The sequence below is a fragment of the Cobetia sp. 1CM21F genome (assembly GCF_023161745.1).
Lineage (GTDB): Bacteria > Pseudomonadota > Gammaproteobacteria > Pseudomonadales > Halomonadaceae > Cobetia > Cobetia amphilecti.
Genome location: NZ_JALNTQ010000002.1, coordinates 687,883 through 1,145,252, shown reverse-complemented (window position 1 = coordinate 1,145,252; position 457,370 = coordinate 687,883). Strand labels below are relative to the sequence as shown.

400 protein-coding genes, 2 tRNA genes, 1 pseudogene and 1 riboswitch (2 of these 404 only partly in view) are annotated in these 457,370 nt (G+C 63.6%); of the genes and pseudogenes, 276 read left to right on the top strand and 127 right to left on the bottom strand.

What is annotated here, in order from left to right:
- The 3 genes from secA to MSG32_RS10560 form a co-directional block, all read left to right on the top strand.
- Positions 1–270: the 3' portion of a preprotein translocase subunit SecA gene (secA, locus tag MSG32_RS10570; protein ID WP_248379484.1), read on the top strand. The gene continues 2,493 nt to the left of window position 1, outside the view; 270 of the gene's 2,763 nt are visible here — the last part of the coding sequence; its start codon lies off the left edge, out of view; it ends in the stop codon at positions 268–270.
- A gap of 89 nt (positions 271–359) precedes the next feature.
- Positions 360–1,583, top strand: a complete 1,224-nt coding sequence (gene argJ / locus MSG32_RS10565; RefSeq protein ID WP_248379474.1) for a bifunctional glutamate N-acetyltransferase/amino-acid acetyltransferase ArgJ — start codon at positions 360–362, stop codon at positions 1,581–1,583.
- A gap of 107 nt (positions 1,584–1,690) precedes the next feature.
- Positions 1,691–2,644 (top strand): Nudix family hydrolase, encoded by a 954-nt coding sequence (locus tag MSG32_RS10560; RefSeq protein WP_043332483.1) that lies wholly within the window; start codon positions 1,691–1,693, stop codon positions 2,642–2,644.
- 131 nt (positions 2,645–2,775) lie between these two features.
- On the opposite strand, the gene yacG is transcribed toward MSG32_RS10560, so the two are convergent.
- From yacG to pilB, 5 genes are all read right to left on the bottom strand, one after another.
- Positions 2,776–3,021: a DNA gyrase inhibitor YacG gene (gene yacG, locus MSG32_RS10555; protein WP_153635187.1), complete on the bottom strand. Its 246-nt coding sequence runs from the start codon at positions 3,019–3,021 to the stop codon at positions 2,776–2,778.
- A complete protein-coding gene (gene coaE, locus MSG32_RS10550) occupies positions 3,014–3,664 on the bottom strand; it encodes a dephospho-CoA kinase (protein ID WP_248379472.1) in 651 nt (216 codons plus the stop codon). Before coaE ends, yacG begins: the two co-directional genes overlap by 8 nt.
- Positions 3,661–4,521 (bottom strand): A24 family peptidase, encoded by an 861-nt coding sequence (locus MSG32_RS10545; RefSeq protein ID WP_248379470.1) that lies wholly within the window; start codon positions 4,519–4,521, stop codon positions 3,661–3,663. Before MSG32_RS10545 ends, coaE begins: the two co-directional genes overlap by 4 nt.
- Positions 4,522–4,603: 82 nt before the next feature.
- Positions 4,604–5,842 (bottom strand): type II secretion system F family protein, encoded by a 1,239-nt coding sequence (locus MSG32_RS10540; protein ID WP_248379469.1) that lies wholly within the window; start codon positions 5,840–5,842, stop codon positions 4,604–4,606.
- A 175-nt stretch (positions 5,843–6,017) separates the two neighbouring features.
- On the bottom strand, positions 6,018–7,754 hold the full coding sequence (pilB, locus tag MSG32_RS10535) for a type IV-A pilus assembly ATPase PilB (RefSeq protein ID WP_248379468.1): 1,737 nt from the start codon (positions 7,752–7,754) through the stop codon (positions 6,018–6,020).
- Positions 7,755–8,326: 572 nt separating this feature from the next.
- Here pilB and MSG32_RS10530 point away from each other — a divergent pair.
- Positions 8,327–8,788 (top strand): pilin, encoded by a 462-nt coding sequence (locus MSG32_RS10530; protein WP_248379467.1) that lies wholly within the window; start codon positions 8,327–8,329, stop codon positions 8,786–8,788.
- A gap of 45 nt (positions 8,789–8,833) precedes the next feature.
- Here the strand turns inward: MSG32_RS10530 and MSG32_RS10525 are convergent, their stop codons facing one another.
- The 6 genes from MSG32_RS10525 to MSG32_RS10500 form a co-directional block, all read right to left on the bottom strand.
- The gene (locus MSG32_RS10525) at positions 8,834–9,136 is read right to left on the bottom strand and encodes a hypothetical protein (RefSeq protein WP_043332474.1); all 303 of its coding nucleotides are present in this window, start codon (positions 9,134–9,136) and stop codon (positions 8,834–8,836) included.
- A 170-nt stretch (positions 9,137–9,306) separates the two neighbouring features.
- Positions 9,307–10,593: a cation diffusion facilitator family transporter gene (locus MSG32_RS10520; protein WP_248379466.1), complete on the bottom strand. Its 1,287-nt coding sequence runs from the start codon at positions 10,591–10,593 to the stop codon at positions 9,307–9,309.
- Between the two features lie 73 nt (positions 10,594–10,666).
- Entirely contained in the window at positions 10,667–12,226 is a 1,560-nt protein-coding gene (locus tag MSG32_RS10515) for an ABC transporter permease (protein ID WP_248379465.1), read from the bottom strand.
- A complete protein-coding gene (locus tag MSG32_RS10510) occupies positions 12,216–12,944 on the bottom strand; it encodes an ATP-binding cassette domain-containing protein (protein WP_248379464.1) in 729 nt (242 codons plus the stop codon). Before MSG32_RS10510 ends, MSG32_RS10515 begins: the two co-directional genes overlap by 11 nt.
- Before the next feature lie 4 nt (positions 12,945–12,948).
- The gene (locus MSG32_RS10505; RefSeq protein ID WP_248379463.1) at positions 12,949–13,830 is read right to left on the bottom strand and encodes a putative selenate ABC transporter substrate-binding protein; all 882 of its coding nucleotides are present in this window, start codon (positions 13,828–13,830) and stop codon (positions 12,949–12,951) included.
- A gap of 220 nt (positions 13,831–14,050) precedes the next feature.
- On the bottom strand, positions 14,051–14,908 hold the full coding sequence (locus MSG32_RS10500) for a MurR/RpiR family transcriptional regulator (RefSeq protein WP_043332471.1): 858 nt from the start codon (positions 14,906–14,908) through the stop codon (positions 14,051–14,053).
- Between the two features lie 390 nt (positions 14,909–15,298).
- Between MSG32_RS10500 and zwf the strand changes: the two genes are divergently transcribed.
- From zwf to MSG32_RS10485, 3 genes are read left to right on the top strand one after another with little or no spacing between them, the layout of a single operon-like run.
- Positions 15,299–16,789, top strand: a complete 1,491-nt coding sequence (gene zwf / locus MSG32_RS10495; RefSeq protein ID WP_043332469.1) for a glucose-6-phosphate dehydrogenase — start codon at positions 15,299–15,301, stop codon at positions 16,787–16,789.
- Position 16,790: 1 nt separating this feature from the next.
- Positions 16,791–17,483, top strand: coding sequence for a 6-phosphogluconolactonase (gene pgl / locus MSG32_RS10490; RefSeq protein WP_248379462.1), 693 nt, complete (start codon positions 16,791–16,793; stop codon positions 17,481–17,483).
- A 56-nt stretch (positions 17,484–17,539) separates the two neighbouring features.
- Positions 17,540–18,202, top strand: coding sequence for a bifunctional 4-hydroxy-2-oxoglutarate aldolase/2-dehydro-3-deoxy-phosphogluconate aldolase (locus tag MSG32_RS10485; RefSeq protein WP_043332465.1), 663 nt, complete (start codon positions 17,540–17,542; stop codon positions 18,200–18,202).
- Between the two features lie 231 nt (positions 18,203–18,433).
- Here the strand turns inward: MSG32_RS10485 and MSG32_RS10480 are convergent, their stop codons facing one another.
- From MSG32_RS10480 to MSG32_RS10470, 3 genes are all read right to left on the bottom strand, one after another.
- Positions 18,434–19,480 (bottom strand): 2-dehydropantoate 2-reductase, encoded by a 1,047-nt coding sequence (locus MSG32_RS10480; protein ID WP_248379460.1) that lies wholly within the window; start codon positions 19,478–19,480, stop codon positions 18,434–18,436.
- A 92-nt stretch (positions 19,481–19,572) separates the two neighbouring features.
- On the bottom strand, positions 19,573–21,720 hold the full coding sequence (locus tag MSG32_RS10475) for a DNA topoisomerase III (RefSeq protein WP_248379454.1): 2,148 nt from the start codon (positions 21,718–21,720) through the stop codon (positions 19,573–19,575).
- Positions 21,721–21,789: 69 nt separating this feature from the next.
- Positions 21,790–23,697 carry a hypothetical protein gene (locus tag MSG32_RS10470; RefSeq protein WP_043332458.1) on the bottom strand — a complete coding sequence of 636 codons (1,908 nt, stop codon included), beginning with the start codon at positions 23,695–23,697 and terminating at the stop codon, positions 21,790–21,792.
- Positions 23,698–23,964: 267 nt separating this feature from the next.
- On the opposite strand from MSG32_RS10470, the gene MSG32_RS10465 reads away from it, so the two are divergent.
- Positions 23,965–24,903, top strand: coding sequence for a homocysteine S-methyltransferase family protein (locus MSG32_RS10465; protein WP_248379451.1), 939 nt, complete (start codon positions 23,965–23,967; stop codon positions 24,901–24,903).
- 143 nt (positions 24,904–25,046) lie between these two features.
- Positions 25,047–26,873, top strand: coding sequence for an SEC-C domain-containing protein (locus tag MSG32_RS10460; RefSeq protein ID WP_153635197.1), 1,827 nt, complete (start codon positions 25,047–25,049; stop codon positions 26,871–26,873).
- A gap of 176 nt (positions 26,874–27,049) precedes the next feature.
- Here MSG32_RS10460 and MSG32_RS10455 read toward each other — a convergent pair whose 3' ends face one another.
- The 9 genes from MSG32_RS10455 to MSG32_RS10415 all read right to left on the bottom strand — a co-directional run bounded on the left by MSG32_RS10455 (position 27,050) and on the right by MSG32_RS10415 (position 38,286).
- Positions 27,050–28,294 (bottom strand): hypothetical protein, encoded by a 1,245-nt coding sequence (locus MSG32_RS10455; protein ID WP_248379448.1) that lies wholly within the window; start codon positions 28,292–28,294, stop codon positions 27,050–27,052.
- A gap of 70 nt (positions 28,295–28,364) precedes the next feature.
- Complete coding sequence (locus tag MSG32_RS10450; RefSeq protein ID WP_248379445.1) at positions 28,365–29,819, bottom strand: WecB/TagA/CpsF family glycosyltransferase; 1,455 nt, start codon at positions 29,817–29,819, stop codon at positions 28,365–28,367.
- Positions 29,819–30,901, bottom strand: coding sequence for a glycosyltransferase family 2 protein (locus tag MSG32_RS10445; RefSeq protein WP_248379443.1), 1,083 nt, complete (start codon positions 30,899–30,901; stop codon positions 29,819–29,821). Before MSG32_RS10445 ends, MSG32_RS10450 begins: the two co-directional genes overlap by 1 nt.
- On the bottom strand, positions 30,898–32,283 hold the full coding sequence (locus MSG32_RS10440; protein WP_248379440.1) for an oligosaccharide flippase family protein: 1,386 nt from the start codon (positions 32,281–32,283) through the stop codon (positions 30,898–30,900). Before MSG32_RS10440 ends, MSG32_RS10445 begins: the two co-directional genes overlap by 4 nt.
- A gap of 146 nt (positions 32,284–32,429) precedes the next feature.
- Positions 32,430–33,803 (bottom strand): O-antigen ligase family protein, encoded by a 1,374-nt coding sequence (locus tag MSG32_RS10435; RefSeq protein WP_248379435.1) that lies wholly within the window; start codon positions 33,801–33,803, stop codon positions 32,430–32,432.
- Positions 33,804–33,810: 7 nt separating this feature from the next.
- On the bottom strand, positions 33,811–35,265 hold the full coding sequence (locus MSG32_RS10430; protein ID WP_248379425.1) for a hypothetical protein: 1,455 nt from the start codon (positions 35,263–35,265) through the stop codon (positions 33,811–33,813).
- Between the two features lie 58 nt (positions 35,266–35,323).
- Complete coding sequence (locus MSG32_RS10425; protein WP_248379422.1) at positions 35,324–36,496, bottom strand: polysaccharide biosynthesis/export family protein; 1,173 nt, start codon at positions 36,494–36,496, stop codon at positions 35,324–35,326.
- Positions 36,496–36,855 (bottom strand): STAS domain-containing protein, encoded by a 360-nt coding sequence (locus tag MSG32_RS10420; protein WP_248379420.1) that lies wholly within the window; start codon positions 36,853–36,855, stop codon positions 36,496–36,498. Before MSG32_RS10420 ends, MSG32_RS10425 begins: the two co-directional genes overlap by 1 nt.
- 225 nt (positions 36,856–37,080) lie before the next feature.
- On the bottom strand, positions 37,081–38,286 hold the full coding sequence (locus MSG32_RS10415; RefSeq protein WP_082388128.1) for an AmpG family muropeptide MFS transporter: 1,206 nt from the start codon (positions 38,284–38,286) through the stop codon (positions 37,081–37,083).
- A gap of 253 nt (positions 38,287–38,539) precedes the next feature.
- On the opposite strand from MSG32_RS10415, the gene rfaH reads away from it, so the two are divergent.
- On the top strand, positions 38,540–39,067 hold the full coding sequence (gene rfaH / locus MSG32_RS10410; RefSeq protein WP_176676340.1) for a transcription/translation regulatory transformer protein RfaH: 528 nt from the start codon (positions 38,540–38,542) through the stop codon (positions 39,065–39,067).
- Positions 39,068–39,135: 68 nt separating this feature from the next.
- Positions 39,136–39,642 (top strand): peptidylprolyl isomerase, encoded by a 507-nt coding sequence (locus MSG32_RS10405; protein ID WP_043332448.1) that lies wholly within the window; start codon positions 39,136–39,138, stop codon positions 39,640–39,642.
- A 631-nt stretch (positions 39,643–40,273) separates the two neighbouring features.
- On the opposite strand, the gene MSG32_RS18010 is transcribed toward MSG32_RS10405, so the two are convergent.
- Positions 40,274–40,729: a helix-hairpin-helix domain-containing protein gene (locus MSG32_RS18010; RefSeq protein ID WP_084589297.1), complete on the bottom strand. Its 456-nt coding sequence runs from the start codon at positions 40,727–40,729 to the stop codon at positions 40,274–40,276.
- A 294-nt stretch (positions 40,730–41,023) separates the two neighbouring features.
- On the opposite strand from MSG32_RS18010, the gene pyrF reads away from it, so the two are divergent.
- On the top strand, positions 41,024–41,725 hold the full coding sequence (gene pyrF / locus MSG32_RS10395; RefSeq protein WP_153635206.1) for an orotidine-5'-phosphate decarboxylase: 702 nt from the start codon (positions 41,024–41,026) through the stop codon (positions 41,723–41,725).
- Positions 41,726–41,858: 133 nt separating this feature from the next.
- On the opposite strand, the gene MSG32_RS10390 is transcribed toward pyrF, so the two are convergent.
- The gene (locus MSG32_RS10390; RefSeq protein ID WP_192838373.1) at positions 41,859–42,683 is read right to left on the bottom strand and encodes an SIMPL domain-containing protein; all 825 of its coding nucleotides are present in this window, start codon (positions 42,681–42,683) and stop codon (positions 41,859–41,861) included.
- Positions 42,684–42,861: 178 nt separating this feature from the next.
- On the opposite strand from MSG32_RS10390, the gene MSG32_RS10385 reads away from it, so the two are divergent.
- Entirely contained in the window at positions 42,862–43,698 is an 837-nt protein-coding gene (locus tag MSG32_RS10385; protein ID WP_248379418.1) for a helical backbone metal receptor, read from the top strand.
- 34 nt (positions 43,699–43,732) lie between these two features.
- On the opposite strand, the gene cobO is transcribed toward MSG32_RS10385, so the two are convergent.
- The 5 genes from cobO to MSG32_RS10360 all read right to left on the bottom strand — a co-directional run bounded on the left by cobO (position 43,733) and on the right by MSG32_RS10360 (position 53,958).
- Entirely contained in the window at positions 43,733–44,332 is a 600-nt protein-coding gene (gene cobO, locus MSG32_RS10380) for a cob(I)yrinic acid a,c-diamide adenosyltransferase (RefSeq protein ID WP_043332442.1), read from the bottom strand.
- A 111-nt stretch (positions 44,333–44,443) separates the two neighbouring features.
- Positions 44,444–46,330: a TonB-dependent receptor gene (locus MSG32_RS10375; RefSeq protein WP_248379416.1), complete on the bottom strand. Its 1,887-nt coding sequence runs from the start codon at positions 46,328–46,330 to the stop codon at positions 44,444–44,446.
- A gap of 131 nt (positions 46,331–46,461) precedes the next feature.
- Positions 46,462–46,733, bottom strand: a riboswitch (cobalamin riboswitch).
- 256 nt (positions 46,734–46,989) lie between these two features.
- Entirely contained in the window at positions 46,990–48,231 is a 1,242-nt protein-coding gene (locus MSG32_RS10370) for a NupC/NupG family nucleoside CNT transporter (RefSeq protein WP_043332439.1), read from the bottom strand.
- Between the two features lie 262 nt (positions 48,232–48,493).
- A complete protein-coding gene (locus MSG32_RS10365; protein WP_248379414.1) occupies positions 48,494–50,431 on the bottom strand; it encodes a sodium:proton antiporter in 1,938 nt (645 codons plus the stop codon).
- A 281-nt stretch (positions 50,432–50,712) separates the two neighbouring features.
- Complete coding sequence (locus MSG32_RS10360) at positions 50,713–53,958, bottom strand: FAD-binding and (Fe-S)-binding domain-containing protein (RefSeq protein ID WP_248379413.1); 3,246 nt, start codon at positions 53,956–53,958, stop codon at positions 50,713–50,715.
- Positions 53,959–54,316: 358 nt separating this feature from the next.
- On the opposite strand from MSG32_RS10360, the gene MSG32_RS10355 reads away from it, so the two are divergent.
- From MSG32_RS10355 to MSG32_RS10335, 5 genes are all read left to right on the top strand, one after another.
- On the top strand, positions 54,317–55,201 hold the full coding sequence (locus MSG32_RS10355) for a hypothetical protein (protein WP_248379411.1): 885 nt from the start codon (positions 54,317–54,319) through the stop codon (positions 55,199–55,201).
- A 253-nt stretch (positions 55,202–55,454) separates the two neighbouring features.
- Positions 55,455–55,832, top strand: a complete 378-nt coding sequence (crcB, locus tag MSG32_RS10350) for a fluoride efflux transporter CrcB (protein WP_248379409.1) — start codon at positions 55,455–55,457, stop codon at positions 55,830–55,832.
- A 131-nt stretch (positions 55,833–55,963) separates the two neighbouring features.
- Positions 55,964–57,241 (top strand): serine--tRNA ligase, encoded by a 1,278-nt coding sequence (serS, locus tag MSG32_RS10345; RefSeq protein WP_043332430.1) that lies wholly within the window; start codon positions 55,964–55,966, stop codon positions 57,239–57,241.
- A 263-nt stretch (positions 57,242–57,504) separates the two neighbouring features.
- The gene (gene cobA, locus MSG32_RS10340; RefSeq protein ID WP_348983972.1) at positions 57,505–58,710 is read left to right on the top strand and encodes a uroporphyrinogen-III C-methyltransferase; all 1,206 of its coding nucleotides are present in this window, start codon (positions 57,505–57,507) and stop codon (positions 58,708–58,710) included.
- Between the two features lie 322 nt (positions 58,711–59,032).
- Positions 59,033–60,862, top strand: a complete 1,830-nt coding sequence (locus MSG32_RS10335) for an acyl-CoA dehydrogenase C-terminal domain-containing protein (RefSeq protein ID WP_248379396.1) — start codon at positions 59,033–59,035, stop codon at positions 60,860–60,862.
- 141 nt (positions 60,863–61,003) lie between these two features.
- Here the strand turns inward: MSG32_RS10335 and MSG32_RS10330 are convergent, their stop codons facing one another.
- A complete protein-coding gene (locus MSG32_RS10330; protein WP_248379393.1) occupies positions 61,004–61,549 on the bottom strand; it encodes an Mpo1-like protein in 546 nt (181 codons plus the stop codon).
- Positions 61,550–61,770: 221 nt separating this feature from the next.
- Positions 61,771–62,223: a hypothetical protein gene (locus MSG32_RS10325; RefSeq protein ID WP_248379391.1), complete on the bottom strand. Its 453-nt coding sequence runs from the start codon at positions 62,221–62,223 to the stop codon at positions 61,771–61,773.
- A gap of 171 nt (positions 62,224–62,394) precedes the next feature.
- Between MSG32_RS10325 and MSG32_RS10320 the strand changes: the two genes are divergently transcribed.
- Both MSG32_RS10320 and MSG32_RS10315 read left to right on the top strand, forming a co-directional pair.
- The gene (locus MSG32_RS10320) at positions 62,395–62,781 is read left to right on the top strand and encodes a YnfA family protein (protein WP_248379388.1); all 387 of its coding nucleotides are present in this window, start codon (positions 62,395–62,397) and stop codon (positions 62,779–62,781) included.
- A gap of 134 nt (positions 62,782–62,915) precedes the next feature.
- A complete protein-coding gene (locus MSG32_RS10315; protein WP_248379386.1) occupies positions 62,916–63,287 on the top strand; it encodes a hypothetical protein in 372 nt (123 codons plus the stop codon).
- A 256-nt stretch (positions 63,288–63,543) separates the two neighbouring features.
- Here the strand turns inward: MSG32_RS10315 and MSG32_RS10310 are convergent.
- The 6 genes from MSG32_RS10310 to bioB form a co-directional block, all read right to left on the bottom strand.
- A tRNA-Leu gene (locus tag MSG32_RS10310) sits at positions 63,544–63,628 on the bottom strand.
- A 99-nt stretch (positions 63,629–63,727) separates the two neighbouring features.
- Positions 63,728–64,516, bottom strand: coding sequence for a dethiobiotin synthase (bioD, locus tag MSG32_RS10305; protein WP_248379378.1), 789 nt, complete (start codon positions 64,514–64,516; stop codon positions 63,728–63,730).
- A 58-nt stretch (positions 64,517–64,574) separates the two neighbouring features.
- Positions 64,575–65,411 (bottom strand): methyltransferase domain-containing protein, encoded by an 837-nt coding sequence (locus MSG32_RS10300; protein WP_348983979.1) that lies wholly within the window; start codon positions 65,409–65,411, stop codon positions 64,575–64,577.
- Positions 65,412–65,430: 19 nt separating this feature from the next.
- Positions 65,431–66,261, bottom strand: a complete 831-nt coding sequence (locus MSG32_RS10295; RefSeq protein ID WP_248379374.1) for a hypothetical protein — start codon at positions 66,259–66,261, stop codon at positions 65,431–65,433.
- Positions 66,258–67,442: an 8-amino-7-oxononanoate synthase gene (locus MSG32_RS10290; protein WP_248379700.1), complete on the bottom strand. Its 1,185-nt coding sequence runs from the start codon at positions 67,440–67,442 to the stop codon at positions 66,258–66,260. The genes MSG32_RS10295 and MSG32_RS10290 overlap by 4 nt, the downstream gene beginning before the upstream one ends.
- A 183-nt stretch (positions 67,443–67,625) precedes the next feature.
- Positions 67,626–68,804 (bottom strand): biotin synthase BioB, encoded by a 1,179-nt coding sequence (bioB, locus tag MSG32_RS10285; protein ID WP_248379372.1) that lies wholly within the window; start codon positions 68,802–68,804, stop codon positions 67,626–67,628.
- Positions 68,805–69,224: 420 nt separating this feature from the next.
- Between bioB and MSG32_RS10280 the strand changes: the two genes are divergently transcribed.
- The 6 genes from MSG32_RS10280 (at position 69,225) to MSG32_RS10255 (ending at position 74,476) form a co-directional block, all read left to right on the top strand.
- Entirely contained in the window at positions 69,225–69,836 is a 612-nt protein-coding gene (locus tag MSG32_RS10280; protein ID WP_248379370.1) for a ComF family protein, read from the top strand.
- 182 nt (positions 69,837–70,018) lie between these two features.
- The gene (locus MSG32_RS10275; RefSeq protein ID WP_248379368.1) at positions 70,019–71,116 is read left to right on the top strand and encodes a serine/threonine protein kinase; all 1,098 of its coding nucleotides are present in this window, start codon (positions 70,019–70,021) and stop codon (positions 71,114–71,116) included.
- A gap of 315 nt (positions 71,117–71,431) precedes the next feature.
- A complete protein-coding gene (gene folE / locus MSG32_RS10270) occupies positions 71,432–71,983 on the top strand; it encodes a GTP cyclohydrolase I FolE (protein ID WP_043332418.1) in 552 nt (183 codons plus the stop codon).
- Positions 71,984–72,069: 86 nt separating this feature from the next.
- Positions 72,070–72,474, top strand: a complete 405-nt coding sequence (gene folX / locus MSG32_RS10265) for a dihydroneopterin triphosphate 2'-epimerase (protein ID WP_043332416.1) — start codon at positions 72,070–72,072, stop codon at positions 72,472–72,474.
- A gap of 125 nt (positions 72,475–72,599) precedes the next feature.
- Positions 72,600–72,920, top strand: coding sequence for a hypothetical protein (locus MSG32_RS10260; protein WP_248379359.1), 321 nt, complete (start codon positions 72,600–72,602; stop codon positions 72,918–72,920).
- Positions 72,921–73,018: 98 nt separating this feature from the next.
- Positions 73,019–74,476: an NAD-dependent succinate-semialdehyde dehydrogenase gene (locus MSG32_RS10255; protein ID WP_043332412.1), complete on the top strand. Its 1,458-nt coding sequence runs from the start codon at positions 73,019–73,021 to the stop codon at positions 74,474–74,476.
- A 624-nt stretch (positions 74,477–75,100) separates the two neighbouring features.
- Here the strand turns inward: MSG32_RS10255 and glsB are convergent.
- Entirely contained in the window at positions 75,101–76,042 is a 942-nt protein-coding gene (gene glsB, locus MSG32_RS10250) for a glutaminase B (protein WP_054555045.1), read from the bottom strand.
- A gap of 350 nt (positions 76,043–76,392) precedes the next feature.
- Between glsB and MSG32_RS10245 the strand changes: the two genes are divergently transcribed.
- Positions 76,393–76,632, top strand: coding sequence for a DUF2061 domain-containing protein (locus MSG32_RS10245; protein WP_043331997.1), 240 nt, complete (start codon positions 76,393–76,395; stop codon positions 76,630–76,632).
- 61 nt (positions 76,633–76,693) lie between these two features.
- Positions 76,694–77,821 (top strand): amidohydrolase family protein, encoded by a 1,128-nt coding sequence (locus tag MSG32_RS10240; RefSeq protein WP_248379357.1) that lies wholly within the window; start codon positions 76,694–76,696, stop codon positions 77,819–77,821.
- Between the two features lie 120 nt (positions 77,822–77,941).
- Here MSG32_RS10240 and purH read toward each other — a convergent pair whose 3' ends face one another.
- The 8 genes from purH to dsbD all read right to left on the bottom strand — a co-directional run bounded on the left by purH (position 77,942) and on the right by dsbD (position 86,861).
- On the bottom strand, positions 77,942–79,519 hold the full coding sequence (gene purH, locus MSG32_RS10235; protein ID WP_107335370.1) for a bifunctional phosphoribosylaminoimidazolecarboxamide formyltransferase/IMP cyclohydrolase: 1,578 nt from the start codon (positions 79,517–79,519) through the stop codon (positions 77,942–77,944).
- Positions 79,520–79,581: 62 nt separating this feature from the next.
- Complete coding sequence (gene fis / locus MSG32_RS10230) at positions 79,582–79,827, bottom strand: DNA-binding transcriptional regulator Fis (RefSeq protein WP_225348107.1); 246 nt, start codon at positions 79,825–79,827, stop codon at positions 79,582–79,584.
- Between the two features lie 47 nt (positions 79,828–79,874).
- The gene (dusB, locus tag MSG32_RS10225) at positions 79,875–80,909 is read right to left on the bottom strand and encodes a tRNA dihydrouridine synthase DusB (RefSeq protein WP_215823965.1); all 1,035 of its coding nucleotides are present in this window, start codon (positions 80,907–80,909) and stop codon (positions 79,875–79,877) included.
- A 178-nt stretch (positions 80,910–81,087) separates the two neighbouring features.
- Positions 81,088–82,002 (bottom strand): 50S ribosomal protein L11 methyltransferase, encoded by a 915-nt coding sequence (gene prmA / locus MSG32_RS10220; protein WP_043331989.1) that lies wholly within the window; start codon positions 82,000–82,002, stop codon positions 81,088–81,090.
- 124 nt (positions 82,003–82,126) lie between these two features.
- Positions 82,127–83,467 (bottom strand): acetyl-CoA carboxylase biotin carboxylase subunit, encoded by a 1,341-nt coding sequence (gene accC / locus MSG32_RS10215; RefSeq protein WP_043331987.1) that lies wholly within the window; start codon positions 83,465–83,467, stop codon positions 82,127–82,129.
- Positions 83,468–83,486: 19 nt separating this feature from the next.
- Entirely contained in the window at positions 83,487–83,957 is a 471-nt protein-coding gene (gene accB / locus MSG32_RS10210) for an acetyl-CoA carboxylase biotin carboxyl carrier protein (RefSeq protein WP_248379355.1), read from the bottom strand.
- Between the two features lie 173 nt (positions 83,958–84,130).
- The gene (gene aroQ / locus MSG32_RS10205; protein ID WP_043331983.1) at positions 84,131–84,571 is read right to left on the bottom strand and encodes a type II 3-dehydroquinate dehydratase; all 441 of its coding nucleotides are present in this window, start codon (positions 84,569–84,571) and stop codon (positions 84,131–84,133) included.
- Between the two features lie 256 nt (positions 84,572–84,827).
- Positions 84,828–86,861: a protein-disulfide reductase DsbD gene (gene dsbD / locus MSG32_RS10200; RefSeq protein ID WP_248379353.1), complete on the bottom strand. Its 2,034-nt coding sequence runs from the start codon at positions 86,859–86,861 to the stop codon at positions 84,828–84,830.
- 528 nt (positions 86,862–87,389) lie between these two features.
- Between dsbD and MSG32_RS10195 the strand changes: the two genes are divergently transcribed.
- Entirely contained in the window at positions 87,390–88,493 is a 1,104-nt protein-coding gene (locus MSG32_RS10195; RefSeq protein ID WP_043331981.1) for a DUF2333 family protein, read from the top strand.
- 134 nt (positions 88,494–88,627) lie between these two features.
- Here MSG32_RS10195 and ppa read toward each other — a convergent pair whose 3' ends face one another.
- Entirely contained in the window at positions 88,628–89,158 is a 531-nt protein-coding gene (ppa, locus tag MSG32_RS10190; protein ID WP_043331979.1) for an inorganic diphosphatase, read from the bottom strand.
- A 266-nt stretch (positions 89,159–89,424) separates the two neighbouring features.
- Here ppa and MSG32_RS10185 point away from each other — a divergent pair, with 266 nt between their 5' ends.
- Together MSG32_RS10185 and MSG32_RS10180 are read left to right on the top strand one after the other, a co-directional pair.
- Complete coding sequence (locus MSG32_RS10185) at positions 89,425–91,152, top strand: bifunctional protein-serine/threonine kinase/phosphatase (RefSeq protein ID WP_043331977.1); 1,728 nt, start codon at positions 89,425–89,427, stop codon at positions 91,150–91,152.
- Positions 91,153–91,199: 47 nt separating this feature from the next.
- Positions 91,200–91,850, top strand: a complete 651-nt coding sequence (locus tag MSG32_RS10180; RefSeq protein WP_248379351.1) for an NAD-dependent epimerase/dehydratase family protein — start codon at positions 91,200–91,202, stop codon at positions 91,848–91,850.
- A gap of 185 nt (positions 91,851–92,035) precedes the next feature.
- Here MSG32_RS10180 and MSG32_RS10175 read toward each other — a convergent pair whose 3' ends face one another.
- Positions 92,036–93,298 carry a 6-phosphofructokinase gene (locus tag MSG32_RS10175; RefSeq protein ID WP_043331973.1) on the bottom strand — a complete coding sequence of 421 codons (1,263 nt, stop codon included), beginning with the start codon at positions 93,296–93,298 and terminating at the stop codon, positions 92,036–92,038.
- A gap of 194 nt (positions 93,299–93,492) precedes the next feature.
- Between MSG32_RS10175 and mpl the strand changes: the two genes are divergently transcribed.
- From mpl to MSG32_RS10160, 3 genes are all read left to right on the top strand, one after another.
- Complete coding sequence (mpl, locus tag MSG32_RS10170) at positions 93,493–94,935, top strand: UDP-N-acetylmuramate:L-alanyl-gamma-D-glutamyl-meso-diaminopimelate ligase (RefSeq protein ID WP_248379349.1); 1,443 nt, start codon at positions 93,493–93,495, stop codon at positions 94,933–94,935.
- Positions 94,932–95,585 (top strand): flavin prenyltransferase UbiX, encoded by a 654-nt coding sequence (locus tag MSG32_RS10165; protein WP_043331969.1) that lies wholly within the window; start codon positions 94,932–94,934, stop codon positions 95,583–95,585. Before mpl ends, MSG32_RS10165 begins: the two co-directional genes overlap by 4 nt.
- Positions 95,586–95,670: 85 nt before the next feature.
- Entirely contained in the window at positions 95,671–96,300 is a 630-nt protein-coding gene (locus MSG32_RS10160; protein ID WP_248379346.1) for a LysE family translocator, read from the top strand.
- Positions 96,301–96,392: 92 nt separating this feature from the next.
- Here MSG32_RS10160 and MSG32_RS10155 read toward each other — a convergent pair whose 3' ends face one another.
- The 4 genes from MSG32_RS10155 to MSG32_RS10140 form a co-directional block, all read right to left on the bottom strand.
- On the bottom strand, positions 96,393–97,271 hold the full coding sequence (locus tag MSG32_RS10155) for a DMT family transporter (RefSeq protein WP_248379344.1): 879 nt from the start codon (positions 97,269–97,271) through the stop codon (positions 96,393–96,395).
- A gap of 122 nt (positions 97,272–97,393) precedes the next feature.
- Positions 97,394–98,866 (bottom strand): bifunctional DedA family/phosphatase PAP2 family protein, encoded by a 1,473-nt coding sequence (locus tag MSG32_RS10150; protein WP_248379342.1) that lies wholly within the window; start codon positions 98,864–98,866, stop codon positions 97,394–97,396.
- A complete protein-coding gene (locus tag MSG32_RS10145; RefSeq protein WP_248379340.1) occupies positions 98,863–99,822 on the bottom strand; it encodes a diguanylate cyclase in 960 nt (319 codons plus the stop codon). Before MSG32_RS10145 ends, MSG32_RS10150 begins: the two co-directional genes overlap by 4 nt.
- Positions 99,822–100,877, bottom strand: coding sequence for a hypothetical protein (locus MSG32_RS10140; RefSeq protein WP_248379336.1), 1,056 nt, complete (start codon positions 100,875–100,877; stop codon positions 99,822–99,824). Before MSG32_RS10140 ends, MSG32_RS10145 begins: the two co-directional genes overlap by 1 nt.
- Before the next feature lie 336 nt (positions 100,878–101,213).
- Between MSG32_RS10140 and MSG32_RS10135 the strand changes: the two genes are divergently transcribed.
- From MSG32_RS10135 to lipA, 12 genes are all read left to right on the top strand, one after another.
- Positions 101,214–102,497 carry a glutamate-5-semialdehyde dehydrogenase gene (locus MSG32_RS10135; protein WP_215823972.1) on the top strand — a complete coding sequence of 428 codons (1,284 nt, stop codon included), beginning with the start codon at positions 101,214–101,216 and terminating at the stop codon, positions 102,495–102,497.
- Between the two features lie 275 nt (positions 102,498–102,772).
- Positions 102,773–103,408, top strand: a complete 636-nt coding sequence (nadD, locus tag MSG32_RS10130; RefSeq protein WP_107336631.1) for a nicotinate-nucleotide adenylyltransferase — start codon at positions 102,773–102,775, stop codon at positions 103,406–103,408.
- 196 nt (positions 103,409–103,604) lie between these two features.
- Positions 103,605–103,964, top strand: coding sequence for a ribosome silencing factor (gene rsfS / locus MSG32_RS10125; protein WP_043331961.1), 360 nt, complete (start codon positions 103,605–103,607; stop codon positions 103,962–103,964).
- Positions 103,965–104,109: 145 nt separating this feature from the next.
- Positions 104,110–104,577: a 23S rRNA (pseudouridine(1915)-N(3))-methyltransferase RlmH gene (gene rlmH / locus MSG32_RS10120; RefSeq protein ID WP_043331959.1), complete on the top strand. Its 468-nt coding sequence runs from the start codon at positions 104,110–104,112 to the stop codon at positions 104,575–104,577.
- Between the two features lie 42 nt (positions 104,578–104,619).
- A complete protein-coding gene (mrdA, locus tag MSG32_RS10115) occupies positions 104,620–106,566 on the top strand; it encodes a penicillin-binding protein 2 (protein WP_248379334.1) in 1,947 nt (648 codons plus the stop codon).
- Positions 106,556–107,704 carry a rod shape-determining protein RodA gene (gene rodA, locus MSG32_RS10110; RefSeq protein WP_043331958.1) on the top strand — a complete coding sequence of 383 codons (1,149 nt, stop codon included), beginning with the start codon at positions 106,556–106,558 and terminating at the stop codon, positions 107,702–107,704. Before mrdA ends, rodA begins: the two co-directional genes overlap by 11 nt.
- Before the next feature lie 71 nt (positions 107,705–107,775).
- Positions 107,776–108,819 (top strand): lytic murein transglycosylase B, encoded by a 1,044-nt coding sequence (gene mltB / locus MSG32_RS10105; protein ID WP_043331956.1) that lies wholly within the window; start codon positions 107,776–107,778, stop codon positions 108,817–108,819.
- Positions 108,816–109,847, top strand: coding sequence for a septal ring lytic transglycosylase RlpA family protein (locus MSG32_RS10100; RefSeq protein ID WP_192838405.1), 1,032 nt, complete (start codon positions 108,816–108,818; stop codon positions 109,845–109,847). The genes mltB and MSG32_RS10100 overlap by 4 nt, the downstream gene beginning before the upstream one ends.
- 102 nt (positions 109,848–109,949) lie before the next feature.
- Entirely contained in the window at positions 109,950–111,152 is a 1,203-nt protein-coding gene (locus MSG32_RS10095) for a D-alanyl-D-alanine carboxypeptidase family protein (protein ID WP_054555032.1), read from the top strand.
- A 196-nt stretch (positions 111,153–111,348) separates the two neighbouring features.
- Positions 111,349–111,636 (top strand): DUF493 domain-containing protein, encoded by a 288-nt coding sequence (locus MSG32_RS10090; RefSeq protein ID WP_043331948.1) that lies wholly within the window; start codon positions 111,349–111,351, stop codon positions 111,634–111,636.
- Positions 111,637–111,693: 57 nt separating this feature from the next.
- Positions 111,694–112,419 carry a lipoyl(octanoyl) transferase LipB gene (gene lipB / locus MSG32_RS10085; protein ID WP_082388119.1) on the top strand — a complete coding sequence of 242 codons (726 nt, stop codon included), beginning with the start codon at positions 111,694–111,696 and terminating at the stop codon, positions 112,417–112,419.
- Complete coding sequence (lipA, locus tag MSG32_RS10080) at positions 112,419–113,411, top strand: lipoyl synthase (protein WP_052384342.1); 993 nt, start codon at positions 112,419–112,421, stop codon at positions 113,409–113,411. The genes lipB and lipA overlap by 1 nt, the downstream gene beginning before the upstream one ends.
- Before the next feature lie 105 nt (positions 113,412–113,516).
- Here lipA and MSG32_RS10075 read toward each other — a convergent pair whose 3' ends face one another.
- Entirely contained in the window at positions 113,517–114,506 is a 990-nt protein-coding gene (locus MSG32_RS10075; protein WP_043331946.1) for a LysR family transcriptional regulator, read from the bottom strand.
- Positions 114,507–114,699: 193 nt separating this feature from the next.
- On the opposite strand from MSG32_RS10075, the gene MSG32_RS10070 reads away from it, so the two are divergent.
- The 6 genes from MSG32_RS10070 to MSG32_RS10045 all read left to right on the top strand — a co-directional run bounded on the left by MSG32_RS10070 (position 114,700) and on the right by MSG32_RS10045 (position 121,370).
- Positions 114,700–116,115, top strand: a complete 1,416-nt coding sequence (locus MSG32_RS10070) for an acetyl-CoA carboxylase biotin carboxylase subunit (RefSeq protein ID WP_043331944.1) — start codon at positions 114,700–114,702, stop codon at positions 116,113–116,115.
- Positions 116,116–116,198: 83 nt separating this feature from the next.
- The gene (gene oadA / locus MSG32_RS10065; RefSeq protein ID WP_248379332.1) at positions 116,199–118,031 is read left to right on the top strand and encodes a sodium-extruding oxaloacetate decarboxylase subunit alpha; all 1,833 of its coding nucleotides are present in this window, start codon (positions 116,199–116,201) and stop codon (positions 118,029–118,031) included.
- 118 nt (positions 118,032–118,149) lie between these two features.
- Positions 118,150–118,701, top strand: coding sequence for a lactoylglutathione lyase (gene gloA, locus MSG32_RS10060; protein WP_131431433.1), 552 nt, complete (start codon positions 118,150–118,152; stop codon positions 118,699–118,701).
- A gap of 195 nt (positions 118,702–118,896) precedes the next feature.
- Positions 118,897–119,649: an SDR family oxidoreductase gene (locus MSG32_RS10055; protein WP_225347670.1), complete on the top strand. Its 753-nt coding sequence runs from the start codon at positions 118,897–118,899 to the stop codon at positions 119,647–119,649.
- A 95-nt stretch (positions 119,650–119,744) separates the two neighbouring features.
- Positions 119,745–120,452: a prephenate dehydratase domain-containing protein gene (locus MSG32_RS10050; protein WP_153635240.1), complete on the top strand. Its 708-nt coding sequence runs from the start codon at positions 119,745–119,747 to the stop codon at positions 120,450–120,452.
- A 63-nt stretch (positions 120,453–120,515) separates the two neighbouring features.
- The gene (locus tag MSG32_RS10045) at positions 120,516–121,370 is read left to right on the top strand and encodes an isochorismatase family protein (protein WP_248379330.1); all 855 of its coding nucleotides are present in this window, start codon (positions 120,516–120,518) and stop codon (positions 121,368–121,370) included.
- A gap of 262 nt (positions 121,371–121,632) precedes the next feature.
- Here the strand turns inward: MSG32_RS10045 and MSG32_RS10040 are convergent, their stop codons facing one another.
- The gene (locus MSG32_RS10040; RefSeq protein ID WP_248379328.1) at positions 121,633–122,106 is read right to left on the bottom strand and encodes a methylglyoxal synthase; all 474 of its coding nucleotides are present in this window, start codon (positions 122,104–122,106) and stop codon (positions 121,633–121,635) included.
- A 79-nt stretch (positions 122,107–122,185) separates the two neighbouring features.
- Positions 122,186–123,655, bottom strand: a complete 1,470-nt coding sequence (gene pyk, locus MSG32_RS10035; RefSeq protein ID WP_043331933.1) for a pyruvate kinase — start codon at positions 123,653–123,655, stop codon at positions 122,186–122,188.
- Between the two features lie 773 nt (positions 123,656–124,428).
- Between pyk and topA the strand changes: the two genes are divergently transcribed.
- The 3 genes from topA (at position 124,429) to MSG32_RS10020 (ending at position 128,042) form a co-directional block, all read left to right on the top strand.
- On the top strand, positions 124,429–127,071 hold the full coding sequence (gene topA, locus MSG32_RS10030) for a type I DNA topoisomerase (RefSeq protein ID WP_107335351.1): 2,643 nt from the start codon (positions 124,429–124,431) through the stop codon (positions 127,069–127,071).
- A complete protein-coding gene (locus MSG32_RS10025; RefSeq protein ID WP_213113358.1) occupies positions 127,071–127,550 on the top strand; it encodes a DUF6586 family protein in 480 nt (159 codons plus the stop codon). Before topA ends, MSG32_RS10025 begins: the two co-directional genes overlap by 1 nt.
- A gap of 252 nt (positions 127,551–127,802) precedes the next feature.
- Positions 127,803–128,042, top strand: coding sequence for a hypothetical protein (locus MSG32_RS10020; protein ID WP_052384340.1), 240 nt, complete (start codon positions 127,803–127,805; stop codon positions 128,040–128,042).
- Positions 128,043–128,159: 117 nt separating this feature from the next.
- Here MSG32_RS10020 and lexA read toward each other — a convergent pair whose 3' ends face one another.
- On the bottom strand, positions 128,160–128,789 hold the full coding sequence (lexA, locus tag MSG32_RS10015; RefSeq protein ID WP_043332079.1) for a transcriptional repressor LexA: 630 nt from the start codon (positions 128,787–128,789) through the stop codon (positions 128,160–128,162).
- A gap of 566 nt (positions 128,790–129,355) precedes the next feature.
- On the opposite strand from lexA, the gene MSG32_RS10010 reads away from it, so the two are divergent.
- The 6 genes from MSG32_RS10010 (at position 129,356) to MSG32_RS09985 (ending at position 134,942) form a co-directional block, all read left to right on the top strand.
- Positions 129,356–130,033: a TetR/AcrR family transcriptional regulator gene (locus MSG32_RS10010; protein WP_248379326.1), complete on the top strand. Its 678-nt coding sequence runs from the start codon at positions 129,356–129,358 to the stop codon at positions 130,031–130,033.
- Positions 130,033–130,575 carry a L,D-transpeptidase gene (locus MSG32_RS10005; RefSeq protein ID WP_213113356.1) on the top strand — a complete coding sequence of 181 codons (543 nt, stop codon included), beginning with the start codon at positions 130,033–130,035 and terminating at the stop codon, positions 130,573–130,575. Before MSG32_RS10010 ends, MSG32_RS10005 begins: the two co-directional genes overlap by 1 nt.
- Before the next feature lie 259 nt (positions 130,576–130,834).
- Complete coding sequence (nagZ, locus tag MSG32_RS10000) at positions 130,835–131,980, top strand: beta-N-acetylhexosaminidase (RefSeq protein WP_248379324.1); 1,146 nt, start codon at positions 130,835–130,837, stop codon at positions 131,978–131,980.
- 48 nt (positions 131,981–132,028) lie between these two features.
- The gene (locus tag MSG32_RS09995; protein WP_248379322.1) at positions 132,029–133,375 is read left to right on the top strand and encodes a mechanosensitive ion channel family protein; all 1,347 of its coding nucleotides are present in this window, start codon (positions 132,029–132,031) and stop codon (positions 133,373–133,375) included.
- Positions 133,356–133,937, top strand: a complete 582-nt coding sequence (locus MSG32_RS09990) for a hypoxanthine-guanine phosphoribosyltransferase (RefSeq protein ID WP_043331927.1) — start codon at positions 133,356–133,358, stop codon at positions 133,935–133,937. The genes MSG32_RS09995 and MSG32_RS09990 overlap by 20 nt, the downstream gene beginning before the upstream one ends.
- A 267-nt stretch (positions 133,938–134,204) precedes the next feature.
- Positions 134,205–134,942, top strand: a complete 738-nt coding sequence (locus MSG32_RS09985; protein WP_192838413.1) for an S-methyl-5'-thioinosine phosphorylase — start codon at positions 134,205–134,207, stop codon at positions 134,940–134,942.
- 218 nt (positions 134,943–135,160) lie between these two features.
- Here the strand turns inward: MSG32_RS09985 and mfd are convergent, their stop codons facing one another.
- Complete coding sequence (mfd, locus tag MSG32_RS09980) at positions 135,161–138,688, bottom strand: transcription-repair coupling factor (protein ID WP_213113353.1); 3,528 nt, start codon at positions 138,686–138,688, stop codon at positions 135,161–135,163.
- Positions 138,689–139,243: 555 nt separating this feature from the next.
- On the opposite strand from mfd, the gene MSG32_RS09975 reads away from it, so the two are divergent.
- From MSG32_RS09975 to MSG32_RS09925, 11 genes are all read left to right on the top strand, one after another.
- Entirely contained in the window at positions 139,244–140,692 is a 1,449-nt protein-coding gene (locus MSG32_RS09975) for a glyceraldehyde-3-phosphate dehydrogenase (protein WP_248379320.1), read from the top strand.
- A 341-nt stretch (positions 140,693–141,033) separates the two neighbouring features.
- Positions 141,034–142,383: a Na(+)-translocating NADH-quinone reductase subunit A gene (locus MSG32_RS09970; RefSeq protein ID WP_054555019.1), complete on the top strand. Its 1,350-nt coding sequence runs from the start codon at positions 141,034–141,036 to the stop codon at positions 142,381–142,383.
- The gene (locus MSG32_RS09965) at positions 142,383–143,615 is read left to right on the top strand and encodes an NADH:ubiquinone reductase (Na(+)-transporting) subunit B (protein ID WP_043331920.1); all 1,233 of its coding nucleotides are present in this window, start codon (positions 142,383–142,385) and stop codon (positions 143,613–143,615) included. The genes MSG32_RS09970 and MSG32_RS09965 overlap by 1 nt, the downstream gene beginning before the upstream one ends.
- 1 nt (position 143,616) lies before the next feature.
- Positions 143,617–144,399, top strand: a complete 783-nt coding sequence (locus MSG32_RS09960; protein WP_043331918.1) for a Na(+)-translocating NADH-quinone reductase subunit C — start codon at positions 143,617–143,619, stop codon at positions 144,397–144,399.
- A gap of 2 nt (positions 144,400–144,401) precedes the next feature.
- Complete coding sequence (locus MSG32_RS09955) at positions 144,402–145,070, top strand: NADH:ubiquinone reductase (Na(+)-transporting) subunit D (protein ID WP_043331917.1); 669 nt, start codon at positions 144,402–144,404, stop codon at positions 145,068–145,070.
- 1 nt (position 145,071) lies between these two features.
- Entirely contained in the window at positions 145,072–145,692 is a 621-nt protein-coding gene (nqrE, locus tag MSG32_RS09950; RefSeq protein ID WP_043331916.1) for an NADH:ubiquinone reductase (Na(+)-transporting) subunit E, read from the top strand.
- Positions 145,693–145,717: 25 nt separating this feature from the next.
- On the top strand, positions 145,718–146,950 hold the full coding sequence (gene nqrF, locus MSG32_RS09945) for an NADH:ubiquinone reductase (Na(+)-transporting) subunit F (protein WP_043331915.1): 1,233 nt from the start codon (positions 145,718–145,720) through the stop codon (positions 146,948–146,950).
- A gap of 3 nt (positions 146,951–146,953) precedes the next feature.
- Positions 146,954–148,027, top strand: coding sequence for an FAD:protein FMN transferase (locus MSG32_RS09940; protein ID WP_248379312.1), 1,074 nt, complete (start codon positions 146,954–146,956; stop codon positions 148,025–148,027).
- A gap of 248 nt (positions 148,028–148,275) precedes the next feature.
- Complete coding sequence (gene nqrM, locus MSG32_RS09935) at positions 148,276–148,527, top strand: (Na+)-NQR maturation NqrM (RefSeq protein WP_043331913.1); 252 nt, start codon at positions 148,276–148,278, stop codon at positions 148,525–148,527.
- Between the two features lie 132 nt (positions 148,528–148,659).
- Entirely contained in the window at positions 148,660–150,051 is a 1,392-nt protein-coding gene (sthA, locus tag MSG32_RS09930; RefSeq protein WP_043331912.1) for a Si-specific NAD(P)(+) transhydrogenase, read from the top strand.
- A gap of 129 nt (positions 150,052–150,180) precedes the next feature.
- Positions 150,181–150,513, top strand: a complete 333-nt coding sequence (locus MSG32_RS09925; RefSeq protein ID WP_248379310.1) for a YrhK family protein — start codon at positions 150,181–150,183, stop codon at positions 150,511–150,513.
- Between the two features lie 65 nt (positions 150,514–150,578).
- Here MSG32_RS09925 and MSG32_RS09920 read toward each other — a convergent pair whose 3' ends face one another.
- From MSG32_RS09920 to MSG32_RS09910, 3 genes are all read right to left on the bottom strand, one after another.
- Positions 150,579–151,448 (bottom strand): DNA replication terminus site-binding protein, encoded by an 870-nt coding sequence (locus tag MSG32_RS09920; RefSeq protein WP_248379308.1) that lies wholly within the window; start codon positions 151,446–151,448, stop codon positions 150,579–150,581.
- Between the two features lie 291 nt (positions 151,449–151,739).
- The gene (locus MSG32_RS09915) at positions 151,740–152,660 is read right to left on the bottom strand and encodes a carbon-nitrogen hydrolase (protein ID WP_248379306.1); all 921 of its coding nucleotides are present in this window, start codon (positions 152,658–152,660) and stop codon (positions 151,740–151,742) included.
- Positions 152,660–153,721, bottom strand: coding sequence for an agmatine deiminase family protein (locus tag MSG32_RS09910; RefSeq protein ID WP_248379304.1), 1,062 nt, complete (start codon positions 153,719–153,721; stop codon positions 152,660–152,662). Before MSG32_RS09910 ends, MSG32_RS09915 begins: the two co-directional genes overlap by 1 nt.
- Before the next feature lie 253 nt (positions 153,722–153,974).
- On the opposite strand from MSG32_RS09910, the gene MSG32_RS09905 reads away from it, so the two are divergent.
- Both MSG32_RS09905 and MSG32_RS09900 read left to right on the top strand, forming a co-directional pair.
- The gene (locus MSG32_RS09905; RefSeq protein WP_043332064.1) at positions 153,975–155,219 is read left to right on the top strand and encodes a lipoprotein-releasing ABC transporter permease subunit; all 1,245 of its coding nucleotides are present in this window, start codon (positions 153,975–153,977) and stop codon (positions 155,217–155,219) included.
- Positions 155,220–155,271: 52 nt separating this feature from the next.
- Positions 155,272–155,994, top strand: a complete 723-nt coding sequence (locus tag MSG32_RS09900) for an ATP-binding cassette domain-containing protein (RefSeq protein ID WP_248379302.1) — start codon at positions 155,272–155,274, stop codon at positions 155,992–155,994.
- Between the two features lie 95 nt (positions 155,995–156,089).
- Here the strand turns inward: MSG32_RS09900 and MSG32_RS09895 are convergent, their stop codons facing one another.
- A complete protein-coding gene (locus MSG32_RS09895; RefSeq protein WP_248379301.1) occupies positions 156,090–156,671 on the bottom strand; it encodes a DUF2062 domain-containing protein in 582 nt (193 codons plus the stop codon).
- 201 nt (positions 156,672–156,872) lie between these two features.
- Between MSG32_RS09895 and MSG32_RS09890 the strand changes: the two genes are divergently transcribed.
- The 9 genes from MSG32_RS09890 (at position 156,873) to murB (ending at position 166,566) form a co-directional block, all read left to right on the top strand.
- On the top strand, positions 156,873–159,773 hold the full coding sequence (locus MSG32_RS09890; RefSeq protein ID WP_248379300.1) for a ComEC/Rec2 family competence protein: 2,901 nt from the start codon (positions 156,873–156,875) through the stop codon (positions 159,771–159,773).
- Between the two features lie 107 nt (positions 159,774–159,880).
- Positions 159,881–160,660 carry a MotA/TolQ/ExbB proton channel family protein gene (locus tag MSG32_RS09885; RefSeq protein ID WP_082388116.1) on the top strand — a complete coding sequence of 260 codons (780 nt, stop codon included), beginning with the start codon at positions 159,881–159,883 and terminating at the stop codon, positions 160,658–160,660.
- The gene (locus MSG32_RS09880; protein WP_153635253.1) at positions 160,657–161,082 is read left to right on the top strand and encodes a biopolymer transporter ExbD; all 426 of its coding nucleotides are present in this window, start codon (positions 160,657–160,659) and stop codon (positions 161,080–161,082) included. Before MSG32_RS09885 ends, MSG32_RS09880 begins: the two co-directional genes overlap by 4 nt.
- A 28-nt stretch (positions 161,083–161,110) precedes the next feature.
- Positions 161,111–162,859, top strand: a complete 1,749-nt coding sequence (msbA, locus tag MSG32_RS09875) for a lipid A export permease/ATP-binding protein MsbA (protein WP_225347686.1) — start codon at positions 161,111–161,113, stop codon at positions 162,857–162,859.
- Positions 162,856–163,845 (top strand): tetraacyldisaccharide 4'-kinase, encoded by a 990-nt coding sequence (lpxK, locus tag MSG32_RS09870; RefSeq protein WP_054555010.1) that lies wholly within the window; start codon positions 162,856–162,858, stop codon positions 163,843–163,845. The genes msbA and lpxK overlap by 4 nt, the downstream gene beginning before the upstream one ends.
- A 54-nt stretch (positions 163,846–163,899) precedes the next feature.
- Positions 163,900–164,094 carry a Trm112 family protein gene (locus MSG32_RS09865; RefSeq protein ID WP_043331901.1) on the top strand — a complete coding sequence of 65 codons (195 nt, stop codon included), beginning with the start codon at positions 163,900–163,902 and terminating at the stop codon, positions 164,092–164,094.
- On the top strand, positions 164,094–164,933 hold the full coding sequence (gene kdsB, locus MSG32_RS09860) for a 3-deoxy-manno-octulosonate cytidylyltransferase (protein WP_216059770.1): 840 nt from the start codon (positions 164,094–164,096) through the stop codon (positions 164,931–164,933). Before MSG32_RS09865 ends, kdsB begins: the two co-directional genes overlap by 1 nt.
- Positions 164,933–165,490 carry a low molecular weight protein-tyrosine-phosphatase gene (locus MSG32_RS09855; RefSeq protein WP_248379299.1) on the top strand — a complete coding sequence of 186 codons (558 nt, stop codon included), beginning with the start codon at positions 164,933–164,935 and terminating at the stop codon, positions 165,488–165,490. The genes kdsB and MSG32_RS09855 overlap by 1 nt, the downstream gene beginning before the upstream one ends.
- Positions 165,487–166,566, top strand: coding sequence for a UDP-N-acetylmuramate dehydrogenase (gene murB, locus MSG32_RS09850; protein ID WP_248379298.1), 1,080 nt, complete (start codon positions 165,487–165,489; stop codon positions 166,564–166,566). The genes MSG32_RS09855 and murB overlap by 4 nt, the downstream gene beginning before the upstream one ends.
- 250 nt (positions 166,567–166,816) lie before the next feature.
- Here murB and rne read toward each other — a convergent pair whose 3' ends face one another.
- Positions 166,817–171,112 carry a ribonuclease E gene (gene rne / locus MSG32_RS09845; RefSeq protein ID WP_248379297.1) on the bottom strand — a complete coding sequence of 1,432 codons (4,296 nt, stop codon included), beginning with the start codon at positions 171,110–171,112 and terminating at the stop codon, positions 166,817–166,819.
- A 1,036-nt stretch (positions 171,113–172,148) separates the two neighbouring features.
- On the opposite strand from rne, the gene MSG32_RS09840 reads away from it, so the two are divergent.
- Genes MSG32_RS09840 through MSG32_RS09830 form a run of 3 tightly spaced genes read left to right on the top strand, consistent with a single transcriptional unit; the run spans position 172,149 to position 174,910 of the window.
- Positions 172,149–173,108, top strand: coding sequence for an RluA family pseudouridine synthase (locus MSG32_RS09840; RefSeq protein WP_054555007.1), 960 nt, complete (start codon positions 172,149–172,151; stop codon positions 173,106–173,108).
- Positions 173,101–173,787, top strand: a complete 687-nt coding sequence (locus MSG32_RS09835; protein WP_054555006.1) for an HAD-IA family hydrolase — start codon at positions 173,101–173,103, stop codon at positions 173,785–173,787. Before MSG32_RS09840 ends, MSG32_RS09835 begins: the two co-directional genes overlap by 8 nt.
- 34 nt (positions 173,788–173,821) lie before the next feature.
- Positions 173,822–174,910, top strand: a complete 1,089-nt coding sequence (locus MSG32_RS09830) for a S49 family peptidase (protein WP_248379296.1) — start codon at positions 173,822–173,824, stop codon at positions 174,908–174,910.
- Positions 174,911–174,991: 81 nt separating this feature from the next.
- Here MSG32_RS09830 and MSG32_RS09825 read toward each other — a convergent pair whose 3' ends face one another.
- On the bottom strand, positions 174,992–175,588 hold the full coding sequence (locus tag MSG32_RS09825) for a nucleoside triphosphate pyrophosphatase (RefSeq protein WP_248379295.1): 597 nt from the start codon (positions 175,586–175,588) through the stop codon (positions 174,992–174,994).
- Between the two features lie 258 nt (positions 175,589–175,846).
- On the opposite strand from MSG32_RS09825, the gene MSG32_RS09820 reads away from it, so the two are divergent.
- The 16 genes from MSG32_RS09820 to MSG32_RS09745 all read left to right on the top strand — a co-directional run bounded on the left by MSG32_RS09820 (position 175,847) and on the right by MSG32_RS09745 (position 191,514).
- Positions 175,847–176,377 carry a YceD family protein gene (locus MSG32_RS09820; RefSeq protein ID WP_107335333.1) on the top strand — a complete coding sequence of 177 codons (531 nt, stop codon included), beginning with the start codon at positions 175,847–175,849 and terminating at the stop codon, positions 176,375–176,377.
- 33 nt (positions 176,378–176,410) lie between these two features.
- Positions 176,411–176,581, top strand: a complete 171-nt coding sequence (gene rpmF / locus MSG32_RS09815; protein ID WP_065392644.1) for a 50S ribosomal protein L32 — start codon at positions 176,411–176,413, stop codon at positions 176,579–176,581.
- Between the two features lie 29 nt (positions 176,582–176,610).
- Positions 176,611–177,633 (top strand): phosphate acyltransferase PlsX, encoded by a 1,023-nt coding sequence (plsX, locus tag MSG32_RS09810; protein WP_348983971.1) that lies wholly within the window; start codon positions 176,611–176,613, stop codon positions 177,631–177,633.
- 287 nt (positions 177,634–177,920) lie between these two features.
- A complete protein-coding gene (gene fabD / locus MSG32_RS09805; protein WP_043331894.1) occupies positions 177,921–178,883 on the top strand; it encodes an ACP S-malonyltransferase in 963 nt (320 codons plus the stop codon).
- Between the two features lie 60 nt (positions 178,884–178,943).
- Positions 178,944–179,687, top strand: coding sequence for a 3-oxoacyl-ACP reductase FabG (fabG, locus tag MSG32_RS09800; RefSeq protein ID WP_043331893.1), 744 nt, complete (start codon positions 178,944–178,946; stop codon positions 179,685–179,687).
- Positions 179,688–179,787: 100 nt separating this feature from the next.
- Positions 179,788–180,021 carry an acyl carrier protein gene (gene acpP / locus MSG32_RS09795; RefSeq protein WP_024950601.1) on the top strand — a complete coding sequence of 78 codons (234 nt, stop codon included), beginning with the start codon at positions 179,788–179,790 and terminating at the stop codon, positions 180,019–180,021.
- Positions 180,022–180,360: 339 nt separating this feature from the next.
- Positions 180,361–181,605, top strand: coding sequence for a beta-ketoacyl-ACP synthase II (gene fabF / locus MSG32_RS09790; RefSeq protein ID WP_043331892.1), 1,245 nt, complete (start codon positions 180,361–180,363; stop codon positions 181,603–181,605).
- 118 nt (positions 181,606–181,723) lie between these two features.
- Positions 181,724–182,614, top strand: a complete 891-nt coding sequence (gene pabC, locus MSG32_RS09785) for an aminodeoxychorismate lyase (RefSeq protein ID WP_248379294.1) — start codon at positions 181,724–181,726, stop codon at positions 182,612–182,614.
- 72 nt (positions 182,615–182,686) lie between these two features.
- Positions 182,687–183,688, top strand: a complete 1,002-nt coding sequence (mltG, locus tag MSG32_RS09780; RefSeq protein WP_199852376.1) for an endolytic transglycosylase MltG — start codon at positions 182,687–182,689, stop codon at positions 183,686–183,688.
- A gap of 99 nt (positions 183,689–183,787) precedes the next feature.
- Positions 183,788–184,537, top strand: a complete 750-nt coding sequence (gene tmk / locus MSG32_RS09775; RefSeq protein ID WP_248379293.1) for a dTMP kinase — start codon at positions 183,788–183,790, stop codon at positions 184,535–184,537.
- Entirely contained in the window at positions 184,534–185,559 is a 1,026-nt protein-coding gene (locus MSG32_RS09770; RefSeq protein ID WP_054555003.1) for a DNA polymerase III subunit delta', read from the top strand. The genes tmk and MSG32_RS09770 overlap by 4 nt, the downstream gene beginning before the upstream one ends.
- A gap of 229 nt (positions 185,560–185,788) precedes the next feature.
- Complete coding sequence (locus MSG32_RS09765; protein ID WP_043331891.1) at positions 185,789–186,139, top strand: PilZ domain-containing protein; 351 nt, start codon at positions 185,789–185,791, stop codon at positions 186,137–186,139.
- Between the two features lie 110 nt (positions 186,140–186,249).
- Positions 186,250–187,083, top strand: coding sequence for a TatD family hydrolase (locus MSG32_RS09760; RefSeq protein ID WP_225347696.1), 834 nt, complete (start codon positions 186,250–186,252; stop codon positions 187,081–187,083).
- A 42-nt stretch (positions 187,084–187,125) separates the two neighbouring features.
- Positions 187,126–187,785: a DUF1285 domain-containing protein gene (locus MSG32_RS09755; protein WP_248379292.1), complete on the top strand. Its 660-nt coding sequence runs from the start codon at positions 187,126–187,128 to the stop codon at positions 187,783–187,785.
- Between the two features lie 106 nt (positions 187,786–187,891).
- Positions 187,892–190,441 carry an ATP-dependent helicase gene (locus MSG32_RS09750; protein WP_248379291.1) on the top strand — a complete coding sequence of 850 codons (2,550 nt, stop codon included), beginning with the start codon at positions 187,892–187,894 and terminating at the stop codon, positions 190,439–190,441.
- 131 nt (positions 190,442–190,572) lie between these two features.
- Positions 190,573–191,514: a sulfurtransferase gene (locus tag MSG32_RS09745; RefSeq protein ID WP_248379290.1), complete on the top strand. Its 942-nt coding sequence runs from the start codon at positions 190,573–190,575 to the stop codon at positions 191,512–191,514.
- A gap of 110 nt (positions 191,515–191,624) precedes the next feature.
- On the opposite strand, the gene MSG32_RS09740 is transcribed toward MSG32_RS09745, so the two are convergent.
- Positions 191,625–192,860: a dicarboxylate/amino acid:cation symporter gene (locus tag MSG32_RS09740; RefSeq protein ID WP_248379289.1), complete on the bottom strand. Its 1,236-nt coding sequence runs from the start codon at positions 192,858–192,860 to the stop codon at positions 191,625–191,627.
- Between the two features lie 227 nt (positions 192,861–193,087).
- On the bottom strand, positions 193,088–194,731 hold the full coding sequence (locus MSG32_RS09735; protein ID WP_153635265.1) for an electron transfer flavoprotein-ubiquinone oxidoreductase: 1,644 nt from the start codon (positions 194,729–194,731) through the stop codon (positions 193,088–193,090).
- A gap of 593 nt (positions 194,732–195,324) precedes the next feature.
- Between MSG32_RS09735 and MSG32_RS09730 the strand changes: the two genes are divergently transcribed.
- From MSG32_RS09730 to MSG32_RS09695, 8 genes are all read left to right on the top strand, one after another.
- A complete protein-coding gene (locus tag MSG32_RS09730) occupies positions 195,325–196,077 on the top strand; it encodes an electron transfer flavoprotein subunit beta/FixA family protein (RefSeq protein WP_248379288.1) in 753 nt (250 codons plus the stop codon).
- Positions 196,074–197,000 carry an FAD-binding protein gene (locus tag MSG32_RS09725; RefSeq protein ID WP_248379287.1) on the top strand — a complete coding sequence of 309 codons (927 nt, stop codon included), beginning with the start codon at positions 196,074–196,076 and terminating at the stop codon, positions 196,998–197,000. The genes MSG32_RS09730 and MSG32_RS09725 overlap by 4 nt, the downstream gene beginning before the upstream one ends.
- Positions 197,001–197,321: 321 nt before the next feature.
- Positions 197,322–198,233 (top strand): DUF3450 domain-containing protein, encoded by a 912-nt coding sequence (locus MSG32_RS09720; protein ID WP_248379286.1) that lies wholly within the window; start codon positions 197,322–197,324, stop codon positions 198,231–198,233.
- Complete coding sequence (locus MSG32_RS09715; protein ID WP_248379285.1) at positions 198,233–199,684, top strand: MotA/TolQ/ExbB proton channel family protein; 1,452 nt, start codon at positions 198,233–198,235, stop codon at positions 199,682–199,684. The genes MSG32_RS09720 and MSG32_RS09715 overlap by 1 nt, the downstream gene beginning before the upstream one ends.
- A complete protein-coding gene (locus MSG32_RS09710) occupies positions 199,677–200,300 on the top strand; it encodes a MotA/TolQ/ExbB proton channel family protein (RefSeq protein WP_084589252.1) in 624 nt (207 codons plus the stop codon). The genes MSG32_RS09715 and MSG32_RS09710 overlap by 8 nt, the downstream gene beginning before the upstream one ends.
- Positions 200,293–200,691 (top strand): biopolymer transporter ExbD, encoded by a 399-nt coding sequence (locus MSG32_RS09705; RefSeq protein WP_043331884.1) that lies wholly within the window; start codon positions 200,293–200,295, stop codon positions 200,689–200,691. The genes MSG32_RS09710 and MSG32_RS09705 overlap by 8 nt, the downstream gene beginning before the upstream one ends.
- Position 200,692: 1 nt before the next feature.
- Positions 200,693–201,487, top strand: coding sequence for an energy transducer TonB (locus MSG32_RS09700; protein ID WP_248379284.1), 795 nt, complete (start codon positions 200,693–200,695; stop codon positions 201,485–201,487).
- A 133-nt stretch (positions 201,488–201,620) separates the two neighbouring features.
- On the top strand, positions 201,621–202,916 hold the full coding sequence (locus MSG32_RS09695; RefSeq protein ID WP_248379283.1) for a hypothetical protein: 1,296 nt from the start codon (positions 201,621–201,623) through the stop codon (positions 202,914–202,916).
- 128 nt (positions 202,917–203,044) lie between these two features.
- Here the strand turns inward: MSG32_RS09695 and xthA are convergent, their stop codons facing one another.
- Together xthA and MSG32_RS09685 are read right to left on the bottom strand one after the other, a co-directional pair.
- Positions 203,045–203,857: an exodeoxyribonuclease III gene (gene xthA, locus MSG32_RS09690; protein WP_248379282.1), complete on the bottom strand. Its 813-nt coding sequence runs from the start codon at positions 203,855–203,857 to the stop codon at positions 203,045–203,047.
- The gene (locus tag MSG32_RS09685; protein WP_043331879.1) at positions 203,857–204,123 is read right to left on the bottom strand and encodes a hypothetical protein; all 267 of its coding nucleotides are present in this window, start codon (positions 204,121–204,123) and stop codon (positions 203,857–203,859) included. The genes xthA and MSG32_RS09685 overlap by 1 nt, the downstream gene beginning before the upstream one ends.
- A gap of 1,018 nt (positions 204,124–205,141) precedes the next feature.
- Between MSG32_RS09685 and MSG32_RS09680 the strand changes: the two genes are divergently transcribed.
- A complete protein-coding gene (locus tag MSG32_RS09680; RefSeq protein ID WP_248379281.1) occupies positions 205,142–206,446 on the top strand; it encodes a DEAD/DEAH box helicase in 1,305 nt (434 codons plus the stop codon).
- A 217-nt stretch (positions 206,447–206,663) separates the two neighbouring features.
- On the top strand, positions 206,664–208,802 hold the full coding sequence (gene dinG / locus MSG32_RS09675; protein ID WP_248379280.1) for an ATP-dependent DNA helicase DinG: 2,139 nt from the start codon (positions 206,664–206,666) through the stop codon (positions 208,800–208,802).
- A gap of 159 nt (positions 208,803–208,961) precedes the next feature.
- Here dinG and MSG32_RS09670 read toward each other — a convergent pair whose 3' ends face one another.
- Positions 208,962–210,050 (bottom strand): 3-deoxy-7-phosphoheptulonate synthase, encoded by a 1,089-nt coding sequence (locus tag MSG32_RS09670; protein ID WP_043331875.1) that lies wholly within the window; start codon positions 210,048–210,050, stop codon positions 208,962–208,964.
- A gap of 533 nt (positions 210,051–210,583) precedes the next feature.
- Here MSG32_RS09670 and rpoE point away from each other — a divergent pair.
- Together rpoE and MSG32_RS09660 are read left to right on the top strand one after the other, a co-directional pair.
- Entirely contained in the window at positions 210,584–211,186 is a 603-nt protein-coding gene (gene rpoE / locus MSG32_RS09665) for an RNA polymerase sigma factor RpoE (RefSeq protein WP_248379279.1), read from the top strand.
- Positions 211,187–211,553: 367 nt separating this feature from the next.
- A complete protein-coding gene (locus MSG32_RS09660) occupies positions 211,554–212,291 on the top strand; it encodes a sigma-E factor negative regulatory protein (RefSeq protein ID WP_248379278.1) in 738 nt (245 codons plus the stop codon).
- Between the two features lie 184 nt (positions 212,292–212,475).
- Here MSG32_RS09660 and MSG32_RS09655 read toward each other — a convergent pair whose 3' ends face one another.
- Positions 212,476–212,721: a VF530 family protein gene (locus MSG32_RS09655; protein WP_043331871.1), complete on the bottom strand. Its 246-nt coding sequence runs from the start codon at positions 212,719–212,721 to the stop codon at positions 212,476–212,478.
- 127 nt (positions 212,722–212,848) lie between these two features.
- Between MSG32_RS09655 and MSG32_RS09650 the strand changes: the two genes are divergently transcribed.
- The 9 genes from MSG32_RS09650 to acpS all read left to right on the top strand — a co-directional run bounded on the left by MSG32_RS09650 (position 212,849) and on the right by acpS (position 222,369).
- Positions 212,849–213,319, top strand: a complete 471-nt coding sequence (locus MSG32_RS09650; protein WP_052384327.1) for a SoxR reducing system RseC family protein — start codon at positions 212,849–212,851, stop codon at positions 213,317–213,319.
- 317 nt (positions 213,320–213,636) lie between these two features.
- Positions 213,637–215,052 (top strand): DegQ family serine endoprotease, encoded by a 1,416-nt coding sequence (locus MSG32_RS09645; RefSeq protein WP_248379277.1) that lies wholly within the window; start codon positions 213,637–213,639, stop codon positions 215,050–215,052.
- A 322-nt stretch (positions 215,053–215,374) separates the two neighbouring features.
- Positions 215,375–217,195, top strand: coding sequence for a translation elongation factor 4 (gene lepA / locus MSG32_RS09640; protein ID WP_248379276.1), 1,821 nt, complete (start codon positions 215,375–215,377; stop codon positions 217,193–217,195).
- A gap of 55 nt (positions 217,196–217,250) precedes the next feature.
- Complete coding sequence (gene lepB, locus MSG32_RS09635; RefSeq protein WP_054554987.1) at positions 217,251–218,054, top strand: signal peptidase I; 804 nt, start codon at positions 217,251–217,253, stop codon at positions 218,052–218,054.
- Positions 218,055–218,393: 339 nt separating this feature from the next.
- Entirely contained in the window at positions 218,394–219,086 is a 693-nt protein-coding gene (rnc, locus tag MSG32_RS09630) for a ribonuclease III (RefSeq protein WP_043331866.1), read from the top strand.
- Positions 219,087–219,178: 92 nt separating this feature from the next.
- The gene (gene era / locus MSG32_RS09625) at positions 219,179–220,123 is read left to right on the top strand and encodes a GTPase Era (RefSeq protein ID WP_052384345.1); all 945 of its coding nucleotides are present in this window, start codon (positions 219,179–219,181) and stop codon (positions 220,121–220,123) included.
- Positions 220,124–220,326: 203 nt separating this feature from the next.
- Positions 220,327–221,043, top strand: a complete 717-nt coding sequence (gene recO / locus MSG32_RS09620; protein ID WP_248379275.1) for a DNA repair protein RecO — start codon at positions 220,327–220,329, stop codon at positions 221,041–221,043.
- A gap of 121 nt (positions 221,044–221,164) precedes the next feature.
- On the top strand, positions 221,165–221,995 hold the full coding sequence (gene pdxJ, locus MSG32_RS09615; RefSeq protein WP_054554985.1) for a pyridoxine 5'-phosphate synthase: 831 nt from the start codon (positions 221,165–221,167) through the stop codon (positions 221,993–221,995).
- Positions 221,992–222,369 carry a holo-ACP synthase gene (gene acpS / locus MSG32_RS09610; RefSeq protein WP_216059790.1) on the top strand — a complete coding sequence of 126 codons (378 nt, stop codon included), beginning with the start codon at positions 221,992–221,994 and terminating at the stop codon, positions 222,367–222,369. The genes pdxJ and acpS overlap by 4 nt, the downstream gene beginning before the upstream one ends.
- A gap of 125 nt (positions 222,370–222,494) precedes the next feature.
- Here the strand turns inward: acpS and MSG32_RS09605 are convergent, their stop codons facing one another.
- Positions 222,495–225,719 carry a hybrid sensor histidine kinase/response regulator gene (locus tag MSG32_RS09605; RefSeq protein ID WP_248379274.1) on the bottom strand — a complete coding sequence of 1,075 codons (3,225 nt, stop codon included), beginning with the start codon at positions 225,717–225,719 and terminating at the stop codon, positions 222,495–222,497.
- A 221-nt stretch (positions 225,720–225,940) separates the two neighbouring features.
- Here MSG32_RS09605 and cysM point away from each other — a divergent pair, with 221 nt between their 5' ends.
- From cysM to ppc, 5 genes are all read left to right on the top strand, one after another.
- On the top strand, positions 225,941–226,927 hold the full coding sequence (gene cysM, locus MSG32_RS09600; RefSeq protein ID WP_107335311.1) for a cysteine synthase CysM: 987 nt from the start codon (positions 225,941–225,943) through the stop codon (positions 226,925–226,927).
- The gene (locus tag MSG32_RS09595; RefSeq protein ID WP_248379273.1) at positions 226,927–228,330 is read left to right on the top strand and encodes an RsmD family RNA methyltransferase; all 1,404 of its coding nucleotides are present in this window, start codon (positions 226,927–226,929) and stop codon (positions 228,328–228,330) included. Before cysM ends, MSG32_RS09595 begins: the two co-directional genes overlap by 1 nt.
- A 56-nt stretch (positions 228,331–228,386) precedes the next feature.
- Positions 228,387–230,651 carry a GTP diphosphokinase gene (relA, locus tag MSG32_RS09590; RefSeq protein WP_043331860.1) on the top strand — a complete coding sequence of 755 codons (2,265 nt, stop codon included), beginning with the start codon at positions 228,387–228,389 and terminating at the stop codon, positions 230,649–230,651.
- Positions 230,648–231,622 (top strand): nucleoside triphosphate pyrophosphohydrolase, encoded by a 975-nt coding sequence (gene mazG, locus MSG32_RS09585; RefSeq protein ID WP_282460324.1) that lies wholly within the window; start codon positions 230,648–230,650, stop codon positions 231,620–231,622. Before relA ends, mazG begins: the two co-directional genes overlap by 4 nt.
- A gap of 332 nt (positions 231,623–231,954) precedes the next feature.
- The gene (gene ppc, locus MSG32_RS09580) at positions 231,955–234,603 is read left to right on the top strand and encodes a phosphoenolpyruvate carboxylase (protein WP_043331859.1); all 2,649 of its coding nucleotides are present in this window, start codon (positions 231,955–231,957) and stop codon (positions 234,601–234,603) included.
- 202 nt (positions 234,604–234,805) lie between these two features.
- Here ppc and MSG32_RS09575 read toward each other — a convergent pair whose 3' ends face one another.
- From MSG32_RS09575 to MSG32_RS09540, 8 genes are all read right to left on the bottom strand, one after another.
- On the bottom strand, positions 234,806–235,852 hold the full coding sequence (locus MSG32_RS09575; protein WP_213115076.1) for an asparaginase: 1,047 nt from the start codon (positions 235,850–235,852) through the stop codon (positions 234,806–234,808).
- Positions 235,853–235,954: 102 nt separating this feature from the next.
- Positions 235,955–236,614 (bottom strand): pyroglutamyl-peptidase I, encoded by a 660-nt coding sequence (gene pcp, locus MSG32_RS09570; protein ID WP_248379272.1) that lies wholly within the window; start codon positions 236,612–236,614, stop codon positions 235,955–235,957.
- Between the two features lie 76 nt (positions 236,615–236,690).
- Complete coding sequence (locus MSG32_RS09565; protein WP_043331855.1) at positions 236,691–237,602, bottom strand: DUF979 domain-containing protein; 912 nt, start codon at positions 237,600–237,602, stop codon at positions 236,691–236,693.
- Positions 237,599–238,372 carry a DUF969 domain-containing protein gene (locus MSG32_RS09560; RefSeq protein ID WP_248379271.1) on the bottom strand — a complete coding sequence of 258 codons (774 nt, stop codon included), beginning with the start codon at positions 238,370–238,372 and terminating at the stop codon, positions 237,599–237,601. Before MSG32_RS09560 ends, MSG32_RS09565 begins: the two co-directional genes overlap by 4 nt.
- 368 nt (positions 238,373–238,740) lie before the next feature.
- Positions 238,741–239,931 carry an MFS transporter gene (locus MSG32_RS09555; RefSeq protein WP_248379270.1) on the bottom strand — a complete coding sequence of 397 codons (1,191 nt, stop codon included), beginning with the start codon at positions 239,929–239,931 and terminating at the stop codon, positions 238,741–238,743.
- 221 nt (positions 239,932–240,152) lie between these two features.
- The gene (locus MSG32_RS09550; protein WP_248379269.1) at positions 240,153–240,767 is read right to left on the bottom strand and encodes a hypothetical protein; all 615 of its coding nucleotides are present in this window, start codon (positions 240,765–240,767) and stop codon (positions 240,153–240,155) included.
- Positions 240,768–241,017: 250 nt separating this feature from the next.
- The gene (locus tag MSG32_RS09545) at positions 241,018–241,632 is read right to left on the bottom strand and encodes a CBS domain-containing protein (RefSeq protein ID WP_153635291.1); all 615 of its coding nucleotides are present in this window, start codon (positions 241,630–241,632) and stop codon (positions 241,018–241,020) included.
- Positions 241,633–241,971: 339 nt separating this feature from the next.
- The gene (locus MSG32_RS09540) at positions 241,972–242,472 is read right to left on the bottom strand and encodes a hypothetical protein (RefSeq protein ID WP_153635292.1); all 501 of its coding nucleotides are present in this window, start codon (positions 242,470–242,472) and stop codon (positions 241,972–241,974) included.
- 708 nt (positions 242,473–243,180) lie between these two features.
- Here MSG32_RS09540 and MSG32_RS09535 point away from each other — a divergent pair.
- The 3 genes from MSG32_RS09535 (at position 243,181) to MSG32_RS09525 (ending at position 246,009) form a co-directional block, all read left to right on the top strand.
- Complete coding sequence (locus MSG32_RS09535; protein ID WP_248379268.1) at positions 243,181–244,383, top strand: GGDEF domain-containing protein; 1,203 nt, start codon at positions 243,181–243,183, stop codon at positions 244,381–244,383.
- A gap of 87 nt (positions 244,384–244,470) precedes the next feature.
- On the top strand, positions 244,471–245,106 hold the full coding sequence (locus tag MSG32_RS09530; RefSeq protein WP_248379267.1) for a hypothetical protein: 636 nt from the start codon (positions 244,471–244,473) through the stop codon (positions 245,104–245,106).
- Between the two features lie 363 nt (positions 245,107–245,469).
- Entirely contained in the window at positions 245,470–246,009 is a 540-nt protein-coding gene (locus tag MSG32_RS09525) for a glycine zipper 2TM domain-containing protein (RefSeq protein ID WP_043331847.1), read from the top strand.
- A 135-nt stretch (positions 246,010–246,144) separates the two neighbouring features.
- Here the strand turns inward: MSG32_RS09525 and MSG32_RS09520 are convergent, their stop codons facing one another.
- The 8 genes from MSG32_RS09520 to MSG32_RS09485 form a co-directional block, all read right to left on the bottom strand.
- The gene (locus MSG32_RS09520; RefSeq protein WP_248379266.1) at positions 246,145–246,843 is read right to left on the bottom strand and encodes an ABC-type transport auxiliary lipoprotein family protein; all 699 of its coding nucleotides are present in this window, start codon (positions 246,841–246,843) and stop codon (positions 246,145–246,147) included.
- 11 nt (positions 246,844–246,854) lie between these two features.
- A complete protein-coding gene (gene pqiB / locus MSG32_RS09515) occupies positions 246,855–248,489 on the bottom strand; it encodes an intermembrane transport protein PqiB (RefSeq protein ID WP_054554969.1) in 1,635 nt (544 codons plus the stop codon).
- Positions 248,486–249,988 carry a paraquat-inducible protein A gene (locus MSG32_RS09510; RefSeq protein ID WP_082388102.1) on the bottom strand — a complete coding sequence of 501 codons (1,503 nt, stop codon included), beginning with the start codon at positions 249,986–249,988 and terminating at the stop codon, positions 248,486–248,488. The genes pqiB and MSG32_RS09510 overlap by 4 nt, the downstream gene beginning before the upstream one ends.
- A 376-nt stretch (positions 249,989–250,364) precedes the next feature.
- Complete coding sequence (locus tag MSG32_RS09505; RefSeq protein WP_248379265.1) at positions 250,365–253,496, bottom strand: efflux RND transporter permease subunit; 3,132 nt, start codon at positions 253,494–253,496, stop codon at positions 250,365–250,367.
- Between the two features lie 101 nt (positions 253,497–253,597).
- Positions 253,598–254,896 (bottom strand): efflux RND transporter periplasmic adaptor subunit, encoded by a 1,299-nt coding sequence (locus MSG32_RS09500; RefSeq protein ID WP_248379264.1) that lies wholly within the window; start codon positions 254,894–254,896, stop codon positions 253,598–253,600.
- A 550-nt stretch (positions 254,897–255,446) separates the two neighbouring features.
- Entirely contained in the window at positions 255,447–256,742 is a 1,296-nt protein-coding gene (locus MSG32_RS09495; RefSeq protein ID WP_248379263.1) for an ArsA family ATPase, read from the bottom strand.
- Positions 256,733–257,053 (bottom strand): cory-CC-star protein, encoded by a 321-nt coding sequence (locus MSG32_RS09490; RefSeq protein WP_199852375.1) that lies wholly within the window; start codon positions 257,051–257,053, stop codon positions 256,733–256,735. Before MSG32_RS09490 ends, MSG32_RS09495 begins: the two co-directional genes overlap by 10 nt.
- Positions 257,043–258,791: a carbon starvation protein A gene (locus MSG32_RS09485; RefSeq protein WP_248379262.1), complete on the bottom strand. Its 1,749-nt coding sequence runs from the start codon at positions 258,789–258,791 to the stop codon at positions 257,043–257,045. Before MSG32_RS09485 ends, MSG32_RS09490 begins: the two co-directional genes overlap by 11 nt.
- A gap of 490 nt (positions 258,792–259,281) precedes the next feature.
- Here MSG32_RS09485 and coxB point away from each other — a divergent pair, with 490 nt between their 5' ends.
- Genes coxB through MSG32_RS09465 form a run of 4 tightly spaced genes read left to right on the top strand, consistent with a single transcriptional unit; the run spans position 259,282 to position 263,618 of the window.
- A complete protein-coding gene (coxB, locus tag MSG32_RS09480) occupies positions 259,282–260,457 on the top strand; it encodes a cytochrome c oxidase subunit II (RefSeq protein ID WP_248379261.1) in 1,176 nt (391 codons plus the stop codon).
- A gap of 30 nt (positions 260,458–260,487) precedes the next feature.
- The gene (gene ctaD / locus MSG32_RS09475) at positions 260,488–262,140 is read left to right on the top strand and encodes a cytochrome c oxidase subunit I (protein ID WP_248379260.1); all 1,653 of its coding nucleotides are present in this window, start codon (positions 260,488–260,490) and stop codon (positions 262,138–262,140) included.
- A gap of 27 nt (positions 262,141–262,167) precedes the next feature.
- Positions 262,168–262,761, top strand: a complete 594-nt coding sequence (locus MSG32_RS09470) for a cytochrome c oxidase assembly protein (protein ID WP_248379259.1) — start codon at positions 262,168–262,170, stop codon at positions 262,759–262,761.
- Entirely contained in the window at positions 262,758–263,618 is an 861-nt protein-coding gene (locus MSG32_RS09465) for a cytochrome c oxidase subunit 3 (protein ID WP_131431479.1), read from the top strand. Before MSG32_RS09470 ends, MSG32_RS09465 begins: the two co-directional genes overlap by 4 nt.
- A 17-nt stretch (positions 263,619–263,635) precedes the next feature.
- Here the strand turns inward: MSG32_RS09465 and MSG32_RS09460 are convergent, their stop codons facing one another.
- The gene (locus MSG32_RS09460; RefSeq protein ID WP_043337068.1) at positions 263,636–263,827 is read right to left on the bottom strand and encodes a DUF2909 domain-containing protein; all 192 of its coding nucleotides are present in this window, start codon (positions 263,825–263,827) and stop codon (positions 263,636–263,638) included.
- Between MSG32_RS09460 and MSG32_RS09455 the strand changes: the two genes are divergently transcribed.
- The 3 genes from MSG32_RS09455 (at position 263,826) to MSG32_RS09445 (ending at position 266,836) form a co-directional block, all read left to right on the top strand.
- Positions 263,826–264,650 (top strand): SURF1 family protein, encoded by an 825-nt coding sequence (locus MSG32_RS09455; RefSeq protein WP_248379258.1) that lies wholly within the window; start codon positions 263,826–263,828, stop codon positions 264,648–264,650. The two genes, MSG32_RS09460 and MSG32_RS09455, sit on opposite strands and share 2 nt — an antisense overlap.
- A 75-nt stretch (positions 264,651–264,725) precedes the next feature.
- Positions 264,726–265,367 (top strand): hypothetical protein, encoded by a 642-nt coding sequence (locus tag MSG32_RS09450; RefSeq protein ID WP_248379257.1) that lies wholly within the window; start codon positions 264,726–264,728, stop codon positions 265,365–265,367.
- Between the two features lie 101 nt (positions 265,368–265,468).
- Complete coding sequence (locus tag MSG32_RS09445) at positions 265,469–266,836, top strand: COX15/CtaA family protein (RefSeq protein ID WP_282460323.1); 1,368 nt, start codon at positions 265,469–265,471, stop codon at positions 266,834–266,836.
- A gap of 134 nt (positions 266,837–266,970) precedes the next feature.
- Here MSG32_RS09445 and MSG32_RS09440 read toward each other — a convergent pair whose 3' ends face one another.
- Complete coding sequence (locus MSG32_RS09440; protein WP_043337063.1) at positions 266,971–267,366, bottom strand: glutathione S-transferase N-terminal domain-containing protein; 396 nt, start codon at positions 267,364–267,366, stop codon at positions 266,971–266,973.
- 75 nt (positions 267,367–267,441) lie between these two features.
- Complete coding sequence (locus MSG32_RS09435) at positions 267,442–268,509, bottom strand: LysR family transcriptional regulator (protein ID WP_248379256.1); 1,068 nt, start codon at positions 268,507–268,509, stop codon at positions 267,442–267,444.
- Positions 268,510–268,639: 130 nt separating this feature from the next.
- Here MSG32_RS09435 and MSG32_RS09430 point away from each other — a divergent pair, with 130 nt between their 5' ends.
- From MSG32_RS09430 to MSG32_RS09405, 6 genes are all read left to right on the top strand, one after another.
- Positions 268,640–269,845: a multidrug effflux MFS transporter gene (locus tag MSG32_RS09430; protein WP_225347735.1), complete on the top strand. Its 1,206-nt coding sequence runs from the start codon at positions 268,640–268,642 to the stop codon at positions 269,843–269,845.
- Positions 269,846–270,017: 172 nt separating this feature from the next.
- A complete protein-coding gene (gene yegS, locus MSG32_RS09425) occupies positions 270,018–270,926 on the top strand; it encodes a lipid kinase YegS (protein WP_248379255.1) in 909 nt (302 codons plus the stop codon).
- 163 nt (positions 270,927–271,089) lie between these two features.
- Entirely contained in the window at positions 271,090–271,551 is a 462-nt protein-coding gene (locus tag MSG32_RS09420) for an NfeD family protein (protein ID WP_248379254.1), read from the top strand.
- A 102-nt stretch (positions 271,552–271,653) separates the two neighbouring features.
- Complete coding sequence (locus MSG32_RS09415; RefSeq protein ID WP_043337056.1) at positions 271,654–272,679, top strand: SPFH domain-containing protein; 1,026 nt, start codon at positions 271,654–271,656, stop codon at positions 272,677–272,679.
- Positions 272,680–272,761: 82 nt separating this feature from the next.
- Positions 272,762–273,211, top strand: a complete 450-nt coding sequence (locus tag MSG32_RS09410; RefSeq protein ID WP_107336621.1) for a nucleoside deaminase — start codon at positions 272,762–272,764, stop codon at positions 273,209–273,211.
- Between the two features lie 219 nt (positions 273,212–273,430).
- Complete coding sequence (locus tag MSG32_RS09405; protein WP_248379253.1) at positions 273,431–273,967, top strand: hypothetical protein; 537 nt, start codon at positions 273,431–273,433, stop codon at positions 273,965–273,967.
- Positions 273,968–274,226: 259 nt separating this feature from the next.
- Here the strand turns inward: MSG32_RS09405 and MSG32_RS09400 are convergent, their stop codons facing one another.
- On the bottom strand, positions 274,227–274,430 hold the full coding sequence (locus MSG32_RS09400; RefSeq protein ID WP_043335501.1) for a cold-shock protein: 204 nt from the start codon (positions 274,428–274,430) through the stop codon (positions 274,227–274,229).
- 247 nt (positions 274,431–274,677) lie between these two features.
- On the opposite strand from MSG32_RS09400, the gene MSG32_RS09395 reads away from it, so the two are divergent.
- From MSG32_RS09395 to MSG32_RS09360, 8 genes are all read left to right on the top strand, one after another.
- Entirely contained in the window at positions 274,678–275,517 is an 840-nt protein-coding gene (locus MSG32_RS09395) for a 2OG-Fe(II) oxygenase family protein (protein WP_248379252.1), read from the top strand.
- Between the two features lie 218 nt (positions 275,518–275,735).
- Positions 275,736–276,161: a TM2 domain-containing protein gene (locus tag MSG32_RS09390; RefSeq protein WP_192838469.1), complete on the top strand. Its 426-nt coding sequence runs from the start codon at positions 275,736–275,738 to the stop codon at positions 276,159–276,161.
- Positions 276,162–276,288: 127 nt separating this feature from the next.
- A complete protein-coding gene (locus MSG32_RS09385) occupies positions 276,289–276,714 on the top strand; it encodes a hypothetical protein (RefSeq protein ID WP_054554953.1) in 426 nt (141 codons plus the stop codon).
- Entirely contained in the window at positions 276,711–277,427 is a 717-nt protein-coding gene (locus tag MSG32_RS09380; RefSeq protein WP_248379251.1) for a divalent cation transporter, read from the top strand. The genes MSG32_RS09385 and MSG32_RS09380 overlap by 4 nt, the downstream gene beginning before the upstream one ends.
- A gap of 98 nt (positions 277,428–277,525) precedes the next feature.
- A complete protein-coding gene (locus MSG32_RS09375) occupies positions 277,526–278,110 on the top strand; it encodes an exopolysaccharide biosynthesis protein (protein ID WP_043335511.1) in 585 nt (194 codons plus the stop codon).
- A gap of 300 nt (positions 278,111–278,410) precedes the next feature.
- Complete coding sequence (locus tag MSG32_RS09370) at positions 278,411–279,055, top strand: LysE family translocator (RefSeq protein ID WP_043335514.1); 645 nt, start codon at positions 278,411–278,413, stop codon at positions 279,053–279,055.
- Positions 279,056–279,122: 67 nt separating this feature from the next.
- Positions 279,123–279,659: a hypothetical protein gene (locus MSG32_RS09365; protein WP_043335517.1), complete on the top strand. Its 537-nt coding sequence runs from the start codon at positions 279,123–279,125 to the stop codon at positions 279,657–279,659.
- A 113-nt stretch (positions 279,660–279,772) separates the two neighbouring features.
- The gene (locus MSG32_RS09360; RefSeq protein ID WP_248379250.1) at positions 279,773–280,855 is read left to right on the top strand and encodes a hypothetical protein; all 1,083 of its coding nucleotides are present in this window, start codon (positions 279,773–279,775) and stop codon (positions 280,853–280,855) included.
- Between the two features lie 158 nt (positions 280,856–281,013).
- Here the strand turns inward: MSG32_RS09360 and MSG32_RS09355 are convergent, their stop codons facing one another.
- A complete protein-coding gene (locus tag MSG32_RS09355; RefSeq protein WP_248379249.1) occupies positions 281,014–282,996 on the bottom strand; it encodes a transglycosylase SLT domain-containing protein in 1,983 nt (660 codons plus the stop codon).
- 274 nt (positions 282,997–283,270) lie between these two features.
- Between MSG32_RS09355 and MSG32_RS09350 the strand changes: the two genes are divergently transcribed.
- From MSG32_RS09350 to sixA, 12 genes are all read left to right on the top strand, one after another.
- Entirely contained in the window at positions 283,271–283,609 is a 339-nt protein-coding gene (locus tag MSG32_RS09350) for a YkvA family protein (protein ID WP_107335278.1), read from the top strand.
- A gap of 240 nt (positions 283,610–283,849) precedes the next feature.
- Entirely contained in the window at positions 283,850–284,236 is a 387-nt protein-coding gene (locus MSG32_RS09345) for an MAPEG family protein (protein WP_248379248.1), read from the top strand.
- Positions 284,236–285,411: a PaaI family thioesterase gene (locus MSG32_RS09340; protein WP_248379247.1), complete on the top strand. Its 1,176-nt coding sequence runs from the start codon at positions 284,236–284,238 to the stop codon at positions 285,409–285,411. The genes MSG32_RS09345 and MSG32_RS09340 overlap by 1 nt, the downstream gene beginning before the upstream one ends.
- A gap of 330 nt (positions 285,412–285,741) precedes the next feature.
- A complete protein-coding gene (gene htpG / locus MSG32_RS09335; protein ID WP_248379246.1) occupies positions 285,742–287,625 on the top strand; it encodes a molecular chaperone HtpG in 1,884 nt (627 codons plus the stop codon).
- Positions 287,626–288,041: 416 nt separating this feature from the next.
- On the top strand, positions 288,042–289,025 hold the full coding sequence (locus MSG32_RS09330) for a glucosaminidase domain-containing protein (RefSeq protein ID WP_248379245.1): 984 nt from the start codon (positions 288,042–288,044) through the stop codon (positions 289,023–289,025).
- Between the two features lie 57 nt (positions 289,026–289,082).
- Positions 289,083–291,167 carry an AAA family ATPase gene (locus MSG32_RS09325; RefSeq protein WP_248379244.1) on the top strand — a complete coding sequence of 695 codons (2,085 nt, stop codon included), beginning with the start codon at positions 289,083–289,085 and terminating at the stop codon, positions 291,165–291,167.
- Positions 291,160–292,899, top strand: coding sequence for a protein adenylyltransferase SelO (locus MSG32_RS09320; protein WP_248379243.1), 1,740 nt, complete (start codon positions 291,160–291,162; stop codon positions 292,897–292,899). The genes MSG32_RS09325 and MSG32_RS09320 overlap by 8 nt, the downstream gene beginning before the upstream one ends.
- A gap of 608 nt (positions 292,900–293,507) precedes the next feature.
- A complete protein-coding gene (locus MSG32_RS09315; RefSeq protein ID WP_200906709.1) occupies positions 293,508–294,725 on the top strand; it encodes an NAD(P) transhydrogenase subunit alpha in 1,218 nt (405 codons plus the stop codon).
- A complete protein-coding gene (locus tag MSG32_RS09310) occupies positions 294,722–295,054 on the top strand; it encodes an NAD(P) transhydrogenase subunit alpha (protein ID WP_043335532.1) in 333 nt (110 codons plus the stop codon). Before MSG32_RS09315 ends, MSG32_RS09310 begins: the two co-directional genes overlap by 4 nt.
- Positions 295,054–296,442: an NAD(P)(+) transhydrogenase (Re/Si-specific) subunit beta gene (locus MSG32_RS09305; RefSeq protein ID WP_043335534.1), complete on the top strand. Its 1,389-nt coding sequence runs from the start codon at positions 295,054–295,056 to the stop codon at positions 296,440–296,442. The genes MSG32_RS09310 and MSG32_RS09305 overlap by 1 nt, the downstream gene beginning before the upstream one ends.
- A gap of 350 nt (positions 296,443–296,792) precedes the next feature.
- Positions 296,793–297,920: an NAD(P)H-dependent glycerol-3-phosphate dehydrogenase gene (locus MSG32_RS09300; protein WP_084589572.1), complete on the top strand. Its 1,128-nt coding sequence runs from the start codon at positions 296,793–296,795 to the stop codon at positions 297,918–297,920.
- Between the two features lie 157 nt (positions 297,921–298,077).
- Entirely contained in the window at positions 298,078–298,587 is a 510-nt protein-coding gene (sixA, locus tag MSG32_RS09295) for a phosphohistidine phosphatase SixA (protein ID WP_054554945.1), read from the top strand.
- Positions 298,588–298,747: 160 nt separating this feature from the next.
- Here sixA and MSG32_RS09290 read toward each other — a convergent pair whose 3' ends face one another.
- Positions 298,748–299,698 carry an AEC family transporter gene (locus MSG32_RS09290; protein WP_043335541.1) on the bottom strand — a complete coding sequence of 317 codons (951 nt, stop codon included), beginning with the start codon at positions 299,696–299,698 and terminating at the stop codon, positions 298,748–298,750.
- 140 nt (positions 299,699–299,838) lie between these two features.
- Positions 299,839–299,970 carry a hypothetical protein gene (locus MSG32_RS18005; RefSeq protein WP_263643036.1) on the bottom strand — a complete coding sequence of 44 codons (132 nt, stop codon included), beginning with the start codon at positions 299,968–299,970 and terminating at the stop codon, positions 299,839–299,841.
- Positions 299,971–300,504: 534 nt separating this feature from the next.
- Between MSG32_RS18005 and MSG32_RS09285 the strand changes: the two genes are divergently transcribed.
- From MSG32_RS09285 to MSG32_RS09260, 6 genes are all read left to right on the top strand, one after another.
- Positions 300,505–301,761, top strand: coding sequence for an ABC transporter ATP-binding protein (locus tag MSG32_RS09285; RefSeq protein ID WP_248379242.1), 1,257 nt, complete (start codon positions 300,505–300,507; stop codon positions 301,759–301,761).
- Positions 301,758–304,511, top strand: coding sequence for a GldG family protein (locus MSG32_RS09280; protein ID WP_248379241.1), 2,754 nt, complete (start codon positions 301,758–301,760; stop codon positions 304,509–304,511). Before MSG32_RS09285 ends, MSG32_RS09280 begins: the two co-directional genes overlap by 4 nt.
- Positions 304,511–305,875 (top strand): DUF4340 domain-containing protein, encoded by a 1,365-nt coding sequence (locus tag MSG32_RS09275; protein ID WP_248379240.1) that lies wholly within the window; start codon positions 304,511–304,513, stop codon positions 305,873–305,875. The genes MSG32_RS09280 and MSG32_RS09275 overlap by 1 nt, the downstream gene beginning before the upstream one ends.
- Positions 305,876–306,001: 126 nt before the next feature.
- A complete protein-coding gene (locus MSG32_RS09270) occupies positions 306,002–306,946 on the top strand; it encodes an alpha/beta hydrolase (RefSeq protein ID WP_248379239.1) in 945 nt (314 codons plus the stop codon).
- Positions 306,943–307,911, top strand: coding sequence for an alpha/beta fold hydrolase (locus MSG32_RS09265; RefSeq protein ID WP_248379238.1), 969 nt, complete (start codon positions 306,943–306,945; stop codon positions 307,909–307,911). The genes MSG32_RS09270 and MSG32_RS09265 overlap by 4 nt, the downstream gene beginning before the upstream one ends.
- Before the next feature lie 58 nt (positions 307,912–307,969).
- Positions 307,970–309,136, top strand: coding sequence for a patatin-like phospholipase family protein (locus MSG32_RS09260; protein ID WP_248379237.1), 1,167 nt, complete (start codon positions 307,970–307,972; stop codon positions 309,134–309,136).
- Positions 309,137–309,292: 156 nt separating this feature from the next.
- On the opposite strand, the gene MSG32_RS09255 is transcribed toward MSG32_RS09260, so the two are convergent.
- Both MSG32_RS09255 and MSG32_RS09250 read right to left on the bottom strand, forming a co-directional pair.
- Positions 309,293–310,135, bottom strand: coding sequence for a transporter substrate-binding domain-containing protein (locus MSG32_RS09255; RefSeq protein WP_248379236.1), 843 nt, complete (start codon positions 310,133–310,135; stop codon positions 309,293–309,295).
- 157 nt (positions 310,136–310,292) lie between these two features.
- Entirely contained in the window at positions 310,293–310,898 is a 606-nt protein-coding gene (locus MSG32_RS09250) for a Smr/MutS family protein (RefSeq protein ID WP_248379235.1), read from the bottom strand.
- A 277-nt stretch (positions 310,899–311,175) separates the two neighbouring features.
- On the opposite strand from MSG32_RS09250, the gene prmB reads away from it, so the two are divergent.
- From prmB to phaC, 5 genes and pseudogenes are all read left to right on the top strand, one after another.
- Complete coding sequence (gene prmB / locus MSG32_RS09245) at positions 311,176–312,138, top strand: 50S ribosomal protein L3 N(5)-glutamine methyltransferase (RefSeq protein ID WP_248379234.1); 963 nt, start codon at positions 311,176–311,178, stop codon at positions 312,136–312,138.
- A gap of 132 nt (positions 312,139–312,270) precedes the next feature.
- On the top strand, positions 312,271–313,362 hold the full coding sequence (gene aroC / locus MSG32_RS09240; RefSeq protein ID WP_043335551.1) for a chorismate synthase: 1,092 nt from the start codon (positions 312,271–312,273) through the stop codon (positions 313,360–313,362).
- 236 nt (positions 313,363–313,598) lie between these two features.
- Positions 313,599–314,141: a DUF6489 family protein gene (locus MSG32_RS09235; RefSeq protein WP_248379233.1), complete on the top strand. Its 543-nt coding sequence runs from the start codon at positions 313,599–313,601 to the stop codon at positions 314,139–314,141.
- Between the two features lie 220 nt (positions 314,142–314,361).
- Positions 314,362–314,814: a phasin family protein gene (locus MSG32_RS09230; protein ID WP_043335557.1), complete on the top strand. Its 453-nt coding sequence runs from the start codon at positions 314,362–314,364 to the stop codon at positions 314,812–314,814.
- A gap of 543 nt (positions 314,815–315,357) precedes the next feature.
- Positions 315,358–317,121 (top strand): annotated as a pseudogene (gene phaC / locus MSG32_RS09225) (class I poly(R)-hydroxyalkanoic acid synthase); the annotation flags it as partial.
- Between the two features lie 1,100 nt (positions 317,122–318,221).
- Here phaC and MSG32_RS09220 read toward each other — a convergent pair.
- A complete protein-coding gene (locus MSG32_RS09220) occupies positions 318,222–319,112 on the bottom strand; it encodes a LysR family transcriptional regulator (protein ID WP_054554935.1) in 891 nt (296 codons plus the stop codon).
- On the opposite strand from MSG32_RS09220, the gene MSG32_RS09215 reads away from it, so the two are divergent.
- From MSG32_RS09215 to MSG32_RS09140, 16 genes are all read left to right on the top strand, one after another.
- A complete protein-coding gene (locus MSG32_RS09215) occupies positions 319,111–319,299 on the top strand; it encodes a hypothetical protein (RefSeq protein WP_248379232.1) in 189 nt (62 codons plus the stop codon). The genes MSG32_RS09220 and MSG32_RS09215 overlap by 2 nt on opposite strands.
- 172 nt (positions 319,300–319,471) lie before the next feature.
- On the top strand, positions 319,472–320,923 hold the full coding sequence (gene leuC / locus MSG32_RS09210; RefSeq protein WP_043335560.1) for a 3-isopropylmalate dehydratase large subunit: 1,452 nt from the start codon (positions 319,472–319,474) through the stop codon (positions 320,921–320,923).
- Between the two features lie 11 nt (positions 320,924–320,934).
- On the top strand, positions 320,935–321,588 hold the full coding sequence (gene leuD / locus MSG32_RS09205; RefSeq protein WP_248379231.1) for a 3-isopropylmalate dehydratase small subunit: 654 nt from the start codon (positions 320,935–320,937) through the stop codon (positions 321,586–321,588).
- Positions 321,589–321,733: 145 nt separating this feature from the next.
- Entirely contained in the window at positions 321,734–322,816 is a 1,083-nt protein-coding gene (leuB, locus tag MSG32_RS09200) for a 3-isopropylmalate dehydrogenase (protein WP_043335563.1), read from the top strand.
- A gap of 218 nt (positions 322,817–323,034) precedes the next feature.
- Positions 323,035–324,156, top strand: coding sequence for an aspartate-semialdehyde dehydrogenase (gene asd, locus MSG32_RS09195; RefSeq protein ID WP_248379230.1), 1,122 nt, complete (start codon positions 323,035–323,037; stop codon positions 324,154–324,156).
- 456 nt (positions 324,157–324,612) lie between these two features.
- Positions 324,613–327,486: a FimV/HubP family polar landmark protein gene (locus tag MSG32_RS09190; RefSeq protein WP_248379229.1), complete on the top strand. Its 2,874-nt coding sequence runs from the start codon at positions 324,613–324,615 to the stop codon at positions 327,484–327,486.
- Positions 327,486–328,607: a tRNA pseudouridine(38-40) synthase TruA gene (gene truA, locus MSG32_RS09185; RefSeq protein WP_348983970.1), complete on the top strand. Its 1,122-nt coding sequence runs from the start codon at positions 327,486–327,488 to the stop codon at positions 328,605–328,607. Before MSG32_RS09190 ends, truA begins: the two co-directional genes overlap by 1 nt.
- Positions 328,608–328,629: 22 nt before the next feature.
- Positions 328,630–329,262 carry a phosphoribosylanthranilate isomerase gene (locus tag MSG32_RS09180; protein WP_248379692.1) on the top strand — a complete coding sequence of 211 codons (633 nt, stop codon included), beginning with the start codon at positions 328,630–328,632 and terminating at the stop codon, positions 329,260–329,262.
- Between the two features lie 304 nt (positions 329,263–329,566).
- The gene (gene accD / locus MSG32_RS09175) at positions 329,567–330,586 is read left to right on the top strand and encodes an acetyl-CoA carboxylase, carboxyltransferase subunit beta (RefSeq protein ID WP_213113867.1); all 1,020 of its coding nucleotides are present in this window, start codon (positions 329,567–329,569) and stop codon (positions 330,584–330,586) included.
- Complete coding sequence (locus MSG32_RS09170; protein WP_248379228.1) at positions 330,579–332,093, top strand: folylpolyglutamate synthase/dihydrofolate synthase family protein; 1,515 nt, start codon at positions 330,579–330,581, stop codon at positions 332,091–332,093. The genes accD and MSG32_RS09170 overlap by 8 nt, the downstream gene beginning before the upstream one ends.
- A 49-nt stretch (positions 332,094–332,142) precedes the next feature.
- Complete coding sequence (locus MSG32_RS09165) at positions 332,143–332,859, top strand: SPOR domain-containing protein (RefSeq protein WP_248379227.1); 717 nt, start codon at positions 332,143–332,145, stop codon at positions 332,857–332,859.
- Positions 332,856–333,584, top strand: coding sequence for a CvpA family protein (locus MSG32_RS09160; protein ID WP_248379226.1), 729 nt, complete (start codon positions 332,856–332,858; stop codon positions 333,582–333,584). Before MSG32_RS09165 ends, MSG32_RS09160 begins: the two co-directional genes overlap by 4 nt.
- Before the next feature lie 242 nt (positions 333,585–333,826).
- Positions 333,827–335,341 carry an amidophosphoribosyltransferase gene (gene purF / locus MSG32_RS09155; protein ID WP_043336916.1) on the top strand — a complete coding sequence of 505 codons (1,515 nt, stop codon included), beginning with the start codon at positions 333,827–333,829 and terminating at the stop codon, positions 335,339–335,341.
- Positions 335,342–335,576: 235 nt separating this feature from the next.
- The gene (locus MSG32_RS09150; protein ID WP_043336917.1) at positions 335,577–336,791 is read left to right on the top strand and encodes an O-succinylhomoserine sulfhydrylase; all 1,215 of its coding nucleotides are present in this window, start codon (positions 335,577–335,579) and stop codon (positions 336,789–336,791) included.
- Positions 336,792–336,968: 177 nt separating this feature from the next.
- On the top strand, positions 336,969–337,511 hold the full coding sequence (locus MSG32_RS09145) for a cytochrome b (protein WP_248379225.1): 543 nt from the start codon (positions 336,969–336,971) through the stop codon (positions 337,509–337,511).
- Between the two features lie 65 nt (positions 337,512–337,576).
- Positions 337,577–338,176: a YceI family protein gene (locus tag MSG32_RS09140; RefSeq protein ID WP_043336921.1), complete on the top strand. Its 600-nt coding sequence runs from the start codon at positions 337,577–337,579 to the stop codon at positions 338,174–338,176.
- Between the two features lie 182 nt (positions 338,177–338,358).
- Here the strand turns inward: MSG32_RS09140 and MSG32_RS09135 are convergent, their stop codons facing one another.
- Positions 338,359–338,976 carry a LysE family translocator gene (locus tag MSG32_RS09135; RefSeq protein ID WP_248379224.1) on the bottom strand — a complete coding sequence of 206 codons (618 nt, stop codon included), beginning with the start codon at positions 338,974–338,976 and terminating at the stop codon, positions 338,359–338,361.
- A gap of 195 nt (positions 338,977–339,171) precedes the next feature.
- Between MSG32_RS09135 and MSG32_RS18000 the strand changes: the two genes are divergently transcribed.
- Positions 339,172–339,297, top strand: coding sequence for a hypothetical protein (locus MSG32_RS18000; RefSeq protein WP_282460322.1), 126 nt, complete (start codon positions 339,172–339,174; stop codon positions 339,295–339,297).
- Positions 339,298–339,683: 386 nt separating this feature from the next.
- Here MSG32_RS18000 and MSG32_RS09130 read toward each other — a convergent pair whose 3' ends face one another.
- The gene (locus MSG32_RS09130; RefSeq protein WP_084589647.1) at positions 339,684–340,550 is read right to left on the bottom strand and encodes a 2OG-Fe dioxygenase family protein; all 867 of its coding nucleotides are present in this window, start codon (positions 340,548–340,550) and stop codon (positions 339,684–339,686) included.
- Between the two features lie 695 nt (positions 340,551–341,245).
- Here MSG32_RS09130 and MSG32_RS09125 point away from each other — a divergent pair.
- The gene (locus MSG32_RS09125) at positions 341,246–343,036 is read left to right on the top strand and encodes an EAL domain-containing protein (RefSeq protein ID WP_225347763.1); all 1,791 of its coding nucleotides are present in this window, start codon (positions 341,246–341,248) and stop codon (positions 343,034–343,036) included.
- 401 nt (positions 343,037–343,437) lie between these two features.
- Here the strand turns inward: MSG32_RS09125 and MSG32_RS09120 are convergent, their stop codons facing one another.
- Positions 343,438–344,361: a LysR family transcriptional regulator gene (locus MSG32_RS09120; protein WP_054554924.1), complete on the bottom strand. Its 924-nt coding sequence runs from the start codon at positions 344,359–344,361 to the stop codon at positions 343,438–343,440.
- Between the two features lie 234 nt (positions 344,362–344,595).
- Between MSG32_RS09120 and trpB the strand changes: the two genes are divergently transcribed.
- Together trpB and trpA are read left to right on the top strand one after the other, a co-directional pair.
- Complete coding sequence (gene trpB, locus MSG32_RS09115; protein WP_248379223.1) at positions 344,596–345,837, top strand: tryptophan synthase subunit beta; 1,242 nt, start codon at positions 344,596–344,598, stop codon at positions 345,835–345,837.
- A 126-nt stretch (positions 345,838–345,963) separates the two neighbouring features.
- On the top strand, positions 345,964–346,803 hold the full coding sequence (trpA, locus tag MSG32_RS09110) for a tryptophan synthase subunit alpha (protein ID WP_248379222.1): 840 nt from the start codon (positions 345,964–345,966) through the stop codon (positions 346,801–346,803).
- A gap of 173 nt (positions 346,804–346,976) precedes the next feature.
- Here trpA and MSG32_RS09105 read toward each other — a convergent pair whose 3' ends face one another.
- Positions 346,977–347,930, bottom strand: a complete 954-nt coding sequence (locus MSG32_RS09105; RefSeq protein ID WP_248379221.1) for an alpha/beta fold hydrolase — start codon at positions 347,928–347,930, stop codon at positions 346,977–346,979.
- 392 nt (positions 347,931–348,322) lie between these two features.
- Here MSG32_RS09105 and MSG32_RS09100 point away from each other — a divergent pair, with 392 nt between their 5' ends.
- The 3 genes from MSG32_RS09100 to MSG32_RS09090 all read left to right on the top strand — a co-directional run bounded on the left by MSG32_RS09100 (position 348,323) and on the right by MSG32_RS09090 (position 352,346).
- Positions 348,323–350,674, top strand: coding sequence for an EAL domain-containing protein (locus MSG32_RS09100; protein ID WP_248379220.1), 2,352 nt, complete (start codon positions 348,323–348,325; stop codon positions 350,672–350,674).
- Between the two features lie 189 nt (positions 350,675–350,863).
- Positions 350,864–350,940: transfer RNA gene (locus tag MSG32_RS09095), tRNA-Arg, on the top strand.
- 161 nt (positions 350,941–351,101) lie between these two features.
- Positions 351,102–352,346, top strand: a complete 1,245-nt coding sequence (locus MSG32_RS09090) for a tyrosine-type recombinase/integrase (protein WP_248379219.1) — start codon at positions 351,102–351,104, stop codon at positions 352,344–352,346.
- Here the strand turns inward: MSG32_RS09090 and MSG32_RS09085 are convergent.
- The 3 genes from MSG32_RS09085 to MSG32_RS09075 all read right to left on the bottom strand — a co-directional run bounded on the left by MSG32_RS09085 (position 352,315) and on the right by MSG32_RS09075 (position 353,120).
- Positions 352,315–352,548, bottom strand: a complete 234-nt coding sequence (locus MSG32_RS09085; protein WP_248379218.1) for an AlpA family phage regulatory protein — start codon at positions 352,546–352,548, stop codon at positions 352,315–352,317. The genes MSG32_RS09090 and MSG32_RS09085 overlap by 32 nt on opposite strands.
- 13 nt (positions 352,549–352,561) lie before the next feature.
- Positions 352,562–352,711 (bottom strand): hypothetical protein, encoded by a 150-nt coding sequence (locus MSG32_RS09080; protein WP_248379217.1) that lies wholly within the window; start codon positions 352,709–352,711, stop codon positions 352,562–352,564.
- A gap of 184 nt (positions 352,712–352,895) precedes the next feature.
- Complete coding sequence (locus tag MSG32_RS09075) at positions 352,896–353,120, bottom strand: hypothetical protein (protein WP_248379216.1); 225 nt, start codon at positions 353,118–353,120, stop codon at positions 352,896–352,898.
- 269 nt (positions 353,121–353,389) lie between these two features.
- Here MSG32_RS09075 and MSG32_RS09070 point away from each other — a divergent pair, with 269 nt between their 5' ends.
- On the top strand, positions 353,390–354,304 hold the full coding sequence (locus MSG32_RS09070) for a DUF4238 domain-containing protein (RefSeq protein WP_248379215.1): 915 nt from the start codon (positions 353,390–353,392) through the stop codon (positions 354,302–354,304).
- A 70-nt stretch (positions 354,305–354,374) separates the two neighbouring features.
- On the opposite strand, the gene MSG32_RS09065 is transcribed toward MSG32_RS09070, so the two are convergent.
- The 4 genes from MSG32_RS09065 to MSG32_RS09050 all read right to left on the bottom strand — a co-directional run bounded on the left by MSG32_RS09065 (position 354,375) and on the right by MSG32_RS09050 (position 357,019).
- A complete protein-coding gene (locus MSG32_RS09065; protein WP_248379214.1) occupies positions 354,375–354,662 on the bottom strand; it encodes a hypothetical protein in 288 nt (95 codons plus the stop codon).
- A gap of 565 nt (positions 354,663–355,227) precedes the next feature.
- Entirely contained in the window at positions 355,228–355,503 is a 276-nt protein-coding gene (locus MSG32_RS09060; RefSeq protein ID WP_248379213.1) for a hypothetical protein, read from the bottom strand.
- 179 nt (positions 355,504–355,682) lie between these two features.
- The gene (locus MSG32_RS09055; protein WP_248379212.1) at positions 355,683–356,153 is read right to left on the bottom strand and encodes a hypothetical protein; all 471 of its coding nucleotides are present in this window, start codon (positions 356,151–356,153) and stop codon (positions 355,683–355,685) included.
- Positions 356,154–356,323: 170 nt separating this feature from the next.
- Positions 356,324–357,019 carry a helix-turn-helix transcriptional regulator gene (locus MSG32_RS09050; RefSeq protein ID WP_084208165.1) on the bottom strand — a complete coding sequence of 232 codons (696 nt, stop codon included), beginning with the start codon at positions 357,017–357,019 and terminating at the stop codon, positions 356,324–356,326.
- A gap of 460 nt (positions 357,020–357,479) precedes the next feature.
- On the opposite strand from MSG32_RS09050, the gene MSG32_RS09045 reads away from it, so the two are divergent.
- From MSG32_RS09045 to MSG32_RS08975, 15 genes are all read left to right on the top strand, one after another.
- Entirely contained in the window at positions 357,480–357,944 is a 465-nt protein-coding gene (locus MSG32_RS09045) for a phage regulatory CII family protein (protein ID WP_248379211.1), read from the top strand.
- Positions 357,945–358,021: 77 nt separating this feature from the next.
- Positions 358,022–358,342: a hypothetical protein gene (locus tag MSG32_RS09040; protein ID WP_248379210.1), complete on the top strand. Its 321-nt coding sequence runs from the start codon at positions 358,022–358,024 to the stop codon at positions 358,340–358,342.
- Positions 358,339–358,599 (top strand): hypothetical protein, encoded by a 261-nt coding sequence (locus MSG32_RS09035; RefSeq protein ID WP_248379209.1) that lies wholly within the window; start codon positions 358,339–358,341, stop codon positions 358,597–358,599. Before MSG32_RS09040 ends, MSG32_RS09035 begins: the two co-directional genes overlap by 4 nt.
- On the top strand, positions 358,596–359,489 hold the full coding sequence (locus MSG32_RS09030) for a DnaT-like ssDNA-binding domain-containing protein (protein WP_248379208.1): 894 nt from the start codon (positions 358,596–358,598) through the stop codon (positions 359,487–359,489). The genes MSG32_RS09035 and MSG32_RS09030 overlap by 4 nt, the downstream gene beginning before the upstream one ends.
- A complete protein-coding gene (locus MSG32_RS09025) occupies positions 359,473–360,174 on the top strand; it encodes a replication protein P (protein WP_248379207.1) in 702 nt (233 codons plus the stop codon). Before MSG32_RS09030 ends, MSG32_RS09025 begins: the two co-directional genes overlap by 17 nt.
- Positions 360,167–360,529, top strand: a complete 363-nt coding sequence (locus tag MSG32_RS09020) for a hypothetical protein (protein ID WP_248379206.1) — start codon at positions 360,167–360,169, stop codon at positions 360,527–360,529. The genes MSG32_RS09025 and MSG32_RS09020 overlap by 8 nt, the downstream gene beginning before the upstream one ends.
- Positions 360,530–360,710: 181 nt before the next feature.
- Positions 360,711–360,995, top strand: a complete 285-nt coding sequence (locus MSG32_RS09015) for a hypothetical protein (protein ID WP_248379205.1) — start codon at positions 360,711–360,713, stop codon at positions 360,993–360,995.
- Positions 360,992–361,528: a VRR-NUC domain-containing protein gene (locus tag MSG32_RS09010; RefSeq protein WP_248379204.1), complete on the top strand. Its 537-nt coding sequence runs from the start codon at positions 360,992–360,994 to the stop codon at positions 361,526–361,528. Before MSG32_RS09015 ends, MSG32_RS09010 begins: the two co-directional genes overlap by 4 nt.
- Before the next feature lie 25 nt (positions 361,529–361,553).
- Positions 361,554–362,111, top strand: a complete 558-nt coding sequence (locus tag MSG32_RS09005) for a hypothetical protein (protein WP_248379203.1) — start codon at positions 361,554–361,556, stop codon at positions 362,109–362,111.
- Between the two features lie 243 nt (positions 362,112–362,354).
- Entirely contained in the window at positions 362,355–362,612 is a 258-nt protein-coding gene (locus tag MSG32_RS09000) for a hypothetical protein (RefSeq protein WP_248379202.1), read from the top strand.
- A 525-nt stretch (positions 362,613–363,137) separates the two neighbouring features.
- Entirely contained in the window at positions 363,138–363,341 is a 204-nt protein-coding gene (locus tag MSG32_RS08995) for a hypothetical protein (protein ID WP_248379201.1), read from the top strand.
- Positions 363,319–363,951 carry a glycoside hydrolase family 104 protein gene (locus MSG32_RS08990; protein WP_248379200.1) on the top strand — a complete coding sequence of 211 codons (633 nt, stop codon included), beginning with the start codon at positions 363,319–363,321 and terminating at the stop codon, positions 363,949–363,951. Before MSG32_RS08995 ends, MSG32_RS08990 begins: the two co-directional genes overlap by 23 nt.
- Before the next feature lie 44 nt (positions 363,952–363,995).
- Positions 363,996–364,349 carry a phage holin, lambda family gene (locus tag MSG32_RS08985; protein WP_248379199.1) on the top strand — a complete coding sequence of 118 codons (354 nt, stop codon included), beginning with the start codon at positions 363,996–363,998 and terminating at the stop codon, positions 364,347–364,349.
- Positions 364,337–364,762: a hypothetical protein gene (locus MSG32_RS08980; RefSeq protein ID WP_248379198.1), complete on the top strand. Its 426-nt coding sequence runs from the start codon at positions 364,337–364,339 to the stop codon at positions 364,760–364,762. The genes MSG32_RS08985 and MSG32_RS08980 overlap by 13 nt, the downstream gene beginning before the upstream one ends.
- A gap of 440 nt (positions 364,763–365,202) precedes the next feature.
- The gene (locus tag MSG32_RS08975; RefSeq protein ID WP_248379197.1) at positions 365,203–365,502 is read left to right on the top strand and encodes a hypothetical protein; all 300 of its coding nucleotides are present in this window, start codon (positions 365,203–365,205) and stop codon (positions 365,500–365,502) included.
- 5 nt (positions 365,503–365,507) lie between these two features.
- Here the strand turns inward: MSG32_RS08975 and MSG32_RS08970 are convergent, their stop codons facing one another.
- Positions 365,508–365,699, bottom strand: a complete 192-nt coding sequence (locus MSG32_RS08970; RefSeq protein WP_248379196.1) for a DUF2188 domain-containing protein — start codon at positions 365,697–365,699, stop codon at positions 365,508–365,510.
- A 108-nt stretch (positions 365,700–365,807) separates the two neighbouring features.
- On the opposite strand from MSG32_RS08970, the gene MSG32_RS17995 reads away from it, so the two are divergent.
- The 15 genes from MSG32_RS17995 (at position 365,808) to MSG32_RS08895 (ending at position 378,953) form a co-directional block, all read left to right on the top strand.
- On the top strand, positions 365,808–366,146 hold the full coding sequence (locus tag MSG32_RS17995) for an HNH endonuclease (protein WP_282460320.1): 339 nt from the start codon (positions 365,808–365,810) through the stop codon (positions 366,144–366,146).
- 112 nt (positions 366,147–366,258) lie between these two features.
- Positions 366,259–366,738, top strand: a complete 480-nt coding sequence (locus MSG32_RS08960; RefSeq protein WP_248379194.1) for a phage terminase small subunit P27 family — start codon at positions 366,259–366,261, stop codon at positions 366,736–366,738.
- A gap of 6 nt (positions 366,739–366,744) precedes the next feature.
- Complete coding sequence (locus tag MSG32_RS08955) at positions 366,745–368,454, top strand: terminase TerL endonuclease subunit (RefSeq protein ID WP_248379193.1); 1,710 nt, start codon at positions 366,745–366,747, stop codon at positions 368,452–368,454.
- 1 nt (position 368,455) lies between these two features.
- On the top strand, positions 368,456–368,620 hold the full coding sequence (locus MSG32_RS08950; RefSeq protein WP_165873905.1) for a hypothetical protein: 165 nt from the start codon (positions 368,456–368,458) through the stop codon (positions 368,618–368,620).
- Positions 368,617–369,837, top strand: a complete 1,221-nt coding sequence (locus MSG32_RS08945) for a phage portal protein (RefSeq protein ID WP_248379192.1) — start codon at positions 368,617–368,619, stop codon at positions 369,835–369,837. The genes MSG32_RS08950 and MSG32_RS08945 overlap by 4 nt, the downstream gene beginning before the upstream one ends.
- Positions 369,834–370,436 (top strand): HK97 family phage prohead protease, encoded by a 603-nt coding sequence (locus tag MSG32_RS08940; protein ID WP_084208182.1) that lies wholly within the window; start codon positions 369,834–369,836, stop codon positions 370,434–370,436. The genes MSG32_RS08945 and MSG32_RS08940 overlap by 4 nt, the downstream gene beginning before the upstream one ends.
- 15 nt (positions 370,437–370,451) lie before the next feature.
- On the top strand, positions 370,452–371,687 hold the full coding sequence (locus MSG32_RS08935; RefSeq protein ID WP_248379191.1) for a phage major capsid protein: 1,236 nt from the start codon (positions 370,452–370,454) through the stop codon (positions 371,685–371,687).
- Between the two features lie 77 nt (positions 371,688–371,764).
- The gene (locus MSG32_RS08930; protein ID WP_054557054.1) at positions 371,765–372,094 is read left to right on the top strand and encodes a head-tail connector protein; all 330 of its coding nucleotides are present in this window, start codon (positions 371,765–371,767) and stop codon (positions 372,092–372,094) included.
- Between the two features lie 7 nt (positions 372,095–372,101).
- Complete coding sequence (locus MSG32_RS08925; protein WP_248379190.1) at positions 372,102–372,647, top strand: head-tail adaptor protein; 546 nt, start codon at positions 372,102–372,104, stop codon at positions 372,645–372,647.
- A gap of 11 nt (positions 372,648–372,658) precedes the next feature.
- The gene (locus MSG32_RS08920) at positions 372,659–373,237 is read left to right on the top strand and encodes a phage tail protein (protein ID WP_248379189.1); all 579 of its coding nucleotides are present in this window, start codon (positions 372,659–372,661) and stop codon (positions 373,235–373,237) included.
- Positions 373,234–373,674 (top strand): hypothetical protein, encoded by a 441-nt coding sequence (locus tag MSG32_RS08915; RefSeq protein WP_131431545.1) that lies wholly within the window; start codon positions 373,234–373,236, stop codon positions 373,672–373,674. Before MSG32_RS08920 ends, MSG32_RS08915 begins: the two co-directional genes overlap by 4 nt.
- 3 nt (positions 373,675–373,677) lie before the next feature.
- Positions 373,678–374,424: a hypothetical protein gene (locus MSG32_RS08910; protein ID WP_248379188.1), complete on the top strand. Its 747-nt coding sequence runs from the start codon at positions 373,678–373,680 to the stop codon at positions 374,422–374,424.
- 12 nt (positions 374,425–374,436) lie between these two features.
- Positions 374,437–374,610, top strand: coding sequence for a hypothetical protein (locus MSG32_RS08905; RefSeq protein ID WP_248379187.1), 174 nt, complete (start codon positions 374,437–374,439; stop codon positions 374,608–374,610).
- A 76-nt stretch (positions 374,611–374,686) separates the two neighbouring features.
- Positions 374,687–378,490, top strand: a complete 3,804-nt coding sequence (locus MSG32_RS08900) for a hypothetical protein (protein WP_248379186.1) — start codon at positions 374,687–374,689, stop codon at positions 378,488–378,490.
- 46 nt (positions 378,491–378,536) lie between these two features.
- The gene (locus MSG32_RS08895) at positions 378,537–378,953 is read left to right on the top strand and encodes a hypothetical protein (protein WP_084208188.1); all 417 of its coding nucleotides are present in this window, start codon (positions 378,537–378,539) and stop codon (positions 378,951–378,953) included.
- Here the strand turns inward: MSG32_RS08895 and MSG32_RS08890 are convergent.
- A complete protein-coding gene (locus tag MSG32_RS08890) occupies positions 378,950–379,243 on the bottom strand; it encodes a hypothetical protein (RefSeq protein ID WP_084208189.1) in 294 nt (97 codons plus the stop codon). The two genes, MSG32_RS08895 and MSG32_RS08890, sit on opposite strands and share 4 nt — an antisense overlap.
- A gap of 220 nt (positions 379,244–379,463) precedes the next feature.
- Between MSG32_RS08890 and MSG32_RS08885 the strand changes: the two genes are divergently transcribed.
- The 6 genes from MSG32_RS08885 (at position 379,464) to MSG32_RS08860 (ending at position 387,408) form a co-directional block, all read left to right on the top strand.
- Positions 379,464–382,841 (top strand): hypothetical protein, encoded by a 3,378-nt coding sequence (locus tag MSG32_RS08885; RefSeq protein ID WP_248379185.1) that lies wholly within the window; start codon positions 379,464–379,466, stop codon positions 382,839–382,841.
- Positions 382,842–382,927: 86 nt separating this feature from the next.
- Positions 382,928–384,172 carry a hypothetical protein gene (locus tag MSG32_RS08880; RefSeq protein ID WP_248379184.1) on the top strand — a complete coding sequence of 415 codons (1,245 nt, stop codon included), beginning with the start codon at positions 382,928–382,930 and terminating at the stop codon, positions 384,170–384,172.
- Positions 384,169–384,651, top strand: a complete 483-nt coding sequence (locus tag MSG32_RS08875) for a carboxypeptidase-like regulatory domain-containing protein (RefSeq protein WP_248379183.1) — start codon at positions 384,169–384,171, stop codon at positions 384,649–384,651. Before MSG32_RS08880 ends, MSG32_RS08875 begins: the two co-directional genes overlap by 4 nt.
- Positions 384,648–385,049, top strand: coding sequence for a hypothetical protein (locus MSG32_RS08870; protein ID WP_248379182.1), 402 nt, complete (start codon positions 384,648–384,650; stop codon positions 385,047–385,049). The genes MSG32_RS08875 and MSG32_RS08870 overlap by 4 nt, the downstream gene beginning before the upstream one ends.
- Positions 385,050–385,059: 10 nt before the next feature.
- Positions 385,060–387,144 (top strand): hypothetical protein, encoded by a 2,085-nt coding sequence (locus tag MSG32_RS08865; protein ID WP_248379181.1) that lies wholly within the window; start codon positions 385,060–385,062, stop codon positions 387,142–387,144.
- Positions 387,145–387,186: 42 nt separating this feature from the next.
- Positions 387,187–387,408 carry a hypothetical protein gene (locus MSG32_RS08860; protein WP_248379180.1) on the top strand — a complete coding sequence of 74 codons (222 nt, stop codon included), beginning with the start codon at positions 387,187–387,189 and terminating at the stop codon, positions 387,406–387,408.
- Positions 387,409–387,436: 28 nt separating this feature from the next.
- On the opposite strand, the gene MSG32_RS08855 is transcribed toward MSG32_RS08860, so the two are convergent.
- The 3 genes from MSG32_RS08855 to MSG32_RS08845 form a co-directional block, all read right to left on the bottom strand.
- The gene (locus MSG32_RS08855; protein WP_248379179.1) at positions 387,437–388,657 is read right to left on the bottom strand and encodes a hypothetical protein; all 1,221 of its coding nucleotides are present in this window, start codon (positions 388,655–388,657) and stop codon (positions 387,437–387,439) included.
- A 17-nt stretch (positions 388,658–388,674) separates the two neighbouring features.
- Entirely contained in the window at positions 388,675–389,811 is a 1,137-nt protein-coding gene (locus tag MSG32_RS08850) for a nucleoid-associated protein (protein ID WP_248379178.1), read from the bottom strand.
- 712 nt (positions 389,812–390,523) lie between these two features.
- Complete coding sequence (locus tag MSG32_RS08845; RefSeq protein ID WP_248379177.1) at positions 390,524–391,693, bottom strand: glycosyltransferase; 1,170 nt, start codon at positions 391,691–391,693, stop codon at positions 390,524–390,526.
- 312 nt (positions 391,694–392,005) lie between these two features.
- Between MSG32_RS08845 and MSG32_RS08840 the strand changes: the two genes are divergently transcribed.
- Both MSG32_RS08840 and MSG32_RS08835 read left to right on the top strand, forming a co-directional pair.
- Complete coding sequence (locus tag MSG32_RS08840) at positions 392,006–392,947, top strand: methyltransferase domain-containing protein (protein ID WP_248379176.1); 942 nt, start codon at positions 392,006–392,008, stop codon at positions 392,945–392,947.
- An 81-nt stretch (positions 392,948–393,028) separates the two neighbouring features.
- On the top strand, positions 393,029–394,084 hold the full coding sequence (locus MSG32_RS08835) for a methyltransferase (RefSeq protein WP_248379175.1): 1,056 nt from the start codon (positions 393,029–393,031) through the stop codon (positions 394,082–394,084).
- A 60-nt stretch (positions 394,085–394,144) separates the two neighbouring features.
- Here the strand turns inward: MSG32_RS08835 and MSG32_RS08830 are convergent, their stop codons facing one another.
- Positions 394,145–394,684 (bottom strand): GreA/GreB family elongation factor, encoded by a 540-nt coding sequence (locus MSG32_RS08830; protein WP_084589654.1) that lies wholly within the window; start codon positions 394,682–394,684, stop codon positions 394,145–394,147.
- A gap of 196 nt (positions 394,685–394,880) precedes the next feature.
- On the opposite strand from MSG32_RS08830, the gene MSG32_RS08825 reads away from it, so the two are divergent.
- From MSG32_RS08825 to cysN, 6 genes are all read left to right on the top strand, one after another.
- Positions 394,881–395,564, top strand: coding sequence for a hypothetical protein (locus MSG32_RS08825; RefSeq protein ID WP_248379174.1), 684 nt, complete (start codon positions 394,881–394,883; stop codon positions 395,562–395,564).
- A 332-nt stretch (positions 395,565–395,896) separates the two neighbouring features.
- Positions 395,897–396,535, top strand: coding sequence for an NUDIX domain-containing protein (locus tag MSG32_RS08820; protein ID WP_107335242.1), 639 nt, complete (start codon positions 395,897–395,899; stop codon positions 396,533–396,535).
- Positions 396,536–396,866: 331 nt separating this feature from the next.
- Entirely contained in the window at positions 396,867–397,313 is a 447-nt protein-coding gene (locus MSG32_RS08815) for a DUF1249 domain-containing protein (protein WP_043337025.1), read from the top strand.
- A gap of 120 nt (positions 397,314–397,433) precedes the next feature.
- Positions 397,434–398,180 (top strand): metallophosphoesterase, encoded by a 747-nt coding sequence (locus MSG32_RS08810; protein WP_192838500.1) that lies wholly within the window; start codon positions 397,434–397,436, stop codon positions 398,178–398,180.
- Between the two features lie 376 nt (positions 398,181–398,556).
- Positions 398,557–399,468: a sulfate adenylyltransferase subunit CysD gene (gene cysD / locus MSG32_RS08805; RefSeq protein ID WP_248379173.1), complete on the top strand. Its 912-nt coding sequence runs from the start codon at positions 398,557–398,559 to the stop codon at positions 399,466–399,468.
- A gap of 158 nt (positions 399,469–399,626) precedes the next feature.
- The gene (gene cysN / locus MSG32_RS08800) at positions 399,627–401,078 is read left to right on the top strand and encodes a sulfate adenylyltransferase subunit CysN (RefSeq protein WP_213113883.1); all 1,452 of its coding nucleotides are present in this window, start codon (positions 399,627–399,629) and stop codon (positions 401,076–401,078) included.
- 165 nt (positions 401,079–401,243) lie between these two features.
- Here the strand turns inward: cysN and MSG32_RS08795 are convergent, their stop codons facing one another.
- On the bottom strand, positions 401,244–402,461 hold the full coding sequence (locus tag MSG32_RS08795; protein WP_248379172.1) for a globin domain-containing protein: 1,218 nt from the start codon (positions 402,459–402,461) through the stop codon (positions 401,244–401,246).
- Between the two features lie 193 nt (positions 402,462–402,654).
- On the opposite strand from MSG32_RS08795, the gene norR reads away from it, so the two are divergent.
- Positions 402,655–404,427 carry a nitric oxide reductase transcriptional regulator NorR gene (norR, locus tag MSG32_RS08790; protein ID WP_248379171.1) on the top strand — a complete coding sequence of 591 codons (1,773 nt, stop codon included), beginning with the start codon at positions 402,655–402,657 and terminating at the stop codon, positions 404,425–404,427.
- Between the two features lie 164 nt (positions 404,428–404,591).
- On the opposite strand, the gene cmoB is transcribed toward norR, so the two are convergent.
- Positions 404,592–405,620 (bottom strand): tRNA 5-methoxyuridine(34)/uridine 5-oxyacetic acid(34) synthase CmoB, encoded by a 1,029-nt coding sequence (gene cmoB, locus MSG32_RS08785; protein ID WP_248379170.1) that lies wholly within the window; start codon positions 405,618–405,620, stop codon positions 404,592–404,594.
- 31 nt (positions 405,621–405,651) lie between these two features.
- Positions 405,652–406,398 (bottom strand): carboxy-S-adenosyl-L-methionine synthase CmoA, encoded by a 747-nt coding sequence (gene cmoA / locus MSG32_RS08780; protein WP_043335167.1) that lies wholly within the window; start codon positions 406,396–406,398, stop codon positions 405,652–405,654.
- 204 nt (positions 406,399–406,602) lie between these two features.
- On the opposite strand from cmoA, the gene pgi reads away from it, so the two are divergent.
- The 6 genes from pgi to MSG32_RS08750 all read left to right on the top strand — a co-directional run bounded on the left by pgi (position 406,603) and on the right by MSG32_RS08750 (position 415,635).
- Complete coding sequence (gene pgi, locus MSG32_RS08775) at positions 406,603–408,306, top strand: glucose-6-phosphate isomerase (RefSeq protein WP_248379169.1); 1,704 nt, start codon at positions 406,603–406,605, stop codon at positions 408,304–408,306.
- Positions 408,307–408,581: 275 nt separating this feature from the next.
- On the top strand, positions 408,582–409,334 hold the full coding sequence (locus MSG32_RS08770) for a YqiA/YcfP family alpha/beta fold hydrolase (RefSeq protein WP_233593451.1): 753 nt from the start codon (positions 408,582–408,584) through the stop codon (positions 409,332–409,334).
- 214 nt (positions 409,335–409,548) lie between these two features.
- Positions 409,549–411,429, top strand: coding sequence for a DNA topoisomerase IV subunit B (parE, locus tag MSG32_RS08765; RefSeq protein ID WP_043335172.1), 1,881 nt, complete (start codon positions 409,549–409,551; stop codon positions 411,427–411,429).
- A gap of 123 nt (positions 411,430–411,552) precedes the next feature.
- Entirely contained in the window at positions 411,553–413,829 is a 2,277-nt protein-coding gene (gene parC / locus MSG32_RS08760) for a DNA topoisomerase IV subunit A (RefSeq protein ID WP_131431579.1), read from the top strand.
- A gap of 106 nt (positions 413,830–413,935) precedes the next feature.
- Complete coding sequence (gene serB / locus MSG32_RS08755) at positions 413,936–415,147, top strand: phosphoserine phosphatase SerB (RefSeq protein ID WP_248379168.1); 1,212 nt, start codon at positions 413,936–413,938, stop codon at positions 415,145–415,147.
- A 239-nt stretch (positions 415,148–415,386) separates the two neighbouring features.
- Complete coding sequence (locus tag MSG32_RS08750) at positions 415,387–415,635, top strand: TIGR02647 family protein (protein WP_043335179.1); 249 nt, start codon at positions 415,387–415,389, stop codon at positions 415,633–415,635.
- Between the two features lie 110 nt (positions 415,636–415,745).
- Here MSG32_RS08750 and MSG32_RS08745 read toward each other — a convergent pair whose 3' ends face one another.
- Positions 415,746–416,105: a 5-carboxymethyl-2-hydroxymuconate Delta-isomerase gene (locus MSG32_RS08745; protein ID WP_043335180.1), complete on the bottom strand. Its 360-nt coding sequence runs from the start codon at positions 416,103–416,105 to the stop codon at positions 415,746–415,748.
- 125 nt (positions 416,106–416,230) lie between these two features.
- Complete coding sequence (gene epmB / locus MSG32_RS08740) at positions 416,231–417,463, bottom strand: EF-P beta-lysylation protein EpmB (protein WP_248379167.1); 1,233 nt, start codon at positions 417,461–417,463, stop codon at positions 416,231–416,233.
- A 91-nt stretch (positions 417,464–417,554) separates the two neighbouring features.
- On the opposite strand from epmB, the gene efp reads away from it, so the two are divergent.
- Positions 417,555–418,121, top strand: coding sequence for an elongation factor P (gene efp / locus MSG32_RS08735; protein WP_043335182.1), 567 nt, complete (start codon positions 417,555–417,557; stop codon positions 418,119–418,121).
- 239 nt (positions 418,122–418,360) lie between these two features.
- Positions 418,361–419,461, top strand: coding sequence for an EF-P lysine aminoacylase GenX (locus MSG32_RS08730; protein WP_248379690.1), 1,101 nt, complete (start codon positions 418,361–418,363; stop codon positions 419,459–419,461).
- Positions 419,462–419,948: 487 nt separating this feature from the next.
- Here MSG32_RS08730 and asd (MSG32_RS08725) read toward each other — a convergent pair whose 3' ends face one another.
- On the bottom strand, positions 419,949–420,866 hold the full coding sequence (asd, locus tag MSG32_RS08725; protein ID WP_248379166.1) for an archaetidylserine decarboxylase: 918 nt from the start codon (positions 420,864–420,866) through the stop codon (positions 419,949–419,951).
- Positions 420,867–421,136: 270 nt separating this feature from the next.
- Positions 421,137–422,000, bottom strand: a complete 864-nt coding sequence (locus tag MSG32_RS08720; RefSeq protein ID WP_043335184.1) for a rhodanese-like domain-containing protein — start codon at positions 421,998–422,000, stop codon at positions 421,137–421,139.
- 604 nt (positions 422,001–422,604) lie between these two features.
- Between MSG32_RS08720 and MSG32_RS08715 the strand changes: the two genes are divergently transcribed.
- On the top strand, positions 422,605–423,939 hold the full coding sequence (locus MSG32_RS08715; protein ID WP_248379165.1) for an NCS2 family permease: 1,335 nt from the start codon (positions 422,605–422,607) through the stop codon (positions 423,937–423,939).
- Between the two features lie 147 nt (positions 423,940–424,086).
- Here MSG32_RS08715 and rsgA read toward each other — a convergent pair whose 3' ends face one another.
- The gene (gene rsgA, locus MSG32_RS08710; RefSeq protein WP_043335189.1) at positions 424,087–425,097 is read right to left on the bottom strand and encodes a small ribosomal subunit biogenesis GTPase RsgA; all 1,011 of its coding nucleotides are present in this window, start codon (positions 425,095–425,097) and stop codon (positions 424,087–424,089) included.
- A 183-nt stretch (positions 425,098–425,280) separates the two neighbouring features.
- Between rsgA and orn the strand changes: the two genes are divergently transcribed.
- On the top strand, positions 425,281–425,853 hold the full coding sequence (gene orn, locus MSG32_RS08705; protein ID WP_107335235.1) for an oligoribonuclease: 573 nt from the start codon (positions 425,281–425,283) through the stop codon (positions 425,851–425,853).
- A gap of 45 nt (positions 425,854–425,898) precedes the next feature.
- On the opposite strand, the gene queG is transcribed toward orn, so the two are convergent.
- On the bottom strand, positions 425,899–426,969 hold the full coding sequence (gene queG / locus MSG32_RS08700) for a tRNA epoxyqueuosine(34) reductase QueG (RefSeq protein WP_248379688.1): 1,071 nt from the start codon (positions 426,967–426,969) through the stop codon (positions 425,899–425,901).
- Between the two features lie 307 nt (positions 426,970–427,276).
- On the opposite strand from queG, the gene MSG32_RS08695 reads away from it, so the two are divergent.
- The 19 genes from MSG32_RS08695 (at position 427,277) to MSG32_RS08605 (ending at position 450,552) form a co-directional block, all read left to right on the top strand.
- Entirely contained in the window at positions 427,277–429,082 is a 1,806-nt protein-coding gene (locus MSG32_RS08695; protein WP_248379164.1) for an NAD(P)H-hydrate dehydratase, read from the top strand.
- Positions 429,063–429,548, top strand: a complete 486-nt coding sequence (gene tsaE, locus MSG32_RS08690) for a tRNA (adenosine(37)-N6)-threonylcarbamoyltransferase complex ATPase subunit type 1 TsaE (protein WP_248379163.1) — start codon at positions 429,063–429,065, stop codon at positions 429,546–429,548. The genes MSG32_RS08695 and tsaE overlap by 20 nt, the downstream gene beginning before the upstream one ends.
- Positions 429,549–429,669: 121 nt before the next feature.
- The gene (locus tag MSG32_RS08685) at positions 429,670–431,124 is read left to right on the top strand and encodes an N-acetylmuramoyl-L-alanine amidase (RefSeq protein WP_043335201.1); all 1,455 of its coding nucleotides are present in this window, start codon (positions 429,670–429,672) and stop codon (positions 431,122–431,124) included.
- Positions 431,125–431,287: 163 nt separating this feature from the next.
- Positions 431,288–433,612 (top strand): DNA mismatch repair endonuclease MutL, encoded by a 2,325-nt coding sequence (gene mutL / locus MSG32_RS08680; RefSeq protein ID WP_248379162.1) that lies wholly within the window; start codon positions 431,288–431,290, stop codon positions 433,610–433,612.
- 60 nt (positions 433,613–433,672) lie between these two features.
- Positions 433,673–434,656, top strand: coding sequence for a tRNA (adenosine(37)-N6)-dimethylallyltransferase MiaA (miaA, locus tag MSG32_RS08675; protein WP_248379161.1), 984 nt, complete (start codon positions 433,673–433,675; stop codon positions 434,654–434,656).
- 114 nt (positions 434,657–434,770) lie between these two features.
- Positions 434,771–435,019, top strand: coding sequence for an RNA chaperone Hfq (gene hfq / locus MSG32_RS08670; protein WP_043335203.1), 249 nt, complete (start codon positions 434,771–434,773; stop codon positions 435,017–435,019).
- 15 nt (positions 435,020–435,034) lie between these two features.
- Positions 435,035–436,405 (top strand): ribosome rescue GTPase HflX, encoded by a 1,371-nt coding sequence (gene hflX, locus MSG32_RS08665; protein WP_052384759.1) that lies wholly within the window; start codon positions 435,035–435,037, stop codon positions 436,403–436,405.
- 388 nt (positions 436,406–436,793) lie between these two features.
- Positions 436,794–438,014: an FtsH protease activity modulator HflK gene (gene hflK, locus MSG32_RS08660; protein WP_043335204.1), complete on the top strand. Its 1,221-nt coding sequence runs from the start codon at positions 436,794–436,796 to the stop codon at positions 438,012–438,014.
- Positions 438,014–438,895, top strand: coding sequence for a protease modulator HflC (hflC, locus tag MSG32_RS08655; RefSeq protein WP_043335206.1), 882 nt, complete (start codon positions 438,014–438,016; stop codon positions 438,893–438,895). The genes hflK and hflC overlap by 1 nt, the downstream gene beginning before the upstream one ends.
- A gap of 348 nt (positions 438,896–439,243) precedes the next feature.
- On the top strand, positions 439,244–440,428 hold the full coding sequence (locus tag MSG32_RS08650; RefSeq protein ID WP_131431591.1) for an ATP phosphoribosyltransferase regulatory subunit: 1,185 nt from the start codon (positions 439,244–439,246) through the stop codon (positions 440,426–440,428).
- Between the two features lie 188 nt (positions 440,429–440,616).
- Entirely contained in the window at positions 440,617–441,912 is a 1,296-nt protein-coding gene (locus MSG32_RS08645; protein ID WP_043335209.1) for an adenylosuccinate synthase, read from the top strand.
- Between the two features lie 420 nt (positions 441,913–442,332).
- Positions 442,333–442,839 (top strand): SUF system Fe-S cluster assembly regulator, encoded by a 507-nt coding sequence (locus tag MSG32_RS08640; protein WP_248379160.1) that lies wholly within the window; start codon positions 442,333–442,335, stop codon positions 442,837–442,839.
- A 135-nt stretch (positions 442,840–442,974) separates the two neighbouring features.
- On the top strand, positions 442,975–444,417 hold the full coding sequence (gene sufB / locus MSG32_RS08635; protein ID WP_176676623.1) for a Fe-S cluster assembly protein SufB: 1,443 nt from the start codon (positions 442,975–442,977) through the stop codon (positions 444,415–444,417).
- Positions 444,418–444,491: 74 nt separating this feature from the next.
- Positions 444,492–445,241, top strand: a complete 750-nt coding sequence (gene sufC, locus MSG32_RS08630) for a Fe-S cluster assembly ATPase SufC (RefSeq protein WP_248379159.1) — start codon at positions 444,492–444,494, stop codon at positions 445,239–445,241.
- The gene (gene sufD, locus MSG32_RS08625) at positions 445,241–446,653 is read left to right on the top strand and encodes a Fe-S cluster assembly protein SufD (RefSeq protein ID WP_248379158.1); all 1,413 of its coding nucleotides are present in this window, start codon (positions 445,241–445,243) and stop codon (positions 446,651–446,653) included. Before sufC ends, sufD begins: the two co-directional genes overlap by 1 nt.
- Positions 446,650–447,894, top strand: a complete 1,245-nt coding sequence (locus tag MSG32_RS08620) for a cysteine desulfurase (RefSeq protein WP_043335215.1) — start codon at positions 446,650–446,652, stop codon at positions 447,892–447,894. Before sufD ends, MSG32_RS08620 begins: the two co-directional genes overlap by 4 nt.
- A 165-nt stretch (positions 447,895–448,059) precedes the next feature.
- Positions 448,060–448,635 (top strand): putative Fe-S cluster assembly protein SufT, encoded by a 576-nt coding sequence (sufT, locus tag MSG32_RS08615; protein ID WP_043335218.1) that lies wholly within the window; start codon positions 448,060–448,062, stop codon positions 448,633–448,635.
- A gap of 255 nt (positions 448,636–448,890) precedes the next feature.
- A complete protein-coding gene (locus tag MSG32_RS08610; RefSeq protein WP_213113898.1) occupies positions 448,891–449,496 on the top strand; it encodes a YceI family protein in 606 nt (201 codons plus the stop codon).
- A 138-nt stretch (positions 449,497–449,634) separates the two neighbouring features.
- Entirely contained in the window at positions 449,635–450,552 is a 918-nt protein-coding gene (locus MSG32_RS08605; RefSeq protein WP_248379157.1) for an ElyC/SanA/YdcF family protein, read from the top strand.
- A gap of 159 nt (positions 450,553–450,711) precedes the next feature.
- On the opposite strand, the gene MSG32_RS08600 is transcribed toward MSG32_RS08605, so the two are convergent.
- The 4 genes from MSG32_RS08600 to MSG32_RS08585 form a co-directional block, all read right to left on the bottom strand.
- Positions 450,712–451,170 (bottom strand): hypothetical protein, encoded by a 459-nt coding sequence (locus MSG32_RS08600; RefSeq protein WP_043335223.1) that lies wholly within the window; start codon positions 451,168–451,170, stop codon positions 450,712–450,714.
- A 335-nt stretch (positions 451,171–451,505) separates the two neighbouring features.
- Positions 451,506–452,414, bottom strand: a complete 909-nt coding sequence (rimK, locus tag MSG32_RS08595; RefSeq protein WP_043335225.1) for a 30S ribosomal protein S6--L-glutamate ligase — start codon at positions 452,412–452,414, stop codon at positions 451,506–451,508.
- 197 nt (positions 452,415–452,611) lie between these two features.
- Positions 452,612–453,121, bottom strand: coding sequence for a RimK/LysX family protein (locus tag MSG32_RS08590; protein WP_248379156.1), 510 nt, complete (start codon positions 453,119–453,121; stop codon positions 452,612–452,614).
- Between the two features lie 464 nt (positions 453,122–453,585).
- Positions 453,586–454,710: a DUF3549 family protein gene (locus MSG32_RS08585; RefSeq protein ID WP_248379155.1), complete on the bottom strand. Its 1,125-nt coding sequence runs from the start codon at positions 454,708–454,710 to the stop codon at positions 453,586–453,588.
- 780 nt (positions 454,711–455,490) lie between these two features.
- Here MSG32_RS08585 and MSG32_RS08580 point away from each other — a divergent pair.
- From MSG32_RS08580 to MSG32_RS08570, 3 genes are all read left to right on the top strand, one after another.
- Complete coding sequence (locus MSG32_RS08580; RefSeq protein WP_043335456.1) at positions 455,491–456,225, top strand: amino acid ABC transporter substrate-binding protein; 735 nt, start codon at positions 455,491–455,493, stop codon at positions 456,223–456,225.
- Between the two features lie 147 nt (positions 456,226–456,372).
- Positions 456,373–457,047, top strand: coding sequence for an amino acid ABC transporter permease (locus MSG32_RS08575; RefSeq protein ID WP_043335389.1), 675 nt, complete (start codon positions 456,373–456,375; stop codon positions 457,045–457,047).
- Positions 457,044–457,370, top strand: partial view of an amino acid ABC transporter ATP-binding protein gene (locus tag MSG32_RS08570; RefSeq protein ID WP_131431600.1) — the 5' portion only. 438 nt of this gene lie beyond the right edge of the window; only the first 327 of its 765 coding nucleotides appear in the window; its start codon is at positions 457,044–457,046; its stop codon lies beyond the right edge, outside the window. Before MSG32_RS08575 ends, MSG32_RS08570 begins: the two co-directional genes overlap by 4 nt.

Sequence of the window (457,370 nt, the reverse complement as noted above, 5' to 3'; positions counted from 1 at the left end):
GAAGAGGTCGACACGCTGGAAGAAGAGCGTCGTGCCAACCTCGAGCGTGAGCAGGCCAGCGCCGAAACGCGCCGTGTCGATGACGATGCGGTCAGTGAAGACGGTGTCCAGGCGGCCGAAGAGGTCGTTGAGGCACAGTACGGCGCGCAGCCTCAGGCCCAGGGCGATGGCGAGCCGATCCGCCGCGATGTGCCCAAGGTCGGTCGCAACGACCCGTGCCCGTGCGGTTCCGGCAAGAAATACAAGCAGTGCCACGGCAAGCTGAGCTGACACTGCGCCAAACAGCCTCCCTGCGCGTCACGTCGATTCGGCTCGCAGGGGGCAGTTGTCACAGAACACCATGATTGGAGACGTGAACGATGGCGGTAGGGCCTTCCACTTTTCCCGCTGACATGCCGGCGATTGCCGGCTTTCAGATCGGGGTTGCTGAAGCCGGTATCAAGAAGCCGGGTCGTCGTGATCTGGTGATCATGGCCCTCGAGGCAGGGTCGCGTCTTGCAGGCACTTTTACCCGCAACGCCTTCTGTGCGGCACCGGTCCATGTCGCACGTGAGCACCTCACGGCGGGCGTCGACGGGCCGCGTTATCTGGTGATCAACACCGGCAATGCCAATGCGGGAACCGGCGAGCAGGGCATGACCGATGCTCGCGCGACCTGCCAGGCCTTGGCGGAGATCGCCGGCTGCGATGCCCGGGCAGTGCTGCCGTTCTCGACCGGCGTGATCGGTGAACCGCTGCCGATGGATCGCCTGACGGCGGCACTGCCGACAGCCTTTGCCAACCTGGGCGAGGGCGACTGGTCTGCCGCGGCGCATGGCATCATGACCACCGATACGCGCCCCAAGGGCAGCTGGCGGACGCTTGCGCTGAGCAATGGCGAGAGCGTGACGCTGGCGGGTGTCTCCAAGGGCTCCGGCATGATCTGCCCGAACATGGCGACCATGCTGGGCTTCGTGGCCACCGATGCTGATCTCGCCATCGATCAGGCGGCTCTCGATGCCATGCTGCGCCGGGTGGTGGTCAAGAGCTTCAACAGCATCACCGTCGATTCCGATACCTCCACCAATGACGCCTGCATGCTGGCTGTCACGGGGCAGGCCGGGCGTGTCGAGGGTGAAGACCTGATCGCGTTCGAGGCCGCCCTGGCGGAGGTCATGCTCGAGCTGGCTCAAGCCATCATTCGTGATGGTGAAGGGGCGACCAAGTTCGTCACCATCGAGGTCAGCGAGGCGCGTTCACAGGAAGAGGCGCGTGCCGTCGGCTTTACCGTCGCGCACTCGCCGCTGGTCAAGACAGCCCTCTATGCCAGCGACGCCAACTGGGGTCGCATTCTGGCGGCCGTTGGACGTGCGCCGCTGGAAGAGCTGGACGTCACGGGTGTCGCGATCACGCTCAATGGCGTCACCATCGTCGAACAGGGCGGCCGTGCCGACAGCTACACCGAAGCCGCCGGCAGTGCCGCCATGGCCGAGGAAGAGCTGGTGATCGGCATCCGCCTGGGACGTGGACAGCAGGAAGCTCGCATCTGGACATCGGATCTGTCCCACGATTACGTCTCGATCAACGCTGATTATCGTAGCTGACGCCCCAGGGCGGAGGCTCACGCTGAAACGGTAATGCAATATCTCCCGCAGGCTTCGCCTCTCGAGGCGGAGTCGGATGTACAACGCGAGTCAAAGGTACAGGCATCATGCCGAAGCGAAGGGTTCACGTGGCGGCTGCCGCCATCTTAAACGAACAGGGCCAGGTCCTGATTGCACGTCGTCCCTCGACGGTGGATCAGGGCGGCTTGTGGGAGTTTCCGGGTGGCAAGCTGGCGCCTTACGAAACCGGTCTGGAAGCGCTCAAGCGTGAGCTGTGCGAAGAGCTGGGCATCGAGATCATTCGTGCTCAGCCGCTGATCCGTATTCATCACGAATACCCGGACAAGCACATCCTGCTGGATGTGTGGGAAACGCGTCAGTTCACTGGCGAACCCTTTGGTCGTGAAGGGCAGGCAGTGCGCTGGGTCGAGATCGAGGACCTCTACAAATACGCCTTCCCGGCGGCGAATCTGCCGATTCTGCGGGCGGTCTCGCTGCCGCGCGAGTATCTGATCACGCCGGAAGAGGCCGATGAGGACGTCTTCGAGACGCGTCTGACGCGTGCGCTGGATGAGGACGGCGTGCGTCTGGTCCAGCTGCGCGCCAAGGAGCTGGATGAGGCGGCCTATATCGCGCGTGCCGAGAAGGCGCTGGCGATCTGTCATGCGCGTGGTGCTCGTCTGCTGCTCAACGCTGAACCGTCCATGCTCGGCAAGGTCGATGCGGATGGTATCCACCTGACCAGCGTGCGTCTGGCGGAGCTGGCGGAAAAGGGCGAGCGTCCGATTGCCGCCAACAAGTGGCTGTCTGCCTCCACCCATGATCAGCAGCAGCTGGACCAGGCCGGCCGTGTGGCGTGTGACTTCGTGTCACTGTCGCCGCTGCGTGTGACGCCGTCGCATCCGGAGCGTCCGCCGCTTGGCTGGCATGACTTCCAGGGGCTGGTCGAGCAGGCATGCATGCCGGTCTATGCGCTGGGCGGCATGTCCCGCTATGACAGCGATCATGCACGCGCCGTCGGTGCCCAGGGTATCGCATCGATTCGTGATTTCTGGAAGTGATGATCGCGCGTTGATGGCAGTTGCCTGAACGACAAAAGACCCTCGAGGCTAGCCTCGAGGGTCTTTTTTATGCCCAGCGTCTTGAGTGTCTAGCTCTGCATCAGTCTGAACCAGCAGGGCTCTCTCGAGCGCTACTGCTGATGCATGTCGCGCTCCATGCGCGCCACCATCTCGTCGATGCTGGTCTCATCCATGGCGGGCTCACCGGCGATGCTGTGGGATTCGTCAGCCCAGGCGCCAAGATCGAGCAGTTGGCAGCGCTTGCTGCAGAAGGGGCGAAACTCGCTGGCGGCACTCCATACCACGTCGGTACGGCATTGCGGGCAAGCGACGGTCAATGGTGTCTTGCCATTGTGGGGAGCGGTGGCATCAGACATGAGGGGTGTCCTGAAACGGTGTGTGGGGGGCGCTCAGTGATCGATAGTAGGCATCCATGGCCACTACCTGTTCACGAAGATGCGCCTGGCTTCCGTCATTGTCGATGACATCGTCGGCCTTGGCCAGTCGTGTCTCGCGTGGCAGCTGAGCCGCGAGGATGGCGCGTACCTGCGCTTCGCTGACACCATCGCGACTCAGCGTGCGCGCCAGCTGGATATCCTGGCTGACATCCACCACCAGGGTGCGTGAGACGAGGCTGTCCTGGCCGGACTCGAACAACAGCGGAGAGACCAGCAGGCGATAGGGGCTGGTCATGGCCGCCAGATGCTGCACGATCCGCTCCCGGATACGCGGATGGGTGCAGCGCTCCAGCCATTGGCGCTCCTCGGGGGCAGCAAAGATCCGCTCGCGCAGCGCGGCGCGATCAAGCTCGCCCTGCGCCGTGACGATCGACTCTCCGAAGTGGGCGATGATCTCGGCCAGTGCGGTCTCGCCGGGGCGCACGATTTCGCGCGAGACATCATCGGCATCCACCCATTGGATGCCAAGCTCGCCGAATAGCCGCGCGACGCTCGATTTACCGCTGCCGATGCCGCCGGTGACACCGATGATGGGGCCTTGGGTTGGAGAGGACGTCGTCATGCGCCGATCACGCTCAGGTAGAGGCTCATCAAGGGCGTGCCAAACAGCAGGGCGATCCAGCCGGCAACCGCCAGGTAAGGGCCGAAGGGCATCGGGGCGCCGCGCAGACGCGGTACCAGCAGTTGCAGCAGGATGCCCAGAACGGCCCCGAGACCAGCGGACAGAATCAGCAGCAGCGGCAACCACTGCCAGCCGAGCCAGGCACCCAGCGCGGCGAGCAGCTTGAAGTCACCGTAGCCCATGCCTTCCTTGCCGGTGATCAGCTTGAATAGCCAGTAGAAGCTCCACAGCACCAGATAACCCGCCATCGCGCCGATGACAGCACTGGGCAGCATCAGAGGCTGGAACAGCAGCTGATAGGCGAGGCCTGCCCACAGCAGTGGCAGGGTGATGGCATCTGGCAGCAGCTGGGTGCGGAAGTCGATGACTGACAGCACCAGCAGAGTCAGGCAGGCACCGAAGATCCACAGGCTCTGTGCCTCCAGGCCATAGATCAACGCGATGGAAGCGCCGAGCGCGCCACCGGCAAGTTCCACCAGCGGGTACTGCGCGCTGATGCGCGTATTGCAGCTGGCGCAGCGACCACGCCGTTTCAGCCAGCCGAGGATGGGGAGGTTGTCGTGCCACTTGATCGGTGTGTCACAGCCCGGGCAGCGTGATGCGGGTACCAGCAGATTGAAGCGCGGTGTGTCTTCGGCTTCCAGCTCCAATGCCTCGCGGGCCTCGGCGCGCCATTGGCGCATCATCATCACGGGCAGGCGAGTGATGACGACATTCAGAAAGCTACCGACCAGCAAACCGAATATACCGGCCAGGCAGGCCTGCAGTGTGGGGGAGAGTTGGGCGAATGAGTCCACGAGTCTTCCTTGTCAGTAAATGAAATGGCCGCGCCCCAAAAGTAGCGCGGCCATGTCTCCAAAAATTAACGTCGTTTAATGGTTATATAACATTACCCATTTCAAAGATGGGTAGATACATAGAGACGACCAAGCCGCCGACAAGAGTACCCAATACCACGATGATAAAGGGTTCCAGCAATGAGGTCAGGGCATCTACCTTGTTGTCGACGTCTTCTTCGTAGAAATCCGCCACCTTGTTGAGCATGGCATCCAGTGAACCGGATTCCTCGCCAATCGCCACCATCTGTACCGCCAGTGTCGGGAACAATTGCGTATTGCGCATAGCAAAGTTCAGCTGCTGTCCGGTAGAAACATCTTCCTTGATCTGGGCGATAGCGCGCTCATAGACCTTGCTTCCAGTGGCACCCGCTGCTGTATCAAGTGATTCAATCAGCGGCACACCGGCCTGAAACGTGGTTGCCAATGTGCGCGAATAGCGAGCAACGGACGATTTATCCAGGATGTCACCGAGCACGGGCACCTTGAGCATGAAGCGATGCATGGCATACGCAAATTTATCTGAGCGCTTCATTGCTTGTGCAATCAATATACCAGTTAAGATCACTGCCCCTAAAGCTACATACCAGTAACTTTGAGCATATTCAGACATGGTAATAGTCAATTGAGTAAAGGCAGGTAACTCGGCTCCGAAGCCATTGAAAAGAGTCTCAAACTGCGGGACTACTTTTATCAATAGTATGGCTGTAACGCCAAAACCAACACATATTACTGCAGCTGGATAATAAAGTGCTTTTTTTACTCGGGCCTTGAGAGAGTCAATCTTTTCTTTATAGGTGGCAACACGGTCAAGCATCTTGTCCAATGCACCCGCTTGTTCACCCGCTGCTACCAAGTTTGTGAATAGACTATCAAAATGCTGTGGGTGCTTGCGCAAGGCTTCAGAAAAACTTGCCCCTGCACCGACTTCGCTCATCATGTCTTCGACAAGATGGCGCATACCCGGGCTTTTCATGCTTTCGGCAACGATGCCGAATGCCTGGAGTACCGGTACGCCGGCGCGAATCATGGTTGCCATCTGGCGGGCGAACATGGTGACATCCTTGCTGCCAACTCTTTTACTACCACCAAACAGTGTTGATTTCTTGCGCAAGCGCTTGACCACTATCCCCTGGCTGGTCAGCGTGTTCTTGACCTGATCGACGTTGGCCGACATCAACTCGCCCTTGACGTTTTCGCCACGCGAGTTCTTGCCCGACCATTGCCAAGTCTCAATGCCCGGCTTTTTCTTGTCTTGCTTGGCAGTTCTGGGAGTTGCCATGTCAGTTATCGTTCCCTGATAAATGGGGAGCAGGCATTGTAGGTCGAGCCATGATCAATACCTGGGTCATCTTGTCTTCAATGTGCCTGATGACTGAGCAAAAGTCAGCTATCTGGCGTATTGATCACTGTCGCCAGCATGTACAACCATTACATGCTCCGCCTGCAACAGTGACTCAGTCCTTGGTGATGCGATTGACTTCTTCCAGCGAGGTCATGCCCGACATCACCTTGCGCAAGCCGCTACGCCTCAGGTCTGAAAGCCCTTCCTTGCGTGCCTGGTCTGCCAGCTCGATGGCGGTGCCCTCACGCATGATCAAGCGGCTCATCTCATCCGAGATCGGCATGACTTCATAGATGCCGACTCGCCCCTTGTAACCTAGCGTGCACTGGCTGCAACCGACGGGGCGGAATATGGTTGCGGCCTCGAGTTCTGCTGCGCTGAAGCCATTGTCTTCACTGAAGCCCATCGAGGCCATCGCTTCGGGCGGAATTTCCGCGGGCTGACGGCAGTGGGTGCACAGGCGGCGAGCAAGGCGCTGAGCGATGATCAACGAGACGGAGCTCGCGATGTTGAAGGGAGCGATACCCATGTTACTCAGGCGTGTCAGTGTCTCGGGGGCAGAATTGGTGTGCAAGGTAGAAAGCACCAGGTGACCGGTCTGTGCTGCCTTGACGGCGATCTCGGCGGTTTCCTTGTCACGAATCTCCCCGACCATCACCACATCGGGATCCTGGCGCAGGAAGGCGCGCAAGGCCGAAGCGAAGTCCAGGCCGATCTTGGGCAGCACGTTGACCTGGTTGACGCCTTCCACCTTGAGCTCGACCGGGTCCTCTGCCGTCGAGATATTGCGCTCCGGTGTATTGAGGATATTCAAGCCGGTGTAGAGCGTTACCGTCTTGCCGCTACCGGTCGGGCCAGTGACCAGAATCATGCCCTGTGGCTGATCCAGCGTCTTCTCGAACATGGCGCGCTGTTCAGGTTCGAAGCCCAGCGCCTCGATGCCCATCTTGGCCGAACTGGGGTCGAGGATACGCAGCACCAGCTTCTCGCCATACACGGTGGGCAGTGTATTGACGCGGAAGTCGATGGAGCGGGACTTGGAAAGGCGCAGCTTGATCGCGCCATCCTGCGGCAAGCGACGCTCGGAAATATCCATGCGCGACATGACTTTCAGGCGCGCCGAGATCCGGTTGCGCATATTGAAAGGCGGCCGGGTGTTTTCGATCAACATGCCATCGATACGAAAACGAATGCGATAGGTGGATTCGTAGGGCTCGAAGTGGATATCCGAGGCGCCACGCTTGATGGCATCCATCAGTACCTTGTGAACGAAGCGCACCACTGGCGCATCGTCACTGCTGGCCGTAATGGCCAGATCGTTATTGTTATCCTCCTCACCCTCGAACTCCAAGCCATCGAGGGCTTCACCTTCGCCGCCAAGCATATCCATGGCGCTTTCTTCGCCGGCTTCAAGGTACTGCTCCAGTGCCGGCGTCAGCTGGTCGGCGGCGACCAGGACACTTTCTATCGACAAGCCAGTGGCAAATTGTAGTTCATCAAGGTGCGTGAGCGTCGATGGGGAGGGTACGCCGACGGTCAGGCGATGCTCACGGCGATAGAGTGGCAATACCCCTAGCTTGCGCAGGACCTTCTCGGGTAGTTCATCAATGGCGGGCAGTGAGTCGATACGAAGGGCATCGAGATCCACATACGGCAGGCCATATTCCCAGGCGGCCGCCAATGTCGCGTCACGTGCCGTCACCAGGCCATGCGCGATAACATGCAGCAACAGGCTTTCCCCTGCTTCATTGGCTTCCTGTTCAGCCAGCTGTGCTGCCTGTGGTTCGAGCAGGCCAGAGTCGACCAGTCGTGCAGCAAATCCTTTTAGCGTGTGTTCTGACTGGGGCATGACACTCTTCCTGTTGCAGTTGCCAATGGGCCTACTCTGACTGCTTCAAACGTGAAGCAAGCACTGATGCGCTGCGCGCGAGCTCTGGTGCGGCAAGTCATCGTATTACAAACATCGTCTTGCAGAAGAGTGTAGCTGGATTGCCCAGCGCTAGGAATGGCGCATTCGTGACATGAGAAGGGGATAGAGTTAGTGGAAGGAGCTGGCCAAACACTGTTGGGTCGGGAGTAACGTTGAATAGTGCCTGAATCTCGGTCACAAAGTTTTTGTGTTCGTTGCTTGCAATGTCACTGAGTGTAATCTATTGTAACAGTCAAGCAGCCGTCAGCGCCGCCAAGCAAGCGTCTTGCGACATGGCAATGGCACCTGAACTGTGGCTGTGGTATCACTCGTCCCGTCCGGTCGACACCCCGTGATATCAAGATGTTATGCTGATGAAAATGTTGTTGGGATTATTAGAATCTAACGCCCATACTGACATTCTTCTGTAACATCCTGCTAGTCAGGGAACGTAACCGGGGTTTCAGGACGTACGACCTGATCTCACTACGCAAATGCAAGGGAGTCACACCATGACACGCAAGCAAGCTGGTTTTACATTGATCGAACTGATGATTGTTGTGGCGATCATCGGTATCTTGGCAGCCATTGCCATTCCTCAGTACCAGAACTACGTTGCCCGTTCAGAGGCTGCTTCTGCTCTGGCGACAATTCGAAGCGTGCAGACTGATGCCGAAGATATTATGGTAAGAGGTTTGGAGCCAATCGTTGGAGATGTGGCTGCCGATGCAGCAAATGGTGATAATCAGCGCTCACTTGGTATTGCTGCAGACGCTAGCGGTGCAGGAACCATCTCCGTCGATAGCTATGATGTTGGTGGCGTGATTGAGATTATTTTCACTTTTGACGATGGTGGTGTTAGCCCGCAGGTGCAAGGTGAGAATGTTACACTTGCCCGTACCGAAGAGGGTGTATGGAGCTGCACAACATCTATCGATACTAATTTTGCACCTGGTGACTGTGCTCAAGAGTGATATAAAATGTTAAAAACCGCCCTTTGGGGCGGTTTTTTATTGAGTTCAATAAAGTGCTTCTTCTTCCTCTACCACGTCCTTCAGCAGCTCCAAAAACAGCTTGTCCGCATCGGAGTGCTCCGCCGGGTCTTCCGGGATATGGATGCTGGTAGTGTCAGAAATCTCGTTGGCGATGATAGCCAGCACCGCTTGCTCATTCTTTCCTTGTTCTGCCCCTTCCTTGAGGCGCGCTCGCGCCACGACCAGTGACTGCTCGAGAATCTTTGGGTCTTGCAACAGCTTGCGGATGAAACCTTTCAGCTCACTGATGATGCGTGTCTTGTGCATTTCGCCGGATGCGTTGCTCATGGCGTGCTCCTTGTCTGGTGGATGTCTGTCTTTGAGTTCAGCGTGAATTCTGGTCTAGATGACGATGCCTGGAACTCTCTTGAGCGCTTTTGAACGGTGGAGGCCAGCCCAAGCCTGTCTCTGAAGTTCATGAAACCATGTCTGCCTTTACCTGCAGTGTAACCCACACGTCAGCGCTGGTGGATATGTGACATCACACCGATCTCCAGCTTGCCAAACCACTCAAGACCCGCTGCGAGGAGTTCCATCTCGGCGATTGATGCGTTGCGTGAATCAGCGTCGTGGTTACATTGCTGAGCTGTTTCTGAGGCGGCTTCCATAGCACAACCCGGCAACTCCAGCAGGATATCCACATGCGGGGCCGACGAGTCGGTGTCAGCAGATGTGGTGGCATGATTGACGTAATGCAGTGTAAGGCCACTGCGCGCCTGCCAGAGGGGTGACTGCTGCCAGCATTCTTCGAGTGCGGCGATGATGTCGCTGCGCAGGGGGAGGGGCTGCTGCCGCGTGGGCTGCGCCAGGCTAGCCTGGCCGAGATGCGAGTCGTCTTCAGGGTCGATGTGATAGAGCACATCACTGAGCTGGGGGAATTCGGCCTTGAGGCGAGCCACGGCGTGATGACCGATGGCATGGCCTTCCGAGACGCTGATGCGTGGCGCGACCAGCAGGTGGACTTCCAGCACGATACGGCCGGCCAGCGTGCGGCTGCGCAAGTCATGCGCACCACGCACCTCCGGCAGTGACAGCAAGCACTCACGCATGGCGTGTTGCTGCTCGCGTGGCAGGGCGGTGTCGATCAGTTCGCGTGAGGCCTCCCAGGCCAATGAGGCGCCGATCTTGCCCACCATGACGCCAACGATGACCGCCGCGATGCCATCCAGCCAGCTGGCCCCCAGCTGGGTACCGATCAGGCCTATCAGCACCGCCACGGTGGAGAGCGCATCACTGCGCGAGTGCCAGGCATTGGCCTCCAGTAGCTTGGATTTCTGCTTGCGCGCGACCTTCAGCGTGGCGCGAAAGATACCTTCCTTGCCGAGCAGCGAGATGATCGCGATGCCGATGCCCAGCGCGCCGGGCAGCGGAATGGTCAATGAGCCGAACATCAGCTCCCAGCTGCGCAGGATGCCTTCCCAGCCAATGGCGCCCGCCACGGCCAGCAGCAGGCTGCCGAGCACCAGGGTGCCGAGCGTCTCGATGCGCTCATGCCCCCACGGATGTGAGCGATCCGGTGCCTGGCGGCCGTAGTGAGTCGCCACCAACACGAAGGCATCCGTCACCAGGTCTGACAGGGAATGGATGCCATCGGCGATCAGTGCCTGTGATCCGACCAGTTTGCCGATGACAAGCTTCGCGACACCCAGCACGCCATCCAGCGCCGCGCCGATCAAGGTGATGCGCTGTGCTTCACGCTTGGCGCTTGCCGTGCTGGCAGCATCTGCGGGTGACGATTGAGGCATGGGAAGGCTCGCTCAAAGGGGAGTCGGGTGCGTCATGAAGTCAGCGCCTACTCCTGCGCAGGCCGGGCAGAAGTCAGCGCACGCAGCTGTCTTCAGAGATCTCGCCGCTGGGGCGCAGGCGCCGCGCGAGGCTGTCAACGCCGATATTGAGTATGGCGGTGAGCACCAGCAAGGCAAATGCCTGATCAAACATCAGGTATTCGAAGCTCGAGTCGATATGGAAGCCCAGCGTTACCACCCCCAGCATGCCGAGAATGGCCGTCTCGCGAATGATGGTCTCGGCGCGGTAGAGCAGCAATGCGAACATGCCGGGAGCGACACGCGGGTTGAGCTCATAGAGCCAGCATTCGAACTTGCCCTGCGGGCGGCTGGGAGGCGGCTGAATCTGGTTGGCATGGCGAGCACACAGGAAGGCGATGATCGCTCCGTTGTGCAGCGCCAGCGCCAGCCAGGCGGGCAGCAGCGAGGGCCCCAACAGCAACAGCAGGATGAAGGCCAGTATCAACTCCGGCGTGGTGCGCAGGAAGATCAGCAGGCCGTTGGTCGAGTGTTGCGAGAGACGATTGCCCACATGGCGGCTGGCCAGCGGCCACAGCAGCATGGCGATCAGCAGACTGCCGGCGGTGCCCAGCAGGCCGAGCAGCAAGGTATTGCCGATGGCGGGCAGCAGATCGGGCAGGTGGCTGGCCCACTGCAGCAGGCCAGTCGCGAGCTTACCCGAGACCAGCGACTCGAATGATGCATTGACCAGCGGCGCCGGCCAGATGTCATGGCTGATGAAGCGCCACAGCAGGGTCGGGCTGACATCGGGCCATGGCCCCAGCCACCAGAGACTGGCGATGGCCAGTACCGGCAATACCCGACGGTGCCCCCACCATGGGAGCGTGGCGATCAGCAGATAGAAGATCCATAGCAGAGCGCCCGCCTCGGCGTAACGGCCCTCGCGAAAGGCGCTTTCCAGATAGAAGCCCAGCGTGGGCAAGCCGACGAAACCGAGCAGGACGCTGGCGCGCAGTCCGCATTCGAAGCGATAGCGGGTGTAGCTGGCCATGCGCCGCCACGCCATCGGCAGTTCAGCATACACAAAGCGCATCGCGCGCGAGCTGGCATAGGGCAATGCCTTGAGCGGCGCCTGCGGCAGTTGTTCGAGAATCTCGGCATAGACCTTGGCGAAGGTCGCCGCATAGGGAATCGTGATCGCGGCCAGCGCCGTGGCGGCCGATAGCCCGAACACCTGCAGCAACAGCAGCGCCCAGAACAGCTCATGCACCGCACGCAGCCCGGCACAGATGCCCCGCAGCAAGCGTGAGCGAGAGTAGACCAATGCCAATGGCAGCCCGATCAACGCGCCCAGCAGGGTGCCCCACAGTGCGAAGGCGATGGTCAGGATCAGAGCGTGCAGCGGGGATTCCAGCGCGCCGGGAGCCGGCGACGCCAGGCCCGCCAGCATACGACCCAATTCCTGCCAGGGATCGCGCGAGGTAACGGAGAGATCGGCGAAGGGAGCCAGTACCAGCATGGCGATGACCAGACCACCACCGAGGCGCAACAGGCGCGCACCGTCACTACGTGCCTGCCACCAGCGAGGGGGATGGCGCAGCTCTGCCGTCATGGTGGAGGGGTCAGCTGACATCGGATGACTCGCGGGTCGCCGCAGCGGGGTACAGGAAGTCCAGGTCGCCGGGCGCCAGCCCGTCGGTCGCGACATCCAGCAGCACGCGCCCCTGGCCGTCAGCCTGCTTGCCAAGCCCGATCACGCGCGTGAAGTGAGTGAGTGCCAACTCACGCTGATGAAGCGCTACCACGCTGGTGGCGTGGCGGGCGTGAATCAGCTGGATCAACTGGCTGGCTTGATGTGGGTCCACACTTGCGACGGGCTCGTCACCGAGGAACAGATCATGGCCTTGATAGAGCGCGCGTGCGATGGCGACACGCTGGCGCTGACCGCCGGAAAGCGCCTCGACGGAGCGCTCCATCAGGCCGGCGATCCCCAGTGGTTCGCACAATGTGGCGACCGCCTGCCAGTGGGCCGGTTTCGGGCGCAGCAGATTGAACAGGTTGGTCAGCCGTGAGTGCTGGTCCAACCGGCCCATGAAGATGTTGTGGTAGACCGACAATTGCGGCACCAGCCCCTGGCGTTGAGGGCACCAGGCGGCCGCTACGTCGCGCTGTTGCAGCGCGGCGCGCAGGGCTTCCAGCAGCGTGGACTTGCCTGCGCCACTGGCACCGAGCAGGGCGATGCGCTCACCCGGCAGGAGGCGAATATCCAGATCACGCAAGACCACCTCGGCGCCATGGCCGAGGTGGTCCTGTGAAAGGTGCAGCAGTGGAGAGGGTGTTTCCTGGGTCATGAGCTCAGCGCAGCAGACCGAGCTGTTCACCGACGGTCTTGATTGGCGCGTAGTCATCGTTGCTGGCCGGAATGAAGCCGGAGCGCGGGAAGCTCTCGAGCAGGTCCGGGTCCTTCATGTCCAGCAGGGCCGTGGTGACGTGGGCGGTGAAGTCCGCGCCGAAGTGGCTGTCGGCATCGCCACGAATGGTCCACTGATAATCCGGGTAGGCCGGCGTCTGCCACAGCACCTGCACCTTGCTCGGGTCGACCTTGCCGTCCTTGACGGCCGCTTCCCACACCGCGAAGTTGACCGCGCCCACGTCGTAGGTGCCGGCCGCGACCAGTGCGATGGTGCGTGAGTGGTCGCCGGAGAAACCGACGCGGCTGAACAGGGCGTCCGGTGCCTGCTTGAACTGCTCGCGCAGATAGTATTCCGGCATCAGGCGGCCTGAAGTGGAGGTCTTGGCGCCGAAGGTGAAGGAGTGGCCTTCGAGGGAGTCGGGCAGGGCGTCCAGCGGCTCGGCGGCATCGCCGGCCAGCTTGAGGTCGCGACGCGCGATGAAGTAGCTGCGGAAGGCAGCGTCTTCCACGCCCTGGGCGATGGCGACGGAGCCCGGCACCATCTGACGCGCCTGAACACCAGTCAGGCCGCCGAACCAGGCCATCTGGATCTGATCATTGCGGAAGGCGCTGACGGCGGCGCTGTAGGATTTGACCGGCACATACTCGACATCGACGCCCAGCTTCTCTTCCAGATAGTCGGCGACCTTGTCGAAACGCTCGACCAGGCGTGACTCGTCTTCATCCGGAATCGCCGTGAACTTGAAGGTGTCGGCCTGAGCCAGACTCATGGTCACGGGAAGGGCGGAAATCAGGGTCAGAGCAGCAGTGGCCAGCCAGCGCATGGGAAGCATCCTCAGCATTCACGACATGAGACATCATGCGGCGAACACCGCATGTCAGGGGGTATGGCGCGTATTGTTGTGTCTTGATCACGCAGGTGCAAGCCCCGCGCCATGCCTGAAGGATCGCTCAAGTGACGCTGAAGAGTCAGTAGCGCGTTGAATGGCTGCGCAGGAAGAGCTCATTTGCCGCGGCTGGGGCTGATGACTTGCTGGCGAGTGCTCAAGACTCCGGTGGGAAACGGGTGTCCTTCAAGCTGTCCTTGATCTTCTTGAGATGCTGCTGGAAGTCTTCTCCGCGGCGCAGCGTCACGCCGGTGGCCAGCACGTCGATCAGGGCCAGGTGGATCATGCGTGAGGTCATCGGCATATAGATATCGGTGTCTTCCGGCGCCATGACTTCCAGCACTTCGGTGCACTCGCGCGCCAGCGGAGAGTCCGGTGCGGTGATGCCCAGTACCGCGGCGCCATTGCTGCGTGCGAGCTTGGCGATATCGACCAGCTCGCGGGTGCGCCCGGTGTAGGAGATGATGACGATCACGTCGCCGGTATGGCAGGCGGCGGCCACCATGCGCTGCATGAGCACATCTTCATAGGCCATGACCGGCAGGTTGAAGCGGAAGAACTTGTGCTGGGCATCCGCCGCGACCGGACCTGAGGCGCCAAGGCCAAAGAAGCAGATCTGCTTGGCCTGGCTCAGGTAGTCGACGGCGCGCTCGATGCGTCTGGGGTCCAGTGCGCGACGGGCATCGTCGAGCGCGGCCACGGTGGCGCCGAGAATCTTGTCGCCATAGGCGGCGGCATCATCGTTCTGATCGACACTGCGTGACACATAGGGCGTGCCGCCGGCCAGACTCTGGGCCAGCTTGATCTTGAAGTCGGGGAAGCCCTTGGCATCGAAGTTGCGACAGAAGCGGTTGACGGTCGGCTCACTGACCAGTGAGGCCTGAGCGAGCGCCGCGATGCTCATGCCGGTGGCCGCAGCCGGGTCCGCCAGAATGACGTCGGCGACCTTGCGCTCGGAGCGATTGAGCTCGTCGAGACGTTCACGGATGCGATTGATGAGGTCGTGTACTGCCATTCGCCTGTTACCCTGCCATTGTGTAGTGAAATAACTACGTAATCTGGGCATCCTAGCCTCACTCGTCTGGTAGGCCAAGCATCTCTTTGGGTCACTTGATGATCCAGGGGCGCGAAGGACGAGGTGAAAGCGAAAGCGCCGCTGACTACCACTTTTAGGTAAGTTTACCTATTTGTGGGGCGAATTGTCTTGAGTGACAGCGGCGTTATCGCTACATTTGTTGTTAATATAACCAGCCATGTATCGCCAACGCCTTCCCGGTGCCGTGTGTCATTCGAGCCTCTCCTCGCCGCGCCAGCCTGCGCAGCCTTCCAGGAAGCGGGTTCGAAGTCGCCCACCTTGTCGGTCATTTCGGCATACAGGGCAGTTTCGACGGGAGAAATCGGCGGCATGAGTTCCGACATCATTCCGGGCGTGGATATTGCCCTGTTCGGCGCCTTGGGCGACCTCGCCAAGCGCAAGCTATATCCAGCCCTCTATCACCTCGACCGTGACGGTCTGCTCGAGAAGGCAACCCGCCTGATCGGTCTGGCGCGTCAGGATGTCAGCCTCGAATCCTTCAAGGACACCGTGCAGGCGGCGCTCAAGGAGCGCGTCAAGCCGGAACACCTCGAGAAGGAATGCATCGAGCGCTTCCTCTCTCGCATCAGCTATGCGGCGCTGGATTTCAGCACCGTGGAAGGCTATTCCGCGATCGCCGATTGGCGTGTGGATGCCAAGGGCAAGCCGTCGCCGCGCCCGCTGATGATCTATCTGTCCGTACCGTCGCGTATCTACGGCGACATCAGCAGCAATCTGCAGGCGGCTGGCTGCCTCGACGAGCACTCGCGTGTCGTGGTCGAGAAGCCGATCGGCTCTGATCTGGAGAGCTCGCGCGTCGTCAATGACGCGATCGGCGCCGTCTTCCACGAATCCCAGATCTATCGTATCGATCACTATCTGGGCAAGGAAACCGTCCAGAACCTGATCGCGCTGCGCTTCGCCAACCCGATGTTCGGCAACCAGTGGAATCAGAACCAGATTTCCCACGTCGAGATCACCGTGGCGGAGAAGGTCGGCATCGAAGGGCGCTGGGGCTACTTCGATCAGGCCGGTCAGCTGCGTGACATGGTGCAGAACCACCTGCTGCAGCTGCTGTGTCTGATCGCGATGGACCCGCCGTCCAACCTGGATGCGGACGCCATTCGTGACGAAAAGGTCAAGGTGCTCAAGGCGTTGCGCCCGATCACAGGCGAGCGTCTCAACACGGATCTGGTGCGTGGTCAGTACATCGCGGGCGCCGTCGACGGCCAACACGTGCCGGGCTACCTCGAGGAAGAGGGTGCCAACACCGAATCCCAGACCGAGACCTTCGTGGCCTTCAAGACCGAAGTCTCCAACTGGCGCTGGGCCGGTGTGCCGTTCTACCTGCGGACCGGCAAGCGCATGCCGGAGAAGCTGTCACAGATCGTGATCCACTTCCGTCAGCAGCCGCACTACATCTTCGATCCGGACCAGCGCTCGCTGGCGGCCAACAAGCTGATCATTCGTCTTCAGCCGTCCGAAGGCATCTCCCTGCAGGTGCTGACCAAGGACTCCGGTCTCGACAAGGGCATGCGTCTGCGCCCGGGCCCGTTGGATCTCGACTTCAATAGCGCCTTCCCCAAGCGCCGTATTCCGGAAGCTTACGAACGTCTGCTGCTGGAGGTCATCAAGGGCCAGCAGTATCTGTTCGTGCGTCGTGACGAGATCGAACACGCCTGGCGCTGGGTCGATACCCTCATCGATGGCTGGGAATCCCGCGCCGCCACACCGCGCCGTTATCCGGCCGGCTCCTGGGGCCCCGTCTCCTCGATCGCGATGATCACGCGCGACGGTCGCAGCTGGTATGAGGAGTATTGAGATGAACGCCACCGTGACTGAGCAGGACCCGCGCGTACAGACCGCACACTCTCTCGCCGAGTATCTGGCCGCCGCCTTGCGTGCTGATCTCGACGTTGATCCGTCAGCGCGTGCGCTGCTGGTGGTTTCCGGCGGCTCCACGCCCAAGCCGCTGTTTGCCGCGCTGCGCGACAAGCCGCTGGATTGGTCGCGGGTCGATATCACCCTCGCCGATGAGCGTTGGGTGAGCGAAGACGCCGATGACAGCAATGCACGCTTCGTGCGTGAGCACCTGCTGAGCGGTGCGGCCAGTGCCGCCACCTTCCATCCGCTGACCAACGCCGAGGCAGAGCCGGAAGACGGTTGCGCAGAAGTGAGTGCTCGCATCGCGGCGCTCCCCTGGCCGGCTTCCGCGCTGATTCTCGGCATGGGTGGCGATGGCCACACGGCCTCGCTGTTCCCGGATGGTGACCGTCTGCAGGAGGCGCTCACCAGTGCGGATTGCTGTGTGCCGATGCGTGCACCCAGCGTGCCGCAGGCGCGTATCACGCTGTCTCTCGAGCGTCTGCGCCAGACGCGTCGTACCGTGCTTCATCTCACGGGGATCGACAAGCAGGCCGTGCTGTCGCGCGCGCTGAGCGACGTCGAGGCGGTCAGTGAACTGCCGATTCGTGCCTTCCTGTCCGCGCCGCTGGCGCTTTACTGGGCCCCCTGATCACATCGGCCGCGGCCAGCCACAAGGGAGGCTGGCCGCGGCACAAGGAGAACGCCATGAGCTTTGAAAAACAGCTTCCGTCGACTCGTACCACCGAGATCGACAGCATCTGCCAGAAAGCCTCCGTGCTGCCGGTGATCGCCGTCGAGCGCATCGAGGACGCCGTACCGCTGGGCAAGGCCCTCTACGAAGGTGGCCTGACCGTACTGGAAGTCACGCTGCGTACCGACTGCGCGCTGGAAGCCATCCGCCTGATGCGTGAAGCGCTGCCCAACGCCAGCATCGGTGCCGGCACCGTGCTGACGCCGGAACAGTATCGCCAGGTGGAAGAGCTGGGTGTCGACTTCATCGTCACGCCGGGCACCACCGAAGCGCTGTACCAATACGGCGTGACCAGCAGCGTACCGATGCTGCCGGGTGTCGCGACCGTCTCGGAGCTGATGACGGGCTGGCAGTACGGTTACCGTCGCTTCAAGTTCTTCCCGGCGGAAGCCGCGGGCGGCGTCAATGCGATCAAGTCCTTCGGTGGCCCGATCAGCGAAGCTCGCTTCTGCCCGACTGGCGGCATTTCCCTGAGCAACGCCGCTGACTACCTCGCGCTCAAGAACGTGATGTGTGTCGGTGGTAGCTGGGTCGCGCCGCAGAAACTGATCGATGCGGGTGACTGGGATGGTATCCGCGAGCTGGCGCGTGAAGCCTCAGAGCGTTTCCACCGCTGAAGCCTGATATCTGGATGAGTGCTGGCCACTGATCCAGCGGTTGCCTGCCAACGTCATGCACGCCCTCGTGCTTGAGGCTGACAGGCTGCCAGTACTGCTCTCTCTCGACAGCTTGGCTGTTGCTTGTGACCCGTCTCTCGCGAGGCGGGTCTTTTTTATGCGCGTCATCTTGGGAGAGAGGCGAGGCTAACTTGTCTGGCTGGAGTCGCTGGGCTGGTTGTGATGCCGGTCTCAGCGCTGCGGCGTGCTCAGCTGACAGTAGAGATCATCCAGCAAGGACAGGGCCAGCCCATGTCGGGCGGCGGCAAGGCGCAACGGGCCAAGGATCGCCTCGACCTCGGTAGGGCGACCGGCGAGCACATCCTGCAGCATCGAGGCGCGATTGTTGGCGGTCGCGCGGATGACCTGTTCGACCAGCGCCTGCCAGCCTTCCCTCGGGGCAGAGATGCCTTTGCTATCCAGTACCGCGCTGATCTCCTCGACCGCCTGGCGCACCATCGGGGCAAATGGCCGGTCGCGCAGCTGGCCATTGCGAATGCGATAGCGTGCCACCAGGGGATTGATCGCCGCATTGATCGCCAGCTTGTGCCACAGGCGAGTCTGGATGTCCGGTGTCTGTTCGCACGCAAACCCTGCAGCCTTGAGCCAGTCACATTGCATGAGAGCGGCCTGGTGGGACTGGCTGTCGGGATCGCCGTCGCCGTCACTTTGCCATGCGCCCAGCCAGGTGTGGCCGCGCCCGGCGTGTTGCACGCCAAGGTGCTGGAGGTCATCCGCGGTTGAGTCAGCGTCAGGCGTCGGGCTTGCACCAGGCTCGGCTGGCAGCCAGGCGCCTTCGGTGGTGCTGGCGCATAGCAGGTTGGCGTGGCGTTCGGCCAGCCACGGCTGAGCACTCAGGCCATTCTGCCAGCAGATCACGGGAGTCTCGGGCGTGATATGTGGTGCCAGTTGCTGCCAGACGGCGGGTACGCCGTGGGCCTTGGTCGTCAGCCAGATGGCAGAAGGCTTTCTAGATGACGAGCCTTGCAGCGTGTCAATTGTTGAATAATTTATCCTTGCGCTAACAATGAGCGATTCCGGCGTGGTCATGTCGAGCACGACTGCTTGCCCCGCCATTGCCTGACGCCCCAGCAGCAAGACACGTGGTAGCGCGGATACTCCCTGCGCACGAAGCTCTCGCTGGCGTGCCGCCATCAGCGAAGCCGCCAGCAGGCGCCCGATGGCCCCCGGGCCGATGATCCACAGCCAGTTATCTTCCGGATCAGTCATTGTGTGCATATTCGTCATCTTGTCATGGAGAGCAGGGCAGAGCAGAGCAGAGCAGTGCGTGAGCGCAAGAGGAGGCCGGTTGTACTTCACCTGACCCGCTGTCAGCTATCGGTCTTGCGCCGTGACCCAGTCGCTCGCTTGCGGGGGCTCCTGGATGAGGCACTTTTACGAGAAGCGCCGTCAGTAGTGCTGCCAGAAGCTGCCTTGCCAGAAGAGCTGCCAGAGGCGCGCTTCTTGTAGGACGTGGCCTTGCGACGCGAGCCGCCCTTGCCGCCGCCCTTGCGCGGCGCGGGTGTCGCACCGCCGACGCTGGCCAGTGCCGTGCTCAAGCGGCTGGCGGAGCTATCGGCGAGCAGCGCACGCAGGTCCACGATCAGCTCGCTCAGGAAGGGTGCCGCCGGGTCGCCTTGCTCGTGGATCATGCTCAGGCGTTGCTCCCACTGCGCGGTGCGCTCCGGACGCGATACGGCAGGCGGCAGCGCATGAATCAGCGCGCGACCGATACGCGTCGAGCGCATCGCCTGGCCGTCGCGCACCAGATAGCCGCGATTGATCAGGGTCTCGAGCATGCCGGCGCGTGTCGCCTCGGTGCCCAGGCCATCCACATCGCGCAGCGTGCGCCGCACTGCTTCATCCTCGACGTAACGTGCGATGTTCATCATCGCCTGGATCAGGCTGGCGTCATTGAAGGGTTCCGGCGGGCGGGTCTCTTTCTCCTCGATACCGCAGTCGAGCACGCAGGCCGGTTCGCCTTCCGTCAGGGCGGGCAGTGGCGGCGGGGTCTTGTCATCGGCGGCTGCGTTCTTGTCTGAGGCCTTCTTGTCAGAGTCTTGCTTATCAGCTGTCTCCCCGGCCCCCGCAGCGCGCTGGAACAGCACCTTCCAGCCCTCGTCGATCACGCTGCGGCCACTGGCGCGGAAGGGCTCCTTGGCGAAGCGCAGCTCGACCTTGACCTCGCGATAGCGATAGGCCGGATAGAACTGGGCCAGCACGTTGCGCGTGATCATGCGGTAGAGGTTGGCTTCATCGCGCGAGAGGCGCGCATAGTCCGGCTCGCGCCCGGTCGGCGCCAAGGCGTGGTGCGCGCTGACCTTGCTGTCATTGAAGGCGCGCGAGCGCAGGCTGAAATCGGCGCCGCCACTGAAGCGTTCAAGCTCACGGTCACCCACGCAGGCACTGATCATCAGATTGGCCATGCCGGCGTGATGTTCGCGCGGCAGGTAGCGACAGTCGGAGCGCGGATAGGTGATCAGCTGATGACGCTCGTAAAGCGCCTGACAGGTGTCGAGGACCTTCTGGGCGGGCAGGCGAAAACGGCGCGCAGCATCGACCTGCAGCGCCGAGAGCGAATAGGGCAGCGGCGCGGGCTGTGACTTGTCGCTGGCCTCGACACTTTCGACATGGCCATCGCCGAGGGTGGTCAAGGTCGCGAGATGGCGGGCGAGGCGCTCGGCGGGACGGCTATCCAGCAGGCGCCCCTTGTCATCGAGTGGCAGCGGGGTGCCCTTGTCCGCCAGACGTTGCAGCCAGGGTGAGCTGGGCGCATGCCACCAGGCCTTGAAGCTGCCCGCCGCCACGCCAGCCTCTATCCACAGCGGGAAGAAGGCGCGAGGCTCGAAGGCCTCGATTTCCTCGTCACGGCGCACGACCAGCCCCAGCAGCGGCGTCTGCACACGGCCTACTGACAATACGCCGTCGTGGCCGGCCTGGCGCCCGGTCAATGTCCAGGCGCGGGTCAGATTCATGCCGTACAGCCAGTCGGCGCGCTGGCGCGCCAACGCGGCTTCATAGAGCGGCTGCCAGCGCTGATTGTCGTCCAGCTTGTTGAGGGCACGGCTGACGGCGGGGCGGTTCATGTCGCTGATCAGCAGGCGTTTGACCGGCCCGCGCCAGCGCATGTGCTCCAGCACTTCCTGTACCAGCAGCTGGCCTTCACGGTCGGGGTCGCCGGCATGCACGACCTCATCGGCCAGCTTGAGCTGCTCGCGGATGGTCTTGAGCTGACCGCGCGCCTGGCTACGTGGCTTGAGCTTCCATTGCTCGGGGATGATCGGCAGGTGGTCCAGCGACCAGCGCTTGAAGCGCTCGTCGTAGTCATCCGGCGGGGCCTGCTCCAGCAGGTGGCCGATGCACCAGGTGACACGGGTGTCACCGGCATCGATATAGCCGTCGCGCTTGCTTGAGCGTCCGGGCAGCGCCTCGGCAATGGCGCGGGCGAGGCTGGGCTTTTCGGCGATGATCAGGCGCATCGGGCATCCTGCGGTCAAAGGCTGTCGATATGATGATCCATACAGTATGCCGTTGGCCCGAGGCGGGGATCAATCGTCGTCGAGCGCGCGACGCGCCTGGACGAGGGCGCGATACCAGTCGCGGTTGGCGGTCTGGATCAGCGGGGGGCGATTGGAGAGATAGCTGACCGGGTGGTGGTCGGCGGGCTGATAGTTGCTGAGCATGTTGAGCGTCGCTTCACGGGCGCCGAAGGTATCGCGCAGGAACTCGATGGCCAGCGGCTCCAGCTCGACGCGGTAGTGGCGCACCAGCGCGATGGCCAGTGATTCGGCGGTGCGTGACAGGTCATCGTCGATCTCGCGCACCATGGCGCTGCCCAGGGCCGCCTTGGCCGCCGCGGACTGATTGGGCTCCAGCTGGCCGAAATAGGCGGCGTTGGAGCCATTGATGGCGCGCTGCACGGCCGGGCGTGACAGGTGTATGTGGGGCTCCAGCGCGAGGGCGATCTCGACCGCCATCGCCTTGGCCTTGTCGACACCGACGCGCAGCACCGTCTCGCGCGCCTGATAGGCGATCTCGCTGTCGACGCGCTTGATGCGGCTCTCGTTCAAGTGATCGGCCAGATGCTTGCAGACCTCCGCCTTGGCTTCATCGTCCAGCGCGATGGTCTTTTCCTGGATGCGCAGACCACGACGGCCCGGACCGACCCGCAGGCGGGTGGCGTCATCGGACATCTGCGAGGCGATGTTTTCCCAGCGCTTGGACATCTTGAGGAAGACGGCGTGGCTGCGCCCGACCTGCTCGTAGGCATTGGTCACCGTCTTGTAGAGGCGGATGGCGTTGGTGAGGATGTCGGCGCGCGAGCGCAGCGCGGCGCGATGTTCACGATCGCCTTCATTGACCGCGATCGCCAGATGCGTCACCTGCTCGGCAAGGGCGTCCATCGCCTGGGTTGAGCGCTCCAGCAGTACCTCGGCGCGCAGGCCGGAGGCGGCATCCTCCACCAGGGTGCCGGACTGCTCGGCCAGATAGACCGTCAGCGCCTTGAGGCGTGACAGGCCGGTGGCCTGACGAATGCGATAACGCGAGCGGGCATGCTCGAGGTTGTCCAGCGCGCGCGCCAGCTTCCAGCGGCCTCGGTATTCGAAGGTCAGCAGCGGAATCTTGCGCCCGCTGATCAGTTCGAAGGCCAGAATCAGCATCTCCTCCACGTCCTGCAGGGTCATCAGCAGGTCGTTGTCCTGCTCGATGGCCGCCAGCACACGCTCGATGAAGTTCTCGTCACGCGGCACACCGCTGTGCAGGTCGGGCGCGCGGCCTTCGAAGCGCTCACGCAGCAGGCCGATGGCCTCGGGGGCCAGCTCGGCCAGCTCATTGAACTGGGGCTCGAGCCATTCGCGGTTGAGGCTGTTCATGTCGCGGATACGCGCATGCAGGCCCACGCGACGGTAGACGTCGATCTGGCTGATGATGCGCGCGGCATCACGGTCATCGAGCAGCTCCAGCGCCGCCAGCTCGACCCCCTCCGGCGCCAGGTCCTGCTTGCGCAGCAGCATGGCCGCCGCTTCACGCCGGCGGGCATCGCCTTCCAGGCTCTCGACGATCAGATTGCGCGTGGCGAGGATCAGCTCCGGCACGGTGTCGATGACCCGCTCGATCTTGGCTTCGGTACGGTCATAGCGCCGTGAGCTGGTCAGGTTGTGGGCGATGTTGGCCACGATACCCGCGACACCGGTGATGACGGTGTAGGAGATGAAGAAGATGTAGTTCTCGAAGGTCGGTTCCTTGCCGTAACCGAGCAGATAGCCACCCCAGGCGCCGATCAGCGTCACCGGGCCTGCGGTCCACAGGATCTGCATCAGGCTCACCGACCAGGGCACACGCTCCACGGCCTGGGTAATGCGGCGAATCTCGTCGCGGCCCTCACGCTCCAGACGCACCTGGGGCGCGTCGTTGGCAGTGTTGGCTCGGGGACGAAAGGGGCTCGGCAACAGCAAGGCAGGCTTCCTTGATTGAACGGGGTGGGGCTTCTGGCACGACAGGGGCTGCCGAGAGGTTCGTGAGCACGAGCCTCGAGCGCAGCGCGGGGCAAAGGGTGTCGTCAACAGTAGCATTGGGCAGCCTTTTGGCTCCAGTGAGCAAGGGCCGCAAGCGGGTCGAGCGTGGTAGAATTTCGCCCGCCACTGACTGGCCAGCGGGTCTCGCCAGGTCGTCAGGCTCACGCTAGGACATCAAAAAGCTCTGGAGGTTGTGTGGAACGAGACTTGGAAGCAGGAAAGGGTGCAGGTGACGGGGCTGAAGTCGTGCTGCTGGACGGCGGCATGGGCCAGGAACTGGTGCGTCGTAGCGGTCGTGAGCCGACGCCGCTGTGGTCGTCTCAGGTGATGCTGGATCAGCCTGAGCTGGTGCGTGATCTGCACCTCGATTTCATTCGTGCCGGCGCGCGCGTCATCACGCTCAATACCTACACGGCCACGCCGCAGCGTCTGGGTCTGGCGGGTGTCGGCGAGTCGATCGCGGCCATTCATGCCGCCGCTGGCAAGGCCGCGCGGGATGCCATCGCCCTGAGTGGTGAGGCGGACGTGCGCGTGGCGGGCTGCCTGCCGCCGCTGGTCGCCACCTATCGCCCCGATGTCGCGCCGAGTGCTGACGAATCCTTGGCCAGCTATCGCCGGCTGGTGGAATTGCAGGCGCCGCTGGCCGATATCCTGCTGTGTGAGGCGCTGTCTTCCTGCGTCGAGGCTCGCGCCGCCGCCACCGCCGCACTCGAGAGCGGCTTGCCGGTGTGGGTCTCGCTGACGGTGAAGGATGACCTGACCGCGACCCTGCGCAGCGGTGAGCCGCTGGCAGACGCGATCAGCATGCTGCAAGCGATGGGCGTGGACGCGATCCTGATCAATTGCAGCGCGCCGGAAGCAATTCAGGGTAGTCTGGAAAATCTGCTGGCCAGCCCGCTGCCGACCGGTGCCTATGCCAATGGCTTCACCTCCATCGCGGAACTCAACCCCGGTGGCACCGTCAAGGACCTCAAGGCACGCGAAGACCTGGGGCCGGAGCAGTACGCGGCGCATGCGCTGGGGTGGGTCAATGCCGGCATTCGTATCGTCGGTGGTTGCTGCGAAGTGGGCCCGGCGCATATCGCCTGCCTGGCCGAACAGCTCAGGTCAGCAGGTTATCGCTGCGTCAGCCGCTTGAGTGAGTGAACGATGAGGGGCGAGGCTTCCTCGTGATAGACTTCGCCCCTTGATTCGCAGGTTCTGACGGGCATCGCGCCTGAGGAAACGCCGAGGCGACGACCGGGATGCGGTGCCTGCAGAGCTGTGAAACGCTTTTTTAGGGAGATGCCATGCTTGCCGAGTGGGTCGAACGGCTCTTGAGTTACGCCAGTGGGGCACTTGATGCCATCCGCGCCGATGAATCCTTTCCTGCCTTCATGCAGTGGGCGCATTCGGAGGGCGTGAACTACAGCGGTGGCGACGAAGCGCTGGCGGTAGCGCTGGCGCCGGTGCTGTGGAGCCAGACTCCGCTGGTGCGACTCGATTTCGCGCGCGAGTCGTTGGCACCGCCCGGACGCAACGAGCCTTGCTGGTGTGACTCGGGTCGCAAGTACAAGCAGTGCTGCGACAAGGTGCAGCTGCCGGCGATTCCGGACCACCTGATGTGGATGCTGTCGCTGCGCGAGTTCAAGGGTGAACAGCTCAAGGCGGCGCTGGCCTCTGGTCTCGCGCCGGCGCAGGCGCTGCTCGAGGCGGGGCTGATCAGCGCCGAGAGCGGCAATCGCGGTCGGGCTCAGCAGATCATGGAGGCGCTGTTCGATACCAGCGACTGGTCGCGTCTGCCCGAGCAGGCCGAGCCTGGCTTCGAGCTGCTGCTGGATCTCTATCAGGAGCGCGGCTTCACCCGCAAGAAGGCGCTGCTGCTCGATGAGGTGCTGGAGCGCGGCCCTGCCTTCCTGCGCGGCGTCGCCCTGGAGCATCAATGTCTGCTGCATCTGGACAGCGATGACCTGGGCTCGGCGCGCGCCGCCTTCATTCGTGCCCAGCAGACGCTGCCCGATTCGCCGACGCTGGCGTATATCGAAGCCATGCTGCTGCTGCACGAGGGCCAGCCGGAAGAGGCGCAGGATCGTGCGCGCTTCTGGTGGCGTCGTCTGTCCAAGCAGAAGGACATCGAGCCCGGTCAGCTGGAATTCCTGGCGGATCTGGCCGAAAACCCGCGTGCCACGCTCGCCGAGCAGATGGTCAATTCCGATGAGTCGCTGTCGGATTCACTGGCCGCCCTGCAGGCGCTGTTCGAGGTGATCGAGCATCCGCCGCGTCTGGCGCTGGAAACGCAGGAAGATGGCAGTCTGCTGTTCCGTCAGAATGCGGAGCAGGCCGTGACACTCGGGCTCTGGGAGGCGGTCTTCCCGGCGCGTATCGAGGAAGAGGCGGCACTGGCGCTGGATATCGATCCCTGGGATGTCCAGGACCCCAACGAGTGGCTGCAGCAGCTGTGCGCCAGCCCCGAATGGCTGGACGTTCCGGCGGTGTGCCAGGGGCTGATCCTGGCGCTGGCCAGTCGCTTCGGTAGCCTGCCGTGGATGTCGGATACCTTCTTCGTGCCGCTGGCACAGCGCTTCGATCGTTGGCTCGATCAGATCGAACAGGCCGGCGGCCTGTTGCGCTGGGAAGATGGCGACAACGCCCAGTTGCTGCGCTGTGGGCTGGGGCTGGTGATCGGCATGGAACGCGGTGAGCGCGAGCGTTCGCGCCAGCTGGCGGAGCGCCTGCTCAAGCTCGACGAGGAAGACAGCCTCGGCCTGCGTGAGCTGGTGCTGGATCAGCTGCTGCGCGAAGGCCGCAACGACGAGGCCGTGACCCTCGCCGAACATGATATCGAGCGACGTGCCGTCGATGAGGAAATGCCGCTGTTGGGCATCCTGATGGGCCAGGTGCTGGCGCTCTATCGACTGGGTCGCGACAAGGACGCCGAGCAGGCACTCGAGATCGTGCGGGAAGCCAATTCGCATCTGATAAGCCTGCTGTTGGCGGAGCATCCGCGGCCGGTGAGTCTGGCGGTGGAAGCGCCGGAACCCGGCACGCGTGGTGAGGCCTGGCAGTACCGCACCCTGATGCGCGACCAGTGGAAGCGCAGCGAAGGCGCGCTTGCCTGGCTGGCCAAGCATCGCTGAGCCGGTGTCAAAGGCCGCTCATGCTGCCTGACGAGTGATCGCAAGCGCTCGCATGACAAGACCTCGTGTGACAAGGCCCGTATGAAAAACCCCGCAGTGCCACGGCACTGCGGGGTTTTTTCGTGTCTTGCCTTGCATCGCGAGGCGGACTCAGGGGGAAGCGCGAACAGGTGCGATCACTGCTGCTTGCCTTGCTGACGCAGTCGCCAGGCTTCTCGAATGGCACCGCGTAGCCCCGGCGTCTGGCCGACCTGGATGGCCTCCAGCGTCGCGGCGAAGGCATCCGGTGTGGCGCGCCAATCCGGGGGCTGGATGGCGCCTGCACTGCTGATGCCGACCCTGTCCAGTGGCGGTGGCGAGCGCTCGGGCAGTGCCCCGAAAAGCCGCATGCGGCTGTCCTGCACCTGGCGCAGACGATGGCGAAGATCCTTGTAGCGTGAGCCGAAGGGGCGTGTGGCCAGAGTGATCAGGGCCGCCAGAATCCGTTCTTGCCACTCGGGGCGTGCCGGGTTGCGGTAGGCGACGCCGCGTTGCGAGGCTGCGCCTGCCTGACGGCGGTCCTTGAGCCAGTGCGGGGCCGTCCTGTCGAGCGCCTCGCCTTCGAACAGGATGCCGGCGTTGACCTGCTGGCCACCGTGCACGCGGGTGAAGGGCAGGATGACGCAGTCCTCGAGCATGGCGCCTTCTTCCACGTAGCTGCCCTGTTCCAGGCAGCAGTGTCCCTTGAGCAGCACGCCGGGCTCCACATGGGTGGTGATGCCGGCGAAGCCGCCAGTGAGGCGCGATTCCTCCAGGCGTGTCGCGCCGGCGGCGTAGTAGACGTGGTGCAGGTCCTGCTCGCCGGGCAATACTCCGCGTTCGCCATGCGGTGTCAGGCCTGAGTCATCGGCATCGAGTGCCTGCATCACCAGGGCGTGATAGTGCGACAGCGAGGCCAGCAGGGCCGGCCCCAGCCCAGGATTGTCGCGCAGCTCCGGCCAGTGCAGGCGAGCGAGCGACGGGTCTGCCACGCTGGCCGGATGGCAGACCGGCGCGCCCGACGCCATGGCCTGCTCGCTGATCGCGAGGCTGTCATCCTTGAACCACTCCGGCATCAGCAGCACATCGGCACGCAGTACCGGGGCGGGCAGGGCAGCCATGGCGCCGAGTCGCTTGATCTGCTCGCGCGGATCTCGCTCGCCGGGCATCGGCAGAATGTCGAGATCGATGCCCCAGCGTGAGCCATCGGCGATACGCGCCCGGAACCACTCGGGGTCACGGGCGATGATCAGGCTGATATGCGTCACGCCTCGCCCGACCAGCAGGTCGAGGTTGCGCTCCAGTACGCTGCGGCCAGCAATCGGCAGCAGCGCCGGTGAGTAACGGCGGTCAATCGGCGCGACTTCCTGGCCGAGGCGGTCCGCCAACAGGATCACATGCATTGCACACCTCCTTGGCATGAGTCGTGATATTGGCGCAGCGCTGCACGAATGAGAGAGGGAGTCTCACGCATCAGTAGGCTCCACGGCTGGTCAGAACGGCAGGAATCGTGCGCAACAGCAGCTTGATGTCTTCCTTGATGCCCTGACGATGCAGGTAGAAGAGATCCAGATGGATCTGTTGCTCGAAGGACAGGTCCGAGCGGCCCGACACCTGCCACAGTCCGGTCAACCCCGGGGTGGCATCCAGACGCATGCGCGCACGCGCTTCGTAGAGCGCCACCTCGCGGGCGAGGGCGGGGCGTGGCCCGACCAGCGCCATCTCGCCGCGCAGCACGTTCCACAGCTGCGGCAATTCATCGATGGACAGCTTGCGGATGATACGGCCCACCCGCGTGATACGCGGGTCCTGCTTCATCTTGAACAGCACGCCACCCTCGCTCTCGTTGGCGGCCTGCAGTTCGCGCAGACGCTCTTCGGCGTCGATGTACATCGAGCGGAACTTCCACAGCTTGAACGGCTTGCCGTAACGCCCGATACGCTCCTGGCCGAACAGCACCGGGCCTGGCGATTCCAGGCGGATGGCCAGCACGGTGCCCAGCAGCAGCGGTGACAGCACCAGCAGCACGCCGCTGGCACCGACGATATCCATGGCGCGGCGCGCGCGTGGGGTCAGCCAGTTGCTCACTCGCCATCGAAAGTGGCGCCAGTTGGAGCGTGACTTCATCCACAGGCCGCGGCCGGGAATCGCCTCTTCCCCATACTTGCGCACGCTCATCAGAAAGCTCGGGTTGCCAAGCACGTAGCGCTTGAACATGCGGCGTGGCTCCATCAGCAGCCGCCAGGCCCATTCCATGCCCAATCTGCGCACGATGCCCGGCGCACGCGGGATGCGCTGGGAATAGAAGTCGAACAGACCGCCGACGCCCATGACCACCGGCACCTCGAGTCGCTCACGGTAGGTCGAGATCCACTTCTCCTGGGCCGGCACGCCCATCGCCACCAGCAACAGGTCAGTGCCCTGATTGATCTGCGCCAGCACGTCGTCGATGATTTCCGGGCCGATGAAGCCATGATGTACACCACTGATCTCGAGCGTCGGCCATTGTTCGCGGAGCTTGGCGGCCATCCTGTCGGCCACGCCCGGCGCGGCGCCGAGCAGGAACAGGCGCTTGTTCTCCGCCACCAGCATGTCGCACAGGTGGGGCAGCAGATCGGTGCCATTGAGGTTGGCCTCAAGCTCCTGGCCGAGCATGCGGCAGGCCATCTTGACGCCGCTGCCATCAGGCAGCAGCAGGTCGCTGTCATGCAGTACCTGCATGTAATAGCGATCGACCTGGGCCACGTTCAGGCAGTGTGCATTGACGAAATTGACGGTGCGCGGCTGCGGGTCCCTGATCCAGCTCTTGAGCAGGCTCAGGCAGGTGTCAAGACTGGTGTTGACGAAGGGCACCCCCAGCACCTTGACATGAGGCAACGTCTTGACGCGCTCAGTGGTGAAGAGGGCTTGATCCAATGGCTGGCTCATCATGGCGACTCCACTTCATGAGCGTCCTGCTGTTGATTCGGTCTGGCCGGCTGCGGGCGCGGCGCATTGTCGATCTTCTTCTTCTGCGCCTTGCCGATGACCCCCTGGGCGAGCCCTTCACAGCGCAGATAGAGACTCTTGGGCATCACGCGCAACATCAGGGCGGCCCCTGCCGTGGCAGCGGTGCGCCCGAATTCCGCCTTCCAGATGCCCGGCCATGCCTTGACGGCGCGGCGGCAATACGCCCAGGCAGCATCCCCGTCACGCAGGCGAATCGCCTGACGCGACAGATAGCGCAGTTGGTAGGCCTGGGCGCGGGGATACCATTGTTCGATGAAGTCAGGCGCGTAGGCGCGCGTCAGCTCGACGATCGCAAGCCAGCTCTGGTACTGGCGCTCCAGTTGTGCCGAAAGCCCGCCTTCATTGAGCCGGTAGCGGGTCAGCGGCTCGGGAATGCCTTCCACCGTGGTGCCGGTCTTGAGGGCGATGCGTGTCCAGCATTCGATATCTTCGCTCTGGCGCAGGCTCTCATCGAAGTAACAGGGCAGCACGCCGCCCCCCTTGACCTCACAGTCGAAGGCGATGGCCTCGAGAATCTCGCGGCGGATGACCGGCGCCGAGCCATTGCCCACCGGGTTGCGACAGAACAGCAGCCCCGGCGTGATGTCGGTCAGGCTCGGCATCTGGTAGTAGTCCAGCGGTTCGCCGTCGGCATCGATGAAGGCCGAGCGCGAGAAGGACAGACCTACCTCGGGGCGTGCCTCGAGGTGTTCGCGGTGGCGGGCCAGCTTAGCGGGCTCCCAGATGTCATCGGAGTCCAGGAAGGCCAGATAGCGGCCCTGAGCGGCACGCACGCCTGTGTTGCGAGCCCCGGCCAGGCCGCGATTGACCGGATGCGTGATCAGCGTGAGACGCGGGTCGTCGTAGGCCTCGCAGATCGCCCGGCTGCCATCGGGGGAGCAGTCATCGATGATGAGCAGTTCGAAGTCGCCATCCTCCTGCGCCAGCACGCTGTCGATGGCGGCCGCGACGAATCGTTCGACGTTGTAGATCGGCATGATGACCGAAAAGGTCGGGGTCATGGTCTGGCCTCCTGGACGTCCCTGTCTGGGGAAAGCGATGCGGTGGATGCTGCGTGAGGTGTGTCTGGTGTGTCTGGCGAGTCTGGTGGCGGCGCATCTGTCACCCGGCCGTCCTGAGCGAGGATCAGCCGGCGTGTCCACAGGTAGCCGGGTAGCGCGGCCAGGCTGATGCCGACCAGAATGCCGGCCGCGACGCCATTGATGCCGAAGGGCACGCCGGCGAACATGCCGGCGCCGAGCATCAGCGTCATGAAGATCTGCAGCTTGAGGTCTGCCCCGGGCATGCCCTGGGCGCGCAGCAACTGGCCGCAACTGTCGAGCAGGATGCGCGGCAGGGCAGAGAGGCAGATCAGGATCAGGATCGGCAGGGCGCCACGCTCGACCCAGGCCTCCCCGAACAGGATCGGCACATACCAGGGTGCCAGCAGGCTCTGGGCGATGATGGCGGGCACGGCGACCAGCGCGAACAGGCGCATGCCGTGGTGCATGCGTGCCAGTCGTTCGTGAGACGTCATGTCGCCGCACAGCTGCGGGAAGATGGCGGTGGAGTAGGCGCGCAAGAGGCCGAGGCTGATGCCGAGTCCGGCATTGAAGGCAAAGAAGTAGACGCCGAGCACGTCCATGGCGAACAGGGCGCCGACCAGCAGGTAATCCATCTGCTGACGCAGCACCGAGACCACCTCGACGCCCATCATCGGGCGCGCGAAGCTCATCAGCGGCCGCGACCACAGCGTGGAGGGGCGCTCATCGATGCGCCATGATTCGCACCAGCGATAGGTCAGGGTCCAGATGGGCGTCACGATCAGCTTGGGCAGGATCAAGGCCCAGAACCCGGCACCCATGGCGGCCAGCAGCATCACGCCGACGGCCTCGCCGATGCTCTGGCCCATCTCGATGCGCGCCGTGATGTGCAGGCGGTTGCTGCGCAGAATTCGCGCCGCGTTGATGGCGGCGGGGGGCAACATCGGGAAGATCAGCGCCAGCGCCATCAGCGGCAGGGTCAGATCGGGAGCGTCATAGAGGTAGGCCAGCAGCGGGGCCAGTGCCATCTGCAGCACCATCAGGCCAAGACACACCACCCAATTGAACCAGTAGGCATCGCGACACAGGCGTTCATATCCCTCGCGCCCGGCCTGCACCAAGGCGGGTACCACGGCGGCATTGGAGATGGCGTGCATGATCTCGTGCGCGGTAAGCACGATGGCGGCGATACCGAAGGACTCCGGCGCGATCATGCGCGCCGCCACCAGGGTCGCGCCCAATCGCGCGATGCGGTGCACCCCTTGCGACATGCCCATCCAGGCCAGATTGCGGATCAGGCGGCCATTGCCACCGTCTCCGCCACCTGTCAGACGTGTCTTGAGTCGCGTGATCACACCCATCGCCTGGCTCCCTGGCTTGTCGTGCCTTTCCAGGCATCTGGTCTTGTCAGTCATGCTTTTGAACGGCTGGTGTAGCCACTCTAGCGCAATGTACTGATGAATTGGCGTGATCTGGCGCAGCCTTGTTCCACTATCCCGTGATCGGGCTAGGTTGCCGTGTCGCTGCTGCCGGTATCGGCGGAGGCGGGCGCTGCCCTTGAAAGCGGCTTCTCCACATCCACCGGTCCCATGTTGTGGATATGCCCTTCGCTGGCGGGCAGGCCCGCCAGCTGGTGCGCCTTGCCGATCAGGATCAGTCCCGGCCAGATCAAATAGGCAAGGATTTCCAGGTTCTCGCCGAAGGAGTAGACGAACAGCAGGCCGACCATGATCAAGCCCAGCTGCACGACAGGGCGGCCGACCACGAAGCGCAGCAGATGCAGCAGGCTGACCAGCATCGGCACCAACAGCGCGAACAGGCCGAAGATGCCCTTGACGAACAGCAGCCCATACCAGCTGTGATGCGAGCCGATCGGCATGTACTCCACCAGGTGCGGGCCGCGTTCGACGATGCCGTGGCCGAACCACGGCGCCTCGTTGCGCCAGCGGTCCACCGCGATGCGCCCCAGCGCGGCCCGCACGCGGGTCGAGTCCGCCCGCGAGCCCTTGAAGGCGGCGATGAAGTTGTCGATGGCCTCCAGGATCGGCGCGCCGAGAAAGCCACCGATCAGGCTGACGCCGGAAAAGCTGAACCACAGCCACGGCTTGTGCAGACGCTTGAGCAGGAACATCCCGGCGCTGATCAACACCAGCGACACCAGCGCCATGCGCGAGCCGGACATCAGGATCATCAACACGCTGCCGCCGATGCCGATCGCCTTCCACAAGGGGTGTTTCTCGAGCAGGGCGCAGGCGAAATAGATGCTGGCGACAAAGCCCACCGCCGGCGCCCAGGGCGTGAACAGGCGCCAGCGCGGCATGCCGCTGCCGGGGTCGATCTCATAGAGCGAGACGGCGAAGAATTCCGGCCCCGGCCCGCCGATGGCCTGCAGCGGCGAGACGAAGGGCACCTGGGGCAGCCCCGCCAGCCAGGCGCCGACGAATACCGGCAGCAACAGCATGGTGTGCAGGCAGACATGCATGGCCGCGCGGATGATCACCGCCGGACGGATCGCCAGGCAGCCGATGATCGGGAAGACCGCCAGCAGCGCCCAGCCCTTGGCCCAGCCGATGGAGGACTTGATCAGTTTGCCGGTGCCGAGGTTCTCGATCAGGTGGCCGGCCAGCAGCGAGAACTCCATCACGATCATGCCGATGATCCACACCCACAGTGGCCAGGGCAGACGCGGAAAACGCTGGCGGCCCTTGAGGTGCAGCCAGGCGGCACGCATCACCAATGACCATGCCAGTACCGGTGCCAGCACATAGAGGCCGCCGACCAGATAGAACAGATAGGTCGCGGTGATCGAGAACCAGATGATGCGTTCTTCCGGGGTCTCGGGGAGGACATCCGCCTCTGGCCCCGCCTTCAGGGAAAACATCGGCGGCTCACACGCTTTGCTGCAGACGCAGCAGGTAGGGTTTTCTGATCCACAGAAGAATCAGGCCGATGATGCTGAAGACGCTCGCGGCGAGCGCGCCGACGATGGCCAGCTTGATGCCCAGCGAATCCGCCTTCTCGGGCAGTGGCGGCGGATCGAGAATCTGCAGCATCGGGTAGCTGGCGAAGGGGTCGATCTGACCGATATCAATCTTGGCCAGCGCCGTGGTGTAGACCGCCGTGGCGACCTGTTGCTCGCGCAGCAGGTCCTGCAGCTGGGCAGCCTTGGCGACGCTGTTGTCCAGCCGCTGCTTGCGGGCCGCCAGATTGGCCCGCCCGGTGGCAAGCTCGCTGATCACGCCGCGCCGCTGGGTATCCAGGGTGATCAGTTCGCCGACCAGGGTGTCCTGATTGGCATGGCCGGACGCGGCACGCAGGGCATTCTGATTGCGCGAGGACTGGCGGGGCAGCAACTGGCGCATGCGTGAGGCCAGCGAGCGCTCGAGGGAATCAAGCCCCGCGGCCAGATTGATGACCTCCGGATTGCGCTCGCCCCATTTGCCGCGTGCTTCATCGAGGCTGGCTGCCTGCTCCGCCGCCTGCGTCAGCAGCGCCTGATAGCGGGCGTCGCGCTGCAGGGCGATCACGCCACCGGCCTGGCCGGCATCCAGTCCCAGGCGACTGGACAGGGTGGCGAGACGGGCGTTGAGGGCCGACAGCTCGCCATCCCGCGTCTCGAGTGTGTCCTTGAGCGCCTCGACACTCAGCGTCAGTTCCTTGAACTGCTCCATGGAAACCAGCCCTGAGGTGGACTGGAACTCGAGCAGCTTGCGCTGGGTTTCCTTGAGCGTGCGGTCGTAGGTCTCGAGCGAGCGGCGGATGACGGCTTCGCGGCGCGCCTGCTCATCATTGCGCAGCTGTTCGATCACCTCATTGAAGGCATCGATGTGCGCATTGGCGCGTGCAAGCGCGGCCTTGGCGCTCGGCGCGCTGGTCTGGAAGGCGATCAGCGCGGTCTGGTCGGTCAGCTTGATCTTGGGCTTGCCGTAATCGTCGGGATGCATGTCGACCGTGCTGGCGGCACGCTCGAGCACGGCAGGGCTCTCGGCGATGGCGCGATAGTTGACCTTGGGGTCCAGCGAGGAGCTGGAGTAGGAAGAGTTGGCGCTGGTGCTGGCCTGGCCGATGCTCTCGAAGTTCACCGACAGACCGGAGCCGGTGCCCGGCAGGATCATCGTCCAGCTGGTGGTGTAGGTGACAGGTGCCACGGCGATGAAGGCGATGGTCAACCCCCAGATGACACTCAGGATGGCGGTCGCCAGCAACAGGTAGGCCGCGCGGCGGGTGCGCGGGCGCATGCTGGAGCCACGCGCCGCCCAGCCCAGCAGGACGCCCAGGAGTCGGCGCCCCAGTGAGGGCTTGGCTGCGTCTTGTGGTGTGTCGGGTGAGCGGGACTCTGTCATGCACATCCTTGTCGCGTGGTAGTGATCAGTCGCATTCCATCAACGGACAGGCGATGGGTTACAGCAGAGTGGCCGGCGTCAGCAGGTCAGTCAGCGTGCGGGCGATATCACGGATGTTGGTGACACCGGAGTCATAGCAGCCGACCACATCTTCGGGCATCAGATAGGGATTGACGCCCACATCCGCCGGATTGGCCAGCAGGGCATCGATACCGCGATCGACCACGACCGGCTGATGCGTCATCGGGTTGGTACTGATCAGCACCGCGCGGCGCGAGCCGGAGGTCGCCTGGATGCCGCCGACGCAGTTGGCATTGATCACGCCCTGCAGCATGCGCACGCCGTAAGGCACCTGCGAGCGCAACACCGTGTAATTGCTGACGTTGTTGTTGTTGGCAGGGGTGGTCAGGTTGGAGGCATAGATGACGATGCCCGGCGCGGTGAGAGGTGAGGGGCGCATCAGAGCGGCCTGGAAGGCGCCGCTGGAGGGCACGTGGATCCGGTCACCCACACGCAGCCAGGGATTGGCGGCATATTCGCCGTCGATCAGGCCGCGCATGTCGAGAATCTGTGTCTGGCCGTCGCGAATCAGCTCGATATGGCTCAGGTCCGCGTCGGGACGGATGCCGCCGGCCGTGGTCAAGGCCGCCGACAGACGACGCTGTTGACTGGCATCGCCGCCGGCGAAATCGCGGCGCACCATGCGCTCTTCCGGCAGGCGGGTATTGATGACCGCCTCGCCCGGGAAGAACACCGCGCCGGACACCGCAACGGCCAACGGCGCCCATTCCTCGAGCCGGATGCTGACATGCGCCAGACCCGGGCGAATCAGCTCTTCCTGCACCAGACGCTGGGTGATCTCATCCGCCAGGGCGTCGATGGTCTTGTTGGAAGCCTCGACCGGCGAGAGCCACGGCAGGCGCAGGCGTCCGTCATGATCCACCTCGTAGCTGCCATCGAAGAGTTCGCTGCCGGCGACCCTGACGCTCAGACGATCGCCCGCCGCCAGCCGCTGGTCATCCCCCGCGGGCAGTTGCATGAAGCGATCATCGGCATGAGGGGCAGGCAGCTCCAGCGGCCAGTGGGTCGCCTGTTGCCAGTGATCTTCGGCGGGAGTGTCGTCCAGCATGATCGGCGTACAGCCGCCTATCAGGCCGGCCGTGATCGCGACGCCCAGCAGGCGTCGAAGAGAGCGGGAAAGGGAGCTGGGCCGAGTCAGGTCGCGTTTCATCAGGCTACCTCACGAGAAGGCCCTGTCCGCGTGTCACCGCTCGACTCCAGCAGCGGGTCGCGCTGATAGTAGATATCGAAGAGCTCGAACAGGCGCACGCGCTCCAGCTCTGTCTGCATGTCCGGCGAGGGTTCGACCACCACCAGCGCCGCCGGGGACAGCGCATCATGCAGACTGACCAGCACCGAGAGCCCATCGGCATCGATGGCCTCGACATGGCTGAGGTCCACCGCCAGCGTGCCGGTGTGCTCAGGAATCATCGCCAGCACCTCCTGGCGGAAATAGCGCGCGAGCTCGCCTGTCAGCTGGGCAGGCGGCGTGATCATGATACCTTCGTGAATCCGGGTGGTGATGGGCATGACGGGCTCCCTGTGCTTGATGTCACCGCCTGGCGCCAGCTGGGCCTACGGTGCAGCTTGTTATCTTTATGCACTATGCCGCGTAAGCATCGTTTACCTGCTGTTACAGTGTCAACGACGCCGACTGACTTGCCTCATTCTTTCTTGCTGGGTTTCGTGGTGCTACCTGCTGTTTTCGGGCTCTCCTGCTGTTTTCGGACTGTCCAGGTTGGCTGCGCGGCGTTGTCACTCGCCCGACATGGCGGGTGACTTGTGTGGCGTGGCCAGCATCGCGCCCCAGTGGCGGAAGCGCAGCAACAGCAACAGGCCCGGTATGGCGGCCAGCGTGCAGATCCAGAAGAAGCTGTCCCAGCCGGCCGCATCGGCCAGATAGCCGGAGGGCGCGGCAATCACCACGCGTGGCAGGCCCATGATCGATGAGAGCATCGCGTACTGGCCGGCGGTGAAGCGCTTGTCGGTCAGCGCGCCCATGAAGGCGATGAAGGCGGCGCTGCCCATGCCGGCCGCCAGGTTCTCGAAGGCGACCACCGCCGCGAGCCACGCCAGCGAATCACCGACGTGATGCAGCCAGACGAAGCCGGCAGTCGACACCATCTGCAGGATGCCGAACCACCAGAGCGCCCGATAGATGCCGATGCGCATGATCATCAGGCCGCCGAAGAAGGTGCCGGCCAGCAAGGGCCACAGGCCGAACAGCTTCACGGTCGCGCCGATCTGCGAATTGCTGAAGCCGATGTCCTTGTAGAAGGGCGTGGTCAGATTGCCCGCCACGGAATCGCCCAGCTTGTAGAGCAGGATGAACAGCAGCAGCCAGATGGCACCATCGCGCTTCATGAAGTGGCGGATGGGGTCCCACAGGATCTCATGCAGATGATGGGCGCGCGGCGCGGCCTGAGCCTCGGGCTCCGGTGCCAGCAGGGTCACCAGCATGCAGGCGCCCAGGGTCGCGGCCATGATCAGGTAGGTCACGCGGAAGCCGATCATGTCGGCCAGCACCAGGCCACCGGCCGAGGCCATCAGCATGCCGATGCGGTAGCCATAGACATAGAAGCTGGAGCCCAGCCCCAGCTCGTTGTCCGGCAGATGCTCGCGCCGATAGGCGTCGATCACGATGTCCTGGGTGGCGCTGAAGAAGCTGACCGCCAGCGCGATGGCGCCCATGGTCAGCGGCGACATGTGCGGGTCCTGCAAGGCAAGCAGCGCGATCAGTGCGGTCAGGGCCAGCTGGGCGATCATCAGCCAGCCACGGCGCCGGCCGAGCACCGGCGGCATGATGCGGTCCAGCAATGGCGCCCACAGAAACTTGAGGGTGTAGGGCAGGCCGACGAGCGCGAGCAGGCCCACGGCGTCCAGTGAGACACCGGCATCCGTCATCCAGGCCTGCAGCACGCTACCGGTCAGCAGCAGTGGCAGCCCGGAGGCGAAGCCCATCAGGAACGTGATACCATGACGGCCAACGAGTAAGCGTAAATCCTTTGAAGTCAAAGCCTTGCCTGTCCATGCAGAGGGTGTGGCCGCGCGTGTCACACGCACGGTGAGCGGCTATCTGCCGCTTGCGTCATTCATGGCCGGATTGTCGCACTGCCTGAGGGCAAGAGCCATGCATTGTCCTGCCGGTCAGCCGACAGGCATGATGCAGGTCGAGACACGCATGAGTGGGGCAGGCAGGCAATGAGAGGTCATCATGAGTGAAGCCCGAGAAGCTGCCAAGGCGCATTGGTATCTGATCCAGTGCAAGGGCGGGGAATCCTTCCGTGCGGCGGAGAACCTCACCAATCAGGGATTTCACGTCTTCCACCCCCTGTTGGAGGTGGAAAAGAAGCGCGGCGGCAAGCTGCGTTGGGTCGAAGAGCCGCTATTCCCCTATTACCTGTTCATACGCCTTGATCAGATGGATGACAACTGGCGTCCGATTCGCTCGACCCGTGGCGTGCTCAAGCTGGTCAGCTTCGGCAACACACCGACGGCGGTGCCGACGCCCCTGGTGGAAGCCCTGATCGCCAGCGGCGAGCAACGCCAGGAGCAACCGCCGGAGAATGTCTATTTCCGGGCCGGCGAGCAGGTCGAGATCATCGATGGTCCCTTGAGTTCGCTCAGTGGCGTCTTCGAGAGCGCGAAGGGCGATGAGCGCGTCATCGTGCTGCTCAATCTGATCAATCAGCAACAGCGTGTCGAGCTGTCCAGTCGTCAGCTGCGGCGCAGCGAAAGCTGAGCTGCCGACCTGTCTCATCCGACTTGATCCGCGAGACCGCATTGCACCTTTCTTCTGGAGTGGTTCCCATGGCGATTACTTCCCAGCAGGTCGTCAGCCTGCATTACACCCTGCGCACCGCTGATGGCACTGTGCTGGATAGCTCCCTTGAGCGTGAGCCGATGGATTACCTGCATGGCCACGACAATATTCTGGCAGCGCTCGAGAGCGCGCTTGAGGGTTGCGATGTCGGCGACCGCAAGGTCGTCAATCTGACGCCAGCCGAAGGCTTCGGTGAGCGGGATGAAGGCCTGGTGCAGTACTTCGGGCGTGATGCCTTCGGCCCGGGCGAGATCAACGCCGGCATGCGCTTTCAGGCCCGCACCCCGGAAGGCCAGCGGTCGGTCACGGTGCTGGAAGTCGGTGAGCAGCAGGTCAAGGTCGACGCCAATCATCCGCTGGCGGGTCAGGCGCTGAGCTGGGAAGTCGAGGTGCTGGAAGTGCGCGATGCCACGCGTGCCGAACTTTCGGCCGGTCATCCGCTCGGTCTCGATGTCAGCCATACCGAGATCGAAGACAAGAAGGTGCGTCGCTGAAGTAGGCATTGCGGGTGGGTGTGACGCTCAAGCTCATCGTTGCAGCCCCTCTACAACAACAGACAGCCCCGCTGCCGGAATCCTCGGCAGCGGGGCTGTCTGTTGTTGCGGTCTGTAGCGATGGAGAAAATTGATATGGATCAGTCGTCTGCGCGCCAGCCGTAAGGATCGAGCCGTGAAGCCTTCAGGACTTGATGCAGATCAGATTCGCGCGGGGCATGGCGGGGTAGAGTGTCTCTGTCGAGGCCGCAGCAGGCCGACACAGGCGGAAGAGTTATTGATATCAGAGCTATTGATATCAGAAGCAGAGGTGTCAGCTGCCGACAGAGGCTGGCATTCAGGGAGCCCCTTGGGGAAGGGGCAGGCCAGGATGGCCGCTGTCAGAATCGGGCTTTTTTGCAGGTGCCGATTCGCCGTCAGGGGAGGGGGAAACCCCGCTAGCCGACCTTCGGGTCGGCTTTTTTGGTTGTTGGGGCCAGAGAGAATGGCTAGCACCGCGTTTGCATGGCGATGGCTTGCCTGCGGGGTGCTTGAAAGCTTTTGCCAGTTCTTGCCAGTTCTCTGAGGGGAAGAGAGTCGCTGGACAGGCAACCCCGCAACTGACACGAGGTTGCCTGCCCGGCGAGACGGCTCAACTATTGTTGCTGGCAGTCTTGAGGCTCTCGACTTCCTTGTGGGAGTCGACGGCCTTCCCGGTGGTGGTCTTGTCGATGCTCTGGCTTTTCTTGACAGCCTGACTTTTCTTGACAGTCTGGCTCTTCTGGATAGCCCCGTCTTGCTTGACCGAAGGGCTCTTCGTGTTGATGGCCGAGGTCGTCTTGCCCGGCTCGCCCAGCGTCAATGTCGTGTTCATGCGCTTGAGCGTATTGGGGCCGATTCCCTTGATTTCGGTCAACTGTGCCACGTCGGTGAAGGGGCCGTTCGCCTTGCGCCATTCGATGATGGCCTGGGCCTTCTTGCCACCGATGCCCTTGAGCTCGGTCAGTTGTGCGGCAGTGGCGGTGTTGATGTTCATGTCTGCGGCCTGGCTGGTCGGTGACAGTACCAGCAGGCTGGTCACGAGAAGTGTTCCTAGCAGGGTTTTCATGGTCGCTTCCTATGCTCACATCAGGGCGGTCGATGGGGAGTGCGCGGGGCGACCACCCGATGCCCTGCGCGAGAAATACTCTGGCTCAGGTATTAGATTTGTAGTCATTTAGATTTAAACGATTCCTCATCCTTGCGCGGCTTTCTGCGCTCAACGCAAGAAAGCACTACGAGCGTTAGCCTGCTGATTCGATTCGTCTTTCCCTGGGCATACAACGACAGAGCCGAGCGCTATAATGTTGCCCCGAGCCCATGACCTCCTGTCATTGCGCCTGCCACATCGCCTGGAGCCCGGATGCCTGCCACGACTTCCCCCCTGATCATCGCCCTCGACTACCCGGACATGAGTGCTGCGCTTGCCATGGCAGACCAGCTGGATCCTGCGCGCTGTCGCGTCAAGGTGGGCAAGGAGCTGTTCACGCGTGTGGGTCCCGAGATTCTCAAGGCATTGCATCAACGCGGCTTCGAGGTCTTTCTCGATCTCAAATTCCACGACATTCCCAACACCACCGCCCAGGCCGTGCTGGCGGCAGCGGAGCACGGCGTGTGGATGACCAATGTCCACGCCTCGGGTGGGGCGCGCATGATGCAGGCCGCCGCAGAAGCCCTTTCGACTCGCGGCCTCGATACCCAGCTGATCGCCGTGACGGTGCTGACCAGCATGGAACAGGCCGATCTGGCCGGTATCGGGCTGGATGTCACGCCGCTTGCGCAGGTCGAGCGGCTGGCGGCCCTCGCCCAGCAGAGCGGCATGCACGGTGTGGTGTGCTCCGCACGTGAGACCCCGAGCCTCAAGGCACTGTGTGGCCCTGAGTTCCTGAAGGTGACGCCGGGTATTCGCCCGAGCTTCGCGCAGGCCGGTGATCAGCGGCGCACCATGACGCCCGGTGAAGCCATGGCGGCCGGTAGCACCCATCTGGTGATCGGGCGTCCTGTCACCCAGGCGGAGGATCCGCTGGCGGCGCTGGCGCTGATCGAGCAGGAGCTGGGCGCCTGATCGGCTGATTGTCTGCCTCATGGGCAAAAAAATACGCCAGTCGCAGACTCTGCGGCTGGCGTCTTTTTCATGGCAGTGATCAGCAGCAGTGATCACTGCTGCTGATCACTCGTTCACGCTTTGCGCGACTGCCTCAATCGGCAGACTTGATATGCCAGCTGACCTGAACGCTGCTCTCGAGGCTCAGCTCGCCGGGGCGGTATTCGCTGCCGCTGCTCTTGGCCTCTGCCATGTCGGCACGCATTGCCATCATCTGCGGGCGCGGGCTGTGTGAGGACTCATTGATCGACTGCACGCTGCCCAGGGTCGCGCCGAGGGTCTCGGCCATCAGTTGTGCCTTGTGGCGTGCCTTGGTCAAGGCTTCCTTCAATACCTTGTCTTCCAGGGCATCCCGTTCACTGATCTGATACTGCACACCGGCCAGTTGATTGACGCCAGCGCCCAGCAGCAGGTCGATGACTTCCGGTACCTTGTCCAGGTCATCGAGAGCGAGGCTGATCGGGCGTTCGAGGTGTGTACGGCGCCATTGCTGGGGCTGCTGCTGACCATTGTTGCGCTCGTAGTACTGTTCAGGGCGCAGGTTGAGGCTGCCGGCGCTGATCTGACGGCTGTCGATGCCCGCTTTCTCCAGTGCCTGAATCAGTGTCGTCATGCGTGATTCCAGTGACTCGCGTGCCTTGCGGGCTGCCTGACCCTCGGCCTTGCTGTCGGGAGCCTTGTCATCCACCTTGCGCGCGGGCGTCTTCTCCCACAGGCGTGCCTGGATGGTTGCCTTGTCGGGCGCCGCCTCCAGGCTGGCACTGGCGCTGACATGCACCAGTGCCGGTGCGGGCGTCTGGTCGGCGCGGGCCAGGTGTGTGGCGCTGGCGGTGCAGAGCGCCAGGCCGCACAGCATGGCGGTACGACGCAGGCGCTGGGCGAGGGGGGCGGGGCCTCTGGTGGCGTGGTTCATCAGCATGGGAAATCCCTTGTGTAAAGTGGCAACATTGTTGCCTGGCGCTTGGTGAGGGGCATGAATGCGGGCGCGATAGGCTTGAAAGTATCAGCAATGGGGGCGATGCGTGAAGGTACACGAGAGACTGCGCTGGATACGTGGCGCTGCACAGGCAGTGTCGGTGCTCGTCATGACATTGCTGATGGCGTCGCCTGCCCTGGCCGCCGGGCGTGAGGTGATCGACGATGCAGGCGATGTCGTGACGCTGTCACAGCCAGCGCAGCGGGTGGTCACGCTGGCCCCACACGCGGCGGAGCTGGTGGCGGCGGCGGGAGGCTTGCCGGCCTTGATCGGCGTGAGTCAGGGCAGTGATTTCCCCCCTGCGGTCAGCGAGCTGCCGCGCCTGGCCAGCTATCACGGGCCCAACCTGGAGGCACTACTCAGTGCGCGGCCTGACCTGATCGTGGCATGGGGCAGTGGGCTTTCCGATGAGATGCATGAGCGTCTGACAACGTTGGGGATGCCCGTCTTCGTCAGCGAGCCCGCGACACTCGACGACGTGCTGTCCAATATCGCTCGGCTTGGCGCCTTGCTGGGCACCCGCGATATCGCGGATACGCGTGTGGCGGCGCTCGCAGCGCGAATCGAGCAGTTGGAGCGCTCCCGCGACAGCGCCCCCTTGCCGGTCTTCTTCCAGCTGGGGGAGAGCCCGATGACGACATTGGGTGGCAATCACCTGGTCAATGAGCTGATTCGGCGCTGCGGCGGTGAGCCGCTGCTGACGGACTCGCCCGCCGTGGTGCCGCAGATCAACCGGGAAGCCTTGTGGCTGGCCAGACCGCACCTGATTCTGCATCCGGTCGCGAAGGGGCCGGCGCGCGAGGAGTGGATTGCCGCCTGGCGCGCGGATGAAGGGCCACTTTCCGAGGTGGCACTGGCGGGTCTGACTCCTGACCTGATCGGTCGTCCCGGCCCGCGCAGTGTCGAGGCGATGGCAGAGGTCTGCGCTGCCATCGCGACGGTGCAGGCGTCGGACTGAGGGCGGCGGAGTCAGGGCGCTTCGTGCAGCACGCTCAGAAATCGATGCCGCGCCGCGCCTTGAGGCCATGATTGAAGCCGTGGCGAATCTCGGTCATCTCGGTGACGGTATCGGCACAGGCGACGATTTCACGATTGGCATTGCGCCCGGTGATGATGACGGTCTGCTCCGCAGGGCGATTCTCGAGTGCCGTCATCACTTCCTCCAGCGGCAGATAGCCGAACTTGACCATGTAGGTCAGCTCGTCGAGCACTACCAGGTAGACGCTGTCATCGCGCATCAGGCGCTGCGCTTGCTGCCACACGGCCTGGCAGGCGGCGGTATCGGCCTCACGATTCTGGGTGTCCCAGGTGAAGCCGGTGGTCATGGCATGCACTTCGAGATTGGCATCCTCGGCGAGCCGTTCGCGCTCGCCGCATTCCCACAGCCCCTTGATGAACTGGATGACACCGACCTTGTAGCCATAGCCCAGCGCGCGGGTGATGGTGCCCCAGGCAGCGGTCGTCTTGCCCTTGCCATTGCCGGTGAACACCAGCAGCTGGCCGCGCTCCTCAGTGGCCTGTGCCACCTTGTCATCGACATGCGACTTGAGCTTTTCCATCGCGGCCTTGTGTCGGGTATTGCGGTCCGTCATGCGTATGCTCCGTGAGTCAAAGGCACAGCACCGTCCCGGGGGACGGTGCTGTGGTATGTGTGGCTGGTTGTCGCCCGAGGCTCTTCAAAAGAGGCACCCCGGGAAAGCCGATCAGAAGAAGAAGGTGACGCCGCCTTCCACATAACGGCCCTGGGTGTTGTAGCCATTGACCAGCTGATATTCGCGATCGAAGACGTTATCCAGCTTGGCGCTCAGCTTGACGTTCGGCATCACCTGCCAGCTGGTGCGCAGATCGACCACGCCATAGCCAGCGGTGCGCGTGTCGGTGTAGGTGTCTGCGTCAGTATCGCTGCGGCTGGCGCTGCCACGCAGCGTGGCACCGAAGCTCCAGTCGTCGAGTGCGTAATCGGCGTCCAGGCGCGCAAAGCGCTGGGCGCGGCGCTTCAATTGCTCACCGGTATCGCGGTCCTCCGGGTCCTGCCAGGTCATGGCAAGGTTCACGCTCAGGGCCTCGCCTTGCCAGCCACTGCTCAGCTCGACGCCACGGATGCGTGAGCGATCGATATTGATCGGTGAGAAGTCGACTCCCTCGTAGCTGATCAGATTGTCGATATCGGTCTGGAAGGCATTCAGGCCCAGATGCCAGTGATGTTGCTGCAGGCGCCAGAACAGCTCGGCCGTGGTGGAGGTCTCGGCATCGAGGTCCGGATTGCCGGAGCCGTAGGGGCTGTAGAGGTCGATCAGATTCGGTGCCTTGAACGCGCTGGAATAGCTGGCCCCGAGCTGTTGCGCGGCCGTCAGATCATAGGCGTAGCTGGAGCCGCCCGTCATCTGGTGGCCATAACGATTGTCGTCGTCATAACGCAGGCTGGTCGTGACGTGGTGACGCTGTTGCTGAAGGTGCCAGCTGCCGTAGACGCCGGTGGCATAGCGGCTATCGACGCTGTAGCCCTCGGCGGTGAAGTAGGGGCCATCGGCATCCAGGCTTTCCTCGCGATGGTCCACCCCCAGGCTGAGCGTGCCGAGGTCGGTGTAGAAGTCGTGGCGCAGGCCGACCTCGTTGCGAGTACTGGCGACACGCCCGGCATCGCTGCCGGCTTCGGTGTTCTCGTACTCATCCCGCGTGCGCGCCACGCTGACCGTCATGTCCCAGTTCGGGTTCAGGTGCGTCAGCAGGCTGGCATCCAATACCATCTGGCTGCCTTCGCCGTGGCAGTCTTCCGAGGCACTGAAGCTGCTGTCGTAGCAGTCGTCATAGTCGTAATCGGTCTCGGTGTTGGCGACGCCGAGGCTGAGCGTGGCCTGCTGACCGAAGTCGTGGCCAAGGCGCAGTTCGGCGCCCGTGGCCTCGTAGCCATCATCTTCACTGCCGGTATCGCGGGCCGAGAAGCCATCGCTCTCATCATGATGGAGATTGGCCGAGAGGCGTGTGTCGTCTTCCACCGAGCTGAACTGGGCGTTCTGGCGGAAGGTGCCGTCGCTGCCGGCGCGCAGGGTGACTTCTGCATGCTGACCGACTTCGTTGCCGCCACGCGTGATCAGGTTGATCACACCGCCGATGGCATCGGCGCCGTAGACGCTGGCGCGCGGGCCACGCACGATCTCGACACGCTCGACGGCGGCGAGTGGCAGGAATTCGAAATGCGCCAGGCCATCGGCACTGTTGGCGACACGCTGGCCATTGACCAGAATCAAGGTGTGGTCGGACTCGGTACCGCGCATGAAGAGGCTGGTCTGGCTGCCCATCGGGCCGCTGCGGGCGACCTCGATACCATTGCGTGATTGCAGCAGATCGACCAGCGAATTGGCCTGCAGGCGATCGATCTCGTCACGCGTGATGACGTCGGTGCTGGCCAGCACATCATTCTGCAGCTGCGGAATGCGATTGGCGGTGACCTGGACGGTGTCCAGGTCCTCGGATGAATCGGTGGTCAGCGCATCAGCAGCGACGGCGGGCGGGGTCAGCAGCAGCAGGCTACCGACGAGGGTGAAGCTGGCCTGCGCGGATGCGCGACCACGAGTGTTGTTGTGTTTCATGAATGATCCTCAAGCGTCAGACGCAATGAGGAGGACAGCGTGACAGGGTGCGCGAGCACACGTCCCCCGCACGCGCCCTTATCAAGCAGGCCCGTCGCGGGAGATTTGCCACTGGTGAGGCCCTCCGCATCAACCAGTGTGGAAGCGAGGGCCGGTCTCCGGACTGACGCCTGGTGGACTCCAATGGCAGGAGCCTCACCCCCTCATGCGCCTTCCCACCTCCTTCCCTTGGGGGAGGCCTGAATGACAGGTCCTCCCGGAGGCAGTGGCTGGCCGTGTCGATCTTGTCGATCGTGGTCGACCTGCATGAGCGTTGCGATCACCGTTGCGGGGGCAGTACGGGGTTTTCACCCGTTTCCCGAACACCCTGGCTTCAACGTGAACCATTGTCTGGGGCGGGGGGGAGGGAGTCAATCGGCAAACCGGCGTTGCGCAGGCTGCCACCCAGGGCCGCTCAGACGCGGTCATTCAGGGGGAGAAGTCAGAGGGCGAGCAGAGGGTAAGTCAGAGGCTACGTCTCAGGTTGTGCCAGATACGACAACGCCCGCACGGGGCGGGCGTTGTCGAGATGACGGTCTGGCCAGTTGGCGGTGTCTGCTCCATGGAAGCTCATGCTACAGAAGCCAGTTCTCTGGAGACTGGCTCACAAGCGAGTGTCTCTAGAGAGACAGGAACAGACCGGCGAGACTCGCTGACATCAGGTTGGAGAGCGTGCCGGCGAGAATCGCCTTCATGCCCATCTGCGCGATATCACCGCGACGGTTCGGTGCCATCAGCCCCAGGCCGCCCATCAGGATGGCGACGGAGGACAGGTTGGCGAAGCCGCACAGTGCGAAGATGATAATGGCTTCAGAGTGCTCGGACAGCTTGATCTGGTGGCTGGCGAGATCGGCGAAGGCGACGAACTCGTTGAGCACCAGCTTCTGACCGATGAAGCTACCCGCCTGGATGGCTTCGTGCCACGGCACGCCGATGACCCAGGCCACCGGGGCGAAGGCATAGCCCAGCAGCAGCTGCAGCGTGATGTCTTCATAGCCGAACAGGCCGCTGACCCAGCCGACGATGATGTTGCCCAGCGCGATCAACGCGATGAAGGCCAGCAGCATGCCGCCGACATTGATCGCCAGCTGCACGCCAGAGGCCGCGCCGGAGGCGGCGGCGTCGATGACGTTGGTCGGACGATCGATGTCCTTGCCCAGCGCTTCTTCGACGCTCTGGGTCTTGGTCTCGGTCTCCGGGATCAGCATCTTGGCCATCAGCAGGCCACCCGGCGCCGCCATGAAGGAGGCTGCCAGCAGGTACTTGAGGTCGATGCCCAGCGAGGCGTAGCCCACCAGTACGGAACCGGCCACCGAGGCCAGGCCGCCGGTCATCACGGCGAACAGCTCCGAGCGGGTCATGCCGGCGATGAACGGGCGCACGACCAGCGGGGCTTCGGTCTGGCCGACGAAGATGTTGGCGGCCGCGGACAGGGACTCCGGACGGCTGGTGCCGAGCACCTTCGACAGGCCGCCACCGAGCACGCTGATCACGACGTTCATCACGCGCAGGTGATAGAGCACCGCGATCAGTGAGGAGAAGAACACGATGATCGGCAGTACGCGCAGCGCGAACACGAAGCCGCCGCCGCCGAAGACTTCGAACATCTTGTCGCTGACCAGGCCGCCGAACAGGAAGTCCATGCCGACGTTGGCACTGGACATTACGGCCTGTACACCTTCGCTGAGCCCAAGCAGCATGCTCTTGCCGGCAGGCACGTAGAGCACGAAGATCCCCAGCATCGCCTGGATGGCAAAGGCACCCAGTACGGTGCGCAGGCTGATGGCGCGTCGGTTTTCAGAGAGAAGGAAGGCAATCCCCAGCAGGGCGAAGACGCCCACCAGGCCCATGACGATCTGCATCAAGCAGCTCCTGAATGCGTAGGTGTTACGTTGAGGACAAGGCAATAGCGCTGGCCACAGGACGTATGGCCAAAACTGGCGCGTACTCTACCAGTATTTTTGCCCTCTGTCGGAGTCTGCCACTAACGTTTGACGCATTTTTTGTGAATCGCGCGAGGCGTGCCTGCGTCAACACGCACGAGGCCCGCCATGAGCGAGCCTCGTGCCTTCCGTCGTGATGGTGCGTCGTGATATTCCGATGAGATGCTGAGTCTGCCCGCTGTCAGGTGCCAGCGCCCGGCAGGCGACTGGCCGGCAGGGGGCCTGACCCCGAGCCCGGCGGCGTCTGTGAGGACTTGCCGCCCGTGCCCTTGTCGGCCTGGGGAGCTTCGACCTTGTCGGTCCTGGGCTGGGTGGTCTTGTTCAGCTCTGGCGAGTCGGCATGGATCAGGCTGATCAGCGTCTCGCCGGCCTTGGGCTCCAGCGCCACGGCCGTGTTGGCGATCCGGATGTGACCCTGACTGCTGATGCAGAACAGCGGCAGCAGACGCTCTTCATGAATCCTGCGGTAATCCTCGAGACTGAAGCTCTCGGTGATGCGCGCACGTCGGAACTGCGCGCCCTGAGAGAGCAGGCTCGCCAGCTTGGCATAGGTGATCTTGCCATCGAACAGCAGCGGCAGATGCCCCAGCGCCTGGTCCTGCTGACGCTTGGCGTTCTTGCCGTTGTCCTCGGCGAGCCGGAAAACACGCCCATGACCCAGGATGTGCTCGAAGTGCAGCGCGGCCAGGCTATTGAGTTCGCGATAGGGCGACAGCGGCATCAGGTGGCCGATGCCGGTCAGCTCGAGATGCTGGGCGGCATGTTCGGAGAGCGGATTGCCGTAGTAGACCGGCAGGCCCGCCATGCGCGCTTCCTGCACGGCGTCCCAGTTGGTGTCGGTCAGGCGTACCGAGAAACCGGCATCGACCAGTTCACGGGCGACCTGGCGCGACACCGAGTTGGCGCCCAGGATCAGGAACCCCGAGGGCGGCGGCTCGCCGACGCCCAGTACCTTGACGATGGGACGCGACAGCAGACTCTGGACCACCACGGTGCCGATGATGACCAGGAAGGTCATCGGCACCAGCATCTCGGCGCCCTCGATGCCCTGGGACTCGAGCTTGAGGGCGAACAGCGAGGCGACCGCTGCCGCGACGATGCCGCGCGGTGAAAGCCAGGCCAGCAGGGCTTTCTCGCGCAGCGTCAGCCCGCTGCCCAGGGTACACAGCCAGACCGTCAGGGGGCGTGCGACCCACATCAACACCGCCAGGAAGATCCACGCCGGCCACGACAGCAGGGACAGCTGCTCGACGGTCAGGCGCCCCGCCAGCAGCAGGAACAGCCCCGAGATCAGCAGAACCGTCAGGGTCTCCTTGAACTCGATGATCTGCTGGGTCGGCACGCCGCGCATGTTGGCCAGCCACACGCCCATCACGGTGACGGTCAGCAGGCCGGATTCATGGAACAGGGTGTTGGAGATGGCGAACAGCCCCAGCATCACCATCAGGGTGCCGAAGTTGTGCAGCTTCTGCGGCAGCCAGAAATGACGCAGCACCAGCCCCCAGCACCAGCCACCCAGCGCGCCCATGCCGAGCCCGAGGCCCACCGTCTGGGCGAACAGCAACAGGGTGTGCGAGGCCGCATTGCCGGTCATGCCGAGCGCGACGTACTCATAGACCAGTACCGCCAGCAGCGCGCCGACCGGGTCGATCATGATGCCTTCCCAGCGCAGGATCTGGGTCAGGTTGCCGCGCGCGCGCAGCGTCTGCAGCAATGGCATCACCACCGTCGGACCTGTCACCACCAGCAGGGCACCGAGCACGGCGGCCATCTCCCAGCGCATGTCGAGCAGATAGTGGGCGGCCACGGTGCCGATCACGCCGGTGATCACCACCCCGGTGGTGACCAGTCGCCTGACGATATGGCCATGACCGCGCAGGTCCTTGAAGTCCAGCGTCAGGCTGCCCTCGAACAGGATGACCGCCACCGCCAGCGACACCAGCGGGAACAAGAGATCGCCGAGCAGCTCATCCGGCTTCAGCCAGCCCGTGACGGGGCCGGCGAGGATGCCGACGATCAACAGCGGCAGGATGGCGGGCAGGCGCATGCGCCAGGCCAGCCACTGGCAGCCGAGGGCCATCAGACCGATCAGGGTCAGGGCCAGAGCAGGTTCGGTCATCGGATGTCTTCCTTGGAGTCAGCGAAAATGAGCGGTGCCACTGTTGCGGTCACCGCTCATCGTTTCGTTGTGTCTCAGCCGTCTGTCAGTGGCCCTTGCCCCTGCTGGTCTGCAAAGGCTTGAAGCAGGGGGCAGGCGCCACTCAGCTGCCGCGCGGCAGGCCGAAAGGGCGCAGCCTAGCGATTGATTCCGTGATATGCAACGTCGCGTTGCCTTATCGCGCTCTCCTCATTTCCTTTCTCTGTCGTGCCCACGTGATGGCGTCGGGCAGACGCGATCACTCATTGGGCGCGACGCAGCAGCGGCAGCAATGCCTGCAGCGGATGCGGCAACTGGCTGCCGGAGAAACGCTTGCTCTGACTGCGGCACGAGTAGCCACTGGCGACCAGCTTGCCCTGATTGGCGTCGTCTTCGACCACGGCCTTCCACGACAGGTCATAGATGGCACGCGAGGTCTCGAGATTGCGCGCTTCGTGGCCGTAGGTACCGGACATGCCGCAGCAGCCGGTGGCGATGGTCTCGAGCTTGAGGCCGAAGGCGGAGTAGACCTGCTGCCAGGCCTTGGCCGAGCCCGGGGCATTGGTGCTCTCGGTGCAGTGGCTCAGAAGCTTCATGCCCGGGTCCATCTTGCCCAGCACCGTCTTGGTGACGCCGACCGGCAGCAGCTTGCGCAGGCTGATCAGCCATTCCTGCAGCAGCAGGACGTCGGGGACCGCGTCCGGGCCGAGGGTCTTCACGTACTCCTGACGATAGGTCAGGGTCATCGCCGGGTCGATGCCGACCAGCGGCACGCCGAAATCGGCGATCGCCTTGAGACGCTCGGCCTGGGCACGCGCGGTACGCTGGAAGGCGCCGGTGAAGCCCTGCACCTGCAGCGGCTTGCCATTGGGGGCAAAGGGCGCGACGAAGACATGGATGTCGAGTCGCGACAGCAGCTCGATGATGTCGATCACCAGCTGGGCCTCGAAGTGACTGGTGAAGGCGTCCTGCACCAGGATCACGCTTCTGGCCTTCTGGGATTCGGTCAGACGGCCCAGCTGGGTCGGCGTCGCCTCGGACACGCCCCAGCTCTTGAGCTGTCTGCGCAGGCTGGCGCGTGACAGGCGCGGCGCATCGACCATGCCGATAGGGCCTTCCAGCAAGCGACTGACCAGCTTGTTGGTCAATAGGCCGTTATAGAGCGGCGTGACGCGCTCGGCCCACGGCAGCACGAATTCGAGGCTGCCGATCAGGTAATCGCGCAGCGGACGCTGATAACGATGGTGATAGATCTCAAGGAAGCGGCTGCGGAAATCGGGCACGTTGACCTTGATCGGGCACTGGCCCGCGCAGGACTTGCACGCCAGGCAGCCAGACATGGCGTCGTAGACCTGCTGGTCGAAGTTGGCGTCAGACTGACCCTCAGCCTGTGCGGTGCCGGCACGGCGTGCCTTGAGCGAGGCGCTGAGGCGCGCCGGCAGACGCGCCAGCCACATGCCGGTGCCCTTGAGGCCCGGGGTACGAGCGGCCTGGGCCTCGGCGATCACGTCGCGTCCGGCGTTGCCTTCCAGGCGCAGCCACTCACGCATCAGGCTGGCACGCCCCTTGGGCGAGTGGATGCGCTGGCGAGTCGCCTTCCACGACGGGCACATGGCGTCGTTGGGGTCGTAGTTGTAGCAGGCGCCATTGCCGTTGCAGTAGACGGCGCTGGCATATTCCTGCCACACGCGCTCATCGATCTGACGGTCGAGATCACCGCGCATGGTCACGTCATCGATGCGCATCAAGCGGGGGTCGAAGGCCTCGACGGCGCTGTCAGCGTGATCACGCTTGTTGCTTTCGCTGCCCTCTTCGCTGCCCCCTTCGCTGGCGCCAGCATCACTCGTGCCTGCGTCGTCGACCAGCGCCACTGACAGGCGCGGGGAGGCGATCTTGCCCGGATTGAGCTGGTTGTGCGGGTCAAAGGCTGCCTTCACATCCTGCAGCGCGCCGTAGAGGCTGCCGAAGAAGCGTGGCGAGTACTCGGAGCGCACGCCCTTGCCGTGCTCGCCCCACAGCAGACCACCGTACTTGTGGGTGAGGGCGGCGACCTCATCGGAGATCTCGCGAATCATCGCCTGCTGGGCGGGGTCCTTCATGTCCAGCGCCGGGCGCACGTGCAGCACGCCGGCATCGACATGGCCGAACATGCCATAGCGCAGGCCACGGGCATCCAGCGCGGCGCGGAATTCGGCGATGTAATCGGCCAGATGTTCCGGCGGAACGGCGGTGTCCTCGACGAAGGGCAGCGGGCGGGCTTCGCCGTCGACATTGCCCAGCAGGCCCACCGAGCGCTTGCGCATGCCATAGACACGACCGATCTGCGCGCGACCGCGGGCTTCGGTGAAGCCGAGACGCTCGACGCTGGTATCGCTGGCCAGGTGCTCGCTGAAGGCGCGGACCTTGGCATCCAGCACCTCTTCGCTGTCGGCATTGAATTCGATCAGGTTGATGCCGCCGATGGCCGGGGTGCCTTCGGCGCTGGCCGGGAAGAATTCCTCGACGCTATCCCACACGAAGTCCTGCATGGCGAGGTTGAGCACGGTGTCATCCACCGTCTCGATGGAGGTCGGGCGATTGCCCTCGACCGCCATCAGCGCCTTGGCGTCGCGCAGTGCGTCCATGAAGCTTGCGTAGCGCAGGTTGATCAGCGTCGAGCAGGGCGCGATGGGCAAGGCATTCAGCTCGGCCTCGACCACGAAGCCCAGCGTGCCCTCGGCGCCGCACAGCAGGCTGTTGAGGTTGAAGCGCCCATCGGCCTCGCGCAGGTGGGCGAGGTCGTAGCCGGTCAGGCAGCGGTTGAGCGGCGGGAAGATATCGGCGATTTCCTCGGCGCGCTCATCGGCGATGGCACGTGCGGTGCGGTAGACCTCACCGACGCGGTCATCACGTGCACACAGTGTCTCGAGCTCGGTGTCGTCGATGGCATGGCTCGACAGTCGTGTCCCGTCGAGCAGGACGCTGTCGAGCGCCAGCACGTGGTCACGTGTCTTGCCGTATTCGCAGCTGCCCTGGCCGGAGGCATCGGTATTGATCATGCCGCCAATGGTGGCGCGGTTGGAGGTCGAGAGCTCCGGGGCGAAGAACAGGCCATGCGGCTTGAGCGCGGCATTCAGCTGGTCCTTCACCACGCCGGCCTCGACGCGCACTCGGCGGTTCTCGACATCGATCTCGAGAATGCGGTTCATGTGCCGCGAGACATCCACCAGCACGCCGTCATTGAGCGACTGGCCATTGGTGCCGGTACCGCCGCCGCGTGGCGCCAGGGTGACGCCCGAAAAGCGTGGCTCGTGGGAGAGGCGCGCGATGCGCTGGACATCCTCGGCATGGCGCGGGTAGACCACGGCCTGAGGCAGCACCTGATAGAGCGAGTTGTCGGTCGACAACACGGTGCGGTTGGCGTAGTCCGGACTGATGTCACCGGCAAAGCCTGCATCTCGCAGGGCGGCCAGGAAGTCCAGATAGAGGGAATCGACGGGGGCGGGCATATCCAGCAGGCGTTCGGTCATGATCTCGCTCGGGCAGTGAGTCGCGTCAGGCAGGCATCCAGGGCCAATGGGCCTAAGCTTACCTGAGCTGGGCGTGTGGCCCCAGCCCAGCGCGGCATTGCGTCACTCGCGAGACGGGAATTCAGGTGAAAGGAGTGAGGAATGACTACGCTGTGAGGAGTCATCAAACCAAGGCGTGTGCGCCTGAATGCAAGCAGCAAGGGGGATGAAGTGCACATGCTGCGGGCGATTGTCAGGCGTCAGTCGCCGCTTCAGTGGTACCGTCAGCCATCGCAAGGCATGCCGTCATGGCGTGACCCCTCCGTTTCTTCCCTTGAAGCTGTCTTCCCTCTTCCGCTGAGTCATCAGGAGTTAGCTCATGGCATCGTCCACCTATTCCTCGACCTCCACCTGTCATCGCGAGTCTCGCCAGCCGCCCACGCGATTGGGAGTGCTGGGGGTGGGGGAGTTGGCGGAGTCATTGCTGGTCGCGTTGGCGCGCGGTTGTCAGCGCGAAGGCCGCTCGCGGCATGATCTGGAATTCCACCTCTCGCCGCGCAACGACGTGCGCAGCCACCGTCTGGGCTGGCGTTTCGGTGCCATCCGCCACGCAAGCAACGTCGCGGTATGTGAATCGAGCCTGTGCATGCTGGTCGGGGTGCGGCCAGATCAGCTCGAGGCGCTGGCAAGTGAGCTGCGTGAAAGTCACGCACTGAGCAAGGATCATCACCTGATGGTGCTGGCGGCCGGTGTGCCACTGCAGCAGCTGCAGCGCTGGTTCGCGCCGGCGCGAGTGGTGCGGGTGATGACGGGGCTGGCAGTCTGTGAAGGGCAGAGCGCCCTCACGCTCTATCCGGAAGACCCGCTGACGCGCGACCTGCTCGGGCCGGCGGTCCGGCAGATCATCGCCTTCGATGATGAAGCGGCCTTCGAGGCCAGCATGCTGGCGGTCTGCGTGAATGCCTGGCAAATGGCGCAGCAGCAGGCGTTGCTCGACTGGTTCCAGACGGTGCCCGGCATGAGCGGCCCCCAGGCGCGCCTGTTGCTGATGGCGCAGTTGCGTGATGCGCTGGCCTTGATGGAAGCCCACCCTGATACCCCGCCCGGCGAGCTTGCCTCGCGTATCGGCACCCCCGGCACCTGGACGGCACGCGGTCTTGAGCAGCTCGGGGGCAAGGAAGGCGCACACCGCCAATGGCAGCATGTGCTGGAGCAACTGCGCGCGGAGATCGAGCAGGGCAGTGTGTCACCCGGCAGTGAATGAGACGCTCTGCCGCCTGATGCCTTCCGCTCTCAGCCACCCTCAGACACCCGCGATGCCATTGGTCATGAGGCGCATCGCGGGTGTCGTGCTTTGTTCAACCTGCCTTTCGTGAGTCGTGGATTCCCCGTGGCTGGCGATTTTCCTACAATGGAGCGCTAGGCGGCACCCTCGGGTGCCAGAGTGGCTGGCGGCCGATCCATGGCGTTGCCCAGCGTTCACTCGCAATGAATCGAGCACGGGGCATACAAGGCACATGGGAACCTGGTTGGCAGTAGCAGCGGGCGGCGCCATCGGGGCGCTGGGACGGTATCTTGTCAGTGGCTGGATCGTCGGCGCCGCCGGGCGTGGTTTCCCGTGGGGGACCCTCGGCGTCAATCTTATCGGCAGCTGCCTGATGGGGTTCCTGTTCATCTGGGTGACCCAGGAGCTCAAGCTGGCTCCCGTCTGCCAGGCGATCATGGTGGCCGGCTTCACCGGCGCCTTCACCACCTTCTCCACCTTTGCCCTCGAGGCGCTCAATCTGATGATGAGCGGACGCATGCTGGCGGGGCTGGTCTATGTCGCCGTCAGTGTGGTGGCGTGTCTGGGCATGGTCGCGCTGGGCATGAAGATCGCACGCGTCCTGCTGTGATTCCCGTGCCCGGGCGCGTCCTCCTGTCGCCTGGGCGGCTGCGAAGCAGGGCATGGCTGAGGTAGACTAGTGCGCATAACCTTTCCGCGCCGCGATGCGGCCTGAGTGATCCGACGAGAGAGCCTTCCCACATGCTGGACCCGAAACTTCTGCGCGCTGATCTTGAAGCGACTGCCGAGCGCCTCGCACGTCGTGGCTATCAGCTGGATACCGAAGCCTTTGCCGCGCTGGAAGCGCGCCGCCGTGACCTGCAGGTCGAGACGGAATCCCTGCAGAACGAGCGCAACACCCGCTCCAAGTCCATCGGTAATGCCAAGGCACGCGGCGAAGACATCGCGCCGCTGCTGGCAGAAGTCAGTGATCTGGGCGAGCGTCTCGACGCCGCCAAGTCCGAGCTCAATGAGCTGCAGGCCAAGGCCGACGCCATGGCGGCCAGCCTGCCGAACCTGCCGGACGCCGAAGTGCCGGAAGGCGCTGACGAAAGCGACAACGTCGAGCTGCACCGCTGGGGCACGCCGCGTGAATTCGATTTCGACGTGCGTGACCACGTGGATCTCGGTGAGCTCAAGGGCCAGCTGGACTTCGAGCTGGCGGTCAAGATCACCGGTTCACGCTTCGCCGTGATGCATGGCTCCATCGCGCGTCTGCACCGTGCGCTGGTGCAGTTCATGCTCGACAAGCAGACGCTTGAGCATGGCTACGAAGAATATTACGTACCCTATATCGTCAACCGCGACTCCCTGATGGGCACCAGCCAGCTGCCCAAGTTCGAGGAAGACCTGTTCAAGCTCAACGATGATCGTGATTTCTTCCTGATCCCGACCGCCGAAGTGCCGCTGACCAACATGGTGCGTGACGAGATCATCGACGCCGGCAGTCTGCCGCTCAAGTTCACCGCCCATACCCCGTGTTTCCGCAGTGAAGCCGGTGCCTATGGCCGTGATACCCGCGGCATGATTCGCCAGCACCAGTTCGACAAGGTCGAGATGGTGCAGGTCGTCGCGGCGGAGAAGAGCGACGAAGCCCTCGAAGAGATGCGCGGCCACGCCGAAGCCATCCTGCAGGCGCTGGAACTGCCGTACCGTGCCGTGACCCTGTGCACCGGCGACATGGGCTTTGCCGCCGCCAAGACCTATGACCTGGAAGTCTGGCTGCCGAGCCAGGCGACCTACCGCGAGATTTCCTCCATCTCCAACTGCCGTGACTTCCAGGCGCGCCGCATGCAGGCACGTGTGCGTGTTGAAGGTCAGAAGAAGCCGCAGCTGGTGCATACCCTGAATGGGTCCGGTCTGGCCGTGGGCCGCTGCCTGGTCGCCGTGCTGGAAAACCATCAGAACGCCGATGGCTCCATCACTGTGCCGCAGGCGCTGCGTGGCTACATGGGCGGAGTGGAAACCATCAATGTCTGAGGTGCGTGAATCGCCGTAGTGGATTCGCGTAGTCAAGGCCCCCGCTTTCCCATGGAAGCGGGGGCCTTCGTTTATCACGGAGACAGAGGCCTTGCCCGATCGCACCACTCGTTATTCCCTCACTCGTTATTTCCGCTGCGTGACTACAACGTAGCATCAGGGTTGTTATTCTTATTGGTTATTTTAGAGAGTGGTTCTTATGCTCTAAAATGCGACCCATCGAAGGCTGCTCCCCAGCCTCGCCGCGTTTGTGGATGTGCCCCATGGAATTTCTCAATCTCTCCTGTGACCCCTCACGACTCCAGCTGTGCCTGATCGGTGGCGGCCAGGAGGCTGTCGCGCTGGCCGAGCGTTTTGCCGGCCTCGGTGCAGACCTGTGTGTCTACGGCGATGCCCGCATGCCGATGCTGGAGACCCTGTGTGGTCGTGAAGGTTGGGAGGTTGCCGATACCCTGTTGCCCGTGCCGGCCCCCGGCCAGCTATGGCTGGTCGCCACCGGCAGCGAAGGGCGCGATCGCGGCATCCTGCGTCATGCGCGCGAGCAGCACGTGATGGTGTTCGCGCCGAGCCACCCCCGGGACTCCAGCGTGCGCCTGCCGCCGCGCCTGGTGGCAGGCGAGTTGGTATTGCCCGTGAAGGAGGAGGACCGCTTCACGGGCACGCATGGCCAGGTGGCGTTGGTCAGCGCGGGGCCGGGCGATCCGGAGCTGCTGACGCTCAAGGCGCTGCGCCATCTGCAGCAGGCCGATGTCATCATTCATGATCGCCTGGTCAGTCACGAGATTCTGGCGCTGGCCAATCCGGAGGCGCGTCGCCTGTATGTCGGCAAGGCGCGCAGCGATCACAGCGTGCCGCAGGAAGGCATCAATCAGGCGCTGGTGGATTACGCCCGCGCCGGGCATCGCGTGGTGCGCTTGAAGGGCGGTGACGCCTTCATCTTCGGACGCGGCGGGGAAGAGCTCGAGACCCTGGCTGGCGCCGGCATCAGCTTCGAGGTGGTGCCGGGCATCACGGCGGCTTCCGGTTGCGCGGCTTACGCGGGTATTCCGCTGACTCATCGCGACCACGCCCAGTCGGTGCGCTTCGTCACCGGCCACTTGAAGGATGGCAGCTGTGACCTGGATTGGGAGGCGCTGGCGCGTCCGGCCCAGACGCTGGTCTTCTATATGGGGCTCGGCAGCCTGGGGCTGATCTGCGAGCAGTTGATCGCCAATGGACTGGCGGCGACCACGCCGATCGCGCTGGTCGAGCAGGGCACTACCGCGCGTCAGCGTGTGCATGTGGCAACGCTGGCGGACATGCCGGCGCAGATCGCCGGTCAGGGCCTCAAGCCGCCGACGCTGATCATCGTCGGGGATGTGGTCAAGCTGCACGATTCGCTCAAGTGGTTCTCGCCGAATGCCAACAGCAGCCTGGGATGGGAAGATGGCAAGCATCCGACGCCGCTGGCCAATGTGGTATCGGTCTAGAGCGACCGTAGCGAAAGCGCTAAAAGCAGCGACATGAGCAGTGACAAGACGCCGCCTCGGTAACCCCGGGGCGGCGTCTTGCGTTGTTGGACTGGTGATCGCGGGACTGGTCATTGCAGGCTTGGCATTGCGGGCCTGATCACCGTGCTGGCGCATGGCTGGGTGGCTCTTGGGCCAAGGTCGAGATGACGTGGCATCTGATTGCGCCTATTGTTTCAAGCAATCGTTTGAATTCTGCTGAGCGAAGCCCGTCGTTCATCACGGGGTGAGAGGCAAGTCTTTCGCGAAAGCCCTAAGCACATGAGTCAGTGAGGACAGTGATATGGCCAAGTATCAGGCGCCACTCAAGGATGCACGCTTCATTCTCGATGAGGTGTTCGCCGCCGAGCAGGAATGGGCGGGCATGGCAGCCACCGAAGAGGTGAATGTCGAGCTGGCCGAGGCGATTCTCGAGGAAGGTGCGCGCGTGACCCAGGCCGAGCTGCTGCCGCTCAACCTGAGTGGTGACGCCGAGGGCGCGCGTTTCGAGAATGGCCACGTCACGACACCCAAGGGCTTCAAGGAGGCCTATCGGGTGCTCGCCGAAGGCGGCTGGATGGGGCTGGGCGGCAATCCTGAATACGGTGGCCAGGGCATGCCCAAGATGCTCACCGTGGCGTTTGAAGAGATGCTCTACGCCACCAATACCAGTTTCGCGCTCTATCCGGCACTGAATGCCGGCGCCTGTCTGGCGGTGGATAGCCATGCGCCGGAGTCCGTCAAGCAGGTGTTTCTGCCGCGCATGTATGCCGGCGACTGGCTGGGCACCATGTGTCTGACCGAGCCGCATTGCGGCACGGATCTCGGCCTGATCCGCACCCGTGCCGAACCCCTCGAGGGCGATGACCCGCTGCTGGGACTGCCGCGCTATCGTCTCACCGGCACCAAGATCTGGATCACCGGCGGCGAGCACGACATGGTCGACAACATCGTGCATCTGGTACTCGCCAAGCTGCCGGATGCGCCGCCGGGCACGCGTGGCATCTCGCTGTTTCTGGTCTCCAGGCATTTGCTCGATGCCGACGGCCAGCCGACGACGCCGAATGCGGTCAGCTGTGGCTCCATCGAGCACAAGATGGGCATCAAGGGCAGCGCGACCTGCGTGATGAACTTCGACGGTGCCGAAGGCGTGCTGATCGGCGAGCCGCATCAGGGGCTGGCGGCGATGTTCACCATGATGAACTACGAGCGTCTCTCCATCGGCCTGCAGGGGCTGGGGCTGGGCGAGGTGGCCTATCAGAGCGCGATGGACTTCGCCGCCGAGCGTCTGCAGAGCCGGGCACCGACTGGGGCCAAGGCGCCTGACAAGCCGGCCGACCCGATTCTGGTGCATCCTGACGTGCGCCGCATGGCGCTTGAGGTGCGCGTCTGGAACGAGACCGGGCGGGCCTTTGCCGTCTTCGTGGGCCAGCAGCTGGACCGCGTCAAATATCACGCCGATGACGCGGTGAAGGCCGACGCGGATGCGCTGGTGCAATTCATGACGCCGATCGCCAAGGCGCTGCTGACCGACCGTGGCTTCGATGCCACCGTCATGGCGCAGCAGCTCTATGGTGGCAATGGCTACTGCGTGGAGTGGGGCGCCGAGCAGTACGTGCGCGATGCACGCATCGCGATGATCTACGAAGGCACCAACGGCATTCAGGCGATGGATCTGGTCGGGCGCAAGCTCTACCGCAACCGTGGTGCCCATGTGGCGAGCTTTGCCGCCCTGGTGCGAGCCGAGCTTGAGCGTCAGGCCGACGACGCCCAGACCCGCCCGTTCGCCGAGGCCTGCAAGACGGAGCTTGAGCGCCTGGAGCGAGTGTCGGAGCAGTTGCTGGCCCGCGCCGATGACAACCCGGAAGAGCTGGGCGCGGCGGCCTGTGACTACCTCAATCTGGCAGGGCTGTGTGTCTACAGCTATCTGTGGCTGCGCATGGCGCGTGCTGCGGCGCATGGACTGGCGCAAGCAGGTGCCAGCGGTGAGGCCTTCTATCGCCGCAAGCTGGCGCTCGGGGAGTACTTCATGGCACGCGTGCTGCCGCGCGCCGTCGCTCTGGAAGCCCAGATCAGTGCTGGCGCAGCGCCATTGATGGCCTTCAGTCTCGAGGATTTCGCGCCGGAGCAATGACGCAAGCCACAAGACACCGTGACCGCAGTAGCGCCATATGAAAAGCCCAGCGACCGTGTCAGGTCACTGGGCTTTTTTGTGTGTTGTCTGAGTTCCTGTCCATCGGGCCGTGTCGGCAAGCTTGCATGCTTACAGGCCCGCTCATGACCGCTCGGTCGGCTCATCCTGCTTCAGCAGCCAGTCACGCATGGCGGGGAACAGCTCGACCAGCACGAACAGCGGGCCGATCAGCAGCTGACGCAGGTCATCGAGGAAGGCCGGTTTGCAGCCCTCGATCCGATGGCCGACGACCTGACCGATCCAGGCGACCACGAAGGCTGCCAGCATCATCGGTGTCACCGGCCAGTTGAGCCCGAGCATCACGAACATCAGCGCCAGGCTTGCCAGGGCCCAGACGGCCATCACGCCAAGTACCCTGAGGGAGAAGCGCGCATAGACGGCCAGGACCGCCAGGGTGACCACGCCACCGGGCAGCATCCACACACCCAGCCCCGGTTCACTCGATAGCCCCTGCCCCCCGAGCAGTCTCCACAGCAGGATCAAGCTGGCAGTGAAGATGACCGGCACGCAGACAAGATGCATGCGGATGTTTTCACGATGCTGATGACTGGCCGCGTAGTGCTCGAGAGCTTCATGCAGGCGCCGGTGAGCGGCTGTCTTGACATGAGGGTGCGATAATATACCCATGAGGCATTCTCCAGACAGACATTGAAAATGCCCGCATGCGCAGGTGCGCAGCGGGATCGATGGCGTGTTATGTCAAGGAGCAATGGCGTGAGCCAGCAGGGTCCGGCAACCCTGCTGGCTCCTGTCAGCGTAGCGTATTGCCGCGCGGACAGCCTATGTCAGCACAGGGCTGACTGACGAACCCGGCACTTTTCAGGCGTGAATCAAGTGGCCCTGGCCCTTCAGAGGTGAAACTGACCGCAGGCTTCCGGCTGATGCAGGATGGCTTCCAGACGGATGACGTCACTCTGGCCATCTTCCCGGGGCAGCGTGATCTGCTCGCCGACCGCCATTCCCAGCAGCGCGATGCCCAGTGGCGACATGATGCACAGCGCCAGTGAGGTCTCTTGCTCTTCGGGTTGCGGCAGGTGGCTGCGCAGCGACATGCACTCACCATCCTCCGGGGTAGGGTAGTGCAGTGTCAGCTCGCTATCGCCGGAGCGCGACCCCTTGAGGAGCAGGCGACTTCGCATGCTGACGCGGTCTTCGGGGAAGTCATCGGGGGGCACGATCTCTGCCTGGATCAGGCGGCTTTCGAGGCGAAGCGACAGCTCATCATCGTGTTGCTGAGCGTCGATCAGGCGCTGGAGGCGGTCAGCGTCCAGGCGGTTGATGATCAGTCGTTGCCGAGTCATCGTGGGGTTCCTTGTTATCGAGTCACTGCGCGATATCATGCGCAGCAAGACGGCGCCAATCCTGGCTTGGTCAATACGGAGAGACGGACAGGGAATCCATCGGCCGTGATTGTCCATGGATTGTCCGCTAATTAATCCTAGCGGCTTTTGACGGGGTGCGGGAGTCGTCTGATGCCGACAACTTTCATGGCGCTGTCACCCAGGGCTGCCAATCTCACGCGAGACTCATCGATGTCGTTTCTCTGGATATATCCGCTGGCGGCGCTCGCCGAGATCGCCGGCTGCTTCAGTTTCTGGGCCTGGTGGAAACTGGAGCGCAGCCCCGGCTGGCTGATTCCCGGCATGCTCAGTCTGGCGCTGTTCGCCTGGCTGCTTTCACTGGTCGACGTCAGTCACGCCGGGCGCGCCTTTGCCGTCTATGGCGGTGTCTATATCGCCGCGTCAGTGGCCTGGCTGTGGCTGGTCGAGCAGCAGTTGCCCAGTCGCTGGGACCTGCTGGGGACACTGGTCTGCCTGGCGGGCAGCGCCATCATCGTGCTGGGCGCCCGTTCGCAATGAGCGCAAATGTCTTGTTTATTAGTATTTTATTAAATATGTCGGGCGTTGAGCATGAGGGCGCTCATTGTTGGGTATACTGCGCCAGGATGAGGCAATGACCCTCGGGATTCGATCTGACGCAATGAGGCACCAGCATGCAGTGGGAATGGTTATGGGGGCTGGGCGGCCTTGGCATCGGCGGTTTCATCGGCTTCTGGCTCGGTCGCTGGCGGCCGCGCAAAGAGGAATGGAATCAGGCCGTGCATCCACTGCTATCGGCATTGGTGGAGGCGGAGCCAGGCGTTGCGCGTGGTGAGCGGCTGGCACTTGATCCCTCGCTGCTCGACGCCTTTCGCCAGGTGGCCTCGCGTCGCGAGTTCTATCGCTTCACCAGCGGAATCGAATACGTGAACCTGCAGCTCGCCGCGGCGCATGCCGCGCATCATGACCGTGAAGAGCGCCAGCTGTTGCTGGATCAGGCGCGTGTCAGCCTGGCCAATCTGCAGGACAGCCTAAGACGACGCTGAGGTTCGTCCAGACGCGCGAATGCCGCACCGCAGATCGACCGGGAGCGCAAAGCAAGGGATCGCAAAGCAGGTTGTTTGCAAAGCAGAGTAACGCAGAGAGCGGGCGTGAAACGGGTATAGCAACCGACGGGTAGGCACTGATAATGATGATGGGTGCAGAAGGCATCAGATGACACGACGCATGCACGACAGACAAAAGCGGGAGGACTTGCTGACTGCGCGAGGCAGCTGAGGAGCATCAGCAAAGGCTTGCTGATGGTGCGGAAGGGGGGACTCGAACCCCCACACCTTGCGGCACCAGAACCTAAATCTGGCGTGTCTACCAATTCCACCACTTCCGCGAGAAGCAGGGCTGCATTTTACCTGTGATGCCTTTCAAGTCAATCGCTTGTGTCGATTATCCCCTGAAATTCCCCGCCTTGCGCTGTGCCTTCAGCGCCTCACTCCTGTACGACATGCACGCTACGTGATTCCAGCCCGCAGGGCAGTTGCAGATAGCTGGCGGCGCGCTCGGCGGCGTGGCGTGTATTGGAGAGATCTTCATCGCACATCCACGGCACGACCCCCAGGCAGGGGGCTCGCAGCGTGCGTGACAAGGTTGCCATGTTGTCTTCGCTCACCTCGATATCCGCTTCCAGATGGTTGATGACGTAGCCGGCGATCTCCAGCCCATCGCGTTCGATGGCCTCAAGCGTCAAGCGCGCATGATTGATGCAGCCCAGGCGCAGCCCGACGACCAGAATCACCGGCAAGCCCAGCTCGATGGCCAGGTCCGAGAAATCCTCATCGTCATTCAGCGGTACCCGCCAGCCGCCAGCGCCTTCCACCAGCAGCAGGTCGCGCGGTGCACTCGTCTGCTGGCCCCGCACATGCGCCGCGATCTTCGCCACCTCGAGACTGACACCCACCTGACGCGCGGCAATGTGCGGCGCGATGGCCGGCGCGAAGCGCCAGGGATTGATGCTTTCATACTCCGCTTCCGGTTCGCACTGCGCCTGCAATGACAGGGCGTCGGCGTTGACCAGACCATCGTGATTCTCGAAGCAGTCAGAGGCCACGGGCTTGAGGCCCAGCGTGGTCAGGCCGCGCAGGCGAGCACGCGCCAGCAGGGCACTGGCGATGAAGGTCTTGCCGATTTCGGTATCGGTACCGGTCACGAAGGCGGCGATGCCATGTTCGGCTCGCGCAGGTGTAGCAGTGTCCCGTGACGAGCTGTCCGCGGTTTTCATATCAGTTTTCATTGTATCCGAGCGAGGCAGGTAATTGCCTTCAAGCAAAGTATCAGTGTTATCCGTACGCAATTCTGAACGGTTTTTCGAGCACAAGTTCAATGACTTGATAGCTTACAGGCAATCCCTTCGCGGTACGCAACGTTTCATGTCGCGCCTTGGCCTGCTGCACCTCGGCACGTGTCAGACGCCGGCCAGTGGCGGTCTGTGCCCCGATGCCCTTGATCGAGGCCATGACCGCGGCGATATCGGGATAGTGAAATATCCGCGGGCGTAACTGCCAGTGGCAGCGCAATCCGGCGGCTTCTGCATGGCGTGCAAGATGGGCGGCGCTGGGGAAGTGACGCACGGAATCATCCGCGCGCTGCCAGGCATGGCGTACTTCCTTGAGGGTGCCGGGCCCCAGGGTGTTGATGTGCGCTCGAGCGCCGGGTTTCAAGGTGCGTGACAGTTCGGCGAGCCATTGCCGAGGGCTAACGCACCATTGCACGGCCAGGCTCGAGAACACCAGGTCCAGACTCGCATCGGCCAGTGGCAGGCGCTCGGCATCGGCGCGCAGCCAGTTCAGGCGCTCAGGGCTGCCACTCGCAAGCTCGCTCGTCTGGCGTGCGGCTTCACGCAGCATCTCAAGTGAGAGATCCAGCCCCATGCAGCAAGCCCCAGAGTAGCGCTGCGCCAGTTCGAGGGTCCAATGTCCGGGCCCACAACCGAGATCGAGCACACGGGCATCGGCCGGCAGCCGCTCAGGGAGCGAGGCGAACAGGGTGGCCGCCATGGCGTGCTGCGCCTGCGCCAGCATGAGGTAGTCGGCAGCGCCGCGATCAAAGGCGCGGGCAACTTGCTGACGGCTCGTGGCAGGCGTGAGCGGGGGTGTTGCAAGCTCTGCAGGCGGCACGCTGACGGCTATCGACATCTCAGGCCTCCTCGCTGATGTGCGTGACGTGGGTGGCGAGGCCCATGCGCGCGAGCAGGGCATCGGCAAGCGCCTCGGTCGCGCTCAATGGCAGGCAGTGGCCACCCTCGAATTCGGCAACCACCTGGCCCTGCGCGCGCAGCGCCGCACTCAGGCCCGGCGCCAGTAGCGGGTCCAGCTTGCCGAGCCAGAACTCGAGCGGTAACTCTGATTGAGGCGCCAGTGACATCTGGCGGCTGGCCAGTTCCGCCAGTCCTGTCGCCAGCACCGCTTCGCGACTGACGGGGTGACGACCGATCAGTTCGCGCAGCTGCCTGAGGCAGTCACGCGCAGAGGCCTCACCGCTGGCCTGCCAGCGCAGAAAGTGTTGCCAGCTGGCGGCAGGGTTGCGCGCGAAGGCTGCGCGGAAGTCCTCCAGCACCTCAGGTGCCAGAGCGGGAATCATCTGCTCAGCTGCGGCCTGGTCGATGAAGCTTGGCCCCATGGCCAGCGAGACAAGGGCGGCCGGCGCCTGCTCCTTCGCCAGCGCCTCGGCCCGCAGGGCACCCAGCGACCAGCCCAGCCACAGGGTATCGGCGCCGCCCAGTGAAGAAGCTTGCGAGACAGTCGGTTCTGAGCCTGTCCGTAAATCGGCTTGCGGGCCTTCTTCTGGCCAGTCAGGTGCGATGATCTCCAGCGGGCGACTCCTTGCCTCGTCAGCTGCCTGCTTATCTGCCTGCTCATCCGTCTCAGTGACGTGAACGAGGCGTGCATGCAGGCTGGTGATCAAGGGCTGCCAGATGCGCGCATCGATACCCCAGCCGCTGAACAGCACCAAACGAGTCAGCGTCATGGCGTGACTCCTTCTGGGCTGATGGTTGGGGAAGCCGAGCGGGGCTGGGCCTTTTCCGCTGCCAGTACCGCTTCGAGAGCGTCGAGCAGTGCCGCGATATCCTCGGCAGTGTGCTCGGCGGAGAAGGTGAAGCGCAGGCGCGAGCTGCCGGCGGGCACAGTGGGCGGGCGGATGGCCGAGACCAGTACGCCACGCTCGCGCAGTGCCGTGCTCCAGGCCAAGGCCCGCGCCTCGTTGCCCAGAATCAGCGGCTGAATCGGGGTCAGCGGGGCGGAGGGTGAAATGTTCGTGTCGGCTGGCGTCAGCCCAAGCGCGAGCCCACTGCCCGCCAGCAGATGCGTACAACCCTCACGGAACTGCTGCACGCGGGCCTGTAACTGCTCACGGCGCTGCGGCTCGCGTGCGACGATTTCCAGCGCTGCCAGGGTAGCGGCGGCGACATGCGGCGGTTGCGCGGTGGTGTAGATGTAGGGGCGCGCCAGCTGGATCAGGCTCTCGATCAGCGCATCGCTGCCGGCGACGAAGGCGCCGCTGCTGCCGAGCGCCTTGCCCAGGGTGCCGACCAATACCGGCACGTCAGCCAGCGGGGTATCGCGCCCGACCAGTCCTTCGCCATGCTCGCCCAGCACGCCCAGTCCGTGGGCATCGTCGATCATCAGCCAGGCGCCGTGCCGGGCGCAGGCCTGGCTCAGGCCCGCGATATCGGCGCAGTCGCCATCCATGCTGAACACGCCATCGCTGATCACCAGCGTGTCGTCGGCCCGGGAGCGCGCCAGCTGGCGCTCGAGGTCTTCAAGATCGCGATGGTGGAAGCGACGCGAGCGTACGGCAGTGGTGCCGGAGGATGCCAGGCGCGCGCCATCGAGGAGGCTGGCGTGATTGAGGCGATCATGGAAGATCTCGAGGCTGCGACCGGCCTCGCGCGAGGCGCTCGCCAGCGCATCGATCACGCCCAGATTGGCCATGAAGCCGGTGGAGAACAGCAACGCGCGTGGCCGCCCGGTCAGCTCGGCCAGGCGAGCCTCCAGCTGGTGGTGAGCGCGCTGGTGGCCATTGACCAGGTGAGCGCTGCCGCTGCCGACACCGAATTCACGCGCCGCGCGACAGCCAGCTTCGACCAGTGCCGGGTGGTTGGCCAGCCCCAGATAGTCGTTGGCGGTGAAGTTGAGCAGCGGGCGCATTCCTGCACCGGCTGCCTGCCCGGCGAGGTTGACGTGGGGGCCCTGTGGCGAATCCAGCGTCAGGCGCCGGCGATAACGGCCGGCCTGCTCACGCTGAGTGAGCAGGTCCTCCAGATGCGTGAAGCTGGCGCTGGACTGAGGGCTGAAGCGCGCGCTGGCGGGCGTGTCGGTGGCCACGAGCGATCACACCACCAGGCCGCAGGGCTTGCGTTCGCGCACCTGACCTTCGCTGCTGGCGGGCGTGGCCTCGCGCGTCGCGTCATAGAACAGGCTGCCCTCGACATTGGCGCGTGCCTGTTCTTCCATGGCGGCCTTCAGGGCGGCTTCGCGCACTTCGTCGCTGGCGACTTCCTGGCGGGTCTCCGGGTGCAGGCCGAGACGCTCGAACAGCTCGCGGTCACGGTTGGCCTGCGGGTTGCCGGTGGTCAGCAGACGCTCGCCATAGAAGATGGAGTTGGCGCCGGCGAGGAAGGCCAGTGCCTGGGTGGAGTCGTCCATCTGCTCGCGGCCGGCGGACAGGCGCACGTGACTCTTTGGCATCATGATGCGCGCCACGGCGATGGCGCGGATGAACTCGATGGGATCGAGGTCATCGACATTCTCCAGCGGCGTGCCCGCCACCTTGACCAGCATGTTGATCGGCACCGATTCCGGCTGCGGCTCCAGATTGGCCAGCTGACGCAGCAGACCGGCACGGTCGGTGGTGGTCTCGCCCATGCCGAGGATGCCGCCGGAGCACACCTTCATGCCGGCTTCGCGCACGCTGGCCAGGGTGTCCAGGCGCTCGCTGTAGCTGCGCGTGGTGATGATCTCGCCGTAGTACTCCGGTGAGGTGTCCAGATTGTGGTTGTAGTAGTCGAGGCCGGCATCCGCGAGCTTCCTGGCCTGGTCGGTATCGACCATGCCCAGCGTCATGCAGGTCTCGAGTCCCAGCGACTTCACCTGACGCACCATCTCGGTGACCACTTCGAGGTCGCGCTCACGCGGGCTCTTCCAGGCCGCGCCCATGCAGAAGCGGCTGGCGCCGGCGTCCTTGGCGGCACGTGCCTGCTCGACCACCTTCTCGATCTCCATCAGCTTTTCCTTGCCAAGGCCGGTGTTGTAGTGGCCGGACTGCGGGCAGTACTTGCAGTCTTCCGGGCAGGCGCCGGTCTTGATTGACAGCAGGGTGGAGACCTGTACCGCATTCGGGTCGAAGTGCTGGCGGTGCACCTGCTGGGCACGGAACAGCAGGTCATTGAAGGGCAGGGCGAACAGCGCCTCGATTTCCGCGACGCTCCAGTCATGGCGTACCACGCAGTCATCGGCAGGCGCAGGGATATTCGTGGCTTGTGTGGTCACGCGGGAGGCTTCTACGGTCATGAGCTTGAGGTCCTTCATCAGGCGGGCAGAGCGAGAGCGCGCTGAGCCGTTCATCCGTGAGTGAGTCCGGGAGTCGGCAGCCGAGCTGGCAAGTGGCCAGTCAACGCATTGAGTAAGGTCAGGTTAACTGAGATGATAGAGTTTCCGCGGGCGCTGTCAACGATGAGAACTCTGCTGGTTGACCACTGGCAGCTGTCGCGACCCTGCGCCTTCTGTCAGCGTCAGCTGACGACAGCCATGCCCGGCGCGACCGAACGGCAGAGCGCTTCAGTTTCACCTCCCCATTCATTTTCCTCTCTAGCGACTCGCTCGCGTCATGAGCGAGAGCTGTCATCGCGCCGCGAGTGGTGCGACGCCTGCGAGGCGAGAATCGCGCGCAATCAGCATGCCTGTCCGCGTTGTGCTGAGCCTGTCGCCTCATTGGCATTGAGTCGGCAGGCCTGTGCGCGGTGCCTGTCGTCACCGCCCGCCTTTGCACGCTGCTTTGCGCCGCTGCGTTATGAAGGGTTGCTGGCGGGGCTGTTCCAGCGCTACAAGGACCAGCATCAGCGCCGCGCCGGGCGACTGTTGCGTCAACTCATGCAGCGGGAGCTGGCGCACTTCTGCCGCGAGTGGCGCCAGGCGCATCCTCACGGCGCAGTATTGCTGGTACCGGCAGATGCCTATCGTCGTCGCCAGCGCGGCCATGATGCGCTGGCGGAACTGTGTCGCGGGCTGAGCCCCGCCATTGCTGGCCATCAGCGGGATATGGCGCGGGTGCGCGGCAGGCGCATGCCGCACGAGGCGTCAGTCGCGGTAGTCAGGGCAGCGCCGGATCAGCGCCTGCGGGATAGGCGCGGGCGTCTGAAGGCCCAGCGTGGGCGTTATGACATTGACGGCCTCTTGCCCGAGCACGTGCTGCTGATCGATGACGTCATGACCAGCGGTGCGACGCTCGACAGTCTTGCTCAGGCCTGCCTGCGAGCCGGTGCCCGTGAGGTCGATGCCTGCGTGCTGGCGCGGACTCCCCTGGCCTTGCGCGGGGCGCTGTGACCCGCAAACGCGACACGAAGTAGAGCTGCCCGACACATGCCGCCGGGGCTGGGCCTCGAAACGGGCGTTGAACTCAGCGGGCAGGCGGGGTCAATCAGGGAGAAGACTGGCGTGCAGAGGGTCTAATCTCATAGCATGCAAGGTCCGGCAGCCGTTTGCTGGTCCATGCCCGAGGAATTGCCATGCCTATTGATCCTGTTTCCCCCGATGACTCGCAATCTTCCGGCACCTCGCGCGAGTTGGATGCGCGCTCCAATGGCAACACCTGGTCGACGACATCCGCGCCAGAGGGCCAGGGAGACACGCGTTTTCATCCCTTCGATGCTCTCGCGCCGGACCGTGTCGTGGCCGCTGTCGAATCGCTGGGCTTCTGGTTGCCCGGCGAGCCGTTCGCGCTGAACAGTTACGAGAATCGTGTCTACCACCTCGCCGATGATGACCGACGCCGCTGGGTGGCCAAGTTCTATCGCCCCGAGCGCTGGAGTCGTGCCCAGATTCTCGAGGAGCACGCCTTCCTGGCCGAGCTGGATGAGGCCGGTGTCCCCGGCGCCCCCGCGTGGGCGAACGAGGCCGGCGAGACGCTGCATCGATTCGAAGGCTTCGACTTCGCTCTCTTCCCGCATGTGGTGGGGCGCGCGCCGGAGCTTGAATCTGCCGAGCACCTCTATCAGCTGGGTGAGCTGATCGGTCGCGTGCACGCGGTGGGGCGCAAGAGCGCGTTTCGCGAGCGGGAGACGCTCTCGCCGCTGCGGATTCTGGAAGAGAGCTGCGCCAGCGTGCTGGCCTCCGACTGGCTGAGTGAGCGCCAGCGCGACAGCTACCAGCGTGTCATTGAGGCGCTGCGCCCGTTGGTCGCGGAGCAGAGCTGGCCGGAAAGCGCCTTGATCCGTACCCACGGCGACTGCCACATCGGCAACATGCTGGGGCGCGATGACAGCTTCGCGCTGGTCGACTTCGATGACTGCCTGAGCGCCCCGGCGGTGCAGGACCTGTGGATGCTGTTGACCGGTCAGAGCGACCCGGAGCTGCACATGCAGCTGTCCGAGGTGCTGGAGGGCTACGAGCAGCATTGTGAGTTCAATCGCAGCGAGCTCAAGTGGATCGAGACCCTGCGCACACTGCGCATGGTGCGCCACAGCGCCTGGGTGGTGCGGCGCTGGTCGGACCCCGCCTTCCCGCAGGCCTTCTCGCACGTGGCGAGCCTGGGCTACTGGGACGACCACATTCGCAGCCTGGAACAGCAGCGCGTCGCGCTGTCTGCGCCGCGTTGGCTGGCCTAGCGATCGCGACATGGCCTGGCAGTCGTGAAATGACCTGAAGGTCGTCGCGAGGCCTGAGCCCCTTTGGCGAAGTGTGTGACATTGCCCCTTCATGCGCCCCCATCGGTTACCGATGGGGGCGCATGTGTTGCATGGATACGACAATCGCGTGAACAGACCTGCGTTGACGGCATGCCTGAGGTAGAATCTGGCCCTGACATTGAACACGAAGTTATACGATTTCTTGCCATCTGATCGCTTGTGTATGACTTTTGTGCTTTACCCCTGCTATGCGTGCGCTAGTGCGCGCCCCTGACCGATACCATAGGCAGACGGATGACCGAAGAGATTGCCAACCACTACCGCCAGATCATCACCGCGTTGGGTGAGGATCCAGAGCGTGAGGGCCTGCTGGATACGCCCAAGCGCGCGGCCAAGGCCATGCAGTACCTGACTCATGGCTATCAACAGTCGTTGGAGGAGATCGTCAACGGCGCTGTCTTCACCTCCGATACGGACGAGATGGTACTGGTCAAGGACATCGAGCTTTACTCGATGTGCGAGCATCACCTGCTGCCGTTCATCGGCAAGTGCCACATCGCCTATCTGCCGTCTGGCAAGGTGCTCGGTCTGTCCAAGTTCGCGCGTATCGTCGACATGTATTCGCGGCGCATGCAGATCCAGGAAAACCTCACCAAGCAGATCGCCGAGGCCGTTCAGCAGGTCACCGGTGCACGTGGTGTGGCCGTCGTGGTCGAAGCGCGTCACATGTGCATGATGATGCGTGGGGTGGAAAAGCAGAATTCCAGCATGAAGACGTCCGTGATGCTGGGCGCCTTCCGCGACAATCAGCCGACCCGTCAGGAATTCCTGACGTTGATCAGCTGACAGCAGAGTGAAGACGCCGCCTTTCGAGGCGGCGTTCTTGTCTGGGAGTCATCTCGCGCGTTTCCCTTGATCAGGAGTCCCTGCCGATGCCGATGCATGCCTTGCACGATGAACATCTCGATCACGATCTCGCCACCATTCGCATCAAGAATCTGCGCCTGAGAACCTATATCGGGATCAATGAAGACGAGATTCAGAACCGCCAGGATGTCGTGATCAACGTGGTGATCCGCTATCGCGCGGCACGCGCCGTGCAGTTCAATCACATCAGTGAAGCGCTCAATTACCGCACCATCACCAAGCAGTTGATCCGTCATGTCGAGGAAGGGCGCTTCGCGCTGCTCGAGCGCATGACCCGTGAGGTGCTGGATATCGTGATGGCGCACGAACAGGTGCTGACGGCGCAGGTCGAGATCGACAAGCCGCATGCCTTGCGCTTCTCGGACTCGGTGTCCATCACCCTGTCGGACAGTCGCGAAGCACATGACTAGTCAGCCGGAGTAGGCGTTGAGAAGCTCAGGTGTCGAGAAGCTAAGATGTCGAGAAGCTCAGATGTGGAGAAGATCAGATATCGAGAAAGTCAGGCACAGAAGTCTGAAGAGTCGGGAGACATGATGTGATCGGGGAAATCATCCATTTCGATGATGCAGAACAGCAAGGCACCATTCGGGACGAGAAGGGCGGTGAGCACGTCTTCGATCTGGTCGGCTGGCGCGGGCGTGGCTTGCCGGGGCCGGGACTGGCGGTGGACTTCGAACTTCGCGACGGGCGTGCAGTGCAGGTCTTCAATGCGCGGATCAAGCAGCAGAAGGCGCGGCGAGTCGTCTCGATGCCGCCCGAGAGCGAGGCCGACGCCGCCAGGCCAGTAACGCGCAAGCGCTGGTGGCTCGCCGGGCTGGCCATCGTGGTACTAGTACTGGCAGGGTTGTGGATCTAGCGCCACGCCCGCATCTAGGCTATATCAGGTTAGTCTTGAGTAGTCTCGGGTAGCCGGGAATCACTGCCTTGACCCACAAGCACGCCTCGGGAGTCTTCATGGAACATCTCAACGATACCAGTCTGTTTCGTCCATTTGCCTATATCGACGGTGGCTGGGTAGCCGCGGATTCCGGCGAGCAGATCGAGGTCGACAATCCTGCCACCGGCGAGATCATCGGCCGCGTGCCTCGGCTGGGTTACGCCGAGACCGAACGCGCCATCGAGGCGGCGCAGCACTCCTTCGCGGACTGGAAGGAGACGCCGGCGCTGGAGCGCGCTGACATCCTGATGAAGTGGTACGCCTTGATGCTGGAGCACAAGGATGATCTGGCGCAGATCATGACGCTGGAGCAGGGCAAGCCCCTCGCCGAGGCCGCCGGTGAAATCCAGTACGCGGCCAGCTTCCTGCGCTGGTTCGCCGAAGAAGGTCAGCGCGTGTATGGCGATACCATTCCGGCCGCCAAGCGTGACCAGCGCATCCTGGTGCTCAAGCAGCCGGTCGGAGTCGTGGGGGCGATCACGCCGTGGAACTTCCCGGCCTCGATGATCACCCGCAAGGCGGGCGCCGCGCTGGCCGCAGGCTGTCCGATCGTGGTCAAGCCGGCCAGCCAGACGCCGTTCTCGGCGCTGGCGCTGGCGGTGCTGGCGGAACGTGCTGGCGTGCCGCGCGGTGTCTTCAACGTCGTGCCGGGCTCGGCCAAGGACATCGCCAAGGCGATGACCGATTCCAGCATCGTGCGCAAGGTGACCTTCACCGGCTCCACGGAAGTCGGGCGTGGCCTGATGGCAAATGCCGCGCAGCATATCCAGAAGATCTCGCTGGAGCTTGGCGGCAATGCGCCCTTCCTGGTGTTCGAAGACGCCGATCTCGATGCGGCGGTGGAAGGCGCGATGGCGGCCAAGTTCCGCAATGCCGGCCAGACCTGCGTCTGCACCAATCGCTTCCTGGTGCAGTCCAGCGTGGTCAATGCCTTCAGCGAGAAACTGGCTGCCGCCATGAACGCCGAGCTGACCGTGGGCAATGGCCTGGAAGAGGGCGTCAAGGTTGGCCCGTTGATCGATGGCGACGCCGTCGAGAAGGTCACCGAGCACGTGCAGGATGCCCTCGACAAGGGTGCCGAACTGCTGTTGGGCGGCCATCCGCATCCGCTGGGGGGCAGCTTCTTCACGCCGACCCTGATCTCGCAGGTGACGCCGGAGATGAAGGTCGCCCGTGAGGAAACCTTCGGTCCGCTGGCGGCGATCTTCCCCTTCGAGAGCGAGGAAGAGGCGATCGAGATGGCCAACGACACCGAATTCGGCCTGGCCAGTTACTTCTACAGCAGCGACCTCAAGCGTGTCTGGCGCGTCTCGGAAGGTCTGGACTACGGCATGGTCGGTATCAATACCGGGCTGATCTCCAACGCCGCGGCGCCCTTCGGCGGCACCAAGGCATCGGGGCTGGGCCGTGAAGGCTCCAAGTATGGCCTCGAGGAATACATGGAAACCAAGTATCTGTGCCTTTCACTTGGCTGATCCATCGTCATCGGGTCTGCGCTGTCGATCTTTGCTTGATCCTTGCATCCTTGAGCTTTGCCTCCTGGAACTTTGCCTCTTGGAACGTTGCATCGCTGATTGATGGCCAACGCTCAAGGCAATGATCGGACACGCCATCAGCTGGCAAAAAGCCCGCCCGGGAAACCGAGCGGGCTTTTTCATGCCATGCATTTATCCCACCTGTCTGCGCCGAGTGTGCCTGCAATTTGTCTATGGAATTTTCGCTGCTGATGAGAGCGATCTTTTTGCTTCTGATGAGAGAACGGCATGCGCGTCGCGACAAGAGGCGCATGAGTCATTGGTCGTAGAGATGGAGCGTCTCTCGCAGCACGTGTCAGACCAAAGCGGTATATCGTGGTCTTTTGGCGCAGATCAGGGCCAAAGACAGCTGTGCTTTGTCGGCATTCTCTTACTTGTGCATATGCTTATTTACGCTACAGTCAAAGAGCGGGACCTGTGGTGATAGTCTTCAAGGATTGAAGACAGGGCGAGTGGCGTGGCGGACGCGACTCGCCCTTTTTTATTGCCGGAACTCGGCTCTCATGCCGCAACGCCCACTTCTCAACCCTCCCATTTCAGTCCTCACTTCTCGACTCGCATGTCTCACCCCAGTGGCGAAAGCCCCATGCCCGCCACCAGGCCTTCCAGTGCATGCCGCCCGGCAATCGAGTTGCCGTAGCCGTCCAGGCGTGGTGACCAGACGCAGATGCTCATCTGTCCCGGCAGGATGGCGATGATGCCACCGCCGACACCACTCTTGCCCGGCAGCCCCACTCGCCAGGCGAAGTCGCCTGCCGCATCGTAAAGTCCGCAGGTCAGCAACAACGCATTGAGCTGGCGTGTCTCCAGCGGCGAGACCACTTCCTTGCCATCCAGCGGATTGACGCCGCGATTGGCCAGGAAGGCGAAGCTGCGTGCCAGTTCCACGCAGTTCATCGACACCGAGCAGCTGTGGAAGTAGGTATCCAGCAGGTCATCCACATCGGAATGCACATTGCCGTAGGCCTGCATCAGGTAGGCGAGCGAGGCATTGCGTGCCTTGTGGTCCATTTCCGAGCGCGCGACCTTTTCATCGAAGCCGATATCGTCGCTGCCGGACAGACGCCTGAGCTGCTCACGCAGGGTGTTCTGGATCGAGACGATGCGCGACACCAGCAGGTCGGTGATCAGCAGGGCTCCGGCATTGATGAAGGGATTGCGCGGGATGCCGTTCTCGACCTCCAGCTGCATGATCGAGTTGAAGGCCTGGCCGGAAGGCTCACGGCCGACGCGCGACCAGATCTCGTCGCTCTCCAGGCGCTGCATCGCCAGTACCAGCGCATGCACCTTGGAGATCGACTGGATCGAGAAGCGGGTATGCGCGCTGCCGGCGTACTGGACACGGCCATCCACATGGCAGACGGCGATGCCGAACTGGTCAGGGTCGACCTGCGCCAGGGCCGGGATATAGTCCGCGACCTTGCCCTCGTTGAAGCAGCGGCTGGCATCATCGGACAGGCGTTCGAGCAGTGTCTGGAGAGCATCGGGGTCGAGTGGCGGCGTCATGGCAACCTTGAAGCAGCGGTAGAGGGAAAAGGGCGCGAAGCTGGCCGAGCCATCGTGACAACGGCGCCACCGGGCATCAGACCGAGAGTGGCGCGAGGGGCCGGCAGGGCATTCTAGCGGATATGACCGCAGCTGGCGCGCTCGATGCCGCTGGCAGGGCGTGCCACCAGGTCGGCTCAATCGCGTGATAGTTGACGCTTATCAGCCAGGTAGTGCAAAGTGATTTCTACATGCAGTTGAGAATCGTTATTATTGGTTCATCAAGGCAGCACGCAGTTGCCTGACCCCATGACATGCGACGCGCTGAGGCTCAGCGTCTCGCTGAGTAGACCGCCCGGAGGGCAGCCAACATGATCAAGACATTGACCTTTGCCAGCATGCACTTCTCCATCGCCTTCGGTGTCACCTACCTGCTGACCGGCGATATCGTGGTCGGCGGCCTGGTCGCCATCGTCGAGCCGGCGGTCAACACCGTCGCCTTCTTCTTCCACGAGAAGGTCTGGAACCGTGTCACCGCGCGCCGCCAGCAGGCTGCTGAGAGCGAGGCGAACTCGCGAAACGCCATGAGCGGGGCGGCGCTGGCGGGCTGAGGCTGCTTGCGCGTGGCAGGGATGCGCCGCAGAATCGAGCGACCTTTTCCCGGAGCTCCCCATGCTGAAGCTTGCCCCTCGCATCGTCCGTGCCTCTCTTCCTGTCAGGGCCTCTTGTCCTGCCCAGCTCTCTCATCCTGCCCGCGCCCGCCAACGTCCTCTCGTCCAGGGGGCGTTGGCATTGCTGCTGGGGCTTGCCGGCAGTCTGGGTGGCCTCGAATCCGTGTCAGCCGACGAAACGCGTGATTATCACTACAGCGACGCCCATCTGCACTTCGTGGACTTCTTCCAGCAGGGTGATGGTCTGGGGGCCTTGCTGGATGCCATGGACGAGGCACAGGTCGATCACGCCCTGGTCACGGGCATTGGCGTCGCCAAGAAATGGCAGCAGGACGCACCCAAGAAGCCACGGTACTACATGGGCGATGATGCGCCGGTCTACTGGTATTCCGGTACCGATTACATCCTGGCCGAGGCGCTGACTCGCGCGCCCGAGCCGGTACAGGCGCGTTTCTCGCCGTTCATCACCGGCTTCAACCCCACCGATCTGAACGCTGCTGACGAGATTCGTCAGCTGATGGCGATCTATCCCGGCTTCTGGAAGGGCATCGGGGAGGTCTTCACGCGCCATGATGACCTGACGCGCCTGACCGAAGGCGAGACGCCGCGCGCCAATCATCCGGCCTTGATGAAGGTCTATGCGCTGGCGGCGGAGAAGGGGCTGCCGGTGATGGTGCATTCCAACATCACCAGCAAGCGGGAAGGGCATGAAGGCCTGTATCTCGAGGAATTCGAGAGTGCGGTACGCGACAATCCGGACACGACCTTCATCTGGGCACACGCCGGGACCAGTGCCGAGCTCAATCGCCGTCTGGGGCGCATGACCTGGCTGCACGGCGAGATCGAGCGCATGCTGGAAACCTACCCCAACCTGAATATCGACCTGTCCTGGTCGGTGCTGGAACCCTACCTGCTGGATGATGAAGGGCAGCCGCGCTCGCGTTGGGTGGCGCTGGTCGAGCGCTTCCCGCAGCGCTTCGTGCTCGGCAGTGATGTGGTCGGGCGCTTCGGCTCGGTGGGCGATATCCTCGCCAGCTATACGCCCTTCCTCGATGCGCTGTCGCCACAGGCGGCGCGCAATGTCGCGCGCGACAACTTCCTGCGCTGGGTCGACCTGCCGGTCAAATGACCGCGTTTCTTGTCAGATGCGCATGAAAAAGCCCCCGCCAGCATGTCGCTGGCGGGGGCTTTTGCGTGGGCGCTAGCTTAGGTAGCAGTACAGGTACCCGTGCAGACTAGCGATGTCTGATCAGTGACGGAAGTGACGCATGCCGGTGAAGACCATGGCGATGCCGGCTTCGTTGGCCGCATCGATGACTTCCTGATCGCGCATGGAGCCACCCGGCTGGATGACGGCAGTGATGCCGGCCGCCGCAGCGGCGTCGATGCCGTCGCGGAACGGGAAGAAGGCATCGGAGGCCATCACGGAACCCGGCACTTCCAGACCTTCATCGGCGGCCTTGATGCCGGCGATCTTGGCGGAATAGACGCGGCTCATCTGGCCGGCGCCCACACCGATGGTCTGGCCATCCTTGATGTAGACGATGGCGTTGGACTTGACGAACTTGGCCACTTTCCAGGCGAAGGTCAGGTCGTTGAGTTCCTGCTCGCTCGGTGCACGCTCGGTGACGACCTTGAGCTCGTCACGGCCGACCATGCCCTGGTCGCGGTCCTGGACCAGCAGACCGCCGGTGACACGCTTGAAGTCGTGACCGCCGGTACGTTCGGCCGCCCAGGCATCCGCGACGTCGAGCAGGCGCACATTGGCCTTGGTGGCGACGATGGCCGCCGCCTCTTCACTGATGCCCGGGGCGATGATCACCTCGACGAACTGACGCGAGACGATCGCCTGCGCGGTCTCGGCGTCCAGCGGCACGTTGAAGGCGATGATGCCGCCGAAGGCGCTGGTCGGGTCGGTCTGGAAGGCACGCTCGTAGGCGGCCAGGGCAGACTCGCCGATGGCGACGCCACACGGGTTGGCGTGCTTGACGATGACACAGGCGGTCTCGTCGAAGGCCTTGACGCACTCGAAGGCGGCATCGGTGTCGGCGACGTTGTTGTAGGACAACGCCTTGCCCTGCACCTGCACGGCCGTGGCGACGCTGGCCTCGGTGGCACCGTCCTCGACGTAGAAGGCCGCCTTCTGGTGCGGGTTCTCGCCGTAACGCATGTCCTGCTTCTTGCTCAGGCTGACGTTGTACTGACGCGGCAGGCCTTCGCTGCCGCCTTCGACACGCTGGCCCAGCCAGTTGGCGATGGCGCCATCGTAGGCGGCGGTGTGCTCGAAGGCGGCCACGGCCAGATCGAAGCGCGCGCCATCGCTGACGGCGTTGTCGTTGGCATCCATCTCGGCGATCACGCGATCATAATCCGAGGCGTTGACGACGATGGTGGTGTGGGCGTGGTTCTTGGCGCAGGAACGCACCATGGTCGGGCCGCCGATATCGATGTTCTCGATGGCGTCTTCCAGCGAGCAATCCGGGTTGGCCACGGTAGCGGCGAACGGGTACAGATTGACGATGACCATGTCGATGGGGTCGATGCCGTGCTCGGCCATCACCGCATCATCCTGGCCGCGACGGCCGAGAATGCCACCGTGGATCTTCGGGTGCAGGGTCTTGACCCGGCCATCCATCATTTCCGGGAAACCGGTGTGCTCGGACACTTCCGTCACGGCAAGGCCGTTGTCCTTGAGCAGGCGGAAGGTACCGCCAGTGGACAGCAGGGCGACGCCGCGGGCGTCCAGGGCACGAGCGAATTCGACGATTCCAGTCTTGTCGGAAACACTCAGGAGGGCGCGACGGATGGCTTGGGGCTTGGCTTGCATGATGCTCCACTCGTGGATCAACAAAAAGACGCCGGGGCACCTGTAAAGGTGCCCCGGCGGGGTCAGATCAGATCAAACTGCTTGAGCTTCTTGCGCAGTGTGCCTCGGTTGAGGCCCAGCATGTCGGCGGCGCGGGTCTGGTTGCCCTGCGCGTGGGCCATCACCGCCTCCAGCAGCGGCGCCTCGACCTCGGCCATCACCATGGCATGCAGGTCGGTGACCTGCTCGCCATCCAGGTGGGCGAAGTAGCGCGCCATGGAGTGCTCGACCGCCTCGCGCAGGGTCTGATGGTGCCGCACGGGCGTCATCAGGGTGGCCTGGCTTGCGTCGTCGGGTGAAAGAGGGTGCCTGCTGGTCATGCTGCGTGACTTCCTTGCGTCTCGGTGCGGGCGATGCCTTCCGGCTCGCCGAACAGGCGGGTCAGGAACTGGCGCTGTTGTTCCGGCTCCTCGAGGGGATTGAAGTGGCGCTTGAGCTCACTGCCATCCTCCCGCGTCGCCAGATACCAGCCCACATGCTTGCGCGCGATGCGCGTTCCCATGTAGTCACCGTAGAATTCGTACAGGGCCTCGAGGTGGGTGCGCATCACGAGGGCGCGCTCCGCATCGCTCGGGCCACAGGCTACCTGGCCGGTGGCCAGGTAGTGATTGATCTCGCGGAAGATCCAGGGATTGCCCTGGGCCGCACGGCCGATCATCACGGCGTCGGCGCCCGTATAGTCAAGCACATGTCGCGCCTTCTCGCCGCTGTCGATATCGCCATTGGCGAAGACCGGAATCGACACCGCGGCCTTCACGGCGGCGATGGTGTCGTATTCGGCCTCACCGGTATATTTCTGCTGACGAGTACGACCATGCACGGACAGCGCCTGGATGCCGGCGTTTTCGGCCATGCGCGCGATGGCGATGGCGTTGCGCGTCTCTTCGCACCAGCCGGTGCGCATCTTGAGCGTTACCGGCACGTCCACGGCGCGTACCACGGCATCGAGAATCTCGCCGACGAGCTTCTCGTCGCGCATCAGGGCAGAACCGGCGGCCTTGTTGCAGACCTTCTTGGCCGGGCAGCCCATGTTGATGTCGATGATCTCGGCGCCCATCTCGGCGTTGAGCGCCGCGGCCTCGGCCAGCATGGCGGCATCACCGCCGGCGATCTGCACGGCACGCGGGCCGGGTTCGCCGGCATGGTTCATGCGCGTGCGGGACTTGACGGTATTCCACAGCCGCTTGTCACTGGTCACCATCTCCGATACCACCAGCCCGGCGCCCAGCTCACGACATTGCTGTCGGAACGGACGATCGGTGACACCGGCCATCGGGGCCAGAATCACGCGATTGGGAAGCTGATGTACGCCGATGCGGGGCAGGTCGGCGGGAAGCGGGGTATCGGTCATGGGTCTCGTGTCATGCGAGTGGTGTCAGGCGCGCGAGCCGCTGTCGTGTCAGGGATTCGCGGGGGCGTCATGATACCTAGAGCGCCGCAGGGTTTGAAGGGCTATTTCATCCACAATGCATCGCGGATGCGTTCTCCCTGCGCGGCTGCGGCGCTCATGGCATGGCTCATGGCGTGGCTCAGCCCATCAGTGGACGCTGACCATTGAGGCGTACCCAGCCATCGCGCTCGGTGGGTTCTTCCATGATCAGTCCGGCCTCACGATAGGCGTCGAGCACCTCTCCCGCCTGGGGCGCGAGAATGCCGGAGAGCGCCAACAGGCCACCCGGGGCGACGCTGCCCGCGATCTGCGGAGCCAGTTCGACCAGCGGGCCGGCCAGGATGTTGGCGACCACGATCTGATAGCCCGCGTCCGGCAGGCGGTCCGGGTAGCACAGGGTCAGCTGGTCGCTGACGTCATTGCGCTGGGCGTTCTCACGCGAGGCCTGCAGCGCCTGCGGGTCGATATCGGTGCCCAGCGCATCCACCGCGCCGAGCTTGAGCGCGGCGATGGCGAGAATGCCGGAGCCGCAACCGAAGTCGAGCACGCTGTGCTGGGCGAGCTTGCCATCGACGGCCAGCCCATCGAGCCATTCCAGGCACAGGGCGGTGGTCGGGTGGGTGCCGGTGCCGAAGGCCAGGCCCGGGTCGAGCATCAGGTTGACGGCGTCCTGCTCCGGCGCATCGTGCCAGCTGGGCACGATCCACAGGCGCTGGCCCATCTTGAGCGGCTCGAAGCCGTCCATCCATTCCCGGGCCCAGTCACGGTCCTCGAGGATCTCGACCTCGATCTCCGGGCAGGGCTCATCGGGAATCAGCGCCGCCCAGCCGGCCTTGACTCGCTCGCGCATGGCCTCGATGCCTTCGGTGCCATCCCACAGGCCAGTGAGGACAGTCTCGCTCCACAGCGGCGTGCTGCCGAGGTCAGGTTCGAACAGCGGTTGGTCTTCAGCATCCTGCAGCGTGATGGCGCAGGCGCCTTCTTCCATCAGCAGATGCTCGAGAATCTCGGCGTGGTCGGGGGCGATACGCGCCTTGAGTTGCAGCCAGGACATGGTGACTCCTGTCGATGGGCGATAAGAAAGGGGAGGATGGCACAGACGACAGAAGGGCAGCCGAGGCCACCCTTCTGTCGTGCGTCTATCGGCAACACGCGTCACCGATCTCAAGCGGGGCGTCTTACAGGCCCAGCTTCTTCTCCAGATAATGGATGTTGACGCCACCTTCCTGGAAGCCGGCATCACGTACCAGATCCTTCTGCAGGTCAGTGTTGGTCTTGATACCTTCCACCAGCAGCTCGTCGAGGGCATTGCGCATGCGCGTCAGTGCGATCTCGCGGCTCTCGCCCCAGGTGATCAGCTTGCCGATCAGGGAGTCGTAGTGCGGCGGAACGGTGTAGCCGGAGTACAGGTGCGAGTCCATGCGCACGCCCAGACCGCCCGGCGCGTGATAGAGCTCGACCTTGCCCGGAGACGGCATGAAGGTGCGCGAATCCTCGGCATTGATACGGCACTCGAAGGCGTGACCGCGCAGCTCGATATCTTCCTGCTTCACGGACAGCGGCAGGCCGGAGGCGATGCGCAGCTGTTCCTTGACGATATCGATGCCAGTGACCATTTCGGTCACCGGGTGCTCGACCTGAACACGAGTGTTCATCTCGATGAAGTAGAAGCCGCCGTTCTCGTACAGGAACTCGAAGGTGCCGGCGCCACGGTAGCCGATCTCGATGCAGGCATCGGTGCACGACTTGAGTACCTTGGCACGCGCTTCTTCGTCCAGCTGCGGCGCCGGTGCTTCTTCCAGCACCTTCTGGTGACGACGCTGCAGGGAGCAGTCGCGGTCATACAGATGGATGGCGTTGCCCTGGCCATCGGCCAGTACCTGGACTTCGACGTGACGCGGGTTCTGGAGGAATTTCTCCATGTACACCGTGCCGTCGCCGAAGGCCGCGGCCGCTTCACCCTGGGTGATGCTCACCGAGGACAGCAGGCTGGCCTTGGAGTGCACCACGCGCATGCCGCGACCACCACCGCCAGCGGCGGCCTTGATGATCACCGGATAGCCGATGCGCTCGGCGATGGCGTACATCTCGTCTTCGTCTTCCGGCACCGGGCCGTCGGAACCCGGCACGGTCGGAACGCCGGCCAGCTTCATCGCCTCGATGGCCGCGACCTTGTCACCCATCATGCGGATGGTGTCAGCGCGCGGGCCGATGAAGGCGAAGCCGGAACGTTCGACCTGTTCGGCGAAGTTGGCATTTTCCGACAGGAAGCCGTAGCCCGGGTGGATGGCGTCGGCGTCCGTCACCTCGGCGGCTGCGATCAGCGCCGGGATGTGGAGATAGGATTTGGCAGAGGAGGCCGGGCCGATGCACACAGCTTCATCCGCCAGGCGGACGTGCATCAGGTCGCGGTCGGCCTTGGAGTGCACCGCTACCGTCTTGATGCCCAGTTCCTTGCAGGCGCGAAGGATGCGAAGGGCGATCTCGCCGCGGTTGGCAATCAGTACCTTGTCGAGCATGGTGACGTGTCCGTTGGGATCAGGAAATGACGATCATGGGCTGGTCGAATTCAACCGGCTCGCCGTCTTCGATCAGAATGGCTTCGACGACGCCATCCTTGTCGGCTTCGATCTGGTTCATCATCTTCATGGCTTCGACGATGCAGACGGTATCACCTTTCTTGACGCTCTGGCCGACTTCGATGAAGGCCTTGGAGCCCGGCGCCGGAGAACGGTAGAAGGAGCCGACCATCGGAGAGTTGATGGTGTGACCCTGCGGCGCAGCCGGTGCTGCCGGAGCGGCCGGTGCTTCAGCGGCGCCAGCGGCTGCCGGAGCGGCCTGCTGCATCGGCTGCTGCTGCATCATCGGGGCCTGCATCATCGGCTGCTGGGCGAAGCCCTGCGGATGGCGGCTGATGCGAACGGACTCTTCGCCTTCCTGGATCTCGATTTCGCTGATGTTGGACTCTTCGAGCAGCTCGATCAGCTTCTTGACCTTGCGGATATCCATGAAATTAATCCCGATGTAAATGTGGCTGGAAATGGGGGTGTGCAGCCGTGATAGCGGCGGCTGCGGGCGACAGCCCCGACGGCTGTCCCGACCATGGCGATGGCCGGTGAATCCTGGTATCAGGCAGTGATGAGGCCTGATGGCGGTGCGTGAACACCGCTCTGGACGTGCCCTTACTGCGCGAGATCGTCCAGGGCGGCGTCAAGCGCCATGTCATAGCTTCGAGCGCCAAAGCCCATGATCACGCCGCGTGCCACATCGGAAAGATACGAATGGTGGCGGAACGGCTCGCGGGCATGGGTGTTGGACAGGTGCAGCTCGATGAACGGGAGTGCGACGCCGAGTAGCGCATCGCGCAGCGCAACGCTGGTATGGGTAAAGGCCGCCGGATTGATCAGGATGATGGCGGTGCCATCTTCACGGGCAAGGTGGATACGCTCGATCAGCACATGCTCGGCATTGGACTGCAGCCAGTCCAGCTGATGGCCGGCCGCGCTGGCGCGCTGGACCAGACGCTGGTGGATATCCTCCAGCGTGGTGGTGCCATACACCTCGGGTTCACGGGTCCCCAGAAGATTGAGATTGGGGCCGTTGAGTACCAGGATGCGCGCCATGAAAGTCCCTTGTGTCAGCCGTGCTCGAGCACCAGGCTCATTGAGCTGTTAACCCATGAAGAAAATGCAAAGATACCGTCACTATCCACGACGTTTACCTATTGAGCGTAGGCTGTTGCCGTAGTGACGCGGATTCTGCCGAAATTCTCGAACGCTGTCCAGTTTGGCACTGAACCGAAGATTTTGCCGCATTCTTCGTCCTCACGTGCGTCTCGACAGCAACTGCCCCGCGCCGGGCCTGTGGTAGACACGCCGCTCAGTTCGCGCGCTGTGACGTGGCGCGCAGCTGGTCCAGCACCGCTGTCAGGTGCTGGCCGAGCTGGCTGGCGTTGACCTCCCCCTGGATGCGCGCCGCTGTGAGCTCGCGTTCATCGGCGAAGAACAGCAGGCTGGGGGGGCCGAACAGGCCGAATTGCTTGAGCAGTGCCTGGGTCGCGGCCCCGGTACTGGTGACGTCGGCGCGAATCAGGTGGAACTGGCGCAACTGGCTGGCGACCTTGGGGAAGACCTCGCGCTCCATCACCTTGCAGGAGATGCACCAGTCGGCGTAGTAGTCGACGAACACCGGCTGGCCGCGGCTGGCGGCCAGTGCCAGCTCATGTTCGAGCTCTCTCATGTCGCTGACGGTGGTGAAGTCCAGTGAGGTCTCGGTGGCCTGCCCGGATGATGAGCCGCCAGTGAAGGGGGCCAGCGGGCGCAGCGGGTCGCTTGCGCCGCCTGCCACGCCCAGCAGGCTGATCATGCCCCAGCCCAGCGCGACCAGTCCCAGTGCCTGACGGGCACGCGCCCAGCCTCGGGTCTGTGTGCTGAGCGCCCCCAGCGCCACGCCGGTGCCGATGGCCAGAATGGCCCAGCCCAGCACTGCCAGCGAGGCCGGCAGCAAGCGCTCCACCAGCCACAGCGCCACCCCCAGCAGCAGGATACCGAAGGCCTGCTTGATGCCCTCCATCCAGCCGCCGGCCCTGGGCAGCAGGCTGGCGCCGAAGGTGCCGACCAGAATCAACGGCACGCCCATGCCCAGCCCCAGCGCGAAGAGTGCGAGCCCGCCGGTCATGGCATCGCCACTGGCGGAAAGATAGACCAGCGCACCGGCCAGAGGTGCCGAGACGCAGGGCGATACCACGAGTACCGATAACGCGCCTGCCAGCGCCAGTCCGCCGGGGCCGGCGTTCATCAGGTGCCCTTGCAACGCGTCGAGCCGTGAGTGCATGCCGCTGGGCAGTCGCATATTGAAGGCACCGAACATGGCCAGCGCGAACAGCACGAACAAGGCAGCGAAGGGAATCAGTACGGCCGGCGCCTGCAGATGCGCCTGCAGGTTGAGCCCCGCGCCGAACAGTCCCATCAAGGTGCCGGCCGCGGCGTAGGTCAGGGCCATGCCCAGGGCGTAGCTCGTGGACAGCAGCATGGCGCGCGGGCGGCTGGGGCGCTGGCCGACGATGATCGAACTCAGTATCGGAATCATCGGCAGCACGCAGGGCGTGAAGGTCAGGCCGAGTCCGGCGAGGAAGAACAGCCCCAGAGCCGTCAGCAGGCTGGCATCCGCGAACAGTGCGCTGAAGCCGGCATCGGTGCCGCTGATCGGGGCTGTTGTGGTGCGGGGGGCCACTGGCGCCGTCGTATCGCTCGACTGGCTGGCGGTCGGCATCAGCTGCGCGAAGGGGGCAGGGGCACTCTGCTCACCGGCCTGCAGCGTGACGGTCTCCGGCGGATAGCAGAGCCCGGCATCCGCACAGCCCTGGAAGGTGATGGAGAGCGGGATCGGGCCGCTGGCCGGTGTGCCGTCACGCACTGCCTTGCCAGAGGATGCGCTGGTCAGCGGGATGCGAATGACCAGCGCATCGTGGAAGACATGTACCTCGCCCATGTAGGGGTCGTTCTTCAGCTCTCCCGGCGGCAGGTCGGCGTCGCCCAGCACGACCTGGTCGCTGGTGGTCGCGAAGCTGAACTGATGCCGATAGAGGTAATAGCCTTCGGCGCTGGTGAAGCCGACATACAGGGTGTCGCCCTCGCGCCAGCTGCGCGGCTTGAAGGCTTCACTGACCGGCAGGAAATCGCCCTGATTGCCGCCGCCGAACAGGCTGGACGCCGCACTGCTGGAGCCGCTGCCGGCGTTTGAACTTGAGCCTGAGTCTGAGCCTGAGTCTGAGCTGAACAGGCCGGCATGGGCGGGCAGCGCCGTCATTGCCTGCGCGACCACCAGCGCGATCGCCAGCAGGGTTGCCAGCAATGCAGGGCCCAGCAGGCGTGAGAACGCGGAGGGGCGTGCGCGGCCCGTTGGCAGCGCCATGCTGACTTTCAAGAACGAACGAAGCACGAAAGCATCCTTATACAGTGCCGAAAGAACATCCTGCAGGCCTCAAGGCACCGCAGTGTCGCGCCGCCATCATCCTGCTCGGGGGCGAGCGCAGGATCGTGAGCCAGCCCATCATCGCCGCGCACGACTTGCACGCGGATGAATGTGCCACCATGTAGCAGACATCCCGCTCGTGTGAGGGCGTGTGAGGACGTATCGGGCTCGAGTGGTGAAGCCGCCTGCGCGGGTGGCAGTCTGGCCCTCGGCTCGCCTGCGACTCAGCCCGCGGCTCGGTCCTCGGCTCGGTCCACGACCAGGCCCGCAATCCGGAGCGCATCGCACCTTGTCACAGAACCGGCACTTCACCGAGTGCGACTGGCACGTGCAGGGGCGCATGATAGGATAGGACGTACGTCATGAGTACCGGCGCTGGATGCATCGGCGCGGCTCACATCCGTTCAGGCAGGTCTGACTCGTCTCTCACACGGCTTTTTCTACAAGGCTTCATACAAGGAAGAACGCATGGCCCTATTCGGTAAAGGCAGCAAGCGCGGCGCCAATCGCGATGTGCTGGAAACGCCTCAGTATGGCTGGATCTGGAAACCACTGATCGGGCTGTTCGTCATTTACCTGCTGGTCTGCGTTGGCCTTGGTATCTACTGGAGCAGTGAACCGGACGAGTTCAACATCGATCAGGCCACGCGCACCGAACTGGCTCGCGTGCACGGTCTGGCCGCGCCGGTGGCCAAGGTCGAGGGCGAAGAGCCGGCACCGGCTTTCGAGACCCTGCCGACAGGCACCGCGACCGTCGCCACCCTGATGAAACTCAATGACACCCTGCTGCACAAGCCGGGTGGTTATCTCAAGAATGATGTGGCGCCGCCGGGGCTGATGCTCGACAACATGCCCAACTGGGAATATGGCGTGCTGGTGCAGGTGCGTGACATGACGCGTGAGCTGCGCAAGGAATTCAGCCGTTCGCAGTCCCAGTCCAGCGATGACAAGGCACTGGGCAAGGCCGAATCCCTGCTGTTCATCGATGCCAATGCCTGGATGCTGCCGGAAGCCGAGCACGAATATGCCGACGCCAACCGTGAGCTGGGCGACTACCTCAAGCGTCTGAGCGATGACACCCAGAACAACGGCCAGTTCTACGCGCGTGCCGACAACCTGGTGGCCTGGCTGTCGGATGTCGAGAATCGCCTCGGTTCCCTGTCCCAGCGCCTGTCGGCCAGTGTCGGCAAGTCGCAGCTCAACCTGAGCCTGGCCGGCGACAAGAGCGCCACCTCGGCCAAGAGCACCCAGACGGAAGAAGAGATCAAGACGCCGTGGCTCGAGATCGACGATGTCTTCTATCAGGCACGCGGCACCTCCTGGGCGCTGATCCATCTGCTCAAGGCAGTGCGTCATGACTTCCAGGGCGTGCTGGAAGACAAGAACGCGCTGACCTCCATCGACCAGATCATCCGTGAGCTGGAAGCGACCCAGACCGATATCGGCAGCCCGATCATCCTCAATGGCTCCGGCTTCGGCTTCTTCGCCAACCATTCGCTGGTGATGGCCAACTACGTCGCGCGAGCCAACTCCGCGATCAGTGACCTGCGCAGCCTGCTCGAGAAGGGCTGATCCCGTGACGCCCGATGCCGCCTGAGGGTTCTCCTCACCGGTGTCGGGCGTGAGCCGGAAACGAAAAAGCCCCCGTCAATGACGGGGGCTTTTTTGCATCGTGATGCCTGAATCGCGCATCACTTCAGAAGGACTCAGTCCTTCTGGTAGGCAGCGGCTGCCTTCTCGATCGCGGCACGGGCGGCATCAGCACCGTCCCAGGAATCGATCTTGACCCACTTGCCTTTCTCGAGATCCTTGTAGTTCTCGAAGAAGTGCGCGATCTGCTGACGCAGCAGTTCCGGCAGATCAGTGACTTCCTGGACGTCGTCGTACAGGGAGGTCAGCTTCTGGTGCGGGACGCAGACCAGCTTGGCGTCTTCACCGGCTTCGTCGCTCATGTTGAGCACGCCGACCGGACGCGCACGGATGACGCTGCCCGGTGCGACCGGATACGGGGTCACGACCAGCGCGTCGAGGGCATCGCCATCGTCGGCCAGGGTGTTCGGGATGTAGCCGTAGTTGGCCGGGTAGAACATCGGGGTGGCCATGAAACGATCCACCATGAGCGCATCGATGTCCTTGTCGATCTCGTACTTGATCGGCGCGTGATTGGCCGGAATCTCGATCGCTACGTAGACGTCGTTCGGCAATTCCTTGCCAGCGGGGATCTTGTCGAAACTCATTGTCGAGTCCTTGGGTTTGCGGGTTGAAGGCCTGCGGGTCAAAATTCCGCTGAATTATACGAACTGGCAGACCGTTTTGCCATTATGCCACGCTCGATCGCCTTGCGTTGCACCAACGAGTGGTGGCACTGCAGGCTGACTCGGGTAACACTTGGGGCCGTCCAGCGCGGCGCAACGGCGATTGCGTGTCTCAGCGTCGGGCTGGCGCTGCGTCACCACCGCATGCATGAAACGTAACGGCAGGATCGAGACGCAAGGAGACCGCCTTGGCGGATGCAGAGCTTTCACTCAGTTACGGTCAGGCCTTCGTGGCTCCCGACCGCAAGCGTCATCGCAGCTCGATGTCGCTGGAGATACCGCTGGAGCGCGGCCCGCTGGCGGCCAAGGGCGGCTGTGCGCTGATCGCCGACACCACCAGCAAGAACGCGATTGCCAAGCAGGCCGGCGACCTTGCCGTGCGTGGCTTTCTGGCCGATTACTTCGCCACGCCCGACAACTGGAGCGTCAAGTATTCCGCGACCCGCGTGCTGCGGGCGCTGAACAGCTGGTGTTACAGCCAGAGCCGCTTCGTGCGGGGCGGCAGTTACGTGACCTCGATTTCCGCCGTCGTCTTCCGGGGCCAGTCGGCGCATCTGTTCCATGCTGGCGACACGGTGGTCTTCCGGCTGCGTGGTGGCGAGTTCGAGCAGATCTCGCGTGACCATGTCACCGATCTCGGCGGCTATCGTTATCCGTCGCGGGCGCTGGGCATGGATGTCAGCCTCGACATCGACTACATCGAGCTGCCGCTCAAGCAGGGCGATATCTTCCTGTTCACCACCCAGGCGGTGCGCGGCACCCTGCTGCCTTCCGATTTCGTGTCACTGATTCGCGATGACGTCTCGGATCTCGATGCCGCCAGTGAGCGCCTGGCGCATGCCGCGGCGGACCGCGCCGATGAGCGCGGCTACACGGCCGACCAGTTCTGCTTCCAGCTGGTGCGCATCGATCGCCTGGCGACTGCCTCTGACGATACGCCGGGGCGCGTCTATGGCGACCTGCCGGTGCCGCGTGAGCTGGAGCCGGGCGACCGCATCGATGGCCTGGAAGTGATGGAGGTCATGTCGCGCAGCGCGCGGGTACGCGTCTACAAGGTGCGTGACCTCAAGAGCCGGCGCGTGATGGTGATGAAGGCGCCCAGCCCGGAGCTGTCGCTCAAGAATGCCTATCTCGAGCACTTCCTGCTCCAGCAGTGGGTGGTGGACCGCGTCAGCTCGCCCTTCGTGGTCAAGGTGGTGGAGCCGTCACGCCCGCGTGATCACCTCTACTACCTGCTCGAACATCTGGAGGCGCAGACACTGACCGAATGGGCGCGCATGCACCCGCAGGCCAATCTCGAGCAGCGTCTCGACATCGCGCGTCAGCTTGGCAAGGCCGTGCATGCCCTCAATCGTCGTGAGGTGCTGCACCAGCTGATTCACCCCGACAACGTGATGATCGACCGTCATGGCAAGGTGGTGCTGGTCGATTTCGGCGCCTGCCATCTGCGTGAAGGGGATGGCCATGAGAGCGCCGGTCCGCTGGCGCGTCAGGTCGGCCTCACCGAACACAGCGCGCCGGAATATGCCCTTGGCGCCGATGTCAGTCGACGCAGCGATCAGTACGGCCTGGCCTCGGTGATCTACTGGCTGCTGACCGGCATGCAGCCCTACGCCCAGTCGATGGAGCAGCTGCGCACCCATACCGACCTTGAGCTGCTGGAGTATCAGCCAGCCCGCATGCGCAATCCCCAGGTGCCACAGATCCTGGACGATGCCCTCAGGCGCGCCCTGGACCCGCAACGCACCCTGCGCTATCGCCGCCTGTCTGAGCTGCTTTACGCGCTGCGCCTGCCGCAGCAGGACCCCGGCAAGGCGCTGACGCCCTCGGAGGCGATACGTGAACCGGCCAATTTCTGGCAGGGCGTCGCCGGCATTTTGCTGTTGCTGCTGGTGCTGTCCTGGCTGCTCAAGTGAGCGCAGAGCCTGATGGGGCTCAAGGCCATGGTGGGAGGAAGAGCTGTATGGGACAGACCGCGATCGTGATCGGGGCGACCGGCGTGGTCGGGCGCGAGGTGGTGGCTGAGCTCATCACCTGCGAGGCCATCGCCCGAGTCATCACGCTGACTCGCCGGCCGGTGCCTGGCGACTCTGGCAAGGTCGAGAACCATGTGGTCGACTTCGCGCGCCTGGAAGACTGGGCCGATTGTTTCCAGGCGGACCTGCTGTTCTCGTGCCTGGGCACCACGCTCAAGCAGGCGGGGTCGCTCGAGGCGCAGCGGCGTGTTGATATCGATCATCAACTGAGTGCCGCCCGGCTGGCGGCCGCCCAGGGAGTGACGCACTACCTGCTGGTTTCCTCCAGCGGCGCCAATCACGCGAGTCGCAATGGCTATCTCAGGATGAAGGGCGAGCTGGAAGTGGCCATCAAGGCGCTGCCTTTTGCGCGTATCAGTGTCTTCCAGCCGTCATTGCTGGTGGGGGAGCGCAGCGAGTTCCGCCTGGGCGAGTCGCTGGCGCGCTATCTGTTGCCAGCGCTCACCCGCCTGCCGGGCCTGCAGCGCTATCGACCGATCCGTGGCGCTCAGGTGGCGGCGCGTATGGTCGAGGTCAGCCAGCGTCAGCAGCAGGCGCATGCGGTATACCGGCTGGAGGAAGTGTTTCCCCCTGCATGACAACTGACAGCCATCAAAAAGCCCCGCACAGTTGCCTGTGCGGGGCTTTTTTACACTCGCTTCACTGTCTACTACCGGCTCTGTCAACGACCGGGACAGTCAGCTATCGGTACTGTCAGTTACCGGAACTGTCAGCAACTGGCCGTGTCAGCGACGGATCGCTCAGGCGCATCAACGCCAGGCGATCAGATCGTGAACGGTGTCAGCTTCTTCTCGACCTTGGCCAGCGTGAGCCTGGCGACCGCCGGCAGACCATTGACGAACGGCGGGAAGTCCTCACCCTGGATCAGCGGCGACAGATATTCGCGGCAGGCGTCGGTGATGTAGAAGCCATCTTCGGTGATGAACTCCAGCGGCATGAACTTCTCGTGGTTGGCGATCTGCTCCAGCGGCGCCTCGATGATGTCCCAGGCGTAGTCAGCGCCATCGCCGAGGCGACGGATCGCCGGCATCACGGCATTCTTGCCGGCCAGCGCCATCTCGACGGCGGCACGGCCAGTGGCGTAGGCCTGCTCGACGTCGGTCCTGGAGGCGATGTGACGCGCTGCGCGCTGCAGGTAGTCGGCCACCGCCCAGTGGTACTTGTAGCCCAAGTCCTGCTTGACCATGCCGGCCAGTGTCGGCGCGACGCCGCCCAGCTGACGATGGCCAAAGGCATCGGTGTTGCCGGCATCGGCCAGGAAGGTGCCATCTTCGTAACGCGCACCTTCGGAGACCACCACCACGCAGTAGCCGTGTTCCTTGACGCAGGCATCGACGCGCGCCATGAATTCCTTGCGATGGAAGGCGACTTCCGGGAAGACGACGATATGCGGCGGCTGGGTGGCATCTTCACCGGCCAGAGCGCCGGCAGCGGCGATCCAGCCCGCGTGACGGCCCATGACTTCCAGGATGAACACCTTGGTGGAGGTGGCGCACATGGAGGCGATGTCGAGACCGGCTTCACGGGTGGAGGTGGCGATGTACTTGGCCACGCTGCCGAAGCCCGGCGAGTTGTCGGTGATCGGCAGGTCGTTGTCCACGGTCTTCGGCACGTGGATGGCCTGGATCGGGTAGCCCATGGTCTCGGCCAGTTGGGAGACCTTTAGGCAGGTATCGGCGCTGTCGCCGCCACCGTTGTAGAAGAAGTAACGGATGTCGTGGGCCTTGAACACCTCGATCAGACGCTCGTACTGGGTACGGTGGTCCTCGATGCTCTTGAGCTTGTAGCGGCAGGAGCCGAAGGCACCGCCCGGCGTGTGGCGCAGCGCGGCGATGTTCTCGTCGCTTTCCTGGCTGACGTCGATCAGGTCTTCGGTCAGGGCACCGATGATGCCGTTGTGACCGGCATACAGCTTGCCGATCTGGTCACCGTTTTCACGAGCGGCTTCGATGACGCCACAGGCACTGGCGTTGATGACGGCGGTAACGCCACCGGACTGGGCGTAGAAGGCATTGTGCTGGGGCATGGGCTTCTCGTCTCTGCTTCCTTGTCATGGTCTTGAACGGGCTGGCGCTTACCCGCCGCATCATATCCGAAAGACATGACCCCTGCACGACGCCCGAATGCCACTGGGGGTGTCGTCCATCCCTGACAGGTCGCGCGCTACTCGCCGCCTGGCGGGCATGCTAGGCTGCTCGGGCTTCCGGATTGGAGAAACAGATGCACCTTCACGTCATCGGTATTTGCGGTACCTTCATGGGCTCTCTGGCGCTTCTGGCGCGCGCACGCGGTCATCGCGTCACGGGGAGCGATGCCAACGTCTATCCGCCCATGAGCACACAGCTGGCCGAGGCCGGTATCACCCTGATGGAAGGCTATGCGGCCGACAATCTCGTCCCCGCGCCTGATCTTACGGTGGTCGGCAATGCCGTCTCGCGCGGCAACCCCGAAGTCGAGGCGCTGCTCGAGCGTGGGCTGGCCTATACCTCCGGCCCGCAATGGCTGTGTGACGAGGTGCTGACCGGCCGTCCGGTGATCGCCATCGCCGGCACCCACGGCAAGACCACCACCGCGACCATGACTGCCTGGATTCTCGAATGCGCGGGCCTCGCGCCGGGCTATCTGATCGGTGGCGTGCCGCCGCAGCTGGGTGATTCCGCGCGTATCGGCGACCCCCGGGCGCCCTTCGTGGTCGAGGCCGATGAATACGACACGGCCTTCTTCGACAAGCGCTCCAAGTTCGTGCATTACCGTCCGCGCATCGCCGTGCTCAACAATCTTGAGTTCGATCACGCCGACATCTTCCCGGATCTCGCCGCCATCGAGCGTCAGTTCCACCACCTGGTACGTACCGTGCCGGCTGGCGGCAAGCTGGTGGTCGCGGCGGACGCCGTCGCCGGTGCCGAGGCGCTGGAGCGCGTGCTGGATCAAGGCTGCTGGACGCCGGTGACGCGCTTCGGCGATGAGAGCGGCATCGAGAATGCCGGTGGCGACTGGCGCTATCGCCTGATCAGTGCCGACGGCAGCCACTTCGCGCTGGCACCGCCGTTTGATGACCCAGGCGAGGCGGATCGCTTCGTCGAGTGCCAGTGGGCGATGCGCGGGCGCCACAACGTGGCCAATGCCTGCGCCGCCGTGGCCGCGGCCGTCGAATGCGGCGTGAGTCTCGAGGTGGCACTGGAGGCGCTCGCGCGTTTCGCGCCGCCCAGACGTCGCCAGGAGCTGCGCGGTGAGGTGGCAGGCGTCAAGGTCATCGATGACTTCGCGCACCACCCGACCGCCATCGCCACCACGCTTGAAGGCTTGGCGCCGGGCGTGGCGGCCGAAGGGCAGGGCGGTCGCCTGTGGGCGGTGATCGAACCGCGCTCCAATACCATGAAGCTCGGTACCATGAAGGCGCGTCTGCCGGCTTCAGTGACCGCGGCCGACCGCGTCAGCTGGTTCGCGGGCCCCAGCCTCGGCTGGTCATTGGAGGAGACGGTCAGCGAGTGCCGCGCGCTCGGCGTGGAGGCGGAGGTCGAGCAGGACCTCTATGCCCTGATCGCGAAGATCGCCAATCAATCCCGCGCCGGCGACTGGGTGGTGGTGATGTCCAATGGCGGCTTCGGCGGTATCCACGAGCGCCTTCTGGCGGCGCTGGCAGCACGTGAAGGTGAAGCATGAAGACGCAAGCGACAGCCCCAGAGGGCGAGTTCAAGTCGGCGGTCACCGTCGCGCTGACCGGGGCTTCCGGTGCCCAGTACGGCCTGCGCCTGATCGAGTGTCTGGTCGCGGCCGGTCATGAAGTGATGGTGATGGTCTCCAAGGCGGCGCACATGGTGATCGCCACCGAGACCGACGAGGAGCTGCCGGCGCGCCCGGCGCGTCTCACCGAGGTGCTCACGCAGCGCTACGCCGCCAGACCCGGCCAGATTCGCTGCTTCGGACGCGAGGACTGGATGGCCCCGGTGGCCTCCGGCTCCGGCGCGCCGAGCGCCATGGTGGTGTGTCCGTGTTCCACCGGCTCGCTGTCCGCGATCGCGACAGGGGCCAGCAACAACCTGATCGAACGCGCCGCCGATGTGGCACTCAAGGAGCGCCGCACGCTGATTCTGGTGCCGCGCGAGACGCCGTTCTCGGCCATCCATCTCGAACACATGCTGAGTCTGACGCGCATGGGTGCCGTCATCCTGCCCGCCGCGCCCGGCTTCTATCATCGCCCGCAGACCCTCGATGACATGATCGATTTCATCGTCGCGCGCATTCTCAACCAGCTGGGAATCTCGCATGCGCTGATGCCGCGCTGGGGCGAGGGGCATGTCAGCGGCGATTGAAGGGCGGTCAGTCGATCCGTTCGGATGAGAGCTTGTCAGAGGCATCCCTCTGGCGCTGCATCAGACTGTGCAAGGAGAGCAGGGAATGCTGAATTGGTCATTGTTGTCGGTGTTCGTGCCGACGTTCTTTCTGGTCTCGCTGACGCCGGGCATGTGCATGACGCTGGCGATGACCCTGGGCATGACCCAGGGCGTCAAACGCACCCTGTGGATGATGGTGGGCGAACTGCTGGGCGTCGGGCTGGTGGCGGTGTCGGCGGTGATCGGCGTCGCGACCATCATGCTGCGCTATCCGATGGTGTTCTCGGCCTTCAAGCTGGCGGGTGGCGCCTATCTGGCCTGGCTGGGGATCCAGATGTGGCGCTCACGTGGCCGCCTGGCCCTGGGGGTGGCAGGGGAGGATGCGGCGGCACCGCGCGCCTCGCGGCGTGCTCTGGCGGCACAGGGCTTCGTCACCGCAATCGCCAATCCCAAGGGCTGGGCGTTCTTCATCGCGCTGTTGCCGCCATTTCTGGATGCCAGCCTGCCGCTGGCGCCGCAGCTGATCGCGCTGGTCGGCATCATCCTGACGCTGGAATTCACCTGCCTGCTGCTCTACGCCGGCGGTGGTAGCAGCCTGGCGCGCTGGCTGGGGCGTGGCTCGCGTGTGCGCCTGATGAACCGCGTGGCCGGCACGCTGATGATCTGCGTGGGAATCTGGCTCGCGACCGGTTGATCTCGGCATGACTGAGCCAGGCATTGCAGCTTGTGAACACATCAAGGCCCGCCATTGGCGGGCCTTGATGTGTTCAGGGGCGCGGCTTTGGTTCAGCTGCGGCGCAGGGTCTCAAGTGCTGCCGCCGCCACGATGAAGCTGCCGCCGACCAGCGTCAGCCAGGTGGGCACCTCGCCGAGAATCAACCACGCCAGCAGCACGCCGTAGACGGGTTGCAGGCAGCCGATCATGCCGACGGTCTTGGCCTTGAGGCCGCCGAGGGCGAAGGTCATCAGTGCATGCGGCGCTGCCGTGAAGACGATGGCGAGCACCAGCATGGCGATCCCCGTCGAGGGGCTGGCATCCATGATCTCGCCGGAGACGAATGGCAGCGTCAGCACCACGACGCCCAGCGCCTGCAGGCTCATCGACAGCACCGGATTGAGGTGGCTGAGACGGTAGCGCACCAGCAGATTGCGCGCCGCGAACAACAGGCCCGAGAACACGCCCCATAACACTCCCGCCAGGCTGTCGCCCTGCGCACTGCTGTCGCCGCCGGGGACGAGCAGCCAGACGCCGATGCAGACCAGCCCCGCTGCCGCCAGGTCCTTCGCTTTCAGGCGCGTGCCTTCCACCCAGGGCTCCAGCAGCACGATGAAGATGGGATAGGTGAACAGCGCCAGCATGCCGGTGGCCACGGAAGACACCTGCATCGAGTGAAAGTAGCTCACCCAGTGCGCGGCCATCAGCGCGGCGGCGATGCCCAGCAAGGCCCAGTCGCGCCCGCTCAGACGCAGCGAGACATGCCATTTCAGGCGCGCCAGCCACAGCAGGAACAGCCCCGCCAGCAGGCTGCGCCAGGTGGTGATATCGAGCGCCGAGAGAGGCACGCCTTTCGAGAACAGCGCCGTACCGCCGAGCAGCGCGATGCCGAGATGAATCGACATCAGCGCCTGGGGCTGGTTGGCGGGAGGGGCAGCAGGGCCGGACATGAGGTTCCTCGTCATCAGGGGGTAGTGATGAAACCACCATCTCAGGCGGCTCATCGGTTTACAGCGCTATCACGGCAACGTTATCGCGACGGCCTGAGCGGCAGCAGTCTGATCGCGACAGCCTAGAGCGGCAGCCAGGCGAAGCGTGCCGCCACCAGCAGCAGGCTCGCCATGCTCAACCACAGCAGCGGGGCTGGCGATTCCAGGGGGGCAGAGGGCTGGCGCACGAAGGCGGGATAGCTGATGCGCACCAGCGCACAGACCAGCAGACCCACGCAGGCACCGCCCAGCACATCACTGAGGTAATGGACCCCAAGCGTGATGCGTGACAGGCCGACGAGCGTACAGGCGGCGATGGCTGCCCAGTAGATCCAGCGGCGTCGCGAGGAGGGCTGGCGCTCGGCGATGAAGGCGGCGGCCAGCCCGAACACCGCCACGCTGCCGGCGGCATGGGCGCTGGGAAACGACATCGATCCTTCTAGGAAGGCGGGGGTATCCGGACGCGGGCGCTGGATCAGGTGCTTGAGCACGGTATTGGCGCTGGCGATGCCCAGCCAGGCGGCCGTCAGATGCAACCACACCGCGTGGCGACCCTTGAGCAGCAGCCATACCAGCCATGGAGCCACGAGCGCCGCCAGGCCGGTGCCATCGGCGAGGCGAGACAGCACGAGGCTTGCCTCGCGCAGCCAGTCCTCGGGCATCAGTGAGGTGAGGCTTGCGGCCAGCGAGGCGGCCACGCGGTCGATCCACCACGGCTCGGGATGGGCCAGCACCGCCAGGCTCATGGCGGGCACGCTGATCACCGCGAAGATCAGCAGCGCCATCGAGGCGAGCGGGAATTCGCCCTCGGGGTCGGGATGACGCAGCTGCCACCACAGACGCCGCCCGGAAGGGCTGCGACGCATGCGACGAGCCAGCCAATGATAGAGTCGGCCCTCGCGGCCCAGCTGGCGACGCAGGAAGGAGAAGGCGAAGGCACAGGCGATCAGGCCGCTGGCCAGGCCGACCAGCAGGCCATCGGCCCCTTCCGGCAGGGTGAACAGTGACTGCCAGGTCTGGCCCAGCAGATAGCCCGGCAGCAGGTAGGCCGGTGCCCAGGCCAGTGCCGAGAGGCCATTGACCAGGAAGAAGCGCGCCGGCGGCATGTCGAGCATGCCGGCGACCAGCGGGATGATCGGGCGCACCGGGCCGACGAAGCGCCCGAAGGCGATCGACCAGCTGCCGTGGCGATGAAAGAACTGCTGACCGTGCTCGATCCACTCGGGATGGCGCGAGAAGGGCCAGCGGCCGGGCAGTTGATCGCGATAGCGGATGCCCAGCCAGAAGCTCACGCCATCGCCGATGATGGCGCCCAGCGCACCGGCGGCCAGCAATATCGGCAGCGAGAGTTCGAGGTGGCCGGCCAGGGAGGCGCCGGCGGTGAGAATGACCACGCCCGGCACCAGCAGGCCGATGATGGCGAGAGATTCAAGCAGTGAGACCAGGCCGATGACGGCGACAAGGGCTGCCGGGTGATCGCTCAGCGTGGTCATCAGGGTGTCGATCATCACACTGGGGTTCAGCCAATGCAGCAGTGACGCAAGGGTGTCGCTCATTCATTGAGATCCATCAGGGCAAGCTGGCTGGCCAGCAGGCGTTGCTCGAGTTTCTGGGTGGTGTCATCGGCCTTGTACGTCACCAGGCGCGCACGGGCAATGATGGAGCCGGTTTCCGGCTGTGTGGCCGCTGCCAGCGCCGCGGTCAGGCGCTCGCGCATGATCAGCGCTCCCGCCTCGCCGGTATTGGGCAGCATCAGCCAGAAGGACGACTTGTCGCTGCGACACAGGAGGTCGCCCTGGCGCGAGACCTCCTGCATCACGTCGCAGGCCATCGCCAGGCATTCGATGCGCCTGTCCTCGCCGAACTGCTCGCCGAGCATGTCCAGTTGCGGCAGATAGACGACCAGAATGCTGAACGGTTGGTCCAGCGCCCGCGCACGCGCCGCCTCACTGATCAGTCGTTGCTGACCGGTGCGGGCGTTGAAGGCGTTGCACTCGGTTTCTTCGCTGGCGGTCAGGCTCATGACACCTGCCTGCAGGCTGTTGATGACGAACGGCTGGCTGGCCACCAGCAGCAGACACAGGTAGCGCAGTATCTCGCCGAAGTTGTCTTCCTGCTGGCCCAATAGCCATAGCCACAGCGGTGCCAGCACCAGATTGAGCAGCATTGCCGGTGCCAGGGGCAATAGCAGCAATGTCAGCACGCTGGGCAGCCCCAGCCACAGCGACATGCCCGGATAGGTGCCCGGTGCCTCGAGTGCCAGCATCAGATAGCTGGCGATCAGCGTCAGGTAGGAAGGCAGCGGCTGCTCATCATCGAGGTGATTGAGGCCGGCGGCAATCGCCATCAGCAAGGTGGCCAGCACCGGCGTCAGGATATGCTCGAAATCGCCCACCAGGTAGCGCCACAGGGCATAGGTGGCGATCACTGCGGCGGCCAGCAGCATGATCAGAGTCTTGCGATTGGCGAGTTCACGACGCTCGCGATGGGCCAGGCTGTGCAGAGGAGACATCAGTGATCATTCCCCCGCGACGGTGCCACGGCGACCTTGTCTGCCGCGCTGGCCGGTTTGAGAGTGTCTCGCCCATGGTCTGACGGGGCATCGTCTGTCGAGGCGTAGTCTGACGGGGCGTTGTCTGTCGAGGTTTCGTCTGACGAGGCATCGGCAGACTTGCGAGGCAGTGGCGGCAGCAGGGTGATCGGCTGCGGTTCATCGCTCAGGTGGGCGCTGAGGCGCTTGAGGTCCAGCGCGCTGGGGTCACTGTCGTTGAGAGGCTGCACGCGGGCGCGGATCGGCATCGCGAGATGCTCGATCAACTGGCGACGGCGCAGACTGGCCATGCGCTCGCCGCGGGTGACCAGCAGGACGGCCAGTGCTCCGTCATCGAGCTGGTAGCGGGTCTCATGCGGCAGCGCGGCACTGTCGAGGGTGTTCATCAGGCGACGATTGGCCAGACGACCGGTATTGACCGGTGCGAGCAGGATCAATTCGATATGGATGTCCTCGCGATCGGCACGGGCAATTTCCCGCGGCAGGTCGCGCATCAGCTGGTATTGTGACCAGATCGCGCGGCTGGAATCACGCCGACCACGCCGTTCCAGCTGCATCCAGACCTGCTGCTGGCGTCGCCCACCGATGGCCCCGAGCGCCATCAGGGTCGCGGTGATGCCGATGCCCAGACTCAGCCAGTCGCTGCCCAGCTGAGCGAGCGCAAGCCAGGTGGTGACCAGCCCGATCAGTGCGCAGGCCGGTGCCAGCCAGCGCGGGCGCGGATAGAGCAGCAGGACGGCAAAGCCCCACAGCCACATCAGGTGTTGCTGCGGGGCCAGCAGTACCAGCGCACTCATGATCAGCGCGACGCTGAGCATCACCAGCGTGCGGAACCAGCGCAGGGTGAACAGCTCGTGGGCGAGAGAGACCACCAGCAACATCGTGCCACCCACCGCCAGCAACAGGGCAGTGAGCGTCAGGCCGATACTGATCTGTCGTGCCGCTTCCAGCAGCAGCAATACAGAGCCGAGCAGACAGACGAACTGACTGAGACGGACTTTGAACTTGATCTCCATGGTGACTTATATTGGCACCTTTGCCGTGGATGGCGCGAAATCGGCCGAATTCCCTGGCCGAACGGTCTGTGACGTGGGCATTGCCTGCACGTTTGCAAGATGCGACGGTGCTCCGATCATGCAACGTCGTCTGCAATAATGGCAGCATACCCCAAACGGCGAGTGACAAAAGTGTCTACGCCTCTGAGGCCTTCACATCAGACCACCACGTCTGGCCTTCACATCAGGGCTGCACGTCAGGGCTTCATGTCGAGGCTTCTCTGGGGAATGCCCTCGCGGGGCCCGGCCGATGATGAAATGAGCACGTGGACACTGACAACCAGCGAGATTAGGCACATGAGTGAGCAGGGCAAGCACGACACCACGGACGTCGTGGCGTACATGAATCGTCTGGGGCACGCAGCGCGCGCGGCAAGCGTCGTGATGCGTCGCGTCGACAGCGGCATCAAGAATCGTGCTCTGCAGACCATGGCGCGTCTGATCGATGAGCGTCGCGAGACACTGGCAGAGGCCAATGCCGAGGACCTGACGCGCGCACGCGCCAATGGGCTTTCGGAGGCGATGGTCGATCGTCTCGCGCTGACGCCGGCGCGTATCGACGGCATGATCGAAGGGCTCGAGCAGGTCGCGGCGCTGCCGGATCCGGTCGGCGAGGTCGATGGGCTGCGCTCGCGTCCGAGCGGCATTCAGGTCGGCCACATGCGCGTGCCGCTGGGCGTGATCGGCATCATCTTCGAGTCACGCCCCAACGTGACCATCGAGGCGGCCAGCCTGTGTCTGAAGTCCGGCAATGCCTGCATCCTGCGCGGTGGCTCCGAGGCCGCGTCCAGCAACCGTGCGCTGAGCGAGATCATCAGCGAGGCGTTGGTGCTCTCCGAACTGCCGGCCACGGCAGTGCAGGTCGTTGCCACCACGGACCGCGCCGCGGTCGGTGAGCTGATCGCGATGCCCGAGTTCGTCGATGTCATCATTCCGCGCGGTGGCAAGAGCCTCATCTCGCGTATCTCACGTGATGCGCGCGTGCCGGTCATCAAGCACCTCGATGGCATCTGCCACGTCTATATCGATGCCACGGCTGACCTGGCGATGGCGGTCCGGATCGCCGAGAACGCCAAGACCCACCGCTACGGCACCTGCAACACCATGGAGACCCTGCTGGTCGATGCACCGGTTGCCGCCGAGGTCCTGCCGCGTATCGCCGAGCGCCTGGCGGCACATGAGGTCGAGATTCGCGGTTGCGAGCGCACCTGCGAAGTGCTGCCGCAGGCCGTGGCCGCCAGTGCGGAAGACTGGGACACCGAATACCTGGCGCCGATTCTGGCGATTCGCGTCGTGGATGGCGTGGATGAGGCGATGGCGCATATCGAGCGTCACAGCTCCGGGCACACCGAGGCCATCATCACCGAGAACTATGCGCTGGCGCGCCGCTTCATGGCGGAAGTCGATTCCAGCTCGGTGATGGTCAACGCCTCCACCCGCTTCGCCGATGGCTTCGAATATGGCCTGGGTGCCGAGATCGGCATCTCCACCGACAAGCTGCATGCGCGTGGTCCGGTCGGGCTTGAGGGCCTGACGACCCGCAAGTACATCGTGTTCGGTGATGGGCAGATTCGCCAGTGAAGGACCAGGTCTCACCCGCCGAGGATCAGGTCGCGCCCGCGCAGACCTTGACGAACGAGCAGACTTTGACGAACGAGAGATCCTTGACGAACGAGCAGGCCCTGTCGCCCGAGGCGCTGGAGGATACCCAGCGCCCCTTGAATGCCGATGGTCTCGCGCAGGAGCGTGAGGCCGTGCATCACGGCACCGAGTCGGCACATGATTCGCGCTCAAGGACTGACACGGCAGCGGAGCCGGGCTTTGAGGGCTGTCTCGGCCCGGTGCCGCGTGTCGCCATGCTCGGCGGTACCTTCGATCCCATCCATCACGGCCATCTGCGCAGTGCCATCGAGCTGCGCGAAGCGCTGGGGCTGGACCATGTGCTGCTGGTGCCTTCGCATCAGCCGCCGCATCGCGCCGCGCCCGGCGTCAGCAGTGATCAGCGGCTGGCGATGCTGGAAGCCGCGATAGAGGCAGAGCCGGGCCTCAAGGCCGATGGGCGTGAGCTGCTGCGCGATGGGCCTTCCTACAGTGCCGACACCCTGGCCAGTCTGCGCGCCGAATACGGCCCGCAGGCGCGGCTGGTGATGGCCATCGGCCATGACGCCTTCCTCAAGCTCGGGGAGTGGCATGCCGCCGATCGTCTGTTCGATGACGCCCATGTGGTGGTGATCGAGCGGCCGGACCATGATGCACCGCTGCCCCGGGCGCTCGAAGCGTTGATCCAGGGGCGCGAGGTCGACTCGGTGGCGGCCTTGATGGCGCGGCCGGGTGGCCACCTGTTGCGCCTGTCGCTGCCGACACGCATGGCCATCAGTGCCACCTTCGTGCGCGAGCGCCTCGCGCTGGGTGACAGCGTGCGCTACCTGCTGCCGGAAGCGGTGATCCGTCATATAGAGGCGCATGGCCTCTATTGTCCGTCATCGACCTGAGCCCATCATCGAGCTGAGCGTTGTGGCTCTGAACGTCTTGTCGCGTGCGAGCGTGGCATCATGAGAGGGGCATCACTGCCGCGATCCCGCATCGCCGTGCGTGGCGCCCCTTTGGCGAGTAAATGACGATGCCCATAGGCGCGCGCATCGCCAACGGGTAGAATGCGCCCCCTGCCGAACAAACTCCCGAGGAATCATGCAGACCGAAGCTCTTAAAAACCTGGTTGTCGACGCCCTTGAAGAACTCAAGGCCCAGGAAATCAGCGAGATCAATGTCTCCAAGCTGACCAGCGTCACCGATGTGATGGTGATCGCGACCGGTACGTCCAGCCGCCATATCTCCGCGCTGGCCAACAACGTGCAGGTCACCGTGAAAGAAGCCGGCGTCAAGCCGCTGGGCTGTGAAGGCGACAACGGCTCCGACTGGGTGCTGCTGGATCTGGGCGATGTCGTCGTCCACGTCATGCTGGCCGAAACCCGTGCCCTGTACGACCTCGAGCGCCTGTGGAGCGATCTGCCCCGCGAAACGCGTGAAGAGTACGAGCAGAGCCACTGATCCTGCCAGCCTGACCCGACGGGTTGCTCGTCGGGGCATGCCAACCGCGCGTTACGTCCTTGCCGGTCGCGATGTCGCGGGCAGGGAGTATCCGATGGAAGGACTGCGGGCTCGCCCGTCGTTCTGACACAGCACGGGACAGGACATGAAGATCCGAGTTTTGGCGGTCGGGCAGAAGATGCCGGACTGGGTGGAGAAGGGTAGCCGGGAATATCTCAAGCGCATGCCGCGGGATTTTTCGCTTGAGTTCATCGAGCTGGCGCCCGGCAATCGCGGCAAGAATGCGGACATCGCCCGTGCCATGGCCAGTGAAGGCGACCGGATGCTTGAAAAACTCAAGGGAAATGAACATGTTGTCGCCCTTGATGTCCTAGGTAAGGCCTGGAGTACCGAGCAGCTTGCCCAGCATGCCGATGATTGGCGGCTGGGAGGGCGAGACGTGGCCATCCTCATCGGTGGTCCGGATGGGCTCGACCCACGCCTGCTGGCACGTGCCGATCAGCGCTGGTCGCTCTCGGCACTGACGCTGCCGCACCCCCTGGTGCGCATCGTGCTGGCGGAACAGCTTTACCGCGCCTGGACATTGCTGGTCGGGCACCCCTATCACCGGTAAGCGCCTGCCGCTTGCGACACGACACTGGTTGCGAGACCCGCCATGCGCCAACGCCGGGCGACGATAAAGAATCCTCAACAGGAAGTGCGGATCTTTCGCCTTCGCAGCATCGTGGCTGCCGGCCTTGTGCTGGTGCTGGCCGGGTGTCTGCTGGCGCGGCTGCTCTTCCTGCAGGTCGTGGAACACGACATCTATACGACGCGCTCGGACAAGAACCGTGTGCGTGTCGAGCCCTTGCCGCCCACGCGCGGCTTGATCTATGACCGCAATGGTCAGCTGCTCGCCGAAAACCGCCCCAACTACAATCTCACCATCGTGCGCGAACGCGCCGGTGATCTCGAGACGACGCTTGAGCGCCTGGTCGAGATTCTCGATCTGCCGCCCGATGAAGTCGAAGACTTCAAGGAACGCTCGCGTCAGCGTCAACGCCCCTACCAGCCCGCCCTGTTGATGAGTGAATTGAGTCAGGAGCAGATCGCGCGTCTGGCCGTCAATCGCTATCGCCTGCCCGGCGTCGAGGTCGAGGCGCAGCTGCTGCGCTACTACCCGGACGCCAAGCCGCTGTCGCATACCCTGGGGTACGTGGGGCGCATCAATCAGGCCGAGCTCAAGACCCTCGACAAGGGCAACTATTCGGGCACCCACTTCATCGGCAAGACCGGTATCGAGCGCTTCTATGAAGAGGAGCTGCACGGTCAGGCGGGCCTGCGCAAGGTGGAAACCAATGCGCGGGGCCGCGTGCTGCGTGAGCTGTCGCGGATCGATCCGGTGCCGGGCAAGGACCTGACGCTGACCATCGACCGCGGCCTGCAGGATCTCGCCTATCGGCTGCTCAAGGGGCGGCGTGGTGCCATCGTGGCCATCGAGCCCGAGACGGGCGACATCCTGGCGATGGCCTCCGTGCCGGGCTTCAACTCCAATGAGTTCGTCACCGGCATCAGCGTCAAGAGCTATCGCGCGCTGCAGAATGATATCGACCTGCCGCTGTTCAATCGTGCCATTCGCGGCCAGTACCCGCCGGCCTCGACCGTGAAGCCCTTCATGTCGCTGGCGGGGCTGGAGAACGGTGCCATCACCACCAGCACCACCTTCTACGACCCCGGCTATTTCCAGCTGCCCAATGACAGCCACAAGTATCGCAACTGGCTGCGCTGGGGGCATGGGCGCGTCAACATGCGGCGTGGCATCGCGGTGTCCAATGACACCTTCTTCTACAACGTCGCCTACCGCCTGGGGATCGACCGCATCAGCGAGTACATGCACAAGTTCGGCTTCGGTGAGCAGACGGCGCTGGACGTGCAGGGCGCGCTGCCCGGCCTGATGCCGTCCAAGGAATGGAAGCGCAATCGCTACGACAAGCCCTGGTATCCCGGCGAGACCATCTCCATCGGTATCGGTCAGGGCTACTGGCTTGCCACGCCGTTGCAGCTCGCCTCGGCGGAGGCCGTGCTGGCCAATCGCGGCAGGCACGTGACGCCTCACCTGGCCAAGCGCATCGGTGACGAGACGGTATTGTTGCCCAGAAGCGAGGAAAAGCCGGATGTGGTGCTGGACAATCCGGCGTGGTGGGACGATGTCATCGCCGCGCTCGAGGACGTGGTCAGCGGGCGAGAAGGCACGGCGCGCAAGTATGTCGGGCCCGGCCTCAAGTACCGCATGGCCGGCAAGTCCGGTACCGCCCAGGTCTTCACCCTCGGGCAGGACCAGAAATACAACGGCAAGGAGCTCGCGGAGCGTCTGCGTGACCACGCCCTGTTCGCCGCCTTTGCGCCGGTCGAGCACCCGGAGATTGCCGTTTCCGTGGTGATCGAGAATGGCCAGGGCGGCAGCTCCGTGGCGGGCCCGATGGCGCGCGCCGTGACCGATTACTGGCTGTTGCCGCGCATTGACCCCGAGGCGCGTGAGGCGGCGCTCACGCTGGCTGCCGCTCTGGCACCCCCGGAGACACCGGCGGGCGAGGGTGAGCAAGGAGAGAACGATGCCGACTGATTATCAGCGCTCGATGCGTGGTGTAGGCGGGGACCTCAGTCATCGCCGCCGCACCAGCCTGTGGGAGCGTATCCACCTCGATCCCTGGCTGTTGCTGTTGCTGCTGGCCGTGCTCGGCTGCGGGCTGATCGTGCTCTACAGCGCCAGCGGCCAGGATATCGATTTCACGCTGCGCCAGGCCTCACGTCAGGCGCTGGCACTGGTGATCATGATCGGGCTCGCCCAGCTGTCACCCGCGACGCTTTACCGCTGGGCGCCGGTCGCCTACGGCGCCGGCTTCCTGATGCTGGTGGCGGTAGAGGTGCTGGGCGATGTCGGTATGGGCGCCCAGCGCTGGCTGGTCATCCCCGGGGTGGTGCGCTTTCAGCCCTCTGAGCTGATGAAGCTGGCGATGCCGATGATGGTCGCCTGCTGGCTAGGTCAGCGCCCGCTGCCCCCTCGCTGGCGAGATCTGGCCATCTGCGCTGTGATCATCGTCGCGCCGGTGCTGCTGATCGCGCGCCAGCCGGACCTCGGCACCTCGTTGCTGGTCGCCGCGGCGGGCGTGTTCGTGATCCTGCTGGCGGGGCTTTCCTGGAAGCTGATCGCCTTCTTCGGCGCCTTGATCGCCTCGGCATTGCCGCTTCTGTGGATGGTGATGCACGACTATCAACGCCGCCGTGTGCTGACATTCCTCAATCCGGAGTCTGACCCGCTCGGCGCGGGCTGGAACATCATCCAGTCCAAGACGGCCATCGGCTCGGGCGGCATCTTCGGCAAGGGCTATACCCTGGGGACCCAGTCCCAGCTCGAGTTTCTGCCGGAGCGCCATACCGACTTCATCGTCGCGGTCATCGGGGAGGAATTTGGCCTGATCGGCATGAGCTTCTTCCTGGGGCTCTACGTGCTGATCGTGCTGCGCGGGCTGGTGATGTCCAACAATGGCCAGGACAGTTTTGCACGGCTGACGGGGGGCGCGATCATCCTGACGTTCTTCGTCTACGTCTTCGTCAACATCGGCATGGTATCGGGTATCTTGCCGGTCGTTGGCGTCCCGTTGCCGCTGGTCAGTTATGGTGGGACCTCCAGCGTGACCTTGCTGGCAGGCTTCGGTATTCTCATGAGCATTCATACCCACCGGCGCCTATTGTCGCGATGACGTGGCGGCCAGTTGCCGAGTGGCAAGGACATTCGCGAGCCCAAGCTCGCAGACAGGCAAGGAGAGAGTCGATGACGGTGATCAATGCGCGTGGGCGACGTCTGAAGCACTGGGGCGCAGCCCTGGTGATGGTGGCACCGCTGCTGGGAATGTCAGGCGTGGCCAAGGCGGCGCCTGATGGCTTCGCCCCGGCGACTCACCCGGAAACGGCCAAGCTGGTCGACGAGCTGGTGGCCAAGGGGCTGGATCGCGATCGCGTGACCGAGCTGATGAATCAGGCCGATTACAGCCAGAAAGTGCTGGATGCCATGTCGCGTCCGGCGGAAGGTCATCTGCGCTGGGACCAGTACCGCGCCATCTTCATGAAGCAATCACGCATCGAAGCTGGTGTGAAGTTCATCGCCGAGCATCGTGAGACCTTCGATCGCGCCCAGGCCGAGTATGGCGTGCCGCCGGAAGTCATCGCCGCCATCATCGGTGTCGAGACCTTCTTCGGCAAGCACACCGGCACTCACCGCGTGATCGATTCACTGTCCACGCTGGCCTTCGATCACCCGCGTCGCGGCAAGTTCTTCCGTGGCGAGCTGGCGGCCTTCCTGCAGCTGACGATAGAGCAGGGCATCGACCCGCTCTCCATCAAGGGCTCCTACGCCGGCGCGATGGGCTATCCGCAGTTCATCCCGACCAGCTATCAGGCCTATGCGGTCGATTTCGATGGCGATGGCGTGCGTGATCTGTGGCACAACCCGGTCGATGCCATCGGCAGCGTCGGCAACTACTTCGCGCGTCATGGCTGGAAGGCCGGTGCGCCGGTGGTCAGCGCCGCGGATGGCCCCGGGACGCCGCCGTCCTCCGTCACCTTCAACAAGACCAAAAAGCCGTACATGAGCGTTTCCGCGCTTGAGGCGGCCGGTGTCCAGGTGGCAGACGACGTGGCCGGCAATACCCAGGTGATTCCGTTGGCGCTGGACCTGAAGCAGGGCTACCGCTACGCCGTCGGCTTCGACAACTTCTACGTCATCACGCGCTACAACCACAGTCACATGTATGCGATGGCCGTGGATGAGCTCTCCCGGGCGATCAAGCGTCGTCTCGAGGACGGAGGTGCGGGATGAGCTGGTCACGCGCGCTACCGCTGACCCTCGCGCTTGCCCTGCTGGCCGGCTGTGCCAGCAGTGGGGGTGGCACCCAGGTCAGTGATGGTGCCTCGGCGAGCACGGGCAAGAAGGCGGGCAAGAATGGCCGCTACGAGATGGACAGCGATGCCTATCCCGATGATGCGCCGGATGTCTCGGCGGTGCCCGATGAGGTGCCACGTGTCGAACCCTATACCCGCAGCGGCAATCGCAGCGAGTACGAGGTATGGGGCAAGACCTATCGCGTGATGGATGATCCGCGCGGTTACGTGGCCGAGGGCACGGCATCCTGGTACGGCAAGAAGTTTCATGGCTACGCCACCGCCAGTGGCGAGATCTATGACATGTACACCATGACGGCGGCCCACAAGTCGCTGCCATTGCCGACCTATGCGCGTGTCACCAATCTGGACAATGGCAAGCAGGTCATCGTCAAGGTCAACGACCGTGGCCCCTTCCATGAGGATCGCCTGATCGACCTGTCCTACAGCGCGGCGTGGCGACTGGACATGCTGGGCCACGGCACCGGGCACGTGCGTGTCGAGACTCTCGATGCCACGACCTGGAAGCCGGGCCCGAGCCCGACCCAGGGCACGGCAGAGTCCGAGCGTCTGCTGGCGCGCAGCCAGGCAGTACGCCGCGAGCAGGGCATTGCCGGACTTGACGCGATGCAGGCAACCGGCGGTTCCGTGGCCTCGAGCGCTTCCGGCGCGAGCGTTGCCGCCAAGCCCGTGGTAGCCTCTGCTGCGCCGAGCAGCACGTCCTCCGTGGCGAACGGGGAAGCTACCTTCCTGCAGGTCGCGGCGGTCAGTGATCTGAGCAAGGCCGACAGCATTCGTGCCAGTGTCAGCTCCCGTCTGGGACGACCGACTCGTGTGCTGGGCAGCGGCGACCTCTACAAGGTTCAGGTCGGCCCGCTGGAAGACAATGTCCGTATTGAATCGCTCAAGTCGGCGCTGGCCGATGCTGGCTATGCCGGGGCCTTCAGCGTCACGGCAGAGCGATAAGGGCCGCAGGCCCGTTTTCATCCATCATGCGCTTCGTGAAGAGGCGCAACCTGGCCGAGGCGCAAGCCTCGGCTTATGCATGAGTGTCAAAGAGATTCCAACATGTCCCTGAAAGCCCGACTTCTTCCTCTTCGGCGTCGATTCTCCGCGCTGATGGCGGCCAGCGGCATTGCGCTGTTCGCAGGCGTTGCCGCCACCCCGGCCCACGCCATCGAGACGGATACCCTGATTCCGGCGGCGCCGCAGCTGGCGGCTTCTTCCTGGATCCTGATGGACGCCAATTCCGGGCGCATCCTGGTCGAGCACAATGCCGACAAGCGCCTGCCGCCGGCCAGCCTGACCAAGATGATGACGGCCTACCTGGTCGAGAGCGAGATGGACGACGGCAAGCTGAGCCCGGACGAGAAGGTCCGCATCAGCGTCAATGCCTGGAAGACGGGTGGCTCGCGCATGTTCATCCGCGAAGGCACCAGCGTCACCGTCGATGACCTGCTGCACGGTGTCATCATCCAGTCCGGCAACGACGCCAGCGTCGCGCTGGCCGAGCGCATCGGCGGCAGCGAAGGTTCCTTCGCCGACCTGATGAACCAGCACGCCAAGCGTCTGGGCATGAAGAACACCCACTACATGAACGCCACTGGCCTGCCGCACGCGGAGCATTACTCCACGGCGCACGACCTGGCGATTCTGGCGCGTCGCATCATCAAGGACTACCCGGATCACTACGAGATCTATTCCCAGAAGTATTTCACCTGGAATGGCATCAAGCAGCCGAACCGCAACAAGCTGCTGTGGCGTGATAAGGATGTCGATGGCCTGAAGACCGGCCACACCGAAGAAGCCGGCTACTGCCTGGTGGCATCCGCCAAGAAGGAAGATACCCGCCTGATCAGTGTCGTGATGGGTACCAAGTCCGAAGAGGCGCGTGCGCAGGAATCCCAGAAGCTGTTGACCTACGGCTTCCGCTACTTCGAGAGCAAGAAGCTCTATGACAAGGGCGCGGTGCTCAACCAGGCGCGTGTCTGGGGTGGCGAGAAGGACCAGGTGCGTCTGGGCATGGCTCAGGACGTCTTCCTGACCGTGCCGAGTGGTCAGGCTGACAAGCTGACCGCGCGTCTTGATCTCAAGGACACCATCAAGGCCCCGGTTCAGGCCGGCGAGCAGTACGGTACCCTGCAGATCAAGCTGGACGACAAGGTGCTGGCCGAAGAGCCGCTGGTCGCACTGGAGCCGGTGGAGCAGGGCGGCCTGTTCAAGCGTCTGTGGGATGCCCTGATGCTGTTCTTCCACGGCCTGTTCAACTGAGTCAGTCGTCTGGCTGTGCGAAGTGACGCGGCCGATGACGTGATTCAGTGATGGCAGTGGGGCGCGCGTGCTGGCGGTGCCAGGCGCGCGCCCCTGAATATCGCGGTCGTGTACTCAACAAAGGGCGATCCGGCTGACGGATCGCCCTTTGTTGAGTAGAATGGTCGGAAATAGAGTTACCTGAAGGGCTATCCCCATGGCCAAGACGCCAGCAGCTGGTGGGCAGACGCCCCCGAAGATTGAATTCCCGTGTGATTTCTCCCTCAAGATCGTCGGCACCGCCGCAGAAGATCTCGTCGAAGTGGTCTGCAATATCCTGGAAGTGCATGCGCCGGGCTTCGATGCGACGGCCATCACCTGGCAGGACAGCAAGAACGGCAACTACCGCAGCATCCGTGTGGTGATCCGTGCCACCGGTACCGATCAGCTGGATGCGCTGCACCGTGACCTCAAGGCCACCGGTCGCATCCACATGGTGCTGTGATCCAGGCATGAAACGCTGGATTTCCTTGTCTTGCGCCTTGATGACAGGAGCGCATGCATGAACACGATTCACGTCTACCACCTCGGCCTCAAGGCCTATGATGAGGTGTGGTCGGCCATGCGCCACTTCACCGATACGCGTGCGGCCGATGCGCCGGACGAGCTATGGGTGGTGGAGCACCCGCCGGTCTTTACCCAGGGCCAGGCGGGCAAGCCGGAGCATCTGTTGATGCCGGGCGACATTCCTGTGGTGCAGACCGACCGTGGCGGCCAGGTGACCTATCATGGGCCCGGCCAGCTGGTGCTCTACCCGCTGCTCAACGTCAAGCGGGGCGGCATCGGCGTTCGCCAGCTTGTGACGGCGCTGGAAGAGACGGTGGTGGCGGCGATGGCCGAGCATGGCATCGAGGCCTATCCGCGTCCGGACGCGCCTGGCGTCTATGTGAAGAAGTCGGCGCAGCGTGGCGATGACCCGCGTCGTTCGATGGAAGAGGCCAAGATCGCCTCGCTGGGACTGCGCATCCGGCGTGGTTGCAGTTTCCATGGCGTGGCGATCAATCTGGACATGGACCTCGCGCCCTTCGGGCGCATCAATCCCTGCGGCTATGCCGGCATGGCGATGACCCAGCTGCGCGATCTCGTTCGCGCACCGGTGGATCTTGCCAGCGAGCGTGACCGCCTGGTGCGTTGTCTGGGCGCAAGCCTGGGCGATGTGACCCTGACTCCGGTGAGCGGCCTGCCCGCGGCACTGGCTGACATTTCTCGAACAGCAGGACAGAACTGATGACCGAGACCATCGCTACCACGAAGCCCGCTCCCTCCGCTGCTCCTGCCCGCAAGGAGCGTGGCGTGAAGCTGCGCGGCGCCGAGAAGGTTGCCCGCATTCCGGTCAAGGTGATTCCCACCGAGACCTTGCCCAAGAAGCCGGACTGGCTGCGTGTGCGCATGCCGGCCTCGCCGGAAGTCACGCGCATCAAGCAGACGCTGCGCAAGCACGGCCTGCACACGGTCTGTGAAGAAGCCTCCTGCCCGAACCTGGGCGAGTGCTTCAGCGGCGGCACCGCGACCTTCATGATCATGGGTGACATCTGCACCCGTCGTTGCCCGTTCTGCGACGTGGCGCACGGTCGTCCCAACGCACTGAACGCTGACGAGCCGCGCGAGCTGGCCGAGGCCATCGCCGAGATGCGCCTGAATTACGTCGTCGTGACCTCCGTCGACCGTGATGACCTGCGCGACGGTGGCTCCAACCACATCGCCGAGTGCATCCGCGAGATTCGCGAGAAGTGCGATGGCACCGAGATCGAAGTGCTGGTTCCGGACTTCCGTGGCCGCATGCAGGTCGCGCTGGACGTGCTCGAGCAGACGCCGCCGGACGTCTTCAACCACAACCTGGAAACCGTGCCGAGCCTTTATCGCCGCGTGCGTCCGGGTGCCGACTACCAGTGGTCACTTGATCTGCTCAAGGGCTACAAGGAGCGTCGTCCGGAAGTGAAGACCAAGTCCGGTCTGATGCTGGGTGTCGGCGAGACTGACGAGCAGGTGCTCGAAGTCATGCAGGACCTGCGCAACCACGGTGTCGACATGCTGACCCTGGGTCAGTACATGCAGCCGTCGCGCAACCACCTGCCCATCGACCGCTGGGTGCACCCGGACACCTTCGATTGGCTCGGCCAGAAGGCGCGCGAGATGGGCTTCTCGCATGTCGCCTCCGGCCCGCTGGTGCGCTCTTCCTACCACGCCGACAAGCAGGCGCACGGTGTGGAAGTGAAGTAAGCCGCACTGCTGACATGCCGTCAGTTGCCTGAACGAAAAAAACCGCCATGGAGCTCGTCTCCATGGCGGTTTTTTCATGTAGCTTGCGTCATCAGGACGCTATGTTCATTGCTCGGTCGCCAGCGGCAGGCAGGCCACGCTGTGCCCGGGGATGGGCTCCATCGGCGCGCTGAAGTGAGCATTGAGCTCCGGCAGCAACTCGCGCACGAAGCGCAGGAACAGCTCGGTGACCGGCGTGGGGTAGCGGTCCTTGGGGTAGACGGTGCACCAGCTGCGTCTGAGCGGGAAGCCCGGCAGCGAGGGCGAGGCCAGCAGGCCTGAGGCCAGCTCGAGCTGAACCGACAGTCGCGGCAGGATCGCCACGCCCAGGTGCGCCATCACGCCTTGCTTGATGGCCTCATTGGAGCCCAACTCCAGCGTATGGCGCAGCGAGACGCGCTCGCGTGCGGCGAACTCCTCGAAGGCGGTACGCGTGCCCGAGCCGGGTTCACGCATCAGCATGTAGTACTGCGCGAGGTCTTCCAGGGTGATGCCCTTGACCTCCAGCAGCGGATGACCGGGCCAGACGACGGGGATCAGCTCGTTGTCGAGAATCGGCATGAAGGCCAGATTGGCGTCATCCGGCACCATGCCCATGATCACCAGGTCATCGCGCCGCTCGGCGAGACGCTCGAGCGCCTGACCGCGATTGCAGACGCGCAGGCGTACCGAGACTTCCGGATACCGCGCCCGAAAGCGCGCCAGAATATGCGGCACCACGTACTGAGCGGTGGACACGGCCGCCAGATTGAGCTCGCCGCGGATGGTGCCGGCGATCTCCGACAGCTCCATCTGCAGGCTCGAGACCTCGCCGAAGATCGACTGCACCGAGTTCGCCAGGGCATCAGCCGCCGGCAGGATATGCAACGTCTTGCCGGCATATTTGAACAGCGATTGCTCGAGTGCCTGCTCCAATTGACGAATCTGGGCACTGACGGCGGGTTGCGTCAGGCCAAGTTGCTCGGCCGCACGGGAGTAGGACTGTTGGCGATGAACCGCTTGGAACACCTGTAACTGTCTGAAAGTTAAGCGATTCAACAAGTTTGGACGCGACATGACACACCCAGTCATAAGGTTTTACTTATAGATTGGCAAAAAAATATCAACTTTTCTATTGGTCTCTCGCTGGGTAGCGTGGAACGCATGCTACCTCGTGTCTGTCAGCGCCGTTGTCGCGTCTGGCGGTCAATGACAAGCGCACGACCAGAGCACCACAACAAGATCACGCGTCACGTCCGGGAGAGTCACCATGTTTCGCAAGTTGCTGATTGCCAACCGAGGGGAAATCGCAGTGCGCATTGTACGCGCCTGTGCCGAGATGGACATCCGCTCAGTCGCTGTCTACACCGAACCTGATCGTTTCTCCTTGCACGTCAAACGCGCCGATGAAGCGCATTTCATCGGCGAAGACCCGCTGGCCGGCTATCTGGATGCCCGCCGCCTGGTCGATCTCGCGCGCGAGACCGGCTGTGACGCCATCCATCCGGGCTACGGATTCCTGTCGGAGAACGCCGAATTCGCGGCCATCTGTGAAGCGGCGGGAATCGCCTTCGTGGGGCCGGCCAGCAGTGTCATCGCCCGCATGGGTGACAAGACCCAGGCCCGCGATGCCATGAAGGCGGCCGGCGTGCCGGTGACGCCGGGCTCGGCCGGCAATCTGGCCGATGTCGAGGAGGCGCTGAGTGTCGCCGAGCAGGTCGGCTACCCCGTCATGCTCAAGGCTACCTCAGGCGGTGGGGGGCGCGGTATCCGGCGTTGTGATGATGCTCATCAGCTCGAGCAGGCCTGGGGGCGCGTGATCTCGGAAGCCACCAAGGCCTTCGGCAGCGCCGATGTGTTCCTCGAGCGTTGCGTGGTCGACCCGCTGCACATCGAGGTGCAGATCCTGGCCGACAATCACGACAACGTGATTCATCTGTTCGAGCGTGACTGCTCCATCCAGCGTCGCAACCAGAAGCTGATCGAGATCGCCCCCAGTCCACAGCTGACACCGGAGCAGCGCTCCTACGTCGGTGAGATGGCGGTACGTGCCGCCCGCGCCGTCGGCTATCGCAACGCCGGTACCGTGGAGTTTCTGGTCAAGGGCAACGAGATCTACTTCATGGAGATGAACACTCGCGTGCAGGTGGAGCACACCATCAGCGAGGCCATCACCGGCGTGGACATCGTGCGCGAGCAGATCCGCATCGCCTGGGGCCACAAGCTGGCCTTCCGTCAGGAAGACATTCGCCATCACGGCTATGCGATCCAGTTCCGCATCAACGCCGAGGACCCCAAGAACGACTTCCTGCCAAGCTTCGGGCGCATCACGCGTTACTACGCGCCGGGCGGGCCTGGCGTGCGTACCGATACCGCGATCTATACCGGCTACACCATCCCGCCGTATTTCGATTCCATGTGTCTGAAGCTCATCGTGTGGGGGCTGACCTGGGAGGAGGTCATCAATCGTGGTTCACGTGCCCTCAATGACATGCGTCTGCAGGGCGTCAAGACCACGGCGCCTTACTATCAGGAAATCCTCAAGCACCCTGATTTCCGCAACGCGCACTTCGATACCGGCTTCGTGGCCGCTCACCCGGAATTGACCCAGTACTCGGTCAAGCGCCTGCCGGAACAGACGGCGCTGGCGATCGCGGCGGCCATCGCGGCCCACGCCGGTCTCTGATGCGCGCCTGATGCCCCTGATGTCGTGAATCTTCCCTGAGCTTCCCCCGGTTCACGTAGCCAACAATTAGAAGGACCCCAGACATGACAGCTGCAACCCCCAACACCCCCGCCGTCGATCACGCCGAGCGCGTCAAGGTCACCGAAGTCGTGCTGCGCGATGGCCACCAGTCATTGATCGCGACCCGCATGCGCACCGAGGACATGCTGCCGATTGCCGCGCGCCTCGATCAGGCCGGTTTCTACAGTCTCGAAGTGTGGGGCGGCGCGACCTTTGATGCCTGCGTGCGTTTTTTGAAGGAAGACCCCTGGGCGCGTCTGAAGGCGCTCAAGGAAGCCATGCCCAATACCCCGCTGCAGATGCTGCTGCGCGGCCAGAACCTGCTCGGCTATCGTCACTACGCCGATGATGTGGTGGAGGCCTTCGTCGAGCGCGCTGCGGCAGGTGGCATCGATATCTTCCGTGTCTTCGATGCCCTGAATGACCTGCGCAACATGGAAACCGCCATGCGTGCGGTCAAGAAGGCCGGCAAGCACGCCCAGGGCACCATCTGCTACACCGTAAGCCCGGTGCATACGCTGGAGATGTACGTCGAGCAGGCGCGCAAGCTGGTCGAGATGGGTGCCGATTCCATCGCCATCAAGGACATGGCCGGCCTGCTGACGCCGTACGCCACCTACGATCTGGTCAGCGCGCTGGTCGAGGCGGTCGAGGTGCCGATCCACCTGCACAGCCACGCCACGGCGGGCCTGGCGCCGCAGTGCCAGATCAAGGCTGTCGAGGCGGGCTGTCGCCACATCGATACCTGTATCTCGGCCTTCGCCGGCGGCACCAGCCATCCGGCCACCGAATCCTTCGTGGCCTCGCTGCGCGGCACCCAGTGGGATACCGGCCTTGAGCTGGAGTCGCTGCGCGAGATCGGCGATTACTTCCACGAGGTGCGCAGCAAGTACTCAGCCTTCGAGAGCGAATTCACCCGCGAGGATGTCTCGGTCCAGATCAGTCAGATCCCCGGCGGCATGATGTCCAACCTGGCCAGCCAGCTGAAGGAGCAGAACGCCCTGGAGCGCATCCGCGAGGTGTTCGATGAGATTCCGCGTGTGCGTGCCGATCTCGGCTATCCGCCGCTGGTCACCCCGACCTCGCAGATCGTCGGCACCCAGGCGGTACTCAACGTGCTGACCGGCGAGCGCTACAAGAGCATCACCAATGAGGTGAAGCGCTATCTGCAGGGCGGCTATGGTCAGGCGCCGGCACCGGTCAATGAAGAGGTGCGCTCGCGTGCCATCGGCAACGCGCCGGTGGAAGTCGGGCGCCCGGCCGACCTGCTCGCGCCGGAGATGACGCGCCTCACCGAGGAGTTGGGCGAGCTGGCCGAATCCCCCGAGGACGTGCTGACCTTCGCCATGTTCCCGGAGCTGGGGCGTGACTTCCTCAATGAGCGCCGCGCCGGCACGCTCACCCCGGAAATCATCCCTCAGGGCGAGGCGGAGCGCCCGGTGACCTCTGGCGTGCCGACCGAATTCGTCATCGACGTGCACGGCGAGTCCTACGCGGTGCAGATCACCGGCGTCGGCGGCGCCAAGGGCAGCAAGCGTCACGTCTATCTGACCCTGGACGGCATGCCGGAAGAGGTGGTGTTCGAGGCCAAGGACGATTACGTGGCGGGCGGTCAGAGCGGCGGACGTGCCAGCGCCTCGGCGCCGGGCCATGTCACCACCGCGATGCCGGGCAACATCGTCGAGGTGCTGGTCGCGGTCGGTGACAGCGTCACCGCGGGCCAGTCGGTGCTGATCAGTGAGGCGATGAAGATGGAGACCGAGATCGCCGCGCGTGTCGACGGTACCGTCAAGGCCATTCATGTCGCGCGTGGCGATCGTGTCACGCCGGGGGAAGTGCTGATCGAGATCGCGTGATGCCAGCGGCGGCGAGGTTGCAAAATCTGGCCGCCGTCACCATCTGACAGCTATACGATCACCAGGGGCGGCCGGGCATCTTCGAGGCTCTGCCGTCCTTTCCTGTGGAAGGACCAACATGGCAACACATTTCGAGCAGGTTCCCGGCCTGAGTGAGCAGATTGACCCGGCCACCCGTGGTTACGTCTTCAACCAGACCATGCTGCGCATCAAGGACCCCGAGCGCAGCCTGGATTTCTACACCCGCGTGCTGGGCATGCGTCTGGTGCGCAAGCTCGACTTCCCGGAAATGCAGTTCAGCCTCTATTTCCTCGCCTATCTGGATGACGACCAGGCCAGTGAAGTGCCCGGTGATGACCTCAAGCGCACCACCTACACCTTCGGGCGTGAGGCGATGCTGGAGCTGACCCATAACTGGGGCACCGAGAATGACCCGGACTTCGCCTACCATGACGGCAACGCCCAACCGCAGGGCTTCGGCCATATCGGGGTCAGCGTGCCGGATGTCTACGCGGCTGCCGAGCGTTTCGAGTCGCTGGGCGTCGAGTTCGTCAAGCGCCCCGACGATGGCAAGATGAAGGGGCTGGCCTTCGTGAAGGACCCCGATGGCTACTGGATCGAGATCCTGCGCGCCGATACCTTCGAGCGTCAGGCCAACGGCGAAGTCTGAGGCAGGCCGCCGCTGTAAACAACCGCCACCACCGGCATGCCCGGGGTGGCGGTTTTTCGTTTATGCGAAACCCCGCGTTGCAGGGGTGTCAGCGGCATTCGCTTGCTGCAATGATGATGTCTGACTGACACTCGCAAGGCGCTCATTATTGATGGTCCTTGAGATCGATCGCCCATGACGAAAGAGGAGACAGCTATGTCGGAGAATGCACAGCGGTTGAGCGGCAAGGTGGCGGTAGTCAGTGGGGCTTCACGCGGGATCGGCGCCGGGATCGCGCAGCGCCTGGCGGCGGACGGCGCTCACGTCATCGTCAACTATCGCAGCGACAGTGATGGCGCCTTGCAGGTCGTGACGGATATCGAGTCGCGGGGCGGCAAGGCGATCGCCGTTCAGGCCGATGTCGGTGTCAGCAGCGACGCGGCACAATTGTTCACCGAAGCCCGGCGCGTGTACGGCGGCGTGGATATCCTGGTCAACAATGCCGGCATGAGCATCTACAAGCCCATCGCCGATTTCACGGATGACGACTTCGCCAACCTGATGCAGGCCAATCTGACCGGTTCCTTCAATCTGATGCGTGAGGCGGCGCGGCATCTGCGCGATGGCGGACGCGTGATCAACATGTCCACCTCGGTGACGCGGCAGATGTTCGCGACCTATGGGCCCTATGCGGCTTCCAAGGCCGCGGTGGACCAGCTGACGCGGGTGCTGGCCAAGGAAGTCGGCGAGCGAGGCATCACGGTCAATGCCGTGGCGCCGGGCCCGACGGACACCGGCCTGTTTCGTCACGGCAAGAGTGAAGAGACCATCGAGCGCCTCAAGGGCATGGCGGCGCTGGGGCGCATTGCGGACCCGCAGGATGTCGCAGCCGTGGTGGCCTGGCTTGCCAGCGAAGATGCCGGTTGGGTAAGTGGCCAGGTCATCGGTGCCAATGGCGGCTTTGCCTGAGGCCACCGAGGTGGGTTTTGCCTAACGCCGCCCATGTTTGCGGCTATGCTGTTGTCAGGATGAGGTTTGTTCAGACATTGGCATGAGGGGCTGGTATGAAGGTGACAGCTAGCGAAGTCCACGGCGATATCTCGCCGCAGGGCGTGATCCCGGCTCCCGATGGTTTGCGCGTGGGCTATCCCGGGCACCTTGGGGGTTACTCGCGCGAGTGCGCGCTCAAGCTCTATGCCAACGACGCCCAGCTCAAGGCTTACGCAGGCATCGATGAGGTCATCAGGGCGCTGGCGGAAGGCGAGATCGATACCGCCGTGGTGCCCTGGTCGCGTGGGCATCAGCGTCCGGTGCGCACCACGCATCAGGCGCTGGCCTTCTGGACGGGCATCTGCGTCGAGCGGCGCGTCTTCCGTGCCATCAGTCTCAGTCTGCTCGGGCCGCCCGGGGCTTCGCCGTCGGCGGTGAGGCGTATCGTGGCACGCGAGGCCCTGTTCGAAGAGTGCGATGCCTGGTTGCAGCAGAACCTGCCGGAGGTCGAGCGGGTGGAGTGTCTGCACATGGCGGATGCGCTGGACATGGCAGAGAGTCGCAGCGATACGCTGGCCATCGCGCCGCCATCGCTGGCGCGTCGCCCGGGGCTTGTGTGCCTCGCCCAGCGCATCGAGGATGACCCCGGCCGTGTGGCGCAATTCGCGGTGCTGAGGCGTGACCACGCGCGGGTGCGCGGCCAGTGCTTTTCCTGTGATGCCACGGTGGATGAAGGGCAGGGCAACGCCGTGCTGTCCGGTACCAGCGAGCCCGCCGGGTGAGGCTCGCCGCTCGGCCCTGAGTTCCGTTATGCTGAAGGCCATTCGTCATCAGAGGCCTTTTGCATGGTGTCTTCCGACCAGCGCTCATCTACATCCTCCGTATCCTCTACACCAGAGACGCAGGACGCCGCGACTTCATCCGATGTCGCGGCGTCCTGCGTGGTGCAACGCATTCCTGCCACTCCCGCCGAGTGGATGACCCCCGGCGAGCTTGATGCCCGCCTGCCGGTGCGGCCGGCCGTGGTGCCGGTCTCGCTGCCGACGGCCGGGCTGATCATCGTCGATGAGATCAACGGCTTCTGTCAGGTCGCAGGCGGTGCGCTGGCGCCTCAGGCGCCCAATGCCCAGGTCAGCAGGATGATCGCCCTCAGCGATACGCTGGCGCGGGCCTTCAGTGAGCGCAGACGCCCCTTGCTGGCCTTCATTGATTCTCATGCGCCGGGCAAGCCGGAGCCGCCTTATCCCGCCCATTGTGAGCAGGGCAGCGGCGAGGATGAGCTGGTGGTGGAACTTGCCTGGCTGGAAGAGGAGCCGCAGGCCACGCTGGTGCGCAAGGACTGCATCAATGGCTATGTCGGCGCGATTGATCCCCATACCCAGGTCAATGCGCTGCAGGAGTGGGTGAGCGACGAAGGGCTGGAAACCCTGGTCGTGGTAGGCATCTGCACCGATATCTGCGTGATGGACCTGGTATTGACGTTGCTGTCGGCGCGCAATCACGGCCTGCTGGGCAAGGTGCGTGACATCGTGGTGCTGGAGCCCGGCTGTGCCACCTACGACCTGCCGGCCGAAGTGGTTGAGCAGCTGGGGCTCCCCGATACGGCGACGCATCCCCAGGCAGACAGTCATCACATCGGGCTTTACTGCATGGCGGCGCGTGGTGCGGTGATCGCCAGTCAGCTTGAGCTGACTTCTTGAGCTGACCTGTTGAGCGGATGTCGTGAGCTGTTGTTGCGGTCTGCTGCTGTGGGCTGCTGTTGCGGCATGAACCGCAGCGTCCCCAGAGAGAGGAAGAGAGGAAGAGCAGGGGTGGTGGTAGGAAGGCAGAAATTTCGCCACATGCAGCGCAGGCAATACTGCCCGTCTGCGCAAAAGGTAGTTTGATTACAACATCTGGCCATGAAAACGCCGCCTCTCTTGCGAGCAGGCGGCGTTTTCATGGGGCGACAGCCAGCGTCATTCAGGCGCGGGTGCTGACCCAGTCATTGGCGTCCGGCACGGCCACTTCGACTTCCTCGGAGATCAACTTCGAGTGGAAGAGGAAGTCCGCGCTGGCCGCATTGCTGGCGACCGGCACGTTCCACAATGCCGCCAGGCGCAGCAGCGCCTTGACGTCAGGATCGTGCGGCATCGGCGCGAACGGGTCCCACAGGAAGACCAGCAGGTCCAGATTGCCTTCGGCGATGCGCGCGCCGATCTGCTGATCACCGCCCAGCGGGCCGCTCAGCAGGCTCTCGACCTCGAGGCCCAGCTCCTTGCTGATGCGGCGGGCAGTCGTGCCCGTGCCCAGCAGCTGGTGGCGGGACAGCTCATCGCGCCAGCGATTGGCCCACGCCAGCATTTCATCCTTCTTGCCATCGTGCGCCACCAGCGCAATGCGCTTGCGTACTGGCAGGGTGCGCCGTGCCTGGCGCTTGGGTCGTTGTTCGCTCATTCCCTGACCTCCTGAGGATGGGGCAATGTCGCTGGCCTCCCGCCTCGAAAGGCCCGGGGCGGGAGGCCAGCGAGGCCGATCAGTCGATGGTGCTGCCGACAGTGACGATCTTCATGGTGTTGGTGCCGCCATGTGCGTTCATCTGGTCGCCACGGGTCAGGATCACCAGGTCACCGCGAGTCGCGATGCCGCGGGCTTCCAGCTCCGCGATGGCGCGGCGGTTGATTTCCGCCGCCGGCAATTCGCTGGAATCGAAGGGCAGTGACACCACACCACGGTAGAGCGCCATGCGACGCTGGGTCTTCTGGTCCTGCGCCAGGCCGACGATGGGCAGACCGGAGCGGATGCGCGAGGCGATCAGCGGGGTATAGCCGGATTCCGTCATGCACACGATGGCCACGACACCGGTCAGGTGGTTGGCGGCATACATCGCGGACAGCGCGATGGTCTCGTCGGTCTTGCTGAAGCCTTCGTGGATGCGGTGCTGGGATTCCTGCGCGGCACGCTCACGTTCGGCGCCCAGGCAGACGCGATCCATGGTCTCGATGGTCTCGACCGGGAAGTCGCCGGCGGCGGTCTCGGCCGACAGCATCACGGCGTCGGTGCCATCGAGCACGGCATTGGCGACGTCGAAGACTTCGGCGCGGGTCGGCAGCGGCGCGCTGATCATGGATTCCATCATCTGGGTGGCCGTGATGACCACGCGGTTGAGGCTGCGCGCGCGGCGGATCATGCGCTTCTGCACACCGATCAACTGAGCATCGCCAATCTCGACGCCCAGGTCGCCACGCGCCACCATCACGCCTTCACTGGCGAGGATGATGCCATCCAGCACGGCGTCGTCGGCCACGGCTTCGGCGCGCTCGACCTTGGCGATCAGGCCGATGTCACGACCTTCCTCGCCCAGCAGCTCACGGGCCAGCTGCATGTCGGCGCCGCTGCGCGGGAAGGACACGGCCAGATAGTCGACGCCGATATCGATGGCGGTCTTCAGGTCAGCCTTGTCCTTGTCGGTCAGGGCTTCGGCAGACAGGCCGCCGCCTTGCTTGTTGATGCCCTTGTTGTTGGACAGCTTGCCGCCGACCTTGACGGTAGTGTGGATCTCGTTGCCCTTGAGCTCATTGACCTCAAGCACCACACGGCCATCGTCGAGCAGCAGCACGTCGCCCGCGACCACGTCATCGGCCAGTTCCTGGTAGTCACAGCCGACACGCTCGACGGTACCTTCATCACGGCCCAGGCCGATATCGAGGATGAACGGCTGGCCTTCGCTCAGCTTGACGGCGGTATCCTTGAAGCGCGCGATGCGGATCTTCGGGCCCTGCAGGTCGCCCAGCACGGCGACGCTGCGGCCCTGGGCGGCGGCAGCCTGACGTACGGCCTCGGCGCGCATGCGGTGATCTTCGGGGCTACCGTGGGAGAAGTTGAGGCGTACCACATCGACTCCGGCACGAATCATCGCGTCGAGCACACCCGGCTTGTCACTGGCAGGGCCGAGAGTGGCGACAATCTTGGTGCGGCGGATCGGGCCGTTGAACGCGTGCGGCATGAAAGCATACTCCTTGAACACTGGCGTGATGGACTGGCTGAAAACGCAAACCAGGTTGTTGTCATTTTACTACATTGAAGGCTGAAAGGGAGCCTGTCGAGTATCGTCGGCTGTCGTTGTCCATTCTCGTGATCACGATCGGGACTGCAAGGGGTGACGTGAAGTATGCCGAGCGATTGTTGCGAATACGTTGTCGCGGGTACGCGGACATGGGCTGGGGGCGCTAGGGTATGCCGCGCTGCGCCATGCGGGCGCGGCCCGTCATTTCGAGGCCTGTCGGCCAGGCGTCGCATGCTCTCTGCGGCAGCGTCGTGGTGACCGCCCCGTCACGCCAATGTCCGCCGGCTGGCTTTCACTGACAGCCATTCCAGTGCTACCTATATAGTGGCAATACCCTGCTGAGCGAAATTTCCGCTCATCGGCCCAGTGCAGACCGTGCACCGGCCCCGTGTATCGGGCCCGTTGACCGCTGCCATGCGCTGATGACCTATGCTCAAACCCGGCTCGAATGCCGGATTGCCACGACCACATGCCTGACGGCTGTCGATGTCATTCGGCGCAAGCCGCATGCTGACATGGCGGGTGGCAGGGCATGTCTCGAGGCTGTCGCAGAGGCGACCTGTCGAGCCGCCTTGTCGAGGCGTCAGTCTCAACATTGCTGGTCAGCGCTGAAATGCTGGGGTAGGGTAGGCGCATTTTTCGGCTGGGACAAAACCCAGCGCGACGAGTCATTCGCCGGCGCAATCAGCGCCGGCCAGGAGATGCGAGCAACCATGGGCAAGTCACTGGTGATCGTCGAGTCGCCCGCCAAGGCCAAGACCATCAATAAGTATCTCGGCAACGACTTCGTGGTGAAGTCGAGTGTCGGGCACATCCGCGACCTGCCGACCAGCGGTAGCGGCAAGCAGGCCACCGACCCCAAGGAACGTGCCCGTCAGGCGGCGGAGACTCGCAAGATGTCGCCCGAGGTCAAGGCGGCTCACAAGGCGCAGAAGGCCAAGACCCAGTTGATCCGCCGCATGGGGGTCGACCCGGAGAATGGCTGGGAGGCGCATTACGAGATCCTGCCCGGCAAGGAAAAGGTCGTTTCCGAGCTGACGCGTCTGGCCGAGAAAGCCGACACCATCTATCTCGCGACGGATCTGGATCGCGAAGGTGAGGCGATTGCCTGGCACCTGCGCGAGACCATCGGTGGCGACGATTCGCGTTACAAGCGCGTGGTATTCAACGAGATCACCAAGAAGGCGATCACGGCGGCCTTCGATGAGCCGGGCGAGCTGAAGATGGACCGCGTGCATGCCCAGCAGGCACGCCGCTATCTGGATCGCGTCGTCGGCTTCATGGTCTCGCCGCTGCTGTGGGCCAAGGTCGCTCGTGGCCTGTCCGCCGGGCGTGTGCAGTCGGTTGCCGTGCGTCTGATCGTCGAGCGTGAGCGCGAGATCCGCGCCTTCATCCCCGAAGAGTTCTGGGATGTCCACGCTGAGCTGGCCGCCGCCAGTGGTGAAGCGATCCGTTTCGAGCTGGCGCGTCAGGATGGCAAGGCCTTCCGTCCGACCAGCGAGAAGGAGACGATGGATCGCATCGCGGCGCTGCGCACGGCCAAGCTCGCGATCACCAATCGTGAAGACAAGCCGACGCGCTCCAAGCCGAACGCGCCGTTCATCACCTCGACCCTGCAGCAGGCGGCCAGTGGTCGTCTCGGCTTCTCGGTCAAGAAGACCATGATGATGGCCCAGCGTCTCTACGAGGCGGGTTACATCACCTACATGCGTACCGACTCGACCAATCTGTCGGCGGACGCGGTGGCCACGGCGCGCGACTTCATCAGCGAAGAATACGGCAGCAACTACCTGCCGGAAGCGGCCAACGTCTACTCCAGCAAGGAAGGCGCCCAGGAAGCGCACGAAGCGATTCGTCCTTCCGAAGTGTCGCGCCGCGCCACCGATCTCGCCGGCATGGAGCGTGACGCCGAGCGTCTGTATGAGCTGATCTGGCGTCAGTTCGTGGCCTGTCAGATGCTGCCGGCCGAATACCTGTCCTCCACGCTGACCATCGAAGTGGATGGCTACGAGCTGCGCGCCAAGGGCCGTGTGCTCAAGTTCGACGGTTACACGCGTGTCATGAAGCCGATGGGCAAGAAGGAAGAGGACCAGTCGCTGCCGGACCTCGCCATCGGCGAGAAGCTGGACCTGGTCGAGCTGCAGCCGCTGCAGCACTTCACCAAGCCCACGGCGCGTTACACCGAGGCCAGCCTGGTCAAGGAGCTGGAGAAGCGCGGTATCGGTCGTCCGTCCACCTATGCCGCCATCATCTCCACCATCCAGGACCGTGGCTACGTGGCGCTGGAAAACCGTCGCTTCTATGCCGAGAAGCTGGGCGATATCGTCACCGATCGCCTCAGCGAGTCCTTCAAGGACCTGATGGACTTCGGCTTCACGGCGCGCATGGAAGACTATCTCGATGAGGTGGCCAACGGCGGGCGCAACTGGCGCGAGCTGCTGGACACCTTCTACGCCGAGTTCAAGGCCGAGCTGGACCACGCCCAGTCCGAAGAGGGCATGCGTCCCAACCAGCCGGTGCCGACGGACATCGCCTGCCCGACCTGTGGGCGTGAGATGCAGATTCGTACCGCCTCGACCGGGGTCTTCCTGGGCTGTTCCGGCTACAACCTGCCGCCCAAGGAGCGCTGCAAGACCACCATCGATCTGCTGCCGGGCGATGAAGCCGTGGCGGCCGATGCCGGTGAAGATGCCGAGACGGATGCGCTGCGCGCCAAGCGTCGCTGCCCGATCTGCGCCACCGCGATGGACAGCTACCTGATCGATGAGCAGCGCAAGCTGCACGTCTGCGGCAATAGCCCGGACTGTGTCGGTCATGAGGTCGAGGAAGGTCAGTTCCGCATCAAGGGCTACGATGGCCCGGTGATCGAGTGCGACAAGTGCGGCTCCGACATGCAGCTCAAGACCGGGCGTTTCGGCAAGTACTTCGGCTGCACCAACGAGAATTGCAAGAACACCCGCAAGCTGCTCAAGTCCGGTGAAGTGGCGCCGCCGAAGATGGACCCGATTCCGATGCCGGAACTTGCCTGCGTCAAGGTCGAGGACCACTACGTGCTGCGCGATGGCGCCAGTGGCCTGTTCCTGGCGGCCAGTCAGTTCCCCAAGAATCGCGAGACGCGTCCGCCGCTGGTCAAGGAGCTCAAGGCGCATGCCGACGAGCTGCCGGAGAAGTATCACTTCATTCTCGAGGCCCCGGATCAGGACCCGGACGGACGTCCGGCGCAGATTCGCTTCTCGCGCAAGGTCAAGGCTCAGTACGTCATGACCGATGAGGAAGGCAAGGCGACCGGTTGGAAGGCCACCTACGACAACGGCCGCTGGGTCGTCGAGGACAAGCGCAAGGGAGCCAAGAGCTGATGAGCCAGCGTGCCCGTACCAATCAGCTGCTGTATCAGGCCGAGTTGCTGCTGGCCCAGTCAGCAGCCTCTGGCGACGATGAGCATGCCGTGGCGCGTCGCATGGCCGGTGAAGAGGGCGCGCTCGCCCTGCTGGAGCTGGCGCTGGCGTCATTGCTGGAAGAATGTGCCGTGACGGCGCGCTGGCCGCAGGGTAGCTGGCGCGAGCGCCTGGCGTCGCCGCCGACGCCCATCGCCGAGGTCGAGCAGCTGCGCAGCCTGCTGGAGCGCCCCGACAGCTGGTTGTCTGAGCTGGTCGCGGATGTGACCCGCCTGCATGAAGAGGGCGGCGTCGCTCGCCGCGAGGAATCGCGTTCGCGTGGTGATGGTCTGATCATCGCGGCAGCCTCGAGCGCCTCGCTGGCCGAGCGTCTCAGCGCCGCCATCACGGCATTCAAGGCGCTGCTGCCGCAGCTGCGCGAGTCGAGTGTCGAGTGGTAGGTCAAGGCGTTGATCTGGTGCTGCACGCTGGTGATGACTGGCGCATGGCAATCGGGTGACGTTTCGCCTTCACGGGTGCTAGACTGATCGCATTGTGGCAAGCCCTGCATTCTCCGGTACGACCATGGCTCTGGCTGTGGTCGTACTTTTTTCTGCGTCGCTGATGGCAACACGGTGCCGGGCTTGCCAGCCGTCGCGCTGACGATTACAACGACGCCGGTATCTCGCGAGATGCCGTGCAGGAGGAATGACGTGTCCGATCCCGCCGTACTTGAAATTGTGCAAATGGAAGATGGTGAAGTGATTCTGCGCGCCGCGGAAAGCGAAGGTGAGCCGCTGCTCAGCATTCGCATTTCGGACGAGGCCGCTGATCTGCTGCGTGACAATCGTTTCGAGGTCGCGCGTGAGATGATCGACCACGCCATCACCCGGACTCGCCTCTGGGATGGCGAAGAAGACGAGGACGAGCAGTCAGAAGGCATCGTGCACTGATTCATCGCTCGCGCTTCGCGCACAAAAAAACCCGCCTTGAGGCGGGTTTTTTTGTGCAATGCGTGCGGCTTTTCTGTTGCTCAGAGCTTTGCGAGAAGAGCGCCGCTGGTCAAGGTCTCAGTGCAGGCCACCATCGCGGATGACGCCCACCCCGAGACCCTCGATCTCCAGGCTGTCCGTGCGCAGGTCGACCTTGATCGGCGAGAAGTCCTCGTTCTCGGCTTCCAGCCACACGTAATGCCCGTCACGGCGGAAGCGCTTGACGGTGACCTCATCCCCCAGACGTGCCACCACGATCTGGCCGTCACGCACGCTGCTGGTGCGGTGCACGGCCAGCAGGTCACCTTCCAGAATCCCCACGTCCTTCATCGACACGCCGCGTACACGCAGCAGGTAGTCGGCAGCCGGCGAGAAGTAGTCGCTCGGTAGCGGACAATGACGGTCGATATGCTCGCTGGCAAGAATCGGGCTGCCGGCGGCCACTTCCCCGATCACCGGCAGGCCATCGTTGGCGCTGTCGTCGACGTCAGCCAGCGACGGCACGCGAATGCCGCGTGAGGTGCCCGGCACCATCTCGATGGCGCCCTTGCGCTTGAGGGCACGCAGATGCTCCTCGGCGGCATTCGGTGAGCGGAAGCCCAGCGCTTGGGCGATTTCGGCCCGCGTCGGCGGGTAGCCAGAGGACTTGATGGTCTTGATGATGAAGTCGAAGACATCCTGCTGGCGCGGAGTAAGCGGCTGGGTCATGGCATTGCCTTTGGCCTGGGCGGCATCTTGAGCTGACGGCACGGGGTGTGCATCCATACAACTGTCATTGTATCCAGTCATGGCGGTCATGCAAGGCATCGTGGCTTGCGTGGTGGCCTCAAAGGGCAGGTAGTCGACGGGATATCGCTGTCTGGCGACTTTTCCTGCCGATATCCGAGGCATTCTTTCTTGAAGGGAATGTCTGGAAGTGAATGTCTGGAGGTGAATGTCTGGAGATGAATGTCTGGAAATGAACCCGGCCTGGCTCTGGCGGGGTGGTCAGTCACCGAGCATGACGAGCCCTTGAATCGGGATGGTCAGCGCTGAGGGAATATCAGGCTTGGCTAAACCTCTGGCGTTTGAAACGCGAGAGAATTGTCAGTCATGGCATGGCGCGCTAGAATCAAAGTGTTTCAAACGAATGTTCGCCGATGGTAGTGCTCACGGGTGTCATGATCGAACGCGCCTTGCGGTGAACCTGCACCACCTCATGAGAGAGTCGCCGCGCGGGGCTTGCGCCGTGACCTACGACTCCAGTCCTTTTCTACCTGACAAGGGTTCCGCCCATGGCCCAGACTGATACCGTTACCCGCATCCTCGATACTGCCGAGGTGCTGTTCGCCGAGCGCGGCTTCGCCGAGACCTCACTGCGTAACATCACCAGCAAGGCCAAGGTCAATCTGGCGGCGGTGAACTACCACTTCGGCTCCAAGAAATCGCTGATCCAGGCGGTCTTCGCACGCTATCTCGATCCGTTCAGTGAGCGTTTCCACGCGGCACTCGACAGCGTCGAGCAGCAATACGCCGGGCGCCAGGTGCCGCTGGAGGTCCTGCTGGAGGTGATGGCGCGTACCGTGCTGGAGGTGCCGGCCGAGCGCAATAGCCTGCGTACCTTCATGCGCCTGCTCGGGCTTGCCTATACCCAGGGTCAGGGCCACATGCGGCGCTATATCCGCGAGCATTACGGCACGGTCTTCAGCCGCTTCGCCGAGCTTCTGAAGCTGGCGACGCCTGATCTGCCGGACAACGAGCGCTTCTGGCGTCTGCACTTCATGCTCGGCAGCGTGATATTCACCTTCTCGGGCCTGGATGCGCTGCGCGATATCGAGGAGGCCGAGTACGGCCATCACACCACGGTGCGCGAGCTGATCCAGCACATGCGGCCGGTGGTGGTCGCGGCGATGGCAGCGCCGTTGCCGGCCACGCTCGGAGATGGTGAGGCGGTCACCCAGGCGGCCAGCTGATGGCCTGCTGGGTAGCGGTGGATCTCTCGCGCCAGAGCCTTGAGATACGCAATGACGCGCCGAGTGGCAGTCGTGATGCGCCGCCCCCCGCGGCTGACCCTGACGCGCTGGTGCATGCCTGCGCGATCTCCAGCGGCCTCAACGGTATCGGCGAGCTCGACGGCAGCGGTTGCACGCCAACCGGCTGGCATGTGATTCGTGCCGCCATCGGGGCGGGCAATCCGCGTGGCGCCGTCTATCGCGGCCGGCGCTTCACGGGCGAGGTGTTCACGCCCGAGCTTGCCTTAGAGCATCCTGAGCGTGACTGGATCCTGACGCGCATTCTGTGGCTCAGCGGCCGCGAGCCCGGCGTCAATCGTGGTCGCAATGCCCGCGGCGAGCGGGTCGATAGCCTGCGCCGCTACATCTATTTTCATGGCACGCCCAGCACGGAGCCCATGGGGGTAGCGGCGTCCCACGGCTGCATTCGCTTGCGTGATGACGACCTGCTGCGACTCTTTGCCGAGGCTGTGCCCGGCACCCCGGTGCTGCTGCATGCCTGAAGGCGTTGGTGCCCGAGTCTGATACCCTCCATGAGCTGTCACCGGAACCTGGGTGACAGCCCCTTGCCGGGGCGCAGCTGGCCGCGACTGTTCGATAGGGGTTCAGTCGGCTAGAATTGCGCCTTTCCTCGCGCTGGCAGCCTGATTCATCACGTTTCTTCCAGGCTGCCGAGCCCCGTAAAAGACATGAAGTCCTGGCGGTCGTGATTCCTCTCTTCACGGGACATCACTGCCGCAGGCCATGGACAGGAAGGATGACATGACACAGCCACTGGGCTCCGTAATGGTCGATGTTGCGGGGCTGACCCTCGCCCGCGACGAACGTGAACTGCTGGCACGCCCTGCCGTCGGGGGCGTCATCCTGTTTGCGCGCAATTGCGCCTCTCCCGAGCAGGTACTGGAGCTGAGCCGCGAGATTCGCAGCGTCAATCCGCACCTGCTGATCGCCATCGATCAGGAGGGCGGGCGCGTCCAGCGTCTGCGCGAGGGCGTGACACGCCTGCCATCGATGCGCAGCCTGGCACAGTGCTGTCTCGGCCGTGACTGTGATGGCTGCGGCGAAGACGCCCAGGCCGCAGGCCTGGGTCTGGCACGCGATGCCGGCTGGCTGCTGGGCATGGAGATGGCAGCCATCGGCTGTGATATCACCTTTGCGCCGGTACTGGATATCGATGTGGCGGGCTCGACCATCATTGGCGATCGTAGCTTCGGCGCCACGCCGGAAGACGTCATCGCGGTGGGCGGCGCCTTCATCGACGGGCTGCAGGAGGCGGGCATGTCGGCCGTCGGCAAGCATTACCCGGGGCATGGTGGCATCTCGGCAGATACCCATCTGGAGCGCGTGGTCGACCCGCGGCCGTTCCGCGAGCTGCGCGAGCATGACCTCAAGCCCTTCGCGGCTCTCGCCGAGCGTCTGGGCGGCGTGATGCCGGCGCATGTGATCTATCCGGATTTCGATGCACGTCCCGCGGGCTTCTCGCCCAGCTGGTTGGGCCTGCTGCGCGAAGAGTTCGGCTTCAAGGGCGCCATCTTTTCCGATGATCTCGGCATGGCGGCGGCCGTCGCGGAAGGTGGCCCGGCAGAGCGTGCGCGCCTGGCGCTGGACGCCGGCTGCGACATGGCGCTGGTCTGCAATGATCCGGCCGCCGCGCGCGAAGTGCTCGACAGCCTCGATGACGATGAGCAGCGCCACCGTGGCAAGCGCCAGGCGCGGCTGCGCTATGCGCGAGCTCGCCCGACGCTTGATGGCCTGGTGGGGCTGGCACGCTGGCGGCGCACCCACGCGCGGCTCGAATCGATGGCGGCCAGTCAGGCATCACAGCAGGCTGCCATGCCCTCGGGCACACTAGGCGCCGCTGACGCGTCTGACGCACGGTCGGCCTCTGAGTCCGGTAGCGCGCAATAATCAGGCACGCGGTGCCTTTTTCGAGTCGAAGACTGGCAAGGAATTCCCATGGCTGAGCAATCCGCCACCGAGGCTGCTGCCGACAAGCTGGCAGCGCCTGCCGAAGAGATGATCAATCAATGGGTCGAGCCGCTGCGCCAATGGGTCGAGCAGACCTTTGGTCTGCCGCTGTGGGGCATCAATCTCGCTCTGCTGCTGCTGGCGGTGCTGTTGCTGCACCTCATCGAGCGAGTGGTGCTCACCCGCCTGGCGGCGCATGCCGAGAAGAGCCGCAACCTGTGGGATGACGCCCTGGTGCATGGCCTGCGTCATCCCTTGTCATTCTGGCTCTACAGCATGGGGGTGTTGGTGGCGCTCGGCATCATCGCCGGCCAGTTCAGCCTCGGCGGGGCCGAGAAGTACCTGGGCACGGCGCGCCAGATCGTGACCTTGCTGGCGCTGGCCTGGGCGTTGATTCGCATGGTCAAGCGCTTCGAGGCGCTGCGCACCATGCCGCCGCCCGGCACCAACGTCAACGCGATGGATGCCACCACGGCCTCGGCGATCAGCAAGCTGCTGCGGGCGGTCGTGGTCGTGCTGGTGGGGCTGGCCATCCTGCAGAATCTCGGCGTCTCGCTGTCCGGGGTGCTGGCCTTCGGGGGTGTCGGCGGTATCGCGGTCGGCTTTGCGGCGCGGGATCTGCTGGCCAACTTCTTCGGTGCCCTGATGATCCATCTCGACCGGCCCTTCAAGGTCGGCGACTGGATCCGCTCACCGGACCGCGAGATCGAGGGCACCGTCGAGGATATCGGTTGGCGCCTGACGCGCATCCGCACCTTCGACATGCGGCCCCTTTACGTGCCGAACGCCATCTTCACCAGCATCTCGGTGGAGAATCCGTCGCGCATGTACAATCGCCGCATCTTCGAGACCGTGGGGCTGCGCTATGAGGATGCCGCCCAGGTAGGCCCCATCGTTGCCGCGGTACGCGAGATGCTGGAAGGCCATGACGAGATCGACCAGACGCGCACCCAGATCGTCAACTTCACCACCTACGGTGAGCATTCGCTGAACTTCTTCGTCTATGTCTTCACGCGCACCACCGACTGGGTGAAGTACCACGCGATCAAGCAGGATGTCCTGCTCAAGGTGCACGACATCATCCGTGAGCATGATGCCCAGGTGGCGCTGCCTGGCCAGCGTCTGCACTTTGCCGATGTACTGTCCTTCGAAGGACGCCACCATGAACACGACGCCGAGGCTGAGAATGCCGCGGCGTCATCAGACACGCAGACGCGCGGGTCCCGCCGCCGTTCTGATTCAACCGCCGCTGCTACATCCTCCTCTGCGCCCGTCCGGCGTGGAGATGAGGCCAGTGACACCCAGGAAACTCCCGATGCTGACTCCGACGCCTGAGACCCTCACCGCCCTGCATGACGAAATGCGTGAGGTGATGGACAATGCCGATTGCCTGATCCCGCAAGCTGACCTTGAAGTGGCACTCGACCGCATGGCCGTTGAGCTGACGGAACGCCTCGGCGATCGCATGCCGATCTTCTATTGCGTGATGAACGGCGGCCTGATCACCGCCGGCCAGCTGCTGACCCGCCTCGACTTCCCGCTGGAAGTCGATTATCTGCACGCCACTCGCTACCGTGGCGCGATGCGCGGCGGCGAGCTGTTCTGGCGCGTCAACCCGGAGCTGCCGATGGCCGGTCGCGACGTGGTGATCGTCGATGACATTCTCGATGAGGGTGGCACCCTGGCCGCGATCCTCGAGTACTGCCGTGAAGCCGGTGCGCGCAGCGTCTCCAGCTGTGTGCTGGTCGACAAGAAGCATGACCGCAAGGCCTACCCGGGCTTCAAGGCCGATTTCTGCGGGCTGGACGTCGAAGACCGCTTCCTATTCGGCTTCGGCATGGACTACAAGGGCTACTGGCGTAACGCGCCGGGCATCTACGCGCCCAAGGGGCTGTAACCCAAGGGCTTTAACCCAAGTGTCTGTGACGTGAGCCGCCGGATGGCAGTCGCCATCGCCGGCTGACATCGTCAACGCTGACATTCGTTCACCACCCGCCCGGGCAACCGCGGCGGGTGGTGTCGTTTTCGGGGCCTTTTCTGTTCTCCTGGCGCAAAGCGTGACGATTGTGCTTGTCGTTGTCGGTTGGCTCGGAGTAGCGTTCGCTGAGGATCGGAGTGTCCGGTCCCGAGAGATTCCTGCACATGGGTGGCAAGGAGGCGGGCGATGCTGGCGGTGATCGGTGGGACGGGGTTCGGCAGTTGGTCAGGCATGGAAGTGCTCAGGCGCGGCGGGCAGGAAACGCCCCTGGGGGCGGCCTCCTGTGGCGTCGTGGAAGGGCGTCTGAATGGGCAGTCGCTGCTGTTTCTGGCCCGTCATGGCCAACCGCACAAGGTGCCGCCGCATCGCATCAACTATCGCGCCAATCTGTGGGCGCTCAAGCAGGCGGGCGCGACCCATGTGGTGGGAGTCAACTGTGTGTCCGGCATCGACCCGACGCTGGCCCCGGGCACGCTGGTGGTGCCGGACCAGCTGATCGATTACACCACCGGCCGCGAGGGCTCATTCTTCGATGGGCGTTTCAAGCCGTTCCAGCATGTGTCGTTCGCCTGGCCGTATCATCGGGTCTGGCGTGAGGAGCTGCATGCGGCGGCCGCCGAGGCGGGGCTGCCCCTCACGGCTGGCGGGGTGCTGGGCGTGGTGCAGGGGCCGCGGCTGGAAACGGCCGCCGAGATCCGCCTGATGGCGCGTGATGGCAATACGCTGGTCGGCATGACGGGCATGCCCGAGGCCGTGCTGGCGCGCGAGCTCGAGATGGAATACGCCAGCCTGTGTCTGGTGATCAGCCATGCCGCGGGCGTTGGCGAAGAGGAGCCGACCCGTGCGGGCACGGAATCCGTGATCGAGGCCGGCATGCCCAGGGTGCAGCGCTTGTTGGCGACGCTATTGGCACGCCGTGCCTGAGCTGCCTGACTTCAGGAGGAGAGTGGGGGAGGCGGTGGTTGTAGGTAGGCGGTGGTGTAGGTAGGGCGTGTAGAGGGTGTAGAGGGTATGCCCGCACGAAAAAAACGGCCTGCATCCGCGATGCAGGCCGTTTTCATGTTCCGCTCACGCTCACGCTCACGCTCACGCTCAAGTTCATGCCCACGTTCGAGCCCAAGCGCCTGGCAGCACAGGGCGCGTCAGGCCGCCTTGGTCTTGGCGTTGAGCAGGTCCAGCAAGGTTTCGCAGAAGCTGAAGCGCTTCTCGGCGTCATCCATGTCGGTGGCGAAGCGCAGCGTGTCGGCGCCTTCCAGCTTGTAGACATCCGACTGGCGCTGGATCAGGTTGACCAGCGTCAGCGGATCGACCGGCGTCTGGGCGCCGAAGATGATGCGACCACGTCCGGCGCCGGCCTCCAGCTTGATGATGCCCAGCGCCTGGGCGCGCTGGCGCAGCTGGGTCTGGCGGAACAGCGTCTTGACCGGTTCCGGCAGCAGGCCGAAGCGGTCGATCATCTCGACCTGCAGTTCGCGCAGGTCGCTTGCGTTCTCGGCGTTGCTGATGCGCTTGTACATCATCAGGCGCTGCTGGACGTCATGCAGATAATCGGCCGGAATCAGTGCCGGAAGGTTCAGGCTGACCTCGACGCCTTCATCCAGCGGCGACTCGATATTGGGCGTCTTGCCCGCCTTGATGGCCTTCACGGCGCGATCGAGCATCTCCATGTACAGCGAGTAGCCGATGGTTTCCATCTGGCCGGACTGCTCGTCACCCAACAGCTCACCCGCGCCGCGAATCTCCATGTCATGGGAGGCCAGCGTGAAGCCGGCGCCGAGGTCCTGGGATTCGCTGATCGCTTCCAGGCGCTTGACCGCATCGCGGGTCATCGCCTTGGGGTGCGGGGTCAGCAGGTAGGCGTAGGCCTGGTGATGCGAGCGCCCGACGCGGCCACGCAGCTGGTGCAGCTGGGCCAGGCCGAACTTGTCGGCGCGCTCGATGATGATGGTGTTGGCGCTCGGGATGTCGATGCCGGTCTCGATGATGGTCGAGCACACCAGCACGTTGAAGCGCTTGTGATAGAAGTCCGACATGCGCCGCTCCAGGCTGCGCTCCGGCAGCTGGCCGTGGGCGACGCCGACATTGGCCTCCGGCACCAGCTCCGCGATGCGCGCGGCGCTCTCCTCGATGGTCTTGACCTCATTGTGCAGCACGTAGACCTGCCCGCCGCGCAGCAGCTCGCGCAGGATGGCTTCCTTGACCACGCCGTCATTGCGCTGCTGGACGAATGTCTTCACCGACAGGCGGCGCGCCGGTGGCGTGGCGATGATGGACAGGTCGCGGATGCCGCTCATCGCCATGTTCAGCGTGCGCGGAATCGGCGTGGCAGTCAGGGTCAGGATGTCGACCTCGGCGCGCAGGCTCTTGAGGCGCTCCTTCTGGGAGACGCCGAAGCGGTGCTCCTCATCGATGATCAGCAGCCCCATGTTGGGCAGCTCCAGCGATTTGGAGAGCAGCTTGTGAGTGCCGATCACGATATCGGCCTGGCCGTTCCTGATGCGCTCGAGCGAGGCTTCCTGGCCCTTGCCGCTGGTGAAACGCGACAGCAGGGCAATCTCCACCGCGGTGTCGGCGAAGCGATCGCGGAAGTTGTCGTAGTGCTGCTGGGCGAGCAGGGTGGTGGGCACCAGCACCACCACCTGGCGGCCGGAATTGACGGCGAGGAAGGCGGCGCGCATCGCGACTTCCGTCTTGCCGAAGCCGACATCGCCACATACCACGCGGTCCATCGGCTGGGGCGCGCACATGTCCTGGATCACCGCGCCGATGGTCTGCGCCTGGTCCGGCGTTTCCTCGAAGGGGAAGCTGGCCGCGAAGCGTGCGTAGTCCTCGGCGGGGAAGTCACAGGCATGGCCGACACGCGCCTCGCGGCGTGCATAGACATCCAGCAGCTCGGCGGCGGTATCGCGGATCTTCTCGGCGGCCTTGCGCTTGGCCTTCTCCCACTGCTCGGAGCCCAGCTTGTGCAGCGGCGCCAGCTCGTCACTGGCCCCGGAATAGCGCGAGATCAGGTGCAGGCTGTCCACCGGCACGTAGAGCTTGGCGCCATCGGCGTATTCGAGCGCGAGGAACTCGGCCTCCTGACCCCCGGCGTTGATGGTCTCCAGCCCCAGATAGCGGCCGACGCCGTGGGTGTGGTGCACCACCGGCGCGCCTTCACGCAACTCCGAGAGGTGGCGCACGGCCAGCTCGTTGTCATCGGTGGCGCGCGCCTGGCGGCGGCTCTGACGTACCACTTCGCCGTAGAGCTCGGTCTCGGTGATGACCACCAGCCCCTTGTGGCTGTCGGTATCATCGCTGGACAGCGCATCTTCTGCCTGCGCGCTGGCCACCCAGGTGCCATGCGTCAGGCCACCGACGGTCAGGCCGACGGCGGCTGGGCTATCCACGAAGTGCTCGAAGCTTGCGAAGTCATCCAGGCTGCGCAGCCCGAAGCCGCGCAGCAGCGGGGTGAGCTGCTCCTCGACGACTTCGCGGCGGCCCTGGGTCTCGGCGACGAACAGTACGCGCTGGGCGTGCTCACCGTTCAGGCGTTGTTTCAGGAAGCTGGCCAGGGCCTGGGTCGGGTCGGCGCTGCGCGCATCGATGGCCAGGCTTGGCAGTGTCTGGTGGCCGAACTCGATGGCGTGGGCATTGGGCTCGCGTACCAGCTCGATGCGCTCGTGCTGCTTGATCAGGCCCAGCAGCTCATTGACCGGCACGAAGGCGCGGTGCGGTGGCAGCAGCGGGCGTGTCGGGTCGACGCCCAGATTGGCGTAGCGGGTGGTGATGGCGTCCCAGTGGCTCTCGGCCGCCTCGCGCACGCCGGGCAGCATGGCGATGCGCAGCTCGTCGCCCATGTGATCGAACAGCGTCGCGGTCTCGTCGAAGAACAGCGGCAGGTACTGCTCGAGCCCCGGCGAGGGGATGCCCTTGATGGCGTCGTTGTAGAGAATGCACTGGCGCGGGTCGACGTCGAACAGCGTCTCGAAGCCCTCGCGGAAGCAGGCGATGGCGCCGCGCGTCAGCGGATATTCATGCGCAGGCAGAATCTCGATCGCCTCGACCTTGTCGCCACTGCGCTGGGTGTCAGGGTCGAAGGCCCGCAGGGTGTCGATCTCGTCATCGAACAGGTCGATGCGCAGCGGTTGCTCGCTGCCCATGGGGAACAGGTCGATCAATGCGCCGCGCAGGGCGTATTCGCCCGGCTCGTAGACCGTCTCCACCGCGCGGTAACCGGCGCGCGACAGGCGTGAGCGGAAGTCCTCGCGATTGAGGATGTCGCCCTTGGCGAGACTGAAGACCTGGCCTGCGATGTAATCCACCGGCGCGAGGCGCTGCATCAGGGTGTTGACCGGTACCGGCACGATGGCGCGGCGGCTGGTCTGCAGGGTGCGCAGGGTGCGCAGGCGCTCCGAGACGATGTCCTGGTGCGGCGAGAAGCTGTCGTAGGGCAGCGTTTCCCAATCGGGGAAGGGCAGCAGGCGCTCGGGATGGCGCGTATAGAAGCGCAGGTCGGCTTCCAGGCGCTGGGCGCTGGCGGTGTCCGGGGTGATGACCATCAGCGGCGCTTCATCGGCATCGGCCAGGCGCGCCAGCGCCAGCGCCGCGGCGCTGGGATCATTGAGCATCCAGAAGGTGGTTTCGCGGCGCGAGCGCGGCAACGGGGGCGTCAGCGGAGTCTCGAACATGGGCTCTGGTGTCTTGTGTCCTGGGCTTGGGCGCAACGCCTTGCGGCGTTCACGGCACGGGATGACGTCACGGGCAGGGCCCGAGTGAATAAGGTGCTGGGTCAGGCGCTCGCGGTGAGCGGCCCACGCATGCAGATGACGCTGAGCGACTCATGAGCGCAAGGCAGTCTCTCGGGTGCACGGCACATTGGTGAGCGCGCGGCACACTCAGGTGAGCAACAAGGCAGGCGCGCTTCAACGCAAGCTGTCGCAGCGCAAGGGGCTGCAACGTCAGTCGCCGCCATGAAAGGAGTCGCGCTTGATCATAGCAAGTCAGTCGCTATATGGGGGCAAGTGATACGCTTTTCAGCACCGTGGACGCAGATGGCCGAGCGCGGGATGGGGGAAACGCTTTTGTAGTCAAATCGTTGATTCTGTAGCACTACTACCCTGCGTGCGACCATCCTTTCATTGTGGTGCATAGCCGCGTTACGCATACTCAGCTGGCCTTGTCCGGCGTCGCCAAGCGCTCGGTGACGACCATCATTATTTGCCCGCACGTGAGAGGATGCACCCGTGAGCCAAGAGAATCTCGAAGCCTGTTTCAAGCAGTGGCAGGACAATGAAGCCCTCGCGGAGCAGATGATCCCGCTGTTGGGAGATCTCTACCGCCGCTTCAACGTCGTGCCCTCCATCTACGGGCGTTCGCTGATCAATCGCTCGATGGTGCGCATCCTCAAGAACCACCGTTGGGTGCGCAAGGCCGAAGGCGTCGAGCTGTCAGTGGAAGATACCTTCCCGCTGGTGCGCGCCATGATCGAGCTCAACCTGGGCCCGGCCCACGTCGACATCGGCAAGCTGGCCGTCGCCTTCAAGCGCTCTGACGAGACGGACATCACCGCCTTCCTCAAGCGTGAGCTGGCCGACATCGTCGGTGGCTACGTCGAAGGCGGCATGGGCGGCGACCCGAAGGACGTCGTCCTGTATGGCTTCGGGCGTATCGGCCGCCTGTTGGCGCGCATCATGATCGAGAAGGCCGGCGGCGGTAACCTGCTGCGCCTGCGCGCCATCGTGGTGCGTGGCAGCAAGGATGATCTGGAAAAGCGGGCCAGCCTGCTGCGTCGCGACTCGGTGCACGGTCCCTTCGAGGGCAGCATCACCGTCGATGAGGAAAACTCGGCGCTGATCGTCAACGGCAACTACATCAAGATCATCTACGCCAATTCGCCCACCGAGATCGATTACACCGCGCACGGCATCGACAACGCCATCGTGGTCGACAACACCGGCAAGTGGCGTGACGAAGCGGGCCTGGGTCAGCACCTGGAGTGCAAGGGCGTGGCCAAGGTGCTGCTGACGGCGCCGGGCAAGGGCGATCTCAAGAACATCGTCTACGGCGTCAACCACACCGACATCAGCGATGATGACCGCATCATCTCCGCGGCCTCCTGTACCACCAACGCCATCGTGCCGGTGCTGAAGATGCTGCACGACGAGTACGGTGTCAGTCAGGGTCACGTCGAGACGGTGCACTCCTACACCAATGACCAGAACCTGATCGACAACTTCCACAGTGGTGATCGTCGTGGCCGTGCCGCGGCCCTCAACATGGTGTTGACCGAGACCGGTGCCGCCAAGGCCGTCGCCAAGGCGCTGCCGGAGCTTTCCGGCAAGCTGACCGGCAACGCGATCCGTGTGCCGACGCCCAATGTCTCGATGGCGATCCTCAACCTGACCCTGAACACCGCAAGCGACGCCGAGCGCATGAACGACTTCCTGCGCACCGCCTCGCTGCATTCCTCGCTGCAGAAGCAGATCGACTACGTCGATTCCTGTGAAGTGGTGTCCTCGGACTTCGTCGGCAACCGTCATTCCGGCATCGTCGATGGCCAGGCGACCATCGTCACCGACAAGCAGGCCGTCGTGTACGTGTGGTACGACAACGAGTTCGGTTACAGCTGTCAGGTGGTGCGTATTCTGCAGCACATGTCCAACGTGCGTTTCAGCTACTTCCCGACGCGCTGAGTCAATGCGCCGCGTCTGTGGCGTGACTTGCGAAAAATTGAAATAAATACCTGCTGTTACAACGCCCCTGCCCTCAATGATGGCGGGGGCGTTGGCGTTTTTGGCGTGTGCACCACTTTAGTGTCGTATGGTCTTTCCGGCCTCGCATCTTTATAATGAGCCGGATTTTTTTGGGCCGGTCCAATCTCTGGGCTACACCTCCAACCGTCTGATAAGAAAAGCATTCACATTGCCTGATACGCGAAAATCGCGAGGTTGCCTGGTCAATTATCGGCCTCGAGGCGTATCTACGATGGGTGATCTTTCCTGAACAACATCAGATCCGACAATTGGGCGAGTCTATGATCGAAGTCAAACGTGGCCTGGATCTCCCCATCGCCGGGGCGCCGGAGCAGCGTATCGAGGATGCGCAGCCCGTTCGTCGCGTAGCGATCCTGGGTGTTGACTACGTCGGCATGAAGCCGACGATGGAAGTCCGTGAAGGGGACAAGGTGAAGCAGGGGCAACTCCTGTTCACTGACAAGAAGACCCCGGGCGTCCGTTACACCGCGCCTGCTGCCGGTACTGTGGTCGAGATCAATCGTGGCGAGAAGCGCAAGCTTCTGTCCGTGGTCATCGAGATCGACGCGCAGGGCGAAGCTGTGGAATTCACTGCACATGGCGACGCCGCCATTGCAGGTCTCGAACGTCAGGTCGTGGTCGACCAGCTGGTCGAGTCCGGTCTGTGGACGGCGCTGCGTACCCGCCCGTTCTCGCGCGTGCCGGCGCTGGATGCCAAGCCGGCAGCCATCTTCGTCACCGCCATCGATACCCACCCGCTGTCCGCGGATCCGGCCGTGGTGCTCAAGGGCCAGGAAGCCGCTTTCCGTCAGGGTCTCGTCGCACTGACGCGTCTGACCGAAGGCAAGGTGTTCCTGTGCCAGGCACCGGGTGCTGATATCCCGGGTGGCGACGTCTCCGGTGTGGTCAGCGAGTCCTTCAAGGGCCCGCACCCGGCGGGTCTGCCGGGCACGCACATCCATCACCTCGCACCGGTCAGCCTGCAGCGTCAGGTCTGGCATGTCGGTTATCAGGATGTGGTCGCCATCGGTACGCTGCTGGCGGAAGGTCGCCTGGACACCACGCGCGTCATCGCCGTCGGTGGCCCGCGTGCCACCAAGCCGCGTCTGCTGCGCACCCGTCTGGGCGCCAGCACCGAAGAGCTGCTCAAGGGCGAAGTCGAGCAGCCGGAAGACACGCGTGTCATCTCCGGTTCGGTGTTCTCCGGCCTGACCTGTGAAGGGGCGCTGCGTTTCGTCAGCCGCTACCACAATCAGGTGAGCCTGCTCGAGGAAGGCAACAAGCGTGCCTTCATGGGCTGGCTGTCGATGGGCGCCAAGCGTCACTCGGTGCTGGGTATCTACCTGTCGAAGCTGACCGGTCTGACCGACTACCGCCCGAACACCTCCACCAACGGCTCCGAGCGTGCCATGGTGCCGGTGGGCGCGTACGAGGCGGTCATGCCGCTGGACATTCTGCCGACGCAGCTGCTGCGTTCGCTGATCGTGGGTGATATCGAGACCGGCATGCAGCTTGGCTGCCTGGAGCTTGATGAAGAGGACCTCGCGCTGTGCACCTACGTGTGCCCGGGCAAGTACGAGTACGGTCCCATCCTGCGTGACAACCTCACCACGATCGAGAAAGAGGTCTGATGATGGGCATTCGACAGACTCTGGATAACCTGGAGCCGCACTTCCACAAAGGTGGCAAGTACGAGAAGTTCTACGCGCTCTACGAAGCCGTGGACACCATTTTCTATGCGCCGGCGAGCGTCACGCGCAGCACCACTCACGTGCGTGATGGCATCGACCTGAAGCGCATCATGATCACGGTCTGGATGTGTACCTTCCCGGCCATGTTCTTCGGCATGTACAACGCCGGTCTGCAGGCCAACGAGGCCATCGCTGGCGGTTACAGCGCACTGGGCGGCTGGCGTGAAGCCATCGTCATGCTGCTGGCGGGCAGCCACGATGCCGGCAGCGTGTGGGCCAACTTCATCCTGGGGGCCACCTACTTCCTGCCCATCTATCTGGTGACCTTCGCGGTCGGCGGGTTCTGGGAAGTGCTGTTCGCGATGCGTCGCGGCCACGAGGTCAATGAAGGCTTCTTCGTCACCTCGGTGCTGTTCGCCCTGACACTGCCGGCGACCATTCCGCTGTGGCAGGTCGCGCTCGGTATCACCTTCGGTGTGGTGATCGGCAAGGAAGTCTTCGGCGGTACCGGCAAGAACTTCCTCAACCCGGCACTCTCCGGCCGTGCCTTCCTGTACTTCGCCTACCCGGCCAGCATTTCCGGCGACGCGGTATGGGTACCGGCAGACGGCTTCACCGGTGCGACCGCGCTCTCCACTGCCGCGCAGGATGGCATGGGTGCCCTGATGCAGCAGATGAGCTGGACCGACGCCTTCCTCGGCTTCATTCCGGGCTCGGTGGGTGAGGTCTCCACACTGGCGATCTTCCTCGGTGCCGCAGTGCTGCTGTGGACGCGTATCGCCTCGTGGCGAATCATGCTGGGCGTCCTGCTGGGCATGATCGCGACCTCGGCGCTGTTCAATGCCATCGGCAGCGACACCAATGCCATGTTCGAGATGCCGTGGTACTGGCACATGGTCATCGGCGGCTTCGCCTTCGGTATGGTCTTCATGGCCACCGATCCGGTCTCCGCGTCCATGACCAACAAGGGCAAGCTGGTATTCGGTGCACTGATCGGCGTGATGACCGTGCTGATCCGTGTCGCCAACCCGGCCTTCCCGGAGGGCATCATGCTGGCGATCCTGTTCGCCAACCTGTTCGCTCCGCTGATCGACCACTTCGTCGTGCAGGCCAACATCAAGCGCCGCGTCAAGCGCGAGACTGCCGGCATCGCGAACGAGGAGACCGTCTGACATGGCCAGCAACAACTCCATCAAGAAAACCCTCGGCGTCGCGCTCGGGCTGTGCATCGTCTGCTCGGTGGTGGTTTCCACCGCAGCGGTCGTGCTGCGTCCGATGCAGATGACCAATGCCGAGCTGGACCGCAAGAGCAACATCCTCGCGGTCGCCGAGCTGCTGCAGCCGGGTGAAGACATCGGTCAGCAGTTCCGTGACAAGGTCACCGCCAAGGTGGTGGACCTGGATTCCGGTGAATACGTCGACGACATCGACCCGGAAAAGTACGACCAGGCCAAGATGTCCAAGGACCCGGCCACCTCACGCACCCTGTCTGGCGATGAAGACCTGCCGGGCATCAAGCGTCGTGAGCAGTACTCCGTGGTCTACCTGGTCGGCGATGTCGAGCAGCCGGACGAGATCATCGTCCCGGTGCGCGGCAACGGCCTGTGGTCAATGATGTACGGCTATCTGGCACTGAAGGGTGACGGCAACACCGTGGTCGGTCTTTCCTTCTACCAGCAGGGCGAAACTCCGGGGCTTGGCGGCGAAGTCGACAACCCGAAGTGGAAGGCCCAGTGGGATGGCAAGAAGATCTATCCCGAAGGCAGCATGGACCCGGAAGTGCACCTGAAGAAGGGCGGCGTGAATCCGTCTTCTCCGGATGCCAAGTACCAGGTCGATGCGCTGTCAGGGGCTACCCTGACCAGCAACGGCGTGACCAACCTGTTGCAGTTCTGGATGGGTGAGAATGGCTTCGCCAAGTACCTGACCCAGTTCCGTGACGTCAAAGGAGCGTAATGATGGCAGCCGAAACTCCTAAAGGTGTCCTGACGACGCCGATCTTCAAGAACAACCCCATCGCGCTGCAGATCCTCGGTATCTGCTCCGCGCTGGCGGTGACCAACTCGATGAACACCGCCCTGATCATGGGTATCGCGGTGTGCCTGGTGACAGCGTTCTCCAGCATGTTCATCTCGTTGATCCGCAATCACATCCCGTCGTCCATCCGCATCATCGTGCAGATGACGATCATTGCCTCGCTGGTCATCGTGGTCGACCAGTCGCTGAAGGCCTTCGCCTTCGAGACGTCCAAGCAGCTGTCGGTCTTCGTCGGTCTGATCATCACCAACTGCATCGTGATGGGGCGCGCTGAAGCCTACGCCATGCAGAATGGCCCGACGATGAGCTTCATCGACGGTATCGGCAACGGTCTCGGCTACACCGTGATCCTGCTGGTGGTCGGCTTCGTGCGTGAGCTGTTCGGTTCCGGCTCCCTGTTCGGCGTGACCATCCTGCAGACCGTCAACGACGGTGGCTGGTACATCCCGAACGGCCTGATGCTGCTGCCGCCGTCCGCGTTCTTCGTCATCGGTCTGTTCATCTGGGTGCTGCGCAGCATCTACCCGGAGCAGGTCGAGAAGGCGGAGTACAAGATTACCGCCAACACCAAGATCAAGGAGGCTGTGTAACATGTTCGAACACTATCTGAGCCTGTTCATCAAGGCCGTGTTCGTCGAGAACATGGCACTGGCCTTCTTCCTGGGCATGTGTACCTTCCTGGCGGTGTCCAAGAAGATCCAGTCCGCGATCGGTCTGGGCGTGGCCGTCATCGTCGTGCTGGCGGTGACCGTTCCGGTCAACAACCTGATCCTGAACTACCTGCTGCGTGAAGGCGCGCTGACCTGGACGGGTCTGGAAGGGGCGGAAAGCATCGACCTGTCCTTCCTGGGCTACCTGTCCTACATCGGCGTCATCGCGGCGATCGTCCAGATCCTCGAGATGTTCCTCGACAAGTTCGTGCCGGCGCTCTACAACGCGCTGGGCGTGTTCCTGCCGCTGATCACGGTCAACTGCGCCATCCTCGGTGCGGCCCTGTTCATGGTGCAGCGTGACTACACCTTCGGTGAGTCCGTCATCTATGGCGTGGGTGCCGGCTTCGGTTGGGCCCTGGCCATCGCTGCACTGGCCGGTATCCGCGAGAAGCTCAAGTACTCTGACGTGCCGGCTGGCCTGCAGGGTCTGGGCATCACCTTCATCACCGTTGGCCTGATGTCGCTGGGCTTCATGTCCTTCTCCGGCGTCCAGCTGTAACGCAACCGAGCATAAGGAAATCGAAATGGTAGATACCTCCATCATCGTGCTCGGCGTCGTCATGTTCACCGTGGTCGTTATCGGCCTGGTGCTCGTGATTCTCGCGGCACGCAGCAAGCTGGTCTCGAGTGGTGACGTCCAGATCGAGATCAACAACGACCCCGCCAACACCCTGACGACCCAGGCCGGCGGCAAGCTGCTGCAGACCCTGGCCGCCAACGGCATCTTCCTGTCCTCCGCCTGTGGTGGCGGTGGCTCCTGTGCCCAGTGCAAGTGCCGGATCTCGGAAGGCGGCGGTTCCATCCTGCCGACCGAAGAATCCCACTTCACCATGGGTGAGAAGAAGGAAGGCTGGCGCCTGTCGTGCCAGGTCCCGGTCAAGCAGGACATGAAGATCGAAGTGCCGGAAGAGATCTTCGGCGTGAAGAAGTGGGAAACCACCGTCACCGCCAACCCGAACGTCGCGACCTTCATCAAGGAGCTGAACCTGCAGCTGCCGGAAGGCGAGGAAGTCAACTTCCGCGCCGGTGGTTACGTGCAGCTGGAAGCGCCGGCCTACGACATCAAGTTCTCCGACTTCGACATCGAAGAAGAGTATCGTGGTGACTGGGAGAAGTTCGGTCTGTTCAACGTTCAGCACAAGAACGAAGAGCCGGTCATCCGCGCTTACTCCATGGCGAACTATCCGGAAGAGTACGGCATCCTGAAGTTCAACATCCGTATCGCCACTCCGCCGCCGAATTCCCAGCATCCGCCGGGTCTGATGTCCACCTACGTCTTCTCGCTGAAGCCGGGTGACAAGGTGACCGTGATGGGGCCGTTCGGTGAGTTCTTCGCCAAGGACACCGACGCCGAGATGGTCTTCATCGGTGGTGGTGCCGGCATGGCGCCGATGCGCAGCCATATCTTCGATCAGCTCAAGCGTCTGAATTCCAAGCGCAAGATGTCGTTCTGGTACGGTGCGCGCTCCATGCGCGAGTCGTTCTACAACGAGGAATACGACAAGCTGGCCGAAGAGAACGAGAACTTCGAATGGCACCTGGCGCTGTCCGATCCGCAGCCTGAGGACAACTGGGAAGGCCCGACGGGCTTCATCCACAATGTCCTGTACGAAAACTACCTCAAGGACCACCCGGCGCCTGAGGATTGCGAGTACTACATGTGCGGGCCGCCCATGATGAACGCAGCCGTCGTCAAGATGCTCACCGACATGGGTGTAGAGCCGGAGAACATCCTGCTCGATGACTTCGGTGGTTGATCGATGATGTCACGCGTCGCAAGACGACTGGCAGGGCCGGCCCTCATGGGGCTGGCCCTGCTGGTTGCAGGCTGTGAAAATTCCAGCAACCCTGAGTTGCATCGCTTCGCCGGCCCCATCTTCGGCACCGGGTTCCATGTCACGGTGGCTGCGGACCTGGACGCCGATGAGGTGGCGTCGCTCAAGCAGGCGAGCCTCGAGGCGCTCGACAAGGTCGACTGGCAGATGTCGACCTACAAGGACGCCTCGGAGCTCTCGAAGCTGAATCAGGCGCCGCTGGATACGCCGATCACGCTGTCGGATGGCCTGGCGCAGGTGCTGGCCGAGTCGCAGGACATCGGCAAGCGCTCCGACGGGGCCTTCGATATCACCGTCGGCCCGGCCGTCAATCTGTGGGGCTTCGGCCCGGATGAGCGTCTCGACAAGGCGCCGAGCGATGAACAGATCGCGCAGGCGCTCGAGAAGGTCGATCATCTGGCGCTGGAGCTCGATGGCAATACGGTGATCAAGCGCAAGCCGGTGTATGCCGACCTGTCGGGGATCGCCAAGGGTTATGGGGTGGACAGAGTCGCCGATGTGCTCGAGGCCAATGGCATCGAGAACTATCTGGTCGAAGTCGGTGGCGAGATCCGCGTCAAGGGTGAGAAACCCGGCCACAAGCCGTGGCGGATCGCCATCGAAGCGCCGAAGTCCTTCGAGCGCTCGGTGCAGCGGATCATCGATCCCGGCAATGCTGCGGTTGCCACCTCCGGTGATTACCGCAACTATTTCGAGCAGGACGGCGTACGTTACTCGCACACGATCGATCCACGTACCGGTCGACCGATCCAGCACAGTCTGGCCTCGGTCACCGTGATCACGCCGGATTGCGCGAGTGCGGACGCCTGGGCCACGGCACTCAATGTGCTGGGCGCCGAGAAGGCAATGACGATCGCAATTCGCGAGAACATTGCCGCCTATTTCATTGTCAAAACGGATGATGGCTTCAAACAGTCCTGGAGTCCGGCATTCGCGCCCTACCTGAAGGACGCGCCGGCGACAGGCGACATGAAGCCCGCAGATGAAGCCGGCGCCTGAGCCCGGTCTATCGAGAGCCGGTCTATTGAGAGCCGGTCTGCCAAGAGCCGGTCTGCCGAGAGGTAGCCGGCCGGGCTTTCTCATCTGCCATCTGTCGAGACACGCCTCCGACAGGGTCGGGTGCTCGGATTGCATGGCATCTTCTGGATGCTGTCCTGAATGATCCACAGGATCGACAGGGTGCAAGCTGCGCTGAGGCCGACCCGCGCGAGAGGTTCACAATGGGGCCATGCCCCGGGAGGAATGACATGACGATCTGGTTACTGGTATTCGCCGCGATGTTGCTGCTGATTGGCGTGATGGCCGTCGGTGTTCTGATGGGCCGCAAGCCGATCGCAGGCTCCTGCGGTGGTCTCAACAACCTCGGGCTCAAGGATGGCTGTGACATCTGTGGCGGCAAGGACGAGGAGTGCGAGAAGGAGCAGGATCGCCAGCGTCTGATGGCAGAGAGTGGCGGCAAGCCGGCCAGCGATCTGGCCTACGACGCCGCACGTCGCTGATTTCTGCTCTGATGGCTCAGAGCCCGCCGGCCGCAAGGCCTGCTACCGGCCCTGACATGGCAGTGTCACCGCGAGGTGAGACCGTACGTGTCAGGGCCGGTCTACGAACAATCAAGGAGCAAAGCGAGTCTCATGGCAGTCTATAACTACGATGTCGTCGTGATCGGTACCGGTCCGGCAGGGGAAAGCGCGGCAGTCAACGCGGCCAAGCATGGCAAGCGTGTCGCCGTGATCGAGGCTCAGTCTTCCGTGGGCGGCAACTGCACCCACAAGGGCACCATCCCTTCCAAGGCGCTGCGCCACGCGGTCAAGCAGATCATCGAGTTCAACACCAATCGCATGTTCCGCGATATCGGCGAGCCGCGCTGGTTCTCCTTCCCCAAGGTGCTGGAGCGTTCACGTCGCACCATCGAGCAGCAGGTCGAGATGCGTACGCGCTTCTACGCCCGCAATCGCATCGATGTGTTCTTCGGTACCGCGCGCTTCAAGGACGAGCACACCGTCGTGGTGCGCGATGCCCATGAAGGGGTCGAGGAGCTGCACGCGGAGAAGGTCGTGATCGCCACCGGCTCGCGTCCCTACCGCCCGGCGGACGTCAACTTCCGCCACCCGCGCATCTACTGCTCCGACACCATCCTGGGCCTGTCGCACACGCCGCGCACGCTGATCATCTACGGTGCCGGTGTCATCGGCTCCGAGTACGCCTCGATCTTCTCCGGCCTTGGCGTCAAGGTCGACCTGATCGATACGCGTGATCGTCTGCTGTCCTTCCTGGATAACGAGATTTCCGACGCGCTGTCCTACCACCTGCGCAACAACGGCGTGCTGGTGCGTCACAACGAGGAATACGATCGCATCGAGGGCGACGAGTCCGGTGTGGTCGTGCACCTCAAGTCCGGCAAGAAGCTGCGTGCTGACGCCTTCCTGTGGGCCAACGGTCGTACCGGCAACACCGACAGCCTTGGTCTCGAGAATGTCGGCCTGCAGGCCAACGGCCGCGGTCAGCTGACCGTCGATGATCAGTACCGTACCGAGCTGGACCACGTCTATGCGGTGGGCGATGTGATCGGCTGGCCGAGCCTGGCATCCGCCGCCTACGATCAGGGCCGCTTCGCCTCGGCCAACCTGCTGGGGGAAGAGTTCAAGTTCGTCAATGAGGTGCCGACCGGCATCTATACCATCCCCGAGATCAGCTCGGTGGGGCGTGGCGAGTCCGAACTGACCGAGGCGCGCATCCCCTACGAAGTCGGGCAGGCGTTCTTCAAGGACACCGCCCGCGCCCAGATCACCGGCGATACCGTCGGCATGCTCAAGATCCTGTTCCATCGCGATACGCTGGAAATTCTCGGCATCCACTGCTTCGGTGACCAGGCGTCCGAGATCGTGCACATCGGTCAGGCCATCATGCAGCAGAAGGGTGAGGCGAATACGCTCAAGTACTTCGTCAACACCACCTTCAACTACCCGACCATGGCGGAAGCCTATCGGGTCGCGGCCATGAATGGACTCAACCGTCTGTTCTGAGCGGCGCGAGCCTCGCGCCCGCTGACTTGAAGGCACACCACAAGGCCCCGACATCATTGATGTCGGGGCCTTGTGGTTGTCGGGCTCCCAACTGGGAAACCTTGTTGATGATCCTTGAGGAAATAACGCATGCAGGATGATCCACAGCAACACGACACTCGCCAGTCGGGCACGCAGTCACGCCAGACACTGCAGGATGATCCAACCTCGGACCTCACGCTGCGGCTTGGCCATGAGGAGCTGATCATCCATCGCCGTTATGAGCTGGCCAGCATCATCAATGAGCTGGTGCTGGGCCTGCTGTTCACGATCGGCAGCGTGTGCTTCTTCTGGGAAGAGTGGATGACACTGGGAATCTGGCTGTTCGTGATCGGCTCGCTGCAGCTGACGCTCAAGCCGGTGATTCGCCTGGCGCGCCGCATGCACCTCAAGCGGATGCCCGAATCGGCGCTGGACCTCTAGCAGGCGTCTTCACGGCCGGTCTGTCTCTCCGGCTCACCGGCTCACCGGCTCTCAGGCTCTGGAGATCAGCGATAGCGATGCACGCGTAGACTCTTGAGGAAGGGCGTGTCCTCGATGCGCACGTCGCCGCGGCGGGCGCGTGTGCGTTCGGTGGGCGGCGTCGGGCTTGGCTGGTTGAGAGCGGGCAGGCGTAGGTCATCATGCGGCAGGAACAGCGGCAGAGAGACATTCAGCGCGCGGCGCGCACGTAGCTCACCGTCTTCGCGCATCACTGGCTCACGGTAGAACAGGTTGGCGCGCATCAGCGGTGCCTGGGGCTGGATGCGGGCCAGAATCTCATCCGATGGCAAGCCAGCGAGTAGCTTGAGCTGCAGGCGTACGTGCTCGGCCTCGGTATCCAGCTTCATCAGCAAGGCTTCACACTCCGCCACGCTGACGCGCTGGATCGAGCGCCCGGAGCTGTACCAGGCGAAGCGCACTCGCGCCACCGGCGCTTCCGCCACCGGCACCCGCCGCCAGCACTGCTTGAGATGCAGCCGCGCCAGTCCATCGCCCCTCAGGTGCTGATTCAGCCCCGGATGGCGGAAGGGCAGAATTGCCTTCAGCTCGGCCAGTTGGTCGGGATACTTCTCGCGCAGCTCGGCGAAGAGCTCCGCCAGCTGCTCCTTGGCCGCGTTGAGCGCCGCGACGCGCTCGATCACCGTCGGGCCTGCGGCGACGACGCCCAGATAGGGGCGGGTGACTCGGCCGTCCTGGCCATCCTGATACCACACGTCCTGCAACGCCTGGCTGAGCCATTCGCTATCGGCACTGACGCCATCCAGCCGCCAGAGTGGCGAATTCTCTTCTCTGACCGCGGTGATGACCTGATCGGCGGCACTGATCTGCGTATCGAAGGCCGCTTCTATTCTGGCCATCAACTGGTATTCGGGCATGCTCTGCGTCCTGATTGCAGCAAGGGAGACGTGTTTTTTTATCGCGTTATCTTGTTTAGCCTAGCGTGACCGGGATGGCAAGTCAGACCATGGCGGCATGCGCGGACAGAAGAAGGGCTGCGAGAGACTGAATCACCCGGAATGGAGTGACGGGAGAGGCCGGCTACGCCGGCGCCGACAGACTGAAACAGAAGAGGGCGCCACGCTGGGCGCCCTCCTGTCTCTGCGGGGGTCTGTGTGATCTCGACAGGGCGCTGTTGTCAGGCCGGCACCTGCAAAAGCCCGCTGGGCTCAGCGGTCGCGATAGCGCTCGGTGAGATCACCATAGGCATCGATGCGACGATCGCGCAGGTAAGGCCAGATGCGGCGCACATCTTCGCCGCGCGCCAGGTCCACCTCGACCAGCAGCTCTTCGGGCTCGGTGCCGCCATGCGCCAGCAGCTCGCCCTGAGGGCCGCAGATGAAGCTGCCGCCCCAGAACTGGATGCCTTCGCTGGCAGGTGTCGGGTCCGCTTCATGACCGACCCGGTTGGCGACGATCACCGGCACGCCATTGGCGACGCCGTGGCTGCGCTGGATCAGGGTCCAGGCATCCTTCTGACGCGTCTGCTCAGCTTCATCGTCGCGCGGGTCCCAGCCGATGGCGGTGGGGTAGAGCAGCATCTCGGCACCGGCCAGTGCCATCAGGCGTGCGCCTTCGGGATACCACTGGTCCCAGCAGACCTGCACGCCCAGACGGCCGACCGAGGTGTCGATGGGCTCGAAGCCGCGGCGCGGGGACTGTGCGCTGGGTGCATCGCCCGGTGTGAAGTAGAACTTCTCGTAGAAGCCGGGATCATCCGGAATGTGCATCTTGCGGAAGGTGCCGGCCAAGCCAGCGGCCTTGTCGAGTACCACGGCGGTGTTGTGATACACGCCCGCCGCGCGGCGCTCGAAGATGGAGCCGACGATCACCAGGCCGAGTTCGGCGGCCATACCGGCCAGTCGCTGGGTGGTCGGGCCTTCGAGGGGCTCGGCGAGATCGAAGATCTCGGTGTCTTCGGTCTGGCAGAAGTAGTGGCTGGCATGCAGCTCCTGCAGCATCACCAGCTCAGCGCCATTGGCGGCAAGGCGACGAATGGCGGCTTCGCTGGCCGCCAGGCTTGTGTCCTTGTCGGGCCAGCCCTGTTGCTGGACGACACCGACCTTGAGTGTACGGCGGGAAGCAGTCATCACAGTGCTCCTTGAGAGGTGTTCGAGGTGGCCAGCGTGCCCTTGGACAGTTGCATGGTCATGCAGTGCAGGCTGCCATGCTGGCGAATCACGGCGCGGGAATCGACCGGAATGATGTCACGCTTGGGGAAGGCGCTGGCGAGGGCCTTGAGGGCGATCATGTCGTGACGATCGGCGTAGGTCGGCACCAGCACGGCCCCGTTGATGATCAGGAAGTTGGCGTAGGTCGCCGGCAGGCGATGGCTGTCGTCCGGGTCGAAGCAGGCATCCGGCCACGGCAGCGGCACCAGGAAGTAGGGGTCGCCATTGGCGTCGCGCAGGGCTTCAAGTTCGGCTTCCATTGCCTTGAGCGCCGGGTAATGCGGGTCGTCGCGATCATCGCAGCGGACATAGGCGATGGTGCGCGGGTCGCAGAAGCGCGCCAGGGTGTCGACATGGCTGTCGGTGTCATCGCCTTCCAGATGACCATTGGCGAGCCACAGCACACGTTTGACCCCGAAATCGGCCTTGAGTTGCGCCTCGACCTGGGCGCGGCTCAGGCCGGCATTGCGGTTGTCGTTGAGCAGGCAGGCCTCGGTGGTCAGCAGGGTGCCCTGGCCGTCGCTCTCGATGCCGCCGCCTTCCAGAATGAAGTCACGGCTTTCCACCGGGCTTGCGTAAGCCCCCTGCGCGGCGAGGGCGCGGGTCAGGGCGTTGTCGCGGGCGGCCTCGAACTTGCCGCCCCAGCCGGTGAAGGTGTAGTCGAGCAGCACCGGCTGGCCATCACGTTCGATGGTGATGGGGCCATGGTCGCGCGTCCAGGTGTCATCCAGCGGCGCCACGAAAAGATGCAGGCGCTCGGCGGGCACGCCGAAACCGGCGAAGCGCGCGGCGAGGCGCTCGCGGGTGGCGTCATCGCTGACGCTGATCAGTACGTGCTGATAGCGGCTGATGGCGATCACCATGGCCTCGCAGGTGGCTTCGATGCTCTCGAGCATCTCGCGCCAGTCACTGTGCGGGCTGGGCCAGCTGAGCTGGATGGCGTCCTGCGGGTGCCATTCGGCGAGCAGACGGGTGGCCATGGGCATCTCCCTGATGAAGAGGTAACGATAAAGGCGCAAGCCGCAATGCCGCGGACTCGGCGCGCGATGATAGCAGAGCCATGCGCCGACGCTAGCCCTGTGGCGTCTGACGTGCACATGTCTCGCCATGCTGGCGGTTCATGTTGGCCACAGACGAAGGCTGGCAAACTGCGTTCGAATATGGCTCCATGCGCCGAGCCTGCGGAATGCGTATCATGGCCCGCGACCCTGACCCAAGGAATCGACTTCGATGCTGCTGGATCGCCTACCCTTTCTGATCGGCCTGCGCTATACCCGCGCCAAGCGCCGTAACCATTTCATTTCCTTCATTTCCTTGACCTCGATGCTGGGGCTGTCGCTGGGCGTCGCCGTGCTGATTCTGGTGCTGTCGGTGATGAACGGCTTCGACCACGAGCTGCGCACCCGCGTGCTGGGCATGGTGCCGCATGTGCGCGTCGAGGCGCGTGACAGCGTCACCGACTGGGAGACGCTGGCCGGCAAGCTGCGCGAGAAACCGCATGTCGTCGGTGCGGCGCCCTATATCGAGCAGCAGGGCATGTTCACCACCAACGGCCGCAACAAGGGCGCGTTGGTCACCGGTATCGATCCGTCCGCGGAGGACCAGGTCTCGATCATCAGCGAGCACATGGTGCAGGGCAGCCTGGCGGATCTCACGCCCGGCAGCTGGGGCATCGTGATGGGCGAGCTGCTGGCGCGCAACCTGGGCGTCGGCGTGGGGGATCGCGTCACGCTATTGGTGCCCGAGGCCTCCATCACGCCCGGGGGTATCTTCCCGCGTCTCAAGCGCTTCACGGTGACCGGTATCTTCAAGGTCGGCGCGGACGTCGATGCCAGCCTTGCCTACACCGATATCTCGGACATGGCCAAGCTGGCGCGCTTCAAGGAAGGTGACGTCCAGGGGGTGCGCCTGAAGCTCGATGACCTGTTCAGCGCCGATCAGGTCACGCGTGACATCGTCAGCCAGCTGGGGCCGCAGTATCGCGGCATGGACTGGAAGCGCACCCACGGCAACCTGTTCGCCGCCATCCAGATGGAGAAGAACATGATCGGCCTGCTGCTGATGGTGATCGTCGCCGTCGCGGCCTTCAATATCGTCTCGACGCTGGTGATGATGGTGACGGACAAGCACGCTGACATCGCCATCCTGCGCACTCTCGGGGCCAGGCCCGGTTCCATCATGGGCATCTTCATCGTGCAGGGGCTGACCATCGGCGTGATGGGCATCATCATCGGCGCCATCGCCGGTGTGGCGCTGGCACTGAGCGTCTCAGACATCATCGCCTGGGTGCAGTCGACCTTCGGTATCCAGTTCCTGGACCCCAACGTCTACTTCATCAGCTATCTGCCATCGCGCCTCGAGATGAGCGACATGGGTATCATCATCGGCTCCGCGCTGGTGCTGAGCTTCCTGTCGACGCTGTATCCGGCCTGGCGCGCCTCGCGCATCCAGCCGGCGGAGGTGCTGCGCTATGAGTAATCCGTCGACACCGTCTGATGCATCTATCCGTTCCGCTGCTGGAGACACCGCCATGCCGACGCCGGCTTCTGACACTCACGCGCCGGGTCAGGCCCACGGCAAGCCGATGCTGATCTGTGAGCGCCTGAGTCGCAGTTACGATGAGGGCCCGCAAGAGGTGCAGGTGCTCGACGAGCTGGAGCTGCGCGTGCATGCCGGTGAACGAGTCGCCGTCGTCGGCAGCTCCGGCTCCGGCAAGACCACGCTGCTCAACCTGCTCGGCGGTCTGGACCATCCCAGCCAGGGCATCGTGAAGGTAGCCGGGCAGCGCCTGTCCGAACTCAGCGAATCGGCGCTGGGCAGCTTCCGCAATCAGCACATCGGCTTCGTGTATCAGTTCCACCATCTGCTGGCGGAATTCAGTGCCGAAGAGAACGTGGCGATGCCGTTGATCATCCGTGGCCACAAGCGCGCCGAGGCTGCCATCAAGGCGCGCAAGCTGCTGGAGCGGGTCGGCATGGCGCCGCGCGCCGATCACAAGCCGGGCGAGCTGTCCGGGGGTGAGCGCCAGCGCGTCGCCATCGCGCGTGCGCTGGTGACCGACCCGAGCCTGGTGCTGATGGATGAGCCGACCGGCAACCTGGATCAGACCACGGCGGCGCGCATTCTCGAGCTGATGGATGACATCGCGCGTGAAGCGCAGGCAGCCTTCATCATCGTGACCCACGACAACGGTCTGGCCGCGCACCAGCACCGTGTGCTGCGCCTGGACGGCGGCAAGCTGCACGAGGACTGAGTCGAGCCGCTGACTGATTCACGCTAGCCAGAAAGCCAAACGCCCCGCCATCTCTCGATGGCGGGGCGTTTTTCATGCGCGTCTGTCGGCAGCGTTCAGAGCTTGTCCGTGTCCTGCTCAGCGTTCTGGCGTGTCGATTGCTCCTTGCTGCAACGTCTGGCGGCCAGGCGCGCCTTGCGGCGGCTGCGCCAGTTGCGCACCACCTGATAGCGCCACAAGAGGCGGACCAGCATGTTGGCCAGCAGCGCGAGGACGACGGCGCTGACCAGCGAGCCCAGCGCCAGGGCGGGCAGGATGTCTTCCAGCTGGTTGGCGAACCAGGCTGCGGAGACCTGGTCCGGCATCACGCGTGCGGGCGTGTCCAGCATCCAGGCACCCACGCGGTAGGTCGCGTAGTAGACCACCGGCATGGTCAGCGGGTTGGTCACCCACACCAGACCCACCGACAGCGCGAGGTTGCAGCGCAGTGCCCAGGCACCGAAGGCGGCCACCACCATCTGGAAGGGAATCGGCAGCAGCGCACAGAACAGCCCCACCATGCAGGCATTGGCCACAGTGCGTCGCGACAACGCCCACAGTGCGGGATCGGCGATCAGGTGATGCATGAAGCGCAGCGACTTCTTGCGCTTGAGGGCATCCGGTTCCGGCATGAGCCGCTTGAGTAGACGACGAGGCATGACTTGGCCATTTGGCATTCAACGCCGGCCATTATCCATACATGGCTACAGGACTGCCATGCTGACTGCGCAGTTATCCGGTTCGTGATCTGCAACCCGCGTGTCTCGATTCGGCACTGAGTACAGCAAAGCCCGCGCCATGCCTGACGGGCTGCGCCATGGGTGACCTTGCAAGAGGCCAGCAACATGTCAGGCGCCACCGTGAATAAATCGTCCCATCCCGCTCGATTCTGGCTGTCACCGGCCTCGCTGGCCCAGCTGCTGGCGGGACTGGTGGCGGGCATCTGGCTGTCACGCCAGGGCGAGTGGGGCGCGGATTGGCAGTCACGCTCATCGGCAGGGCTCGGTGCGCAAGAGGGTGGGGCGCATGGCTGGGCCGCCTTCATGACGCTGAGCGACAACCTGCTGCTGGCCGCCTTGCTGCTCTGCTGGCTGATGGTGGCGGGGGCCTTGGTTGCTAATCCCGCCCGTGCTTTCGCGCACTCTGCTCCCGACGTTGAGTCACGCCGCTCTCGGCTCGGGGCCTTGAGCCTTCGGCTCTCGACAGCGCTGGGGGTCGGGCTGGTGATCGGCCTTATACAGCAGCCGCTCGTGATGGCGGAGGCGTTGACGCGCCAGGAGCTGTGGCTGGAAGGCCGGGTCGAGCAGGTCAATCGCGCGCTGCCGACCCCTGATGACTCGGTGCGCCTGGTGCTGCGTGTCTCGCGCTGTGATCTCTTCCAGCCGTCGGGGGAGTCCGCCGCTGATGCCGGACGCCAGGCTGCCTGTCAGCGGCTGCTGGATCAGCGGGTCCAGCTTCGGCGCTACTGGCCACGCAAGCTGCCCCGCGATGTAGCGACACGCGAGGCGCTGGCGACTCCCTGGCAGGCCGGTGAGCGCTGGCGCATGGTCGTGCGTCTGGTGCCGCCTCATGGCGCCAGCAACCCGGCCTTCGGGCGCTCAGCGAGCCCTGCGGAGTTTGATCGTGTCGCTTGGCTATGGCGTGAAGGTATCGTCGCCACGGGGTATGTGCGCCAACTGTCCCTGGCGCAGCGCCTGGCGCCACCCGGCGGGCTGGCAGCACTGCGCCTTCATGCCGAGCAGGCTCTGTGGCAGCGCTGCGGCGAAGGCGAGGGCGAGGGCGAGGCACTGGTCGACTGGCCGGATTCGCCCTGTCGCTGGCTGGCAGCACTGACGCTGGGCAAGGCCTCGGCACTGACCCATGACGACTGGGACACGCTGAACGCCACGGGACTGACGCATCTGGCGGTGGTGTCGGGGCTGCATGTCGGATTGATGGCAAGCCTGGTACTTGGGCTGAGTTTCGGCGTGCTGCGTCTCTGGCGTCCGGGCGGATGGCGATTCAGCGTCGCGCCCTGGTGGCTTGCCTGTCTGGCGGCCTGGAGTTTCGCCTTGCTGGCAGGCCTGGCGCCTCCGGCCCTGCGCGCCGCCTTGATGGTGACGGTCGGGCTTTGGATGGCGAGTGGCCGCAGCGGGCTGGGTGTCTGGCAGGTCTGGATGCTGGCGCTGATTCTGGTGCTGGGTCTGGATCCGCTGGCGCTGTGGCGCCCGGGCACCTGGTTGTCATTCATCGCCGTGGCGGTGTTGCTTCTGGCCTGGCAGGGCCGCTCGCGACCGCGAGGAATGCGCGGCTGGTGTCTGGCCACGTTGCGCAGCCAGTGGTTGCTGACACTGGTCATGGGTGCGGCCCTGCTGCTTTCGCGCGGCCAGCTGTCCTGGCTGTCGCTGCCGATGAACCTGGTGATGGCGCCCTGGGTGACGTTATTGATCGTGCCGCTTGGCATGCTGGGCTGGGGGCTTGCGGGACTCGAGCAGCTGTTGCTGTTCACGGGACTCGTCCCGTCACGGCCCGCGGCGATGCTCGCCGATGGTGTGTTCAGCGGCGGTCTATGGCAGCTGCTGGCACAGGGCATGGCGCAGACGATGGAGACCTTGTCTTCGCTTGCGTCGACGCAGGGGCGCTGGCCGCAGGTGCCAATGGCGGCGGGCCTGTCGGACGCCACTCCCTCGGCCCTGATCCTGACGCTCGCGGTCATGGCCCTGCTGGGTGCCTGGCTGGCGGAGGGGGTGCCGGGCCTCGATGGCCGTCTGAAGCGCCTGTGTGGCAGCGTGGCACTCTGCTGGGGGCTGTCGCTGGCGGCGCTGGCCTTGCCGTGGTCACCGGCGGCGCTGGCCACCGTCGGACGGGACGCCGGCACGCGCGCGACGGAGGCCGCCTCGTTCTCGCCCCGGGCACCCGCGCTCAGTCTGACGGTGCACGATGTCGGGCAGGGGCTGGCACTGTCGCTGCGCAGTCATCTGGCGCCGAGCGCGAGTGACTCGACTGACGCGTCACGGCAGGTGCCGAGGCACTGGCGTTACGACCTGGGGGCGGCGTCGCGCAATGCCAGCGCCCGCTTGCCGGGGGCAATGCCCGTGGCGGGAGAGCCTATCGGCGTGATCATGAGTCACGGGGATGGCGATCACGCCGGAGGACTGCAGGCCCTGTCTGCCGAGGAGATCGCCGCCTTGTGGGTGCCGGCCGGGCAGCGGGCGCGACTGGAGCGTCAGGTAAGCTGGCTCGATGAGGTGGCAATGCGGGAGTGTGTCGCCGGACGCAGCATCACCCTCGGTGAGCTGCAGGGCCAGCCCGTGCGTCTTGAGATGCTGTGGCCGCCAGCAGGGTTGAAGGCCCTACGTGACAACGCGCACTCCTGTGTGGTCTTGATAGCACATGGCGCGCGCCCGCTGGCGTTGCTGACCGGCGATATCGGCCAGCAGCAGGAGCGCGAGTTGCAGGCGACGCTGCGCCAGCGCCTGGCCGGGCGCGGCTTGCCGTTGCTGGTGGTCGCACATCACGGCAGCCGCTCCAGCAGTGATGATGCCTGGCTTGAGAGCCTGGCGGCGCGTCACGCGATTGTCAGCGCCGGTCGCTACAATCCGCAAGGTCATCCGCATCCGGATGTGGTGGAGCGTCTGGCGCGTCATGTCGAGTGTCTCTGGCATGTCGGGCTGGATGGTGCCTTGCACTGGGAGTGGTGGCCGCAGGGGGAGCGGCTGCAACCAGCGCGCAGGGCTGGCGGTATCGGAGTGAGGTGCCTTGGGGTAAAATCCGCTGAATGATCAGATGCATGGCGGATTCATACGGCCTGCGCGACAGGGATGGCGCGTGACATCTGACACGACAACAATGGTGCCCGCAGAGGCATCGAGACCAAGGGAGAGGTCACATGCTGGAAGCCTTGTACGCAGGGGGAGTCTTGATGCTCCCCATCCTCGGATGTTCCGTCGTGGCACTGGCCATCATCCTCGAGCGCCTGTGGACGCTGCGTCGTCGACGCATCGCGCCGAAGGGCCTGGGACAGCAGGTGTGTGAACTGATCAGCCAGGGACAGGTCAATGTCTACTGGCTGGAGAGTCATTCGCCGCTGGGCAACGTGCTGGCGGCGGGACTGCGCAATGCGCGCCTGGGCAATGAGCAGGTACGCGCGCGCATGCAGGAGTCGGCCGTGGCCGTGATCCATGACATGGAGCGCTTCCTGAGTCCGCTGGGTACCATCGCCGCCATCACGCCGCTTTTGGGGCTGCTGGGCACGGTGGTCGGCATGATCGACGTCTTCGCCGTGATCGTCGATGCGGGCAGCGCCGAGCGCGCCCAGGAGCTGGCCGGCGGGATTTCCCAGGCGCTGGTGACGACGGCGTCCGGCTTGACGGTGGCGATTCCGGCACTGATGTTCCATCGCTATTTCCAGCGCTGTGTCGAGGACATCACCGTCAACATGGAGGAGCAGGCAGGGCAGGTGGTGGAGTATATCTCGCACCATCAGGGCGAGCTCGGGCTGGCCGAAAGTCATGACGGCATCGACCGTCGCCCGGGCCAGCGCCCCGGCCAGGTGCCGGAGCCCCATGAGCGCCTGCCGGAAGACCTGCCGGCCTACATGCGTCGTGACGCCGATGACCCCTATGGTGGCGATGATGGCAAGGGGGCAGGTGCCGGGAGGCCGTCATGAGGTTTCCGCGTCGCCAGCGTGAGTCGGTGGAGGTCAATCTCACCCCGCTGATCGACGTGGTGTTTCTGCTGCTGATCTTCTTCATGGTCTCGACCACCTTCGATAGCCGTCGAGCGCTGGACCTCATCCTGCCGCAGTCCAGTCAGGCCAGCGCGGTAGAGCAGGCGCCCTTGATCCTGAGCATCGGGGCGGCAGGTGATTTTACGCTCGGCGAGGCAAGCCTCGGCGAGGATGAACTGGGAGCGCAACTTGCGCAGTACAAGGACCAGGCAGATCGCTTCGGGTTGATCCTCGAAGCCGATGGCCGCACGCCCCACGCCAAGGTGGTCACGGCGCTGGACGCCGCCGCTGAAGTGGGTATCACCCGTGTGCGCATCAGTACGCGTATCGGGACGGAATCATCATCACCGGATGCCCCATGAGGGCGCCGCCCAAGTCTATGGAGACCCCGTGAGTCGCGACTCCACCTGGATTCATTACCGCCGCTTGCTCGGCTATGTTCGCCCGTACTGGAAGATGTTTCTGGCCGCCGTCGTCGGCTACATCATCTACGGTGCCTCGAGTACGGCGCTGGCCGAGATGATGAAGCGCCTGATCGACGGCATTCAGAATCCTGACGCCCAGTTCAGACTGTTCCTGCCGCTGTTCGTGATCGGCATGTTCGCCGTGCGCGGCGTCGGCACCTTCCTGGGCACCTACTGCATGAGTGATGTGGCGCGCAACGTGGTCCACACCCTGCGTACCACGGTGTTCAACCACATGCTGCACTTGCCGGGGCGCTATTTCGACGAGAACTCCACCGGCCATCTCATCACCCGCGTCACCTACCATGTCGAGCAGATCACCGGCGCGGCCACCAAGGCGCTGACCATCATCCTGCGCGAAGGCTTCTTCGTGCTCGGCCTGCTGGGCTATCTGTTCTGGACCAACTGGAAGCTGACACTGGTGTTCATCGCGGTCACGCCGCTGATCGGCTGGGTGGTCAGCTATGCCAGCAAGCGCTTCCGCAAGCTCTCCAAGCGTATCCAGGGCTCGATGGGCGAGGTGACCCACGTGGCCTCCGAGGCGCTGTCCGGCCATCGTGTCGTGCGTACCCACGGTGCCGAGGATTACGAGAAGGCACGTTTCGCGGCGGTCAGTGAGTACAACCGCGAGCAGAAGATGAAGGAAGCGCTGACCAAGGCCACCGCCACGCCGGTCATCCAGCTGTTGATCGCCGTGGCACTGGCCACGCTGGTGTGGCTGGCGATGGCGCCGGAACTGATGGCCGGCATGAGTGCCGGTGAGTTCGTCGGCTTCATCACCGCCGCTTCGATGATGGCCAAGCCGGTGCGTCAGTTGACCGAAGTCAATGGCGAGATCCAGAAGGGCATGGCGGCCTCGGAAGAACTGTTCGGCCTGCTGGATACGCCGGCAGAGCCGGACAACGGCACCCTGGTGCCCGAGGGACGTCTCGAGGGGCGTGTGCGCTTCGACAATGTCCACTTCCGCTATGCAGACCATCAGCCGGAGGTGCTCAAGGGCATCGATCTGGAGGTGAAACCGGGGCAGATGGTCGCCATCGTCGGGCGTTCGGGGTCGGGCAAGTCGACATTGATGAGCCTGTTGCCGCGCTTCTACGCGCCGACCACCGGCCGCATCCTGATCGATGATGTCGCCATCGAGGACTACAAGCTGCGCCCGATGCGTCAGCAGATCGCGCTGGTCTCGCAGAATGTCACCCTGTTCAATGCCGACCTGACCGCCAACATCGCCTATGGCACCGGTGAGGTCGACAAGGCGCGGGTGGAAGAGGCGGCGCGTGCGGCCTATGCCCACGAGTTCATCGAGCGCATGAGCGAAGGCTACGACACCATCGTCGGCGACAATGGCGTGATGCTCTCCGGTGGTCAGCGCCAGCGTATCGCCATCGCGCGTGCCATCTACAAGGACTCGCCGATCCTGGTGCTGGACGAGGCCACCTCGGCGCTGGATACCGAATCCGAACGCTATATCCAGCGCGCGCTGGAAGAAGTGTGTCAGGGCCGGACGACCTTCGTGATCGCCCACCGTCTGTCCACCATCGAGAAGGCGGACCGCATCCTGGTGATGGATGATGGCGAGATCATCGAAGACGGCACCCACGAATCATTGATTGCTCAGGAAGGTGCTTATGCCGCGCTGCATCGCATCCAGTTCCGGGAGACGGCAGACGCATGAGTGAACGACTGGTAGACGCCTGGTATCGCGGCGCCGGCTGGCTGCACCTGCTGCGCCCGCTGGAACATGTCTACAAGAATGTGGTGGCGCGCAAGCGCAATGCCTATCTCACCGGCAAGCGTGAGGTCTGGAAGGCGCCAGTGCCGGTGATCGTGATCGGCAACATCACCGTCGGTGGTACCGGCAAGTCGCCGCTGGTCGCCTGGCTGGGGCGCTGGTTGAGCGAGCAGGGCTGGCGCCCGGGCATCATCTCGCGCGGCTACGGTGGGCATTCGCCGCGCTATCCCCTCTACGTGCAGGCCGATACCGACCCTCAGCATGCCGGCGATGAGCCGGTGATGCTGGCTCAGCAGACCGGCCTGCCGGTGGCGGTCGATCCGGATCGCCCGAGCGCGGCGCGGCGCCTGATTGCCGCCGGCTGCGACATTCTGCTCTCCGATGACGGTCTGCAGCATCATGCGCTGGGGCGCGATATCGAGCTGGTGGTCGTGGACGGTGAGCGTGCCTTCGGCAATCAGCGTTGCCTGCCCGCCGGGCCGCTGCGCGAGCCGTTGTCGCGCCTCGCCAGTGTCGATGCGGTGATCTCCAACGGTGTCATCGACTGCTCGCGCCTGCCGGTGGAATCGCATTGCATGAAGCTGACGCCGGTCCACTGGCGCCACCTGATCGACGACGTGCGCTATCCTGCCCATCAGCTGCCGTTCAGCGGTCAGGTGCATGCGTTGGCCGGTATCGGCAATCCGCAGCGCTTCTTCCGCACCCTGACCAACCTCGGGGTCGAGCATCTGCCGCGTCCGCTGGCGGACCACCATCGCTTCACGCCGACGGATCTGCGCTTTTCCGACAATCTGCCCGTGGTGATGACCGCCAAGGACGCCGTCAAGTGTCGCAGCTTCGCCAATGAGCGCTGCTGGGCGCTGGATGTCGAGGCGCGTCCGGACCAGGCGCTGGTGGACTGGCTCGCCAAACGCCTTGAGGCGCTCTGAGTGCTTGATCGCTGAATTTTCTTTCTTTTCTGCTGTTATTCCGGAGATGTCTCGATGGACAAGGAACTGCTCGCGCTACTGGTTTGCCCGCTGTGTCAGGCCAAGCTGACCTATGATGCGGCGAACGCCGAGCTCAAGTGCTTCTACGATGGCCTCGCCTATCCGGTACGCGACGGCATTCCCGTCATGCTGGAAGAAGAAGCGCGCCAGATGGATGCCGACGAGAAGCTCAAGGGGAGCCGCGGCTGATGAGCGACCTTCTGCAGCAGGGGCAGGCAGACGACAGCCGTTCAGAGGGCGAGTCCGGCTTCGTGGTCGTGATTCCGGCGCGCTTCAACTCCTCGCGCCTGCCGGGCAAGCCCCTGGCGGACATTCATGGCCAGCCGATGATCGAGCACGTCTGGCGCAATGCCTGCGCCAGTCAGGCCAGCCGGGTCGTGATTGCCACCGATGACGAGCGCATCCGTGAGGCCTGTGAAGGCTTCGGGGCCGAGGTGGTGATGACGCGTGCCGATCATCCCAGCGGGACGGACCGCCTTGCCGAGGTGGTCACGCTGCTGGCGCTGGCCCCCGAGACTCTGGTGGTCAACGTCCAGGGCGACGAGCCGCTGCTGCCGGCGGCGCTGATCGATCAGGTGGCGGTACGTCTCGAGGAAGACGCGGGTGCCTCGATCGCCACGCTGGCGGAGTCGATCGCCAGCGTCGACAGCCTGTTCAATCCCAATGTGGTCAAGGTGGTGCGAGACCTGCGTGGGCGTGCCCTGTACTTCTCGCGCGCGCCTATCCCGTGGGACCGCGAGCACTTCACCACGCCGCCGGACATGCTGGCCACCGATTCCTGGCTGCGCCATATCGGCCTCTACGCCTATCGTGCCAGCTTCCTGACCGATTACGTCGACTGGCTGCCGGCCCCGCTGGAGCAGCTCGAACAGCTCGAACAGCTGCGCGCGCTGCATCATGGTCATGCCATCCAGGTGGCCATTGCCTGCACGGCGCATCCAGCCGGTGTCGATACGCCGGAGGATCTCGAGCGCGTGCGCGACTGGCTGGCGCAAGCAGCGGCAGGCAGCGAGAGCGGAGAGGCCTGATGAGCGAGCTTCTTGAGCAACTGGCCCAGCGTCAGGCGCCATTGGAGCGCATCCTGATGGTGTGCCTGGGCAATATCTGCCGCTCGCCGAGTGCCGAAGGCGTGTTGCGTGCGGCGCTGACGCGCCATGGTCTGGAGCAGGTCGTCACGGTGGACAGCTGCGGTACCAGTGACTGGCATGTCGGTGGTCAGCCTGACTCGCGGGCCATCGCCCATGCGGCGAAGCGCGGGCATGACATCAGCACGCTGCGTGCCCGTCAGTTGTGCGAGCAGGACTTTCACGACTTCGATCTGATTCTGGTGATGGACGACGCCAATCTTGCCGATACCCGTGCTGTGGCTGAGCGCAGCAACAGTGGTGATCAGGCGCTGATCGGTCGCCTGCTGGATCTGCTGCCGACCCCGCTGCCCGCGCTGGCAGCGGGAAGTCGTGAGGTGCCGGACCCCTACACCGGGGGCCCCGATGCCTTCGAGCGTGTGCTGGATCTGATCGATGTGGCCTGCGAGGCGCTCATTGCAGCACTGCCTGCGGCGACCACGGCGCGGGCGCGCTCATGACTCAGGTATCCAGTGATCAGAATGCTGGCGACACCTCGCAACGTGAGGGGGTGGCGCTGGATGGCTGCAATACGCTGGGCTTCTCGGCGCGTGCCCGCGCCCTGAGTGAGCCACACACCATCGAGGCGGCCAGGGCGCAGGTGCTGGCCTCCCGGCAGGCTGGAGAGCGTCTGGTGGTGATCGGCGGCGGCAGCAATCTGGTTTTGCTGCCGTGGCTGGATGCCCACGTCATGCGTCCGGCCTTTGATGAGGTCACCATCACGCCGGCAGAAGACGGCCTGACGGCCACGGTCTCCGTCGAGGCCGGCAAGCGCTGGCATGCCCTGGTGATGGAGCTGGCCGCCGCCGGCTGGTGGGGCTATGAGAATCTGGCGCTGATTCCCGGTTGCTGCGGTGCGGCGCCTATCCAGAATATCGGCGCCTATGGCGTCGAGCTGGCAGACCATCTGGTGCGCCTGGAAGTCATGTCGCTGGAAGATGGCAGCTGCCGCTGGATGAATCGTGAGGAATGCGGCTTCGGTTATCGCGACAGCATCTTCAAGGGCGCGCTTGAGCATCGCGTGCTGATCACGCGTCTGGAGTTGCAGGTATCGCGCCAGGCGACGCCCCGGCTCGGTTATGGTGATCTCGCCCAGCGCGTCAGTGCGGCGTTGCCGCAAGGGGAGGAGGTGACGCCGTTGCAGGTCGCCCGGGCGGTGATTGCCACGCGCAGTGAGAAGTTGCCCGACCCCGCGCAACTGGGCAATGCCGGCAGTTTCTTCAAGAATCCGCAGCTTCCCGGGGCCGAGGCCCAGGCGCTGCTGACCCGCTTCCCGAGCTTGCCGCATTACCCGCAGGCCGATGGCAGCATCAAGCTGGCAGCAGGCTGGCTGATCGATCAATGTGGTCTCAAGGGCGCGCGCAGAGGCCATGTCGGCGTGCATGCTCAGCAGGCGCTGGTGCTGGTGCACTTCGGCGAGGGGGGCGTCGCGGAGCTGCTGGCACTGGCGCAGGAGGTGCGTGAGGCCGTCCACACCCGCTTCGGGGTCTGGCTCGAGCAGGAGCCGCGCGAGCTTGGGATGATGCCCGAGGGCTGAGGCCCAGAGTCGTGCACACGAGACCTGCGCTGAAGTGAAGGCACGCACACCAGGCGCTGAAAATAGCATGCACTGAAAACAAGAACGCCCCGCAGGCTTGCCTGCGGGGCGTTCTTGTTTTCATCTGACTTGCTGCTCAACGGGAGCGGTTGGCAGACCCTGTCTTGCTGCCTTTCTGTCGCCCCCTTCAGCGTTGGTGGCTGAAAGGGGCGGCAGAGCGACGGCAGGGGCAGGGCGCCAGCCTCAGGCCTCAGTGAGACGTGTCGCTGTCATCCTGAGCGGTCGTGTCCTGAGTCTCTGCGCTGGCCTGCTGTGCAGCAGCACGTTCGGCAGCTTCACGCTCACGACGACGCACTTCGCGCGGATCGTTGTAGGCGCGTTCGCCACGGCGACGGCGGGTCTCGGTGGCTGGCTGCGTGCTGTCCTGCTGCGCGCCTTCTGCCGCTGTCGTCTCGCCTTGCTCGCTCGGCGCCTGCTTGTGCTCGCTGTCAGCGACTTCCCCTGTGTGGGAGTCGTCGCTCACGGCTTGCGCCACGGCGACATTGTCGTGACGCTCGGCAGTCGCGAACGCTGTCTCGGCCGGCGCATTCTCGACGCTGGCGCTGACGTTGACGGCGCTTTCGGCACCTTCAGCAGCAGCATCAGAGTCTTCAGCGTTTGCAGAGCCTTCAGCAGAATCAGAGCCCTCAGTTGATTGAGAGCCTTCAGCAGCTTCAGCGACAGTATCTGCGGTGCGCTCAGTGCTGACGGCAGGCTCAATCTCAGTGCTGGCCACGTCAGCGCTTTGCGTCACCTTTGCCTCGCTGGGCTCAGTCTGCTGTGGAGCCTCTTCGTGCGCGGCCTCCTGTACAGGCTGTTCAGCGGCAGCGTCTTCCACGGCAGGCTCTTCCGCCACAGGCTGCGCAGGCTGGCTGGCAGTGTCGGCTTCAGCGGCGACCGCTTCCTCTGCTTCAGCGACAGGTGCCTGAGCTTCGGTCTGCTCGGCAGCTTGCGCTTCGGCGGCCGGTGTCTGCACGCTTTGCTCGGCGGCGGCTGGTGCTTCAGGCACAGCGGCTTCGCTGGTCACGCTTTCCTTCAGCGACTGCTCATCGGCCGCGGCTTCCGGCGCGACTTCTGCCGCAGTGACGGCCGGCGTGTCGACGGTGACGTCAGCTGCGCTGGCCTGCGGCTGGTGTACGCTTGGCTGCTGGACGGCGTGCTGCTCAGTGCGCTGGGCGGCGTGTTGCTCAGTCTTCTGCGCCTGGTGAGCGCCAGTGACAGGCGCTTCGGACGCCTCTTCGACTGGTGCTTCGACGACCGGCTCGGGCACTTCCGCTGTCGCTGGCTCAGATGTTTGCGCGTCGGATGTCGCTGACTCAGGGGCTACCGTCTCTTTCAGCGTCTCGTTGCTCGGCTCGCTGACTTCCGGTGCAACGGCTGCCGCGGGGTCTGCGCTGGCAGACTGCTCGGCGCTGGCCGGCGCGTCCTGTGCAGCGATGCTGTTTTCACCCTGCGGAGCACTGGTTTCAGCCTGCGGGGCGCTTTCCTTGCCTTGCGGGGCGCTGTCGTTGCCTTGCGGGGCGCTGTCTTTGCCTTGCGGGGCACTTTCCTTGCCTTGCGGGGCATTGGCTTCGCCCTGCGGAGCAGCGGTGGTGGCGCTGACGGCTTCGGCACCTTCCTCGGCAATGGCCGGCACCGCAGCGGCTGCCGAAGTAGCGGCTGCCGAAGCAGCGGCGGCCGGAGCAGCGGTGGCCTGCGGGCCTGCCAGCGTCATGGCCTTGAGCGACTTCTGCTCTTCGACCGCCTGCGGGTTCAGAGCATGCTGACGGCTGCGCACACGCGGGTTGTTGCGGGTCTGCTGGTCTTCGCTGCTGACCTGCTGTCCCACCTGCTCGGCCTGTTCGGCTGCCTTGATGGACTCGCGTGCCTGCTTGCTGTCGACCTGCTCGGCCTTGTCAGTCTTGGCCGGCTTCTCACCACGCGCCGGCTTGTCGCTGCGCTTGCCGGAATCGCGCTTGCTGGAGTTGTCGGCCTTGGCGTTCTGGCTGTCGCTGCTCCTGGCTTCGGCTTTCGGGCTGTTGTCAGCCTGCGGCGTCTGCTCCGGTTCGGCCTGCGGCTTGCTGTCGTTGGTGACGATTTCCTGCTGGCTGTCCTGACGCGACTCGTTGGACTTGCGACGGTTGCCACGGTCGTTGCGCTGACGACGCTTGTTGTTGCTGCGGCCATCGCTCTGGCTGTTGCTGTCAGCGTCGTTGCCGCGGGAATCGTTGCCGCTGTTGCGTGACTCGCCGTCGTTGTTGCGTGACGCGTTGTCATTGCGACGACGGGAATCCTTGCGGTTGTCATCACGCTCGTTGCCACGGCCGTCATTGCTGCGGTCGTTGTTGCGGTCGTTGTTGCGGTCGTTGCTACGTTCAGCGTTGCGGCCATTGCGGGAGTCGTTGCGAGCCGCTGCCGGAGCGCTGGCTTCACTGACGGTCTCGCGACGCTCGCGGGCCTTTTCCAGTGCCTTGCGGGCTTCGCTGGACTTGGCCGGCACGGCGGTGTCGCTGTCATTGCCCAGCAGGCGGCTGAAGCCTCGGGCCAGGCGCGACAGCAGGCCGCCACCGGTGGCCGGAGCGGCAGTCCTGGCGGGAGTCTGGGCTGACGACTGCGCCACGACTTCCTGCTTGCTGGCCTGAGCGCGGGTGTCATTGCCCTGGCTCGAACGGTTGCCCTGACGGTTGTCATTGCGCGAGCTCTGACGGCTGTCGTTGCGGCCTTCACTGCGAGTGTCGTTACGAGACTCGTTGCGCGACTCCTGGCGGTTGCGACCGTTGCTGCTGCCGTTGCCGTTGCGACGACGATTGCCGTTGTTCTTGCCGTTGCCGTTGCGGCTATCGCTGTCATTGCTGCTGTCAGCGCTCTCGGCCACTGCGGCGGGCGCTGCGGCAGGCGCTTCCGGTGCGGCAACCGGGGCAGGCGTGGTGTGGGACACGCTCTTGACGGCCGCTTCAGTGCGCGCCGGCGGCTTGTCGAAGTTCGGATCCGGTTCCTTGCCAACTTCGGTCTCGACGGACAGCTCGAAGCTGGACTTGTCGGCACCGTCTTCATCGACGTGGTCATCACGCAGACGCACGACTTCGTAGTGCGGCGTGTCGAGCTCCGGGTTCGGCAGCAGCACGACATTCACGCCCTGACGACGTTCGATGTCGAACAGCGTGGCGCGTTTCTCGTTGAGCAGGTAGGTCGCGACCGGCACCGGCAGGATGGCGCGGATCTGCGAGCTGCGCTCCTTCATGGCCTCTTCTTCGATCAGGCGCATGATGGAGAGCGCCATGGAGCGCACGTCACGGATGGTGCCCTGGCCGTCACAGCGCGGGCAGACCACGCCGCTGGTCTCGCCCAGTGACGGACGCAGACGCTGACGCGACATTTCCATCAGGCCGAAGCGTGAGATGCGACCGATCTGGACACGAGCGCGGTCGATCTTGAGCGCGTCGCGCACACGGTTCTCGACTTCACGCTGGTTGCGTGCCGGCGTCATGTCGATGAAATCGATCACCACCAGGCCGCCGATGTCGCGCAGACGCAGCTGGCGGGCGATCTCGTCGGAGGCCTCCAGGTTGGTCTGCAGCGCGGTTTCCTCGATATCACTGCCGCGGGTGGCGCGAGCGGAGTTGATGTCGATGGAGACGAGGGCTTCGGTGTGGTCGATGACGATGGCGCCACCGGAGGGCAGCTTCACTTCACGCTGGTAGGCGGTCTCGATCTGGGATTCGATCTGGAAGCGCGAGAACAGCGGCACGTCGTCTTCGTAGAGCTTGATCTTCTGCTGGTAGCTCGGCATCACCTGACGCACGAAGGACAGCGCTTCTTCCTGGACTTCCGGAGAGTCGATCAGCACCTCACCGATGTCATTGCGCAGGTAATCGCGCATGGCACGGATGATGACGTTGGATTCACGGTAGATCAGGAAGGGGGCAGGGCGGCTGGAGGCGGCCTTGGTCACCGCGTCCCACACCTGGGCGAGATAGTCGAGGTCCCACTGCAGCTCTTCGGCGCTCTTGCCGATGCCGGCGGTGCGCACGATGACACCCATCTTGTCCGGTAGGGTCAGGCTGTTCATCGCTTCCTTCAGCTGAGCGCGCTCTTCGCCCTCGATACGGCGGGAGATGCCACCGGCACGCGGGTTGTTGGGCATCAGCACGAGGAAGCGGCCGGCCAGACTGATGAAGGTGGTCAGGGCGGCGCCCTTGTTGCCACGTTCTTCCTTGTCGACCTGGACGATGACTTCCAGGCCTTCCTTGAGCACTTCACGAATGTTGGGACGGCCCTGGCCGGGGTCCTTGGAGAAGTACTCGCGGGAGATTTCCTTGAGCGGCAGGAAGCCGTGGCGTTCGGCGCCGAAGTCGACGAAGCAGGCTTCGAGGCTGGGCTCGATGCGGGTGATCTTGCCGCGATAGATGTTGGCTTTCTTCTGTTCGCGGGCGCCGGACTCGATGTCGAGATCGTAAAGGCGTTGTCCGTCGACCAGTGCGACGCGCAGCTCTTCCGGCTGGGTCGCGTTGATGAGCATCCGTTTCATGTCGTCTCGCTAGACTGGGCGTGCCGAAGGGCAGCCGCATTGTGCGTCGGCGACGAGGAACCGTTTTCCGCTTCGTGTTGTGCTCAGCGCATGTCGTGGAATGCGTTTTTCGCATGCAGGCAAGTCCGTGGACGGGCCACATGCGGCATGATCATGTTGAGTACTTGGAAGAGGCAGGACGTGTTGCGGGGATTTGTATTCCTCCGGCCCTGCGGTCTCTTCCCTAACACCTGGCATTTGCCGATTCATCGACGCCGGCCTTCGGCACGGATATCGAATGATTACCCGGGCTTCATGCCCGAGCGGTCTTGTGTCGTTGGCCCATGAATGACTGGGCGTCTTGCTGTCTTGCCTGCGCAGGCGGCTTTCGGGCTCCCGCGACATCATCTCGTGGAGTCTGCAACGAAGGCTCGAAGGGCGATTGCGCTGCGGCGCGCGGCGTCATGCGTTCCGCGCCCGCTGATATCGTCATCAGGTCCTGTGAGACCTGAGCGACATCGATGTTTTGCGTCAGCTGTTGGTCTGGCCACTGGCCGCGAATGACTGTCCTTGGGGCGGCCTTCGCTGCCTGTGATTGACAGGTGCGATGCGCGGGACAGCACGCTACCGACAGGGTAGATGACAACAGGGTGCTTGCGTGACCTGCACGGTGCTGATGTCGGTGCGCGTTGCTTCATTGCGGGCCATCTGACCCTCTCCGCCGGCGTGAAGCACCTTGTTGAAGTGCCGGGTGCGCCGTTTTTCCGGCCGCTGTGACAGGGCTGCGGAGACGATGATCGGGCATATAGAGAAGGCCCATCTCACTGCGCTCGAATATACCAGTAAAGGTATGTACCAGCAATTCAGTTGCCAGATCAAACGCTTCGCTACATCGCCCGAGATACGAGGCCCGGCGAGCCGCGGATGAGAGCGGCATATGGCACGATGATTCCCCATTGGTCGCATGACACCGTAGAATGACCGGTCTGAGTGCGCCCAGGCGCACGGCAACAAGATGAGCAGGCCGCGCGAAGGCGGGGCCGGAAAGGAGTGCGACATGGCCGAAGGCCAATCAGTCCAGTGGATCGAGGTTGCCCCGGAATTGGCCGGGCAGCGCATCGACAACTTTCTGCGTACCCGCCTCAAGGGCGCACCCAAGGCGTTGATCTATCGCATCGTGCGCAAGGGTGAAGTGCGCGTGAACAAGAAGCGCATCAAGGTCGATTACCGCCTGCAGGCGGGTGATCTGGTGCGGGTGCCGCCGCTGCGCCTCTCGCCGGAAGCCGCCGTGCAGGAAGTCAGTGACAATCTGCGCGAGGTGCTGGCGGGCTGCATCGTGCGCGAGACGGATGACTTCATGGTCATCAACAAGCCCTCGGGGCTTGCCGTGCACGGTGGCAGTGGCGTCAAGATCGGTCTGATCGAGGCCATGCGCCAGATTCGCGCCGACCTGCCGTTCCTGGAGCTGGTGCACCGCCTGGACCGTGATACCTCCGGCTGCATTCTGCTGGCCAAGTCGCGGGCTGCGCTGTTGCAGCTCAATGCCGACCTCAAGGCCCACAAGATGACCAAGCTGTATCTGGCGCTGGTCGAGGGACGCTGGGATTCACGCCGCGATTACGTCAATGCGCCATTGGAGCGCTACGACGGTGGCAATGGTGAGCGGCGGGTGCGCGTCGATGAGGCCGGCAAGACGGCCAGCACCCGCTACGCAGTGCGTGAGGCCTATCCGAGCATGACGCTGGTCGAGGCCGAGCCGATCACCGGGCGTACCCACCAGATCCGCGTGCACTCGGTGCATGCCGGCCACCCGCTGCTCGGCGATACCAAGTACGGCACCGAGCGCGGCAATGCCCTGGCGAAGAAGGTCGGGCTGGAACGCCTGTTCCTGCATGCCGCCCAGCTCAGCTTTCCTGATCCGATCGATGGGCGAACCGTCACCGTGCGCGCGCCGCTGGACAAGCGGATGAAGCGCGTCCTCGCCACTGCCAGAGAGCTGGGAGCTCGTCATGACTGATCTCACCGCAGGACTGCCGCAACCGCGCTATCGCCTGGTCATCTTCGACTGGGATGGCACCCTGATGGATTCCGAGGCGCGCATCGTCGACTGCCTGCAGGCGGCCTCACTGGCGACGGGCATGGGCGAGCTGCCTGCCCATGCGGCGCGCGACATCATCGGGCTCGGGCTGCCCGAAGCCATGGAGCGCCTGTTCCCGGGGGCGACGGCCGAGCAATGCGAGGCACTGGTCGCGGCCTACAAGGCGCATTTCGTGGCGGTCGATACCACGCCGCTGGACTTCTTCCCAGGAGTCGAGGCCGGCATCCAGCGTCTGCGTCGCCATCCCGAGCAGCTGCTGGCCGTCGCGACGGGCAAGAGCCGCCGCGGGCTGGACCGCATGTTCACGGCCCATGACTGCGGTGACTGGTTCCATGCCTCGCGCACTGCGGACCTGACGCTGTCCAAGCCGCATCCTCGCATGCTCGAGGAGTTGCTGGCCGAGCTGAACGTTGAGGCGCATGAGGCGCTGATGGTCGGCGATACCGAATATGATCTGGAAATGGCGCGTGCCCTGGGCATGCACAGTGTCGGTGTCGACTACGGCGTACACAGTGTGCCGCGTCTTGAGGCCTGTGCGCCGCAGCGCATCGTCTCGCATTTCGATGAATTGATGGATTGGCTGTACGTGGCCAGGTAACGGCCGCGATCGCCCAGCACAGGAGCAGCAATCGATGAGTGACAGGCCGCAGGATCCCTGGCGTGAAGGCGCGGGTGGCAAGGACGAGAGCGAAGCGGGCTTGAGCGGGCCGGGCATGAGTGGTCAGGGCGCGGCTGACGCCTCCGAGCGAGAGGTGGACTGGCAGGCGCGCGAGCGCACCGCGCAGCTCGAGATGATGGACCGCTGGGTGCAGGGCGTGGTCACCGAGCAGCGTCGTTCGCGGCGCTGGAAGCTGTTCTTCCGCTTCCTGTTCGCCTTGCTGTTCATCGCCTCGATCGCGACCTCGGTGACCCTGTTCACGCTCGGCAGCCAGCCAGCGGCGCTGCCCGGCGAGCAGCATCTGGGCGTGGTGCGCGTGAAGGGCGTGATCGAAGCGGACGGTGAAGCCAATGCCGAGCGCATCATCAAGGGGCTGCGCGCGGCCTGGGAGTCACCGGCCTCCGTGGCGGTGGTGCTCGATATCAACTCGCCCGGTGGCAGCCCGGTGCAGTCCCAGCGCGTCTATGACGAATTGATGCGGCTGCGTGAGCGGGGCGACAAGCCGGTGATCGCGGTGATCGAAGACCTGGGCGCCAGTGGTGCCTATTACATGGCGGCCGGCGCCGGCGAGATCATCGCGGCACCCTCGAGCCTGGTGGGCTCCATCGGCGTGATTTCCTCAAGCTTCGGGCTCAAGGGGCCCATGGAGAAGCTGGATATCGAGCGTCGCGTGTTCACGGCGGGAGACAACAAGGCGTTTCTTGATCCGTTCTCGGAAATCTCGCCGGACCAGCGTGCCTTCTGGCAGAGCGTGCTGGCCACGACGCACCAGCAGTTCATCGCGGCGGTCAAGGCCGGGCGCGGTGAGCGCCTCCAAGACGATCCCGAGCTGTTCTCGGGGCTGATCTGGACCGGTGAGCAGGCGCGGGGGCTGGGGCTGGTCGATCGTACCGGTACGCTGGAAGAGCTGGCGGCGGAGCTGACGCCAGAGGCGGAGCTGCACGATTACACGCCGCGTCAGGACCCCTTCGAGCGCTTCACGCGGCGCTTCGCCGGTGTGATGGCCAATGCGATGGGGCTCGAGACGACGGTGTCGCCGGTCAGCTACCGCCTGCCCTGGTAGGCGAGCCAGGGCCGCAGCCCTCGTCGCTCAGGGCTGCGGTGTCTCTCAGGGCTACGGTGTCTCTCAGGGGCGCGGTGCCATTCAGGAGCGCGGCGCATCCAGCAGAGGGTCGACGCCTGCCTCGCGCAGCAGTTCGCACAGGCGAATCAGCGGCAGGCCGATCAGGCTGTTGGGATCACGCCCCTCGAGACGCTCGAAGAGCGTGATGCCCAGGCCTTCCATGCGAAAGCTGCCGGCGCTGTCGAGGGGGCGTTCGCGCTCGACGTAGCGTTCGATCTCATCGCTGGTCAGGGAGCGGAAGACGACTTCGTAGTCTTCATGACAGACCCAATGACGCGCGGACCGGGTGTCGATCAGCGCCAGGCCGGTCACGAAGCGCACGCGACGCCCGGAGAAGCGCGCCAGCTGGGCGCGTGCGGCTGACAGATCCGCCGGCTTGCCCAGTATCTCGCCTTCGAAGACGGCGACCTGATCGCTGCCGATGATCAGATGGTGGGAGTAGGCGTCCGCCACGGCGTTGGCCTTGCCGAGTGCCAGACGATGGACCAGTGTCTCGGCACTTTCTTCGCGCCGCGGCGTCTCATCGATACTGGGGGCTGTCCAGGTGAAGGGCAGTCCGAGGCGTTCAAGCAGTTCACGACGCCAGCGTGAGCTGGACGCCAGGACCAGTGGAGTCATCATGGCTCTCCCGTCGGGGCGCGTTGCGGGCATTGGCTGGGCGGCGCGCGGCAAGTAATTGAAAAACAAGGGCTGCAGGATGCCGTAAATCCTCTCGGCATTGAAGCGTCAGGCGCGTACAATCGCGCGCTGGACGTGTAGCCCAGTGTCAGTTGTCGCATATCGACGTGAAAGCGTGATGGTGAGGGGGCTGGCAAAAGCAACAAGTTGCTCATGCATTTTGACACCGGGAGGGGGAATCCCTATTATGGCGCGCCTATGTTGACCACAAGACTGCCGACCAAGGTCGAGCCCTACCGGCTGGCGTCAGCGGGTAAACGCCTTGAAGGCGTGATTCCACTGGCGAACATGCCCCGTGTTGTTGAGGCCATCGGTGCTCAGGAAGGGGACGTCAGCGTCTCCATGACCTTTGACATCGACACTCAACGTCGCAGCTTCATCGAAGGCTCCATCGCCTTCGAGGCAAGTCTGCTATGTCAGCGTTGTCTGGGACCCACCGAGCCGGAGCCGCTTTCCAGCGAGTTCCTGTTGGGTCTGGTGACCAGCGATGCGCTGGCGGCGCAGCTGCCCGGTGAGTACGAGCCGGTAGTGGTGGAAAACGAACAGCTGGATCTCCTGACAGTGATCGAGGATGAAGTGCTCCTGGTCCTGCCGCAGGTGGTCTACCACGAGGAGGCCGATTGTGCCGTCTCTCGCGACCAGCTGGCCAGCGGTGTGGAACCCGAGGCCTCGGACGCACCCGCTGTGAATCCATTCAGTGTGCTTCGCACCCTGAAGGACAAGCACTGAACTCAATTTGTCGACAAGATTGGAGTAATCCCCATGGCAGTTCAGCAGAACCGCAAAACTCGTTCCAAGCGTGGCATGCGTCGTAGCCACGATGCCCTGACTGCACCGACCCTGTCCCAGGACAAGGAAACCGGTACAGTTCACCTGCGTCACCACGTCTCTGCCGACGGTTTCTACCGTGGCCGCAAAGTCGTTGATGCATAAGGCATTGATGCAGCGCGCGGCGTAACGCCGTGCGTATCGCCATCGATACGATGGGCGGGGACTTCGGTCCCCGCGCTACGTTACGGGGCACGGCCAGTGCGCTGTTGCGAGACTCGCAACTCAGCGCCATCCTGGTCGGCCCGCAGCATCTACTGGATGCCGAGTTAGACTCCCTCCCTGCTTCACTCTCCCGTGTTCGTGATCGCCTTCAGACACTCGCTGTCGACGGCATTGTCGCGTCTGATGCTCGCCCGTCCCGCGTCCTGCGCAGCCGCGAGCCCAGCAGCATGTCTCAGGCCCTGGGCCTGGTGGCGAACGGTCAGGCGGATGCCTGTGTCAGTGCCGGCAATACCGGCGCCTTGATGGCGCTGGGCATGCGCGAAGTGGGAAGAGTGAAAGGGGTGGAGCGACCTGCCATCTGTGCCGCGGTGCCCACGCGCGGCGCGCGCGCCTGCAGCCTGCTGGATCTCGGCGCCAACGTCGATGTCGCACCGCACCATCTGCTGGCGTTCGCCCGCATGGGCGCGATGCGCAGCCGCCTCATCGACGCGGTCGAGTGTCCACGAGTGGGGCTGCTCAACGTGGGGGTCGAGTCGGTCAAGGGGACTGCGCAGGTGCAGGAGGCGCACGCCCTGCTGGCTGGCAGCGAGTCGGATTTCGACTACCTTGGCTTTGTCGAGGGCGGCGACCTCTTCTCCGGCAAGGTAGATGTGGTGGTCTGTGACGGCTTCGTCGGCAATGTCGTGCTCAAGAGCAGTGAAGGGCTTGCGCAGATGCTGTCGGCACAGCTGGGGGCGACCCTGGCGGCTAGCTGGCGCACGCGCCTGATGGCGTGGCTGGCGCGCCCGGCGCTGACACGACTCTCGCGTGAACTGGACCCGGTGCGCTACAACGGCGCCAGCCTGCTGGGCCTGGCGAGCGTGGTGGTGAAGAGCCACGGCGGCGCGGCGGCGGAAGGCTTTGCCTTTGCCGTCACGCGCGCGGCCAGCGAGGCTCGCGAGCAGTTGCCCTCGCGCCTGGCGCAGGCCCTGGAAGGCACATACTCACGCTGAATGAGTAAATTGGTCTGATTTGTTCCTGTTGGGGTCGAGCTTCGGCGCACACGGTGCGACAATGCCAGCGCTTCGCGGCCGGGCGGTGAAGGCGGACGGGAATCAGGGGTAGGCAGCTCCCACAGGAAGCCCCCGCAGGACGGCAGCATGACGTAAATGACAGGAAGCAGGCTTTCCCCTGGCAGAAGCGTGAGACACGACAGTGGTCGTCTCGCTTGCGAGCCAGTGGAAATCGGGTTTCTTGACCCGTGTCAGTCCCACCTGAACAGATGGAAATGGTGACAGCAATGACAGATTCCCTGGCCCTCATCTTCCCGGGACAGGGCTCCCAGCAGGTCGGCATGCTGCGGGAGCTGGCGGAGCGCTATAGCGTGGTCCGCACTACCTTCGAGGAAGCCTCTGACGCGCTGGGGCGCGATCTCTGGCACCTGACACAGGAAGGCCCGGCGGAGGAGCTCAATCGTACCGAGCTGACCCAGCCGGCGCTTCTGACCGCCAGTGTCGCCATCTGGCGCGTCTGGCAGGAGCTGGAAGGCCCGCGCCCGGCGCGCATGGCCGGTCACTCCCTGGGTGAATACAGCGCCATGGTCTGCGCTGGCGTGATCGGTTTCGCCGAGGGCGTCAAGCTGGTCAATCTGCGCGGCGAAGCCATGCAGACTGCCGTGCCGCAGGGCCAGGGCGCGATGGCGGCCATTCTCGGTCTCGAGAATGCCCAGGTCGAAGCCGCCTGTGCCAGTGCGGCACAGGGTGAAGTGGTCGCGGCAGTCAACTACAATGCGCCGGGACAGGTCGTCATCGCCGGTGGCACCGCTGCCGTCGAGCGTGCCATCGCGGCATGTCAGGAAGCGGGTGCCAAGCGCGCCATGCCGCTGCCGGTGTCGGTGCCGTCGCATTGTGATCTGATGCGTCCGGCGGCCGACAAGCTGGCCGAGGCGATGAATGCCATCGATTTCCGTGCGCCGCGCTATACCGTCATCCAGAATGTCGATGCCAAGGCGCATGACGACGTCGAGACACTGCGTCAGCGTCTGATCGAGCAGCTCTATCAGCCGGTGCGCTGGACCGATTGCGTCAATGCCATGTTCGACAGTGGCGCGCGCAGCTTCATCGAATGCGGCCCGGGCAAGGTGTTGACCGGCCTTGGCAAGCGCATTCAGCGTCAGGCGCGTGGCCTGGCCGTGAATGATCCGGATAGCCTGGAAGCGGCGCTGGAACTTGCCCGCGAGACCGCTGCCGAACAGAATCAGTAAGCTCGTGGCTGGCCCATCTGGCCGGCCATGTGACTTGGATCAGCCAACTCAGGACTCAAGATGACGAGCGAACGCAGAATCGCACTGGTGACCGGTGCCAGTCGTGGCATCGGCCAAGCCATCTCCCGTGAACTCGGCCGTCAGGGCCGTATCGTGATCGGTACTGCCACCAGCGAGAAAGGGGCAGCGGCCATCGGCGCTGACCTCGAGGCGCACGGTATCGAAGGCGCGGGCATGCTGCTCAACGTCACCGATCAGGCCAGCGTCGACGCCGTGCTCAAGGAAATCGGCGAGCGCTTCGGCGCCCCGACCATTCTGGTCAACAATGCCGGCATCACGCGTGACAACCTGTTGATGCGCTTGAAGGAAGACGATTGGGACGCGGTGCTCGACACCAATCTCAAGTCGGTCTTCCGTGTCAGCAAGAGCTGCCTGCGCGGCATGACCAAGGCGCGCTTCGGCCGCATCGTCAACATCTCGTCCGTGGTCGCGACCATGGGCAACCTCGGTCAGGTCAACTATGCTGCCGCCAAGGCAGGCATGGAAGGCTTTGCCCGCTCGCTGGCGCGCGAAGTCGCGTCTCGCAATATTACCGTCAACTCAGTGGCGCCGGGCTTCATTGCCACTGACATGACTGAAGCATTGCCGGAAGCGCAGCACGAAGCGTTGCTCGGCAACATCCCGCTGGCGCGCCTTGGCCAGCCGGAAGAGATTGCTGCGGCAGTCGGCTTCCTGACCAGTGATGCAGCAGGCTACATTACCGGTGAGACGTTGCAGGTGAACGGTGGCATGAACATGCGCTGAACCCCACGCAGGGACGTGGTTGCGTCCTTTTGGGGTGGCCTATAAACTACGCCCAGCTTTTTCGAGCTGCGGATTCCGTACCACTAGGAGTGATTGTTAAATGAGCACCATTGAAGAACGCGTCAAGAAGGTTGTGGCTGAGCGCCTGAACGCCAAAGAAGAAGAAATCCAGAACTCTTCCTCTTTCACTGAAGACCTGGGCGCCGATTCCCTGGACACCGTCGAGCTGGTGATGGCTCTTGAAGAGGAATTCGATACTGAAATTCCTGACGAAGAAGCAGAGAAGATCACCACCGTGCAGGAAGCTATCGATTACATCGTCAACCACCAGTAAGGTGTGTTGAAGCGATCACGGAGCAACCTGTTGCTCATGGTCGTGATGCAATTGTCTGTACGTTCAAGAGCCGCACTGTTCCTCAGTGCGGCTCTTGTCGTTCAGGGATGTGCTGCGCAATGCCGCGCCGACAGGGCGCGCATTGCCTGGTGGTAGGCGGTGGGCTTCGTGACAAATGTCCCCTTGTGGCAAGTGTCGGAATTCCTTCGTGAAAGTGGCCAGAAAAGCGCTTGAAAACCGACTGCCCACGCATGGCCAGGTTTCTGTATAATGCGCTCAATTACCGTCCGGGCGTCCATGGCCCTGGCGTGCCAATTCGATAGTTTTGGAGGAGACACGATGCCTCGCAGAAGGGTAGTGGTAACAGGTCTTGGCCTGGTAACCCCGGTCGGGAATACCGTCGAGGAAAGCTGGAGCAACATCAAGGCGGGCAAGAGTGGCATCGCGGCCATCGAGCATTTCGATGTCAGCGGTTTCAATACCCGTTTCGGTGGCTCCATCAAGGACTTCGATGTGGGTCAGTACCTGAACCCGAAAGAGGCCCGCAAGATGGACCTCTTCATCCAATACGGTATCGCGGCGGCCCACCAGGCCATCACCGACTCCGGCATTGAATGCACCGAAGACAACGCCGAGCGCATCGGTGTCGCCATCGGTTCCGGTATCGGCGGCCTGCCGATGATCGAGCACAACCACAAGGCGCTGGAGAAGGGCGGTGCACGTCGCATCTCGCCGTTCTTCGTGCCGGGCTCCATCATCAACATGATCTCCGGCAATCTGGCGATCCAGTTCGGTTATCGTGGTCCGAACATCGCGATCACCACCGCCTGTACCACCGGGACGCACAACATCGGTTACAGCGCACGTACCATCGCCTATGGCGATGCCGACGTGATGGTGGCCGGTGGCGCCGAGATGGCGACCACGCCGCTGGGTCTGGGTGGCTTCTCCGCAGCGCGTGCGCTGTCGACCCGCAATGATGATCCGCAGGCGGCCAGCCGTCCGTGGGACCGCGACCGCGATGGCTTCGTGCTGTCCGACGGCGCCGGTGTCGTCGTGCTGGAAGAGTACGAGCACGCCAAGGCACGTGGCGCGACCATCTACGCCGAGGTGCTCGGGTTCGGCATGTCCGACGACGCTCACCACATGACGGCGCCGCCCGAAGACGGCCGTGGTGCGGCCGCCGCGATGCGCAACGCCATCCGTGACGCCAAGCTCGAGCCGAGCCAGATCGACTACATCAATGCCCACGGCACCTCCACCAATGCCGGCGACAAGGCGGAAAGCCTCGCCGTCGAGTCGGTGCTGGGTGATGCAGCACGTGATGTGGCGGTCAGCTCCACCAAGTCGATGATCGGTCACCTGCTGGGCGCTGCCGGCGCGGTCGAGGCCGTGTTCTGCGTGCTGGCGATGCGTGACCAGATCGCGCCGCCGACCATCAACCTGGACAACCCGGCCGAGGGCTGCAATCTCGATTACGTGCCGAACGTCGCACGTGACATGAAGATCGAGTACACCCTGTCCAACTCGTTCGGCTTCGGTGGCACCAACGGCTCGCTGGTGTTCGGCAAGCTCAAGGACTGATCACACGCTTTCGTGTTCTCTCTCCTCAGACGCGCTCCCATCCGGGGGCGCGTTTGTCTGTGGGGCGTCACCTGCTTTGCGTGTCGTGTCCGCAACCGTTCTCTGGAGGGCTGTATCGATGACGACTGATGCCTCTGGCAACAAGAGCTCAGATGGCCGGGCCTCTGATGAAAGGAGCGCTGACGACAAGCGCTCTCTTGCGGCGCTTGCCGCCGATCTGCCCAGTGATGACCGTGGCCTCGCCTATGGCGAGGGCGTGTTCGAGACGATTCTGGTGCGTGAGGGCCAGCCGCAGCTGTGGTCCTGGCACGAGGCGCGCCTGACGCGCGGTTGTCAGCGTCTGGGGATTGCGGCGCCTTCGTCAGCTGAGCTGGCGGGCTGTCTGGCGGTCTGCCAGGGCGAGGGGCTTGAAGTGCTCAAGCTGATCGTCACCGGCGGCTCCGGCGGGCGGGGCTACAGGGCACCTGAGTCACCGGAGACGCGCTTGCGGGCACGTGCGACGCCTTTTGCGGTCAATCAACAGGCGCGGCGTGGCATCACGGCGCGGGTCTGCGAGCTGTGTGTGGCCGAGCAACCGGCACTGGCAGGGCTCAAGCACCTCAACCGGCTCGAGAACGTGCTGGCGCGCCGTGAGTGGAGCGACATGGCCATCAGCGAGGGCCTGTTGCTCAATGCGCAGGGTGAGCTGATCGAGGCCACCAGCATGAATCTGGCCTGGTATCGTGACGGGCGCTGGTTCACGCCGTGTCTTGATCGTGCCGGGGTCGAGGGCACGCTGCTGGCGGCGCTTGAGGCCGAGATGACGTTCGAGCGAGTCCGTGAGGGGCTTGAGTCACTCGCGTGGGCCGAGCAGGTCGTCGTCATGAATTCCGTGCAGGGCGTCTGGCCGCTGCGCACCCTGCTCAAGCCCGATGGCGCGATTCTGGCTGAGTGGAAGGATGAGGCGCATCCGGCGCTGGACGAGTTGAATCACACGGTCGCGCGCTTGCTGGGCGAGCCCGCGAACTGACGGAAGACGACGAGCGTCAGCAGGCATGCCTGTGCGGTCGTCGCCTTCGCCATGAAGACTGGAAACCTGATTATGCGAGTGTTCAAGATCCTCCTGATGCTGGTAGTGCTGGCCGTGGCTGCGGGTGTGGTGGGCTTCCGTTATTGGCAGGCGCAGTTGCTGTCACCGTTGGCGATCGAGAAGGAACAGCTGTTCGAGGTGCCCAAGGGCGCCAGCCTGACCAGGGTCGTGAGCGAGCTCGAGTCACAGGGCATCATCGAGGCGAGCTGGCCGTACAAGGTGTGGTCGCGCCTCGAGCCTGAGGCCGTCAATGGCCTGCGCGCCGGTGAATTCCGTCTCACGCCGGGCTTGAACGGTCGTGAACTGGTGGCGCTGCTGTCCAGTGACGATGTGGTCAGCTATACCTTGACCGTGCCGGAGGGCTGGACCTTCGCCCAGATGCGCACTGCCATGGATGCCTCACCCAAGCTTGAGCACACGACTCGCGACATGAGCGACGAGGAGCTGATGGCGGCCGTCGGTGCCGAGGGCGAGAAGCCGGAAGGGCGCTTCTTCCCGGACACCTACCGCTATCACAAGGGCGTCAGCGACCTCTCGCTCTACAAGCAGGCCTATAGCCGCATGAGCAAGACGCTGGAGGAAGTCTGGGCCGGGCGAGACGACGACCTGCCGATCACCAGCGCCTACGAGGCGCTGATCATGGCGTCACTGATCGAGCGCGAGACCGGCGCCCCGGAAGAGCGCGACGAGATCGCCGGCGTCTTCAAGCGTCGCATGGAGCGTGGCATGCGCCTGCAGACCGACCCGACCGTCATCTATGGCCTGGGCAAGGACTACGATGGCTCGTTGTCGCGCGCCGACCTGCGCAAGCCGACGCCATGGAATACCTACGTGATCACCGGCCTGCCGCCGACGCCGATCGCGATGCCCGGGCGCGCCGCGCTGGAAGCGGCGGTGCACCCCAAGGAAGGCGATACCTACTACTTCGTCGCCAAGGGTGAGGGCAAGCATCACTTCTCGCGCACGCTGCGCGAGCACAACAATGCCGTGCGCCGTTATATTCTCAATCGGTAATGCGTGGCGAATGAGCTGAAACCCGTGTGGTGAACAGGGTCTGCCATGCTGCACGGGGCTTTCGTCGCGAGTCATCTGCTGTCTGAATCAGGAAACATCATGTCTTCACGTCCGAGCGCATCAAGCACGACGTCTTCTCGCCACGCCGCCAGCGCGGCGGCCACCCAGGCTTCGCCCGCTGGTCGCTTCATCACGCTGGAAGGCGGTGAAGGCGTCGGCAAGAGCACCAATGTCGCCTTCGTGGTCGCCGAGCTCGAGGCGCATGGCCTCGAGGTCGTGCGCACGCGTGAGCCGGGCGGCAGCGAGCGAGCGGAAGCCATTCGCCAGTTGCTGCTGGACCCGGCGCCGGCCGAGTCGCTGAGTGATGATGCCGAACTGCTGTTGATGTTCGCCGCGCGTGCCCAGCATCTGGCCGCGACCATTCGCCCGGCGTTGGCGCGCGGTGCCTGGGTGGTGTGCGATCGTTTCACCGACGCGACCTTTGCCTACCAGGGCGGTGGCCGCAACCTGCCGCTGGGCGATATCTCGGCGCTGGAATCCCTGGTGCAGAAGGGCTTGCAGCCGGACCTGACCCTGCTGCTGGACATGCCGGTCGAGGCGGCACGTGGCCGTCTGGCCGCTCGCCGCGCCGAGACCGGCGAAGGCGCCGACCGCATCGAGCAGGAAGCCGAGCAGTTCTTCGAGGCGGTGCGTGTCGGCTATCACATGCGTCGTGACGCCGACCCCGAGCGCTTTGCCACCATCGATGCCGGTCAGTCGCTCGAGGCCGTGCAGGCCGATATCGCGGCGATACTGGCGGCGCGCGTGGCGGCCTGGCAGGCGAACACTGCCACGGATGAGCAGCCATGAGTGCTTCAGACGTCAGTAGTGGTGTCACGCTTTCGAGCTTCTCACCGCTACCGTGGCAGCATTCGCTGTGGCAACACTTCACCGCGGTGCACGACAACGGTCGCCTGCCGCATGCGGTGATGCTCAGCGGGCCGTCGGGGCTTGGCAAGCATGAGCTGGCCGATGCGATGATCGCCCGCGTGCTGTGTCGCACCGCCCAGGGCAAGCCCGGCGCGGCGGCCTGTGGCGAGTGTCATGGCTGTCATATGCTGGCGGCGGGGCATCACCCTGATCTGATGGCGGTCGCGCCGCAGGATGTCGGCAAGATGATCCGCATCGACCCGATCCGTGAGGTCAACCGCTTCGTCTCCCAGACGGCCCAACAGGGTGGTTACCGCGTCATCCGTCTGCAACCGGCGGAGTCGATGAACATCGCCTCGGCCAACGCCTTGCTCAAGAGCCTCGAGGAACCCGGCGCCAATACGCTGTTCATTCTGCTCAGCGACATGCCGTCACGGGTGCTGCCGACCATTCGCTCGCGCTGTCAGCAATGGCCACTGGTGATTCCGCCGGCCGAAGAGAGCCTGCCGTGGCTCACGCAGCAGCTGGGCGAGGATGCTCAGGCCCTGCTGCGCATGGCGGGCGGACTGCCGCAGCTGGCGGTGCGTCTTGGCGAGGCGGAGCAGCGTCAGCTGCGTCAGGCCTTGCGCGAGCTGTTCGATGCGCTGGTGCGCGGCGGCGAGCCGGTGGCTGAAGCGTGGCGACTGGAGCGCCAACCGCTGGCGCAGGTGCTGTGGTACGGTATTGCCTGGCTGGAAGACCTGATTCGCATGGGCCTGTCCGGCAACGCCAGCGACCTGCGTGACCCCAGTCTTGAGCCGCTGCTGAGACAGGCGGTCAAGAACGGGCGCACCCAGGACTGGTTCAAGCTGCTGGACTTCGCCCGCGAGCAGCGTCGTCTGCTGGCCGCGGGCGGCAACCCCAACCCTCAGCTGGTGCTGGAAGCCTGGCTGGTGCGTTGGGCCGCCTTGCTGCGCTCCTGAATGCGCAGCTGGCTTTTCTGGCGTGAAGGTCCGCGTGGAAAGCCACGAGGCTGCGCGAGGCAAGGCGGGCAGGCTAGACTGAAGCCAGCCAGGCCGCTTGCTCGCCTTGCGTCAGATGACAGCAGGCAATGGCCGAAGAATACGCATTGATACGCAGCGTGAGCCCTCATGTGAGTGCTGACGCTCGTCACGGGACTGCATGTGCCGGGAGACCGGCCGGAGGTGAAGGATGGATACCGCTCCACAGCAAGGCCAGAAGGCGCTCTCGCTGACCATTCGTGATCAGAAGACCCTGTTGGCCGCCTACATGTCGACCCTCGTGCGCGGCGGCATCTTCGTGCCGACCACCGAGCGCTACACCATGGGCCAGGAGGTCTATCTGCTGCTGACCCTGCCTGAGGAATCCGAGCGTATTCCGGTCACCGGGCGCGTGGTATGGATTTCTCCGCAGGGCGTCAGTGGCCGGCGCACTGCCGGGATCGGCATCCACTTCAGTGAAGAGGACCGCCAGGTGCGTGACCATATCGAGAACCACCTGGCCGGCATGCTCGGCAAGGGTCACGCGACCTATACGCTGTAGCGCGAGCGCAGCGTCGCTTCATCATCTCGACCGGCAGTGCCATGGGCGCCCGCCGGTCGAGCACGTTTTTCGCCGCGCAGCGCGTGGCCATCAGTAGTGAGAGTTTCCGGATGTTTGTCGATTCGCATTGCCACCTTGATCGTCTGAAACTGGAAGAGCACGGCGGCAGCCTCGAGGCCGTGCTGGACGCCGCGCGCGCCCGTCACGTGCACCAGTTTCTCGCCATTGCCGTCACGCTCGACGATGTGCCCGAGATCTCGGCCATCGCCCAGCAGCATGAGGATGTGGTGATTTCCGCCGGTGTGCATCCGCTGCATCAGGTCGACCCGGAACCCACGGTCGAGGACATCAAGAAGTGCGCCGAGCGCTTCGGCGCGGTGGCCATCGGCGAGACCGGCCTCGACTATCACTACGAGAGCGTCAGCCGCGAGCTGCAGTACGAGCGCTTCACGCGCCATCTGATCGCCGCGCGTGAGCTCGAGCTGCCGGTGATCATCCACACCCGTGAGGCGCGCGAAGACACCCTGGCGCTGATCAAGCAGCACACGGACCCCGCTGTCGGTGGCGTGCTGCACTGCTTCACCGAAGATCTCGACATGGCGCGCGTCGCGGTGGGCCACGGCTTCATGGTCTCCATCTCCGGTATCGTCACCTTCCGTAACGCCGAACACGTCCGCGAGCTGGCGCGCGCCATCCCGCTGGACCGCCTGCTGATCGAGACCGACAGCCCCTATCTGGCGCCGGTGCCGTACCGTGGCACCTCCAATGTGCCGGGCAATGTGGTCGAGGTCGCCGAATGCATCGCCACCGAGCGCGGCATCACCGTCGATGAGCTGGCGATGCAGACCACCGCCAACTTCTATCGTCTGTTCCGCGCCGCTGCGCCGGAAGCGCCGGACAACGTTCGCGAAGCGCTGGCCAGCAGCGGTATGCTCATCGATTGAGCGTGGTACCCCGCATGATCTGACCACCAGGGAGGGAACGTCATGAATCCAGCCGCCATCCTCACCCAGCTGGGCGACAAGGCCACCAGCGGCAAGGCATTGCCGCCGGTGGATCAATGGCACCCGGCGCATTGTGGCGAGATGGACCTCGTCATCTGCGCCGACGGGCGCTGGATGCACGAGGGCACGCCCATCGGCCGTGCGCGACTGGTGCACATGCTGTCGCGTGTCCTGCGCCGCGAGCCCGATGGCAGCTACTGCCTGGTCACGCCGGCGGAAAAGGTCACCATCCAGGTCGAGGACCGCCCCTTCCTGGCGGTGGACTGCTCCTGCGTCGAGAGTGATTCTGCGCCGGCTGAGCTTGGAGAGGCCGAGCCCGGACAGACAGAGCCCAGACAGACAGAGTCCGGGCAATCCGAGCCCCAGCCGGACGTCTGGCAGCTGGTCACCGATCAGGGCGATGTCGTGCGACTGGAAGGGGAGACCTGCCTGACGCTGAGCGAGACGCCGGACGGCCTGTGGCTACCGGAAGTGCCGGTGCGCTTCGGCCTTGCCGCGCGCCTGCACCGCAATCTCTACTATCGGCTGCTTGAGAGCGCCGAGACGCATGAGCAGGAAGACGGCAGCCTGACACTTGGCTTCATGAGCGGCGGGCGCTTCCAGATTCTGGGACAGCTGGCGGCCGATGAGGTCGAGGTCTGAACCTGTCTGAGCCTTTTTGAGCCTGCCGCCTTCTGCTCTCTATTCCGTATGCCCCTCGCGTTCTGCTTCGCTCCTTTTCTCTCGCCGTCAGCCATTGCAGGTCTTCATGTCGTCACCACTTCCTCCCATCGAGCCCGACAGCCCCGCAACCTCCGAGCCAGATGTTGCAGCATCGCCACTGGCGCTGGCCGTCGATCAGCTGACGCAACGGCTGACGGATCAGCAGCGCGCCGTGGTGGCGCATCGTGGGAGGCATGCGCGGGTAGCGGCGGTGGCGGGCTCCGGCAAGACCACCACGCTGGTGGCGCGGGTGCTGAGCCTGCTGGCGGAAGGCATTGCGGCTCAGCGGATTCTGGTGCTGATGTTCAACCGTTCGGCGCGCGAGGACTTCGTCGCCAAGCTGGCGCAGTCGGCCCCGCCGGGCACACGGCTACCCGACATTCGCACCTTCCACTCCATCGGCCATCGCCTGACTACCACCCTGGTGCGCTGGGGCAGCCTCGAGCCGCGCGAACTCATCCAGCAGGACTGGGCGTTGGAGCGTCTGCTCAAGCAGGCCGCCCAGCGTGCGCTGGGCGATGCCGATCGCGCCGATCGTGAGGCAGCGCTCGAGGGCGAGCGTCTCGAAGCGCTCGCCCAGTTCTGTGATCTGGTCAAGGCCGAGATGTGCGAGCCGACGCTGCTGTATGAGCGCATGAATCTCGGCGAGCACACCGGCCACTTTGTCGAGTCCTTCGCTCAGCTGGAGCAGCTGCTCGAGCAGTACGGCCAGATGACCTATGCCGATCTGCTCTACCGGCCACTGCGTCAGCTGGAGAAGGAGCCCGAGACCCGCGCGCGCATCCAGGGGCATCTGCAGCACGTCATCATCGATGAGTATCAGGACATCAATGAGGCGCAGCAGCGCATGCTGGCGCTGCTGGCGGGTGCACCGTCCGGCGGCGAGTCGTCGGTCGGCCAAGCGTCGCCCGGCGAAGCGTCGCCCGCAGCCTCCGGCGCCTTGGCAGAAGTCATGGCCGTGGGCGATGCCAACCAGTGTATCTACGAGTGGCGTGGCGCGCGGCCTGACTACATGCTGACGCGCTTTGCCGAGAGCTTTGCCGCGCCGCTGGATTTCCCGCTCAGCTACACCTTCCGCCACGGCCATCGTCTGGCGCTGGCGGCCAATCACGCCATCGCCGCCAATGCGCGCCGCCCGGACCAGCTGTGTCTGGCCGCGCCCGGCACGCCGGCGACACGCTTGTTCGAAGGCCAGGGCGCCGCCAGTCTGGTCGCGGCGCTCACGGCCTGGCGAGAGTCGGGTCGCAGTGGCGCCGAGGCCGCCGTGCTGGTGCGCAGCTGGGCGCTGTCGGTACCGGTGCAGTTGCAGTTGCTCAAGGCCGGCATACCCTTCCGGCTGGGGCAGGGGGATCGCTTCGTGTTCCGCCTGCCGCTGGTGCAGGCGCTGGCGGGCTATCTGGAGCTGGCGCGTGATGCCACGCGTCTGCGCGACCCGGCGCACCTGCTGCTGCTGTTCACCCAGCCCACCGCCTTCGTCGCGCGCGAGCGCCTCGAGCGCCTGTGTCAGCAACTGGCCGACAGCCAGCGCTGGCCACGCAAGGAAGACCCTATTCTCGAGGGGCTCAAGCCGCTGCAACGCCGCAACCTGCACAAGCGCTGGAAGCTGTTGTGCGATCTGCCCTCGCTGGGCGATTGGGCGCCTGCGCGGCTGCTGCGCCATGTGGTCGATGAGCTGGAGGCCGACAAGGTGCTGCGCCGCGCCGCGGCCCGGCGTGACAAGGGCGAGGAGGATGTGCGCCTGCTGGATGTACTGATCGAGCAGGCAGGGGAGCTGGCCAATGACCCTGACGCCTTCATCAATCTGCTGCGCAATCCGGTCGAGGACGCCGCCGACGGCGTGCTGATCACCACGGTGCACGGGGCCAAGGGGCTGGAGTGGCCGCTGGTGGGGCTGTGGGGCATGAACGAGGAAGACTTCCCGGCCTACTCGCGTGACAACCCGCTGTCGCCGGAGCGCCTCGAGGAGGAGCGTCGTCTGTGCTACGTCGGCGTGACGCGTGCCCGCGAGCAGCTGCACCTGTGGCGTGACGGCGGCACGCATACGCCAAGCCGCTTCCTCGCGGAGCTGTGCGTGGAGGACTGCACCCGCCTCGGCGACTGGATTCACGGTGCCGGCAAGCGCGCCAAGCTCGCCCGTCTGCAGGCCGAGGAAGGTGATGAGGGCGCCCGTGAGTCAGCGGACGGAAGCGACGAGCGCCTGCGTGTGGCGGCGCCGGCACTTGGCGAGGCCTATCTGGCGCGGCTGCCACTGGCGCGTCACGGCATCACGCCGCCGACGCTGGAAGCGCTGCCGAAGAAGGTCGCCAAGTCCTCGGGCAAGCCGGCCAGCAAGTCGACTGCGCAAGGCCAGTCCAGCTCGGGCGGCACCTATGCTCGCGGCGCTCGACAGGGCAATCGCTCTCCACGCGGCGAGCCGGCGGTGATGCGACGCGTCGGTGATTGGGAAGTCGGTCAGCGCTTGCGTCACGAGAGCTTCGGGGAGGGGGTGATCGAAGAGGTCTCCGGCAATGAGGCCAATCCGCTGATCGAGGTGCGCTTCGCCGATGGCAACAAGCGCCGCCTGATCGCCACGCGTGCCCCGCTGACAGCCTTGTGACCCTTGTGACCCTTGTGACCCTTGTGAGAATGGACTTGAGACTCGGGCGACAAGGCAGCGCGATTGCCAAGCCTTGCGCCGAGCACCATCATGCCTGCAGCGCATCTTCGTCTGCCTGAAAAGGAGTTCCCATGGCTCAGTATCCTGATCCTGCCGCATTGGCGGCAGCCTCCGTCTCCGCCTCATCGCTGCTGGTGCCGGACCAGCGCCAGGCGCCCCTGATCGATGCCAGCCAGCTGGTGACCCAGCTGGCGATGGCGGGCCTCAAGTCGCCCGTGGTGCTGGATTGCCGTGCGCGTCTCGACGATGGGGAAGCCGGCGAGCGTCTGTGGCGTGAAGGCCACCTGCCGGGTGCCATCCATGTCGATATGGACCGCGATCTGTCGGCCGCCGTGCGCGAGGACGGCGTGGGCGGGCGGCATCCGCTGCCGTCACATCAGGCGACGGCCGAGCTGTTCCGCCGCCTCGGCATCACGCCCGAGCAGCAGGTGGTGGTCTATGACGACTTGGGTGGACAGATGGCGGCGGCGCGGCTGTGGTGGATGCTGACCTGGGCCGGGCATCCGGATGTGCGCTTACTGGATGGCGGCATCCAGGCCTGGAATCAGGCCATGGGCGAGCTCAAGCGTGCGCCTGCCCAACCGGTGAGCCCTACACCCAGCGACTGGCAGCCGAGCTTTGATGACAGCCTGCTGGTCAGCGCCCAGGAGGTGGCCGCCACGGATGACAGCTTGCTGGATGCCCGCGGCGAGGCGCGTTTTCGCGGTGAGCAGGAGCCGGTCGATCCGGTGGCAGGCCATATCCCCGGCGCATTCTGCCGGCCGACCCCCAGCAATCTGGAAGCCAATGGCCGCTTCAAGGACCGCATGAGCCTGATGCGTGAGCTGCGCAGCCTGCTGCCGGCGCAGGGCGAGGTGATCGCCTATTGCGGTTCCGGCATCAGCGCCTGCCAGAACATCCTGGCCTTCGCGATCGCGGGGCTGCCGTTGCCACGCCTGTATGCCGGCTCCTGGAGTGACTGGATCAGTGATCCCGCGCGTCCGGTCGCCACCGGTGAGGCCAGCGAGAAGTAGCCGCACGCGCCAGTGCGATGACGGCTTCACAAATGACAACGCCCGCCAGAGAAACCTCTGGCGGGCGTTGTCATTTGTGGGGCGCTTTGCCTGACTCTTTGCGTGCGTGCTTACGCTTGTGTCTTGGGCTCCGCGGCGGGCTTGCGCGAATCGAAGCGTTCCAGCAGGGCGGCGTTGGCGCAGTTGCCCATCACGTTGAGGGCGGTGCGCAGGCCATCGGTGAAGCGGTCCACCCCGGCGACCACCGCCACGCCTTCCAGCGGCAGCCCTGCCGCGCCCAGCACGGTAGTCATCGCGACCAGCCCCGCACCCGGCACGCCAGCCGTCGAGAAGCTGACCAGCAGGCCGGTGGTGAACACGGTGATCACCAGCGAGGTGGTGACATCGATGCCGAACAGCTGGGCCACGAACAGCGCATTGAAGCCCTGCAGCACGGCGGCGCCGTCACGCTTGAGCGCCGTGCCGAAGGGCAGCGCGAAGCTGGCCAGGGATTCATTCATGCCGTAGTCGCGGGCATTGCCCAGCGCCAGCGGCAGGGTCGCGCCGGAACTTGCGGTACCGAAGGCGAAGCCCAGGCTCTGGCCGAAGTGGCGCACGAAGGCCAGCGGGCGGGCACCGGTGACGGCCAGCAGCACCAGATAGAGCAGTGCCATCAGCGCTAGCGCGATGATCAGGCCGATCACGTACATGCCCAGGCGCATCAGCAGGTCCAGCCCCTGGGTGGCGATCACCGAGGTGATCAGCGCGAAGACCCCCACCGGCGCCAGCTTGAGCACGAAGGACAGCACCTTGAGGCTGACGGTGTAACCGCTCTCGATCACGCGATGCAGCGGTGCGCTTTCCTTTGGCAGGGCGCGCATCGCCAGCCCGATCAGGGCGGCCGCGAAGATGACCTGCAGCAGGCCGCCGCCACCCAGCGCGGTGAAGGGGTTGTTGGGCACCAGGCCCACCAGCCACTGGGCGATGCTGTCGGCGTTGCGACCTTCAGGTGCCGAATCCACCAGGCTCTCGGCGCCGCTGCCCGGCGTCAGCCAATGCGCGACCAGCATGCCAAGCGTCAGTGCCACGGCGCTGGTGACCACGTAACTGCCCAGCAGGCGGCCGGCATGGCGACCGACGTCGGCGCCGCCTTCGCGGTTGGTCAGGCTCATGATCAGGGCGCCGAACACCATCGGCACCACCACGAATTGCAGCAGGCGCAGGAAGATCTGGCCCACCGGTGTCAGCAGGTGGCTGTCGAGCCAGGCGACGCTGCCCTCGGGCAGAGCGCCTGCCCCGGCGTTCAGGGCAAGGCCGCTGAGAATGCCCAGCCCCAGGGCGAGCAGTATCTGGCGTGTGACGGACATGGTGGCTCCGAAGCGATGGCGTGAGTCTGAATTCGAGGGAGGCTAATGTGCTACCGGGAGGCTGTTATATCAACAATCGCTTTGAGATTGTTTTGGAATAACACAAGAAGCGCCCACGGGGCGCAAGGCTTCCGAGCCTGCGGCGCTGAGGAATGAGGAGGGTCAGACACGACAACGCCGCCACGGCAGGGCCGTGGCGGCGTTGTCAGCTGGCGGGCAGCAGGGGCTTACATGTTGGGGTAGTTGGGGCCACCGCCGCCTTCCGGCGCGACCCAGGTGATGTTCTGCGCCGGGTCCTTGATGTCACAGGTCTTGCAGTGCACGCAGTTCTGGAAGTTGATCTGGAACTGCGGCTCACCGGCCTCCTCGACGATCTCGTAGACACCGGCCGGGCAGTAGCGCTGGGCGGGCTCGGCGTAGCGCGGCAGGTTGTCACGCACCGGCAGTTCCGGGTCGGACAGGCGCAGGTGGCACGGCTGGTCTTCCTCGTGATTGGTGTTGGAGAGGAACACCGAGGACAGCTTGTCGAAGGACAGCTTGCCGTCCGGCTTGGGGTACTCGATCTTGGTGCACTCAGCCGCCGGGCGCATGCGCGCGTAGTCCGGCGTGGTGTCATGCAGGGTCGGCAGGCGGCCGCCCGTCAGCTGGTCGAGGAAGTTATAGGCGCCGCCGAGGAAGGTGCCGTACTTGTGCATGGCCGGGCCGAAGCTGCGTGAGGCGTCCAGCTCCTCATAGGCCCAGCTGTCCTTGAAGCGCTTGCCGAAGTCGACCAGGTCTTCGCCGCCTTCGTCGCCGCCCTTGATGGCGTCGAACACGCTTTCTGCCGCCAGCATGCCGGACTTCATCGCGGTGTGCAGACCCTTGATCTTGGCGAAGTTGAGGGTGCCGGCGTCACAGCCGATCAGCAGACCGCCCGGGAAGCTCATCTTGGGCAGGCAGTTGAGGCCGCCCTTGGCGATGGCGCGCGCACCGTAGGAGACCCGCTTGCCGCCCTCGAGATGGCGGGCCAGGGTCGGGTGCTGCTTCATGCGCTGGAATTCATCGAAGGGTGACAGGTACGGGTTGTCGTAGGCGAGATCGACGATCAGACCCACCACCACCTGCTGGTCATCGGTGTGATAGAGGAAGAAGCCGCCTTCGGCGTTGCCCTTGAGCGGCCAGCCGCTGCCGTGCACTACCAGTCCCGGCTGGTGCTGTTCGGCGGGCACATCCCACAGCTCCTTCAAGCCGATGCCGTAGTGCTGGGCGTCCGCTTCGCTGTCGAGCGAGAAGCGCGAGATCAGCTGCTTGCCCAGATGGCCACGGCAGCCCTCGGCGAACAGGGTGTACTTGCCGCGCAGCTCCATGCCCGGCATGTGGCCATCCTTTTCGCTGCCATCGGCGGCCACGCCCATGTCACCGACCACGATGCCGCGCACCGTGCCATCTTCACCATGCAGCACTTCCTGGGCGGCGAAGCCCGGGAAGATCTCGACGCCCAGCTCCTCGGCCTGCTCGCCCAGCCAGCGCGTCAGGTTGCCGGCGCTGATGATGTAGTTGCCGTCGTTGTGCATGGTCCTGGGGACCAGTGCATTGGGGATGACCTGCGCTTTCTGGTCATCCTTGAGCAGTACGACCTCGTCACGGGTGACGGCCGTCTTGAGCGGTGCGCCGCGCTCGGCCCAGTCGGGGAACAGCTCGGTCAGTGCACGCGGTTCGAGCACGGCGCCGGACAGGATGTGCGCGCCGACTTCAGAACCTTTCTCGACCACGCAGACCGTCAGCTCCTTCTCGGCCGCGTTGGCCTGCTGCATCAGTCGGCAGGCCGCCGCCAGGCCGGAAGGGCCGGCACCGACGATGACCACGTCGAAATCCATGAATTCGCGTTCCATGACCCGTCTCCTCAATCTTTGCGCCGTCAGGGCCCCGCGGATCCGGCGGGGCGGGCGTGTCACGAACGACCACGGTCGTTCGCTGGGCAGTGAACCTCCGACGTGGCGTGCGTCAGGGCACGACTCGTCGGAGTGAAAATAGGGGTGCGACTCACGCTGGTACGCCATGTCCTGCACGGACGATCGGCCGTTCGACACAAGGCGCTGGCGCGAAGCAGCCGCATAGCATGCCGCAACAGTAGCATTTAAAACGACCGTTTGTTTATTATGCTTGGGTCTGACGTAATAGCCACCGGGGGCGTTGCAGGAAATCGCCCGATGGGTTTCACGCTCGGGCGTGTTGAGAGTGATTGTCAGGTTTGACCCCGGCAACCAATTCTGCGCAAGATGCCCGCATGAGAATGGCGGCGCCCGGACAGTGAAAACCACGCCGGTCTGGCTGACTTCATCCGTCGGGTGCCAGCGGATATCGTGGCGAGACACTTGTCATCACGGTCATCTGTGGAAGATATTCACCTATCAAACGCTTGCATGAATCGAGCGCTGGCGGCCTCACGGTCACTGGTACTCCATGAGAAATCAGCGAGGACACCATGAAAGTACTCGTCGCGGTGAAACGCGTCATCGATTACAACGTCAAGATTCGCGTCAAGGCTGACCAGTCTGACGTCGATCTGACCAACGTCAAGATGGCCATGAACCCCTTCTGCGAGATCGCCGTGGAAGAAGCGGTGCGCCTGAAGGAAAAGGGCGTGGCGACCGAAGTCGTGGCCGTCACCATCGGCCCGAAGGCCGCCCAGGAACAGCTGCGTACCGCGCTGGCGCTGGGTGCCGATCGCGCCGTGCAGGTGATGACCGATGACGCCGTCGACTCGCTGGCCGTGGCCAAGCTGCTGGCCAAGGTGGTCGAGGAAGAACAGCCCGGCCTGGTGATTCTCGGCAAGCAGTCCATCGATGCCGACAACAACCAGACAGGCCAGATGCTGGCGGCACTCACCGGCATGGGGCAGGGCACCTTCGCCTCCGAGGTGATGGTCGATGGCGAGAGCGTCAACGTCACCCGCGAGATCGATGGCGGCCTGCAGACCGTCAAGCTGAACCTGCCGGCGGTGGTCACCACTGACCTGCGCCTCAACGAGCCGCGCTACGCCAAGCTGCCGGACATCATGAAGGCCAAGAAGAAGCCGCTGGACGTCAAGACGCCGGAAGAACTGGGTGTCTCCACGGCCTCCAAGGTGTCGCTGGTCAAGGTCACGCCGCCGGCCGAGCGTCAGGGCGGCATCAAGGTCGGCTCCGTCGATGAGCTGGTGGACAAACTCAAGAACGAAGCAAAGGTGATCTCATGAGCATTCTCGTCATTGCCGATCATCATGATGGCCAGCTGACCAGCAGCACCGCGAGTGTCGTGGCAGCCGCAACCGGCATCGGTGGCGATATCGATGTGCTGGTCGCCGGTGAGGGCGTAGGCGCCGTCGCCGAGCAGGCCGCCAGGCTTGCCGGTATCGCGCGCGTGCGTGTCGCCGACAATGCCGTCTACGCCCATCAGCTGGCCGAGAACCTGTCGGCACTGGTCGTGGCGTTGGCCGATGACTACAGCCACGTGCTGTCCAGTGCCTCCACCACCGCCAAGAACTTCATGCCGCGTGTCGCGGCACTGAAGGACGTGGCGCAGATCTCCGAGATCATCGCCGTCGAGAGCGCCGATACCTTCCAGCGCCCGATCTACGCCGGCAACGCCATCGCCACCGTCAAGAGTGACGATGTGCTCAAGGTCATCACCGTGCGTGCCACCGGCTTCGATCCGGTCGCACTCGACGGACAGGCGGCCATCGAGGCCGTGGACGTGGTCGAGGATGCAGGCGTCTCGAGCTTCGTCGAGGAAACCCTGGCCGAAAGCGAGCGCCCCGAGCTTGGCTCCGCCAAGGTGGTGATCTCCGGTGGCCGCGGCATGGGCAACGGTGAGAACTTCGCGCTGCTCAACGGCATCGCCGACAAGCTGGGCGCCGCCATCGGTGCCTCTCGCGCTGCCGTCGACGCCGGCTTCGTGCCCAACGACATGCAGGTCGGCCAGACCGGCAAGATCGTCGCGCCGGATCTCTACATCGCCGTCGGCATCTCCGGGGCGATCCAGCACCTGGCGGGCATGAAGGACTCCAAGGTCATCGTTGCGATCAACAAGGACGACGAAGCGCCGATCTTCCAGGTCGCGGATTACGGCCTGGTCGGGGATCTGTTCGAGGTACTGCCGGAGCTGGAAGGCAAGCTCTGAGCAAAGCCCCGCAAGGCTGAGGTCGAGACACCGCAAGGTGGCCTGGCCAATCAACGCGACCCGCTTCGGCGGGTCGCGTTTTTTTGTGTCTGCGGGCAAGGGTGGGGGCGAGGGCAGGGGAGAGAGTGTCAGGAGAAAAGTGCAACGCTGCATTGCAGGTTTCAGGGCCTGCTGATGGGGCAGAGCGAGGCAAGATCAATTGATAATTGTTCTTGTTTGTAATACCGTCCATGCCAGTGATTTGCATTTCCACTCGGAAGCCACTAGCGGCCTGGCAGGCGACCGAGGATGCAACCAAGCCTAGTTCTTCAGGAGATGTCCGTGCGGCGTTCGACTTCTTTCCCCTTCCCGTGCGTGCGAGCCCTTGGCGGCCTGCTCCCGGCGCTGGTGCTGCTTGCACCGCTGACAGCCACGGCATTGCCGGCGCATGCCGAGACACTGCGTGACAGTGCCGCCACTCATCAGGAAGCCCAGCGTGAGCTGCAGGCGCGCATCGACGCCGCCGATGACGAGACGCGTGCGCTGCTGGTGCGCCTGCGCGAAGCGCGTCAGGAAGCCGCGCGTCTGGAAAGCTATACCGCGGAGCTGACGCCGCTGAATGCTGACCGCGCGGCGCGTATCGAGCGCCAGCGTACGGCGCTGGAGAATCTCGAGGCCACGCGCGAGTCGCTGCCGGGCCTGCTGCGTCAGCAGGTCGAGGAGCTGGCGGACTTCATCGAGCAGGATCTGCCGTTTCTCAAGGACGAGCGCCTCGCGCGCGTCCAGCGTCTGCGTGACAACCTCTCCAATGCCAGCCTGAGCAATGACGAGCGCCTCGATCAGCTGCTCAACGCCTGGCAGCAGGAGCTGAGCTACGGTCAGGGCTTCGATACCTGGCGCGCAGGACTTGTCGGTGGGGAAGACACTAAGGTGCAGTATCTGCGTGTCGGCCGCGTCGGCCTCTATTACCTGACGCTGGATGGTCAGCATGGTGGCGCCTGGCAGGCCAGAAATGGCAGCTGGCAGGTACTGGATGACAGCGGCCTGGAGGCGCTGCGCAAGGGCATCAGCATGGCGCGTGACCAGCAGGCACCGTCACTGGTGACCCTGCCGCTGTCGGTGCCGGTCGAGGACGTCGAGCTGGCTCCGAAGGGGCGCCTGTCGCAGTCCGCGCTCGAGAGCGCCGATCAGGCTGCCGCGGCAGTCACCAGCACACGCACCACCACTACCCGTACCGCGCAGGAGTCCAGCTGATGGCGACGAATTCACAAGCGCCATGCGCGTCTCTGTCACGCCTGTTGCTGACGGCCGGCACCCTGGGGCTGCTGACGTTGTCATCTCCCGCCGTGCTGGCAGCGACCGGCAGTGCCGAGCAGTCATTGAGCGTCGAGCAGTTCGAACAGGCCGCCAGTCAGGCCGAAGGCCGCGACCAGGCGCGTCTCGACACCCTGTTGTCGGATCGCGAGGCACTGCAAGCGGCGGTCAGCGAGGCCGAGGCGCGGCGTGACAGCCTGCGCGAGACGCGCGCGACCCTCGAGGCCGAAGCGCAGGAACAACAGGCGACCCTCAGCGGTCTGGACGAAGAGCGTCAGGCCCAGCAGGGCGATCTCGGTCAGGTGTTCGAGGTAGCGCGCAAGCATGCCCGCGAGACGCGTGAAGCCCTGGCGGGCAACTGGCTGCTGGTCGGCGGCCAGGCGCGTCTGCCGGACCTGGGGCCGCGTGATGAGGTGCCGGGCCGCGAGCGACTCGCCGCCCTGACCGCGGACATCCGCAGCATCGCCACCGAAAGCGGTCGCGCGCTGCGCTTCCAGGCACCGCTGGCCGGGCCGGATGGCAGCATCAAGCCGCGTGAGATCGTGCGCGTCGGCGAGCAGATGGCCTTCAGTGGTCGCCACCTGCTGGCACCGCTGTCGGAAGACAAGGCCGTGGATGGCCCCTCGGCACTGGACACCCTCGGCCTTGCGGGTACCACGCCGCTGCGCATTCGCAAGCAGCTGGCGGCCTTCGATGCCGGCGACAGTGATCGTCTGAGCTTCGATCCCACCGGTGGTGATGTCACCCAGGCACTGGCGCGGGCGCCGCGTCTCGGTGAGCGCCTCAAGCAGGGCGGCGCCGTCGGTTACGTCATCGTCGGTCTTGGCGTGCTGGGCCTGATCATCGCGCTGATCCAGCTGGTGCGTCTGTCGCTGACCCGCCGGGCGGTCAAGCGTCAGGAAGCCGACCTGAGCCAGCTCAGTGACGACAACCCGCTGGGCCGTGTGCTGCATCGCTTTGAAGGCATGCGCCATGATCACGAGCCGGAAGCGCTCGAAGCCCGTCTCGACGAGGCGTTGCTGGCCGAGCAGCCCAGGCTCGAGCGTGGCCAGGCGCTGGTCAAGCTGCTGGCTGCCATCGCGCCGCTGCTGGGTCTGCTGGGTACCGTGACCGGCATGATCGGCACCTTCCAGTCGATCACCGTCTTCGGGACCGGCGACCCCAAATTGATGGCCGGCGGTATCTCCCAGGCGCTGGTGACCACCGTGCTGGGTCTGGTGACCGCCGTGCCGCTGCTGTTCGCCCAGACCGGACTTTCCAGTCTGTCCAAGGGCCTGATGGGCCGCCTCGAGGGTCGCGCCAGCGCACGTCTGGCCGACCACCTCGAGAAGCGCGCCCCGAGCAAGGCTGCCAGCGCGGCAGCGCGTCAGCGGGATACCGAGCATGCCTGATTCGTTGGCCGCCTCTTCCTTGCTGAGCGGTGGCTTCGCGCCAGTGATGCGGCTGGTGGAAAGCGGTGGCCCGCTGATCGTGGTGATCTGCCTGATCGCCATGGTGCTGTTCGGGCTGGCGCTGGAACGCGGCCTCTACTGGCGGCTCGTGCATCGTCCGGCACGTCAGCAGTTGATTCGCGACTGGGTGGCGCGCAGCGAGCACCACAGCTGGTCGGCGCTCACCCATCGCGAAGTGCTGACCCGTGAGCTGCTGTCACGCCTGCGCGCGCCGCTGCCGTGGCTCAAGCTGCTGGTGCTGATCTGTCCGCTGGCCGGCCTGTTGGGCACCGTGACCGGCATGATCCATGTCTTCGATTCGCTGGCGATCGCCGGCACCGGCCAGGCGCGTGCCATGGCCGATGGTGTGGCACGCGCCACGCTGCCGACGCTGGCCGGCATGGCGGTCGCGGTGGTGGGCCTGATGTTCGTCACGCGTTTCGAGCGCGTGGTGCGTCGTGAAGACCAGCGCCTGCACGACCGTCTGGCGCGCGCCGTCGACGATGCACGTTCCGGCATGTCCGCTGCGAACGGCTTTGATTCCTCCTCTGATACAAGCGAGACACCACATGCGTAGACGTCGCATGGAGGCCGCGGAAGACAGCGGCGAGATCAATCTGACGCCGATGCTGGATGTCGTCTTCATCATGCTGATCTTCTTCATCGTCACCACCAGCTTCGTCAAGGAGTCCGGGGTCGAGATCCAGCGTCCGGAAGCCTCCAACGCCACGGCGCGCCCTGACGCGGCGGTCATGGTCGCCATCACCGCCGAAGGCGCGGTGTGGGTCGACGGCAAGCCGGTGGATGCCCATCGAGTCGGCGACGCCGTGGCCGATCTTGCCGATGGTCAGCCGGTGGTGATCCAGGCCGACAGTCGCTCACAGACCGGCCTGCTGGTCGAGACGATGGATGCACTGCGCAACGCGGGTGTGCAGGACATCGCGGTCGCCGCCTCGAAGGGCGAATGACATGACGCGACGCCTGTATGCCAATCGACTCGTCGGGCTTGTCGGCGGCGCCTTGCTGGCGCTGGTGCTGTTCTATGCGCTGGCCTTGCTGGTCGCGCCGCCGGTGAACGACACGCCGCCACCGGAGCCGCTGTCGGTCTCCACCGTTCAGGCGCCTGAAGAGGCACCGGAGCCCGCGCCGGCGGCGAGTGAAAGTCTGCCCACGCCGCCGGCCGAGCCACCGCCGCCACCCAAGGCAGCGCCGATGCCGGCACCCAAGGCGACAAGCCCGGTGGCGATTCCCGAGGTCAAGACACCATTGCCGCCGACGCCAGAGCTGACCATGGATGACAGCTTGCCTCCGCTGGAAGTCGAACGTCCGCCCAAACCGACCCCCAAGCCGAAACCGACGCCCAAGCCGGCATCCAAGGCCAAGCCGGAGCCCAAGGCGGTCGCCAAGCAGGCCGAGGCCGCTTCATCGGCGCAGTCAGCGTCTGATGCGTCATCACAGGCCGCGGCGAAGCCGTCCAAGCCCAAGGCGGCCCCGGCGGCGCAGGGTGGTTCACCGCGACCCATCGTGCGCACCGCTCCCGAATATCCGAGTCGCGCGCGTCGCCGCGGCATCGAGGGCTTCGTCGAGGTGGCGTTCGTGATTCGTCCGGACGGCAATGTCGATGGTGGCTCGCTGCGGGTGGTGCGTGCCGAGCCGTCGGGCGTGTTTGACCGGGCGGCGATGAAGGCGATCGCACGCTGGGAATTCCCGGCCGCGGGCAATGCGCGCCAGGCGCGCCAGCGGCTCGAGTTCCAGTTGCGTTGAGGCAACCCATGACCCCGTGGCGTGGGCTTTCATCGGGTGTCTGATGTGTGTCATATGTCGTCATCTCTGATGCCGTGGACTTGTCGGCAATGCGCCGGGTCATGGCAGCGGATGAACGCAAGAGGAAAGACTCATGGTAGCGAAATCCACACCGCCACAGGACGCCGACAGCGCTGAGCGATCGCGAGGCCTGATGGCGCGGGCGCGCCAGCTGCTGACACGCGGCGGGCGCCGACTCACCCGCGTGACGCTGGTCTCGACCTGCCTGATGCTGATGATGGAAGTCGGTGGCATCAGTGCGGCCCATGCGGCGACGCGCGTCTCCGCCGAAGTGGCGGGGCAGTTGCGCACGCTGCAGTCACGGCTGGATGAAGGCGATTATGACGCGGTCGGTGAGCGCGCCGAGCGTGAGGCCAAGCGCCAGCGTGGTGAAGTGCGTGCGCTGTATCTGTCATTGGCGGCTAGTGCGCGTGCGCGCCAGGGCGATCAGGCCCAGGCGGCGCGTCTGTATGCCGAGGCGCGTCGCCTGCCGGGCGTCAATGCCTCCCAGGCCCGCGAGTGGCTGCGTCGTGAAGCCATGCTGCGCCTGCGCGCCGGTGAGCGCGACAGTGGTATCGCTCGCCTGGCGGAATATCTGCACGGCGGCTCGGCGAGTGCCGATGACCTGTGGCTGGCGGTCAGCCTGGAGGCCAATCGGGGTGACTGGGCGCGCGCCGAGGACTGGCTGGAGCGTGCCAGCAAGGCGAGTGCGCCGAGCGGTGATCGCCTGAAGCTGGCCGTCAGTGTCTATCAGCATACCGGCCGCCATGGCGCGGCGGTGGCGCTGGTCGAGCAGGGACTGGGCGAGTCACGCGACCCGCAGGACTGGCAGCGTGCCGTGGCGCTCTATCAGCGCCTCAACCAGAACACCCGCGCCGCCAGCACCTGGGAAGCGGCGTGGGCGGCGGGGATCGTCAGCGGCAGTGACGCCTACCAGCAGCGAGTCGACCTGCAGCTGGCGGCCGGTGCGCCGGCGCGGGCGGCGGAGCTGATCGAGGCGGGGCTTTCGAAATCCGCGACACCCGAGGGGCAGCCGCTGCTTGACGATACCCCGGCGCTGCGTCGCCAGCTGGCACAGGCCTGGACGGCGGCGCGCGATGTCGAGCATGCGCTCAATGCCTGGGCAGCCGTCTCGCAGCAGAGCCAGTCACTCGAGGATGCCCGGCAGTATGCCGAGCTTGCCTATGATTGGGGCCGCTGGGAAACGGCGCAGCAGGCGCTGGCCGCGGCCGGTGAGCGTGGCGATGATTCGGCGCGTCATTGGCTGCTCTCCGGCGTGGTCGCCAGTCAGCTGGAGCAGTTCGACCCTGCGCGTGAAGCCTTCAAGAAGGCTCAGGCGCGTGGCGCCGAAGGGGCCGATGCCTGGTTGAAATCCGTCGCGCAGCGCTGATGACGTAAGACGCTTACGACCCAGCGCTGTCTGAGCATCACTGCAACGAAAACGCCGCCTTTCCTGAGACGGGGAAGGCGGCGTTTGCGTGTCTGGCGATCGTGTTCGCGCTGGCGTTGCTCAGCGCATCAGCCGATATCGGTCCACACCGGGGCGTGATCAGACGGCTTTTCCATGCCGCGCAGCGCGTAGTCGACACCGGAATCCTTGATCAGCGGAGTCAGGCCGGGGCTGGTCATGATCAGGTCGATGCGCAGGCCACGCCTGGGCTCACGCTCGAAGCCGCGTGAGCGGTAGTCGAACCAGCTGAACTGGTCATCGACTTCCGGGTGCACGTGGCGGAAGCTGTCGGTCAGGCCCCAGGCGTAGAGGCGCTCCATCCACTCGCGCTCGATGGGCTGGAAGCTGGTCTTGCCTTCGCGCAGCCAGCGCTTGCGGTTGGGTTCGCCGATGCCGATGTCGCGGTCGGTGGCCGAGATGTTGTAGTCGCCCATCACCACCACATGCTGCTTGGGCTGGTGGTCTTCTTCCAGCAGGCGGAACAGCTGCTGATAGAAGCGCGTCTTGTAGGGGAACTTCACCGGGTGCTCGACATTCTCGCCCTGGGGGAAGTAGCCGTTGTAGACGATCAGCGGCTCGCCGTTCGGACCGTCGATCTCGACGCCGATCATGCGCTTCTGGGCATCCTCGTCGTCATCCGGCATGCCGTAGTGCACCTTCTTCGGCACCTGACGGGTCAGCATCGCGACGCCGTAGTGGCCCTTCTGGCCGTGCCACACCACGTGATAGCCCAGCGCCTCGATGTGCGCGTGGGGGAATTCACTGTCCTGCACCTTGGTTTCCTGCAGGCCAATGACTTCCGGCTGATGCGTCTCGATCAGCGCTTCCAGCTGATGCGGACGCGCACGGATGCCGTTGATGTTGAAGGAAATCAGGCGCATCACGCTTCGCCTCCACCATCATCCTTGGAGGAGCTGTCTTCCTTTGCCGGCGCATCAGGGTGCAGCGGCAACAGCGGCGCGGCGTTCATGCGCTCCAGCTTGGCGGCCGCCTGGGACTTGCGCTGGTCCTTCTTCTTGGCCACGTAACGCGGCCCGGAATGCACCTGGTCCGGGTTCTCGGCGCGCCACTTCTTGAAGTCCTTGCGGCGGCCGGTACGAATCTGCACCTTGTCGGCGATGGAGCGGCTCTTCTTTCTACGTGTCATCTTCGGGCTTTCCTGTTCGGTGTCGGCAGTCGCCAGCCTTGAGTCGCACGGCAAGGCCGCGGCACGCGGGCAACCGCATCAGTTGTCGGGCATTCTACCAGCCTGCATGGGGCGGGTGCCATGAGGGGCGTCGTGGTGAGAAGCATCGCGTGTCGTGCACGCGAGGATGTCTCGCGCCGAGTGCGTCATGATGCAGGGGCGCGAAGACGCCGGCGGGCTGGTACAATATGTCGGCGTTATCGTCGCTGCCCGCAGGTGAGGTGCGTGACTGGCCGCTTGAATCGGCGCCTTGTGTCTCATGCACGATGGCGGGTCGCCTGCCCCTCGGGGCGCGCTTCCCCTCACGCATGTCAGAGACAACGGCTTGCCGGACGCGCCAGTCTTGCTGCCATTGCCCGTGCCAGCGACATGCAATATGCAATATGCAATATATGAGTGTTACCTGAATGACCCTGGCAGGTACGCCGCCCCGGCCCACACAGCAAGACAGATAGACAGACGGGCGGCGGCGAACTGTCCCGTGGCGTGGCCAAGGTTGCCCGGCAGCCTGATGCCCGCCCGATGAAGAAGCCCTTTCGACCGACACGCAGTATCGGTCGTCCTTGTGGCGACCCATGAGCCTGTCCGTTGCGTGAGCCCGGCGATGACATGACCGGTGCCACGTGAGCAGACCCTCATGGCAGACGTCCGCTCCAGTCCCTTGCCGAACATTCGGGCAGGGGAGCGCTGGATGCGTGAATCCGTCAAGAACAGGTGAGAGCATTCGTGTCCTTCTGCACCCGAGGCCTGCGTGGCCTCGGAGACGCACACCCAGGGGGTGTTGCCGCAGAAGGGCAGGGGATGGCTCCCAATCCGGTAAAGGCGCATGCAGCCCGAGACTACCGCGCATCAGGCGCGAGTCAGGCGAACCAGGTGAGACGACTGGGCATGACGAACCAACCGGGTGTGGCCTGTCACGGCGAGATTCCGAGAACGACCCGCGCCTGTCGCATATGAACCCTTGAAAAGAACGGATTACATGAGCGAGACGGATCAGACCCAGCCAGCCGCTGAGCAGACTCAGCAAGAGCCGCAGGACCCGAACCAGAAGCCGAGAAAGCCCAAGCGTCGTCGTCGCAAGCCGCGCCGCTCCCAGTCCAAGTGGAACCTCGAACAGTTCCCGGTCGCGCCGGTCGCCGGCCAGTGGCGCTTCCATGATTTCGATCTGCCGCTGCCGCTGATGCGTGCCATCCAGAAGGCCGGCTTTGAATACTGCACCCCGATCCAGGCCCAGACCTTCGAGAAGGCACTGCTGGGTGGTGACGTGGTCGGTCGTGCCCAGACCGGCAGCGGCAAGACCGCCGCCTTCCTGATCGCCACCCTGGCCTACTTCCTGGAAGAGAAGGCGCCGGAAGGCCAGAAGCCGGGCGCGCCGCGTGCCGTCATCATCGCGCCGACCCGTGAGCTTGCGCTGCAGATCGAGAAGGACGCCAAGGCGTTCTCCGAATTCGCGCGCATCTCGGTGGCCTGCGTGGTGGGTGGCATGGACTACCAGAAGCAGCGTGAACGCCTCGAGCGCAAGGTCGACCTGCTGGTCGCCACGCCAGGCCGTCTGCTCGATTTCCACACCAAGCGCGATGTCGATCTCTCCGAGACCGAGGTGCTGGTGGTCGACGAAGCGGACCGCATGCTGTCGATGGGCTTCATTCCCGACGTCAAGCGCATCATCCGCGCCACACCGCGCCCGGAAGAGCGCCAGACGCTGCTGTTCTCCGCCGAGCTGTCTTCCGACGTGCTGGGGCTGGCCGAGCAGTGGACGCATGAGGCGACTCAGGTCGCGGTCGAGCACGAAGCGACGGCTGCCATCGCGGCGGACAACGACGCCGTGCAGACCTACACCGTGAGCGATGATGACAAGCTGCGTCTGTTGATCAATCTGGTGAAGCAGGGCGAGATGGAGCGCTCCGTGGTCTTCGGCAACAGCCGTGGGCTGGTGCGCAAGATCAACGCCGCGCTCAAGGAAGCCGGTATCGAGTCGGCGGTGATGTCCGGCGCGGAGACCCAGACCGAGCGCCTGGAAGCCCATGAGGCCTTCCGCAACGGCAAGCTCAAGGTACTGGTGGTCAGCGATGTCGCCGGGCGTGGCTTCGCACTCGAAGACGCGACCCATGCGATCAACTTCACGCTGCCGGAAGTGCCGGAGGACTACGTTCACCGTGCAAGCTTCAGCGATGTGACCTTGATCAGCTTCGTCGGTGAGGAAGATGTCTTCTCACTGCCGGAAATCGAAGACTACCTGCAGGAAACGCTGCCGCGTCAGCAGCCGCCCCAGGGCCTGCTGTAACGCCTGCTTGCATCCGACCGGTCGCGATAGGGTGGCCGGCCGCGCAGGGCAGTCGAGGTGGATGGCAGTAGCACGCAAAGACGGCGGACAGCTCAGGCTGTTCGCCGTCTTGCGCTCCATGACCCGCAGGTTTGACGACAAGTGGCCAGTCGCCAGTTGTCGTCGGCCGGATGTCGTGGGTCAGGGGTGGATGGCCAGTTGAGGAGAGAGACACGCAATGCTGGAAGATAGCCTCAAGGGCGAGATTCAGGGCGCCTATCGCAAGTTGCTCGAGGGTCTTGAGCTGACGCCGCGTTACGGGCAGCGGCTGATGATCGCCGAGATCGCGCGCACCCTGGGCAACATCGAGCAGAATCCGGAAGGCTATCGCCTCGGCAACGAGCATGTCTGCGTGCTGGAGGCCGGTACCGGTACCGGCAAGACGCTGGCCTATCTGCTCTCCGCGCTGCCGGTGGCCAAGGCGCGCGGCAAGCGGCTGGTGGTCTCGACCGCGACCATCGCGCTGCAGGAGCAGGTCATGCATCAGGACCTGCCGGCGCTCAAGAAGCATTCGGGGCTGAGCTTCGACTACGCCCTGGCCAAGGGCCGTCGCCGTTACCTGTGCGTGCAGAAGCTGGATCAGGCGCTGGAAGGTGTCGAGGACAACCCGACCATGGCGCTGTTCGAGCGTGACATGATCGCCAGCGACGGCGGCAGCTTCGTGGAGCTGGCCGGCAAGATGGCCGAGGACTATGCCAGCGGCGAGTGGGCAGGGGACCGCGACAGCTGGCCGCTGCAGGTCGAGGACCGCGACTGGGCGCGTCTGACCACGGACCACCGTCAGTGCACCAATCGCCGCTGCAGCCACTTCTCGGCGTGTGCCTTCTTCCGTGCCCGTCGTCAGCTGGAGCAGGCCGACATCATCGTCGCCAACCATGACCTGGTGCTCGCGGATCTCTCGCTGGGCGGCGGGCTGGTATTGCCGTCGCCCAGTGACTGCATCTACGTCTTCGACGAGGCGCACCATCTGCCCGACAAGGCGCTGGATCACTTCCACCACCGCACGCCGATCAATCAGACGCTGCGCTGGCTGGGCAATCTCAAGAAGTCGCTCACCGAGCTGAATGCGGCGCTGGGCAGTCAACCGACCATCGGGCGCCTGCTGGCGCGCATGCCCGAGTTGCTGGCGGATATCGAGCCGCGTCTGGGCGAGGTGTTCGGGCTGGGGCATCAGCTGGCGGATCTGCCCAATGGGGCCGGCGAGGACGTCACCAATCATCGTTTCGAGCGCGGCCAGGCGCCGGAGGCGCTCAAGGAGCTGGGCCACAACCTGCTCAAGGGCTTCGCGGAGCTGTCGCGGGCGCTGGAGCAGATCGCCGACATCCTGCGTGAGAGCCTGGATCCGGAGAAGGCCACCGGCCTGCCCAAGGAGAATGCCGAGGACTGGCTGCCGCTGGTGGCCCTGCTGCACGGGCGTGCGCTGGAAGCCCATGCGCTGTGGGAGGCCATCGGCCTGAGCGACCCTGCCGATGGGCCGCCGCATGCGCGCTGGCTGACCTTCGAGCGCTTCAATGGCGAGCCGGAGATGACCGTCTCGGCAAGTCCGGTGTCGGCCGCGGAAACGTTGGCGCGTCATCTGTGGGGCGCCTGTTTCGGCGCGGTGCTGACGTCGGCGACCCTGACGGCGCTCAATCGCTTCGAGCGCCTGCAGGAGCGCGCGGGCCTTGCCAATCGCTATCGCTATCAGCGCCTGCCCAGCCCGTTCGATTATGGCAAGGCGGTGCTGGCCATCCCGCGCGAGGCGGTGGAGCCGTCGCCACCCGGTCCGCATGAGCAGGCGATCGTCGACTTCGTCAATGCGCTGGATGTGCGCGAGGCGGTGCTGGTGCTGTTCAGTTCGCGCAAGCAGCTGGCGGCGGTCAACAAGGCGCTGGACAGCGAGACCCGCAAGCGGGTGCTGGCGCAGAGTCGTCTGCCCAAGCATGAGCTGCTCAGTCAGCATCGCAAGGCGGTGGATGGGGGGCGCGGCAGTATCATCTTCGGGCTGGCGAGCTTCGCCGAGGGCATCGACTTGCCCGGCAAGTATCTGACCCACGTGGTGATCACGCGGCTGCCGTTCGCGGTGCCGGATGACCCGGTCGGTGCGACGCTGGCGGAGTGGATCGAGTCGCGGGGCGGCAACCCGTTCATGCGCATCGCGGTGCCGGATGTCTCCATCAAGCTGGTGCAGGCCTGCGGGCGCCTGATCCGCAAGGAAGCCGATGAAGGGCGTATCACGATTCTGGATCGACGCATCCTGACCAAGCGTTACGGTCAGCAGTTGATCGAGGCCTTGCCGCCCTTCGTGCGCGAGATCGATGGCGTGCGCCAGAACTGATGGGTCAGACGTGATGGGGCAGAACTGATGGGGCAGAAGTGATGGTTCAGGGCTGATCGATCAGAGCTGGCCCGTCAGCTGTCGACCCAGCAGCCACAAAAAAAGCCCCGCCAATCGGCGGGGCTTTTTCGTTCATCCAATGCGGCCGGTCTGATGCTGTCAGGCTTCGGCAGGCTGCTCGAGGCGAGCGCGCAGCGCGTCCTTGAGCTTGGCGTCCATGGTCTTGAAGGTGTCTTCGGTGGTGGCCCAGTCGATGCAGGCATCGGTGATGGAGACGCCGTATTCCATCTTGCTGCGGTCGGCATTGATCTTCTGCGCGCCCCAGTTGATGTGCGACTCGACCATCAGACCCATGATGGAGCGATTGCCTTCGAGGATCTGCTGGGTGACGTTCTCCAGCACCAGCGGCTGCAGGCCCGGGTCCTTGTTGGAGTTGGCGTGGGAGCAGTCGACCATCAGGTTGGCGGTGACGCCGGCCTTGGCCAGTTCCTGCTCGGCCAGCGCGACGCTGACGCTGTCGTAGTTCGGCTTGCCGTTGCCGCCACGCAGCACGACATGGCCATAGGCGTTGCCACGCGTGCGGATGATCGCGACCTGCCCGGCCTGGTTGATGCCCAGGAAGTTATGGCCGTGGGACACGGACTGCAGGGCGTTGACGGCGACATCCAGCGAGCCGTCGGTGCCGTTCTTGAAGCCGACCGGGCACGACAGGCCAGAGGCCATCTCGCGGTGGGTCTGGGATTCGGTAGTGCGGGCGCCGATGGCGGACCAGCTGATGCAGTCCTGCAGGTACTGCGGGGAGATCGGGTCGAGGGCTTCGGTGGCCAGCGGCAGGCCCATCTCGGCCAGTTCGACCAGCAGGCCGCGCGCGATGTGCAGGCCTTCCTCGATCTCGAAGGTGTCATTGAGGTGCGGGTCGTTGATCAGGCCTTTCCAGCCGACGGTGGTGCGCGGCTTCTCGAAGTAGACGCGCATCACGATGTAGAGGCTGTCCTTCACTTCCTCGGCCAGTACCTTCAGGCGACGTGCGTAGTCACGGGCGGCGTCCAGGTCATGGATGGAGCAGGGGCCGACCACGACCAGCAGGCGCGGGTCTTCACCGTCCAGAATGCGCTGGATGGTGCGACGGCCTTCGATGACGGTCTCTTCGGCCTTGGCGGTCAGCGGGATGTCCTGCTTGAGCGCTTCGGGGGTGATCAGCACGTCCTGTGACAGGACGTTGAGGTTGTTGACGTGTTGTTCTGACATGACAGTGTCCTGAGCGGTGTGCGGTCTGCATGGCTGCTAGCAGAGTCAGACGGGCGTCTTCGCGCCCGCCATCCGTGTTGTGCGTACTGAATGACGTCCATGGTATCTGCTGCATGCCGGCTTGTCAGCGCCCTTGGGTCAAATTTAATCAACTGTCAAGCTGGCTGGCGCTGACTTGAGGCTCGTGTGGCTCAAGATAAGCGTAAATCGTAAAGAAATCGTTACGCTTTGACGTGTCAGCGTCGCCAAACGCTGTCATGGCGGGAGTGAACACGCAAAACCTGAGGCTTTGACGGCATGGCGTCTTGCCGTACAAATGATAAACAGGAACACTGTGCGTTGATTTTGGTCGCGTCAGCGGGCCGCCGGGCGCTTTTTCGCCCCGCGCCAGGCATCGCATCCATCACAACGAATATCAAAGGGGCCGGATAACGCATGCGCGAGTCGCAATTCCTGTCAGGTGCTGATGCCCCGGGGATTCCTGATGTGGAGTCCGCAAGCGGTGCCTCCACTCCCGCGGAGGGAGCGAGTGAATGAGTGTCAATGAAACGGACCAGCAGTTGGTCGAGCGCGCCCAGAAAGGGGATAACCGCGCCTTCGATCTGCTGGTCAGGAAATATCAGCACAAGATTCTCGGCCTGATCAGCCGTTACGTACACGATCATTCAGAAGTGCAGGATGTCGCCCAGGAAGCCTTCATCAAGGCCTATCGTGCGTTGCCCAACTTCCGGGCCGAGAGCGCCTTCTATACCTGGATGTACCGGATCGCCATCAATACGGCCAAGAATCATCTGGTCTCGCGGGGCCGTCGTCCGCCGGGCACCGACCTGGATATCGGCGATGCCGAGGTGGTCGATCAGTCCGGTCGCCTGTCGGACATCGAGACGCCGGAAGCCGCCATGGCGCGTGATGAGCTGGAGAAGGTCGTCTTCGAGGCCATCGAGAAGCTGCCTGAAGATCTGCGCACCGCCATCACGCTGCGCGAGTTCGATGGCCTGTCCTATGAGGATATCGCCGAGGTGATGCAGTGCCCGGTGGGCACGGTGCGTTCGCGTATCTTCCGCGCACGTGAAGCGGTCGACAAGGCGATCCAGGGGCTGGTCAGTCCCGCCGCGGCGGTGTCTGCCGTCGAGTGACGTCGCTGTTCTGCGTCGCCCCTGTGAGAGAAGAGCCACAAAAATTTTGTTGGTTAAATTCAATCAACTCAGTGGCTTGGCGAAATCTTGCAGCTAAAGTGAATGTTTTCTGAACGAATGGCGGAACAATCCGTGCGGCGCGTGTTCTTACTGTTCAGTAGTCATGTAGCTCAGCGACTGCGTGCATGAGCGCTGGAAAGTTGAGTGGTGAGGGGCAGGGCACGAAAGCCCCTCTTCCACGGCGCAGTAACGCTGTTTGCCGTTGGCCCGCTCGGGCCATCAGCCGCCATGGTGAATGACGCCATTTGTTGCCAGGAGTGCAGATTGAAGTCGTCGTTCAATCTGACGAGTGTGAGGGTATTTACGCATGAATCTGAAGACCACCGAATCCGTGAAGGAGTCGCTGTCCGCGCTGATGGATGCGGAGGGTGACGAGCTGGATCTGCGTCGTGTCCTCAAGGGGCTCGATGAGTCTCCCGAGGCTGCAGACACCTGGCGCCGCTATCACCTGGCGCGCAGTGCCATGCATCGTGAGCGTGAAAGCACCTTCACTCTGGATATCGCGTCGGCGGTCAGCGCCGAGGTCGAGCTGATCTCCCGCGAGGCTCCCGCGAGTGCACCGCCCGTGGCCGAGCGTCGCAGCCTGTTCTCCTTTGCCGGTTCCGCGGCCATCGCGGCAGGCGTCGCGGTGATGGTGATCACCGGCGTGCAGGTCTTCAATGGCGGCGACAATGCGGTGCCCGGCGGCGTGAACAGCGGTGCAGAGCTTGCCAGCGGTTCTTCCGCCAACCAGGGCGGTTCAGCCATCCAGGGCGGCACCGTGCGTCAGGTCAGCCAGCCGTCAGTGAATGCCGAGGCGTCTCAGTGGGTACAGCCCGGCGCCAACAGCGGCTTGATGCAGGTCGGCGTGACGCCCTCCAGCTCGCGTCCGATGTTCATGGCGCCGCAGAGTGGCAGCTACGATTCCGGCATGTCGTCCAGCAATGTCGCCGCGGCGGATCTCGCCCAGCGTCGTCTGCTCGAGGCCTACCTGAGCCAGCATTCCTCGCGTGGCCCGGTGCCGGAGCGCAGTGAGTGGATAAGCCTGCAGGATGTTGCCCAGTAACATTCGCTGGATGACTGGCTTGCGCTGGTGTCATTGCCAATGCAGATGAAAGCAGCATGGGCAGACAAGAAAAAGGGGCAGCCATTGGCTGCCCCTTTTTCTTGTCTGTATATCCTGGTTGCGCCCACATGACCTGGTCGCATCCGGCCAGCGTCGTCACTTGCCGGTGTGACCACGCTCGGCCTCAGTCATGCAGATAGCGATCTGCCGTCTGGATGTAGAGTGCCTCGACCTTGGCGCGCGCCCAGGGCGTGCGGCGCAGAAACTTGAGGCTCGAGTTGATGCTCGGGTCGCTGAGGAAGCAGTTGATGGGAATCAGCTCGCCCAGGGTCTCGAAGCCGTAGTGGTCCACCAGCCAGGTCAGCAGTGCCTTGAGGGTGACGCCGTGCAGCGGGTCCAGGCGGGAAGTGGATGGGGGTGCGTCGCTCATGCGGGCTCCTGTTGATGATATCGTGGGCGCTTGTCGGGCCTGAGGCGCGTGAAGTGCCGCCGTGAATGACGCTATTCTACGCGTATGTGTCGCCAGTGCGCGGCGAGTTTTTGCAGGAGTCAGCAAGATGATGCAGGAAGAGGGGCAGGTCACGGGGCATGGCAAGGAAGGCGTCTGGGTCGAGACCCAGCGTCGCTCCACCTGTGGTGCCTGCAATGCGCGCAGTAGCTGTGGCAGCGGCCTGTTGAGCCAGTTTTCGCGTCGCAAGCCGCATCGCGTGCTGATCCATGTGCCGGCAGGCGAAGACTTGCCGATGGTGGGCGAGCGGGTGGTGATCGGCATTGATGAGTCGGCGTTTCTGCGCAGTGCGGGCCTGCTGTATGGCCTGCCGCTGGTCAGCGGCATGCTGGGGGGGATCGTGGCCGAGCAGCTTGCGGGCGCTGGCACCCTGGCGGTGCCGTTGGGCTTCGCGCTCTCGTTGGCAGCGGGCCTGATGGCCGTGCGCTGGCATGCCGCGCGCCCTGAGCGCCAGGCACTCTACCGGCCACGCTTGATGCGTCGTCTCGGCATGGACGCGATGGCGATCAAGGCGCTGTAGTCGTCGTGCTCAAATGATGACGTGCTCAAGTGATGACGTGCTCAAGTGATAGCGGTAGTCGACTCTCTCGGCAGATCGGGGGAGTGACTTGCGTAGTCGGCAGGTGGCGTCGTCAGTCTGCATCAGGCTGGCCTCGGCACCTGTCGGATGTTGGCGACGCATGGTTGCGTCCAGCGCGGCACCAATCGCTGAACTTCAACGACGCTTCGACGTCAATGAGAAGGACGCCGCCAGCGATGTGACGCTGCCATCGTCAGTAGTTGCGTGATTGCACGCCTGATAACAAGTGATGACAGGACGTACCAGGAGCCGCACTGATGAAATCCCTTTCCCGCCTGATGGTACCTGCCTTGGCCATGGCTGCCCTGATGGGCTCCCAGCTGGTTCAGGCTCGTGAATTGCCCGACTTCACCCAGCTGGTCAAGGACTCGGCGCCCGCGGTGGTCAATATCGCGACCACCACCGAGATCCAGCGCAGCTCGGGGCCGGTGTTCCGAGGGCCCAATGGCGAAGAGATGCCCGAATTCTTCAAGCGCTTCTTCGGTGATCAGTTGCCTGGTCCGGGCCGCGGGGGCGTCGAGAAGCGCTCCAGTCTCGGGTCTGGCTTCATCATCTCCGATGATGGCTACATCATGACCAATGCCCACGTCATCGACGGTGCCGATGAGGTGATGGTGCGCCTCAACGACCGTCGCGAACTCAAGGCGCAGGTGGTCGGTGAGGACAAGAAGACCGATATCGCGCTGCTCAAGGTCAAGGCGGAAGACCTGCCGACCTTGCCGATGGGCGACAGTGATGCGCTGGAAGTCGGCGAATGGGTGGCCGCGATCGGTTCGCCGTTCGGCTTCGATCATTCCGTCACCGCCGGTATCGTCAGCGCCATCGATCGCACCCTGCCGTCGGACGCCTATGTGCCGTTCATCCAGACCGATGTGGCGATCAATCCGGGCAACTCCGGTGGGCCGCTGTTCGATCTCGATGGCGATGTGGTGGGCATCAACTCCCAGATCTATACCCGCTCCGGCGGCTTCATGGGCGTGAGCTTCGCGATTCCGATCAATGTGGCGATGGATGTCGCCGACAAGCTCAAGACCGATGGGCGCGTGGACCGCGGCTGGCTGGGCGTCGTCATTCAGCCGGTCTCCAAGGACCTGGCCGAATCCTTCGGGCTGGACCGCGCGCGTGGTGCGCTGATCGCCGATCTTGATCCGGACGGCCCTGCTGCTGCCGCTGGCCTCAAGAGTGGCGACATCATCACCGCCGTCGATGGCAAGGCGGTCGAGAGCTCGGCTTACCTGCCGCGCATGGTCGGTGCCAGCTCGCCGGGCGATTCGCTCAAGCTCTCCATCCTGCGCGATGGCAAGAGCCAGACGCTGACCGCCAAGGTCGGCCATTGGCCGGGCAGTGAGCAGGCGCATGCCGGCAAGGCCAGTGACGACAAGCAGGGGCTGGGTGTCGCGGTGGCAGAGCTCGACAAGGCCAGCTTGAACGAGCTCAACCTCGATCACGGGGTGCGCGTGATGGAAGTCGACCCGCAGGGCGTGGCTGCCGAGGCAGGCATCAGCGCTGGCGATGTGCTGGTCGAACTCAATCAGCAGCCGTTGACCAGCGTGCAGGCGCTGCGCGATGTGGTCGCCAAGCTGCCGACCAACCGTCCGGTCTCGCTGCGCCTGGTGCGCAATGGTCGTCCGCTGTACATCGCACTGCGCATGCGTTCTGACAGCGACAAGTGATCCCGCCAGCGCCTGACGCAAGCGTCAAGAACCTGGGCGACGAGCGCGCAGGCAACAGAAGGTGACTGCCTCCGGCAGGACGGCGGTCACTCCGGTAGCAGACGGGGCGCACGGGCGACTGTGCGCCCCGTCTGCTACCGGGCGGCCCTGCATGCTTACCCGAGATCAGGCGGGTTGTGACAGGGCCGGACGGGCGCAAAAGGCAACGCCTTCTATCATCGCTTGTGGTCGGACTGTACAATGCGTGCAATTCGATTTCCGTCGTCTCCCGTGTTGGCCGTGTGATTTCACGGAGACGGGCACAAATACAGAGCAGTGATCCATGACCGAACGCGTAACGCCGCCGTCCTTGAAGCATATCCGCAACTTCTCAATCATCGCCCACATTGACCACGGCAAGTCCACGCTGGCTGACCGCATCATCCAGCTGTGCGAAGGCTTGAGCGACCGTGAGCTCAAGGAGCAGGTGCTTGACTCGATGGACATCGAGCGTGAGCGCGGCATCACCATCAAGGCGCAGTCGGTGACCCTCGACTACCACGCTGACGATGGCAATACCTATCAGCTGAACTTCATCGATACGCCGGGGCACGTCGACTTCTCTTATGAAGTCTCGCGCTCGCTGTATGCCTGTGAAGGGGCGCTGCTGGTGGTCGATGCCGGCCAGGGCGTCGAAGCCCAGTCGGTGGCCAACTGCTACACCGCCATCGAGCAGGGCCTCGAGGTGCTGCCGGTCCTCAACAAGATGGATCTGCCGCAGGCGGACCCGGAAAAGGTCTCCCAGGAGATCGAGGAGATCATCGGCCTGGACGCGACGGATGCCTGTCAGGTGTCGGCCAAGTCCGGCATGGGCATGGAAGCGCTGCTCGAGCGTCTGGTGCGTGACATTCCGCCGCCCAAGGGCGATCTGGAGGCACCGCTGCAGGCGCTGATCATCGATTCCTGGTTCGACAACTACCTCGGCGTCGTCTCGCTGGTGCGTATCTTCGACGGTACCCTGAAGAAGGGCGAGAAGATCCGCCTGAAGTCCACCGGCCGTGACTGGGAAACCGGCGCGATCGGTATCTTCACGCCCAAGCGCAAGGAGACCGGCGTGCTGCGCGCCGGTGAGGTCGGCTTCATCGTCGCCGGTATCAAGGACATCATGGGCGCGCCGGTGGGTGACACCATCGTGCACACCAAGACCGCCGACAAGGTCGAGCGTCTGCCGGGCTTCCAGAAGGTCAAGCCACAGGTCTATGCCGGCATGTTCCCGATCAGCTCCGATGACTACGAGGACTTCCGTGACGCGCTGCAGAAGCTGGCGCTCAACGATGCCTCGCTGGACTACGAGCCGGAGAACTCCGACGCGCTGGGCTTCGGTTTCCGTGTCGGCTTCCTCGGCACCCTGCACATGGAGATCATCCAGGAGCGTCTGGAGCGCGAGTACAATCTCGATCTGCTGACCACCGCACCGACGGTGATCTATGAGGTGCTGATGGACAACGGCGATGTGCTGCCGGTGTCCAACCCGTCCAAGCTTCCGGACATGGCCAACGTCGATGAGCTGCGCGAGCCGATCTGCCGCGCTACCATCCTCGTGCCGCAGGAATATGTCGGCAACGTCATCACCGAGTGCGTCAATCGTCGTGGCGTTCAGCTCGACATGCAGTTCCTGGGTAGCCAGATCCAGCTGATCTATGAACTGCCGATGGCGGAAGTGGTGATGGACTTCTTCGATCGCCTCAAGTCCATTTCCAAGGGCTATGCGTCACTGGATTACAGCTTCGAGCGCTTCGAGGCGGCCAAGCTGGTGCGTCTGGATGTGCTGATCAACGGCGACCGCGTCGATGCACTGGCGGCGATCATCCACCGTGATCACGCACATGGCCGCGGCCGTCTGCTGGTCGAGAAGATGAAAGAGCTGATTCCGCGTCAGATGTTCGATGTGGCGATCCAGGCTGCCGTCGGTGGCCAGGTCGTGGCACGCTCCACCGTCAAGGCGCTGCGCAAGAACGTGACCGCCAAATGTTACGGCGGCGACGTCAGCCGCAAGAAGAAGCTGCTCGAGAAGCAGAAAGCGGGCAAGAAGCGCATGAAGCAGGTCGGCCGGGTGGAAATTCCCCAGGACGCCTTCCTTGCCGTGCTCAAGATGAACGACTGAGGCAGGCCGCCGACTGGCGGCTTGCCACCAAGACCCAGGGCAGACAGGGACAACGATGGATTTCTCGCTAGTATTGGTGATTGCCGTAGCGGTAGCCGGCGTGGTGTGGTTGATAGACCTGGTTGCCCTGCGCAGTGCGCGCAAGGCGCGTGTGGCCAAGGCCGAGGCCTCCGTCGAAGGAGAACTGGACGCTGGCACGCGTGAGAAGCTGGCGCGCGACCCGTGGCCGGTGGACTATGCCAAGTCCTTCTTCCCGGTACTGCTGCTGGTGCTGGTGGTGCGTTCCTTCGCGTTCGAACCGTTCCAGATTCCGTCCGGCTCGATGTTGCCGACGCTCAAGATCGGCGACTTCATCCTGGTCAACAAGTATGACTATGGCCTACGCCTGCCGGTGGTCGACACAAAGGTGCTGGAAGTCGGCGAGCCGGAGCGTGGCGATGTGATGGTGTTCCGTTTCCCGGAGGATCCGTCCACCAACTTCATCAAGCGCGTCGTCGGCCTGCCGGGCGATACCATTCGCTACGAAGGCAAGCAGCTCTACGTGAATGGTGAGGCCATCGACAAGACCTTGAATGCGCGCAACTCCAGTGAACAATCCGGTGAAGACCTGCTGGATGAGACACTGGGGAAACACGCCCATCAAATCTACAATAACCCTCAGGACCCCGGCCCGCAGATGCGCGAGATCCGGGTGCCGGAAGGCATGTACTTCGTGATGGGTGACAACCGTGATCACTCCAACGACAGCCGCTACTGGGGCTTCGTGCCGGAAGAGAACATCGTCGGCAAGGCGGTGGCGGTGTGGATGCACTGGAAAGAAGGGTTCCCGGACTTTTCCTCGGTACGCCTGATTCATTGATCAGTGCATTGACCGGGCCGCCGAGAGGCGGCCCGGTCGTGTCTGGCAGGGCCACATTGGCCCGCCGGCCTTATCAGTGCGGATTTTCGACATGGGACGATGCGTCGTGCCTGCCATGTCAACCTGCTGTTCATCATGTCGGACCCGTGGCCACAAGCTTGCGGGCAGCGCGGCTGACGAATATCGGATTGGGATGGTGGCAATCGGCAACTCCTCAAGCCGCGTAGGCTTCGGGCATCGCGGACATGTCGAAGACGACAGGCATCAGCCAGCATGACTGATGCACCATTCGACAGGACGCCCGCGGGCGTCAGCGACAAAAAGAGAGTAGGGAGACCTGTGAGTAGCCCGCTGAATGCCTTTGTAAAGCGTATCGGCCACACCTTCGAGGATGCGAGCCTGCTGGAACTGGCTCTGACCCATCGAAGCTATGGTGGCCAGAACAATGAGCGTCTCGAATTTCTTGGCGATTCCATCGTCAACTTCGTGATCGCCGAAGCGCTGTTCCTGCGCTTCCCCCAGGCACGTGAAGGCCAGCTGTCACGCCTGCGTGCGCGTCTGGTCAAGGGCCAGACCCTCGCGGAGCTGGCGCGTGAATTCAATCTCGGCGAGAACCTGCGTCTGGGCTCCGGTGAGATGAAAAGCGGCGGTCACCGTCGCGAGTCCATTCTGGCCGATGCCGTGGAAGCCGTGATCGGCGCCATCTATCTGGACGCCGGCATGCAGGTGGCGCGTGAACACGTGCTGCGCTGGTACGCCACCCGTCTTGAAGCACTGAATCTTCAGGACACCCAGAAAGACCCCAAGACGCGTCTGCAGGAATTTCTGCAATCGCGTCAGGCGGCACTGCCGCGTTATGAGGTGACCAGCGTCGAAGGCGAAGCGCATTCGCAGACCTTCAGCGTCGATTGCCACGTCGAGATGATCGACACCAAGACCACAGGCGTCGGCTCCAGCCGCCGTCATGCTGAACAGCAGGCGGCCGAGTTCGCGCTGCAACTGCTCGAACCTGCCCGCGGAGGCCGCTCATGAGCCATACCCCAGAAGACAACGTCACCCCGAGCGGCGACGCCCCTGATCACTCCACTGATAACGGCGCCGGCACGCCGGATGCCCTCGAGGGCATGCTGGCCGCCGCCGGTGTCAGCGATCAGCCGCTGCCGGACACCCGCTGTGGCTTCGTCGCCATCGTCGGTCGCCCGAATGTCGGCAAGTCGACGCTGATGAACCACATCCTGGGCCAGAAGGTCTCGATCACCTCGCGTCGTCCGCAGACCACGCGTCACCAGGTGATGGGTATCCACACCGAAGAGGGCACCCAGTGCGTCTTCGTCGATACCCCGGGGATCCACATCATGCAGCGCGATCGCAACAAGGCGATCAACCGCTTCATGAACCAGGCCGCCACCCAGGCGCTGCGTGATGTCGATGCCGTCGTCTTCATCGTCGACCGCACCCGCTGGATGGAAGAAGACCAGATCGTGCTCGAGAAGCTGGCCCACGTGAAGGCGCCGGTGATCCTGGTGGTCAACAAGATCGATTGGCTCAAGGACAAGACCACCCTCGCGCCCTGGCTGCAGAGCCTGCAGGAGCGTCGTGACTTCGCGGCCATCATTCCGATGTCGGCCAAGAACGGCACCAACATCGATCTGCTGCTCGAGAACGTGATGAAGCGTCTGCCGCAGGGCGAGCACATGTTCGCGGACGACCAGATCACCAACAAGAGCTCTCGCTTCCTGGCCTCCGAGCTGGTGCGCGAGAAGGTGATGCGTCAGCTGGGCGACGAACTGCCCTACCAGATGACCGTCGAGATCGAGGAATTCAAGACCGATCAGCGCGGCACCCTGCACATCAGCGCGCTGATGATGGTCGAGCGTCAGGGTCAGAAGAAGATCCTGATCGGCGAGAACGGTGAGCGCATCAAGAACATCGGCCGTGAAGCGCGTCTCGAGATGGAGCGTGCCTTCGACGCCAAGGTCATGCTGAACCTGTGGGTCAAGGTCAAGCGTGGCTGGTCGGATGACGAGCGTGCCCTGAAGAGTCTGGGTTACACCCACGACAAGGACTGACGACGTCGCGCGAGCGGTGCAGGGCGGTGGCGACTCCGAAGGGTCGCGACTGCCATGTGCTGCCCGTCGCTGATCCGATGTTCTCGCGGCCTCTGTCGCGCACCGCCTGGCCCTGTCCAGGCGGTCTCGTTTCTTGCCAGCCCCTCTGCCAGTCCTTCTGCCAGCTTTTTTTGCCAAGCCACCGTCTGACGTGAGCCTGCCTGATGACGCCGCAACCGGCCTTCCTGCTGCATCGCAAGCCTTACCGTGAAACCAGTGCCATCATCGAATTGCTGACCCTCGAACACGGACGGGTGCGCGCGGTGGCGCGTGGCGTTCAGCGCCCGGGCAGCAAGGCGCGTGCACGACTGCAGCCGTTCACGCCCTTGCATGTCACCTGGCGTGGTGAGAGCGATCTCAAGACTCTCAACCTGATGGAGACCGGCGGCAGCGCCAGTCTGCTGGCGGGCGAGGGGCTGCTGTGCGGGTTCTACGCCAATGAGCTTTTGACCCGCACGCTGCCGGTGGAAATGCCGGTGCCGGAGCTGTTCGCGCTCTACTCGCTGACATTGGATGAGGTGGCGCTGCCCGCCAGACGCGCCCCCGCGCTCAGGCGGCTCGAGTACAGCCTGCTGGAAGCGCTGGAACAACTGCCGCAGTTTCGCGCTCTGGATGACAGCCTGCTGATGCCGGATGTGCGCTATGACTATGTGGTCAGTGAACGTCGCTTTCAGGCGCAGCCGCCAGGCGCGGCGGGCATCGAAGGGCGGGCCCTGAAGTTGCTGGCCAGCGAAGACTGGGGCCATCCAGGGCTTGCCCGCGAGAGCCTGTGGCTGGCGCGACGTGCGCTGGCGCCGCTGCTGGGGGACCGTCCGCTGCGTTCGCGCGAGTTGATGATGCAGCTGACGGCCAGGCGGCGTCAGAGTCGTCAGTCCGACTGACGTCATCAGGCGTGGCGACACTGTCCGGCTGCGGCGTGACGCATGATAGTATTGCGCGACCTGTCTTCGGCATGGCCCTCGTCGCCATGCCTGTTCTCTTGTTCATCGTTAGGAGCTGATCATGCATCCGCTGCGCATCCTGCTCGGGGTCAACATCGACCACATCGCCACACTGCGTCAGGCGCGTGGTACCCGCTATCCGGACCCGGTCCAGGCCGCGCTGGTCGCGGAAGAGGCGGGTGCCGACGGTATCACCGTGCACCTGCGTGAAGACCGTCGCCACATCCAGGAGCGCGACGTGCGCATTCTGGCCGAGGTGCTCAACACGCGCATGAACCTCGAGATGGCCGTCAGCGAAGAGATGCTGGCGCTGGCCGAGGAAGTCCAGCCGGCCAACGTGTGTCTGGTGCCGGAAAAGCGCGAAGAGCTGACCACCGAAGGCGGACTGGATGTCGCCGGTGATCTGGCGCGCATCACCGCCGCCTGCGAGCGTCTGGCAGCGGCGGGCTGTGAAGTCTCGCTGTTCATCGACCCGGAGCCGGAGCAGATTCGTGCCGCCTTCGAAGCCGGTGCGCCGGTCATCGAGCTGCATACCGGTGCCTATGCCGATGCCACGGGCGAGACGGCGCGTGTCGAGTTCGAGCGCATCGCGGCCGCCGCGGAACTGGCCAACGAGCTGGGGCTGGTGGTCAATGCCGGTCACGGCCTCAACTATCACAACGTCGAGGCGATCGCGGGTATCTCCGGGCTCAACGAGCTGAACATCGGTCACGCGATCATCGCGCGCGCCATGTTCGTCGGTCTGAAGGAGGCCGTCATCGAGATGAAGCGTCTGTGTATCGCAGGCCAGGAAGCGGGCCTGATGGCCGCGCTGGATGCGCATGACCATGACCATGACCACGAACACGGTGATGACCATGAGCATGTGCAGGGCTCAGGCTGCTGCGGATGATCGTCGGCATAGGCACGGACATCGCGCGTATCGAGCGCTTCGAGGCAGGCATGGCGCGCCACGGCGAGCGCTTTGCGCGCCGACTGCTGGGGGAAGAGGAGCTGGCGCGCTTTGCCGATCACCCTCAGCCGGCGGCCTTTCTGGCCAAGCGTTTCGCGGCCAAGGAAGCCTTCGTCAAGGCGCTGGGCACCGGCCTGCGTCAGGGCATGCGCTTCACCCAGATTCAGGTGGTCAACGACGCCCTGGGCAAGCCCTCGCTCAAGCTGTCTGACGAGGCGGAAGCCCTGACCGCGCGGGCGGGTATCCGCCATCTGCATGTGTCGATCAGTGATGAGCGTGATCAGGCCATCGCCTTCGTGGTGCTGGAGCGTTAGCCCTATTCGGTCTGGCTCTGTATCGCGCCTGTGAACACGGCGCTCGATACGACAACGCCACCCCTGCCTCGCGGCAGCGGGTGGCGTTGTCGTTTGTGCAGGGCTGGTCTTTCAGGGCTGGTCTTTCAGGGCTGGTTTTTGGACTGTGGCTCGCTCGTCTGTGGCTTGCTTACCGATGATGAGCCTGTGTCGGATGGCTCAGCCGGTGCGTCCGAGGGCGCGGGGGAGGACGAGGGTGAGGTCTCGGCAGGGGACGCTGTCGGCGTCTCACCCGCGGGACTGGCCGGTTCAAGCGGCGCGGCGAGCAAGGCCTTGGCCTCGTCGCTGTGCGACCACTGGATCAGGCTGTCGATGGCCGCGAACAGGGCATCGACATCCTCTTCCAGTTGCGACAGGCCGCTGACGCGGATGCGGGTCTCCAGTGCCTCCACCAGCAGTGCCAGGCGTGGCACGCCACAGTAGCGGCAGGCGCCGTTGAGATAATGCACGCCATCGAGCATCGCCTCGTTGTCACGCGCCTGCCAGGCGCGGCGGATCCTGGCCTCGCTCTCCGGCAGGCTCTCGATCAACAGCCCCAGCATCTCCAGAGCCAGGGCCTCGCGGCCACCGGCCATCTCCACGCCCAGCGCCATGTCGACCACCGGCAGGTCGGCGTCCTGCTCCAGGCTGAGCTGACTCTTCGCGGCAGAGCGGGGCAGTGGCGCTACCGGCGATGAGGACTCGGCCTGGTTGGAAGCGTCTTTCACTCCCGGCGGCAAGGCAGTCGTCGCCTGACTGCGAGCAGGGCTGCGCGCTTGGTTGCGTTCTGGACTGCGCGATTGGCTGCGAGCAGGGCTGCGCGATTGGCTGGATGACCGCGCGGCCTGCGGCGGCGGGTTCAGCGAAATGCCCAGATGACGGCTGAGCAGGTTGGCCAGCAGGCCCTCGTCGATGGGCTTGATCAGGTAATCATCCATGCCTTCCGCCAACAGCTCTCGCCGTTCATGCGCCAGTGCATGGGCGGTGAGGGCGATCACCGGCAGGTGGCGGTTGCCCTCGCGATGTTGATGGCGCAGCGCCTTGGTGGCTTCCAGCCCGTTCATGCCCGGCATCTGGATATCCATCAGGACGGCATCCACGACCTGTTCCTGAGCCAGCGCCAGCGCCTCTTCGCCACTCTGGGCGGCCAGAGTGTCCAGCCCCATGTCGGTCAACAGCTCCTCGGCCAACAGGCGGTTGGAGGGGTTGTCGTCGACCACCATCACGCACTTGCGAGGCTGCGCAGGCGTTTCCTGGCTCGCAGGCTGGGCGGTGAGCTCAGACCGCGGGCCGGCCGGTGGGGACTTGACAGGCGTGGCGCTCGCGGCAGGCGTGCTGGCTGGCGTGGCGTTCGCATCAGATGTGGCGGTCGGCTTGGCGGCTGGCGCCGTGCTTGCGTCCTGCTCGCGTGTGGCCGGCTCGAACGAGGTGAAGGAGGCGCTGCGCGGCGCCTGAGTCGGGTCGCGGTGAGGTGAATGCAGCAGATTGGCCAGCTTGTGACGCATCTGCAGGCGTGTGACCGGCTTGCTGACCACCTCGTCGATGCCGTACTGCTGCAGGTTCTCGGCGTCGGCGGGCAGGGGCGCGTTCAGCAGACCCAGCACGCGACACGGCAGATGCTTGAGGCGTGCGCCCCATTCATCCAGCCGCTTGAGGTCACGGCTCTCCAGCGCGACCACCACCAGGTCCGGCTGCTCTTCGATACCGACCAGCGTCAGTGACCAGCGGGTCAGCAGGTAACTCAGGGCGCGACGGGTGGCCGAGTGCGGCTCGATCAGGCAGATGCGTTGATGATCGAACACGACTTCGCGCGGGCGCTCCTCGATGCTGCTTACCGCCACCGGCACGCTGAACAGGAAGGTGGAGCCGTGGCCGGGCAGGCTGTCGACCTGGATCTCGCCGCCCATCTGCTCGACCAGTCGCTTGGAGATCATCAGCCCCAGGCCGGTGCCGCCGAACTGACGGGCCCGTGACGGGTCTCCCTGCGAGAAGGCCTGGAACAGGCGATTGCGCTGGGCGCTGTCCATGCCGATGCCGGTGTCTGCCACCGCGATCTTGAGGCGGGTGTTGCTGCCGGAGAGGTCATCCACCATCACGCGCACGATGACTTCGCCGCGCTCGGTGAACTTGACGGCATTGGCGACCAGATTCGTCACCACCTGCTTGATGCGCAGCGGGTCGCCCTCGAAGCGCTGCGGTACGTCGTCATAGACAAGCCCGAGCAGATGCAGATGCTTGCGATGGGCCTCCGGGGCATGCATGGCGAGCACTTCCTCGATCAGCGGCTCGATGTCCATCTGGACCTTCTCGAGCTCGAGCTTGCCGGCTTCGATCTTGGAGAAGTCGAGAATGTCATTGATCAATGACATCAGGCTCGAGGAGGCATTCTGCATGTGGCCCAGCCAGTCGCGCTGGCGGTTGTCCAGATCACTGCGCCCCAGCAGGTTGCTGAAGCCGATGATGCCGTTGAGCGGCGTGCGGATCTCATGGCTCATGTTGGCCAGGAATTCCGACTTGATGCGGTTGGCTTCCAGCGCCTTGCGGCGCGCCATGTCGAGCTCGATGTTCTTGATCTCGACGGTTTCCATCGACTCGTGCAGGTCCTGGGTGGTCTGTTCGATCTGGTCCTGCATGTCCTCGCGGGCGCGCTTGAGCTGCTCGACGCTGCGGTTGTAGTTCTCGGCCAGCTCGCTGAGGTCGTCATTGCCTGCCACCGGCAGCTGGCGGTGAGTCTCGCCGCGCGCCAGGCAGGTGAGGGCCTCGCCCAGTTCATGCAGTGGTTGCAGCATGCGGCGCGAGCCATGGAAAGCCAGCAGCAGCAGCGCCAGCCCGAAGACCAGATTGGCCAGCCCGTAGCCGACCAGCAGCTGGTAGCGATGCAGCACCAGGCGGGTGTCGGAGGCCTCCAGCACCAGCCATGACATCTGCTCGCCGCGTTGCGTCTCGCGCCACGGGTCGATGACCGGCATCACCATCACCAGCGAGTCCGGGTCCGAGGGGTAGGCCTGACTCTCGACCAGCGTGCTGGTTTCCGGGCGCTGGCTGGGGCCGAGATGCAACAGGGCGCCGCCGTTGGCGGTGCGCAGCGTCAGGGCGCGCACGTCACGCTGGTCGATCAGCATCTGGGCCTGCTCGTGCAGGCGCTGGTCGTCAGCGGCGAGGGCGGCGTTGGCCATGCCCGGCATGATGGCCTGCATGCTGGCCTGCAGGCGCTCCATCATGGCCAGGCGCTCACCGCTGATCTCGCGGTCCACCGCATACAGGCTGAACATCAGGCTGGTGGCGAGGGGCAGCAGCAAGAGGGCAAGCTGGAATCGGGTACGAAGCAGCATGGCAATCCATCGTCAAAGGGCGAACGAGCATCAGCGGCAAGCATACCTCGCGCTCTTGAGCGAAGCGATGGCGAGCGCCCTGACAGGGCTGGGCGGGAGCGATATACTGCGCGCATCATCTACACCCCGACGCGGCCCCCCGTTCGTCCTTGGTCCCGATGTCAGCGCCTGACCGCTGTCATTCGGCTGTCCGGGCGCGGCGTCTCTGGAGTCTGCCTCTCATGTCTCATCTCAGCGAAACCCCCGGTGACGCCACCCCTGGCGCGTCCGATTATCCCAGTCTTGCAGATGTCGTCGGCAATACGCCGCTGGTGCGCCTGACGCGCATCACCGCAGGCCGCAACAATGTGCTGCTGGCCAAGCTGGAGGGTCACAACCCCGCCGGTTCGGTCAAGGATCGTCCGGCGCTTTCCATGTTCCAGGAGGCGGAAGCGCGCGGCGAGATCTCTCCCGGCGATACCCTGATCGAAGCGACTTCCGGCAATACCGGCATCGCGCTGGCCATGACGGCGGCCATCAAGGGCTACCGCATGGTGCTGGTGATGCCGGCCAGTGCCTCCAGCGAGCGCAAGCAGGCGATGGGCGCCTACGGGGCCACGCTGATCGAAGCCGATGGCATGGAGCACGCACGGGACCTGGCCGAGGGGATGATCGCGCGTGGCGAGGGCAAGGCGCTGGATCAGTTCGCCAACCAGGACAATCCGCTGTCGCATTACCGCACCACCGGGCCGGAACTCTGGCAGCAGACCCATGGGCGCATCACGCACTTCGTGTCCTCGATGGGCACCACCGGCACCATCATGGGCACCTCGCGCTATCTGAAGGAGCAGAATCCGGCCATCGAGATCGTCGGCCTGCAACCTGCCGAAGGCGCCAGCATCGCGGGTATCCGTCGCTGGCCTGCCGAGTATCTGCCGCGGATCTTCGATGCCTCCCGCATCGACCGCACGCTGGATATCGGTCAGCACGAAGCCGAAGTCTGCATGCGCCGCCTGGCGCGCGAAGAAGGCATTCTGGCCGGTGTCTCCTCCGGCGGTGCGCTGGCGGGCGCGCTCAAGCTCGCCGAGCAGGTCGAGAATGCGGTCATCGTGTTCATCGTCTGTGACCGGGGAGACCGCTATCTCTCGACAGGCCTCTATACCCAGGACGACGACATGACTCAGCAGGACACGCCCCACAATGAAGCCGTCGCAGGGGAGCGTTCCTGATGGCGCTGCTCGGACAGAAGCGACCGGCGCGCAAGCCGACCCGTCGCGAGAAGGAAGTGGCCAGCCGTGGCACCCGCAATGCCAGCGATGCCGACAGCCAGTGGCTGACGGTCGACCGCCTGGCCCATGACGGGCGCGGCATCGCCCATGACGAGAGCGGCAAGACCCAGTTCATCGATCAGGCCCTGCCCGGCGAGCGCGTGACACTGGCCATCCACCGCACCCACAAGCGCTTCAATGAGGCGCATGTGCGTGCACGTGACAACGCGGCTGACAGTCGCGTGACGCCGCCCTGTGCCTATTTCGGCAGCTGTGGCGGCTGTGATCTGCAGCATATGGCGCTGGATGCACAACGCACCCATAAGGTGCAGGTGTTGGGCGAACATGCGACACGCAATGGCGTGACGCTGCCCGAGATTCAGCCGCTGGGCGATGAGGAAAGCCGTTATCGCCGCCGCGCGCGTATCGGCGTACGCGTGACCGATGCCGGTGAGTTGCAGTTCGGCTTCCGGGGACGCGGCAGCAACCAGCTGGTCGATATCACCACCTGCAGCGTGTTGGTGCCGGAGCTGGATCGCCTGCTCGCGCCGCTGCGTGAGCTGATCGAAAGCCTCGAGGCACCCAAGCGTCTGGGCCATCTGGAGCTGACCGCTGCCGAAGGGCAGGTCATCGTGGTGGTGCGCCAGCTCAAGGCGGTGCCGCGTGATGCGCAGCGCTGGCAGGCCTTCGCCGAGCAGCATGGCCTGGTGGTCGGCTGGCGGGTCGGACGTGATCCGGTGGTGCTGGAGTGGCTGTCGGGCACGCCGAACGCCGCGTATTCACTGAATATCGGCGCAACGACGCTGCGTCTTGCCTTCTCGCCGGGCGACTTCGTGCAGGTCAATGCGGCGCTCAATCAGCGCCTGATCGACACCGCCTTCGAATGGCTGGGCGACGTCAGCGGCCTCAAGGTGATGGATCTCTACGCCGGTGTCGGCAACCTGACCCTGGCGGCTGCCGCGGCCGGCGCCATTGAGGTGACGGGCATCGAGGGCAGTCAGGGCATGGTCGATCAGCTGATGGTCAATGCCGAAGCCAACGGACTGGCTCAGGTGAGTGCACGTCGAGCGGACCTGAGCAAGGCCCTGCCGTTACTCGAGGGTATCGACCTTCTGGTACTAGACCCGCCGCGTGATGGCGCTCAGCCTCTCTGCGAGGAGCTGGCACGTGATCTGCATGCTGGGAGGGTCAGCCGAGTGCCGCAGCGTGTGCTGTACATCGCCTGTGACCCGACCACGTTGATGCGTGATGCACGGCTGTTGCAGGACGCCGGTTATCGCGTCACGCGTGCCCTGATGGCGGACATGTTCGTTCACACGGCACATCTGGAATCGATGCTGCTGCTGGAGCGGGCGGAAGACTGAGGCGGTGCCCTCGGGCACTGTCATCAAGATGGCAAGATATTCAAGGACATAGGGTCATGGTCAAGGTGCGCGAAGATCAGCCGCTGACCGATAGCGGTGGTGTGGACATCCCGGTGTGGGTCGCGCGACTGCGCGAGGAAGTCCCGTCGGTGAATGCCGAGGTCATGGTGCAGGCCTGTGAAGTGGCGCTCAAGGTGGCGCGCGAGGCGGACGCCCGCGGTGACAAGCCGTGGCGCGAACCGCTGCGCAGTTTCCGTTTCAGTCTCGAGATGGCCGACATCCTGTCGGAACTCAAGCTCGACCAACCGGCGCTGGTCGCGGCCGTGCTCTATCGCGCGGTGCGTGAAGGGCATCTGGGGCTTGAGGCCATCGAGAAGCATTTCGGCAAGGAAGTGGCCCGCCTGATCGATGGCGTGCTCAACATGGCCGCCATCAGTCAGCTGCAGGCGCCGAGTCATGGCATGGCGCAGCATGACCAGCAGGACAACCTGCGCAAGATGCTGGTGTCGATGATCGATGACGTGCGCATCGCGCTGATCAAGATCGCCGAACGTACCGTTGCCCTGCGTCACGTCAAGGATGCCCCGCGCGAGAAGCGCATGCGCGTGGCCAGCGAAGTCTTCGATATCTACGGGCCGCTGGCGCACCGCCTGGGCATCGGTCAGCTCAAGTGGGAGCTGGAGGACCTGTCCTTCCGATACCGCGAGGAGGATGAATACAAGACCATCGCCAAGCAGCTGTCCGAGAAGCGCCTGGAGCGTGAGCACTACATCGCCGACCTGCTGGTCGAGATGCGCACTCTGATGAGCGAGCAGGGCATCAAGCATTTCGATGTCGCGGGCCGCGCCAAGCACATCTACTCCATCTGGCGGAAGATGAAGATCAAGCGCATCGCCTTCTCCCAGGTGTATGACGTGCGCGCGGTACGGATTCTGGTCGGCACCGTCAGCGATTGCTACACGGCGCTGGGGATCGTCCACTCGCGCTGGCACCACGTGCCGCATGAGTTTGACGACTACATCGCCAACCCCAAGAAGAATGGCTACCAGTCGCTGCACACTGCGGTGGTGGGGCCGAGCAACAAGGTCATCGAGATCCAGATCCGTACCTTCGACATGCACGAGGAGGCGGAGCTGGGCGTCTGTGCCCACTGGCGTTACAAGGGCCACGATGTCGGTCACAAGAGTCGCAGCTACGAGGACAAGATCGCCTGGTTGCGTCAGGTGCTCGAGTGGCAGGACGAAGTCGGCGAGAACGGCGGCCAGGAGGCGATCCGTCAGGGGCTGAGCTCCGACGTCGCGCCGGACCGCATCTACGTCTTCACGCCGGAGGGGCATGTCATCGACCTGCCCAAGATCGCCACGCCGATCGACTTCGCCTACCGCGTGCATACCGAGGTCGGCCATCGCTGCCGGGGTGCCAAGGTCGACGGGCGCATCGTGCCGCTGACCTACAAGCTCAAGACCGGCCAGCAGGTCGAGATCCTGACCGCCACCAAGGGTGGCCCGAGCCGCGACTGGCTCAACCCGAATCTGGGCTACGTGCGCACCTCGCGGGCCCGCGCCAAGATCCAGACCTGGTTCAAGCTGCAGGCACGCGATCAGAACGTCGATGAGGGCAAGGCGCTGCTCGAGAAGGAATTCTCGCGGCTGGCGCTGGAGAATCTCGACCGCGACAAGCTGGCCAACGCCGTCAATTACCCGACGCGTGATGACATGTACGCCGCCATCGGTGCGGGCGATCTGCGCGTCGGCCAGGTGCTGCACCAGGCCCAGCAGCTGTTCGGTGATACCGATGATCAGGAGCAGCTCGAGCGTCTGCTGCGCCAGCGCAAGCCGCAGGGCAAGGAAAAGCCCGACGCCGTCATGGTGCTGGGGGTCGGCAATCTGAAGACCACCATGGCCAACTGCTGTCACCCGGTACCGGGCGATCAGATCGCCGGTTTCATCACCCAGGGGCGCGGCGTGACCGTGCACCGTCAGGACTGCCCGAACCTGATCCAGCTGCGCTCGGACGAGCCGCGTCGCATCGTCGATGTCGACTGGGGCCAGCGTTCGCGCAACCAGTATCCGGTCGATATCGAGATCCAGGCCTGGGACCGCTCCGGTCTGCTGCGTGATGTCACCAACGTGCTGAGCGGCGACAAGGTCAACGTGCTGTCGGTGAACACGCGCACCGATCAGCTCGACAACATCGCCACGCTCAAGATCACGCTGGAAGTCGAGAATCTCGATGTGCTGGGGCGCGTGTTCGCCCGCATCCAGCAGCTGCCCAACATCATCGACGTCAAGCGCCTGCGGGTCGGAGGCGACAAGGCATGAGGCTGGAGTCTGGTGAAAGTCGGGAACCTGGCGAAGAGACGGCCACGCCAGTCGATACGCGCTACACCCTCGATGACCTGCTGACCCTGATGGCCGTGCTGCGTGACCCGCAGTACGGCTGCCCGTGGGACAGCCGCCAGGATTACGCGAGCCTGGTGCCGCACTCCCTGGAGGAGGCCTATGAGGTCGCCGATGTCATCGAGCGCGCCGCGGCCGATGCCAGCGTGCTCGAGGAGCTGCCGGCGGAACTGGGTGACCTGCTGTTTCAGGGCGTCTTCTACGCCCAGATCGCCAGCGAGCAGCAACACTTCGATTTCCGCGACGTGATCCATGTGCTGACCGAGAAGATGCTGCACCGCCATCCACATGTCTTCCCGGATGGCACGCTCGCGTCGCGTCGTGAAGGCATCGCCACTCATGAGGTCGACGAAGGCTCGCTCAACGCCCAGTGGGAGTCGCTCAAGCAGCAGGAGATCGCTGACGCGCCTGCCAGCCAGACTGCCGGCGACAGTGTGCTGGATGGCGTGCCACTTGGCCTGCCGGCGCTGACACGGGCGGCCAAGCTCTCGAAGAAGGCCGCGCGTTCGGGCTTTGACTGGCCGGACACGAGTGGCGTGCTGGCCAAGATTCGTGAGGAACTCGGCGAGGTCGAGGAAGCTCTGGCCGAGGGTGATACGGCCCATGCGCGCGAGGAGGTCGGGGACCTGCTGTTCGCGGTGGTCAATCTCGCGCGCACTCTCAAGGCGGACCCGGAGCAGATGCTGCGCGCCACCAATGCGCGCTTCGAATCACGCTTCCGCCATGTGGAAGCTGCGATCGCCGGGCAAGGGCGCACGCTGGATGAGGCCTCGCTTGCCGAGATGGATGCGCATTGGGATGAGGCCAAGCGCCGGGAGCGTGCGGCTGAGCAGGCGCGACAGGGCGAGAGTGCGACGTCAGCAGCGCGTCCGGTGACGCCGCTGGTTCGGTGATGGAGCGTCGTCGCAGGGTATCGGGAAAAGGGCATTTGGAAAAATGTAGTAAGTTTACGCGATAGTCGGATTGTGGAGCCGAGGCCCGCGGTCGTATGCTGAGGGGAAGCGATCAGGACGCGAGTCTTGTCCTGCTTTCCGGTCTGCTGCGCCGCGGGTCTTTCCGTTTCGCGCCAGTGTCTTCACCAGCGCCAGACCGGTGTCTTCCCTCAGCCGGTTGTCATCAGGTGTCTTTGCGCAATGAGGGAATCTGTTGTCAGCTATCTGACTGTGTGCCCCTGGTGACAGGGGAAGATGACCGCGGCAGCACCGTCACTCCCAAGGAGGGTTTCATGAGTCACGACTTGCATGAATCGTTGCGCGATAACGTGCGTATTCTCGGTGACAACCTCGGCCAGACCATCGCGGCCGACCTCGGCGATGACTTCGTCGCACGCATCGAGCGCATCCGCGCCCTGGCCAAACAGGGCCAGCAGGGCGATCAGGCCGCCCGTCATGAGCTGATCGACTATCTGCGTGATCTGCCGGATGGTGATCTGCTGCCGGTCACCCGGGCGTTCAACCAGTTTCTGAATCTTTCCAACATCGCCGAGCAGCACTACCGTGGCCGCTTCAAGCGCGTCGAGGATTATCGTCCCGGCAGCCAGCCGGACCTCGGCGAGCTGATCACGCGCATTCGCGAGCGTGGCTTCAGTGCGCAGAAGATCGTCGAGGAGCTCTCGGCGATGCGTGTCGAGCTGGTATTGACGGCGCACCCGACGGAAGTCATCCGCCGCACCCTGATCCAGAAATACGATGCCATCGAGGGCTGTCTGACCCAGATGGAAGGCGCCTGTGATCGCCCGGAACAGGCGACCCTCGCGCGTGCACGCCTGACCGAGCTGATCAGCCAGGCCTGGCACACCGACGAGATTCGCCACGAGCGTCCGACGCCGGTAGATGAGGCCAAGTGGGGCTTTGCCACCATCGAGAACTCGCTGTGGCAAGCGGTGCCGGACTTCCACCGTCAGCTTGACGAGATGACGCTGGACGCCGCCGGTGAGCGTCTGCCGCTGGACGCCGCACCGATCTGCTTCGCCTCCTGGATGGGCGGTGACCGCGACGGCAACCCCAATGTCACCGCCAGCGTGACGCGGACCGTGTTGCTGCTGGGACGCTGGATGGCGGCGGACCTTTACCTGCGTGATCTCGAACAGCTCAAGTCGGAGCTGTCGATGTGGAAGTGCACGGCCGCTCTGCGTGCCGAGGCCGGCGATGTGGCCGAACCCTATCGCGAGATCCTGCGCCGCCTGATCCTGCGCATGGAAAGCACGCGTGACTGGGCCAAGGCGGGTCTGGACGGCAAGCGCCATGAAGGTGTCGATATCATCGAGACCCGTGAGCAGCTGTATACGCCGCTGCTGGCCTGCTACCGCTCGCTGTGCGATGTGGGACTGGACACCATCGCCAACGGCGCACTGCTCGACACCCTGCGTCGCGTGGCCTGCTTCGGTGTCACCCTGACCAAGCTCGATATTCGCCAGGAAAGTACGCGTCACGCGCAGGTCTTCGATGAACTGAGTCAGACGCTGGGACTGGGCAGTTATTTCGAGTGGGACGAGCAGCAGCGCTGTGACTTCCTCACCAAGGAGTTGGCTGGCCGTCGCCCGCTGATCCCGCGTCATTGGGAATGCTCCACCGACACGCGCGAGGTGCTGGATACCTTCAAGGTCATCGCGCGCGAGCATCGCGAGGCGCTGGGCACCTACATCATCTCGATGGCCGGTCAGGCCTCCGATGTGCTGGCGGTGGCACTGTTGATGAAGGAGATCGGCGGTGATGTGCGCCTGCCGATCGCGCCGCTGTTCGAGACGCTGGATGATCTGGACCGCTCAGGCCCGGTCATCGACACGCTGCTGGGCATGCCGATCTATCGCGAGCAGGCCGGTGACCGTCAGGAAGTGATGATCGGTTACTCCGACTCCGCCAAGGACGCCGGCCAGCTGGCGGCTGCCTGGGCGCAGTACCGCGCTCAGGAAACGCTGGTGGAAGTCACCAAGCGCCACGGCGTCGAACTGACCCTGTTCCACGGCCGTGGTGGTACGGTCGGTCGTGGTGGCGGCCCGGCGCATGCGGCGATCCTGTCCCAGCCGCCGGGCTCGGTGACCGGCTCGCTGCGCGTTACCGAGCAGGGCGAGATGATTCGCTTCAAGTTCGGTCTGCCCGACATCGCCAGTCGCTCGATGGAGATCTATGTCTGCGCGGTGTTGGAAGCCAGCATGCTGCCGCCGCCGGCACCCAAGCAGCAATGGCGTGACGAGATGGATCGCCTGGCCGGTATCGCGCACAAGGCCTATGTGGGCGTGGTGCGTGAAGACCCGAACTTCGTGCCGTACTTCCGTTCGGTAACGCCGGAAACCGCACTGGCACGCCTGCCGCTGGGCTCACGCCCCGCCAAGCGTCGTCAGGATGGTGGCGTCGAGACGCTGCGTGCGATCCCGTGGATCTTCGCCTGGACCCAGATTCGCCTGATGCTGCCCGCCTGGCTGGGCAGTGGCGAGGCCTTCGCCACACGCATGCAGGAAGAGGGCGGTCTGGAAGTGCTGCGCGAGATGATGAACGACTGGCCGTTCTTCTCCACCTACGTCGACATGCTGGAGATGCTGCTCTCCAAGGCCGATCTCTCGACGGCGGCCTACTACGAGCAGCGTCTGGTCGATGAGCCGGCCCTGAAGGCGCTGGGGCAATCGCTGCGAGATCGTCTCGAGCGTCTGGAGAAGGTGGTGCTGGAGATCCGCGATCAACAGGCACTGCTTGAGCATATGCCGCTGATCCGTCAGGCCATCGATGTGCGCAACCCCTACATCGACCCGCTGCATGGTCTGCAGGCCGAGTTGCTGCAGCGTAACCGCGACGCCGATGGCGCCATCTCCGCCGAGCTGTCACGCGCGCTGATGGTGACCATGGCCGGTATCTCGGCCGGTCTGCGCAACACCGGCTGATCCGGTTGATTCTGTTGATAGTGCGCCTTGGCGTGAAGGATTAGCCAAGGCCTATCAGCGCAAACAGAAAGCCCCGTCAGGCATGCCTGGCGGGGGCTTTCTGTTATCTATCGGTCAACCATGGGGCTGTTAGCGCGCTGATCAGCGGCTAGAATTCAGCGGTCAGTGACAAGAGTGCAGCGACACGCGGGGCCGCCAGGTCTCACAGCAGGCCGCTGGCGCGCTCGCCTACCAAGGGCATCAGGAAGCGTTCCCGCTGCCAGTCCTCATCCTGATCGAGCGCCACCAGATGCAGCAGTTTGGTGAAGGCCGCTTCCAGCGTCATGTCGTCGCCTGATAGCACGCCGACTGTGGCCAGGCCTGCGCCGGCCGCATAGTGGCCGATAGTGACCGGCCCGTGCGGACATTGGCTGATACCGGCCAGCAGCTTGCCTTCGCCACGCGCATCGGCCAACACCCCCAGAAGCTCGCTGTCTTCCGGCAGATTGCCGCTGCCCCACAGCTCCAGCACGGCGCCCTTGACCTCGGGGCGCATCAACTGCACGCGCACGCTCTCGGCGCTGATGCCGGGGTAGAGCGGCAGGCGAATGATGCTGTCCTTGCCGAGGCGGCCATAGTCGGGCAGCTCGAAGGCGGGGCCTTGATCATCCATCAGGCGGCCGGGATAGAGCACGACGCGGTCATCGACCCATTCGCCCAGCAGCGGCGCATTGGGCGTGGTGAAGCCGCGGTGGTCCTGGGTGTACCACTTGCGGGTGCACACGCCACGCAGCAACTGTCCACCGAAGGCGACCACGACTTCATTGAGGGTCGGCTGGGCGGCGGCGGTGAGCGCCAGCTCGACATTGCCCAGCGCGTCACTGTGCTCGGCTTCCAGCGGCAACTGTGCACCACTGACAATCACCGGGCGCGCGGTACCCTTGAGCTGGAAGGCGAGGCTGGAGGCCGTCCAGGCAAGTGTATCGGTGCCCTGCAGGACAACGAAGCCATCGAAGCTGTCGTAGGCGTCCGCGATCTGGCTGGCGATGGTGTGCCAGTCCGCCGGTGTCGCGGAGGAGGAGTCGATCAGCTGCGGAAACTCGCGCAGGGTGAAGGCGGGCAGACGGCCACGACGGCTGGGGGGCAGTTGCTCCAGTGCTGCGCGCAAACGTGCATCGAAGTCACCGGCAGGTACCAGTCCTTGTTCACTTTCCACCATGCCCAGCGTGCCGCCGGTATACAGCACCAGGATGTGCGTCTCGGGAGTCATCGTGTCCACCTGCCAGAAATGGGAAAGCCGGCATTGTAACGCATGCCGGCTTGCAGGGGAGCTGTCGGCGTCGGGCGGTCAGCCGCGACGCGATGGTGGCGCTCAGCTGATATTGCCACCGCCGATACGCGCATCCTCCTGATGGGACATGGCGCTGACGCACATCACCCGTACGCCTTCGAGCATGCTTTCAAGACTCATGGTCGGCAGGCGACCATCGACACTCTGCTCGGGCAGCGCCGGGATATGCACGAAGCCGGAGCGGATGGGGCTATCCGCCAGATGACGCTGCACCCCATAGAACAGGTGGTTGCAGACGAAGGTGCCTGCCGTGTAGGACACGCTGGCGGGAAGGCCCGCCGCTTGGAGGTCGTTGACCATCGCCTTGATCGGCAGGGTGGTGAAGCAGCCGTCCGGGCCGTCGGCCTCGATGGGCTCATCCACCGGCTGGTGGCCGCCGTTGTCCTTGATGCGATAGTCATCCAGGTTGATGGCGACCCGCTCCGGCGTGATGGCGCTGCGACCGCTGGCCTGACCGAGCATGATCACGGTGTCAGGGGCGTGCTCGCCGATGGCCTCGATGACGCTGTCAATCGCGGCGTAGCGTGTCACCGGCACCCGGCAGGTGATGATCTCGAAGCGCTCATCGGGCTGGCCTTGCATGGCCAGTGTCTGGCCGTCCAGTTGTTCGATGATCTTGAGGGCGGGATTGACGCTATCCGTGCCGAAGGGCTCGAAGCCGCAGAGTAGCAGACGACGCATGATGAAATTCCTTGGCTGGCATCGATCACCGCGGGTCACGGCTGGCGGTGATCAATGCGCGGGTAAGAGTGGGAGATCAGAAGGCCAGCAGCAGCATCAGGCTGATGTTGGCGGCCAGCATGACCAGCGCAGGCAGTATCTGTGCGCGAATGATGTGGTAGCGGTCATCCAGTTCCAGCAGGGCGGCCGGCACGATGTTGAAGTTGGCGGCCATCGGCGTCATCAGCGTGCCGCAGTAGCCGGACAGCATGCCCAGCACGCCGACGATGGCCGGGTTGCCGCCATGCAGCGCGATGACCAGCGGATAGCCGATGCCGGAGGTGATGACCGCAAAGGCCGCGAAGCCGTTGCCCATCAGCATGGTGAACACGGCCATGCCGACGCAATAGGCAATCACGCAGGCGATCAAGCTGGTATCCGGCACCACGCTCGAGACCAGCCCGGCGATGGTCTGGCCGACGCCGGCCTGATCGAACAGCAGGCCAAGGGCGGCCAGGAATTGCGGCAGGATGGCGGCCCAGCCGATGGCATCGGCCAGACGGCGACCTTCCTGCATGCCGGTCGCCGGGCTCTCGCGCAGCAGCAGCAGTGCCACGGCAAAGGCCAGTACCGTCGCGACGCCAAGGCCGACCAGCGCACTCTGACCTGTCGTGAGGGTGTAAAGGAAGGTGCCGACCGGAATCACCAGCGCGGGGATGAACAGGCGCGACCCGAGACGCTTGCGGCGCGCCTGACGCGCCTCATCGCTCAACTGGCCGTAGTTGCCGAAGCCGAGCTGGCCGGTGGCGGCCAGCAGGGCCAGCGCGAGCATGGCAAGCCCGACCACGACATCGGGCAGCCACTGGCCAAATGCCAGGCTGATGCCGAAGATCATCCAGAAGGCACTGGTGCCGAGTCTGCGCGGATGATCACGATCGGTGAGCGTCAAGACGGCAAAGGCCATGATGGCGAAGCCGGTAATCAGGTAGAGAGCGTCGATACCGTTCATGAGTGGCTCTCCGTCGCAGAAGTGGTGAAGGTGTCCTTGCCCGGTGTCGCGTTGGTCTGGCCGGAGGGCTGGGGATATTCCTCGCGCAACAGCTGTTGTTCACGGCGAATGCGCGCGTCCAGCTGGCGGCAGAGCACGAAGACCACCACCAGTGACACCAGCGCGGAGGGAATGGCATACAGCGCCATGTCGGCCAGGCTGACGCTGGCGCCACTCTTGTCGAGCACGCTCTTGATCAGCAACAACCCGCCGGAAGCCACGAAGATCAGCTGGCTGAAGAAGTTGCCGAAGTTCTCGCTGACGGCATTCAGAACGCGGATGCGTTGGCTCAGGGCCTTGAAGCGTGGCGAGCTCAGCGCCTCTTCGGGGAGATCACGTTCGGCGGCACCGACTGACATCGGGGCGACCAGCGGTCGGATCATCGCCGGGTGGCCACCGAGCTGCAGGCCGAAGGCATTGGTCGCCTTGCGCAGCACCAGGTAGCTGAAGGAGATACGCCCGGCGCTGGCGGCCCGCAGTTTCTGGACCAGATGTTCGGCCTGATCACGCAGTCCATTGCGTTCGAGCAGCCCGATCACCGGCAGGGTGATGATGAACAGCGAGACGGCGCGGTTATCGGTAAAGGCCTGACCGAGCGCGGCGAGAATTTCAGTGGGTGACATGCCGGCCACCAGGCCGGAGGAGAAACCTGCCACCAGCACCACCAGCAGCGCATTGAGGCGCAGTGCCAGGCCGATGACGATGATGGCTACGCCGATCAATGACAGCATGAGGTGTCTCCCGAGCAGGGGGAGGACAATCGAATCCTTTCGAAGGACATGAGCATGTGCCTCTGGGTGTGAGATTGTTGTTATGAGGGTCTCGTTGCGAAGCAGGTCGAACATTGCCTGGCTATTCGAAACATTGCCGAGCAGTTCGAACATGGCAGTGCCGTTCGAACATGGCAGGGCGTAATGTTCGTTGCTTTACAACGAGAACTCAGAGGGTAGAGCGACACCAGAGGAATCCAAATGAGACATTCGGAATATATAAATTTCAACGACAAGTAGTATCGGCAAAATCTATCATTCAGGCATGAATGACAGATAATGTTGATGCCTTGGTGGGGCCTTGCCTCACCCCTTGAGGGGAGAAGATGTCAGCCATCGACCACTTCGGTGCTGCCATCCTCGCGCAGGCAGATACGGCGACGCCTGCCGACCTGGAAGCCAAGCATGGCGGCGCTCAGCAGGATCAGTGCGAACAGCGACGCGATCACGCGCAGGTCGGCCGTGATTTCCAGCAGAATGCCGACGGCGAGTGGCCCGAGGGCGGCCAGCATGTAGCCGGTGCCTTGTGCCAAGCCGGAGAGGGCGCCCGCCAGACGTGCATCGGAGGTGCGCAGCACCAGCAGCGTCAATGCCATCGAGAAGCTGCCCCCCTGGCCGAAACCGAGCAGCACGGCGAACAGCCAGCGCAGGGACAGCGGCCCGATCATCAGTCCCAGCAGGCCTATGGCGGTACAGGACAGCAGTAGCAGGATGGCGGGGCGCTGGTCGCGCCCCATGCGGCCGATCACGGGGGCCAGCAGGGCGGTGAGCACCTGTGCCATCACCGAGGCGGCCATCAGCCAGCCGGATTCGATATCGCTCAGGCCGCGTTGCTGGAGCAGGAAAGGCAGCCAGCCAAAGACGATATAGGCCAGGGAAGACTGGCAGCCCATGAAGAAGGTGACCTGGCGGGCCAGCGGCAGGTGCCACAGGCGGGGGGTGGCCTGCTGTTGGCTGGTCATCTTCTCTGGCCACGGGTGGGGCATGCTCAGGCGCCAGGCGGGAAGCGCGATCACCACAAGCAGCGCCCAGCAGGCCAATGAGGCTTGCCAGCTGTCAAGAAGATTGGCCAGTGGCACGCTGAGTCCCGCGGCCAGCGCCGCACCAAGACATAGCGCCATGGTGTAAACGCCGGTGAACAGGTCGGCTCGCTCAGGATGCTCACGCTTGACGATGGCGGGCAGCAGGGTGCCGGCGACGCCGATGCTGCCGCCACATAACAGGGTGCCGAGATAGAGCAGCAGTGCCATGTCGCTGGCCCGCAACCACAGGGCGATGCCGAGAGTGACCAGGGCAAGGCTGAGGGTGCGCTCTACCCCCAGGCGGCGGGCCAGGCGCGGGGCCAGTGGGGCGAACAGCCCCAGGCAGACGACGGGCAGTGTGGTGAGAAGGCCCGCTGCCAGCGTGCTCAGGCCCAGGTCCTGGGTGATGCGATCCAGCAGGGGCGCCAGGGATGACAGCGCCGGACGCAGGTTCAGTGCGACCAGAATCAGGATGAGCAGGAAAAGGGATGCTGGCATTCGGCGCATGAGGAAACCTGAACGAGAGGACAGGTCTGTGAGAATACCGGCATATGCTCAAGCTGTCTTGCCGCGAACCGTTCTTCCTCTAACCGGACCCTGGACAGCAGAACGCTCGGCAATTGCCGAGCGTTCTGTCTCAATGCGCTTTTCTCGATGGGTCTTTCTCAATGCATCTGTCTTGGCTCAATGTCCCCGTCGTGATGCGCCGCTCCTGTGCCTCAGTACTTGGGCTCAAGCTCCAGCTCGCGTGTAGGGCTGTCGATTCTGCGAGCTGCCGCGCGTTGACGCGTCGTGGCGCCGTCGGCATGCACGTCATGACCGCGTGGAGCGACATTGCGCCATGCGGGCGTCTTCTGCAGGCGCTCGGCATTGGCGCGTGCCGTATTGGAGATTGGCTGGCGACTCGCCTTGGCGCGAATCAGGGTCATGTCCTCGGTGCTCAGCAGCATGCCCTGGGGCGTGCGCTCCAGCACGAGGTGGCCGCGGAAGTGCCAGCAGCGCATGGGAGTATGCGCGACACGATAGCGATGGCCAGCCACCTCCAGCGAGATGGCTTCCTTCGGCTGGCAGCCAAGGGGATGCAGGGTCACTTCCTCCAGCAGCACCAGACGATTGAAGTCGTCCGGCTGAAGTACCTGATTGCCATCATGCATGCGCACCGGGAAGGCATGGTTGTCACGCTGCAGCTCACGCCGTTTGTGACTGACGCTGCCGTTGCCTTCCACGATGCCGGCACCACACACATGCACGAGCTCGCCATCAATCTGTTTGATGACGAGCACCTCGACGTGGCGCTGCTTGAAAAGATGATCACGCAGTGAGCGTAATGGCATGGCTGAAATCCTCATCTACACCATCCGTTGGCTGAGTATATCCGTCAGAGCCCGAGTCATCTCTCTGACCGACAGGCGCTTCCATGCTGCCTGCCAAGTGATATCTCGCACTGATAGCCACATCATACGCCGTTTGTGAGCATTTTTCCCGAATCAAGCACCAGTCTGGGGATAAATCATCTTGTCAGGACGCAGCTTCATGACGCCTCTGTCAGCCAGATGACTGAGGACACTGCCTACTCTTGTCGGGTCACTCGTACTTGCCCAGCACGGCCCGGCAGATATCAGCGAAATTTCGTGCTTCCGGCGGGTGCTCCAGATCGAGCCCCAACGCCTTGCCGACGCGGGAGGCGGCGACCAGACCGCGCACGCAGGGCTTGCCATCGTCGCCCTGCTCGGTCACCAGCAGGTGGGATTCGCCGCTCTGACGCAGCGTCTCGACCAGGTCCCCGACGCGGGCGCGCTTGAGCACGGCGAGAGGAATGCCCTGCAGCTCCGCGCGGGGTATCTGCACCATGTCGGTAGTGACTTCGTCGCGCTGAACATTGAAGCGGGTCATGGCGCGCATCACGACTCGGCCACCCTGCAGCTCACGCGAGGTCACCACGCCGGTGAAGGTGCCATCATGATCGTGGACCAGCAGCAGACGCACCCCCGCCTGTTTCATGGTCGCCAGTGCCTGACCGATGGAGGCGCTGCCCTGAATGCTGCGACCGGCGGTAACGGCAAAGTCCGTCACCAGCTCACTGGCCGGGCTATCCATGGTGATGTCGCCGATCGGCTGCAAAGGCAGACGAGCGGAAGTGACATGAGAGAGCGTTTCGACGTCGAGGGTATGGTAAGCCGACGGTGCAATGGCATTCATGGACTGACTCCTGTAATCAGATGACGAGCATGTTCTGCGTACTATGAGTCAGGCGAGGGCCAGGAGTTTCCTGCACGATGGGTAACCTCAGGTTGCTACTGTCGCAACAGTGACAGGAATTCCGGTCTATCAGGTCAATATTCGTCGCTATCTGTGCGAGTTGGGAAGTGGATAGATTCCATTTGGGAAACAAAGCCCCGGCAGGCCGGTACTGGCATGAGCCAGCAGTTTTCTTGCCCCTGACAGCATTGATGCCCACTGCACGAGGCGAGTGGGCATCATTGAGCCGATTCAGGGAGTCATCCCTTCATCAGGGGCTGGCGTTCACGCCTGGGCGCGTCACACCCACTCCTTGAGGTCGCCGCGTACGGCATCCAGGAAGGTGATGAAGTCCGTCTGGTCATCGGCGTCGCAACGGTCCACCTTGCAGGCCAGCTTCATCTTGGTGCCGGCGACGATTTCGTCATACACCTCGAGCGTGAGTTTCTCGACGCTGGCATCGGCGGGTTCCTGCTCACCCTCGAGCAGGCTGAACGTTGTCATCAGCGTGCCGCGAAGACGCGTGGTGCCGCCTTCCGCGACCACACGACGCACCTTGAGCCAGCCTTCGCGCACCATGATCTCACCCTGCGCATCGCGTTGCTTGTAGATGGTGCGATAGCATGCATTCTCGGAGACGCCCTTGGCGGCCATGCTTTCATAGGCCTTGATCATGCGCGTCGCCATGGTGCCAGCTTCGGCGATCTTGCGGCGGGCAGCACGATGTTCACGTTCCAGGCGGTCTTGCTTGGAGAAACGCTGCCACAGGTGGAAGTCGCGTGTCAGAGTGGTCGCGTCCATTACAGTCTCTCTTCTCTAAAAACGGCGGGGAAAAGTGGGTGACGGCTACTGCCATGTCCAGGCGCTGATGGTGTCACGAAGGCGGGCGATTGTCTGCCCGGTTCTTGCCTCAGACGTCGAGGATGGCCCGAGTGTCAGGTGGTCTAGGTCATGCAGGCTGGCGATGAGATGTCAGCATTGCCATGCTCAAGAGTACCATTGACTGGTCACGGTCTTTTTCCAGCCCGGTCATCATCACGACTGAATCTAGGGCTTAAATCTTCTCTGAACTACTCTGCAAGTCACCCACAAGGCCCACTTTGTGAGAATCTTCGACTGCTGATCCTCGAGATTGCTGATGCTTCACGCTCAGGCTCCTGCTACGTGAGCCATGCCGCTGTGATGGGATTGCCAGTCTCGCAGGGGAGGGCGCTTGGTACACGTGAGTCACATGCCTGACTGCGCTGCATGCCTTGAAGGATGCGCACTGGTTAGGGCTGTCACGTTTCATACAGCAGCGTGAGATAGAATAGGCAGGTAAAATCATCAGGTAGCGCGCAGCGGAGGCACAGGGGAAGTGCCGTAAATGAGGAAGGAATCATGGCGAAATCAGATCGCCGTCGCAAAGCGGGAAGTCGGCAGGGTGTCTTGCGCACGGTAAACATGAAGTGGCGGTGGCCAGCTCCAGCGGGGCTGGCTGAGCGGCACCTCGTGCTTTATCAGTTGTTCATGTGGATCTATATCAGTGCGCTCGGCTGCCAGCTGGGCTACTTCGCTCTGCTGGGCCTGCAGCCTTATCCGCAGCCGGTGGTGATCAATGTCATCGGCGTCCTGCTCAACGTCTTGGCCATCATGTTCCACCGCAAGGGGTACATGAATTCCGCGTTGCTGTTGCTGGTGGTGCCGATGTCGGCCAAGGCGGCATGGTGGGAATATCAGTTCGGCGCCGAGGGTGGCTTCGAGTATTTCCATATCGTCGCCATCTTCTTCATCTGTATCGCGTCCTTGTCACGCATTCAACGGCTATTGTTCAGTGGTGTCCTGCTGCTGTTCTATATCGGCGCCCAATATCTCACCAGCCCGGTCTATATCGTCTCCTACGAGTTCATGTCGCTGGCCAGTGTCGTCAACCTGGTGATTTCCGTCACCTTCATCGCGGTGGTGGCGGTGCAGATCGGGTGGGAGGCTGAGCAGCGTGAGAAGCGCTACCGTCGAGACTTGCGCCATGATCAGTTGACGGGGGCGCTGTCTCGTTTTGCCTTGCTGGAAGAGGGGCCGCGTCTGCTGAGTCGTGGTGGCCTGGGCGTGCTGATGATCGATGTCGATCACTTCAAGGCCATCAACGATACGCAAGGGCATGCGATTGGCGATGAGGTGCTGATAGAGCTGACGCAACGACTGCGTCATCACCTGCGCGGCAGTGACCAGTTGTGCCGTCAGGGGGGGGAAGAGTTCGTGGCCCTGTGCCCGACGGAGGACAGAGAAGGGCTCCAGCACGCAGCCGAACGCTTGCTGCTCTCGATCAACAGTCGTGCCTTCACGCTGAGCAACGGCCAGCTGCTGCGGGTCACCATCAGTATCGGGGTGGCCCAGGGCGGACCGGCCGCTTGCGCGGAATCACTGCTGCCGGACCTTCTGCAGCGTGCCGATCAGGCCATGTACCGTGCCAAGCGCGAAGGGCGCAATCGGGTAGTCACCGTCTGGGATACGCCCGATCACGGCGCAGCCAGTCTCGATCAGATCGAGCCGTCTGATCACGACCACCGCCCCGATCACGGCCACAGCCACGACAGCCTGGCCATGCCAGGCATGCCGCCACTGGACACTCCGGGCGGTGGATCAGGCGAAGCGGCCTCGACCCCCAGTCGCTCTGATGTCAGTCACCATGACGATGTGCAGACCGCCGATGAGGTCTATCAGTGGAAGCGCTGACGCAAGGATGATGGCTTTGCCATTTCACCTCATTGGGCGTGATATCCGTGCGTGATCCACGCTCTCACCAAGCGGAGAGACAAGTTGATGATGGATTCCTGTGGCAGCGTTTCACGCCAGATGTCGCGCCGGCTCTTGCGGGGACTGCTGGTGGCGACGCTGGTCAGTGGTATGCCGCTTGCGGCGGTTCAGGCGGAGGAGTCGCCGAATGCAGCGGCGTCTTCGAGTGACGGGCAGGCGCCTCGGGCGCAAGTGATTGCCGACCCGGCGACACCCTCTCTGCCGCCTGCCGCCAAGGCCAACAACAGCATCTTTCGCTGTGTGCAGGCGGGGGTGCCCACCTGGCAGCAGCAGCCTTGCCAGCAGGGTGATACCCCCGTCACGCTGGATGATTCGTTGACGGTGGTGCCCGCCGCTGACGTGATAGAAGAGACTTCAGGCGAAGACCCGACCGCACAGCGCCTGGCGCGTGAGAAGGAGCGTGCCCTGGCCGCACGTGAAGAGAGTCAGCGCCAGTACCGAATTCGTTCAGCGCTGGATGATGGCTATCTGGTGCAGGGCATGAGTGAGGCACAGGCCATCTCGTTGCTGGGCAAGCCCAGTGATATCAGTGAGACGATTGCCGATGACACGTCCTGCCGTCTATTGAACTGGTGGGAAGATGTCCGCGTGCAGTTCTGCAACGATGAAGCCGTGTCCATCACGGCCAATCAGCTGGACTGAGTGACTTGCGGTCAGCGCCATCAAGACAAGGGCCGGTGCGAGCTGAGGCGCTCGCACCGGCCCTGTTCGTCCTGCCCGACTCGCACAGCCCGCGCCAGGGCGATGAGCGGGGTTCTCTGGCCGCAAGTCTGATTGCCAAGAAATTGCTAATATAAGGCATGATCTAGCGTAGAACCCGGCTTTTCCATGTCCGATGTTGCGAAATGGCGACGACCGGGTGGTGAAGTTGCCACATTACCGAGTTTATCGAACAGTGTTAGATTACTCTCCGAACGCAGCGGCAAGCCCCTCAAGTGTCATCCAGGGGCATGGCTGACTGGCCGACAAGCCAGGCTGCAACACTATTCGGTGAGGAGAACACGCATGAACAAGTCCATCCTGATTGGCGCGATCGTTGCTGCACTGGGCATTGGCGGTGGAGTGGCGATCGGCAGCTATACGGCCAGCAACTCAGGCCCTGAATATGCCGATATCGTGGCGGTGGATGCCGTGACGGAAACCGTGACCACCCCGCGCGAGGTCTGTCACAACGAGACCGTGACGCATCAGGCGCCCAGCAAGGACACCCACAATGTCGTCGGCACGGCCGTCGGCGCGATCGTCGGCGGTGTGGTGGGCAATCAGTTTGGCGGCGGCAATGGCAAGAAGGTGCTGACAGCTGCGGGTGCCGTGGGTGGCGGTTATGCCGGCAACCAGATCCAGGGCCAGATGAAGAAAGGCGACACCTACACCACGACCGAACAGCGCTGCGAAACGGTGCAGGACGCGTCAGACAAGGTGGTCGGCTACGACGTCAAGGTCGACATGGGTGACGAGACCCGCACCGTGCGTCTCGAGGACAAGCCGGATGTGAAGCGCTTCGAGATCCGTGACGGCGAGCTGGTACTGCCCCAGCAAGGCTGAGGCCAGCTAGTCGCCAGACAAGAAGACCCCCGACGGATTCCGTCGGGGGTCTTCTGGTTTCTGGACATCCAGCTTTCTCGACATCCAGCTTTTTGGGCATCCAGTCCCGCCCTGTTCTGTCAGACCGTCAGGTCATCAGCTGGCATCCGCTGTGGTCGGCAATGACTTGGCGATCTCACGTGCCAACTGCTCGCCGGTCACACGCCAGCCTTCGCCCAGGCTATTGACCAGCGCCGGATAGCCGTCATCCGTCAGGGGAGTCAGCGTCTGGATGTCGCCTTCCTCCAGCACGCTGCCATCCACGCCGCGCAGGCGCCAGCGACCGGTGATGACGGACTGGCCATCGTGGCGGCCGATGAAGCGATCCAGGCTTACGCTCAGGCGTGCGCCCTTGAGGCCGCTCAGGCTGGTATCTGCGATACGGTACTGGCTCAGCGGCTGGGCGGGGCTGGCCTTGAGCTGCGTCAGCAGCTGGCGGGTCAGCATGTCCTGCAGGTCATCGGCCCACAGGTTCTGGCTGGCCTGTACCAGCGTGATGTCGTCCGTCTGATAGACCAGACTGCCGCCCTCCAGGTAGCTGGCCAGTTGCACCGGCATCACTTCCAGCAGGGGCGCATCGGCGGCAACGCTGCGCTGGGCGGCGCCAGCCTGTGACGTTTGCGGCAGCAGGTAGGCGCCACCGGTGGCGGCGGTCGTGCAGCCCGCCAGTGTGCCGAGCATCAGCAAGCCTGCCAGCAGGCCGCCGAAGCGGCCCTTGTGCGACGTGGAAGTGCGCGGTGAGGCAGGCGTGCTGCACGCTTGCGGCATGGCGGCTGTGCGGGTCGAGAGACTCATGGCTGTCGTCATCATTGGGCCCTTGGAATCGGATCGCGAGTGGTCGGCTTGTCGAAGATCAGGCTGGAGGGGTTCTTCTCCAGCGTGTCGAGCAGCGGTTCCGCCTTCTTGAGCACGCGGTCCAGTCGTTCGAGATCGCCTTCCAGCTTGCGGTAGGCGGAAGAATCCGGTGTCAGGCCATCCAGGGTGCGATTGAGGTTGTCGATGCTGGTGCTGATATCGCCCGGCAGTTTCTGTACCGCCTCGGAACCCAGCAGGCTATCGACATGACCGGCCGTCTTGTCGAGGCGCTTGACCAGACTCTCGGAGGCCGACAGCGTTTTGTTCAGGTTGCTCAGGACCGGCTCGACATCGAGCGCATTGAGCTTGTCGAGCAGGGCATTGAGCTTGGCTTCCATCTGCGCCAGGCCCCCCGAGACGCTCGGCATGACCTCGATATCATCGAAGGTATCGGCCTTGTAGGGCGGCGGGTTGTCATAGAAGTCGAGATCGACGAACAGGGCGCCGGTCAGCAGGTTGCCGGATTTCAGCGTCGCGCGCATGCCGCGCTTGAAGAGGCGCTCGAGGCGCTTCTTCCACTGGGCCACGCCTTCATCATCCACTTGCCCCTCGAGGCGTTCGGGCTCGATGCGAATCAGCACCGGAATCTCGAAGCTCGACAGCGTCCGCACGCGCTGGTGGGTCAGGCGATAGGGCACGCTGACCACGGTACCGAGACGGACGCCGCGGAATTCCACCGGCGCGCCGCGCGACAGGCCACGCACGGTATCGTCGACCATGATCACGTAGTCGATGGCCTGGTGGAAGCTGCCTTCACGGGCCTCTTCCTGGTCGGAATACAGCGTGAATGAGGTGTTCTCGACCACCGGACGACCACGCGGCAGGTCTTCGGGAATGCCGAAGGCCACCCCTCCGCTCAGTACGCTTTCCAGTGACCCGACATCGACCTGCAGGCCCTGGGAATCCAGGCGCAGGCTGACCCCGCTGGTGGACCAGAAGCGCGTGGTGGAGGTCACCAGTTCATGGTAAGGCGAGTCGATATACAGGGTGTAGTGCATTTCCTTCTCGCTGGGGCGGAACTCGCTGGATTCCACGCGCCCGACCACGAAGCCTTCGTAGGTGACGGGGTCGCCGTCGGAGAGCACGCTGCCATCGTTGCTGGTGAGGTCGATGCGCAGCCCCTTGGCATCCTGCGTCGTCACCGGCGGTTGCTCCAGCGCCACGAAGTGATCCTCCTCATCGCGACTGTCGCCGGGCTGAAGCTGGATATAGGCCCCCGACAGCACGGTGTTGAGCCCACTGATGCCCTCACGACCGATGCGCGGCTTCACGACCCAGAGCCGCGAGTCGGCATTGAGCATGCGCTCGCTGTCCTTGGACATGCGCGCAGTGACGATGGTCTTGTCGAGATTGTCCGACAGACGCACGGATTCGACCTTGCCGACCTCGACGTTACGGGTCTTGATCAGGGTCTTGCCCGCCTCGATACCTTCCGCCGTCTCCATTTCGATCGTGATCAGCGGGCCACGGCTGGCGTAGTTGTGCCACACCATCCAGGCGCCGATCAGCAGGGCCACGATCGGGACTATCCAGATCGGCGAAAGGCGGCGTCGACTTTCACGACGTGCGCGAGAATCATCACTCATAAGTCATCCTGTGAGGCGGCAGCGGAAGGGGGATTGCGGGAAGCATTCGGGGTCGTGAATGGCGTCGTGAACGGAGGCGTTGCCTGCGAGGACGAAGCAAGAGACGCGGAGCCCGTCAGCGGCGTCAGCGGCAGATCACCGAACAGCGTGTTCGCCATCATCGTCTTCTCCGTCTCGGTGTCCCAGACAAGGCGTGGGTCGAAGCTCAACGCCGACAGCATCGTCAGCACCACCACGCAGGCAAAGGACAGCGCCGCGGGCCCCGGGTGGACCGACATCAGCGCGCCCAGCTGGATCAACGCGGCCAGCAGCGCCACCACGAAGACATCGACCATCGACCAGCGCCCGACATATTCGGTGATGCGGTAAAGGGTCACCCGCGCTCGCGCATGTTGCACCTCGGGGCGCTGGGCGCTGATGCACAGCCAGGCGATGGCGATCATCTTCGAGGCCGGCACCAGGATGCTGGCGATGAAGATGACCATCGCGATGGGCCAGTCACCATGTGACCAGAGCACCACGATGCCACCGGCAATCGTCTGCGGGTCATTCTCCCCGAGACTGACCGTGGTCATGATCGGGAAGAGGTTGGCGGGGATGTACAGAATCGCCGCCGCGATCAGCCACGCCCAGGTGCGCTGCAGGCTCTGCGTCTTGCGCTGATGGACAGGGTCGCCACAGCGGCGGCAGTGGGTGTGCGCTTCCCGTTCGCCGCAGGCGTTGATAAGGCCGCAGCTATGGCAACTGGCCAGTCCCTGCAAGGCGGCGCCGATGCCCGGCAACGTCCCGCTGGGGGCAGCTGGCTCGCCCGCCAGCGCGAACCACATGCGATCCCCATCGATGCTGGCCAGCGTCTTGGTCATCAGCAGGGCGAAGGCGCAGAACGCCCAGAAGGAAGGGCCGAAGCTGATATCGGCCATGCCGGCGATCTTGACCAGGCTCACCATCACGCCGACCAGAAACACATCCGCCATCATCCACGGGCGCAGGTGGCTCAGGGTGCGCGCAATGCCGCGAATGCCCGGCAAGGGCAGTTTCAGCCCGATGGCCGCATGGGTGTAGATGACGCCCAGCAGGTAGAGCGCCGGCAGCATCACGATGGTCAGGATCAGCAGCACGGCCAGGGAAGGATAGGACTCGGCCGTCAGGGCGGCTGGCGTATCGATCAGGCTGAGGCTCGCCGAGATGCCACTGGTGGCAAAGGCGATGAACTCGAAGGGCAGCGTCAGCACCAGCATCACCAGGCACGCCATCGCCAGTGCCAGGGTGCGTTGCACGGCATGGGCGTGGCGCTGGGCGAACAGATGATCGCAGCGCGGGCAGCGGGCGCGCTCGCCGGCCTTGAGCGCCGGCAGGGCCACGACGAGATCGCAGCACTCGCAGGCACGCATCCGCCGCCGTGACACGCCTGACGTGACAGGCGCGAACACCTGCGGCGGATCACGGGTTTCAAAGGTACGCCGGGTGTAGCGGCGCAGGGCAGCAAGGGGACGAGGCATGTCGCTCCAGCGGGATCGGGTGGTGTATCGCCGTGCCGCGCGTGTTCGGGGCATGCGCAGAGGCGTTGTCAGTCGCGGCTTGACCACGCCTGTGGTTGCGCTCTTGGGGAAGCGCTCTCGGGGATGCGCCGTCAGTGGCCTGGCCCCATGCACACGCGGACCTGCGAAGGTATGGGAGCTGTAGGAGCACCAGGCCTGCGCAGGCAAACAGTGTTCGATAGTAGCATGATGCCGCAAAAGGCTGATGGCACTCAATGCTTGCCGCGTGAGCGCGCCTTTTTTTGCCAGCCTGCAAACAGGCACGCCGCCCAGAGAGGGCGGCGTGCAGGGCCGTCACGCAATGTGACAGCAATGAGGCTTCTGTCGTGATCAGAGATCAGACAAGGTCATCCTCCTGGCGGGCCGCTTCGTGGGCTCGCTTGAGGTCCTTCGGCTCACCGAAGAGGCGGCGCACGACCACATAGCAGACCGGCACCAGGAAGATCGCCAGCACCGTGGCAGAGATCATCCCGCCGATCACGCCGTTGCCGATGGCGTGACGGCTGGCGGCACCCGCACCCGTCGAGATGGCCAGTGGCACGGCACCCAGGGTGAAGGCCAGCGAGGTCATCAGGATCGGGCGCAGACGCATGCGCACGGCTTCCATGGTGGCATCGATCAGCGAGCGACCTTGCACTTCAAGGTCCTTGGCGAATTCGACGATCAGGATCGCGTTCTTGGCCGAGAGCCCGATGGTCGTCACCAGGCCGACCTGGAAGTAGACGTCATTGTCGAGTCCGCGCATCCAGGTGGCGAGCAGGGCACCCAGCACCCCCAGCGGTACCACCAGCATGACGGAGAACGGAATGCTCCAGCTCTCATACAGCGCGGCCAGACACAGGAAGACGAAGACCAGCGAGATGGCATACAGATATGGTGCCATGCCGCCACTCTGGGATTCCTGCAGCGAGATGCCGGTCCATTCCAGCGCGACGCCACTGTTGAGCTGGCTGACCATCTCTTCCATGGCCTGCATGGCCTCACCGGTGGAGTAACCCGGTGCCGCCTGTCCCAGCAGTTCCATCGAGGAGACGCCGTTGTAGCGTTCCAGCTGCGGCGACCCGTAGGTCCACTCGCCGTTGATGAAGGCGCTCAGCGGCACCATCTCGCCGGAGGTGTTGCGTACGTACCACTTCTTGAGGTCTTCCGGCTGCATGCGGGCACTGGCTTCCGCCTGCACATAGACCTTCTTGGTACGACCCTCGTCGAGGAAGTCATTGACGTAGGTCGAGCCCCACGCCGTGGAAAGCGTCGAGTAGACCTCTGACAGCGAGACACCCATCGCCGTCGCCTTGAGTTCATCGATGTTGAGCGTGAACTGCGGGCTGTCTTCCAGACCATTGGGGCGCAGGCCGGTCACGGCCGGATTCTGGCCCGCCATGCCCAGCAGCTGGTTGCGCGCGTCGGTCAGTGCCTTGTGGCCGATGCCGCCACGGTCGACCAGCATCATGTCGAAGCCGCTGGCGTTGCCCAGCTCCATGATCGGCGGCGGGTTGATGGCGAAGACCAGGGCTTCCTTCAAGGTGTTGAAGTAGCTCTGTGCTTCACTGACCACGCTGAAGGAATCGCGCTCGCGCTCATCCCACGGCTTCAGGTTGATGAAGGCCAGGCCCATGTTCTGACCGCGACCGGCGAAGCTGAAGCCGGCGACGTCGAACATTTCCTGAACCGCATCTTCCTGATCGACCAGGAAGTGATGCTCGACCTTTTCCAGCGTCTCGAGCGTCTGTTCCTGAGTGGAGCCCACCGGCAGGATGACCTGGTTGAACAGATAGCCCTGATCCTCATCCGGCAGGAAGCCGGTCGAGATGCGCGTGAATACCACGCCACAGCCGACGACGATCAATGCATAGACCAGCATCGAGCGACCGGTGCGCTTGAGCATGCCGCCAACGCCTTTCTGGTAGCGCGCGTTGGAACGATCGAAGACCCGGTTGAAGAGGCCGAAGAAGCCGGTGGTCTTCTCCTTGGTCGGCTTGAGCAGGGTGGCGCACAGAGCCGGCGTCAGGATCAATGCCACCAGTACGGACAGCGTCATCGCCGAGACGATGGTCACCGAGAACTGACGGAAGATCGCGCCGGTGGTGCCGGGGAAGAAGGCCATCGGAATGAACACGGATGACAGCACCAGGCCGATACCCACCAGTGCGCCGGTGATCTGGCCCATCGACTTGCGGGTCGCTTCCAGTGGCGAGAGCTTCTCTTCGTGCATGACGCGTTCGACGTTTTCCACCACCACGATCGCATCGTCGACCAATAGCCCGATGGCGAGCACCATGGCGAACATCGTCAGGGTATTGATGGAGAAGCCCAGCACTTCCAGCACCCCGAAGGTGCCCAGCAGCACGACCGGTACCGCGATGGTCGGAATCAGGGTGGCGCGGAAGTTCTGCAGGAACAGCAGCATCACCAGGAAGACCAGTGCCACGGCTTCCAGCAGTGTCATCACCACTTCTTCGATGGAGATCTTGACGAAGGGCGAGGTGTCGTATGGGACCTTGAAGCTCATGCCCGGCGGGAAGTAGGCGGACAGCTCATCGAGGCGGTCCTTGACGGCCTGGACGGTGTCCAGCGCGTTGGCGCCCGAGGCCAGCTTGATCCCCAGGCCTGCAGCAGGCTTGCCGTTGTAGCGGCTGACGGTGCTGTAGGTCTCGGCGCCTTTCTCGGCGCGGCCGACGTCACGCAGATAGACCTGAGAGCCATCTTCCTGGGTCTTGAGCAGGATGTTGCCGAACTGCTCCGGCGTTTCAAACAGAGTCTGCGCCACGATGGTGGCGTTGAGCTGCTGGCCTTCTTCAGCCGGCAGATTGCCCAGCTGGCCCGAGGCGATCTGGTTGTTCTGCGTGCTGATGGCCGTGGTGACGTCGCTGGTGGTCAGCTTGAAGTTGTTGAGCTTCTGCGGGTCGAGCCAGACACGCATGGCCCCCGGCGCGCCGAACAGCTGGGTCTCGCCGACGCCCTGGACACGCGCGACCTCATCCTGGATGTCGGAGGCGACATAGTCGGTCAATTGCTGCTTGGTCATGCTGCCATCGTCAGAGACGAAGGCCGCGACCATCAGGAAGCTGCCGGAGGACTTGGTGACCGAGACACCCTGGTTCTGTACGGATTGCGGCAGGCGCGGAGTGGCCAGCTGCAGCTTGTTCTGTACCTGAACCTGGGCGATGTCGGGGTCGGTGCCGGTGTCAAAGCTCAGCTCGATGCTGGCGTTGCCCTGGGAGTCCGAGGTCGAGCTCATGTACAGCAGATTGTCGATGCCGTTCATCTGCTGCTCGATGACCTGGGTCACCGTGTCTTCCACCGTCTGGGCGGAGGCACCGGAGTAGGTGGCCTGAATGGTGATGCTGGTAGGGGCCAGCGAGGGATACTGCTCGATCGGTAGCTTGAGGATACTGAAGATACCCCCCAGCATCACGATGATGGCGAGCACCCAGGCAAAGATAGGGCGATCGATGAAGAATCTGGCCATGACGTTTGAGGCTCCTGGAACGTCGTTCGGGACGGTCGCCAGTCACACGAGAAGCGTCTCTCGTCTGACTGGCGACAGTGGCGCGAAAAGCGGGGGCAGGCTTACTGGCTATCGCCGGTCTTGGCCTGTTCACTTTCCGAGGAGTCGCTGCTGGCAGCAGTCCGCGACTGAGATGCGGCGTTCTGGTCAGTGCCTGTCTCGTCCGAGGCGATCTCGACCGTGGCACCCGGCTTGATCTTCTGCAGACCGCTGACGATGACCTTGTCATTGTTGTCGAGGCCGCTGGTCACCAGCCACTGATTGTCGATGGCCTGACCGATCACGACCTGCTTGGCCTCGACCTTGTTCTCGGCATTGACCGTCATCACGCTGGCCTGGCCCGTGCTGTCACGGCTCACGGCCTTCTGCGGAATCAGGATGGCATCCTTGGCGACGGCTTCGGTCAGGCGGGCACGCACGAACATGCCCGGCAACAGCAGCTCATCTTCGTTGGGGAACAGTGCGCGCAGCGTGACCATGCCGGTCCCCTGGTCGACAGTGACATCCGCGAACTGCAGCTTGCCCTTGGCGCCATAGACGCTGCCGTCTTCCATCACCAGCTCGACTTCCGTCTGGACCGGTGCGGTGGCGGCATCGCGATTCTCGCCCAGCTCACGCTTGAGACGCAGCACCTCGGTGGCGGACTGGGTAAGGTCGACATAGATGGGGTCCAGCTGCTGGACGGTGGCCAGGCTGGTTTCCTGACTGGCCGTGACCAGTGCGCCCTTGGTGACGCTGGACTTGCCGATACGACCACTGATCGGTGAGGTGACCTTGGTGTAATCCAGGTTGATCTGCGCGCTGGATACCGCAGCCTTGGCCGAGGCGACATCGGCACGGTCTTCGCCGACGGTGGCCACGGCATCATCATAATCCTGCTGGCTGACCATCTTGCGAGCTACGAGGTTCTTGTAGCGCTTGGCCTTGAGGCTCGAGGTGTTGAGACTCGCCTCGGCACGCGCCAGGCTCGCCTTGGCGCTCTCGACATCGGCGCGATAGGTGCGCGAATCGATGTGATAGAGCACCTGACCTTCCTCGACGTCACTGCCTTCGGTGAAGTCGCGCGATTCGATGATACCGCCGACCTGCGGACGCACTTCCGCGATCTGATAGGCACGTGTGCGGCCCGGAAGTTCGGTGGTGAGCGGTACATCCTGGGCAGTGACGGTGACGACATCGACCTGAGCGGCCTGGCTGGCACCTGCGGCGGAGCCTTGGCCAGCCTCCTCCTTGTCGCCGCTACAGCCGGCCAGCAGGGCACCGACCAGCAGCAGGCTTGCCGGAAGCAGGCCGAGGCGGCGGGCATTGAAAGCCAATGGGTGTCTCTGCAAGCGGGATTGACTGGGGGAAGTCGGGGCCATGGAGCGTCCTTTACGAAATTCAGGGGCTGAAGTGCGTCACTATCGCCACATTGTGACTCACCGCAGGCGCGGCAGGTCAAAGCAACGATGTCATGATGAGGAAGATATTTAGCCCGCTATTCTATCGGAATGGCGAGGCGACTGTATGGTTGTTTTGTGCAGTTATTGCGCACCTTGTTGCAACAGATTGTTGCCATGTGAGCAGCATTTTGAACCTCATGGAGGGGGATGCAAGACAATGCAATTCGCTTGCCATGTCCGCAGGCGTGCACATGCCTCGCCTCACTCAAGGTGTGTGTGCAAGTCAGGTGAGGCCGGGGCAGTGATGGTGCATCAATATGCGCAAATTCTGAATAAGTTATCAGATCGAAGTGTCTGAATGATGAACTCCCCGGCCCTGTACGCAAATGCATGTCGCCAGCACATGACGGATCAGCGGATCAGCGTGAGGTCGGGAGAGCGGGAAAGCGGGAGGGTGAGAGAGCGGAAGTGCTGAGGGGGCTGAGGGTCTGAAGCACTGATGGGCTGAAGCGCATGGCGACCTCTCGAGTCATCTGGCGGGAGCAGCGCAACCGCAAGAGGACGCGGCAGGGGTGGGTGACCAGGGGCGGAACGCAGTGAACTGTGCCACCAGCGGGGCAAGGCTTGCGCGGTCCTCCGGCAGCTGTGGTTGGCGCAGCAGACGCACGCATGGGCGATCAGCGAAGGCCTCCTCCAGTCTGGCGGCCCAGTGTTGCTGCTGTTCTCGCCAGGTCGCGACCCAGTCAGCCTGCGGCTCGTGGGGCGTTGAGGGGGGGCTGCCAGCCCCTTGCGCGGCGGGTTCCGGCAGGCACTGATTGATGATCAAGCCGCCGACGGCCAGACCATGAGCTTCCAGCGCCTCTCGTGTTCGAGTCGTCTCCAGACACGGCAGCTTCTCCGGCGTGCTGACCAGAATCACGCGCGCCTTGCGGGTATCGCTCAAGCGCTGACGCAATGCTGCGTAGCGCGTACGGCGTTGCTCCAGCGCCTCGCTGATCGGGTCTTCCGGCGCTTCTTCGCCTGGCGTCTCTGATGCCTGCTGACTGTCCAGCCACAGGCTGCGTTCGGCGATGGCGCGCCTGCGCTGACCCAGCATGCCCTCCAGCCAGCCGCCCAGCACTTCGGGCAGACTCAGCAGGCGAATGGTGTGCCCGCTGGGCGCCGTATCGAACAGGATATGGCGATAGTGTGGGGCTTCATCTTCCAGCGGGGCTGGCGGAGTCAGGATGATCTCCACCAGCGCATCGAAGAGCGCCGCTTCACTGGTGCCGGGGGCGTGGCGTGACAGTTCGAGCTGGCGCATCACGGTAGCACTGCGCTCGCCACTTACCAGGGGGGCGATCCGCTGGCGGACCGCCTCCAGGTAGCGGTCGCATTCCCGTTCGGGGTCCAGTTCCATCACGTCGAGGCGCAGCGCGATGTTGCAGGGCTTGCCACCGATCGCACCGAACAGGTCGCCGAGATTGTGCGCGGGGTCTGTCGATACCAGCAGGGTCGCTTCGCCTTTCTCCGCCAGTGCCAGCGCCTGGGCCGCCGCGCAGCTGGTCTTGCCGACACCGCCCTTGCCACCGAAGAACCAGATCTCGGGGTGCTTGGATATCTCGGCTTGCCCCGGCGCTCGGCCAGACTGGTGAGTGTGAGCCTTGTGAGCCTTGTGAGCCTCGTGAGCCTTGTGAGCCTCGTGAGCCTCGTGAGCCTCGTGAGCCTCGTGAGCCTCGTGAGTCTCGTGAGTCTCGTGAGCCGCTGACGGCCGAGTGCTTTCCGGCCCAGCCGTATCTTTCGCCGTGCGGGATGCCGCGCGTTTCCAGAGCCTGCTCAACAGCACTTGATGCCCTCCAGCGGTGAATGCTCAAGCCCCTGACGCAGGTGCCAGTCATGCATGCGTTCCAGCATCAGTGGCAGCATCTCCAGGGAGACGGCAGGCGCCGGATTGGGGATGCCCATCAGCTCCGCGAAGCTCATCATCATGAAGATGTCCTCCTCCTCACGGGCAAGCTGCGCCAGATCGCGCTGCTGGTTGACGCGCAGCATGGCCTCCCAGCCATCCCGCAGCTGAATGGCGCCTGTCAGCAGGCGCCGTGTCAGTCCCGGCTGGCGTGGTGATGACGCCAACCGGGTATCGTCATCAGCTCTCATGAGCGCTCACCCGGGCGGGAGACTTCAGGCTGCGGCTGGCCTCGAGCAGAATCCACAGCGCAAACACCATGATCAGGCTGCCGAAGGTGAACAGCAGCCATTGCGGGTCGTTGCTGCCCATGCCCGACCAATCCAGCACCACCTGCTGCACCATCGCCCACAGCGTCATGATCATCAAAAAGACCATCGGGGCCAGGGTATAGATGACAGGGCGGCCCTGACGCTTGAGCCACACCGAGACCAGCATCAGCGAGATGCCCGCCAGCAGCTGATTGCTGGTGCCGAACAACGGCCACAGCAGGTAGCCGCCGGAACCGAAGCCCTTGGGCCCCTGCGGCAGGATGACCAGCGCGGCACTGGCGATGACGGCGATGCTGGTGGCGACATGCTTGTGGCTGAGCGCCGGCACGCCGTATTCGCTGCCCAGTTCCGCGATGATGTAGCGCATCAGGCGCACGGCGGAGTCCAGCGTCGTCGCCGCGAAGCTGACCACAATGACCGCGACCAGCGTACTGCCGACGTTGGCGGGCAGGCCGAGGTGCGAGATCAGCTGACCGGATCCCTGAACGAAGCTCGAGAGGCCATTGGCACCCGCCGCGGCGAAGCTTGAATAGGTTGCGGTGAAGTCGGCCTGGGTTGCGAACAGGGTCGCCACCGCGATGATGGAAATCAGCGCCAGCATGCCTTCGCCCAGCGCACCGGAGTAACCTATCAGGCGCGCATCCGGTTCATGGGACAGCTGCTTGGAGGTGGTGCCGGAGGCGACCAGGCCGTGGAAGCCCGAGATGGCGCCGCAGGCAATGGTGATGAACAGCAGCGGGTAAAAGGACATCTCGGCATCGGCGTTGAAGGCCGGCGCCGTCAGCTGCGGGCCACCTACGGCCAGTCCCAGATACAGCAGTACCAGCCCGACCACCAGCTGGTGAGAGTTGATGGTGTCGCGTGGCTGCAGCAGCTTCCAGACTGGCAATACCGAGGCGATGTAGACATAGCTCATCAGCGCGATGATCCATACCAGGAAGGCGCTGGAGATGGGCGAAAGGCCGAACAGCAGGGTGGCATCTTCGCCACCGGCCATGGCGGTGAAGGCACCGGCCAGATCGATCTGCAGGAACTCGAACTGGCCCGCCAGCAGGGCGGCGGCATACATCACCATCAGCGCGAGCAGCGAGGGAATCAACATCTTGCCGCCGCGACGATAGACGCGATGGCCGATCCATACCGCCAGCGGAATCTGGATCAGCACCGACAGCACGCTGGCCGGGAAGTTGATGAACAGATTGGCGATCACCCAGGCGAATACCGCGTTCAGCATCAAGACCAGAATCAGGATGATGAACAGAAACAGCAGCTTGGCACGCTTGCCGATCAGCTTGTCCGCCAGGGTGCCCACCGACTGGCCGCGATGACGCGCCGACAGCGTCAAGGTGCCGAAATCATGCACGCCTGCCGCGAACAGACTGCCCAGCACGACCCATAGCACGGCCGGCAGCCAGCCCCAGTAGACGGCGATCGCCGGGCCGACGATGGGGGCTGCGCCCGCCACCGAGGTGAAATGGTGGCCCCACAGCACCCAACGATTGGTCGGCAGGTAATCGGTGTCATCGCGCAGCGCGTGGGCTGGTGTCACGAAATTCGGGTCGAGGCGGAAGATGCGTTCGGCCAAAAAGCGGGAATAGAAGCGATAGCCGATGGCGAAGGCAACGCAGCCGAACAGGGCAAGCCAGATGGCGTTCATGGCAGATTCCGAGTGGCGTGGTGATGGATTGAGTAGGGCGTGCTGGCGTGTGCTGGCTGTCAGGTCGGCCTGCCGCTGTCGAGCGCCCGCCGAGCAAGACCTTGCGTCAGGGCTTTCAAGCAAGATTTTCAACACATTGGTGCAGATCGGCGTGACGCTAACATCGATAAATGCGCATATAACTTCGCCATTGGTCGCCCCGACTCGCGCCGGCATGTCGCCAGCAAACCTGCAGGACGTTCCTGAAACGCCGCCTCTCTGCGTGGACTGAACGCAGAAGCGCGCCGCTGCCTTGTGCTCAGGCGGCATCACGCGCGGGGTAGCCGTTTTTGCCTCGCTCTGCCTTGCGACCAAGGAGTATCAGTGGGTTGATCCACGCGACCTTGTGTTCCGCCAAGCTCTTCTATACTCGAAGCAAGTCGGAGCACGGGGAGCCGCTCAGCGCCGTCATCTGGGTGAGGCTCTCGATAACAATGACAAGGAGGCGCCGATGTCATGGATCGCGGAATGCCTTTCCCGTGTCACCAGGCCAATGCGTCTGCGCTTGCGACGTACAGTGACGACCCTGTCACTGACGGCCTTGTCACTGACAGCCCTTTCCCCTTCGGTGCTGGCAGTCGAATACAACATGCCGGTCGGGGTCACCGCGGTCAGTCGCGAGATCCACTCGCTGCACATGATCATCTTCTGGATCTGTGTGGTCATCGGCATCGTGGTGTTCGGTGTGATGGGCTACGCGATGATCAAGCACCGCAAGTCACGCGGTGCGGTATCGGCAAGCTTTCATGAAAACACCCGTATCGAGATTCTGTGGACCGCCATCCCGCTGTTGATTCTGGTGGTGATGGCGGTGCCTGCCACCGCCACGCTCAAGGACATGTACGACGCCTCCGAGTCGGCGCTGGACGTGAAGATCACCGGCCATCAGTGGCGCTGGCAGTACGAGTATCTGGGCGAGGATGTCGCCTTCACCTCAAGCCTCGCGACCCCGCGCGAGCAGATCAACAACACCGCCGCCAAGGGCGAGCATTACCTGCTGGAAGTCGACAACCCGCTGGTGTTGCCCATCAATCGCAAGGTGCGCTTCCTGACCACCTCCGCCGACGTCATCCACTCCTGGTGGGTGCCGGACTTCGGCGTCAAGAAGGACGCCATTCCCGGCTTCATCAATGAGGCCTGGACGCGTATCGAGACCCCTGGCACCTATCGTGGCCAGTGCACCGAGCTGTGCGGCAAGGACCACGGCTTCATGCCGGTGGTGGTCGAGGCGCTACCGGAGGCCGAGTTCGATGAGTGGCTGATCGCGCGCAAGGCCGAAGCCGAGGCCGCGCTCAACGATGCCGGTCGTGACTGGAGTCTCGAGGAGCTGATGGAGAAGGGCGAGAAGACCTACGCCACCATCTGCGCCTCCTGCCACCAGCCGGATGGCCAGGGCATGCCGCCGGCGTTCCCCTCGCTGGTGGGCAGCGCCATCGTCACCCAGGACATGCAGGCGCACATCGATATCGTGGTCAACGGCAAGGCGGGCACGCCCATGGCGGCCTTCGCAGATGTGCTGAGCCCGGTCGAGCTGGCGGCTGTCATCACCTATGAGCGCAACGCCTGGGGCAACGATACCGGCGAGCTGGTGCAGCCAGCCGTCATCAAGGAACAGCTGTCTCAATAGCGTGCAAGCGACGCATTCAGGAGGCGTGTCATGGCCAGTGAACAGCCACGCAAGGCGGTACTTCAGGCCAGCGAGAGCGAGGGGGCCACCGCAGGCGGCGCTCATGTGGGCGAGGGCCACGGCAGCTCGCCGCGCGGCATGCTGCGCTGGCTGCTGACCACCAATCACAAGGATATCGGCACCCTCTATCTGATCTTCTCGCTGAGCATGCTGTTCATCGGCGGCATCATGGCGCTGGTGATCCGCACCGAGCTGTTCCAGCCCGGCCTGCAGATGGTGCAGCCGGAGTTCTTCAACCAGATGACCACCATGCACGGGCTGATCATGGTGTTCGGCGCCATCATGCCGGCCTTCACCGGGCTGGCCAACTGGATGATTCCGCTGCAGATCGGCGCGCCCGACATGGCGCTGCCGCGCCTCAACAACTTCAGCTTCTGGCTGTTGCCGGTCGCCTTCCTGTTGCTGCTCTCCACCCTGCTGATGGAGGGCGGTGGCCCCAACTTCGGCTGGACCTTCTACGCGCCGCTGTCCACCACCTATGCGCCGCCTTCGACCAGCTTCTTCATCTTCTCGCTGCACATCGCCGGCATCAGCTCGATTCTCGGCGCCATCAACATCATCGCCACCATCCTCAATCTGCGTGCCCCGGGCATGCGCCTGATGGACATGCCGCTGTTCGTCTGGACCTGGCTGATCACCGCCTTCCTACTGATCGCGGTGATGCCGGTGCTGGCGGGCGCCATCACGATGATGCTGTTCGACATCAACTTCGGCACCAGCTACTTCAATGCCGCTGGTGGCGGCGACCCGGTGCTGTTCCAGCATCTGTTCTGGTTCTTCGGGCATCCCGAGGTCTACATCATGATCCTGCCGGCCTTCGGCATCGTGTCCGCCATCGTGCCGACCTTCTCGCGCAAGCGGCTGTTCGGTTACGCCTCGATGGTCTACGCCACCGGCTCCATCGCGATCATGTCCTTCCTGGTCTGGGCACATCACATGTTCGCCGTCGGCCTGCCATTGGTGGCGGAACTGTTCTTCATGTACACGACGATGCTGATCGCGGTGCCGACCGGCGTGAAGGTCTTCAACTGGATCGCCACCATGTTCCGCGGCTCCATCAGCTTCGAGCCCCCGATGCTGTTTGCGATCGCCTTCATCGTCCAGTTCACCATCGGCGGCTTCTCGGGCCTGATGCTGGCCATCGCCCCGGCGGATTTCCAGTACCACGACACCTACTTCGTGGTGGCGCATTTCCACTATGTGCTGGTGCCCGGCGCGCTGTTCGCGATTCTCGCCGGAGCCTACTACTGGCTGCCCAAGTGGACCGGCTTCTATCCCCACGAGGGGCTCTCCAAGTGGCATTTCTGGCTGTCGGTCATCGGCGTCAACCTGACCTTCTTCCCGATGCACTTCTCGGGGCTGGCCGGCATGCCGCGCCGCATTCCGGATTACGCGCTGCAATTCGCCGACTTCAACATGCTGTCCAGCATCGGCGCCTTCCTGTTCGGTATCTCGCAGCTGCTGTTCCTGGTCGTGATCGTCAAGTGCGCGCGCGGCGGTGTCAGGGCGCCGGCGTGTGCCTGGGAGGGGGCGGTGGACCTGGAGTGGAGCGTGCCGAGCCCGGCGCCGCTGCATACCTTCGAGATTCCTCCGCAGACCCGCGATGGCCAGATCATCCGCTGAGCGATGGACAGCGGCCAGGAGAGTGACATGCCCTCACGCGATCACGCAGCACAGCAACAGGCAGTGGCACGCACCGTGCGGCGCACGCTGCTGGCGCTGGTCGCGATGCTGGGCTTCGCCTTCGCGCTGGTGCCGCTCTATGACGTCTTCTGCAATCTCACCGGCCTGAATGGCAAGGCCGCCAGTCAGGCCAGGGCCGCGGTGGCCATGGAGATCGACGAGAGCCGCTGGGTCTCGGTGCGCTTCATCACCCAGCAGGGGCAGGGCCTGCCGTGGACACTCGAGGCGCTGGATGAGCAGTTCCGCATCCACCCCGGTGGCCAGTACAGCGCGCGCTTCGTGTTCACCAATCACGCCGATTACCCGGTGCGTGGCCGCGCGGTGCCCAGTGTCAGTCCTGCCGAGGGCTCACTGCATCTGCGCAAGATCATGTGCTTCTGCTTCCAGGAGCAGACGCTGGCAGCAGGCGAGCGGCGCGAGCTGCCGCTGGTCTTTCAGGTTGACCCTGACCTTCCGGAGGGCATTCGTGATCTGACCCTGGCGTACACGCTCTATCCGGTCACGACGCCGTCATCCGCGGGGGACGATGGTGCAGAGAATTCTGCAGGAGGTGAAACATGAGCAGTGGCAGCTATTACGTCCCGGCCCACAGTGCCTGGCCCATCTTCGGCGTGCTGGCGGTGGGCGGCATGATGATCGGGACCGGAATCTGGATGGTGCACGGCAGCGCTGCCTGGTTGTCAGGCATCGGCCTGCTGGCCGTGGTGCTGGTGATGGCGGGCTGGTTTCGGGATGTGGTCCGCGAGTCGATGGGCGGCCTCTACGATGACCAGATGGACCGTTCGTTCCGCTGGGGCATGGCCTGGTTCATCTTCTCGGAATTGATGTTCTTCGCGGCCTTCTTCGGGGCGCTGTTCTATCTGCGAACCTTCGCGCTGCCCTGGCTCGATGGCGAGGGCGCCAAGGGAGTGACGGCGCTGCTGTGGCCGGACTTCACCGCCAGCTGGCCCCTGATGACGCCGCCGGATGCCAGCATCGCCGGGCCCAGAGAGCTGCTGTCGCCCTGGCAGCTGCCGCTGGCCAACACGCTGTTGCTGGTCAGTTCCAGCGTCACGCTGACGGTGGCGCATGAAGCGCTGAAGATGGAGTTTCGGCGCACGGCGCGCAACTGGCTGGCGGGTACCGTGGTACTGGGGCTGTGCTTTCTGACCCTGCAGGGCATCGAATACTACGAGGCCTGGCACCACCTGGGGCTGACGCTGCAGGCGGGGGTCTATGGCGGTACCTTCTTCCTGCTGACCGGTTTTCATGGTCTGCACGTCACCATCGGCACCCTGATTCTGATCGTGATGCTGGTGCGCGTGATACGCGGCCACTTCTCGAGTGAACGTCACTTCGCCTTCGAAGCGGCTGCCTGGTACTGGCACTTCGTCGATGCGGTGTGGATCGGTCTGTTCCTGTTCGTCTATGTGTTCTGACAGCACGCGGCGCGATGTCAGTCCAGCATTCCGGTGGAGAAGCCAATGACCAGCAGAATCACCAGACACACTGCCAGGCCAACCCGCCATTTGAGAGAGGTCAGCAGACGTCGACTGCGGCTGCCATCGCGCAGCAGAAAACCGGCGCCGGCGACCAGGCTTGCCAGCATGCCGATAAAGACCAGTGCGATCAGCGATTTGAGCAGCATGTCACCTCCCGGGGCGCAGACAGTGGCGGGTGAGCACAGCGCGGCACTCGCTTGTGACAGTCGAGCTCATCCGGCTGACAAGCGCAAGTCAGTGCCAGCGGCGCAGGGGTCTTCAACGGCGCCGACGCAGGAGCGCCAGGTCGGACGCGGCTGGTGGCTGTTCTGGGGATGCCTGATCGTGCTCGGTCTGTGTCTGTGCAGCTGGCAGGTGATGCGTGGCCAGGCGCGTGCCCAGCATCTGGAGGATACCGCCAGCGCGCCGGAGCTGGTGATGCCGACGGCACCGCCCGCCAGTGCCAGCCTGATCGAGCTGCGCGGCGAGTGGCTCGCGGAACACAGCCTGCTGCTGGACAACCGCACGCTGGACAAGCGCCATGGCGTGGCGGTGCTCACGCCCTTTCGAACGCTGGATGGCCGCTGGTGGCTGGTGGAGCGCGGCTTCGTGGCATCGCCGGCCCCGCGCAGCGACCCGGACTTCACGACCCCGACAGGCTCCGGGGTGATCAGTGGTCGCTGGCAGTGGTTGAACGGTCAGGGCAACAGCGGTGGCCCACTGTTCGGCCCCAACCGTGAGGGGCAGCGTCTGCAGCAGGTCGATCTGAGCGCTTGGCAGGCGCTGGGCACACCGGCCTTTGCGGGTGTCCTGCACCAGACGAGCGGGGAGGGGCGATTCCTGCCCTGGTGGCAGCCGAGCAACATGACGCCCGAGCGCCATTACGCCTATGCGCTGCAGTGGCTGGGGCTCAGCCTGGGAGCGGCGGTGGTCATGATTCTGGGTGCGCGCCGTCAACGTCAGTCCGCGCTACGTCAGCGCCAGGCCTAGCGCCCGGTGCTTGTGTCTTGAGTCTGTTGTCCGAACACCCGGGCAAGCAGGGAAGCCGTCGTCAGGAGGAGAGCGATGACACACGTGATGCGACAGCGTCTGAAACTCGTGGCCTTGCTGGGGCTGTTGTCCGCCCCGCTGCCCTTGGCGTGGGCCATGCTGAGCGCACAGGTCGGGATTCCCGAAGGACGGGTGGCAAACGGTGCCCTGTTGCCAAAGGTCAAGCCGCTCACGGACTGGTCGCTCGACTACCTCGTGACAGAGAACGCCACTGACAACGTCACCGGAAACGCCACAGGAAACGCGACTGACGGCGCTGTTGGCGCGAAGGAGGCCCCCGGCATGCCGCCGCTGGCCGCCCGAGGCGCGGATGAACAGCGTTTCTGGCTCAGCTGGCCGGAGCCGAACCAGCCGCAGCTGGCCGCGGCGCAGGCCGAGCGCTGGTGGCGCCTGCATCGCGCGCTTGGCAAGGAGGCGCCACGCCTGGGCCGCCTGGTGGTGGCTGAAAAGGCCTTTGTGCATCCCCAGGTGCCGGGTGAGCAACGGGCGCTCGGGCGCTGGCCGGCGCCGAACGACACCGCTTCCGCGCCGCACCAGTTGCGCCTGATCGACCCTCACGGGCAGGTCGTGGTCGCCTACGGGCCCGAGATCACGCCGCAGGCCGTGATGAAGGATGTGCGCCGGCTGCTCAAGCGTAATCCGGTCGGGCCTCGATAGGTCGCGCCTCGCCAGGTCGGGCCTCGCCAGGTTTCACCTCGTTAGGACGGGCCTCGCCAGGCCGCGCGTGATCTTCTTTCGCTTCACCAGGGAGATATGCCATGTCTCGCCTCGCCATACAGAAGCGCTATCCACCGCGGGCCTGCGCCGTCTCGCGAGCTCGCCAACGAGGGGCGGCGTTGCTGCCTCGCCCGCCATTTCTGCGCCACGCCACCACGGATGAAGCCTCAGCTGCGCAGGCCTTCTCGATGGCGACGCCTGAGCTGACGTCTGATCTGGTGCATGGCCCTGCCGCCCGGCAGGCGACGAGCCGACGGGTGACGGCACGCCTGTGGCGCAGCAGTCAGCGACTGGTCGCCAGCATGCTGGGATTGGTCATCTTGGTGATCGGGCTGGGAGCCTGGACGCGGCTGGTGGACGCCGGTCTGGGGTGCCCCGACTGGCCGGGCTGTTATGGCGCCCTGGTCGTGCCGGATGCCCAGACGGCGAGTCTGCATAGCCCGCATCATCCGCTTGAAGGCTACAAGGCGTGGGCGGAGATGATCCATCGCTATGCGGCGAGTCTGCTCGGGCTTGCGGCCATCGCATTGCTCGCACTGGGCTGGCGGATACGCCGTCGGGAGGCTCATCAGCCGCAGACCTTCGAGGGTGGCAGTGGCGAGGCAAGGGTGACTGATCACTGGGCCGAGGAGGCGCGCACTCGTTTTCCCTTGGCCGGCTGCTGGCTGTTGTTGGGCATGCTGTTGGTCCAGGGCGCGTTCGGGGCCTTTACCGTGACGCTGAAGCTGTGGCCGCAGGTGGTGACGCTGCATCTGCTGGGCGGCCTGAGCGTGTTGAGTCTGCTGCTGTTGCTGTGGCTATCACTCAGACGGCGGGCGGCGCACCTCAAGGTGACGGCTGGGCAACACACGGCGGGCGCTGATGCAGCGCACATCCGGCGTCAGCCCTGGCTGGCCGCTCTGGCCGCGGCTCTGCTGCTGGGGCAGCTGGCCCTGGGGGGCTGGACCTCGAGCAATTATGCCGGGCTTGCCTGTGAAGGTTTCCCGGCCTGCAATGGTGCCGCATGGCCGGCGATGGACTGGGGAGAGGGCTTCCACCTGACCCAGGATGTCGGCCCCAGCTACCTGCATGGGCAGCTGCATGGTGAGGCACGCACGGCCATTCACATGGCGCACCGTGGCGGGGCCGTGCTGTTGGGGGCGGTGCTGTTGGCGCTGTATTGGCGCCAGCGCCGCCACTTGCCGGCGCGGAAGGCGGCGCCTGACAACCCCTGGCGCTGGGCGCTGGGGTGTTGGCTGGTGCAGGCAGGCTTGGGGATCGCCAATGTGCTGTGGTGGTTGCCGCTGGATCTGGCGCTGGCGCATACCCTGGGGGCCGTCGCGCTGACGCTGGCGATGGTGTGGGCGATGGATCAGATGCGCCAGGCGGCTCGCCACAAGCGGGCATCCGTCTCGCAGGCGCTGGCCTGATGAGAGGCAGAAGGTGGGCAAGACGGTAAGCAGAAGAGAGACCCCCAAGTGCGCGTGATCGCGCTCACCAGACCGCAAGAGGCCGCTCATGAGAGCGGCCTCTTGCGGTCTGCGTCGTATCAGCCGGTATCCTGTCAGGCCGCGCTGCCGAAGCGCTCCTGCAGGTAGGCATTGATGGTGTCGGATTCGTACATCCACTCTTCGCGCCCATCGTCATGGGTGATCAGCAGGCACGGCACCTTGACGCGACCGCCACCCTGTTCGAGGGCCTGGCGGTGAGTGGCGTTGTGCTGGGTGTCGCGCTGCTCGACGTTCAGGTTCAGTTGATGCATGCGCTTGCGCACCTTGATGCAGAACGGGCAGGTCGAGAACTGATACAGCGCCAGTTTGGCCGTCTCGGCATCCACCTCGGCCTGCTGGGCGGGGCTGCGCTCGAGCGCGCTGCCGCGGGTCAGCTTCTCGCTGAGCAGCATGAAGGGAGCCAGCACCAGACGCAGGGTGCGGAAGAACAGGCGGATGATGGAGCGCATGGCAGAACCTCATGGGACGTGCGGGTATCGGCGCCAGTGCCGCAGGGCGGGTGGCGAATTTACAATGGGGCCATTCTAGAGCTCAGCGGCCTCGGCGTCTTCCCCATGCGCGTTGCGGATATGCGTCAGCAGGGACTGTCGCAACCAGCGGTGCCCGGGGTCCTGCTCGTGGCTGGCATGCCAGATCAAGCGGTAGCTGAGCGCGGGCAGGCGCATCGGTAGCTCAAGGATCGCCAGCCCATGCAGCTCGCTGCTGGCCTGGGCAAAGCTTCTGGGGGCACAGAACACCAGCTCGCTGTGCGCGACGATGCTCAGGGCATCGCGGAAATCCGGCACCAGCACACTGATGCGGCGTGGTGCGCCGTGCTGCTCCAGCCGCTCATCCAGCGACCAGCGTGAGCGCCCCTCGCAGGTGGCCTGCACATGACTCAAGGCCGCGAATTCGCTCAGCGTCATCGGTGTCTGGCGCCGCGTGAGCGGATGATCACGCCGCACCAGAATCACATGGTCGTCGCGCCACAGCAGGCGCGACTGGAAGCCAGCGGGGAGGGCAGGCGGCTCGCCCGGGGTCTCGGCGCTGTGATCGTGTCCGGCAAGCCCGATATCCAGCTGGCCCTTTTCCATCAGGCTCAGGCAATCGGCCTGCCAGCGGCTGATCTCGAGGCTGCCATGCGGCAGCGCATCGGTCAGTGCCCGCGTGCAGGAAGGCATCAGGGTCGCCCAGGCGCTTTCCAGCACCGCCAGCTGAAAGCGCCGCTGGCTGGTGGCGGGGGTGAAGGTGGCAGGGGCGCTCAGGTTCTCGAGACGCGAGAGCAGCTCGGCCAGCTCGCCACGCAATGACAGGGCCCGCGCCGTGGGGCGCAGACCATGGCGTTCGCGAATGAAAAGGGCGTCATCAAACATCACGCGCAGGCGTGCCAGACTCTTGCTGACGGCAGACTGCGAGAGGTGCAGACGGCCCGCCGCGCGCGTCACGCTGCACTCTTCCAGCAGTACCTGCAGCACCTGCAGCAGATTGAGGTCGATGCGCGTGTTGAAGGGCGTGGTCGCTGGCGCTGAGCCCGAAGACGCAGACAGCGAAGACGCGGCTGGAGACTGGGCGGCAACCGGCCTTGCGGGTGTCTGCGGGGCTGTCGCGCTCATGAGTTTCTCCAGTAGAATATCAGGCCTGAAATAATATCATTTTGCTTCATAAGTCGCAGGCGCTAGGCTCTGCGGATTCTTGATGGCCCTCTGTCGGGCCGCCCTTGGCTTCTGACTCTCGAGATTATCCATGTCCGTGTCTTCCTCTGCTGCCGCAAGGCCCATGCCCAACGCACGATTATTGTTGCTGCTGCTGGTAGGCTGCGTGATGTTCTCGCCGCTGGCGATCGATATCTATCTGCCCTCACTGCCGGCGATGGCGCGTGAATTCGCCCAGCCCACCGATGTGATGCAGATGACGGTGACGCTGTTTCTGGGCGCTGTGGGTGTCGGGCAGATTCTGGTCGGCCCGTTGACGGACCTCTACGGACGACGTCCGGCGCTGTTGGGTGGCGCGACGGTCTATCTCGTCGGCGCGATGGTCGCCGTGCTGGCACAGGACATCAGCATGCTGTATCTCGGGCGTATCCTGCAGGGGCTGGGAGCGTGCGCCACGGTGACGGTGGCCTTCGCGGCCGTGCGTGACTGCTACACGCCGGAGCAGGGCGCCAGGATGTACAGCTATCTGAATGGTGCGCTGTGCATCATTCCGGCGCTGGCGCCGGTGCTGGGCGGCCTGCTGGCGGTGCAGTTCGGCTGGCGCTCCAACTTCCTGTTCATGGCCGCCTTCGCGCTGTGCGTCGGCCTGATGGCGTGGAAGAGCTTCGGCGAGACGCGTCCGGCCACGACGGTCGTGGAGCGTCCGCTGTACAACTGGGCGCGCTACCGCCCCGTGTTGACCAGCTGGCGCTTCCTGTATCAGGCGCTGGTCGCGATGGCAGCGATGAGCGCCATCCTGCTGTATGTCTCGTCGTCCTCCGAGCTGCTGGTCGAGCGCCTCGGTCACTCCGAGCTGGTCTTCAGTGCCCTGTTCGGCGGCAATGCCGTGATCAATATCATCACCTTCTTCTTCGCACCGCGCGTGATCACGCGCCTCGGCCGTCAGCCCACCGTGCGCCTGGGGCTGGCGATCATCCTGCTCTCCGGCCTGATGCAGGGCGCGGCCTTCGCCTGGCTACCACTGTCTGCCGCTGCCTTCATGGTGCCGGTGGCAGTGCTGTCGGTCGGCTTCTCGTTGGCGCTCGGGGCGGCATCAAGCCTGGCGCTGGAGGCCTTCGCTGAGCGTGCCGGCACTGCGGCGGCGCTGCTCGGCAGCATCCAGCTCGGCGGCTCGGCAGTGGTGGCGACGGCGCTGCTCAATACGCCGCTCGCCCCTCAGCAGGGTCTGCTGCTCATCAGCGTGGTGATGGTGCTGCCGTTGCTGCTGCTGGGCGCGCGACGTCAGCCGGGCGTCTAGTCGGTAAGACTGCCCGGTGCGACGGCGCATTGCGACTGGCCGGTGGGACTGGCCGGGCATGGAGGATTCGCTGGCTGGCGACAGAGGCGGGTCGCAGGGCAGAGATGGTTCATTGAAGGCACCTGACCAGAGTATGCTTGTCGCTCGATCCGCATGTCGCCAAGGAGGCACCATGGAATCAGCGGCGCGTGTGCGCGTGATACTCAACGGGGACAAGGCTCAGCAGCCGGAGCTGCGTGAGGCCATCTTCGCTCAGCGTGAGCGTATGGCAGGGCTTGAAGTGCGGTTGACCTTCGAGGGAGATGACGTCGCGAGGCTTGTGAGCGAGGCGGTCGATGAAGGCGTCACGCGGCTGGTCGTTGGCGGCGGTGACGGCACCCTCAATCTGATCGCCAATGCATTGATGCAGCATCCACTCGCGAAGCGTCCGGAAGTCGCGATCCTGCCGTTGGGCACCGCCAATGACCTGGCGACCTCGCTCGGCATCCCCGAGCCGGTGACGGAATCGCTGGCGCTGGCCTGCGAAGGGGCGGCGCGAGCCGTCGATGTGGTGCAGCTGGATGATGCCTACTTCCTCAACATGGCCTCGGCAGGTTTCGGCGCCGAGGTGACGCGCTCGACGCCCGGTGGCCTCAAGAAGCTGTTCGGTGGCGGGGCCTATTCGCTGATGGGTGTGCTCAAGGCGTGGGACTTCCGCCCCTATCGTGGCAGCGTGACCCTCAACGGGGTGGAGGAGGAGCTGGCGTTGTTCGTGCTGGCGATCGGCAATGGTCGTCAGGCGGGCGGCGGTCAGGAGCTGGCGCCTCGGGCGCTGCTCGATGATGGCTGCTTCGATGTGCTGGTGATCCGCGACTTCCCCATCGCGCGCGTGGGTGAGGTGATCGAGGAGCTGGAGTCGCTCCCCGACAACGGCCATTTCGTGCGGTATGTGCGCACTGACGCGCTGCACTATCGTGGTGAGTCGCTGCCGGTGAATCTCGATGGCGAGAGCTACCTGATCGAGAACAGCGAATTCCAGCTGATTCCCGGCGCTCTGCGTCTGGTCGCCCCGCAGGGCGCCGCCCTGCTGACACACTCATGAGCTCGCAGATGGGTTATTGAGCGCTGGCTGAGCCATGAGGGCTGGCTGGTACACGAGCGCAGTCTGAGGTTTACTCAGGCTGCGCTCGTTGCGTTGGTGGCAGCGTATTCTTCCAATCTCTCGGCCGCGCAGGGCGGGAGTCAGGACCTCAGGGAGTGATTGCATGGTCGGTTTGGCGGCGTGGCATATCTGGGTCATCCTCGCGCTGATTCTGGCGGGGCTTGAGCTGCTGGGCGCGCAGTTCGTGCTGCTGGCACTGGGTGTCAGTGCCCTCGGGGGCGCTCTGGCGGCGGGGCTGGGGGCGGGACTAAACATCCAGTTGATCAGCGTCGCGATCACGGCCCTGGTGCTGGTGCCGCTGTTCGTGCGCAAGATCCATCCCTATCTGTTGCCCAAGACGCCCTACGGCACCCTGGGCAGCGGCGCGGAGACCGGGCAGCTGGCCAAGGTGATCATCGGCAACGGTGGCAAACCTGCCGTGCGCGTGTCAGGCAATGAGTATCCGCTACGCTGGGAGGGGGAGACGCCGCCGGCAGCGGGGGATACGGTCAGGATCGTCAGCGTTGAAGGCATCACCGTCTGTGTCGAGCCTGTCTCGAAGGAAAGTGGCACAAAGACACCATGAGATCGCGGCTCGACGGCGCGGTCGTGGTGGTAGCGGGTCAAGCGTGATCGGATATCTCACAAGGGCTTGCGCATACGGCCCAGTTCAAGGGAGTTGAGCAATATGATTATCAGTCCGGGACTCATCATCATTCTTTTCATACTGGCGCTGGTGGTAATCCTGCTGGCAAAGGGATTGATGATCGTCCAGCAGTCAGAAGCTGTCGTCATCGAACGCCTCGGCAGCTACAGCCGCACACTGGAATCCGGCGTGAATCTGGTGATTCCGTTCATCGACAAGCCGCGCTCCATCACCATTCGCCGTTATCGTGAGGTCAAGGGCGACAACCTGCCGTTGGTGGTGGAGGAGACGCGCATCGATCGCCGTGAGACGGTGATGGACTTCCCCGGCCAGAGCGTGGTGACGACGGACAACGTCACCGTGACCGTCAATGGCGCGCTCTATTTCCAGATCGTCGATCCCAAGCGCGCCGTCTATGAAGTCGAGAACTTCACCCAGGCCGTCGAGGTCCTGGCCAAGACCAGCCTGCGCTCCGAGATCGGTCGCATGGAGCTCGACAAGCTCTTCGAGAGCCGCAAGGAGGTCAACGACGCCTTGCAGATCACCATGGATGAAGTCGGTGACAAGTGGGGCGTCAAGGTGACGCGCGTCGAGATCCAGGACATCAGCATGCCCGAGGAAGTCGAGGACGCCATGCGGCTGCAGATGGCGGCCGAGCGCAAGCGTCGCGCCACGGTGACCGAGGCCAATGGCCAGCGCGAAGCTGCCATCGCGACCGCCGAGGGCGAGAAGCAGTCTTCGGTACTGCGCGCCGAGGGTGACAAGCAGGCCGCGATTCTGCGCGCCGAAGGTGAGCGTCAGGCCATCTATCAGCTGCGCGATGCCATCGGTGCGGAAGACCCGCAGCTGGTGGTCGGCTACATGCTGGGCCAGAAATATCTGCAGGTGCTACCGGACATGGCGCGCGAAGGTGATCGCGTCTTCATTCCCTACGAGGCCTCTGCCTTGCTGGGTGCCATGGGCAGTTTCCGCGAGCTTGCCACTGAAGTCGGTGAGCCCACCAATGCCAGCAATGAAGGGCTGAGACGCGCCCGTCAGATGATGACTGGCGAAGCGGGCCTGGGCTGAGTGTATTGTGCCGAGCAGTGAGTGGCAGTAGGCTGCCGCTCCACTGAATATTCACCGCATCTGGAGCAAGACGATGACAGCAATGACTACCGATCATGAGCGCTTCCTGCAGGCCGCCATTGAAGAGGCGGAAAAGGGCTATGCGGCTGGCGGCGTGCCGATCGGCTCGGTACTCGTCCATGATGGCAAGATCATCGGTCGTGGCCACAATCAGCGCCAGCAGAAGGGCAGCACGGTGTTGCATGGTGAAATGGATGCACTGGAAAACGCCGGTCGCCTGCCGGCCAGCGTCTATCGTGAATCCGTGCTCTACACCACGCTGTCACCGTGCCCGATGTGCAGTGGTGCCATCCAGCTCTACGGTATCCCGCATGTCGTGGTCGGTGAGAACCACACCTTCATGGGCGCGGAAGACCACCTGCGTGGCCTGGGCGTCAAGGTCGATGTGGTCGACAACGCGCGCTGCCGCGAGCTGATGGCGACCTTCATTCGCGAGCAGCCGGACGTCTGGAACGAAGATATCGGTGAGTGATCGCGGCGCGGTTTTAGTGGTAGCTGATGGAAAATGGTGTTCGTTAACACTATTCTGCTGTGAAAAGGGCGGAATGCTTGAAAAGCTGTCGGTCTGGCACCATATCTTGGGTATCAGGCGCCAAGCCACGCTTTCGCTTGCATGACTACACGACCTTTGTTGCAATGCCACTTGCAGGAAACAGGGGCTGGCAACTCCCCACCTATCATGGAGAAGACGATGAAACTCAAGCAATGGATGATTCCCGCACTGGCCGCTGGCCTGTCTCTGGCCATCGCTGGTTGCGATAACGGCGATACTGACAAAGCTGCCCAGAACGCCGAGACCTCTGCCGAGCAGGCTGAACAGAGCGCCGATCAAGCGACTGACGCCGCTGCCGAGAAGATGGACGAGGCAGCTGACGAAGCGGCTGCAGAGATGGATGACGCTGCTGACAAGGCCGACAGCATGGCTGACGACGCTGCCGAATCCGCCGATGCCATGGGCGATGAAGCTGCCGCCGAGAGCGAAAGCGCCCTCGACGCGACCAAGAACGCTGCTTCCGAGACCTATGAGTCCGCCAAGGAAGGTGTCAACGACGCTGCTGACGCCACTGCCGATGCTGCCAAGAACGCCTATGAATCCACCAAGGAGCAGGCTGCCGAGCTGACCGACTCCGCTGAACAGTCTGGCGACAACGCTGCTGCCGAAGCGAACGAGAAGATCAACGCTGCGCAGCAGGATGCCAACGAGTCCATCGACGAAGCGCAGCAGTAATCACTGGCCAGCGAATGCTGGCGTGATGCCCGTCGCAAGCCGTGTCACTGGCTGAGTGCGAGTGACATGGCCGCCGATACAAGAACGCCGCGCCCCTTTGGGTCGCGGCGTTCTTGTTGATGGCGACTCTTCGATAAGCGTGGGTCAGGCCAAGGCCTGGCCACAAAAAAGCCCGCCAGAAGGCGGGCTTTTCCATGACTATCTTGCTGCCATCATCAGGGCGCCGGTGAGGGCGGCCTGACCAGGCTGATCGAGAAGATCAGACCGGCTTGATGTTTGCGGCCTGAAGGCCTTTCTTGCCCTGGGTGACGTCGAAGGAAACCTTCTGACCGTCTTGCAGGGACTTGAAGCCTTCTGCCTGAATTTCAGAGAAGTGCGCGAACAGGTCGTCGCCGCCGTCGTCCGGAGAAATGAAGCCGAAACCTTTGGTGTCGTTAAACCACTTGACTGTGCCAGTTGCCATGATTCTTTCCTTGCTTACGAGATGATGTTGGTGGTCTGCCCATCAGACCAGAGTGCGTTGGTGCGGCTAGGGGGAATTCCACCAGAGAGACGCGTTGCGTCCAGCGACGACATCCTTTCCTGCTTGACCTACGCATGCAGCCTAGGCTGCACGTGCTCGCTTCCATTCGAACAGAAAGTTGTCGTATTGGCGACTCCTTCCGGCTCAAGTAGGATGCTCACACAGAGCCAACATAGATGGAAATGCCATGAAGGTCCAGAACGTAGATTACCGCTCGGCCGATGCAGCCGAAAAATTTGTCGAATCCCTGCGCACGACGGGCTTCGGTGTCATCCGCAATCACCCGATCTCTCATGAATTGGTCGAGAAGATCTACGCCGAATGGGCCGAATTCTTCTCCAGCGCCGACAAGCTTGACTGGCGGTTCGACCCCAAGACCCAGGATGGACTGTTCCCGGCAGATGTCTCCGAGACCGCCAAGGGCCATACGGCGCGTGATCTCAAGGAGTATTACCACATCTACCCGTGGGGCAAGATTCCGGACAGCCTGCGCGAGAATGCCATGGAGTATTACCGCCAGGCCGAAGCCTTCGCGGCAGAGCTTCTGAGCTGGGTCGAGGCCCATTCACCTGCCGAAGTGGCCGAGCTCTACCGTGAACCGCTCTCCAATATGATCAAGGGCAGCGGTCAGACGCTGCTGCGCGTGCTTCACTACCCGCCGATGACCGGCAGTGAAGAGCCGGGCGCCGTCCGTGCCGCGGCGCATGAAGACATCAATCTGCTGACCGTGCTGCCGGCAGCCAACGAGCCGGGCCTGCAGGTGATGGACGTCAATGGCGAATGGATGGACGTGCCCTGTGATCCGGGTCAGCTGGTCATCAATGTCGGCGACATGCTCCAGGAGACCAGCGGCGGCTACTTCCCGTCGACCACGCACCGCGTGATCAACCCGACCGGCGAGGGCTCCAGCCAGTCACGTCTGTCGTTGCCGCTGTTCCTGCATCCGCGCCCCGAAGTGGTACTGTCTGACAAGCACACGGCGGACTCCTACCTCAAGGAGCGTCTGCGCGAGCTGGGCGTCATCTAGCGCCGGCTGCGGCCTGGCTTTCGTTCCCGGCCTGGCTTTCGCTCCCGGGAGCGATGAAGAGACACCTGCTGATCCGACGCCATCCGCGCCAGTGCGCGGGTGGCGTTGTCGTTTCCGGGCGTGGCCTCTGGCGGCAGAAGGCTTGATTCATCGGCGCCAAGACCGCATTGACAGTATTCGCAATCATGATCTGCCGCATCGCGGCTAAGGCTTCACTGATGACCACATCGCCTGTTGTACAGGACACGCATTCCAAGACCATGGGCTATCTGCTGTGGATCTTCGGTTTCCTCGGCGCGCACCGTTTCTACTATGGCAAGCCGGTCACCGGCACCATCTGGCTGTTCACCTTCGGGTTGCTGGGTATCGGCTGGTTGATCGACCTGTTCCTGATTCCGGCGATGGACCGCGAGGCGGACTTCCGTTTTCGCGAAGGCCCGATCAATTACTCGCTGAGCTGGATTCTGCTCACCTTCCTGGGCGTGTTCGGCATCCACCGCATGTACATGGGCAAGTGGCTGACCGGCTTGCTCTACCTGTGCACCGGTGGGCTGTTCTTCATCGGCGTGCTGTATGACTTCTGGACACTCAATGACCAGATATCGCTGCGCCATGCCGAGCAGACGCCGGCCACCCAGCGCTAGAGATCACGCCTGCGTTGCATCCAGCGGGACGGAAGTGACGTAGCAGGAAAGGCAGTGTCGAGTTTTCGCATGTTCTAATGTGCTGGGGCTCGGATGTTTTCATCAACATGACGACAAGGAAGTGAACATGATCTGGTTGAAAGCCTTCATCGCCGCCTTTCTGGCGACTCTGATCTTCCATCAGGGCCTCTTCGGGCTCTTCTATCTGGCCGATATCCTGCCCAAGGCGCCCTACAACATGACGCCTACCGGGCCGCTGGGCGTTCCGTCAGTGCTCTCGCTGGCCTTCTGGGGCGGGTTGTGGGGGCTACCGCTGTGGGCATTGGTGCGCCGCAGGACGGGCGTCAGCCATTGGCTGATCAGCCTCGTCTTCGGTGCAGTCGGCCCGACGGCCGTGGCCATGCTGGTCGTCTTTCCGCTCAAGGGGATCGAGGTCGCGCCGCTGATGGTGGTCGGTGGTCTGATCCTGAATGGCGCCTGGGGCGTCGGCACCAGCCTGTTGATGCGTGTGCTGGGCGCGCGACCGAGTCCTGCAGCCCCGACGACAGCATGATGGGATCGATTCCGTGGACCATGGTGGCGCTCGCCTGGGCTGCCGGGTTGTGCATGCCGCTGGGTGGCGTGATCGCCCAGCTGGAGCGCAGTCACGAGAGTCACGTCAAGCGCAGCTGGCTGGCGGGGATCACCGCGCTCGGCGGCGGCATTCTGTTGGCCGCCGTCTCACTGGTGCTGGTACCGCATGCCATGCAGGCGCTATCCATCGCGGCGCTGTTGGGGCTGTTCCTGCTGGGCGCGCTGATCTTCATGCAACTGGACCGCTGGCTGGCGCGCGGTGGCGGCGCCAAGGGCGAGTTGCTGGCGATGCTGATGGACTTCATCCCCGAGGCGATCGCACTGGGTGCACTGGCCTCTGCCTCTCCCGCCGCGGCGATGTTGCTGGCACTGTTCATCGCGGTGCAGAACCTGCCGGAAGGCTTCAATGCCTACCGTGAGCTGGAAGGGGCCGGGCTGACGGCGCGTCAGGGGCTCGGGGCCTTCGTGCTGCTGTCACTGCTGGGCCCGCTGGCGGCATTGGCCGGCCATCTGTGGCTTGCGGATGCGCCGGGCGTGCTGGGCGGACTGATGGCCTTCGCCGCCGGCGGCATTCTCTATCTCGTCTTCCAGGACATTGCGCCCCAGTCGCGGGTGGCGCATCACTGGTCACCGCCATTGGGCGCCTCGCTGGGGTTCATGATCGGCATGCTGGGCGATCGCCTGGTCGGCTGACGATCAGCTGACGATTCACCGTGGCGGGGCGGCACCAGCTGACCCGCCACGGCTCGAGACCTTCACACCCTCCGTCATCTTCCCGATAGGGAGCTCGCATGAGCAAGCACGCCAATGAAGGCAACCTCACGGGGTTGCTGGAAGAGCTGGACCGCGAGATCGAAGGGGATATCTCGCTGGGCGACATTCTGGAGCACTTCAACTCCCGGGGCTTCGGCCCCTTGCTGGTATTACCCGCCTTGCTGGTACTGCTGCCGACCGGGGCGATCCCCGGCGTACCGACGACCTGTGCGCTGTTCATCGTGCTGATCGCGGGTCAACTGTTGCTGGGGCGCAAGATGCCGTGGTTGCCACGCCGGCTGGCGCGCTTCAGTTTCGAGCATCAACGCCTGACCCATGGCGTCGAGCGGGCAAGGCCCTGGACACGACGCCTCGATCGTCTGCTCAAGCCACGCCTGAGCTTCATGACGCGCGGCATTGCCTATCGCGGTATCGCGGCGCTGACCATCCTGCTGGCCACGGCCATGGTGCCGCTGGAGCTGGTGCCCTTCGCCGCAGCCTTGCCAGCGGCAACCTTGCTGCTGCTGGGACTGGGGCTGATCGGGGAGGATGGCCTGGTCATCCTGCTGGCCTTGCTGGTGCTGCTGCTGGATATCGCCACGGGGTTCTGGTTGGTAGGTTGAAGGCTGCGTTGGTCGCTCAACAGCGACGCAGCGTATTTTAGGAGTCGAGGCTCGTATCCTTGATGACGCGAGTTGGCTTCTGCATGCCATCAGCTGCGGGTTCATGAGAGCGCCTGCGCCGTTATGTAGCAACGCAGTAAGACAAAAGACTGAAGTGCACCATTCAGAGGCAAACCAGGCTGTCATCTTGGTGTGGATGGCTTTGCAGGCTGGCCGTGCTCGCCTAGACTGGTCGCCTGTTCAGTGCCATGGGGGCACGAATTCGGCTACTGAAGCGGGTCTGTCGCAAGGACGTTCGTCATGTTTGATTTCATCCAGTTCGATGCTGCCTTCTGGTCCTTCGTGGTGGCCATCACCTTGCTGACGGTCACGCCCGGGGTCGACACCCTGCTGGTGATTCGCAATACCTCGCGCGGCGGCCTGCGTGACGGCGTGCTCACCAGTCTCGCGATCTGTGCCGGCCTCTTCGTGCACGCGCTGGTGTCGTCGGCGGGCATCTCGCTGATCCTGTTGCAGTCGGCATGGGCGTTCTCGGCCCTCAAGCTGGTCGGAGCGGGCTATCTGATCTGGCTGGGCATCAAGAGTCTCAAGAGTGCGCGGCGCGCGCGCGGGCTGAATGTCGACGTCAGCGTGACACGTCAGCAGGTATCGTGCTGGCTGCCGTTGCGTGAGGGCTTCCTGTCCAATGTGCTCAATCCCAAGACGGTGGTGTTCTACATGGCCTTTCTGCCGCAGTTCATCGCGCCGACCGACCCGGCCGTGCTCAAGTCATTGTGGCTGGCGGGTGTCCACTTCGTGATCGCCAACCTCTGGCAGATCAGTGTGGCGCTGATGGTCGGTGGAGCAGGGCGCTGGCTGGCAAGGCCGCGGGTCGCCTGCTGGATGGAAGGCATCACCGGGTCCGTCATGGTGCTGCTGGGGGCACGGCTGGCGCTAGGCCGCTAGGGATGAGCGGCCACTGCCAACATCGCAACGGAGCGCATGGGATGACGGTTCGTATCCTTGATGACACATGGATCCTGTGACATTGACTCTGGCGGCCTTTCTCAAGGTCGTCACGCACCTGGAGGCTCGGGATATCAGTGATGTCTACGATTCCCGCGTACAGCAGGTACGGGTGCTTTACTACGGTTACACCATCGACTTCCGCCACCAGCTGTGGCGCATCGATGATGAGTCGGTCTGTGCACATCTGGAAAAGACCGGTACCGCCGTCGAGCAGCGCGAGTGCTCGCGCATGGCCAGCCGACTGTTCGTCGAGACCTGTCATGCCTTGCAGCGCCGGGGGCGGGCGGCGCATATCGACACCCGCACCATGTATTGCAAGGCCGCAGCGACCTTCAAGCCCCGGCGCGACCCCTATGCGGGCATGACGCCGGCAGAGCGCAAGGCACGCAAGGCGCTGGAAGCGGCGCATCGAGAAGCCGAGCAGGCCTGCAACCGCTACGTGCTGGATGCCCTGTCCTCGAATTCTCTGGAGATCCTGCGTCTGCGGCAACGCTACTGCGACAAGAGCAATCGATTGGCAGCACGGCTCGAACAACAATGATGCCCGGGCCGGTGCCGACGCCTGCCCGAGCCAACGACAGCAGCGGCACAGTGCTGCATTCATGACATGAAGACCGGCCCATCAAGGCTGGCATTGGCAGGGAACGCAATCGGATGAGTCTTTCACATACCCTTCGTCGCCGCCTGGGCGGGTTGAGTGCCGTGGTGCTGGTGGTCGCCGGGATAGCGGCCTGGCTGTACGCCGTCGATGAGGGGCGCTGGGTCGGTCGCGTGACCACGCGCCCCGAAACGCTGAATCTCGAGTCGGTGGAGCAGGGCAACCTGCCGGTCAATCAGTTCGTCTCGCTGCGCAATCACTGGGCGGTCTATCGCGAGCACACCGAGACCTTCCGCCTCGATGCCAATGCAGACGGGGGGCGCCGCATCGAGACGCTCTATTATCCGGTCATCTCTGACATGAACCCCTATCTGCTGGAATTGGCCGGTCTGTCACGCGCCTTCGGGGGCATCGATGGCATCCCCTCGGAAGAATGGCCGCGCATCGAGCGCATGGGCGTGCTGGTGCGAACCGACTCCGTGCAGAGCCTGGAAAACGTGCCGCCGCTGATCGAGTTCCCCGATGGCCTGTTCGGCACCGTATTGCACGCCGAGACGGACCTGCCGGGCGATGAGCGCTCCCTGTTGGCCGAGCGCTGGCCCGACATCGATCTGTCGCGTGTGATCATCATCAATGCCGGCCACCGCCCCGGCAATGTCTGGGCGATGATCGTCTATGGCGTGCTGGGCACGCTCTGCTGGGCACTGGCGGTCTGGCTGATGGTGCGAATGATGCGTACGCCGCGCGTCACGCGCTCCCAGCCCTTGGCCTATTCCGGCCGAGCGGCAACGGAGCCGGTGGTGTCGCAGGCATACCCGAGCAGCGAGGCTGAGGGCGACGGGGCGTCTCAGCCCTATGCGCCTCGCACCCATGCAGCATCTCAGCCCTATGCGGCATCTCAGGCCCATGACGACACACCACAGCCCCAGGGCGCTCCCGGCAAGCGCCAGGGCTGGCGTGGCAAGGGCAAGGGAGGCGACGAAGGGCGACCTCTGAGCTATGCCGAGGCGCTGGGGCGTTACACCCCTCAGCAGAAGCCACCGTTCGGCAATGGTGTGGCCGCCTCGCGACCGGGAGAAGCCAAGGGCGAGAGTCAGTCCGGGTCCTCGCCCGCCATTCGTCCACGTCGCGATGACTGACTGAACGAATGGCTGAAAGAATGGCGGAAGGGCGCAATGAGCTCTGTCGCCATGGACCATGATGCCATGGGCCCTGACGCCATGGGCCCAGTGCCATGGAAACGAAAACGCCAGCCCCAAGGGGCTGGCGTTTTCGTTGCTGGATGCTGCTGCTCGGCTCAGCGGCGATCCACCAGTGCGGTGGTGTAGCGCTGGCTGACTTCGCGCTCGCTGACCACCTTGACGCCCTCGCTGGTGCCCTTGGCCAGGCTTTCGAAGATCACGCGGTAGGCCAGCACGGCCTTGACGTATTCGCGGGTCTCCTTGAAGGGGATACGCTCGACGAAGCGGTCGTATTCGCCCGGGGTGTCGGCGAGCCAACGATCGACGCGTCCCGGCCCGGCGTTGTAGGCCGCGGCGGCGGCCAGGCGGTTGCCTGAGTAGCGGTCCAGCATCTCGCGGATGTAGGTGCTGCCAAGACGGATATTGGTGACCGGATCACCCAGCGCCGCGTTGCTGGGCGTGGGCAGCCCCAGGCCGCGGCTGACCTGAGCGGCGGTGCCCGGCATCAGCTGCATCAGGCCGCGTGCGCCCACCGGCGAGGTGGCGGTGGGGTTGAAGGCGCTCTCGCGACGCGCGAGTGCCATCAGCATCCACGGGTCGACGCCGGCATCGGCACCGAAGCGCTGGAAGTCCTGCTGCCAGGCCGGCGGGAAGCGCCAGGAAAGGCCATCCCACAACTGGCCGCGGATGGTGGCGAAGACGGTCAGGTCATACCATTTCTGCTGCAGTGCATAGTCTGCCAGACGGCGAGCATCGGCGTCATCCGCCTGGGTGACGGCGTTGAACCACTCGGAGCGAGCCAGACCGATCTCGTCGATGTTCATCAGCGCCCTGACACGCTTGACGGCCGGCGTCTCGGCGACCTCGGCCAGTTCCGCGTCGGAGAAGTCCTGGTCATCGCGATTGAGCGAGTAGGCCTGGCCGATACGGTCGGCGGCCAGGAAGCCGTAGAAGTTGCGCTCGGTTGCGGCGCGCGTCCAGGCGGCGCGTGCTTCCTGCGGGCGACCCAGGCTGTCATCGGCACGCCCCAGCCAATACTGGTAGCGGGCTTCGTTGCGGAAGCGGTCCGGCATCTTCAACACCCATTCACGCACCTGCGGCCAGTCGCCATCGCGCACCGCGTTGCGCATGCGCAGATCGAACAGCTCCTCGTCATCGAGGATGGTCAGGCGCTGATCGACCCAGCCGCGGTTGTTGGGGATGTCGCGCACCAATGAATACCAGGCCAGGTCGCGTTCGACGGTGTGGCGCTGTTCATCACTCATCGGCATGTGCGGATTCACCTTGCGCCAGGCTTCCAGCGCGGCCTCGGTGTCGGCACGCACGAAGCCATGCATGGCGGCGACACTCAAGGCGGCGAAGGCATGTCCGCCGTGGCCGAGGTCGGTCGGCAGGCGCGTGATGGCGGCAAAGTTGCCCTCCAGTTGCTCGCGTGCCGCGATGGCCCGCTGCCAGCTGCTGGGCAGCTGGCGCTCGAGATAGCTGACCATGCCACCCTGGCCGGCAGCCCAGGCGAGCATGGCGCGTTCCCAGATGGCTTGATCATCGATCACGCCACGCTCGCGCAACGCCGAGAACAGCGGATCACAGGCCGAGTCCTGCGAGCCGGAGACATGCCAGAGCTTCAGGCCGCCTTGCGATGCGCTCGCGACATCATTGCTCAGCTGCGCCGTGTAGTAATAGCACTGGCGCTGCGCGCCCGCCGGCACGCCATCGCTGACTTCCAGCAGGGCATCATGACGGCCGGTACGCCCGTAGGCGGAGATCGCCTGGCCTCGCATCCACTCGGCCAACGGCGAGTCTGCGTGACGCTCGATGAAGGACAGCACTTCCGCGGCGGTGGCGTACGGCAGGCGGGCCTTGAGCTGGTGATACTCGATGTAGCCTTCCAGCACGTGGCCATTGACGGCGACCTGCTGAATCTCGTCAAAACGCTTGGCGCGGGCATCATCGAAGGCGGCGCGGAAGCTCTGGTCACTGGGAGTGGCGGCCTGCAGGGGCAGGCTCAGTCCCAACAGCAGGCCTAGGCCGGTGAGGTGCCGCAGCGCCGCGAAGCGACGGCTGCCACGGGGTCGGAGTGTTTGCTTGCCTGGTGTCACCTGGGACTCCTGCGACTGTCGGTAAAGGGGGCGTGGACTGGCTGCGACCTTGTGGTGGCGGTTCAGTGCCCCGATGTTGAACAAGTGCCCCGATATTGGCTATCAGGGGTTGCCGATTCAGTAACGATAGTGGCTATCGTGGCAGTGGTCGGCGCTGAATAACAGCACCATCTGATACTGATAGTGAATTATCCGAGAGTGATATCGCGGCTGTGCTGCCGCGAAGATGGCAAGCTCAGTAAACGAAATTTGTGCTACCCGTGAGGAGTCCACTATGGGCAAGGCATTATGGTTGACGCGATTGTTTGGCCGCCGACATGTGCTGGGCAAGGCAGGCGCCGCCTTGCGCACCATGGGGCCCTTGCTGCGCGACGTGGTGAGCGGTCGTTATCGCCCGGTGCCGTGGAAGGCGCTGGGGTTGGCGGCCGGTGCCTTCATCTATCTGGTCTCGCCGCTGGATCTGATCCCGGATCTGCTGGTGGGGCTGGGGATTCTCGATGATCTGGTGATCGTGACCTGGTTGCTCGGCAAGCTCGATGATGCGCTGGCCGACTATCGCCTGTGGCGTGGCGAGATTCCCGAACCTGATCCCTCCGAGCCGCCGACTCCCTGAAGGCGTGCAGCGTGGAAACTCCATTCCTCTACCAGCCCTGATGCTGGCACTGGCCATTGGCCGCATGGCAGGGACGCCGCGACCCTGCCATGCTCGTGACACGCTATCAAACACCAGTTTGAATTGGCGTGCTGTCAGCGTCTGATCTGCCGTTTATCACAGGGCGGCGCACCGTTTGTTCACAAACGAGAAGCGCCGCTGTGGCAACGCCCTGAACAACGCCTTTCAAGGATATTCTGCATGCTGATCTATGCCTGCCTGCTGTTTGCCGCACTGATGCTGGTGCTGACCAAGGTGCCGGTCGCCTGGGCGCAACAGCGAACCGGACGTTACGACAACCATGATCCGCGCGCGCAGCAGCGTGAGCTGACGGGCTTCGGGGCCCGCGCGCTCGCCGCGCACCAGAACACCATCGAAGCCTTTCCGCTGTTTGCCGCCGGGGTACTGGTCAGCGTGATCACCGCGCCGGGCGCGCCCATCGCGACCACGCTGGCGGTGATCTTCGTGCTGGTACGACTGGGCTATTGGGGCTGCTATCTGGCCAACATCGCCCCGTTGCGCTCCCTGCTGTGGGGCGTCGGCTATCTGGTCTCCCTCACATTGATGGCGATGCCGCTGTGGATGTGATGCATGCAGTGCCGCAGAGCCTGCTGGGGCTGGCCGTCAATCCCGCTGACGTGCCGGCTGCGGGTGGCGTATTGGATGACGCCAGCTGGGCGCGGGCGCTGACCGGATTCCTGAGTTTCATTCCGCACACGGCGCGCTTGAACGTCAGGGTCGAGGAGGTCGCCGCGCCGGCCATCCGCATGCAGCTGCCGTGGCAACCGGCCTTGATCGGCGATCCGCACCGCAGGCTGGTGCATGGCGGTGTGCTGACCATGTTCGCCGATACGCTGTGCGGCAGTGCCGTCCTCACGGGGCTGTCGGCACCGGAAGTCTGCCCGACGCTGGATCTGCGCCTCGATCACTACCGACCCGGCGTCGAGGGCCTGGCGTTGGTGGGCGAGGCGCGCGTGCTGCGGGTCACGGAATCGATGGTGTTTACCGAGGCGCAGATCTGGCAGCAGCCAGGCAAGATCCTGTGTCGTGCGATCGGCAACTTCGTCAGGCTCGGCGAGCGCAATACGCCCAGCGGCTTTGCCGAGGCGCTGCTGGCGGCGGCCAATGCTCAAGCCCCCGCGAATCCTTCCACGGACGAGTCGGAACCGCTGGGGCAGTCAGCACAGGCAGCACAGCCAGCAGGCGAGAAAACCGAGGCGCAGGCGCCGCACGATGCCCAGGACCCGCGCGGCCTGCTCAGTGCGCGGCGTTTCGTCGAAGGGCAGCGCACTCACGCCGACCTGGCGGCGCTGCTGGCGAGTCTGCCCTACGCGCAGGCGATCGGGCTTGGGCTGTGTGCCATTGACGGGCAGCAGGCGGGCGCGGCCAGCGATGTCGAGCTGCATCCTGAGCAGGCGCTGAGCTATTCCATGGCGGCGATGCCCGACAATGTCGGCAACCCGATGCTGCCGGCGGTGCATGGCGGCGTGCTGGCCGCGGCAATGGAAACCGCCGCGACGCTTGAGGTGCTCAGGCGGCATGGGCGGGGCGGGCGTGAAGCGCGCCTGCCCAAGCTGATCGATTTCTCCATCGACTATCTGGCCACGGCGCGCGGCGATCAGGTGACGCGCATCGACTGTGAAGTGATGCGCGAAGGCCGGCGAATGACCAATGTGCGCGTCAGCGCCTGGCAGAAATCCCGCGAGCAACCGGTCGCCAGCGCGCGCATGCACTTCGTGCTGGAATCACTCGCCTCCCCGTGATGGGCAGGCGATGTCTGCTCCGCAAGCCTCATACCTCAAAGCGCGTCCCCGATGGCTACTTCCTCGTTGGCTTCCTTCGTTGGCTCCCTCCGATGGTACTCGGGGAGCCGCTTGGGTGTTTCTGTGGCACACGCCTGGCGCGTATGGCGCAATCATCTGTCGCTAGTGCCTTGAAATCCCTCACCCTTGCCCCATATCTGATCCACGAGCGCTTCCTTCGATCTGCCACCAAGAAAGGCAGGCGTCGGCGAGCCGGTTCCATTGTTGCGGGGGCGCTCTGGCCACCGCGAATCTTCTTTTCAGGCATCCACGACATAGAGGTCCTTTTCGATGACGACCGCCACTCACACCGAAACGCATGGCTTCCAGACAGAAGTGAAGCAGCTGCTTCACCTCATGATCCACTCGCTGTATTCCAACCGCGAGATCTTCCTGCGCGAGCTGGTCTCCAACGCGGCGGATGCCTGCGACAAGCTGCGCTACCAGGCGCTGGACAACGATGCCCTCTACGGCAACGACAGCGAACTGCGCATCGAGATCGAGCACGACGCCGAGGCGAAGACCATCACCCTGCGTGACAACGGCATCGGCATGAGCCGTGACGATGTGGTCGCCAACCTGGGTACCATCGCGCGCTCCGGTACCGCCGAGTTCATGAAGAACCTGTCGGGTGACCAGCAGAAGGATTCGCGTCTGATCGGTCAGTTCGGGGTCGGCTTCTACTCCGGCTTCATCGTCGCCGACGAGATCACCGTGCGCACCCGTCGCGCCGACCTGGGCGCTGATCAGGGCGTCGAGTGGACCTCACGTGGCGAAGGCGAGTTCAGCGTCGCCGACATCGAGCGCGCCGAGCGCGGCACCGAGATCGTGCTGCACCTCAAGGACGATGCCATCGAGTTCGCTGACGATCATCGTCTGCGCAACCTGGTCACCAAGTACTCCGACCATATCGAACTGCCGGTGCGCATGAAGCGCGTCGAGAAGGACGAGGAAGGCAACGAGCAGGTCCACTGGGAAACCGCCAACTCCGCCACCGCGCTGTGGGTGCGCTCCAAGTCCGAGGTCAGCGACGAGGAGTACAAGAACTTCTACAAGCACGTCTCGCATGACTTCTCCGATCCGCTCAGCTGGAGCCACAACAAGGTCGAGGGCAAGCTTGAGTACACCAGCCTGCTGTTCGTGCCGGGCCGTGCGCCGTTCGACCTCTACCAGCGTGATGCCGCGCGTGGCCTGAAGCTCTACGTGCAGCGCGTCTTCATCATGGACGACGCCGAGCAGTTCCTGCCGCTGTACCTGCGCTTCATCAAGGGCGTGCTGGACACCAACGACCTATCGCTGAACGTCTCGCGTGAACTGCTGCAGCAGGACCCGCAGGTCGACAAGCTCAAGTCCGCGCTGACCAAGCGTGGCCTGGACATGCTCAAGAAGCTGGCCAAGGACCCCGAGCAGTACCAGACCTTCTGGAACCAGTTCGGCTCCGTGCTCAAGGAAGGCCCGGCGGAAGACTTCGCCAACCGCGAGAAGATCGCCGAGCTGCTGCGCTTCTCCACCACCGAGACCGACAGCGCGACCCAGGACCAGTCACTGGCCCAGTACGTCGAGCGCATGAAGGAAGGCCAGAGCAAGATCTACTACCTGGTCGCCGACAGCTTCAATGCCGCCAAGTCCAGCCCGCACCTCGAGATCTTCCGCAAGAAGGGTATCGAAGTCCTGCTGCTGACCGACCGCATCGACGAGTGGCTGATGAGCCACCTCACCGAGTTCGACGGCAAGTCCTTCGCGGATGTCGCCAAGGGCGATCTCGACCTCGGCGATGTCGAGAACGAAGAAGAGAAGAAGGCCCAGGAAGAGACCGCCAAGGCCAAGGAAGATCTGGTCAAGCGCGTCAAGGAAGCGCTGGCCGAGAACGTTCAGGAAGTGCGCATCACGCACCGCCTGACCGATTCCCCGGCCTGCGTGGTGCTGCCGGAGCACGAGATGGGCTACCAGATGCGCAAGATGATGGAAGCCGCTGGTCAGCCGCTGCCGGAAGTGAAGCCGATTCTCGAGCTGAACCCGGAGCACGCTCTGGTCACGCGTCTGGAAGGCGGTGAAGGCGATTACTTCACCGATCTGGCACACGTGCTGCTCGATCAGGCCATCATCGCCGAAGGCGGTGCGCTGGAAGAGCCGGCCGCTTACGTGCGCCGCCTGAACAGCATGCTCAGCGCCTGAGACGGCGGAACGATCGAGCCACTGGCTTGATCAAGCATGTCCGCAACGACGCCCTCGCAGCCTATGCTGCGGGGGCGTTTTGCGTTGGGTGTGTCGTCAGCGATAGCGTCCAGTGCGAGGTGCAAGGTGTGCAGGGCAGGAAGGCGGCAGGGTAGGAAGGGAGGAAGGGGAAAGGGAAAAAGAAAAAGGGGAGGAAGCGTAGAGAGCACAGAGAGCGCGCCGCGTCAGTGGCGCGAAAGGCGGGCATCGCCTGGCGGTCTGTCGGTGACAGACGACAGGGCTTGCCGTGTCTTTCCTCGCTTGGCCGACCGCACCATCTTCTCGCCCACGCGTTTTTAGGGTTTCATGCAGCCTCATGAGATACGCTGATGGTATCTCGCGTCTTGCTACTGCATCCCTCTCGATGAGCGCAGCACATGACTTACCTACCTTTCTCTGCGGGTTGGCTGACTGGCGGAGTGCGTGGCCTGCCACGCCTGTCTGCGTGGGCCTGGCCGCGGCGCTCGTGGCGCCTGAGCCCTGTTCGTCTGGGCTCTGTTCGTCCGGGCTCTGTTCGTTTGGGCTCTGTTCGTCCGGGCTCTGTTCGTCTGGGCTCTGTCCGTCTGGGCTCTGTTCGTCTGGTCAGCGCCGCCTTGCTGCTGGTGATGGGGCTGGGTTCGATGGCGCAGGCGGCGCGGCTGGATGATGAGCTGCTGGCCCGTGACAAGACCCATCAGATGCCGGACCTGCGACCCTATCCCGCGGGCAACCAGCGCAAGGTCGCATTCTTCGAGCTGATGATTCCGCTGGTGGTGGCCGAGAATCAGCGTATCGCCGAGCAGCGCGACTGGTTGCTGGCGATGCGCAAGCGCGCCGGGGACGGAGGGCGTGACTACAGCGAGTGCGAGCAGGAGCGTCTCAACGGCCTGTGTGACCAGGCCAATCTGCCTTGTGACGTCACGCGCGAGGACATCGGCGTCAGCTGGACGCGCCTGCTGCTGCGCATCGATACCCTGCCGCTGGATATGGTGCTGGTGCAGGCCATCGAGGAGTCGGGCTGGGGGACGTCGGGCCATGCCCGTGAGGGCAACAATCTGTTCGGCATGCGCTGTTTCTCGCGCGGCTGCGGTATCGGGCCGCCGGGGCGTGAATATCGGCGTTTCGAGAGTCTGGAGGCCGGCATCGCCGCCTATTTCGACAATCTCAACTCCCAGCGCAGCTACGCCGAGCTACGTGAGCTGCGCGGGCGTCTGCGCAACGCGGGCCAGCCGGTGCGCGCCGAAGACCTCATCCCGACGTTGAGTGCCTACTCGACGCGGGGCAATGCCTACTTCACCACGCTCTATGATCTGTTGCGCTGGAATCGTGGCCTGATGCGTACCGTGCGTGAGCGCCTCGCGGCCAATGGCGCGCTGTCCTAGTCATGATCGCGCAGCGAAGGTCTTGCCCCCCGCGCTGACAGGGGGGATCATGCCGCCATGCATCTGAGCAATGATCAACGGCGAATTCTCGCCCATCCCTTTCCCTCGCGCCTGCGCGATCGCACGCCGGCCAACAGCGCCGAGCACAGCGATTGCGTGGTGGTGCGTGCCTGTGCCGGCAGCGGCAAGACCGTGCTGATGGTCGAGCTGGCGCGTACCTATGCCGACGAGACCCTCATCTACACCTCGCTCAACCCGGCGGTGGCCGGGCGGACCGCCAGTCAGCTGCCCGCCAATGTTCAGTCGCTGTCGCTGCATCAGCTGGCGCGTCAGGCCTTGATGGAGGAGTACGGCGACAAGCTCAAGCGGCAGCCCGACATCACGCGCCGTCTGGCGCCGCAGAGTCTCAGCTGGCTGGGCAGTCTTTCCAGCCAGTCGCGCAGCCTGATCGCCCAGGGCCTGAACACCTTCTTCGCCGAGAGCGACGCGGTGCCGATGCCGGAGCATCTGCCTGAAGGCGTGGCACAACGGCTGAGCGCCAATGAGCTGCGCCAGCTGGTCGAGAGCATGCGGCTGGTGTGGGAGTGTCTGCTGGACCCCGCCGATCATCAGCAGAGCCTGTCGTTCAACGCTCTGCTCAAGCTGTGGTCGCAGCATGGCCAGTCGCTGGAGGCCGACCTGGTGATGCTGGATGAGGCGCAGGACGCCACGCCAGCGTTGCTGGCCATGTTGCGTCGCCAGCGCTGCGACCTGCTGCTGATCGGCGACCCGCATCAGAGCCTGTCGCGTCAGGTGGAAGGCATGAGTTCGCTGGATTCGCCGCTGCTGGCCGATGCCACCGTCTACTCGCTGCCCGGCGCCTGGCGCTTCGGGCCGGCATTGGCGGCGCTGGGCACGGGGTTGGCGGCCTGTTCGCCCACCGCCCGCGAGCAGGCCATGAGCGGCCTCGGCCCGGCGACCCGTCTGGCGCTGCCCGCGGTGCGTGAGGCATTGCTGCACTCCGGCAAGCGCCATGCGGTGATCAGTGCCGGCCCGGTGGCAGCGCTGGGGGAGGCGCTGTCACTGCATCAGCGCGGCATCGCGGTGGCCTGGCTGGACGGCATCGAAGGCTATCCGCTGGCGGGGCTGCTGGATCACTGGCGACTCTGGCGCGCGCATCAGATGGCCGAGCAGGGCGACAGCGCGAGTCAGCGTGAGTGGTGGCGACTGCTGCCTCCCTCACTGACACGGCTCGGTCAGACCCCGGCGCAGGTGCTGGGGGCTCTGACGCGTCTCGATGATCATCAGGCGCGCAGCCTGCATGAGCTGGCCTCCTGGTATGCCCAGGCGCCACTCGATCAATGGATCGGTGAGCTGCGCAAGCACGATGGCGACCTGCAGGCCGCCATCGTCAGTGCTCACTCGCGGGGACAGTCGGTCGAGCTGCCCACGGTCATGCTGGGGACGGTGTTCCGCGCCAAGGGTCTCGAATTTGATTGCGTGGTGCTGGCCGATGATCTGGCACTGCCAAGCGCGCGCCAGCAATTGCCCAATCAGGTGCTGGTCACCAATCTCAGCTACACCGCCGCCACGCGGGCACGCCAGCTGCTGGTGCTCAATGAGCGCCTGAGCCACTGGTGGCAGGCGCAGGGCGAGAGTGAGCGCTTCCCTCTGCTCGAGGCACTGCCGCAGGCCTGGCTGAGCGAGTCCACGCATGGCGTGCAGGCGCCGCACCCATGGTGGGGCAAGGCACGTCTGTCGGAGTTGGCGCTGACACCGCGCAAGCGCCTGCTACTGCGCCGTCATGAGAGCTCGCTTGAGAAGAGCTCGCTTGAGGGCACGTCTGCCGCGGTGTCGCCCGCGGCTAACACGCGCGATCAGGCGCCAGCCACGGGCGCTCCTGCCAGTCATGCTCAGCACCTGGCTCATGCTCAGCACCTAGGCCATGCTCGGGACTCCGACGATGCCCTGCAGGCGCTCAAGCGTCAGGCACGCACCGACACGACGGCGCGCAAGCTGTATGAAATGGCCAGCAAGCTGCCGCCCGGGCGACCCTCCGGAGGCCTGCGCAGCCTGTTGACCCCGAGCGACGCCGCCGCGTCCACTTCTTCCCCCAGCGAGTCGCCGACCTCCGGCGGCCCGACGGAGCCTCTTGATGAGTGAGTTTGCCCCTACGCCCGCCGCGCACGTGCACGACCTGGCGGCGCTGCGCTTCAACAATCGCTATGCCCGCCTGCCGGAGCACTTCTTCACGCGTGTTGCCCCGCAGCCGCGACAAGGCACGCGCCTTGCCGATGTGAGTCCTGACTGCGCCCGCCTGCTGGGGCTGGAGGCGCCCTTGACCTCTGACGCTTCCAGCGAGGAGGCGCTCGAGCAGCTGCGCCTCCTGATGGCCGGTGAGCAGTTGCTGCCGGGCATGGACGCATTGGCCCAGAAATACACTGGCCATCAGTTCGGTCACTACAACCCGCAGCTCGGCGACGGGCGTGGCATTCTGCTCGGCGAGCTTGAGACCGAACACGGCAAGACCTTCGATCTGCATCTCAAGGGTGCCGGGCGTACGCCTTACTCGCGCTTCGGCGATGGTCAGGCGGTGGTGCGCTCCAGCGTGCGTGAGTATCTGGCCAGCGAGTACATGGCGGCGCTGGGCATTCCCACCAGCCGCGCGCTGGCGCTGGCGGTGAATGCCGAGCGGGTCCAGCGCGAGACCGTCGAGCCCGGCGCTACCGTGTTGCGCGTCTGCGAGAGCCACCTGCGCTTCGGGCACTTCGAGTGGCTGGCCCATTCCGGCCGGCATGAAGACCTCAAGACGCTGATCGATCACGCCCTGCGGGAGCATTTTTCAGAGTGTCTGCCCGAGGAGCTGACTGAACCTCTGTCTGAGTGTCTGCCCGAGGAGCTGACTGAACCACTGCCGGAAGGCGGCGCGCAGGCAGCGGCGGACCAGCCGCTTGCAGACCAGCCCCTCACAGACCAGGTGCGCGTGACCAGCGCGCTGGCCATGTTCGAGACAGTGATCACTCGCACCGCGAGACTGATCGCGGCCTGGCAGGCCTACGGCTTCGTGCATGCGGTGATGAACACCGACAACATGTCGCTGCTGGGGCTGACCTTCGATTACGGGCCCTACGCCTTCCTCGATGGCTATGAAGAGAATCTAGTGCCGAATCATACCGATCAGGCCGGGCGCTATGGTTTCGCCCAGCAGCCGGGCATCGGGCTATGGAATCTGGAGCGTCTGGGGATCGCGCTGTCGCCGCTGATCGATGTCGAAGCCCTCTCCGCTGCGCTGGGCGCCTATGAGGGCGAGTTGCAGCGCGAATATGCCCGCCTGATGCGCGCGCGTCTCGGGTTGCCGGATGCGCACGATGAGGACATGACGCTGGTGCAGCAGTGGCGCGAGCTGCTGGCGGCCGGCAAGGTCGACTACACCCATGCCTACCGTCTGCTCAGTCATTGGGATGTCACGCAGTCCGCACCGGAAACGCTGGTCGTGCGCCTGGCCGGCGAGCGTGGGCCGCATGGCAACTCGGCCCAGGCGCGCGATGAAGCCTCGGCGTGGCTTGAGCGCTATCAGGCGCGCGTCATGGCCATCGGGCTCTCCGCCGAGGATGAGCGCCAGCGTCGTCTGGCCATGCTCGGCTGCAATCCGCTCTATGTGCCGCGCACGCATCTGCTGCTGGAGGTGATCGCACGGGTCGAGCAGGGCGATGACACTACGCTCAAGGCCTTGCGTCAGCGTCTGACGGCGCCTTTCTTCCGCCCCGAGGAGGGCAGTCTTGAGGCGGCACTGGAGTTGGGGCAGGCGCAGGGCGTGGATGCCGAACTCGTCGATGACTGGACACGGCCACCGGCGGCGAATGCTGCGCCGATCTGCATGAGCTGCTCTTCCTGAGCGGTTCTCATGAAGAGGGCCTGAACTGCCTTGCTTACAGCGCAAGCCATGGCCAGACATCCGCTTGGCGCAATGCAGGAAACACGCGCTGACACTCAAGTCATCGTCACGAAAATGGGATACTGCTGCGGCGGTATCCCATTTTTCATGGCAGACGCTGTGGCAGCCATAAGCTCGAGATTATGCGATGCATAACACAAAGCTGAGCTATTCTTGGTGGGGTGCCTTTTGTAAACTCATTGCAAATCAGTCACTTGGTAGTGTCGCAAGGCGCCTGTCAGCATAAGGCAGCTGTTATGGCTGCCATAACGATAGCTTTATGCTTGATTTTATTGCTTTTTTTGCAATGCAGCGCTTGACCCTGATGCACCGACAAGAAAAGACTGATGCTGGACACTCATCGTGTCGCGGGTGATGTCAGGCCTTCTGGCCATGCGTGAGTCACGGCTTGCGATTCAGGCAAGTCTCACCTGTGACAGGCAATAACGTCGCTGAAAGCGCCTCCGGCAGGCAGGATGGCGCGAATCAGCGCTCAACAGGAACGACGCCATGAACCTTTCAAGGCTGGCAGCCTCAGGCATGAACACGGACGTGAAACGAGGTGCGCGATGCTGAATATTCTAGTCGTGCGCGAGATGCGTGCACCGGACCTGGTGACACCCGACGAGGGCGTGAGCAGCACACTGGCGCGCGGAGAATGCCGCGTCGCGCTGGACCCGGTGACGGCCGGCAAGCTCGCGCGTCACCTCGACAGCAGCGTCAGTGACACCAGCGATGCCATCGTGCACGTGGAGAGCGGTGCCGGACGTCATGCGCACTTCGATGATGCGGCCTACGCCGCCCAGCCCGGAGTGGCGGTCGTCGCCGAGGCCGATATCGCGGCGGCGCGTGCCGCGGCGGATCTCGTGCTGTGCGTGCGCACGCCCAGCGAGTCACAGATCAGCGAGTTGCGTGAAGGCGCGGTGGTGGTGGCATTGATGACGCCGTACCAGAACCCGCAGCTGATCAGCAAGCTTGCCAGCCAGGGGCTGACCAGCCTGTGCATGGAATTCGTGCCGCGTATCTCGCGCGCCCAGAGCATGGACGCCCTGTCCTCGCAGGCGGGTGTCGCGGGCTATCACGCCGCGCTGCTGGCGGCCAATGAGTCCTCGGTATTCTTCCCGATGCTGACGACTGCCGCCGGGACCGTGCGTCCGGCGCGTGTCGTGGTGGTCGGTGCTGGCGTTGCGGGCCTGCAGGCCATCGCGACCGCCAAGCGTCTCGGCGCCCAGGTGTGGGCCTATGACATCCGCGCTGCCGCGCGTGAGCAGGTCGAATCGCTGGGCGCCAAGATGATCGATACCGGCGTCGATGCCTCCGGCGAGGGCGGCTACGCCCGCGAACTGACCGATGACGAGCGCGCCCAGCAGGCCGATGCGCTGGCACGTCACATGGGCGATGCGCATGTGGTGATCTCCACCGCCGCGATTCCGGGGCGTCCGTCGCCGCGCATCATCAGCCGCGAGATGGTCGAGGGCATGAAGCCCGGCGCCGTGCTGGTCGATCTCGCCGCCGAAGGCGGTGGCAACTGTGAACTGACCGAGCCCGGCAAGCGTGTCGAGCACGCCGGCGTCACGGTACTCGGCCCGCTGGACATGGCCTCGAGCCTGGCGGTCAATGCCAGCGAGATGTACGCCAAGAACCTCTTCAACCTGCTGACCCCCTTCATGAAGGACGGCGAACTGACGCTGGACTTCGAGGATGCGGTGCTCGGCCCGATGCGTCTGACCGAAGGCGGCCGCATCACCCACGATGACGTACGCGCTCGCGCGGAGGACGCCGCATGATCGAAGGACTTTCTGCCGTATACATCCTGATGCTGGCGGCCTTCGTCGGCTACGAGGTCATCTCGCGCGTGCCGGTGATTCTGCACACGCCTCTGATGTCCGGTTCCAACTTCATCCACGGCATCGTGCTGGTCGGGGCGATGATCGCCCTCGGTCAGGCCGAGACCGGCATGCAGCAGTTCATCGGATTCATCGCCGTGCTGCTGGGCGCCGGCAACGCGGTCGGCGGTTATGTGGTCACCGAGCGCATGCTGGAAATGTTCAAGACCAGTGATCGCAGCAAGGGCACAGACGCTGCCAATGGCATCAACGACAAGGAGGCTCGCTGATGAACTGGCTGGTCGAAACAGGGTATTTCGCGGCGGCGGTGGTCTTCATCCTCGGCCTCAAGCGCATGTCACATCCTTCCACGGCACGCAGCGGCATCCATTGGGCCGGTATCGCGATGGTCGTGGCCACGCTGCTCACCTTCCTGCATCCGCAGATTGATGGTCGTTATGGCCTGATGCTGCTGGCCATCGTCATCGGTGGCGGTATCGCCTGGTACTCCGGCAACAAGGTCGAGATGACCGACATGCCGCAGATGATCGCCATCTACAACGGCATGGGCGGCGGTGCGGCAGCGGCGATCGCCGCGGTCGAGCTGATGCGCATGAGTGACAACCCGGCACTGATCGAGCAGCACGGCTCGCTGGCGCTGTGGCTGGGCGTGCTCGGGGCGATGATCGGTGCGGTGGCCTTCTCCGGTTCCATCGTGGCCTGGGCCAAGCTGGATGGGCGCCTCAAGAAGGCGTTCAACTTCCCGAGTCAGCAGCTGATCAACATGATCGTGCTCGGCTTGACGGTCTATCTGGGCGTCGTGATCGCGGCGGTGGAACCATCAAGCTCGCTGGTGCTGGTGTTCTTCGCGCTCGCGTTGCTGTTCGGCGCGATGCTGGCACTGCCCATCGGTGGTGCCGACATGCCGGTGATCATCTCGCTGTTCAATGCGCTGACCGGCCTTGCGGTGGCGATGGAAGGCTTCGTGCTCGGCAATGCCGCGATGATCATCGCCGGTACTGTCGTCGGGGCGGCCGGTACGCTGCTGACCCAGCTGATGGCCAAGGCCATGAATCGTCCGATCCGCAACGTGCTGTTCAAGCAGTTCGGGGGCGCATCAGGTGTCGAGCAGGGCGAGATAGAGGGCAGCATGAAGGCTTCCGATCCGATGGACGCCGCCGTGCAGCTGGCCTTCGCCGAGCGCGTCATCATCGTGCCGGGCTACGGCATGGCGGTGGCACAGGCACAGCACAAGGTCTGGGAGATGGTCGAGCTGCTGGGTGAGCGTGGCGTCGAAGTGCGCTTCGCGATCCACCCGGTCGCCGGTCGCATGCCGGGTCACATGAACGTGCTGCTGGCGGAAGCCGGCGTGCCCTACGACATGATCGCGGACCTGGACGAGATCAACAACGACTTCGAGACCACCGACGTCACGCTGGTCATCGGCGCCAATGACGTGGTCAATCCGGTCGCCAAGAACGACGCCTCAAGCCCGCTGTACGGCATGCCGATCCTCAACGCCGACCAGTCACGCAATGTACTGGTGATCAAGCGCGGTCAGGGCTCCGGCTTCTCCGGGGTCGAGAACCACCTGTTCTATCTTGACCACACACGCATGGTGTATGGCGATGGTCAGAAGGTGGTCGGCGACATGATCACGGCCCTCAAGACGCTGTGATCTGACGCCTCGGCGTGATGGGGGCAAGTCTGCCCCCATCACGCCAGTGCTGAACAGACCGGTAATTTCTGCGCCTCAGGGGCAGGGATTGCCGGTTTTTTTGTACATGTCGAGAGTTCATGCATATCGAGAATTCATGCATATCGAGAGTTCATGCGTATCGATGGTTCGTGCCGGTCGATTGCTTGCGAGGCGCGCGTGGCAGGCGCGTCACCCAGGCGCGTCACCCAGGCGCAGCCCCCTGCGTTGGCCACGAGGTCTGCGCAGACATCTCTTGTTCAGCATTCTCTGACAAACTATGAGTACAATGCCTGCCATTCACTGAGCACATCGTCATCCAAGGAGTCAGCATGTCTGCCACTACCCCTTCACCTCGTCGGGCCATTCGTGATCGCGAGGTAAGCGAAACGACCCCTCAGGCGGTGGGACTCAATGTCTGCGTGCTGGGTGGCGGCAGCTTCGGGACCGCGATCGCCTCGATTGCCGCCGACAACGGTGCCAGCGTCACCCAGTGGATGCGTGATGCCAGCCAGGCCGAGGAGGTCAACACCCGGCACCGCAACTCGGGCTATCTGCCGGGCTTCGAGATCAATGCCTCGGTGCGTGCCACCACCGATATGGCCGATGCACTGGCCGAGGCCGAGCTGGTCTGCGTGGCGATTCCCTCCAAGGCCTTCCGCACGGTGGTCCGTCAGGCGCGCGCTCACCTGCGTGAAGGGCAGATACTGGTGGCCACCACCAAGGGCATCGAGAGCGAAGGCTTCACCCTGATGAGTGAGGTGCTGGAGCAGGAAACCGGCTTCACGCATATCGGCGTACTGTCTGGCCCCAATCTGGCGGCCGAGATCGCCCAGCGGCAGCTGACGGCCACGGTGATCGCCTCCGACGACGCCTACACCCGCGCTCGCGTACAGACGGCCTTCGGCTGCGACTATTTCCGGGTCTATGCCAGCAATGACCGCTACGGTGTCGAGCTGGGCGGGGCGCTGAAGAACATATACGCCATCGCGGCCGGCATGGCCGCGGCCCTGGGCATGGGCGAGAACACCCGCGCCATGCTGATGACCCGTGCGCTGGCCGAGATGAGCCGCTTCGCCGTGGCCAAGGGCGCCAATCCGATGACCTTCCTCGGCCTTGCCGGCGTGGGCGATCTGATCGTGACCTGCTCCTCGCCGCTGTCACGCAACTATCGGGTCGGCTATGCGCTGGGAGAAGGGCGCACCCTCGACCAGGCGGTCGAGGTGCTGGGCCAGGTCGCCGAGGGTGTCAACACCGTGCGATTGGTGCAGGATGAATCCGAGCGGCTGGGCATCTACATGCCGCTGGTCAGTGGCATGGCCAAGGTGCTGTTCGAGAATGTCGACCCGCATCACATGGCCCGCGCGCTGATGGGCGGTGAGCAATCCAGCGATGTGGAATTCGTGCTGTCGCGTGAGTCGGTGCAGCAGGCGCGGCAGTTGGAACCCGACGGCTCCTGAGGACTCATAGCAGGTAGCGGGTGATGGAGCGTGTTTCGCCATCCCCTTGTCTGACTCGTGCAACGCTCCGGTTGGCGAGTCCCTGGTCATCGGCCGCAGCGACAGAGCGAGTGATGAAGCGCTTGCGATGCGGCAGTCATCTTTTCAGGAGAATGTTATGAGTGTACTGATCATGCGTCACGGTGAGGCCCAGGCCGGCACGCCGGATCCCAGCCGCGAATTGAGTGAATATGGCCGCGAAGAGGCGCGCCGCATCGGGCGCTGGTTGGCCCATCAGCTGCCCGCCGAGCGTCGTGCGCGACTGACGCTGGTCGTCAGCCCGTTTACCCGCGCCCAGCAGACCGCCCAGGAGATCTCCTCGGCGCTGGAGTTGAGTGGTGAGCAGCAGACCACGCTCGAGATCATCACCCCGGACGACCCGCTGACGCCGGTGCTCGACTGGCTGCAGACCCATGTGCCGCCCACCTCTGAAGGGCGCGAGCCGCGCGACTGGCTGATCATCAGCCACAATCCGCTGGTCTCGAATCTGGCCAGCGCCCTGGTCGATGGCCCCGGCAGCACCCAGCTGGCCTTTGCCACCGCAAGCCTTGCCTGGCTGGACGCCGATGTCTGGGCCGCTGGCCTGGCGGATCTGCACCAGTTCGTGAGCCCGGCGGAACTGGCGTAAGTCACGCGCGGCTGTCATGAACCACAACCATTGAGCCGCAACCATTGAGTCACAACGAAACGCCCCCGCCAGTCTGCACTGGCGGGGGCGTTTCGTTTTGACATGCAGCCAGACCGCTGCTGCTTGATCAGACCGCTGCTGCTTGATCAGACCGCTGCTGCTAGACCAGACCGCTCAGCTTGAGCACGAAGATGCCTGCCGTGATGGTGATGCCCGCCATCAGGGTGCTGATGGCGATGATGTTGGCGGCCAGGCGGTCATTGCCGCCCATCGCCCGTACCATCACGAAGCTTGCCGCCGCCGTCGGCGAGGCGAAGAACAGGAACAGCACCCCGAGTTCGGTACCGCGGAAGCCCAGCAGCACGGCGACGGTGGTCGCCAGCAGCGGCACGCTGATCATCTTCATCAGGCTGGCGCTCAGCGCCAGCTTGCGGCCTTCACGCAGCGAGCGCATCGACAGGGTGCCGCCGATGCAGATCAATGCCAGCGGCAGCGTCATGCGCGCGAAGTAGTCGCCGGAGGTCTCCAGCCACTCGGGCAGCTGCCAGCTGAATGCCGCGAAGGGCAGGGCGGCCAGCACGCCGAGAATCAACGGGTTGGTGATGATGCCGCGCGCGATGCCACTCCAGCTGGTGCGGCCATCGCCGAGATAGCTCGACAGCACCACCACCGACAGCATGTTGTAGGACAGGATGACGACGCCCATCAGGATGCCGCCCATCGAGAGGCCGAGATCGCCATAGAGATTGGCGGCCAGTGCCAGCCCGACGATGGCGCAGTTGCCGCGAAACGAGCCCTGGACCACCTCGCCGCGTTCCTTTCTCGGCACGCGCAGGATCGCCCAGCCCCACAGCAGCAGGAAGGTGCCCAGTGTCGCCAGCGCGAAATAGGTCAGCATGCCCGGGCGCAGGGCGTGATCCAGGTCCGCGCGCACGATGGAGAGGAAGACCAACGCCGGCATGGTGCCCTTGAACACCAGTGATGAGGCGGTGCCGATGAAGGTGTCATCGATCCAGCCGAGGCGTTTGAGGCCCAGGCCCAGAAATACCATCGCGAAGACCGGAACGGTGACGTTCAGGGTCGCGACGAACAGCGCCAGCATGTCGTTCATGAAGTAGTCTCGCTCATTTCCGCCCTTGTCCTGTGAGTGTTGCGGTCTGTCTGGTGAGGCTTTTGGTCAGCGCCTGACGAGCGTCGCGCTACCGCGGCGGCCCGTTGCAGCCCCGTCGTGAACTGCCGCGGCGGCCTGGCTCAGGCCAACCAGAAGCCCGTGATCAAGGCCGCTGCCAGCAAGGCCCAGAACAGGCCGTTGCGCAGGCGGGTATCGCGGCGCGGCCTGGAAGACGGCGAGGAAGTAGCGGACTGCTTGTCATGCTTGGGCATCGAGGGGTCCTGTCCAGCAAGGTGAAATATTGGCTCAGCGAATGAAGGCTCAACGTGTGAAGGCTCTGTCAGCTAGACGGCCGGCCAGCAGGCGCTCTGACAACAGCGCGTGCCTGTCATCCGCCCAGCATATCAGGCTTTCCTTAGACTCAGGGATAGTCGTGCAGCTCGGGCATCAGCCCCGGCGCTAGTTCTGCTATCAGCTCGGCTATCAGCTCTGGTATCAGGTCGCGCTGACCGCATGCCGCCAACCAGGGGACGCGGGCGGGCGTGAGGATCGAGAAGACCGGCGCCGAGACGCGCCTTGAGGGCCGGCAAAGGGCGGAATAGACGCCATAACCGCGCGAGTGGCGACTGTGCGCGCACTCCTGCTTGGCGAGCGCAGGCTGTCCGCTTACCCTGTGCGCTGCATTGTCATCTGTCACGGTTAACTGCCGGTGCCACGGTTATCTTCCGGCCTCATGATCACCAGCCGGAACCATCAGCCCCGGCAGCGCATTGCCCCTATCAAGAAAAGTACAAGGAGCGGGTATCTTGCAGGACCCATACACGACCTCTGCGTCATCTTCTGCCGCGACGCCCTCTGACGCGACGCCCTCTGCTGCGACTCGTTCTGTGGCAGCTCGCTCTGCTGCAGCTCGCGCGCGCGCGTCTGACGATCCGTCCGCTTCCCCGGCGCTGTTGGTCAGCCATGGGCTCGGGCGTCAATTCGGCCAGCAACAGGCTGTCACCGGGCTGACCTTCACGGCCTCGCGTGGTGAGGTCATCGGTCTGCTGGGTCCCAATGGCGCCGGCAAGACCACCAGCCTGCGCATGCTGGCGGGCACGCTCGCCGCTACCCAGGGCCAGCTGGAGCTGGAAGGCGAAGCCTTCGATGGTCGTGCCAGTCAGCGCCAGCTCAATCGCCTCAAGCGTCGCATCGGCTATCTGCCGGAGGGCGCGCCCCTGTGGCCGCAGCTGACGGTGCGCGAGAGTCTCGAGTGCGTGGCGGGTCTGCATGGGTTGTCGCGCAAGGTGCGCAATGATCGCCTTACGGCATTGATGGATCGCCTGGATATCACGCCTTTCGCCAATCAATTGTGCGCCGTGTTATCCAAAGGCTATCGGCGTCGCGTGGCGCTGGCGATGGCGTTGACCCATGACCCGGACATCCTGCTGCTCGATGAGCCCACCGATGGGCTGGACCCGCTGCAGAAGGACAGTGTGCGCGCCTTCATTCGCGAGCTGGGGCGCGAGCGTCTGATCATCGTCTCCACCCACCTGCTGGAGGAAGTGCCTCGCATCTGTGACCGCGTGCTGGTCATGGCCAACGGCCAGCTGGGCTTCGATGACACGCCTGAGGCGCTGGCCGCGACCTCCGTCAGCGAAGGCATCCTGGGCGGCAGCCGTTCGCGCTACGGCGCGGGGTATGGGGCGAGTTCCAGCTTGCCGGTATGGCGAGTGACGCTGAGTCGGGCCCTGAGCGAGCGCGAGCTGGCCAGTGTCTCGCGTCTGCCGGGCGTGGCAGCCATCACGCCCGTCAAGCCCGGCGATGCCATGGCGCGTGACAAGTCGCCGCTGGTGGTCTCGACCGGCGCCGTGCTGCGCCTGGCCGGGCGGCTCCACCAGGACCCGCGCCCGGCGTTGGCACGCTGGTGCAGTTATATGGAGATCCGCCTCGATGAATGCGTCCACGAACGGGGCGATATCGAAGTCGCGTTCCGCCAGCTGGTGACGCGCATGGCGGAGCAGCCCTCGCCGCTGCCGATGCGCAAGCAGACACCGCGCGCAGATCAGGAGGTGTCGTCATGAGGGCCGTTCTCGCGCTGGTCCGCCGTGACCTGCATCAGGCACTGACGCAGGGTGCCAGCTGGTCGCTGCTGGTGGTGATGGCGGTGCTGGCCCCGCTGGGGGCCTTCGAGGTGGGTGATCTGCTGGCACGTGATCGCGCCGATCTTGGCTCGCTGTGGCAGGTGTTGCCCTGGTTGCTGGTGCTGTGGACGCCGCTGCTGGCCCTGCGCGGCTGGCCGGAAGAGCGCGCCAACGGCCTGCTCGAGTGGCTGTCCGGCCTCGGGCTGGGGTCGTGGCGACTGGCCAGCGCACGTCTGATCAGTGCCAGCGTGCTGGGCTGGCTGGGACTTGCGATGACGGCGCCGCTGGTGGTGTTGATCCATTGGCTCGGCACGCCGGATCTCGGCCTGATGCTCAGCGGCTATCTGGGCATGGCGCTGCTGGTGATGGCGCTGGCCAGTCTCGGTCAGGCGCTGGCGGTGCGCGCGCCTTCTGCGCTGTCGGCGTGGCTCGGGGCGCTGGTGCTGGGCCTGGCGCTGATGCTACCGGGCACACCCGCGGTGACGAGCCAGCTGGCTCAGCATCTGGCGCCGCACTGGGTGCAGCTGCTCGATCTGATCAGCTTGCCGGCGCATCTGACGCCTTTCAGTGAAGGCCGGCCGACCTGGCTCGATGCCAGCTACTTCCTGCTGCTGACCCTGGCCGGGCTGGTGCTGCAGGCGCGCGGCCTCAGTCAGGAGCGCCATGCACGCAAGCAGGCGCCACAGTGGCTGGTCACGGCGGCGCTGGCGGCTGCGGTCACCGCGCTATTGCTGGCCGGCGTGCGCCTGCCGCCGCTGCTGACGGGCGACGGCCACAACCCGCTCACCCGCGCGCATGATCTGACCGCCACGCGTCAGCACAGCTTGAGCCCTGCCAGTCGTGCGGTGCTCGGTGGCCTCGAGGCACCGGTGACGCTGACCTTCGCCTACAGCGAACGCTTCGCCGCCGATCTGCCGCAGCTGCGTGAACTGGCGACACGGATCGAGACGCGTCTGGCCGCCTTCGCGCGTGAGCCGCAGATACGCCTCAAGCGTGTCGATCCTGCACCGGACAGTGCCGACTTCGCGGATCTCGAAGCGCAGGGCCTGACCGCGCTGTCATTGCCGGGCGGCGAAGAGATGCTGTTCGGGCTGGTGGTGGATGGCCCCTACGCCGAACGCCGCGCTATCCCGCTGCTCAAGGCGGCGGATATCGGCGGGCTGGAAGCGCAGGTGACACGCCAGATCCAGGAAGTCTCGCGCACCGAGCCGCCGCGCCTGGGCGTCGTCTCGCGTTTGCCGGTGATGGGCCAGCCCAGCCTGGAGCAGGGCAGAGCGCTGGGCAGCTGGGGCCTGATGGAGCATCTCAATGCACGCCTGCGCATCGACTGGCTGTCGGCCGGTGATGATGCCGCGCGCCCTATCGCCGATCAGGATGCGTTGCTGGTGATCGCGCCGCGGCTGTTGCCGGTCAAGACGCTGGAGGTCATCACGGCCTATCTCGAGCGTGGCGGCCGGGTGTTGATGCTGGTGGACCCGCTGCCCGAAATGCTCGATCAGCCGGCGCCGTCCTCCGAGGCGCTCACGACATTGCTGGCGCGCGCCGGGCTTGAATCGCGCGCGGGCGAGGTGGTGGCGGATGCGCAGCTGGCCTTGCCGATCGGCTTGCTGGACGGCACGCGTGCGCTGAGTCCGACGTTGCTCGGGCTAAGTGCTGCGCAGCTGTCGGACGCCGCGCTCAACCTCAATGTCGAGCAACTGGTGATGTCCAGCGCGGGCTGGTTGGCGCCGCTGTCTGATGCAGCAGACGCATCATCGAAAGGCCCGGGAGCGCAAGGCGCGCCGTTGCAGTGGCTGATTCGTGCCAGTGATGAGGCGCGCCTGATTCCGGCGGCGCGTGTTCACGCCAGCCGCATGGACCCGCGTCCGCTGTCGGGACTGGCGGGGGAAACACCGCCGGCGGGCGGGCTGGCCGTGCTGGCGCAATGGCCGGCGGCGGGCGCCAAGGGCGGCCAGTTGCTGGTGGTCAGCGATGTCGACATGGCAAGTGACCGTCTGTGGCGGCGCACGGCGGCGGATGGCAGCGAGCAGGCCCTCAATGCCAATGCGCGCTGGCTGGAAAATGCCGTGGATCTGCTGGCAGGCAGCCCCGAGCTGGTCGCCCTGCGCGCGCGTGCCCATCAGGTGCGCGAGCTGACGCGCCTGCATCAACTGGCCGATCGTCAGGCCGCCGAGGAGACCCGGTTGCGCAATGATTGGCAGACGCGTCTGAGTGCGCTCGGCGCGACGCCGGTGTCTGGCAAGGCCGAAGCCGCGCAGCAAAGCGACGCCCTGGCGGCGATGCAGCATGACTTCGAGGACGCGTTGTCACGTCAGCAGCGTGAGGCGAATGCCGAGCGTGATGCCCTGCGCCGCGAGCTGCGCCTGTGGACGCTGCTGGCCTTGCCGGTGGCGTTGAGCCTGCTCGGCGAGCTGATCTGCTGGCGCCGTTATCGTGCCAGCCGTCGCGCGGGCTATCAGTCGACAGGGCGTCTGTCGGGCCACGGTCAGCCCAGCGGGAAGCGCAACGCAGAACGAGATGTACAGCGCAAGGAACAGCGCAATGCACAGCACAGCGCCCGTTCCGCGAGTGACGCCGCCACAAGCGCTTCGACAGACTCGGGCAAGTCAGCCGCAGGCAATGCCGCTTCAGGCAAGGCAGATTCAGGCAAGGCGACGCCGGGCGATACTACCCAGTCGGGAGGTGATTGATGGGGCGCTTCAATCGGACGGGATGGGCACTGACGGCGCTGGTCTCCGTGGCCGCAGTGACGGCGCTCACCGCAGGGCCGTCACTGCTGGAATCGCTGCGCTCAGGCCCCGCCACGGGCGGGGAAGACCCTGCGCAGTGGCAAAGTGATTCGTTGATGAGCGAGGCGCTGACGACAGTGACCGCGGGTCAGTCAGGCGTCTTGCAGCCCTTGCCGCTGCTCTCGCAGGTGGCCGCCTCGGCGCAGCGTATCGGCATTCGGCGTGGCGCAGAGGCCAGCCAGGACTGGTTGAGTCTGGTGCGTGGGCCCGCAGGCGACTGGCAGATCACCTCATTGGCCGGCTGGCCCGCCCGGCAGGGCAAGGTGGAGGCGCTGGTGAGTCAGCTGGGCGAGGCACAATTGCGCACGCGCAAGCCGGCCACGGACAAGGCACTTGAAGCGCTGGGCTTCAGCGCGCAGTCACCGCAGCTGAGCGTGAAGGGCAATGGCGCTCAGGTGAGTCTGCAACTGGGCGCCAGGCCCGCGGCGGCTACGCAGCTGAGCGGTGCGGTCAGTGCTGAGTTGGCGGGTCGCTACGTGCGGTGGGTGCCGTCACCCTCGAATGCGAACGTGCAAGGCTCCCACGGCATGACTGGCGTGAGTGGCGCGAATGGCGTGAATGGCGCACCGGTCTGGGAGCTGACACGCGATATCGGGTTGCCGGATTGGCGCGGCGGCATGGCGCCCAGCGAGGTGCTGGATGTCACCGAGCTACGCAGTGACGCCGCGGTGTACAAGCCGCTGAGTCGCATGGACATCTCGCTGGCAGCGTCTGCTCAAGACGCCTCAGCACGGCAAGGGCCGCTGGTGCGAGGCCTGGCACCTGACAGCGACGCTGCCCATCAGATTGTCGCTGCGCTGTCGCCGCTGACGCAGAACGACCTGCGCCCCCGTGCCTCCACGCCTGAAAGCGGCGCAGCCCAGCCAGACGCCTGGCAGCCTGCCGTGACGTTGACCCTCAACTGGTCGCGCCCCTCGCTCTATTACCGTCAGCATGAGCAGCTCAATGATCGCACCCAGCTGGAGCTGGCCATCGCCGCGGGCAGCAAGCCCTGGGCGCGGCTGACGCTCTCCGGCAAGGGGTGGCCACCTGAACTGGTCGCGCGCTTGAATGCCGTCGAGATACAGGTCAATGGCGCGCTGCGCGATCATCTGCTGGCACTGGGCGCGAGGGTGCCCCAAGACGAGCCCGTTGAGCTCACGGCTATCGCGGTTCAGGCGGCGCTGGCGGTCAGTCGTGCCTTGGCGTTGCCTGAGGCGGAAGCAGCTGAGACGGGAGCGGAAACAGCCGCTGCGCTGGTGCCGGCGGGCATGGAAGGGGAGTGAGGTGCTCCATGGGCCAAAGGGAGGAGTAGCGCCCATGGGGCGGGGCTGGCATGCTGTTGACTGTATTTAAACAACCGTTTGTCTGGGCGCGTCAGGGACGGCGGCCCGTGGTAAGGAGACCTTGCGATGAATGCCACCTCACGGCAACCCCGGCCCGAACAGGCCTTGTCCAAGCAGGGCGACGCTGCCCCGGCCAGCCTGAATACCGACACCGAGCGCCCGGTGCTGGCCTTCGCGCATGCCAATGGCTTCACCGGTGCCTGCTACAAGAGCCTGCTGGCGCCACTGGCCGAGCACTTCAATCTGCTGCCGGTGGACCGACTGGCGCACGACCCTGCCTATCCGGTCGGCAACAATCTGATCTCGCTGCGTGATGAGTGGCTGGCATGTCTGGACGCCGCGCTGGGGCCGTTGCCTGCGGCGGGCGGCACCGGGCGCAAGGTGATCGGGGTCGGCCATTCGCTGGGAGGCATCGTCAATTACATGGCGGCGCTCAAGCAGCCGGAACGCTTCCACTGCCTCGTGCTGCTCGACCCGCCGTTGATGCTGGGTCGCGATGCGCTGGGCATGAAGGTCGCCAAACGCTTCGGCTTCATTGATCGTGTCACGCCGGCAGGCCGCACTCGCGGGCGTCGCGCGCGCTGGGACTCCCGTCAGGCCATGCAGGATTACCTGCGCCGTCGTTCGCTGTTCGCCAACTTCACGCCAGAGGCGCTGGATGACTACGTCGACAACGCCACCCATCGTCACGCGGACGGCAGCCTGTCATTGAGCTTCGATACCCGTCACGAGGTCGAGATCTTCCGTCACCTCAGCGATCACCTGTCAGGCTCGCCGGCGAAGCTGGCGGTGCCGGTCAGGATTCTGGCCGGCGCCCAGTCTGATCTGCTCACGCCGGCGCGCCAGGCACGCCTGCGCCGCGCCGGGCTGACGGTGGAGCATGTCCGGGGAGGACATATGTACCCCTTTGAATACCCACAGGAGACGCGCGCCGCGCTGCTGGCGGCCATCGCCGACCTCGCGCCGCCGGATGTACTGCCGCCAGGCCTGCTGGCCGGGAGGCAATCATGAGCACTGATCAATCCATTCAGGACATCGCAGAGGCTCCCCTGAACGCCAACGTTACGCTGCGTGAGCGTCGCTTCCCACGGCGCACGGGCGGAGAGCTGGCGGCCCTGGAGTGGGCGCCTGCCGAGCACGCCGAGCAGGCACCGACGTGGCTGGCGCTGCATGGCTGGCTCGACAATGCCGCCAGCTTCAGCCGCCTGGCGCCGCTGTTGTGTGAACGGCTCGGCATTCGTCTCATCGCCATCGACATGGTCGGTCACGGGCGCTCGAGTCCGCTGGGCGAGCACGGTGATTATGCGGTATGGGATTACTGCCACGATGTGATCGAGGCACTGGAAGGCCTGTATGACGAGGGACTGCCGCGCGCGCCGGTCACGGTGATGGCGCACTCGCTGGGGGCGGCGGTGTCGGGGCAGGTGGCTGCGGCGCTACCGGAATATATCGCGCGACTGGTGCTGATCGATGGCATCGGCGCACTTGCCACGCCAGCCTCGGAGGTGGTCGATCAGCTGCGCCGCGGATTGCGGGCACGCCACGCGCAGCCGGTCAGACGCGCCGCCACGCGACGTGCCCATTATCGTCATGTCGAGGACGCCGTGGCGGCGCGGGTCGCGGGAGGTGTCACGCCGATTGATGCCGATACGGCGCGACCGATCGTCGAGCGCAACCTCGAGGTGCTGGAAGACGGTGGCCTGCGGTTGAGAAGTGACCGCCGCCTGCTGCGGCCTTCATTGATGCGCTACACCCCGGAGCAGGTGCTGGCGTTATTGGCGGCGTTGACCCAACCGGTACTGCTGATCGAGGGCGAGCAGGGTATCCTGACCATAAGGCACGAGGCGCAGCAGGCACGTGATGCCGTGAAGAGGCTCGAGCGTCGCGTCTTGCCGGGTGGCCACCACCTGCATCTGGAGCCGCCGCATGTGGCGGCGGTCGCCGATGCCATCGTCGAGTGGATCAGCTCGCACTGAGCGATGCACCGCGTGCCGCGTCCGTTCATCTTTCATCATCTGCAGCGGGAGACATGCCATGGCCAAGCGCAAGACCATCGCCCTGGCACTGGGGAGTGGCGGGGCCCGAGGCTATGCCCATATTGGCGTCATCGAGGAAGTGCTGGCGCGCGGTTACGACATTCGCGCCATTTCGGGCTGCTCGATGGGCGCACTGGTCGGGGGTATCCATGCCGCCGGCAAGCTGGATGCCTATCGCGACTGGGTCTGTGAGCTGGATTACTTCGACGTGCTGCGGCTGGTGGATGTCACCTGGAGCCCGATGGGCGCCATTCGCGCGCGTCGCATCATGGATGAGCTGGAAGCCCTGATCGGCGACACGCGCATCGAGGACCTGCCGATTGCGGTCACCACCGTCGCCACCGACCTGATCGCCCAGAAGGAGGTCTGGTTCCAGAGCGGCAATCTGCTCGAGGCGATTCGGGCCTCCATCGCGGTGCCCGGGGTGATCACGCCGGTGCAACGCGACCGCAAGGTGCTGGTGGATGGCGGCCTGATGAATCCCTTGCCGATCACGCCGCTGGTCGCCGCCCACGTTGACCTGGTGCTGGCGGTCAATGCCACGGCGCATTCGCCACGCAACCAGACACTGGAGCAGATGTTGCCGCCGGCCGATGCCGCCGAGGAAGAGGCGCGCGAAGCCGCCCTGGAAGCGCGCGGCGGTGGTTTCAGTGACTGGCTGCGGGGAGTGCGTCGCGGGGCCGAGCGCATCTTCTCTGCCGAGAAGGAGCAGGCGTTGGAGGACCAGCAGGGCATGGCATTTGCCAGTCCGGTCGGCGGCGTCCCGCTGCCGCCGGGCGATGCCTCGCGCCTGAAGTTCGAGGCACTGAAAAGCAGCGATGCCGAGCCAGCGCCGGGGTCAGAAGCGATGGCAGAGCCGCAGGCAGAGACTGGCGCTGTCACCCAGGGCAAGCAGCCGCCGTCCGCAGCCGAGCCTGAGCGGGTCGATGAGAACGCGCCGGAGCTTGCCTGGGGCAAGCTGGACATGATGATGCGCTCTTTCGATATCACCCAGGCGACGCTGGCCAAGTACAAGATCGCCGGCTATCCACCGGATATCCTGGTCGAGATTCCCAAGACGGTGTGTGGCGCCTATGAATTCCACCGCGCCGCGGGCCTGATCAAGCTGGGCCGGCACCTGGCCGCCGAAGCGCTGGATCGCTACGAGAAGGGCAGCGACGGCTAGCCTGTCGTGAGTTGCCCTTTAATGAAAAAGCCCCCGCCAATCGGCGGGGGCTTTTCGTTACGGTGCTCTTCAATACAGTGCTCTTCAATACAGAGCTCTTCAATACAGAGCGCTTCATTGCAGAGCGTGTGACCGGAGCCTGAGCGAAGCGTCGCCTCAGCCGTTGATCCACTTGTCGAAGATGGCGGCCTGCTCGCCGGTACCCTGCATCTGGGTCAGCCACTGATCGACGTAGGCCTTCCAGATACTGTCACCCAGCGGCAGCAGATAGCCTTTCTGGGAGAAGGTGAACGGCGAGTCCGGGTGCACGCTGCACAGCTCCGGGTGACGGCTGGCCTGCAGCTGGGTCTCGATGGCGTCGGTCACCATCACATCGGCACGGTCTTCGATGATGTTGTTGAAGATGGTGCGGTTGTCGTTGTGCGCGACGCGCGTGGCATCGCTCAGGAATTCATTGGCGAAGCGCTCGTTGGTGCCGCCCGGATTGACGGTGATGCGCACGCTGGGCTGATTGATCTGCGCGACGGTCTGGTACTTGTCGACGTCCTCGCAGCGCACGATGGGCGTCTTGCCGCCGGTCTGGTACGGCTTGCTGAAGTAGGCCTGAGCCTGACGGTCCAGCTTGACCGAGATGCCGGACATGGCGATATCGCACTTGCCGGAGGTGAAGTCTTCCATCAGCGTTGGCCAGCTGGTCGGCACGGTCTGTACCGTGGCGCCCAGGCTCCTGGCCAGTGAGGCGGCCATGTCGATGTCGATGCCTTCGAAGTCGCCATTGTCTTCACGGTGGCTGAAGGGCGCGTAGTCACCGGTGGTACAGACCTTCAGCACCTGGCCTTGTTGCACGCGCGAAAGGGTGCTGTCGGACAGTGCATCGCTGGCGGCGGCCGGCATGGCGAAGGCCAGCGACAGGCCAGCGGCGGTCGCGCCGCCGAGAATGGCAGCGGAAAGGGTGCGGCGTGAAGAAGTGCGCATTGGCTGTTCAGCGTTGGGTGTCATCAGGGTGTTCCCTTGTCGTTATGGCGGCAGGCTCGGCGTGAGGCCTGCCTCTGCTACTCGAGTGCTCGGTTATTCAAGCACTCCGTTATTCAAGTGCTCGGCTATTCAGGTGCTCGGATCGTCAATGTCTCGGCGGTGTGGCGAGCGCAGGATTCGCTCAGTCGAGCAGCGGGTCACGGCCCTTGCTGCGCAGCAGGACATAGACTGCGCCGCTGCCGCCATCCAGCTCCAGTGACGAGGTAAAGGCCAGCACGTCAGGCCATTGGCGCAGCCAGGTATTGACGTGGCTCTTGATGATGGGGTGATCAGCCATGCCGGTCCATGCCTTGCCATGCACCACCAGCACGCAGCGTGAGCGACGGGCGATGGCATCGTCGATGAAGGACTCGAGCTCGATGCGGGCCTGCTCCAGCGTATAGCCGTGCAGGTCGAGGCCCGCCTCCCAGGCGATCTCGCCGCGCTTGAGGCGCTGACGCTGGCGGTAGGGGAGATCGGGCACCGCGAAGTCGAGCAGCTGGCTGGGCGTGACCGGTTCGACCTGACCATCGGTGGTGCGCGATGGCGTGCCGAGCGAGTCGGTCGAGGCTTCGCTGGCGGCAGCGCGCCGCGCCGCCAGACGCGCCTGCTCTTCCTTGTCGACGGGCTTGCGGCCGGGGTCGGCGCGGTTGGTGGTGATCTTGCGAACGCCGGCCTGCTTGAGGGCGGCACGGAAGGCGTTGAAGTCGTCGCCGGTATCCGAGCTGTCGTCGTGGTTGGGTGGCATGGCCGGGCTCCGCGGGCAATAAAATGGCAAGTCGCGCAGTATAGCGCGGCTGTTGTCGCTGTCGAAGACAGGCGGTTGCCACTGTCGAAGACAGGCGGTTGCCACTGTCGAAGACAAACGGTTGTCGCTTGCGAAGACAAAAGCGGCAGGCGCACCATCAAGGCATGCCAAGGGTCGCCGCCACGCCTCGTGAACGCTACAATGCCTGCGCGAGACGCCACCGACACCTCACGACTGGCGGCGCTCGTTGTCAATCTGTCCGCTTACAGGAATCACCGTGTCCACATCTTCCGCGTCCGACCTGCGCCATCCTTCCAGCCTCAGTGAGCCGGACTCCCGTCTCGTCGAGGAGCTGGTGACCCTGCGCGACCTGATCCGCTGGGCGACCAGTGAGTTCCACGCGCATCGCCTGCACTTCGCCCATGGCACCGATTCTGCCTGGGATGAAGCGGTGGCGCTGGTGCTGGGTGCGCTGCATCTGCCGTGGGACACGGACCCCGCCGTGATCGACGCGCGCCTTCTGACCATGGAGCGTGCGCGCATCGTGGCGCTGGTGCGTGAGCGCATCACCACCCGCAAGCCGCTGCCGTACCTGCTCGGTGAGGCCTTCTTCACCGGCGTGCCCTTCGATGTCGATGAGCGCGTGCTGATTCCGCGCTCGCCGATCGCCGAGCTGATCGAGAGCGGCTTCTCGGCCTGGTTCCCGGAACTGCCGCCGACTCGCGTGCTCGACATGTGCACCGGCTCCGGCTGCATCGGTATCGCCACCGCGCTGGTGATGCCGACCGCCGAGGTCGACCTGGTCGATATCAGTAGCGAGGCGCTGGAAGTCGCGCGTCGCAATATCGAACGTCACGACGTGGCAGGGCGTGTCATCGCCGTGCAGTCGGACCTGTTCGCGGGTGTGGCGGGCAAGCGCTATGACCTGATCGTCTCCAATCCGCCCTACGTGGATACCTTCGATCTCTCCAACATGCCGCAGGAATTCGGCCATGAGCCGGCGCTGGCGCTGGGCGCCGGTGACGACGGCCTGGATATCGTGCGCCGTATCCTGCGCGAGGCGCGTGACTTCTTGACCGACGACGGCGTCTTGATCGTCGAGGTCGGCAATTCCGAGCGCCACCTGATGGAAGTCTTCCCGGAAGTGCCCTTCATGTGGCTGGAGTTCGAGCGCGGCGGCAACGGCGTCTTCGCCATCGATGCCCAGACGCTGGAAGTCTGCGCACCTGAATTCGCTTGAGCTGGCGGGCGCCTGACCCGGCGGGATTCGCCAGAAGCACGGGCGCAAGCCGCCAGGCTCTGCAACGCTTACGACAACTATTATCAGAACGCCGTCGGCCATGACCGGCGGCATCGCCTGAGGACCCCCTGAATGTCCGGAAATACCTTCGGCAAGCTGTTCACCGTCACCACCTTCGGCGAAAGCCACGGCCCGGCACTGGGCGCCATCATCGATGGTTGCCCGCCGGGCATCGAGATCAGCGAAGCGGATCTGCAGATCGATCTGGACCGCCGCCGTCCCGGCACCTCGCGCCACACTACCCAGCGTCGCGAGCCGGACCAGGTGCGCATTCTCTCGGGCGTGTTCGAGGGTCGCACCACCGGCACGGCCATCGGCCTGATGATCGAGAATACCGATCAGCGCTCCAAGGATTACGGCAAGATCAAGGACCAGTTCCGTCCGGCCCACGCCGACTACACCTATCACCACAAGTACGGTGAGCGTGACTACCGTGGCGGCGGCCGCAGCTCCGCCCGCGAGACCGCGATGCGCGTCGCCGCCGGTGCCATCGCCAAGAAGTATCTGGCGGGCCTGGGCGTGCAGGTGCGTGGCTACCTGTCCCAGCTCGGCCCCATCGAGCTTGAGGTCAAGGACTGGTCGCTGGTCGACACCAATCCGTTCTTCTGTGGCGATGCCGATCGCCTCGAGGAGCTGGAGCAGTACATGGACGCCCTGCGCAAGGAAGGCGATTCCGTGGGCGCCAAGGTCACCGTCGAGGCGACTGGCGTGCCGGTCGGCCTGGGTGAGCCGATCTTCGATCGCATCGATGCCGAACTCGCGCATGGCCTGATGAGCATCAATGCCGTCAAGGGCGTCGAGATCGGTGACGGTTTCGCCGTGGTCAGCCAGAAGGGCACCGAGCACCGTGACGAGATGACGCCGGAAGGCTTCCTCTCCAATCATGCCGGCGGCATTCTGGGCGGCATCACCAGCGGCCAGACCATCCGTGCCAGCATCGCCCTCAAGCCGACCTCCAGCCTGCGACTGCCGGGTCGCAGCATCGATGTCAACGGCGAGGCGGTCGAGGTGATCACCACCGGCCGTCATGATCCGTGTGTCGGTATCCGCGCCACGCCGATCGCCGAGGCGATGGTCGCGCTGACGTTGATGGACCACCTGCTGCGCCATCGCGGTCAGAACGCCGACGTCAAGGTCGACACGCCGGTGCTGCGCGAGGTGTAAGCCGCTTGCGGCGTTGCTGAGCTTGTAGAAAGACACGCCCCAGTCGTGGAGAGATGCCCTGCATCCTTCGTGGCTGGGGCGTCTTGCGTTGCGGGCTGGCTTGCGGAAAGTAAATAAGAAAAGACGTAAGTAGCAGGCTGCCCCCGTGTCATTCTCGCTGCTAGACTCGAATGGCATGCATGCCAGCGGACTCGCGCACCACGCCGTGCGCGGGCAGACAACACAAGGAATCTGCCATGAAGATCAATGTCGAATTCGACCTCACGCCGCAGGAGTTTCGCCAGGCGATGGGCCTGCCGGACGTGGAAGCCTTCCAGCAGGAATTGATGGAGCGCTTTCGTCGCCAGATGGAGGCGGGTGTTGAAGGCTACGACCCCATGAGTCTGCTCAAGCCATTGATGGCACCGGGCGCGGGCACGCCGTTTGCCAAGTTCATGCCGCCGGGCATGGCCGAGGGGATGATGGGCGGCGCGTCCGGCGCTGGCAATGCCGGGCAGGGCGCAGTGGGCGGCATGCCCGGCGACATGGGCGAGAGCATGGCCCAGGGCATGGCCGCCTTCAATCAGTATCAGAAGATGATGCTGGATACCCTGCAGCAGTTCGGTCAGGGCGGCGCGGAAGGCAAGGACGCTGAAAAGCCGGAGTCTGCCGCACGCAGGAGTTCGGGCCGCAGTGGTGATCACGGCGCGGATCAGAAGGCAGAGCAAAGCGCCAGCCGGGCAGACGATGCGAAACCGGCCTCCGCGGCCAGTGCGCGCTCACGCGCCAAGCGCAGTTGATGATCGGCAGGCGCGAAGAACGCTCCTGGCTGACAGCGATGTGAGGCATGCCCGGCCAATCCCATGACAGAAAATGTCCTTTGACAGTTTTCTGTCATGGGATTGCAACCACCTGAGGAGCAGACTAGTCTTTGTGCAGTGCAGCATATTGCTGTGCTCCACAGGTGGCGCAGAGACTTCTGCGCGCTGTCCCGGTACGGAATCCATGGGAGGAACCGTCATGCAGCAGGATCAGATGTTCAACGCCTTTGCCGAGCAAGCCCGCAGCTTCTACCAGCCGATGCGCAAGCTCAACACTCTGATGCTCGACCATATGGGCAAGATTGCCGATTATCAGATGGACGCTGCCAAGCGCTATACCGAGACTGGTCTCGAGCGTGCGCGTGCTGCCACTGAAATCAAGGGTATGGAAGAGTTCAGCGAGTTCAGCAACCGCCAGCTGGAAGTGGCGACCGAGCTGTCTCAGCAGATGATGGATGATTCCCTGAAGCTGGCCGAGATGGGCAACGAAATGCGCGCCCAGCTCGAACAGGCCTACTCCGACGCTGGCAAGGAAGCCACCGACAAGGCGTCCGCTGCCACAGAGAAAGCCGCTTCAGCAGCAGAGGACAAGGCATCCTCCGCTGCCAGCAACAAGCCGGCTGCCGCGACAAGCCGCGCCAAGCAGAACTAAGGTATACCCCGAAAAGGCTGGCGCTTGCGCCAGCCTTTTTTTTGCCGTTTTCAGGCATTGCCCCTGCCGTGCTGGAAGGCGCATGCTGGAGATGAGCACGCTGGCGCACAGGCTGTTTTGCTCTCGTATTTGCCGCGCGCGAATCCGACGGAAAGCAGACCTGCAGGTGGCAGGATGTTGCAGCTGACAGGGCACTGCGCTTGCCTTGACGCCCTGGCATGTTCGACTACGGCGCCTCTGAAATCAGCCGTGAAACGGTCTTCAAAACAGTCTGAAAAGCAGTGTCCGTCGCCAGTGAAGGCGCCCGTCTCACGAGAGACGGCATGGCACTGCTCAGTGGTCAGGAAGGATTCGATTCGATGAAATCGTGCCGCCGGCAGACGTTCGGCAGCCAAGCTTCGATAGCCAATGACGTGATGGTCAATGACAAGGAGGAAGGGCGATATGGACTCAGCCCAGCAGCAGGCGTTCTCGCAGACATTCTCTCAGGCCTTTACCAGTCTGTTCCCCGACGGTGCTGAAGGCACGGAGTGGGCCAGCGTGATGCAGCAGGCCAGTGCCCAGTATCAAGCCTTGATGAGTGACATGCTGGAGCGCCTATGGCCCAGCGCCGCCGCTTCCACCATCTATGACGAGATGGGTCGTTGCTTCCAGGCGGGGGCCGAGGCCCTGGCACGTGACCCGCAACTGTTGATGTCGACCCAGACTCGCCTCTTCCAGGACCAGATGGCCCTGTTGCAGGGCACGTTGCGCGAGCTGAATGGCGAGAGCGTCGAGCCGGTGATCACGCCCGCGCGCTCTGACCGCCGCTTCCGCGATGAGGCCTGGCAGAGCGAGCCCTATTACCACTTCCTCGTGCAGCAATACCTGCTGTTCTCGCGCGCCGTGGACGACATGCTGGCCGGCATTCAAGGCCTGCCGGAGAGCCAGAAGCGCAATCTCGAGTTCTACGCGCGCCAGTACGTCAGCGCCTTCTCGCCCTCCAACTTCGCCTCCACCAACCCGGAAGTGCAGCGCGTGACCCGCGAGACCGGCGGCCAGAACCTGCTCGACGGCCTGAAGCGTCTGCGCGATGACCTGGCCAACTCCGCCGAAGGCATCAATGTCGCGATGACCGACACCGAAGCCTTCCGTCTCGGCGACAACATCGCCGTCACGCCGGGTGACGTGGTCTTCGAGAACGAGCTGATCCAGTTGATCCAGTATCGTCCGGCCACCGAGAAGGCCTTCAGCACGCCGTTGCTGGTCGTGCCGCCGTGGATCAACAAGTACTACATTCTCGATCTGCGTCAGGACAATTCGATGATGCGCTGGCTGGTGGAGCAGGGACACACCGTGTTCCTGATCTCCTGGCGCAATCCGGGGCCCGAGCAGAGTGATCTCACCTGGGCCGATTACATGCAGATGGGGCCGTTGGCCGCGATGGATGCCATCGAGCAGGCCACCGGCGAGAAGCAGGTCAACATCCTGTCCTACTGCATCGGCGGCACGCTGACGGCCAGCACCATGGCCTATCTGGCGGCCGAGAAGCAGTCCGACCGCGTGCGCTCGGTCAGCTACATGGCAACGCTGCAGGACTTCTCCGATCCCGGTGAGATAGGTGTCTTCCTCAACGAGCCGGTGCTGCAGGGGCTCGAGAAGCAGATGGCGCAGGACGGCTATCTGGATGGCCGCGTGATGGCGTTCTCCTTCAATCTGCTGCGCGAGAATGACCTGTTCTGGTCGTTCTACGTCTCCAACTATCTCAAGGGCGAAGCGCCGACCGCGTTCGACCTGCTGTACTGGAACACCGACGGCACCAACCTGCCGGCCGGTACCCATGCCTGGTATCTGCGCCACATGTATCTGGAGAACCGCCTGGTGCAGCCCGGCGGCATCGAGCTGGACGGCGTGCCGATCGATCTCTCCCAGATCGAGACGCCGAGCTATTGGGTCTCCGCGCGCGAGGACCACATCGCCAAGTGGCAGACCACCTACAACGGCACCCAGCTGCCCAAGGCCTCCATCAAGCGCTTCGTGCTCGGTGGCTCTGGTCATATCGCGGGTATCGTCAATCCGCCGCACAAGAACAAGTACGGCTACGCCACCAATGACAGCCTGCCGGCAACGCCGGATGAATGGCTTGAGGGCACCGAGCAGCACGAAGGCTCCTGGTGGAATGACTGGCAGGCGTGGATGACCGGCAATGGCTTCGTGGAGCCGGAACCGGAAGTCTCTGCGCGCACGCCGGGTGAGGGCAAGCTCGACGTGATCGAAGCGGCGCCGGGGCGTTATGCGCGCCAGACCATCCCCGAAGTGCTGGGGCAGAGCGTGCCGGAAGAGATCACCAGCGTGGCGGATGCGCAGCTCAAGGCCGTGCGTGATGTGCAGCAGACGGTCGAGAAGAGCGTGAATGAAGCGCTCAAGCAGGTGACGCTGCCGCTGGAAGAGGCCATGACCGCGATGACCGAAGCCGTCACCGGCAAGGCCGCCAATGATGCCGGTGACACGGCGGGCAACAGCTCATCCAGTGCCTCCAAGGCGCAAGGTGCGAGCACCAGGCCTGCCGCTTCCAAGGCCGCATCAGCTGCTGGGGCGCCAGCCGCTGAGCCGTCAGCGCCGGCAAGCAAGCCCGCCGCGCGCAAGCGTGCTGCACCCAAGAGCACAGCCTCCAGGAGCACTGCTGCCAAGAGCACAGCTGCCAAGAGCGCAACGACCACCAGCAGCACGGCCAGCGACAGCACCGCAAAACAGAGCACTGCGAGCACGGTTGCCAGCAACACCGGTAGCTCAGCGACCAAGACCACCACGGCGAGAAAGACCTCCACGCCACGCAAGACGGCAGCCAGCAAGACGACCGCAAGCAAGACGACCGCAAGCAAGACGACTGCGAGCAAGTCCGCCTCTGACAGCAAGCCGTCTGCATCAGGCACCTCGAGCAGCAGCACTTCTTCCACGGCTTCGGGCTCCAGCGCTACGAAGCCCGCGACGACGCGCAAGAGCACTGCCAGCAAGAGCACGGCGAGCAAGAGCACCGCCAGCTCGATGGGAAGCGCGAGCACTGCCAAGACGGCTAGCAGCACCGGGACTTCCAGTCAGGGGGCTACCCGCTCGGGCACTTCAAGCTCTGGTGCTTCCACTACCACCGCCAAGAGCGACACCGGCAGCGAAGCACCCAAGCCGCGCCGTGGCCGCCCCTCCAATGCCAGCAAGGCCGCCGCCGCCAAGGCAGCGGAAGAAGCGAAGAAGGATGATGCCAAGCCTGCGGCCAGCAAGACGGATGGCTCATCTGGCAATGCCAAGGATAGCGACAAGAGTTGATCCAAGGCGCCACAAGTTGTGAGTCAGAACCGCAACGCCAGCCCTTCGGGGCTGGCGTTGTGCGTTCAGGCTGTGCTTTCAGGTCGGGCTTTCAAGCTCAAGCTGCGCTAGAGGTTTCTCGACGCCGCATCCCTTGCGCCTTCCAGCAGTTCGATCATCGCGCTGGCGGCGTTCGAGAGGGTGCGGTTGTTGTGATATAGGTAGCCGAGCTGGCGTTCGATGGGGCGGTGGTCGATGGGCAGGATCTCGATCTCGTCGTCGATCATGCTTTCCGGCAGGACGCTCCAGCCCAGGCCGATGGCGACCATCATCTTGAGGGTCTCGAGGTAGTTGGTGGACATCGAGACTTCCACCGAGAGGCCGTCACGCGCGAAGGTGTCGATGACGATGCCGCGCGTGAAGGTCAGGTGGCCCGGCAGCACGGCGTCGTGCTGTGAGAGGGCGGCCAGCGGCAACGCTTTATGACCTGCCAGCGGGTGATCACGTCCGCACACGAAGCGCATTTCATCCAGCCACACCGGCACCACCGTCAGATTGGGGTCGCGATGCGGTGCCAGGGTGACGACGGCCAGTTCCAGCTCCCCATCCAGTACGCCCTGATAGGCCTGTTCCGAATCCAGAAAGCGCATGTCCATGCGCACCTCGGGGTGGGCCATGGTGAAGGCCTTGAGCAGCGGCGGCAGCCGGTGCAGGCCCACATGGTGGCTGGTGGCCATCGTCAGGCTGCCTTTTACCTCGCCGGACAGATTGCGCAGCGCACGCCGGGTGTCATCGTGCATCACCAGGATGGCGCGGGCGCGGGGCAGCAGGATATTGCCGGCCTCGGTCAGCGAGACACGCCGTCCGATGCGATCGAACAGCCGTGCGCCATGCAGTTGCTCCAGCTGGGCAATGCGCTTGGAAACGGCCGGCTGGGTGAGGTGCAGCTGCTCGGCGGCAAGCGAGAAGGAGGCGGTTTCGGCGACGGCGACGAAGGCCTGCAGAGAGGGTGTGTCCATGTGGGGCAGCTATCCTGTCATGAGGGCATTCAGAGAGACATTCAGGGGAGCGTCAAGCGGGGCGATCGATGCCGCCGCAGGCGGATGCACTCCTGCTCAAGACCTGATGAACCATGGTATTCCTTTTGGGAATCCAAAGCATGAAAAACATGAATTGATTTTATTCATCGTCGCCGAGTACTCTTGATGGCACAGGACGCGGCGGCGATGCTGGAGCCAGCAAGCAAGTGGTCACTATCCACGGGCTCGCACGACCGCCCCGCCATCAACACTGGACGACACACCCTCATCAAGGGGCCGTTACGAGCCCCGAGGCAGCAAGCGCGCTCTTACCGTAAGGCGCCACGAGGAGACACGACATGGCTAGCCAGACCCTTTATGACAAGTTGTGGGATCAGCACCTGGTCAAGCAACGCGAAGACGGTACTGCACTCATCTACATCGACCGTCACCTGCTGCACGAAGTCACGTCGCCGCAGGCATTCGAAGGGCTGCGTCTGGCCGGTCGCAAGCCGTGGCGTCTGGATGCCAACCTGGCAACGCCGGACCACAACGTGCCGACGTCTCTCAAGGAGCGTGCTGCCGGTATCGCGGGCATCGAGGACGAGACCTCACGCATCCAGGTGCAGACCCTCGACGACAACTGCAACAGCTTCAACATCGAGCAGTTCACCATCAATGATGCGCGTCAGGGCATCGTGCACGTGGTCGGGCCGGAGCAGGGCGCGACTCTGCCGGGCATGACCGTGGTGTGTGGCGATTCCCATACCGCGACCCACGGTGCCTTCGCGGCACTGGCCCACGGGATCGGCACCTCCGAGGTCGAGCACGTGCTCGCCACCCAGTGCCTGATCCAGCGCAAGATGAAGAACATGCTGGTGCGCGTCGATGGTCGTCTCGGCACTGGCGTCACCGCCAAGGATGTCGTGCTCGCCATCATCGGTGAGATCGGCACCGCCGGCGGTACCGGCTACGCCATCGAATTCGGCGGCTCTGCCATCCAGGACATCTCCATGGAAGGCCGCATGACCATCTGCAACATGGCGATCGAAGCCGGCGCGCGGGTCGGTCTGGTCGGTGTCGATGACATCACCATCGACTATCTCTACGAGCGCCCCTATGCGCCGAACGCCCAGCAGTGGGAAGCGGCCGTCGCCGACTGGCGCAATCTGGTCTCCGATGCGGACGCCGAATTCGACAAGGTCGTGGTGCTCAAGGCCGAGGACATCGCGCCGCAGGTCACCTGGGGCACCAGCCCGGAGCAGGTCACCAGCGTCAATGGCGTGGTGCCGGACCCGGCAGCAGCCAGCGATGACACCGAAGCGCGTGGCATCACGCGTGCGCTCGAGTACATGGGCCTCAGCGCTCAGCAGAAGATCACCGACATCAAGCTGGACCGCGTGTTCATCGGTTCCTGCACCAACTCGCGTATCGAGGATTTGCGTGAAGCGGCGCGCGTGGCCGAAGGTCGCACGGTCGCCAAGAGCCTCAAGCAGGCGATGGTGGTGCCGGGGTCTGGCCTGGTGAAGGCGCAGGCGGAAGCGGAAGGGCTGCACGAGATCTTCCTCGCGGCGGGCTTTGAATGGCGTGAGCCGGGCTGCTCCATGTGTCTGGCGATGAACGCCGACAAGCTGGGCGCCGGTGAGCATTGCGCTTCCACCTCCAACCGCAACTTCGAAGGCCGTCAGGGCTTCGGTGGGCGTACGCACCTCGTCAGCCCGGCCATGGCCGCCGCTGCCGCGATTGCGGGTCACTTCGTTGATGTTCGTGACTTTGCCCCCATCCCTACCAACAACACTCAAGTCGCCTGAGGAGGCCCGACATGGAAAAGTTCATTCGCCAGCAGGGCCTCGTGGCACCGCTTGATCGCGCCAACGTCGATACCGACCTGATCATCCCGAAGCAGTTTCTGAAGTCGATCAAGCGCACCGGATTCGGGCCGAACCTCTTCGATGAGCTGCGCTATCTCGACGAGGGCTATATCGGTCAGGACATCAGCAAGCGTCCGATGAATCCGGATTTCGTGCTCAACCAGCCGCGTTACGCGGGTGCCAGCGTATTGCTGGCGCGTCGCAACTTCGGTTGCGGTTCCTCGCGCGAACACGCGCCCTGGGCACTGACCGACTTCGGCTTCCGCGTGGTCATCGCGCCGAGCTTCGCCGATATCTTCTACAACAACTCGTTCAAGAACGGTCTGTTGTTGATTACCCTCGACGAGGACACGGTGGACCGTCTGTTCAAGGAAGCCGAGGCGGTGGAAGGGTATCGTCTGGATATCGACCTCGAGGCACAGGCGGTCATCACGCCGTCCGGTGAGTCGATTCCCTTCGAGGTCGACAGCTTCCGCAAGCATTGCCTGATGGAAGGCCTGGACGATATCGGTCTGACCCTCAAGGACCAGGATGCCATCGACAGCTTCGAGAAGCGCCATCGCACCGAGCGCCCGTGGCTGTTCCGCGACGGCAAGACGGCCTGATCTGGCCAGCGTCGCGTCAGTCAGCGCCTGACATCGCAACATATTCGTCATGGCTCGCCGTCCAGAATGGCGGCGAGCCCAGTCTCAGCACCGACGGTGAACCGTCGGTCTCGCCGGAAGACTTCCGGCCCAAGGAGAGTTCCAGATGAGCCGCAATATCCTGATTCTGCCCGGTGATGGCATTGGCCCGGAAATCACTGCCGAAGCCGTGAAGATCCTTGAAGCCGCCCGCAGCGAAGGTCTGGACATCACGCTGAGCGAAGGCAAGGTCGGTGGTGCAGGGTATGACGCGGCCGGCCACCCGCTGCCGGCGGAAACGCTGGAGGCGGCCAAGGCGGCGGACGCCATCCTGCTCGGCGCAGTCGGTGGCCCGCAGTGGGACAAGCTCGAGGACATCTCGCTGCGTCCGGAACGCGGCCTGCTGGGGCTGCGCAAGGAGCTCGAGCTGTTCGCCAATCTGCGTCCGGCGATTCTCTACCCGCAGCTGGCCGAGGCCTCCAGCCTCAAGCCGGAAGTGGTGTCCGGTCTGGACATCATGATCGTGCGTGAGCTGACCGGTGGCATCTACTTCGGTCAGCCGCGTGGCATCGAGACGCGTGATGGCCAGCAGGTCGGTTACAATACCTACGTCTACTCCGAGTCCGAGATCGAGCGCATCGGTCGCACCGCCTTCGAGATGGCGCAGAAGCGCAACAAGAAGCTGTGCAGCGTCGACAAGGCCAACGTGCTGGAAGTCACCATGCTGTGGCGTGACGTGATGGAGCGCATCTCCGCCGATTACCCGGATGTCGAGCTGTCGCACATGTACGTCGACAACGCCGCCATGCAGCTGGTACGTGCACCCAAGCAGTTCGACGTGGTGGTCACCGGCAACATGTTCGGTGACATCCTGTCGGATGAGGCCGCCATGTTGACCGGCTCCATCGGCATGCTGCCGTCCGCCTCGCTGAATGCGGGTGGTCAGGGCATGTATGAGCCGTGCCACGGCAGCGCGCCGGACATCGCGGGTCAGGGCATCGCCAACCCGCTGGCGACCATCCTGTCGGTGGCCATGATGCTGCGCTACTCGCTCAACGAAGCCGCCTGGGCCGAGCGCATCGAGAAGGCGGTCGGCGTGGTGCTGGATGAAGGGCTGCGCACTGCCGACATCGCCTACGCCGGGACGCGCAAGGTCTCCACCTCCGAGATGGGCGATGCCGTACTGGCCGCCTTCAAGGCCCAGGCGTAAGGCAAGACCCGCGTGAACGCCGCCAGCCAGCGGCGTTCACGCGATGATCATGGGGGAGCTCGGCGTGCGTCGCCGGGTTCTCATGTCAGGACCTGCGGCTGGAGCGTTGGGCAAGGCTCGCCTCGTGTGAGTTGCCTGTGCTCGCTGCGGGTCATTCCTGTGTCGGGAGCGGTGGTGTCCTCCATGCTCCCGGCCGTGCATGAACAAGGAGAACAAGCATGTTGAAAGTCGGATTTGTCGGTTGGCGTGGCATGGTCGGTTCCGTGCTGATGCAACGCATGCGTGATGACAACGATTTCGCCGGTATCGAGCCGGTATTCTTCTCCACCTCCCAGGTCGGTCAGGCCGGTCCTGACGTGGGCACGCCGGTGCCGGCGCTCAAGGATGCCAATGACATCAATGAGCTGAAGGCGCTGGATGTCATCGTCACCTGTCAGGGCGGCGACTACACCAAGCAGGTGTTCGGCCCGCTGCGTGAAGCCGGCTGGAAGGGCGACTGGATCGATGCGGCCTCCACCCTGCGCATGGACAAGGACGCCGTGCTGGTGCTGGATCCGGTCAACCGTCATGTGATCGACCAGAAGATCGGCGCCGGTGCCAACACCTTCGTCGGCGGCAACTGCACCGTCAGCCTGATGCTGATGGGCCTGGGCGGCCTGTTCGAGGCCGGCATGGTCGAGTGGATGACCTCCATGAGCTACCAGGCGGCGTCCGGCAGCGGTGCGCGGCACATGCGTGAGCTGCTGACCCAGATGGGCCAGCTCAATGGCAGCGTGGCCTCCGAGCTTGCGGACCCGGCCAGCGCCATCCTCGACATCGACCGCAAGGTGACCGCCACCATGCGTGGCGATGACTTCGCGACCCAGCAGTTCGGTGCGCCGCTGGCCGGCTCGCTGCTGCCGTGGATCGATTCCGCGATGGAATCCGGTCAGACCCGCGAGGAGTGGAAGGCCGGTGTCGAGGCCAACAAGATTCTCGACAGCCAGGGCAACCCGATCATGATCGACGGGCTGTGCGTGCGTATCGGTGCGATGCGTTCCCACTCCCAGGCCTTCACCGTCAAGCTCAAGCAGGACGTGCCGCTGGACGAGATCGAAGACCGCCTGGGCAAGCACAACGACTGGGTCAAGGTCGTCGCCAATACCAAGGAAGACAGCCTCAAGCATCTGACGCCGGCCGCTGCGACCGGCACCCTGACCGTACCGGTCGGCCGTCTGCGCAAGCTGGCGATGGGTGGCGAATACCTGTCCGCCTTCAGTGTCGGTGACCAGCTGCTGTGGGGGGCTGCGGAGCCGCTCAAGCGCATGCTGACCATCCTGCGTGAACATCGCGCAGCCTGATCGCACTGTGTAGCGGCATGTCGTCGGGTTCGTTGCGAGCCTGACCTGAAAACGCCCTCGGCTCTCTTGAGTCGAGGGCGTTTCTCTTTTGCACGTTACGTCATGGAAGACCGGTGATTTCAGGTAAGAGATAGGTCACTGATGTCACGGCGAGTACCAGATATCTCAGCCTTTCCTGCGCATTTTTTGCGATTTTGACTGGCGCTTTTGATGCATGATGGCAGGGAGGTGTTTTTTACGGGTATCGTAAAGGGGATATCGTCGAGCTGGTCACTCGCGATATGACGCCTCTGCGGCCTTTATCGATCGTGGGCCGTCACTCTATCGTTGAAACTTTTTCCACTTTGCCAATGGCTTCCCGCACTCTTGGGACGGACTCTCTGGTATCTTGTGTAAGTATACGTAACATAATGCGCAGGCCGGGCAATGATTCGGCCGCATACGAAGGGACACTCAATGGGACGCAAGCTTCCTCTCGCACTGGCGGTGTCGTTCGCCGTCTACAGTGCTCAGGCCTTGGCAGTCGGCATGGAATCGCCGCGGTTGCGCTCGAATCTGAATCAGCCACTGGACGCGCGCATCGGCCTCACGGATACCTCGGGCCTCGATGCCAGCCTCATCAAGGCCGGCGTTGCCGATTCTGCCGCCTTTACGCGAGCGGGCGTCGATCGCAGCTATGTCAGCGATGACATCAAGGTTGCCGTCAAGCAGCAGGGTGGGCGCTACTACCTCCAGCTGTCCACCAATGGCGCGGTACGTGAGCCCTATGTGGACCTGCTGCTGGATGTCGAATGGCCCAATGGCAAGCTGCAGCGTCAGGTGACCCTGTTGTTCGATCCGGCGGGCTATTCGAGTCAGCCGTCATTGGTGACACCTGCCGGCGCGCGCTCGCGCCCGCTGGCCACCAATGATTCCTCGCCGACGCGTTCCGTGGTGTTCCGCGACAATGCCCAGCCCAGCCAGGCTGCCTCGCGCAGTGCGTCATCCAGCACGCCGCCCTCCAGCATCAAGGTGCGCAACGGTGATTCGCTGTGGACGATCGCGCGTCGCGTGCGTCCGGATGCCAGTGTCAGCATCCGTCAGGCCATGCTGGCGATTCAGGAAGCCAACCCCAGGGCCTTCCCGGGCGGCAATATCAACAAGCTGCGTGCGGGAGTGGTGCTGAGCGTGCCGGACCGCAGCACCATGTTGGGACGTTCGCGTACCGAGGCTGACAAGGAAGTGCGTCAGCAGTATCAGCAGTGGGTCGCGGGCGCGCAGGGCAAGACCGTGCCGGCTCCGGCCAGCAAGAAAACCGCTGCGGCCAGCACATCGAACGAGCCCTCCGCCAGTGCTGCGCCTGCGGCCACGGCCGCACCGAGCGGGCCCGCCAGCGCGGGTGCCGATGGCAAGCCGCGTCTGACGCTGCTGGATGAAGACGGCAGCAAGCCCAAGGCGGCAGCAGCCAGTGGCCAGATCTCCGCGGGTAGTCAGCAGGCGATCGATGAACTGTCCGATCGCCTCGAGTCGCTGGAAGACCAGCTGCTGACCAATCAGCAACGCCTCGATCAGCTGGAGCAGGAGCGTGATGACCTGCGCAGCGAAGTGGCCTCCCTGCGCAACGAAGTCGGCGAGCTGCGAGCGTCGCTGGCAGAGCGTACCGAGCAGCTCGAGACGGCCAAGGTGCTGCTCGCCAAACAGAATCGTCTGCTCGTCAACAGTGGCATCTCGCCGTTGGCGTTGCCGGAAAGCCTGATCGCCGCCGGGGTGGACCTCGGTCAGCCGCGCGACGGCGAGGGCAATCTGGTGTTGCCCAAGCAGCCGTGGCCCCAGGCGACCTGGCAGTGGGTGCAGGACAACCTGGCTATCGTCGGCGGGGCGGCCGGGGCATTGCTGCTTCTGTTGCTGCTGCTGTTGCGTCGCCGCTCCGGTTCCGGGGGTGATGAGAACATGAGCTTTGCCGATGCGGTCCGCGGCAATGAAGAGCCCGACCAGGACAAGCCGCGCGTCTTCCCGGATACCTTTGCGGCCTCGACTGCCGCTGCTGCCGCAGGTCACAAGTCATCCGCGTCTGAAGATGCCAACGTGGCAGCGCGCCGGGGTTCCGGTAGCCTCGAGCCGCTCTCCCAGCCGGAAGCGGCTGCGATCAGCGAGGCGGACATCTTCATCGCCTACGGCCGCTTCGATCAGGCCCAGGCCCTGCTGGAGGCCGGTCTGGTGGAAGATCCCGCACGCCAGGACCTGCGCCTCAAGCTGATGGGAGTCCATGGCGAGCTTGGCAACGCCGAAGCCCTGCATCATGAAGGTGAGCAGGTGCTGGCGGCCGGCAATGAGGAAGAACGTTTCGAGGCCCAGGCGCTGCTGGATCGCTACAGCGTCTCAAGCAGTGCGCTGCGTGCTGTCGCAGGCGGCGGCGCGAGTCAGGTGGGGCGCAAGGTCTCCTATCTGTCGGGGGTAGCAAGTCAGCAGGCGGCAGCGCCTCGCGCGCCGCTTGAAGGGCGTGACAAGGCCGATGATGCGGCTCGCGGCCCGGCAGATGCATCCGCCACGGGCTCTGACGCCCCCCTTGATGACCAGGACGATGCTAGCGCGCTGCCTGACAGCGAATCGCATGCCAGTGAGGGCGTGAGCGAACCGCTGGTCGAGCACGCTGCCGATCAAGGCGTCGCGTTCGAGCCGGGCCTCAAGGGCGAGGATCTCGAGAAGGCGCCCGTGCGTGAGAGCCACTTCAACAGCGACAACGTGATCGATTACCAGGCGCCGGAATTGACGCTGGGGGATGCTGGTCACGCTGATGGCGAGAAGGGCACTGATGCCGCGGCATCCAAGGCGGCGGATAGCGCGCTCAAGGGCGAGTCCGTCGAGTTTACCTCACTGCGTGAAGAGCTGGATGACCACTCCGCGCTCGAGAGTGGTGCCGCGAGCGAGAAGAACGGTGCTGCAAGTGAGAGCAGTGGTGCAAGTGAAGGCAGCGCTGCGAGCCAGAAGCCGTATGAGGTGTCCAGCAAGCCTTCAGCCGCAGTCGATGGCATGGACGAGTTGCCGTCACTGGATAGCATGACGCTGGAAGAGGTGGACGTGCCGCGGCGTGATATCTCGGAATTCGAGGTCGAGGAAGTGGCGTTCGAGTCTGGGGATCAGGATAATGCCTATCCCTCTGTCGAGTCGGCAGGGTTTGGGGCTGGCGCCCAGGATACCGTGGCATTCCAACAGCTCGAGGAAGCCCGTCAGTTGTTGGTGGATGGCGATGATGATCAGGCGGCTGCGCTGCTTGAGCCGCTCGCTACTGCCAGTGATGACATGGTCCGTGAAGAGGCGCTGGCGTTGATGGAGCGCTTTGGTCTGACCTGATGCCCTTTTTTACACCGTTGGATGATAACGAGAAACGCCCGGGGCGCATTGCTCTGGGCGTTGAATATGATGGCACCCGCTATTGTGGCTGGCAGCGTCTGAGCCACGCCCCCTCCGTGCAGGAAGCGCTCGAGAAGGCCTTGTCCAAGGTCGCCTCCACGCCGATTACCGTGCATTGCAGTGGCCGCACCGATTCCGGTGTGCATGCCGTGCGTCAGGTCGTGCATTTCGATACCCCCGTGGGCCGCAGTCGCAAGGCCTGGCGCATGGGCGGTAACGTCAACCTTCCCCCCGATATCGGGATTCATTGGGCCGTGCCGGTGCCCGATGATTTCCACGCGCGTTTCAGCGCCATCGCCCGTCGCTATCGCTACATGATCATCAACCAGCCGTTTCGGCCGGTGATGGAGCGCAACAATGTCACCTGGTGTCGCGAGCCGCTCAATGTCGCCGACATGCAGGCCGCGGCGGCGCATCTGGTGGGCGAGCTGGATTTCTCGGCGTTCCGCGCCGCAGGCTGTCAGTCGCGCTCGCCGCGCCGCCACGTGCACTTCATTGAAGTCAGTCGCCATGGCCATATAGTCATGATCGATATCCAGGCCAATGCCTTCCTGCATCACATGGTGCGCAATATCGCGGGCACCTTGATGGCCATCGGGCGTGGCGAAAAGCCTGTCGAGTGGATCGTCGAGCTGATGCGCGGAGGAGATCGCACGCGCTCGAGCGCGACGGCAGCGGCGACAGGGCTTCACTTCGTCGATGTCATCTATCCGCCGCGCTATGCGCTGCCCAAGGAACCCCTGGGTCCTGGTCTGGTCGCACATCTTGGCGAGTGGACGGGCGAGCGCCCGTTGCCGGACTGCCCGATGGTGCGCTCACGCATGGTACGCGCCGAGGCCGAGGGTGCCGAAGAGGCGCGCGCGGCGGGCAAGCTCAGTGAGCAGGAAGCCATCCGGCTGGCCAACGTGGCCCGTGAAGCCGAGCGCCTCAGTCGCGAGCATGAGCAAGCGATTCCTGCGGCAGGCGATCCTGCGGCAGGCGACCCTGCGGCAGGCGACCCTGCGGCAGGCGCCGAGGATGACACGCTGACGGCTGCCACCCAGAATGAATCCTCACGTTGAACGGAGTGATCCCATGACCGAGATGAGCGCTCGAGCGAGCCAGCGTACCCGGATCAAGATCTGTGGTTTGACGCGAGAGCAGGATATCCGCGACGCCGTGGCGGCAGGGGCCGATGCGCTGGGCTTCGTGCTGTGGCCGGGCAGCAAGCGTGCGGTCGATGTGGCGCGGCTGGCCGAGCTTGCCGCGTGCGTGCCGGCCTTCGTGACGCGGGTCGGCCTGTTCGTGGATGCCAGCGCCGAAGAGATTGCCGCTGCGGCGCCACATCTCGATCTGCTCCAGTTGCATGGCAATGAGACGCCGGAGCAGTGCCGGGCGGCTGGGCGGCCCTATATCAAGGCGTTGCGCATGCGTGACGGGATCGATCTCGCCGCGCAGGCGGCGCGCTACCATGACGCGCGTGGCCTGTTGCTGGATGCCTATCGTCCCGGCGTGCCCGGTGGCACCGGCGAGACCTTCGACTGGTCGCGCATCCCCGCCGATCTGCCGCTGCCGGTCATCCTGGCCGGGGGGCTCGAGTCAGGCAATGTCGCCTCGGCGGTGGCGCAGGTCGCCCCTTACGCGGTCGATGTCTCCGGTGGTGTGGAAGCCGCGCCCGGCGAGAAGAGTGCCGAGCGCATGCAGGCATTCTGTCAGGCAGTCCGCCAGCAGCGCTGATTTGCCGGCAAGCGTTGTGGCCCTTGCGTTGCTTTCGTCCCAAGCGGCGAGGGCCGCAACGCTCAATTGGCATCTCGCACTACCCGCAAGGGGGGCGAAGCCGCTACAATGACCCCCAGAATTCGGAAAAGTGGCCGTACGACCAATGGGTTGCACGGTCTTTTCCATTGGCACTGCCCTGTGATGGTAGCTGCCCGCCATATTGCCGGGGGCGTGAACGCCCTGGAATATGTGCCAACTCGCATGGCCGCCGACAGTCGTCGAGCGGTGCCCAGAACAGCAGCAAAACGGAAGCCTCCCCACCATGAGCTGGCTTGACAAGATTGTGCCGTCAATGAGCCGTATCCAACGCAAGGATCGGCGTACCTCCATTCCTGACGGCCTGTGGCGTAAATGCCCCAAGTGCGAAGCAGTCCTGTACCTTCCGGAGCTGACCAAGCACGACAACGTCTGCCCGAAGTGCGACCACCACCTGCGTCTCACTGCGCGTGCGCGTCTGTCCTGGTTCCTCGACAGCGAAGGCCGCGAGGAAATCGCGGCGGATCTCGAGCCGGTCGATCGCCTCAAGTTCCGCGATTCCAAGAAGTACAAGGATCGCCTGAGCGCTGCCCAGAAGCAGACTTCCGAGAAGGATGCGCTGGTCGCCATGCGCGGTGCTCTCGCCGGTCAGCCGGTCGTGGCCGTGGCCTTCGAGTTCAGCTTCATGGGTGGCTCCATGGGTGCCATCGTCGGCGAGAAGTTCGTGCGTGCAGCAGAGCTTGCGCTGGCCGAGAACATCCCGCTGGTCTGCTTCGCCGCCTCCGGTGGTGCTCGCATGCAGGAAGCCTTGTTCTCCCTGATGCAGATGGCCAAGACCTCCGCGGCGCTTGAAAAGCTCAAGCAGGCTGGTGTGCCGTACATCAGCGTGCTGACCGATCCGGTCTTCGGTGGCGTGTCTGCGTCGCTGGCGATGCTGGGTGACCTGAATGTCGCCGAGCCGAACGCCCTGATCGGCTTTGCCGGTCCGCGTGTCATCGAGCAGACCGTGCGTGAGAAGCTGCCGGAAGGTTTCCAGCGCTCCGAGTTCCTGCTCGAGCATGGCGCCGTCGACATGATCATCCACCGCCGCGAGATGCGTGAGCGCCTGTCCAGCATCCTGCTCAAGCTGCAGGGCATGCCGGTCAACGCCGCCAATCTGCCGGTCGCGGATGCGGTCGTCGAAGAAGAATCCGTCGAGGCGGATGCGACTGTCGAAGCACCGGCCGAGCCGCGCTCCGCCGTGGACAGCGTGCTCGACGAGACCTTCACCAGCGAGAAGCCGCAAGGCGAACGTCGCGATGGCTGAGCAGGGCTCCGCCCCGGCAAGCTGCAGCACCGATGAGGTGCTGCAGTCTTCCTCACTCCCTCCGCTGGATGCCGCTTCGTGGCAGCTTTCCCCCCTGCATGATGCCGTGCCGCGTGGCCTCTCGCTGGATGAGTGGCTGACGCGCCTCGAGTATCAGCACCCCGTCAGTATCGATATGGGCCTTGCCCGAGTGCTGTGTGTGGCCAGGCGTCTCGGTCTGGTCGGGGCGGGTGCGCGTCGGCTCGGTGGCCGCATCATTACCGTGGCCGGCACCAACGGCAAGGGCTCGACGGTTGCCATGCTCGAGGCGCTGGGGCGTGCCCACGGGCTGAGCACCGCCACCTATACCTCTCCGCACCTGCTGCATTACAACGAGCGTCTGAGCTTCAATGGCCACGACGTCAGTGATGCGGCATTGGTCACGGCCTTCGAGCAGGTCGATTCCGCGCGCCACTCCGGGCTGTCAGCCAATGGTGAGCCGGTGGATGACGAGGGTGTGATCAGCCTGACCTACTTCGAGGCCGGCACGCTGGCCGGGCTGTGGCTGATCGCTCAGCAGCAACCGCAGCTCGCGATTCTGGAAGTCGGCCTGGGCGGGCGTCTGGATGCCGTCAACATCATCGACTGTGATGTCGCGATGATCATCACGGTCGCACAGGACCATGCCGCGTTTCTTGGTACCGACCTCGAGAACATCGGCTTCGAGAAGGCCGGGATTCTGCGCGCCGGCAAGCCGGCCGTATTCGGCTCGGATGTGCTGCCGTCCAGTTGCGCGGCGCATGCTCGCTCGCTGGGCGTCACACCGCAGGTGCTGTGGCAGGACTTTCGCTGGCAGGCCGCGGCTGAATTTGTAAATGGCAGTGTGAAGGGCAGTGTGGATGGCAGCACGGACCATTCGGCTGCCTCGCAATGGCAATGGCAGCGCCTGTCGGCACCGGCGCTGACATTCGATGCGCTGCCAGACCCGGGCTTGCCGCGTGACAACGCGGCCAGTGCGCTGAATGCTCTGGTCGAGGCCGGTATCGAGCTCAACGCCGAATGCGTGCAGCAGGCCATGGCGAGCGTCAAGCTCAAGGGGCGCATGCAGTGGCTGACTCGTCACGGGCGTGACTGGTGTCTGGATGTCGGCCATAACCCGCATGCCGCGAGTTATCTGGCCAGTCGTCTTGCCGCTCATGACCTGCGTTGCGCGCGGGATCCTGCCACTCAGCCGCGGCGGGCGTTGCTCGCCATGCTGGGCGACAAGGATGCCGCTGGCGTGATACAGGCGCTGGCACCGGTGGTGGACGGCTTCGTCGTCGCCACCCTGGATGGCGAGCGTAGCCGTCAGGCCAGTGAGCTTGCCGCCGTGGTCCGCCACTGTGGTGGTGAGGTGCTGGCGGAGTGCGAGACGGTCACCGCTGCAGCCGAATGGTTGGTACGCGAGACGAGCGCTGGAGAAGTATTGGTCTGTGGTTCCTTCTTCACGGTCGGTGAAGCATTGATGTGGCTCGACGCCCAGGCCTGATGCAGGCCGGCGGCGGGTCCGGGATTTCGGGTGCAAGGGAGATGTCACAATGAAATATGGCAAACGCGAGCGAATCAGCGGTGCGGTCATCCTGCTGGCGTTGGGGGTGATCTTCATCCCGATGCTCTTCGATGAGCCGCCGGCCCGTGATGAGCGCCCGAGTCCGGTGATGACGCTTGGCAAGCCGGTGGATATCGATCGCTCCAACGTCGATGAGCCGCAGCCGCCCAGCGAGCTGAAGATCGGCACGGATGTGCCGATCACCTTCGTCGACAGCAACGGCAAGGTGCGTGACAGTGCCCCGGGTGCCGGCAGTGACAGCGGTTCCGAGTCCCAAGGCCGTGTCGCCGAGGCCGAGCAGTTGTCGCCGACCCGCTCTGTGGCCAGCAGCGAGCCGCAGTCAAAGCCGGAACCGGAACCGGAACCCGCTGCCAAGCCGGAGCCCAAGCCTGCTCCCAAGGCTGAACCCAAGCCCGCGCCCAAGCCTGAACCGAAGCCTGCGGTTGCCTCGAATGCGCCGTCATCTTCCGCCGGTGGCTGGGCCGTGCAGGTCGGCAGCTTCGGTGACCCGGCCAACGCCGAGCGTCTCCAGAAGGAGCTGCAGGGCAAGGGTTTCGCGGCATACCGTATCCCGCGTGGCAGCAAGTTGACCGTTGTCTTCGTCGGCCCGTACAAGTCCTCCGAGATCGGTGAGTCCGCACGCTCGCGCCTGCAGCAGCAGGTCAATATCAAGGGCCTGCTGGTACGACGCAAGGAGGGTGAGTGAACGAGCTGGTCTGGATCGATTGGCTATGTCTGGGCCTGATCGGTATCTCGGTACTGCTGGGACTGATGCGGGGCCTGCTCAGCGAGGCCCTGGGCCTGGCTGGCTGGCTGGTGGCACTGGTCGCGGCACGCCAGTTCGGCGCCGAGGTGGGTGGCCTGCTCGAAGAGATGATCGTCTCGCCGGGCATTCGCACCGCGGTCGGCTTCGTGCTGGTGGTGATTGCGTGCGTGCTGCTCTGGGGGCTGATGTTGCGCCTGCTGGAACGCTTGATTCATGCGGTCGGCATGGGCGGCTTCAATCGTCTGCTCGGCGGTGTGTTCGGCGCCTTGCGCGCGGCGGTCATACTGGTGCTGATCACCGCCGTGGTGGGGCTGACGCCCCTGCGTGACAGCGCCGACTGGCAGGCCGCCCAGCTGCGGCCGACGCTTGAGCAGCTGCGCGACTGGTCGTTGGCTCGCTATCGTGAGTGGGATACGGGCGGTGACTGGGGCCAGAGCGTGTCGCTGCCGGATTCCACCAGCGGCTCCCGGCTCAAGCAGCAGGCCAGCGGTCTGATCGACAGCGCCCAGCGAGAAGGGCGTGCGTTGAGCGACAGCCTCAGCCAGCAGGCGCTGCAGTCGTTCACGCGCCAGGATGCCACGCAGGACCAGCCCTCGCTGGAGGCGTTGCTCAGAGGCAGCACCGCTGGCGAGGCCGCAAGCCGCAATGCGGGTGGTGAGCAGTGACAGGCAGGATCTTCAGCGCCGGGCATCGTGGCCCGGCGTTGTCGTTTTCGGCATTCGGCACGCGTTGCTGAAGCCTCATGCGGGGCCGTCGAAGGGTTGACCCATCGGTCAGGTGTTGCCTGCATGGGGGGCAGGCCTGACAATTGCGCCGTGTGAGCACTCATATTGCCATATGGACGGGCGCCGGCAGTCGCCAGCGTGCGCTTCCCTATCCAAGTGTGTATTAGTGAGGTAATGACGGGATGTGCGGGATTGTAGGTTTGATGGCCAACGCCTCGGTCAACCAGGCGCTGTATGACGCGCTGACCGTATTGCAGCACCGCGGGCAGGACGCCGCGGGCATGATGACCTGGCACGAAGGTCGTTTCCTGCTGCGCAAGAGCAATGGTCTGGTGCGTGATGTCTTCCGCACTCGTCACATGCAGCGTCTCAAGGGCAACATGGGGATCGGCCATGTTCGCTACCCGACCGCCGGTTCCTCCAGCGAGGCGGAATCACAGCCGTTCTATGTCAACTCGCCTTACGGCATCACGCTGGCGCACAACGGCAACCTGACCAACTCCGACCAGCTCAAGCAGGAGTTGTTCTCCTCTGATCTGCGTCACATCAACACCAGCTCCGATTCGGAAGTGCTGCTCAACGTCTTCGCTCACGAGCTGGGCAAGCAGGGCATGCGTCTGGGCGCCGGTGATGTGTTCGATGCCGTGCGTCGTGTGCATCGTCGCTGCAAGGGCGGCTACGCGGCCGTCTCGATCATCAACGGCACTGGCCTGGTCGCTTTCCGTGATCCGCACGGCATCCGTCCGGCGTGTTTCGGCAAGCGTGACTCCGCCGAAGGCGTCGAGTACATGATCGCCTCCGAATCCGTGGCGCTCGACGTCGCCGGCTTCGAGCTGATCCGTGACCTGGCCCCGGGTGAAGCGGTATTCATCGACATGGAGCGTGAGCTGCACACCCTGCAGTGCGCGGATGATCCGGTCCTCAAGCCGTGCATCTTCGAACACGTCTACCTGGCGCGTCCGGACTCCCTGCTCGACGGTGCCTACGTCTACGGCACCCGCATGCGCATGGGCGAGAAGCTGGCCGACAAGATCGTACGGGAATGGCCGGAGCAGGACATCGATGTCGTGATTCCGATCCCCGATACCTCGCGTACCTCCGCCCTCGAGCTGGCCCAGCATCTGGGAGTGACTTACCGCGAAGGCTTCATGAAGAACCGCTATATCGGCCGTACCTTCATCATGCCGGGTCAGACACTGCGCAAGAAGTCCGTGCGTCAGAAGCTAAACGCCATCGATATCGAGTTTGCCGGCAAGAACGTGCTGCTGGTGGATGATTCCATCGTGCGCGGTACCACCTGCAACGAGATCATCCAGATGGCGCGCGAAGCGGGCGCCAAGAACGTCTACTTCGCGTCGGCAGCACCGGCGGTTCGCTATCCCAACGTCTACGGCATCGACATGCCGGCGGCGGAAGAGCTGATCGCCCATGACCGTACCGAGAAGGAAATCGCGGACCTGATCGGCGCTGACCGTCTGTTCTATCAGGACCTCGACGACCTGAAGGACGCCTGTCGTGAAGTCAATCCGGCGCTGGATGAGTTCGATTGCTCCGTGTTCGACGGCGTCTACGTGACCGGCGATATCGACGAAGCCTATCTGAACGACCTGCGTGCCTCGCGCAACGATGGCGCCAAGAGCGCCGGCGAGACCCACGCGGTGGTGGATCTGCACAACGATTCGGAAGATCTCGACTGATCCGGCTGCCTGCCATCCTCGGCAGGCAATCACGCGATGAGCGAACCGCAACGGGCTCCGGAGAAATCCGGGGCCCGTTGCGCGTTCAAAACCGGTAACATTGGCGCATCGCTTTTCCTTCTTCTTGCTGTCGACGCGACCCGAAATGCTGAAGACGCGACATGTCACAGCGGCGCGTGACGCTGGATCGTGATTCACAGGACAGTAGATTCCATCAGTAGAGGTACTGGACACCATGCACGACGACAATCTTTCCCGCGCCGGTCTTTCCCGCGATGAGCTGGGCCTCGAGACGCTCGCCATCCGTGCCGGTCACCTGCGCGGTGCCGAGCAGGAACACGGCGAGCCCATCTACACCACCTCAAGCTTCGTCTATGGCAGCGCCGCTGAGGCCGCAGCCAAGTTCGGGGGCGATGAAGCCGGCAACATCTACTCGCGCTTCACCAATCCGACGGTGCGCTTCTTCGAGGAGCGCCTGGCGGCGATGGAAGGCGGTGAGCGTTGCGTGGCGACCAGTTCCGGCATGGCCGCGATCATGTCCACCGTGCTGGCGTTGCTGGAATCCGGCGATGAAATCGTCGCGTCGCGTTCCATCTTCGGCTCGAGTGTCAGCCTGTTCACCAAGTACTTCGGCAAGCTGGGCATCACCACGCGCTTCGTCGAACTGAAGGATCTGGACGCCTGGCGCGACGCGATCACGCCGGCCACCAAGCTGCTGTTCGCCGAGACGCCGTCCAATCCGCTGTCCGAGCTCGGCGATATCAAGGCATTGGCGGCGCTGGCCCATGAGAACGACGCCTGGCTCGCCATCGACAACTGCTTCTGTACGCCGGCTCTGCAGCGCCCGCTGACGCTGGGTGCCGATATCGTCATCCACTCCGCCACCAAGTATCTCGATGGCCAGGGCCGGACGCTGGGTGGTGCCGTGGTGGGAAGCTCCTCGTTGATGGAGGAGGTCTATGGTGTGGTGCGTACCTGTGGGCCGTGCCTGAGCCCCTTCAACGCCTGGGTCTTCCTCAAGGGCCTGGAGACGCTGAACATTCGCATGGAAGCCCACTGTGCACGCGCGCTGACGCTGGCGCATTGGCTGGAGGCGCATCCGGCCATCGAGCGGGTGCATTACTCCGGACTTGAGAGCCATCCGCAGCATGAACTGGCCAAGGCCCAGCAGAAGGCCTTCGGTGCGGTGCTCGGGGTGGTGGTCAAGGGTGGTCGCGAGGCGGCCTGGTCGGTAGTCGATGCGACGCGCATCCTGTCGATCACCGGCAACCTGGGCGACGTGAAGACCACCATCACGCACCCGGCCACCACGACTCACGGTCGCTTAAGCGATGACCAGAAAGCGGCCGCCGGCATCGAAGAGGGCCTGCTGCGTATTGCCGTCGGTCTGGAAGATCTCGACGATATCAAGCGTGATCTGGCGCGCGGGCTTGATCGCCTCGCGAGCTGAGCCCCGTAACGCCTGCCTTTGCACACCAACGCCCGGTTCTGCCGGGCGTTGGTGTCTCTGGACAATTTCGCTGGTGTTACCCGCAAGGGTTGGCGTCCGTTCGGGCACTGGTTAAGCTCTTGCTCAAAGAACCTGCCAGCTCGATGGTCAGGTGGAGACTGTCATCAGGAGCACCTCATGTGGCGAAATTCTCGACGGGGCTGGGGCTGGCCTGTCATCGTGATGCATTGGCTGTCGGCGCTGGCCGTCGTCGGGCTCTTCGCGCTGGGCTGGTGGATGACGTCGCTTGGCTATTACGATGCCTGGTACCAGCTCGGTCCGTGGTGGCATCGCTCGGTCGGGGTGATATTGCTGGTGCTGACGCTGGTGCGGCTCGCCTGGCGCTGGAGCCAGCCGACCCCGCAGGCGCACGGCACGCGCAATGAACAGCGCGCGGCGCTGGTCGGGCATGTGCTGCTCTACGTGCTGATGCTGGTGGTGATGATCTCGGGTTACCTCATTTCCACCGCTGACGGGCGTGGCATCAAGGTATTCGATCTCTTCGAAGTGCCGGCAGTGATCTCGGGGCTGAAGGATCAGGCATCGCTGGCAGGTGAGGTGCATTGGTATGCTGCCTGTGTGCTGATCATCCTGTCGCTGGGACATGCGGCGGCGGCATTCAAGCATCACCTGCTGGATGGGCAGGACACGTTGCGGCGCATGATTCGGCCGCTGCGCTGACGAAAAGGAAGGCGTTGGGTACGCTCGAACGCCAGATGTGACGAAACCTCTCAAGGAGCACCAACATGAACAAGACATCCTTCCTCGGCAAGTCACTGGTGGCAGGTCTCATGGCGGCGTCGTTGCCGCTGATGGCGGGGCAGGCACAGGCCTCCGATTACACGATCGATACCGATGGCCAGCACGCCTTCATCCAGTTCAAGATCAGCCATCTGGGCTATTCCTACGTGCTGGGGCAGTTCAAGGAGTTCAGTGGTGATTTCTCCTATGACCAGGGCAAGCCGGAAGATGCAAAGGTGTCGGTAGAAGTCGATGTCGATAGCCTGGACAGCGCCCACGCCGAACGCGACAAGCACATCAAGTCGGCCGACTTCCTGGATGTCTCCCAATATCCGACGGCAACCTTCACCTCGACCGGTTTCGAGTCCACCGGCGATGGTTCCGGCAAGCTGAAGGGCGACCTGACGCTGCACGGCCAGACGCAGCCCGTGACCCTGGATGTGGATCATATCGGCGGCGGTGAAGACCCGTGGGGCGGCTACCGTCAGGGCTTTGAAGGCACTACCACGCTGAAGCTCGCCGACTACGGCATCGACACCTCCAAGCTTGGCCCGAATGCCGCCACCGTCGACCTGTATCTGGTCATCGAAGGCATCCGCCAGTAATGACGACAAGCGCAGGGCACTGGTGCTGACGTCAGCGCCGACAACGTGCACTGACGCCGTGGGCTGAGCGCAAGCGCTCTGCAATCCCACCCCATGCCTCTCGACACAAACGCCCCTGCCAATCGGCAGGGGCGTTTGTGTTTGTGCAAGGCGCTCGCGTCACATGGAGCGTCGTTCAGGCGTCAGCCGCGCAATGCCAGATAGCCGCCTGCCCCGATCATCAGGCCGCCGGCGCTGCGATTGAGGCGTTTGACCGCCTTCGCCGAACGCAGATAGCGGCGGACACGCCCGGCGAGATAGCCCACCGGCACCACGCCCAGCAGCAGTGCGCTCAGGTTGAGTCCGGCGGCGATCACGATATCGCTGCCAGACAGCCGGGTGATATCCATGAAGGTGGGCAGGAAGGCGATGTAGAACAGGATGACCTTGGGGTTGGATGCCGAGATGAGAAAGCCCTGCAGAAACCCTTTCCACCAGTTGCCGCGTAGCCTGGGCACCTCAGCTTCCTCCAGCGTCGGTGAGTTCGTCCATAACTTGTAGCCGAGATAGAGCAGGTAGGCGGCGCCCAGGATACGGATGACCACGAAGACTTCGCCCCAATGCGTGGCCAGTGCCGACAGGCCGAACACCGCCGCCAGCATGTAGCAGACATCACTGAGACTCATGCCCACGGCCATCGGCACGCAGGCATTGCCTCCCTGGCTCATGCCGCGCGCCAGCAGTGCCAGGATGCCAGGCCCGGGGGTGATGCCAAACAGGAAGATGGCAATGAAGAAGGTCAGCCCGCTTTCAAAGGTCATGAGAGGTCCCTGATGCATAGAGGGGAGGGCAGCGCCGCCAAAGCGACGATGCAATCAAGCGCGTCTCGACGACAGGCGAGAGTGCCAAGCGCAAGACCCCAGAGTAATGCAAAGCGCGGCGGTGCGGGAGAGCAGAACAAGAGGAGGGGGTGAAGGAGGAAAAAGCGAGAACAAGGAAAGGCTGAAGAGATCAGAATGAAGAAGAGAGAAGAGAGAAGAGAGAGGAGAGAGGAGAGAGGAGAGAGGAGAGAGGAGAGAGGAGAGAGGAGAGAGGAGAGAGGAGAGAAGAAGGAAGAATCGTGTAACAGGGCAGATGCATGATTCAAGGCAAGCGCGAACGAAGCGGGCGCTCTGTGGCATATAAAAGCGCCAGCCGGTGGCCCGGCTGGCGCTGGGTGCTGCACATGCACGTTTTCGTCGGCGCGCATCTTGTGACAGTGCGTCACCTGATGGCAGGTTCTCCTTCTTCTTTCCTGCATCTGACGCCATGAGGCTCGGGCGCTCAGGTACTCAGGCACTTGGGTACTTAGATACTCAGGTGCTCAGGTGTTCAGGCGCTTGGGCGCTCAGGGATTCAGGCGCTCAGAACAGGGTTTCACGTATCGGGGGGCATCGGCATCGTGGCTTCTGCGCGGCGGGGCTTCAGATGAGACGACGCCGCAAGTTGCGATGCGTCTCGCTGCGATGGCTCGCGAGCAATCCGTTGCTCACTCGCAGTCGTTGAGGACGGCGTCCGGGAAATGACGACGCAGCATGCGGTTCTGGAACTCGTCGATGAACGAGCAGTTGATGATGATGATGAAGCGCTCGAAGTGCTCGCCGGCGTTCTCCTGGGTGATGGAGCTGACACTGTGGAACAGCTGGTCATCGTGGATGTGCAGGACCTCGCCCGGTGCCAGCTCCGTGGTGGTCAGCAGCTCCTTGCCTGCCTTGTCCTGATAGAGGGTGTTGATGGCACCGCTGACATTCTCGCGGTTGAGCACCAGGATGCTCAGGTACTTGCAGCCATCGGCGTGGATGCCCTGACCCTGGAGAGGATCGATGGTGCCATCACCGCGCACGCCGGTGATCTGCATCAGGATCGGTTCACGCGGGCCGATACCCCACATGTCGGCCCAGGCCTTCACGAAGGCGCGCACATCCTCGCGCTCGGTGAAGCTCTCTTCCAGCGGTGCGTAATAGCGCAGACGGTCAGCCATGCTGGCGGCGTCATTGAACTTGCCGCCCTGGGCCATCGGACATTCGCCCAGCGTCTCGACTTCATGCTGGTCGTTCAGGTGCAGCCAGGACATGCGCTTCCAGCGGGTGTTGACGTAGGGGTCACGCGGCAGGTCCTTCAGGAAGCCCTGCCAGGCCTCGAGGTCGATCTGGGAGGTGATGGAAGCCTTGCTCCAATGCTGGCGTGCCAGCTCCTCGTGGACTGCCTCCGGCCAGTACTGCGAGGCAAGCGGCAGGCGCAAGGGGGTGGTGTCCGTCTTGGGAGTCGGGTAGTGCTCCACCAGGCCGCCCTGTTCCAGGGTGATCTTGCGGGAAGAGTCGGCCAGTTGACGTACGCCACGATTTGCGATGTTCATATGAAATTCCTCGACGTTTTGTGCGCTTGGGCGCAAATGGAAGGTGTTGCATTGGCAACGTCGAGGAGAATGGGAAGGTGCGCACGAGATAGTCAAACCCGTACCATGGCGGTAACACGCTAATCTCGCGCAAGTATCATCAATATGGGTACATGGCCAATATCGAGGTATGAGTAATCTAATCGACTGGTATTATGTAAGTCATTAGCGCTATTCTTCGCCCTTTGCAGACGAGCAGCGCAACGCATGTTCAGGCCGTCTGGCACTGCATGAAGCGTTGAGGATAGTTATCGAGAGGTGCTGCAAGACGCTGGGTTTACGCGCAGCAGACCCTTAGACTTTTCTCATGACGACAAGAACTCGTTCTGCGTGTGAGAGAACTCGTTCGAAGTGACATTCCGTCACGAGTTGATCTGCCCCGCCGAAGTCCGGCGAACAGGCGAAGGACGGCAGCGGAGGTATCCTTCAACATGGCTAAAGGGTTCCGCCAGGCCAGCAGGGCCGCCGGAATATTGTGCTCTCGTCCCGTCATCATTGCCGTGGTACTGACGTTGATGGTGGTGGTGATGTGGGGCCAGAGCATGCTGGGTCGATGGCCAACCGCGTTACTGATGGTGATTCTTGGCGCAACTGCGGGCATCATGCTATCTCGCAAGCGTCAGGTGTCACATCATCAGCATACGCAGGAGGCGGTCATGCAGACGAGTATGGTTGGCCTCTCGACCAGCAAGGGACTTCCCGTCAGTGATCAGCGCTTTCGAGAGCTGTTGGAAAGTCTGCCGCGCGTCGCCGTTCAGGGCTATGACAGCCAGCGCCGCGTCATCTACTGGAACGAGGCCAGCGAGCGGCTATACGGCTATAGCGAGCAGGAAGCTCGTGGACGTTGCCTGGAAACTCTGGTGATCCCGGAGACGATGGCAGATGTCGTGGTGGACGCACACCATGCCTGGGTCTCTCAGGGTATCGAGATTCCCTCCAGTGAACTTGAGCTCAAGCACAAGTCAGGCGCCCCCGTGCCTGTCTTTTCCCACCATGTGATGTTGGGAGAGCGCACTGACAACCCGCTGATGTTCTGTATCGACATCGATCTGGCGGGTGAGCGCAAGGTCCAGCGTGATCTGGATTACATGACGCGATTCGACCCCCTGACGGAGCTGCCCAATCGCCAGACCTTCGAGAGCGAACTCGGTGAGGCGCTCAGTGAATGTCAGCGTCATGACGACACCCTGATGGTGCTGTTTCTCGATATCGATCATTTCACCGAGATCAATGACACCCTCGGTTACGAGATGGGTGACCGCGTCATCCGTAGCGTGGCCAAGCGTCTGCAGGGCTTCCAGCGCAATCAGGATCTGCTCTCGCGCTTTGGTGGCGATGAATTCGTGCTGGCGATGCCACGACTGGATTACGAGAGTGATGCCCTGTCGGTGGTCGAGCGCATTCGTCAGGACTTCCAGCGACCCTTCGAGATCGAAGGGCGCCAGTTGCTGCTGCGCCTGAGTATCGGCATCAGCCTGTATCCCGAGAATGGGAGCGAGGCGGCCGAGCTGGTGCGCAATGCCGATGTCGCCAAGCATCGTGCCAAACTGGCCGGGCGCGATGGCTATCAGTTCTTCAATCAGGAAGTCCGCAACGAGATGCTGCATCAGCACCATCTGGCCGGACGTCTGCAGGCGCTGTTGAATCAGGATGGCGGTGGGGAATTGTCGCTGCATTATCAGCCGCAGGTGGCGGCGCGCAGTGAGCGCATCGAATCCTTCGAGGCGCTGCTGCGCTGGCATTCTCCCGAGGGCTATATTCCGCCCTCCGATTTCGTGAAGGTCGCCGAGCGCACCAACCTGATCGAGCGTCTGGGAGACTGGGTCATCCGCCAGGCGTGTCGTCAGCAGGCCGAATGGCGCGCCATGGGGCTGAAGGGCTACCGGATCGACATCAACATCTCCGGGCGCCAGGCCATCAGTTCGGATGTCTTCACCCGCCTTGAGGCCTATGTCGAGGAATACGGGCTGACACCGCGGGACATCGGTATCGAGCTGACCGAGAACGTGTTGATCGATGCCGATATCAAGGTGCGAGACAGCCTGCGGGCGCTCTACGATCGTGGCTACAAGATCGCCATCGATGACTTCGGCACCGGCTATTCCTCGATGAGCTATCTCAAGTTGTTGCCCGTGACGGCGCTCAAGATAGATCGCTCCTTCGTGATCGAGTGTGCCCAGGAACCCAAGGATCGCGCCATCATGGAGGCCACGGTCTTCCTTGGGCATCGCCTCGGGCTGGAGGTGGTCGCGGAAGGGGTGGAGAACGAACAGCAGCTGGAGTTGCTGCGCGAGATGCGTTGTGACCTGATCCAGGGCTATTACTTCTACAAGCCGATGGCGGCCACGGATATTCAGCGCCTGTTACTCGGTGGCAACAATCCGCCGAATCGCGCCTCGGGGGCCCTCGCCTCGGACAAGGGCGCTGCAGCCCCTGGCTGTCACTGATGCCGGTCGGCCATGCGAGCGAATGATGGTGCTCCTCCAGCAAAGGTCTGTTGCTGTTTGGGCCCTTTTTTGTTCGCGGACTAAAAGATATGATGCTGACAGTTGAAACGCGTCAGGCCGTCACCCTTCATCTCGAGTCCTCCATCTCGGATAAGGATTGACCACCTGACGTGAAGTCTTCGAGTCGAGCCAGCCATGGCTCCTCGATCATTTCTGCCGAGGGTGGCTGCGTCGTTCAATGCGCAGGGTTGTTCGCCCATCCTCGCTTCCAGCCTGCGTTGCAGGTTGCGATGGTTCCTTGAGCGGATTCACGATCTTTCCGGCGCTATCCTCTGGATACATGTCCGGGCAAGCCAGTCCTTGTGACTGGCTTTTTTTATGCCTGTCACAAAGTGTGGCGGCTAGTGGGGCGGAGCCGTCGCCAGTTCCCGGGCGAGCCATTCGCCCAGCGCCTCGGCATGTGGATGGCGAGCACGAGCGCGGCCGACCTGCGGCAATGTCAGCGTCAGGCATGCCTCGGTCTCGACGAACCCCCAGGGGGCCACGAGACGCTTGCTGCGCAGGTCTTCCTCCACCAGATAGTCCGGCGCGATGCCGACGCCCAGTCCGACCAGTGTCGCCTCGAGCAGGTAGTTGAGGTGCTCGAAACCTTGCGCGTAATCAAGCCCCTCACTGGATAGCCCCTGGCGTGAGCACCAATCCGGCCAGGCTTGCGGGCGCGATCGGGTATGCAGCAGGGGCAGGCCCAGCAGAACCTCGGGGGAAGGGGGGCTGGATGCCTCGCTCAGCCACTCGCTGTCGGGCCGCAGGACGGGCCCGATGCGCTCGGTGCCCAGCACGCGCGTCTCCTGATGCTCGGCGTCATCAAAGGGCGGCGTCTGGAAGCGCAGGACACCGTCCACGCCATTGCGCAGCCCTTCGTTGTCATCACTGGCGGTCAGGTGCAGCTCGAGTTCCGGCAGGGCGTCCTTGAGTGCGCCCAGCCGGGGGATGAACCAGCGTGCCAGAAACGACCCCGGGCAGCTCAGCACGAAGGGCGCCCGCGCATCACTGCGTGCCAGTGCCCCGCACACGCGTGCCAGACCGCCAAGGTGATGACGGGTCGCGGTCGCCAGCTCACGACCGGCCTGTGTCAGTGTCAGGCCACGTCCGGCGCGATCGAACAGGCGTGTGCCGAGTGCGTCTTCCAGCTGGCGGATCTGACGGCTGACGGCCCCGTGAGTCACATGCAGCTCCTCTGCGGCGCGCGAGGCGCTCTCATGGCGAGCCGCTACATCGAAGGTGCGCAGGGCATTGAGGGGAGGCAGTAGCTCGGTGCGCTCCATGGTGTGTCTCCTGAGCAAGTGCTGGGCGAGTGCTGGACGTGTCATTGGCATGGAAAGGGTGGCTGCGCGGCAATGACCGCCTCGACCATGTGTGAGATTTTCTCACATATCTTGGCGAATTTATCGTTTTTCTTCCAGTGCCTGCAGCGCTAGGATGAACACCATATCGCTGGCCCCGCAGATGCCTTGCGCAGTATGTGAGACCAGCCACTGACACGATTCGAGGAGTTCAGCATGAGCCAGACGACTGCTACCCCCAGCCTGCGCCAAGGGCCTGATGCAAAGGGTTTCTTCGGTGATTTCGGCGGCCGCTTCGTTGCCGAGACGCTGATGCCATTGATCCTGCACCTGCAGCGCGAGTATGAAGCCGCCAAGCAGGACCCGGCATTCGCCGAGGAGCTGGCTGGTCTGTCCGCGGACTATGTCGGCCGCCAGAGCCCGCTGTATTTCGCCGAGCGTCTGACCGAGCAGCTGGGCGGCGCCAAGATCTATCTCAAGCGTGAAGACCTGATGCATACCGGGGCTCACAAGATCAACAATGCGCTGGGCCAGGTACTGCTCGCTCGCCGCATGGGCAAGCAGCGCATCATCGCCGAGACCGGCGCCGGCATGCACGGTGTGGCGACTGCCACCGTGGCGGCGCGTTTCGGGCTGGACTGCGTGATCTACATGGGCTCCACCGATATCCATCGTCAGCAGCCCAATGTGCAGCGCATGCAGCTGCTGGGCGCCAAGGTCGTGCCTGTCACCGCCGGTGATGGCACGTTGAAGGACGCCATGAACGAGGCGCTGCGTGATTGGGTCACCAACGTCGATGACACCTTCTACATCATCGGTACCGTGGCCGGGCCGCACCCGTACCCGCAGCTGGTGCGTGACTTCCAGTCCATCATCGGTCAGGAAACCCGCGTGCAGCTGCAGGAGAAGGAAGGGCGTCTGCCGGATTCGCTGGTCGCCTGCATCGGCGGCGGTTCCAATGCCATGGGACTGTTCCACCCGTTCCTCGATGAGGAAAGCGTCGAGATCATCGGTGTCGAAGCCGCTGGTGAGGGCCTTGAGACTCCGCGTCATGCCGCCAGCCTCAAGGGCGGCCTGCCGGGCGTACTGCATGGCAACCGCACCTTCCTGCTGCAGGATGAAGAGGGTCAGATCGGCGATGCGCACTCCATCTCCGCCGGGCTCGACTATCCGGGTATCGGTCCGGAACACGCATGGTTGCATGACATCAAGCGTGCCGAATATGTCGCCGCGACTGACCAGGAAGCGCTGGACGCCTTCAAGATGCTGTGCCGTCTGGAAGGCATCATTCCGGCGCTGGAGTCCTCCCACGCACTGGCGGAAGTCATCAAGCGTGCGCCGGGCCTGCCGAAGGGCCACCTGATGGTGGTCAACCTGAGCGGCCGTGGTGACAAGGACATGGCCACCGTGACTCATCACCTGGCCGATGAACTGGGCCTGAACCCTGACGGCGAGTAATCCCGGGTCTGTCACGTGTTGCCCAGCGTCAGAGTCGTCAGTCGCTGATCGAATCTGAGCGCCCCATGCCTTCTTCACCTGCAGGTGTCATCGATGTCTGCAGGCCAGTAAATTCGGAGTCTATTGATGAGCACTTCCGCTATCGACACTACTGCCAGCAGTCGTCTTGACCGTCGCTTCGCTGCCGTGCGCGCCGAGAATCGCGCCGCGCTGGTGACCTACATCACTGCGGGCGACCCCGGCTACGATGCCAGCCTCGCGACCTTCCTCGGCATGGCGGACGCCGGCGCCGATGTCATCGAGCTGGGCATGCCGTTCACGGACCCGATGGCCGATGGTCTGGCCATTCAGCATGCTACCCAGCGTGCCCTGAAGGCCGGCCAGACCATGGACCGCACCCTGGCGATGGTCAGCGAGTTCCGCAAGCGCGATCAGGACACTCCCATCGTGCTGATGGGCTACTACAACCCGATCTATCGTCGTGGCGTGAACCGTTTTCTCGAGCAGGCGAGCGAGGCCGGCGTCGACGGCCTGATCGTCGTCGATCTGCCGCCGGAGCACGATGACGAGCTGTGCATCCCGGCCAGCGAAGCGGGCATCAGCTTCATTCGCCTCGCTACGCCGACCACTGACAGCGAGCGCCTGCCGGGTGTGCTGGCCAACACCTCGGGCTTCCTCTACTACGTCTCCAGCAATGGCGTGACCGGCGGCGCGGCACCGACTGCCGAGAAGGTCGAGGCCGAGGTCGGTCGCATTCGTGAACATACCGATATTCCGGTCGCGGTCGGCTTCGGTATCCGTACCGCTGAACAGGCGGCACGGATCGGGCGTTTCTCCGACGGTGTGGTGGTCGGCTCTGCCTTGATCGACTTGCAGGCCAATGCCGAGACGCCGGAGCAGGGCACTCAGGCAGTGCATGCCCTGACCCGTGAACTGGCAGACGCCCTGAAGACCGCGCGTCAGTGATCGCTGGTTAGCGGTCAGCATGCCCCTCGCAGGGGCGGTAGTTAGATAGATAGTTAGATAGATAGACAGCAACGCCTCGAACCCTGTTCGGGGCGTTGCTGTTTGTGGGGCGCGCTATCGGCACGACGCGGCGTGTCACGTCCATCGCCTCGTTCTTGCTCTCGCTCTTGCTTTCATTCTTGTGAAGCGCGCGCTGGCAGGATCTCGGCCAACCAGTGTGCTATCCGCCCACGTACCTGCTCACTGTCGTGCCATTGCAGCAGCAGGTGGGGTGCCTCGGGCAGGTAATGAATCTCGAGCGTATCGCGTGAGGCGCTCGGCCAGTCGCTGACCAGTTGCTCAATGGCCACCCTGGGCACGGTCTCATCGCGATCACCGTGCAACAGCAGAGTGGGCGGCAGTCGTGTATCAGCAGAAAGTGCTGCGATGTCATCGCTGGCGTGATCCGTGAAGCGGATCAGACCGTAATAGGCATCAAGGCGCACGGAATGCACGACGCGGGAATCCTCGGCCAACCGCCCGGCGGCTGCGGGCTGAAGTTCTCCTTCGGGGTACCTGCGTGGCACCTCCACGCTGGTTGCGGGGATCAGGTGCGCTGCCGTCCAGAGCCCTGCGTTGTACAGATAGCGCCAGCGGATACCGCCGCGTACGCCCGGGGCGGCGAGCAGGCTGCCATCGATCGACAGCGCCGGATGTTGGGCGAGGGCATTGAGTATCACCGAGCCGCCCATGCTTTCTCCCGCCACGATCAAGGGGAGGTTCGGGTGGCGCTGGCGCAGTACCGTGATGGCGTCCACCAGATCCTCGACCAGCAACGGGGACTTCGGCCATCGCCCTTGCTGGTTGGACTCCCCGAAACCGCGTTGATCATAGGCGTAGGTCACGATGCCTTGTCCGGCCAGCCACGGGCCCAGATCGGCATATGCCAGCCGGAAGTCGCCGTAGCTGTGCAGGCCAAGCAGCATGGCGCGTTGAGGGGTTGCCTGCGCAGGTTGCCAGGACTCCCATGCCAGCGACGTGGCGTCGCGGGTCACGAGATGGCGTGAGGCGGAGGATTCATCAAGGTAAGGGGCCTGGTGGATGTCATTGGCCGCAAGGTAGTGCGGCCCGCATCCCGAGAGCAGCATGCAGAGTGTGACTGACACAAGGGGCAGCAGAGCGTTCAAGGAGTGGCTCTCCGTGGCGAATGGCGTGATGTATGTACTACGCCCGACGCTACCGAGTGGATCATGCTGTCAGGGCATCTGAAATGTGAGTGCTATCAGTGTTGTGGGAGTGAACGCGCTCGATTCAAAGGCCTGAGCGGCGCTCGAGAGTCGAATGATGATCGACGCCAGTGCCGATCGAATGACGCTGGACTCATATTCAACGCATCGCAGTGGGTTAATATTACTGTTACATAGGCCGCATACTGGTGCCGAGGATCAGGCACGCTGGTGCTGGTAAATCGCCGAGTCCTGCACAAGGCTCGGCATGTCATCCAGCCAGGATCGCAGAGGAGTCTGCTGAGGATACGCCAGTGAGTGACACCACATCGTTTGGCACCATGCCGAGCACTTCCCGGCCTGCCAATGGCCAGGAAGCCGAAGGCTTGCTGAATCAGCTGCTGGATCACACCAGCAACGGCGTCTGTTGCTACGACCTCGAAGGGCGCATTCGCTGGGTCAACCCCGCCTTTGAGCAGCTTCTCGGCTATCGAGAGCAGCAGGTGGTCGGCAAGGTGTCCAGTGAATTCCTGATGGGGCCGGCATCCGATCTGCTGGTCATCACCCGATTGCGTGAACAGCGCCGCCGCGGTGAACCCAGCGATGAGGAGCTGGTGCATTACGACAGCAATGGCCAACCACTGCGATTGCGGCTGCGCTGCATTCCGCTCAAGGATTCCAGGGGGCGGGTGGAAGGGTATCTGGGGTTGCAGACGGATATTACCCAGATGCACCGAGCCTTGATGTTGAGCCACTCCCAGCTTGAGCTGCTGGAAGCTGTGGCGGCAGGCCAGTCTCTGGACAAGACATTGCGAGACCTGTGCCTGACCATCGAAGGCGCCGCGGTTCAGGTGCGCTCCTCGTTGTTGCTGCTGGATGATGTGGGCCGCACCATCGTGGCAGGTCAGGGGCCCAGTCTGCCGGCAAGCTTCATGCTGTTCACCCGCGGCTTGAAGATCGGGGAAGGCGTGGGCACCTGTGGGACGGCGATGTGGCGGCGCAAGCCGGTCATGACGCCTTCCATCGCGCAGGAACCTGCCTGGGAGGGCTTCCGTGAGCATCCGCATGCGTTGGGGCTGGATGCCTGCCTCTCGATGCCGATTCTCGATGGCGACGATCACCCTCTGGGCAGCTTTGCCTTCTATGCCGAGACAGGCGAGGTCTTCGATGCGACTCACCATGGCTTGCTCGAAGTGGCGGTCAAGGTGGCCAGACTGGCGATTGAACGCTATCGACGTGACCAGCAACTGACGCATCAGGCCTTGCACGACTCGTTGACCGGCTTGCCCAATCGGCGCCTCGTGCGTCGTCATCTCTGTGAGCTGGCGGAGCAGGCCCAGCCCGGCGAGATGGGCGCGCTGATGTTCCTGGATCTCGATCACTTCAAGCGTCTCAACGATATCCTCGGACACGATGCCGGTGACCTGGCACTCAAGCAGGTCGCCTCGCGTCTGGCAGAGATGCTGTGCCCGCAGGACTTCCTCGCGCGCCACGGGGGAGACGAGTTCATCGTGCTGCTGTCACCGAGAGCCGGTGGGCCGCGCGAAGCGGCTAGCCGAGCGCGCCAGGTGGCGGAGCAGATGCTGGAGCGACTGCAGGAGCCGCTGGAGCTTGAAGGGCGAACGCATCAGTTGACCGGCTCGTTGGGCATCACGCTCTATCCGCGTCACGAGGAAGGCTATGGCGCCTGCTCTCAGCAAGTGTTGCCGGCTGGCAAGGCGGAGCACACCGAGATCGATAGAGAAGAGGGCGATGCCTGGAGTCACCTCCTGCATCAAGCGGATATCGCGCTCTATGAGAGCAAGGGGGCCGGGCGTGCACGGCTGTGTTTCTTCGCGCCCGAGATGCGCCAGCGCATCATCGATGCCGCCCGGATGGAACACGCGCTGCGTGAGGCCGTGTCTCGCCAGCAGCTGAGTGTCCACCTCCAGCCGCAATTTTCCCTGCCCGAAAGTGGTGAGCCGCAATTGTGTGGTGCCGAGGCGTTGCTGCGTTGGCATGACCCGCAGCTGGGGATGGTCTCGCCAGCGACCTTCATCCCCATCGCGGAGGAGTCCGGACTGATTCTCGAGCTGGGGCATTGGGTGCTGGAGCAGGTCTGTCGCGAGCTTGCCGCCATGACCGCTCGAGGCTATGCGCTACCGATGGCGGTCAATGTCAGTCAGGTGCAGTTCCGTAGCAGCGAGTTCGTGCCGCAGGTCACCAGGCTGTTGGCGCAACATGACTTCGCGCCTGAGCTCTTGCGTATGGAAATCACCGAGAGCCTGGCGACAGATGACGAAGCGGCAATGCTCGAGAAGATTGACCAGCTGGCAGCCTTGGGCCTGAGCTTCTCGATTGATGATTTCGGCATCGGCTACTCGAATCTGTCGCGTTTGCGTCGTATGCCGCTCAAGGAGCTGAAGATAGATCGCAGCTTCATCAATGACCTGTCTCATGAGGAATCGCCAGACACGCATACCACGGGCAATGAGATCGTGCGTGCCATGCTGATGATGGCGAGCGCCCTGTCACTCGATGTCGTGGCGGAAGGCGTGGAAGAGACGGAGCAACTCGAAGTCTTGCGGCGCATGGGTTGCTCGCGAGTCCAGGGCTACCTGCTGGGGCGCCCGCGCCCGATGGCAGAGGTGATTGGCGACGCGGAGGCCCGATTGTCGAAAGGGTAGGGGAGGCATGTTCATGAGGCTGTCTCAGCCAGCCAGGGAGCATGACACCGAAATCAGGCGTGGAGCATGCTCTCAGATTATTGCTCCAGTGCCTCAAGCATGTGGCTGATGACGGGGGCGTGATGCTGACGGCGCAGCAATTGTCGGGTTTATCTCGCCACTTCAATGGCTTATACTTCCGCACGCTACGCCCCCTTAGCTCAGCTGGATAGAGCGGCCCCCTCCTAAGGGGCAGGTCGCAGGTTCGACTCCTGCAGGGGGCGCCAAGCCCCTCTTTTTCCCTGCTTTACCCTCCTCTTATATTCTCGTAACTCCTTGTTTTACCTTTATTGCGTCCGTAATACTGTATATTTATACATGTATCCACTCTAGAGGCCCGTGTATGGTGTGGTGTATGGTGAGGTTCCACCATACATGGGCACCATACATGAAGCGTGATGCTATCAAGCGGCGACCGCTTGCAGACACCGTGTTGTCTACCCTCGAGCCAGAAGCGCGTGAGTATCGCGAGGCCTATGGCCTGGACCGTCTCTACTTCGTCGTGTCGCCATCTGGCCGCAAGCGCTGGGAGGTTCGCTACAAACACCCGATCACGCAAAAGTGGTCGTTCATGGGAGTAGGGGGTTACCCGGACACCAAGGCCAAGAAAGCGCGAGCTCAAGCTATCCAGATTGCCGAATTGGTAGCCGACGGCATTGATCCCCGAGAGCACCTTAGAGGGGGCGGTGGTGTCCGGACCTTTGGGGTTGTCGCGGAGCAGTGGTACGAGCACAAGCAGATGCAGGGGAGGTCAGCCAAGACGCTGACCAAGATGAGGCATTGGCTCGATAATGATGCGTTGCCTGCATTGGGAGATATGGCAGTTGCTGATGTGTCCCGAGCTGACTGCGTGCGCGTTCAGAAAGGTATTGAGGCCCGCAAGGCTTTCAATATCGCCGAGAAGTCCCGGGCTTTTCTGCGCCGGATCTTCGACTTCGCCATTGCTCACGGCTACTGCGAGAATAATCCAGCTTCCAATCTGCTGGATGTAGCAGCGCCGGCACCAGCTTCCAAACCTCGCCCTCATCTTCTGGAAGAAGATCTACCAGACTTTTTGCGTGCACTGCGTATGACGACCAGCCGCCGGTCTACTCGCTTGGCTGCTTGGATGGTTGTGTGGACGGCATCGCGGCCAGGCATGGTGCGATGGATGGAGTGGGGCGAGATCAAAGGCAAGTCGTGGCATATCCCCGCGGAGAAAATGAAGATGCGCCGCGATCATGTCGTGCCATTGTGCCGTCAAGCACTGCAAGCGCTTGAAGAGATGCGTCCTCTTTCTGGACGATCGAGGTATGTATTCACTGGGGAGGGGGCAAAGCTACCTGTCCTATCGGACGCTGCGATCAATCGCTGCTTCTCGAATGCAGGGTATAAGGAGAGGATGACGGGGCATGGAGCCCGCCACACGGCCAAGACGCTGCTGAGTGAGCATGGGTGGCCGTTACAGTGGACGGAGATGCAGCTTGCGCACAAGCCGATCGGGTTGGAGGGCGTGTACAACCAGGCGTCGTACCTTGAGCAGAGGCGGAAGATGATGCAGTGGTATGCCGACTACCTTGAAGCATTGGAAGTCGGCATGACCAAGGCTAAGCGGGACAAGTTCAAGCGTCGTCAGCGGGACGTAACTGCATAGCCCATTGGCTCATCCATGCTTCTATCTCATGTTCGTACCAATAGTTGGTCGATGCCCGGCCAATGCCATCTTTGATGGGGCGCGGGAAGTCGGGGTCTTTTACCAGCAGCTTCTCGAGTGATGAGCGGCTGCGGCCTATCTTCTCGCAGACTTCACGGGTGCGGAGGAAGCGCAGCGGTTGATGAGTGGCTGTGTCCGTCATGGTCATCTCCTATCTAGTCACCTTGATAACGGCCCGAGCTGTAGCCCAAGGCCTGCTCTTCTTGCGTGGCGGCATGATTGGCCATCGCGTCTTGCACACCGGGCACCTGCATCATCAATGTGTATTTGCGGCGCCAGTGATCTCGTCGTTGGCTGATCATCACGATCAGGTCTTCCAGTGGCAGTGCTTCACCGTCCTCTGCGGCGTACCCGGTGCCGTGACAGTGGGCACAAGGTGAGCGATGGAAGACGCCATGGAATGTGCCGCTGCCACCACACTGAGGGCATGGGCTATGCGCTGGCGGCTCCCACGTTGCTTGTGATACCTGACGCATAGACTCCTCACACTCAAGCTGCTTTCTGCAGCGCCTCTTCCCATTGTCCCCGGGTGATGACGATGCGGCGCTCATGGGCGCCGATCCATGTGTAGTGCCATTCGTTATTGGTCGGGCCCTTGATCCAACCCTCGAGATCTCCATGAGCGTTCTCGGTCGGCAGATTGCATTCGGCCTCAGGGCGTGGCCACGGATGGGGGAGGTGGAGCAGGCTTTCCATCAGTTGATCGCGGGTCATATCAGTCATCCTTGGTGAGCAGTGTGTCGAGTTAGCCACCGGCTAGCAGGCAAAAGAAAGCGGCCAGGCAAGTGGTGGCGATGAGTGGTAGTTGAATCATGGTGATGTTTGTACCTGCGATACGTAGTTTTTGTTTAGTGGTTAACAAGAACCTAGAGAGAAGAATAGGAAGCACAGCTTAGTTTGCCGTTCGTTAGAAAAACTTTGGAGAATCAATTAATATCTGGTCAACTGCATACTGTTTGGTTCTCATGACTAAAGGTGTTCTTATGAAAGATAGACAGCATCATGTGTGGAGATTTTATCTAGAAGCTTGGTCGGAGAATAAGCAACTGTGGTTTTCGCAAGATAGAGGAGATCCTCGTAGAACTAATAATAAGAATGTTGCAGTGAAACGTCATTTTTATAAATTGAAGCCGATCACGGCTAAGGATTTAGTGCAGCTAGAAGGCCTTATCAAATCTCATTCATGCGAGATTGTGCGAAATTATAATTTAGCATGGCTTAACACCTTTGAGGCAGTTTTAGCATTTATTGAGTCGATAAAGAGTAAGTCAGATGATCCTGATCTCCATGAAATATGTGATCAAATGCTTGTGGAAACTGAAGAGGATATGCACTCTAGACTTGAAGATGAGAATATCCCTCGTATAGAGGCATTACGCAATAAGAATACTGACTTTACATGTTCCCAGGATGAGTACTTTAGATTTTTGTTTTTTGTATCTCTTCAGTATCTAAGAACTAAAAACATGCAAGATAAATTTAAAGGGCGAGCATCGCACGACTCGTCAAGGGGGATGGTGGAGAGTCCAGAAGCCGTATGGAGCCGATCTAGGTTTCCTATGGCTACCTCTGTAGCTGCTAGCATGTTTTTTGATGATCACGGATATAATATTAAGTTCTTGGTTAATAAGTCTAGCCAAGAATTTATTACTTGTGATCAGCCTGTCATTAATTTGAAGAATGACCCAGGTAGTGATTTGCCTCCAGAGGAATTGATTATTTATTACCCGCTCTCACCTTACCTTGCTATATTGATCACGAATGATTTTATGATTAAGATGGGGGATAATGATGTTGTTGAAGATAGTGAGGTCGATTCGTTTAATAAGTTAATGGTTTCACACTCGGGAAGTCAGCTATTTGCTAGCCAAAAAGAATCATTGCTTAAGTATAAGTAGCTAATATTGTCACCTGTGGGTAAGAAGTATAAAGCCGCCAGGCAAGTGGCGGCAATAAGTAGTGGATGAATCATGGTGATTTCTGTGTCAGTGAGGCGTAGTCGCCCAGCCGCTTGGCGGTCGCCAACAAGCCGGCAGGCCTTCGCCTTATCGTTTTGACAGCCTCTGCCAAGCTTTGGGGCTTCGTCGGCTTGCGGGATTTGGTGACTGGCTCAAGCAGTAGTATCGGATCATGACGACCCAAGCGCGTCATGCGGGACAAGAGTGTCCCTTCCCCGATACCGAGCCGCTCAGCGTGTTCCGCCATCGTCGCGGTGATGCCATCGACGGTGACCCGAGATCGAAGAAAGAGCGTCATGCTGACCTCCTCGAGTAGTTGAGCGCACAGGTCAGCCCCCAAGAGAGACTGGCGTGTGAGCACAAAAAGGCCCACCGGTTGGGGTGGGCAAGGTGCGCCGAGAGACACGATGAAAAAGGGGAGTACCAAAAGGCCCCGTCATGGACGTGACGGGGAAGCACAGGCACTGCAGGGAAAGAGCATCGGGAAGCCGTCGCGCTGTGTGATGGCTTGCCAATGCACTCTCTAGTGGGCTCTGCCATTGGCAAAGCCCCGTACCATTCCCAGTATTTCGACAGCCCTGGGCGGCGTACTCCCAGCGGCCTCTCACGTCTCTAACGCTACGGGCGGGCTGGGCATGCCTGATTGTTAAAGAGCAGCCGCATTTCCCGGCGGTTCGGGCTCAGCAGGCGATACCGGTAGCACCGATGCCCTCTGATAAGCGCTGTCTCTCCAGCTGTCACACCACTCGCCCAGGTGTCGGGGGTAAGGCCGCCAGTGAAGGGTTGGCACCGGCGCCTTACCTGCGGGTGGTTATGCTCGCAATCCCACTGGCACCACCTGCTGGCCTTGGGGCGAGGTCCGATCAGCGACTGGCAAGCTGCTGACCATGCGTAATCTGAGGGGAGCAGAGGCTGGTGGCATTGCCATGGAAGTCCGGCCAGCCGCGGCGCTGGGATTCGACGAAACCGGCCTTGGCATCTTCTTGCCACATGGCAGTCATTTCGCAGTATTCGGCTTCGCTGGCGGACAGCTGGTGGGTGCCATCGTTCTGCTGAGTGAGGCTGGCGAGCGTGACCAGACCGCCGACAATGACGGCGAGGGTGATGGCTGAGCGATGCTTGCGGGCTGTGTCGGTCATGGGCTACTCCAATCCACTCAGTGACGATGGCGGTGTGCCGTGTCGATGTGAAACAGTTTACAAGTTTTGCTTGTTTCTACAAGTGTAGCTTCTGATTATTTTCCTTCTGCTTGTAGCGTGCTGGTTTTAGGCAATAAAAAACCCGCCACGATGGGCGGGTCAGATGGCCTGCGAGAGGCTTAGCGGTCTGCGTTCTCGATGCGACGTTTGTACGCCTCGGCGGCCTGGGTGTCCGTGCCACCGTGTTCCGCGTAATCGAAGCTACCGGCAGGCATAGGGGCTGGCTCCCGCGTTTGTGGCTGTGGAGGGGGTAGGGTGGTAGATTTCTTCCCATCTGTTAGCTTGCTAGCTGTTAGCGCGCTATTGCGGCCGCAGTGATGACAGATGCTGGCCTGTTTGGGGATCAGTGAGAGGCAGTGCGGGCATTCCTTGTCAGTGGCCTTGGCGCTGCGTAGTCGGCGGCGTTTGAGCTTCACCGGGTCTGCCGGCATGGCGATGACATACAAAAACCCCAGCATCGGGGTGCCGATGAGGCCGACCGCAGCTGCTGCAGGCACATGCACCCCCTTGTAATACGCGGCGTGAATTACTGCAAACCAAGGCAGGAAGTACAGCTGAACGATCAGCAGTACGATGATGGTTGTGCCCATGAGTTCGCCTCCTTGCGAGTCATGTGTAGTGATGAGGTCTGATAAGGCTAGCACTGCTTGGCTCGAAGGGGAGGGTGACACCAGTGTCAGGGGGAGAGCGACACCAGCGTCGTACCTAGAACCTACCTATTAGAACCACTCTCTCTGGTTATCGTGCGCGCGTGGATTTCTCAGGCAAAGGTTTCCCACCAGAAGACCCGGCCGATGATCTTCGGGGCATCCGGATCACCCAAATTGTAGATCTCTTCCGGATACTCGATGTGGTTATCGCTAACCACCCGCATGCGGCCCAGCGGCAGTCGGTAGAGGCGCTTCACGCGCAACATGCCGCCGTGATCCAGCGCGTAAATCTTTCCATCGATGATATGGCGGCAGCTCTTGTCGATGCCGATGGGGGAGCCGTCAAAGATAGATGGCTCCATGGAATCCCCAGAGACGGTAGCGCAGGCGGCATGCTTGGGATCCACCCCCGCACGAGCCAGGCGCGGCAGGCTAAAGCGCATGTAGGCCCCGTGATTCTCGATCACCTGTGTGCGGCCATCGCCTGCCGCCATCTCGACTTCCCGAAAATAGGGGACTTCCACTTCATCCTCAGCAAGCGGAGCATCGCCATCCACGATTTCTGTTTCATGGAAGACCAGCTCATTGCCTTGCGCTTCTTGCATTTCGCCTTGCCCCAGCAGCAGCCATTGAGGCCTTACGCCCAGCTTGCTGGCTAGCGCCTCAATCCGTTTGTGCCTGGGCATCGTCTTTCCCGATTCCCATTGCTGAACGGTTTGAGCTGAGACGCCAAGCGTCTCGCCGAGCTGAGTTTGATTCAGGCCTCGGCGCTCTCTCGCCTTTTTGAGTCGATCCTTAAATTCCATCTGACTACCTGCTTGAGGGCATGCGGTTGGCTCATGGAGCCCCGCCGCAAGCCTACAAGGCGAGCTTGTGGGTGGTAAAACAAGAATTGCTTGTAAGTCGGCAGCCATGTGATTATCCTCGTCTACAAGAAATTCTTGGAGGCAGCCGAATGAAATCAAGCAAGGCCCTTGAGAAAGCGATCAAGGTCGTAGGCAGCCAAAGCGCCTTGGCACGGTCTTGCAATGTTTCTCAACAGGCCGTTCACCAATGGATTGCTGCTGGGAGGGTTCCAGTTCATCAGGTGAGGAGCGTTGTATCGGCAACTCACGGTGCTGTGAGTGCGAACGATCTAAGGCCAGATATTTTCCTGCCTGCAAACACCGCCTGACATCCACAGCATAGCCGGCCGCCCATATCGGCTTAAACGGAACGAACACGGAGAGATTCACCATGGACAGTCATACAGCCCCCGAACGTGACATGGATACCTATCTGGATGCGGTGCATGACGTGGTTTTCGAGTGCTGCCCAAAGGTGCTGGCAAGCGATATCGGCATGTCGGTGAAGTCACTTTACCGCCGGGTGGCTGAGGACGACCCCATGCCGATGCGTCTGATCGATGTGGTGGGGATCTTCTGGAACGTGGACCGCGAGCACCAGATGCGTTTGATAGCCCCGTTCCTCGATCACTTGGGGATGGTGGCGGTGCCGCGTTATGGGCAAGGCGAGGTGAGTCGTGGAGACGTGTTCGCATCTGTACTGAATGCACAGCAGGGCCAGGGCGCGATGGCGGCGCTGATTCAGGCGGCGATTGTGGATGGCGAGATAGATGACAAAGAGGCTGCACAGCTTGAAGCGCAGCATAAGGCCATCGAGCAGCAGATGAGCACCCTGATGGGGCAGTTACAGGCGATGCGCAAGCCGCTGAAAGTGGTGGGCAAGTAACCGAGCGCCAGATGCAAAGAAGCCCCGACCGGGACCAACCAAGACGGGGCATCTCAACTACGCCAAGGAAGTATGGCATGACGATCAAGACGAGTGAAGCCAAGGGCTTGTTGCTGAGCTATCGCGGTTGGAGCTGCGAGGAGCTCAAGCAGGAAACCTATCGACTGGCGGTGGTCATCGAGAAACGCGAGCGGGTGGGTGGCGTAATCGATTTGCGCATGAGCATGCAACACCACCTGGCTGTGGTGGCTCTGCTGGAGTGTGGCAAGGGGCAGGGCGAGACGGCCAAGAAAGATGCTCGCCGCACCCTGTCGATCGACCACCACATGAGCGAGGCAGGACGTTATGAGCGCTTGTCGCTGGGGATGGCGGCCAAGGGTGATGAGGTAATGACATGAGCATAACGGCAAGCATGAGCACGGCACGTATTGAAGCCGAGATGGCTCGCGCGAGTCGTCATATTGCTCAGCGAGAAGATGTCCGCCATGAGCAGCCGGTGCGGGCCCGTGAGTACCACGAAGCTTATGCCACCTGGCACAAGTGCAATGCCATTCTCGCTGCCCGCCGCAGTGACAAGGGCGATGAGCTGGGCGGCATGAAGTGGCACCGGGCGCATGCGGCACGTCACGTGAAGTTGGCAGGAGGTGGGGCATGAGTCTTCAAGCGATGGCATGGGCGCGCGAGGCGATGCCCACGCTGCCGGGAGAGATCAAGGCGGGGCCACGATTATTGCTGATGCTGATGGCTGATTACGCGAATGAGCAGGGTGTGTGCTGGCCGTCCATCCGTCGCCTGGCAGATGAGATGGCCTGTTCGATGCGCACGGTACAGCGCTCGATTGAGGCGTTGGTCGAGCAGGGATTGATGGAAGTGGTGCCACGTCAGACGAAGACCGGCCGTCAAACCTCGAATTTCTACCGTCTCTCCATGGGCGTGACTCAGCAGCAGCAAGCTGCCGATGAGCCGTCACCAGAAGAGCTTGAGGCACTGATGGCAGGTAGTGATGAAGAGGATGCATCTGCCAAGCCTGCTGCTGACCCTGATGAGCACCTTATCTTTGCCAATGCCGCTCACCAGGCTGACAGCGGCCAGCCGCAAGTGACTGCCGGCGCCCGCCAGATGCCGATGACGTTGGACTGGCAGCCAGATGCGACCCACTGGCAGACAGAGACGCTTCGCCGCGGTGATCCATCGCTGACATGGGATCAGGGCGAGCTGGCGGACTTCACCGCGCACTTTGCGGATCAACCGGGGCGGACGTACTCGCATCATGCCTGGTGCGCCAAGTTCGTGCGCTGGGTGAGTGATAACCGCAAGCGAGAGGCGGCCCGTCAGGCCCGCATGAGCCAGAGCACCAACACCTCATCCAACAACAACCATGCTCGCAACACTGGAGGCACCCATGGAAGCCGTCGCTCAACTGGTCCAATCCGTAACTCGAAACTCTCAGCCGCTGAAGGGCGTGCACTCATTGAGCAGCGCCGCCGCGAGCAAGCCGAAGGCCAGCCGCCGTCCGGCGACGTCATCGATGGCGAGTGGATGTGATGACCTGCCACGGGTGAGCCAGAAGGCGGTGGATGCGCTGTTCGATCGCTTGGCCCAACTGCATGGCGCCCATTGGCACCGCCGCTGCCGTGAGATGGGTTGGGGCACTGAAGAGAATGGACAGTGGGTGAGTTGTGATGCGGAAGGTGAGTGGCTGGCGGCCCTGAGCCACCTGAGCGCCCAGCACTTGCGCTGTGGCTTGCAGGCCGAGAAGGCCCGCACGGCCAAGTCGCTCAAGCAGCGCGGCAACGCCTTCCCGCCGGATAGCGCCATGCAGTTCGCCGAGCTATGTCAGATGACACCCGAGGGGCTTGGATTGCCGGACTTCGACACCGCTTGGCAGGCACTGCAGGACCACGCCTTCACCGGCAAGCCGTATTCGCATGAGGCTATCGCTGCGGCTGGTGAGTACATGGATCTCCACGGTATGGCCTCGGCCACCTACCAGCGCATGGACAAGCACGAACGAGCCTTTCGTGTGTACTACCAGCAGGTGGTAGAGCGCTTTGCCCGCGGCGAAGACCTCAAGCCGCAAGCGGCGATTGGTCATGATGGCCAACTGTCACCGGCGGAACGTGCCGTCATGGCGGGGGAAGACAAAGCACGCCAAGCAGCGGGAGATCTGGCAGGCATCACACCGACTCAAGCACTGAAGATTATGCGGGGAGGGTTAGCGCATGGGTAATCATGAGCATCAATCATTCACAACCACTGCCGGTGCCAATGTTGGCAGAACCCCACGGCCACGGCCACGACGTGCGACGCTGGACAATCCCGCAAGTCAGCTGGGCCGTACCTATCTGGCGCTCAGCGAATCGCGCTCATGGCTGATGCTGCATGAGCTGGCCGCCGAGATCCTTGCCCGCTTCGATCGGCTGGATAGTGAAGCTGCCATCAGTGCGCGCTTGCGAGATCTGCGTCGCCATCATGGGGTAAGAGTGGAGAGTCGCCGCCGCGGGGGGAGTGCGGCCCATGAGTATCGCTTGCTGCGTCTGACGCGGGGCAAATCTCAGCCCGACATGCTGGAAGCTCTGCAGTGAGCTATCGCCCCGCTGGCAGCTTCACGCGGCCGAACCCTTCTACCCGGCGGCGTTGCTTCGCCTGTGGTAAGCGGGTGGCGATCCAACAGCTGGCGGGGTGCCTGGGCACGTGCAAGCGCTGCATTGCTTTGGGTAGGCCACACTACAACGCCAAGGGTGTTCGGATAAGGGGAGCAGGGTGATGGCAAGCATAGAGGGCAAGTATGCCCAGATGGCCGAGATGCTGTTGGCTGCTGAGGGGTTCTTGTTATTTCTCGATCACGCCAAACGGCATCGCTACAAGCTTGATGAGAACACCATTCCGGATGGGACTCATCAATATGAGGATGGCGTGGATTTCCTCTGCAAAGCGTGTGGTGTTTCGTCCCTGGCCGAGATGGACAAGAGCAAGCGATCTGGCCAGATGCTGTCACGAATCATCGCCAACTTCCGACGTTGGCAGTCGGCGCAAAGGAGACCTGAATGAGCTGGGCAACACATCCTTCCGCCAAGGTGGAGGCCCGCAAGTCGCCAAACCGTACCGCCGGCAAAGCCCGCAAGTCAGCGCCACGCATCGATCGTGAAGGGTTGGAGCAGAAGGTGCTGATTCGCTGGCTGTACGCTCAGCAGCAGAATGGCATGCAGGTAGGGCAGTTGCTGGGCGGTGTGGTCTACCACGTCCCCAATGGCGGGAAGCGCAACAAGAAGATAGCGGCAGACCTCAAGATGCAAGGCGTGCGGGCTGGGGTGAGTGACCTGGTGGTGGCCACGGCCCGCGGTGGGCATCACGGGCTCTACATCGAGTTCAAAGCGGCGCCACCTCACGATGCCGCCCTGGCGAAGTCTCAGCGTGAGTGGATGGAGAAGATGGAGGGCAATGGCTATCTGGCGGTGCTGGCCAAGGGCGTGGATGAGGCCAAGGCGGTGCTGGTGGCCTATGCGAGCTGGCCTGAGACGGTGGTGGCCGGTGAGCCAGAAGTGATGCCGCATGGCAGTGAGTGGCGCAAGGCAACGGCATAAGGATCACGGAGCAGGAGGGCAGGACATGCAGCGGATCGAGGATATGGGGCTGGCGGAGACTTTCCGCTTGATCGAGAAGCTGCCGGAGGGCGTGAGGCGTCAGCAGGCGTTGGCACATGCTCTGGATGAGCTGCTCGAGGAAGAGATCGAGTATTGCACCGGGCTGCGCCATCAGAATGCAGGTTGGCATCAGGTGTCATCGGTGGGCGGCATGGGGGAAGGTAGAGGCGAGTGCACGGGCCTGGTGGACCACGTCGGCAAGGCTGCCGAGCGTTATCAGCGGGAAAGTCAGTGGAGGACGATGGCGGCGGCGCTGCTGTCACGCCTGACCGATCGCCAACGCATGGCGGTCCTGCTGGCGGCCTATGCCATCCCACCGGTGCAGCATTGCCAGTCACCACGCATGATGACGCAAGCCCAAGCTGTGGCGGCGCAGGTAGCAATTCTTGCGCGGCTGGGGTGGGCGCCAGGGGCGGTGGAGGTGGCGCCGTTCAAGTCACCCACGGCACTACGGAAAACTGCGGCGCGTGGTCGCGACTCACTACTGTATATGGTGCTTTCACAGGCTGAAATGGCTGCTTGACTACCATATGTTGCAAAAGTGGCCGCGAGAGGATACGATTCAGCTATTGTGTGATTCTTGTGTCTCTGGATCACCGCTCATTTCAAGGCCCTGCCATCCGGCGGGGCTTTTTCTGAAAGTGAAAATTTAGCTCGATACCACCTACTATCCAAAGATGTTAGGTTTACGGATCGTTAAAAAATTATCTGGTCGATTTTTGTGATGCACCCCATTCTAGCCAAACAACGGTTTTGGAGATGCATCGTGAATTCTATTAATACGACAGCTATTGAAAAAGCCAAATCTAGCCACTTGGCGCTTTTATCGCTAGGGGCATTGCTAGATAAAGAAATATCCCGCTACGAGCTTACATTCGCAGAGCTTGTGGGGCGCTATAACCAATTGGGTTTGACGGATGATTTGGCGAAGCGTGCTTGGCATGAGTACGATTTTGCACGTAGGATGAAAATAGCTAAAGGTTATAGAGGTACTGGTAATCTTGGAGGCGGTCATGCTGGATGAAATCATTAGTGTGGCTCACGTGGAGAAAGCTAGAAAGGGTGACCTCAGGTGCCTTGGTGAGTCTTTGTGTATAGTGTGCGATGATATGGGAGTAGACTTAAACGAAGTCATAATGGAATGCGAATTTACGCGCCTAACCCATGCTTTAGCTTCAACGGCACTATCATACGGTCGAGAACAAAGGCGATACTTTTAAATTTTCCTCCGGTCATTCTGTTGGTGTTTTTTTATTGTCAGGCTTTATATTCCTATCTTATCCAGCCCTGCAACGTCTAACTCAACATCTTTTCACGCTCACCTTGCAGCTCGATTATTAAGTTTAAATTTTCACTCATTGTTCTAAGTGCAATGATCCTGAATCCATCCTTCAGTTCGCTTTTATGGTAGATTGATAGCGAGTGAAAATGACGCCGTGGCTTGCTATAATTTTTACCTATAGTAGCGTGTTGATTTATGAGGGATCATTGCTAGACGCCCTAGTCAGTACTAAGCTCTGATTGTACAGATTGACTGGGGACTACTTAAATGGCTCAATTGACTCAAGAAATCATAGAGCGAGGGCGTCAAGGAGAACTATCATTGCTTGGTAGAGCAATATATGAAGAAATGGAGAGGAGGCACGTTAGTTTTCAAGATGTAGTGTTTGATTATAGTGATTTAGGTCTTAATTACATGCTTGCAAAGTCCGCTTATATTGAATTCAGGCTTGATCAAGATATTTACTCCTGAAAAATACTTATCATTCAATTATTCGAAGCCCAATAATCCTGCCTCGTGCGGGGTTTTTGGGCTTTTCATGGTGATATCCATGCCTGCACATGCCCCCGCGCACTGGCTCGATGAGGTCGAGTTGGTGGGCTTTGACGCGCCTGTTGATCCGGCGGTTGACGATGCCTGCAATCTGGCGGCCTTCCTGGACGCCATTGCCTATGCCGAGGGCACGCCCCGCTTCAGCTCGATTGAGGGCTATGACGTGTTGGTGGGTGGCACGACCTTCGATGACTTCGATGATCACCCCCGCCGATCGGTGTGGCTCAAGTCGTACAAGATCCACAGCACGGCGGCAGGTCGGTATCAGTTCCTGGTAGGGACGTGGGATGACTTGGCCAACCGGTTCCACCTGACGGACTTCTCGCCAACCTCTCAGGATGAGGCTGCCAAGCAGTTGATCCGCCAGTGCCGGGCATTGGGGCTGGTGTATGACGGGCGCATCGCTGAGGCCATCCACGCCTGCCGGCGCATCTGGGCGAGCCTGCCAGGGGCAGGTTATGGGCAGCGTGAGCTTGATACCGACGAGCTGCTGGGCGTGTACGTGCGTGCTGGCGGCCACATCGCATAACGATAACGACGAACTACGCAGGGCCTACCGACTCAGGAGGCCATATGCATGATGACGACCACGAGCTCGCCGATATGCCACACCGCGATCCATCGACATGGCAGATGCTGCTGGAGTGGCTGCAGCCGTATCAAGCCAACCTCTATGCAGCGGGGCTGTCATTCGTTATCGCGCTGCTGCGCGGTCTGCATGCCGGTGGCCGCTTCTACAAGTCACTGCTCGAGGCGACCTTGGTGGGTGGCCTGACACTGGCGCTTAAACCGCTGTTGGACTGGGGTGGCTTGGATCAGGACATGGCCGTGGCCATCGGGGCTGCGATCGCTTTCCTCGGTGTCGAGTGGCTGCGTGCCAAGTCTGACGCCATCTTCGATAAGGTGCTGGGACGATGGCTGCACTGATCACGACCGCGTGGGCATGGGGCCGCAAGCTGATATCAGGTGTGAAGGTCGAGGTCATCCTGATGGCGGTGGTGCTGGGCTGGGGTGCGATGAAGACCTATGAGGCGACCAAGGCCGAGCAGCATGCCAATGACCTCAAGGCTGAGCTCACCACCGAGAAGGCGGTCAACAGCGGACTCGAGATGATGGCGCTGCACTACGGCAATCAGATGAAGCGATTGTCCGTCGCATTGGAGGCACGCGAGGCTAGTCGCGCCCTGGATGACCGTTCAATCATGGCTGCCCGGGCAGCTGCTCGCCGAATGGAGAACGACGATGCGCCGACTGGGGATTGGGCTGACCGGCCTGTGCCAGACGCTGCTGCTGAGTGGCTGCAGCGCCTTCGAGAGCAAGCCAGTGGTGATGCCCGCTGATCAGCTGCTTATGTAATGAATCCTGAATCCTGCTCGGCTCCTTGTTTAGAGTCCGAGCTTACCTGTTTGGGGTTGGATGATCAGCTCTGCTCTGTTGTCTTTGGCGTACTTCCTAGCAAATTCTATTGCGCTTTTTTGATTGGTAAACAGTCTAGTTTTGAACTGCCTCTCGTCACTCTTTACTAACCAAGTGGCTGACTTGGTGATCACCATAATTGTGTGCGGCATTTATAGCTCCAAGATAAACGAGCGCAGCTCTTTGGATCCTATGCTTATTTGATAATACTAAAGTATAGGTGGCGGGGGGATGGGACACCGGGTGATGCCAGTCTTGGGCCAATAGGAAAGACCGTTGCTCTAAACGGGCATGGCAGTGTGCTCCCTTGATGACCGTTCAATCGTAGCTGCCCGGGCAGCTACATACCGGATGGAGAGAGACGATGCGCCGACTGGAGATGGGGCTGATCGGCCTGTGCCTAACCCTGCTGCTGAGTGGCTGCAGCGCCTTTGAGAGTAAGCCAGTGGTGATGCCCACTAAGTGGCAGTGCACACCCGAAGTGCCGAGTTACCTGTTAAATCCACTGCCTCCCCCTGACCGGCCAGTCACATCCAACCGTGATCTGCTCAGCCTGTTGGCCGACTATGAGTCACAGCGCCGACGCTTCAATGCTGACCGCACGGCGACGGCCTCGATCCTCGAGCGCCTGGCTGATGGACCAGAAGATGTGGCGAATGAATGATTCTGTCAGAGCACACGATCTCGCCCGTTCCCCCCGTCGCGGATGACGTAGAGCTTATAGCCTTTTATGTGACTGAGAGTCTTAGCGTACTCGCGGGCTTCCTCTTCATGCTTGAACGTCTTGTGAGGGATGTCTTCGTACTCACGACGCACTGCCCAGCCATCAGAGCATTGATAGAAATACATCTCGATCATCATGTGTGGCTCCTTTGATCGATATTTCTGCATGTTCATTTATACACAGCTTTTAATGTAGTGGAGGCATGGCCTTTGCCTATCAAGCCACCGCGACCGTGCAAAGCCCCTATGTGTGGTGGCAAGACGACTGCCTCTCATGGGTACTGCGAGACGCATGCTGATCGCGCCATCAACTGGGGCAAGAGTAAGAGAGGCGGGCAAGGCCGAGGTGGCCGGCCATGGCGACGACTGCGAAACGCGATTCTCAAGCGTGATCGCTACCTCTGCCAGCCATGCGAGCGCATGAATCGCATCACGCCAGCCACTGAAGTTGATCACATCGTGGGTAAGGCTCAGGGCGGCACAGACGCCCCTGGCAACCTCGAGGCGATCTGCAAGGCCTGCCACCAGGCCAAGACGGCAAGCGAGGCGCAGGCGGCCAGATCAGGCGACCATGACAGGCCCTGAGAGGGGGGAGGGGGTGCAATCTCTACCACCTTTGGGGCCGGCCACCGTTCCGTTACGTTTCTTTCTCACACCCGCGAAATTGAAAAATCAGCCTAGCGCGAAGGATTCTCAGATGACACGAGGTCGCAAGCCCAAACCAAGCCACTTGAAGGCGGTGCAGGGCAACGCCGGCAAGCGTGCCATCAACCACGACGAGCCCGAGGGCGATGCACTCGATGAAGCCCCGCCGGCACCCGACTGGCTATGCGAGATCGGCCGCGATGCCTGGGACAAGCTCGCGCCCTGGTTGGTCTGCTCCAAGATCCTGACGCGCTCTGACCTTCATCAACTCGAGGCCTACTGCGATGCCTACGCCACCTGGCGGCAGGCCGTGGTCGAGATCCAGCAATGTGGCCTGGTGCTGGAAAGCCCTGCCACCGGAGCCCCCATCAAGAACCCAGCTCTAACCGCGAAGAATGAGGCAGCCCGCCAGATGACGACCTTCGGCAGCGCACTCGGTCTCGACCCGTCCAGCCGAGCACGCCTTGCCGTGCCCGGTTCCAAGGACGCCGCCAATCCCTTCGCCGAGCTGCTGGGTGGCAACAAGCGATGACACTCAATGGCCAGCTATCCCAACGTCAATGCTGCGAACAAGTACGCTCGGGACGTGGTGGCTGGCCGGATACCCGCTTGCAAGTGGGTCCGCCTAGCCTGCCAGCGTCATGTCGATGAACAGAAGGCGGCCAAGACGCGCGCCTTTCCCTACCGGTTTGATCGTGACGCCGCCGAGCGAGCATGCGCATTCATTCAGCTGCTGCCTCACACCAAGGGCAAGTGGGCACGCGAACGCAAGCTGATCACGCTCGAGCCCTGGCAGCTCTTCATCTTCAGTGTGCTGTTCGGCTGGATGAGCAAGCGCAGTGGGCAGCGCCGTTACCGCGAGGCCTACATCGAGGTACCGCGCAAGAACGGCAAGTCAGTGATCGCCGCGGGGGTGGCCACCTACATGCTGGCCGCCGATGGGGAATACGGCGCCGAGGTCTACTGCGGTGCCACCACTGAGAAGCAGGCCTGGGAGGTCTTCCGGCCCGCCAAGCTGATGCTGCAGAAGTCGCCGGCATTGGTCAGTGCCGCCGGCATCGAGGTGATGGCCAAGAACATCAGTATCCCCGGTGACGGCTCCCGTCTGGAACCGATGATCGGTGACCCGGGCGATGGCTCGAGCCCCAGCTGCGCCATCGTCGATGAGTTCCATGAGCATCAATCGCCCAGCCTCTACGAGACCATGCTGACCGGTATGGGTGCTCGCGATCAGCCGCTGATGTTCATCATCACCACTGCCGGCTTCAACCTCGCTGGCCCTTGCTACGACAAGCGCCGTCAGGCACAGCAGATGCTCGATGGCGTGGTCGATAACCCTGAGCTCTTCGCGCTGATCTACACCATCGATGAGGGCGACGATTGGCAGTCACCGGACGTGCTGCGCAAGGCCAATCCCAACTTCGGTGTCAGCGTCAGCGAGGAATTCCTGCTCAAGGCGCAGCGCGACGCCATCCAGTACCCCAGCCGCCAGAACTCCTTTCTGACCAAGCACCTCGATGTCTGGGTCTCGGCACGCAGCGCCTGGCTGAACATGGCCACCTGGCTGGCGGCTGGCGATGACTCGATGTCGCTGGAACAGATGGAGGGCGAGCCCTGCTGGCTGGGCGTTGACCTTGCTAGCAAGACCGACATCGCCGCCATCGGCCTGATCTTCCGCAAGGTGCGCGAAGACGCCAAGGTCGAGTGGCGTGCCTTCGTGCGCAGCTACCTACCGGAAGGCGCGATCGAGCGCGCCAGCAGCAACCGCGCCGCCTATGAGGGCTGGGTCAACTCTGGCCACCTGATCATCACCGATGGCGAAGAACTCGACTTCGAGGTCATCCGGCAAGACATCCTCGATCTCTCCAGTCGCTTCGATGTGCAGGAAGTCGCCTACGATCCGTGGCGGGCCACCCAGCTGGCCCATCAGCTGATGCAGGAAGGCGCGCCGGTCATCGAGTACCGCAACACGGTCCAGAACATGAGCCCCGCCATGCGCGAGATGGAAGCCGCCGTTACTGGCGGCCGCTTCACGCACCCGGCTGACCCGCTACTCACCTGGATGGCCAGCAACGTGGTCGCCAAGGCCGACGCCAAAGAGAACATCTACCCGCGCAAGGAAGCCGCCGACAACAAGATCGACGGCATCATCGCGCTGCTCATGGCGTTGGGGCGTGCCATCACCCTCGATGTCGAGCCACCCAGCATTCTCGACTCCCTCTCAGACGACGACTTCCTGGTCATGTGACATGCGAAACCTACTGTTCGACACCCTCGGGCTGGCCGGCTTCGCCAGCCTGACGGGCGGCCTGTACCTGCGATTCGGCCTCGCGGATGCGCTGATGGCCAGTGGCAGCCTGCTACTGGTGTTGGCACTGCTCGGCGCACGCGCCATGCGCAAGGGGGCCTCATGATTCTCGATCAACTGTTCTCCACCCGCTCGGTCGAGAATCCGGCAACACCGCTTAGCGGTGAAGCGCTGGCCGACTACCTGCGAGGCGACTCCAGCATCAGCGTCAACCAGCAGAGCGCCATGACGCTTGGGGCGGTCTACGCCTGCATCTACGTGCTGTCATCCTCGCTGGCGCAATTGCCGCTACATGTCATGCGCAAGCAGAACGGCGTCATCACCGCCGCCACGGACCACCCCGCGTATCAGCTGCTGCATGACGAGCCCAACGACTGGCAGACCAGCTACAAGTGGCGCGAGACGGCCCAGTCCCACGTGCTCGGCTGGGGCAATGGCTACACCGAGGTGGTTCGGGATGCGCGGGGCAATGCCGTCTCCCTGCAACGCCATTGCCCATGGAACTGCAGCCCGGTGAAGCGCGGCAACCGCTGGCTATATGCCGTCACCGATGAAGAGGGCTCCCGCGCTGTCGCGACCGAGGACATGATCCACGTTCGTGCACTCGGCTCGCACGATCGCACCGGCGTCAGCGTGGTGCGCCAGCACGCCGAGACCATTGGCCTCGGGCTGGCGGCACAGCGCTACGGCAAGGATTTCTTCGAGGGAGGCGGGCGGCCGACGGGGCTTGTCACCGTCAAGGACAGCCTGAACGCCGATAGCTGGAACCGCCTCAAGGAGACCTGGGCCAAGGCCGTGGCTAGTCTGCGCCAGTCCGAGAACAAGACGCTGATGCTCCCCGCACAGCTGGATTACAAGTCGATCACCATCGCGCCGGAGGACGCCCAGTTCCTCGAGACGCGCAAGCTAAACCGCTCCGAGGTGGCCGGCATCTTCAATGTGCCTGCGCACATGATCAACGACCTGGACAAGGCCACCTTCTCGAATATCTCCGAGCAGGCCATCCAGTTCGTGCGGCACACGATGATGCCCTGGGTCATCAACTGGGAGCAGGAGATCAACCGCGCCATCTTCACGCCCACCGAGCGACGGGCTGGCTACTACGCCAAGTTCAACCTCGCCGGGCTGCTGCGCGGCACCCCCACGGAGCGTGCCGAGTTCTATCACAAGGCCATCACCGATGGCTGGATGGACCGCAACGAAGTCCGAGCCCTGGAAGACATGAACCCACGCGATGGCCTCAGCGAAATGCTGATCAGCGTCAACGCCACCCCAGCCAGTCAGCTGGGCCAGTCAACCTCGCCCGAGGACTCCACATCATGAGTGAGACAGAAAAGCGCGCACTGACGTGCGAGGTCCGCGCCGAAGCGGGCGAAGAAGGGCAGCCGTTGCGGATCATTGGTCACGGCGCCGTCTTCAACAAGCGCAGCGAGATGATCATGGGCATGTTCAAGGAGCAGATAGCCCCCGGTGCGTTCGACAACGTGCTGGGCGATGACGTGCGCGCCCTGTTCAACCATGACCCCAACTTCGTGCTCGGCCGCACCCTCAGCAACACGCTGTCGCTGTCCGTGGATGAAGAAGGCCTGCGCTATGAAATCGACCCACCCGATACCCAGTCGGTGCGTGATCTGGTCATGGCGCCGCTGGCACGAGGTGACATCACCGGCTCCAGCTTCGCCTTCCGTGTCGCCCCCGATGGTGACGAGTGGGGCGAGGACGAGCACGGCGTCATCGTGCGCACCATCCACCGATTCAGCCGCCTGCTGGATGTGTCCCCCGTGACCTATCCGGCTTACCCCGATGCGGGCGCCGCCAAGCGGTCGCTCCAAGCTCGTTGCGATGAACTCCGAGAGATCACGCAGCGTGCCGTCAATCAGCGCCGCGCCCGCGAGCGCTTCCTTGAACTCATCAATGCCTGAGCCCGTGGAGGCTACATGAAACTCTCTGAACTGAAGCAGAAGTACGCGGCCGTCGCCAAGGACATGCGCAAGATGCATGAAGATGCCGGCGACACCGAATGGAAGGATGACCAGCGCAGCCAGTGGCAGTCCATGAAGAGCGAGCTGGATGGCCTGCAGGACAAGATCGATCGCGAAGAAGCGCTGCGCGATGCGGATCAGCGCTTCGTGCGTGACAACGAAGAGGAGCTGCGCGGCCAGTCTCAGACGCCGGAAGCTGGGCAGTCCCAGGGCCCGAGTGTGGACGAGCAGCGTGCCGCGGCCTTCGATGCCTTCGTGCGTGAAGGCATGGGCAACATGAGCAAAGAGCAGCGCGCGGTCATGCGTGAGATGCGAGCTCAGGCAGCGGGCGTGGATGACAAGGGCGGCTACACCGTGCCGACCACCATGCTCAACCGCATCCATGAGTCCATGCAGGATTACGGCGGACTGGCCTCGGTCGCCCAGATCCTGAATACCTCCGATGGCGCCACCATCGAATGGCCGGTGTCTGACGGTACCGGGGAAGAGGGCGAGCTGCTGGGGGAGAACACCGCCGCCAGTGAAAAGGATGTCGAGTTCGGCATCCAGAACCTCGGCGCCAAGAAGCTGAGCTCCAAGGTCATCCGTGTCTCCAACGAGCTGCTGCAGGACTCGGCCTTCGACATCGAGGGCTTCCTGGCCTCGCGCATCGGCTCCCGTATCGGTCGCGCCGAAGCCAAGTACCTGGTGAGCGGTACCGGTGCCGGCACCCCCCAGCAGCCCAAGGGCCTCGCCACCTCGGTCACTGGCACCGTGGCGGCGGCCGCTGCGGCCAGCCTGAACTGGAAGGACATCACCAAGCTGATCCACAGCATTGATCCGGCCTACCGTCGCGCCGCGAACTTCCGTCTGGGCTTCAACGACAACACCCTGCAGAAGATCACCGAGATGGAAGATGGGCAGGGTCGCCCGCTGTGGCTGCCGGCCGTCGCGGGCCTGGCGCCATCCACGGTACTCGGTCAGTCCTACTTCATTGATCAGGGCTTCGAGGACATGGCCGCGAGCAAGAAATTCATGTTCGCCGGTGACTTCCAGCAGTTCGTGATTCGTCGCATCAACTACATGACGCTCAAGCGCCTGGTCGAGCGCTATGCCGAGTTCGACCAGACGGCCTTCCTCGCCTTCCATCGCTTCGATTGCGTGCTGCAGGACACCGCCGCCATCAAGGCGTTGACCGGCAAGGCGGCCTGATCTTCATCCACCACCTGACACAAGGGCCGCCATCGTGCGGCCCTTGCCTGTTGGGACCGACTCCATGAGGCATGCCGATGCTCGAGCTGGACATCATCAAGCTGCACGTCCGGCTGGAGCCGGACTTCTCCGAGGACGATCAGCTCCTGGAGACCTATTCCAATGCGGCCCGGCGCGTCATTGAAGGACGCACGGGGCGCACGCTGTACGAAACCCACGACGCCATTCCGGCAGAAGGGGATGAGCACGCGCTGGTCATCGATGACGACATCACCACCGCGATGCTGCTGCTGATCGGTCACTGGTACGAGACCCGCGAAGCCGTGGTCATCGGCACCATCACCTCAGAGGTACCCATGGCCGTGGGCGCCCTGGTCGATCACTACACCCATTACCACTTCGCATGAGGTGACTATGCGCGCCGGACAGCTTCGCCATCGCGTCACCCTGCTGGGTAGCCGCACCGGACACCCGCCCAGCTGGCCCACCGTGCGTGAGGTCTGGGCCGAATTCGGGGAGCCCAAGAGTGCCGGGCGAGAAGAGCAGGCAGGCATCCGGGCCCCATCCTCCACGTTGGTGCGCATGCGGCCCCGTGCCGAACTGGCGGCAGGCCAGATCATCCGTCGCCGCGATGGGGTGCTGTTCATCATCGAATCCATCGACCCGGCACGCAGCATGGTCGAGATTGCCGCGCGTCGCCTGCAGGGCGTGTCTGCCGAGTATGAGCCGCTGAGTGGTGAGGCCTATCCCATTCAGGCATGGCTGCACCGACAGAACGTCTTCATCGGCCAGGCCAATGAGGCCCGCAACGTGGTCGAGGTGCTGCAGCCGGAGCTGCACTGGCCGTGGCCGGAACCCGGCGACATGATCCACATCGCCGGCCTGGCGCTCGAGATCGAAGGCATCGTGGAAGGCAGCGATGACGGCATCAGCGTGCAGCTGTTCACCATCCCTCGCTGACAGGAGGCTGCATGGCGCGCAAACGCGGCAAGAATTCACGGCTGCCCAAGGGCGTGGCCATCGAGGGGCTGACCGAAAGCCTGGCGGAGTTCAAGGCGCTACCTGCGGCCACCCGCCGCGCGATGACCTCGGCCATCAATGAGCAGGCATCCGCGACCCGCAAGCAGCTCATCGATGACATCAGCGCCGATGGCAAGGTCAGGCCGACGGCGGTGCGCTCGCGTATCACGGTCGAGAAGGCCAGCAAGGACCAGCCCAGCGCCAGCCTCACGCTCAGCCGCTCGCCGGTGCCCTTCAAGTCCTGGCAGTACAGCACCGAGGTGGAGGATGGCACTGGCACCCGCGCCAGTATCTGGATTCGCAAGGGCGGCCAGCGCATGCGGGTCTATGGCTTCGTCAATCCCAAGGGTGGCAGCAAGACACCGCTGGTGCGCTACCGCAAGGGCAGTCAGCGTCGCCTCACCCGTGCCAACGGCTGGACTCTCAAGAACCACTGGAATCATCAGGTGAATGGCGAGCTGCGCAAGCAGGTCGCCTTCGACCTCCAGCAACGCTTCCTCGCTCGCCTGGCCAAGGAGAGAGCCACATGACGCCCATCACCCGCGTGATCGATGCCTTCGTGGCACAACTGGCGGCCATCTCGACGGCCAATGGCCATGCCACCGACATCGCGCATATCGAGACCGAGGCCATCCAGATCAACCTGCGCTCGGAGACCCCGCTGCCACTGCTGCATGTCCGTCGTCTGGCCAGCAACGTGGAGGCCCGCGCCGGGCGGGGGACGCGCAAGGAATCGATCAGCCTTCAGATCGAGGCCTACCTCGACCTCAAGACGCATGGGCGTGCCGGTCAGGATGCGCTGCTCAATGATCTTTATAACGCCATCTATCCAGAGAGCCAGGTGCTGCTGGATGGGCTGGCGGTCACCATCACGACTGGTGAAGCCGAACTGGATGATGCGGAGCTGGGCAGCCGCATTCTTCCCATCTATCTGCCCGTGACCATCACCTACACCCGCACGAGGTAACTCATGGCTGACTTCAAAGACACAGGCCTGATCATGTCTGGCGACATCTTCATGGCCGAGGTGGATGCCGACGGCAAGTTCGGCGCCCTGAATGGCCCGATGAACGTGCCGTCCCTGAGCATCACGCCGACCAGCGTGAACCGCATTTCTCGCCCTTCCTTCCAGAAGGACAACTACGGGCAGGCGCTGGATGCCGTCAACCTGCCCAGCGATTCGGCCAGTGTCACCATCCAGTTCGATTCCATGCCGGCCGCCATGCTGGCAGAAACGCTCGGTGGCACGGCAGAGCTGGCCGATGCTGAATCTGACAGCGTGACCGGCGAGGCGCTCACCCTGACGGAAGGGGCCTGGGCCGCGCTCCCGCATTCCTCGCTGGCCGCGGGCAGTGTCGTGGTCACCAAGGACGCCACCGATGTCACTGCTGACTGCGACATCAACCTGAGTGCCGGCCTGATCAAGGCGCGTAGCGCTTCCGCGGCAGGCGATGTCACCGTGGATTACGACACCGAGGCGGTCACTGGCCATCGCGTGATGGGGGACACAGAGATCTCCAAGCCGCGTTACATCCTGGTGGATGGCATCAACCTGGCCACCGGCAAGCGTACCCGAGTCGAGATCTTCCGTGCCGTGTTGTCGGCGGATCAGGCCACCGAGCTGATGGGCACCGAGTTCATCACCGGCCAGCTGTCCGGCTCGCTGGTAGTGCCGCCCGGCAAGGGCGCCGCCTACACCGCCACCATGTACAGCTAACGGGAGCGAGACATGACCGACAAGACCACTGCTGACAAGCCAGGCAATGAGGCAAAGCCCAGCGACTCGGTGAGCGTCAAGCTCAAGAAGGCGCACCGCCACGGCGGCAAGGAGTATGCCGCCGGCGACTCCCTCACCCTCGAGGTGCGCCAGCTGGAGCGACTGAAGAAGGCGGGCAAGGTCTGAGCCATTGCCCGTCGCTGTGAGATGCACACCCTAGCCCGCCGCCTGGCGGGCTTTTTCATGTCCGGAGCACGACACGATGGCCAATCAGAGTGACATTCAGCTGCGCATTCAGGCCGCGGTCGATGGGCTGCAAGACATCGGCAAGCTGATGAGCGAGCTGGACAATCTCGGTCAGGACAGCAGCGAGGCCTCAGCCGAAGTCGAGCGCCTCTCCGAAGAGATGTCGGCCATCAGCCAGCAACAGAAGCTGGTCACCCAGATCAACAAGGTCGCGGCGGTCGTGGATGACGCCGGGACTGCCATGCGCGAAGCCGTGGACAAGGCTGACGGCTTGCAGGCCGCGTATGAGAATTCCGCCAATGGTGCGGACTTGCTGCGGCTGGCGACACAGCGGGCCGCGCAAGAGGCGGACGACGCCAAGGCGGCGCATGTCGCCCAGACTCAGACGCTGACCCAGCTGCAAACCAGCTACAAGGGCGCCCAGACCGCCACCACTGCCGCCCGTCAGGCATGGCGTGATGCCGCACAGCGTGTGCGTGACCTCAAGTCCGAGATCGGCCGGAGCGCCAACGCCACCGACGAGCAGCGCCAGGCATTGTCGCGGGCCAGTGGTGCCGTGGAGCAGGCGAAGGATGCCTACGATGCCCAGGCACAAAGCCTCAGCAGTCTGCGTGATGAGCTGCAGCAGCAGCGTGAAGCGACGGATGAGGCCAAGGAAGAGTGGCAGAACGCCAGTGCCAGTGCGGCCCAGCTGACTGCCGAGCTCAAGCCGGTCGAGCGTGAACTGAAGCAGCAGGAAAAGGCTCTCAACAAGGCCCGCGCGGCAGCTGACAAGGCGACCGCCGGTCATGAGGCTCAGGCCCAGAAGCTGACGCGCCTGCAGCAGGATGCCCACGCCGCGGGTGTGGACATCGACAACCTGTCCGATGAAGAACAGCGCCTGGCCCGCCAATCCCGTGCGCTGGAAGATGACGTGACCTCGCTGGCATCCGGCTTGCGTGAGACCGCCGCGGCCGCCCGCGAATCCGGTGAGGCAGCCGAGCGCAGCGAAAGCCGCTTCAAGAAAGCGGGTGCCTCACTCAAACAGTGGGCTGCCGGTGCTGCCGCCGCCACGGTGGCAGGGGCAGGGCTGGCCGTCGGCTGGGCCACGCGCTACACCGCTCAGCAGGCCGAGATGGCCCAGCAGCTGGATATCACGTCGCGCTCGCTGGGTATCTCCACTCAGGCGCTGCAGGGCTATCAGTACGCCTTTCAGCGTGCCGGTATCGATGCCGACAAGACCGGCAATATCTTCAAGGACACTGCCGACAAGATCGGTGACGCCTACCAGAACGGCGGCGGTGAGGCGCAGGACGCCCTCGATGCTCTGGGCATCAAGGCCGAGGAGCTGATCGAGCTGGCGCCAGACGAGATGATGTTGCGCCTGGCCGATGCCATGAAGGATCTGCCCCAGGCAGCTCAGGTCAACCTGCTGGAATCGCTGGCAGACGATGCCACACGCCTGCAGCCACTGCTTGCCAATAATGCCGCTGAACTCCGAGCGCTGATGGAAGAGGCCAGCGAGGTGGGGCTGATCATGTCCTCCGAGCAGATCGCCAATCTGCAAGCGACCAATGCCGCCATCACCCGCCTGCAAGGCCGGCTACAAGGGTTGAGCAATCGCCTGATGGGCGAGCTGTCACCGGCGGTCAATCAGGTGTCTGCCGACTTCGAGCAGGCACTGGCGGAAAACCCCGGGCTGCTGGATGACCTCGCCACGGCCATCGGGGGTGTGATTCGCACCGGCGGAGAGTGGGCGCGCAGTTTCATTGAGCATCGCGAGCAGATCGGCGGTGCCATGCAGTCGATCATTGATACCGGGCAATTCCTCGGCAACTCCCTCACGGCGGTTTTCCGTGGTGTGCAATCTGTTGTCGCGGGGTTGGTCGCTGCGGTCGCGGCAGCTTCCACCTGGGTGCTGGAGTTGACGGCTACCTCGGTCAGGGCACTGGAGATGGTGGGGCTGGCATCCGAGGCACAGGTGGCGCAGGCCAAGGCGCGGGCCGTGGCTGCCCGTGCCACCTTGAATGACTTGAACGCGGATGCAGTGCGCTATGCCCAGCAAGCTGCTGCCGCTGCCAAGGATGCCTTCAACGCCTTCGACAACAGCGATTCAGCCGCGCAGAAGGCTGCCAAGTCTGCTGCCAAGCAGGCCGCTGCCTCTGAGGCTGCGGCCATTGCCGCCAAGAAGCAGGCCGAGGAGGAAGAGAAGGGCGCCAAGCAGGCAGCGGATGCGGCCGCCAAACGCCAGAAGGCACTGGAAAACGCCGCCACTTCTCTCGGCACCTCACTGAGCGAGCTGTCCAGTGGTATTGCGGACAGCGAGCAGGAAGCCCTCGATGCTTTCGCCACGCTGGCGGCCAGTGGTGAATTGAGTGCGGCGCAGCTAGCGACGGCCTTCGAGAAGGCGCAGGACAAGATCAAGTCTGACAAGGGGATCGCCGCCCTCAAGGATCAGGTCGATGGGCTGGTGAATGACGGCGTGAGCGGCGCGGATTCTCTCGCGACCAAGTGGAAGTCTGCCGGTGCCCGCCTGGCCAAGGACATGGGCACCACCCTGGAAGAGATTCGCACCGGTGTGACCGAGGCGGAACGCTCGGCCATTGATGCCTTCACCAAGATCGCCTCCACCGGTGAGCTGTCCGCCAAGGAGCTGAGCCGTGCCTATGTCGGCGCCAAGGAGCAGATCAGCTCGAAGGAAGGCATCAAGGCCTTCGGCGCGGTTCTCGATGGGCTGGTCAAGGATGGCGTGACCGGGGCTCGCACGCTCAAGGCGCAGTGGATCGAGGCGCAGGAAGCCACGGCCAAGGCAGCCCGGGACACGGGAGACAAGGCGCAGCAGGCCTCTGCCGACACGGCCAAGACGGTGGAGGCCTCTGTCACACGCAGTGCCCAGACCATTGCTCAGCTGATGAGCAATGCCTTGCACGAGACGGAAGAGCAGATGCGGTCACTCAGTGACGCCGCCTATCAGGCCTTCGCCACTGACTGGGGGATCGAAACCCAAGCTGAAGGCATCGAGGGCATGCAGGACCGCATTGCCGAGCTGGATCATGAAATTGGTGATCTTCGCGACAACCTCGCCACCCGTCTCGACTCCACCGGCTTCACAGCCTGGATGACGGACCTCGCCACCACGTCACGTCAGACCGAGATCGCCTTCCTCGAGCAGAAGATCGCCGTGGAATCGCTGACTGACCAGATCGAGGCAGGGCGGGTGCCAGCCAGCGCACTCTCGCAGGACATGGATGATCTCTCACGCCGCTTCGACCTGCTCGATGAGTCGGACCTTTCCGGCCTCGAGGGTGCCATCCAGTCGGTGCGCAGTCAGGTCGAGTCGCTGTCAGACAGCGTGAGTGACACCTTGGCCAGTCTGCGCTCGGAGCTCGCCAGCCTCCAGGGCGATAGCGCCCAGGTGGAGGCGCTGCGCTATCAGCAGCAACAGGCCGAGCTTCATGAGGCGCTCAACGCCGCCCGGGCATTGGGCGATGCTCAGACTATCAGCGCGGCGCGGGAGTCGCTGCGTCTGGCGGAACGCGCCCACAACATGCGCCTTGAAGATATCCGCGCCCAGTCCGAGCAGGAGAAGCAGCAGGCCTTGGCTGATGAGGCTGAGCGTCAGCGCAACGTGCAGGAGGCCGAGGTCACCCAGCGCGAGAACAACCGTGACGCCCAGAACCGTACCAGCCAGCTCACCCAGTCGGTGCAGGCCCAGCGCCGCGTGGCGGTAGACCTCAACATCGGTAACGAGACCGTCACCCTCAACGGGGTGGACGAGCGCGAGGCCGATGCCTTCCTTGATCGATTGACCCAAGCCTCACGCACAACGGCCCGCCGCTGATGGCGGGCGTTTCATTTCCATCGCGAGAAAGTCACGAGAACACACCATGGCGATCACCCTTGAGGGCATTGTCTTGCCCGATGACATCCAGTGGACCGATGAGCTGGTGTCCCACAGCGTCGGCCAGGTGCAGACGCCCACGCTGACCGGGGCACTCATCATCGAGGAGTCTGCGCAGGCGGCAGGGCGCCCCATTACCCTCGCCAGCGGCAACGGGGCCTGGGTAACTCGCGCCACCGCGTTGGCTCTCACAGAGCTGGCGGCCACGCCACGGCCAGACGACACGCCCATGACGCTCACCTGGGGCGATGGGCGCACCTTCGATTGCGTGTTCGATCGTGCCAGTGGTGAGGCGGTCACGGCCACCGAGGTCTATCGCCTCGCCGCTGGCGGCCAAGGGCCGGATCACCCCTACACCATCACGCTGCGCCTGATCACGGTGATCGATTCATCTAAAGGTTAAAGATAAGCAAGAAGCTTATCGTGTACAGCGACGTTTAGAGATGGCCTATAGCTTTCGTGAGAAAGATCATAGGAATGCAGTGCATCTTCGATCTTTTTTATCATCGAGTACTCGTTGACGTTGTAGTCATCCATGAATTGATTAATGAAATAGAGAACCTCATAAGCTTCGTCTTTATCTACCCTGTCTCGATCTAGCTTCCCTGTATATGGAGCGTCCCCATCATCTCTGTAGTTTTTGTATTGGTATTTATGTTGTTGAAGATCGCTCATTTTTGCTTCCAATGCCATGCTATTTCTCCTTTTTGGTTAGCCTCTAATTTCTAGCACAAGGGATTCAATTGTTCACGGGTTTTAAGGCGGCGACTGAAAGATTAATGGTTTATCGATAATTAAACACTCGGCTATTACATGCCTTCAAAGTTTAATATGTGTTAAATGCAGTTAATGCAGTGTGAGAATTATTTGTTCATCGAGCACAAGAAAAAACTTTAAATGGCCAAGGTGAAATATGAGTGACGAAACAATCCATAGCGGCGACATCCGCATCTTGCAGTCTGAGCGCATGACCGACAACGCCGATGGCGGTGGCCGGCTGACTGGCCGCCCCGTGACCGATGGCGCGAGCAATGACATCTTTGATGACATCTCTGACCTCGATCGTGCAGCGGGGCGCACCTCGCTGCGCAAGGTCGGGGCCGGTGTGCTGACCGACAACACCGCCCAATATTTCGGCGCGCACGCGATCATTGATCAGGTGCCGGCTGATCCTAATGTCAGCGTCGTGATGTTCGATACCGGCTCGCCGTCTGATGAGCGTGCCGAATCCCGCGATTATGTCGAGAGCTATGTGACCGCCGGCGCGACCTCGCGCATGACGCTGCTAGGCGATCAGCTGGCCGGACAGCGCAGCATCATCACTTTCCAGATGCCAGAGGCCACGCTGCCCGATCTGGGCGATGTGCTGGCGCTGATGACCGAGCAGGGCGATGCTGCCGGCGAGGTCCAATATGTGCGCATCAGTGAGATAGATCACGAGATCCGAACGTTTGAGTACATGAACGGCAGCAACGTGCAGACGTTCGAGCGCCGCGTGCTGACCCTTGGGATCTCGACCGCGCTGCGCCAGCGCGTCTATGGCGTGCAGCCTCAGCCTGGCACCGTGAACCCCGATACCGTGATCCGCGAGGGGCAGAGCACCGATGCCGCCCGTTACTATGGCGTCAGCACCCTGACCCAGCCGGCCACCTTCGGGGCCAATAGCGTCACCGTGGCCAGCACCTATGCGCCGCTTGTGCCGGCGACCACCACCGAGCAGGCGGTGACCGATGTGCAGGTGGGCGGCACGGCCACCATCAGTGTCAGCAGCGGCGGCTCGACCTTCGAGGTGGCGCAGATCGCCAGCACCACGCAGATCGCTGTCGAGTTGAACAATCGTGGCTTTACCTATGTCAGCCGCCTGGACCCGCTGCCGGCACCTGGCAGCGTGGTGATCGCTTATCGCTCGCTGGGCAAGTGGTATGAATTGCGCGATTCAGACGCCAATGGCGATCTGAGCGGCAGCGGCGCGGGGCGCGTGGACTACTCCACCGGATCTGTCAGCGTGACGCTGGGCGGCCTGCCTGATGTCGGCAGTTCGGTGCTGTTCAGCTGGGGCACGCCGGCCCACTATGAGGACCGCGCCGGCCAGGCCACCATCGACAAACCCTGGATGACGTTCGTGCTCGATCACGCCGGCGTGATGCCTGGCAGCGTTACCGTGCGCTGGATCTCTGGCGGCAGCGAGAAGACGGCCACCGATGATGGCCTGGGGAGCCTCAGCGGCGCAGCCACCGGCCGCGTGGTCTATGGCTATGCCGACGGCAGTGGCGCGCCCCAGCCTGGCGAGGCGTATGTCGAGTTCAATGGCGACGCCTTCCCAGATGCCAGCACCCAGGTCGAAATCGAATATGACTACGGGGCACCGAAAACCGAGCAATTCCTGCCGTCTGCTAACGGGGCCGGCCTGGTCAGCCTCAGCATCAGTGATGCGCCGGTGCGCCCTGGTAGCGTGGCCATCACCTGGGCAGTGGTTCGCACCTGGTCGAGCAGCGAGAGCGAGTCGCGCAGCAGCCCGCGCACCGGCACCTGGGAGACTGTCGAGCAGAATGGCGGCGAGGCCGATGTCACCTACACCATCACCGATGATGGCCGTGGCGGCTTCAATGGTGGATGGGAGGGCAGCATCGACTACGCCACCGGCGCGGTGACCTTCGAGGTCGAGAAGATCCGCGAGGTCAGCGAGTGGGATGATGGCGACGCCACGCACCGCGAGTGGGGCAGCAAAGAAAAGCGCGACGTTTTCGAGAATGGTTCGAGCGTCTGGCTGACCAGCCAGCTGGACAGCGCCGCCCCGACCACCCACACCATCACCCAGGATCTCGCCCCGCTCGATGTCGAGCTGATGCCCCTGCTGCAAGATAGCGTCGTGCCTGGCACGCTGTCTTTCATCTTCCGAGGCGATACGTTCATCGACCGCCAGGGCAGTCTCTATCGCAGCGTCACCAGCAACGGGGCCGGCGTACTCGCGGGGACCATCGACTATGGCACCGGCGATGCCCGCATCACTGACTGGCCGAGCGGCACCAGCGCCACCATTACCGTCAAAACGCTGGTGAGCACCTTCGGCACCTGGACGCTCGATGAGGCGTATTTCCGCACGCCAGGCTCGCCGCTGCAGGTGGGCGGCCTGCTGATCCAGGCCACGACGCTCGACGGCCGCTCGATCACCGGCCAGGCGGCACTCTCTGGCGAGATCGAGGGTGATGAGATGGCAGGCTCTGCCAGCTTCGAGACGGGGGTGGTGCGCGTGACCTTCGGCAAGCTGGTCAGCAATGACAGCCTGAGCGCTGCCGAGCGCGCCGAATCCTGGTATGACGCCACCGCTGTGGATGACGCCGGCATGATCTGGCGGCCCACCGAGGTGATCCCGAGCACCGCGCGTTTCAATGCCGTCATTCTGACCACGCTGCCGCTCGAGGCTGAGCTGATCGGCATCGACCCCGTGCGCCTGCCCAGCGATGGCCGCGTGCCCATCTATCGCGCCGGCGGCGTGGTGGTGGTGCATCACACCGGCCGCGCCCCGTTCCCGCTGGGGATCGGTGGCGGCACCACGCTGGATGTGGGGCGCACCCGTCTGGCCAGTCTGGTGGTAGAGGACGCCACCGGCGAGGAGGTGCCAGCCACCCAGTACAGTGCAGACCTCGACGCCGGCACCGTGCAGCTCGCCGCGCCTGACACGGCCACCCACCCCGAACCCTGGTACGCCCTGCACCGCGTCGAGGACATGCTGCTGGTGGGGGATGTGGATCTGTCGGGGGCGCTGACCCTCAAGGGCAACCTGAGCCATGACTACCCCGCGAGCGATACGCTGGTCAGCGCGGCGATGGTGGCCGGCGACCTGCAAGCGCGCGTGGCTGATTTCTTCGATCTCTCGAGCTGGGATCGAGACTGGAGCAAAGACGACAACGATGGCGCAGATGGCACCCTGGCCGAGTACAACGTGACCACCTACCCGCCGATCATCACCAATCGCGGGGCCATCACTGAGGATTGGGCGCTGATCTTCACCAGCTCTACCACCTTCCGCATCATCGGCCGCACCGTGGGCGAGATCGGCGTAGGCAGTATCAATGAGGACACGTCGCCTACCAACCCGAATCAGGGCGTACCCTATTGGACGCTCAAGGCGGGCGGCTTCGGGGCCGGCTGGGTGAATGGCAACGTGATCAGATTCTCGACCATCGGCGCGAGTTTCCCGATGTGGCTGGCGCGCGTGATCCTGCAGGGGCCGGCCAGTGGCCAGCAAGACAGCTTTAGGCTGCAGATCCGTGGCAACGCCAACGCCTGACCGTAGGCGGCAGGCGCAACCCTCTAATCCTATCCCACAACCGCCCAGCCACTCGCTGGGCGGCCTTGTTTCTGGAGACGTTCAAGATGGCCGATTATCCGGTGAAGTGGTTCAGCAGTGACATGGGCGGCAGCCCGACCGGCAGCGATGAAGCGGGGGCGTTGATTGATTTGCTCAAGGCATGCTTGATCACTGGATTCAATACCTCGCCGCTGACCTCGCTCGCCTTCGATAGCAGCACCGGCCTGGTGACCGCTGAGATCGGCCAGGGGCATGGCTTCCTGAAACATCAGCTGATCAGCATCAGCGGTGCCGATCAGGATCAGTTCAATGGCGAGTTTCGCATCACCGAGGCGGGTGGCACCTGGGTGGCATTTGCTCCCGATGCCGCGCCCATCTCGGCCACCGCCACTGGCGAGCTGATGGAGATCAAGGCTGCCCCGATTGGCGGGTGGGAGGTGGTGCTCGAGGACAGCGAGCGCAACCGTATCATGCTGCGCTCGACTAATACGCGCAGCAATGGGCTGATGCTCCATGTTCAGAATGACCACTGGGATGATGGTTCTTATGACAACTGGAGTGATGCATCGAGCAGCGCTTATCCGCAACGTGGGGCCAAGGTGAAGATTGTCACTGACCATACGGACATCGACACTTATCTCACGCTGTCTGAGGCCCGTTGGCCGATTGGCTGGGACTATTCAAGTGATGGCCGAGAGTGGTCATTGGTAGGGGATGACCGGCTGTTTTATTACACCAGCCGTTATGCCGAGCGGAATCAACGCTCAACTGTAACTTTTGGCGAGTTCGATAGCGTGATCGAGGGCGATGCTTTTGCCACTGTTCTGCAGGGCATTCCCTATGGCGTAGAGGCTGACTGGGCCGATAACAACGATGACAACTATGCCGAGTTCGCCAAGTTTGGATCTAGTGGCGAGCACTATCTGGCGCGTCCTTATCACCAGATGCCCACCGATACAGAAACGCTCTGGAGCAAGCGCGGGCTTGGGTTTGCCTTTGGCCTCATGCACCAATACCCCAACCCAGCTAGCTATGGATTCTATGTGCATAACGGCCCAATCATCTTGGAGGAGGTGATCGAGGGCGATGGCAATATGCTGCGCGGATATCTGCCGGGATTTGTGCAGCCGCTGCAGACGGCATTTGCCTATCACAAGGCAGTGTTAGATGACTTGCCTAGTCTCGAGGGCGTGCCGGTGCTGCTGTGGCTAAGCGCTTATGATGATGCGGGCGGGTACTACGACTATAAGGAGGTGAATGGTTCTGGTTTGCTGGGCTTCCGCCTGGATAAGTGGAGGGCGTACCAGTGAGCGACACACCTGACGGCAACCCTGTTTTTATCATCCCATTTGCGCAGCGCTCGCCTGCATATCGAGTAGGCAGCGCATTGACGCCGGCCATTCACAACATCGACAACCCGCTCACTGGGACCACGGCCAATCTAGCCACTTCGCACTCAGTCACTTTCGATCTATTTGCCTTCGATCAGATGTATGGCTCTGGCTATAACGGCACCACAAAAGGGACTCTGCGAGACAAGGCCCGCAAGGGCGTCATTGCTGGCACCGTGCTGGACATCCAGGCCCAGCCCGTCAGCCGGCGCGTGCGGGTGCATGACCGGATTACTGGTCGCATCGTGCGCGAGGCGTGGAGCGGGGCCGATGGCAAATACCGTTTCACGGACCTCGACCCGCGCCGCGCGTTCTACGTGATGGCCTTCGATTACACCCTGCAGCAAAACGCTGTCGTTTCGGACAATGTGCATTCTGAGGTGGAGGACAGCCCGTGATCAGCTTCTCGACAAGCGTAAAGGATGCGCGCCTGGCGGCCATCGCCGGTGCGATAGATGCCGGCGATTCGCCGGCGTCATTCGTTGTGTACTCCGGCACCCGCCCATCGCCTGGGGCTGCCGTCACCGATCAGGTGGCGCTGGCCACGCTGGAGGTACCCCAGCCATTCGCCGCGGATCTCTCCGGTGGCGTCCTGACGGGGGCAGCCTTCGAGGAGGTGATGGCCGATGCCGATGGCGAGGCCACCTGGTCGCGCCTGGTCGATGGCGCGGGTGCCTGGGTGATGGATATGGATGTCGGCATCGAGGGATCTGGTGCTGACGTGACCATCAGCTCGACGACGATTTATCGCGGGATACTGACGCGGATCAGCCGCATGGTATTCGCTGAAGGATAAGGGCCACGCCGTGACCGATACCCAGTTGCAGTTCATTCAGGGGCTCAAGCCCTGGAATGCGCAAGACCTCGAGCTGCGCCTGGGGGGCGATCCCGGTCTGCTGTTGGTGTTTGCTGGCGACTATGTGCCGCCGGCAGGCAGCAATGTGGTGTTGGGCTTCGGTGGCGCCACTGAGCCAGTAGAGCAGCCTCGCACTCTGGCGCTCGATGCACAGCTGCCCGTGCCGGTGCTCGATGCCCGCATGAGTCAGGGTGAGGCTATCGAGCTGGCGGCCAGCGTCACGCTGCCGGTACCGGATGCCAGTGGTGAGATCGAGCTCATCCAGTCGCTGTCGGTCGCATCCTTGACGCCGGACGTGCAGGCAGAGATCGAGCTTCAGCACGGGATCAGTCTGTCGGTCGTCGCCACGCTGGGCGCTCCGGCGGTTGTCGATGTCGCCATGACTCGGGACATCAATGCCTACCATGGTCCTGCCGATCAGGCGGGATCACGGTTCGAGAATGCCGCGCGGGTAGAGGCGCAAGGCCGGAGCGGGTGGGAGCCTCCACTGCGTAGCCTCAATGCGACGCGATCAGGGTTTGAGCAGGCGCTACCTCTCTCGGCAGGGCAGTCTGGTGACTGGGCGTCCCGTCCCCGCACTGATGCTGCCAGTGGCGCGCGCTGGGAGCAGACCGAGCGCACCCTGGGCGCTCTCAGCGGCAGCCAGTGGCTGCAGCTGCCGCGTGTCCGCCGCGCATCACGGCCGGTATGGGAGCAGGGGCAGGGCATTGCCACGGCTCGCTCGAGTGGCTACCAGCACCCGCCCCGTAATGATGCCCGCCGGCGCTCGCGCTATGAGGAGGCCCGCACCCTCGAGCCGGTGACGATGGATGTGCCCTATCAGCAGGGACGCACCACTGGCGATGACTGGCGCGTGCCCTGGGAGCAGGCCCGCCGGCCACCGCCTGGCATCGACTTGCCGCCAGATCCGCCTGAGCCGCCGGTGCTCGAGCCGGTGGAGGGTAGCACCACCCTGCAATTCTGCCACGCCATGCCGAGCGCCCCGTGGGTGCTGCAGTTCGGTCTGACGTGTGAGATACCCACCCCGACCATTCCCGTCAAAAGGCTCTATATCGTGCAAAACTCCGCGCGCCTGGTGCGCTTCTCCGATGGCCTGGAGCTGCCGGCCACCCAGATGACGCTCAGCATCGACGCTGACAGCTGGGCATGGTCATTCTCTGCCGGCCTGGCAGGGCGTTACGCTCAAGCGCTGGTGACCGGCACCGATGGCCAGCCGGTGGAGGTGATGGCCGAGATCAACGGGCAGCAGTGGCGGTGCCTGGTGGATGGCTGGCGCCGCTCTGAGAGCTGGCAGAGCCATAGCGTGACCATCAGCGGCCGCTCGCTTGCGGCGTACCTGGGCGCGCCCTACGCCACCGCGCGCAGCTACACCGAGGACAGCCAGGCCACCGCCTCGCAGCTCGCCCGTGCTGAGCTGCCAGAGGGATGGTCACTGGATTGGCGCATGACTGACTGGGTGGTGCCCGCCGGCGCGTGGAGCTATGACAGCCTCGCGCCCATCGACGCCATCTCGCGGATCGCCCAGGCGGCCGGCGGCTATGTGCAGGCCCATCAGCAGGATCAGACCATCATTGTCGCGCCCCGCTTCGAGGCAGCGCCCTGGCGCTGGGCTGAGAGCGAGGTCGATCTGGCGGTGCCCCGTGACATCATCACCCAGCTGGGGAGTGATCAGCAGCCTGGCGATGCTCGCAATGGTGTCTGGCTCCACGGCGATACCGGGGGCATTCAGGCGCAGATCATCCGGCGCGGTACAGCAGGTGATGAACTTGCTCCGACCGTGGTGGACAGCCTCATTACCGAGCAGGCGCCGGCACAATCGCGCGGCATCGCAGAGCTTGCCGCCACACTGCGCCAGTCCACGGAAAGCATCGAGATGCCACTGAGCGCCTCGTTGGGTGGACTGGTGCTGCCTGGACAGTTGATCGAGTGCGATGGCTGGCGTGGTGTCTCGCGGAGCGTGAGCGTCAGCGCAAGCCTGCAGGGGCGAGCCCTGAGCGTTCGCCAGTCTATCGAGCTGCAAAGGTTCCATCTGTGATGGCTTCGGGTGGTATCAATTCAAGCAAAGGAGGGGGATAGCATGGCCAATCCATATCGCCGCCTGCTGGCGTTGCTGCCGACCAAGCCGCGCCAAGTAGGCGAGGTGATCAGCGTCAGCGGCTCGCGCGTTCGCGTGGATCTGGTAGGGGGTGGGGTGCGCACCTGCCAGGGCGATGCCCAGGTGGGTGGCATGGTCTACGTGGAGGGGGACCAGATCACTGGCGTGGCGCCGAGCCTGCCGGTGGTGGTGGTCGAGGTGTAGTTTTTATTCTGTTAACTTGCCCGTTGTTTTAAGGCTGACTGTCAATCATGAATTTTAATGCGATCAAAGCAAATATAATCGGCGCCCAGCTCAAAGCTCTAAAAGTTAAAAGTGTGCGCCTGACTCTTGATTGGTGACGTTCAAAGTCTTTCTCTAGACTGTCAATATGGTCTTTTAGATCCTTTGGATATGTCTCCCTCCGTCCATCGAATGAGCTCATTATGAGTTTGTTGGATTTGCATACACGAGTAAACTGTTTTTGTTGATTGGCTATTAGCTGAGATATTATCAGTGAAGCAAAAAAGATACCGATTACAATAAAGTATCCTTCCCAAAATCCGTTCGTCTTGATCAAGGCAGCAATAGCCGCGAAAGATAAAGGAATGCTTAGTACACGAGTTGTAATATCAGAAAGTACTTTAGATATCTGATCGGATATAGCTATTTCTGCTTCTGCTACTTCACGCTTCGCTTTATGAAAAGCGAATCCGCTCATGTACGTCTGTACATTCTTGTTGTAGCTATCAAGGAATACACCCCAATTACTTATTAGTTCATTTAGTTTTGTGCCTTTATTGTCAATAAAATCAATAATAGTGCTAGAAAAAATATTAATTTTTTCTTGATGGTGCATGCCTGTAGGTTGATTGTTGTTGCATAATTCATTAAGTAAGGTGAGGTCAAGATTCAAACATTTTTCGACAATGTTAGCTGTTGCTTTAATATTAAGGACAGCGGTGTTTTGTACACCCGAATCATCAGGATGTATGAAGACAAGGTTTATGCCCTTGTTAGTGCTATCTTTATTGTCATGATATTGAGCAAGATGAGATAGATGTTTGACAAAACAACAGAATTTATTTAATGACGTCATGCAAGGTGCAATGGTTTTATCGTTTGTATAGTAATCATTGTCGATAAGATAAAATTCTTGAGGGCATGAGCCATTATTGATACAAGGGTTTTTGCTTATTAGTTCAGAAATTGTAGGGTAGAATTTAGATGAGCTCCCCGTGACTACCTTTACCGCTACATTAATCCTGCTCCTATGGTCAGGTATTTCAACTTCAGTTACGTCCTTGCCATCAACGCTAATTTCTTCAAATCTACCTAAGCTAGTGTGGTTTTGTCGAAAGTTAGCTATGGTCTCACGTATTTGAGAATTATATATGACTTCTGCGCTAAAATAGTTATTGTTTATTTCTGGTTTGCCAAGGGCTCGGTAAAGTTTGACTAAAGGATCTAACATCGATTTTCTCCTAGGCGCTATGCTTCATCGTCCAAGTTGTCCGCTTCAGCAAGAGCCCTTTGATCTGCAGTTTCTTCTCTAAGAGTCTCTAGCACCGAGTCAGGAAGCTGCGTTATTGTTACTGTACCTGATTCATTGTCAAAGTAAACTTCCGATGCTGGATCTATCCCAAGTGCTAGTTTATCAAAACTGAGCTCCCAGTTGGAGGCTTTTGCAGTAACGTGTGTGGATGAAAATAAGACCGTTTTATTAACAGGGAATTCTGGAGGGATAGATAGATTGTCACTATTAAGCGTACTTACAAAGTTGTCGATAATCTCTTGCGCATCGTCACCTAGTTCAATGGGGATATACCTTGTAGCTAAGTTTGCAACTTCTGAGAGCTTGACTGGGCTCGAGCTTTGAAGGCTGTCTTGTAAATATCCAAATAAAGCAGACATAAAGTCACGCTTTTTGTCTGAGATCCTCTCATCATTTGCAAAAAATGAGCGCGAGCTTTGAATCAAATTTTGGGTAGCTTGTTTGGAAGCGCTACCTTTGAGGCAGCCTAAAGCTTTAATGAAATAGCCTGTTGCTGATTCTGAAGAAGCTGCACTGATGAAGCTGAGATAGTTTAGTTCTTTTTTTTCTTCTTCACTAGCATCTTCGTACTCACATATTTTCGCGAAGTTTATCCTGGCCGCTTGGTGGAGCTTACTTAAATCAAGTTGCTCAAGCTCTTCTGGCATTAATTCAGAAGACAATTTGATGCCAGAAGTCTTTTTTATCATTGCAACTATAAAGAAGCGGGTGCCCTCATGCACAAAGTCAGCAAAGAGCAAATAACCACCTGAAGATGCAGTGGAGGTAGAAGCCATATCATAAAGCCTTTGCATAGCAATATGACTAACTTTTAGAAACTGAAGATCAGTGGGTGTGTCCAAGTCTGAATATTCTACGAAAGAATCAGGAAATGCTCCCCTTGCATCTCCATCCGCAAAAATTCCATAGTGAGCGCTGTTATATCTGTTGCCATATATTTTGTTGATTTCTGAGACTAGTTTTAATACTAATTCGTTCGTATTGTCTAGTAATGAGGGCCTGTAGTTAGAGTTTGAAATAGGTTTGTGCTGATCTTTTACAAGTTCATGTACAATTACTTTGTTGATTAACATGCTTTACATCCCTGTGCTTTAATATAAAACGATTTCTCAAAGTGCATGGCTTACCTTGAGGGCATCCTTGCTGGTATGATTGGTTATATTTTTAAAGAGCTATTTAAGGGTTTTAAGTTGTTGGGGGTGAAAGTTTTGGCTAGGGAGCCCTAACATGTGAGTTGCTACTTAGGGTGATGCCCTTGTTGATGCAGGCTTCACTTCATGAGAAAAATGGAGGTTAACCCAAGCTCCCAGTGTTCTCTTGTCGCTTCCTAGTCTACTTTGGTTATCTTTTTTGTCACGTCACGAAAGCACAATCTTGTAGAGCTAGCGCTAAGCAACGTGTATGGCGGTATGTATGTTAAGGTGTGGTTTTCTCTATAAGCTGCTGATTTTATATGGTTATACGACTCCTGCAGGGGGCGCCAGCATCCCACCTTCTGGACGACGTCGTCTGTTCTGCCTTCTGCGTCATCGCCTTATCGTCTTCTCAGTACCGTTCGTTGTGTGCTCAGCCCTCGCGGTGAGCAGCGCCCGTCCTGGCTTCAGGTCCGGAGGAAGAGCTGCCGCACTTGATCTTCCTATCCGATTACTCGTTCAACAATGTCCTGGCTCTTGGTCTGGACATCGCATCGCCTTGCCAGCCAATCATCCTGCCAGTTCAGCGTCGCGGGAGGCGCTAGAACAAGCCCTGCAGGAAAGTCTCTCGATAAATGCAGGGCTTTGGGTATCAGCGAGAATCTGATGTCACGGCATCAGTGGGCAGGGACAGAAACTCCTGCATGATGCGGGTATCGCGGAAGCGTTCGATCAGCTCCGGATCCGAGTCGAGTGCCGGCGGGTTGGCGAGACCTTCACGAATCTTGGCTGCCAGCGCCTCGATGGAGTCTTCGGAGATCAGGCGCGCCTGATCATGGATCAAGACATTGCGAATGCCGCCGGGGACATCCGGTGCCACGCACGGCGTGCCACAGCACATGCTCTCCACCAGCACGATGCCGAAGGCCTCACTACGCGAACTGAGCACGAACAGACGGGCGTGCTTCATCCACGGGTAGGGGTTCAGGCGGCTACCGATCAGGTGGACCCTGTCGCCGACGCCCAGCTCGCGGATCAGTGCTTCGGTGGCTTCCCGCTTGGGGCCATCGCCCACGATGACGAGGTCTTCCTCGATGCCTGAGGCGAGGTATGCCTTGATCAGCACATCCTGACGCTTGACGTCCGAGAGGCGACACACCTGCACCACGTAGGGGCGGGAGGGCAGTTCCACCTCTTCCTCTGCCATGGCGGCGATGGCATCCAGATCACAGACATTGCCGATGGTCGCGAGTCTCGCCGCCTTGATCCCGTGATGCTCCAGCAGGTGTTCCAGTTGCTGGCGCACATTGTCGGTGTTGCACACGACCTGCTTGCCGCTATACAGGCGGCTCAACAGGAAGCGTTGTTGCCAGCCCTCTTTCAGGTCGCCGGGCCATGACACTGCCACCTGCCACAGGCGAGGGTCCCGCCACGACCAGAAGGTCTCGAAGGCGCCCTGGCCGCGCGTGATGACCCGATCGATCGGGCCGTGTTCCTTCTCCAGACGCGCGATGAAACGGCGCAGATAGTGGCCGCCGTAATAGCCTCGCCAGACGTATCCTGAGCCCTTGATCCACGGAGCCAGCAGCAGGCGGGTGAACAGGTCGTAGAACAGGCCGATGCCCGTCTTGCGAAATGCCTTGTCGAAGTCGACCTGATGAAGATGCACGCCGGCATCCGGGACGAGTTCCAGCTCGCCCTTCAGTACCAGTACATGGACCTCATGCCCTTCGCGGTGCAAGACATTGGCGAGATTGACGGTATTGCGTTGGATACCGCCGATGTTGAGCTTGCGGACGATTAGCAGGACGCGTTGTTTCATGGCTGAGGTCTATGTCGGAAGTGGAGTCGATGTGCACAAGTCAGTCACGTTGAAGCCTTGGCTGCTCAAGTCGATCAAGTGTCGGTCTTTCTCTGCCCCATGACCTCTTTCCTCGCCATGTGCCGTTCCTTGGCCCCTCGATGCTGGCGCCATTCTACGCCGATCCATTTGGTGGAGGAAATGCGTGGCAGCGGGCCGTCAGCGGCATCAGTGGGCGGTTCATCCGCACCGAGAAGTGCCTTTGGCGAGTGAGTGAGGCATTATCTGCACCAGCGCTTCGTCAGTTCTTTCTCCTTCGCCAAGATATTCTCCATGCCTGAGCCGAAAACCTCGTCCCGCGCTGGCGCTTCCCGCGTTCGCCGTGCCACCGCTGATCGTCATTTCGACGGTCTGGCCGACAAGTTCGAACGTGGTTTCTACACCACGGAGCGCGGTCGTGTTCGTCTTGCGCTGACCCAGCGTCTGATGGATGAGCGTTTCTCGCACCTGCCGCCTTCCCCGGTATTGGAAATCGGTGCGGGTCTCGGGCAGACCGCTCACTGGTGGCTCACGCGTGGGCACCATCTCACGCTGGTCGAGCCCTCTGGCGAGATGCGTGAGCGCGCGAAACGCTTCCTGAGCACTGCCGCGCCGCAAGGCCAGGGGTTGTCCGCTGGTACGACGGCTGATCAATCCCGGGCGGCTCAGGCGGCGTCAGATCCGCAAGTGCCAGGTCAAACCGACGCGCTGTCGAATGATGAGCCGTTCGCTGGGCGACTGGTCTGGGAGGGGCGTGATCTGCAGGGCTTCGCCGCCGCGACTGATCAGCAGTGGCCGGTGGTGGTGTGCCACGCCGTGCTGGAGTGGCTGGTCGATCCGCGGGAGGGGTTTGCATTGCTCGCGAAGTTGCTGGCGCCCGGCGGCGTCATGTCGCTGAGTGTCTTCAATCGCGATGCGCTGGCGTTTTCCAATGTCAGCAAGGGCAATTTCGACAAGGTACTGGAAGGGCGCCTGGCAGGCTGGGGCACCGGCAAGCGCCTGACGCCCATCTCGCCGCTGCGCGATGGCGAGATACGCCAGTGGGCCGCGGAGGCCGGGCTTGAGGTGCGTGAGCTGACCGGGCTGCGCGTCTTCCACGACTATCTGCGCTCACGCGACCCGCTGAGCGAGGCTGACATGCAGAAATTGCTGGCGCTCGAGTGCCAGCACTGGCGCACGCCCCCCTTCGTCTATCTGGGCCGCTATCTGCACTATGAGCTGGTGCACCCAGCCTGAGGCGGCACCTGCACAACCGCATTGTTTCGATATCCGGCGCTCTCGCCGTTGTCCGTATCTTCCTACCCTGTTGGAGTCTTCATGTCTGCTCAAACCCCCGCCTGTCAGCTGCTCGAGCGTCAGGACAGTGATTTCCGTGATTGGCTGTGGGTCGCTGCGCCGCGTGATGACTGGTGGCTGTCATCGGACCGCCAGCGGCGTGTCTGGGGGCATGATACCGGCATCGTGAATGCCGCGCGGGAAGCCGGGCACCGGGTCAGCCATGCGGTGTCCTTCGCCGATGCGCGAGCTGACGACACCATCGCGCAAGCCGCGGGCGCCATCGTGTTCTGGCCCAAGGCGCACGCGCTGGGCGAGTGGTGGCTGGTGGCGCTGTGCCATGTGTTGCCGGCCGGTACGCCGATCAAGGTGGTCGGCGAGGTCAACGGTGGTATCAAGCGCGCTGAGCGCATCCTCAAGGCGCTGGGGATGACGGCGCGCAAGGACGATACCGCGCGCCGTTGCCAGCTGTGGTCATCCGCCACGCGTGAGTTGACGGTCGAACAGGCCGCCAGCAGTGAATCGCCACTGGCAGTGGCTGGACAATGGACAGAAGGCTGGGGCGAATTCGAGGCGCTGGAGATGCGGCTGACCAGTCATCCGGGGCTCTATGGCAATGCCAAGCTGGACCCGGGGACCGCGCTGCTGCTGGAGAACCTGCCGACCCGTGGCTACAAGCGCGCGCTGGATATCGGGGCGGGTGATGGCATCATCAGCTGCTGGCTGGCGCGCCACGGTGCGCGCGTGATGGCAGGCGACGTCAGTGCCTTCGCGGTGGAGGCGACCCGTCGCAGCCTGGCGCTCAACGGGCTTGAGGCGGACGTACGCCTGAGTGATGTCTTCGCGGCGTTTGAAGGGGAGCGGTTCGAGGCCATCGTGGCCAATCCGCCGTTCCATCATGAGCGCGATATCGATTACGGACCGGCGGCGCGCCTGATCAGCCAGGCACCGGATCACCTGATGCCCGGCGGCACCCTGACGCTGGTCGCCAACGCCTTCCTGCCGTATCCCGATCTGCTGCAGGCGGCCTTCGGCGAGTTTGAAGTGCTCGCGGAAACGCGCCAGTTCAAGGTCTATCGTGCACGCAAGGCGCGCTGATTCCCTGCGACCTGAGCCCCTTCGGCCTGATTCCCCGCGGCCTGATGCCCAGCTCGCCGCTTACGCCTCAGGCGACTGATAGCGGATGGCCGTGATGATGTAGGTCGTCTCGCCGCCCGGCGCGGCCACGCTCACCTCGTCATCCAGCCCCTTGCCCAGCAATGCCTGGGCAAGGGGCGCATCGACACTGATCCAGCGGCGTGGATTGTCGGTCTCATCAGGGCCGACGATGCGAATCTCCATCTCCTCTCCCTGCTCGTCCTCCAGCGTCACGAAGGCCGCGAAATAGACACGCTCCAGATCCGCGGGCAGGCGATCGACGACCGTCAGCTCATCCAGGCGTTTCTCCAGATAGGCAATCTTGGCGATGGTCTGATTGAGCGCCTTCTTGTTGTAGGTGTAATCCGCATTCTCGCTGCGATCCCCCATGGCGGCGGCCTCTCCCGTCTTGCGTGAAAGCTCCGGGCGCCTCACGCGCCTCAGGTGGTCGGCCAAGCCCTTCATCTTCGCGTGGCCCTGCGGGGTAATCACGTTGCTCTTCTTTTCCTGGCGCGGGTCCGTCTTGGGGTCGCGCCAGCGTGTCATGTTGCGACCTTGCATGGTCTGCTCCGCTGGTTCTGTGGGTAAGGCTCAAGGCGTCGTGTGTGATGTTCGCTAGCGTTGAGACCTGCGACCAAGGGTGATTGGCGGCCGATTCAAACGTTCGTTACAGTCAGTGTGTGCTCGCCGGAGCACTTGCGCGTCACCCATGCCGAATCTGCCAACAATAACGAAAATCAGGGAGCTGTCCATGCCCATGCTGCCATCTTCACACCCGTCTTTTCGTGTCATATCCCGTTGCTGTCGCGTATTGCTCTCCGGGGGCATGGCGCTGGGCATCACGCTGGCCGGCATGACCGGAGTCCATGCTGCCCCGGGCGATGATGACGTCTTCCCGCTCTCCAAGCGCTGGGCACAGATCAATTATCAGGTCTCCGGTGATGCTCAGGAAAAGGGCATGGAAGCCCTGGGCAAGGAGGTGCGGGCGCTGGCGGATCAGTATCCGGACAATGCCCATGTGCTGACATGGGAAGGCATCATCCTGGCCTCATGGGCCAAGGCGCGCGGTGGCCTCGGAGCGCTGGATCTGGCCAAGGAAGCCAAGGCCACGCTCGAGAAGGCGATCACGCTCGACCCCGAGGGCGACAATGCCTCCGCCTATGTGACGCTTGGCGCGCTCTATGACAAGGCGCCCGGCTGGCCGGTGGGCTTCGGGGATGATGAGAAGGCGGGAGAAGTGCTGCGCAAGGGGCTTGAGGTCAACCCAACGGGCATGGATACCAATTATTATTACGCCGATTATCTGGCCTCCGAAGGCCGTGATGAGGAAGCGCTCAAGCATGCGCGTCTCGCCCAGGACGGGCCGCCACGTCCCAATCGTGAGCTGGCCGATCAGGAATTGCAGAAAGAGATCGCCGCGCTGATCAAGCGCCTGCAGTGAGTCTCCGCCGCCCGTATCGCTTGCATGGCTGCCAGAAGCGGAGACTGGCTGGAGTGACATCAGTGAGCCCTGCAAGTGAACGGCAGCGCTGGCGGCAGACGCTGATGTAACATCCCCGAATGAATTCCTGCATGACACGGCCCGAGCGGAAACTCCGCTCGGGCCGTGTCGTTTATCGCTCTGTGGATGAGAAGTCTCCCAGATGCCTTCAGATGGCGCCTTGAATGGCGCTGATGACTGACTCAGTACGGCGCGGCAAGCAAGTTTGCAGGTGACGGGCTGGCCAGTCTCGCGGCAGGACAGGATAATGCCTGCTCAGCCAAGGAGGATGCATGAGCGAGCAACAAGAGCACGTCGCAGGGCAACAGGCCTTCGCACATGATGATGTCGAACTGGTCGAGGCCAGGGTGTTGCAGGACGGCTTCTTTCGCCTCGAGCAGCGCGAATTCCGCCACCAGCGTTTCAACGGTGGCTGGAGCGATGTGATCCATCGCGAGGTGCATGTCCGTCACGATGCGGTAGGCGTATTGCCCTACGACCCGGTCAACGACCGCGTGGTCTTCGTCGAGCAGATTCGTGCCGGCATGCTGGAAGATGCACGCACGCCCTGGAGTCTGGAGCCGATTGCGGGGCTGGTGGACAAGGACGAACAGGCCCATGAGGTCGCGCGCCGTGAGGCGGTCGAGGAGGCGGGGTGTGAGCTGACCGACCTGATCGAACTCTACCGCTACTACCCGAGCCCCGGCGCCTGCACCGAGGAGGTCACGCTGTTCATCGGTCTGTGTGACAGCAGTGGGCTGGGCGGCGTGCATGGTCTGGCCGAGGAGAATGAAGACATCCGCGTGCATGTGCTCGATTTCCAGGCGGCCCTCACGCTGCTGGAACAAGGGCGGTTGGGCAATGCGATGGCCATCATGGCCATGCAATGGCTGCTGCGTGAACGTGCCTCGTTGCGCGTCATGCATGCCTGAGGCAGTGAAGGCGAAGCTTGGCAATCCCCCGTGTCTCACGCAGGCTTCCTCAACCTGCGCGTCAGAGCTGCTATTCTAGAGGCTTGCTGAAAACCGGCAGCCAGCAACGATCACTGTCTGCGCCAGTGTCCGTATCGGTCTCGGTTTTCGTCTCAGCTTCAGTCCCGAGAGCTGGACTCGAGAGTCGATAGCCGAGAGCTGATCGCCGACAGCCTGAGCGCTGGTGCAGCGCTTGATTTATCGCCCGTCGCCCGCATCTTGCCACGCACGATAGCGGGCGTGCTTTGACAGACAACATGCCAATGTTCTGAGATTCGCAAGGAGATCGCCCATGCAGGTCAAGAAAGCCTATGTGGCTGACCTAAAAGCACTCCATGCCGAGTGCGGGTCCAATTATCTGCGCCTCACGCGCATCCTCGGCAAGGCCGAGGCCGGTGACAGCTTCGCCTTCCCGCTGGCGGGCAATCAGGGCCACTTCGGCACGCTGCTGCTCGAGGTGGTCGAATGCGCGCCCTATACCACCATGGTCACGGTCGCCCAGACCGGCGTGCTGGACCACATCATCGATTCGCCGCGCATGAGCGTGCATCTGTACCACGACGTGCGCATGGCGGAGGTCACCGACTTTCAGCGTCAGCGTCACTTCTCAGGGCGCAACCGTTACCCGAATCCGCGCATGCACCAGCCGGACGAAAAGCTTCAGCTCAATCGCTTTCTCGGCGAATGGCTGACCCATGCCCGCGCCTTCGGGCAGGCGGATGTGCCGGAATTGCCGTGACGCTCAACGCTGGCATGGCGCACAGGCGCTGACACCCGATGGATTTCCCGTCTTGATTGACAGAACCGCGATGGCCCGGCCGTCGCGGTTCTGTTCATTTCCCTGCTGCTCGAGAGACCGATGCGACTGATTCAGATAAGTGATTGCCATCTGCGCGCCGACCCTGACGCGCGTTCACGGCTGGGCTTCCCCTGGCGTCAGCTGGAGGCGGTGATGGCGCATGCCTCGCGCCTGCGCCCCGATATCCTGCTGGTGACCGGTGATGTCAGCCAGGATGAGAGCCCTGCCTCCTATCGCATGGCGGCAGAGCTGTTCGATGGCCTTGGTTGTCCCTGGTTCTGGTTCGCGGGCAACCACGATCACCCTGAATTCATGCAGGAGCTGCGTCCCTTCCATCACGAGCTGGATCTGGGCGACTGGCGACTGCTGTGTCTGGATTCGCGCGTCACCGGGCAGGCGGGGGGAGAGCTTGGCGAGGAGCAATTGAGCGAGCTTGCGCAGTCACTGGCGCTGTCCGTCGAGCTGGACCCGCGCCCGATCCTGCTGGCCATGCATCATCATCCGCTGCCGATCGGCTCGGACTGGATGGATGCGCTGGGCCTTGCCGACCGCGATGCGCTGTGGGAAACGTTGCGCCCGTACCCGCAGGTGCGGGCCGTGCTGTGTGGGCATATCCATCAGGCCTTCACGCAACTCATGCCGTGTGGGCAGGGCAGTGTGGCCGTCTATGGCGTTCCCTCCACCTCCGATCAGTTCGCTCCGCTGAGCCATGATTTCGCCGTGGATGAGGCGGCGCGCCCCGGCCTGCGCGTGGTGGATCTCGATGGCGAGCATCTCGAGACCTGGGTGGAACGGGTCACGCTCTAGCCAGACTCGCAACGAGGGCTCGCAAGAGGGGGCAAGAAGGGGGGGGGCAAGGGGGGCTCGCAAGTAGGAGCGCAAGAATCGCCGGGCAAGCTCGTCCCATGCGCTGGCGCGTAAGGCATCAGCGTGAATGCCTGGCCGTCAGCATGGATGCCCTCCCAGGTCATGGGCACGGTGCCAGGCCCACAGGTATCGGGTATGCCTTTTCGGTCTTAAAAGATAGTTTCTGATTCTTTGACGTTATCAAGGCGGGGCGAGTACCGTGTAACCATTCGGCGTGCTCCCTCGGGGCATCCATCTGTCGCTGACAGGGCGCGCCACTGACTTCACGGGCCGCCTTTCAGGGCGTGTCCCAACGCTCACGAGGTTGCCGCACGCGATGCTTACCCCCGAACGTCAGACCCACCTCAAGCAGCTTGAGGCCGAATCCATTCACATCATCCGTGAAGTGGCCGCGGAATTTTCCAATCCGGTCATGCTGTACTCCATCGGCAAGGATTCCGCCGTCATGCTGCACCTGGCGCGCAAGGCCTTTGCGCCGGGCGTCCCGCCGTTCCCGCTGATGCACGTCAACACCACCTGGAAATTCCAAGAAATGATCAAGTTCCGCGACGAGATGGCCGCGGAAGTCGGCATGGAGTTGATCGAGCACATCAACCAGGAAGGCGTCGAGGCGGGCATCAACCCGTTCGATCACGGCAGTGCCAAGTACACCGACATCATGAAGACCGCCGGTCTCAAGCAGGCACTCGACAAGCACGGCTTCGATGCTGCCTTCGGTGGCGCGCGTCGTGACGAGGAAGCCTCGCGGGCCAAGGAGCGCGTCTACTCCTTCCGTGACCAGTACCATCGCTGGGACCCCAAGAACCAGCGTCCGGAGCTGTGGAACATCTACAACTCCAAGATCAACAAGGGTGAGTCCATCCGCGTCTTCCCGCTCTCCAACTGGACCGAGCTGGACATCTGGCAGTACATCTATCTTGAATCCATCAAGATCGTGCCGCTGTACTACTCCGCCGTGCGTCCGGTGGTGAAGCGTGACGGCCTCGACATCATGGTCGACGACGACCGTCTGCCGCTCAAGGAAGGCGAAGTGCCGGAAATGAAGTCCGTGCGCTTCCGTACCCTGGGTTGCTACCCGCTGACCGGCGCCGTGGAATCCACCGCCGCGACCCTGCCGGAAATCATCCAGGAAATGCTGCTGACGCGTACCAGCGAGCGCTCCGGGCGTGCCATCGATCACGACCAGGCAGGCTCGATGGAGAAGAAGAAGCGCGAAGGTTACTTCTAAGGTCGCCCCAGCATATTGCCTGCAGGCGCCGTCACACGGCGCTTGATGACCTGAACGAACAATTCGCCTGATGAGTCGGCTCGCAGCCTCACGAGACACTGGTTCGCGACACTGGCTCGCCACCTCATCAGGCCCATGACAGCGGCAAGGAGAAGAGTGTGTCCCACGCGTCAGACAAGATTTCCGCGGATATCGAAGCCTACCTGCAAGAACACGAGCGCAAGGACCTGCTGCGCTTCATCACCTGCGGTAGCGTCGATGATGGCAAGTCGACCCTGATCGGTCGTCTGCTGTTCGATTCCAAGCTGATCTATGAAGATCAACTGGCCTCCATCACCCAGGCCTCCAAGACCAGCGGCACCACCGGTGACGAGGTCGATCTGGCCCTGCTGGTCGATGGCCTGCAGTCCGAGCGTGAGCAGGGCATCACCATCGATGTCGCCTATCGCTTCTTCTCGACCGACAAGCGCAAGTTCATCATCGCCGACACGCCGGGGCACGAGCAGTACACCCGCAACATGGCCACCGGCGCCTCGTCCGCGAGCCTGGCGATCATCCTGATCGATGCGCGCTACGGCGTGCAGACCCAGACCCGTCGTCACAGCTTCATCGCCGACCTGCTGGGTATCCAGCACCTGGTGATCGCGGTCAACAAGATGGACCTGGTCGATTACTCCGAGACACGCTTCAACGAGATCGTCGCCGAGTACCAGGAATTCGCCAACAAGCTGAACGCGCCGGACATCCGTTTCGTGCCGATGTCCGCGCTCAAGGGCGACAACGTCGTCAATCGCAGCCCGGCACTGGACTGGTACACCGTCGATGGCGAAGCGGGCCCGTCACTGCTGGAGGTGCTGGAGACTGTCGAGCTGACCCACGACCAGAACCTCAGCGATCTGCGCTTCCCGGTGCAGTACGTCAATCGCCCCAACCTCGATTTCCGCGGTTACTGCGGCACTTTGGCGGCCGGTGTCGTGCGTCCGGGTGACAGCGTCAAGGTGCTGCCGTCCGGCAAGACCTCGACCATCGAGCGCATCGTCACCTTCGATGGTGATCTCGAGATCGCCTATCCGGGGCAGGCCATCACTCTGACGCTCGACGATGAGATCGATATCTCGCGTGGCGACTGGCTGGTGGCGGCGGATGCCGAACTGCCGCTCTCCAATGCACTGGAAGCGGATGTCGTCTGGATGCACGAGAAGCCGCTGCAGCCGGGCCGCCAGTACGATATCAAGCTGGCAACCCGTGACCTGACCGGCCAGGTCAGCGCCATCGACTACCTCTACGACGTCAACACGCTGGAGCATCACGAGGGCGACAGCCTGGCGCTGAATGCCATCGGCCGCGTCCAGCTCGAGCTGACCCAGGCGGTGCCGGTGGATGACTACCGCTCAAGCCCGGGTACCGGCAGCTTCATCGTCATCGATCGCCTGAGCAACGTGACCGTCGGCGCGGGCATGATTCGCGGCGTGGGTCGCTCCGGCACCCAGGCCACCACCCAGCAGACCGACTGGGCCGCGTTTGAAGCCGACCTCAATGCGTTGGTGCGCAAGCACTTCCCGCACTGGGAAGCCCGCGACGTGCGTGAGCTGCTCGGCCGCACCAACTGATTCCGTCCTGTAGCGACAGCAGCATGGAAGTCAGCGAAATACCAACAACAACGCTGGACACGCAATAACAACACGGCCTGCTGGAATGAAGCCGGAGAACGCAAAAGCCCCCATGGCCGCAAGGCGATGGGGGCTTTTTGCATGGTGCGGCTCACACCTGGCGCATCAGGCGACAGCAGTGTCGATGGCGAGCGGGGCGGAGGGACCGAAGTGCTCGTGGTGACACTGGGCGAGCGGTACGCCGATACGGCTGAGGTGCTGGATCATGCTCTGCATGAAGCCATGCGGGCCGATCACGAAGGCCTGCAGCGACTCGGCGCTGGCACCGGTCGCGGCGATCTGCTGCGCCAGCCAGTCGCGCTCGATGATGCCCAGCTGCGCATGGGGCGGCAGCGTCTCGGCCTGTTCGTAGCAGACCTGATAATGCAGCTGCGTTGGATACTGCGCGACCAGCGCCTTGAGGGTGGCGTCGAAGGCATGCACCTCGGGATTGCGCGCCGCATGCAGGTAGATCACCTGGCGGCCCGCCGCCAGCGCCGCCGTCAGCAGCGACAGCATCGGCGTCTGGCCGACACCCGCCGACAGCAACAGCACCGGGGCATCGGCGCTCTGCGGGGCAGCATGCTCGAAGGTCAGCTCGCCGGCCGGTGGCAGCAGTTCGATCTCGTCACCTGTCTTCAGCGCATGCAGGTACTGGCTGGACTGGCCGTGGGCCTCACGCTTGACCGAGATACGGCAGAAGCGCTCGTCCGGCGCGTGGGACAGGCTGTAATGGCGATGGATCACGCCCTGGGGTGTCGTCAGGCGCATGCCGATGTACTGGCCCGGCAGGAAGGAGAACATCGGGCCTTCCACCGGTGCCAGGTACAGCGAGCGAATCTCGCGGCTCTCGTCCTGCGTGCGCACGATGCGGAAGCGGCGCAGCCCCTGCCAGCCGCCGCGGGTAGCGGCGAAGCTGTCGTAGCGGCCCTGCTCGGCGGCGATCAGCACAGCGGCCAGTTCCCCGTAGAGGGCGCCCCAGGCATCGGCGATCTCCGGTGTGACGGCGTCCCCCAGCACCTCACCGATGGCGGCCATCAGGCACTCGCCGACGATGGGGTAGTGTTCCGGCAGGATATTGAGCGAGACATGCTTGCTGACCACGGGCGCCAGCAGGCGGTCCACCGCCTCACGCGAGTGGCGCGCGCCGACATAGGCGAGTACGGCGCCGGCCAGCGCACGGGCCTGGCCGCCGCTGGCCTGATGGGTCTGGTTGAACAGCGGCTTCACCTCGGGATAGCGCTCGAACATCAGCGGATAGAAGCGCGCCGTGATGGCATTGAGATGCTCGGCGACGACGGGAGCGGTGGCGGCGATCAGGTCTTCCTGGGCGTTGGTCAGCATGACGATACCTCTGATTGATGTCCTCCTATTTATGGCAAGGGGCGTGCCAACTCTCGAGGCCAGTCGTCATGCACTCTGCAGGCCTGTGATGTCAAAATGACATGGTCATATGGCGTGTTCTAATAACATCAAGCGTGTCATGATGACATCAATTTTCAGCCCTCTCACTCCCGATACCCGCAAGGATGACCGCATGCCCGATGCCCACTTGCCCCTGAACGATACGCCGGTCGCGGCCGTGAATGCCTGGCTCGCCGCCTGGTTGTCCCGCGAGGAGGGCGGCGAGCGGCGCGCGCTGCCATGGACGCGTCTGCTGGCCGCGATCATGCAGCAGCTGCCCGGTGAGGCGGCGACCCTGATGCGCTACCTGCCCGAGCGTGACGAGCTGTTGCCACTGGCCACCTACGGCCTGCCTGCCGAGGTGCGCGGGCGACGCTTCGCGCTGGCGGAGCACCCGCGGCTCAAGGCGATCGTCGAGCACACGGGGGTACATCGTTTCGCGTTGGACAGCGACCTTCCGGACCCCTTCGATGGCCTGCTGGGGGACGTACATGGGCCGGATCTGCTGGTGCATGACTGCGCCGGTATCGCGCTGCGCGAGGGCGATACACTGCTGGGGGTGATGACCTTCGATGCGCTGACGCCGGGAGTGCTGGCCCCGCTGGAATCGTTGTGCGCCTCTGCGAGTACGGACGAACTGGCACTTCCGCTTCAGGAGTTGCAGGCCTGGTTGTCACTCCCCGCACACTGTCTGTCGCTGTCACTACGACAGGAGTGGGCCGCGGTCGGCAGGTCAGGGCTTTCGGCACCGATGGTGGTCTCACCGACAGGCATGGCGTCACAGAGCGCCATGGCCTGCCCGCAGCGTGGCCCGGCGATGGCCAGGCTCGAGGCGCAGCTGGAGGCGGTCGCCGATACCGAGATGACGGTGCTGGTGCAGGGCGAGACCGGCGTGGGCAAGGAGGGCGTGGTCCAGCGCCTGCACGATGCTTCCCGGCGGGCGGCGCGGCCGCTGGTACGCATCAACTGCGCCGCCTTGTCGCCGGACCTGGTCGAAAGCGCGCTGTTCGGGCATCGGCGTGGCGCCTTCTCGGGCGCGACCCATGATCACCGTGGCCACTTCGTGATGGCGGATGGCGGCACCCTGCTGCTGGATGAGATCGGCGAGCTGCCACTGGCGCTGCAGCCCAAGTTGCTGCGGGTGTTGCAGGAAGGCGAGCTGCAGCCGCTGGGCAGCGATCGCGTGGTCAAGGTCGATGTGCGCGTCATCGCGGCCACCAATCGCGATCTCGAGGCGGAGGTCGCTGCCGGGCATTTCCGTGAAGACCTCTATCACCGCCTGAGCGTCTATCCGCTCAGGGTGCCGCCGCTGCGTGAGCGCGGGCGAGCAGACCTGCTGGCGTTGGCCGGCACCTTCCTGGAACACAACCGCACGCGCCTCGGGCTGGGCAATCTGCGCCTGACGCCGGCGGCGGAGCGCCTGCTGTGCGACTACCCCTGGCCCGGCAACGTGCGTGAACTGGAGCACTGCCTGAGTCGCGCCGCCCTGCATGCCCGGCTCGCGCATGGTGCTCACCCGACTCGTCTGCGCGCCGATGGTCGCCAGCTGGTGGTGATCACGCCGGAACTGCTGGGACTGGAGGTCAACGCCGAGGTGTCACTTGAACGGGTCGCCAGCGCGGCGCAGGAGATTCAGGGCGCGCAGGAGGGGAGGGTGGATCAGACAGGAAGAGCGAGTCAGATGGCAGGAGCGAGTCAGACAGGAGGAGCGAGCTCTGCACAGCGCGCCGCCTGGCAGGACGGTGACGAGACGCTGGGCCTGCGCGATGCCACCGAGGCGTTTCAGCGCGAGCACATCTCGCGGGTCTGGCAGGCGAGTGATCGCAACTGGGCGGAGGCGGCGCGCAGGCTCAAGGTCGATCGCGGCAACCTGTACCGGCAGGCCCAACGTCTGGGAATTGTCTGAGGCGCGAGGCAGTGCCTGAGGCGGGAGGCAGTGTCCGAGGTAAGAAAAGAAGACGGCGATGCTCATGGAGCATCGCCGTTGTTGTATTTCTGCCGCCGGCGGCCCTGGCGCGACGAGAGATCCGTGTCTCGAACGCGCGTTCAGACGCCCGCTCAGACGCCAGTTCAGGCGCGAGTGGCGATCAGCACCGCACGCCGCGGCGCCGGGTGGCCTTCGCGGGTCAGGCTCGGGTCAGCGGGATCGAGGAAGTCGCTCAGCGAGTGGTAGGTCATCCAGCCGGTGGCACGCTGCTCGTCCAGGGTAGTCACGGCTTCATCGACGATGCGCACGTCCTTGAAGCCGGCGCGCTCGCACCAGTGGGCCAGCGCCTGGGAGGAGGGCAGGAAGTAGACATTGGGCATCGCGGCGTAGCGCTCGCCAGGCATCAGCACCGTCGTCACGTCACCTTCCACCACCAGGGTTTCCAGCACCAGTTCGCCGCCGGGGCGCAGGGTGTCGCGCAGCTGGAAGAGGTGGTCCATCGGCGAGGGGCGATGATAGAGCACGCCCATCGAGAACACGCTATCGAAGGCGCCCATCTTCGCCGGCACATCCTCGATGCCCACCGGCAGGAAGTGCAGGTTGCGGCCCTGGGGGTGGTCCGCGCCGATGAAGTGGCGCACGGCATGGAACTGGCAGTAGAAGCGCGGTGAAGGGTCGATCACCAGCGTGAAGGCCGCGCCTGCACCGACCATGCGCCAGCCGTGGTAGCCATTGCCGCCGCCGACATCCAGCACGCGGCGATGGGTGAGATCCGACAGATGCGGCGCGAGACGCTGCCACTTCCAGTCGGAGCGCCATTCGGTGTCGATATGGATCTCGTCGAGCTGATAGGGGCCCTTGCGCCACGGCATCATCGCACGCAGCAGGTTCTCGCTCTGGCGCAGCTGGCCGCTAGTCAGACCAGTCGGAAAGCGAGCCCCGACCCGGTCGGCATCCAGCTGCACATCGCGCGCGTCGGGCAGGGCGGGCAGCTTTTCCAGCGCGCCATGCCAGGCCTTGAGGTCGGCGTGACGCTTGCGGTCCAGGCCAGTGGCCAGTTGCTCGGGCAGGGCGCCCAGCCAGCGGGCGAAGCCGTCGCCGACGGCGCCTGGCTCACAGGCAAGCTCGGTGAAGGCGCGGTAAAGGTCGCGGTCGTACGGGGAAATGCTCATGCGCTGGGTCGGGTCCGTGCAGGCGTAGCGGTCATTCGGCGGCTTTGAAGGCGACCATCGATGCGAAATTCAGGTATTGCAGCCAGGTGTGGCTGCGCTGGAAGCCGGCGCGCGCCAGGCGCTCATGATGCGTGTTCAGGCTGTCGGGCTTCATCACGTCCTCGAGGGCCTCACGTTTCTGGGAGATTTCCAAATCGGAGTAGCCGTTGGCGCGCTTGAAGTCATGATACCGTTCGATCAGCCAGGCATTCTCGACCGGATCATCGCTGATGATCTTCTCGGAGAGGATCAGCACACCGCCGGGTTCCAGCGCCGCGAACAGCTTGTCGATCACGGCGTCGCGGTCTTCCGGCGGCAGGAACTGCAACGTCAGATTGACCACGATCATGCCGGCCGGCTGATAGTCGAGGGTGCGAATGTCGGCTTCGGTGACGTTGATGCGGTGGTCGGGGAAGGCCTCGGCGAGTTCGCGGCTGGCGCGCTCGACCATCGGTCTGGACAGGTCGACGGCTTCGATCTCGATATCCTCGGCGGCCATCTCGCGGGCCAGCGCCATGCTGGCAGCACCCAGTGAGCAGCCCAGATCATAGACCCGCGCGCCGGGGCGCAGGTGGGCGCGGGCCATCAGGCCCAGCATGGCGATGATCTGACCGTAACCCGGCACCGAGCGGCGCAGCATGTCCGGAAAGCAGCTGACGACCTGCTCGTCGAAGGAGAAGCTGGCGACACGGTCAAGGGGTGTCGTAAATATCGCGTCACGGTAAGATGCATCACTCATGGATCAAGGCTTCATCGGGCAGTGGGCCAGGGCGACATGCCTGTGGCCGAGGACCGGCCGGGCAGAGCGCCCCGTCGGGCCCGCCATTCTACGCATTCGGCGCCCGTGACGCACCCGTCACGGCTGGCGGGTGATGCCTCCATCAATCGATTTCAGGCCGGGCCATGCAGGGCCGGTCATTACACTTCAAGGAGAGAGGTGGCCATGTCCACTCAATCAGCGGCACGTTCTGCGCGTCGTAATACCCAGGCCTGGCAGGCTCTCGCGCGCCATCATCAAGAGCAGATGGCCGATGTGCATCTGAAGGACCTGTTCGCCGAGGATGCGGCGCAAGGGCGTGACCGAGTGGCGACCTTCACACGCTCTGCCGCAGGGCTGCGTCTGGATCTCTCCAAGCAGCGCCTCAAGGGCGAGACCCTGGAGCTGCTGCTGGATCTGGCGCGCGAAACCGGCGTCGAGCAGGGCATCAAGCGCCTGCTGGCCGGTGAGCATGTCAATCGCTCCGAAGACCGTCCGGCGCTGCACGCCGCGCTGCGTCTGCCGCGCTCCGCCAGCCTGGTGGTGGACGGCGAGGATATCGTGCCGGCCATCCACGAGAGCCTCGAGCACCTGGCCGAGATGGTCGACACCTTCCACAGCGGCCAGTGGCGCGGCGCCACCGGCAAGCCGATCACCGACGTGGTCAACCTCGGTGTCGGTGGCTCGGACCTGGGCCCGCTGATGGTCTCCAGCGCCCTGAGCGATTGCCGTCCCAAGGACATCCACGAGATCGGCGTGCACTTCGCCTCGACCATGGATGGCTCCCAGCTGGCGGATTATCTGGAATCCTTCAGCCCGGAAACCACGCTGTTCATCCTGTCCTCCAAGTCATTCTCGACCATCGATACGCTGTCCAATGCCCGCACCGCGCGCGACTGGCTGAAATCACGCCTCGATCCGGAAGGGCGCCTGGAAGCGCTGATCAACCGCCAGCACTTCATCGGCGCTTCCGCCAAGCCGGAGAAGATGACCGAGTGGGGCATCGCGCCGGAACATCAGCTGCTGTTCTGGGATTGGGTCGGCGGCCGCTATTCGCTGTGGGGCACCATCGGTCTGCCCATCGCGCTCAATGTCGGCATGGACAACTTCCGTCGCCTGCTGGCCGGGGCGCATGAGCTGGATGAGCACTTCCGCACCGCGCCGCTGGAAGACAACCTGCCGGTGCTGCTGGCGCTGGCTGGTATCTGGAACAACAACTTCCTCGATATCCGCGCCCACTCCATCCTGCCCTACGACGGACGCCTGGAATACTTCGCCAGCTACCTCGAGCAGCTGGAGATGGAATCCAACGGCAAGTCGGTGACCAACGATGGCGAGATGATCGACTACTCGACCTGTCCGGTGCTGTGGGGCCAGCTGGGGCCGAACGCTCAGCACGCCTTCTATCAGCTGCTGCACCAGGGCACCCAGGCGGTCGAGTGTGACTTCATCGCGCCGATGTGCCGTTATGATCACGTCGAGGACGCCGAGACACGCGCTCACCTCAAGGCACAGCACCGTCTGACGCTGGCCAACTGCTTCGCCCAGTCACGTGTGCTGATGCTGGGTGATGACGCCATCCCCGGTGATGAGGCGCAGCCGAACCACAAGCGCTACCGTGGCAATCAGCCGTCGACCACGCTGCTGCTGGAGACGCTGACACCGGAAACGCTGGGTGCGTTGATTGCGCTCTACGAGCAGAAGGTCTTCGTTCAGGCCACCATCTGGGATATCAACCCGTTCGATCAGTGGGGCGTGGAACTGGGCAAGCAGATCGCCACCGCCACTGAAGCGACCATGACCACTGGCGAAGGCTTCGAGACGCTGGACGCCTCCAGCCGTGCGCTGATCGAAGCGGTGTGGGCAGCCCAGGATCAGGACCCGCGCTGAGCCTATGGCGGATGTGAGTGAGAATGAGAATGAGAGTGTGTGAGTGAGGGCATGCTGATATGCCATGCAAGACGAGCGGCGGCGTCAGTCGTCGCTCTCTGTTGATTTATACAGTATTCTCGCTATCCTATAAGCGAATCAATCGTTTACACTAGACAGCATGACGCGGACCGTCGAAAACCCTGCTTCCAGCGGATGAACGCTCGAGAGATGCCCAGCCATCTTGAGGCGTGGGAGGGGAGGTTTCGCGGTCTGACGTGTTGTCGGGAGTGCTGATGGCCAATTCCCCCTTTCCGTCAGATACGGCAGCGATGCACGCCACCGCGCCCGTCAAGGGTCTGCTGTATCTGCACGGCTTCAATTCGGCCAGTTGTTCGCCCAAGGCACGCTTGATGCAGCGCGCGGCAGAGCAGTTCGGCCTGCCGTGCGTGATGCCGGACATCCCCCCGGAGCCCGGCGCGGGTCAGGCGGCGGTCAACGCGGCCTATCTCACGTTGTGTGAGCGCCTGGCGCTGGACCCCGCAGACCCCGCCTGTGATGACGCCATCATGGTGATCGGCAGTTCCATGGGCGGCTTTCTGGCCACCTGGCTGGTCGCGCGTGAGGCCGCACGCCTCGAGGGGCCGGCTGGTCCTTCTCAGAGCGTCTGGCGTCAGGGGCCGCGCAGTGTGCTGATCAATCCGGCCGTGCGTCCCGCGCGACTGGTCAGCGAATGGCTCGGCTCGGTGCATGCCAACCCCTATACCGGCGTGACGTTCACCGTCACCGAGGATTTCGGGCCCGGACTGCTCGCATTGGAAGCGGAGCCGGTCACGGCGCAGCGCACCCTGGTGCTGTTGGCGACGGCCGATGAGACATTGGATGTCAATGATGCCGCAGGGCTCTATCAGGGAAGTCGCTTGATCATCACGCCGGGTGGCGATCACGGCTTTGCGCAGCTGGCGGAATACCTGCCGGCGATCATGGCGCATGGCGGGCACCGGCTGGCCCCCGCCACCGCAGCGGCGATGCATGTCGCGCCGGACTAGCAGGTCATGTGCGTGGTGCTTTCTGCTACGACACACCACGACCTGGCTGGGGACGGCACCTCTTGGCACGACATGGATTGGCACGATATGGCAGGGCGTTCGATGCTGAGCGCCAGGCGCCGGTCTCTCATTTTTCAGGAATCCGTTGTCCGTCTCGCGTACGTGAAATGGCGAGTCGGATGGCGGACGTCAACACCAAGGACACAAGGCTGCGATGAGTCAGTACAGCGCCAGTTCCATTGAGGTCCTCTCCGGCCTCGAACCGGTCCGCAAGCGGCCCGGCATGTATACCGACACTTCTCGGCCCAACCACCTGGCGCAGGAAGTCATCGACAACTCCGTCGATGAGGCGCTGGCGGGGCACGCGAAGGAAATCCGCGTGCGCCTGCTCGAGAATGGCGGTATCGAGGTCGGCGATGACGGTCGTGGCATGCCCACCGACATCCACCCCGAGCATGGCGTGACCGGCATCGAGCTGATCCTCACCAAGCTGCACGCGGGGGGCAAGTTCTCCCAGGACAGCTATCGCTTCTCCGGCGGCCTGCACGGCGTGGGCGTCTCGGTGGTCAATGCGCTGTCGACGCGTCTGGAAGTGGAAGTGTGCCGCGATGGCCTGCGTCAGCGTATCGCCTTCGAGAATGGCGAGAAGGCCGAAGAGCTGACCCAGATTGGCACCGTCGGCAAGCGCAATACCGGCACGCTGGTGCGCTTCTGGCCGGACGAGAGCTACTTCGATAGCCCGCGCCTGGCGATGCCGCGCCTGCGCCACCTGTTGCGTGCCAAGGCCGTGCTGTGTCCGGGCCTCAAGGTCGTGCTCATCGAGACCGATGGCAGCGAGACGACCTGGCACTACGAGGATGGCCTGCGCGATTACCTGCTCGGCGCCACCGATGGCTTCGAGCGCCTGCCGGAATCGCCCTTCGTCGGCCATTTCGAGGATGAGGAGCACGGGGTCGACTGGGCGATCCAGTGGCTGCCGGAAGGCGGCGAGCTGGTGCAGGAACCCTACGTCAACCTGATCCCCACGCCGCTGGGTGGCACCCACGTCAATGGCCTGCGCTCCGGTCTGCTCGAGGCGCTCAAGGAATTCTGCGACTACCGCAGCCTGCTGCCGCGTGGCGTCAAGCTGAGTGCGGATGACCTGTGGGAGCGCGCCGCCTTCGTGCTGTCGGTGAAGATGCTCGATCCGCAGTTCGCCGGCCAGACCAAGGAGCGTCTGTCCTCGCGCAGCGTCGCCGCCTTCGTCTCCGGCGTGGTCAAGGACGCCTTCTCGCTGTGGCTCAACCACCATGTCGATCAGGCCGAAGCGCTGGCGGAACTGGTGATCTCGGCGGCCCAGCGCCGTCTGAAGAGCGCCAAGAAGGTCGCGCGCAAGAAGGTCACCTCCGGGCCTGCGCTGCCGGGCAAGCTCTCGGACTGCTCAAGCTCCGATCCTGCCGACAGCGAGCTGTTTCTGGTCGAGGGTGACTCCGCCGGCGGCAGCGCCAAGCAGGGCCGCAACCGCGAGACTCAGGCGATCCTGCCGCTGCGCGGCAAGATCCTCAATACCTGGGAAGTCGAGTCGCATGACATCTACTCCTCCCAGGAAGTCCACGACATCGCGGTCGCCATCGGCCTGGACCCGGGCTCGGACGACCTCACCAAGCTGCGCTATCACAAGGTCTGCATCCTGGCGGATGCCGACTCCGATGGTCTGCACATCGCCACGCTGCTGTGCGCGCTGTTCGTGCGTCACTTCCCGGCGCTGGTGGATGCCGGGCGCGTCTTCGTCGCCATGCCGCCGCTGTACCGCATCGACCTGGGCAAGGAAGTGCATTACGCCCTGGACGAGAGCGAGAAGGCGCACATCCTCAAGCAGCTCGAGAGCAAGCGTGGCACGCCCAACGTGCAGCGCTTCAAGGGTCTGGGTGAGATGAATCCGCTGCAGCTGCGGGAAACGACCATGGCGCCGGATACCCGCCGCCTGGTGCAGCTGACGCGCAGTGCGGATGACGGCACCCACGAGATGCTCGACATGCTGCTGGCCAAGAAGCGCGCCAGTGATCGCAAGAGCTGGCTCGAGGACTACGGCAACATGGCCGACATCGAGGTCTGATCATCGTGAGTTTCGAGCGCAGCTGAACTTCGAACGCCAGACAAGCTGCGCGACAGCATTCTTTCGGGAGCGCCACAGTCAGGCGCTCCCCGGTTTTACGCTCGTAATCAAGGTCAAGCGCCCATGAGCATGGATATACAGGTTGCGGAGGGTGACGTCGAACGTCTGGCCCTGCGCGACTACACCGAAAAGGCGTACCTCGACTACTCGATGTACGTGATTCTCGACCGCGCCCTGCCGCATGTCGGCGATGGCATGAAGCCGGTGCAGCGCCGCATCGTCTACGCCATGCGCGAACTGTCCCTGACGGCCAACGCCAAGTACAAGAAGTCGGCGCGCACCGTCGGCGACGTGCTGGGCAAGTTCCACCCCCACGGCGACAGCGCCTGTTACGAGGCGATGGTGCTGATGGCGCAGCCGTTCAGCTATCGCTATCCGCTGGTGGATGGCCAGGGCAACTGGGGTAGCCAGGATGACCCCAAGTCCTTCGCGGCGATGCGTTACACCGAATCGCGGCTGTCGAAGTACTCCGAGGTGCTGCTGTCCGAGCTCTCCCAGGGTACCGTCGACTGGGTGCCCAACTTCGATGGCACCATGAACGAGCCCAAGGTGCTGCCGGCGCGTCTGCCCAATGTGCTGCTCAACGGCACCACCGGTATCGCGGTGGGCATGGCGACCGACATTCCGCCGCACAACGTGCATGAAGTCGTGGCCGCCACGCGCCATCTGCTGCGCCATCCGGACTCCGACAGCGATCAGCTGATGGAGTACCTGCCGGCACCGGACTTCCCCACCGAGGCGGAGATCATCACGCCGCGCACCGACCTCGCCAAGCTCTACCGCACCGGTCGTGGCAGCGTGAAGATGCGCGCCCGCTATGTGCTGGAAGAGGGCGATATCGTGATCACGGCACTGCCGTATCAGGTCTCCGGTGCCAAGGTGATCGAGCAGATCGCCGCCCAGATGCAGGCCAAGAAGCTGCCGATGGTCGCGGACCTGCGTGATGAGTCCGACCACGAGAACCCGACGCGCCTGCTGATTCAGCCGCGCTCCAATCGTGTCGATATCGAAGGCCTGATGGCGCATCTGTTCGCCACCACGGACCTCGAGAAGAACGCACGCGTCAACATGAACGTCATCGACCTCAAGGGGCGCCCGCGGGTGATGGCGCTGCACGAGATGCTGGCCGAGTGGCTGCGCTATCGTCGTGCCACCGTGCGTCGTCGCCTCGAGCATCGTCTGGCCAAGGTCGAGGACCGTCTGCATATCCTCGAGGGTCTGCTGACGGCTTATCTGAATCTCGACGAGGTGATTCGCATCATCCGCGAGGAGGAAGACCCCAAGGCCAGCCTGATCGAGACCTTCCAGCTCTCCGAGCGTCAGGCCGAGGCGATCCTCGAGCTGCGTCTGCGTCACCTGGCACGTCTTGAAGAGATGAAGCTGCGTGGCGAGCAGGACGAGCTCAAGCGCGAGCGCAAGCACCTCAAGCATCTACTGGGCAATGACGAAGCACTGACGGACCTGATCGACAGTGAGCTTGAGCAGGCTGCCACCGACTTCGGTGATGCACGCCGCTCGCCGCTGGTCGAGCGCGGCGAAGCCAAGGCGCTGTCGGAAGTCGAGCTGATGGGCGCCGACCCGATCACTGTCGCGCTGTCCGAGAAGGGCTGGATCCGTGCCGCCAAGGGGCATGATATCGACCCCGAAGGCCTGTCCTACAAGGCCGGCGACCGCTTCCATCTGGCGGCGCGCGGCAAGACCAATCAGCCGCTGGTGCTGCTGGATGACACCGGGCGTGCCTACACCCTGGCCGCACACAATCTGCCCAGTGCGCGCGGGCAGGGCGAGCCGATCACCGGGCGCATGAATCCGGCGGCGGGGGCGGCGATGGTCGGGCTGCTGCTCGATGCGCCTTCCGCGCGCTATCTGCTGGCCTCCGATGGCGGCTATGGCTTCGTGACCACGCTCGAACAGCTCACCGGCAAGAACAAGTCCGGCAAGGCGGCGCTGACCTTGCCGCGCGGCTGTGCGGTGCTGCCACCGGTCGAGGTGCCGACAGTGCCGGAGGCTGCCGATGGCACGCCCGCGGCCCTGGAAGTGGCGGTGGTGTCCAACGAAGGGCGCCTGCTGGTCTTCCCGCTCTCCGAACTGCCCGAGATGTCCAAGGGCAAGGGCAACAAGATGCTGTCGATTCCGGGCGAACGCGCCGCCAACCGCGAGGAGTTCGTGCGCTCGCTGGTGGTCTTGCCCGCCGGCGCGACCCTGGTGGTGCATGCCGGCAAGCGCAAGACCCTGCTCAAGGGGGCGGATCTCGATTATTATCGTGGCGAGCGTGGCCGCCGCGGCAGCAAGCTGCCCAAGGGCTTCCAGAAGGTCGACCGTCTGGCCGTCGATAGTTGAATCCGGGCCGGATGGCCTGGCTTGTTAGCTGAGGTGCGTCGGCGTTGACGCCGACATGCCCCGTGGGCGACACCTTGATGATTCATTGCTCAGGAATGATTTTCCAATGACACAACGTATCTTGATCCGTGCCACCGGTACGGCTCGTCCAGGACAGCTGGCAGGGCTTGGTCAGGCGCTGGCGCGCAGCGGCGCACGACTGCTGGACATCAATCAGAGCGTGACCTTCGGGCTGGTGTCGCTGGAAGCGCTGGTGGCTCTTGGCGCGGAGTCCGATCTGGAGGCCGCGCTGGCCGCCGCCGGTGAACAGCTGGGGCTGGATGTGCAGGCCGTGCAGGTCGGTGCTGAGAAATATGCGCGCTGGAGCCATCAGGCGGAGCGCCCGCGCTGGATTCTGACGCTGCTGGCGCCGTGTCTGCCGGCCGGCATTCTGGCCGAGGTCGGTGGCCTGACGGCCGAATTCGGCATCACCGTCGAGCTGATGCATCGTCTGTCGGGGCGTGAGCCGCTGGATGGCGAGTCACCGGCCGAAGGCGCCTGTGTCGAGTGCTGGCTGCGCCTGCCGGAGAGTGGCACCGACATCAACGCCCTGCGCGAGAAGGCGCTGGCGCTGGGCGCGCTGCACGGTGTCGACATCGCGATCCAGGAAGATGATATCTGGCGTCGCCATCGTCGCCTGATCTGCTTCGACATGGATTCGACGCTGATCCAGACCGAGGTGATCGACGAGCTGGCGCGTCGTCACGGTGTCGGCGAGGAAGTCTCGGAAGTCACCGAGCGTGCCATGCGGGGCGAGCTGGACTTCAAGGAAAGCTTCCGTGAACGCATGAGCAAGCTGGAAGGCCTGGATGAGTCGGTGCTGGCCGATATCGCCGCCAATCTGCCGCTGATGGATGGGGTCGAGCGCCTGATGGCCAACCTCAAGGCGCTGGGCTATCGCACCGCGATCCTGTCCGGTGGCTTCACCTACTTCGCGCGTCATCTTCAGCAGCTGCTGGGCTTCGATGAGATCCACGCCAATGAGCTGGTGATCGTCAATGGCAAGGTCACCGGTGAAGTGCGCGAGCCGATCGTCGATGCCGAGCGCAAGGCGCTGCTGCTGCGCGAGATCGCCGAGCGTCATGGCCTGCGCATGGAGCAGACCATCGCCGTCGGTGACGGTGCCAATGACCTCAAGATGCTGGCCGAGGCGGGGCTGGGTATCGCCTTCCGCGCCAAGCCGCTGGTGCGTGAACAGGCGCGCCAGTCGATCTCGACCCTGGGCCTGGATGCCGTGCTCTACCTGATGGGCTATCGCCAGCAGGATCTCGAGCACTGATCCGTGATTCAGCCGCTGAATGCCTGCGCTGAGTGACAAGCCAGTGTGTGAGTGACAACGCCCCCATCGCCGCCGCGGTGGGGGCGTTGTCGTCTGGTCACCAGGTCGCAGAATAGTCCCAAAGCAGCAATGCGCTTTCGGGTGTGAGGGCTAGACTGGAGGGGAAGCGCCGACGACTCGTCGCTCGTCAGTTGACGCCATACTGAAACGCCACTCGCCACGCCGTCAGGAGTTTGCCCATGCCGTCACCCTATGACGATGAACTGCACCTGCTGTGCCTGTTTCCGCATGATGCCGCCCTCAAGGGTTTGAAGATTCGCCACGATGCCAGTCCCGACATGGTGGCCGCCGCCGAGCGTCTGCATGCCAAGGGGTTGACCACGCTGCCGGATGGCGGCTATCTGACGTCGGTGGGCCGTGAGGCCGCCGAACACGCCCATCGTCTCAATGACCTGCTTCACGTTCCGATGGCCATGACGGGTACCTGAGTTCACCCATTGGCTTGCATCGCTGGTCGCGAGAAGGAAAAACGCCCCGTGGCTTTCGGCCACGGGGCGTTTTCGTCTGCGGCCTCAGGGGCGGTGAGTCACCCGTGCGCTCAGGCCTTGTGCTTGCGATAGGTCGCGCGGGTGATCTCGACGATCTCCACGCTGACTTCGCGGGCCGCCTCGCAGTGAGGCTTGAGGGCCTCCATCAGGATATCCGCCAGGCGCGACTTGTCGTCATCGCTGCGGCCTTCCAGCTGGTGGCAGTGCAGATTGACGAAGCCGTGCTTGTGCGCCAGCGGTGCCTGATTGCCGGCCAGACGCCAGTGGCGCCAGCTTTCCGCGCGCACCTTGATGTCGGTTTCCTTGAACAGGCCACTTTGCATGGCGGCGGCATGCAGGTCATCCATGATCGCGTCCATGTCGAGGCTGGGGGCCAGACTGTCGGCATAATCAATGACGAGATGAGGCATGTGATGGGCTCCTTGAGCATGGCCACGCCTCTCGGGGCGTGTGCCGATGATGAAATTGGCCAGCGATAGTAGCAAATTTTGTGCAGCACGCCGCCTGTTGTTGCCCCACGCTGCCAGGGCGCCATTCACGCACTGGCGATGATGCCCGTCAGGTTGAGCGAAGATGGCTCGCGCTCGTCGCCCGCAGGGTAAGACGCCGAAGGGCCAGTGGCGGCGGCGACTCCCGGATGTGTCTTGGACACCGTGGGCTTGGACAGAGGGGGCTTGGACACAGAGGGCTTGGACAGAGGTGTCTTGGAGCGTCGGCCGGGCACTTCACGTACCAGGCGCGGCATCAGGAAGCCGGGCAGATGCTCAAGCAGCGCTTCCATCAGGTTGCAGGCCTCTTCATCGCTGACCGCGAAGTGGGCGGCGCCCTGCACGGGGTCGAAGGCATGCAGGTAGTAGGGCAGTACGCCGCACTCGAAGAGTCGCTCGGCGAGGGCCGTCTGCACTTCCACGCTGTCATTGACGCCACGCAGGATGACGCCCTGGTTGAGCAGGGTGACGCCGGCGCTCTTGAGGCGAGTCATGGCGGCAGCGACGGCGTCGTCCAGCTCGTTGGCATGGTTGGTGTGAATGACCAGCACCTTCTGCAGACGCGTGGCACCCAGCCAGCCGAGCAGCTCGTCATTGACGCGGTCCGGAATCACCACCGGCAGGCGCGTGTGGATGCGCAGGCGCTTGAGATGCGGGATCTCGCCCAGCGACTCCACCAGCCACGCCAGGCGCTTGTCGGGGGAGACCAGCGGGTCGCCGCCGGACAGGATCACCTCGTGGATGCGCTCGTCGGCGCGCAGGTAGTCGAGGATATCCTGCCACTGTGCGCGGCTGGGCTGATGGTCGTCATAGGGGAAGTGACGGCGGAAGCAGTAGCGGCAGTTGATCGCGCAGCCACCGCTGGCCATCAGCAGCACCCGGTTGGTGTACTTGTGGATCAGCCCCGGCAGCGGCGTATGTTCAGCCTCTTCCAGCGGATCGGTGACGTAGCCGTCGAGCACATCGGTCTCGGCGTCCAGCGGCAGCACCTGGCGCAGCAGTGGGTCGTCGGGGTCATTGGCGCGAATGCGGCTGGCATAGGCCTCGGGCACGCGGATCGCGAACAGTTCATGGCCGTCACGGGCGCCCGGCAGCCACTCGCGCTCCAGCCCCAGGCGCTCCAGCAGAGCCTGTGGAGAGCGGATCACGTCGCGTAGCTGTGCACGCCAGTCATTCGGGGCAGATGGGGCTTCAGCGGCAGATGAGAAGGCCTCTGAGGCACGACTTTCGTGGCTGGTGTGCGGGATGGTATGCAAGGATGCAGGGGTTCGGGTTATCATGCGCATCACTTCTAGTCATGATTGCAGCCAATTGACTGCAATCTGGAATTCATGGCGGGCAAGACCCGTTAACGAGTCGAGAGCGAGCAAGATGGCCAACTATTCTACCAACGAATTCAAGTCCGGTCTGAAAGTGATGCTGGACAATGATCCCTGTGCCATCGTCGATAACGAACTGGTCAAGCCGGGCAAGGGCCAGGCCTTCAACCGCGTCAAGCTGCGCAACCTGAAGACCGGTCGTGTATGGGAGCGTACTTTCAAGTCCGGCGAGAGCATCGAAGCCGCCGATGTCATGGAAGTCGACATGGAATACCTCTACACCGACGGTGAGATGTGGCACTTCATGCGTACCGATGGCTCCTTCGAGCAGTACGCTGTCGATGGCAAGGCGCTGGGCGACACGGTCAAGTGGCTGAAAGAGCAGGTCGTCTACACCATCACGCTGTGGAACGACAACGCGATCGCCGTCACCGCGCCGAACTTCATCGAGCTGGAAGTCGTCGAGACGGACCCGGGCCTCAAGGGCGACACCGCCAACGGTGGCTCCAAGCCGGCGACCCTGTCTTCCGGTGCCGTGGTGCGTGTGCCGCTGTTCATCAACCAGGGCGAAGTCCTCAAGGTTGATACCCGCAGCGCCGAGTACGTGTCTCGCGCCTGAGCCCTTTCGCTCACGCCGTGAACACCCTGATGCCTCGCCTCGTGCGGGGCATCATCGTTTGTGCTGCTCATTCGTGCTGCTCATTCCTGCTGGTCAGTCGTGCAGGGTGATCGTGTCGATCAGCCCTTCCGGTTGGCCATCGTTCCCCGCTGATCCCTTTCTCGAGCCTGTCCATGTCTGATACCGATTCTTCCGCCGCTGCTTCACCTCTCTCAGCCGCTGCCGCGCCAGGCGCCGCCCTGGCAGAGGACTGGGCGCCCACTGCCACGCGCGAGCGGCTCGTCCAGCGCGCGCGTCTGATCAATGAGGTGCGCGCCTTCTTCGCCGAGCGTGAGGTGCTGGAGGTGGAAACGCCGGTGCTGGGGCAGGCCGGGTCGACGGATGTCGGTCTCGCGTCATTGTCCTTGAGCGCGCAGCTGCCGGGCGAGCGTGAGCGCGTGCCGATGTGGCTGCAGACCTCGCCGGAATTTCACATGAAGCGTCTGCTGGCGGCCGGTAGCGGGCCGATCTTCCAGATCGCGCGTGCCTTCCGCGATGGCGAGGTCAGTCGCCGCCACAATCCCGAGTTCTGCATGCTGGAGTGGTATCGCCCCGGCATGAGCCTTGAGGCGCTGATGAGGGAGACCTGTGAGCTGATCCTGCGCGTGATGGCGCTCGGGGCACAGCTGACCGGTCAGCCGTCGCTGCTCAGTGAGTCTCAAGACGCCCAGGTCAGGCCTGCCATCACGCCTTACCGTGCGCTGTTTCGCCGTGTGCTGGCGCTGGACCCCTTCACGGCCTCGCTCGAGGAGCTGCGAGCCGCCTGTGCGCGGGAATGTGAGGTCGCGGCTGACGACTGGTCGCATGAGACCTGCCTGGATGCGCTGATGAGCCTGGTGATCGAGCCGACTCTTGGCTCAGGGTCACAGGGCGCAGAAGCACAGGGCGCAGGAGCGCAGGGGTCAGGGTCAGAGGGGATAGAAGCGCAGGGACAAGCCACCGTGGAGCTGGTCACCGAGTACCCGGCCGCGCAGGCTGCCTTGGCGCGCAAGCATCAGGACAGTGAGGGTGATTGGGTGGCGTCGCGTTTCGAGGCCTATGTGGCGGGCATCGAGCTGGCCAACGGCTATGACGAGCTGACCGATGCCAGTGAGCAGGCGGCACGCTTTGCCGAAGACAATGTTGCGCGAGTCGCCCAGGGCCTGCCTGAGGTAGCGGCTGACAAACGTCTGGTGGCGGCCTTGCAGGCGGGAATGCCCGCGGGGAGCGGGGTGGCGCTGGGGCTGGATCGTCTGATCATGCTGGCGCTGGGGGAGCGCGATATCTCGGCGGTGATCGCTTTCCCGGCATCACGTGCTTGAGAGCCGACATGAGAGGCAGCTTTCGATGTGATTTGCGTGAATCCCAGCGTTTATTGCCAACACGCTTGCCGAGCGTGCGTCGACTAGACTGGAGATGTCAGCGTGGAGGGTTGGCGCTTGCCGGCGAAGCCCGCAGGCAAGGTGATGGCAGGACCAGGGCAATGGTCGCAGCGGGTCTTCTTTTATCGGGCATGGTGAAAGAAGGCGACAGATGATGGCTCGAACCCTCGGAGCCTTCGAGGCATCATCCGGCAGTCGCGTCGTGAGAGCGTGACGCCCGTCATGGAGGACTCTGATCTGTTTGGGCACTGAAGGTAGTGATCACCCCGATGGCAGCGTTCATCGCGGGGCAAGGCAAGAAGGCGGGGAGCGCGGTCAGTCTCCTGTCGTTAAAAAGGGAAGCCAGGGGCTTCCCTTTTTTTATGCCCGGGTTTCATGTGCGGGCTTTATGCGCGAGTGTCGTGCTCGCGCTGCGCCAGGCCTGACCTTATTTCTCGTCTGTGGTCGGCATGTCCTGCGCCGTCTCTGTCGCATGCTCTTCTGACTCGGTCGGGGCCGGTGCTGTCGCAGACGGGCGCATGCCGAGTGACTGACCCATGCTGACCTTCTGGCCCGGCGTCAGGGCGTCATCGAACTCGACGCTGTCCGGGAAGCACATCACCACGGTGGAGCCGAGCTGGAAGCGGCCCATCTCGGCGCCATGTGCCAGCTCGATGAGTTGATCGAAACGGGTCGTCTCGACATCACCGGAAAGCGGCGTGACCTGACCACTCCAGACGGTCTTGATCGCCGCGACGATCATCGCGCCCACCAGCACCATGGCCATCGGGCCATGCTCGGTCTCGAAGATGCACACCAGGCGCTCGTTGCGCGCGAAGAGGCCCGGCACGTGCTTGGCAGTGGCTTCGTTGACCGAGAACAGGCGCCCCGGAACGTAGGCCATCTCGACCAGACGACCGGCCACCGGCATATGGACGCGATGGTAGTCCTTCGGTGACAGATAGACAGTGGCGAAGCGGCCGTTGCGGAAGGGCGCGGCGCGCTCTTCACTGCCACCCAGCAGCTGGGTCAGCGAGAACGCCTGACCCTTGGCCTGTACGAGAGTGCCGTGTTCGATGTTGCCGAACTGGGACAGTACGCCATCGGCCGGTGACACCAGGCCTTCACCGATGGGGCGGGCATCCGCCTTCAGGGCGCGGGTGAAGAAGTCATTGAAGCAGGCGTAGGCACGCGGGTTCTCCTCGAGCGCCTCGTTCATGTTGACGCCGTAGGCCTTGATGAAGCGCTCGATGAAGGTGTTCTTGACCCACGGATTGGTGCAGGCGGCGACACGGCCGATGAGGCGTGAGATCAGGTGCTGGGGCAGTGGGTACTGGCTCAGGGAAAACAGCTTGGCGCGATCCACGATGGCGATCCTTGCAGGCACTTTCAGGAATGAAAAGCCCGCTCCTCGAGAGGGCGGGCGTTGGCCGGCAACAGCGGCGGCCAGCAGTTGGGCTGCACCTTAGCCCATCGTCAATAACGGCTCAAGCCTGCGAATTGCCGCAGTAGCGGGCCTGGCGACAGTTGCCAGGCAGGCCATGCGTGTCATCCCGGCATGGCCTGCATTGGCGTGCTGGCGCTCGATAGGCCCGTCTCAGGCTGCCATCAGAAGCCTTCAGCCTGTTATCAGTCCTCAGCGTTCGATGGGCGTGTCGTCACGGTTGCCCCATTCCTTCCAGGAGCCCGGATAGGCGCGCACATCGCTGAAGCCCAGCGCCTGACCCACCAGCCAGGTCAGCCCGGAGCGGTGATGGCTCTGGCAGTGCGTCACGATGTGCTGTTCGGGGTTGAGGCCGCGAGCGCCCAGTTCCGTTACCAGCTCCGCATAGTCGCGGATACGCAGGTTGCGCTCACGGTCCATGGCCTCGGTCCACTCGAAATGCACGGCGCCCGGGATATGGCCGAGGCGGGCGTTCTGGCCCTTTTCGCCGCGATACTCTTCCGCGGAGCGTGCATCCCAGACCACGACGCTTTCCTGCGGGTCCTCGGCCGCCAGTCGATCGAGAATGTCTTCCCGCGTCGCCATCACGCTGGTGTCCATGTAGGCGGCGTGATACTCGCTGGGGCTCCAGTCGCTGGCGGTGTCACTCAGCGGCAGGCCATCGCCTTGCCATGCGTGCAGGCCACCATTGAGGTAGCTGTAGCGGGTATGGCCGAGCAGCGCCAGGGTCCACAGCAGGCGTCCGGCCCAGCCGCCGCCTTCATCGTCATAGGCCACCACATGGCTGTCGCGGGTGATGCCAAGGGCTGACATCACGTCAGACAGCGCCTCGGGGCTCGGCACGCCGGGAATGTCGTCGTCATTGCTGCCGACCAGCTGCTTGAAGTCGAGCAGGCGAGCGCCGGGCACGTGTCGCGCATGGCTCTCGGCTTTCAGTGGCACGTCGACGATCACGATATCAGGATGGTCGAGCATCTCCGCGAGCTGCTGCGGTTCGACGATCAAGGGCAGCAGGTCGGCTTCCGAAGGGGAAGGGTGTGAAGAATCGTGAGACATGGCGTAATCCTTGCTTCTACGAAGAGAGTGATCCTTCCGGCATCATGGCACGTCGGCTGGCACTGTGGTCAAGTCACTGTGATCAAGAGATGCAATCAAGTGACTGCGGCGAGGCGAAGTGTCACCGCGCCAGATTCCTTGCCATCTTGTCCCCTGAAACGACATGTTTTCAGTATAATGCCGCGCGTCACATTCTGGGGCGAACGTGTGAATGCCCAGTGCGCACGCATGACGGTACAGACGTGGACGACGCGTGTGCCAGCAGGGCACAGTGCGCGCCATGACCTGACCTTCTGGACAGGCTTCTGATCAGCTGGCGAGGCCAGCCAGCAGCCAGTAGATCCAGTAGGTCTTGTAGCCAGTAGGTCTTGTAGAAAGAAGCGCTTGTTTCAGTGCAGCGGGCCTGAGGCGAATGCAACATTCTGGCCCTCGGGAACACCCTCTTCGCGGCCCCAGGCAATACACTGTCTGTCGCCAGTGGCGCTGCTGCACTCTTCGAGTGCGGTACGGGCGCTCAATGTGTGTCATTTCGGTGCAGCGTGTCGGCGACCCGTCGACGCTGAGCTGCTACTCAATCGCTTCATCCTGAACGGGAGTCATCATCTTGCTCGAGCGCCTATTCTCACTGCGTGCCGAAGGCACCACGACGCGCACGGAAGTGCTGGCGGGCATCGCCACCTTCATGGCGTCGATGTACATCATCGTGGTCAATCCCGGCATCCTGTCAGCCGCCGGCGTGCCATTCAGTGCCGCCCTCACGGCGACCGTGCTGGTCAGCTTCTTCGGCAGCCTGATGATGGGCCTGTACGCGCGCAACCCGATCCTGGTCGCGCCGGGCATGGGCATCAATGCCCTGTTCGCCTACACCATGGTGCTGGGCGGCGGCATGAGCTGGGAGGTCGCGCTGGGCTGCGTGTTCTGGGCCGGCGTCATCTTCGCGGTACTGGCCATGTTCAACGTGCGCCGCCTGGTGATCGATGCGATTCCCGCCCAGCTCCGCTACGCCATCGCCTGTGGTATCGGCCTGTTCATCACCCTGATCGGTCTGGTGAATGCCAAGCTGATCGTCTCCAACCCGGTCACCGTGGTCAGTGTCGCGCCGATGACACCCTCGCTGGTGGTCTTCCTGCTGGGGCTGGCGCTGACCGCCATCCTGGTCGCGAAGCGCATTCACGGCGCACTGATCATCGGCATCATCGTCACGACCCTGATGGCGACCACCATCGGGCGTCTGTGGGGGGATGGCAGCGCCTACTTCCCGCCGGAGATCGCTCAGCCGACGCTGGTCAACTTCACCGGTATCTTCGCTGCGCCTGATTTCAGCGGCCTGCTGGCGCTGGACCTGCTCGGTTCGCTCAAGGTGGCCTATGCGCCGTTCATCTTCGTCATCCTGTTCACGGTGTTCTTTGACGCGCTCTCGACCTTCATGGCGGTGGCCGAAGCGGGCAATCTGAAGGACGAGAATGGTGACCCGCGCAATATCCGTCGCTCGATGATGGTCGATGCCTTCTCGGCGCTGGTGTCTGCGCCACTGGGTACCAGCCCGGCGAATGCCTACATCGAATCGGCGGCCGGTATCAGCCAGGGCGGACGCACCGGGCTGGTCGCGGTGGTGGTGGCGCTCTGCTTCCTGCCGTTCCTGTTCCTGGCACCGTTGCTGTCGCTGGTGCCGTCCATCGCGACTGCCCCGGCGCTGATTCTGGTCGGCGTGTTCATGATGGAGCCGATCGGCAAGATCCACTGGCACCAGTTCGATGATGCGATTCCGGCCTTCATCGCCATGGTGATGATTCCGCTGACCTATTCCATCACCCACGGTATCGTGTTCGGCTTCCTGAGCTTCGTGGTCATCAAGCTCGGCGTCGGCAAGGTGCGCGAGATTCGCCCGACCATGTGGGTGCTGTTCGCGCTGTCACTGCTGCTGTTGCTGGAAGGCTAGGCTTCGAAAGCGGCAGTGGTGTGTCTCGAGGCTGTGATGTGTCTCGAGACTGTGATGTAACTCGAGAGCCTCGAGCATGAAAAAGCCCCGCCAGGCAGTGACTGCCTGGCGGGGCTTTTTGTTGACGGCTTTTTTGATAGCGCCTGATCAGCTCTCGGTCAGCGAGAGCAGGATCTTCTTGTAGCTCTCGAAGCGCACGCGGCCGATCTCACCGTTGTCCACGGCCTGCAGCAGGGCGCAGCCCGGCTCCTTCTCGTGCTTGCAGTCGCGGAAGCGGCAATAGCCGAGATAGTCGTGGAACTCGCGGAAGCCGTCGGTGACCTGCTCGGGAGTCAGGTGCACCAGGCCGAATTCGCGGATGCCGGGCGAGTCGATCAGGTCACCGCCATCCGGCATGTGATAGAGCCAGGCGGTGGTGGTGGTGTGCATGCCCTGGCGTGATTCGGCCGACAGCGGGCCGACACGAACCTCTTCCCTGGGCAGCAGCATGCCGATCAGGGATGACTTGCCGACGCCACTCTGGCCGACGAAGACCGAGGTGCGGTCGCTGAGCTGGGCCTTGAGGGCGTCAAGCCCCGACTCGCCACGCGTGGTACAGGCGACGACTTCGTAGCCGAGCGCTTCATAGCGCGCCAGCAGGTCGCGCAGCTCACCACCGCTTTCCGGCAGCAGGTCGACCTTGTTGAGCACCAGCACCGGTGTGATGCCGGTGGCTTCCGCGGCGATCAGATAGCGGTCGATCAGGTTGGGCTGCGGGGCGGGCTCGGCGGCGAACACGATCAGGATCTGGTCGATGTTGGCCGCCACCGGCTTGAGCACGCCACGCATGTCGGGGCGTTCAAGCTCGGTGGTACGTGCGCCACGCGCAACGACGACGCCGCTGGCATCGCTGGCTTCGCGCCAGATGACCCGGTCACCGGTGACCAGCGTCTCGAGGTTGGCGCGCAGGTGGCAGCGGTGCAGGCTGCCGGATTCGCTTTCGACTTCCAGGCTGCGCCCGTAGTGGGCGATGACACGGCCATGCTGCTCCGGGCCATATTCGCCGGCGTCGAGCTTGTCACGGTCCTGCGTCTCGCGCTTCTCGGCGCGCTTGGTACGCTCGGCCTGCACCTTCTCGATTCGCCATTGCTGCTGGCGGCTTAGCTTGCGTTTACTCATGCTTGGCTGGTGACTCCGGTCGCCGTTCGTTCGCCAGGGATGGGAGAGTCTTCCCCCCTTTGCGGCGCGATTGTACCCTTTGCGCCCTCGGGTGTCGTGCGACGCCCCGGGATGGCGTGTGATACTGCTGTCATCGACTGGCGTCCCGCGCCATTCCATCATCTGCTCAGCAAGGAGTGACCCATGGCAAATCCCACCGCGCAGGCCGACCGCCTCATCTGGATCGACTTGGAAATGACCGGTCTCGACCCGGCGCGTGAGCGCATCATCGAGGTGGCCACGCTGGTCACCGACGGCGACCTCAACCTGATCGCCGAAGGCCCGGTGCTGGCCGTGCATCAGCCGGACAGCCTGCTGGAGGCGATGGATGAGTGGAATACGCGCACCCATGGTGAGTCCGGGCTGGTGAAGCGCGTCAAGGAAAGTCAGATAGATACCGCCGAAGCCGAACGCCAGACCCTCGAGTTCCTGGCCCGGCACGTGGCGGCAGGCGCCTCGCCGATGTGTGGCAACAGCGTGCATCAGGACCGCCGCTTCCTGCAGCACGAGATGCCGTTGCTGGAAGAATTCTTCCACTACCGCAACATCGATGTCTCGACCCTCAAGGAGCTGGCCAAACGCTGGAACCCGGCCGCGCTCGACGGCTTCAAGAAGCGTGCGACCCACCAGGCGATGGACGATATTCGTGAGTCACTGGCGGAACTGGCGCATTACCGCAAGACCTTCCTCAAGCTGACCCAGCAGGGCATCGTCTAAGTATCGTTCCTCAACTGAAAGCGATAGCCCTGGAGGCAACGCCTCTCAAAGCGCGGTGGCCAGGCGGGCGCCGCGCTTGATGGCCTGCTCCTTCAGCGCCCAGCGCACATGCTCGCGCAGTGGCTCGCTGGGGTAGGCCAGACGGGCGCGCAGCACATGCTCGACCTGCTCCGACCAGGGCGCGTTGCCCAGCCCGATGGCGATGTTGGAGAGCCACTTCTCGTAGCCAATGCGTCGAATCGGGCTGCCTTCCGTCTTGCTGAGGAATTCCTGCTCTCCCCAGCAGAACAGGCGGATCAGCTCGATGCGATCCAGATCATGACGCGGCGAGAAGTCAGTCTCCTGGGTCGCCTTGGCGAAGCGCGTGAAGGGGCAGAACAGCTGACAGTCATCGCAGCCGTAGATGCGGTTGCCCATCGGGCGACGGAATTCCTCGGGGATGGCGCCATCGAGCTCGATGGTCAGGTAGGAGATGCAGCGCCGCGCATCGACGACCTTGTCCTCGACGATGGCATCCGTCGGGCAGGCGACCTTGCAGGCGTTGCAGCTGCCGCAGTGTTCCTTTTCAAAGGGGGCGTCCACCGGCAGGGGCAGGTCGGTGTAGAGTTCGCCCAGGAAGAACAGGCAGCCGGCCTGCTGATTCATCAGCATGGCGTTCTTGCCGAACCAGCCGATGCCGGCCTTCTGTGCCAGGGCGCGCTCCATCACCGGGGCGGAGTCGACGAAGGCGCGATAGCCGAACTTGCCGACTTCCTTCTCGATCTGCTTGGCCAGATTGGCCAGTCGCTTGCGCATCAGCTTGTGGTAATCACGCCCCAGCGCGTAGCGTGACACATAGGCGCGTTCGGGTTGGTTGAGCACCTGAGTGGTCTCGACCTCAGGCGGCAGGTAATCGAGACGCACGCTGATGACGCGCAGTGTCCCGGGCACCAGCTCCTCAGGACGAGTGCGCTTGGTGCCGTGCTTGGCCATGAAGTTCATCTCGCCGTGATGGCCGTTGGCCAGCCAGCGCTCCAGATAGGCCTCGTGGGCCGAGAGGTCGACATCGGTGATGCCGACCTGCTGAAAACCCAGCTCGCGTCCCCATGTCTTGATGCGCGTCGCCAGTTCCGCCATGGCCTGTTCATCGGTAGCGGGGCTCCCGGTGTCGGCAGGTGAAGCGGCGGCGGTGGATGAGTGCGGAGCAGACATGGGGGTTCCAGCGAGATCGAGGACAGAGGCGCGCCACCTTAGCGCAACTTGCCGGTCAGCCCAAGCGTGCTGCCTGACGGCGTGAGCACGGCAGGTAAGGTGCAGTAGAAAGGAAGGCGGCACACCACGCCATGCCTCACGATAGGCAACGCACATCCAGACAGGCAACGAGCGTCTAGACAGGCAACGAACATCCAGCCAGGCAATGGATATCCAGACAAGGAGTGTAGGCATGACAGCGCACGAATCGACCCCTGACCAGACCTGCCCCCCGGCATCTTCGGCAACCATGACGCTGTGGCGTTCGGTCAACTGTCTGTGGCCGTTGGCGGCGCTGCGTGATCTGGAGCATTGGATGCTCGCGGAGGAGAGCGTCGCCGCCGACAGTGGTCAGAGCGAGGCGCCGGTGGAGAAGCGCCTGATGGGGCGCGCCGCGCAATCGGCGTTCGATCTGCTGCGTCAGCGTTGGCCGGAGACGCGCAGGCTGTGCGTGCTGTGTGGCGGCGGCAACAATGGCGGCGATGGCTATCTGCTGGCGCGTCTGGCATTGCTGGCGGGCTTCGAGGTGCGGGTCATCGCCTTGACGCCGGAGGATGCCTTGACCGGTGATGCGCAGCTGGCCGCGATCGCGGCGCGCGAGGCTGGCGTCGAGACGCTGGCATGGCCGAAGGCCGATGAGGAGGCGGCGGATGCGCTGCTCAAGGGCTGGCCCTTGCTGGTGGATGCGCTGACCGGCATCGGCCTGCGCGATGCGCCGCGCGGCAGCGTGGTCGAAGCCATCGAACGCATCAATCACGCTCATCAGCAGGGCGTGCATGTCATGGCGCTGGATGTGCCCTCAGGCTTGAATGCCGCGACAGGCGCGGTCGCAGGTGTCGCCGTGGAAGCGGATGTGACGCTGACGTTTCTGGTCGACAAGCCGGGCCTGCACACCGGACGCGCCGAGCTGCACGCCGGGCACGTCAGTCTGGCGCGCCTGGGCGCGGCGCGCGTGTTGCCGGAGGTGGTCGCGCAGTCGCGAACCGCGGCCTTGCTGGCAGAGGATGCCGTGCAGCGGCTGACACCGCGCTGGCTGGAGTCCGAGCTGGTGCCGCGCTCGCCGCTGGCCCACAAGGGCGATACCGGCAGTGTGCTGGTCTTCGGCGGCGGGCCGGGGCTGGGGGGCTCGGTGTTGCTGGCCAGTGAGGCAGCGGCGCGGGCCGGTGCCGGCAAGGTCGCGCTGCTGACGGCGCCCGCGCATATCAGCGCCAGCCTGACGCGCTGTCCCGAGGTCATGGCGCGCGGTCTCAAGAGTGGTCCGGAGGGCAGCAGTCATGATGGCTTCGCCGTGCTGGAATCACAGCTGGCACAGGCCAGTGTGACGCTGGTCGGGCCCGGCATGGGTACCGAAAGTCTCGAGAGCATGCTGTGGGGCTGGGGCGGCATGTCGCGGGTGCTGGCGGCAGGTCAGCCGCTGGTCGTGGATGCCGATGGCCTGAGCCTGCTGGCCTGGCGCGCGAGCGAAGGCGACATCATCCGTCGCGACGACTGGGTGCTGACGCCGCATCCCGGTGAGGCCGCGCGTTTGCTCGATTGCAGTGTGGCGGACATCGAACACGACCGGATCGCAGCGGCAAGAGCACTTCAGCAGCGTTTCGGCGGCAGCGTGGTGCTCAAGGGCGCGGGCAGTCTGGTGGCGAGTCCTGCGGGGGTACTTGAGGGGCCGGCGGTGGCGCTCTGCCCCTATGGCAATCCGGGCATGGCCAGTGGCGGCATGGGCGATGTGCTGGGTGGCATCATCGCGGGTCTGGCGGCGCAGGCGCTCAACGGCGGCTTCGATGCACGTCAGCCGCGTTCCTCCCTGGATGAGGCGGCGCAGGCCCGGCGAGTCACGCGCGCCATGGCGCAGGCGTCAAGGCTTGGGGTGCTGGTGCATGCCCTGGCGGCCGACCGGGCGGTACAGGAGCGTGGTGAACGTGGCCTGCTCGCAGGTGATCTGGCATCCTATATGCATTTATTGCTCAATCCACGGGCCCGAGATGCGCATACTCCTGTCTGATGAAAACGCCCAGGTTGCCTTCGGCACTCAATTGGGAAATATCCTTGCCGGCCGCGGGCTGGTGTTCCTGGAGGGCGAGCTGGGGGCGGGCAAGACGACCCTGACCCGCGGCGTACTGCGCGCCTATGGTCACCAGGGCGCGGTCAAGAGCCCGACCTACACCCTGGTGGAGCCCTACGTGCTGCCACGGGCCGAGGGTGGCGAATGGCACATCAACCACTTCGACCTCTACCGTCTCGCCGACCCTGAAGAGCTCGAGTTCATCGGGGGGCGCGATCTGCTCGCCGACGACAGCCTGGCGCTGATCGAGTGGCCGAGCTGTGGTCAGGGCTTTCTGCCCACGCCGGATCTGCGCATCACGCTGTTCGTCGCCGACGAAGGACGCGAGGCCGAATTGACTGCCCTGACACCGCGAGGTGAGGGTTGGTTGGCAACACTGGCCGAGCGCCGAACCTCTCAGGCATGATGACGCTGTTCCGCTTGCGATGTCTGGCGGCGCAGTTTCCGGTCATTCGTTATCTTCATTCATGTTCTTTCTGTCTGGGTCATCCTGTCTGATGCCTGAAATAGCGTCCAAAATCCCCCGTATGCGTCTGGCGCGCAGCTTCCGTCGCTGGCTGGCGGGTGGCGTCGTCTGCTCGCTTGCCAGTCTGGTGCTGGCGCCGCAGGCGCTGGCCGCCAAGGTCGAGAACCTGCGCCTGTGGACCGCACCGGACCACACGCGGCTGGTGTTCGATCTCGACAGTGCCGCCAAGGCCAAGGTCTTCGGCCTCGACAATCCGCGCCGTCTGGTGATCGACCTTGCCGGCAGCGAAGTGGCCAGTGCCGCGGTCGAGCGCAAGTTCGCCGCGCTGAATCTCGAAGGCAGCGCCATCAAGTCGATCCGCAGCGGGCGCCAGGGGGATGCCCTGCGTGTGGTGCTCGACCTGACGCGCCCGGTCAATCCCAAGGACTTCACGCTGGCGCCGAATGCCAAATACGGCAATCGCCTGGTGGTGGATCTCGAGTTCCCCGGCGAGTCGGCGGTCGAGAACCCCATCGACCCCATCGAGGCTCGTATCCGCGAGCAGGAACAGGCCGCGGCCAAGCGCAAGCTGAAGGGCGAGCCGGCGGAACCTGTGGTCAATACCCAGGCGGCGGCACATCCCAAGCGTGACATCATCATCGCGATCGACCCTGGCCACGGCGGGGAAGACCCGGGTGCCAGCGGCCCCAGCGGGACTCGAGAGAAGGATGTGGTGCTCAAGATCGGCAAGCGCCTCAAGCGCATGTTCGATGCCCAGCCCGGCTTCAAGGCCATCTTGACCCGCAACAGCGATTACTACATTCCGCTGCGCAAGCGCACCGAGATCGCGCGTGAGCAGAAGGCGGACTTCTTCGTCTCGATTCACGCCGATGCCTTCAACAGTCCGCGCCCGCACGGCAGCTCGGTCTTTGCGCTCTCAAGCCGCGGCGCGACGTCCGAGACCGCACGCTGGCTGGCCGCCACCGAAAACCGTGCTGACCTGATCGGGGGCGTGGATGGCAATCTCAGCCTGAATGACAAGGATGAGATGCTGCGTGGCGTGTTGCTCGACCTGACCATGACCGCGACGCTCAACGATTCGCTGGCGGCAGGTAGCGGCGTACTGGCCAACCTGGGACGCATGAATTCCCTGCACAAGCGTCAGGTGGAGCAGGCGGGCTTCGTGGTGCTCAAGTCGCCGGATATCCCCTCGCTGCTGGTGGAGACAGGCTTCATCTCCAACCCCCAGGAAGAGCGCAATCTCAACAGCGGCCCCTATCAGGAGAAGCTGGCGCGCTCGATCTTCTCGGGAATCCAGAGCCACTTCGAGCGCAATCCGCCGCCCGCAAGTCTGCTGGCATGGCAACGCAGCCAGGCACGTGGTGGCAACGGCGGCGAATATCGCGTCAAGAGTGGCGATACGCTGTCGGAAGTGGCCCAGCGCCACAACGTGAGCATGGCGGCCCTCAAGCAGGCCAACAACATGAGTGGCGACACGGTGCGCGTGGGCCAGCTGCTCAAGATTCCGCGCAGCTGAGCCTGACGTCATGAAGTCGCCCTGACCGCGCCTTGCGTTGGCGGGGCGCAGACACTGTCCGCTGATGCAGTTCCGGCATGCGTTGCTTGCCGTGGCTGGGTCGGCGGACAGTATCGTTTTCAGAGAAGCGGCGTTTTTCGCTCGTGTATCCAGGAGTCTATCGATGTCTGACGAGCTGACCGACATGCAGCCCGCTCGCCCTGGCGAGCGACGGATCCGTATCCTCAATCCGCGCCTTGCCAACCAGATCGCGGCGGGTGAGGTCGTGGAGCGGCCGGCTTCCGTGGTCAAGGAGCTGGTCGAGAACGCCATCGATGCCGGCAGCACCCGCATCGAGCTGGAGCTGGAAGGTGGTGGTGCGCGGCTGATTCGCGTGCGCGACAACGGCTGCGGCATCACCGAGGAAGACCTGCCGCTGGCGCTGTCACGGCATGCGACCAGCAAGATCGAGAGCCTGGATGATCTCGAGGGCGTGGCGAGCCTCGGTTTCCGGGGCGAGGCACTGGCCTCGATCAGTTCGGTCTCGCGGCTGGAGCTGTTCTCGAATGTCTCGGAGGAACCGGCCAATGGCTGGCGGGTGGTGGCGGAAGGGCGCGAGATGGCGCCGCGCGTCTCCCCGGCGCCGCATCCGCGTGGCACCAGCGTCGCGGTGCGTGATCTGTTCTTCAATACGCCGGCGCGCCGCAAGTTCATGCGCACCGAGAAGACCGAGTTCGGTCATGTCGAGGAAAGCTTCCGGCGGCTGGCATTGTCACGCCACGACATCGGCTGGACGCTGCGTCACAACCAGAAGGTGGTGCATCAGCTGCGCGCCGGTGAAGACACCCTGACGGTGGAGCGGCGCATCGGTGCGCTGCTAGGGCGCAACTTCCTCGAGCATGCGCTGCATCTGGATATCGAGGCCTCCGGCCTGCGTCTGTCCGGTTGGGTGGGCTTGCCGACGCACTCGCGTGCCCAGGCCGATCAGCAGTACTTCTTCGTCAATGGCCGCGTGGTGCGCGACCGGCTGGTCGCACATGCCGTGCGTCAGGCCTATCGCGATGTGCTGTTCCATGGTCGGCATCCGGTGTTCGTGCTCTATCTGGAGCTCGACCCGACGGTGGTGGATGTCAACGTTCACCCGACCAAGCACGAAGTGCGCTTCCGGGACGGGCGACTGGTGCATGACTTCCTGTTCTCGAGCCTGCACAGGGCGCTGGCCGAGGTGCGCCCCGGTGACAACAGCGCCGCGCCTACCGGCATCGAGGGGCAGGAGAAGGAAGAGGACCCCGGCTGGCAGCAGCAGGGCATGCGCCTCGGTCGTCAGGAACAGGACGCCCAGCAGAATGCCGCCTCCGAACAGCAATCGACATCGGCCGGTCCGCAGGCCGGGGGCGACTCGTCGGCCTCGCCGAGCGCGCCTGCAGGCCGCCCTGCGGCCCCCTGGCAGCCTTCCTCGCAGCTGCCGCCTGCCGGTGATGGACGCTCCAGCGAACGCCTGAGTGCCGAGCGTGTGCGTCAGTTCATGGCCGGCTATCGGGCACTGCACCCCAGCGAAGATCATCTGCTCACGCCGGGTGGCGGCGCGGGCGTGGCCAATGATCCAGCGGCGATCGCCAGTGCCGAACGTGAGGCACGGCGTGCGCCACGTGTCACGCTGGGCGAAGGTGGCCGCGAGGGTGACGGGCCAGGGCAGGGCGCAGGACAGGGGAGTGCACAGGCCGGTGTCGGGGAAGCTGCGCCCGGCTGGCGGGTCGACACGCCTCAGGTGGGTGGGCCGTCCGGTGGCGCGTCTTCCAGCGATGCCATGTCTGGCATGTCGGCGCCGTCTGTCTCAGGCAGTTCGGTCTCGGGTGGTTCGGTCTCAGGCAGCTCGGCAGTGGTGATGCGTGGTCTGCCGGCCCAGAGTGACGACGATGACACCCCGCCGCTGGGCTACGCCGTGGCGCAGCTGCACGGCGTCTATATCCTGTCGCAGACCTCGCGCGGGCTGGTGATGGTCGACATGCATGCCGCTCACGAGCGCATCACCTATGAGCGCATGAAGCAGCATGTGCATGGTGGCGGCCATCTGGAGGCCCAGCCGCTGCTGGTGCCGGTGTCGCTGGCGGTCAGTGCGCGCGAGATGGGCACCTTCGAGCGCGAGTCCGAGGCGTTCACGCGTCTGGGCGTCGAGCTGGACGCTGCCGGGCCGGAAACGCTGCTGGTGCGTCAGGTGCCGGTCGTGCTCGGCAATGCCGATGTGGAGCCCCTGGTGCGCGGCATGCTGGAAGATCTTGAGCGCTATGGGCGCAGTGACCGCATGGAGGCGCACATGAATGAACTGCTCGCCGACATGGCGTGTCGCGGCAGCGTGCGCGCCAACCGCCGTCTGACGATTCCGGAAATGAATGCCCTGCTGCGTGACATGGAGCGCACCGAGCGCTCCGGGCAATGCAATCATGGCCGGCCGACCTGGACCGAGCTTTCGATGCATGAGCTCGACAAGCTGTTCCTGCGCGGCCAGTAGATGACGCCCCGTGGCGTCGCGGTTCACCCCTGATTCACCTCCCAGCCCAGACAATAGGCCATGACCCAGATACAACCCCCTGAAGATTCCCGACACCACGCGTCTGAGGTGGCTGACAAGCCGCCTGTCGTGTTGTTGATGGGGCCGACGGCCTCCGGCAAGACCGACCTCGCCATTCGCTGGCACGAGGAGCAGGGCGCGGAGCTGGTCAGTGTCGATTCGGCGCTGATCTATCGCGGCATGGATATCGGCACGGCCAAGCCGAGCGCGGCAGAGCTGGCCCGAGCGCCACACCGCCTGATCGACTTTCTCGACCCGCTGGAGAGCTATTCCGCCGCCGAGTTTCGTCGCGATGCGCTGGCGCATATTGCCGAGATCCAGTCCCGCGGCAAGATGCCGCTGCTGGTCGGCGGCACCATGATGTATTTCAAGCGTCTATTGGAAGGCGTGGCGGAGCTGCCGGCGGCGGATGCCGAGCTGCGCACGGAGCTCGAGGCGCGTATCCAGTCCGAGGGGCTGCCGGCGCTGCATGCGCAGCTGGCGCGGCTTGATCCGGCCACGGCACAGCGCATTCGGGCCACCGATCCCCAGCGGCTGACACGCGCGCTGGAGGTCTGTCTGATCAGCGGGCGCCCGATGAGCGAGCTGCTCGCGGAGCAGCCAGAGGCGGAACTTCCGTTCCGGCCGATAGCGATCGCACTGGCGCCCCACGATAGAGCCGTGTTACATGAACGTATCGAGACGCGTTTTGATCAGATGTTGGAACAGGGCTTCATTGCCGAGGTCGAAGCGCTGAAGGCACGTCCGGAGCTGCATGCGGGCCTGCCCTCGATACGTTGTGTCGGCTACCGTCAGGTGTGGGATTTTCTCGATGGCCATCTGAGCCGGGATGAGATGCGCGAACGCGGCATCATCGCGACGCGTCAACTCGCCAAGCGACAGTTGACCTGGTTGCGGAGCTGGCAGGGGATTCACCCGGTGGATTCCATGGGTGTAGATCCTTACAGTGAAACCTTGAAAATCGTGCGCCAGACCTGCACTTAGCGTAACATGAGCGGTCACGACCCGCGCCCGTGAAGCCCCCTCAAGAGGGCAACCCGGAGCGCTGGCGAACATAACCATACTTACCTCGAACGAGACATTTTTACGGAGAGTCACATGTCCAAAGGTCAATCACTCCAGGACCCGTACCTGAACATCCTGCGCAAGGAACGTATCCCGGTCTCGATCTTCCTGGTCAACGGCATCAAGCTGCAGGGCCAGATCGAATCCTTCGATCAGTTCGTGATCCTGCTGCGCAATACTGTCTCCCAGATGGTTTACAAGCACGCTATCTCGACCGTGGTGCCGTCGCGCAATGTGCGCCTGCCGGCCCAGGATCCGAGCGTGCCGTCCACAGAAAGCTGAAGTTAGAGGCGCTGATTGTTCTTCGAACGACCCGAAGCCGGTGAAACGGCCGTCCTGGTGCATGTCAATTTCCGGGACGAAAAAGAACGCGAGGATGCCGGTGAGCTCCTCGAACTCGTACGTTCGGCAGGCGCCGTGCCGGCGACCCTCATCGAGGGTAGCCGGCCCCGCCCCGACTCCCGTACGTTCATCGGAGAAGGCAAGCTTGAGGAAGTGCAAGAGGCCCTGGCCGTGCACGAAGCCGAGCTGGTCATTTTCAACCATTCATTGAGTCCTTCCCAGCAGCGTAACCTCGAAGCCACGCTCAAGTGTCGCGTCATCGACCGTACCGGTCTGATTCTCGACATCTTTGCCCAGCGTGCGCGGACCCATGAGGGCAAGCTGCAGGTGGAACTCGCACAGCTCGAGTACATGTCCACCCGCCTGGTGCGGGGTTGGACCCACCTTGAGCGTCAGAAAGGCGGTATCGGTCTGCGAGGCCCGGGGGAAACCCAGCTCGAGACTGACCGTCGCCTGTTGCGCGCCCGTATCAAGTCGATCCACAAGCGACTCGAGAAGGTGCACAAGCAGCGCGATCAGAACCGCCGTGCCCGTGCGCGTGCCGAGATCCCGAGTCTGTCGCTGGTTGGCTATACCAACGCCGGCAAGTCGACGCTGTTCAACGCGCTGACCACCTCCGAGGTGTACGCCGCCGATCAGCTGTTCGCGACGCTGGACCCGACGCTGCGTCGTCTGGAACTCGAGGATGTCGGCCCGGCAGTCCTGGCCGATACCGTCGGCTTCATTCGTCATCTGCCGCACAAGCTGGTGGAAGCCTTCCAGGCGACCCTGCAGGAAGCGGCGGAAGCGGATCTGCTGGTACATGTCATCGACGCCGCAGACCCGGAGAATGACCGCAATACCGAGCAGGTCAATCACGTCCTGAGCGAGATCGATGCCGGTGATGTGCCGCGTCTGTTGGTCATGAACAAGATCGATCGACTCGACATGGCGCCGCGCATCGAGCGTGATGGCTTCGGTCGTCCGCTGGCGGTGTGGCTGTCGGCACGCGACGGCAAGGGGCTGGATCTGCTGATGCAGGCCTTCGCCGAGCTGCTGTCCGACAACGTCATCTCCATGCAGCTGACGCTGGGGCCTGCCAAGTCCCGTCTGCGGGCAGGCCTGCACGAGCTGGACGCGGTCAAGGACGAGCAATATGACGAGCAGGGCAATGCGCTGCTGGACATTCGTCTCGAGAAACGCGACTTTCTGCAGTTGTTGTCGCATCTTGGTGAATCGCCTGAAGATTATCTCGGCGGTGAACATGACGACCGCGAAGCCTGGCAGCGTGAGCTGTCCGCCGAACGCGCGGAAAAGCATCGCGTGTCGGTCACGCACAAGTCCTGATACCGTCTGGTAACGAGACTTGCGCCGGTGCGCTGCGCAGCAGCTCGATGAGAAGTGGCGCACGAGGCAGCAGCGCACCGTTGTCGCAAGGCAGTGGCAAGCACTACCCGGCATCCATCGCCGCGCACGAATGACGATGGATGCCCTCGCGCAGGGTCTGCCCTGCGCCTCAGAGCAGCGGGCATTCAGCAGGATTGGCTGGATGCCGTCCGACGGACGATGGCCGTCGGGCAGGGCCATGGCCTTCTCCCGCAAGGGACGCGTCGCCATGCCGTACGAGAGAATCGGTCGCCGGAGGCCATCAGGCTCAAGGCACGGAACCGGTCGCAGCTGGCAGGGCGGCGTCATCATAATGACGAGCGGAACATCGACTGAGTGGAGACGACGTATGGCTTGGAATGAGCCGGGTGGCGGCAACCAGCATGACCCGTGGAGCGGCGGTGGTCGCAACGGGGACAAGAAGGGGGGCGGGGGTAACGGCGGTGGCAATGGTGGACCGCCCGACCTCGACGAAGCGCTGAAGAAATTCCAGGACAAGCTCAACGGCATGCTCGGCAATGGCCGCAAGCGTCGTGGCGGTGCCGGTGGCAATGGCGGCAACGGTGGCAGCACCAATGCCTTCGCACTGCCGGGTATCATCGGTGTCATCCTGGTCGCCATCTGGGCGGCTTCCGGTTTCTATCTGGTCGATCAGTCAGAGCGTGGCGTCGTGCTGCGTTTCGGCAAGTACAACGACATCGTCGGTCCGGGCCTGCACTGGAATCCGCCGATCATCGACGATGTGCGTGAGGTCAACGTCACCAAGGTGCGTTCGCTCTCCCAGACCAAGTCGATGCTGACCCAGGACGAGAACATCGTCGAAGTCCAGATGTCCGTGCAGTATCAGGTGTCCAACCCGCGTGACTTCCTGCTCAACGTCCGTGCGCCCGAGATCAGTCTCGAGAACGCCATGGACTCTGCGCTGCGTCACGAAGTCGGCAGTGCCGACATGAACGACATCCTGACCTCCGGTCGTGAGCTGCTGGCCAGCAATGTCAAGTCGCGCCTGCAGTCCTATCTGGACAACTACGGTGTCGGTCTGACGCTGCAGACCATCAACGTCGAGTCCACCTCTGCGCCGGCAGCGGTCCAGGATTCCTTCGATGACGTCATCAAGGCGCGTGAGGATCGTCAGCGCACGATCAACCAGGCACTGGCCTACGAGAACTCGATTCTCCCGGAAGCCCAGGGTCAGGCGCAGCGCATCATCGAGGAAGCCGAGGGTTACAAGGAGTCCGTGGTCGCGAAGTCCCAGGGTGAGGCCAACCGCTTCACGTCCCTGCTGACCGAGTACCAGAAGGCGCCGGAAATCATCCGCGAGCGCATGTATCTGGAAACCATGGGCGAAGTGCTCGGCAAGACCAACAAGGTGCTGGTGGATGTCGAGAACGGCAATTCCCTCATGTATCTGCCGTTGGACAAGCTGGCCAACAAGTCCAGTGCTGCCGCCGAAGACAGCAGTGGCATGAGTCGTAGCGAGCTGGACCGTGTGTCCCGACAGGCGAGTGATGCCCTGAGCCGCAGCCAGAGCACTGACAGCAGCAACAGCATCCGTCGGGAGGGTCGTTAATGATCAACAATCGCTCACTGATGGCCGTCGCCGGTCTGGCCGTAGTGGCCTGGCTTGGTAGCAACAGCCTCTACACGGTTGATGAGACCCAGCGCGCCATCAAGCTCAAGTTTGGTGAAGTGGTGGAAGACAACATCCAGCCCGGCCTGCACTTCAAGCTGCCGGTCTACAACACGATCCGTACCTTCGATACGCGCGTGTTGACGCTGGATGCCCAGGCAAGCCGTTATCTGACCCGCGAGAAGAAGGCCGTCATCGTCGACTCCTTCGTCAAGTGGAAGATCGTCGATCCGAAGCGCTATTACGAAGCGACCTCCGGCGACGAGCAGATGGCCGAGCGCCTGATCGCGCCGCGTGTCGACGAGAGTCTGCGTAACGAGTTCGGCAAGCTCGAACTGGTGCAGATCATCTCCGAGCAGCGTGACGCGCTGATGAAGAAGCCCACCGAAGAGCTCGACGAGGTGATGCGCAAGGAACTGGGGGTGTCGATTCTCGATATCCGCGTCAAGCGTATCGACCTGCCGGACGAAGTCTCCCAGGCGGTCTACGAGCGCATGAAGACCGAGCGTCAGCGTGAGGCACGAGAGTATCGTGCCCAGGGTCAGGAGCAGGCCGAGAAGATCCAGGCCAATGCCGATCGTCGCCGTTCCGTTCTGCTTGCGCAGGCCGAAGAACAGGCGCAGACCCTGCGCGGTGAGGGCGATGCCTCCGCCGCTGCCATCTATGCCGGTGCCTACGGGGCGGATACCGAGTTCTTCCGCTTCTACCGCTCACTGCAGGCCTATCGCGACAGCTTCAAGGGCGATGGCAACATGATGGTCATGCAGCCGGACAGCGAGTTCTTCCGCTTCTTCAAGGACCCGCAGGGTGGCAGCAAGTAAGCAGCATCACTCAGCCCGAAGGCTCGCCTTCGGGGATGTTGCGCGCGGCCTCTGGCAACATCAGAGGCCGCGCAGTGGATGAACCTCGCTCGAGAGGTTCGCGGGGTTCATCCCACAAGGATTCATGCTAGACTCCTGCAACCGGGCACCGCCCGGTTTTTTTGTGGCCGCTTTTCATGCACAGGCGCAAGGCCGACAGGAAAGCGTCGAGCAGGACCTTGCTTCACGGGTCTCGGTCGGCTGCTGTGAAATCCCCCGCGGGCGTCGTGTTCGTCACGCACGCCAGCCGGGTGAATTTCCTCGCGTCACGAGTCACCCCTTGTCATAAATCTCTCGCAGGATAGCGCAATGACCATCGCAGATCGCTGGCTCCTCCCGGATGGCATGGATGAGGTATTGCCCCCTCAGGCAACCCGTATGGAGGCGCTGCGCCGCGCGCTGCTCGACCTCTATCATCGCTTCGGCTATGACCTGGTGCTGCCGCCGCCCGTCGAATTTCTCGATTCGCTGCTGACCGGCACCGGTACCGAGCTTGATCTGCAGACCTTCAAGCTGACCGACCAGATGACCGGTCGCATGATGGGCGCCAGCGCCGACGTCACCCCGCAGGTGGCGCGCATGGATGCTCACTCCCTGCACCGCGAAGGCCCGGTACGTCTGTGCTACTGCGCCAACGTGCTGCGCACCAAGGCGGACAAGCACCAGGGCGGTCGCAGCCCGGTGCAGGTCGGTGCTGAGCTCTTCGGTCACGCCGGCCTCGAGGCCGACCATGAGATCCTGCACTTGGCACTGACCAGTCTCGAGCAGGCCGGCGCCGGTGAATTGCACCTGGCACTGGGCCATATCGGCATCTATCGTGCCTTGATCGCCGAAGCCGGCATGAATGACGAGCACGAGCGTGAGCTGTTCGCCGCCATCGAGCGTAAACAGTATTCCGCTCTCGATGCATTGATCGATCGCGTGGTGGGTGACAAGGTAGTGGCGGGCATGCTCAAGGCGCTGCCGCACCTGCACGGCGATGACGAGATTCTTGCCCAGGCGCGTACTGCCTTCGCCGGCGCACCGGCGGCAGTCGCCAGCGCTCTGGATCAGCTGACGGCGCTGAGCTGCGCGGTCCGCGAGCGTCATCCGCAGGTCACGCTCTATTTCGATCTCGCCGAACTGCGCGGTTACGAGTATCACACCGGCATGGTGTTCGCGGCCTACGTCCCGGGTTACGGTCAGGCGCTGGCCAAGGGTGGTCGCTACGACGATACTGGACGTGCCTTCGGTCGTGCGCGTCCTGCCACCGGCTTCTCGATGGACCTCAAGCAGCTGGCCTCGCTGGCCGTGCAGGCTCCGGCCTGCGACGGCATCTGGGCGCCGGCACTCAATGACAGCGCGCTGCGTGAGTGTGTCGATCAGCTGCGTGCCGCTGGCGAGCGTGTCATCGAAGCGCTGCCGGGCCAGACCACCGGCGCGGATGCACACCGTTGCAACCGTGAGCTGGTCAATGGCGACGGCGGCTGGCAGGTCGTCACACTCGATGCCTGAGCTTGGATGACTGAGCTTGGATGACTGAGCTTGAATGATTGAGCTTCGGTGATCCGAGAGCGATGGCAGCGAGTGACAGATAGCAGAACAGCTGGGGCCACTGGGTCCCGAGGTGCAGCTGCCGACAGGGCAGCTGCACTTGTGAGTGGGTTTTCACCGACGGTTATTCACCGAAAGAGATAGGAACCATGGGCAAGAATGTAGTCGTGCTCGGCACCCAATGGGGTGATGAAGGCAAGGGCAAGGTCGTCGACCTGCTGACCGAATCCGCCAGCGCCGTCGTGCGTTTCCAGGGTGGCCACAACGCGGGTCACACCCTGGTGCTGGACGGCAAGAAGACCGTCCTCCACCTGATCCCGTCCGGCATCCTCCACCCGGGCAAGACCTGCGTCATCGGCAACGGTGTCGTGCTGTCTCCGGAAGCGCTGATCAAGGAAATCCGTGAGCTTGAAGCCAACGACGTGCCGGTGCGTGATCGCCTGCGTCTGTCGCCGGCCTGCCCGCTGATCCTGTCCTACCACGTGCGTCTGGACCAGGCGCGCGAGAAGGCCCGTGGCGTCGCCAAGATCGGCACTACCGGTCGCGGCATCGGTCCGGCCTACGAAGACAAGGTCGCGCGTCGTGGCCTGCGTCTGGGTGACATGCTCCACCGTGAGCGTTTCGCCTCCAAGCTGGGCGAAGTGCTGGATTACCACAACTTCGTGCTGCAGCACTATCACGGTGAAGCGCCGGTCGACTTCCAGCAGGTGCTGGACGAAGCCATGGAAATGGCCGAAGAGCTGCGCCCGATGGTCTGCGACACCGTGGATCTGGTCCACTCCGTGCGCAAGGCCAACGAGAACATCCTCTTCGAAGGTGCTCAGGGCTCACTGCTCGACATCGACCACGGTACCTACCCGTACGTCACCAGCTCCAACACCACTGCCGGCGGCACCGCCACCGGTTCCGGCGTCGGCCCGCTGTATCTCGACTACGTGCTGGGCATCACCAAGGCCTACACCACGCGTGTCGGCTCCGGTCCGTTCCCGACCGAGCTGTTCGATGAGTTCGGTCGTCACCTGGCCGAGCGTGGCCACGAATTCGGTGCCACCACCGGTCGTGCGCGTCGTTGTGGTTGGTTCGATGCCGTCGCTCTGCGTCACGCCGTGCAGATCAACTCGGTCAGCGGCATCTGCCTGACCAAGCTGGACGTGCTGGACGGTCTCGAGAACATCCGTGTCTGCATCGGTTATCGCAGTAAGGATGGCGACGTGCTGGACAACCCGGTGGATTCCGAAGGCTACGAAGCCATCGAGCCGCTGTACCAGGACCTGCCGGGCTGGAGCGATTCCACCATCGGCGTGCGCGAAGTCGACAAGCTGCCGGCCAACGCCCGCGCTTACATCAGCTTCCTGGAAGAGCAGGTCGGCGTGCCGATCGACATCATCTCCACTGGCCCGGACCGCAACGAGACCATCGTGCTGCGCAACCCGTTCCACGGCTGATCATCACGCATGGCTCACATGAGCCTTGCATGACGGCATGATGGCGTGACCAAGACACCCCGTCGGGATTTCCCCGGCGGGGTGTCTTGCGTTGTGGAGTTGTGGAGTTGTGGGGGGGGGCTTGAGTTGTGGGGCCTTGTAGAGAGGGCTTGCGTTGCAGGGGAGGGGCGTAGCGGGGCAGCCGTCATCGCTCACCTGGCGCGCACGGGATTGTTGTACAGGGCGCCTGGGGCTTCGGGCGTGGCTGGTAGATATTTTAAATGGGAATGATTGTTATTTTTGTTGTGATCGGCGGCTATCTTGTCGGCAAACTGGTTGCCCAGGTCGCAATTCGACGTTTTCGGTGGGGACCCCGCTTCACATCGTTCTGATACAGGACTAAAATGGTCCCCAATTAATCTTCCCGCGGTGGAGGCCAGCATGCTGAAGCTTTCCAAGATGACCGATTATGCCGCTGTCGTGATGGCGCGCATCGCCCGCGAGCCGGACTCGGCCCATGCGGCGATCGATCTGGCCGAAAGCGTGCAGCTGCCGCATCCCACCGTGAGCAAGACGCTCAAGGCGCTGGTGCGGGCAGGGCTGCTTGAGTCGCGGCGCGGTGCGCTGGGCGGTTATCGCCTGGCACGCCCGGCCAGCCAGATCACGGCCAGCGACATCATCAGCGCCATCGAAGGCCCGGTGGCCGTGACCGAGTGCAGCCACGCCGACGGCGATTGCGAGCTGGTCAACACCTGCGGGGTGGCCGACAACTGGCAGCGCGTCTCGTACGCCATCAGTGAGCTGCTTGGCAGCGTGACGCTGGCGCATCTGGCGTCATCCGCGCCACTGCGCATGCCGGTGCAACTGCCGATTCAGGCCATCAGCCTGTACGGGGATGACGAACCGCCCCCCGTGGCCAGGGCAGCCAACGGCACTGGCAAACGCTAGAACCGGCAAACACTGAGTCCGTTGCCGCGCGACACATGTCGCCATGGCAACACGAACATTCGAACTTCGCTGCGATTCGGGCGGGGTGATCAGGCATCTGAACAGACCCGGAGCTCTCCGGGAGAGGAGACCAGCATGGCGAGCCAGGAGATGGAGCAGCTTGTACAGCGCGAGTACAAGCAGGGCTTCGTGACCGATATCGAGAGCGACACCATTCCGCCGGGACTGGATGAAAGCGTGATTCGCTTCATCTCGGCCAAGAAGGGTGAGCCGGAGTGGATGCTGGAGTGGCGTCTGGATGCGTATCAGCAGTGGCTGAAGATGAAGGCGCCGTCCTGGGCCCACCTGGATTATCCGGAGATCGACTACCAGGCGATTTCCTACTTCAGCGCCCCGAAGAAGCCGGAAGACCGCCCGCAGAGTCTGGATGAGGTCGACCCCAAGCTGCTCGAGACCTACGAGAAGCTGGGTATCCCGCTGCACGAGCGTGCCGCACTGGCCGGTGTCGCGGTCGATGCGGTCTTCGACTCCGTGTCCGTGACCACCACCTTCAAGAAGGAGCTGTCCGAGGCGGGCGTCATCTTCTGCTCCATCTCGGAAGCCATCCAGGACTACCCGGAGCTGATCAAGCAGTACCTCGGTACCGTGGTGCCCAAGGCGGACAACTTCTTCACCGCGCTCAACGCGGCCGTCTTCACCGATGGTTCCTTCGTGTTCGTGCCGGAAGGCGTCACCTGCCCGATGGAGCTTTCCACCTACTTCCGCATCAACGCCGCCAACACCGGTCAGTTCGAGCGCACCCTGATCATCTGCGAGAAGCAGGCTCAGGTCTCGTATCTGGAAGGCTGCACCGCGCCGCAGCGTGATGACAACCAGCTGCACGCCGCCGTGGTCGAGCTGGTGGCACTGGAAGATGCCTACATCAAGTACTCCACCGTCCAGAACTGGTATCCGGGCGATGAAGACGGCAAGGGCGGCATCTACAACTTCGTCACCAAGCGCGCCGACTGTCGCGGTGATCGCTCCAAGGTCTCCTGGACCCAGGTCGAGACCGGCTCCGCGATCACCTGGAAGTACCCGTCGTGCATCCTGCGTGGCAAGGACAGTGTCGGCGAGTTCTACTCCGTCGCCGTCACCAATGGTCGTCAGCAGGCGGACACCGGCACCAAGATGATCCACATCGGTGAGGGCACCAAGTCCACCATCGTCTCCAAGGGCATCTCGGCCGGCAATTCCGAGCAGTCCTATCGTGGTCTGGTCAAGATCGGCCCGCGGGCCAAGGGTGCGCGCAACTTCACCCAGTGTGACTCGCTGCTGATCGGCGACCGCTGTGGTGCGCATACCTTCCCTTATCAGGAGATCGGCAACGCCACGGCCACCGTCGAGCACGAGGCGACCACCTCCAAGATCGGCGAAGATCAGCTGTTCTACTGCCGTCAGCGCGGTATCAGCGAGGAAGATGCGGTCAACATGATCGTCAACGGCTTCTGCAAGGACGTCTTCCAGGAGCTGCCGATGGAGTTCGCCGTCGAGGCCGAGGCGCTGCTCAACGTTACCCTTGAAGGCGCCGTCGGCTGATCGCGCCGTCCCTTTCGCATTCACCCCATTCTTGAGGGCCGCTCGCGGGCGGCCTGTCAGCAAAAGGTATCAACATGCTCGTAGTCAAAGATCTGCACGTTTCGGTGGAAGGCAAGGAAATCCTCAAGGGTCTCGATCTGACCATCAACAAGGGTGAAGTCCACGCGATCATGGGCCCGAACGGCGCGGGCAAGTCCACGCTGTCTTCCGTGATCGCCGGCAAGGACGGCTATGAAGTGACATCCGGCACCATCACCTACGAGGGTGAGGACGTGCTGGAGATGGAAATCGAGGAGCGTGCGCGTGCGGGTCTGCTGCTGGGCTTCCAGTACCCGGTGGAGATCCCGGGGGTCAAGAACGTCTACCTGCTCAAGGCGGCACTCAACGCCAAGCGTGAAGCCGAAGGCCTGGGCGAGATCCCGGCCCCGGAATTCATGAAGCTGATCCGCGAGAAACTGGCCTTCATGCAGATGGACGCCAGCTTCCTGCAGCGCGCCGTCAACGAAGGCTTCTCCGGCGGTGAGAAGAAGCGCAACGAGATCCTGCAGATGCTGGTGCTGGAACCGAAGCTCGCCATGCTCGACGAGATCGACTCCGGCCTCGACATCGATGCTCTCAAGGTCGTCGCCAAGGGTGTCAACTCGCTGCGCAACGAAGACCGCGCCGTGCTGATGGTCACCCACTACCAGCGTCTGCTCGAGCACATCGTGCCGGACCAGATCCACGTGCTGATGGATGGCCGCATCGTCAAGTCCGGTGACAAGTCGCTGGCACTCGAACTCGAAGCCCAGGGCTATGACTGGCTGCAGGAGGAAACCGCGTAATGACAGCACTTGCTACCGCGTCCGTCCCCGGCAGCGAAGCCTTCGTCAGCGAATTCGCTGCCCGCAAGGCTCGCTTTGCGGCCGATCCGAGCTGGATGGCCGCCCGCCGTCAGGCCGGCATCGCCCGCTTTGAAGCCCTCGGCCTGCCGACCCGCAAGGTCGAGGCCTGGAAGTACACCGACACCCAGGCACTGGGTCGTCAGCAATATCGTCTCGCCGACGATGCAAGCCTCGCGCCGGCCGTGAAGGATGCGCTGGCTCTCGACGTCGACGCCTACCGTCTGGTGTTCGTCGATGGCCTCTACAATGCCGAGCTTTCCGATGTGGCAGGCCTGCCCGACACCGTGCGTGTCGTGCCGTTGTCTGACGCCATCGTCAATCAGCCGGAAGTCATCGGCGGCTCGCTGAACCGCCTGACCGGCATCGACTTCACGCCGTTCGTGGCGCTGAACTCTGCCTTCACCGAAGAGGGTGCGGTGATTCAGGTCGGCCCGCGCACGGTGCTCGACAAGCCGGTCTACGTGCTGTTCCTGTCGCGTGCCGCCGTCGAAGGCCAGCCCGTGACCATGAGCCACCCGCGTCTGCTGGTGCAGCTGGGCAGCCGCGCCGAAGCCAGCGTGATCGAGCATCACATCGGTGAAAGCGGCGCGACCAACTTCACCAACATGGTCAGCGAAGTGATGCTGGAGCGCGGCGCCGTGCTCAATCACTACAAGCTGGGCGAAGCCGCCATCGGCGAGACGCATATCGCCTCGCTGCAGGTCGAGCAGCCGCGTGACAGCCAGTATCGCTCCATCAACCTGAACACCGGTGGTGGTCTGGTGCGCAACGACATCGTCTGCGACCTGAACGGCAACAACGCCCATGCACGTCTCGATGGCCTGTTCTTCGGTCGTGATCGCCAGCACGTGGACACCCACTCGCTGGTCAATCACAACGAGGCACTGACGTTCTCCGACGAGAACTACAAGGGCATCCTGGCCGACCGTGCCCGCGGCGTCTTCAATGGCCGCGTGCTGGTCAAGCGCGACAGCCAGCAGATCGAGGCGCATCAGAACAACGCCAACCTGCTGCTGTCGGACCGCGCCGAGATCAACACCAAGCCGGAACTCGAGATCTACGCCGACGACGTCAAGTGCTCCCACGGCACCACGACCGGTCAGCTCGACGAGACCGCCGTGTTCGCGCTGCGCGCCCGTGGCATCGATGAGCAGACCGCCCGTGGCCTTTTGACCCTGGCCTTCGCCAACGAAGTCATGACTGGTCTGGGCATCGACGCCATCGCCGAGCGCATCGAGCGCAGTGTCGCGGGGCGCCTGCCGTCACGCTTCCACCTCGATGAGCTGGTCGATCTCAGCGTCGAGCTGGGCGGTGGCGCCGTGGCGGTGGCACGTGATGAGGACTTTGCATGAGCGCACTCGACAACCTGATGCTCGACGTGGTGCGGGTACGCGAGGATTTTCCGATCCTCGAGCGTCGCGTGCATGGTGATGTGCCGCTGATCTATCTGGACAGCGCCGCCACCAGCCAGACGCCGACCGCCGTCATCGACGCGATGAGCGACTACTACCGCAAGACCAATGCCAACATCCACCGCGGTCTGCATACCCTGGCGGATGAGGCGACGGCGGCCTTCGAAGGTACGCGTGAGAAGGTGCGCAGCTTCATCAATGCGCGCCTGACGCGGGAAGTCATCTTCACGCGCGGCACCACCGAGGCGATCAATCTGGTCGCCAACAGCTGGGGAGCCAACTGGCTGAATGCCGGCGATGAAGTGCTGATCTCGGTGATGGAGCATCACGCCAACATCGTGCCGTGGCAGCTTCTGGCCGAGCGTCTCGATATCGTCATCAAGGTCATCCCGTGTGACGACGATGGCGTGCTCGACATGGCGGCCTACCGCGACCTGTTGGGCGAGAAGACGCGTCTGGTCTGCGTCAATCAGGTCTCCAACGCCCTGGGCAGCATCAACCCGGTGGCCGAGATGGCGAAGCTGGCACACGCTCACGACGCGCTGATTCTGGTCGATGGCGCCCAGGCGGTGCCGCATCAGCAGGTCGATGTGCGCGAGATCGATGCTGACTTCTATGTCTTCTCGGGCCACAAGATGTACGGCCCGACCGGCATCGGTGTGCTCTACGGCAAGGAAGCGCTGCTGGAGGCGATGCCGCCGTGGCAGGGTGGCGGTGAGATGATCCGCACGGTGTCGTTCGAGAATGGCACCCTGTTCGCGGACCTGCCGCACAAGTTCGAGGCCGGTACGCCGCCCATCGCCGAGGTCATCGGGCTGGGCAAGGCCATCGACTGGCTGGACTGCACCCACATGGCGCTGATCACGCGCTGGGAACAGCAGCTGATGCGCCATGCCAGCGAGCGCATGCGCGAAGTGGACGGCCTGCGCATCATCGGCAACTCGCCCGACAAGGCGGGCGCGATCTCCTTCGTGGTCGATGGTGCCCACGCCCAGGATATCGGTCTGCTGATCGACCAGCTGGGGGTCGCCATCCGTACCGGCCACCACTGCGCGCAGCCGGTGCTGCGTCGCTTCGGTGTCGATGCCACCTGTCGGGCCTCCTTCGCGGCCTACAACACGCCGGAAGAGATCGACATGTTCGTCGATGCCCTGCAGCGTGTGCTGACCATGGTGCGCTGAGCACCCCCTGCGGTGGCCCTGACGGGCGCTGATCAATGAGGCTCGCGCATGGCGGGCCTCATTGGTATCGGCACTTGCCAGGGGATGTTGTCACCCGCACGTCTTGAGTGAACCAACAGAATTCACGATCCGCATGCCTGTCATGCGGCTCGGCAAGGAGAGGGCATGAGCCACACTGAAGACCAGCTGGCCAGCCTCGGCAAGGGCCAGAAGATGCCGTTGCAGCGGGACGTGGAGGGCATCTCGGTACCGTTCGGCAAGTCGGTGACCCTGCACGAGGACTCGGTGGTCGAAGTCATGCAGGCCAAGGGCGGCACCGTCAGCGTCGCCTTCGAGGGTCGCATGTACCTGATCGAGAGCTTCAGCCTCGATGCGCTGGGGCTGGACGCCGTGCCGCGTCCGCATCTGCCGGCCGGCCAGAGCGATGCCGACATCGAGGCCTTCGTCTGGGCCCAGCTGCGCACCTGCTTCGACCCCGAGATCCCGGTCGACATCGTCGAGCTGGGACTGGTCTATGGCTGTCGTATCGACACCCTGATCAGCGGCGAGAAGATGGTCAATCTCAAGATGACGTTGACCGCGCCGGGCTGCGGCATGGGCAACGTCATCGCCGAGGACGCCAAGCGCAAGATTCTCGGCGCCGAGGATGTCTCCAAGGTCCACGTCGAGATCGTGTTCTCGCCTGCCTGGTCGCGCGAGATGATGAGTGAGGATGCCCGCCTGGAACTGGGCATGTTCTGAACATCATCAGCGCACCTTAGTCGTCTGCTGTTGTCGCCCTTTACTCTCTGCGGCTCCCTGGAGGCCTGTCATGGCCGGTAGTCGCAGTATCACTCGGGCGAGATGCAGCAAACGCAACCGGATGGGCGGGAACCTCTCGTCCATCCGGCTATCCAATTCACGTTGCTGAGCGTCCGGGCAAGTTGCTGCCTCGGGCCGCGTCGGCACGTCCGTTTGACGGTTTCCCGTATCACCTGCCTCAAGGAAGACTCCCCAATGCGATTCCAGACTGCGCTGCGCACCCTGACCGCCACCCTGATCCTGAGCACCGCTGCCAGCGCGCAGGCCGCCTGGAAGCTGGATGGCGATGTGTCACAGCTGAGCTTCCAGACCACCAAGATGGCCAAGTCGGGCGCCAGCACCGTCGAGACGGATGCCTTCACCTCCTGGCGGGCGCGCGTCAATGACGCCGGTCAGCTGTCGGTGGAGATCGACCTCGACTCCGCCAGTACCGGCATCGACATTCGTGACCAGCGCGTCAGCGAGAAGCTGTTCGAGTCCGGCACCTATCCGTTGGCCGTGATGACCGCCAGTCTCGACATGCCGACCCTCAAGGTGATGGAGCCGGGCGATACCCAGCAGGTGGATGTCGAAGGCCAGCTGACGCTGCACGACAACACCCAGAACCTGCCGATGAGCCTGCAGGTGACGCGCCTGCGCGGCGACCGCTGGCTGGTGCAGACCCTCACGCCTGTGATGGTCGATGCTGAGCAGTTCGCGCTGGTCGATGGCATTCGCACCCTGCGTGACCTGGCCGGGCTTGGCAACATCGCGACCCAGGTGCCAGTCAATGTCAAGGCCGTGATGGTGCAGGAAGACTGAGCGGAGTCACCCGCATGCGTGGCCGGGGAACAGTCAGTGCTGGCAGAGCCTCGGCCGCTTGGGTAGGCTGGGCGCTCATGCCTGCACGATGTGACGGTAACGGCAGGAAAGACAGGCAGGGATGGGCGTGAGGAAGAGATGCAGCGAGTGATCATGCGGGCTGGCTGGACCCTCGTCGGTCTGCTGGCCGCCGGTGCAATGACGGTGGTCGGGCTCAACCTCTGGGTCGTGATGGCAACGCACGATCGCATTGCCACGTCACCGCTGACCTGTCAGAGCCGTGAGGTGGGGATCGTGTTCGGCACCTCCCACGGCCTGGTGGGCGGGGGCAGCAATCCACACTATCAGGCACGCCTTGATACCGCCGCCCAGCTCTACCGCCTGCGCCGCGTCTCCAACCTGCTGCTCTCGGGAGACAACCGCACGCGTTACTACAATGAGCCGATGACCATGTGGCGTGATCTGCGAGCGCGCAACGTGCCGCAGGAGTTCATGACGCTCGATTACGCGGGCTTCTCCACCTTCGATACCCTCGTGCGAGCTCACAAGGTCTTCGGTGTCGACGAGGCGGTGCTGGTCACTCAGCCGTGGCATTTGCCGCGTGCGCTGTTCATCGCCGATGCGCTGGGCCTGGAGGCTGTGGGCTGTCCGGCCATCTCCGAGCGTCAGCCGCCGGGGCTCAAGCTGATGCTGCGCGAGTGGCTGGCCCGTGCGGCGACAGTGGGTGATCTCTACCTGTGGGGGCGCAAGCCGCGCTTCCTCGGACCGCAGGAGTCGCTGCCGACGCCGGTGTTGTCATCGCACTCATCATCTCACTCCTCAGACAAGCACGTGATGTCGCCGGCGGAGGGCTCCGTGACAGCCGGAGCAGGGCAGCAGGCCGCTGCCAGTCGTGATATGGCGGATGGAGTGGATGTGACGGATGAAGAGAGTGCTGCCGACACGCCGGACCCGCATGCCCTCGCGCGTCAGGCGCAGGCAAGCCTGCTGGCCAGTCTGCCCGGAGTGAAGCAGGCATTGCTCCAGTGGCTGCCTGTCAGGTCTGATACGAACTAGCCGCGCATTGGTCTCGCCAGATGCATAGGGTCAATACGAAGACGCCCCGCACTTCCTTTGGGAGGCGGGGCGTCTTGCGTTCACGGCCTGGCGGCGGGCAGGTGGCTTCCTTTGGGAGGCGGGGCGTCTTGCGTTCACGGCCTGGCGGCGGGCAGGTGGCTAGCCGGCGCGGCGGCGGGCGGCCTGACCTGTCTGGTGACGGTACAGCTCGCGGATCAGATGGCGGCAGTTGTGGAAGATGCCTTCCAGTACCTTTTCCATGCTGTCAGGCAGCGGATGCGTGAAGGCGGTCGAGCAGGCCTGCATCAGGACGCGTTCCTGTTCGAGCAGCTCGTTGATCAGCACCTGATTGTCATTGCCGACGATGCTCTTCAGGCGACTCCATAGCCACATGTAGTCATCGCGCTCGACATCGGCGTCGCGCGGCATCAGGCTCAGATGCTTGCGTGTCTCGACTTCCAGGGCCTGTTTGAGCTCGACACGGCTCGCATAGAAGGGCTCGAAGGCCTTCAGGAGCGCGGGACGCAGCCGTTCGGCGTTATCCTCGAAATAATCAAGACTGTCTGCCAGGGCTTCCTGGACGCTATCCATCGCCACCTGGCGATTGTCGAGAAACATGGGCGGTCACCTCCTCCGTCAGAAGAGATTGTGCGGGTGAAAACAGTGTTTTTCTACCCCTGAAGGGCAGAAAGTCAGGATATTTATTCCCGCACTGTCAATCCCTGCAGTTTACGACAATACAATGACGTTCTGGTGACGATCATCGTTGCCATTCAGGCGCTGTCCTTGCCCTGTTTCCATCGCTCACGCTCGTACACGCGCGGCCATCTGACCCAGAAGCGCCAAGGGTGCAGTCATGACGACCTGCACCCTTGGGAAACGTTGCGCGCAATGCCCTCAGCCCTCAGCCCTCAGCCCTCAGCCCTCAGCCCTCAGCCCTCAGCCCTCAGCCCTCAGCCCTTGGGCTTGGGCGGAATCTTCTTGGCCGGCGCGGCGGACTTGGCGATGTGATCGATGATCAGACCGGCGATGTCCTTGCCGGTGGCCGTCTCGATGCCCTGCAGGCCCGGCGAGGAGTTCACTTCCATGATCACCGGGCCATGATTGGCGCGCAGCAGGTCGACACCGGCGACGGACAGGCCCATGGCCTTGGCGGCGCGGATGGCGGTGGAGCGCTCTTCCGGCGTGATGCGGATCTCGCTCGCGGTGCCGCCCCGGTGCAGGTTGGAGCGGAACTCGCCATCGGCCGCCTGACGCTTCATTGACGCCACCACCTTGTCACCCACCACCAGGCAGCGGATGTCGGCGCCACGTGCTTCCTTGATGTATTCCTGCACCATGATGTTGGCTTTCATGCCCATGAAGGCCTGGATCACGCTCTCGGCGGCCTGGTTGGTCTCGGCGAGTACCACGCCGATGCCCTGGGTGCCTTCCAGCAGCTTGATGACCAGCGGCGCGCCCTTGACCATGGTGATCAGGTCGGGGATGTCATCCGGCGAATGCGCGAAGCCGGTGACCGGCAGGCCCAGCCCCTTGCGCGACAGCAGCTGCAGGGAGCGCAGCTTGTCGCGTGAGCGGGAGATGGCCACGGAATCATTGACGACGTAGGTGCCCATCATCTCGAACTGACGCAGCACGGCGCAGCCATAAAAGGTGACGGAGGCACCGATGCGCGGCACGACGGCGTCGAAGTGCTCGATCTCGGCGCCCTTGTAATGGATGGACGGGCGGTGCGAGGCGATGTTCATGTAGCAACGCAGCGTGTCCACCACGCGCGCGGTGTGGCCGCGTGCCTCGGCGGCCTCGATCAGGCGACGGGTGGAGTAGAGGCGTGAGTTACGCGACAGGATACCGATATGCATGAAATCCTCCGGAGCCGAATGGGCCAGACAGAGATAGGAATGAATCAGAAGAAGACTGACGTGATGCCCGTCAGGAGGCGTGGTGTTCGCCGGTGAAGCCTTTGTCGTCTCGAGGCGTCACGCGATGCAGATGGCAGCGGGGCCAGCGTCTTGAGGCGAGATGCCGAGGCATGCCGCCGCGTGCCTGGCTGGTGCCGTCAGGGTTCGCCGTGCAGATAGGCGGCGCCCGGTGCGACCAGCAGGCGACGCAGGGCGCGGCGCCCCAGCAGAATGGGGTGACGCATCTGGGAGCGGTCCACCAGCGTCATGTCGATATCGTAGTCGAGCCCGGCCAGCTTCATGCGCGAGCGAATCGCGTAGCGCCACTCGGCCTGACCATTGGATGAGCGCACGCGGCGGCGATCATGCACCGGCGTCTCGACCGTATGCGGCGGGGAATCACTACCGCCGCTCCGGGTGATGAAGCGAACCCACAGATCATCATTCTGTTCGAAGACCTCGATGCTCTCGGCATGCAGCGCACTGGAATGCGCACCGGTGTCGATCTTGGCATTGAGGTGCAGCTTGAGTTCCGGCAGCTCGATCAGCTCACGCCGACCCACCACGCCCCGCGGACGAAAGCCCAGCAGGTCATGATTCAGTGTCTTGAGATCGAGGGGCGGTGCCTTGTCGATGTGATGACGCGAAGTGTTCTTGTGATGCGACATGTTTCATCCTGAATCAGAGGGCGTGAGCGAAGCGGGCAGCGGCTCACGGCATGAAGACACCGGGCAGGCGCGGCACAGCGTAATGTGCGTTGCCGGCATGGCGGGGTAAGGGCCAGGCGGGCGCGCAGCATAGTCACTTAACGTACTGACAGCAATCCTTGCTGAAGCCTCTTTTTTCGCGTCACGAAGCGGGGGATGACGGTGGCGCGGACAACGCCCGGCAAAACCGCCCCGGGCACGCGGTCATGGCACGCTTTCATCGCCGCCGGACGCCTCGCTTGCGGGCGCTGGGCAAGTCACCCACGGCCACAGGCGCGGGTTACATCGTGCCGGTGGCGCGTCGCAACTTGCCCAGTTCACCGGTGCCGATCAGCCCCGATTCCATGCCTTGAGCAAGTGTCCGATCAAGTGTCGTGGGTTATGCGCATGATCTCAAGCACTGTCACCTGCGGGCATGCCCGGCGTCAATGACGCGGGGCAGGATTGCCGGTTTCGGCCTGGCGGGTCAGGGCGGCAAGCGCCTGACCCAGCGGGCTGTCCGCACTTGCGTTACGCAGCGTCATCAGCACCGGCAGACGCAGACGCGGAATCAGGGCGAGGTCGCGGGCCAGGGCAGCGAAGTTGGCCTGCGGGCAGCTGGCCAGGCGGGTCAGGAAGGCCGGCAGACGTTCGGCATCTTCCAGGTGGGCGTAGCCGCGCGCGGCGATCGCGACCAGCACGTCGACATTGACGGCCTCGTCGTCGGCCAGCAGGGCATCGATCCACTCCGCCGCCGCAGGCCTTGGGCTGGCACCGGCGGCCCGCAGGCAGGCGCACAGCGTCTCCAGGTCCCCCAGATCACGCGCGGCCTGGCCACGTGCGATCAGGGCGGAGAGCAGCTCGGTCTCGTATTCCTCAGGCAGCTGGCCAGCCAGCTGGGCATGGGCGGGCGGTGCCTGCTCCAGACACAGCGCGATGGCGCGCAGCGGCGTGTCCGGCAGGTCAGCCAGACGCTGCACGAAGGCGGCGGCAAGCTCGCTGGACAGCTCGCCGCGTCGTGTCAGTACGTCGGCGATGCCCTGCAGACCGAGTGACGGCCAGTCATCCAGCGGTAGCTGGGCGGTGAGATACTGCTCGGCGAGCTCGTAGTACTGGCTGGCAGGGCGGTCGCAATCGAGGCTGGCGCGGGCGTGCAGCATGGCGCGCAGGCTGTCGTCCGGCGTGAAGGCCAGCGGGTTGTCCTGCATCAGGTTGTCGATCTTGCCTGCCTCGGCCTGCTGGAGATCAGGTCGGCCGACGGTCAGCGCCGTCTGACCCAGTGTCGTGATCAGGCGTTCGAGGAAGGCGTCGCGTTGTGCGGGAGACAGACGGCCTTCCTCATCCAGCGGCAGGGCCAGAAACCACACCAGCGGATCGTCGAGCCCGGCCGGCCGGAACACGCATGCCAGGCGCGCCTGGCCCTTGAAGGGCTGCTCCCACGGCTGCTGTTCGGTCTCGAAGGCTTCCAGTTGCTCAAGACTGAGCGGCGCCAGGGTGCGACCCAGGTGATAAAGGTGCAGCTCGGCGCCGGTGCGTGTGAAGAAGTTGCTCAAGGAAGAGAGAGGAGTCATGAGGCTCACCACGGCTGTGTCTCCGCCACGCCTTGGCTTGGCGTGCGGAAGAACGGAAGAAAAGAGTCTTGTCGAGCATCATTGCCAGGCGTGGCATGTGTCGTTGAGTGACAGCTGCCGGCGCGTGACATGTGCCTAAGCATGTCTGGAATGGCAGCGACTTTAGCGATTCACCGGCTGTCATGCCACCCGCTGGCGTGTGATGGCGGCCAGAGGAAAGAGGGCGACCTGTCCCTATTATGGCCGCTCTTTCGACCCGTGATGGCTTGACAGATGACGCGGCACCTCAAGTCCCGCTGAGCGTTTTGCAGGTTGATGATTTTTTGATCAATTTTCGTCATCCCACGGCTGGCGCGGCTTGCAGCGTGACCGAGACGGGTTATCCACAGCATCGTCCACGGATGGCGTGAATAACTGTCATCCACTTGTCGTCAGGCTGACATCTAGCCCTGCAGGTGGCCCATACGGCGTCACTGGCCCGCCATGACAGGCATGCTAGAATCGCGCTCATTGACACAATTGCTGTCTTATTCCTTCTGGTTATGTCCTTAAGGGATGAAATGATTGGGAATGCGGGGCAGTCCCGTTATCCTATACAACCAAATCACATATAAAAGGCTGTGCTTATACCTGTTCTGTTGGCTAGACATCCGCGTTCAACCGAATGTCAGCGACCGTCCAGCGCCAATGGCCCAGTCTTGCGATCCACGAGGAATCCCGATGCGCCAATCACGTTCGCTCGCAGCTGTCTTCTCTTCTACCGCTCTCAAGGGCGCCGTGATGGCTGCCGCGCTGGGCGCGACCACCCTGGGCAGCCTGGCGGCACAGGCTGACACCCTCAAGGTCGGCATGTCGGGCGGCTACTTCCCGTTCACCTTCGTCAAGCAGGACAAGCTGCAGGGCTTTGAAGTGGATGTCCTCAACGCCGTCGGCGAGATCACCGGCGACGACATCGAATTCGTGACCATGAGCTTCTCCGGCCTGATCGGCTCGCTGGAAGCCGGCCGCATCGACACCGTGGCCAACCAGATCACCATCACCGATGCGCGTAAGGCCAAGTTCGCCTTCACCCAGCCCTACGTCTATGACGGGGCTCAGGTGGTCAAGCGTCGCGGCAATGACGAGATCACCGGCGTCGAGTCCCTCAAGGGCCACAGCGTGGCGGTCAACCTGGGCTCCAACTACGAAGCGCTGATGAAAGAGCTGCCCTACGCCGACCAGATCGACATCAAGACCTATGAGTCCAACATCGAGCAGGACACCGCTCTGGGCCGTGTCGATGCCTTCGTGATGGACCGCGTCAGCGCAAGCCAGGTGATCCAGAAGACGCCGCTGCCGCTGGAACTGGCTGGCAAGCCGTTCTCGCGTCTGGAGAACGCACTGCCGTTCCGCAAGGACGCCGAAGGCGAGGCCAAGCGTGACGAGGTGGATGCCGCGCTGACCGAGCTCAAGGAAAATGGCCGCCTGGCCGAGATTTCCAACAAGTGGTTCGGCAACGACATCACCACGCCTTGAACATTGCCCGCTGCGCCCTGATACAAGGGCGCATGCCAGGATGTCATGTGCAAACGGGGTGACGGCTTGACCGTCGCCCCGTTGTCGTCATGTCGACGGGTGTCTTTCCAGACCCTCAGCCAAGCCCCCAGCCTGTCCGGATAACGAATGGATACTCTCAATATCGATTACATGCTTGGCCTGTTGCCGGTCATGCTCAAATACCTGCCACTGACACTCAAGATGGCCTGTATCGGCATGGTGGCCGCGCTGGTGCTGGCCTCGCTGTTGGCGGTAGTGCGGGTGCTCAAGGTGCCGGTGCTGAATGCGCTGACCATCGTGTTCATCTCCTTCTTCCGCGGCACGCCGCTGCTGGTGCAGTTGTTCCTGTTCTACTACGGCCTGCCGCAGGTGATGGCGTTCCTGACCCAGATCGATGGCGTCACCGCGACGATTCTCGGCCTGACGCTGCACTTCTCGGCCTACATGGCCGAATCCATCCGCGCCGCCATCGTCGGGGTCGATCGCAGCCAGACCGAGGCGGCGCTCTCCATCGGCATGACCAATGTCCAGCTGATGCGGCGCATCGTGCTGCCCCAGGCGGCCCGCGTGGCGGCCCCCACGCTGATGAACTACTTCGTGGACATGATCAAGTCCACGTCGCTGGCCTTCACGCTGGGGGTGACCGAGTTGATGGGCGCGACCCAGAAGGAAGCGGCCAGCAGCTTCCTGTACTTTGAATCCTTCATCATGGTGGCCATCGTCTACTGGGTGATGGTGGAAGGGCTGTCCTTCGTGCAGCGCTGGATGGAGAAACGTCTCAACAAGGCCTATCAGCGATGATTGCAGTCAGAAATCTGGTCAAGAAATTCGGCGGGCAGGCCGTACTCGATGGCATCACTCTGGAAGTGAAGCAGGGTGAGATCATCGTCGTCATCGGCCCGTCAGGCACCGGCAAGTCCACGCTGCTGCGCTGCATCAACTTCCTCGAGCAGCCCGATGGTGGCGAGATCCAGATCGGCGAACGCAAGGTCGAGGCCACGCGCGCCAGCCGTCACGACATTCTGGGACTGCGTCGCAGCAGTGCCTTCGTGTTCCAGAACTATGCGCTGTTCGCCAACAAGACGGCGCTGGAGAACATTGCCGAGGGCCTGATCGTCGTCAAC

What these genes read in the sequence shown, in the direction of transcription:
- argJ (WP_248379474.1), top strand. Translation starts at nt 360, where the DNA reads ATGGCGGTAGGGCCTTCCACTTTTCCCGCTGACATGCCGGCGATTGCC.
- MSG32_RS10560 (WP_043332483.1), top strand. Translation starts at nt 1,691, where the DNA reads ATGCCGAAGCGAAGGGTTCACGTGGCGGCTGCCGCCATCTTAAACGAA.
- yacG (WP_153635187.1), bottom strand. Translation starts at nt 3,021, where the DNA reads ATGTCTGATGCCACCGCTCCCCACAATGGCAAGACACCATTGACCGTC.
- coaE (WP_248379472.1), bottom strand. Translation starts at nt 3,664, where the DNA reads ATGACGACGTCCTCTCCAACCCAAGGCCCCATCATCGGTGTCACCGGC.
- MSG32_RS10540 (WP_248379469.1), bottom strand. Translation starts at nt 5,842, where the DNA reads ATGGCAACTCCCAGAACTGCCAAGCAAGACAAGAAAAAGCCGGGCATT.
- pilB (WP_248379468.1), bottom strand. Translation starts at nt 7,754, where the DNA reads ATGCCCCAGTCAGAACACACGCTAAAAGGATTTGCTGCACGACTGGTC.
- MSG32_RS10530 (WP_248379467.1), top strand. Translation starts at nt 8,327, where the DNA reads ATGACACGCAAGCAAGCTGGTTTTACATTGATCGAACTGATGATTGTT.
- MSG32_RS10525 (WP_043332474.1), bottom strand. Translation starts at nt 9,136, where the DNA reads ATGAGCAACGCATCCGGCGAAATGCACAAGACACGCATCATCAGTGAG.
- MSG32_RS10520 (WP_248379466.1), bottom strand. Translation starts at nt 10,593, where the DNA reads ATGCCTCAATCGTCACCCGCAGATGCTGCCAGCACGGCAAGCGCCAAG.
- MSG32_RS10515 (WP_248379465.1), bottom strand. Translation starts at nt 12,226, where the DNA reads ATGTCAGCTGACCCCTCCACCATGACGGCAGAGCTGCGCCATCCCCCT.
- MSG32_RS10510 (WP_248379464.1), bottom strand. Translation starts at nt 12,944, where the DNA reads ATGACCCAGGAAACACCCTCTCCACTGCTGCACCTTTCACAGGACCAC.
- MSG32_RS10505 (WP_248379463.1), bottom strand. Translation starts at nt 13,830, where the DNA reads ATGCGCTGGCTGGCCACTGCTGCTCTGACCCTGATTTCCGCCCTTCCC.
- MSG32_RS10500 (WP_043332471.1), bottom strand. Translation starts at nt 14,908, where the DNA reads ATGGCAGTACACGACCTCATCAATCGCATCCGTGAACGTCTCGACGAG.
- zwf (WP_043332469.1), top strand. Translation starts at nt 15,299, where the DNA reads ATGAGTTCCGACATCATTCCGGGCGTGGATATTGCCCTGTTCGGCGCC.
- pgl (WP_248379462.1), top strand. Translation starts at nt 16,791, where the DNA reads ATGAACGCCACCGTGACTGAGCAGGACCCGCGCGTACAGACCGCACAC.
- MSG32_RS10485 (WP_043332465.1), top strand. Translation starts at nt 17,540, where the DNA reads ATGAGCTTTGAAAAACAGCTTCCGTCGACTCGTACCACCGAGATCGAC.
- MSG32_RS10480 (WP_248379460.1), bottom strand. Translation starts at nt 19,480, where the DNA reads ATGCACACAATGACTGATCCGGAAGATAACTGGCTGTGGATCATCGGC.
- MSG32_RS10475 (WP_248379454.1), bottom strand. Translation starts at nt 21,720, where the DNA reads ATGCGCCTGATCATCGCCGAAAAGCCCAGCCTCGCCCGCGCCATTGCC.
- MSG32_RS10460 (WP_153635197.1), top strand. Translation starts at nt 25,047, where the DNA reads ATGCTTGCCGAGTGGGTCGAACGGCTCTTGAGTTACGCCAGTGGGGCA.
- MSG32_RS10455 (WP_248379448.1), bottom strand. Translation starts at nt 28,294, where the DNA reads ATGCATGTGATCCTGTTGGCGGACCGCCTCGGCCAGGAAGTCGCGCCG.
- MSG32_RS10450 (WP_248379445.1), bottom strand. Translation starts at nt 29,819, where the DNA reads ATGAGCCAGCCATTGGATCAAGCCCTCTTCACCACTGAGCGCGTCAAG.
- MSG32_RS10445 (WP_248379443.1), bottom strand. Translation starts at nt 30,901, where the DNA reads ATGACCCCGACCTTTTCGGTCATCATGCCGATCTACAACGTCGAACGA.
- MSG32_RS10440 (WP_248379440.1), bottom strand. Translation starts at nt 32,283, where the DNA reads ATGGGTGTGATCACGCGACTCAAGACACGTCTGACAGGTGGCGGAGAC.
- MSG32_RS10435 (WP_248379435.1), bottom strand. Translation starts at nt 33,803, where the DNA reads ATGTTTTCCCTGAAGGCGGGGCCAGAGGCGGATGTCCTCCCCGAGACC.
- MSG32_RS10430 (WP_248379425.1), bottom strand. Translation starts at nt 35,265, where the DNA reads ATGACAGAGTCCCGCTCACCCGACACACCACAAGACGCAGCCAAGCCC.
- MSG32_RS10425 (WP_248379422.1), bottom strand. Translation starts at nt 36,496, where the DNA reads ATGAAACGCGACCTGACTCGGCCCAGCTCCCTTTCCCGCTCTCTTCGA.
- MSG32_RS10420 (WP_248379420.1), bottom strand. Translation starts at nt 36,855, where the DNA reads ATGCCCATCACCACCCGGATTCACGAAGGTATCATGATCACGCCGCCT.
- MSG32_RS10415 (WP_082388128.1), bottom strand. Translation starts at nt 38,286, where the DNA reads ATGGGCTTCGCCTCCGGGCTGCCACTGCTGCTGACCGGTAGCGTGCTG.
- rfaH (WP_176676340.1), top strand. Translation starts at nt 38,540, where the DNA reads ATGAGTGAAGCCCGAGAAGCTGCCAAGGCGCATTGGTATCTGATCCAG.
- MSG32_RS10405 (WP_043332448.1), top strand. Translation starts at nt 39,136, where the DNA reads ATGGCGATTACTTCCCAGCAGGTCGTCAGCCTGCATTACACCCTGCGC.
- MSG32_RS18010 (WP_084589297.1), bottom strand. Translation starts at nt 40,729, where the DNA reads ATGAAAACCCTGCTAGGAACACTTCTCGTGACCAGCCTGCTGGTACTG.
- pyrF (WP_153635206.1), top strand. Translation starts at nt 41,024, where the DNA reads ATGCCTGCCACGACTTCCCCCCTGATCATCGCCCTCGACTACCCGGAC.
- MSG32_RS10390 (WP_192838373.1), bottom strand. Translation starts at nt 42,683, where the DNA reads ATGCTGATGAACCACGCCACCAGAGGCCCCGCCCCCCTCGCCCAGCGC.
- MSG32_RS10385 (WP_248379418.1), top strand. Translation starts at nt 42,862, where the DNA reads ATGGCGTCGCCTGCCCTGGCCGCCGGGCGTGAGGTGATCGACGATGCA.
- cobO (WP_043332442.1), bottom strand. Translation starts at nt 44,332, where the DNA reads ATGACGGACCGCAATACCCGACACAAGGCCGCGATGGAAAAGCTCAAG.
- MSG32_RS10375 (WP_248379416.1), bottom strand. Translation starts at nt 46,330, where the DNA reads ATGAAACACAACAACACTCGTGGTCGCGCATCCGCGCAGGCCAGCTTC.
- MSG32_RS10370 (WP_043332439.1), bottom strand. Translation starts at nt 48,231, where the DNA reads ATGCAGATCGTCATGGGCCTGGTGGGCGTCTTCGCCCTGCTGGGGATT.
- MSG32_RS10365 (WP_248379414.1), bottom strand. Translation starts at nt 50,431, where the DNA reads ATGACCGAACCTGCTCTGGCCCTGACCCTGATCGGTCTGATGGCCCTC.
- MSG32_RS10360 (WP_248379413.1), bottom strand. Translation starts at nt 53,958, where the DNA reads ATGACCGAACGCCTGCTGGATATGCCCGCCCCCGTCGATTCCCTCTAT.
- MSG32_RS10355 (WP_248379411.1), top strand. Translation starts at nt 54,317, where the DNA reads ATGGCATCGTCCACCTATTCCTCGACCTCCACCTGTCATCGCGAGTCT.
- crcB (WP_248379409.1), top strand. Translation starts at nt 55,455, where the DNA reads ATGGGAACCTGGTTGGCAGTAGCAGCGGGCGGCGCCATCGGGGCGCTG.
- serS (WP_043332430.1), top strand. Translation starts at nt 55,964, where the DNA reads ATGCTGGACCCGAAACTTCTGCGCGCTGATCTTGAAGCGACTGCCGAG.
- cobA (WP_348983972.1), top strand. Translation starts at nt 57,505, where the DNA reads ATGGAATTTCTCAATCTCTCCTGTGACCCCTCACGACTCCAGCTGTGC.
- MSG32_RS10335 (WP_248379396.1), top strand. Translation starts at nt 59,033, where the DNA reads ATGGCCAAGTATCAGGCGCCACTCAAGGATGCACGCTTCATTCTCGAT.
- MSG32_RS10330 (WP_248379393.1), bottom strand. Translation starts at nt 61,549, where the DNA reads ATGGGTATATTATCGCACCCTCATGTCAAGACAGCCGCTCACCGGCGC.
- MSG32_RS10325 (WP_248379391.1), bottom strand. Translation starts at nt 62,223, where the DNA reads ATGACTCGGCAACGACTGATCATCAACCGCCTGGACGCTGACCGCCTC.
- MSG32_RS10320 (WP_248379388.1), top strand. Translation starts at nt 62,395, where the DNA reads ATGCCGACAACTTTCATGGCGCTGTCACCCAGGGCTGCCAATCTCACG.
- MSG32_RS10315 (WP_248379386.1), top strand. Translation starts at nt 62,916, where the DNA reads ATGCAGTGGGAATGGTTATGGGGGCTGGGCGGCCTTGGCATCGGCGGT.
- bioD (WP_248379378.1), bottom strand. Translation starts at nt 64,516, where the DNA reads ATGAAAACCGCGGACAGCTCGTCACGGGACACTGCTACACCTGCGCGA.
- MSG32_RS10295 (WP_248379374.1), bottom strand. Translation starts at nt 66,261, where the DNA reads ATGACGCTGACTCGTTTGGTGCTGTTCAGCGGCTGGGGTATCGATGCG.
- MSG32_RS10290 (WP_248379700.1), bottom strand. Translation starts at nt 67,442, where the DNA reads ATGCGCCCGCTGCTCAACTTCACCGCCAACGACTATCTGGGGCTGGCC.
- bioB (WP_248379372.1), bottom strand. Translation starts at nt 68,804, where the DNA reads ATGACCGTAGAAGCCTCCCGCGTGACCACACAAGCCACGAATATCCCT.
- MSG32_RS10275 (WP_248379368.1), top strand. Translation starts at nt 70,019, where the DNA reads ATGCCTATTGATCCTGTTTCCCCCGATGACTCGCAATCTTCCGGCACC.
- folE (WP_043332418.1), top strand. Translation starts at nt 71,432, where the DNA reads ATGACCGAAGAGATTGCCAACCACTACCGCCAGATCATCACCGCGTTG.
- folX (WP_043332416.1), top strand. Translation starts at nt 72,070, where the DNA reads ATGCCGATGCATGCCTTGCACGATGAACATCTCGATCACGATCTCGCC.
- MSG32_RS10255 (WP_043332412.1), top strand. Translation starts at nt 73,019, where the DNA reads ATGGAACATCTCAACGATACCAGTCTGTTTCGTCCATTTGCCTATATC.
- glsB (WP_054555045.1), bottom strand. Translation starts at nt 76,042, where the DNA reads ATGACGCCGCCACTCGACCCCGATGCTCTCCAGACACTGCTCGAACGC.
- MSG32_RS10245 (WP_043331997.1), top strand. Translation starts at nt 76,393, where the DNA reads ATGATCAAGACATTGACCTTTGCCAGCATGCACTTCTCCATCGCCTTC.
- MSG32_RS10240 (WP_248379357.1), top strand. Translation starts at nt 76,694, where the DNA reads ATGCTGAAGCTTGCCCCTCGCATCGTCCGTGCCTCTCTTCCTGTCAGG.
- purH (WP_107335370.1), bottom strand. Translation starts at nt 79,519, where the DNA reads ATGCAAGCCAAGCCCCAAGCCATCCGTCGCGCCCTCCTGAGTGTTTCC.
- fis (WP_225348107.1), bottom strand. Translation starts at nt 79,827, where the DNA reads ATGACGCCCGTGCGGCACCATCAGACCCTGCGCGAGGCGGTCGAGCAC.
- dusB (WP_215823965.1), bottom strand. Translation starts at nt 80,909, where the DNA reads ATGACCGATACCCCGCTTCCCGCCGACCTGCCCCGCATCGGCGTACAT.
- prmA (WP_043331989.1), bottom strand. Translation starts at nt 82,002, where the DNA reads ATGTCCTGGCTGCAACTCAAGGCGCGTATCGCCCCCGACCACGCCGAG.
- accC (WP_043331987.1), bottom strand. Translation starts at nt 83,467, where the DNA reads ATGCTCGACAAGGTACTGATTGCCAACCGCGGCGAGATCGCCCTTCGC.
- accB (WP_248379355.1), bottom strand. Translation starts at nt 83,957, where the DNA reads ATGGATATCCGCAAGGTCAAGAAGCTGATCGAGCTGCTCGAAGAGTCC.
- aroQ (WP_043331983.1), bottom strand. Translation starts at nt 84,571, where the DNA reads ATGGCGCGCATCCTGGTACTCAACGGCCCCAATCTCAATCTTCTGGGG.
- dsbD (WP_248379353.1), bottom strand. Translation starts at nt 86,861, where the DNA reads ATGGCGCTGCCAACGGGCCGCGCACGCCCCTCCGCGTTCTCACGCCTG.
- MSG32_RS10195 (WP_043331981.1), top strand. Translation starts at nt 87,390, where the DNA reads ATGGCCCTATTCGGTAAAGGCAGCAAGCGCGGCGCCAATCGCGATGTG.
- ppa (WP_043331979.1), bottom strand. Translation starts at nt 89,158, where the DNA reads ATGAGTTTCGACAAGATCCCCGCTGGCAAGGAATTGCCGAACGACGTC.
- MSG32_RS10180 (WP_248379351.1), top strand. Translation starts at nt 91,200, where the DNA reads ATGGGACAGACCGCGATCGTGATCGGGGCGACCGGCGTGGTCGGGCGC.
- MSG32_RS10175 (WP_043331973.1), bottom strand. Translation starts at nt 93,298, where the DNA reads ATGCCCCAGCACAATGCCTTCTACGCCCAGTCCGGTGGCGTTACCGCC.
- mpl (WP_248379349.1), top strand. Translation starts at nt 93,493, where the DNA reads ATGCACCTTCACGTCATCGGTATTTGCGGTACCTTCATGGGCTCTCTG.
- MSG32_RS10165 (WP_043331969.1), top strand. Translation starts at nt 94,932, where the DNA reads ATGAAGACGCAAGCGACAGCCCCAGAGGGCGAGTTCAAGTCGGCGGTC.
- MSG32_RS10160 (WP_248379346.1), top strand. Translation starts at nt 95,671, where the DNA reads ATGCTGAATTGGTCATTGTTGTCGGTGTTCGTGCCGACGTTCTTTCTG.
- MSG32_RS10155 (WP_248379344.1), bottom strand. Translation starts at nt 97,271, where the DNA reads ATGTCCGGCCCTGCTGCCCCTCCCGCCAACCAGCCCCAGGCGCTGATG.
- MSG32_RS10150 (WP_248379342.1), bottom strand. Translation starts at nt 98,866, where the DNA reads ATGAGCGACACCCTTGCGTCACTGCTGCATTGGCTGAACCCCAGTGTG.
- MSG32_RS10145 (WP_248379340.1), bottom strand. Translation starts at nt 99,822, where the DNA reads ATGTCTCCTCTGCACAGCCTGGCCCATCGCGAGCGTCGTGAACTCGCC.
- MSG32_RS10140 (WP_248379336.1), bottom strand. Translation starts at nt 100,877, where the DNA reads ATGGAGATCAAGTTCAAAGTCCGTCTCAGTCAGTTCGTCTGTCTGCTC.
- MSG32_RS10135 (WP_215823972.1), top strand. Translation starts at nt 101,214, where the DNA reads ATGAGTGAGCAGGGCAAGCACGACACCACGGACGTCGTGGCGTACATG.
- nadD (WP_107336631.1), top strand. Translation starts at nt 102,773, where the DNA reads ATGCTCGGCGGTACCTTCGATCCCATCCATCACGGCCATCTGCGCAGT.
- rsfS (WP_043331961.1), top strand. Translation starts at nt 103,605, where the DNA reads ATGCAGACCGAAGCTCTTAAAAACCTGGTTGTCGACGCCCTTGAAGAA.
- rlmH (WP_043331959.1), top strand. Translation starts at nt 104,110, where the DNA reads ATGAAGATCCGAGTTTTGGCGGTCGGGCAGAAGATGCCGGACTGGGTG.
- mrdA (WP_248379334.1), top strand. Translation starts at nt 104,620, where the DNA reads ATGCGCCAACGCCGGGCGACGATAAAGAATCCTCAACAGGAAGTGCGG.
- rodA (WP_043331958.1), top strand. Translation starts at nt 106,556, where the DNA reads ATGCCGACTGATTATCAGCGCTCGATGCGTGGTGTAGGCGGGGACCTC.
- mltB (WP_043331956.1), top strand. Translation starts at nt 107,776, where the DNA reads ATGACGGTGATCAATGCGCGTGGGCGACGTCTGAAGCACTGGGGCGCA.
- MSG32_RS10100 (WP_192838405.1), top strand. Translation starts at nt 108,816, where the DNA reads ATGAGCTGGTCACGCGCGCTACCGCTGACCCTCGCGCTTGCCCTGCTG.
- MSG32_RS10095 (WP_054555032.1), top strand. Translation starts at nt 109,950, where the DNA reads ATGTCCCTGAAAGCCCGACTTCTTCCTCTTCGGCGTCGATTCTCCGCG.
- MSG32_RS10090 (WP_043331948.1), top strand. Translation starts at nt 111,349, where the DNA reads ATGGCCAAGACGCCAGCAGCTGGTGGGCAGACGCCCCCGAAGATTGAA.
- lipB (WP_082388119.1), top strand. Translation starts at nt 111,694, where the DNA reads ATGAACACGATTCACGTCTACCACCTCGGCCTCAAGGCCTATGATGAG.
- lipA (WP_052384342.1), top strand. Translation starts at nt 112,419, where the DNA reads ATGACCGAGACCATCGCTACCACGAAGCCCGCTCCCTCCGCTGCTCCT.
- MSG32_RS10075 (WP_043331946.1), bottom strand. Translation starts at nt 114,506, where the DNA reads ATGTCGCGTCCAAACTTGTTGAATCGCTTAACTTTCAGACAGTTACAG.
- MSG32_RS10070 (WP_043331944.1), top strand. Translation starts at nt 114,700, where the DNA reads ATGTTTCGCAAGTTGCTGATTGCCAACCGAGGGGAAATCGCAGTGCGC.
- oadA (WP_248379332.1), top strand. Translation starts at nt 116,199, where the DNA reads ATGACAGCTGCAACCCCCAACACCCCCGCCGTCGATCACGCCGAGCGC.
- gloA (WP_131431433.1), top strand. Translation starts at nt 118,150, where the DNA reads ATGGCAACACATTTCGAGCAGGTTCCCGGCCTGAGTGAGCAGATTGAC.
- MSG32_RS10055 (WP_225347670.1), top strand. Translation starts at nt 118,897, where the DNA reads ATGTCGGAGAATGCACAGCGGTTGAGCGGCAAGGTGGCGGTAGTCAGT.
- MSG32_RS10050 (WP_153635240.1), top strand. Translation starts at nt 119,745, where the DNA reads ATGAAGGTGACAGCTAGCGAAGTCCACGGCGATATCTCGCCGCAGGGC.
- MSG32_RS10045 (WP_248379330.1), top strand. Translation starts at nt 120,516, where the DNA reads ATGGTGTCTTCCGACCAGCGCTCATCTACATCCTCCGTATCCTCTACA.
- MSG32_RS10040 (WP_248379328.1), bottom strand. Translation starts at nt 122,106, where the DNA reads ATGAGCGAACAACGACCCAAGCGCCAGGCACGGCGCACCCTGCCAGTA.
- pyk (WP_043331933.1), bottom strand. Translation starts at nt 123,655, where the DNA reads ATGCCGCACGCGTTCAACGGCCCGATCCGCCGCACCAAGATTGTCGCC.
- topA (WP_107335351.1), top strand. Translation starts at nt 124,429, where the DNA reads ATGGGCAAGTCACTGGTGATCGTCGAGTCGCCCGCCAAGGCCAAGACC.
- MSG32_RS10025 (WP_213113358.1), top strand. Translation starts at nt 127,071, where the DNA reads ATGAGCCAGCGTGCCCGTACCAATCAGCTGCTGTATCAGGCCGAGTTG.
- lexA (WP_043332079.1), bottom strand. Translation starts at nt 128,789, where the DNA reads ATGACCCAGCCGCTTACTCCGCGCCAGCAGGATGTCTTCGACTTCATC.
- MSG32_RS10010 (WP_248379326.1), top strand. Translation starts at nt 129,356, where the DNA reads ATGGCCCAGACTGATACCGTTACCCGCATCCTCGATACTGCCGAGGTG.
- MSG32_RS10005 (WP_213113356.1), top strand. Translation starts at nt 130,033, where the DNA reads ATGGCCTGCTGGGTAGCGGTGGATCTCTCGCGCCAGAGCCTTGAGATA.
- nagZ (WP_248379324.1), top strand. Translation starts at nt 130,835, where the DNA reads ATGACACAGCCACTGGGCTCCGTAATGGTCGATGTTGCGGGGCTGACC.
- MSG32_RS09995 (WP_248379322.1), top strand. Translation starts at nt 132,029, where the DNA reads ATGGCTGAGCAATCCGCCACCGAGGCTGCTGCCGACAAGCTGGCAGCG.
- MSG32_RS09990 (WP_043331927.1), top strand. Translation starts at nt 133,356, where the DNA reads ATGCTGACTCCGACGCCTGAGACCCTCACCGCCCTGCATGACGAAATG.
- MSG32_RS09985 (WP_192838413.1), top strand. Translation starts at nt 134,205, where the DNA reads ATGCTGGCGGTGATCGGTGGGACGGGGTTCGGCAGTTGGTCAGGCATG.
- mfd (WP_213113353.1), bottom strand. Translation starts at nt 138,688, where the DNA reads ATGTTCGAGACTCCGCTGACGCCCCCGTTGCCGCGCTCGCGCCGCGAA.
- MSG32_RS09970 (WP_054555019.1), top strand. Translation starts at nt 141,034, where the DNA reads ATGATCGAAGTCAAACGTGGCCTGGATCTCCCCATCGCCGGGGCGCCG.
- MSG32_RS09965 (WP_043331920.1), top strand. Translation starts at nt 142,383, where the DNA reads ATGATGGGCATTCGACAGACTCTGGATAACCTGGAGCCGCACTTCCAC.
- MSG32_RS09960 (WP_043331918.1), top strand. Translation starts at nt 143,617, where the DNA reads ATGGCCAGCAACAACTCCATCAAGAAAACCCTCGGCGTCGCGCTCGGG.
- MSG32_RS09955 (WP_043331917.1), top strand. Translation starts at nt 144,402, where the DNA reads ATGGCAGCCGAAACTCCTAAAGGTGTCCTGACGACGCCGATCTTCAAG.
- nqrE (WP_043331916.1), top strand. Translation starts at nt 145,072, where the DNA reads ATGTTCGAACACTATCTGAGCCTGTTCATCAAGGCCGTGTTCGTCGAG.
- nqrF (WP_043331915.1), top strand. Translation starts at nt 145,718, where the DNA reads ATGGTAGATACCTCCATCATCGTGCTCGGCGTCGTCATGTTCACCGTG.
- MSG32_RS09940 (WP_248379312.1), top strand. Translation starts at nt 146,954, where the DNA reads ATGATGTCACGCGTCGCAAGACGACTGGCAGGGCCGGCCCTCATGGGG.
- nqrM (WP_043331913.1), top strand. Translation starts at nt 148,276, where the DNA reads ATGACGATCTGGTTACTGGTATTCGCCGCGATGTTGCTGCTGATTGGC.
- sthA (WP_043331912.1), top strand. Translation starts at nt 148,660, where the DNA reads ATGGCAGTCTATAACTACGATGTCGTCGTGATCGGTACCGGTCCGGCA.
- MSG32_RS09925 (WP_248379310.1), top strand. Translation starts at nt 150,181, where the DNA reads ATGCAGGATGATCCACAGCAACACGACACTCGCCAGTCGGGCACGCAG.
- MSG32_RS09920 (WP_248379308.1), bottom strand. Translation starts at nt 151,448, where the DNA reads ATGCCCGAATACCAGTTGATGGCCAGAATAGAAGCGGCCTTCGATACG.
- MSG32_RS09915 (WP_248379306.1), bottom strand. Translation starts at nt 152,660, where the DNA reads ATGACTGCTTCCCGCCGTACACTCAAGGTCGGTGTCGTCCAGCAACAG.
- MSG32_RS09910 (WP_248379304.1), bottom strand. Translation starts at nt 153,721, where the DNA reads ATGGCCACCCGTCTGCTCGCCGAATGGCACCCGCAGGACGCCATCCAG.
- MSG32_RS09900 (WP_248379302.1), top strand. Translation starts at nt 155,272, where the DNA reads ATGCCGACGCCGGCTTCTGACACTCACGCGCCGGGTCAGGCCCACGGC.
- MSG32_RS09895 (WP_248379301.1), bottom strand. Translation starts at nt 156,671, where the DNA reads ATGCCTCGTCGTCTACTCAAGCGGCTCATGCCGGAACCGGATGCCCTC.
- MSG32_RS09885 (WP_082388116.1), top strand. Translation starts at nt 159,881, where the DNA reads ATGCTGGAAGCCTTGTACGCAGGGGGAGTCTTGATGCTCCCCATCCTC.
- MSG32_RS09880 (WP_153635253.1), top strand. Translation starts at nt 160,657, where the DNA reads ATGAGGTTTCCGCGTCGCCAGCGTGAGTCGGTGGAGGTCAATCTCACC.
- lpxK (WP_054555010.1), top strand. Translation starts at nt 162,856, where the DNA reads ATGAGTGAACGACTGGTAGACGCCTGGTATCGCGGCGCCGGCTGGCTG.
- MSG32_RS09865 (WP_043331901.1), top strand. Translation starts at nt 163,900, where the DNA reads ATGGACAAGGAACTGCTCGCGCTACTGGTTTGCCCGCTGTGTCAGGCC.
- kdsB (WP_216059770.1), top strand. Translation starts at nt 164,094, where the DNA reads ATGAGCGACCTTCTGCAGCAGGGGCAGGCAGACGACAGCCGTTCAGAG.
- MSG32_RS09855 (WP_248379299.1), top strand. Translation starts at nt 164,933, where the DNA reads ATGAGCGAGCTTCTTGAGCAACTGGCCCAGCGTCAGGCGCCATTGGAG.
- murB (WP_248379298.1), top strand. Translation starts at nt 165,487, where the DNA reads ATGACTCAGGTATCCAGTGATCAGAATGCTGGCGACACCTCGCAACGT.
- rne (WP_248379297.1), bottom strand. Translation starts at nt 171,112, where the DNA reads ATGAAACGGATGCTCATCAACGCGACCCAGCCGGAAGAGCTGCGCGTC.
- MSG32_RS09840 (WP_054555007.1), top strand. Translation starts at nt 172,149, where the DNA reads ATGGCCGAAGGCCAATCAGTCCAGTGGATCGAGGTTGCCCCGGAATTG.
- MSG32_RS09835 (WP_054555006.1), top strand. Translation starts at nt 173,101, where the DNA reads ATGACTGATCTCACCGCAGGACTGCCGCAACCGCGCTATCGCCTGGTC.
- MSG32_RS09830 (WP_248379296.1), top strand. Translation starts at nt 173,822, where the DNA reads ATGAGTGACAGGCCGCAGGATCCCTGGCGTGAAGGCGCGGGTGGCAAG.
- MSG32_RS09825 (WP_248379295.1), bottom strand. Translation starts at nt 175,588, where the DNA reads ATGACTCCACTGGTCCTGGCGTCCAGCTCACGCTGGCGTCGTGAACTG.
- MSG32_RS09820 (WP_107335333.1), top strand. Translation starts at nt 175,847, where the DNA reads ATGTTGACCACAAGACTGCCGACCAAGGTCGAGCCCTACCGGCTGGCG.
- rpmF (WP_065392644.1), top strand. Translation starts at nt 176,411, where the DNA reads ATGGCAGTTCAGCAGAACCGCAAAACTCGTTCCAAGCGTGGCATGCGT.
- fabD (WP_043331894.1), top strand. Translation starts at nt 177,921, where the DNA reads ATGACAGATTCCCTGGCCCTCATCTTCCCGGGACAGGGCTCCCAGCAG.
- fabG (WP_043331893.1), top strand. Translation starts at nt 178,944, where the DNA reads ATGACGAGCGAACGCAGAATCGCACTGGTGACCGGTGCCAGTCGTGGC.
- acpP (WP_024950601.1), top strand. Translation starts at nt 179,788, where the DNA reads ATGAGCACCATTGAAGAACGCGTCAAGAAGGTTGTGGCTGAGCGCCTG.
- fabF (WP_043331892.1), top strand. Translation starts at nt 180,361, where the DNA reads ATGCCTCGCAGAAGGGTAGTGGTAACAGGTCTTGGCCTGGTAACCCCG.
- pabC (WP_248379294.1), top strand. Translation starts at nt 181,724, where the DNA reads ATGACGACTGATGCCTCTGGCAACAAGAGCTCAGATGGCCGGGCCTCT.
- mltG (WP_199852376.1), top strand. Translation starts at nt 182,687, where the DNA reads ATGCGAGTGTTCAAGATCCTCCTGATGCTGGTAGTGCTGGCCGTGGCT.
- tmk (WP_248379293.1), top strand. Translation starts at nt 183,788, where the DNA reads ATGTCTTCACGTCCGAGCGCATCAAGCACGACGTCTTCTCGCCACGCC.
- MSG32_RS09770 (WP_054555003.1), top strand. Translation starts at nt 184,534, where the DNA reads ATGAGTGCTTCAGACGTCAGTAGTGGTGTCACGCTTTCGAGCTTCTCA.
- MSG32_RS09765 (WP_043331891.1), top strand. Translation starts at nt 185,789, where the DNA reads ATGGATACCGCTCCACAGCAAGGCCAGAAGGCGCTCTCGCTGACCATT.
- MSG32_RS09760 (WP_225347696.1), top strand. Translation starts at nt 186,250, where the DNA reads ATGTTTGTCGATTCGCATTGCCACCTTGATCGTCTGAAACTGGAAGAG.
- MSG32_RS09755 (WP_248379292.1), top strand. Translation starts at nt 187,126, where the DNA reads ATGAATCCAGCCGCCATCCTCACCCAGCTGGGCGACAAGGCCACCAGC.
- MSG32_RS09750 (WP_248379291.1), top strand. Translation starts at nt 187,892, where the DNA reads ATGTCGTCACCACTTCCTCCCATCGAGCCCGACAGCCCCGCAACCTCC.
- MSG32_RS09745 (WP_248379290.1), top strand. Translation starts at nt 190,573, where the DNA reads ATGGCTCAGTATCCTGATCCTGCCGCATTGGCGGCAGCCTCCGTCTCC.
- MSG32_RS09740 (WP_248379289.1), bottom strand. Translation starts at nt 192,860, where the DNA reads ATGTCCGTCACACGCCAGATACTGCTCGCCCTGGGGCTGGGCATTCTC.
- MSG32_RS09735 (WP_153635265.1), bottom strand. Translation starts at nt 194,731, where the DNA reads ATGGAACGCGAATTCATGGATTTCGACGTGGTCATCGTCGGTGCCGGC.
- MSG32_RS09730 (WP_248379288.1), top strand. Translation starts at nt 195,325, where the DNA reads ATGAAAGTACTCGTCGCGGTGAAACGCGTCATCGATTACAACGTCAAG.
- MSG32_RS09725 (WP_248379287.1), top strand. Translation starts at nt 196,074, where the DNA reads ATGAGCATTCTCGTCATTGCCGATCATCATGATGGCCAGCTGACCAGC.
- MSG32_RS09715 (WP_248379285.1), top strand. Translation starts at nt 198,233, where the DNA reads ATGGCGACGAATTCACAAGCGCCATGCGCGTCTCTGTCACGCCTGTTG.
- MSG32_RS09710 (WP_084589252.1), top strand. Translation starts at nt 199,677, where the DNA reads ATGCCTGATTCGTTGGCCGCCTCTTCCTTGCTGAGCGGTGGCTTCGCG.
- MSG32_RS09705 (WP_043331884.1), top strand. Translation starts at nt 200,293, where the DNA reads ATGCGTAGACGTCGCATGGAGGCCGCGGAAGACAGCGGCGAGATCAAT.
- MSG32_RS09700 (WP_248379284.1), top strand. Translation starts at nt 200,693, where the DNA reads ATGACGCGACGCCTGTATGCCAATCGACTCGTCGGGCTTGTCGGCGGC.
- MSG32_RS09695 (WP_248379283.1), top strand. Translation starts at nt 201,621, where the DNA reads ATGGTAGCGAAATCCACACCGCCACAGGACGCCGACAGCGCTGAGCGA.
- xthA (WP_248379282.1), bottom strand. Translation starts at nt 203,857, where the DNA reads ATGCGCCTGATTTCCTTCAACATCAACGGCATCCGTGCGCGTCCGCAT.
- MSG32_RS09685 (WP_043331879.1), bottom strand. Translation starts at nt 204,123, where the DNA reads ATGACACGTAGAAAGAAGAGCCGCTCCATCGCCGACAAGGTGCAGATT.
- MSG32_RS09680 (WP_248379281.1), top strand. Translation starts at nt 205,142, where the DNA reads ATGAGCGAGACGGATCAGACCCAGCCAGCCGCTGAGCAGACTCAGCAA.
- dinG (WP_248379280.1), top strand. Translation starts at nt 206,664, where the DNA reads ATGCTGGAAGATAGCCTCAAGGGCGAGATTCAGGGCGCCTATCGCAAG.
- MSG32_RS09670 (WP_043331875.1), bottom strand. Translation starts at nt 210,050, where the DNA reads ATGTCAGAACAACACGTCAACAACCTCAACGTCCTGTCACAGGACGTG.
- rpoE (WP_248379279.1), top strand. Translation starts at nt 210,584, where the DNA reads ATGAGTGTCAATGAAACGGACCAGCAGTTGGTCGAGCGCGCCCAGAAA.
- MSG32_RS09660 (WP_248379278.1), top strand. Translation starts at nt 211,554, where the DNA reads ATGAATCTGAAGACCACCGAATCCGTGAAGGAGTCGCTGTCCGCGCTG.
- MSG32_RS09655 (WP_043331871.1), bottom strand. Translation starts at nt 212,721, where the DNA reads ATGAGCGACGCACCCCCATCCACTTCCCGCCTGGACCCGCTGCACGGC.
- MSG32_RS09650 (WP_052384327.1), top strand. Translation starts at nt 212,849, where the DNA reads ATGATGCAGGAAGAGGGGCAGGTCACGGGGCATGGCAAGGAAGGCGTC.
- MSG32_RS09645 (WP_248379277.1), top strand. Translation starts at nt 213,637, where the DNA reads ATGAAATCCCTTTCCCGCCTGATGGTACCTGCCTTGGCCATGGCTGCC.
- lepA (WP_248379276.1), top strand. Translation starts at nt 215,375, where the DNA reads ATGACCGAACGCGTAACGCCGCCGTCCTTGAAGCATATCCGCAACTTC.
- lepB (WP_054554987.1), top strand. Translation starts at nt 217,251, where the DNA reads ATGGATTTCTCGCTAGTATTGGTGATTGCCGTAGCGGTAGCCGGCGTG.
- era (WP_052384345.1), top strand. Translation starts at nt 219,179, where the DNA reads ATGCTGGCCGCCGCCGGTGTCAGCGATCAGCCGCTGCCGGACACCCGC.
- recO (WP_248379275.1), top strand. Translation starts at nt 220,327, where the DNA reads ATGACGCCGCAACCGGCCTTCCTGCTGCATCGCAAGCCTTACCGTGAA.
- pdxJ (WP_054554985.1), top strand. Translation starts at nt 221,165, where the DNA reads ATGCATCCGCTGCGCATCCTGCTCGGGGTCAACATCGACCACATCGCC.
- acpS (WP_216059790.1), top strand. Translation starts at nt 221,992, where the DNA reads ATGATCGTCGGCATAGGCACGGACATCGCGCGTATCGAGCGCTTCGAG.
- MSG32_RS09605 (WP_248379274.1), bottom strand. Translation starts at nt 225,719, where the DNA reads ATGCTGCTTCGTACCCGATTCCAGCTTGCCCTCTTGCTGCTGCCCCTC.
- cysM (WP_107335311.1), top strand. Translation starts at nt 225,941, where the DNA reads ATGTCTCATCTCAGCGAAACCCCCGGTGACGCCACCCCTGGCGCGTCC.
- MSG32_RS09595 (WP_248379273.1), top strand. Translation starts at nt 226,927, where the DNA reads ATGGCGCTGCTCGGACAGAAGCGACCGGCGCGCAAGCCGACCCGTCGC.
- relA (WP_043331860.1), top strand. Translation starts at nt 228,387, where the DNA reads ATGGTCAAGGTGCGCGAAGATCAGCCGCTGACCGATAGCGGTGGTGTG.
- mazG (WP_282460324.1), top strand. Translation starts at nt 230,648, where the DNA reads ATGAGGCTGGAGTCTGGTGAAAGTCGGGAACCTGGCGAAGAGACGGCC.
- ppc (WP_043331859.1), top strand. Translation starts at nt 231,955, where the DNA reads ATGAGTCACGACTTGCATGAATCGTTGCGCGATAACGTGCGTATTCTC.
- MSG32_RS09575 (WP_213115076.1), bottom strand. Translation starts at nt 235,852, where the DNA reads ATGACTCCCGAGACGCACATCCTGGTGCTGTATACCGGCGGCACGCTG.
- pcp (WP_248379272.1), bottom strand. Translation starts at nt 236,614, where the DNA reads ATGCGTCGTCTGCTACTCTGCGGCTTCGAGCCCTTCGGCACGGATAGC.
- MSG32_RS09565 (WP_043331855.1), bottom strand. Translation starts at nt 237,602, where the DNA reads ATGAACGGTATCGACGCTCTCTACCTGATTACCGGCTTCGCCATCATG.
- MSG32_RS09560 (WP_248379271.1), bottom strand. Translation starts at nt 238,372, where the DNA reads ATGCTGTCATTGATCGGCGTAGCCATCATCGTCATCGGCCTGGCACTG.
- MSG32_RS09555 (WP_248379270.1), bottom strand. Translation starts at nt 239,931, where the DNA reads ATGCCAGCATCCCTTTTCCTGCTCATCCTGATTCTGGTCGCACTGAAC.
- MSG32_RS09550 (WP_248379269.1), bottom strand. Translation starts at nt 240,767, where the DNA reads ATGCCATTACGCTCACTGCGTGATCATCTTTTCAAGCAGCGCCACGTC.
- MSG32_RS09545 (WP_153635291.1), bottom strand. Translation starts at nt 241,632, where the DNA reads ATGAATGCCATTGCACCGTCGGCTTACCATACCCTCGACGTCGAAACG.
- MSG32_RS09540 (WP_153635292.1), bottom strand. Translation starts at nt 242,472, where the DNA reads ATGGACGCGACCACTCTGACACGCGACTTCCACCTGTGGCAGCGTTTC.
- MSG32_RS09535 (WP_248379268.1), top strand. Translation starts at nt 243,181, where the DNA reads ATGTGGATCTATATCAGTGCGCTCGGCTGCCAGCTGGGCTACTTCGCT.
- MSG32_RS09530 (WP_248379267.1), top strand. Translation starts at nt 244,471, where the DNA reads ATGATGGATTCCTGTGGCAGCGTTTCACGCCAGATGTCGCGCCGGCTC.
- MSG32_RS09525 (WP_043331847.1), top strand. Translation starts at nt 245,470, where the DNA reads ATGAACAAGTCCATCCTGATTGGCGCGATCGTTGCTGCACTGGGCATT.
- MSG32_RS09520 (WP_248379266.1), bottom strand. Translation starts at nt 246,843, where the DNA reads ATGAGTCTCTCGACCCGCACAGCCGCCATGCCGCAAGCGTGCAGCACG.
- pqiB (WP_054554969.1), bottom strand. Translation starts at nt 248,489, where the DNA reads ATGAGTGATGATTCTCGCGCACGTCGTGAAAGTCGACGCCGCCTTTCG.
- MSG32_RS09510 (WP_082388102.1), bottom strand. Translation starts at nt 249,988, where the DNA reads ATGCCTCGTCCCCTTGCTGCCCTGCGCCGCTACACCCGGCGTACCTTT.
- MSG32_RS09505 (WP_248379265.1), bottom strand. Translation starts at nt 253,496, where the DNA reads ATGGCCAGATTCTTCATCGATCGCCCTATCTTTGCCTGGGTGCTCGCC.
- MSG32_RS09500 (WP_248379264.1), bottom strand. Translation starts at nt 254,896, where the DNA reads ATGGCCCCGACTTCCCCCAGTCAATCCCGCTTGCAGAGACACCCATTG.
- MSG32_RS09490 (WP_199852375.1), bottom strand. Translation starts at nt 257,053, where the DNA reads ATGAGAGCTGATGACGATACCCGGTTGGCGTCATCACCACGCCAGCCG.
- MSG32_RS09485 (WP_248379262.1), bottom strand. Translation starts at nt 258,791, where the DNA reads ATGAACGCCATCTGGCTTGCCCTGTTCGGCTGCGTTGCCTTCGCCATC.
- coxB (WP_248379261.1), top strand. Translation starts at nt 259,282, where the DNA reads ATGTCATGGATCGCGGAATGCCTTTCCCGTGTCACCAGGCCAATGCGT.
- ctaD (WP_248379260.1), top strand. Translation starts at nt 260,488, where the DNA reads ATGGCCAGTGAACAGCCACGCAAGGCGGTACTTCAGGCCAGCGAGAGC.
- MSG32_RS09470 (WP_248379259.1), top strand. Translation starts at nt 262,168, where the DNA reads ATGCCCTCACGCGATCACGCAGCACAGCAACAGGCAGTGGCACGCACC.
- MSG32_RS09465 (WP_131431479.1), top strand. Translation starts at nt 262,758, where the DNA reads ATGAGCAGTGGCAGCTATTACGTCCCGGCCCACAGTGCCTGGCCCATC.
- MSG32_RS09455 (WP_248379258.1), top strand. Translation starts at nt 263,826, where the DNA reads ATGTCACCTCCCGGGGCGCAGACAGTGGCGGGTGAGCACAGCGCGGCA.
- MSG32_RS09460 (WP_043337068.1), bottom strand. Translation starts at nt 263,827, where the DNA reads ATGCTGCTCAAATCGCTGATCGCACTGGTCTTTATCGGCATGCTGGCA.
- MSG32_RS09450 (WP_248379257.1), top strand. Translation starts at nt 264,726, where the DNA reads ATGACACACGTGATGCGACAGCGTCTGAAACTCGTGGCCTTGCTGGGG.
- MSG32_RS09445 (WP_282460323.1), top strand. Translation starts at nt 265,469, where the DNA reads ATGTCTCGCCTCGCCATACAGAAGCGCTATCCACCGCGGGCCTGCGCC.
- MSG32_RS09440 (WP_043337063.1), bottom strand. Translation starts at nt 267,366, where the DNA reads ATGCGCTCCATCATCCGCCTGTTCTTCCGCACCCTGCGTCTGGTGCTG.
- MSG32_RS09435 (WP_248379256.1), bottom strand. Translation starts at nt 268,509, where the DNA reads ATGAGCGCGACAGCCCCGCAGACACCCGCAAGGCCGGTTGCCGCCCAG.
- MSG32_RS09430 (WP_225347735.1), top strand. Translation starts at nt 268,640, where the DNA reads ATGTCCGTGTCTTCCTCTGCTGCCGCAAGGCCCATGCCCAACGCACGA.
- yegS (WP_248379255.1), top strand. Translation starts at nt 270,018, where the DNA reads ATGGAATCAGCGGCGCGTGTGCGCGTGATACTCAACGGGGACAAGGCT.
- MSG32_RS09420 (WP_248379254.1), top strand. Translation starts at nt 271,090, where the DNA reads ATGGTCGGTTTGGCGGCGTGGCATATCTGGGTCATCCTCGCGCTGATT.
- MSG32_RS09415 (WP_043337056.1), top strand. Translation starts at nt 271,654, where the DNA reads ATGATTATCAGTCCGGGACTCATCATCATTCTTTTCATACTGGCGCTG.
- MSG32_RS09410 (WP_107336621.1), top strand. Translation starts at nt 272,762, where the DNA reads ATGACTACCGATCATGAGCGCTTCCTGCAGGCCGCCATTGAAGAGGCG.
- MSG32_RS09405 (WP_248379253.1), top strand. Translation starts at nt 273,431, where the DNA reads ATGAAACTCAAGCAATGGATGATTCCCGCACTGGCCGCTGGCCTGTCT.
- MSG32_RS09400 (WP_043335501.1), bottom strand. Translation starts at nt 274,430, where the DNA reads ATGGCAACTGGCACAGTCAAGTGGTTTAACGACACCAAAGGTTTCGGC.
- MSG32_RS09395 (WP_248379252.1), top strand. Translation starts at nt 274,678, where the DNA reads ATGAAGGTCCAGAACGTAGATTACCGCTCGGCCGATGCAGCCGAAAAA.
- MSG32_RS09390 (WP_192838469.1), top strand. Translation starts at nt 275,736, where the DNA reads ATGACCACATCGCCTGTTGTACAGGACACGCATTCCAAGACCATGGGC.
- MSG32_RS09385 (WP_054554953.1), top strand. Translation starts at nt 276,289, where the DNA reads ATGATCTGGTTGAAAGCCTTCATCGCCGCCTTTCTGGCGACTCTGATC.
- MSG32_RS09380 (WP_248379251.1), top strand. Translation starts at nt 276,711, where the DNA reads ATGATGGGATCGATTCCGTGGACCATGGTGGCGCTCGCCTGGGCTGCC.
- MSG32_RS09375 (WP_043335511.1), top strand. Translation starts at nt 277,526, where the DNA reads ATGAGCAAGCACGCCAATGAAGGCAACCTCACGGGGTTGCTGGAAGAG.
- MSG32_RS09370 (WP_043335514.1), top strand. Translation starts at nt 278,411, where the DNA reads ATGTTTGATTTCATCCAGTTCGATGCTGCCTTCTGGTCCTTCGTGGTG.
- MSG32_RS09365 (WP_043335517.1), top strand. Translation starts at nt 279,123, where the DNA reads ATGGATCCTGTGACATTGACTCTGGCGGCCTTTCTCAAGGTCGTCACG.
- MSG32_RS09360 (WP_248379250.1), top strand. Translation starts at nt 279,773, where the DNA reads ATGAGTCTTTCACATACCCTTCGTCGCCGCCTGGGCGGGTTGAGTGCC.
- MSG32_RS09350 (WP_107335278.1), top strand. Translation starts at nt 283,271, where the DNA reads ATGGGCAAGGCATTATGGTTGACGCGATTGTTTGGCCGCCGACATGTG.
- MSG32_RS09345 (WP_248379248.1), top strand. Translation starts at nt 283,850, where the DNA reads ATGCTGATCTATGCCTGCCTGCTGTTTGCCGCACTGATGCTGGTGCTG.
- MSG32_RS09340 (WP_248379247.1), top strand. Translation starts at nt 284,236, where the DNA reads ATGCATGCAGTGCCGCAGAGCCTGCTGGGGCTGGCCGTCAATCCCGCT.
- htpG (WP_248379246.1), top strand. Translation starts at nt 285,742, where the DNA reads ATGACGACCGCCACTCACACCGAAACGCATGGCTTCCAGACAGAAGTG.
- MSG32_RS09330 (WP_248379245.1), top strand. Translation starts at nt 288,042, where the DNA reads ATGACTTACCTACCTTTCTCTGCGGGTTGGCTGACTGGCGGAGTGCGT.
- MSG32_RS09325 (WP_248379244.1), top strand. Translation starts at nt 289,083, where the DNA reads ATGCATCTGAGCAATGATCAACGGCGAATTCTCGCCCATCCCTTTCCC.
- MSG32_RS09320 (WP_248379243.1), top strand. Translation starts at nt 291,160, where the DNA reads ATGAGTGAGTTTGCCCCTACGCCCGCCGCGCACGTGCACGACCTGGCG.
- MSG32_RS09315 (WP_200906709.1), top strand. Translation starts at nt 293,508, where the DNA reads ATGCTGAATATTCTAGTCGTGCGCGAGATGCGTGCACCGGACCTGGTG.
- MSG32_RS09310 (WP_043335532.1), top strand. Translation starts at nt 294,722, where the DNA reads ATGATCGAAGGACTTTCTGCCGTATACATCCTGATGCTGGCGGCCTTC.
- MSG32_RS09305 (WP_043335534.1), top strand. Translation starts at nt 295,054, where the DNA reads ATGAACTGGCTGGTCGAAACAGGGTATTTCGCGGCGGCGGTGGTCTTC.
- MSG32_RS09300 (WP_084589572.1), top strand. Translation starts at nt 296,793, where the DNA reads ATGTCTGCCACTACCCCTTCACCTCGTCGGGCCATTCGTGATCGCGAG.
- sixA (WP_054554945.1), top strand. Translation starts at nt 298,078, where the DNA reads ATGAGTGTACTGATCATGCGTCACGGTGAGGCCCAGGCCGGCACGCCG.
- MSG32_RS09290 (WP_043335541.1), bottom strand. Translation starts at nt 299,698, where the DNA reads ATGAACGACATGCTGGCGCTGTTCGTCGCGACCCTGAACGTCACCGTT.
- MSG32_RS18005 (WP_263643036.1), bottom strand. Translation starts at nt 299,970, where the DNA reads ATGCCCAAGCATGACAAGCAGTCCGCTACTTCCTCGCCGTCTTCCAGG.
- MSG32_RS09280 (WP_248379241.1), top strand. Translation starts at nt 301,758, where the DNA reads ATGAGGGCCGTTCTCGCGCTGGTCCGCCGTGACCTGCATCAGGCACTG.
- MSG32_RS09275 (WP_248379240.1), top strand. Translation starts at nt 304,511, where the DNA reads ATGGGGCGCTTCAATCGGACGGGATGGGCACTGACGGCGCTGGTCTCC.
- MSG32_RS09270 (WP_248379239.1), top strand. Translation starts at nt 306,002, where the DNA reads ATGAATGCCACCTCACGGCAACCCCGGCCCGAACAGGCCTTGTCCAAG.
- MSG32_RS09265 (WP_248379238.1), top strand. Translation starts at nt 306,943, where the DNA reads ATGAGCACTGATCAATCCATTCAGGACATCGCAGAGGCTCCCCTGAAC.
- MSG32_RS09260 (WP_248379237.1), top strand. Translation starts at nt 307,970, where the DNA reads ATGGCCAAGCGCAAGACCATCGCCCTGGCACTGGGGAGTGGCGGGGCC.
- MSG32_RS09255 (WP_248379236.1), bottom strand. Translation starts at nt 310,135, where the DNA reads ATGACACCCAACGCTGAACAGCCAATGCGCACTTCTTCACGCCGCACC.
- MSG32_RS09250 (WP_248379235.1), bottom strand. Translation starts at nt 310,898, where the DNA reads ATGCCACCCAACCACGACGACAGCTCGGATACCGGCGACGACTTCAAC.
- aroC (WP_043335551.1), top strand. Translation starts at nt 312,271, where the DNA reads ATGTCCGGAAATACCTTCGGCAAGCTGTTCACCGTCACCACCTTCGGC.
- MSG32_RS09235 (WP_248379233.1), top strand. Translation starts at nt 313,599, where the DNA reads ATGAAGATCAATGTCGAATTCGACCTCACGCCGCAGGAGTTTCGCCAG.
- MSG32_RS09230 (WP_043335557.1), top strand. Translation starts at nt 314,362, where the DNA reads ATGCAGCAGGATCAGATGTTCAACGCCTTTGCCGAGCAAGCCCGCAGC.
- MSG32_RS09215 (WP_248379232.1), top strand. Translation starts at nt 319,111, where the DNA reads ATGTGGGGCAGCTATCCTGTCATGAGGGCATTCAGAGAGACATTCAGG.
- MSG32_RS09220 (WP_054554935.1), bottom strand. Translation starts at nt 319,112, where the DNA reads ATGGACACACCCTCTCTGCAGGCCTTCGTCGCCGTCGCCGAAACCGCC.
- leuC (WP_043335560.1), top strand. Translation starts at nt 319,472, where the DNA reads ATGGCTAGCCAGACCCTTTATGACAAGTTGTGGGATCAGCACCTGGTC.
- leuD (WP_248379231.1), top strand. Translation starts at nt 320,935, where the DNA reads ATGGAAAAGTTCATTCGCCAGCAGGGCCTCGTGGCACCGCTTGATCGC.
- leuB (WP_043335563.1), top strand. Translation starts at nt 321,734, where the DNA reads ATGAGCCGCAATATCCTGATTCTGCCCGGTGATGGCATTGGCCCGGAA.
- asd (WP_248379230.1), top strand. Translation starts at nt 323,035, where the DNA reads ATGTTGAAAGTCGGATTTGTCGGTTGGCGTGGCATGGTCGGTTCCGTG.
- MSG32_RS09190 (WP_248379229.1), top strand. Translation starts at nt 324,613, where the DNA reads ATGGGACGCAAGCTTCCTCTCGCACTGGCGGTGTCGTTCGCCGTCTAC.
- truA (WP_348983970.1), top strand. Translation starts at nt 327,486, where the DNA reads ATGCCCTTTTTTACACCGTTGGATGATAACGAGAAACGCCCGGGGCGC.
- MSG32_RS09180 (WP_248379692.1), top strand. Translation starts at nt 328,630, where the DNA reads ATGAGCGCTCGAGCGAGCCAGCGTACCCGGATCAAGATCTGTGGTTTG.
- accD (WP_213113867.1), top strand. Translation starts at nt 329,567, where the DNA reads ATGAGCTGGCTTGACAAGATTGTGCCGTCAATGAGCCGTATCCAACGC.
- MSG32_RS09170 (WP_248379228.1), top strand. Translation starts at nt 330,579, where the DNA reads ATGGCTGAGCAGGGCTCCGCCCCGGCAAGCTGCAGCACCGATGAGGTG.
- MSG32_RS09165 (WP_248379227.1), top strand. Translation starts at nt 332,143, where the DNA reads ATGAAATATGGCAAACGCGAGCGAATCAGCGGTGCGGTCATCCTGCTG.
- purF (WP_043336916.1), top strand. Translation starts at nt 333,827, where the DNA reads ATGTGCGGGATTGTAGGTTTGATGGCCAACGCCTCGGTCAACCAGGCG.
- MSG32_RS09150 (WP_043336917.1), top strand. Translation starts at nt 335,577, where the DNA reads ATGCACGACGACAATCTTTCCCGCGCCGGTCTTTCCCGCGATGAGCTG.
- MSG32_RS09145 (WP_248379225.1), top strand. Translation starts at nt 336,969, where the DNA reads ATGTGGCGAAATTCTCGACGGGGCTGGGGCTGGCCTGTCATCGTGATG.
- MSG32_RS09140 (WP_043336921.1), top strand. Translation starts at nt 337,577, where the DNA reads ATGAACAAGACATCCTTCCTCGGCAAGTCACTGGTGGCAGGTCTCATG.
- MSG32_RS09135 (WP_248379224.1), bottom strand. Translation starts at nt 338,976, where the DNA reads ATGACCTTTGAAAGCGGGCTGACCTTCTTCATTGCCATCTTCCTGTTT.
- MSG32_RS18000 (WP_282460322.1), top strand. Translation starts at nt 339,172, where the DNA reads ATGAAGAAGAGAGAAGAGAGAAGAGAGAGGAGAGAGGAGAGAGGAGAG.
- MSG32_RS09130 (WP_084589647.1), bottom strand. Translation starts at nt 340,550, where the DNA reads ATGAACATCGCAAATCGTGGCGTACGTCAACTGGCCGACTCTTCCCGC.
- MSG32_RS09125 (WP_225347763.1), top strand. Translation starts at nt 341,246, where the DNA reads ATGCAGACGAGTATGGTTGGCCTCTCGACCAGCAAGGGACTTCCCGTC.
- MSG32_RS09120 (WP_054554924.1), bottom strand. Translation starts at nt 344,361, where the DNA reads ATGGAGCGCACCGAGCTACTGCCTCCCCTCAATGCCCTGCGCACCTTC.
- trpB (WP_248379223.1), top strand. Translation starts at nt 344,596, where the DNA reads ATGAGCCAGACGACTGCTACCCCCAGCCTGCGCCAAGGGCCTGATGCA.
- trpA (WP_248379222.1), top strand. Translation starts at nt 345,964, where the DNA reads ATGAGCACTTCCGCTATCGACACTACTGCCAGCAGTCGTCTTGACCGT.
- MSG32_RS09105 (WP_248379221.1), bottom strand. Translation starts at nt 347,930, where the DNA reads ATGCTGCTCTCGGGATGCGGGCCGCACTACCTTGCGGCCAATGACATC.
- MSG32_RS09090 (WP_248379219.1), top strand. Translation starts at nt 351,102, where the DNA reads ATGAAGCGTGATGCTATCAAGCGGCGACCGCTTGCAGACACCGTGTTG.
- MSG32_RS09085 (WP_248379218.1), bottom strand. Translation starts at nt 352,548, where the DNA reads ATGACGGACACAGCCACTCATCAACCGCTGCGCTTCCTCCGCACCCGT.
- MSG32_RS09075 (WP_248379216.1), bottom strand. Translation starts at nt 353,120, where the DNA reads ATGACCCGCGATCAACTGATGGAAAGCCTGCTCCACCTCCCCCATCCG.
- MSG32_RS09070 (WP_248379215.1), top strand. Translation starts at nt 353,390, where the DNA reads ATGAAAGATAGACAGCATCATGTGTGGAGATTTTATCTAGAAGCTTGG.
- MSG32_RS09065 (WP_248379214.1), bottom strand. Translation starts at nt 354,662, where the DNA reads ATGACGCTCTTTCTTCGATCTCGGGTCACCGTCGATGGCATCACCGCG.
- MSG32_RS09060 (WP_248379213.1), bottom strand. Translation starts at nt 355,503, where the DNA reads ATGACCGACACAGCCCGCAAGCATCGCTCAGCCATCACCCTCGCCGTC.
- MSG32_RS09055 (WP_248379212.1), bottom strand. Translation starts at nt 356,153, where the DNA reads ATGGGCACAACCATCATCGTACTGCTGATCGTTCAGCTGTACTTCCTG.
- MSG32_RS09050 (WP_084208165.1), bottom strand. Translation starts at nt 357,019, where the DNA reads ATGGAATTTAAGGATCGACTCAAAAAGGCGAGAGAGCGCCGAGGCCTG.
- MSG32_RS09045 (WP_248379211.1), top strand. Translation starts at nt 357,480, where the DNA reads ATGGATACCTATCTGGATGCGGTGCATGACGTGGTTTTCGAGTGCTGC.
- MSG32_RS09040 (WP_248379210.1), top strand. Translation starts at nt 358,022, where the DNA reads ATGACGATCAAGACGAGTGAAGCCAAGGGCTTGTTGCTGAGCTATCGC.
- MSG32_RS09035 (WP_248379209.1), top strand. Translation starts at nt 358,339, where the DNA reads ATGAGCATAACGGCAAGCATGAGCACGGCACGTATTGAAGCCGAGATG.
- MSG32_RS09030 (WP_248379208.1), top strand. Translation starts at nt 358,596, where the DNA reads ATGAGTCTTCAAGCGATGGCATGGGCGCGCGAGGCGATGCCCACGCTG.
- MSG32_RS09025 (WP_248379207.1), top strand. Translation starts at nt 359,473, where the DNA reads ATGGCGAGTGGATGTGATGACCTGCCACGGGTGAGCCAGAAGGCGGTG.
- MSG32_RS09020 (WP_248379206.1), top strand. Translation starts at nt 360,167, where the DNA reads ATGGGTAATCATGAGCATCAATCATTCACAACCACTGCCGGTGCCAAT.
- MSG32_RS09015 (WP_248379205.1), top strand. Translation starts at nt 360,711, where the DNA reads ATGGCAAGCATAGAGGGCAAGTATGCCCAGATGGCCGAGATGCTGTTG.
- MSG32_RS09010 (WP_248379204.1), top strand. Translation starts at nt 360,992, where the DNA reads ATGAGCTGGGCAACACATCCTTCCGCCAAGGTGGAGGCCCGCAAGTCG.
- MSG32_RS09005 (WP_248379203.1), top strand. Translation starts at nt 361,554, where the DNA reads ATGCAGCGGATCGAGGATATGGGGCTGGCGGAGACTTTCCGCTTGATC.
- MSG32_RS08995 (WP_248379201.1), top strand. Translation starts at nt 363,138, where the DNA reads ATGGCTCAATTGACTCAAGAAATCATAGAGCGAGGGCGTCAAGGAGAA.
- MSG32_RS08985 (WP_248379199.1), top strand. Translation starts at nt 363,996, where the DNA reads ATGCATGATGACGACCACGAGCTCGCCGATATGCCACACCGCGATCCA.
- MSG32_RS08980 (WP_248379198.1), top strand. Translation starts at nt 364,337, where the DNA reads ATGGCTGCACTGATCACGACCGCGTGGGCATGGGGCCGCAAGCTGATA.
- MSG32_RS08975 (WP_248379197.1), top strand. Translation starts at nt 365,203, where the DNA reads ATGCGCCGACTGGAGATGGGGCTGATCGGCCTGTGCCTAACCCTGCTG.
- MSG32_RS08970 (WP_248379196.1), bottom strand. Translation starts at nt 365,699, where the DNA reads ATGATGATCGAGATGTATTTCTATCAATGCTCTGATGGCTGGGCAGTG.
- MSG32_RS17995 (WP_282460320.1), top strand. Translation starts at nt 365,808, where the DNA reads ATGTGTGGTGGCAAGACGACTGCCTCTCATGGGTACTGCGAGACGCAT.
- MSG32_RS08960 (WP_248379194.1), top strand. Translation starts at nt 366,259, where the DNA reads ATGACACGAGGTCGCAAGCCCAAACCAAGCCACTTGAAGGCGGTGCAG.
- MSG32_RS08955 (WP_248379193.1), top strand. Translation starts at nt 366,745, where the DNA reads ATGGCCAGCTATCCCAACGTCAATGCTGCGAACAAGTACGCTCGGGAC.
- MSG32_RS08950 (WP_165873905.1), top strand. Translation starts at nt 368,456, where the DNA reads ATGCGAAACCTACTGTTCGACACCCTCGGGCTGGCCGGCTTCGCCAGC.
- MSG32_RS08945 (WP_248379192.1), top strand. Translation starts at nt 368,617, where the DNA reads ATGATTCTCGATCAACTGTTCTCCACCCGCTCGGTCGAGAATCCGGCA.
- MSG32_RS08940 (WP_084208182.1), top strand. Translation starts at nt 369,834, where the DNA reads ATGAGTGAGACAGAAAAGCGCGCACTGACGTGCGAGGTCCGCGCCGAA.
- MSG32_RS08935 (WP_248379191.1), top strand. Translation starts at nt 370,452, where the DNA reads ATGAAACTCTCTGAACTGAAGCAGAAGTACGCGGCCGTCGCCAAGGAC.
- MSG32_RS08930 (WP_054557054.1), top strand. Translation starts at nt 371,765, where the DNA reads ATGCTCGAGCTGGACATCATCAAGCTGCACGTCCGGCTGGAGCCGGAC.
- MSG32_RS08925 (WP_248379190.1), top strand. Translation starts at nt 372,102, where the DNA reads ATGCGCGCCGGACAGCTTCGCCATCGCGTCACCCTGCTGGGTAGCCGC.
- MSG32_RS08920 (WP_248379189.1), top strand. Translation starts at nt 372,659, where the DNA reads ATGGCGCGCAAACGCGGCAAGAATTCACGGCTGCCCAAGGGCGTGGCC.
- MSG32_RS08915 (WP_131431545.1), top strand. Translation starts at nt 373,234, where the DNA reads ATGACGCCCATCACCCGCGTGATCGATGCCTTCGTGGCACAACTGGCG.
- MSG32_RS08910 (WP_248379188.1), top strand. Translation starts at nt 373,678, where the DNA reads ATGGCTGACTTCAAAGACACAGGCCTGATCATGTCTGGCGACATCTTC.
- MSG32_RS08905 (WP_248379187.1), top strand. Translation starts at nt 374,437, where the DNA reads ATGACCGACAAGACCACTGCTGACAAGCCAGGCAATGAGGCAAAGCCC.
- MSG32_RS08900 (WP_248379186.1), top strand. Translation starts at nt 374,687, where the DNA reads ATGGCCAATCAGAGTGACATTCAGCTGCGCATTCAGGCCGCGGTCGAT.
- MSG32_RS08895 (WP_084208188.1), top strand. Translation starts at nt 378,537, where the DNA reads ATGGCGATCACCCTTGAGGGCATTGTCTTGCCCGATGACATCCAGTGG.
- MSG32_RS08890 (WP_084208189.1), bottom strand. Translation starts at nt 379,243, where the DNA reads ATGGCATTGGAAGCAAAAATGAGCGATCTTCAACAACATAAATACCAA.
- MSG32_RS08885 (WP_248379185.1), top strand. Translation starts at nt 379,464, where the DNA reads ATGAGTGACGAAACAATCCATAGCGGCGACATCCGCATCTTGCAGTCT.
- MSG32_RS08880 (WP_248379184.1), top strand. Translation starts at nt 382,928, where the DNA reads ATGGCCGATTATCCGGTGAAGTGGTTCAGCAGTGACATGGGCGGCAGC.
- MSG32_RS08860 (WP_248379180.1), top strand. Translation starts at nt 387,187, where the DNA reads ATGGCCAATCCATATCGCCGCCTGCTGGCGTTGCTGCCGACCAAGCCG.
- MSG32_RS08855 (WP_248379179.1), bottom strand. Translation starts at nt 388,657, where the DNA reads ATGTTAGATCCTTTAGTCAAACTTTACCGAGCCCTTGGCAAACCAGAA.
- MSG32_RS08850 (WP_248379178.1), bottom strand. Translation starts at nt 389,811, where the DNA reads ATGTTAATCAACAAAGTAATTGTACATGAACTTGTAAAAGATCAGCAC.
- MSG32_RS08845 (WP_248379177.1), bottom strand. Translation starts at nt 391,693, where the DNA reads ATGAAACAACGCGTCCTGCTAATCGTCCGCAAGCTCAACATCGGCGGT.
- MSG32_RS08840 (WP_248379176.1), top strand. Translation starts at nt 392,006, where the DNA reads ATGCCTGAGCCGAAAACCTCGTCCCGCGCTGGCGCTTCCCGCGTTCGC.
- MSG32_RS08835 (WP_248379175.1), top strand. Translation starts at nt 393,029, where the DNA reads ATGTCTGCTCAAACCCCCGCCTGTCAGCTGCTCGAGCGTCAGGACAGT.
- MSG32_RS08830 (WP_084589654.1), bottom strand. Translation starts at nt 394,684, where the DNA reads ATGCAAGGTCGCAACATGACACGCTGGCGCGACCCCAAGACGGACCCG.
- MSG32_RS08825 (WP_248379174.1), top strand. Translation starts at nt 394,881, where the DNA reads ATGCTGCCATCTTCACACCCGTCTTTTCGTGTCATATCCCGTTGCTGT.
- MSG32_RS08820 (WP_107335242.1), top strand. Translation starts at nt 395,897, where the DNA reads ATGAGCGAGCAACAAGAGCACGTCGCAGGGCAACAGGCCTTCGCACAT.
- MSG32_RS08815 (WP_043337025.1), top strand. Translation starts at nt 396,867, where the DNA reads ATGCAGGTCAAGAAAGCCTATGTGGCTGACCTAAAAGCACTCCATGCC.
- MSG32_RS08810 (WP_192838500.1), top strand. Translation starts at nt 397,434, where the DNA reads ATGCGACTGATTCAGATAAGTGATTGCCATCTGCGCGCCGACCCTGAC.
- cysD (WP_248379173.1), top strand. Translation starts at nt 398,557, where the DNA reads ATGCTTACCCCCGAACGTCAGACCCACCTCAAGCAGCTTGAGGCCGAA.
- MSG32_RS08795 (WP_248379172.1), bottom strand. Translation starts at nt 402,461, where the DNA reads ATGCTGACCAACGCCCAGGAAGACCTGATCGCCGCCACCGCTCCCGTC.
- norR (WP_248379171.1), top strand. Translation starts at nt 402,655, where the DNA reads ATGCCCGATGCCCACTTGCCCCTGAACGATACGCCGGTCGCGGCCGTG.
- cmoB (WP_248379170.1), bottom strand. Translation starts at nt 405,620, where the DNA reads ATGAGCATTTCCCCGTACGACCGCGACCTTTACCGCGCCTTCACCGAG.
- cmoA (WP_043335167.1), bottom strand. Translation starts at nt 406,398, where the DNA reads ATGAGTGATGCATCTTACCGTGACGCGATATTTACGACACCCCTTGAC.
- pgi (WP_248379169.1), top strand. Translation starts at nt 406,603, where the DNA reads ATGTCCACTCAATCAGCGGCACGTTCTGCGCGTCGTAATACCCAGGCC.
- MSG32_RS08770 (WP_233593451.1), top strand. Translation starts at nt 408,582, where the DNA reads ATGGCCAATTCCCCCTTTCCGTCAGATACGGCAGCGATGCACGCCACC.
- parE (WP_043335172.1), top strand. Translation starts at nt 409,549, where the DNA reads ATGAGTCAGTACAGCGCCAGTTCCATTGAGGTCCTCTCCGGCCTCGAA.
- parC (WP_131431579.1), top strand. Translation starts at nt 411,553, where the DNA reads ATGAGCATGGATATACAGGTTGCGGAGGGTGACGTCGAACGTCTGGCC.
- serB (WP_248379168.1), top strand. Translation starts at nt 413,936, where the DNA reads ATGACACAACGTATCTTGATCCGTGCCACCGGTACGGCTCGTCCAGGA.
- MSG32_RS08750 (WP_043335179.1), top strand. Translation starts at nt 415,387, where the DNA reads ATGCCGTCACCCTATGACGATGAACTGCACCTGCTGTGCCTGTTTCCG.
- MSG32_RS08745 (WP_043335180.1), bottom strand. Translation starts at nt 416,105, where the DNA reads ATGCCTCATCTCGTCATTGATTATGCCGACAGTCTGGCCCCCAGCCTC.
- epmB (WP_248379167.1), bottom strand. Translation starts at nt 417,463, where the DNA reads ATGATAACCCGAACCCCTGCATCCTTGCATACCATCCCGCACACCAGC.
- efp (WP_043335182.1), top strand. Translation starts at nt 417,555, where the DNA reads ATGGCCAACTATTCTACCAACGAATTCAAGTCCGGTCTGAAAGTGATG.
- MSG32_RS08720 (WP_043335184.1), bottom strand. Translation starts at nt 422,000, where the DNA reads ATGTCTCACGATTCTTCACACCCTTCCCCTTCGGAAGCCGACCTGCTG.
- rsgA (WP_043335189.1), bottom strand. Translation starts at nt 425,097, where the DNA reads ATGAGTAAACGCAAGCTAAGCCGCCAGCAGCAATGGCGAATCGAGAAG.
- orn (WP_107335235.1), top strand. Translation starts at nt 425,281, where the DNA reads ATGGCAAATCCCACCGCGCAGGCCGACCGCCTCATCTGGATCGACTTG.
- queG (WP_248379688.1), bottom strand. Translation starts at nt 426,969, where the DNA reads ATGGCGGAACTGGCGACGCGCATCAAGACATGGGGACGCGAGCTGGGT.
- MSG32_RS08695 (WP_248379164.1), top strand. Translation starts at nt 427,277, where the DNA reads ATGACAGCGCACGAATCGACCCCTGACCAGACCTGCCCCCCGGCATCT.
- tsaE (WP_248379163.1), top strand. Translation starts at nt 429,063, where the DNA reads ATGCGCATACTCCTGTCTGATGAAAACGCCCAGGTTGCCTTCGGCACT.
- MSG32_RS08685 (WP_043335201.1), top strand. Translation starts at nt 429,670, where the DNA reads ATGCGTCTGGCGCGCAGCTTCCGTCGCTGGCTGGCGGGTGGCGTCGTC.
- mutL (WP_248379162.1), top strand. Translation starts at nt 431,288, where the DNA reads ATGTCTGACGAGCTGACCGACATGCAGCCCGCTCGCCCTGGCGAGCGA.
- miaA (WP_248379161.1), top strand. Translation starts at nt 433,673, where the DNA reads ATGACCCAGATACAACCCCCTGAAGATTCCCGACACCACGCGTCTGAG.
- hfq (WP_043335203.1), top strand. Translation starts at nt 434,771, where the DNA reads ATGTCCAAAGGTCAATCACTCCAGGACCCGTACCTGAACATCCTGCGC.
- hflK (WP_043335204.1), top strand. Translation starts at nt 436,794, where the DNA reads ATGGCTTGGAATGAGCCGGGTGGCGGCAACCAGCATGACCCGTGGAGC.
- hflC (WP_043335206.1), top strand. Translation starts at nt 438,014, where the DNA reads ATGATCAACAATCGCTCACTGATGGCCGTCGCCGGTCTGGCCGTAGTG.
- MSG32_RS08650 (WP_131431591.1), top strand. Translation starts at nt 439,244, where the DNA reads ATGACCATCGCAGATCGCTGGCTCCTCCCGGATGGCATGGATGAGGTA.
- MSG32_RS08645 (WP_043335209.1), top strand. Translation starts at nt 440,617, where the DNA reads ATGGGCAAGAATGTAGTCGTGCTCGGCACCCAATGGGGTGATGAAGGC.
- MSG32_RS08640 (WP_248379160.1), top strand. Translation starts at nt 442,333, where the DNA reads ATGCTGAAGCTTTCCAAGATGACCGATTATGCCGCTGTCGTGATGGCG.
- sufB (WP_176676623.1), top strand. Translation starts at nt 442,975, where the DNA reads ATGGCGAGCCAGGAGATGGAGCAGCTTGTACAGCGCGAGTACAAGCAG.
- sufC (WP_248379159.1), top strand. Translation starts at nt 444,492, where the DNA reads ATGCTCGTAGTCAAAGATCTGCACGTTTCGGTGGAAGGCAAGGAAATC.
- sufD (WP_248379158.1), top strand. Translation starts at nt 445,241, where the DNA reads ATGACAGCACTTGCTACCGCGTCCGTCCCCGGCAGCGAAGCCTTCGTC.
- MSG32_RS08620 (WP_043335215.1), top strand. Translation starts at nt 446,650, where the DNA reads ATGAGCGCACTCGACAACCTGATGCTCGACGTGGTGCGGGTACGCGAG.
- sufT (WP_043335218.1), top strand. Translation starts at nt 448,060, where the DNA reads ATGAGCCACACTGAAGACCAGCTGGCCAGCCTCGGCAAGGGCCAGAAG.
- MSG32_RS08610 (WP_213113898.1), top strand. Translation starts at nt 448,891, where the DNA reads ATGCGATTCCAGACTGCGCTGCGCACCCTGACCGCCACCCTGATCCTG.
- MSG32_RS08605 (WP_248379157.1), top strand. Translation starts at nt 449,635, where the DNA reads ATGCAGCGAGTGATCATGCGGGCTGGCTGGACCCTCGTCGGTCTGCTG.
- MSG32_RS08600 (WP_043335223.1), bottom strand. Translation starts at nt 451,170, where the DNA reads ATGTTTCTCGACAATCGCCAGGTGGCGATGGATAGCGTCCAGGAAGCC.
- rimK (WP_043335225.1), bottom strand. Translation starts at nt 452,414, where the DNA reads ATGCATATCGGTATCCTGTCGCGTAACTCACGCCTCTACTCCACCCGT.
- MSG32_RS08590 (WP_248379156.1), bottom strand. Translation starts at nt 453,121, where the DNA reads ATGTCGCATCACAAGAACACTTCGCGTCATCACATCGACAAGGCACCG.
- MSG32_RS08585 (WP_248379155.1), bottom strand. Translation starts at nt 454,710, where the DNA reads ATGACTCCTCTCTCTTCCTTGAGCAACTTCTTCACACGCACCGGCGCC.
- MSG32_RS08580 (WP_043335456.1), top strand. Translation starts at nt 455,491, where the DNA reads ATGGCTGCCGCGCTGGGCGCGACCACCCTGGGCAGCCTGGCGGCACAG.
- MSG32_RS08575 (WP_043335389.1), top strand. Translation starts at nt 456,373, where the DNA reads ATGGATACTCTCAATATCGATTACATGCTTGGCCTGTTGCCGGTCATG.